Source organism: Bacillus sp. NP247 (genome assembly GCF_018966865.1).
Taxonomy (GTDB): domain Bacteria; phylum Bacillota; class Bacilli; order Bacillales; family Bacillaceae_G; genus Bacillus_A.
This window is the reverse complement of record NZ_CP076653.1, coordinates 4,394,097-4,855,469: the sequence shown is the minus strand read 5'-3', so window position 1 is coordinate 4,855,469 and position 461,373 is coordinate 4,394,097. Positions and strand designations below refer to the sequence as shown.

General features: G+C 34.5%; 441 protein-coding genes, 23 pseudogenes, 2 riboswitches and 9 other annotated features (2 of these 475 running past the window's edge). Of the genes and pseudogenes, 110 read left to right on the top strand and 354 right to left on the bottom strand.

Translation table 11 applies throughout. The features are described 5' to 3' along the window. The 7 genes from ablA to KPL75_RS25200 form a co-directional block, all read right to left on the bottom strand. Positions 1-842: the 5' portion of a lysine 2,3-aminomutase gene (ablA, locus tag KPL75_RS25230; RefSeq protein ID WP_002148177.1), read on the bottom strand. It extends 577 nt beyond the left edge of the window; the window shows 842 of its 1,419 coding nt (coding positions 1-842); its start codon is at positions 840-842; its stop codon lies beyond the left edge, outside the window. A 210-nt stretch (positions 843-1,052) separates the two neighbouring features. Then, positions 1,053-2,438, bottom strand: a complete 1,386-nt coding sequence (rocR, locus tag KPL75_RS25225) for an arginine utilization transcriptional regulator RocR (protein WP_219918297.1) — start codon at positions 2,436-2,438, stop codon at positions 1,053-1,055. A 118-nt stretch (positions 2,439-2,556) separates the two neighbouring features. Next, complete coding sequence (gene ablB, locus KPL75_RS25220; protein WP_219918296.1) at positions 2,557-3,408, bottom strand: putative beta-lysine N-acetyltransferase; 852 nt, start codon at positions 3,406-3,408, stop codon at positions 2,557-2,559. Beyond that, positions 3,405-4,673, bottom strand: coding sequence for a peptidase (locus KPL75_RS25215; protein WP_219918295.1), 1,269 nt, complete (start codon positions 4,671-4,673; stop codon positions 3,405-3,407). The genes ablB and KPL75_RS25215 overlap by 4 nt, the downstream gene beginning before the upstream one ends. Before the next feature lie 15 nt (positions 4,674-4,688). Continuing rightward, positions 4,689-5,351: a CoA transferase subunit B gene (locus tag KPL75_RS25210; protein WP_105587111.1), complete on the bottom strand. Its 663-nt coding sequence runs from the start codon at positions 5,349-5,351 to the stop codon at positions 4,689-4,691. Continuing rightward, the gene (gene atoD, locus KPL75_RS25205; protein WP_219918294.1) at positions 5,336-6,034 is read right to left on the bottom strand and encodes an acetate CoA-transferase subunit alpha; all 699 of its coding nucleotides are present in this window, start codon (positions 6,032-6,034) and stop codon (positions 5,336-5,338) included. Before atoD ends, KPL75_RS25210 begins: the two co-directional genes overlap by 16 nt. Next, positions 6,031-7,341 (bottom strand): aspartate aminotransferase family protein, encoded by a 1,311-nt coding sequence (locus tag KPL75_RS25200; protein ID WP_001205887.1) that lies wholly within the window; start codon positions 7,339-7,341, stop codon positions 6,031-6,033. Before KPL75_RS25200 ends, atoD begins: the two co-directional genes overlap by 4 nt. Positions 7,342-8,143: 802 nt before the next feature. On the opposite strand from KPL75_RS25200, the gene KPL75_RS25195 reads away from it, so the two are divergent. Continuing rightward, positions 8,144-8,893, top strand: coding sequence for a DUF4397 domain-containing protein (locus KPL75_RS25195; RefSeq protein WP_219918293.1), 750 nt, complete (start codon positions 8,144-8,146; stop codon positions 8,891-8,893). A 34-nt stretch (positions 8,894-8,927) separates the two neighbouring features. Here the strand turns inward: KPL75_RS25195 and KPL75_RS25190 are convergent, their stop codons facing one another. After that, positions 8,928-10,061 (bottom strand): BA2291 family sporulation histidine kinase, encoded by a 1,134-nt coding sequence (locus tag KPL75_RS25190; protein WP_375141012.1) that lies wholly within the window; start codon positions 10,059-10,061, stop codon positions 8,928-8,930. Positions 10,062-10,300: 239 nt separating this feature from the next. Between KPL75_RS25190 and KPL75_RS25185 the strand changes: the two genes are divergently transcribed. Beyond that, the gene (locus tag KPL75_RS25185; RefSeq protein WP_000247564.1) at positions 10,301-10,693 is read left to right on the top strand and encodes a YueI family protein; all 393 of its coding nucleotides are present in this window, start codon (positions 10,301-10,303) and stop codon (positions 10,691-10,693) included. Positions 10,694-10,728: 35 nt separating this feature from the next. Here the strand turns inward: KPL75_RS25185 and KPL75_RS25180 are convergent, their stop codons facing one another. Both KPL75_RS25180 and KPL75_RS25175 read right to left on the bottom strand, forming a co-directional pair. Further along, a complete protein-coding gene (locus tag KPL75_RS25180) occupies positions 10,729-12,153 on the bottom strand; it encodes an aldehyde dehydrogenase family protein (RefSeq protein ID WP_219918292.1) in 1,425 nt (474 codons plus the stop codon). Between the two features lie 144 nt (positions 12,154-12,297). Then, entirely contained in the window at positions 12,298-13,653 is a 1,356-nt protein-coding gene (locus KPL75_RS25175) for a hemolysin family protein (protein ID WP_219918291.1), read from the bottom strand. 363 nt (positions 13,654-14,016) lie between these two features. On the opposite strand from KPL75_RS25175, the gene racA reads away from it, so the two are divergent. Next, positions 14,017-14,550, top strand: coding sequence for a chromosome-anchoring protein RacA (racA, locus tag KPL75_RS25170; protein ID WP_219918290.1), 534 nt, complete (start codon positions 14,017-14,019; stop codon positions 14,548-14,550). 101 nt (positions 14,551-14,651) lie between these two features. On the opposite strand, the gene KPL75_RS25165 is transcribed toward racA, so the two are convergent. The 12 genes from KPL75_RS25165 to KPL75_RS25110 form a co-directional block, all read right to left on the bottom strand. After that, positions 14,652-15,248: a hypothetical protein gene (locus tag KPL75_RS25165; RefSeq protein WP_002085820.1), complete on the bottom strand. Its 597-nt coding sequence runs from the start codon at positions 15,246-15,248 to the stop codon at positions 14,652-14,654. Positions 15,249-15,565: 317 nt separating this feature from the next. Beyond that, positions 15,566-17,416: a hypothetical protein gene (locus tag KPL75_RS25160; RefSeq protein WP_219918289.1), complete on the bottom strand. Its 1,851-nt coding sequence runs from the start codon at positions 17,414-17,416 to the stop codon at positions 15,566-15,568. Further along, a complete protein-coding gene (locus tag KPL75_RS25155; protein ID WP_219918288.1) occupies positions 17,406-19,223 on the bottom strand; it encodes an AAA family ATPase in 1,818 nt (605 codons plus the stop codon). The genes KPL75_RS25160 and KPL75_RS25155 overlap by 11 nt, the downstream gene beginning before the upstream one ends. Before the next feature lie 107 nt (positions 19,224-19,330). Continuing rightward, positions 19,331-19,591, bottom strand: a complete 261-nt coding sequence (locus KPL75_RS25150) for a hypothetical protein (RefSeq protein ID WP_002085825.1) — start codon at positions 19,589-19,591, stop codon at positions 19,331-19,333. Positions 19,592-19,667: 76 nt separating this feature from the next. Next, a complete protein-coding gene (locus KPL75_RS25145) occupies positions 19,668-21,095 on the bottom strand; it encodes a basic amino acid/polyamine antiporter (RefSeq protein WP_219918287.1) in 1,428 nt (475 codons plus the stop codon). A 213-nt stretch (positions 21,096-21,308) separates the two neighbouring features. Continuing rightward, positions 21,309-22,820: an ABC transporter permease/substrate-binding protein gene (locus tag KPL75_RS25140; protein WP_219918286.1), complete on the bottom strand. Its 1,512-nt coding sequence runs from the start codon at positions 22,818-22,820 to the stop codon at positions 21,309-21,311. A gap of 3 nt (positions 22,821-22,823) precedes the next feature. Beyond that, a complete protein-coding gene (locus KPL75_RS25135; protein WP_219918285.1) occupies positions 22,824-23,771 on the bottom strand; it encodes an ABC transporter ATP-binding protein in 948 nt (315 codons plus the stop codon). Between the two features lie 180 nt (positions 23,772-23,951). Then, positions 23,952-24,509 (bottom strand): YdcF family protein, encoded by a 558-nt coding sequence (locus KPL75_RS25130; protein ID WP_219918284.1) that lies wholly within the window; start codon positions 24,507-24,509, stop codon positions 23,952-23,954. A gap of 63 nt (positions 24,510-24,572) precedes the next feature. Then, positions 24,573-25,802 (bottom strand): MFS transporter, encoded by a 1,230-nt coding sequence (locus KPL75_RS25125; RefSeq protein WP_219918283.1) that lies wholly within the window; start codon positions 25,800-25,802, stop codon positions 24,573-24,575. A gap of 1 nt (position 25,803) precedes the next feature. Beyond that, positions 25,804-26,340, bottom strand: coding sequence for an NADPH-dependent FMN reductase (locus tag KPL75_RS25120; RefSeq protein ID WP_071745885.1), 537 nt, complete (start codon positions 26,338-26,340; stop codon positions 25,804-25,806). Between the two features lie 146 nt (positions 26,341-26,486). Continuing rightward, positions 26,487-27,641 carry a CgeB family protein gene (locus KPL75_RS25115; RefSeq protein ID WP_219918282.1) on the bottom strand — a complete coding sequence of 385 codons (1,155 nt, stop codon included), beginning with the start codon at positions 27,639-27,641 and terminating at the stop codon, positions 26,487-26,489. A gap of 34 nt (positions 27,642-27,675) precedes the next feature. Beyond that, a complete protein-coding gene (locus KPL75_RS25110) occupies positions 27,676-28,896 on the bottom strand; it encodes a glycosyltransferase family 2 protein (protein ID WP_219918281.1) in 1,221 nt (406 codons plus the stop codon). A 122-nt stretch (positions 28,897-29,018) separates the two neighbouring features. On the opposite strand from KPL75_RS25110, the gene KPL75_RS25105 reads away from it, so the two are divergent. Beyond that, on the top strand, positions 29,019-29,156 hold the full coding sequence (locus KPL75_RS25105) for a DUF2711 family protein (protein WP_375141011.1): 138 nt from the start codon (positions 29,019-29,021) through the stop codon (positions 29,154-29,156). Between the two features lie 72 nt (positions 29,157-29,228). On the opposite strand, the gene gnd is transcribed toward KPL75_RS25105, so the two are convergent. Genes gnd through gntK form a run of 3 tightly spaced genes read right to left on the bottom strand, consistent with a single transcriptional unit; the run spans position 29,229 to position 33,046 of the window. Next, positions 29,229-30,125 carry a phosphogluconate dehydrogenase (NAD(+)-dependent, decarboxylating) gene (gene gnd / locus KPL75_RS25100; protein ID WP_219918280.1) on the bottom strand — a complete coding sequence of 299 codons (897 nt, stop codon included), beginning with the start codon at positions 30,123-30,125 and terminating at the stop codon, positions 29,229-29,231. 18 nt (positions 30,126-30,143) lie between these two features. Next, positions 30,144-31,493 carry a GntP family permease gene (locus tag KPL75_RS25095; RefSeq protein ID WP_219918279.1) on the bottom strand — a complete coding sequence of 450 codons (1,350 nt, stop codon included), beginning with the start codon at positions 31,491-31,493 and terminating at the stop codon, positions 30,144-30,146. 14 nt (positions 31,494-31,507) lie between these two features. Continuing rightward, positions 31,508-33,046 carry a gluconokinase gene (gene gntK, locus KPL75_RS25090; RefSeq protein ID WP_219921160.1) on the bottom strand — a complete coding sequence of 513 codons (1,539 nt, stop codon included), beginning with the start codon at positions 33,044-33,046 and terminating at the stop codon, positions 31,508-31,510. Between the two features lie 512 nt (positions 33,047-33,558). Here gntK and KPL75_RS25085 point away from each other — a divergent pair. Next, positions 33,559-34,461, top strand: coding sequence for an ABC transporter permease subunit (locus tag KPL75_RS25085; RefSeq protein WP_002148218.1), 903 nt, complete (start codon positions 33,559-33,561; stop codon positions 34,459-34,461). After that, positions 34,458-35,477 (top strand): ABC transporter permease, encoded by a 1,020-nt coding sequence (locus KPL75_RS25080; RefSeq protein ID WP_219918278.1) that lies wholly within the window; start codon positions 34,458-34,460, stop codon positions 35,475-35,477. The genes KPL75_RS25085 and KPL75_RS25080 overlap by 4 nt, the downstream gene beginning before the upstream one ends. 131 nt (positions 35,478-35,608) lie before the next feature. On the opposite strand, the gene adhP is transcribed toward KPL75_RS25080, so the two are convergent. The 5 genes from adhP to KPL75_RS25055 all read right to left on the bottom strand — a co-directional run bounded on the left by adhP (position 35,609) and on the right by KPL75_RS25055 (position 40,980). After that, entirely contained in the window at positions 35,609-36,646 is a 1,038-nt protein-coding gene (gene adhP / locus KPL75_RS25075) for an alcohol dehydrogenase AdhP (RefSeq protein ID WP_219918277.1), read from the bottom strand. 360 nt (positions 36,647-37,006) lie between these two features. Further along, entirely contained in the window at positions 37,007-37,861 is an 855-nt protein-coding gene (locus KPL75_RS25070) for a MurR/RpiR family transcriptional regulator (protein WP_219918276.1), read from the bottom strand. 288 nt (positions 37,862-38,149) lie between these two features. After that, complete coding sequence (locus KPL75_RS25065; protein WP_219918275.1) at positions 38,150-38,785, bottom strand: response regulator; 636 nt, start codon at positions 38,783-38,785, stop codon at positions 38,150-38,152. Between the two features lie 14 nt (positions 38,786-38,799). After that, positions 38,800-39,897: a GAF domain-containing sensor histidine kinase gene (locus KPL75_RS25060; protein WP_258237055.1), complete on the bottom strand. Its 1,098-nt coding sequence runs from the start codon at positions 39,895-39,897 to the stop codon at positions 38,800-38,802. A 189-nt stretch (positions 39,898-40,086) separates the two neighbouring features. After that, complete coding sequence (locus tag KPL75_RS25055; protein WP_219918273.1) at positions 40,087-40,980, bottom strand: mechanosensitive ion channel family protein; 894 nt, start codon at positions 40,978-40,980, stop codon at positions 40,087-40,089. 323 nt (positions 40,981-41,303) lie between these two features. Between KPL75_RS25055 and KPL75_RS25050 the strand changes: the two genes are divergently transcribed. Then, positions 41,304-41,780: an NUDIX hydrolase gene (locus tag KPL75_RS25050; protein ID WP_219921159.1), complete on the top strand. Its 477-nt coding sequence runs from the start codon at positions 41,304-41,306 to the stop codon at positions 41,778-41,780. Between the two features lie 34 nt (positions 41,781-41,814). Here the strand turns inward: KPL75_RS25050 and KPL75_RS25045 are convergent, their stop codons facing one another. The 10 genes from KPL75_RS25045 to asnB all read right to left on the bottom strand — a co-directional run bounded on the left by KPL75_RS25045 (position 41,815) and on the right by asnB (position 50,335). Beyond that, entirely contained in the window at positions 41,815-42,363 is a 549-nt protein-coding gene (locus tag KPL75_RS25045; RefSeq protein WP_219918272.1) for a cysteine hydrolase family protein, read from the bottom strand. An 81-nt stretch (positions 42,364-42,444) separates the two neighbouring features. Then, entirely contained in the window at positions 42,445-42,723 is a 279-nt protein-coding gene (locus KPL75_RS27565) for a hypothetical protein (RefSeq protein WP_258236992.1), read from the bottom strand. A 76-nt stretch (positions 42,724-42,799) separates the two neighbouring features. Beyond that, entirely contained in the window at positions 42,800-43,288 is a 489-nt protein-coding gene (locus KPL75_RS25040) for a putative periplasmic lipoprotein (RefSeq protein WP_219918271.1), read from the bottom strand. 262 nt (positions 43,289-43,550) lie between these two features. Further along, positions 43,551-44,198, bottom strand: coding sequence for a nitroreductase family protein (locus tag KPL75_RS25035; protein WP_219918270.1), 648 nt, complete (start codon positions 44,196-44,198; stop codon positions 43,551-43,553). Positions 44,199-44,296: 98 nt separating this feature from the next. Beyond that, on the bottom strand, positions 44,297-45,172 hold the full coding sequence (dat, locus tag KPL75_RS25030) for a D-amino-acid transaminase (RefSeq protein ID WP_219918269.1): 876 nt from the start codon (positions 45,170-45,172) through the stop codon (positions 44,297-44,299). A 131-nt stretch (positions 45,173-45,303) separates the two neighbouring features. Next, on the bottom strand, positions 45,304-46,266 hold the full coding sequence (locus tag KPL75_RS25025; RefSeq protein ID WP_219918268.1) for an ABC transporter substrate-binding protein: 963 nt from the start codon (positions 46,264-46,266) through the stop codon (positions 45,304-45,306). A gap of 234 nt (positions 46,267-46,500) precedes the next feature. Further along, a complete protein-coding gene (locus KPL75_RS25020; protein WP_219918267.1) occupies positions 46,501-47,496 on the bottom strand; it encodes an N-acetylmuramoyl-L-alanine amidase in 996 nt (331 codons plus the stop codon). Between the two features lie 105 nt (positions 47,497-47,601). Then, positions 47,602-47,937, bottom strand: coding sequence for a hypothetical protein (locus KPL75_RS25015; protein ID WP_219918266.1), 336 nt, complete (start codon positions 47,935-47,937; stop codon positions 47,602-47,604). A gap of 45 nt (positions 47,938-47,982) precedes the next feature. Then, complete coding sequence (locus tag KPL75_RS25010; protein ID WP_219918265.1) at positions 47,983-48,342, bottom strand: GNAT family N-acetyltransferase; 360 nt, start codon at positions 48,340-48,342, stop codon at positions 47,983-47,985. 91 nt (positions 48,343-48,433) lie between these two features. Further along, the gene (gene asnB / locus KPL75_RS25005; protein ID WP_002148240.1) at positions 48,434-50,335 is read right to left on the bottom strand and encodes an asparagine synthase (glutamine-hydrolyzing); all 1,902 of its coding nucleotides are present in this window, start codon (positions 50,333-50,335) and stop codon (positions 48,434-48,436) included. Between the two features lie 216 nt (positions 50,336-50,551). Here asnB and KPL75_RS25000 point away from each other — a divergent pair, with 216 nt between their 5' ends. Then, a complete protein-coding gene (locus KPL75_RS25000) occupies positions 50,552-51,016 on the top strand; it encodes an Hsp20/alpha crystallin family protein (protein WP_219918264.1) in 465 nt (154 codons plus the stop codon). A 36-nt stretch (positions 51,017-51,052) separates the two neighbouring features. On the opposite strand, the gene KPL75_RS24995 is transcribed toward KPL75_RS25000, so the two are convergent. Continuing rightward, positions 51,053-51,640 carry an SCO family protein gene (locus KPL75_RS24995; RefSeq protein WP_002148242.1) on the bottom strand — a complete coding sequence of 196 codons (588 nt, stop codon included), beginning with the start codon at positions 51,638-51,640 and terminating at the stop codon, positions 51,053-51,055. Positions 51,641-51,976: 336 nt separating this feature from the next. Here KPL75_RS24995 and KPL75_RS24990 point away from each other — a divergent pair, with 336 nt between their 5' ends. Then, entirely contained in the window at positions 51,977-52,951 is a 975-nt protein-coding gene (locus KPL75_RS24990) for an MBL fold metallo-hydrolase (protein ID WP_219918263.1), read from the top strand. Positions 52,952-53,133: 182 nt separating this feature from the next. Here the strand turns inward: KPL75_RS24990 and KPL75_RS24985 are convergent, their stop codons facing one another. The 4 genes from KPL75_RS24985 to KPL75_RS24970 all read right to left on the bottom strand — a co-directional run bounded on the left by KPL75_RS24985 (position 53,134) and on the right by KPL75_RS24970 (position 55,686). After that, on the bottom strand, positions 53,134-53,976 hold the full coding sequence (locus KPL75_RS24985) for a DegV family protein (RefSeq protein WP_219918262.1): 843 nt from the start codon (positions 53,974-53,976) through the stop codon (positions 53,134-53,136). A 153-nt stretch (positions 53,977-54,129) separates the two neighbouring features. Next, positions 54,130-54,381, bottom strand: coding sequence for a DUF2535 family protein (locus KPL75_RS24980; protein WP_002012715.1), 252 nt, complete (start codon positions 54,379-54,381; stop codon positions 54,130-54,132). A 328-nt stretch (positions 54,382-54,709) separates the two neighbouring features. Continuing rightward, positions 54,710-55,453 carry a twin-arginine translocase subunit TatC gene (tatC, locus tag KPL75_RS24975; RefSeq protein ID WP_033717896.1) on the bottom strand — a complete coding sequence of 248 codons (744 nt, stop codon included), beginning with the start codon at positions 55,451-55,453 and terminating at the stop codon, positions 54,710-54,712. Between the two features lie 53 nt (positions 55,454-55,506). After that, complete coding sequence (locus KPL75_RS24970; protein ID WP_002012719.1) at positions 55,507-55,686, bottom strand: twin-arginine translocase TatA/TatE family subunit; 180 nt, start codon at positions 55,684-55,686, stop codon at positions 55,507-55,509. 213 nt (positions 55,687-55,899) lie between these two features. Here KPL75_RS24970 and KPL75_RS24965 point away from each other — a divergent pair, with 213 nt between their 5' ends. Beyond that, positions 55,900-56,556: a PAQR family membrane homeostasis protein TrhA gene (locus KPL75_RS24965; protein WP_002118985.1), complete on the top strand. Its 657-nt coding sequence runs from the start codon at positions 55,900-55,902 to the stop codon at positions 56,554-56,556. 39 nt (positions 56,557-56,595) lie between these two features. Here KPL75_RS24965 and KPL75_RS24960 read toward each other — a convergent pair whose 3' ends face one another. The 5 genes from KPL75_RS24960 to KPL75_RS24940 all read right to left on the bottom strand — a co-directional run bounded on the left by KPL75_RS24960 (position 56,596) and on the right by KPL75_RS24940 (position 61,907). Continuing rightward, a complete protein-coding gene (locus tag KPL75_RS24960) occupies positions 56,596-57,315 on the bottom strand; it encodes a lysophospholipid acyltransferase family protein (RefSeq protein ID WP_219918261.1) in 720 nt (239 codons plus the stop codon). A 111-nt stretch (positions 57,316-57,426) separates the two neighbouring features. After that, a complete protein-coding gene (locus KPL75_RS24955; protein ID WP_219918260.1) occupies positions 57,427-58,062 on the bottom strand; it encodes an FMN-dependent NADH-azoreductase in 636 nt (211 codons plus the stop codon). A gap of 238 nt (positions 58,063-58,300) precedes the next feature. Then, complete coding sequence (pbpC, locus tag KPL75_RS24950; RefSeq protein WP_219918259.1) at positions 58,301-60,286, bottom strand: penicillin-binding protein 3; 1,986 nt, start codon at positions 60,284-60,286, stop codon at positions 58,301-58,303. A 156-nt stretch (positions 60,287-60,442) separates the two neighbouring features. Next, positions 60,443-60,931 (bottom strand): dihydrofolate reductase, encoded by a 489-nt coding sequence (locus KPL75_RS24945; protein WP_219918258.1) that lies wholly within the window; start codon positions 60,929-60,931, stop codon positions 60,443-60,445. 19 nt (positions 60,932-60,950) lie between these two features. After that, positions 60,951-61,907 carry a thymidylate synthase gene (locus tag KPL75_RS24940; protein WP_219918257.1) on the bottom strand — a complete coding sequence of 319 codons (957 nt, stop codon included), beginning with the start codon at positions 61,905-61,907 and terminating at the stop codon, positions 60,951-60,953. A gap of 198 nt (positions 61,908-62,105) precedes the next feature. Here KPL75_RS24940 and KPL75_RS24935 point away from each other — a divergent pair, with 198 nt between their 5' ends. Beyond that, positions 62,106-63,563, top strand: coding sequence for a serine hydrolase (locus tag KPL75_RS24935; RefSeq protein WP_219918256.1), 1,458 nt, complete (start codon positions 62,106-62,108; stop codon positions 63,561-63,563). Between the two features lie 77 nt (positions 63,564-63,640). Here KPL75_RS24935 and KPL75_RS24930 read toward each other — a convergent pair whose 3' ends face one another. From KPL75_RS24930 to KPL75_RS24895, 8 genes and pseudogenes are all read right to left on the bottom strand, one after another. Further along, the gene (locus tag KPL75_RS24930) at positions 63,641-64,750 is read right to left on the bottom strand and encodes an alpha/beta hydrolase (RefSeq protein ID WP_219918255.1); all 1,110 of its coding nucleotides are present in this window, start codon (positions 64,748-64,750) and stop codon (positions 63,641-63,643) included. Between the two features lie 112 nt (positions 64,751-64,862). Then, positions 64,863-65,744 carry an AraC family transcriptional regulator gene (locus KPL75_RS24925; RefSeq protein WP_219918254.1) on the bottom strand — a complete coding sequence of 294 codons (882 nt, stop codon included), beginning with the start codon at positions 65,742-65,744 and terminating at the stop codon, positions 64,863-64,865. 140 nt (positions 65,745-65,884) lie between these two features. Then, on the bottom strand, positions 65,885-66,817 hold the full coding sequence (locus tag KPL75_RS24920; RefSeq protein ID WP_219918253.1) for an aminoglycoside phosphotransferase family protein: 933 nt from the start codon (positions 66,815-66,817) through the stop codon (positions 65,885-65,887). Between the two features lie 29 nt (positions 66,818-66,846). Then, a pseudogene (locus KPL75_RS24915) lies at positions 66,847-66,936 on the bottom strand (aminoglycoside phosphotransferase); the annotation flags it as partial. Between the two features lie 22 nt (positions 66,937-66,958). Beyond that, positions 66,959-67,594 carry an HAD family hydrolase gene (locus KPL75_RS24910; protein WP_219918252.1) on the bottom strand — a complete coding sequence of 212 codons (636 nt, stop codon included), beginning with the start codon at positions 67,592-67,594 and terminating at the stop codon, positions 66,959-66,961. A gap of 105 nt (positions 67,595-67,699) precedes the next feature. Further along, entirely contained in the window at positions 67,700-68,287 is a 588-nt protein-coding gene (locus KPL75_RS24905) for a YpjP family protein (protein ID WP_219918251.1), read from the bottom strand. 283 nt (positions 68,288-68,570) lie between these two features. Further along, positions 68,571-69,770 carry an ABC transporter permease gene (locus tag KPL75_RS24900; RefSeq protein WP_219918250.1) on the bottom strand — a complete coding sequence of 400 codons (1,200 nt, stop codon included), beginning with the start codon at positions 69,768-69,770 and terminating at the stop codon, positions 68,571-68,573. Then, complete coding sequence (locus KPL75_RS24895) at positions 69,763-70,473, bottom strand: ABC transporter ATP-binding protein (RefSeq protein ID WP_219918249.1); 711 nt, start codon at positions 70,471-70,473, stop codon at positions 69,763-69,765. Before KPL75_RS24895 ends, KPL75_RS24900 begins: the two co-directional genes overlap by 8 nt. Positions 70,474-70,626: 153 nt before the next feature. Here KPL75_RS24895 and KPL75_RS24890 point away from each other — a divergent pair, with 153 nt between their 5' ends. Continuing rightward, on the top strand, positions 70,627-71,058 hold the full coding sequence (locus tag KPL75_RS24890) for a GNAT family N-acetyltransferase (protein ID WP_219918248.1): 432 nt from the start codon (positions 70,627-70,629) through the stop codon (positions 71,056-71,058). A 29-nt stretch (positions 71,059-71,087) separates the two neighbouring features. Next, positions 71,088-71,615, top strand: coding sequence for an HAD-IIIA family hydrolase (locus KPL75_RS24885; protein ID WP_219918247.1), 528 nt, complete (start codon positions 71,088-71,090; stop codon positions 71,613-71,615). Positions 71,616-71,671: 56 nt separating this feature from the next. Here KPL75_RS24885 and KPL75_RS24880 read toward each other — a convergent pair whose 3' ends face one another. The 6 genes from KPL75_RS24880 to KPL75_RS24855 all read right to left on the bottom strand — a co-directional run bounded on the left by KPL75_RS24880 (position 71,672) and on the right by KPL75_RS24855 (position 77,116). Then, the gene (locus KPL75_RS24880) at positions 71,672-72,112 is read right to left on the bottom strand and encodes a GNAT family N-acetyltransferase (RefSeq protein WP_033713296.1); all 441 of its coding nucleotides are present in this window, start codon (positions 72,110-72,112) and stop codon (positions 71,672-71,674) included. Then, positions 72,109-72,582: an SAM-dependent methyltransferase gene (locus KPL75_RS24875; protein WP_033733927.1), complete on the bottom strand. Its 474-nt coding sequence runs from the start codon at positions 72,580-72,582 to the stop codon at positions 72,109-72,111. The genes KPL75_RS24880 and KPL75_RS24875 overlap by 4 nt, the downstream gene beginning before the upstream one ends. 88 nt (positions 72,583-72,670) lie before the next feature. Next, complete coding sequence (locus KPL75_RS24870; protein ID WP_219918246.1) at positions 72,671-73,369, bottom strand: aspartate/glutamate racemase family protein; 699 nt, start codon at positions 73,367-73,369, stop codon at positions 72,671-72,673. Positions 73,370-73,515: 146 nt separating this feature from the next. Beyond that, positions 73,516-74,718, bottom strand: a complete 1,203-nt coding sequence (locus KPL75_RS24865) for an iron-containing alcohol dehydrogenase (RefSeq protein WP_219918245.1) — start codon at positions 74,716-74,718, stop codon at positions 73,516-73,518. 87 nt (positions 74,719-74,805) lie between these two features. Next, positions 74,806-76,245, bottom strand: coding sequence for a GntP family permease (locus tag KPL75_RS24860; RefSeq protein WP_219918244.1), 1,440 nt, complete (start codon positions 76,243-76,245; stop codon positions 74,806-74,808). 205 nt (positions 76,246-76,450) lie between these two features. Further along, the gene (locus KPL75_RS24855) at positions 76,451-77,116 is read right to left on the bottom strand and encodes an HAD family hydrolase (protein WP_219918243.1); all 666 of its coding nucleotides are present in this window, start codon (positions 77,114-77,116) and stop codon (positions 76,451-76,453) included. A gap of 183 nt (positions 77,117-77,299) precedes the next feature. Here KPL75_RS24855 and KPL75_RS24850 point away from each other — a divergent pair, with 183 nt between their 5' ends. Beyond that, on the top strand, positions 77,300-78,097 hold the full coding sequence (locus KPL75_RS24850; RefSeq protein WP_219918242.1) for a lipid II flippase Amj family protein: 798 nt from the start codon (positions 77,300-77,302) through the stop codon (positions 78,095-78,097). A gap of 33 nt (positions 78,098-78,130) precedes the next feature. Further along, positions 78,131-78,709, top strand: coding sequence for a nucleotidyltransferase family protein (locus KPL75_RS24845; protein ID WP_219918241.1), 579 nt, complete (start codon positions 78,131-78,133; stop codon positions 78,707-78,709). A 39-nt stretch (positions 78,710-78,748) separates the two neighbouring features. On the opposite strand, the gene KPL75_RS24840 is transcribed toward KPL75_RS24845, so the two are convergent. From KPL75_RS24840 to aspS, 3 genes are all read right to left on the bottom strand, one after another. Then, complete coding sequence (locus tag KPL75_RS24840; RefSeq protein WP_219921158.1) at positions 78,749-79,663, bottom strand: alpha/beta fold hydrolase; 915 nt, start codon at positions 79,661-79,663, stop codon at positions 78,749-78,751. 36 nt (positions 79,664-79,699) lie between these two features. Beyond that, positions 79,700-81,040, bottom strand: coding sequence for a sodium-dependent transporter (locus KPL75_RS24835; RefSeq protein WP_219918240.1), 1,341 nt, complete (start codon positions 81,038-81,040; stop codon positions 79,700-79,702). A 117-nt stretch (positions 81,041-81,157) separates the two neighbouring features. After that, positions 81,158-81,406 (bottom strand) — a binding site (T-box leader). Positions 81,407-81,574: 168 nt separating this feature from the next. After that, the gene (aspS, locus tag KPL75_RS24830; RefSeq protein ID WP_219918239.1) at positions 81,575-82,873 is read right to left on the bottom strand and encodes an aspartate--tRNA(Asn) ligase; all 1,299 of its coding nucleotides are present in this window, start codon (positions 82,871-82,873) and stop codon (positions 81,575-81,577) included. 105 nt (positions 82,874-82,978) lie between these two features. Beyond that, positions 82,979-83,191: a binding site (T-box leader), on the bottom strand. A gap of 250 nt (positions 83,192-83,441) precedes the next feature. Between aspS and KPL75_RS24825 the strand changes: the two genes are divergently transcribed. Then, positions 83,442-83,921, top strand: a complete 480-nt coding sequence (locus KPL75_RS24825) for a hypothetical protein (protein ID WP_219918238.1) — start codon at positions 83,442-83,444, stop codon at positions 83,919-83,921. 104 nt (positions 83,922-84,025) lie between these two features. Here KPL75_RS24825 and KPL75_RS24820 read toward each other — a convergent pair whose 3' ends face one another. Beyond that, entirely contained in the window at positions 84,026-85,537 is a 1,512-nt protein-coding gene (locus tag KPL75_RS24820) for a M36 family metallopeptidase (RefSeq protein ID WP_219918237.1), read from the bottom strand. A 325-nt stretch (positions 85,538-85,862) separates the two neighbouring features. Between KPL75_RS24820 and KPL75_RS24815 the strand changes: the two genes are divergently transcribed. Then, positions 85,863-86,459: a TetR/AcrR family transcriptional regulator gene (locus KPL75_RS24815; protein ID WP_219918236.1), complete on the top strand. Its 597-nt coding sequence runs from the start codon at positions 85,863-85,865 to the stop codon at positions 86,457-86,459. After that, positions 86,449-87,534, top strand: coding sequence for a DUF418 domain-containing protein (locus KPL75_RS24810; RefSeq protein ID WP_219918235.1), 1,086 nt, complete (start codon positions 86,449-86,451; stop codon positions 87,532-87,534). Before KPL75_RS24815 ends, KPL75_RS24810 begins: the two co-directional genes overlap by 11 nt. Positions 87,535-87,689: 155 nt before the next feature. On the opposite strand, the gene ileS is transcribed toward KPL75_RS24810, so the two are convergent. The 10 genes and pseudogenes from ileS to KPL75_RS24765 all read right to left on the bottom strand — a co-directional run bounded on the left by ileS (position 87,690) and on the right by KPL75_RS24765 (position 102,356). Further along, entirely contained in the window at positions 87,690-90,791 is a 3,102-nt protein-coding gene (gene ileS, locus KPL75_RS24805; RefSeq protein ID WP_219918234.1) for an isoleucine--tRNA ligase, read from the bottom strand. A 54-nt stretch (positions 90,792-90,845) separates the two neighbouring features. Then, positions 90,846-91,084 (bottom strand) — a binding site (T-box leader). 98 nt (positions 91,085-91,182) lie between these two features. Beyond that, positions 91,183-95,385: pseudogene (locus tag KPL75_RS24800) on the bottom strand (tetratricopeptide repeat protein). 409 nt (positions 95,386-95,794) lie between these two features. After that, complete coding sequence (locus KPL75_RS24795; protein WP_219918233.1) at positions 95,795-96,673, bottom strand: class I SAM-dependent methyltransferase; 879 nt, start codon at positions 96,671-96,673, stop codon at positions 95,795-95,797. A 121-nt stretch (positions 96,674-96,794) separates the two neighbouring features. Continuing rightward, positions 96,795-97,007 (bottom strand): hypothetical protein, encoded by a 213-nt coding sequence (locus tag KPL75_RS27560; protein WP_002148354.1) that lies wholly within the window; start codon positions 97,005-97,007, stop codon positions 96,795-96,797. 17 nt (positions 97,008-97,024) lie between these two features. Further along, positions 97,025-97,366, bottom strand: coding sequence for a DUF2085 domain-containing protein (locus tag KPL75_RS24790; protein WP_219918232.1), 342 nt, complete (start codon positions 97,364-97,366; stop codon positions 97,025-97,027). A 143-nt stretch (positions 97,367-97,509) separates the two neighbouring features. Continuing rightward, positions 97,510-99,198, bottom strand: coding sequence for an arginine--tRNA ligase (argS, locus tag KPL75_RS24785; RefSeq protein WP_219918230.1), 1,689 nt, complete (start codon positions 99,196-99,198; stop codon positions 97,510-97,512). 45 nt (positions 99,199-99,243) lie between these two features. Next, positions 99,244-99,458 (bottom strand) — a binding site (T-box leader). A 40-nt stretch (positions 99,459-99,498) separates the two neighbouring features. Next, positions 99,499-100,275 carry a class I SAM-dependent methyltransferase gene (locus KPL75_RS24780; protein ID WP_219918228.1) on the bottom strand — a complete coding sequence of 259 codons (777 nt, stop codon included), beginning with the start codon at positions 100,273-100,275 and terminating at the stop codon, positions 99,499-99,501. A 49-nt stretch (positions 100,276-100,324) separates the two neighbouring features. Beyond that, a complete protein-coding gene (locus KPL75_RS24775; protein ID WP_219918226.1) occupies positions 100,325-100,759 on the bottom strand; it encodes a BrxA/BrxB family bacilliredoxin in 435 nt (144 codons plus the stop codon). An 82-nt stretch (positions 100,760-100,841) separates the two neighbouring features. Beyond that, positions 100,842-101,225, bottom strand: a complete 384-nt coding sequence (locus KPL75_RS24770) for a thiol-disulfide oxidoreductase DCC family protein (RefSeq protein ID WP_219918223.1) — start codon at positions 101,223-101,225, stop codon at positions 100,842-100,844. Between the two features lie 3 nt (positions 101,226-101,228). Then, entirely contained in the window at positions 101,229-102,356 is a 1,128-nt protein-coding gene (locus tag KPL75_RS24765) for a conserved virulence factor C family protein (RefSeq protein ID WP_219918222.1), read from the bottom strand. Between the two features lie 259 nt (positions 102,357-102,615). On the opposite strand from KPL75_RS24765, the gene KPL75_RS24760 reads away from it, so the two are divergent. The 3 genes from KPL75_RS24760 (at position 102,616) to KPL75_RS24750 (ending at position 104,888) form a co-directional block, all read left to right on the top strand. Continuing rightward, positions 102,616-103,749, top strand: coding sequence for an FAD-dependent monooxygenase (locus tag KPL75_RS24760; RefSeq protein WP_219918220.1), 1,134 nt, complete (start codon positions 102,616-102,618; stop codon positions 103,747-103,749). 31 nt (positions 103,750-103,780) lie between these two features. Beyond that, on the top strand, positions 103,781-104,221 hold the full coding sequence (locus KPL75_RS24755) for a hypothetical protein (RefSeq protein WP_258236991.1): 441 nt from the start codon (positions 103,781-103,783) through the stop codon (positions 104,219-104,221). A gap of 76 nt (positions 104,222-104,297) precedes the next feature. Then, positions 104,298-104,888 (top strand): TetR/AcrR family transcriptional regulator, encoded by a 591-nt coding sequence (locus KPL75_RS24750; protein WP_219918218.1) that lies wholly within the window; start codon positions 104,298-104,300, stop codon positions 104,886-104,888. A gap of 53 nt (positions 104,889-104,941) precedes the next feature. On the opposite strand, the gene KPL75_RS24745 is transcribed toward KPL75_RS24750, so the two are convergent. The 6 genes and pseudogenes from KPL75_RS24745 to KPL75_RS24720 all read right to left on the bottom strand — a co-directional run bounded on the left by KPL75_RS24745 (position 104,942) and on the right by KPL75_RS24720 (position 110,606). Then, positions 104,942-106,275, bottom strand: a protein-coding gene (locus KPL75_RS24745) for an IS3 family transposase (RefSeq protein WP_258236975.1) whose coding sequence is annotated in 2 segments (ribosomal slippage) — positions 104,942-105,888 and positions 105,888-106,275 — 1,335 coding nt in all. Because the reading frame shifts where the segments join, the coding sequence is not laid out codon by codon here. Between the two features lie 125 nt (positions 106,276-106,400). Beyond that, positions 106,401-106,745, bottom strand: a complete 345-nt coding sequence (locus KPL75_RS24740; protein ID WP_016094152.1) for a single-stranded DNA-binding protein — start codon at positions 106,743-106,745, stop codon at positions 106,401-106,403. A gap of 161 nt (positions 106,746-106,906) precedes the next feature. Next, positions 106,907-107,162, bottom strand: a pseudogene (locus KPL75_RS24735) (DUF4318 domain-containing protein). Between the two features lie 97 nt (positions 107,163-107,259). Then, positions 107,260-107,991: a Bax inhibitor-1/YccA family protein gene (locus KPL75_RS24730; protein WP_048372457.1), complete on the bottom strand. Its 732-nt coding sequence runs from the start codon at positions 107,989-107,991 to the stop codon at positions 107,260-107,262. Positions 107,992-108,066: 75 nt separating this feature from the next. Next, positions 108,067-109,962, bottom strand: a complete 1,896-nt coding sequence (locus KPL75_RS24725; protein WP_219918216.1) for an ABC-F family ATP-binding cassette domain-containing protein — start codon at positions 109,960-109,962, stop codon at positions 108,067-108,069. Next, positions 109,959-110,606, bottom strand: a complete 648-nt coding sequence (locus tag KPL75_RS24720) for an HD domain-containing protein (RefSeq protein ID WP_085310812.1) — start codon at positions 110,604-110,606, stop codon at positions 109,959-109,961. The genes KPL75_RS24725 and KPL75_RS24720 overlap by 4 nt, the downstream gene beginning before the upstream one ends. Before the next feature lie 109 nt (positions 110,607-110,715). Between KPL75_RS24720 and KPL75_RS24715 the strand changes: the two genes are divergently transcribed. Further along, the gene (locus KPL75_RS24715) at positions 110,716-111,534 is read left to right on the top strand and encodes a hypothetical protein (RefSeq protein WP_219918214.1); all 819 of its coding nucleotides are present in this window, start codon (positions 110,716-110,718) and stop codon (positions 111,532-111,534) included. Positions 111,535-111,763: 229 nt separating this feature from the next. On the opposite strand, the gene KPL75_RS24710 is transcribed toward KPL75_RS24715, so the two are convergent. Beyond that, a complete protein-coding gene (locus KPL75_RS24710; RefSeq protein ID WP_000427797.1) occupies positions 111,764-112,039 on the bottom strand; it encodes a stage V sporulation protein S in 276 nt (91 codons plus the stop codon). Positions 112,040-112,570: 531 nt separating this feature from the next. Between KPL75_RS24710 and KPL75_RS24705 the strand changes: the two genes are divergently transcribed. Then, on the top strand, positions 112,571-113,155 hold the full coding sequence (locus tag KPL75_RS24705; protein WP_219918212.1) for a preprotein translocase: 585 nt from the start codon (positions 112,571-112,573) through the stop codon (positions 113,153-113,155). Between the two features lie 194 nt (positions 113,156-113,349). Here KPL75_RS24705 and KPL75_RS24700 read toward each other — a convergent pair whose 3' ends face one another. Then, complete coding sequence (locus tag KPL75_RS24700) at positions 113,350-114,951, bottom strand: esterase/lipase family protein (RefSeq protein ID WP_219918210.1); 1,602 nt, start codon at positions 114,949-114,951, stop codon at positions 113,350-113,352. A gap of 552 nt (positions 114,952-115,503) precedes the next feature. Between KPL75_RS24700 and KPL75_RS24695 the strand changes: the two genes are divergently transcribed. Next, positions 115,504-116,343 carry an arylamine N-acetyltransferase family protein gene (locus KPL75_RS24695; RefSeq protein ID WP_219918209.1) on the top strand — a complete coding sequence of 280 codons (840 nt, stop codon included), beginning with the start codon at positions 115,504-115,506 and terminating at the stop codon, positions 116,341-116,343. A gap of 144 nt (positions 116,344-116,487) precedes the next feature. On the opposite strand, the gene KPL75_RS24690 is transcribed toward KPL75_RS24695, so the two are convergent. After that, entirely contained in the window at positions 116,488-116,697 is a 210-nt protein-coding gene (locus KPL75_RS24690; protein WP_219918208.1) for a hypothetical protein, read from the bottom strand. 208 nt (positions 116,698-116,905) lie between these two features. Then, positions 116,906-117,058 (bottom strand): exosporium protein ExsG, encoded by a 153-nt coding sequence (gene exsG, locus KPL75_RS24685; RefSeq protein ID WP_000395673.1) that lies wholly within the window; start codon positions 117,056-117,058, stop codon positions 116,906-116,908. A 208-nt stretch (positions 117,059-117,266) separates the two neighbouring features. Between exsG and KPL75_RS24680 the strand changes: the two genes are divergently transcribed. The 7 genes from KPL75_RS24680 to KPL75_RS24650 all read left to right on the top strand — a co-directional run bounded on the left by KPL75_RS24680 (position 117,267) and on the right by KPL75_RS24650 (position 124,751). Further along, positions 117,267-118,190, top strand: a complete 924-nt coding sequence (locus KPL75_RS24680; protein WP_219918205.1) for an excalibur calcium-binding domain-containing protein — start codon at positions 117,267-117,269, stop codon at positions 118,188-118,190. A 203-nt stretch (positions 118,191-118,393) separates the two neighbouring features. Beyond that, positions 118,394-119,101, top strand: coding sequence for an iron-sulfur cluster repair di-iron protein (gene ric, locus KPL75_RS24675; protein WP_219918202.1), 708 nt, complete (start codon positions 118,394-118,396; stop codon positions 119,099-119,101). Between the two features lie 256 nt (positions 119,102-119,357). After that, positions 119,358-121,763, top strand: coding sequence for an NADPH-nitrite reductase large subunit (gene nirB, locus KPL75_RS24670; RefSeq protein ID WP_219918201.1), 2,406 nt, complete (start codon positions 119,358-119,360; stop codon positions 121,761-121,763). 14 nt (positions 121,764-121,777) lie between these two features. Next, entirely contained in the window at positions 121,778-122,095 is a 318-nt protein-coding gene (nirD, locus tag KPL75_RS24665; RefSeq protein WP_098776459.1) for a nitrite reductase small subunit NirD, read from the top strand. Positions 122,096-122,153: 58 nt separating this feature from the next. After that, a complete protein-coding gene (locus tag KPL75_RS24660) occupies positions 122,154-123,578 on the top strand; it encodes a uroporphyrin-III C-methyltransferase (RefSeq protein WP_219918198.1) in 1,425 nt (474 codons plus the stop codon). After that, positions 123,575-124,285 (top strand): sirohydrochlorin chelatase, encoded by a 711-nt coding sequence (locus tag KPL75_RS24655; RefSeq protein WP_219918197.1) that lies wholly within the window; start codon positions 123,575-123,577, stop codon positions 124,283-124,285. The genes KPL75_RS24660 and KPL75_RS24655 overlap by 4 nt, the downstream gene beginning before the upstream one ends. Continuing rightward, on the top strand, positions 124,278-124,751 hold the full coding sequence (locus KPL75_RS24650; protein ID WP_219918196.1) for a precorrin-2 dehydrogenase: 474 nt from the start codon (positions 124,278-124,280) through the stop codon (positions 124,749-124,751). Before KPL75_RS24655 ends, KPL75_RS24650 begins: the two co-directional genes overlap by 8 nt. A 191-nt stretch (positions 124,752-124,942) precedes the next feature. On the opposite strand, the gene KPL75_RS24645 is transcribed toward KPL75_RS24650, so the two are convergent. The 8 genes from KPL75_RS24645 to moaA form a co-directional block, all read right to left on the bottom strand. After that, positions 124,943-125,365, bottom strand: a complete 423-nt coding sequence (locus KPL75_RS24645; protein WP_258237054.1) for an STAS/SEC14 domain-containing protein — start codon at positions 125,363-125,365, stop codon at positions 124,943-124,945. A 195-nt stretch (positions 125,366-125,560) separates the two neighbouring features. Next, positions 125,561-125,755 carry a PspC domain-containing protein gene (locus KPL75_RS24640; protein WP_219918191.1) on the bottom strand — a complete coding sequence of 65 codons (195 nt, stop codon included), beginning with the start codon at positions 125,753-125,755 and terminating at the stop codon, positions 125,561-125,563. Positions 125,756-126,024: 269 nt separating this feature from the next. Next, the gene (gene narK, locus KPL75_RS24635) at positions 126,025-127,194 is read right to left on the bottom strand and encodes a nitrate transporter NarK (RefSeq protein WP_219918189.1); all 1,170 of its coding nucleotides are present in this window, start codon (positions 127,192-127,194) and stop codon (positions 126,025-126,027) included. A gap of 80 nt (positions 127,195-127,274) precedes the next feature. Continuing rightward, entirely contained in the window at positions 127,275-127,508 is a 234-nt protein-coding gene (moaD, locus tag KPL75_RS24630) for a molybdopterin converting factor subunit 1 (RefSeq protein ID WP_219918187.1), read from the bottom strand. Further along, on the bottom strand, positions 127,505-127,975 hold the full coding sequence (locus KPL75_RS24625) for a molybdenum cofactor biosynthesis protein MoaE (protein ID WP_219918185.1): 471 nt from the start codon (positions 127,973-127,975) through the stop codon (positions 127,505-127,507). The genes moaD and KPL75_RS24625 overlap by 4 nt, the downstream gene beginning before the upstream one ends. A gap of 112 nt (positions 127,976-128,087) precedes the next feature. Next, positions 128,088-129,377 carry a molybdopterin molybdotransferase MoeA gene (glp, locus tag KPL75_RS24620; RefSeq protein WP_219918183.1) on the bottom strand — a complete coding sequence of 430 codons (1,290 nt, stop codon included), beginning with the start codon at positions 129,375-129,377 and terminating at the stop codon, positions 128,088-128,090. 43 nt (positions 129,378-129,420) lie between these two features. Beyond that, on the bottom strand, positions 129,421-130,434 hold the full coding sequence (locus tag KPL75_RS24615; RefSeq protein ID WP_219918181.1) for a molybdopterin-synthase adenylyltransferase MoeB: 1,014 nt from the start codon (positions 130,432-130,434) through the stop codon (positions 129,421-129,423). A 17-nt stretch (positions 130,435-130,451) separates the two neighbouring features. Further along, positions 130,452-131,465, bottom strand: a complete 1,014-nt coding sequence (gene moaA / locus KPL75_RS24610; protein ID WP_219918179.1) for a GTP 3',8-cyclase MoaA — start codon at positions 131,463-131,465, stop codon at positions 130,452-130,454. Positions 131,466-131,789: 324 nt separating this feature from the next. On the opposite strand from moaA, the gene KPL75_RS24605 reads away from it, so the two are divergent. Continuing rightward, on the top strand, positions 131,790-132,482 hold the full coding sequence (locus KPL75_RS24605) for a Crp/Fnr family transcriptional regulator (RefSeq protein ID WP_212090556.1): 693 nt from the start codon (positions 131,790-131,792) through the stop codon (positions 132,480-132,482). A gap of 120 nt (positions 132,483-132,602) precedes the next feature. Here KPL75_RS24605 and narI read toward each other — a convergent pair whose 3' ends face one another. Genes narI through KPL75_RS24585 form a run of 4 tightly spaced genes read right to left on the bottom strand, consistent with a single transcriptional unit; the run spans position 132,603 to position 139,008 of the window. Beyond that, on the bottom strand, positions 132,603-133,292 hold the full coding sequence (gene narI, locus KPL75_RS24600) for a respiratory nitrate reductase subunit gamma (protein ID WP_219918178.1): 690 nt from the start codon (positions 133,290-133,292) through the stop codon (positions 132,603-132,605). Positions 133,293-133,309: 17 nt separating this feature from the next. Further along, on the bottom strand, positions 133,310-133,840 hold the full coding sequence (gene narJ / locus KPL75_RS24595) for a nitrate reductase molybdenum cofactor assembly chaperone (protein ID WP_219918177.1): 531 nt from the start codon (positions 133,838-133,840) through the stop codon (positions 133,310-133,312). Positions 133,841-133,859: 19 nt separating this feature from the next. Then, positions 133,860-135,335, bottom strand: a complete 1,476-nt coding sequence (gene narH, locus KPL75_RS24590; RefSeq protein ID WP_219918176.1) for a nitrate reductase subunit beta — start codon at positions 135,333-135,335, stop codon at positions 133,860-133,862. Continuing rightward, positions 135,325-139,008, bottom strand: coding sequence for a nitrate reductase subunit alpha (locus KPL75_RS24585; RefSeq protein ID WP_219918175.1), 3,684 nt, complete (start codon positions 139,006-139,008; stop codon positions 135,325-135,327). Before KPL75_RS24585 ends, narH begins: the two co-directional genes overlap by 11 nt. Before the next feature lie 798 nt (positions 139,009-139,806). Between KPL75_RS24585 and KPL75_RS24580 the strand changes: the two genes are divergently transcribed. The 3 genes from KPL75_RS24580 to KPL75_RS24570 are packed head-to-tail and all read left to right on the top strand — an operon-like array spanning position 139,807 to position 144,208. Continuing rightward, positions 139,807-140,769, top strand: coding sequence for an AAA family ATPase (locus KPL75_RS24580; RefSeq protein ID WP_219918174.1), 963 nt, complete (start codon positions 139,807-139,809; stop codon positions 140,767-140,769). After that, positions 140,769-141,983, top strand: a complete 1,215-nt coding sequence (locus KPL75_RS24575) for a DUF58 domain-containing protein (RefSeq protein WP_219921157.1) — start codon at positions 140,769-140,771, stop codon at positions 141,981-141,983. The genes KPL75_RS24580 and KPL75_RS24575 overlap by 1 nt, the downstream gene beginning before the upstream one ends. Then, positions 141,980-144,208: a transglutaminase TgpA family protein gene (locus tag KPL75_RS24570; protein WP_219918173.1), complete on the top strand. Its 2,229-nt coding sequence runs from the start codon at positions 141,980-141,982 to the stop codon at positions 144,206-144,208. The genes KPL75_RS24575 and KPL75_RS24570 overlap by 4 nt, the downstream gene beginning before the upstream one ends. Before the next feature lie 96 nt (positions 144,209-144,304). Here KPL75_RS24570 and bsaA read toward each other — a convergent pair whose 3' ends face one another. Further along, on the bottom strand, positions 144,305-144,787 hold the full coding sequence (gene bsaA / locus KPL75_RS24565) for a glutathione peroxidase (RefSeq protein ID WP_219918171.1): 483 nt from the start codon (positions 144,785-144,787) through the stop codon (positions 144,305-144,307). 224 nt (positions 144,788-145,011) lie between these two features. Here bsaA and KPL75_RS24560 point away from each other — a divergent pair, with 224 nt between their 5' ends. From KPL75_RS24560 to KPL75_RS24545, 4 genes are all read left to right on the top strand, one after another. Next, positions 145,012-145,221 carry a DUF3925 domain-containing protein gene (locus tag KPL75_RS24560; protein WP_219918169.1) on the top strand — a complete coding sequence of 70 codons (210 nt, stop codon included), beginning with the start codon at positions 145,012-145,014 and terminating at the stop codon, positions 145,219-145,221. Between the two features lie 98 nt (positions 145,222-145,319). Further along, positions 145,320-146,285: an MBL fold metallo-hydrolase gene (locus tag KPL75_RS24555; RefSeq protein ID WP_097829654.1), complete on the top strand. Its 966-nt coding sequence runs from the start codon at positions 145,320-145,322 to the stop codon at positions 146,283-146,285. Between the two features lie 84 nt (positions 146,286-146,369). Further along, the gene (locus tag KPL75_RS24550) at positions 146,370-146,804 is read left to right on the top strand and encodes a hypothetical protein (RefSeq protein WP_219918167.1); all 435 of its coding nucleotides are present in this window, start codon (positions 146,370-146,372) and stop codon (positions 146,802-146,804) included. A gap of 239 nt (positions 146,805-147,043) precedes the next feature. Continuing rightward, a complete protein-coding gene (locus KPL75_RS24545) occupies positions 147,044-147,286 on the top strand; it encodes a hypothetical protein (RefSeq protein WP_219918165.1) in 243 nt (80 codons plus the stop codon). Between the two features lie 53 nt (positions 147,287-147,339). On the opposite strand, the gene KPL75_RS24540 is transcribed toward KPL75_RS24545, so the two are convergent. Then, positions 147,340-148,020, bottom strand: a complete 681-nt coding sequence (locus tag KPL75_RS24540; RefSeq protein WP_219918164.1) for a DUF3600 domain-containing protein — start codon at positions 148,018-148,020, stop codon at positions 147,340-147,342. Beyond that, the gene (locus KPL75_RS24535) at positions 148,017-148,595 is read right to left on the bottom strand and encodes a sigma-70 family RNA polymerase sigma factor (protein WP_097829658.1); all 579 of its coding nucleotides are present in this window, start codon (positions 148,593-148,595) and stop codon (positions 148,017-148,019) included. Before KPL75_RS24535 ends, KPL75_RS24540 begins: the two co-directional genes overlap by 4 nt. Before the next feature lie 204 nt (positions 148,596-148,799). Here KPL75_RS24535 and KPL75_RS24530 point away from each other — a divergent pair, with 204 nt between their 5' ends. Together KPL75_RS24530 and KPL75_RS24525 are read left to right on the top strand one after the other, a co-directional pair. Next, on the top strand, positions 148,800-149,786 hold the full coding sequence (locus tag KPL75_RS24530; RefSeq protein WP_219918162.1) for a quinone oxidoreductase family protein: 987 nt from the start codon (positions 148,800-148,802) through the stop codon (positions 149,784-149,786). A gap of 29 nt (positions 149,787-149,815) precedes the next feature. Further along, positions 149,816-150,454, top strand: coding sequence for a zinc dependent phospholipase C family protein (locus tag KPL75_RS24525; protein ID WP_219918160.1), 639 nt, complete (start codon positions 149,816-149,818; stop codon positions 150,452-150,454). A gap of 44 nt (positions 150,455-150,498) precedes the next feature. Here the strand turns inward: KPL75_RS24525 and KPL75_RS24520 are convergent, their stop codons facing one another. From KPL75_RS24520 to KPL75_RS24495, 6 genes are all read right to left on the bottom strand, one after another. Continuing rightward, the gene (locus KPL75_RS24520; protein ID WP_219918159.1) at positions 150,499-150,882 is read right to left on the bottom strand and encodes a VOC family protein; all 384 of its coding nucleotides are present in this window, start codon (positions 150,880-150,882) and stop codon (positions 150,499-150,501) included. Positions 150,883-150,952: 70 nt separating this feature from the next. After that, positions 150,953-151,747: a sugar phosphate isomerase/epimerase family protein gene (locus KPL75_RS24515; RefSeq protein ID WP_219918157.1), complete on the bottom strand. Its 795-nt coding sequence runs from the start codon at positions 151,745-151,747 to the stop codon at positions 150,953-150,955. Positions 151,748-151,939: 192 nt separating this feature from the next. Then, positions 151,940-153,109 carry a DEAD/DEAH box helicase gene (locus KPL75_RS24510; protein ID WP_219918155.1) on the bottom strand — a complete coding sequence of 390 codons (1,170 nt, stop codon included), beginning with the start codon at positions 153,107-153,109 and terminating at the stop codon, positions 151,940-151,942. A gap of 19 nt (positions 153,110-153,128) precedes the next feature. Further along, entirely contained in the window at positions 153,129-153,656 is a 528-nt protein-coding gene (locus KPL75_RS24505) for a hypothetical protein (protein WP_219918153.1), read from the bottom strand. Positions 153,657-153,746: 90 nt separating this feature from the next. Continuing rightward, positions 153,747-155,435 (bottom strand): formate--tetrahydrofolate ligase, encoded by a 1,689-nt coding sequence (locus KPL75_RS24500; RefSeq protein WP_309137458.1) that lies wholly within the window; start codon positions 155,433-155,435, stop codon positions 153,747-153,749. 94 nt (positions 155,436-155,529) lie between these two features. Further along, complete coding sequence (locus KPL75_RS24495; RefSeq protein ID WP_219918146.1) at positions 155,530-156,210, bottom strand: class I SAM-dependent methyltransferase; 681 nt, start codon at positions 156,208-156,210, stop codon at positions 155,530-155,532. 362 nt (positions 156,211-156,572) lie between these two features. Between KPL75_RS24495 and KPL75_RS24490 the strand changes: the two genes are divergently transcribed. After that, positions 156,573-156,932, top strand: a complete 360-nt coding sequence (locus KPL75_RS24490; RefSeq protein WP_219918144.1) for a permease — start codon at positions 156,573-156,575, stop codon at positions 156,930-156,932. 30 nt (positions 156,933-156,962) lie between these two features. Here the strand turns inward: KPL75_RS24490 and KPL75_RS24485 are convergent, their stop codons facing one another. The 4 genes from KPL75_RS24485 to ytfJ form a co-directional block, all read right to left on the bottom strand. Next, complete coding sequence (locus tag KPL75_RS24485) at positions 156,963-157,175, bottom strand: hypothetical protein (protein ID WP_002012518.1); 213 nt, start codon at positions 157,173-157,175, stop codon at positions 156,963-156,965. 69 nt (positions 157,176-157,244) lie between these two features. Next, positions 157,245-157,565, bottom strand: a complete 321-nt coding sequence (locus KPL75_RS24480; protein WP_002118741.1) for a hypothetical protein — start codon at positions 157,563-157,565, stop codon at positions 157,245-157,247. Between the two features lie 51 nt (positions 157,566-157,616). Beyond that, positions 157,617-158,393 (bottom strand): hypothetical protein, encoded by a 777-nt coding sequence (locus KPL75_RS24475; protein WP_002085994.1) that lies wholly within the window; start codon positions 158,391-158,393, stop codon positions 157,617-157,619. A gap of 160 nt (positions 158,394-158,553) precedes the next feature. Next, complete coding sequence (ytfJ, locus tag KPL75_RS24470; protein ID WP_070142179.1) at positions 158,554-158,979, bottom strand: GerW family sporulation protein; 426 nt, start codon at positions 158,977-158,979, stop codon at positions 158,554-158,556. A gap of 131 nt (positions 158,980-159,110) precedes the next feature. Between ytfJ and KPL75_RS24465 the strand changes: the two genes are divergently transcribed. After that, positions 159,111-159,896, top strand: coding sequence for a GNAT family N-acetyltransferase (locus KPL75_RS24465; protein WP_219918142.1), 786 nt, complete (start codon positions 159,111-159,113; stop codon positions 159,894-159,896). A gap of 344 nt (positions 159,897-160,240) precedes the next feature. Here KPL75_RS24465 and KPL75_RS24460 read toward each other — a convergent pair. The 28 genes and pseudogenes from KPL75_RS24460 to KPL75_RS24330 all read right to left on the bottom strand — a co-directional run bounded on the left by KPL75_RS24460 (position 160,241) and on the right by KPL75_RS24330 (position 187,094). Continuing rightward, a pseudogene (locus KPL75_RS24460) lies at positions 160,241-161,037 on the bottom strand (DUF3952 domain-containing protein). Between the two features lie 34 nt (positions 161,038-161,071). Next, a complete protein-coding gene (locus KPL75_RS24455) occupies positions 161,072-161,884 on the bottom strand; it encodes a DUF3952 domain-containing protein (protein ID WP_219918127.1) in 813 nt (270 codons plus the stop codon). A gap of 204 nt (positions 161,885-162,088) precedes the next feature. Continuing rightward, positions 162,089-162,876: pseudogene (locus KPL75_RS24450) on the bottom strand (hypothetical protein). A 91-nt stretch (positions 162,877-162,967) separates the two neighbouring features. Continuing rightward, the gene (locus KPL75_RS24445) at positions 162,968-163,246 is read right to left on the bottom strand and encodes a hypothetical protein (protein WP_002065066.1); all 279 of its coding nucleotides are present in this window, start codon (positions 163,244-163,246) and stop codon (positions 162,968-162,970) included. 93 nt (positions 163,247-163,339) lie between these two features. Continuing rightward, positions 163,340-164,143, bottom strand: a complete 804-nt coding sequence (locus KPL75_RS24440) for a hypothetical protein (RefSeq protein WP_219918125.1) — start codon at positions 164,141-164,143, stop codon at positions 163,340-163,342. A 62-nt stretch (positions 164,144-164,205) separates the two neighbouring features. Next, positions 164,206-164,988: a hypothetical protein gene (locus KPL75_RS24435; protein WP_219918123.1), complete on the bottom strand. Its 783-nt coding sequence runs from the start codon at positions 164,986-164,988 to the stop codon at positions 164,206-164,208. A gap of 248 nt (positions 164,989-165,236) precedes the next feature. Next, entirely contained in the window at positions 165,237-166,034 is a 798-nt protein-coding gene (locus tag KPL75_RS24430; protein ID WP_219918121.1) for a hypothetical protein, read from the bottom strand. A gap of 27 nt (positions 166,035-166,061) precedes the next feature. After that, positions 166,062-166,856 carry a hypothetical protein gene (locus tag KPL75_RS24425; protein ID WP_219918119.1) on the bottom strand — a complete coding sequence of 265 codons (795 nt, stop codon included), beginning with the start codon at positions 166,854-166,856 and terminating at the stop codon, positions 166,062-166,064. Positions 166,857-167,038: 182 nt separating this feature from the next. Further along, a complete protein-coding gene (locus KPL75_RS27555) occupies positions 167,039-167,284 on the bottom strand; it encodes a hypothetical protein (RefSeq protein WP_002186029.1) in 246 nt (81 codons plus the stop codon). Positions 167,285-167,574: 290 nt separating this feature from the next. Then, complete coding sequence (locus KPL75_RS24420; protein ID WP_219918117.1) at positions 167,575-168,021, bottom strand: DUF5085 family protein; 447 nt, start codon at positions 168,019-168,021, stop codon at positions 167,575-167,577. Beyond that, entirely contained in the window at positions 168,015-168,479 is a 465-nt protein-coding gene (locus tag KPL75_RS24415; RefSeq protein ID WP_100618109.1) for a DUF5085 family protein, read from the bottom strand. The genes KPL75_RS24420 and KPL75_RS24415 overlap by 7 nt, the downstream gene beginning before the upstream one ends. 87 nt (positions 168,480-168,566) lie before the next feature. Further along, positions 168,567-169,361, bottom strand: coding sequence for a hypothetical protein (locus tag KPL75_RS24410; RefSeq protein ID WP_219918116.1), 795 nt, complete (start codon positions 169,359-169,361; stop codon positions 168,567-168,569). A 33-nt stretch (positions 169,362-169,394) separates the two neighbouring features. Further along, a pseudogene (locus KPL75_RS24405) lies at positions 169,395-170,990 on the bottom strand (T7SS effector LXG polymorphic toxin). A gap of 17 nt (positions 170,991-171,007) precedes the next feature. Beyond that, positions 171,008-171,310: a TIGR04197 family type VII secretion effector gene (locus KPL75_RS24400; RefSeq protein WP_219918115.1), complete on the bottom strand. Its 303-nt coding sequence runs from the start codon at positions 171,308-171,310 to the stop codon at positions 171,008-171,010. Positions 171,311-171,313: 3 nt separating this feature from the next. Next, positions 171,314-171,736 (bottom strand): YwqH-like family protein, encoded by a 423-nt coding sequence (locus tag KPL75_RS24395; RefSeq protein WP_219918114.1) that lies wholly within the window; start codon positions 171,734-171,736, stop codon positions 171,314-171,316. Positions 171,737-171,748: 12 nt separating this feature from the next. Further along, a complete protein-coding gene (essC, locus tag KPL75_RS24390) occupies positions 171,749-176,260 on the bottom strand; it encodes a type VII secretion protein EssC (protein WP_219918113.1) in 4,512 nt (1,503 codons plus the stop codon). Between the two features lie 43 nt (positions 176,261-176,303). Then, positions 176,304-177,503 (bottom strand): type VII secretion protein EssB, encoded by a 1,200-nt coding sequence (gene essB, locus KPL75_RS24385; RefSeq protein WP_002065052.1) that lies wholly within the window; start codon positions 177,501-177,503, stop codon positions 176,304-176,306. Between the two features lie 72 nt (positions 177,504-177,575). After that, entirely contained in the window at positions 177,576-177,827 is a 252-nt protein-coding gene (locus tag KPL75_RS24380; protein WP_001007571.1) for an EsaB/YukD family protein, read from the bottom strand. 4 nt (positions 177,828-177,831) lie between these two features. Further along, positions 177,832-178,335 carry a type VII secretion protein EssA gene (gene essA / locus KPL75_RS24375; RefSeq protein WP_002165921.1) on the bottom strand — a complete coding sequence of 168 codons (504 nt, stop codon included), beginning with the start codon at positions 178,333-178,335 and terminating at the stop codon, positions 177,832-177,834. Beyond that, complete coding sequence (gene esaA / locus KPL75_RS24370) at positions 178,307-182,002, bottom strand: type VII secretion protein EsaA (protein ID WP_219918112.1); 3,696 nt, start codon at positions 182,000-182,002, stop codon at positions 178,307-178,309. Before esaA ends, essA begins: the two co-directional genes overlap by 29 nt. A 125-nt stretch (positions 182,003-182,127) precedes the next feature. Further along, on the bottom strand, positions 182,128-182,424 hold the full coding sequence (locus KPL75_RS24365) for a WXG100 family type VII secretion target (protein WP_000918598.1): 297 nt from the start codon (positions 182,422-182,424) through the stop codon (positions 182,128-182,130). Between the two features lie 309 nt (positions 182,425-182,733). Continuing rightward, complete coding sequence (locus KPL75_RS24360; protein WP_219918111.1) at positions 182,734-183,162, bottom strand: GNAT family N-acetyltransferase; 429 nt, start codon at positions 183,160-183,162, stop codon at positions 182,734-182,736. Then, positions 183,143-183,532, bottom strand: a complete 390-nt coding sequence (locus KPL75_RS24355; protein WP_219918110.1) for a cupin — start codon at positions 183,530-183,532, stop codon at positions 183,143-183,145. Before KPL75_RS24355 ends, KPL75_RS24360 begins: the two co-directional genes overlap by 20 nt. A 12-nt stretch (positions 183,533-183,544) precedes the next feature. Further along, positions 183,545-184,030: a GNAT family N-acetyltransferase gene (locus KPL75_RS24350; protein WP_219918109.1), complete on the bottom strand. Its 486-nt coding sequence runs from the start codon at positions 184,028-184,030 to the stop codon at positions 183,545-183,547. Continuing rightward, positions 184,027-184,587: a 2'-5' RNA ligase family protein gene (locus KPL75_RS24345; protein ID WP_219918108.1), complete on the bottom strand. Its 561-nt coding sequence runs from the start codon at positions 184,585-184,587 to the stop codon at positions 184,027-184,029. Before KPL75_RS24345 ends, KPL75_RS24350 begins: the two co-directional genes overlap by 4 nt. Before the next feature lie 6 nt (positions 184,588-184,593). Next, positions 184,594-185,160 (bottom strand): GNAT family N-acetyltransferase, encoded by a 567-nt coding sequence (locus KPL75_RS24340; RefSeq protein WP_219918107.1) that lies wholly within the window; start codon positions 185,158-185,160, stop codon positions 184,594-184,596. Between the two features lie 232 nt (positions 185,161-185,392). Further along, positions 185,393-186,520, bottom strand: coding sequence for a metallophosphoesterase (locus tag KPL75_RS24335; RefSeq protein ID WP_219918106.1), 1,128 nt, complete (start codon positions 186,518-186,520; stop codon positions 185,393-185,395). 151 nt (positions 186,521-186,671) lie between these two features. Beyond that, entirely contained in the window at positions 186,672-187,094 is a 423-nt protein-coding gene (locus KPL75_RS24330) for a GNAT family N-acetyltransferase (RefSeq protein ID WP_219918105.1), read from the bottom strand. A 131-nt stretch (positions 187,095-187,225) separates the two neighbouring features. On the opposite strand from KPL75_RS24330, the gene KPL75_RS24325 reads away from it, so the two are divergent. Then, complete coding sequence (locus KPL75_RS24325) at positions 187,226-188,626, top strand: MocR-like pyridoxine biosynthesis transcription factor PdxR (RefSeq protein ID WP_219918104.1); 1,401 nt, start codon at positions 187,226-187,228, stop codon at positions 188,624-188,626. 45 nt (positions 188,627-188,671) lie between these two features. Here KPL75_RS24325 and KPL75_RS24320 read toward each other — a convergent pair whose 3' ends face one another. Continuing rightward, on the bottom strand, positions 188,672-189,529 hold the full coding sequence (locus KPL75_RS24320; RefSeq protein WP_002148483.1) for a YitT family protein: 858 nt from the start codon (positions 189,527-189,529) through the stop codon (positions 188,672-188,674). 328 nt (positions 189,530-189,857) lie between these two features. After that, the gene (locus tag KPL75_RS24315; RefSeq protein WP_219918103.1) at positions 189,858-191,066 is read right to left on the bottom strand and encodes a macrolide family glycosyltransferase; all 1,209 of its coding nucleotides are present in this window, start codon (positions 191,064-191,066) and stop codon (positions 189,858-189,860) included. 407 nt (positions 191,067-191,473) lie between these two features. On the opposite strand from KPL75_RS24315, the gene KPL75_RS24310 reads away from it, so the two are divergent. The 3 genes and pseudogenes from KPL75_RS24310 to KPL75_RS27880 form a co-directional block, all read left to right on the top strand. Next, on the top strand, positions 191,474-192,352 hold the full coding sequence (locus tag KPL75_RS24310; RefSeq protein WP_219918102.1) for a phosphotransferase: 879 nt from the start codon (positions 191,474-191,476) through the stop codon (positions 192,350-192,352). A gap of 23 nt (positions 192,353-192,375) precedes the next feature. After that, positions 192,376-193,242, top strand: a complete 867-nt coding sequence (locus tag KPL75_RS24305) for a GNAT family N-acetyltransferase (RefSeq protein ID WP_219918101.1) — start codon at positions 192,376-192,378, stop codon at positions 193,240-193,242. After that, positions 193,235-193,369, top strand: a pseudogene (locus tag KPL75_RS27880) (class I SAM-dependent methyltransferase); the annotation flags it as partial. The gene KPL75_RS24305 and the pseudogene KPL75_RS27880, both read left to right, overlap by 8 nt. A gap of 20 nt (positions 193,370-193,389) precedes the next feature. Here KPL75_RS27880 and alr read toward each other — a convergent pair. After that, on the bottom strand, positions 193,390-194,565 hold the full coding sequence (gene alr / locus KPL75_RS24300) for an alanine racemase (RefSeq protein WP_219918100.1): 1,176 nt from the start codon (positions 194,563-194,565) through the stop codon (positions 193,390-193,392). 171 nt (positions 194,566-194,736) lie between these two features. On the opposite strand from alr, the gene KPL75_RS24295 reads away from it, so the two are divergent. Then, positions 194,737-195,198, top strand: coding sequence for a DinB family protein (locus KPL75_RS24295; protein WP_219918099.1), 462 nt, complete (start codon positions 194,737-194,739; stop codon positions 195,196-195,198). A gap of 7 nt (positions 195,199-195,205) precedes the next feature. Here KPL75_RS24295 and KPL75_RS24290 read toward each other — a convergent pair whose 3' ends face one another. The 5 genes and pseudogenes from KPL75_RS24290 to KPL75_RS24270 form a co-directional block, all read right to left on the bottom strand. Continuing rightward, the gene (locus KPL75_RS24290; RefSeq protein WP_219918098.1) at positions 195,206-195,982 is read right to left on the bottom strand and encodes a Cof-type HAD-IIB family hydrolase; all 777 of its coding nucleotides are present in this window, start codon (positions 195,980-195,982) and stop codon (positions 195,206-195,208) included. A gap of 6 nt (positions 195,983-195,988) precedes the next feature. After that, positions 195,989-196,579 (bottom strand): histidine phosphatase family protein, encoded by a 591-nt coding sequence (locus KPL75_RS24285; RefSeq protein WP_219918097.1) that lies wholly within the window; start codon positions 196,577-196,579, stop codon positions 195,989-195,991. 90 nt (positions 196,580-196,669) lie between these two features. Continuing rightward, positions 196,670-196,886: pseudogene (locus tag KPL75_RS24280) on the bottom strand (stage II sporulation protein P); the annotation flags it as partial. A 50-nt stretch (positions 196,887-196,936) separates the two neighbouring features. Further along, positions 196,937-197,902: an SPFH domain-containing protein gene (locus KPL75_RS24275; protein WP_219918096.1), complete on the bottom strand. Its 966-nt coding sequence runs from the start codon at positions 197,900-197,902 to the stop codon at positions 196,937-196,939. A gap of 2 nt (positions 197,903-197,904) precedes the next feature. Continuing rightward, on the bottom strand, positions 197,905-198,333 hold the full coding sequence (locus KPL75_RS24270) for an NfeD family protein (RefSeq protein ID WP_002012470.1): 429 nt from the start codon (positions 198,331-198,333) through the stop codon (positions 197,905-197,907). A 276-nt stretch (positions 198,334-198,609) separates the two neighbouring features. On the opposite strand from KPL75_RS24270, the gene KPL75_RS24265 reads away from it, so the two are divergent. Next, positions 198,610-199,827, top strand: a complete 1,218-nt coding sequence (locus KPL75_RS24265) for an MFS transporter (RefSeq protein ID WP_219918095.1) — start codon at positions 198,610-198,612, stop codon at positions 199,825-199,827. 49 nt (positions 199,828-199,876) lie between these two features. Here KPL75_RS24265 and KPL75_RS24260 read toward each other — a convergent pair whose 3' ends face one another. From KPL75_RS24260 to spoIIP, 5 genes are all read right to left on the bottom strand, one after another. After that, positions 199,877-201,352, bottom strand: a complete 1,476-nt coding sequence (locus KPL75_RS24260) for an amidase family protein (protein ID WP_219918094.1) — start codon at positions 201,350-201,352, stop codon at positions 199,877-199,879. Between the two features lie 175 nt (positions 201,353-201,527). Continuing rightward, positions 201,528-201,974, bottom strand: coding sequence for an NUDIX hydrolase (locus tag KPL75_RS24255; RefSeq protein ID WP_219918093.1), 447 nt, complete (start codon positions 201,972-201,974; stop codon positions 201,528-201,530). A 23-nt stretch (positions 201,975-201,997) separates the two neighbouring features. After that, a complete protein-coding gene (locus KPL75_RS24250; protein ID WP_219918092.1) occupies positions 201,998-202,738 on the bottom strand; it encodes a M15 family metallopeptidase in 741 nt (246 codons plus the stop codon). Positions 202,739-202,749: 11 nt separating this feature from the next. Further along, entirely contained in the window at positions 202,750-203,247 is a 498-nt protein-coding gene (locus KPL75_RS24245; protein ID WP_219918091.1) for a GNAT family N-acetyltransferase, read from the bottom strand. A gap of 208 nt (positions 203,248-203,455) precedes the next feature. Next, the gene (spoIIP, locus tag KPL75_RS24240) at positions 203,456-204,610 is read right to left on the bottom strand and encodes a stage II sporulation protein SpoIIP (protein ID WP_219918090.1); all 1,155 of its coding nucleotides are present in this window, start codon (positions 204,608-204,610) and stop codon (positions 203,456-203,458) included. A gap of 89 nt (positions 204,611-204,699) precedes the next feature. Here spoIIP and KPL75_RS24235 point away from each other — a divergent pair, with 89 nt between their 5' ends. Both KPL75_RS24235 and KPL75_RS27550 read left to right on the top strand, forming a co-directional pair. Next, the gene (locus tag KPL75_RS24235; RefSeq protein WP_215574843.1) at positions 204,700-205,005 is read left to right on the top strand and encodes a hypothetical protein; all 306 of its coding nucleotides are present in this window, start codon (positions 204,700-204,702) and stop codon (positions 205,003-205,005) included. A gap of 4 nt (positions 205,006-205,009) precedes the next feature. Next, positions 205,010-205,315: a permease gene (locus KPL75_RS27550; RefSeq protein WP_258236990.1), complete on the top strand. Its 306-nt coding sequence runs from the start codon at positions 205,010-205,012 to the stop codon at positions 205,313-205,315. Here KPL75_RS27550 and KPL75_RS24230 read toward each other — a convergent pair. The 6 genes and pseudogenes from KPL75_RS24230 to KPL75_RS24205 all read right to left on the bottom strand — a co-directional run bounded on the left by KPL75_RS24230 (position 205,288) and on the right by KPL75_RS24205 (position 210,076). Continuing rightward, positions 205,288-205,855, bottom strand: a pseudogene (locus tag KPL75_RS24230) (DUF1572 domain-containing protein). The gene KPL75_RS27550 and the pseudogene KPL75_RS24230 overlap by 28 nt on opposite strands. After that, positions 205,836-206,165 (bottom strand): chaperone CsaA, encoded by a 330-nt coding sequence (csaA, locus tag KPL75_RS24225; protein WP_215574842.1) that lies wholly within the window; start codon positions 206,163-206,165, stop codon positions 205,836-205,838. The pseudogene KPL75_RS24230 and the gene csaA overlap by 20 nt, the downstream one beginning before the upstream one ends. Positions 206,166-206,231: 66 nt before the next feature. Further along, positions 206,232-207,584, bottom strand: a complete 1,353-nt coding sequence (gene brnQ / locus KPL75_RS24220) for a branched-chain amino acid transport system II carrier protein BrnQ4 (protein WP_219918089.1) — start codon at positions 207,582-207,584, stop codon at positions 206,232-206,234. Positions 207,585-208,011: 427 nt separating this feature from the next. Next, entirely contained in the window at positions 208,012-208,659 is a 648-nt protein-coding gene (gene cbpA, locus KPL75_RS24215; protein ID WP_016094211.1) for a cyclic di-AMP binding protein CbpA, read from the bottom strand. 182 nt (positions 208,660-208,841) lie between these two features. Beyond that, positions 208,842-209,480 carry an HXXEE domain-containing protein gene (locus KPL75_RS24210; RefSeq protein ID WP_219918088.1) on the bottom strand — a complete coding sequence of 213 codons (639 nt, stop codon included), beginning with the start codon at positions 209,478-209,480 and terminating at the stop codon, positions 208,842-208,844. 8 nt (positions 209,481-209,488) lie between these two features. Further along, positions 209,489-210,076, bottom strand: a complete 588-nt coding sequence (locus KPL75_RS24205) for a TetR/AcrR family transcriptional regulator (protein ID WP_219918087.1) — start codon at positions 210,074-210,076, stop codon at positions 209,489-209,491. A gap of 350 nt (positions 210,077-210,426) precedes the next feature. Here KPL75_RS24205 and KPL75_RS24200 point away from each other — a divergent pair, with 350 nt between their 5' ends. From KPL75_RS24200 to KPL75_RS24190, 3 genes are all read left to right on the top strand, one after another. After that, positions 210,427-211,314: a hypothetical protein gene (locus KPL75_RS24200; RefSeq protein WP_219918086.1), complete on the top strand. Its 888-nt coding sequence runs from the start codon at positions 210,427-210,429 to the stop codon at positions 211,312-211,314. A 209-nt stretch (positions 211,315-211,523) separates the two neighbouring features. After that, entirely contained in the window at positions 211,524-212,831 is a 1,308-nt protein-coding gene (locus KPL75_RS24195; protein ID WP_219918085.1) for a hemolysin family protein, read from the top strand. A 1-nt stretch (position 212,832) separates the two neighbouring features. Continuing rightward, positions 212,833-213,315 carry a DUF456 domain-containing protein gene (locus tag KPL75_RS24190; RefSeq protein WP_000217328.1) on the top strand — a complete coding sequence of 161 codons (483 nt, stop codon included), beginning with the start codon at positions 212,833-212,835 and terminating at the stop codon, positions 213,313-213,315. 24 nt (positions 213,316-213,339) lie between these two features. Here the strand turns inward: KPL75_RS24190 and KPL75_RS24185 are convergent, their stop codons facing one another. The 4 genes from KPL75_RS24185 to cls all read right to left on the bottom strand — a co-directional run bounded on the left by KPL75_RS24185 (position 213,340) and on the right by cls (position 216,212). Continuing rightward, positions 213,340-213,960: an NAD(P)-dependent oxidoreductase gene (locus tag KPL75_RS24185; RefSeq protein WP_219918084.1), complete on the bottom strand. Its 621-nt coding sequence runs from the start codon at positions 213,958-213,960 to the stop codon at positions 213,340-213,342. Positions 213,961-214,166: 206 nt separating this feature from the next. Further along, on the bottom strand, positions 214,167-214,346 hold the full coding sequence (locus KPL75_RS24180) for a hypothetical protein (protein ID WP_001045959.1): 180 nt from the start codon (positions 214,344-214,346) through the stop codon (positions 214,167-214,169). Positions 214,347-214,530: 184 nt separating this feature from the next. Next, complete coding sequence (locus KPL75_RS24175) at positions 214,531-214,995, bottom strand: spore coat protein (RefSeq protein WP_219918083.1); 465 nt, start codon at positions 214,993-214,995, stop codon at positions 214,531-214,533. Positions 214,996-215,027: 32 nt separating this feature from the next. Further along, positions 215,028-216,212, bottom strand: coding sequence for a cardiolipin synthase (cls, locus tag KPL75_RS24170; protein ID WP_219918082.1), 1,185 nt, complete (start codon positions 216,210-216,212; stop codon positions 215,028-215,030). A 158-nt stretch (positions 216,213-216,370) separates the two neighbouring features. Between cls and KPL75_RS24165 the strand changes: the two genes are divergently transcribed. Further along, a complete protein-coding gene (locus tag KPL75_RS24165) occupies positions 216,371-216,457 on the top strand; it encodes a YjcZ family sporulation protein (protein ID WP_000505094.1) in 87 nt (28 codons plus the stop codon). Positions 216,458-216,586: 129 nt separating this feature from the next. Here the strand turns inward: KPL75_RS24165 and KPL75_RS24160 are convergent, their stop codons facing one another. The 8 genes from KPL75_RS24160 to cotH form a co-directional block, all read right to left on the bottom strand. Further along, positions 216,587-217,093: an acyl-CoA thioesterase gene (locus KPL75_RS24160; protein WP_128854926.1), complete on the bottom strand. Its 507-nt coding sequence runs from the start codon at positions 217,091-217,093 to the stop codon at positions 216,587-216,589. A 115-nt stretch (positions 217,094-217,208) separates the two neighbouring features. Continuing rightward, a complete protein-coding gene (locus tag KPL75_RS24155; RefSeq protein ID WP_219918081.1) occupies positions 217,209-218,078 on the bottom strand; it encodes a TIGR03943 family putative permease subunit in 870 nt (289 codons plus the stop codon). A gap of 3 nt (positions 218,079-218,081) precedes the next feature. Further along, entirely contained in the window at positions 218,082-218,978 is an 897-nt protein-coding gene (locus tag KPL75_RS24150) for a permease (RefSeq protein ID WP_219918080.1), read from the bottom strand. 198 nt (positions 218,979-219,176) lie between these two features. Further along, positions 219,177-220,118: a magnesium transporter CorA family protein gene (locus KPL75_RS24145; RefSeq protein WP_000933700.1), complete on the bottom strand. Its 942-nt coding sequence runs from the start codon at positions 220,116-220,118 to the stop codon at positions 219,177-219,179. Positions 220,119-220,302: 184 nt separating this feature from the next. Then, a complete protein-coding gene (locus KPL75_RS24140; protein ID WP_219918079.1) occupies positions 220,303-221,682 on the bottom strand; it encodes a putative polysaccharide biosynthesis protein in 1,380 nt (459 codons plus the stop codon). Positions 221,683-221,778: 96 nt separating this feature from the next. Then, on the bottom strand, positions 221,779-222,381 hold the full coding sequence (locus tag KPL75_RS24135; RefSeq protein WP_000880689.1) for an undecaprenyl phosphate transporter UptA: 603 nt from the start codon (positions 222,379-222,381) through the stop codon (positions 221,779-221,781). A gap of 194 nt (positions 222,382-222,575) precedes the next feature. Beyond that, a complete protein-coding gene (locus tag KPL75_RS24130; RefSeq protein ID WP_219918078.1) occupies positions 222,576-223,193 on the bottom strand; it encodes an NUDIX hydrolase in 618 nt (205 codons plus the stop codon). Positions 223,194-223,297: 104 nt separating this feature from the next. Next, entirely contained in the window at positions 223,298-224,374 is a 1,077-nt protein-coding gene (cotH, locus tag KPL75_RS24125; protein WP_219921156.1) for a spore coat protein CotH, read from the bottom strand. A gap of 181 nt (positions 224,375-224,555) precedes the next feature. On the opposite strand from cotH, the gene exsB reads away from it, so the two are divergent. Further along, complete coding sequence (gene exsB / locus KPL75_RS24120) at positions 224,556-225,152, top strand: exosporium protein ExsB (RefSeq protein ID WP_219918077.1); 597 nt, start codon at positions 224,556-224,558, stop codon at positions 225,150-225,152. Between the two features lie 46 nt (positions 225,153-225,198). On the opposite strand, the gene KPL75_RS24115 is transcribed toward exsB, so the two are convergent. The 6 genes from KPL75_RS24115 to KPL75_RS24090 all read right to left on the bottom strand — a co-directional run bounded on the left by KPL75_RS24115 (position 225,199) and on the right by KPL75_RS24090 (position 230,069). Further along, the gene (locus KPL75_RS24115) at positions 225,199-225,810 is read right to left on the bottom strand and encodes a phosphoserine phosphatase 1 (RefSeq protein WP_219918076.1); all 612 of its coding nucleotides are present in this window, start codon (positions 225,808-225,810) and stop codon (positions 225,199-225,201) included. A gap of 16 nt (positions 225,811-225,826) precedes the next feature. Then, positions 225,827-226,369: a short-chain dehydrogenase gene (locus tag KPL75_RS24110; protein WP_219918075.1), complete on the bottom strand. Its 543-nt coding sequence runs from the start codon at positions 226,367-226,369 to the stop codon at positions 225,827-225,829. Between the two features lie 14 nt (positions 226,370-226,383). Continuing rightward, positions 226,384-226,800, bottom strand: coding sequence for a FosBx1 family fosfomycin resistance bacillithiol transferase (fosB, locus tag KPL75_RS24105; protein ID WP_219918074.1), 417 nt, complete (start codon positions 226,798-226,800; stop codon positions 226,384-226,386). 59 nt (positions 226,801-226,859) lie between these two features. After that, entirely contained in the window at positions 226,860-228,521 is a 1,662-nt protein-coding gene (locus tag KPL75_RS24100) for a peptide ABC transporter substrate-binding protein (protein ID WP_219918073.1), read from the bottom strand. A 71-nt stretch (positions 228,522-228,592) separates the two neighbouring features. After that, on the bottom strand, positions 228,593-229,591 hold the full coding sequence (locus KPL75_RS24095; protein WP_219918072.1) for a DUF2628 domain-containing protein: 999 nt from the start codon (positions 229,589-229,591) through the stop codon (positions 228,593-228,595). A 25-nt stretch (positions 229,592-229,616) separates the two neighbouring features. Beyond that, positions 229,617-230,069: a methylated-DNA--[protein]-cysteine S-methyltransferase gene (locus KPL75_RS24090; RefSeq protein WP_219918071.1), complete on the bottom strand. Its 453-nt coding sequence runs from the start codon at positions 230,067-230,069 to the stop codon at positions 229,617-229,619. Between the two features lie 133 nt (positions 230,070-230,202). Between KPL75_RS24090 and namA the strand changes: the two genes are divergently transcribed. After that, positions 230,203-231,240 carry an NADPH dehydrogenase NamA gene (gene namA, locus KPL75_RS24085; RefSeq protein ID WP_219918070.1) on the top strand — a complete coding sequence of 346 codons (1,038 nt, stop codon included), beginning with the start codon at positions 230,203-230,205 and terminating at the stop codon, positions 231,238-231,240. Between the two features lie 29 nt (positions 231,241-231,269). On the opposite strand, the gene KPL75_RS24080 is transcribed toward namA, so the two are convergent. Both KPL75_RS24080 and KPL75_RS24075 read right to left on the bottom strand, forming a co-directional pair. Continuing rightward, complete coding sequence (locus KPL75_RS24080) at positions 231,270-231,929, bottom strand: oxidoreductase (RefSeq protein ID WP_219918069.1); 660 nt, start codon at positions 231,927-231,929, stop codon at positions 231,270-231,272. Positions 231,930-232,045: 116 nt separating this feature from the next. After that, a complete protein-coding gene (locus KPL75_RS24075; protein WP_219918068.1) occupies positions 232,046-232,270 on the bottom strand; it encodes a hypothetical protein in 225 nt (74 codons plus the stop codon). 198 nt (positions 232,271-232,468) lie between these two features. Here KPL75_RS24075 and KPL75_RS24070 point away from each other — a divergent pair, with 198 nt between their 5' ends. After that, entirely contained in the window at positions 232,469-233,419 is a 951-nt protein-coding gene (locus tag KPL75_RS24070; protein WP_219918067.1) for a metal ABC transporter substrate-binding protein, read from the top strand. Positions 233,420-233,646: 227 nt separating this feature from the next. After that, positions 233,647-234,117, top strand: a complete 471-nt coding sequence (locus tag KPL75_RS24065) for a GNAT family N-acetyltransferase (RefSeq protein ID WP_219918066.1) — start codon at positions 233,647-233,649, stop codon at positions 234,115-234,117. A gap of 14 nt (positions 234,118-234,131) precedes the next feature. On the opposite strand, the gene KPL75_RS24060 is transcribed toward KPL75_RS24065, so the two are convergent. The 3 genes from KPL75_RS24060 to KPL75_RS24050 all read right to left on the bottom strand — a co-directional run bounded on the left by KPL75_RS24060 (position 234,132) and on the right by KPL75_RS24050 (position 236,490). Beyond that, complete coding sequence (locus KPL75_RS24060) at positions 234,132-234,878, bottom strand: VOC family protein (RefSeq protein ID WP_219918065.1); 747 nt, start codon at positions 234,876-234,878, stop codon at positions 234,132-234,134. Positions 234,879-234,896: 18 nt separating this feature from the next. Continuing rightward, positions 234,897-235,421: a PadR family transcriptional regulator gene (locus tag KPL75_RS24055; RefSeq protein ID WP_219918064.1), complete on the bottom strand. Its 525-nt coding sequence runs from the start codon at positions 235,419-235,421 to the stop codon at positions 234,897-234,899. Positions 235,422-235,539: 118 nt separating this feature from the next. Next, positions 235,540-236,490: a CobW family GTP-binding protein gene (locus KPL75_RS24050; protein WP_219918063.1), complete on the bottom strand. Its 951-nt coding sequence runs from the start codon at positions 236,488-236,490 to the stop codon at positions 235,540-235,542. Positions 236,491-236,654: 164 nt separating this feature from the next. Between KPL75_RS24050 and KPL75_RS24045 the strand changes: the two genes are divergently transcribed. After that, the gene (locus tag KPL75_RS24045) at positions 236,655-237,557 is read left to right on the top strand and encodes an aldo/keto reductase (RefSeq protein WP_219918062.1); all 903 of its coding nucleotides are present in this window, start codon (positions 236,655-236,657) and stop codon (positions 237,555-237,557) included. Positions 237,558-237,580: 23 nt separating this feature from the next. On the opposite strand, the gene KPL75_RS24040 is transcribed toward KPL75_RS24045, so the two are convergent. Both KPL75_RS24040 and KPL75_RS24035 read right to left on the bottom strand, forming a co-directional pair. Then, the gene (locus KPL75_RS24040) at positions 237,581-238,165 is read right to left on the bottom strand and encodes a GNAT family N-acetyltransferase (RefSeq protein WP_219918061.1); all 585 of its coding nucleotides are present in this window, start codon (positions 238,163-238,165) and stop codon (positions 237,581-237,583) included. A gap of 84 nt (positions 238,166-238,249) precedes the next feature. Further along, on the bottom strand, positions 238,250-239,713 hold the full coding sequence (locus KPL75_RS24035) for a flavin monoamine oxidase family protein (RefSeq protein WP_219918060.1): 1,464 nt from the start codon (positions 239,711-239,713) through the stop codon (positions 238,250-238,252). Between the two features lie 177 nt (positions 239,714-239,890). On the opposite strand from KPL75_RS24035, the gene KPL75_RS24030 reads away from it, so the two are divergent. Together KPL75_RS24030 and KPL75_RS24025 are read left to right on the top strand one after the other, a co-directional pair. Continuing rightward, the gene (locus tag KPL75_RS24030) at positions 239,891-240,085 is read left to right on the top strand and encodes a DUF3896 family protein (RefSeq protein ID WP_219918059.1); all 195 of its coding nucleotides are present in this window, start codon (positions 239,891-239,893) and stop codon (positions 240,083-240,085) included. Between the two features lie 104 nt (positions 240,086-240,189). Continuing rightward, positions 240,190-241,191, top strand: coding sequence for an LLM class flavin-dependent oxidoreductase (locus tag KPL75_RS24025; protein WP_219918058.1), 1,002 nt, complete (start codon positions 240,190-240,192; stop codon positions 241,189-241,191). Between the two features lie 52 nt (positions 241,192-241,243). On the opposite strand, the gene KPL75_RS24020 is transcribed toward KPL75_RS24025, so the two are convergent. The 3 genes from KPL75_RS24020 to KPL75_RS24010 all read right to left on the bottom strand — a co-directional run bounded on the left by KPL75_RS24020 (position 241,244) and on the right by KPL75_RS24010 (position 243,453). Then, positions 241,244-242,185, bottom strand: a complete 942-nt coding sequence (locus KPL75_RS24020) for an alpha/beta hydrolase (protein WP_219918057.1) — start codon at positions 242,183-242,185, stop codon at positions 241,244-241,246. Positions 242,186-242,437: 252 nt separating this feature from the next. Continuing rightward, positions 242,438-242,902, bottom strand: coding sequence for a DUF3939 domain-containing protein (locus KPL75_RS24015; RefSeq protein WP_002148591.1), 465 nt, complete (start codon positions 242,900-242,902; stop codon positions 242,438-242,440). A gap of 107 nt (positions 242,903-243,009) precedes the next feature. Further along, the gene (locus KPL75_RS24010) at positions 243,010-243,453 is read right to left on the bottom strand and encodes a Dps family protein (protein ID WP_219918056.1); all 444 of its coding nucleotides are present in this window, start codon (positions 243,451-243,453) and stop codon (positions 243,010-243,012) included. 241 nt (positions 243,454-243,694) lie between these two features. Here KPL75_RS24010 and KPL75_RS24005 point away from each other — a divergent pair, with 241 nt between their 5' ends. Beyond that, on the top strand, positions 243,695-244,735 hold the full coding sequence (locus tag KPL75_RS24005) for a YkvI family membrane protein (protein WP_219918055.1): 1,041 nt from the start codon (positions 243,695-243,697) through the stop codon (positions 244,733-244,735). A gap of 34 nt (positions 244,736-244,769) precedes the next feature. Here the strand turns inward: KPL75_RS24005 and KPL75_RS24000 are convergent, their stop codons facing one another. The 5 genes from KPL75_RS24000 to KPL75_RS23980 form a co-directional block, all read right to left on the bottom strand. Beyond that, positions 244,770-245,138: a DUF3979 family protein gene (locus KPL75_RS24000; protein ID WP_016094221.1), complete on the bottom strand. Its 369-nt coding sequence runs from the start codon at positions 245,136-245,138 to the stop codon at positions 244,770-244,772. Between the two features lie 268 nt (positions 245,139-245,406). Beyond that, positions 245,407-245,712, bottom strand: coding sequence for a hypothetical protein (locus tag KPL75_RS23995; protein WP_219918054.1), 306 nt, complete (start codon positions 245,710-245,712; stop codon positions 245,407-245,409). 164 nt (positions 245,713-245,876) lie between these two features. Then, on the bottom strand, positions 245,877-247,859 hold the full coding sequence (locus KPL75_RS23990; protein ID WP_219918053.1) for a methyl-accepting chemotaxis protein: 1,983 nt from the start codon (positions 247,857-247,859) through the stop codon (positions 245,877-245,879). 208 nt (positions 247,860-248,067) lie between these two features. Next, a complete protein-coding gene (gene rsgA / locus KPL75_RS23985) occupies positions 248,068-249,117 on the bottom strand; it encodes a ribosome small subunit-dependent GTPase A (protein ID WP_219918052.1) in 1,050 nt (349 codons plus the stop codon). 182 nt (positions 249,118-249,299) lie between these two features. Continuing rightward, positions 249,300-249,827, bottom strand: a complete 528-nt coding sequence (locus tag KPL75_RS23980; RefSeq protein WP_201039386.1) for a DinB family protein — start codon at positions 249,825-249,827, stop codon at positions 249,300-249,302. A 196-nt stretch (positions 249,828-250,023) separates the two neighbouring features. On the opposite strand from KPL75_RS23980, the gene KPL75_RS23975 reads away from it, so the two are divergent. Next, positions 250,024-250,371 carry a DUF4257 domain-containing protein gene (locus KPL75_RS23975; RefSeq protein WP_105586900.1) on the top strand — a complete coding sequence of 116 codons (348 nt, stop codon included), beginning with the start codon at positions 250,024-250,026 and terminating at the stop codon, positions 250,369-250,371. 84 nt (positions 250,372-250,455) lie between these two features. Continuing rightward, entirely contained in the window at positions 250,456-250,680 is a 225-nt protein-coding gene (locus KPL75_RS23970; RefSeq protein WP_140392428.1) for a hypothetical protein, read from the top strand. Positions 250,681-250,872: 192 nt separating this feature from the next. On the opposite strand, the gene KPL75_RS23965 is transcribed toward KPL75_RS23970, so the two are convergent. Both KPL75_RS23965 and KPL75_RS23960 read right to left on the bottom strand, forming a co-directional pair. Then, positions 250,873-252,048: an MFS transporter gene (locus KPL75_RS23965; protein WP_219918051.1), complete on the bottom strand. Its 1,176-nt coding sequence runs from the start codon at positions 252,046-252,048 to the stop codon at positions 250,873-250,875. Between the two features lie 49 nt (positions 252,049-252,097). Next, positions 252,098-253,033, bottom strand: coding sequence for an aldo/keto reductase (locus tag KPL75_RS23960; protein ID WP_219918050.1), 936 nt, complete (start codon positions 253,031-253,033; stop codon positions 252,098-252,100). Between the two features lie 107 nt (positions 253,034-253,140). Between KPL75_RS23960 and KPL75_RS23955 the strand changes: the two genes are divergently transcribed. After that, complete coding sequence (locus KPL75_RS23955; protein ID WP_071769951.1) at positions 253,141-253,449, top strand: ArsR/SmtB family transcription factor; 309 nt, start codon at positions 253,141-253,143, stop codon at positions 253,447-253,449. A gap of 40 nt (positions 253,450-253,489) precedes the next feature. Here the strand turns inward: KPL75_RS23955 and KPL75_RS23950 are convergent, their stop codons facing one another. The 8 genes and pseudogenes from KPL75_RS23950 to KPL75_RS23915 form a co-directional block, all read right to left on the bottom strand. Then, positions 253,490-254,440, bottom strand: a complete 951-nt coding sequence (locus tag KPL75_RS23950; RefSeq protein WP_219918049.1) for a serine protease — start codon at positions 254,438-254,440, stop codon at positions 253,490-253,492. Between the two features lie 433 nt (positions 254,441-254,873). Further along, positions 254,874-255,413, bottom strand: coding sequence for an HD domain-containing protein (locus KPL75_RS23945; RefSeq protein WP_113710324.1), 540 nt, complete (start codon positions 255,411-255,413; stop codon positions 254,874-254,876). A gap of 510 nt (positions 255,414-255,923) precedes the next feature. Next, positions 255,924-256,724, bottom strand: a complete 801-nt coding sequence (locus tag KPL75_RS23940) for a CPBP family intramembrane glutamic endopeptidase (RefSeq protein WP_000130117.1) — start codon at positions 256,722-256,724, stop codon at positions 255,924-255,926. A gap of 358 nt (positions 256,725-257,082) precedes the next feature. Beyond that, positions 257,083-257,478 carry a DUF6262 family protein gene (locus KPL75_RS23935; protein WP_113710322.1) on the bottom strand — a complete coding sequence of 132 codons (396 nt, stop codon included), beginning with the start codon at positions 257,476-257,478 and terminating at the stop codon, positions 257,083-257,085. Then, positions 257,471-259,606, bottom strand: a pseudogene (locus KPL75_RS23930) (tyrosine-type recombinase/integrase). Before KPL75_RS23930 ends, KPL75_RS23935 begins: the two are co-directional and overlap by 8 nt. 29 nt (positions 259,607-259,635) lie before the next feature. Beyond that, positions 259,636-260,814, bottom strand: a complete 1,179-nt coding sequence (locus KPL75_RS23925) for a tyrosine-type recombinase/integrase (protein ID WP_219918048.1) — start codon at positions 260,812-260,814, stop codon at positions 259,636-259,638. Between the two features lie 462 nt (positions 260,815-261,276). After that, positions 261,277-261,564 carry an AbrB/MazE/SpoVT family DNA-binding domain-containing protein gene (locus KPL75_RS23920; protein ID WP_000648281.1) on the bottom strand — a complete coding sequence of 96 codons (288 nt, stop codon included), beginning with the start codon at positions 261,562-261,564 and terminating at the stop codon, positions 261,277-261,279. Positions 261,565-261,682: 118 nt separating this feature from the next. Beyond that, positions 261,683-263,563: an FtsX-like permease family protein gene (locus tag KPL75_RS23915; protein WP_219918047.1), complete on the bottom strand. Its 1,881-nt coding sequence runs from the start codon at positions 263,561-263,563 to the stop codon at positions 261,683-261,685. A gap of 270 nt (positions 263,564-263,833) precedes the next feature. Here KPL75_RS23915 and nadE point away from each other — a divergent pair, with 270 nt between their 5' ends. Continuing rightward, the gene (nadE, locus tag KPL75_RS23910) at positions 263,834-264,652 is read left to right on the top strand and encodes an NAD(+) synthase (protein ID WP_219918046.1); all 819 of its coding nucleotides are present in this window, start codon (positions 263,834-263,836) and stop codon (positions 264,650-264,652) included. Between the two features lie 43 nt (positions 264,653-264,695). Here nadE and KPL75_RS23905 read toward each other — a convergent pair whose 3' ends face one another. From KPL75_RS23905 to KPL75_RS23890, 4 genes and pseudogenes are all read right to left on the bottom strand, one after another. Next, positions 264,696-265,157 (bottom strand): NUDIX hydrolase, encoded by a 462-nt coding sequence (locus tag KPL75_RS23905; protein ID WP_219918045.1) that lies wholly within the window; start codon positions 265,155-265,157, stop codon positions 264,696-264,698. A 13-nt stretch (positions 265,158-265,170) separates the two neighbouring features. Next, positions 265,171-265,370 (bottom strand): annotated as a pseudogene (locus KPL75_RS23900) (DUF4083 domain-containing protein). Positions 265,371-265,475: 105 nt separating this feature from the next. After that, positions 265,476-266,636 carry a transglutaminase domain-containing protein gene (locus KPL75_RS23895; RefSeq protein WP_219918044.1) on the bottom strand — a complete coding sequence of 387 codons (1,161 nt, stop codon included), beginning with the start codon at positions 266,634-266,636 and terminating at the stop codon, positions 265,476-265,478. Positions 266,637-266,781: 145 nt separating this feature from the next. After that, positions 266,782-267,534, bottom strand: a complete 753-nt coding sequence (locus KPL75_RS23890) for a YwqG family protein (RefSeq protein ID WP_219918043.1) — start codon at positions 267,532-267,534, stop codon at positions 266,782-266,784. Positions 267,535-267,759: 225 nt separating this feature from the next. Here KPL75_RS23890 and KPL75_RS23885 point away from each other — a divergent pair, with 225 nt between their 5' ends. Together KPL75_RS23885 and KPL75_RS23880 are read left to right on the top strand one after the other, a co-directional pair. Next, on the top strand, positions 267,760-267,918 hold the full coding sequence (locus KPL75_RS23885; protein WP_002118476.1) for a YjcZ family sporulation protein: 159 nt from the start codon (positions 267,760-267,762) through the stop codon (positions 267,916-267,918). Positions 267,919-268,005: 87 nt separating this feature from the next. Next, a complete protein-coding gene (locus tag KPL75_RS23880) occupies positions 268,006-268,971 on the top strand; it encodes a patatin-like phospholipase family protein (RefSeq protein WP_219918042.1) in 966 nt (321 codons plus the stop codon). Positions 268,972-269,079: 108 nt separating this feature from the next. On the opposite strand, the gene KPL75_RS23875 is transcribed toward KPL75_RS23880, so the two are convergent. Then, positions 269,080-269,247, bottom strand: coding sequence for a DUF3933 family protein (locus KPL75_RS23875; RefSeq protein ID WP_097829780.1), 168 nt, complete (start codon positions 269,245-269,247; stop codon positions 269,080-269,082). A gap of 12 nt (positions 269,248-269,259) precedes the next feature. After that, a complete protein-coding gene (locus KPL75_RS23870; protein ID WP_219918041.1) occupies positions 269,260-270,702 on the bottom strand; it encodes an aminotransferase-like domain-containing protein in 1,443 nt (480 codons plus the stop codon). 122 nt (positions 270,703-270,824) lie between these two features. Here KPL75_RS23870 and KPL75_RS23865 point away from each other — a divergent pair, with 122 nt between their 5' ends. Further along, complete coding sequence (locus KPL75_RS23865) at positions 270,825-271,442, top strand: LysE/ArgO family amino acid transporter (RefSeq protein WP_219918040.1); 618 nt, start codon at positions 270,825-270,827, stop codon at positions 271,440-271,442. Positions 271,443-271,550: 108 nt separating this feature from the next. On the opposite strand, the gene KPL75_RS23860 is transcribed toward KPL75_RS23865, so the two are convergent. From KPL75_RS23860 to KPL75_RS23755, 22 genes are all read right to left on the bottom strand, one after another. Further along, entirely contained in the window at positions 271,551-272,804 is a 1,254-nt protein-coding gene (locus KPL75_RS23860) for a bacillibactin exporter BcbE (RefSeq protein ID WP_219918039.1), read from the bottom strand. A gap of 214 nt (positions 272,805-273,018) precedes the next feature. Continuing rightward, the gene (locus tag KPL75_RS23855; protein WP_000113539.1) at positions 273,019-273,225 is read right to left on the bottom strand and encodes an alpha/beta-type small acid-soluble spore protein; all 207 of its coding nucleotides are present in this window, start codon (positions 273,223-273,225) and stop codon (positions 273,019-273,021) included. Between the two features lie 123 nt (positions 273,226-273,348). After that, the gene (locus tag KPL75_RS23850; protein ID WP_219918038.1) at positions 273,349-274,191 is read right to left on the bottom strand and encodes a sugar phosphate isomerase/epimerase family protein; all 843 of its coding nucleotides are present in this window, start codon (positions 274,189-274,191) and stop codon (positions 273,349-273,351) included. Positions 274,192-274,205: 14 nt separating this feature from the next. Then, the gene (locus KPL75_RS23845) at positions 274,206-275,210 is read right to left on the bottom strand and encodes a DUF6005 family protein (protein ID WP_219918037.1); all 1,005 of its coding nucleotides are present in this window, start codon (positions 275,208-275,210) and stop codon (positions 274,206-274,208) included. Between the two features lie 24 nt (positions 275,211-275,234). Then, complete coding sequence (asbD, locus tag KPL75_RS23840) at positions 275,235-275,510, bottom strand: petrobactin biosynthesis protein AsbD (protein ID WP_219918036.1); 276 nt, start codon at positions 275,508-275,510, stop codon at positions 275,235-275,237. Beyond that, a complete protein-coding gene (locus KPL75_RS23835; protein WP_219918035.1) occupies positions 275,507-276,745 on the bottom strand; it encodes an AMP-binding protein in 1,239 nt (412 codons plus the stop codon). The genes asbD and KPL75_RS23835 overlap by 4 nt, the downstream gene beginning before the upstream one ends. Next, entirely contained in the window at positions 276,732-278,573 is a 1,842-nt protein-coding gene (locus KPL75_RS23830) for an IucA/IucC family protein (protein WP_219918034.1), read from the bottom strand. The genes KPL75_RS23835 and KPL75_RS23830 overlap by 14 nt, the downstream gene beginning before the upstream one ends. Before the next feature lie 67 nt (positions 278,574-278,640). Further along, a complete protein-coding gene (locus tag KPL75_RS23825; RefSeq protein ID WP_219918033.1) occupies positions 278,641-280,449 on the bottom strand; it encodes an IucA/IucC family protein in 1,809 nt (602 codons plus the stop codon). Positions 280,450-280,765: 316 nt separating this feature from the next. Next, positions 280,766-281,305, bottom strand: coding sequence for a GNAT family N-acetyltransferase (locus KPL75_RS23820; protein WP_219918032.1), 540 nt, complete (start codon positions 281,303-281,305; stop codon positions 280,766-280,768). 88 nt (positions 281,306-281,393) lie between these two features. Next, positions 281,394-282,074 carry an MgtC/SapB family protein gene (locus KPL75_RS23815; protein WP_002200827.1) on the bottom strand — a complete coding sequence of 227 codons (681 nt, stop codon included), beginning with the start codon at positions 282,072-282,074 and terminating at the stop codon, positions 281,394-281,396. 172 nt (positions 282,075-282,246) lie between these two features. Next, a complete protein-coding gene (locus tag KPL75_RS23810; protein ID WP_219918031.1) occupies positions 282,247-282,903 on the bottom strand; it encodes a YkyA family protein in 657 nt (218 codons plus the stop codon). 15 nt (positions 282,904-282,918) lie between these two features. Then, positions 282,919-283,740, bottom strand: a complete 822-nt coding sequence (locus tag KPL75_RS23805; protein ID WP_219918030.1) for a peptidoglycan-N-acetylglucosamine deacetylase — start codon at positions 283,738-283,740, stop codon at positions 282,919-282,921. Positions 283,741-283,840: 100 nt separating this feature from the next. After that, positions 283,841-285,202: a sensor histidine kinase gene (locus KPL75_RS23800; RefSeq protein ID WP_219918029.1), complete on the bottom strand. Its 1,362-nt coding sequence runs from the start codon at positions 285,200-285,202 to the stop codon at positions 283,841-283,843. After that, the gene (locus KPL75_RS23795; RefSeq protein ID WP_219918028.1) at positions 285,199-285,888 is read right to left on the bottom strand and encodes a response regulator transcription factor; all 690 of its coding nucleotides are present in this window, start codon (positions 285,886-285,888) and stop codon (positions 285,199-285,201) included. Before KPL75_RS23795 ends, KPL75_RS23800 begins: the two co-directional genes overlap by 4 nt. Positions 285,889-285,901: 13 nt before the next feature. Further along, entirely contained in the window at positions 285,902-287,149 is a 1,248-nt protein-coding gene (locus KPL75_RS23790; protein ID WP_219918027.1) for a hypothetical protein, read from the bottom strand. Between the two features lie 155 nt (positions 287,150-287,304). Next, the gene (locus KPL75_RS23785) at positions 287,305-288,312 is read right to left on the bottom strand and encodes an LCP family protein (protein ID WP_170930130.1); all 1,008 of its coding nucleotides are present in this window, start codon (positions 288,310-288,312) and stop codon (positions 287,305-287,307) included. A 345-nt stretch (positions 288,313-288,657) separates the two neighbouring features. Further along, positions 288,658-290,961, bottom strand: a complete 2,304-nt coding sequence (locus KPL75_RS23780; protein ID WP_219918026.1) for a glycoside hydrolase — start codon at positions 290,959-290,961, stop codon at positions 288,658-288,660. A 215-nt stretch (positions 290,962-291,176) separates the two neighbouring features. Beyond that, positions 291,177-291,389: a DUF6366 family protein gene (locus KPL75_RS23775; RefSeq protein WP_219918025.1), complete on the bottom strand. Its 213-nt coding sequence runs from the start codon at positions 291,387-291,389 to the stop codon at positions 291,177-291,179. Positions 291,390-291,499: 110 nt separating this feature from the next. Further along, complete coding sequence (gene thrB / locus KPL75_RS23770) at positions 291,500-292,393, bottom strand: homoserine kinase (protein WP_219918024.1); 894 nt, start codon at positions 292,391-292,393, stop codon at positions 291,500-291,502. After that, on the bottom strand, positions 292,390-293,448 hold the full coding sequence (gene thrC, locus KPL75_RS23765) for a threonine synthase (RefSeq protein ID WP_219918023.1): 1,059 nt from the start codon (positions 293,446-293,448) through the stop codon (positions 292,390-292,392). The genes thrB and thrC overlap by 4 nt, the downstream gene beginning before the upstream one ends. Continuing rightward, positions 293,441-294,736: a homoserine dehydrogenase gene (locus KPL75_RS23760; RefSeq protein ID WP_219918022.1), complete on the bottom strand. Its 1,296-nt coding sequence runs from the start codon at positions 294,734-294,736 to the stop codon at positions 293,441-293,443. The genes thrC and KPL75_RS23760 overlap by 8 nt, the downstream gene beginning before the upstream one ends. Before the next feature lie 153 nt (positions 294,737-294,889). Further along, positions 294,890-295,121, bottom strand: a binding site (T-box leader). Positions 295,122-295,236: 115 nt separating this feature from the next. Then, positions 295,237-295,468, bottom strand: a binding site (T-box leader). Positions 295,469-295,702: 234 nt separating this feature from the next. Continuing rightward, a complete protein-coding gene (locus KPL75_RS23755) occupies positions 295,703-296,341 on the bottom strand; it encodes a pyridoxamine 5'-phosphate oxidase family protein (RefSeq protein WP_219918021.1) in 639 nt (212 codons plus the stop codon). A gap of 81 nt (positions 296,342-296,422) precedes the next feature. Here KPL75_RS23755 and KPL75_RS23750 point away from each other — a divergent pair, with 81 nt between their 5' ends. Then, on the top strand, positions 296,423-297,031 hold the full coding sequence (locus KPL75_RS23750) for an NUDIX hydrolase (protein WP_219918020.1): 609 nt from the start codon (positions 296,423-296,425) through the stop codon (positions 297,029-297,031). 53 nt (positions 297,032-297,084) lie between these two features. Here the strand turns inward: KPL75_RS23750 and KPL75_RS23745 are convergent, their stop codons facing one another. From KPL75_RS23745 to KPL75_RS23710, 8 genes are all read right to left on the bottom strand, one after another. Then, positions 297,085-297,423, bottom strand: a complete 339-nt coding sequence (locus tag KPL75_RS23745; RefSeq protein ID WP_219921155.1) for an SdpI family protein — start codon at positions 297,421-297,423, stop codon at positions 297,085-297,087. 71 nt (positions 297,424-297,494) lie between these two features. Continuing rightward, positions 297,495-298,322 (bottom strand): peptidoglycan-N-acetylglucosamine deacetylase, encoded by an 828-nt coding sequence (locus KPL75_RS23740; protein WP_219918019.1) that lies wholly within the window; start codon positions 298,320-298,322, stop codon positions 297,495-297,497. Between the two features lie 118 nt (positions 298,323-298,440). Beyond that, entirely contained in the window at positions 298,441-299,313 is an 873-nt protein-coding gene (locus KPL75_RS23735) for an aminoglycoside 6-adenylyltransferase (protein ID WP_219918018.1), read from the bottom strand. A gap of 133 nt (positions 299,314-299,446) precedes the next feature. Continuing rightward, on the bottom strand, positions 299,447-300,118 hold the full coding sequence (locus KPL75_RS23730; protein ID WP_219918017.1) for an O-methyltransferase: 672 nt from the start codon (positions 300,116-300,118) through the stop codon (positions 299,447-299,449). A gap of 148 nt (positions 300,119-300,266) precedes the next feature. Continuing rightward, the gene (locus KPL75_RS23725) at positions 300,267-300,986 is read right to left on the bottom strand and encodes a 3-ketoacyl-ACP reductase (RefSeq protein WP_000818988.1); all 720 of its coding nucleotides are present in this window, start codon (positions 300,984-300,986) and stop codon (positions 300,267-300,269) included. Positions 300,987-301,155: 169 nt separating this feature from the next. Next, positions 301,156-302,229 (bottom strand): envelope stress sensor histidine kinase HitS, encoded by a 1,074-nt coding sequence (hitS, locus tag KPL75_RS23720; protein ID WP_219918016.1) that lies wholly within the window; start codon positions 302,227-302,229, stop codon positions 301,156-301,158. After that, positions 302,226-302,903 (bottom strand): envelope stress response regulator transcription factor HitR, encoded by a 678-nt coding sequence (gene hitR, locus KPL75_RS23715; protein ID WP_219918015.1) that lies wholly within the window; start codon positions 302,901-302,903, stop codon positions 302,226-302,228. Before hitR ends, hitS begins: the two co-directional genes overlap by 4 nt. A gap of 86 nt (positions 302,904-302,989) precedes the next feature. Next, the gene (locus KPL75_RS23710) at positions 302,990-304,750 is read right to left on the bottom strand and encodes an ABC transporter ATP-binding protein (RefSeq protein WP_219918014.1); all 1,761 of its coding nucleotides are present in this window, start codon (positions 304,748-304,750) and stop codon (positions 302,990-302,992) included. 271 nt (positions 304,751-305,021) lie between these two features. Between KPL75_RS23710 and KPL75_RS23705 the strand changes: the two genes are divergently transcribed. Further along, on the top strand, positions 305,022-305,786 hold the full coding sequence (locus tag KPL75_RS23705) for an alpha/beta fold hydrolase (protein ID WP_219918013.1): 765 nt from the start codon (positions 305,022-305,024) through the stop codon (positions 305,784-305,786). A gap of 176 nt (positions 305,787-305,962) precedes the next feature. Here the strand turns inward: KPL75_RS23705 and entFM are convergent, their stop codons facing one another. Next, positions 305,963-307,240: an enterotoxin EntFM gene (gene entFM / locus KPL75_RS23700; RefSeq protein WP_219918012.1), complete on the bottom strand. Its 1,278-nt coding sequence runs from the start codon at positions 307,238-307,240 to the stop codon at positions 305,963-305,965. Between the two features lie 610 nt (positions 307,241-307,850). Between entFM and KPL75_RS23695 the strand changes: the two genes are divergently transcribed. Further along, entirely contained in the window at positions 307,851-308,021 is a 171-nt protein-coding gene (locus tag KPL75_RS23695) for a hypothetical protein (RefSeq protein WP_219918011.1), read from the top strand. Between the two features lie 38 nt (positions 308,022-308,059). Here the strand turns inward: KPL75_RS23695 and KPL75_RS23690 are convergent, their stop codons facing one another. Together KPL75_RS23690 and KPL75_RS23685 are read right to left on the bottom strand one after the other, a co-directional pair. Then, positions 308,060-308,659: a nitroreductase family protein gene (locus tag KPL75_RS23690; RefSeq protein ID WP_219918010.1), complete on the bottom strand. Its 600-nt coding sequence runs from the start codon at positions 308,657-308,659 to the stop codon at positions 308,060-308,062. Between the two features lie 217 nt (positions 308,660-308,876). Next, the gene (locus KPL75_RS23685) at positions 308,877-309,830 is read right to left on the bottom strand and encodes a D-alanyl-D-alanine carboxypeptidase family protein (protein WP_219918009.1); all 954 of its coding nucleotides are present in this window, start codon (positions 309,828-309,830) and stop codon (positions 308,877-308,879) included. A 220-nt stretch (positions 309,831-310,050) separates the two neighbouring features. Here KPL75_RS23685 and KPL75_RS23680 point away from each other — a divergent pair, with 220 nt between their 5' ends. The 3 genes from KPL75_RS23680 to KPL75_RS23670 all read left to right on the top strand — a co-directional run bounded on the left by KPL75_RS23680 (position 310,051) and on the right by KPL75_RS23670 (position 311,998). Further along, a complete protein-coding gene (locus KPL75_RS23680) occupies positions 310,051-311,052 on the top strand; it encodes a S66 family peptidase (protein ID WP_219918008.1) in 1,002 nt (333 codons plus the stop codon). 273 nt (positions 311,053-311,325) lie between these two features. Continuing rightward, a complete protein-coding gene (locus KPL75_RS23675; protein ID WP_002086172.1) occupies positions 311,326-311,667 on the top strand; it encodes an EamA family transporter in 342 nt (113 codons plus the stop codon). Then, entirely contained in the window at positions 311,660-311,998 is a 339-nt protein-coding gene (locus tag KPL75_RS23670; protein WP_002200850.1) for an EamA family transporter, read from the top strand. The genes KPL75_RS23675 and KPL75_RS23670 overlap by 8 nt, the downstream gene beginning before the upstream one ends. Positions 311,999-312,033: 35 nt before the next feature. Here the strand turns inward: KPL75_RS23670 and KPL75_RS23665 are convergent, their stop codons facing one another. From KPL75_RS23665 to KPL75_RS23610, 12 genes are all read right to left on the bottom strand, one after another. After that, positions 312,034-312,483, bottom strand: a complete 450-nt coding sequence (locus tag KPL75_RS23665) for a DUF6376 family protein (RefSeq protein ID WP_219918007.1) — start codon at positions 312,481-312,483, stop codon at positions 312,034-312,036. A 278-nt stretch (positions 312,484-312,761) separates the two neighbouring features. Next, positions 312,762-312,983: a hypothetical protein gene (locus KPL75_RS23660; protein WP_105586942.1), complete on the bottom strand. Its 222-nt coding sequence runs from the start codon at positions 312,981-312,983 to the stop codon at positions 312,762-312,764. 195 nt (positions 312,984-313,178) lie between these two features. Beyond that, positions 313,179-314,903, bottom strand: coding sequence for a thiol reductant ABC exporter subunit CydC (cydC, locus tag KPL75_RS23655; RefSeq protein WP_219918006.1), 1,725 nt, complete (start codon positions 314,901-314,903; stop codon positions 313,179-313,181). Further along, the gene (gene cydD, locus KPL75_RS23650; RefSeq protein WP_219918005.1) at positions 314,900-316,621 is read right to left on the bottom strand and encodes a thiol reductant ABC exporter subunit CydD; all 1,722 of its coding nucleotides are present in this window, start codon (positions 316,619-316,621) and stop codon (positions 314,900-314,902) included. Before cydD ends, cydC begins: the two co-directional genes overlap by 4 nt. Then, complete coding sequence (gene cydB, locus KPL75_RS23645) at positions 316,621-317,637, bottom strand: cytochrome d ubiquinol oxidase subunit II (RefSeq protein ID WP_002148716.1); 1,017 nt, start codon at positions 317,635-317,637, stop codon at positions 316,621-316,623. Before cydB ends, cydD begins: the two co-directional genes overlap by 1 nt. Continuing rightward, entirely contained in the window at positions 317,624-319,027 is a 1,404-nt protein-coding gene (gene cydA, locus KPL75_RS23640) for a cytochrome ubiquinol oxidase subunit I (protein WP_219918004.1), read from the bottom strand. Before cydA ends, cydB begins: the two co-directional genes overlap by 14 nt. Positions 319,028-319,653: 626 nt before the next feature. Next, the gene (locus tag KPL75_RS23635) at positions 319,654-320,709 is read right to left on the bottom strand and encodes an LLM class flavin-dependent oxidoreductase (protein WP_219918003.1); all 1,056 of its coding nucleotides are present in this window, start codon (positions 320,707-320,709) and stop codon (positions 319,654-319,656) included. Positions 320,710-320,725: 16 nt separating this feature from the next. Then, complete coding sequence (locus tag KPL75_RS23630; RefSeq protein WP_219918002.1) at positions 320,726-321,667, bottom strand: ring-cleaving dioxygenase; 942 nt, start codon at positions 321,665-321,667, stop codon at positions 320,726-320,728. A 54-nt stretch (positions 321,668-321,721) separates the two neighbouring features. Then, complete coding sequence (locus KPL75_RS23625; RefSeq protein ID WP_219918001.1) at positions 321,722-322,165, bottom strand: MarR family winged helix-turn-helix transcriptional regulator; 444 nt, start codon at positions 322,163-322,165, stop codon at positions 321,722-321,724. A 152-nt stretch (positions 322,166-322,317) separates the two neighbouring features. Beyond that, positions 322,318-322,641 carry a carboxymuconolactone decarboxylase family protein gene (locus tag KPL75_RS23620; RefSeq protein WP_219918000.1) on the bottom strand — a complete coding sequence of 108 codons (324 nt, stop codon included), beginning with the start codon at positions 322,639-322,641 and terminating at the stop codon, positions 322,318-322,320. Then, positions 322,635-323,048, bottom strand: coding sequence for a tautomerase family protein (locus tag KPL75_RS23615; protein ID WP_219917999.1), 414 nt, complete (start codon positions 323,046-323,048; stop codon positions 322,635-322,637). Before KPL75_RS23615 ends, KPL75_RS23620 begins: the two co-directional genes overlap by 7 nt. Before the next feature lie 45 nt (positions 323,049-323,093). Beyond that, positions 323,094-323,639, bottom strand: coding sequence for a DUF4865 family protein (locus tag KPL75_RS23610; RefSeq protein WP_219917998.1), 546 nt, complete (start codon positions 323,637-323,639; stop codon positions 323,094-323,096). 120 nt (positions 323,640-323,759) lie between these two features. On the opposite strand from KPL75_RS23610, the gene KPL75_RS23605 reads away from it, so the two are divergent. Next, complete coding sequence (locus tag KPL75_RS23605) at positions 323,760-324,548, top strand: LysR family transcriptional regulator (RefSeq protein ID WP_219917997.1); 789 nt, start codon at positions 323,760-323,762, stop codon at positions 324,546-324,548. A gap of 137 nt (positions 324,549-324,685) precedes the next feature. On the opposite strand, the gene KPL75_RS23600 is transcribed toward KPL75_RS23605, so the two are convergent. From KPL75_RS23600 to KPL75_RS23570, 7 genes are all read right to left on the bottom strand, one after another. Continuing rightward, entirely contained in the window at positions 324,686-325,639 is a 954-nt protein-coding gene (locus KPL75_RS23600; protein WP_002148731.1) for a branched-chain amino acid ABC transporter permease, read from the bottom strand. A 49-nt stretch (positions 325,640-325,688) separates the two neighbouring features. Continuing rightward, the gene (locus tag KPL75_RS23595) at positions 325,689-326,549 is read right to left on the bottom strand and encodes a branched-chain amino acid ABC transporter permease (protein WP_002148733.1); all 861 of its coding nucleotides are present in this window, start codon (positions 326,547-326,549) and stop codon (positions 325,689-325,691) included. Between the two features lie 22 nt (positions 326,550-326,571). Next, a complete protein-coding gene (locus KPL75_RS23590; RefSeq protein WP_219917996.1) occupies positions 326,572-327,276 on the bottom strand; it encodes a branched-chain amino acid ABC transporter ATP-binding protein in 705 nt (234 codons plus the stop codon). Next, positions 327,254-328,027, bottom strand: coding sequence for an ABC transporter ATP-binding protein (locus tag KPL75_RS23585; protein WP_219917995.1), 774 nt, complete (start codon positions 328,025-328,027; stop codon positions 327,254-327,256). Before KPL75_RS23585 ends, KPL75_RS23590 begins: the two co-directional genes overlap by 23 nt. A 90-nt stretch (positions 328,028-328,117) precedes the next feature. Beyond that, complete coding sequence (locus KPL75_RS23580) at positions 328,118-329,335, bottom strand: substrate-binding domain-containing protein (RefSeq protein WP_002148736.1); 1,218 nt, start codon at positions 329,333-329,335, stop codon at positions 328,118-328,120. 299 nt (positions 329,336-329,634) lie between these two features. Further along, positions 329,635-330,552 (bottom strand): CobW family GTP-binding protein, encoded by a 918-nt coding sequence (locus KPL75_RS23575; protein ID WP_219917994.1) that lies wholly within the window; start codon positions 330,550-330,552, stop codon positions 329,635-329,637. Between the two features lie 117 nt (positions 330,553-330,669). Then, the gene (locus tag KPL75_RS23570; RefSeq protein WP_219917993.1) at positions 330,670-332,106 is read right to left on the bottom strand and encodes a flavin monoamine oxidase family protein; all 1,437 of its coding nucleotides are present in this window, start codon (positions 332,104-332,106) and stop codon (positions 330,670-330,672) included. A 200-nt stretch (positions 332,107-332,306) separates the two neighbouring features. Between KPL75_RS23570 and KPL75_RS23565 the strand changes: the two genes are divergently transcribed. After that, positions 332,307-333,251, top strand: coding sequence for an L-lactate dehydrogenase (locus KPL75_RS23565; protein WP_002012312.1), 945 nt, complete (start codon positions 332,307-332,309; stop codon positions 333,249-333,251). 112 nt (positions 333,252-333,363) lie between these two features. After that, a complete protein-coding gene (locus tag KPL75_RS23560; protein WP_219917992.1) occupies positions 333,364-333,648 on the top strand; it encodes a YesK-like family protein in 285 nt (94 codons plus the stop codon). A 46-nt stretch (positions 333,649-333,694) separates the two neighbouring features. Here the strand turns inward: KPL75_RS23560 and KPL75_RS23555 are convergent, their stop codons facing one another. Beyond that, positions 333,695-334,714 (bottom strand): AI-2E family transporter, encoded by a 1,020-nt coding sequence (locus tag KPL75_RS23555; protein ID WP_002158297.1) that lies wholly within the window; start codon positions 334,712-334,714, stop codon positions 333,695-333,697. Positions 334,715-335,004: 290 nt separating this feature from the next. Beyond that, positions 335,005-335,136, bottom strand: a complete 132-nt coding sequence (locus KPL75_RS27545; protein WP_258236989.1) for a hypothetical protein — start codon at positions 335,134-335,136, stop codon at positions 335,005-335,007. A gap of 207 nt (positions 335,137-335,343) precedes the next feature. Between KPL75_RS27545 and KPL75_RS23550 the strand changes: the two genes are divergently transcribed. Continuing rightward, complete coding sequence (locus KPL75_RS23550; protein WP_219917991.1) at positions 335,344-335,760, top strand: GNAT family N-acetyltransferase; 417 nt, start codon at positions 335,344-335,346, stop codon at positions 335,758-335,760. 211 nt (positions 335,761-335,971) lie between these two features. Here the strand turns inward: KPL75_RS23550 and KPL75_RS23545 are convergent, their stop codons facing one another. From KPL75_RS23545 to KPL75_RS23530, 4 genes are all read right to left on the bottom strand, one after another. Beyond that, positions 335,972-336,574, bottom strand: coding sequence for a nitroreductase family protein (locus tag KPL75_RS23545; RefSeq protein ID WP_002064868.1), 603 nt, complete (start codon positions 336,572-336,574; stop codon positions 335,972-335,974). Positions 336,575-336,647: 73 nt separating this feature from the next. After that, complete coding sequence (locus KPL75_RS23540; RefSeq protein WP_078173167.1) at positions 336,648-337,298, bottom strand: DsbA family oxidoreductase; 651 nt, start codon at positions 337,296-337,298, stop codon at positions 336,648-336,650. A gap of 103 nt (positions 337,299-337,401) precedes the next feature. Continuing rightward, the gene (locus tag KPL75_RS23535) at positions 337,402-337,833 is read right to left on the bottom strand and encodes an Rrf2 family transcriptional regulator (RefSeq protein WP_219917990.1); all 432 of its coding nucleotides are present in this window, start codon (positions 337,831-337,833) and stop codon (positions 337,402-337,404) included. A 120-nt stretch (positions 337,834-337,953) separates the two neighbouring features. After that, complete coding sequence (locus KPL75_RS23530) at positions 337,954-338,823, bottom strand: LysR family transcriptional regulator (RefSeq protein ID WP_219917989.1); 870 nt, start codon at positions 338,821-338,823, stop codon at positions 337,954-337,956. 97 nt (positions 338,824-338,920) lie between these two features. Between KPL75_RS23530 and KPL75_RS23525 the strand changes: the two genes are divergently transcribed. Beyond that, positions 338,921-339,826 (top strand): DMT family transporter, encoded by a 906-nt coding sequence (locus tag KPL75_RS23525; protein ID WP_219917988.1) that lies wholly within the window; start codon positions 338,921-338,923, stop codon positions 339,824-339,826. 185 nt (positions 339,827-340,011) lie between these two features. Then, positions 340,012-340,788, top strand: coding sequence for an alpha/beta fold hydrolase (locus KPL75_RS23520; protein ID WP_219917987.1), 777 nt, complete (start codon positions 340,012-340,014; stop codon positions 340,786-340,788). A gap of 118 nt (positions 340,789-340,906) precedes the next feature. Here the strand turns inward: KPL75_RS23520 and KPL75_RS23515 are convergent, their stop codons facing one another. The 7 genes and pseudogenes from KPL75_RS23515 to KPL75_RS23485 all read right to left on the bottom strand — a co-directional run bounded on the left by KPL75_RS23515 (position 340,907) and on the right by KPL75_RS23485 (position 347,941). Then, positions 340,907-341,527, bottom strand: a complete 621-nt coding sequence (locus KPL75_RS23515) for a YcnI family copper-binding membrane protein (protein ID WP_219917986.1) — start codon at positions 341,525-341,527, stop codon at positions 340,907-340,909. Positions 341,528-341,562: 35 nt separating this feature from the next. Next, a complete protein-coding gene (locus KPL75_RS23510; protein WP_219917985.1) occupies positions 341,563-343,212 on the bottom strand; it encodes a copper resistance CopC/CopD family protein in 1,650 nt (549 codons plus the stop codon). A 444-nt stretch (positions 343,213-343,656) separates the two neighbouring features. Continuing rightward, positions 343,657-343,764: pseudogene (locus KPL75_RS23505) on the bottom strand (glyoxalase); the annotation flags it as partial. A gap of 60 nt (positions 343,765-343,824) precedes the next feature. Further along, entirely contained in the window at positions 343,825-344,838 is a 1,014-nt protein-coding gene (locus tag KPL75_RS23500; RefSeq protein WP_002148768.1) for a CgeB family protein, read from the bottom strand. A gap of 307 nt (positions 344,839-345,145) precedes the next feature. Beyond that, complete coding sequence (locus tag KPL75_RS23495; protein WP_002012283.1) at positions 345,146-345,565, bottom strand: VOC family protein; 420 nt, start codon at positions 345,563-345,565, stop codon at positions 345,146-345,148. Positions 345,566-345,649: 84 nt separating this feature from the next. Continuing rightward, positions 345,650-347,008 (bottom strand): branched-chain amino acid transport system II carrier protein, encoded by a 1,359-nt coding sequence (brnQ, locus tag KPL75_RS23490; protein ID WP_002148770.1) that lies wholly within the window; start codon positions 347,006-347,008, stop codon positions 345,650-345,652. A gap of 240 nt (positions 347,009-347,248) precedes the next feature. Beyond that, entirely contained in the window at positions 347,249-347,941 is a 693-nt protein-coding gene (locus tag KPL75_RS23485) for an FMN-dependent NADH-azoreductase (protein ID WP_002148771.1), read from the bottom strand. A 293-nt stretch (positions 347,942-348,234) separates the two neighbouring features. Between KPL75_RS23485 and KPL75_RS23480 the strand changes: the two genes are divergently transcribed. Then, a complete protein-coding gene (locus KPL75_RS23480; protein WP_219917984.1) occupies positions 348,235-349,200 on the top strand; it encodes an arsenic resistance protein in 966 nt (321 codons plus the stop codon). Between the two features lie 130 nt (positions 349,201-349,330). Here the strand turns inward: KPL75_RS23480 and KPL75_RS23475 are convergent, their stop codons facing one another. Both KPL75_RS23475 and KPL75_RS23470 read right to left on the bottom strand, forming a co-directional pair. Continuing rightward, complete coding sequence (locus tag KPL75_RS23475; protein ID WP_219917983.1) at positions 349,331-350,578, bottom strand: DUF4153 domain-containing protein; 1,248 nt, start codon at positions 350,576-350,578, stop codon at positions 349,331-349,333. Positions 350,579-351,285: 707 nt separating this feature from the next. Then, complete coding sequence (locus KPL75_RS23470) at positions 351,286-352,161, bottom strand: LysR family transcriptional regulator (RefSeq protein ID WP_002148786.1); 876 nt, start codon at positions 352,159-352,161, stop codon at positions 351,286-351,288. Between the two features lie 138 nt (positions 352,162-352,299). Between KPL75_RS23470 and KPL75_RS23465 the strand changes: the two genes are divergently transcribed. Beyond that, on the top strand, positions 352,300-352,968 hold the full coding sequence (locus tag KPL75_RS23465) for a YczE/YyaS/YitT family protein (RefSeq protein WP_002200884.1): 669 nt from the start codon (positions 352,300-352,302) through the stop codon (positions 352,966-352,968). A gap of 468 nt (positions 352,969-353,436) precedes the next feature. Here the strand turns inward: KPL75_RS23465 and topB are convergent, their stop codons facing one another. Next, positions 353,437-355,581, bottom strand: a complete 2,145-nt coding sequence (gene topB / locus KPL75_RS23460; RefSeq protein WP_219917982.1) for a DNA topoisomerase III — start codon at positions 355,579-355,581, stop codon at positions 353,437-353,439. 438 nt (positions 355,582-356,019) lie between these two features. Here topB and KPL75_RS23455 point away from each other — a divergent pair, with 438 nt between their 5' ends. After that, positions 356,020-356,565, top strand: a complete 546-nt coding sequence (locus tag KPL75_RS23455; RefSeq protein ID WP_219917981.1) for a hypothetical protein — start codon at positions 356,020-356,022, stop codon at positions 356,563-356,565. A 52-nt stretch (positions 356,566-356,617) separates the two neighbouring features. On the opposite strand, the gene KPL75_RS23450 is transcribed toward KPL75_RS23455, so the two are convergent. Continuing rightward, positions 356,618-358,258: a multicopper oxidase family protein gene (locus tag KPL75_RS23450; RefSeq protein ID WP_219917980.1), complete on the bottom strand. Its 1,641-nt coding sequence runs from the start codon at positions 358,256-358,258 to the stop codon at positions 356,618-356,620. Positions 358,259-358,558: 300 nt separating this feature from the next. Between KPL75_RS23450 and KPL75_RS23445 the strand changes: the two genes are divergently transcribed. Next, positions 358,559-359,194: a pentapeptide repeat-containing protein gene (locus KPL75_RS23445; protein WP_002148795.1), complete on the top strand. Its 636-nt coding sequence runs from the start codon at positions 358,559-358,561 to the stop codon at positions 359,192-359,194. A 102-nt stretch (positions 359,195-359,296) separates the two neighbouring features. Here the strand turns inward: KPL75_RS23445 and KPL75_RS23440 are convergent, their stop codons facing one another. Next, positions 359,297-360,580, bottom strand: coding sequence for an aminopeptidase P family protein (locus tag KPL75_RS23440; RefSeq protein ID WP_219917979.1), 1,284 nt, complete (start codon positions 360,578-360,580; stop codon positions 359,297-359,299). Between the two features lie 261 nt (positions 360,581-360,841). Here KPL75_RS23440 and KPL75_RS23435 point away from each other — a divergent pair, with 261 nt between their 5' ends. Next, positions 360,842-361,828, top strand: coding sequence for a F510_1955 family glycosylhydrolase (locus KPL75_RS23435; protein WP_219917978.1), 987 nt, complete (start codon positions 360,842-360,844; stop codon positions 361,826-361,828). Between the two features lie 15 nt (positions 361,829-361,843). Continuing rightward, positions 361,844-362,724, top strand: a pseudogene (locus tag KPL75_RS23430) (sulfite exporter TauE/SafE family protein). A gap of 50 nt (positions 362,725-362,774) precedes the next feature. Here KPL75_RS23430 and KPL75_RS23425 read toward each other — a convergent pair. Continuing rightward, positions 362,775-363,650, bottom strand: coding sequence for a LysR family transcriptional regulator (locus KPL75_RS23425; protein WP_219917977.1), 876 nt, complete (start codon positions 363,648-363,650; stop codon positions 362,775-362,777). Positions 363,651-363,792: 142 nt separating this feature from the next. Between KPL75_RS23425 and KPL75_RS23420 the strand changes: the two genes are divergently transcribed. Beyond that, complete coding sequence (locus KPL75_RS23420) at positions 363,793-364,500, top strand: alpha/beta fold hydrolase (RefSeq protein ID WP_219917976.1); 708 nt, start codon at positions 363,793-363,795, stop codon at positions 364,498-364,500. Between the two features lie 71 nt (positions 364,501-364,571). Here KPL75_RS23420 and KPL75_RS23415 read toward each other — a convergent pair whose 3' ends face one another. Further along, on the bottom strand, positions 364,572-365,486 hold the full coding sequence (locus KPL75_RS23415) for a hypothetical protein (protein ID WP_219917975.1): 915 nt from the start codon (positions 365,484-365,486) through the stop codon (positions 364,572-364,574). Between the two features lie 245 nt (positions 365,487-365,731). On the opposite strand from KPL75_RS23415, the gene KPL75_RS23410 reads away from it, so the two are divergent. Next, positions 365,732-365,962: a DUF896 domain-containing protein gene (locus KPL75_RS23410; protein ID WP_219917974.1), complete on the top strand. Its 231-nt coding sequence runs from the start codon at positions 365,732-365,734 to the stop codon at positions 365,960-365,962. 50 nt (positions 365,963-366,012) lie between these two features. Here KPL75_RS23410 and KPL75_RS23405 read toward each other — a convergent pair whose 3' ends face one another. From KPL75_RS23405 to deoC, 6 genes are all read right to left on the bottom strand, one after another. Further along, positions 366,013-366,495: a CcdC family protein gene (locus KPL75_RS23405; RefSeq protein WP_219917973.1), complete on the bottom strand. Its 483-nt coding sequence runs from the start codon at positions 366,493-366,495 to the stop codon at positions 366,013-366,015. 15 nt (positions 366,496-366,510) lie between these two features. Further along, positions 366,511-366,906 (bottom strand): DUF2871 domain-containing protein, encoded by a 396-nt coding sequence (locus KPL75_RS23400; protein WP_219917972.1) that lies wholly within the window; start codon positions 366,904-366,906, stop codon positions 366,511-366,513. 167 nt (positions 366,907-367,073) lie between these two features. Next, on the bottom strand, positions 367,074-367,469 hold the full coding sequence (locus KPL75_RS23395; RefSeq protein WP_000358532.1) for a cytidine deaminase: 396 nt from the start codon (positions 367,467-367,469) through the stop codon (positions 367,074-367,076). 33 nt (positions 367,470-367,502) lie between these two features. Beyond that, entirely contained in the window at positions 367,503-368,804 is a 1,302-nt protein-coding gene (locus tag KPL75_RS23390) for a pyrimidine-nucleoside phosphorylase (protein ID WP_002086256.1), read from the bottom strand. A gap of 36 nt (positions 368,805-368,840) precedes the next feature. Then, positions 368,841-370,022 (bottom strand): NupC/NupG family nucleoside CNT transporter, encoded by a 1,182-nt coding sequence (locus tag KPL75_RS23385; RefSeq protein WP_002035026.1) that lies wholly within the window; start codon positions 370,020-370,022, stop codon positions 368,841-368,843. Between the two features lie 105 nt (positions 370,023-370,127). Next, complete coding sequence (deoC, locus tag KPL75_RS23380; protein WP_193646115.1) at positions 370,128-370,799, bottom strand: deoxyribose-phosphate aldolase; 672 nt, start codon at positions 370,797-370,799, stop codon at positions 370,128-370,130. A gap of 156 nt (positions 370,800-370,955) precedes the next feature. Here deoC and KPL75_RS23375 point away from each other — a divergent pair. Further along, positions 370,956-371,319: pseudogene (locus KPL75_RS23375) on the top strand (hypothetical protein). 49 nt (positions 371,320-371,368) lie between these two features. Here the strand turns inward: KPL75_RS23375 and KPL75_RS23370 are convergent. Further along, positions 371,369-372,316 (bottom strand): DNA-binding transcriptional repressor DeoR, encoded by a 948-nt coding sequence (locus KPL75_RS23370; RefSeq protein WP_219917971.1) that lies wholly within the window; start codon positions 372,314-372,316, stop codon positions 371,369-371,371. 152 nt (positions 372,317-372,468) lie between these two features. Further along, positions 372,469-372,584, bottom strand: a pseudogene (locus tag KPL75_RS27540) (Holliday junction resolvase RecU); the annotation flags it as partial. Positions 372,585-374,346: 1,762 nt separating this feature from the next. Between KPL75_RS27540 and KPL75_RS23365 the strand changes: the two are divergent. After that, positions 374,347-374,448 carry a YjcZ family sporulation protein gene (locus tag KPL75_RS23365; protein WP_000505688.1) on the top strand — a complete coding sequence of 34 codons (102 nt, stop codon included), beginning with the start codon at positions 374,347-374,349 and terminating at the stop codon, positions 374,446-374,448. A 295-nt stretch (positions 374,449-374,743) separates the two neighbouring features. On the opposite strand, the gene KPL75_RS23360 is transcribed toward KPL75_RS23365, so the two are convergent. The 8 genes and pseudogenes from KPL75_RS23360 to KPL75_RS23330 all read right to left on the bottom strand — a co-directional run bounded on the left by KPL75_RS23360 (position 374,744) and on the right by KPL75_RS23330 (position 380,943). Continuing rightward, positions 374,744-375,073: a transposase gene (locus KPL75_RS23360; RefSeq protein ID WP_258236987.1), complete on the bottom strand. Its 330-nt coding sequence runs from the start codon at positions 375,071-375,073 to the stop codon at positions 374,744-374,746. A 14-nt stretch (positions 375,074-375,087) separates the two neighbouring features. Next, a pseudogene (locus KPL75_RS23355) lies at positions 375,088-375,336 on the bottom strand (transposase); the annotation flags it as partial. A gap of 737 nt (positions 375,337-376,073) precedes the next feature. Beyond that, positions 376,074-377,054 (bottom strand): alpha/beta hydrolase, encoded by a 981-nt coding sequence (locus KPL75_RS23350; RefSeq protein ID WP_219917969.1) that lies wholly within the window; start codon positions 377,052-377,054, stop codon positions 376,074-376,076. A 181-nt stretch (positions 377,055-377,235) separates the two neighbouring features. Next, the gene (locus KPL75_RS23345) at positions 377,236-378,603 is read right to left on the bottom strand and encodes a sensor histidine kinase (RefSeq protein ID WP_219917968.1); all 1,368 of its coding nucleotides are present in this window, start codon (positions 378,601-378,603) and stop codon (positions 377,236-377,238) included. Further along, positions 378,600-379,274: a response regulator transcription factor gene (locus tag KPL75_RS23340; RefSeq protein WP_219917967.1), complete on the bottom strand. Its 675-nt coding sequence runs from the start codon at positions 379,272-379,274 to the stop codon at positions 378,600-378,602. Before KPL75_RS23340 ends, KPL75_RS23345 begins: the two co-directional genes overlap by 4 nt. A gap of 164 nt (positions 379,275-379,438) precedes the next feature. Continuing rightward, the gene (locus tag KPL75_RS27875; protein WP_375141036.1) at positions 379,439-379,654 is read right to left on the bottom strand and encodes a hypothetical protein; all 216 of its coding nucleotides are present in this window, start codon (positions 379,652-379,654) and stop codon (positions 379,439-379,441) included. A gap of 6 nt (positions 379,655-379,660) precedes the next feature. Continuing rightward, a pseudogene (locus tag KPL75_RS27535) lies at positions 379,661-379,918 on the bottom strand (GNAT family N-acetyltransferase); the annotation flags it as partial. A 137-nt stretch (positions 379,919-380,055) separates the two neighbouring features. Then, positions 380,056-380,943, bottom strand: a complete 888-nt coding sequence (locus tag KPL75_RS23330) for a LysR substrate-binding domain-containing protein (protein WP_219917965.1) — start codon at positions 380,941-380,943, stop codon at positions 380,056-380,058. Positions 380,944-381,085: 142 nt separating this feature from the next. Between KPL75_RS23330 and KPL75_RS23325 the strand changes: the two genes are divergently transcribed. After that, entirely contained in the window at positions 381,086-381,844 is a 759-nt protein-coding gene (locus KPL75_RS23325) for an NAD-dependent epimerase/dehydratase family protein (protein WP_219917964.1), read from the top strand. Between the two features lie 219 nt (positions 381,845-382,063). Here the strand turns inward: KPL75_RS23325 and KPL75_RS23320 are convergent, their stop codons facing one another. The 5 genes from KPL75_RS23320 to KPL75_RS23300 form a co-directional block, all read right to left on the bottom strand. Beyond that, positions 382,064-382,255: a hypothetical protein gene (locus KPL75_RS23320; RefSeq protein WP_219917963.1), complete on the bottom strand. Its 192-nt coding sequence runs from the start codon at positions 382,253-382,255 to the stop codon at positions 382,064-382,066. Between the two features lie 83 nt (positions 382,256-382,338). Then, complete coding sequence (gene nheC, locus KPL75_RS23315) at positions 382,339-383,418, bottom strand: non-hemolytic enterotoxin NHE subunit C (RefSeq protein WP_219917962.1); 1,080 nt, start codon at positions 383,416-383,418, stop codon at positions 382,339-382,341. 134 nt (positions 383,419-383,552) lie between these two features. After that, positions 383,553-384,761 carry a non-hemolytic enterotoxin NHE subunit B gene (nheB, locus tag KPL75_RS23310; RefSeq protein WP_002148834.1) on the bottom strand — a complete coding sequence of 403 codons (1,209 nt, stop codon included), beginning with the start codon at positions 384,759-384,761 and terminating at the stop codon, positions 383,553-383,555. Positions 384,762-384,804: 43 nt separating this feature from the next. Beyond that, on the bottom strand, positions 384,805-385,965 hold the full coding sequence (nheA, locus tag KPL75_RS23305) for a non-hemolytic enterotoxin NHE subunit A (protein WP_219917961.1): 1,161 nt from the start codon (positions 385,963-385,965) through the stop codon (positions 384,805-384,807). 604 nt (positions 385,966-386,569) lie between these two features. Beyond that, a complete protein-coding gene (locus KPL75_RS23300) occupies positions 386,570-388,396 on the bottom strand; it encodes an APC family permease (protein ID WP_219917960.1) in 1,827 nt (608 codons plus the stop codon). Between the two features lie 144 nt (positions 388,397-388,540). Further along, a riboswitch (cyclic di-AMP (ydaO/yuaA leader) is annotated at positions 388,541-388,686 on the bottom strand. Positions 388,687-388,826: 140 nt separating this feature from the next. Here KPL75_RS23300 and KPL75_RS27530 point away from each other — a divergent pair. Further along, on the top strand, positions 388,827-388,955 hold the full coding sequence (locus KPL75_RS27530) for a hypothetical protein (RefSeq protein WP_258236985.1): 129 nt from the start codon (positions 388,827-388,829) through the stop codon (positions 388,953-388,955). A gap of 62 nt (positions 388,956-389,017) precedes the next feature. On the opposite strand, the gene panE is transcribed toward KPL75_RS27530, so the two are convergent. Then, complete coding sequence (gene panE, locus KPL75_RS23295; RefSeq protein ID WP_219917959.1) at positions 389,018-389,962, bottom strand: 2-dehydropantoate 2-reductase; 945 nt, start codon at positions 389,960-389,962, stop codon at positions 389,018-389,020. A gap of 175 nt (positions 389,963-390,137) precedes the next feature. Between panE and KPL75_RS23290 the strand changes: the two genes are divergently transcribed. Beyond that, positions 390,138-391,613 carry a hypothetical protein gene (locus tag KPL75_RS23290; RefSeq protein WP_219917958.1) on the top strand — a complete coding sequence of 492 codons (1,476 nt, stop codon included), beginning with the start codon at positions 390,138-390,140 and terminating at the stop codon, positions 391,611-391,613. 48 nt (positions 391,614-391,661) lie between these two features. On the opposite strand, the gene KPL75_RS23285 is transcribed toward KPL75_RS23290, so the two are convergent. Further along, positions 391,662-392,621: an oxygen-dependent tRNA uridine(34) hydroxylase TrhO gene (locus tag KPL75_RS23285; protein ID WP_219917957.1), complete on the bottom strand. Its 960-nt coding sequence runs from the start codon at positions 392,619-392,621 to the stop codon at positions 391,662-391,664. A 495-nt stretch (positions 392,622-393,116) separates the two neighbouring features. Between KPL75_RS23285 and KPL75_RS23280 the strand changes: the two genes are divergently transcribed. Beyond that, the gene (locus KPL75_RS23280; protein WP_219917956.1) at positions 393,117-394,412 is read left to right on the top strand and encodes an Nramp family divalent metal transporter; all 1,296 of its coding nucleotides are present in this window, start codon (positions 393,117-393,119) and stop codon (positions 394,410-394,412) included. A 59-nt stretch (positions 394,413-394,471) separates the two neighbouring features. On the opposite strand, the gene KPL75_RS23275 is transcribed toward KPL75_RS23280, so the two are convergent. The 3 genes from KPL75_RS23275 to KPL75_RS23265 all read right to left on the bottom strand — a co-directional run bounded on the left by KPL75_RS23275 (position 394,472) and on the right by KPL75_RS23265 (position 397,170). Then, entirely contained in the window at positions 394,472-395,332 is an 861-nt protein-coding gene (locus KPL75_RS23275) for a M23 family metallopeptidase (protein WP_219917955.1), read from the bottom strand. 88 nt (positions 395,333-395,420) lie between these two features. Next, positions 395,421-396,482 carry a sensor histidine kinase gene (locus KPL75_RS23270; protein ID WP_219917954.1) on the bottom strand — a complete coding sequence of 354 codons (1,062 nt, stop codon included), beginning with the start codon at positions 396,480-396,482 and terminating at the stop codon, positions 395,421-395,423. Continuing rightward, a complete protein-coding gene (locus KPL75_RS23265; RefSeq protein ID WP_219917953.1) occupies positions 396,472-397,170 on the bottom strand; it encodes a response regulator transcription factor in 699 nt (232 codons plus the stop codon). Before KPL75_RS23265 ends, KPL75_RS23270 begins: the two co-directional genes overlap by 11 nt. Positions 397,171-397,314: 144 nt before the next feature. Here KPL75_RS23265 and KPL75_RS23260 point away from each other — a divergent pair, with 144 nt between their 5' ends. Beyond that, a complete protein-coding gene (locus KPL75_RS23260) occupies positions 397,315-397,845 on the top strand; it encodes a GNAT family N-acetyltransferase (protein WP_219917952.1) in 531 nt (176 codons plus the stop codon). 73 nt (positions 397,846-397,918) lie between these two features. On the opposite strand, the gene KPL75_RS23255 is transcribed toward KPL75_RS23260, so the two are convergent. The 12 genes and pseudogenes from KPL75_RS23255 to KPL75_RS23205 all read right to left on the bottom strand — a co-directional run bounded on the left by KPL75_RS23255 (position 397,919) and on the right by KPL75_RS23205 (position 407,234). After that, a protein-coding gene (locus KPL75_RS23255) for an IS3 family transposase (protein WP_258236984.1) occupies positions 397,919-399,252 on the bottom strand; the annotation gives its coding sequence in 2 pieces (ribosomal slippage) (positions 397,919-398,865 and positions 398,865-399,252; 1,335 coding nt in all). A 128-nt stretch (positions 399,253-399,380) separates the two neighbouring features. After that, a complete protein-coding gene (locus tag KPL75_RS23250) occupies positions 399,381-401,009 on the bottom strand; it encodes a peptide ABC transporter substrate-binding protein (protein WP_219917951.1) in 1,629 nt (542 codons plus the stop codon). Positions 401,010-401,191: 182 nt separating this feature from the next. Then, a pseudogene (locus tag KPL75_RS23245) lies at positions 401,192-401,414 on the bottom strand (hypothetical protein); the annotation flags it as partial. Positions 401,415-401,557: 143 nt separating this feature from the next. Then, positions 401,558-401,722: an N-acetylmuramoyl-L-alanine amidase C-terminal domain-containing protein gene (locus KPL75_RS27870; protein WP_369811979.1), complete on the bottom strand. Its 165-nt coding sequence runs from the start codon at positions 401,720-401,722 to the stop codon at positions 401,558-401,560. A gap of 99 nt (positions 401,723-401,821) precedes the next feature. Beyond that, positions 401,822-402,331 (bottom strand): annotated as a pseudogene (locus KPL75_RS23240) (N-acetylmuramoyl-L-alanine amidase); the annotation flags it as partial. After that, positions 402,331-402,616: pseudogene (locus KPL75_RS23235) on the bottom strand (holin family protein); the annotation flags it as partial. The pseudogenes KPL75_RS23235 and KPL75_RS23240, both read right to left, overlap by 1 nt. Further along, the gene (locus KPL75_RS23230) at positions 402,613-402,951 is read right to left on the bottom strand and encodes an SGNH/GDSL hydrolase family protein (protein WP_219921182.1); all 339 of its coding nucleotides are present in this window, start codon (positions 402,949-402,951) and stop codon (positions 402,613-402,615) included. The pseudogene KPL75_RS23235 and the gene KPL75_RS23230, both read right to left, overlap by 4 nt. Before the next feature lie 88 nt (positions 402,952-403,039). After that, positions 403,040-404,365, bottom strand: coding sequence for a bifunctional S-methyl-5'-thioadenosine deaminase/S-adenosylhomocysteine deaminase (locus KPL75_RS23225; protein WP_219917949.1), 1,326 nt, complete (start codon positions 404,363-404,365; stop codon positions 403,040-403,042). A gap of 53 nt (positions 404,366-404,418) precedes the next feature. Next, on the bottom strand, positions 404,419-404,778 hold the full coding sequence (locus KPL75_RS23220; protein WP_219917948.1) for a YunG family protein: 360 nt from the start codon (positions 404,776-404,778) through the stop codon (positions 404,419-404,421). 27 nt (positions 404,779-404,805) lie between these two features. Beyond that, positions 404,806-405,249, bottom strand: coding sequence for a GNAT family N-acetyltransferase (locus tag KPL75_RS23215; protein ID WP_219917947.1), 444 nt, complete (start codon positions 405,247-405,249; stop codon positions 404,806-404,808). 224 nt (positions 405,250-405,473) lie between these two features. Continuing rightward, the gene (locus KPL75_RS23210; protein WP_219917946.1) at positions 405,474-406,157 is read right to left on the bottom strand and encodes a 5'-methylthioadenosine/adenosylhomocysteine nucleosidase; all 684 of its coding nucleotides are present in this window, start codon (positions 406,155-406,157) and stop codon (positions 405,474-405,476) included. 153 nt (positions 406,158-406,310) lie between these two features. Further along, positions 406,311-407,234, bottom strand: coding sequence for an alpha/beta hydrolase (locus KPL75_RS23205; RefSeq protein ID WP_219917945.1), 924 nt, complete (start codon positions 407,232-407,234; stop codon positions 406,311-406,313). A gap of 208 nt (positions 407,235-407,442) precedes the next feature. Between KPL75_RS23205 and KPL75_RS23200 the strand changes: the two genes are divergently transcribed. Next, positions 407,443-408,204, top strand: a complete 762-nt coding sequence (locus KPL75_RS23200; RefSeq protein WP_219917944.1) for a DODA-type extradiol aromatic ring-opening family dioxygenase — start codon at positions 407,443-407,445, stop codon at positions 408,202-408,204. A gap of 59 nt (positions 408,205-408,263) precedes the next feature. Here the strand turns inward: KPL75_RS23200 and KPL75_RS23195 are convergent. From KPL75_RS23195 to KPL75_RS23180, 4 genes are all read right to left on the bottom strand, one after another. Next, positions 408,264-409,597 (bottom strand): IS3 family transposase gene (locus KPL75_RS23195; RefSeq protein WP_219917943.1). Its coding sequence is split into 2 segments (ribosomal slippage): positions 408,264-409,210 and positions 409,210-409,597, totalling 1,335 coding nucleotides; the frame shifts between segments, so codons are not numbered across the junction. Between the two features lie 125 nt (positions 409,598-409,722). Next, positions 409,723-410,937, bottom strand: coding sequence for a multidrug efflux MFS transporter (locus KPL75_RS23190; RefSeq protein ID WP_219917942.1), 1,215 nt, complete (start codon positions 410,935-410,937; stop codon positions 409,723-409,725). A gap of 167 nt (positions 410,938-411,104) precedes the next feature. Continuing rightward, positions 411,105-411,956, bottom strand: coding sequence for a GNAT family N-acetyltransferase (locus KPL75_RS23185; protein WP_219917941.1), 852 nt, complete (start codon positions 411,954-411,956; stop codon positions 411,105-411,107). 18 nt (positions 411,957-411,974) lie between these two features. Continuing rightward, positions 411,975-412,691: a DUF554 domain-containing protein gene (locus tag KPL75_RS23180; RefSeq protein ID WP_219917940.1), complete on the bottom strand. Its 717-nt coding sequence runs from the start codon at positions 412,689-412,691 to the stop codon at positions 411,975-411,977. Between the two features lie 286 nt (positions 412,692-412,977). Here KPL75_RS23180 and KPL75_RS23175 point away from each other — a divergent pair, with 286 nt between their 5' ends. Then, a complete protein-coding gene (locus tag KPL75_RS23175) occupies positions 412,978-414,081 on the top strand; it encodes a CapA family protein (protein WP_219917939.1) in 1,104 nt (367 codons plus the stop codon). A gap of 48 nt (positions 414,082-414,129) precedes the next feature. Then, positions 414,130-414,344, top strand: a pseudogene (locus tag KPL75_RS23170) (hypothetical protein). A 99-nt stretch (positions 414,345-414,443) separates the two neighbouring features. Here the strand turns inward: KPL75_RS23170 and ilvA are convergent. Together ilvA and ilvD are read right to left on the bottom strand one after the other, a co-directional pair. Beyond that, the gene (gene ilvA, locus KPL75_RS23165) at positions 414,444-415,706 is read right to left on the bottom strand and encodes a threonine ammonia-lyase IlvA (protein WP_219917938.1); all 1,263 of its coding nucleotides are present in this window, start codon (positions 415,704-415,706) and stop codon (positions 414,444-414,446) included. Between the two features lie 32 nt (positions 415,707-415,738). Then, a complete protein-coding gene (gene ilvD / locus KPL75_RS23160) occupies positions 415,739-417,412 on the bottom strand; it encodes a dihydroxy-acid dehydratase (protein WP_219917937.1) in 1,674 nt (557 codons plus the stop codon). Between the two features lie 103 nt (positions 417,413-417,515). Then, positions 417,516-417,761: a binding site (T-box leader), on the bottom strand. A 263-nt stretch (positions 417,762-418,024) separates the two neighbouring features. On the opposite strand from ilvD, the gene KPL75_RS23155 reads away from it, so the two are divergent. Both KPL75_RS23155 and msrA read left to right on the top strand, forming a co-directional pair. Further along, positions 418,025-418,783 (top strand): SDR family oxidoreductase, encoded by a 759-nt coding sequence (locus tag KPL75_RS23155; protein WP_219917936.1) that lies wholly within the window; start codon positions 418,025-418,027, stop codon positions 418,781-418,783. 90 nt (positions 418,784-418,873) lie between these two features. Continuing rightward, positions 418,874-419,410, top strand: a complete 537-nt coding sequence (gene msrA, locus KPL75_RS23150; RefSeq protein ID WP_016094302.1) for a peptide-methionine (S)-S-oxide reductase MsrA — start codon at positions 418,874-418,876, stop codon at positions 419,408-419,410. Positions 419,411-419,500: 90 nt separating this feature from the next. On the opposite strand, the gene KPL75_RS23145 is transcribed toward msrA, so the two are convergent. The 5 genes from KPL75_RS23145 to KPL75_RS23125 all read right to left on the bottom strand — a co-directional run bounded on the left by KPL75_RS23145 (position 419,501) and on the right by KPL75_RS23125 (position 424,082). Continuing rightward, positions 419,501-420,397, bottom strand: coding sequence for an RCC1 domain-containing protein (locus KPL75_RS23145; RefSeq protein ID WP_219917935.1), 897 nt, complete (start codon positions 420,395-420,397; stop codon positions 419,501-419,503). A 165-nt stretch (positions 420,398-420,562) separates the two neighbouring features. Beyond that, positions 420,563-421,204 (bottom strand): FusB/FusC family EF-G-binding protein, encoded by a 642-nt coding sequence (locus KPL75_RS23140; protein ID WP_219917934.1) that lies wholly within the window; start codon positions 421,202-421,204, stop codon positions 420,563-420,565. Positions 421,205-421,318: 114 nt separating this feature from the next. Further along, positions 421,319-422,005 (bottom strand): DUF421 domain-containing protein, encoded by a 687-nt coding sequence (locus tag KPL75_RS23135; RefSeq protein WP_219917933.1) that lies wholly within the window; start codon positions 422,003-422,005, stop codon positions 421,319-421,321. Between the two features lie 163 nt (positions 422,006-422,168). Continuing rightward, entirely contained in the window at positions 422,169-422,432 is a 264-nt protein-coding gene (locus tag KPL75_RS23130) for a CD3324 family protein (RefSeq protein WP_016094307.1), read from the bottom strand. 306 nt (positions 422,433-422,738) lie between these two features. Then, entirely contained in the window at positions 422,739-424,082 is a 1,344-nt protein-coding gene (locus KPL75_RS23125; protein ID WP_199660785.1) for a sodium-dependent transporter, read from the bottom strand. A 306-nt stretch (positions 424,083-424,388) separates the two neighbouring features. Continuing rightward, positions 424,389-424,611, bottom strand: a binding site (T-box leader). A gap of 220 nt (positions 424,612-424,831) precedes the next feature. Here KPL75_RS23125 and KPL75_RS23120 point away from each other — a divergent pair. Beyond that, a complete protein-coding gene (locus KPL75_RS23120) occupies positions 424,832-426,466 on the top strand; it encodes a putative polysaccharide biosynthesis protein (protein WP_219917932.1) in 1,635 nt (544 codons plus the stop codon). Between the two features lie 38 nt (positions 426,467-426,504). Here the strand turns inward: KPL75_RS23120 and KPL75_RS23115 are convergent, their stop codons facing one another. The 6 genes from KPL75_RS23115 to KPL75_RS23090 all read right to left on the bottom strand — a co-directional run bounded on the left by KPL75_RS23115 (position 426,505) and on the right by KPL75_RS23090 (position 432,729). Further along, positions 426,505-427,329, bottom strand: a complete 825-nt coding sequence (locus tag KPL75_RS23115) for a DUF4037 domain-containing protein (RefSeq protein ID WP_219917931.1) — start codon at positions 427,327-427,329, stop codon at positions 426,505-426,507. Between the two features lie 93 nt (positions 427,330-427,422). Next, a complete protein-coding gene (locus KPL75_RS23110; RefSeq protein WP_033718189.1) occupies positions 427,423-427,935 on the bottom strand; it encodes a GNAT family N-acetyltransferase in 513 nt (170 codons plus the stop codon). Positions 427,936-428,029: 94 nt separating this feature from the next. Continuing rightward, positions 428,030-428,947 (bottom strand): cysteine synthase A, encoded by a 918-nt coding sequence (cysK, locus tag KPL75_RS23105; RefSeq protein WP_219917930.1) that lies wholly within the window; start codon positions 428,945-428,947, stop codon positions 428,030-428,032. 10 nt (positions 428,948-428,957) lie between these two features. Next, positions 428,958-430,169 (bottom strand): MFS transporter, encoded by a 1,212-nt coding sequence (locus KPL75_RS23100; protein ID WP_219917929.1) that lies wholly within the window; start codon positions 430,167-430,169, stop codon positions 428,958-428,960. A 267-nt stretch (positions 430,170-430,436) separates the two neighbouring features. Continuing rightward, positions 430,437-431,696: a GTPase HflX gene (hflX, locus tag KPL75_RS23095; protein WP_219917928.1), complete on the bottom strand. Its 1,260-nt coding sequence runs from the start codon at positions 431,694-431,696 to the stop codon at positions 430,437-430,439. A 481-nt stretch (positions 431,697-432,177) separates the two neighbouring features. Then, complete coding sequence (locus KPL75_RS23090; protein WP_219917927.1) at positions 432,178-432,729, bottom strand: cobalamin biosynthesis protein CbiN; 552 nt, start codon at positions 432,727-432,729, stop codon at positions 432,178-432,180. Positions 432,730-432,910: 181 nt separating this feature from the next. Between KPL75_RS23090 and KPL75_RS23085 the strand changes: the two genes are divergently transcribed. Next, on the top strand, positions 432,911-433,894 hold the full coding sequence (locus KPL75_RS23085; protein WP_219917926.1) for a ketoacyl-ACP synthase III: 984 nt from the start codon (positions 432,911-432,913) through the stop codon (positions 433,892-433,894). Positions 433,895-433,942: 48 nt separating this feature from the next. Here KPL75_RS23085 and KPL75_RS23080 read toward each other — a convergent pair whose 3' ends face one another. The 4 genes from KPL75_RS23080 to KPL75_RS23065 form a co-directional block, all read right to left on the bottom strand. Next, positions 433,943-435,220 (bottom strand): MFS transporter, encoded by a 1,278-nt coding sequence (locus KPL75_RS23080; protein WP_219917925.1) that lies wholly within the window; start codon positions 435,218-435,220, stop codon positions 433,943-433,945. 200 nt (positions 435,221-435,420) lie between these two features. Next, the gene (locus tag KPL75_RS23075) at positions 435,421-437,184 is read right to left on the bottom strand and encodes an MFS transporter (protein WP_219917924.1); all 1,764 of its coding nucleotides are present in this window, start codon (positions 437,182-437,184) and stop codon (positions 435,421-435,423) included. 36 nt (positions 437,185-437,220) lie between these two features. Then, a complete protein-coding gene (locus KPL75_RS23070) occupies positions 437,221-437,760 on the bottom strand; it encodes a PadR family transcriptional regulator (protein ID WP_219917923.1) in 540 nt (179 codons plus the stop codon). Between the two features lie 179 nt (positions 437,761-437,939). Next, the gene (locus tag KPL75_RS23065) at positions 437,940-438,752 is read right to left on the bottom strand and encodes a polyphosphate kinase 2 family protein (protein WP_219917922.1); all 813 of its coding nucleotides are present in this window, start codon (positions 438,750-438,752) and stop codon (positions 437,940-437,942) included. Between the two features lie 468 nt (positions 438,753-439,220). Here KPL75_RS23065 and KPL75_RS23060 point away from each other — a divergent pair, with 468 nt between their 5' ends. After that, positions 439,221-439,685 (top strand): hypothetical protein, encoded by a 465-nt coding sequence (locus KPL75_RS23060; RefSeq protein WP_219917921.1) that lies wholly within the window; start codon positions 439,221-439,223, stop codon positions 439,683-439,685. A 19-nt stretch (positions 439,686-439,704) separates the two neighbouring features. On the opposite strand, the gene KPL75_RS23055 is transcribed toward KPL75_RS23060, so the two are convergent. Then, positions 439,705-439,983, bottom strand: a complete 279-nt coding sequence (locus tag KPL75_RS23055; RefSeq protein ID WP_219917920.1) for a hypothetical protein — start codon at positions 439,981-439,983, stop codon at positions 439,705-439,707. Positions 439,984-440,012: 29 nt separating this feature from the next. Next, on the bottom strand, positions 440,013-441,275 hold the full coding sequence (locus tag KPL75_RS23050) for an MFS transporter (protein ID WP_219917919.1): 1,263 nt from the start codon (positions 441,273-441,275) through the stop codon (positions 440,013-440,015). A gap of 137 nt (positions 441,276-441,412) precedes the next feature. On the opposite strand from KPL75_RS23050, the gene KPL75_RS23045 reads away from it, so the two are divergent. Then, positions 441,413-441,898 (top strand): 8-oxo-dGTP diphosphatase, encoded by a 486-nt coding sequence (locus KPL75_RS23045; protein ID WP_002148930.1) that lies wholly within the window; start codon positions 441,413-441,415, stop codon positions 441,896-441,898. A 28-nt stretch (positions 441,899-441,926) separates the two neighbouring features. On the opposite strand, the gene KPL75_RS23040 is transcribed toward KPL75_RS23045, so the two are convergent. Genes KPL75_RS23040 through KPL75_RS23030 form a run of 3 tightly spaced genes read right to left on the bottom strand, consistent with a single transcriptional unit; the run spans position 441,927 to position 445,082 of the window. After that, positions 441,927-443,552, bottom strand: a complete 1,626-nt coding sequence (locus KPL75_RS23040) for a YndJ family protein (RefSeq protein ID WP_219917918.1) — start codon at positions 443,550-443,552, stop codon at positions 441,927-441,929. A 5-nt stretch (positions 443,553-443,557) separates the two neighbouring features. Beyond that, positions 443,558-444,169: a DUF4166 domain-containing protein gene (locus tag KPL75_RS23035; RefSeq protein WP_219917917.1), complete on the bottom strand. Its 612-nt coding sequence runs from the start codon at positions 444,167-444,169 to the stop codon at positions 443,558-443,560. Positions 444,170-444,173: 4 nt separating this feature from the next. Beyond that, entirely contained in the window at positions 444,174-445,082 is a 909-nt protein-coding gene (locus KPL75_RS23030) for a DoxX-like family protein (RefSeq protein WP_219917916.1), read from the bottom strand. 192 nt (positions 445,083-445,274) lie between these two features. Beyond that, a riboswitch (Lysine riboswitch) is annotated at positions 445,275-445,461 on the top strand. Between the two features lie 202 nt (positions 445,462-445,663). Here KPL75_RS23030 and KPL75_RS23025 point away from each other — a divergent pair. Beyond that, entirely contained in the window at positions 445,664-446,893 is a 1,230-nt protein-coding gene (locus KPL75_RS23025) for an aspartate kinase (RefSeq protein ID WP_002148936.1), read from the top strand. Positions 446,894-447,173: 280 nt separating this feature from the next. Then, positions 447,174-447,626, top strand: coding sequence for a VOC family protein (locus KPL75_RS23020; RefSeq protein ID WP_219917915.1), 453 nt, complete (start codon positions 447,174-447,176; stop codon positions 447,624-447,626). 375 nt (positions 447,627-448,001) lie between these two features. Here the strand turns inward: KPL75_RS23020 and KPL75_RS23015 are convergent. The 3 genes and pseudogenes from KPL75_RS23015 to asnA form a co-directional block, all read right to left on the bottom strand. Further along, positions 448,002-448,374: pseudogene (locus tag KPL75_RS23015) on the bottom strand (helix-turn-helix domain-containing protein). A 119-nt stretch (positions 448,375-448,493) separates the two neighbouring features. Beyond that, positions 448,494-448,592 (bottom strand): annotated as a pseudogene (locus tag KPL75_RS23010) (helix-turn-helix domain-containing protein); the annotation flags it as partial. Between the two features lie 295 nt (positions 448,593-448,887). Continuing rightward, a complete protein-coding gene (gene asnA, locus KPL75_RS23005; RefSeq protein WP_000284901.1) occupies positions 448,888-449,871 on the bottom strand; it encodes an aspartate--ammonia ligase in 984 nt (327 codons plus the stop codon). Positions 449,872-449,940: 69 nt separating this feature from the next. Continuing rightward, positions 449,941-450,200: a binding site (T-box leader), on the bottom strand. A gap of 406 nt (positions 450,201-450,606) precedes the next feature. Here asnA and KPL75_RS23000 point away from each other — a divergent pair. After that, positions 450,607-450,741: a DUF3934 domain-containing protein gene (locus KPL75_RS23000; protein ID WP_000047588.1), complete on the top strand. Its 135-nt coding sequence runs from the start codon at positions 450,607-450,609 to the stop codon at positions 450,739-450,741. Between the two features lie 100 nt (positions 450,742-450,841). Here the strand turns inward: KPL75_RS23000 and KPL75_RS22995 are convergent, their stop codons facing one another. From KPL75_RS22995 to KPL75_RS22970, 6 genes are all read right to left on the bottom strand, one after another. After that, a complete protein-coding gene (locus KPL75_RS22995; RefSeq protein WP_219917914.1) occupies positions 450,842-454,048 on the bottom strand; it encodes a DEAD/DEAH box helicase in 3,207 nt (1,068 codons plus the stop codon). Between the two features lie 117 nt (positions 454,049-454,165). Further along, positions 454,166-455,098, bottom strand: coding sequence for a response regulator (locus KPL75_RS22990; protein WP_219917913.1), 933 nt, complete (start codon positions 455,096-455,098; stop codon positions 454,166-454,168). Positions 455,099-455,100: 2 nt separating this feature from the next. Beyond that, positions 455,101-456,399 carry an ATP-binding protein gene (locus KPL75_RS22985; RefSeq protein WP_219917912.1) on the bottom strand — a complete coding sequence of 433 codons (1,299 nt, stop codon included), beginning with the start codon at positions 456,397-456,399 and terminating at the stop codon, positions 455,101-455,103. 64 nt (positions 456,400-456,463) lie between these two features. Continuing rightward, on the bottom strand, positions 456,464-458,176 hold the full coding sequence (malS, locus tag KPL75_RS22980; protein ID WP_002012227.1) for an oxaloacetate-decarboxylating malate dehydrogenase: 1,713 nt from the start codon (positions 458,174-458,176) through the stop codon (positions 456,464-456,466). 74 nt (positions 458,177-458,250) lie between these two features. Next, on the bottom strand, positions 458,251-459,690 hold the full coding sequence (aspA, locus tag KPL75_RS22975; RefSeq protein WP_002012229.1) for an aspartate ammonia-lyase: 1,440 nt from the start codon (positions 459,688-459,690) through the stop codon (positions 458,251-458,253). Between the two features lie 24 nt (positions 459,691-459,714). Further along, on the bottom strand, positions 459,715-460,986 hold the full coding sequence (locus KPL75_RS22970; protein ID WP_002086365.1) for a cation:dicarboxylate symporter family transporter: 1,272 nt from the start codon (positions 460,984-460,986) through the stop codon (positions 459,715-459,717). A 378-nt stretch (positions 460,987-461,364) separates the two neighbouring features. On the opposite strand from KPL75_RS22970, the gene pyrH reads away from it, so the two are divergent. Then, positions 461,365-461,373, top strand: partial view of a UMP kinase gene (gene pyrH / locus KPL75_RS22965; protein WP_002012233.1) — the 5' end (the start) only. The gene runs 735 nt beyond the window's last position; only the first 9 of its 744 coding nucleotides appear in the window; it begins with the start codon at positions 461,365-461,367; its stop codon lies off the right edge, out of view.

The following is a 461,373-nucleotide window of genomic DNA, read 5'->3' as shown; positions in this document are numbered from 1 at the left end:
ATAATTGGAACGCTGTCATTAATTCCAGCTAAAATTACAGCTTGGTTTCCAATTGGAACACCTGCATTCGCAAGCATTTCACATGCTAGTTTCGATTCTTCTGTAATCTCAATAGAAGTGTTAAAATGTGTATTTAACCATACTGGATGGTATTTTTTAATTATGTTACACAGATTTTCTGTAATACGCTGTGGGAATACAACTGGTGCTCTTGTTCCGATACGAATAATCTCGACATGCGGGATTGCTCGTAAATTCTTTAATACATATTCTAAAATTTTATCATTAATTAGAAGTCCATCACCGCCAGAAATTAAAACGTCACGTACTTGTGGTGTCTCACTAATATAAGCAATCGCATCATCTAATTGCTTTTTCGGTACGCCCATTCCAATTTGTCCACTAAAACGACGACGTGTACAGTAACGACAATACATAGAACATTGATTCGTTACTAAAAATAGTACGCGGTCTGGATAGCGATGCGTTAATCCTGGAACTGGTGAATCTTCATCTTCATGAAGAGGATCTTCTAAATCATATTTTGTTTTATATAACTCTTCCGAAATCGGTACTGATTGCATCCGAATCGGACAGCGTGGGTCATCAGGATTCATTAGCCAAGCATAGTACGGTGTAATGTTTAACGGGATCGTTTTCGTTGAAATTTTAACACCTTCTTCTTCTTCAGGTGTTAAGTTAATTATTTTCTTTAAATCATCTAAAGTTTTGATCGTATTCGTTAATTGCCAAACCCAATCATTCCATTGTTCTTCTGTAACATCTTTCCATAATTCAATATCCTTCCAGTGACGATTTGGTTTGTATACATCATGTAACATTGCTATTCCCCCTTTTTATACGCTCATTCTTTATATAAGCAATAATTATGCCAACTTCATATTCTTGATAAGTAAATGCGAGAAATACCCTATTATATAAGAGAATAAATATTTTTAAGTGCTGTACTAAAACTATATTTACTATCATATTCATTACTTGTTATATATGTAAACGCTCTTTTATTGGTGCAAACACACAAAAACCGCCGATTATTCGGCGGTTTTGTCGTACTTGCTCAGTTTATATTGAAGCGTTTGACGCGGAATACCTAACATTTTTGCTGCTCGCAAAATATTACCTTCCGTCTCAATTAACGCTTGATCTATTAACTCTTTTTCCGTTTGATGTAGAGCTTCCCTAAGTGGTAATATACTTTTCTTCTCCGGAATTTTCTCTTTCCGAAATGTACGCGGTAAACAATTAGCTGTTAATGAATTACCTTCCGCAATAATGACAGCATGTTCAATCGTATGTTTTAACTCACGAACATTTCCAGGCCATTGATAAGCTTGTAATCTTTCTTTTGCCTCCTTATCAATTTGAAGTACACCTTTTTTATAACTCTTATTATATTCCTTCAAAAAATAAGACGCTAATAACAATACATCCTCAGTTCTTTCGCGAAGCGGCGGAATATATAATGAAAATACATTTAATCGATAGTATAAATCAGTGCGAATTTTATTTTCTCTTAAACATACTTCTGGAGGCTGATTCATCGCAGTAATAACGCGAACATCTACTTTCCTCGTCTTATTATCTCCAATGCGCCTAATGACCCCATCCTCTAATACACGTAGCATCTTCGCTTGTAAATCGAGTGGCATTGAATTAAGTTCATCTAAAAACAACGTTCCTCCATCTACAAGTTCAAATAATCCTGCCCGTTCGATCGCCCCTGTATAACTACCTTTTGTCGTGCCAAACAGCAAACTTTCTAATAGCGACTCTGGCAAAGCTGCACAGTTTTGTGCAATAAACGGCTTATTTTTTCGTTTAGAAGCTTCATGAATCGCTTGCACAAATAGCTCTTTCCCCGTTCCAGTTTCACCATATATTAAAACATTCGCATCGGTTGGCGCTACTTTTTGTGCTAATTCTTTCGTCTGTTTAAAGCGGGAATCATCAGTCACAATTGTCTCGAATGCAACATGCTTTTTCACCGTTTTTTTGCTAGTCGATCGTTTTATTTTCGTTTGTAGATCTACAATTGTATCAGTAAGTTTTTGAATAGTAGAATAATCTTTCGCAATTTCTACAGCGCCAGCAATATTTCCATCTATTAAAATAGGTAACGTCGTATTTACCGTACAAACGTCTTCCCCATTTAAATTTTGGTAATGTTGAACTTGGTGTACGATTGGTTTTTTTGTATCTAATACTTTCATCAACGTACTTGTTTCTCTTGATAATGACGGGAATGCTTTTAATAAATGCTTTCCTAGCACATTTTCAATTTTAGACCCATCATGTTTTGCAGCAACTGTATTATAAAAGATTGTAATCCCATTTTCATCTACTGCATGTATGGCCTCATCTATACTGCCCAAAATCGCTTCAATGACTTCCTGTGTCGAAACTGCTAGCAATGTCATCCCCCCTTTTGCCGAAAATCCAGCAAATTCAACGCCGAATTTTCGGCACCCTCTGTGCGATTATAAGCATGACGATTCCGTTCTATTTTTTTTATTATGATGTATATGTTTCTTTTACCTATTTATTATTAGATAAATCCTTTACCCATATATTCATATCTTCCAACTTATCAAAAATGTAACAATTATTCGCAAGTCTTCCTGTGTATGTATAGCCTAGTTGATGAAAGGCTGCATTCATACCGAAAGAAAGCGAACGAGCAATTGTATAGGAACAAAAAATAGATTTTTCTTGGAGCTCTTCCTCTAACTTAATTAGTAAACTTTTCATAAATCCATGTTTTCGATATTCCGGTAAAGTTGCACAGTTTGTTAATTCTGCATTTCCTTCTTTCACGTTCATTTCAGCGGACGCTGTACTAATAATTTGTCCATCGAATTCGTAAACATAGTAAATTGTATCTTCTTCCTTCATCGTCTGCTTTACATAACTTGCTTCATTTAAAGGTGTCGGATAAACTTCAAATACTTTTCCAAAGACGGTTGCTAATTCTTCAGCGTCTTCTTCGGTCGCCTTTCTTAACACAAACTTCTCTGGGATTTCTTTTTCCTTTACTTCTTTTGATTTTACACCGCTTAAAATGTTATCTTCTTCAGCCCAATGAATACTATTTCGTCTTTTATCACTTTGATATTTCACGAAGAAGTACGCATCGTGTCCTTGAAAATAATGAGGTATCGTTGCTTCCAGTAAGAAACCGAAAGAGAGCCATGTTGAAACATGCTCTCCCTTTCCTTTAATAATACATTTAGTGAAAGAATGTTTCTCTGCTAATTCATCGATTGTTTGTATAATACTTTCAACATTTCCTGTATAGTGATCAACTCTAACACGTTTATTAAAATAATCTAAAACCCCTTCTACTGTGTAATGCTTTGTCTGTTCACTAAAAGATTCATAGTATTTCATTTCTTCACCTCACACCAATCTAGTAATGTACATGCAATTATTTTTGCGGCAGCAATCATTTTATCAACTTCTATATATTCGTTTGGATAATGTGCTACTTTCGTCTCTCCTGGACCAAATACTATCGTTGGTACGTTAGCGATTTGTGTGAACAAACCTCCATCAGTTCCCCATGGCGAAGCTTCTATAATCGGTTCATTCCCTTCGATTTCAACAAAGTTATGCCCAAGCGTTGTAATAAGTGGATGATTTTCTTCTAGTTCACCAGGAACCCATCTCGCTCCAAACCATTCTACTTTTACAGGATTTTTTACAAACCAACTATCCACATCTTTTAATTCACCAATCCAGCCTTCAAACTCTTCTTTTGCTGCCTCTATAGTCTCATTCGGCGCAATACCACATCTTCCTTCTAAAATTAATGAATCGGGAACAGAACTTGGCCAGCTTCCCCCTTCAATTTTCCCAACGTTAATTGGAATTGGAATCGGAATCCCCTTAAATAACGGATCTGTAATTCGACCGTTTCTCTTCTCTTCTAATTTTCTCAAATGATCTACAACAAACATACTTTTTTCAATTGCACTTACTCCTTCATAACGTGTACCACCGTGTGCTGCTTTGCCTTTTATATGTAGACGAAACCACATTGACCCTTGTTGTTTCGGGAAAAACTTCATATTCGTCGGCTCAGGAATAATAACGCCATCTGCCTTATATCCTCGTAAAATAGCAGCTAATGTTCCTGCCCCACCGCTCTCTTCTTCTATTACACTTTGAAAATGTATATCACCTTTTAGTTCAATACCAGATTCAATAATCGCTTCCATCGCAAGCATAAGTGAGACATTGCCGCCTTTCATATCTGTTGTTCCACGTCCATATATGCGGTTTCCTATTTTCTCTCCACTATACGGATGATGGTCCCACTGATTTACATCCCCTTCTGGCACGACGTCAATATGCCCGTTTAAAATCATAGATTTCCCTTCGCCACTTCCTTTTAAAGTCGCTACAATGTTCGGGCTATCTGTAAAGCTTGTACGAGGTGATACGAAATAAGGGTGATCTTTCATTTCATTAAAAGCAGGCTCCCAAATATCAAGGTCGAGACCTAACTCACGCAACTTTTCAATAATAATTGCCTGCGCACCACTTTCATCACCAGATACGCTCTTTTCTTGAATTAGTCGTGTTAAAAATTTTACGCTCTCTTCTTCATGACTCTCAATATAATCACAAACTTGTTTTTTTAATTGCTCCATATATTACAACTCCCCTCATTCAATTACTAGTAAATTTGAGCTTATATGAAAATCAGCTGTCGTATGTCGTTTTACATCTTCTACAGTGTACGGACTCATTAATTCTTGTAAGACAAGTCCTCTTGGAGTCACTTCCATGACAGCCATGTCTGTAATAATTAAATCTACACATTTTTTCGAAGTTAATGGCAATGTACATTCCGAAACAATCTTTGCATTTCCATATTTATCAACATGATTCATCACAACAACGACCCGCTTCGCTTTTTGCGCTAAATCCATCGCTCCTCCAATACCTGGAACGCGTTTTCCTGGTACAATCCAGTTCGCTAAATCACCATTTTCACTTACTTGTAACGAACCAAGTATCGTAACATCAAGTAATCCTTTTCTAATCATGCCAAATGCCATGCAGCTATCGAAATAACTTGCTCCTGTAATAAGAGATGTTGGTAAACCAGCTGCGTTACATAAATTCTCATCTTCATTCCCTTTACTTGGCGTTGGTCCCATACCGACAATACCGTTTTCCGCGTGAAACATAACATTCATATCTTCTGGTAAATGATTCGGTACAAGCGATGGAATTCCAATACCTAAATTTACAATCATGCCATTTTGAATTTCTCTCGCTGCACGTCTTGCAATCTTATCTCTCACTTCTACGCCCATACCCATTTCCAATTCACTCCTTCCGATGGCACGATATAATTTACAAATACACCAGGGACGACAATTTCTTCTGGATCTAAACTTCCAAGTGGAACAATTTCTTCTGCTTCTACAATCGTTATGTCCCCAGCCATAGCTACGTGCGGATTCATATTACGAGCGCTTTTATCAAATACAAGATTGCCAAACGGATCCGCTTTTTTCGCATATACAATTGCGACTTCAGCCGTTAAAGCTGTTTCAACTAAATATGTCTTTCCATTCATTTCAACTGTTCGTTTTCCTTCTTCTACAATCGTATCAACACCAACATCAACTAAAACACCACCAAGCCCAACTCCTCCAGCGCGAATACGCTCTGCTAATGTTCCTTGCGGGGAAAACTCAATTTGTAATCGTCCTTCATTTAACTGTCTTCCTGCATTTGGATTTGAACCAATATGAGAAGTAACTAAAGACTTAACCCGTTCATTTGTAACAAGACGACCGATTCCTACATCAGGAAATCCAGTATCATTTCCTATTAAATTTAAATTTGTAATGCCTTTATCTAAAATAGCCTGTATTAAAGTTGGAGGGGATCCGATCCCTCCAAATCCCCCAAACATTAATGTCATATCATCATGGAACAAAGAAATTACTTCCTCTATTTCTTTTAATTTACCGAATGTATTTGTAATAGTTGTCATGCTATACTATGCCCTCCTTTTTGCATCATCTCTTCTACACTTTTTGCAAAAATTGAAAGTAATTCATCTAACTCGGAATATGTAGTTGTCATTGGTGGTGCAACAAGCAGTGCACTATCTTCTTTTCCTGCTTGCCCTGAAACAGCTTGGTATAGGAGAAGTCCATTTTTAGCAGCAACTGAAATGAGCTCGGATGCTTTTGTAAACGGTTGCAATTCTATTCCGATCAACAACCCTTTTCCACGCACATCAGCAATAATTGTCGATTGTTGCTGAACTTTCTGTAGCCCCTTAATTAAATACTCTCCCTTTTCCGCTGTTTTTTCAGGTAGATTATGTTTCTCCATATATTCAATAACAGCTAGAGCCGTTGCTGCAGATAATGGATTTGCACTTAGCGTATGCCCACTCATAACAGAACGTGACCCACGTAAAATTGGCTCCATAACTCGGTCACTAACAATCGTCGCTGCCATCGGTGTATATCCCGCTCCCAATCCCTTACCAAGCGTCATAATATCCGGTTCTACACCCCAATGCTCCATCGCAAACCATGCACCAGTACGACCAAGCCCAGTCATTACTTCATCCGCAATGAATAAAATATCGTAATGACTACAAATATCTTTAATCACTTTATAATATTCTTTCGGCGGTACAACCGCACCGCCAGCTGCTCCGATAATCGGTTCAGCAATAAAAGCTGCAATATGCTCCGCACCAATTCTTTCAATTGATCTTTCTAGTTCAGTTGCACAAGCAAGCTGACAAGTTGGATATACCTTTTGTACAGGGCACCTGAAACAATATGGGGCTGGAATAGTTGGATAATCTTCCAAAATAGATACGAAACGTTGTCTGCGCAGCGGATGCCCAGACATTGACAAGGCTCCCATCGTAATACCGTGATAGCTCATCCAGCGTGACAAAATTTTATGTTTCCCTTGAATACCGCGCTCCTGAAAATGTTGAATTGCAATTTTCATAGCTGTTTCATTTGCTTCCGTACCACTATTTACAAAAAAGCTCCAGTTCAAATCTCCTACACTTAAATCACTTAACTTCTTCGCTAATTTTTCAGCTGGTTCACTCGTAAACTGTGATCTATATACGAAAGCAATCTCCTCTGCTTGCTTTTTAATAACATCTGCAATCTCCTTTACGCCATGCCCAATACCTGCCGTAATTGCTCCTGACGAACCATCAAAATATTTATTTCCGTTTTGATCATACAAATACACACCTTTTCCATGTGAAATCATTGGATACGGCTGACCAACAAGTGGTTTAATTAAGTAATCGCGCATAGCGCTCCCCCATTTCTTCAATTTGTATATGTATATGAAGAAAATTGACGTTTCTTTCATAAAAAAGAATCCTCTGCAAAAGCAGTGAATTTATCAAAAAACTATTATAAAATATACAAATGAGTGCTAAATATTATTTTAAAAACAGAAAATTCAGAACTTAAAACGAAGACCAATCCTTACCTGTACGCTTAAATACCCCTTCCTGATTTAAGATAACAACAAATTGAATATTTTTTTAACATAATATCAGCTTCCCTCAATTGCTGACATTGTGTAAACTTCGACGGAACTCCCGTTATTTTCCTTCCTATTATCCTACTTTATATTGCATATTTTCAAACAAAATTCGACATTTTACTTCGCCTCATTTATCGTAACTATTACTTAACAAATAGTACCACCTGTTTAGAACAATAAAAAAAGAACCGATTAACCACATTAATCAGTTCGGCACGACGCTCTTTTATCGGTATTACCATATCCAACGCATCACTAAAATTAATAGAAATACTCATAATGCAAATCCATAATTCGTCCCACAGCCTATAGCGCCAAATCCTCCATAACTTCATTCCCACTAACTATTGGGATATCCACATCCCAATGGTTCCACTCCTTCCATCAAAGTCAAACTACCTTTCCTTTATAATTTATGTAGGACAATTATCGATTTGTATGTGTGTTTGCCTATAAATAAAAAAATCCCCATTTTAACTTTTCCTTCTAGAAAGGCAAGTTTTTTGCATAACCTCTTTCTAGCTTCGCATATATTTGTAATGATGATAAAGGAGGAATGTTCATGACTCAATCCGAAATTGAAAAATACGAACAAGAAGCTGCACGTTACGAACAGCTCGCTCGTTACTATCAATATAGCAATCCTAAAAGATATGTAGAACTCTATATGAAATACCATGATGCAATTACAAAACTTGTACAAGCATATGAAAAGAGAGATTCACAAGAAGCGACTTTACCGTCACATATGAGAATCTTCCACACAGCTCCCCATACACCAGCAGTTGATATTATAATAAACGGACAAAAGGTTATTAAAAATATTTCTTTTAAACAATTCAGTCCTTATTTATCATTAGTGCAAGGTAAATACCGTATTGATATTGTCCCTGTCGGAAACGAAACTCCAATATTCTCAGCATTAGTACCAATAATGGGGAATCACACTTATACCCTTGCAGCAGTCAATAGCGATAATCATCTCCAATTACAACCTATACTTGATAATACTCATTTACCATCTGGTCAAGCAAAAATACGGTTTGCACATTTTTCACCAGACACTCCAGTTGTAAATGTAAATTTAAAAGATGGGGATCATTTATTTGAAAATGTGCTCTTTAAACAAATAACAGATTTTTTACAAGTTAGCCCTGGTACAGCAGATATTGAAATTTCACTTGCTGATACAAAAAAAGTACTATTAACCATTCCAAAATTCAACGTTGAACCAAATACAATTTACACAATTTCAATAGTAGGTTATTCAACTGAGGATCCAAAATTAGAGACCGTTATACTGACAAATTAAAACAGTCTACACCATTCGTATGGTGTAGACTGTTTTAATTTTGAAACGTAATTTGAAATTCTGTCCAATCGTTATTCGAACGACACAATATGGATCCGTTATGTTTTTCTACAATTTGTTTACATACAAATAGTCCAATACCAGTCCCTAGCTTTTTAGTAGTTACAAATGGCTCAAAAATGGTCTCTACATTGTCTGCTGGAATCATAGGCCCATTATTTTTTATAACAATGCGAACAGCCTGATCCTCTTCAAATACATCAATGATAATTTTCCGCTCTTCTTTCACCGATTCAAGAGCATCAATCGAATTCATTAAAATATTTAAAACTACTTGCTTCACTTCACTCCGGTAACCAACGAGTGGAATAGGATATGGCAAATTCTTTTCAATCAAAACATTTGCATTAACTAAACTTGGATATAAGAATTGTATAATATCTTGAAATAAGTCATTTAGCCAAAAACGTTCAGATTCATTCCACATTTCTTTTTTCGATACAAGTAAAAATTGAGAAATCCTAAAATTTAATTGATCTAATTCATGTGAAATAATATCTAAATACGATAGATTAGGATGGTCTGTCTTCAATAACTTTACAAATCCCATAATCGAAGTTAGCGGATTACGAAATTCATGCACAAAACTAGCCGACATTTGCCCTAAAATCGTAAGCCTTTCTTTATGTGTTTCATTTATATATTGCTGTTTTTCTTCTAAATTTCTCGATATAATTTCTGAGTATTTTAAAACGGTATAATAAATTAATTTGTCAAAACAAGTATGTATTTTGGCCATGATCGGTTTCAGTTCACGAGCGCTTACATCCAATTCGCACATTGCTTCAAAAAGTTCATTTCTTCCCACATTTGCATTGTAGACAAAATCTCCAATATTCGCATCTGCCCCTGCACGCTCAATGGCAATTTTCTCACATAATGGCTGAAGATAATTAATGTCTTTATCTTCCATAATAAGTTCGATAATTAACTCTAATAAATTTGCTCCATTTTGAACTACCTCTTGTTTAAATGGATCTTTTTCGGAAATTATCATTTTGTTTTTCCAGTTCTCTACGAATTGGTGCCTGTTGTTTTTCAAGTGCGAACAAAATACTTCTTTAATATCCTTATCGATTGGAAAAACCTCCATTCCCTCCATTTCCATACGACGAATACCCTTTATATTTTGAATATTAACACAAAAAATACATTTCGTTAATAGATTGTTGTCACATTTTGTTAATTTATGTTGATAAAATTTATTTTTCCTTTCTTATTTAAATAAGTTGTATTCATATATCCCTTTTCCCTTCCCATTTTTTTAATTATTTTTCTGTTCAAAACCACTTTTTTTGCATCCTTTTTAATTCTTGCGTACAATAAGAAGTGAAAGGTGTGAAAAATATGGTAAATAAAAATGTGGAAGACTATCTCCAAGAAGGCATATATGGCCAAAAGCAAAACAAACCAGAAGAACGTAATATGTACTTAACTACATTACGTGAACGCGTAGAAATCGCTTTAACTATCGGTCAAGTAATGCAAAGTAATGTATATTCTGAAGTAGCGAGTAGCATACGCTCTTCTCAATCATTACAAATCCTCCTAAATGGTGGCATTGCTTACCCACATTTATCAAAATACATTAAATTAGCGAACGAAAAAAATATTCCTTTTACAATTGTTCAAAATAAAGATACTGAAACACCAATCGGTTTAGTATTATCTCATAGCACAGCTGTAGATAAAGAACAAATTTATGTAGAAGATGCTATTTTCAAACAAGAAATGAAGTAAAATAAAAGGTACACTTAATTAAACAAGTGTACCTTTTATTTTTTAATACATATTAATTTTATTTCTGTCATTTCTTCTATTGCATATTTAATCCCTTCACGGCCTGTGCCACTCTCTTTCACACCACCATAAGGCATATGATCTACTCTGAACGTTGGAATATCATTAATCATGACACCACCGACTTCTAATTCATCAATTGCACGCATTGCTTTACATAGATTGTTTGTAAATACACCTGCTTGTAATCCATAACGTGAATTATTTACTTGTTCTAAAGCCTCATCAAATTCTTTAAATGTATTTACAGTCATAAGTGGACCGAATACTTCTTGGCACTGAACAGATACATACTCTGGAACATTTGTTAATACAGTTGGTTCAAAAATCCTTGCATCACGTTTGTTACCACCGTATACAACATTAGCTCCTTCCTTAACTGCCTCTTCCACCCATGAATTTATACGTTCTACATCGTTTTTTGAAATAAGTGCTGATACATCTGTTTCTTCATGAAGCGGGTCTCCCACTACAACGTTTTCCATTGCTTTCGTTAATCTTGTAATAAACTCATCCATTTTGCGTTCATGCACAAAAACACGTTGTACTGAAATACAAACTTGTCCATTATTCACAAACGCGCCCCATTTTACACGTTCAATTATTTCGTCTGTCAATTCAACATCTTCTTCAATAATTACTGCAGCGTTCGATCCTAATTCTAACGTCACTCGTTTCAACCCAGCTTTTTCCTTAATTCCAATACCTACTTTCGGACTTCCTGTAAAAGTAATACTAGCAACGTTCTCATCTTTTACTAATGCCTCACCTACAACAGGTCCAGGTCCAGAAATTATATTGAAAGCTCCCTTTGGTAAACCAGCTTCTTCAAATAATTCTACCAATGCATACGACGAAAGTGGCGTTTGGTCGGCAGGCTTTAGCACAATAGTATTTCCAGCCGCAATTGCTGGGCCTACTTTATGTGCTACTAAATTAAGTGGAAAATTAAACGGTGTAATAGCACCAATAACCCCGATTGGTTGTCGAATTGTATACGCTATACGGCCGTCTGCACCTGGTGCAGCATCTAATGGTAACGTCTCACCATATATACGCTTCGCTTCTTCAGCTGCAAACTTATATGTTTGAACAGTACGATCTACCTCTCCCCGTGCAGCACGAATTGGTTTTGCAGCTTCTTTTGCGATAATCTCTGCAAACTCTTCTCTTCTCTCATCCATTTTTTGTGCAACCTTTTCTAAAATAGTTGCACGATCGTATGCTGATAATTTTTTCATTTCTTTCATTGCATTTTTAGCCGAAACTATTGCTTCCTTAACGTCATCTTCTGTACCTTGCGCAATCTCCGCTAATGTTTCTTCAGAATATGGTGCATACAATGGTTTATACGTCCCTACTGATTTCCATACCCCATTTATATATAAATGCTTTTTCATAGTGATTCTCCTTCCAAATATATGTATACGATAATACATTGTATTTATTTCACCTGGTGAAAGGTCAGACTTATGTAATTGTATCATAGCCCTAATACACTAAAAAACACTTTGCTCAAAAAAAACTCTGCTACAAAGCAGAGTTTACGAACTAATTTGTTCCTGGAGCGAAATCTTTTTTTCATCTCCTACAATAACAACCGATTCTGAAGGTTTCGTTACTTCTAACCTCTTAATATAGTGTCCATCTAATTCTTTCACACAAAACTTATAATTTTCAATTTCAATGGTATCGCCTTCGGAAATCTCAATATTTTTTGTTAGGATCCAACCGCCAATCGTATCGACGTCATCGTCATCAATAGTCAAACCTAATAATGCGTTCACTTCACTAACAAGTACTTTTCCCTCTAGAATCGTTTTCGTCTCACTAACTTGTTGGATTTCTGGTTGTTCATCAGTATCGAACTCATCTTGAATATCTCCTACAATTTCTTCTAAAATATCTTCAACGGTTACAAGACCTGATGTACCACCATATTCATCAATTAATATAGCGATATGTGTCCTTTCTCTTTGCATTTTTAAAAATAGATCATGAATTGGGATAGATTCAATAACTAAAATAATTGGCCTAATATATTGCTCCACTGTCTTTTCACTAACAACTCGATGCTTCACAAAATCTGTAAATATATCTTTAAAATTCACAAAGCCTATTACATGGTCCTTATCACCATCAACAACTGGATACCTCGTATATTTTTCATGAGACATTTTTTGTAAAGCCTCTTCAGCAGGCATTTCTTTATTTAAAATATTCATCTCTGTTCGTGGTACCATTATTTCTTTCGCAATACGATCATCAAATTCAAATATTTTATTCACATACTTATATTCAGATTGATTAATCTCACCATTTTTATAACTTTCTGAAACTAATAAGCGCAGTTCTTCTTCTGAATGCACTTCATCATGCCCTTTTGGTGGTTTCAACCCAAAAAACTTTGTAATTAACCGAGCTGATCCATTTAAAATCCAAATGAATGGGAATGCAATACGATAAAACAAAATGAGTGGCTTAGCAACTAAGAAACTCACTTGTTCTGCTTTTTGAATCGCAAATGTTTTTGGAGCTAACTCACCTACTACCACATGGAAAAATGTGATAAACAAAAACACTAAAATTATAGCGAAAATATCTGCGAGTTGAGTAGGGACGTTCCAATTTGCAAACAACACATCAAACATGTGCTTTAGCGCAGGTTTACCAGACCACCCAATCCCAAGAGCTGTAACAGTTATTCCTAATTGACAAGCTGATAAATATTCGTCTAAGTTTGTAATGACTGTTTTGACAGGTAGTGCACGATTATTTCCTTCTGCAATTAAATAGTCAATTCGTGAACTTCTCACTTTAACAATTGCAAATTCTGCTGCCACGAAAAATGCCGTTAAGGCAATTAAAACAATCACTATACTTATACTATATAGGTCCAAATACTTTTCCTTACTTACAGTGTAAGCAAGGAAGCCACCTCCTACTTAAATTTATTCAAGTGAAGTAAGCAGTCTTATACTCTAATAAAATTCTACATTAGTAACCACCTTTTTATATATTATATGCATACATAAAAAAGATATTTATAATTATGATAATCTAATTAGTTTATTATCGTCAAACTATAATAACCCCAATTTTCCGATAACTGAAAACAATTCATATAAATCGTATGTGCTAAACAGTTAAACTTCGTGAAAAAACACTTTCTTTGCCGATTCCACACTTCTTTTGTCACACCTGAAGGGAACTTGCTACATAACTAGAAATCATTCAACAGGATATATATAGGAGGGATTATTTTGGAATATAAAACACCATTTATCGCAAAGAAATTAGGTGTTAGCCCAAAGGCTGTTGTCCGGATTGCACAACAATTAAATCTTACGATAAAAAAAAATAAATATGGTCATTTTATTTTCACACAAGGTGATTTAGATCTAATGTTAGAATACCATCGTTCTCAAATGGACCAGCCTCAAAACTCTCAAACTACATCTTCAAATGATGTAGAAAAATTAAAAACTCAAGTAAACACAATTGTTCAAAACACATCATCGAATGATTTTAAGCAATTAACAGCTCAATTAACTACAATTACGAGAAGACTAGATCGAATGGAAGAACAAATGCAAGATAAAGCAAATGACGTCGTTACATACCAACTTTTACAACATCGCCGCGAAATGGAGGAAATGTTAGAGCGAATCCAAAAACTAGAAGCTTCCCTAAAAAAAGAAGAACCAATATACATTACTCCTGATTCAAAACCAACATATGAAAGAGAAAAGAAACCGAAGCGCCGCAAAATGATTTTCAGTATATTTGGACTATAATTTTTTAGACCCTTATTACAAAATAAGGGTCTACTTTTTCGTATGAAGAAAGATGACCGTAATATGAGCCCCATCTTCATACTATATATATTCATATATTTTTATTTTGTTAACATAATATTTTTACTGTATTCTGCAATAAGTGCCTGTGCATGAGCATTCCCTTGAATAATATCACGGAATTCTTTCAAAGAATACAAATGTGTAGCCCCTTTTCTTGCATGAATTCGTACTGGTACACCTTGTAAAGTATCATGAAACTGGAATGGGCTATCTATCGGTTCAATTGGAAAACCGAGTGTAAGTAAATACATATACATTCTTTTTGTAACTGCTGCAATATACCATTCCGCTTTCGTCTCTAACGCATGCATAAATAAAATAGCTGCCAGCCTTTTGAAATGTCCTCTCCCCCGAGACGTTTTCGCAATACTTAACTTTCCTATCTCATACACATTTTTCAAATCTTTCACTAAATCATTTTTAGAAAACGGATAGAAAAACTCAGAATTTGATTGTTCAGGTACTGTAAACTTAATACATTCTACTGTACCAATATGATGTTCATCTTCTATTAATAAAAATCGTGATGGATTTAAATTACGTTCTACAAACATTAAGTTTCTTTCTTCACAAAAATCTCCCCACAGTTGCTCGAACCAAAAATGCTCTTCCTTTGTTTGAACACGCTGGAACATATTTACCCGCCTTTCCCATCGCCGCTCTGTTTTTGATAACGCTTTCACTTACTATCATATAAGAACAAATCTTCGTATGCAACTAAAAATATTTATGTCTTATTATATTCTGCAAATTGAATTAAATTCCTATTTCACACTCTTTTCCTCCGCATGTACCATTTCTTACTTTCTTATACAAATCATACATACAAAGAAAACTAATTTCTCTAATGAAAGATGTTTATCATTTCAAGTTCGCCCCATGTTATGCTTCTTTCCTTATGGCATATAATTCTTCTTAACCTAAAGAAATCCTTCATTAAAAAGGATTTCTTTTACATTTTATTACTTTTTAACCATTTCTCAAAAATTTGAATCATCCCATGCTTCCCGGCCAACTTCTCTTCTCCTTGTTTCGTTTTATATGGATATAGTTGTAAAAACACTCCACAACCAGCTTCAATTTTTTTACTATGCATATGGCTACCTGGATATACACAAACCACTTCATAAATCGCTCTTCGCTTAAAAATTCGTTTACCATTCTGTTCTTCTACATACTTAATAGACCAGTATTTATACATTTGCTCAGTTGCTTTCGTATTACCGACAGGCTGAAAAATATTGTACATAGGGCTGTATTTCACTTCGATAATAATAGAAGATTTATATACATACTTCTCTTCTTCCTTTACATAACAATCTAAACGAATATCCGGCTTCTTTGTGTCCTCTCCGTTATAAAAATTACTTCCTTTGCTTAGTGCAATTAGAGGGTGTGTTTCAATTAAATCATTAAATGCGACGTGCACTTTTATTTCATCTCGATGTAAAACCACTGTCGTTCCATCTTGTAAACCATCTAAATAAAAATGTTCTTGTATTTGCTCACGGATAGGAGCTTTATATTCAAATCCGATTTGTTCTAATATAGAAGTAACGATAAAAAAAGCGTAATACTCATATACTAAAAATGTTGGTTTATATACGAATAATAAGGATGGGGATTGCTCAGTAGGTTGTGGTAACAATTCTAATTGGTGGATTAATTGTTGATGTGGTATAGATAAAGTGTTCGAATTAATGGTAGCTGTTTCAGAAACTTCCCGCCAAAATGGAGAATACAATAAATTTCGAAAGTATTGCACGCTTTCATATACGATATGAGCTAATATTTTATATTCTTGTATTTTCACAGAACTTTTACGTAAATCTGCTTCTTTCAGTAAATGTAGATTTTTATATTTTTGTTTTTCTCTATCCGTTACCGATCCATTTCGGCCAATTGTTTGCATAATTGTTTTAACAGCTTGAAATTCTTCTGATTTGTTCTTCTTTGCTCCTTCTAGTATTTCAATAGTTTTCCGCAAAAAACTTTCTGCTTCAAGTAAATAATAATAGAATTGCATCGTTTTAAATTTAAGAAATGCATTTTCAGTACTATTTTTTTGCTCCTTAAATTTACGGTTGTAATATTTCGCATAAAGCTTTCTTTCTGTCATAATGGCAGTTTTTCTCGTTGTCTTCCGCTCTTTCCTTTCCCATTCATATTCGTGTACAAATTCCGCACTCGATTCTACTTTCTTAAAAATTTGTTTTATTCTTTTCATTTTTTGTGGCAACTTTCTTAACAATACCAAATAAGAAGAATCTTCAATATCGCTAAGTGCTGAGAAAGTTTTCTTGTAATAACCTCTATCTAAAATTAACTCGTTTAAAATTGACTTCACATAATCTTGAATCATTTCAAATTGGTCATCAAAAAAGTTTTTAGGAACAACTTGAAACGCACCATAATAAGTTTTATCTTCTATACGCACTTCAAAATGATATAAACCACAGCGCCACGGATAAAAAAATTCAGTTTTTCCATGTTCATACACTAATACTCTTTGTTTTTTTTCATTTAATTCATATTGTGACTCTTTTATATTCTTTTGTCCCTCATATACTTTATTCCATATGAATGTAATATCCATTGGATTTTGATAATGGATATGCAATTTCAGTGGTTTTAATTCCTGTACTTTATAAATACATTGAACTAATGCTGTAGTAGACGTACAAAGCCGGTTTAAAAGGATAAAATCGCCTTTCCCCTCAGTACCAATAATTAGCTTCAATACAAACGGGAGCGTTTCTTTCGTATCGACGATTGCTGTTTCATAACGCTCCTCATTTTGCATAGCCATACAGCTCCAGTTCTCTACGCTTTTGTCTTATATAAGCTAAAGAATGTTCAAATGTAGATACACGATTTGCAAGCGGAGACTGTAAAAGTGGTATCAATGTCGCTCCCCTTTTTACTTCTTCAGAAAGTAGAGAGCCCACTGTCATTTCTGTCCCCCTTAATTTCGTTAATACACGCTGCTTTATTTGCAAATCAAAACCTTCTTCCCTGCTAATCATATAGGACTGATTATTTTGGAACGGTATATTTTGCAAATACGTAGCGATTGCGCTTGCACATCGGAAAGAAATTCCTTTTGATATATCGTGTGATGATAATACATCATGTAACTTATCCAATAACTCTAATTCCTCTTCAGTAAACACTTCGATCATCTCTTTATTCCTAAACCAATTGAGTCGAAATTCTCCCGTTGTTACTTTCAGCGGGGGCTGCTGAACAGCTTTTTCATGTTCTATATTCATCTCGCAAAACGGGATTTTTTGTAATGTAATCAAATTTGTTCGATCTAATAATCGATCGGAAAGCTCTTTCGTCGTTTCATCAAAATTTACAGTGCCTACGAAAATAATATTCTCACAAATTTCCACTGAAGGTGGAATTGGATTTTCTATTTCTTGTACTTTCTCATACAAACTCAAAATACGATTTTTCTTTTCAAGTTGAAGAACAGATAGAAACGGAGTAAACCAATGCTCAATATGTGACATGTTCATTTCATCGAACACAATTATATACAATTGATTTGGGTTTTCTTTAGCCTTTAACAATGTCCGAACTAACTTCGTTTCACTTTCAATAAAATTACCATTCGGATGAAGGTAACCGAGAATATCATGTGGTTCTTGATACGATGGTGAAATCGGAATCCAAATTAATTCTTCACCATAACGTAATCCAAGTGCTTCTGCATAAGCTTGCACAAAGCGTGATTTCCCAACACCTGGTATACCACTAACAATTGTTAACATATTGGTTTTAACACTAATGTGAAAATTATATATATCTGTATCATCCAAATATAGCCCTTTATTACGAACCATACTTTGTACATACTGTAAAAAAGAGGATTCACGCTCATCCCATTCCCAGTCCTCCTTTTGCATTTTAATATCTTCTACTTCAACTAACTTACCTTCTTCAACAATTCGTTTATTTAATTGGTCATACACATTTTCACTTACAAAATATAAATGATCATCTACTGCTATTTCTACATGTTTCATCCAATCGTTTATTTCAATATATTTGCATTCTTTTCTTTGCTCAAAATATGAAATTGAACTTATTGATGATTTTAACGATAAATTTCCATACAGCCTTCCTTCATGCCACAATAATTCTGGAGGCTCAAAGTCTTTTGGTAATTTAGGCATAAGAAATGATAAGTAACCGTTGCTTAACTTCCGTTCCAAAGACGCTCTCTTATTATAATTTGAGACCTTTGGTGAAGGAATCAATTTATATGAAGATGCTATTTCCTGAGGCTCTTCTGTGCATATTAATTCCAGAAATAAATTTCCACGATCATAATAAAGACGAAACATAACCAGTTGCTTTTCTAATTTACGCTTCTTTAAATCAGTAAAGATTTTTTCATTCTTTTTATTACTGCATAATCCTTCAAACAAATATTTTCCAGTCGGAAATAACTCTTGTAAAGTTAAAGGTATTGGAGAAAGACATTGTACAAAGAAATTTTCCCCATTCTTCTCTCCCTCAGCTTTTGCAAACCTCCCAATAAACCTCATATAATACATTCGCTTTATAAAACTTGGATGAAGAGCTTTATGTAATTTCAACGTAGTCACCTTCTTTTTTTCATACTATTCTTATTGTATGAACTACAATCTAAAACTAGAAATAAAAAACCTGACGTCACCCGTCAGGTTCAAAATTAAAACGTATATTAATGAGAAGGAAATGCTTTTTTTTCTTGTAAAATGGCATTATGAGCGATTTTCATTTTAGCAAGTACGTACCGTAATCGATCTTCGGCATTTTCATCTTTATTTTGCTGCAGACTCGCCAAATTCTCTACAGAACTCGCTAAATTTTCAATCACGCCTCGAAGTTCAGGATGATGATTAAAAAAAGATTCTTGTACTAATACTTTCCTTAAATCACTAGCTAAATCCATAATTCTAGACAACTGTTCTTTTTCTTCCATTTTCATCCCTCCTGAATATCTTATGTATTAAATATTCTCTAGACAAGGAAAAAAGCCCTTTAAATTAAAAGGACTTTTACATTTTTATAGTTCCTGTCAGTAACATATAAAGTGATGTGATAGCTGCAATAACAATTGCCCACATCACATATCTCTCTATACCTACAAAACAACGATTCCCTTTTTCTTTTCTTGCAAACATGTACACGATAATCCCGATTCCATATACAATCGAAACAAGTAATAAATTCTTTAAACCAGCTGCATAAATTAACCATACAGAGTATAGGGAAGCAATTAATGCTAACAATCCATTTTTTACTCTCGCAACTTTCAGCTCTTTCGTGATGACTAATTTCAATTGAAATAGCGCTGATAATAAATACGGTAATAAAATTGATGTTGACGCAATGAAATACATAATTTGATATGTCGATTGTGAAAACAGAACGATTATAAATATAGTTTGGGCAACGATATTTGAAATCCATAATGCCATATGCGGCGTTTGCTTCTTATTTGTTTTCGTAAAGACTTTCGGAAACACGCCGTCTTTTCCTGCTACGTGAGAAATTTCAGAAACAAGTAAAAACCAGCCAATTAATGTACCTACAAGTGACGCAACTAATCCAATATTAATTGCCATTGCACCCCATGGCCCAACAACATGTTCTAATACATGTCCCATCGAAGGAGTCTCTAATACTGAAAGTTCTTTTCTTGTCATGGCCCCCATTGACAGAACAGAAATTAAAATATAAATAGACATTACTAAAATAAGTCCAAGTACTGTCGCTTTTCCAACGTCTCTGCTATTTTTAGCTCTTCCTGATAATACAACTGCTCCCTCAACCCCAATGAACACCCAAAGGGTTACGAGCATTGTATTTTTCACTTGACCTAGTACAGAGGAAACTGAGATAGTTCCTTCGCCCCAAAAGTCATGTGCAAATGTATCCCAGCGAAACGCTGTTACCATCACGACAATAAATAATACGATCGGAACTAATTTCCCAATTGTTGCGATAACATTCATAATGGAAGCTTCACGAATTCCAAATAATATAAGAAAATGAAGTGACCACAATAAAAGAGAGGCACCAATGATAGACGCAGCATTATTTCCGCCTTTAAAAATCGGGAAGAAATAACCTAATGTACTAAACAGTAACATAATTGTTGCGACATTTCCTAAAATCCCTGCCAACCAGTATCCCCACGCACTGTTAAAACCAATATACTCACCGAATCCAGCTCGTGCATAACTATAAATCCCGCCCTCAAGCTCCGGTTTTTGTCTTGCTAACGTTTGATATACGAGCGCAAGTGGAATCATTCCCATTGCTGTAATACACCAACCAATTATCGTTGCACCACTATTTGCTCCTACTGCTAAATCATGCGGTAAACTAAAAACACCGCCACCAACCATCGTTCCAACTACTAATGCGATTAACGGAAAAAACCCTAATTTCTTTTCTATTTGTACCACCCCATCTGTCATTCTAGGTGTTATGTTCGTTCAACTATTAAAGTCACCTTTTTCTCTAATAGACGTTTCTCTTATATTTTTTCAGGAAAACATTACTTATTCTAAAAGAAAATGAAGAAAAATGGAATACTTTTTTGAAAAAATGTATAAGTATGCACAAAAAAAACGCTCATTTTGTAATGAGCGGTCATTTCAAACATATAAATTTGTATATTTCTTGTAAAATTAACGAAGTAAATTCTCTTTTTGTAAAAATAGTTTCGCTACTTCTTCACTACTTTTACCATTCACATTTACTTCATAATTCATTTTTCGCATTTCTTCATCTGTAATCTTTCCAGATAATTTATTCAGTACTTTTTCAAGTTCAGGATATTTCTGTAACGTCTCTTTTCTTAATAATGGTGCTCCTTGATAAGGCGGGAATAACCCTTTATCATCTTTTAGTACTTTAAGTCCATATTGCTCTAATTCACTATCTGTTGAATATGCATCGATTACGTTAACATCCCCCGATTGAATTGCGCTATAGCGTAGTTTCGGTTCCATCGTTTTAACATTTAAAAACTTATAGTTATATAATTTTTGCATACCTTTATAACCATCTTCACGATCAGCAAATTCTAATGTAAATCCAGCCTTAGCCTCCTGTGCAATATTTCTCAAATCAGAAATTGTATTTATATTATATTGATTTGCTATATTTTTCGGCATGGCTAGTGCATATGTATTGTTATACTCCATTGGTTGTAACATTATCATATTATATTTCTTTTCCATTCCGATTCGGGCCTGCTCGTATACTTCATCACGATTTGTACTCTTCGGTTCTTCTTTCACGAAAGTAGATAAAGCTGTTCCCGAAAATTCTGGGTATATATCTATTTCTCCTGATTTTAATGCTTCAAATACAAATGCTGTTTTCCCAAGACCTGGTTTTAATTCTACGTGTAAATCTGTATCCTGTTCAATAAGCTGCTTGTACATTTGAATTAAAATTTCTGGTTCAGATCCTAGTTTACCAGCAATAACAATATCTTTCTTTTGTGTATTCCAAAGAAATGGTGAAACGACAACTACGATGACAATACATATCGTCAATACAACGCGCTTAGGAGCGCGTTTTGGACGTTCAAGCATGCGAAGTACTATATCAAAGAATAAAGCGAGTAACGCAGCTGGTACGGCCCCTAAAATGATAAGCGCATGATCATTCCGATCGATACCGAGTAGTATGAGCTTACCGAGTCCACCAGCGCCTATTAAAGCAGCTAATGTAGCCGTTCCAACAATTAATACCATCGCTGTCCGAATACCAGCCATTATAATTGGCAATGCAAGTGGAAGCTCTACCTTCCATAATCTTCTCCAGCTATTCATTCCCATAGCTCTCGCCGCTTCTATAAGTGATTCATCTAATTCCCGTATTCCTGTATACGTATTTCGCAAAATAGGTAATAGTGCATACACAACTAATGCGATAATAGCCGGAAGCTTTCCAATTCCTACTAATGGAATTAAAAGTCCAAGTAAAGCAAGCGATGGTACTGTCTGCATAACAGCAGAAGTCCCTATTATAAATTCAGCCATTCGTTCTTTTCTCGTTAATAAAATGCCAAGCGGCACCGCAATGATTACTGCAAAAAATAATGAAATAAGCGATATTTGTAAATGCTCACTTAACGCACTTAACAATTCTACTTTTCGTTCTTGAAACGTTTGAATAAAATCAGTCACTGTTTAGCCTCTCTCCTTCATTTGTTCAACAATGTAATTGACAATATGACGACTTGTTAACGCCCCAACATATTGACCATTTTCTTCAACCGGCACTGACTCTTCAGTTTGTAAGCGGACTAGTGCTTCTTGTAAAGTTGAATGTAAAGATAGAGCATTCCCTTCTACTCGTATACGATTGTCTAGCGGCAATACCTCTTCTATACTCTTCCCCTCATACCAAGGTCGTCCACGATTTCCAATGAACTCCTCTACAAACTCATTTTTCGGATTATGTATAATACCTTCTGGTGTATCTAATTGAACAACTTTCCCTTCTTTCATTACACAAATGCGATCACCAAGTGATAAAGCCTCTTGCATATCATGCGTTACAAATACTATCGTTTTTTGAATCTTTTTTTGTAATTGCACTATATCCTGCTGAAGTTGTTCCCTGCTTAATGGATCTAACGCACTAAATGGTTCATCCATAAGAACGATTTTCGGGTTTGCAGCTAATGCCCTAACGACACCTACACGTTGCTTCTGTCCTCCCGACAATTCATCTGGCATACGATCACGATATACATCTGGTTCTAACCCAACCATATGTAACAGTTCATCAACACGCGTTTTTATTTTCTCCTTACTCCACTTTCTCATTTCAGGGACAACTGCAATATTTTCAGCAATTGTCATATGTGGAAACAAAGCAATCTGCTGCAACACGTACCCTATATTCCAACGCAGTTCGTTTATGTTATATTCTTGAATATCTTTTCCATCGATTAAAATTGATCCTTCCGTCGTTTCAATTAAACGATTAATCATCTTCATTGTCGTTGTTTTCCCGCAACCACTCGGACCAATTAGAACAAAAAATTCTCCTTTTTTAATCTCTAAATGCAGTGAATCCACTGCTTTTGTGCCATCTTCATACGATTTTGACACATGATTAAATTGAATCACAGACACAACTCCTTTATTGTTGTTTCCTTTATTTTGATGGAATATGGACTTCATTACAAATGATACGCATTATTCTATAAAGTGAAACTTGAATCAGAGGGGGGTTTGTCCATCCCTCTCTAGTTATTAGCCCATACAAATCGAGCTTATACTTGATAAAAAAGAGCTCACATCTGAGCCCTAACGGTCGAACAATATTGTTTTCATAATAGCAGCATATTCACGCACATACATTTTTTTCTTAGAACGCATTGGTGTTTCTGCAGCTAATGCCTCCATCTTCATTCCTAAGCGCTTTGCAATTATTTTCGTTCGATATAAATGATACGTATTACTGACAACTACCGCATGTTTTACATTAAATAAATCCATACTAAACTTTAAATTTTCATATGTATTTGTAGAACGGTCTTCCATTAAAATACGATTCTCATCTATACCGTGTACCATTAAATAGTTTCTCATACTGTGAGCTTCCGGTATATCTTCATCTTCCCCTTGACCACCTGAAACAATTACTTTTACTTCAGGATGAGAATATAAATATTCCAACGCTACATCCAAACGGTTTTGAAGTGATAAAGACGGTCTATCTCCAAATAGCTTTGCACCTAATATAAGAACATGTGGAGAGTGATTACTCAATTTTTCACGAGCAACTTTATTCATTCGAAACGTCATATAAATAATGTATAGTGGCGGTAGTAATAAGATTATAAGTAATATCCATTTGTTCATAAATAAGTTAACACTCCCTTTCTTTTTATTATATAGAAAAAGAAAGGGAGGCAGAAGTATTTTTTAAACGAGTGATTTATTCGGAACATCCGTCCCGATTTTACGTTGTGATATCACATAATAAAGAGCGATTCCTAATGATAGGATCAATATACAGCTTAATAGGTAAAATGGGAGCATTACCCCTACTTTAGATACACCTACTGTAAATAACATTAATAATACTATTCGTATTCCTGTACCAATTAAGCGAAATAAGCTGTCCACACGGCCCATTACTTCGTTTGGGATTTCCTCCATCATCAATACATTTCTCGCCACTCTTGTCCCAGCGTTTCCAATCGCATGAAAAATCGCTAGTCCATATAACAGCATTACGGACGGTTCAATGATCATTACGGTAATTGAAATTACATAAATGAACATCGTCATAACAATTGAAACTTCTGTTTTGACATATTTCATCAAAATTGGAATACTGATTCCCGCAATAACAGCCCCAACACCATACATCATACCTTCTATCGCGTATACAGAGGCACTAGATTTGAGGATATCTGAAATATAAACTGGTATTAAATAATTTGCCATCATAACACCGATAAACGGCATATAAGTGGCAAGTAAAAACCAAAAGAACTTAGGGCGCTTTTTCATAAAGTAAATTCCTTCGAACAATTGCTTCTTAAATGTTACTTTCCGTTTCACTTCTTTTTTCTTTACATACGGTATACATAAAAAAAGAAAAAATGCTCCTGCAAAGGTTAACATATCTACTAATAAAATCCATTTCAAAGATACAATTTCAATTAAGAAACTTGCTGCCGCTCCTGAAATAACTTGTGTTAACTGTCCTTGTATTTCCATCGTGCCACTTAAACTTTTATAATGGTCTGCTTGAAAGATTTCTTGGTTAAATGCAAAAATTGTAGGATAGAATAATAGATAATAGAAAGAACCTGCTATATAAATAATAATGTAATGAATAGAATTGTATGATTCCCCAGTAAATCCCCATATAGCCATCATTCCTATAATCGCTATCCCAATACCTTCGTTACATAACAATAAAGATTTTCTTGAAAAATGATCAATGCTTTGCCCGATAAACGGCGTTAATAAAAACATAATGAGGGTTGCAACGATAGAAACATACCCAAAGGTTGTCTCTCCCCCACTTTCCTTGATTAGCAACCACGGAATCGTTATCATTACAATCCCGGAACCAATAGCAGATAAACTATTGGCTCCTAGAATGTAATACAAGCGAGAATCATGATAAAGAGAAGACATATCACTCAACTCCTAATTGTTTTTTCACCTCTTTATATACGCTCATATATGCTTTTAATTCTTTAACTAAATCATGAATTAATGGTTTTGCATCTTCTCCAAGTTCACCATCTTGCACATGTAATCCATCAAGTACTACTTGTTTTGGGATTGCATTTGCGTAAACGCCTCTAGCGACAGTGCGCATACTATTTAATGCGTTTATTCCCCCTTTACCTCCTCCAGCAACTGCTAGCAATGCGACAGGTTTATGGATGAATTCACTGCTACTTAAGTAGTCTAACGAATTTTTCAGCGCTCCGCTCATCGCATTATGATATTCTGGTGTACATAGTACTACACCGTCTGCTGCTTTCACTAAAGCTTTTAATTTTTTTACTGCCTCTAATTCACGTTGTGATTCTTCTCCATTATATAAAGGCAATTCTGCTACTGCTAAATCGTATAACTCCCCTTCAAATTGCTCTGCAATATATTTTGCCACAACGCGAGTTCTACCGAATTTTCTTGGTGTACCGTTAATAACGACTAGTTTCATAATTATTTCTCCCCTTTGTTTTCAAGTTATATTTATATATTATCAGAAATTTCTATACAAAATACAATAAAAAGAGGGAACTTCCTTGATAAAATAGTATGATAAACGAAAAAAAGAACTCATACTTCCGTATGAGTTTGACATAATTACTTTGTTTCACCTTTATGATCCAGTGTATCTATGCTTTCATTAGCTTCAAAATGGTTATACGCTTTTTCTGCTAATTCTTTTCGTTCTTTTGGTAATTCTATATATTTCATTACCTTTTCCATTATTCTTTCGTACGGAGTGAATACAATCCCTGGCCACTCTATCTCGTCTTCCGGATTACTATTTTCCGAAATAATAAATTTCTTATTTGCCACTGCATAAGAAACTCGAGGTGTTTCCAGAATTCCTGATAAATAAAAGTGAATATTTAATATAATTTTAGACCTAGCAATCAACTCATTTCTAACAATTCCCCATGCATTATTTTTAAAAACAATATTTAAATTCGGTGCAACTGCTTTTAATTGATCAAAAATAGCCTGCCGTCTCGGATTAAGAGCACCTATAAACAGGATATCAATATCTTCAGAAATTTCATCTTCAAATGCATCTTTTTTTATTTCCAAAGTTGGAGCATAGTTCATTCCTACATGTTTTATTTCTTTTCCTACCCCTTTTTGTTTTAACCATTCTATATTTTGTTTACTATAATCCCAAATCACTCTATCTTTTAATAATATTAAATAAAGCGGGTGCGCATATGGACTTCCTTCGTATAGCTGTTCTAAATTATAAATAATTGCATCTTTCGGAAGAAGATTCGGGTTATATGCATATGTATGTGCTCCAAAAACTATTGTATTTTTCACATTTTCTAGTATTGTTTCTGATATAATTACTGTATTTCCTTCCTGCTCCAACCGCCATTTCAAAGCTCGCGCAACATCTATGAAACTACCGTACGTCTTCGGGCATATAAAAAGACAATAATCATATTCTTTATTCAAATAAGCTTCCATTAATCTTAAATTATTTTTATATAAATCTACATCCGGATGTTTAAGTACCAATTCATTTGCACATTTTCTTGCTACTTTATATAATCCAGCATAATAAGCAGCAATGCATCTTCTTAATTCGATTCTTTCCCGATGCTCCTCCGATACATCCATATCTAAAAGAAGATTTGCGATACAATACGCTTTTAAATGATCACGATCATAATAATAATCTAGTAGTGGCATCAATTCTTCATACGTATTTCCATGCACCGATTCCCCTAGTTCAATCGCCCATCGTATTAATTCCATGATTCCTCCACTACTCCTTTAACCGAAAATATATTTAATAAAATTTCGCATTATTTTCTACTATATTTGCTATATGCAACGGTATCTCTTCTTTTTTCGATTCCAAATACTTTTGTGACCTTGCACCTAAATGTTTTTTGTGAGGTATATAGAAAGCACTTATAGAAATTTCATAGTCAAATAAGTAATCATACACATGATAATCTACAAATAGAAGATCATCTTTTGGGAAAGGAACTTCCTTCCCTTGCAGGGCATACATTAAAGCAATATTATTTTGAGATTTTAATCGATACATTCTTGCAAGTTGATATAATGGTTCAGCCCGAGTTGGTCTATATTCCCACGCTTTTTGAAAATAATAAACCGCTAAAGCTACATATTGCTCTTCTTCCTTCATAACTTGTTCTTTTTCATCCACATCGGTTACTTCATGTTGTTTATTGGCTGAACGATTTGCTAATTGTTCATAACAAAATCCTATTCGTAATAACGAATAGAATACCTCTTCAACCCATCCCCCTGCTTCCACTCGTTTTTTATACCATTTAATCGAATCTTCAAATTGACTTAAATGAAAATAAGTTTGGGCTAAATAAAATAAATATCTTATATGCAAATCGGGCGTTGTTTCTGGATCGTTTATCCCCTGTAACAACAACCTCTCATCTCGTTCAAATTTATCACCTTTACTTCCACCATCCCCAGGATCATTCACGACAAGAGTCTCTAACCTAGCTACTCTCGTATTGTAATTCGCTCCAACTTTGGAACGATCAATATCCCAATACTCATGAGTAACACCGACTGATTTCCATGGTAAAGAAGCTTTTAAAAGGCGTGTAAGCCAATATTTAATATGAATATCATATTGCAATGTAAGGTAATGATCTTCAGTTAAACTACTTTTATCAAAATCTGGCTCAACTTCTAAAATCATGTCCGCATCAAGTATTAATAAATAATCTGCTTCTGGATATGTTTTTTGCGCTAATGACACAGCTAAACTTCTGTTATAACCAAAGTTTTTAAATGGCTCATGATGAACTGTTCCCGGTATTTCATTTTCTTCACACCATTTTCCAATAATCTCTGGTGTATTATCTGTCGATCCGGTATCACAAATAGAAACAAAGTCTACAATTGATTTTGTTGCATTTAAACACCTTTCCATAATTCTAGATTCGTTTTTTACAATCATACAAAGACATAACTTTTTTTCTTCTTTTACATTCTTCACCTGCTCATTTCCCATTTAACCACCTCATATTTTATTAACACGCTCTTCTCATATGTAACACCATTTCATAGCTACACTGATGACATAAGCACCCTCTTACTATTTATGAAAACTTCATTTTATTTATTCTTATTTTTATGTGGAGACATCCTTCATGCTTCGTTTTATATTTGATACAATCAGTACAAAATGAACATATAGAATACATTGTTCAATCGATGAACGTTGAAGCTGTCATTTGTAATAAAAAAACGATGGTTGATTGGTATTTTTAAAATAGGAGTTTCTTACACTATATAAAAAAAGAAACTTGCGCTTATGCACAAGTTTCTTTTCAAAAACATTACTTATTTCTTTACAACTTCATGTCCACCGAACTGATTACGTAGTGCTGAAACTACTTTTCCGTGGAATGTATCATCTTCTTGAGAACGGTAGCGCATAAATAATGACATTGCGATAACAGGTGCCGCTGCTTGTAGCTCAAGCGCAGTTTCAACAGTCCATTTCCCTTCTCCTGAAGAGTTCATTACACCTTTAATGCCATCAAGCTTTGGATCATCTGCAAATGCTTTTTCAGTTAAGTCCATTAACCAGCCGCGGATAACTGATCCATTTGCCCATACTTTTGCAACATCTTCATAATTGAAATCAAAATCACTTTTATCTAACACTTCAAATCCTTCAGCGATTGCTTGCATCATTCCATATTCAATACCGTTATGAACCATTTTTAAGAAATGACCACTTCCAACGCGCCCTGCATAAGAATAACCGTTTTCTACTGCTAAGTCTTTAAATAAAGGTTCTAATTGATCATAGATCTCTTTTTCTCCACCAACCATTAAGCAAGCGCCGTATCTAGCTCCTTCTACACCGCCTGATGTACCGATATCTACGTAATGTAAGCCAAAGCTTTTCGCTTCTTCAGCACGACGCAACGTATCCTTATAGAATGAATTTCCACCTTCGATAACGATATCGCCTTCCTCTAATAATGGATATACATCTTTTAATACTGACTCAACAACTTCTCCTGCAGGTACCATTACCCAAATTGTTCGAGGTGCTTCTAGTTCAGCGATCATTTCTTTTAATGTATGACGTGCAGCAATCCCTAAGTCCCCTGCCTTTTCAACAAGCTCATTATTTACATCGTATACAACTACTTCATGCTTATCTTCATGTAAGTGTTCAGCTAATGGGAATCCCATTTTTCCTAATCCAATTAAACCTAGTTTCATATTAATCAATCTCCCATTCTATACAAATATATTTAATAACGAAATTAGTCCAAGTGCTACAACTGATAGTATCGTCTCCATTGCGGTCCATGTTAATAATGTTTCTTTCACAGTCATTCCGAAATACTCTTTAATCATCCAAAATCCAGAATCGTTCACATGTGATAAAATTAATGACCCTGCTCCTGTTGCAAGTGCTAGTAGTTCAACATTTACCCCAGGTGTACTTGCTGCAATCGGTGCTACAATTCCAGCTGCTGTCATCATAGAAACAGTAGCCGATCCAGTTGCAACTCGGATAAGTGCAGCAATTCCCCATCCAAGTAATATTGGTGAAATATGTGATTCTTTCGCCATTTCAGCAATTGTAGTACCAATTCCAGAATCTAATAACACCTTATTAAACGCACCACCAGCACCAATTACTAACAGTATGTTTGCAATCGGCCCTAAGCAATCATTTGTAAATTGTAATACTTTATCTTTAGAAAATCCTTTTGCATAACCAAGACTAAAGAAAGAATAAATCGTTGCAATTAATAAAGCGACTATTGGATCTCCAATAAAGTGTAACACTTGTGCAAGTTGACTCGTTTTATGTAAAGCTACTTCAGCAATGGATGCACCAAGCATAAGAAATACTGGAAGTAAAATAGTAAACAATGTATTTCCGAAGCTAGGAAGTTCTTTCTTCTTATCTCTTTCAATAAATTGCTCCGCTATATCTAATGGTACTTCTTTATGTATACGAGCACCGATCCATTTCCCGTAAAGCGGACCTGAAATTATTGCAGTTGGAAGTCCGACAATTAATGCATATAAAATTGTCTTCCCTACATCTGCTTTAAATATACCTACCGCTGCCATAGCCGCTGGGTGCGGTGGAACAAGTCCGTGTACAACCGAAAGACCTGCTACTAGCGGAATACCGATTGTAATAAGTGATACCCCTGTTTCTAACGCAATTGTAAATACTAACGGAATTAATAGTACAAATCCTACTTGGAAAAATACCGGAATCCCTACTATAAATGCAACGAACATCATTGCCCAGTGAACACGTTTTTTCCCAAAACGCCCAATTAATGTGTTAGCAATTCGTTCAGCACCGCCAGACTCAGCCATCATTTTTCCAAGCATTGTTCCTAAAGCTAAAACAATCGCTAAAAACCCTAACGTATTACCAAGACCTAATTTAATAGAATCGATAATCCCTGGATGTTGCGGTGAAGTTGCAACCAAGGGCATCCCCATTGCTAGCCCAACTCCGATTGCTGTTAAAATTAATGCGACAAATGGATGCCATTTCACTACTGTAATAAGTAGAAGTAGTATGACAACTGCCGCTAGTACGATTCCAACTACCATTTCTCCCAATCCCCCTATTGTTTACGTTGGAAAGCAGCTATACAATCAAATTCTTCTTTCAAGCGATTGTAAAGTCGTTCATACATATAAAACATTTCTAAATAAATAGCCGTATTTTCTTTATTTGGTACATGGTGATGGACAATATCAATCCAATCCTTCACCTCGTCAAGAGAATCAATTTTCCCTACCGCATATAAAGCAAGTGCCGCTGCCCCAAGCGCAGATGCTTCATGACTTTCAGGAACAAGCAATTCTTTTCCCATCATATCGGAGAGCATTTGTCTCCAAAATGCAGATTTCGCAAATCCTCCTGAAACACGTATTTCAGTAAGTGGCCCTGTACAATCACGGATTGCAAGTGCAACTGAATATACACTCATACAGACACCTTCCATAACTGCACGTATAAAATGTTCTCGTTTATGCTGAAGATTTATCCCGAAGAATGTACCTCGAGCATTTGCATTCCAGTAGGGTGCACGTTCTCCAGATAGAAACGGCAAAAATAGTAATCCATCTGCACCAGCTGGTACACTTTCCGCATACTTAATTAATAAATCATAAGGATCAATCCCAAGCTTCCTCGCTACCTCTTGTTCCGGGCTACCAAATTCATCACGTAACCACCTAAGTAATATTCCACCGTTATTCGTTGGCCCACCGATAACCCAGTGCTCATCTGTTAATGCGTAACAAAAAGTTCTTCCTTTTTCATCTGTATTAACACTCGATGAAATTGTTCGAACCGCACCACTTGTCCCGATCGTAATTGCAGCTGAGCCAGGTGATATTGCACCAACACCTACATTTGCAAGAACACCGTCACTCGCACCAATAACAACTGGAGTATCTTCATGAATGCCCATCTTTTGTGCTAATTCCGGCTTCATTCCCGATAAAATATATGTAGTTGGTACAGGTGTTGATAATTGTTCTGGTGACATATTTAACATAGCTAAAACATCTTCATCCCAGTTTAATGTTTCTAAATTAAATAACCCAGTAGCTGATGCGATTGAATGATCAACTACATAGCGTGAGAATAATTGATAAATGACATACTCTTTAATGGAAATAAATTTATAAGCAGTTCTGAATAACTCCGTTTCTTCTTCCTTCATCCACAGTAATTTAGAAAGTGGTGACATAGGATGAATAGGTGTACCAGTTCTTCTATAAATGTCATGACCATTCATTTGTTGTAATAGTTTTTCTGATTGCTTTGTGCTTCTATTATCTGCCCAAATAATAGAGCGCGTTAACGGCGCACCGTTTTCATCTACTGCAATTAATGCATGCATCGCTGTACTAATACCGATTGAAATAATATCCTCTGGTAACACATTACCTTTTTTAATGGCAACGCTTACAGTTTTGTATACAGCGGCACATATTACATCAGGATCTTGCTCAGCCCATCCGACGTTCGGTTGAATAATTGGATAATCAATTGCATGTGACGCAACGACTTTTCCTTTTTCTGTGAACACAACCGTCTTCGTACTTGTGGTACCGATGTCAATCCCGATTACTCTCCCCCTTGTTTCCATGCGAATCTTCCCTTCGTTTCTAGCAAAATACGATCTAGTAAACCGTTTACATAAATCAGTATATAAAATATTTTTTCTTAAATCAAGTTTTAGAAAGAAAATTTTTTTCATTACAAAAAAATAAACCCCTTCATTCCATTTCATTTACATACTAAAATTAGCTTTTCCGTGCGGTAAAGTCGCACTATATTCGTTTCGTAACACACTCTTTTCCTCTCATTAACAACACATACATTGTCCTTCCATACTTTCTACTCATTTGCATGAAAAAGGAGTTGAAAAGCAATTACCACCAATACGGAAATTTTGTGCATTTTGCTCTTTTTATTGCTTTAGGTTCACTAGTCCTTTTATCTTGATGGACATAGAGCACGGCTCCCTACTATCACTTTTTACCTTGTAAATATATGTTCCATACTATAAAATCTAATAGTATTTATATTTTTCAGAAAAATCAAAACAAAATATGAACTTTATTGTATAATGTTGTAAAAAGATGTCGGAGGGATTTAATGTTAAATACAATATCTCAATTCACAATTAAGCTTTCATCAATTCTTTTATCACTCTTACTATTACTAAATTTACCTTATTTATTTATCACTCAACAAGGATTTACCTTTCAACCAATTTATTTTTTTAATCAGATCGTTACTATGTTAAAACAGGTTTTCTCCCCTGAATCATTAGTAGTTATCGGATCAGACCCGAAATTTGGTAGTTTCAAAAAGACACCATTATTTCCAACTGTTTTAGAACCTTACCTATATTCATTTACTGTATTATTTATAGCCTTTTTTCTTGCGCTCTTTCTATCATCTAGTATGGCATTTTTTTATTTTTTAGCAAAAGATTATATAAAAAAATGGATAAACCGAATTGTGTTCATATTAGAAGCTGTCCCTGATATGATGATGATGATTTGTTTGCAAATATTTTTCATATGGGTACTTCAGAAATTCGGGGAATCTCCTGTCACCATTATTTCTTTTAATGAAAATCGAGCTTATTTACTCCCCATTTTATCTTTAGCAGTCTTACCCACATTACAAATGTTTCGGATGATGGTGTTATACATAAAAGAAGAACATGGAAAACATTACGTAGAGGTTGCATATGGAAAAGGACTTTCATCAAGTTATATACTATGCATTCATTTATTCAAAAATATATCTATCCATTTCTTTCACCATTTAAAAACGATTTTTGTTTTCTTACTTTCTAACTTATTCATTTTAGAATTTGTTTTTAATATGGAAGGCATTATTCAATTTTTATTTAGGAAGGCGTTTGTTTCACCTCCTGCTGCATTTATCATACTCGTCATGATTATTTTACCGTTTTATTCTATTTTTCAAATAATCACTTTTATGATGAATAGATGGCAAAAACAATTGAAAGGAGCTGCTCTATGAAATCTATTTGGAAATCAAAACGCTTTTTAATCGGCTTTACTTATCTTTTCATACTTATTTCAGCTAGTTTTATTTATAGTTGGTTCTTTAAAGATAACATCCCAAAACCTCCTCAGTTACTTTACAATGACAATAACGAATTACTTGGAAAGGCCCCCTTTCCACCATCGTTAATGCCGCCTTTTGGAACTGATCGTTTTGGAGAGTCTGTTTTCTTACAAATTGTAGAAGGAGCAAAATTCACCATTTTATTAGCCGTGGCAATTAGCTTCTTTCGAATTTTATGCGGAACATGTATAGGAATCCTCTTAAGTTTATATGCTCCAAAATTCAAGAAATTTTTCCAGGCGTGCTCAGAAGTTTTTTATTATATTCCAACTCTATTTATCGCATTCATACTCATCACGCCCGTTAATATTGTAATCACATCAAATGCTGATAGATTAGATCCAAATATTTCATTTACGTTTTATCAAGTACTCGTACTTATTTTCGTCGCTCTGCCTACACTTTCTTTATATATATCCTCAGAGGTTGATGAATTTATGAAACGAGATTACATTTTAAGTTCACAATTACTGGGTGCTAGCCGTTTTCATATTATCAAAAAACACTTACGAGTCTTATTACTTGACCGCTTATTTGTATTATTTATGGAACATATCGTCCAAACGCTCATCCTCGTTATCCATTTAGCATTGCTTAATATTGTAATTGGCGGGATACAAATGCGTGAACTCTATGACGGAGTGCCCAAACCTGTTTCTCTATCTAATGATTGGGCAGGCCTTATTGGATTAAATCGTTATGAAATGAATCTTTCATGGTGGATTATTTTTTATACTCTCGCTTCATTCTTTATTACGATTCTATTTATTAAGCTTATGACAATCGGGATTCAAGATGCACTGAAAGCAAGAGATTCGCAAGTTGTAGCAATTAAAACCGTTCCAGATCATAAAAAATTTGTAAAAAATAAAGATTCTTTTTCGTTTGCAAATAAATTGAACCTTTAATCATTTCTCATTAATCAGCATTAATATTAAAAAAAAGCTGATCCCTGTTGAATGCAGGGATCAGCTTTTTTATGCCGTCTAACTTTTTTAATGTCCTTTGCTAGACACATATTTTTTATATTTAGAGTGACTTATTTACAATCACAATTATGCTGTTTAAAATCGATTACCATACGTCCTTGAATTCTACCTTCTTCCATTTCTTCAAATACATTTTGTACTTTATCTAGAGAACAAGTTTGAACAACCGGCACAACTTTTCCTTCGGCACCGAACATAAATGCCTCTTCTAAATCTTTACGAGTACCGACTAGAGAACCAACTACTTCAATTCCGTCTAGTACAAGTCGTGGAATGTTTAAATCCATAGTTTCTACTGGTAAACCTACCGCAACTACTTTACCGCAGGCACGTACTGCATCAACCGCTGAGTTGAATGCTACTTTAGAAACGGCTGTTACTACAGCAGCATATGCCCCACCAAACTCCTCTTGAACAATCTTATCAGCTGTACCTTGAGTAATTGGGTTGATAGTCATATCGGCACCAACCTCTTTTGCCAAGGCTAATTTGTCGTCATTAATATCTACTGCAATTACCTTTGCACCAAATACATTTTTTGCATATTGGATAGCTAAGTTACCTAATCCACCACAACCATAGATTACAATAGGTTGACCAGGTTTAATATCTGATACTTTAATAGCTTTATATGTAGTTACGCCTGCACATGTAATTGATGATGCTTGAGCAGGATCTAATCCTTCTGGTACTTTCACCGCATAATCAGCTGTAACAATACATTGTTCAGCCATACCACCATCTACTGAATAACCAGCATTTTTCACTTCACGGCAGAATGTTTCTCTACCCGTTACACAATATTCACAACGTCCACAAGATTGGAACATCCATGCAATACTTACACGGTCACCTATCTTTAGTGAAGTAACATCATCAGCAATTTTAGTAACAATACCTACACCTTCATGACCAAGGATGCGGCCATCTGTGTTTCCAAAATCATGATTCGCAACGTGTAAATCAGTGTGGCAAACTCCACAATACTCTACATCTACTAGCGCTTCACCCGAGTGTAACGGCCGTAATTCCTTTTCAATAACTTCAATGTTTGCTTTGCTGTTTTTATTAACTACTACTGCTTTCATATGTGATCTCCCCTTTAGTGTTTTAGAGTTTTAATGAGTTTATCTCACAACTACTGTCCTCACTATTTTGGCTAATTATTGTACCAAATTTAAGTGTTCAATCATCATTACAGGTTCATCATAACATGGAATTTCATAAGAGAATTGTGAATTTATGAACAATATTTGAATTATTGCATAAATTGGTTTATTTTATATATGTGAATTATATAGAGTATTTTTAACTGAATGCTTTTAAAGATGAGCGCTTATGAATATAAGTAGGTCGCATTTTTCTACAGGAAAATAAATCAACTACATTTAGAGATTATATAATCAAACTATCCACCAATATAAAAAGCTCTTCATTTGAAGAGCTTTTTATATTCGCTTCATTGAAATTGTTTCACGTATGCTTTGTAAATTTTGCAGTGTTTCCTCCTGTCGTTGCAACGACAATCCTACATACAAAGTATCTAATAAACTTAGCTGCGCTAAGCGTGATGAACTTGCTTCCGTACGAAATTCTGTTTCACGTGTTGAAGTATAAAGTGTTATATTAGCAAGTTGACTTAGTGCTGATTTCTGATAGCTCGTAATTGCAATAATGCAAGCTCCCCTTGCTTTTGCTACTTCTAACGCTTCCAGTAATCCTTTATTACTACCAGAATGAGAAATTGCAATGACTACTGCTTCTTTTGTAAGTAAACCAGCACCCATAATTTGAAAATGAGAATCTGTATGAGCAATACAAGAAATACCCGTTCTCATAAATTTATGATATGCATCCATCGCAATAATTCCAGAGCCACCATTTCCGTAAAACTCAATTCGGTTCGCTTCTTGCAAAGCTCGTACAGCTTGCTCAAGTGCGGTGTCATTTAACAAATGTAATGTATCTTGCAGCCCTGTAATATGCGAATGAAAAACTTTTTTAGCAACAGTTACCATACTATCTTCTGCTGATACTTCTTCATGAATATTTTGCATCGGTGTATGTACAATTTCACGAGCTAATGTAATTTTCAAATCTTGAAACCCTTGAAAACCAAGGTGTTTACATAAGCGGAATATCGTAGCTTCGGAACTATTCGTAACTTCTGCTAATTCCGTAATCGATTTATGTACAACATCTTGTGGATGTTTCAAAATATGTTCGGCAATACTTCGTAATTTCGGTGATAAACCATTTAACGAAGCCTGAAGCTTTCCAATCCCACTTCTTGTACCAGGCATAGCATATCTTCTCCTTCTATAGTAGCTTTATCCCGTATTAACGGGCAAGTAAGACTCCCACCTCAAAATCCGATGAATGCAAGGGAGTTAGCTGGGAGATCAACTACCCGTAAAAACCCGATTGGTTCAACTAATAATCAGTGAGGATGGACCCCCCCACTGATTAAAGTTTCACTTTATTGTACCTAATTATTGAAAGAAGAAAAACCTTTATTCGGCATCTCTATACATTTTAATTTCTCATATGTATTCTGGCGTAACATGTAACACAATTATTCATATTTATTATTAGTTTCCCCCGTGTTTCACTGCGTATAATGCTGCTTGTGTACGATCATCTACTTCCAATTTAGCCAATACGTTAGAAACGTGTGTTTTCACAGTTTGTTCTGTAATGTGAAGCTCTGCTGCAATTTCCTTATTACTTCTTCCTTTCGCAATTTCACGAAGTACTTCTTTCTCCCTTTTCGTTAACTGAGAAAAAGGATTTTCTTTTTCCTTCTTAACAACTGAGCGACCGAATAATGCAGGAGTTACTTTCGGATGGAAATTTGCATTTCCTTGATGTACTGCAATGATAGAAGCGACAAGTTGCTCCGGTTGTACTTCTTTTAATTGATAGCCATCTGCCCCAGCTTGGAGTGCTGGTAAAACATAATCTTGTTCTGAAAAACTGCTTAACATAAGTATCTTTATCGCCTCATCGTATTGTTTTATACGTTTCGTCGCTTCAATACCGTCCATTTTCGGCATTGATAAATCCATTAATACTACATCTGGTTTTTCTTTTTGAACGAAAGTTAATGCTTCTTCACCATTTTCTGCTTCCCCAATAATTTCAAATTCTTCTCTCGTTTTCAAAAAGAATACGAGTCCCCTTCGAACGATATGATGATCTTCTACAAGTAGTAATTTAATTTTCATAGACGTTCTCCCTTTCAAACCGGTAATTGAATTTCTATTTTCGTTCCCTTTTCCAGTTCTGTTTTTATTCGAAAATTCCCCTTCATTAATTCGATTCGTTCCTTCATACTTTTCAAACCAAACGCTGACTCTCTTACTTGATTCTGTATAAACCCTATGCCGTTATCTTCTACGTGAAAATGTAACTGGCTATTTTCCATTCTTAAACGAACATTTACCTTTTCACACGAAGCATGTTTTTTACAATTATGTAGTGCTTCTTGACTAATACGCCATAAAACATCTTCTATTTCATCTCCAATTGAAACCATTCCATCAATACGAACTTCTACTTGGATCCCTAATAACTTTCCGTAATTTTGAATTGCTTCTGCCAAACCTTTTTCTAATCCTTCAGGTCTTAATTGCCAAATCAATAGCGTCATCTCTTGTAATGCTTCTTGCGATAATTCCCCAATATAACTTAACATCTCTTGCAAATCTCTATTTTGCGTCATATTCAGAGTACCTTTCGCTGTTAGCATAATAGAAAATAACAATTGTTTAACTGAATCATGTAAATCACGAGCCAATCGATTTCTTTCAGCTACAACTACGTATTTACGTTCTTTCTCCACTAATTGAATACGTTGTATTGTCGTTCCAATTTGAAATGCAATCGATTCTAATAACGCTAACTCTTCCTCAGAAAAATAAGTCTTATGAGGTGCGGCCACATTTAATAGACCAAATTTTTCTGATCCGGACCTAAGTGGAATTGTCGCATGATGTGTAACATCTTCTGTTTCACCCCAATTACATTCGATCGCATCTTCTATTCGCTTACATTCAATAATATTTGTCGCTTTTTCTAATCTGCCATTCACAAAACGCTCTACACACCAACATTCTCCTTCACACATCGGCTTCTTCTCTTGCCACGTAAGAGCTGGTGGTAAGTTTTCGTCTACAAGCATACGGTGCTTTCCACTTTCATCAATAAAGAATATCCACCCTGTTTGTAAATTCATAACTTGTAACAATGTATGTAAAACTTTTTCTAACATGTCCTGTAAATTCGTTGCTTCATTTAGCAATTCCGCAATTTCTTTTAATGCTTCTAAACGATGCATCTCTTTTTCTTCAAAGTTCATTCTCATCACCAACTATCATTATAACATTAAGAAATTTCTAAATTCTACAAACAAAAAAAGAACCGAATTCCTTCAGCTCCCTTTTCGGAGATATCCCATACATTTCATTCAAATCTGCTGATTTGCAAATCTAAATTCTAAACCAAAACAGAAATTAGCTAGTTTTCATTAACTGTCTGATAAAGATTGTCCCACATGGATATTCTGTAAACTTTCAGTGTTAACGAACATATTCGCTGCTGGCATTTGTACTTGATTTTTATGGAACATAGACATTAATTCAAATCTTACTTGTCTAGAAGTTTCAAAATAATCTTCTGGCCTAATCAAACCTGTAATACAAAATTCATATCCAACATATTTAAGGTTAGGATTTAAGTCTGTAACCCCAACATATTTAAATGGTTCAACAGCTTCATCATCTACTCTATAAAGACTTTCATCCAATTTCCCATTACAAATAACACATACTTCTTCTAACAATTCCTTAACTCTTGTAGGATCTTCCTGATAACTTACCGTGATACGTTCAATTACTCGCATCCATCCTTTATTAAAATTTTGTATCGTTCTAATCTCTCCGTGTGGTATGGTAAGTAGCTTTCCTGACCATTCACGTATTTGCATAAAACGAATACTAATTTCCTCAATAGTTCCTGAATTTGTTCCGTTAAAAGTAACAAAATCGCCAACACGAAACTCTTTGTCCGCTAATCTCGCAAAGCCTAATATGACATCTTTTAGCATCTGTTGCGCAGCAAAACCAATGACAACTCCCGCTATCCCTGCACCTGCAATAATGCTTTTTATATCTACAAATTGACTAATTAAATATATGATTAGACTGATGATAATGATATATCTAAAAATAGATCGAATGACACTTTGAATCGTCTGCTCTACTTCTTCATCAAAAAAGCTGGACTTTCTAAAAAGCCAATCAATAATACGATTTATTACAAACGAAATAATGATAAGAACTAAAGCAAATAGTAAAAACCTTAATAGTAAAAACTCCCTTACATAATTAAAAAACTCCTCAGTATACGCTAATAAACTCATCTATTCACTTCCTTATTTATGAAAATTTCATGCAAAGCTAATCTATTGTAATTACTTATTGATTATCTCAAAATTTGCTTTCGTAACTTTTTTCCCTGACCTTTCATTTTACTTTCTTAACTATGTATTTGTATCCCTAGTTCATCTTCAGCGATATAACCCTTTCATCAATCTTTCCACTTCAGATGTTCTTTTCTATTTACTATAAATATACCCTTTTTAATAATCTAAAGGGAGATTACAATAGAAATTTTTATAAACAACTTTGTAATACTCACCTCGTTCAAAGGAATACATTCACATAACACCGAATAGTTCATTTGATATTTTTTTCACGGAGGTTACAATTAACGGGATATATCGAGGAACTAAGAGAGGTTGTTGGATCAAGGCCACTCAATTTAGCAGGAGTTGCTGTAGCTGTTTTAAATGATCAAGGACAAATATTACTACAACAAAGACGAAATGGCATGTGGGGTGTTCCTGGAGGCTTTGTGGAACTTGGTGAATCCACAGAAGAAGCCGGAAGAAGAGAAGTGCTTGAAGAAACAGGTATTGAAATTGGTACACTTCAGTTAGTAAGTGTATTTTCAGGTAAAGAGTTTTTTGTGAAATTAGCGAACGGAGATGAATTTTATCCTATAACAATCGCTTACCTTTGCAAAGACATTAAAGGTAGCTTGCTAAAAGCTGATGGAGTTGAATCATTACATGTACAATTTTTTGATTTAAATCGGCTACCAGAAAACATTAGCCCGTTCATTAAAAAGTTAATTCAACAGCAAGTCGTTTCTATTTAAATGTGAAAAAGAGACCTTTTTAAAGGCCTCTTTTTCACTTCACTTCTGCATGTAAACAAGATTTAAAATGTCCAAGTGCATATTCATGTCCTTGCGCATTAAAAGATGCAACTGCCTTTTCATATACAACAATTTTAAATCCTTTATTATAAGCATCTACTGCTGTATGAAGAACACAAATATCAGTGCAAACCCCTACAAGATGAACTTCTTCTATTCCTCTTTCTCTTAACTTCATCTCTAGATCCGTTCCAGCAAATGCACTGTATCGCGTTTTGTCCATATAATATACATTCGCAGCATTTCTATATTTTTCGTATACATCTTGTAATTCACCGAATAAGTCTCTTCCATTTGTACCTGCTATATTATGAGGAGGGAATAACTTTGCTTCTGGATGATATTCATCATTTTCTTCGTGTTTATCAATTGCAAACACTACATAATCTCCATTTTCAATATATTGCTTCGTTATCTGTACAAGTTCCTTCTCAATTTCTTGACCTGGTTTCCCGCAAGTTAAAGCACCTTTTTCAGCTACAAAATCATATGTATAATCGATATTAATAAGAGCTCGTTTCATAACTACTATCTCTCCTTCTCCTGTTTCACAATAAACAATAGAAAATTTGTTATTACGACATCGTATGTACTATTCGACATTTCAAATGAAATACCTACATTTCCCTTGCAAAACTTGCCTTAATCTAAGTTTATCATAAAACAGATACACAATGACAAAACATACTGTTCCTATTAGCATGTCATGGATTTGATAATTGAGCGTAACTTCAACCACCTCTTGTAAAGTAAACCAGATTATCGAAATTATCATACTAAGCAAGATGATACGAACAAATCGCTGCACACCTTCAACCTCTTTCACTTTCGTAGTAGTAAAGAGGCATTTCTTACTATTCATACGTACTAGAAAGTGAAACAAATTATTCTCAATGACCCAATTATATCCAAATTAAAAAGTACACTACTACTTGAAGTAATGTACTTTTTATCCATAATTAAGACGCTGGCTTCGTTTCAAACGTCGCTTGATTAAAGCTAATGACTTTTCCTTTTGGGTCATTATTTTCAAACTGAGCTGCAGTAATCGTATGACTACCTGTCTCAAGTGTCTTTTCTTTTAATTGTACTGTTGTCTGTGTTGTACTAGTTACTTGATGTTTATCTGCAAATATTTGATCTACAAATACGAATGTTTCTTTATCGTTTTGAAAATTAGAAAGTTCTAATTCAACTTGCTGAATTAAAGTATCTTTTTTGATAAATACAGTCGGTATATTGCCGTTTTCAGAAGTACCATCTGGTGTAATGACTTTTACTTTCCCTTCTCCAACTGGTACTGTCCCTTCAGGAAATACAACCATACTCTCATCACTCGCATTTACAACTCGTTCTTCCTGATTTGACTGTGCATCCTCTTTTTCCTTTGGAGCACCACAGCCTACTAATAGCAATACAGACAATCCAGCGATTATGAATTTCTTCAAAATTCATCCCCCCTGTAGTTTCATTATTATTTATTATACAAAAATAACTTTGTAATTTTAAAACTATTTTTAACACTTTCATGAACAAATACTAGTAACTTGCTCACGATTACTCTACCATACTTTCCTTAATAGAACATTAATTTTTTTAATGAAATAAATAGTAATTTCATCTTATTTATCATTTTAGCCCAACAGATTAATAAAATACCTGTCCAAAATAAAAAGACATTGTCTTTTCAATGTCTTTTCTACATAACATTTAGAAAATAAATGTTGTAATCTCATCAACTTCTTTTCGAGAAAGTTTCTTCGGCTTATCTTTCGGAAACCCGAGTGAGATTACCATATTAATTTGTTTTTGAGGCTCAATTTGTAAATATTGTCGCAGTTCATCTTGAGCTAATAATACAGGTCCTGTCATTGGACAAGTGCCAAGTCCTCTCGCATGTGCAGCCAACATTAAGTTTTGTGCAGCTAAACAGCTACTCTTAATTCCTTCCTCTTCCCATACTGAATCAGGAACGAAGGCAATTGGGTCAAATATCTTTTCACGAAATTTCGACTCGTAAGGCGTTGCTAAACATACAATTAACACTGGCGCCTCCGAAAAAGCAGTTGCATAAGGTCCAAATGAACGTGTTAATAACTTACCTGCTTTTTCTTCTCCATTTTCTGCCGCCCTTGCCGCAAGTTTATGTAATGCATCCCATGTCATTTGTTCAATTTCTTTAATTTTCTCTCGATTCATAATGACCAAGAACTCCCACGTTTGTGAGTTCGTATCACTCGGTGCATAACGAGCACAATCAATAATTTCTTTTATATCACTAGTGGATACTTCTTGTTCTGTAAACTTTCTAACACTTCGTCTACCGTGAATTACTTCTTTAAAATCTTCATAACTCATACATTAAATCCCCTTTTTACAGCGTTTTCAAAATTTGTCCTACGGTTGAATTATATCATGAAAAAAAGCTGGGGGAATACCAGCTTTTTTCCTCATTATTAATTTGTCACTTTAAACAAACTAATACTTTCTTCATATGCAGCTTGTAGTTTTTTCGTAATTGGTCCTCTTTCGCCGCTTCCAAACTTCTCATCACCAATTTGAACAACAGGGAATATTTCAAGTGGTGTCGCTGTAAAGAAACATTCATCAGCCTCGTATACTTCTTGCAATGAAAATTCACGCTCTTCTACTTCAATATGTAAAGCTTCCGCTAATGTAATTACGTAGTGGCGAGTAATGCCGTGTAGAATGAAATTATCGGCCGGATGTGTAATTAATTTATTATTTTTCACCATGAAGAAATTCGAATGACACCCTTCTGTTACAGCTCCATCTCGTACTAATATCGCTTCTTGATACCCTTGCTCGTTTATTTTATTTTTAATCATGATATTAGGTAGAAGGTTTAAAGATTTTATATGACAGTACTTCCAGCGTATATCCTCTTCTATAGTAACCTTTATTCCTTGTTCCATAGTAGCGGTAGGTCTTGGAAACGAAACAATATTCGCAAAATATGTTGGTTGTAAATCTTTTTCATACACATGATTTCGAGCTTGAGCTCCACGCGATATTTGAAGATACACATTCCCATCCTCTTGAAATTGATTTCTTTCAATCATTTGATGAAGTTCTTCAACTAACTCTTCCTTTGTAAACGGCGGAACAATATTTATTTCCCTCATAGATTTAAAAAAGCGTTCCAAATGTAAGTCTAATAAATGAGGCTTCCCATCGTATAGCCTAAATACTTCATATATGCCGTCACCAAATTGGAGTCCTCGCTCTTCTAACGCAACCATCGGCTGTTCTTCTTTCGTATTTACAATTCTTCCGTTAAACAAAATCCAATCTTTATGAGTAGCTTTCATTCCTTCCCACTCCTTTATTCCATGATTGGTTTTATTGTACAACTTATCCACATTTAAAAGAAGGAATTTTCTGTATTTAACTAAACAAAAAAGTACATCACCTATTTAAAGTGATGCACTCAACCATTCATTTATTTCAAAAAATATTTTTCAATATCATCTAGCATTAAGTTTGCAGCTTTAATACCACCTGCTGTATTCCAAATTACTTCATCCACTTGGAATACTTTATTGTCTTTAGAAGCCTGTAGCTGCTTAAAGAGTGGATCTTCTGTCCATTCTTTTGCTAACGTGGTTCCTTCGTTATTCTTATCTGCATCTTTATCAGATGTGAAGTAAAATAAGTAATCCCCATCCATATTCGGAATTTGCTCTTTTGTAATTCCTTTTATCGCAAATTCATCTTTATCTTGTAGTGGTGGTCGCTTAAGTCCAATATCATTTAAAACAGCACCTGAGAATGAGTTTTTCTGATAAATCCGAACATCACCTGGTACAAAGCGAATGATAGAGACTTTAGAATTCAATTTATCTCCCAACTTCTCTTGCATCCCCTCAATACGTTTTTTATAATCGCCAAGAGCCTTTTGCCCTTCTTTTTCATTATTTACAGCTTTTGTATAGAGCGTAAAGTTTTCTTTCCAATCCCCGCGCAACGTTTCAGCATAAACAGTTGGTGCTATTTCTTTTAACTGCTCATATATTTTTTCATGACGCATTTTATTCCCGATTATTAAATCCGGTTTAAGCTTCATAACTGCCTCTAAATTAATATCACGCTCAGTTCCTACAACTTTCGTATCTTTTAACTCTTTTGCTAAATGAGGATACCATTCATCACCAGCACGTGGTTTTGTAGTTCCAACTGGTGTTACTCCGACAGCTAGAAGAGCCTCCGCACCCTCATTTGTTAAAACGACAACTTTTTTCGGTGTACCATTTACTGTCGTTTCACCCATTGCATGCTTTACAGTATACGAATCTTTTGCTTTAGCGGATGTATCATTTTCTTTTTTCTCTTCTTTGCTACACCCTGCGATTATTACCATAAGTATCATAATGCAGAACATAAATATTTTTTTACTATGTACCATATGTCCTCCCTAGATGAAATTGATTATCATTAACAATTAAAGGTTAATGTATATTACATACATTGTCAATGTATATCAGAAAACTTTTTTAATATATACAATTTAAATTCTATCCGCTATTCAAATGTTTATTTTTAAAATAAACTATATAAGTATGAAAATAATAAACGTTCTTAAAATGCGTATCTACGTTATACATAAATACGCATTCATATTACATTATAAATTCATTTTCTAATATTGATTATATTTAATATATGATGGATCATTATACACCCACTGATTTCCACCAAGGTTCAACCAACTGTTTTGATTAATAAATACTAAATAAGATTCTGGTTTATTTAATTTACGAATTACTGACGAAGATGTTGATGGACCACTTCTTAAATTCACATTCGTTCCTTGTATATATGCGACACCGATTGCGCTTCCATCACTATTGCTCGTCTTTACAAAATTAATGTACGATGGGTCATTATACACCCATTGTCCATTTCCTAAGTCTAACCATCCGTTACTTTCTTGATATACGGCATACGATTCTGGAGAGTTTAGTTGACGAATTACTGACGAAGATGTTGATGGACCACTTCTTAAATTCACATTTTTCCCAAGAATATAAGCAATCCCCTTCGTTTGTGGTGTTGGCTGAGGGTTTGGAGGTTGTGGATTTGGAGGATTCGGAGCTACTCCAAAAACAGCTGCTATTCCGTTTGCATATGCTTGACATAGATCTTCAATAAATTGTGGGTTTTTCAATAAATTCGCATCAAATGTTGTATCAATAAAAGCAGTCTCAGTTAAAATTGCATCCATTGCAGTCTCTCTTAGTACCGCATAATTTGCTTTTTTGGCTCCTCGGTCACGAAGACCATATTTTATTAATACAGGATTGACTGCTACATGCATTTTTTGTTGCTTTTCATATGCGGAACTACTATTAGATAGCCCGTTGTAAATATAACTTTCAAACCCAGTGCCACCGCCACTATTAATGTGAAATGAGATAAAATAATCTGCACCAAATGAATTAGCAATATTCGCACGTTCTGATAAAGAGATAAACACATCACTATCACGTGTCATTTTAATATTGATTGGATAATTTGCAGATAAAATATCTCTTACACGTCTAGCAATTTGAAGTGTTAACTCTTTTTCCACTAACCCATTACCAACAGCACCGGAATCGTATCCACCATGCCCTGCGTCTATAACAAGTTTCATATATCTTTTTCGTTCCTTTCTTTTTTGTAATACGCTTTCATTTCTACTCGTCCTATTTTATGTTAATTGTACAAGTTCCGTTACAAGTACAAATAAAAAAACCCCTTATGTAAGGGGATTTCTATCACTTTTTTTTAACCAATTTAAAATGAATATGTATGATTGATAGTGGATGTAACGTACGCAAAATAAAAGAAATAAAAGAAATATTCCAACACCGCTATATAGCAAACCAAACTTCAAAAAGATGTTCAAAAGAGGCGGGAAATGAGATGTGTTTTGTAATACAAATAACATGCAAAACAAAATTACAAACACAGGTATATATTGTAATTCATATGGTCTTCTCTTCTTATACATTCTTTTTCGAATGAAAATCTGGCATAATTCTGCTACAATAAAGCAACTTCCAACTAATGCAAGACCAACAGTCATTGTCATACGTTCACCTACCCCATATTCATTTCATTAAGCAATCAATATTCACTATATTTTCTTTACATACATTCCATTTTCCTCACTAAAACCAGATCCCTCTATGAACGATTTAGCTTGTTCCGTAAACATCTCCTGCAATACTTTTATTTCTTTCACATTTCTCTGTTTCATCATTTCTTCAAATGTAAAATACGTATTTGTCCCGTATCCATAACCTTGATAATCAAAATGAATAAGTAACTGTGACAAAATAGCACTCTCTTCTTGAACGCTATAATCTATTACACCAATATATGTATCATCAACTTTCACACAATACTGAACCTTTTTCTCATCTAAGCTGTGTGAATGAAACATTTCTTTTACAGCGCTTTCATTTTCTATATTTACTTTCTCAAACGTAATCATATGTTGTCCATCCTTTTACTATTATTGTATCAATAATAAATGCAATTTATGAAAAAAACCTTAAGATCGAATGCGACCTTAAGGTTTTTTATTAAACTAAGCTATACGCACGCTTTGTTTCTTCATGGAACTTATTCGTATCGTATTTATGCTCAACATAAATTTGATGCCATACCATAAACGCAAGTACAGTCCAAATTTTACGGCTATAATCACCTTTATCTGCACAATGTGCTTCCAGTAAGTTTAATACATACTGTTTTTCGATTAAATGCTCAGTTTTGCTTTCTTTAATAATATTTACAGCCCAATCGTGCATTTCATCTTTTAACCAGTGACGAATCGGTACTGGGAATCCAAGTTTTTTACGATCTAACACGTGATCCGGAACAATTCCACGAGCAGCTTCACGTAATATAGCTTTCGTTGTTCCGTTTGCAATTTTAAATTCTGTCGGAATTTTAGATGCAACGTCAAATACTTCTTTATCTAAGAACGGTACACGAAGTTCTAATGAATTTGCCATCGTCATTTTATCAGCTTTTAATAAAATATCGCCGCGTAACCATGTGAACATATCAATGTACTGCATTTTACTTACATCATCATAATCTTTAATTTCGTTATACAATGGTTTCGTGATATCCATATAGTTAACACTTTCATCGTAATACTTCATTAATTCAGCTTTTTCTTCTTCACGGAAGATTTTCGCATTTCCATAGTAACGCTCTTCGATTGGCGTGCATCCACGCTCTAAGAAGCTTTTTCCTTTAAACCCTTCTTTAAGAGCACCACTTAATGCCTTTAGAACACTCTTTCCTGGGCTAGGAATGTAAGAGAACATTTTTAAAGAGTTTGGCTCACGATAAATGTTATATCCACCAAATAGCTCGTCTGCACCTTCACCAGAAAGAACAACCGTTACATGTTTACGCGCTTCTTTCGCAACGAAATACAATGGTACAGCTGCTGGATCCGCTAAAGGATCATCCATATGCCAAATGATTTTTGGGAACTCATCCATAAATTCTTGCGCTGTAATGAATACGTTATGGTTTTTAACTCCTAATTTCTCAGCAGTTTCTTTCGCAACATCAACTTCACTGAAACCGCGTTGTTCGAAACCAATAGAGAATGTTAATAGATTTGGATTCATCTCTCTTGCGATAGAAGCAATAATAGATGAATCGATACCACCAGAAAGGAATGAACCTACTGGTACATCACTACGCATATGTACTTTTACAGAATCGTATAATACATCACGAATTGCTTGGATATGCTCCTCTTTCGTTGCGCTTGAAGCGTTGAAATAAGGATTCCAGTAGCGATGGATTTCCATCTCTTTACCGATTTCTTTTACGAAGTAATGACCAGGCTCAATTTTGTTAACATCAATTGTTAATGTTTCTGGCTCTGGACCATATTGGTACGTAAAGTAGTGTTGTAGTGACTTTGGGTTTACCCCTTTGTCTTCCATTACATGCATAATACTTTTCTTCTCAGATGCGAAGAATGTAGTATCACCTTGTTGTGCAATGTATAAAGGTTTAATACCGAAGTGGTCACGTGCACCGAAAAGTTTCTTTTCTTCACGATCCCAAATCATAAATGCGAACATACCACGAAGGTAGTCTACACATTTTTCTTTCATATGTGCATACAATGCAATAATAACTTCTGTATCCGATTGTGTAGCAAAAGTTGCACCTTTTTCAAGTAACATTTCTCGTAGTTCTACATAATTGTAAATTTCACCATTAAAAATAATTACATATCGATCATTTTCATAAGTTAGCGGCTGATGTCCTGCCTCTAAGTCAATGATACTTAAACGGCGGAAGCCAAATTGTACATGTTCATCACGAAAATATCCTTCGTCATCTGGACCGCGGTGGAAAATCATCGTGTTCATATTTTCAAATTGATGTTTTTCTGTTTCTGAAAACCCTCTAGGGTTTTCACATAAACATCCTACAAAACCACACATACTTCTTACCCTCTTTCGGTTTTCATTCTGTTTCTATACTATATATCAACCCTATTTATACTAGCATAATCAACTGAATATGGCGACCAAAAACTATAAAAAAATCACTCCATTTCACATTTTTAACAATTTTTTATGAAAACATGAAAATTAGGCAATCACCTTTCTCCGCTTTTGTCATATGATATTGCAAATTGATTTCTAGGAGGGAATACCATGAGTGAAGAAAAAAAAGATACTTCTCGCCCACCGGTTCGTAATTACTTAAAACAAATTGATGATTTTTTCGAACAAACACCTCTTCGTGGCGTAATTGCTGATTTAAATCATTTTTTCCAAAAAGGAAACCGTTTATTAACATTCCCAGTAGATTTATACGAAGTTGGTGACGAACTCGTCGTTACAGCGGAACTACCAGGTATACAAAAAGAACAAATTCAAATTGAAATACAAAGCGAATACTTAAAAGTCTCTGTAAAAGAAGATATATTTGAAGAGACAGAAGAAGAATCTTCTCACAATTATTATCGTCGAGAACGTTCCATTTCAGAAGCGTCAAGAATTATTAAGTTACCATATTTAATTAATAAAAAAACAGCGAAAGCTTCTTATCAAAACGGTGTGTTAGAAATTCGCGCACCGAAACTGCCACAACAGCATGATATATTATCCATAGACTAAATACTAATAAAAGAAGGGTGCTAAGCACCCTTCTTTTTAATCAGCTAATCGCTTCATATCACGTATAATATCTTCATATGGTGTATTGCTAATACCACTATATTTTTTCATTACTTTTCCATTTTGATCGACTAAGAAAAATGATGTTCCGTGAATAACTTGCCCATTCTCTGGTTTATCTACAAGCGATTGGAAGTTATCTTTTGAAAACTTTGTAATATCCTCTAGTGAATAACCTGTTAACAAGTTCCAGTTACTTGTATCTTCTGTAAACTTTTGAATGAAAGCTTTCAAATTTTCTGGTTTATCAAGATCAGGATCTACACTAAACGAAACAAACTGAACATCCAATTTCTCTTCCTTAGCCATTTTTTGTAATTTAGCCATGTTAGCAGTCATTGGCGGACAAACCGTTTGACAGCTTGTAAACATGAAATCAGCTACCCAGACTTTCCCTTTTAAATCTTTTGTACCAAACGGCTTTCCTTCTTGATTTGTAAATTGGAAAGTTTCTAAATCCCAGTTTAACGGTTTACGTAATTTTGACCCTGAACTGCTACAACCTGCAAGTACAAAGAGACAAAATACAACCATAAGACCAATTAGCTTTTGATAACGCTTCATTATTAAACCTCTTTTCTCTATCCTTAATTTATGTAAGTTATGTATATCATAACAAAAGTAAACACTATGAGAAAATTGTTTACATCATTTGTTCACGAAATCGTACGAATTTACGTATGTTACTTCTTTATTTCAAGCGAATTACTAGACAAAATATATTTTACTACTATTATTTCTCTAACCATTATTGGCGAAACAAAGTTCATTGTTAAATTTGTAAATCAATCCCCCCTATTTTTTTACAATTACTTAAACATTAATCCATGTTAAACACTGTATTCCTTAACAACATTTCGGTACAATACAACTACAACGATTTTAAATGAGGTGATGTTCATGGCAAAGCGCTATGAAAATATGGATAATGCAAGTACAAAAAAATCAATTCGCTCCTTCTTACGCTGGCGTAAAGAGAAAAAGCAAAACAAAAAAGATTTTTCTTTTCTAGTAGAACAATCACCTGTTAAACAAAGTAAATTTCTACTAAATAACTTTAAAAAAACGACTGTCACATGGATTGGTCATTCAACTTTTCTCATTCAAACGAACGGCTTAAATATTTTAACAGATCCAGTATGGGCTAATAAATTAAAGTTAGTTCCACGACTTACTGAGCCCGGGCTCACTATAAAAGAACTACCTAAAATCGATATTGTTCTTATTTCACACGGTCATTATGATCATTTAGACTTTTCATCTCTTCGTCAACTAAATGATGATGCCTTATACCTTGTTCCTATTGGGCTAAAAAAATTGTTTACTCGTAAAAAATTCACCAATGTAGAAGAATACAACTGGTGGGAAAGTACAATAATTGATGAAGTCTCTTTTCACTTCGTACCTGCCCAGCACTGGACGAGAAGAACATTATTTGATATGAACACCTCTCACTGGGGAGGATGGATTATTGATAATATGACTTCTTCAGAAACCATTTATTTTTGTGGTGATAGTGGTTATTTCCAAGGATTTAAAGAGATCGGCAAACGTTTTTCAATCGATATTGCACTTATGCCAATTGGTGCCTACGAACCAGAATGGTTTATGAAAGTGTCTCACGTTTCACCAGAAGAAGCTGTGCAAGCCTATCTAGATATAAACGCTACACACTTTATTCCAATGCACTATGGTACTTTTGCGCTAGCAGATGAAACGCCGAGGGAAGCTGTAACACGGCTTCGTAATAACTGGAATTTACGAATGCTACCGTGGGAACAACTTCATGTTCTCTTTTTGGGCCAAACTTTCACTTATAGTCCTACTGTTCCAGATAAAGAACTAAAAAAAATCACAGAAATCTCTCATGTATAACAGAACTACTTTTTTGAATAATTTATCATATACTATAGAAAATCGAAAAGGGTGTTTTCCATGAACGATTATTTACAGACTCGCTATATCATTAGCGGAAGCGCCTGTATTGCCCTTCTCATTTCTTACTTCATATACACATAAAAAAGCTACTTGAAAATTCATTTCAAGTAGCTTTTTTATTACTCTGCTAAATACATAAAACCAATTGCTCCTGGTCCTGTATGAGTACTGATAACTGGTGTTGTATAGAAAATCTCTGATTGGGTGAATCCATTCACTTTTTCAACAGCAGTTTTTACACTTTCTGCTAAAGGAATTGCTTTAGCATGTGGAATCGCAACAGCTTTCACCACTTTTCCAGCAGTATCTTCCTCGAATAGTTTAGCCAACGTTTTTACAATCTGCCCTTGGCTACGTACTTTCGTTACCGGATTATATACGCCGCCTTCTAAACTTGCAATAGGTTTAATATTAAGTAATGAACCGATAAAAGCTTTCCCTTTACCGATACGTCCACCCTTCACTAAGTTCTCTAATGTATCTACGACAACATATAAACGAGTATTCTTTCTTACTTCATCAATACGTTTTAAAATATCTTCTAGTGAGCATTCTTCTTTTGCCATTTTTGCAGCTTCAATTACTTGATATGCTAAAGCATGTGTAATAAATTGAGAATCAACAACTGTTACTTTTGTATCTGTCATTGATGCAGCGCTATTCGCTGTTGCGACAGTACCGCTCATTCCACCTGTCATATGAATAGAAAGCACTTGGCTTCCGTCTTCGCCTAGCTTGTCATACATTTCTACAAATGTACCCATAGCCGGTTGTGATGTTTTTGGTAATTCTTCTGATTTAATCATTTCTTCAATAAATTCATCCGGTTGCAAATCAATGCGATCTAAGTATGTTTGTCCATTTACAGAAATAGATAATGGTAAAACATGAACATCATACTTCTCAATCATATCTTTTGATAAATCTGCCGTTGAATCTGTTACAATTTTAATTTTTTGCATATTATATTCTTCCCTTTCCAATACGCTCTCCCTGTTATTATACTAGTATTCCCCATGCTTTCAACAATTTCGAATAAATTTCACCAAATTAATTATATTTTTATACCTAAAATGAAAAAGACAGAGCCTACCTAACTCTGTCCCTGCTGTGTATTATGCATTCTTTTCAAGAGTATTTGTCTTGTATACATTTGAATAATCATTCCACTTCAAACAACTTTGTAAATATTCACGGAAAGAGTACGAGAATCTTGGGTTTTTATGTTTTTGAATTTTTGCAATAAACAATTGAAGACGAGACTGAATTAGAAACGCTAATGGATGCTGTGTTTGTAGGACAGGGATTTCAAATATTTTAATACAATTCCCTGTTGCATGAGTGAAATAAAAACTTTTCGTAATCACAATATCAATCCTCTTTTTCGTTGGATTTTTGAACTTCCTCCACTTTATTCTTTAACACGTTTTTTAGTGTAGGTTTCCTATGAATACTAAAACATCCTTAAGCTGCCCCATTTAGAAGTTAATACTTCATTTATATCCACCTAATTCGAACCCTGTCCTATATATCCTTTGAGACGGGAGTCTTATTACCCTTATATAGCTTGATAACTTCAGTATAAACTTATAAAAATGAAAAGTTTGTCTAAATTTTGGAGATTCTATAATTTTTTCCTTCTATATATTGTATACAATTATAGCTAGAGTATAACAAATAAATTAAAAAGTGCCTTTATAACGAGGCACTTTTCGACTGTATTTCTTCTTCTCTTTTCTGTTTTCGTTTACTAACTATCTTTGATAAAACGATACTAATTTCATAAATACAAATAAGCGGTACCGCTACTAAACTATGTGATAAAAAATCTGGCGGCGATATACATGATGCAATTATAATCAACACGACATAAGCATATCTTCTTATTTTCTGAAGAAATTCTGCCGTTAGAAGACCTATACTCGTTAAAAACATAACAACTACAGGTAATTCAAATATAACAGCAAACGGAACTGTTAAATTTAATACGAAATGAAAATATTTTTCCGTTGTAAACATCGTATTAAACATCTCATTACCAATTGTAGTTAAGAAATGAAATAAAAATGGCATGACGATAAAATAACCGAAAGATAGGCCTGCTATAAATAATATAGACAATACCGGTATATACATTAATGTCATTTTTTGTTCATTGGGATGTAAACCTGGCTTTACAAATAACCAAATTTGTATCGCAGCAAAAGGAATTGTACAAACGATAGCAAATACTGTAGCAATCGAGAAAAAAATCCACAACACATCACTTGGACCGAGAACAGTTAATTTCATTGGTAAATCTTTTACAAGCCAAAAATAAATATCCTTCGTAAAAGTAAATCCAATAATTAAAAATAATACAAAGGATAATACTGTATATATTACTCGTTTGCGAAGCTCAACAATATGTTCTACTACGCTCATTTCCCGATCTTCCATCTCGTTCACCACACTTTATTTATCCATTCATAGAAAAACTTCATCATATTCTTTTATTTATTTTTTTCCTTCTCTTGAAATGCCTCATCAGTCAATTCTTTTGTTGATTTTTTAAATTCTTTTAACGTTTCCCCTAAAGCCTTCCCAATTTCCGGTAACTTTTTTGGGCCGAATAAAATTAACACTGCTACTAAAATTAAAATTAACCCTGGAAAGCCAATATTTGAAAACATTTCCCCATCCCCTTCATAAGTAGATTCCTTGTCCTACTATTCCATAATTTCATTTTGTCAAAAAATTCCGTAAACGTCAATGTATCCGTTGTCTTTTATCGAAAAAATTCAAAAATAAAATCAATTATACAAATATCATTTTCTATTCCTTTTGTATATGATATGGTTAAGGAAAATATAACTTATCTCAATACAGTGAAAGGGATTAACATTATGACGCAAAAAATTACAAGAATGACCCAATTTGTAAAAGAAGAAATTGCTAATGCAATTACCCATGGTATCGGTGCCATTTTAAGCATCCCTGCCTTAATCATATTAATTATTCATGCTTCTAAACATGGTACAGCATCTGCTGTTGTTGGCTTTACCGTTTATGGCGTAAGCATGTTCCTACTATACTTATTTTCTACACTGTTACATAGTATTCATCATCCAAAAGTAGAAAAGTTATTTACCATTTTGGATCACTCCGCCATATATTTATTAATTGCCGGCACGTATACACCATTTCTACTCATTACACTGCGCGGTCCGCTCGGTTGGACTTTACTCGCAATTATTTGGACCCTTGCGATTGGTGGAATTATTTTCAAAATCTTCTTTGTTCGTCGCTTTATTAAAACATCAACCTTATGTTATATCATTATGGGTTGGCTCATCATCGTTGCCATTAAACCCCTTTATGAAAATTTAACCGGTCACGGCTTCTCACTGCTATTAATAGGTGGCATTTTGTATTCTGTCGGAGCTATATTCTTCCTTTGGGAAAAACTTCCGTTCAATCATGCCATTTGGCATCTCTTCGTGCTAGGCGGTAGTACAATGATGTTTTTCTGCGTACTATTTTATGTCTTACCCGCAGCATAAAAAAAGTTTCAGCTTGTTTTTAAGCTGAAACTTTTTTTATTACTTATGTAATTGAGATGTAATAATATCCTTTGTATGCTGGGTTAACTCTTTAGCATCCATACTTGCATATTCTTCAGGTGTAATTGGCTTAGAAATTGTTAATGTTGCATGAGCTGGTTTCATACGATTTCCATTAGCCTCAAACATCTTATATGTACCATCTAAAGTTACTGGTAATATAGATACGCCAGATTTTACAGCAAGGTGAAAACTCCCTGCTTTAAACTCACCGATTTCGCCACCCTTACTTCTCGTTCCCTCTGGAAAAATTACGATAGAATGTCCGTTTTTTAACAGTTCAATTCCATCTTTAATTGCCTTAAGAGATTGACGGCGATCGCTACGGTCCATGAACACACAATTCATTAGTTCCATCCACGTTGGTACAACCGGAAACTTTTTAATTTCTGCTTTTGAAACGAACCCAATTGGCTTATTTAAGTAACCTAGTAAAACAGGAATATCCATATTACTTTGATGATTACTTACAACTAGCACAGGCTTGTCTTTCGGAACATTTTCAAGTCCCTTTACTTCTACAGTCGATCCAGTTACACGCACCATTTTCTTGCCAAACCAGTTTGTTGTTTTATACACAACACTATCTTTTTCTTGCGGTGACATCGTATTTTCTTTTCTTTTTATACGCCACAACCTTGGTGTAATCGCAATTACGATTAAAATTAAATAAAAGATTTTAAAAAACGTTTGAATCATACAGAACCCCCACCCATTATCATTCCGACCTTCATTATACTAGACAAACGAAGGAAAAAGAAGAAAAAATGTCCAAACAACAAGTGTTTGGACATTTTGAAGTTTTCTATATTAGAAACGTTTTGCTAATTCACGTGCATTAGCAATTGCTGCTTCTTTAATTTCTTGTGCTTTTTCAGGATTTGCATTCATTCCCTCAACTGCAATATATTCAGTATCATTTACACCGATGAATCCTAATACTGTTTTTAAGTGATTGCGACCGAAGTCTACAGCTGCGTATGCTCCTTCAGAATAAACGCCACCTGTAGCTTGAATGTGAAGTGCTTTTTTGCCTTCTAATAAGCCAACTGGACCATTTTCAGTATATTTAAATGTTTTACCTGCGATTGCTACGTTATCTAAGTATGCTTTTACTACTGGTGGATAGCTAAAATTCCACATTGGAGTTACGAATACATAACGATCTGCATGCATAAATGTTTCTAGGTTTGTGTTCATTGCTGCAACTTTTTGTTGTTGAACTTCTGTTAAAGTTTCAAAGCCTTCACCTGCTGCAAATTTACCCCAAGCACCAAATACATCTGCATCAATTGCTGGTACAGTAGTATTGAATAAATCAACTGTTACGACTTCGTCTTGTGGATGCTCGTTTTTATAAGCTTCGATGAAAGCTTCTCCTACTGCCATTCCGAAAGAACCTTCTGCTGAATTTGGGTTTGCTGTAATAAATAGTACTTTTGTCATTGTATTCTCTCCCTTTAATTTTATCTTTAATTTGAGATTTATAATTCGAAAGTAAATAACTTACCTTATGTAAGTATGATATAAAAACTTTCAACTAATGTCAATAAAAAATAGCTACTTTTTTTTCGTAAGTTAATAATTTATATCGCTTCATATTGTTTTTGTATATAAATATTAAGATTTTAACCAAAATAAAAAAACTACCTCCATATTTCATGGAGATAGTTTTCATCAATTATTACTTTTGAAAAACATGTTTCACTTTTTCAGCTGGAATGTTACTTCCGCCTCTACCTTTTACATCTTCAATCATCATTGTAATGACCATATCTGGTGAATTTAAATCAAATGCCGCGAACCAGCCTAGTTCTTTTCCTTCGGCCTCTTTAGATACTTTTAATTCCGCTGTACCTGTTTTTCCAGCAAGAGTCATCCCATCAATTTTAGCAATTTTCCCTGTACCATCTGGATCATTAATTACTTTTGTTAAAGCAGTTTTTAATATATCTTGATTTCCTTTAGAAATCACATTTTCCTTCCAAGCTTTTGGTTGTTTATCTGTTTTAATGATATACGGCGTGGGAATCGTTCCATCATTTACAATTGGCGCATACGTTAAAGCTAAATGAAGAGGAGTCATTAACACTTGTCCTTGTCCATAACCTGTGTCTGCCATTTGAATATCATTTTTAATACCATCATTTGCGATTTTAGAAGCCGGGAATCCATATTCAATTGGTAATTTCTCATCGAATCCGAATTTTTTTGCTTCACTCATAAATTTGTCTTTTCCGATTTTCATAGCTTCTTGCGCGAAATAAATATTATCCGAATATTTCATCGCCTCATCAAAATCAATCGGATTCGCATCTTTCACACGCGTTACATAATAATTACCCCAAGAAGAATCTTTTGTCCATTTCAATCCTTCAATTTTCAACTCTTCTTTTGGATCAATTGTTTTCGTTTCAAGACCGATTGCACCTGTAATTGGTTTAAATACAGAACCTGGTACCGATAATTGTGTAAATCGGTTCGTCATTGGCTTTTTCGGATCATTATTCCAAGCCTCGCGTTGTGCTTTTGATGTTCCTCGTGCAATTAAATTAGGATTATAAGCTGGACTACTTACAAGGGCAATTGTTTCTCCACTTTTCGGATTAATTGCCGCACTTGAACCAGCTTCTCCCTTCATTTCATTATACGTTTTTTCTTGAACAACACTATCAATAGTTAAAGTTACATTTTCTCCATCAACAGCATCTGTTTTCGCTAAATTTTTAGTTTCTTTTCCCTGTGCATCTTCCATGAAGACACGGCCACCTTTTTTCCCGCGTAGCTGTTCCTCCAATACTTGCTCTAATCCAGCCTTACCAACTGGTTCATCGGCTTGATAGCCTTTCTTTTGAAGCGTTTTTAAATCTTCTGCATTTACTTTTCCGATATAACCAGTAAGATGCGCTGCTGCTTCCCCTAACGGATATGTACGAACATTTACAGGTTTTGCTGCAACACCAGGTAAATCGATGTACGTATTTTGCGTTGCTCCCTCAGGCAAAATTCCAATTGGTACGAGATACCCTGGTTTTACCCATTTCGCAGCTAGTTTTTGATCAATCTCTTCTACAGACATATTTAACAACTTCGCTACTGCTTCTTTCGTTTGCGGAGCAGTTTCATCTAATTTTTCTGGAATAATTCCAATCTCAGAAGCTTTCCCATTCGTCGCAAGACCTTTTCCATTACGATCGTATATTTCACCACGTTTTGGTTGTGTTGTTTGCATACGCACTTTACTATCTTTTGTCATGCCAGGGAAAATGAAATCAGGTGTCCAATCTATTTTCCAAGATTCTTTATCTCCATCTTTTTCTTTCACCATTTTTGCTTCATGACCAAATGTGATTTTACCACCAACTGTATCCATGCTTACTTTAAAAGGAACAGGGCCTTCATCTTTTTTATCTTCTTTTACTTCCCCTGTTTCTACCTTTAAGTCTTTCACTTCAATGCCAGAATAAATCTTTTCATATTTCTCAGTAAACTCTTGCTTTGAAATATCTTTTTTTGCATTTTCTGATAATTGATCATACATATCTGCAAATTTTTGTTTATTCCACGCTTTTACATATGTATCAAACGCTTCTTGTGGTTTTTCTTCTTTACCACATCCAACTAACATGAATGTTAAGCAAAGAAAAAGAATCCCCCATATCTTTCTCAATCGATTCTCCTCCTCTTTCTATATTAGTACTTTTGAAAATTTTAGCATTTTTCACATGCTACCTATCATTATAGCACTATCGAATCTCATCTATAAACTTATATTAGTGAATACAAATAAAAAGATTGATGCGAATTCTCACACCAATCTTTTTTATTATTGTTGCTTCTCATATACATGGTAATAATACGTATACGGGTTTTTTTCATCCGTTAAACCTTTTTCTACAAAAGTCTCTTTCCAATTTGTCATATCCATTTCTGGGAAGAATGTATCTCCTTCAAATACATGATGGATTTTTGTTATATACAACTTGTCTACATAAGGTAAAAAGAGATCGTAAATTTGCGCTCCACCAAAAATAAAAATCTCTTCTTCATTTTTACATAGTTCGAATACTTCTTCCACAGAATGAACAACTTCACATCCTTCAACGTGATACCCTTCATTGCGAGTTACAATGATATTACGTCTGCCAGGAAGCGGTCTACCAATCGCTTCATAGTTCTTTCTTCCCATAATAAGTGGATGACCCATCGTCGTTTTCTTCACGTATTGTAATTCACTCGGTAAACGCCAAGGTAAGTTATTATCTTTACCAATTACTCTATTTTCGTCCATTGCGACCATAAATGAAACAATCATCTTTTCATCTCCTCTACAATTATACTGCAACCGGTGCTTTAATTGCTGGATGTGGATCATATCCTTCAATCGTTAAATCTTCCATTTCAAAATCGAAAACAGATTTCACATCTGGATTTAATGTAAGTTTCGGGAACGGACGTGGTTCACGTGCCAATTGTTTTTCTATTTGTTCAAAATGATTTGTATAAATGTGTGCATCTCCAATTGTATGTACAAATTCTCCTACTTCAAGACCACATTCATGTGCAATTAAATGTGTTAGAAGTGAGTAACTTGCAATGTTAAATGGAATGCCAAGGAAAATATCACCGCTTCTTTGATATAACTGACAAGAAAGCTTTCCATCTGCTACATAAAATTGGAATAGTGTATGACAAGGCGGTAATGCCATACTTGGTACATCTTCAGGATTCCAAGCAGAAACGATTAGGCGACGTGAATCTGGCGTTTTTTTAATCATTTCAATTACATCTTTTAGTTGATCTAGTGTTTCACCAGCTGTCGTTTTCCAAGCACGCCACTGCTTGCCATATACGTCTCCTAAGTAGCCATATTTATTCGAAAAATCATCATCTTCTAAAACATTCTTTTTAAATAGGTCCATTTGCTCATCGTATTGCTTCTTAAATTCCTCATCTTGTTGAGAGCGAAGACCGAAATCTGTCATATCAGGACCATTATACTCATCACTTTCTACCCAGCTCTTAAACGCCCATTCATTCCAAATATTATTATTATGTTGCAATAAATAACGAATATTTGTATCACCTTTCATAAACCAAAGCAGTTCACTTGCTACAAGGCGAAATGGGACTCTCTTTGTCGTTAATAAAGGAAATCCTTTACTTAGATCAAAACGCATTTGGTATCCAAATACAGATACAGTACCTGTCCCCGTACGATCTTCTTTCTTCGTACCGTGCTCCATTACATGACGGCATAAATTTAAGTATTCATATTCAGCGTGTTTCATATGTAGGAAAACCTTCTTTCAATCTTATATGAGATTTATCATAACATGAAAAACAGCGAATTTAATAATCCAAATTAATAAAAATTCTTTCAATATTTCTTACAAAATTATTAACTTTCAATATTAAAAAAGGTTTTCACTTTTCTATTACAGAAAGTATAATGCGGAACATAAAATTTATATGTGGAGGTTGGAAGCATGTCTAAAATCAAAACTCCTGTTTTAAGTACGTTACAACATAAGGTTGAGAAGATGATGAGGGATTTACACGTTCCTGGCGCTGCTGTAGCTGTTATAAAAGATGGTGAGGTAATTATTTCAGAAGGTTTCGGCTATCGAAACATAGAGAAAAAAGAGGCTGTTACTCCACAGACACGATTCGCAATCGGTTCCGCAACGAAAGCATTCGGAACACTTTCATTAAGTTTATTAGCACAGCAAAAAAAGTTTAATTGGGATACTCCTGTACAGTCTTATATACCTAACTTCTCTTTATCTGAACTACTCGCTAGCTCACAAACTACAGGACGAGATTTAGCTTCTCATCGCACTGGGGTAAGTCGACACGATGCTCTTTGGTACAGTTCTTCTTTAACTAGAAAAGATATAGTAGAAAAAATAAAACATTTATCACTTGATGCTCCGTTCCGTACAGCATTTCTTTATAACAATTTAATGTATGCGACACTTAGCTATATTGTGGAAAACATTACAAATCAAACATGGGAACAATATGTTACAGAACATATTTTAGAGCCTTTAAATATGGATCAAACAAACTTCTCTGTTACAGACTCACAAAATACAGATAATCACGCTTTACCTTACGTTGAAAATGACGGTGAAATAAAAGAAGTTCCATTCCGTAACATTGATACAGTTGGCGCTGCTGGGTGTATTAATTCTACAATTGAAGATATGGCAAATTGGGTACTTCTTCACTTAAACGAAGGAAAGTTTGGAGATCATGAATTAATCTCCTCTGAATTATTACAACAAATGTATACACCACACAATTCCATTCCAGATCAACCAGTTCTATCACTCCCTGAATCTCCATTAAATAGTTACGGCCTTGGTTGGTTTATTAGCGCTTATCGTGGTAATAAAGTGATTCATCATGGCGGTAATATTGATGGATTTTCGGCACTTGTTTCATTCATGCCAAAAGAAAATGTAGGCCTTGTCATTTTAACGAATGCTGGAAGCACATTACTCCCTACTTATCTTGCTAACCAAATTTATGACGATCTACTTGAATTAGAAGGCATCGATTGGCATAAACGTGCTGTAGAAGATAGTGAAAAAATGAAGGAAATGATGAAAGAAGCAACTGAATCCCTTCCTGAACAAATTAAAGGGACTGCACCTTCTCACAAATTAGAGGACTACACTGGTACTTTTGAGCATCCTGCTTATGGAGCATTACAAGTATATAAACGAGATGATTCATTACACGTACAATTTATGGAGATGGAGATTCAATTACAGCATCATCATTACGACATTTTCTCCGCACCAGTTGACTTGTTCCAAGCAAAAATGAATCTATTATTTGCATATGAAATGAATGTGAATGGTGAATTCCCATCACTTCAGTTACATGTTCCTGCAACTTTAAGTACTCAACCCCTTACATTCACTAAAATTGAATAGTAAATTTAATAGAGGGAAGCTTTCGCTTCCCTCTATTTTTTCACAATTAAAAATCCCATCAAAAATTGATATTCTCCCTACCTCCCACTATGTTTTAATATAAAATTCCCCATTTCAATTGCTAAATCTTCACTTTGAGGGTAGACACCTACATTATCTCCATAAGCGTGCCCTAAACCACGATAAAGAACTGTTTCAGTATCCACTCCTTTTTTAGTTAATTTAGCTGCATACGCTAAACATTCTATCATTAAAAAATCATGCTCTCCTACCGTAATAAATGTACTTGGATAGTCTGAGGATACATCAATATATGGACTTAAATACTTAGAATTAATTTCTTTCGTACCAAGTACTTCTGACATACCTCCAACCATTGAATGCATAATAGTAAGCATTTTTTCTAATCCTTTTTTATACTTTGGAGCAATTTCATATTTATCTATACTCCAAGAATAAAATTCATCTTCATAATCACACATATTAATTGTAGGATACAGTAGCAACTGTCCCTTCACGTACTTCCTACCATCTTCCAAATCTCTAGTTGTACAATACTGTGTTAAGTTCCCTCCTGCACTATCACCTGCCACAAAAATATTATTTTTATCACCGCCTAATGTACCAGCATTCTCATAAATCCACTTTAAAGTTGTGTAACAGTCTGTATGCCCAGTTGGAAAAGGATTTTCTGGAGCTAAGCGATAATCTACAGAAACGGCTAGTATTTCTGTTTTCTCTACAATTAATTTCACAAGTTCTTCAACCACATCTGGTGATCCCGCCATGAATCCGCCACCATGAATGAAGTATAGAATTGGTGCATTCTCTCGTTTAGAACTACTATTATAAATTCTGATTGGAATATCAAATCCATCTTCTGCTTTCACAGTTTTATGCATAATATTAATGTCTTTAGTGACAATGGGGACACTTTTAATCGTATTAAATTGCTTCCTCATATTCTTTACTGATTTTTCAGAAGCATCCATTTTCATCATATTTTTAGGCATAAACCTCATTACATTCATTTGAACCTTCATGTCCTTATAAAGACGTGGATCCATCGCACCTTTTTCATCACAATCTGGTATGTTTTTTACTAAGACTTTTGCCCCCTGCACATTGATGGTTTCTTGTTTTTCTTGAATTTCTTCTAATAAGTCTAAGTCATATTTTCTAGGCATCTAATATTTCTCCCCTCTAAATTCAAACGCTTTCATCATTCGGGATTATATAACTTCCCGTTTACTAAATAAAAATACGTTCCATGTACAAAATGTACCATGGAACGTATTTTTATTGTTGTTTATATTTGATTCGATTATTGTCATTTTTTGATATGATGTTTTTCCTATACTGTAATGGTGTATATCCATATTTGTCTTTAAACTGTGAAATAAATGATTTTACATTTGGAAATCCATGTTTTACTGCTATATCTTGTATAGAATTTGTACTTCTAATAATATCTTCATAAGCTTTATAGAGCCTGTATCTCGTTAAAAAAGTGGTGAAATTTGATCCGAATGATTTTTTGAACATACGTGAAAAATGTTCTTCACTTACAAAAAAATGTTTGGCCACATCTTTCAGTTTTAGTTCCTCATCATAATGTTTGTAAATATACGTAATCATTTCTTTCTGTCTATTTCCAAGTTGAAAATCATTGTCTATATTCTCCCCATCTTTGCAATATCGCAATAGAATATAAACAATTTCATAAATTAAACTATTAATTTTTATGTAAGTTAAATCATCAGAATTTGTGACTAACCCCTTTAATTCATTAAACATTTGCTGGAGATTAGTTTTCTGAACAACTGATTCTTTTATATTAAATCTATATTTATCAAAACCTTCATTTAGCTCTTTAAGAAATTCATAAGAAATAATTAACATCATTACTGCACAACTTGTATTTTCAACTTTTTCGAATTCATGAACATCGCCACTATTTACAAAAATAAATTCGCCAGCGGATACTTTCTTTTTTTGCCCATTCACATACAAGAAAACTTCTCCATATACGACTAGGCTAATTTCAATACTTCTATGCCAGTGAGGGGGAATATAATAGTGAAAACCAGCAGATAACATTGTTTCATCTATATATTCAACCATCCCTGGAATTCTATCGCGTAATTTTATTTCTTCATATTTGCCTTGCCTGATTTTCAATCGTCCACCCCCTTTTTATATTATAAAGTAGACGTCAAGGTTTTCATTCCTTCATAAAAAAACTACATATATAGTATGTAAAGAGACCATCTCATGAGTTATTTACAAATAGCAGGTGTGAGATTTCCCACCTACTATCCTTATTTTCTATTCATCATTTCACTATCAAACCAAATCGGCTTCGATAATTCAAAGTTTTTATGATCCTCTAAAACAATAGTAAGGCGTTCTAACGTATCCTCCAACATATGCGGCGCTGCTCGTAAACACCAAACAACTGAAGAGAAAACCGTCATGCCAACGTACACCGCATATAATTTCCAAAACTCCTCTGGTACTCTACCATTAAAGTATCCTTCTATTTGTCCGATTGAATACGGGATACTAATGTCCCTTGCAAATAGTGCAATTTTTACGAAATCATGAAGTGGGTCGCCCCAATCATAACCATTAAAATCAATAACACCTACATATTTCCCATCCCGCACAATTATATTTTCTAAATGAAAATCATCGTGTTGAAATCGATTTGGGCGATTTTGTACATACATTTCATTTTCATCTATAAACTTAATAATTTTATCATCATTTTTTATTTTTATTCCACATGTTTTATATGCCTCTAAATATTTTCTATGTTTTTTCATTGATCTTTCATACCATGGAAGTATCTCCTTAGGAGCTTCATATGTATGCATTTTTGCTAAATCTTTTCCTGCCTCTATACCAATATCATATTGTTCTTTTGGCGTATATGTCGGCAACAACTTCTTCGCATCTTCTCCTTCTATATACGAAAAAACACCGTAGCATAAACCTTCTTCTTCCAACAAACCCATTTCAATTGGTTTTTGCGCTCGCACACTACGGTTTTGCATCTCATTTAAAATTTGAAACTCTATTTTCTTTCTTTCATACTCTTTTATATCGCCTGTCCGTAACAAATACTTTTCATCTTCAATAGTCGTAATGATATATTTTTTATCAGGAGAGAAACCTTTAGAGATTTCTTCAATATTTGCTGCATCTTTTACTATTTGTATATTGTTTTGCCGTGCTGTAATTGTCTTCACGTTTATTCCCCTTACATTTCTACATTTGGTGTATACGCTACTTCTATAATAAATCCATTCGGATCGTAAAAAGTAATAGACTCATCTAAATTCGCTATCCAAAATTCAATATGATGAATACCTTATCGAAGTATATTCATATTAAAAATGTGCGCCCTGTACAATTTGTACAATTTCCATCGGCGTATTGACCATAAAATCTGGTTCATCTTTTTCTACTGTTTCAATGACATCATATCCCCAAGATACCCAAATTACGTTCACACCAGCCTTTTTACACGCTGCTACGTCTCGCTGTTCATCACCGACATATAACATATCTTGCTCTGTTATTTTTTTTGATTTTAAAAATCTTTTTATCATTTTATCTTTACCAAACAAATTTTTAGAACAATACACTTCTTGAATATTTTCGATACCATTATTGTGTAAAAACGCCCGAATATGCTCTTCTGAGTTCGATGATATGACGGCAATCCCGTAGCCTTTTTTATGTAATTCATCTAATACATCCTTCATCCCATGGAACAAAACGAGATCTTTTATAGCGGGTTGATATAATTTATAAAACTCTAACGCTAATATCGGTAGTTTATACAGTGGTACATCGAGTCGTTTACATCTCTCTGGCATCGTTAATTTACGTAAATCCTCAATTTCTTCTTCCCTTACTGTTTTATAACCATGCTTTTCAGCAATTTGATTATAGATCGGTACAAATATATTTTGTGAATCTACTAATGTGCCATCAAAGTCAAAAACAATATATTTTTGCATCCCCATACTCCCTTTTCTTCTTTTTCTTAAACATATGGTATTCAACAGCATAGTTGTCTTACCCTTTTATCAATAAAAAAAGAACAAGATTTTCTCTTGTTCTTTTTAAGAAAGCCATTTTGGCGGTACATTCGTATTCCAATAAATATTTCCTAATTCATGATGTCCAGAGTATCCATCATCAAAACGATGATAGTGGAAATTGAAATAATAACCTTCTTGTGGTGGATGATCTCTTCTTACATGAAATCGTAGTAAGTCATTTCCAGATTTCGTATCGTAAACGTGAAAAATCTTTTCATTATTTCCACCAGCTGGTTTCTGAGAAATCGATAATGATTGTAACGACTCCTCCGGTACATCATTGGCAAGCTCAGCAATTGCCTCTTCAATTTTCGGTAATATTACATCTTTAAACTCATCTTCAATTACTGGACCAATTTTAGTTCCAAACTTTTGCATCGACTGCTTCTCTGCTTCTTGCATTGCATAAGTAATAAAAGTATCGGTGGTTAACCTGTCATTCGCTTCTTCATATGTATAGGACGTACTCTCCAAATTTTGTTGCCCAGCTGTGCTCGTAGGCTTGTCCGCAGCTTTGGCATTATCAAGCAATATGGAAGGAGGCGTCACTAAACCAAATGTAAATACGGTAATTAATGCGACTAAGGTTTTTCTAAACCAATTTGGCATTTATGTTCCCTCCCCTTTCACTCATTATATTTTATATAACGGTTGTTTCTTCTATTATACAAAATGATTGTAATTTTTGCACTTTACAATTTTGTTAACGTTCACATATTTTTCACTTGAATATGAAATTGTAAGATTTCATACACTATAAATACAACATCAATGAGGAGGCAACCAGATGACTTTAGATGTCGTGTACTCCGCCGCAAGCATACTCGTTTTAGTATATTTTATTTATCAGTGTGTTACAGACTAGAAAAAGAGCCATTTTCCGGCTCTTTTTTTATGGTGAAAATACAATCCAACCAATCAATAATATAAAAATAACTGCTGCGATTACAGCTAGTAATAAATAAAAGTGAGAAAGTATAACTATTCCATACAAAAGTATTACTGGAAGTAATAAATAACGATCCGCCTTCCATCTTAACAATAGTAATTTCCCTTCAGCACAATATAAATGAAGAAACATTCTTTTCGTAAATTCATTCCAATAATCACGCGCATAACGAGAAATTGCAACTAAAGCAAATACAAGAATAATAGCTGCAATCCACCTTGGACTCATAATAATACCTACAGCGCTTATACATACAATTTGAATATAAAATATTCGTGCACTACTTGTACGGAAAAATTCTTTCAAAAAAGATTCAACGATACGCGAATCAGCTTTTTTCCCTAATATTTTTTTAGAACGTGGAAACATCCATGGTTTTTTATTTGAACTACTCGGCTTAGCAGCATGGCCACCGACTTGCATAATACCACTCGTCCAACGCATACTTTCTTCCTTTTCTTTCTCAACTTCTTTAAAAAAGTAATTTTTATAATTCATCTTTTCTTTTACTAATACTATAATTAGGAAAACTGCTAGACCGATAAATAGTATTGAATAAAATGGATTTTTATAAGTAAAAAATAGACTCATTCCAAAAAAGGATAAGTTCATAGAAAATATTACATTTTTTATAATCCATAAAACCCATCGCTTCCCGACACGTATATGTATAAATCTCGTCAACAACGACAACATAAATCGAAATACAGTAAAAAATGTCCAAAATAATATGATTTGTATCTTTGTCGCTCCGATACTTTTCATTAACACCGGTAACATAACTACTACTACCATTACATTCGTTATCGCTATTCGAATAAATGTATATATCATGCCATACTGAATTAATTTTCGCATATGAGTTGGATACGAAATTAAAAATAGACTATCTGCTTGTTCAAAAAACGAGCGTACACCTCTCGAATATGTTACAAAATAAAATGCAAGTAAACCTAATCCGAAATAAATGGTCTCTTCCATCGATAATGTTTCCATCCATAGTGATCGATAATAGATTCCCATAAATATAAGTGCTGGAATAATAATATATAACGCAACTGTCCAATCTGTTACCGAACGTATGGACTTCCATTTCCGCTGGAGTTCATGGCGTAATCTTTTATAAAATTGTTTTTTAATCATGCTGTTCACGCCTTACGATTACATCAAAACAGTCTAATAATGAACTCCCCGGCATTTCCGCTAACGTTTGAATAGACTCTAAATGTCCATCTGCGACTAATGTACCTTGTGAAATGAGTAAAAATCTTTCGCAAATTCTTTCGGCAGTATCCAATACGTGCGTACAAAGTAAAATTCCTGCCCCGCGCTCTTTTTCTTTATATAAATAACTTAAAAACTCTTTCGTAGCTACTGGATCTAATCCGATAAAAGGTTCGTCGATTATATAAAAATCTGGCTTAGTTAAAAACGCCAATATAAGCATCGATTTTTGTTTCATACCTTTTGAAAACTTTGATAAATACTCATGCTTATGCTTATCCATTCGAAACATATGTAATAATTCTTCAGCTTCCCTTTCCCAGCTTCCTACTTCATTCTCACGAGCAGCCATTAATAATTCAATATGTTCCCAGAGCGTCAAATAATCATAATATGTTGGATGTTCCGGCACATATGCATACGGGTTTTTCTTTTCACCAAATGATATTTCACCATTCATATTTACAAGTAAGCCTAGCATCGTTTTAATCGTCGTACTTTTCCCGGCGCCATTTGCGCCAATAAGAGCAACTAATTCACCTTTTTCAATTGAAAAAGCAATATCGTGAATTGTTTTTTCACCTATTTCATATCCAGCTGAGCGGATATTCACCTTCAACATACATTCCCCTTCTTTCCATTCCCAATACAATCAAGGAAAATACTAACATATAACTATCTATATATCATTATAAAATATTTATTTTCATAGCAGGAAAAAACATTTTTTAACAGAATATTAAATGTTTGATTACATTTTATTGGAGTGAATACTATGCCTTTTCAAATTCGTGAAGCGACGATAGATGATATAGATGCACTTTGTTCTTTAACGAAAGAATTAAAAGGTTCCTCTATTTCCTATGAAGATATGAACAACCGATTGCAATTCGTACAAATGAGTCCTTTTGATTTTTTATATGTTTATGAGGAAGAAGAAACTATATTTGGATTACTTGGGTTTCGTATACGCGAAAATTTAGAAGATGTAACTCGTTATGGAGAAATTTCAATTATTAGCGTCGATTCTACAATACGGCGGAAAGGCATTGGACAAGTGTTAATGGATTATGCAGAACAATTAGCAAAGAAGCATCATTGCATTGGAACATGGCTAGTTAGCGGAACAAAAAGAGTGGAAGCACATCCTTTTTACAAAAAATTAGGTTATGAAATAAATGGATATCGATTTGTAAAACATTTTTAAACTACTTTTTAATTGAAGGGACTATAACTATGACAAACATTAAAGCAATTTTCATTGATCGTGACGGTACAATTGGCGGCGACACTACAATACATTACCCTGGATCTTTTACATTATTCCCCTTTACAAAAGCAGCTCTGCAAAAACTAAAAGCTCAAAATATAAAAATTATCTCTTTCACAAATCAACCAGGTATCGCGGATGGAATAGCGACTGTAGCTGATTTTGTACAAGAATTAAAAGGTTTCGGTTTTGATGATATTTACGTTTGTCCACATAAACATGGTGATGGTTGTGAATGCCGTAAACCAAGTACAGGCATGCTTCTTAAAGCAGCGGAAAAACATGGGCTTGATTTAACAGAATGTGCTGTAGTTGGTGATCGCTGGACTGATATTGTGGCAGGAGCAAAAGTGAATGCCACAACGATATTAGTACGAACAGGCGCTGGATACGATGCTTTACATACGTACCGAGACAAGTGGGCACATATTGAGCCAAACTACATTGCAGAAAACTTTGAAGATGCAACAAACTGGGTTTTAAATCAACTATAATACAATTTAAAAGAGACGTTTTCATTTTGAAAACGTCTCTTTTAATCTTACATTTTTTAAAATGTTAATTCATAATGGAAATAACGATTATCCCTTAAATAACCATTTTCAGCGTATAATCGCTGTGCTGATAAATTATCAATCTCTGTTTGTAATTTTACACCTTTTGCGCCATTTTCTAATGCGAATTTTTTAGCAGCTTCTAATAATTTTTTACCTGTGCCAGATCCGCGCTTCGCGGCTTGTACAAACAGATCATTTAAAATCCATAATTCTTTCATTGAAATGGAAGAAAATGATGGATATAGTTGCGTGAATCCAATATATTCACCGTCTTCCACTGCTACGAAAATAACGGATTCCTTTCTCTCGATACGATTTCGTAAAAATACTTTTGCACTTTCTAAATCGGAATCTTGTCGGTAAAACATACGATAGTTATTAAAAACTGATGCTAGTCCATCTAAATCTGCAATTGTTGCCTCATATATTCTCATTTTACTCCATTCCCCTTCCAATACTTTCTCATTATATCCGTTACCCATTTAGGCTGTTGTATTTCTTCTTTCGGCATAAACTCTTTCATTATTGGCTTTATATCCAATATAGGGGTGCCATCAATAGCATCTAACCCCTCAACAATAATTGATTTACCTTCTCTTTTTATCACTTTTACAATTGTTACACCTATGCGATTCGGGCGATTTTTCCCGCGCTGTGCAAAAATACCTACTTTAGGATAATCATTATTATTTCTAGGATGTCTAGCAAAATATTGAATTTGTTCATCCGTTACTTTATGAAAATAAAAAACAACTTCAATATGAGAAAAATCTTCAATCCCTTGTATACTTTCCTCTGTATACAATTCAGTTAAAGTAATACAGGATCTTACTTCTCCCCATTCATCATCTTTTATTTCCTTTCTTTCATTATGTACAAATGCGATTGGTTGAACTGAAAACATACGCATTCCTCCTTGAATGTAACCACTTACATTATAAAATATTTTCTGAATGTTTTCCACACACACGAACTAAGTTTACATAATATAATTACAACCTACTTTCTAAAGCCACATTTACTGCTTCAATTGCATGTATAAAAGTTGTATCGAATATCGGAACTACTACGTCTTCCTGCTTTATTAATAATCCTATTTCTGTACAACCTAAAATTATTCCCTGGGCTCCTTTTTGCACTAGCTCTTCTATGACTCTTTTATAATATTCTCTAGATTGCGATGTTATTTTTCCTAAACATAATTCTGTATAAATTATTTCATTTATTTTTTCTCTATTTTTTTCTACTGGCACTATTACTTTTATATTATTCTCTTCTATACGTGACTTATAGAAATCTTGCTCCATTGTATATTTTGTTCCAAGTAGACCAATCGTTTGAATACCTTTTCTTTTAATTTCTTTTACAGTAGTATCAGCAATATGTAATACGGGGATGTTAATATTCTCCTTTATTTTCTCCACTACTTTATGCATTGTATTTGTGCAAATGATTATAAAGTCTGCTCCTCCCTTCTGCAATGAATACGCCGCATTCCCTAATACTTCTCCTGCTCCATCCCAATCCCCGTTAGACTGGAATCGTTCAATCTCTTCAAAATCTACACTATTAATCAAACATTTTGCTGAGTGTAATCCTCCTAATCTACTTTTTATCTCTTCATTTAAAATTCGATAATATTCCGAAGTCGATTCCCAACTCATACCACCTATAAGTCCTATCGTTTTCATACATCAAACACCTACCTAAAATTTTTTCTAGACTAATAACAATGTTTTATCATGTATATTATACATAATAAAACAAGACTTTAAATTTATAATATAAAGTCTTGTTTTAACTATTTCCAAGGAAATTTTATAAGAATATTCTGAAATTAATTACCTGATGTTTTTATAGAATCTTCATATTGATAATTAAAACATTCTCGATACAACTGTTTAATTTCATTATAAGAAGGAACTCGCGGATTATTTCCTGGGCTACCACTTTCAATTGCATCCGAGGCCATTTTAAAAATAGCATTTTCAAACTCAATTTCATCAATTCCATATTCTTTTAAATTTGGAATACAAAGATCAAAACAAAGTTTCTTTATTTCAGCAAGCGTGTAATTCGCTACTTCTTCCTCAGAATATGAGTAGAGATCTTTGTTTAAATTGCGTCCAATCTCGGCTAACCTTTTCACTGCACTTGTTTTTGTGAACTCTAAAACTGTAGGTAATAGTATGGCGTTCGATATACCATGCGGTACATGAAATAGTGCACCTACTGGCCTTGACATACCATGAACTAACGTAACTGATGCATTTGAGAATGCAATTCCAGCTTGTAATGAAGCGATCATCATTGCTTCCCTTGCTTCCATATTATCTCCATCTTCATATGCAATACGTAAATATTTCATAATACTTTCAATAGCTGAAAGAGCAAGAACATCTGTAAGAGGTTGTGAAACTTTAGAAATATAAGCTTCAATTGCATGGCATAATGCATCTATACCTGTCGCTGCCGTAATATGAGGTGGTACCGAACTTGTAAAAATTGGGTCTATTATCGCAACATGAGGGGTAAAGCTTGGATGTTTTATCATCATTTTTACATCTGTTTTTTTATTCGTAATTACTGCTACACTTGTTACTTCTGATCCAGTACCTGAAGTTGTTGGAATTGCAATGAGTGGTAGTGGATCATTTTCTATTTCAATATCTTTTTGAACATAATATTCAATTGCTCCACCATTAGTATGTAACACCGCTACTGCTTTTGCAGCATCAATACAGCTTCCTCCGCCAATACCTATGATAAAATCGCATTTTCCTTCTTTACAAATAGCTAGCGCTTCTAATACGTGTAAATTTGTAGGCTCAGTGTTTACTTCATTGTACGTAATAACAGTAATCCCTTTCGCATTTAAGTGATCTACACATCTTTCAACATAACCCAGACTCTCCATCATTGTATCACTTACAATAAAAGCCCTTTTCCCTAACTTTCTTGATTGATCCCCTAGTTTTTCAAACGAATTTCTCCCATATAATACAGACTTCGGCATCCGAAACTCAGCAACTTCTTGCAAGTACTCCACCCCTTCTTACCCTAATTAATGTTTTAGTTTAAAAAATATCAACTTAATAAATCTTTACAATCCATATAGTATCTATTTTTAATAAATTCCTGTAAGAGTATAGAATGCGATAACTAAAAATACAGCAACCGTTTTCAAAACTGTAATAGCGAATATATCTTTATATGACTGTTTATGTGTTAAACCTGTTACTGTAAGAATAGTAATAATAGCCCCGTTATGTGGTAATGTATCCATTCCTCCTGATGCCATTGATACGATACGGTGCATAACTTCTAACGGAATATCAAATTGATTGGCCGCTGCAATAAATTTATCCCCCATCGCACTTAAAACAATCCCCATTCCTCCTGATGCAGAACCTGTAATACCGGCTAAAATATTTGTTGTTACCGCTCCATTCACTAAAGGATTTGTGAACGTTGCAGAGATGCTATCTCTCATAATTGCAAAACCTGGAAGTGCTGCAATAACACCACCAAATCCAAACTCAGCTCCTGTATTCATTGTTGCAAGTAGCGCTCCACCAATACTTGTATTCAATCCAGCTTGAAATCCAGTTACTACTCGTTTCCAATATAATAAAAGGGTTGATAAAATCCCTATAATAAGTGCCAATTCTACAGACCAAATCCCAACTACCGCACTTAATTCCACTTTTCCAAATGCTTTCATACCAATAGCTGAGAAATCAAACCCATTCGGATACCACTTTGGTATCATGATTGTGAAAACTTTATTCATTACACCTACTAAAATAAGTGGTACAAATGCAATTACTTGCTGTACTCTTGTAATTTCAATACTGCTTAATATCGGCATATCTTTTTGTTCTAATTGCAAAGATGCTGCCATTTCAGTATTCCCATCGTTAAAACCAAAATACCCTTCACCTGCTGCTTTTGCCTTCTTACGCCTACTCTCTAAATATAATAAACCTAACGTGAGAACAAAAATCGCCCCTACAATACCAAGTATCGGTGCAGCATAAATATCCGTTTTAAAAAATGTTGTAGGTATTACATTTTGAATTTGTGGTGATCCAGGGAGCGCATCCATTGTAAACGTCACTGCTCCAAGAACAATCGTTCCGGGAATTAAGCGCTTTGGAATATTCGCTTGTCGAAACAATTTAGCTGCAAAAGGAAATATAGCGAATACCACTACATATACACTAACGCCACTATACGTTAAAATAGCCCCCATTAAAACAATCGCTAAAATTGTACGTTTTTCCCCAACTAACTCTACAATCGTCTTTGCAATAGAGTCCGCAATTCCTGACATTTCAACTACTTTCCCAAAAATTGCTCCTAGTAAAAACACAGGGAAGTATAGCTTTATAAACCCTACCATTTTCTCCATAAAAATATTAGAAAAGAAAGGTAATACATAACTAGGTTCTGTCAAAAATACAGCAAATAATGCAAATATCGGTGCGAATAAAATAACAGAAAAACCTCTATATGCTACAAACATAAGTAAACTCAGTGCTAATAATATAATAACTAGCTCCAATTATACCCCTCCTTTAAACAGAAAATTCAAACTTTTACCGATAAACTTCTACTAATCTTTTGATTCTGACACCCCTCCTCTTATTCATACAAATTTTTCATGCTAAAAATGTCTAATTATACATATTCGATTACATATGAAAAATCCCTTTAAACAAAAACGATTTCATCGTCATACGTTATAAAGGGATTGCTAGTCTATATTTTTATTTTTTTATTAAACTATTTTCTATACAAAAATGGTGTAGTTCTTCTATATCCTTCGCTATATGAGTCGCACTAACTTCAATCAACTCATTTTCACTACCATAGCCATATAAAACACCAATTGAAGTAATTCCATTATGATTTGCACCTATTATATCGTGCTTTCTATCTCCAATCATGACAATTTCTTCTTTTTTGAGATTTTCATTCGTTTGTAAAATATGAGCAATTATTTCTTCTTTTTTTATTCTTGTACCATCTAAATTACTTCCAATGATACCCTCAAAATATCTTGTTAATTGAAAATGCTCTATAACTTGTTTTGCAAATACAGTTGGCTTTGAAGTTGCTACAAACAAACGATTACCAGCATCCTTTAATTTTTGCAATAGGGCTCCAATTCCATCGTATACTTTATTCTCTAATAAACCATTTTGCTTTAAATATTCCCGAAAGTAAAACACAGCTCGTTCCACTTCTATTTCATTCATATTATATCTTTCTGCAAACGATTGTTGGATTGGTGGGCCGATAAATGAATCTAACTCACTTATATTCCCTTCTTCAATCCCCATCTTATTTAACGCATATAAAGCAGAATTAATAATTCCTTCTTTCGGATCAGTTAATGTTCCGTCTAAATCAAAGAGATATGTAGTGTACATATTATATTCCTCCAGTCATTGTTTACTTTATATGCAATTCACATCTTATCTATATTATCATAATTTATTTTGTCAGAAAATTACTTTTTTTACTTTCTTCTTTCATAATTTCAGTTACAAAATATATAAGAATATGATAAAGTGAACAAGTTACAATTAATTTAATAGAAACTGGTGAAACACATGTCAATTACGTTAATTTTTATAATGGCTTTCACAATTGTTATCCACGCAGTTGAAACAAGCTCTTATAGTATTCGATTAGCTGGTGTTCGTTTAAAAAAGATAGCTGTTGCCTTATCTGTCGTAGGAATGGTACTGCTTATTTCAAGAACATCTAACTTACTACAAGCCTTCTTAATTGGTGGTATTGTCGATGAAGCAAAACTAGATTCTTCTATTAATTTAGAGCATGTTATACGGCTCGTTCTTTTATCTGCTTCTGTCGGTACATTACTTGCGATTATTCTGTATCCAACTTTGACAAAACTATTTGGATATGTCATTCGAAACTTTGAAACAGATGGTTCTTTCATTCGAATGATGAAAACAAATAACATTCAAAAATTAAAGTACACAAAAAAATATATACGCTTCCCTAAATTCGAAATGATTCATCGAATGAGGATCGGTGGTATCCCAAAACGTATTATGCTTATCAACATGTTTGCTACTGCAATTTATACAGCGGGTGTCCTTTCAGCCCTTTACGCTTCCTTTTTAAACCCAGATTACGCAACAAATGCAAGTACAGCTTCCGGCCTAGTTAATGGTTTTGCTACCATTTTATTAACAGTGTTACTCGATCCACGTATTGCACTTTTAACTGAACGAGCTTTACAATCAGAACAGGGTGCTGAAGCAATGAGTAAAATGTATGGTTGGCTAATGATATCTAGACTTTTCGGCACATTATTGGCACAACTACTATTTGTACCAGGTGCTTACTGGATTTTATGGATTATTGAGCTTATGCATTAATTCACTCTCTAAAAAAAGTAGGTGTACTATCAAATGACTATTAAAACCGAACAAGATATTATTCAATTGATCCAAAATGATCCGTGGATGATGAATGTATTACAAATGGCAAAATCACTAGCGCTACCTGATTGGTGGATTTGCGCTGGGTTTGTTCGTTCTAAAATTTGGGATACTTTACATAACTACGCAGTAAGAACGGCTACGCCAGATGTCGATGTCATTTATTATGATCCATTACATAAAGATGAGACGTACGAACAATCATTAGAACAGAAGCTGGCGAATATGGATGCCGCTATCCCTTGGTCAGTAAAAAATCAAACTCGCATGCATGTAGTGAATGGAATGCCACCATACTCTTCTTCTGTTGATGCTATTTCTAAATTTCCCGAAACAGCAACCGCTCTTGGTGTTTCTTTGGACGAACAAAACAAAGTCATATTAACATCTCCATGCGGAATTGGAGATGTGCTTTCATTACAAGTGAAACCTACACTTCATTTTCTTGAAACGAAAGAACGAATACATATGTACAAAAAAAGAGTTATGAAAAAGAATTGGCAAAGCAAATGGCCTAGCATTACAATTACTTATCCTGAAATAAAATAGAAAGGGCGCTTCGTATAATAACGAAGCGCCCTTTCTATTTTATTTCAAAAACTGAATAATTGTTTCAGCAAATCGTTCTGCTTCCTCATAGTGTGGTGTATGACCACTCTCTTCAAACACGATATACTTACCATTTCGAGCATCTTTATTAAATGTTTCAATTTGTTTTTCACACGTTACTACATCATATTTTCCTACAATTAATAACATTGGATTTTCTACTTCTTTTATTTTAGATAATAATGATGTATGACAGGCTCCCTCTAATTTTAATCTATCAAAATGGATGTTGGAACGATTTGAAAATACATCCCACTCTTCGTCACTATATAAACTATCATCAGTTTCATCTTCTTTATAATTGTATATCTCCATTCTTTTTTCTTCTAATTCAGCGCTTAGTCTTATATAAGCTTCTAACAACTCTTTTGAACTAGCATTGCCAGATGAATAAGCAAGAGACTCTTCTGCTACTTCTTCTTTTCCATACTTTTTTAATAAATGCCCTGTCTTTTGTAATAAAGCTCTACTTGTTAATGCAAAATCGAAAGTCGGACCTTCAAATATGATTCTCTCTATTGAGTTTGGATATGTCGCTGCATATAACAATGCTAAATATCCACCGAAAGAATGTCCAATTATAGACCACTTCTCAATTTGTAATACTTTTTTTAGTTCCTCACAGTCTTCAATCAAATCATTTAATCCAAAAGCTTCGTCTTCAGTAATTTCTTCTGAGCGACAAACACCTCTTTGATCTATCATAATTACAAATAAAGAATCTTTTAAACGTTCCGCTTGATGATATGAAAAATCATAGCAACTTTCTCCTGGTCCACCATGCAAGTATAAGACTGGATTATTTTTAGGATTTCCATGCGTTTCAACGTATATCTTCTTCCCTCTAATATGCATGTATTTCCCAGTTTCTATCAAATTCGCCTTTATAATCATCACCTTCTTTTTCACTGAATATTATAACATTTAATATTAAATAATTCCTATTACATTTAAAAAGACGATGATTATTGCAAGTGGCGCTATAAATCGAAGTAAAAATGCCCAACAAGTAAATACTTTCTTTCCATAATTTCCACCTACAAAAAACTCTGCTTCTAGCACCTTTTTTTCCATTTTGAATGAAACGAAAATACTAATAAATAGTGCTCCGAGTGGCATTAATATATTGCTAGATAAGAAATCTACTGCATCAAAAATATTTTTACCGAAGATCGTAATATCACTCCATATGCCAAATGAAAGTACTGATGGAATACCTACTAGGAAAATACAAAAACCGATAATCCATGATAGTTTGTTTCTTTTTTCTTGCTCACCATTTGCTAATGCTGAAACGACCGTTTCTAGTAGAGAAAATGCCGATGTTAATGTCGCAAATGTAAATAGTGCAAGAAATACTGTTACGAAAAATCCACCAAATGGAATTTGACTAAATACAGATGGTAATACGATAAATAGTAATCCAGGCCCCTCCGTCGGCTCCATTCCTAATGAAAATACTGCCGGGAAAATAGCAAGACCCGCAAATAAAGAAACAAATAAATTTAACCCAACAATCGTAACTGCTGATTTTGGTAAACTTTCTTTTTTATTTAAATAGGAACTATACGTAACCATAATCGAAATCCCTATACTAATCGCAAAGAATGATTGGCCCATTGCGAATAAAATACTTTCTGAAGTGATTTTCGAAAAATCTGGTTGTAAGAAAAACTTCACGCCTTGCATCGCATTATCCAGTGTTAATGAACGAATAATAAGGGCGACAAATAAAACGAACAATGCTGGTAGCATATATTTACTTGCTTTTTCAATCCCATTTTGTACACCTTTTGATACAACCCATATCGTAATGAACATAAAAGCAAAATGACCGATAATGGCCCAAGTGGGATTTCCAATTGTCTCTGTGAATAATGCACTATAATTTTGCCCTGGAGTAATAAGTTGGCCTGTTATTCCCCGGAATAAATAAATTAAAACCCAGCCACCTACAACACTATAAAATGATAGCAATATAAAACAAGTTCCAACCCCAAGACGTCCAATCCAGTGCCATCCTGTATTTGGCGCGATACTTTTAAATGCTCCAACTGCTTGTTTTTGTGTACTGCGTCCAATCATAAATTCAGCTATTAGTAGCGGTAGTCCAATTAATACAGTAAATAATATAAAGATTAAAAAGAATGCCCCTCCCCCGCTCTTTCCAGCGATATAAGGAAACTTCCATATTGCACCTAGTCCAATTGCTGATCCTGCTGCTGCCATTATAAAACCTAATTTCGAAGTCCATTGCTCCGTCTGTTTCATCTTATTTTCCTCCTAATTAAATCTTTTTATATAAATAAATAAATTTTATAAACCTATCCAAATAAACCCTCCATTTCTTTTTCTATAAAATAAAAAATGGCCCAGCGTCTCTTTATATAAAGAGACGCTAAGCCATTTACTTAACGCGGTACCACCCTTATTGATTCCATTATGAATCCACCTTAGTAGTAATCGTTTGATTACAAACCTAATATCGAAGGTTAACCGTTAAGATTTACTAAGAATGTGATTCCGTTCCACCTTACTGCTCCTAGGCGAGTTCAGGATGTCATTTGACTATGTCGCACCAACCCATAGCTCTCTGCACAAATACATGACCTTACTACTCCTATTCAATGCATTTTAATATTTAGAATATATTTTCTTTTGAAATTACTATGAAGTATATCGGTTATATTTATAACTGTCAAGGGATATATTATTTTTTTGTCGAAAAGAATTTTTATAAACTTTCAATGTAAAAATGAAAGAACAGTAAAAAAGCATCTTCGCGATAATCGCGAAGATGCTTTTTTATGGTATAAGACGTGTACAATCTCTCGGAAAAGCACTCGCCTCTCGGACGTTTGTTAATTCTAAAAATTTATATACAATCCTTTCTAACCCTATCCCAAAACCACCATGTGGTGGACAACCGTATCGGAATGTATCTAAATAAGATTGAAATTTCTCTGGATGTAATCCTTTTTCTTTAAAAGAAGCAAGTAACATGTCATAGTTATGAATTCGCTGTGCCCCTGATGTTATTTCCAACCCTTTATATAATAAGTCGAATGAATCAGTAATGGCGGAGTTCTCTTTATTTTGCATCGTATACATTGGTCTCGCTTCTTTCGGATAATGTGTAATGAAAACAAATTCACTATTATATGTTTCCTTCACATATTTCCCTAGTAACTTTTCACCTTCTGTATCTAAATCCCCAATCGGTGATTCTTTACGATACTTACTTTTCAAGATCTCTTGTGCCTCTGACAATGTGATTTTCGGTATTTCAGTAATGACGGGTACTTTTATTTGTAATAGTTGTAGTTCTTTCTCGCATGTTTCTCCTACTTGTTGAAACATATATCGTAAAACATGCGTTTCTAATTGCATCACTTCATAAAAATCATTTATAAATCCAAGCTCTACATCTAACGATATATATTCATTTAAATGTCGTGAAGAGTTATGATGTTCAGCCCGGTACACAGGAGCAATTTCAAAAACACGTTCGAGTCCTCCCGCTACCATCATTTGTTTATAAAATTGTGGTGATTGAGCTAAATACGCTTCTTTTTGGAAATATGGAAGCTTAAAAACATTTGCTCCTCCTTCTGCCCCTTGTGAGACAATTTTCGGCGTAAATATACGTGTGAAATCGTTCTCTATTAGTAATTCACTAAAGCTTTGAACGAGTGTCGATTTCACTTTAAAAATCGCCGCGATTCGCTCATGTCTTAACGATAATACCCGCTCATTCAACAGTTGATCTAAGCCAACTTGTAGCTTCTTTTTATTTATTTCAAATGGAAGTGGCTCTGCACCATTTAATACTTTCACTTCACGCGCAAGTACTTCAATACCTAATTCTGTTTTCGGTGTCTCTACTATTTCACCAATTACTTCGACGACACTTTCAACATCTACTTTGTATCCAGCTAACTCGTTTTCTAATACACATTGAATAACTCCCGTTCGGTCCCGTAATAATAAAAAACTAACATTACCTAGATGACGAATCTTTTTTACCCACCCTTGTAGTAATACAATCTTTCCGCTATGCTCCGTACATTCTCGTGTGAGTGAACGCTTCATTATTTGATCCATTATATTTCCCTCCAATAATTTTATATTTATTTACATTATTGTTGTCATCGTCATCATCCACGGTCACTCACCTCCTTTCAAAGAATACAAAAATCCGCCCCTAAAAATAGGGACGGATTTTTTCCGCGGTACCACCCAAATTGTCATAATGACCATCTTAGTCCTGATAACGGTAGGTACCGTTTGCTTTTACTAATTATCACGTTCAAAGCAACACTCACAGGTGTCTTTCCATCATGCGGTATCGCAATCTTCCCAGCAACCGATTGCTCTCTGTAGACCCTTGCATCATGTACTTTTCCTAATCATCACTTTTTATATTTACAGAGTATTCTATCTCTTTGTTTTGTAAAACGCAAGCCCTTTTAGAAAAATATTGCGATTTTTCACTAAACAGACCCCTTCTAAAGATATGTAATATGAACATTGAACTCTATACAATTATCATTTGACAGCTTAGAAATATTTCATCCTTCTCAAATTCTTTCAACTGTATTTTTCCATTTTATTACATAAAATCATCATTTCCCACGCATATTATTATTAAAGTTTTATCGGAGGTGTACATATGAAAAAAACAATTAGCTTCTTTCTCCTATTATTGTGCTTAGTTGTAGTTAAAGAAACGTATGCTTATTCCCCAAAATCTTTACCAATCTCTCAAAACTCTGATCAATGGCAAGTGAATATTGATGAAGTGAAAAAAACGAGTGAAAAATTGTTGCAACCTAAAAAAGGTGTATTTCAAACATATCATTTCTCTGTAAAAAATCTTGGGAAAAGTGAAGTGTATAACGTACAAGTTGAAGTCTTCCGCAACGAGCCAAACACAAAAACGAAATATGAACTCTTTTCCCTAAAGGAAAGTCGTTTAGCAAGCGGAAAAACTGGATTTGAACACGCTAATTTCCCTGTTGCTACAAAAGCAGATGAGATTGCCGTGATTATTACGTGGCAAGAACACCCTTTCCGCTCTATGCGAAACGGTCAAAAAGTTGAATCTAGAAAATTTAAAGAGCATTTTGTTTTTAAAGAAGCAGTAAAGTGAACTTATCGGTATATGTACATTATTACCGCTACCAATAAATTTTCCAGTACCAGTTCTTAAGCAAATAAAAACGTCGTGGCTTATAAATGCCACGACGTTTTATATTAATTCGTACTAATTCCTCTCGCTGTCCAAATTCGATCAATTTCAGCTGCGTGTTGTCCGCCGTATAAAAGAGCATCCGCTTGCTTAATTGCTTTCGCTCCATCACGGAATTTAGCATTTGGCGTTAATGACCAATGTGATTGTAAAATAATTTTTGTTGCTACATCACGGCCAAAAGCCTCTGCCATTTCGTATTGGCCTTGAGCCCAAATTTCCCCATCATCATGTACTTCATTCGTAATATCTTTCGGATATACTTTATTATTATCTAATCGGCGTAAGCATGTTGGATCTGAACTAGAGTAAGCAGTCGCATCCCATTCTCCAACACATGCTTTTCCGTAACCTGTTGTCGACACTGCATCTTCATAAGTAGCACCTAAGAAGTCTCCAAACCCTTCTCCCATCGCTCCACCTTCTGGTGAACTTCCGAATCCAGGCACTTGATTATCTTGAATTGAATGTCCGTATTCATGCGCGATAATGCCTGCATCTTCCGCATCATCTACTCCACCAGTACCGAAAGTTAAAGCTTTCGTTGATGGTGAATAGAATGAATTATCATCAGTTGTACCATTTACATTCACTTTAATCGAACGATTATTAATATTTTTAAAGCCTAATCCTTGAATGTACCTTTGTAATGTATCAATATGATAATACGACATAACATCTTCAAAACTATCATTTGCACGTGTAAAGTTAAATTGTAAGTTTGTAGATTTCGTCTTCGCTTTTGAAGAAATTGTTACGTACTCCCCAATTAAAAATCCTGTACCATCTAGACCCTTTAAAGTAACTGTTTTTAGTTGATTATTTAAAGCTGTAGAATCTGCATCGTTATTATCCTTTAACCCTGCTAAACTACCACTTGATACAACAGGATTAGGCAAAAATACTTTCCCTGTTCCTTCTGCTTTTCGGTTTATATCGACCTTTTTAATTAACTTTCCGTTTTCCGCATCAATAAATGTTTCCCATGCACCGAATGGATTATTAGAATGGACTACAACTTTATATACTGGAATAGCGACTCCTTCTTCAACAATATATCCGAATTCTTTCTCTGTAGGAGCCCATAGATTTTGCTCGCTTTCTCCTCCAACATACGCCATTGATTTTTGTTCAGCATCTTTTTCACTAATCTTTTTTGCTACTTCTTTCACACTTTGAACCGCCTGGTAATCAGAAACAGCCAGTACTCCTTGCCCCTGTCCATTAAGAGTAACTGTAATTTGTTTTGAAAATACAGGAGCACCATTAACTACTTGTTGGAACCTAACATATGAAGCTGCTGATGTTTCTGTTGTAGAAATATATTGTAAGTCTGAAAGGTCCGCCTTCAATCCATATTCCGTAGCATGTCCTTTTAAATATTCAATTGCTTTTTTCTGTGGTGAATAAGCTTCTAGCTTTACTTGCTGTTGTTTTTCCAATGCCGAAACCGTAGAAATCGTCCCCATTACTAATGGCACAGTCATTGCCATTGCCACCATTTTTTTATTTAACATAAAACCACTCCCCCTAATAAATTGAAACCTTTACCCCATTCCTATAAGGCTATTACTGTCCACAAGTAACGAAATAAAGTGAATCTAGGAGTAATTCTATACAAACAATTCTATTACCTTTACATTTTGGGTAAGTGAAATTTTCTCAATATTTATGTGTAAAACGAGAAAAATACTGTAGAAATATATTTCTTTTGTAAATTCCTTTACCTTATACTTTTCAAATTTATGTGTAAAAAAATAGGTTATTTTTTACCTAACGGTAGGTTGAAAATATTGTTAATGAATGATACGATTTATGTAACCTTTTTTAGGAGGCTTTATTATGAGCAAAAGTGAAGAAACACTCTCTTCCATAGTGGAAGCAAGCTATCGACTGTTTGCTATGCATGGTATTGCCAAAACGACCTATTCAATGATTGCTGAGGAAGTTGGTATCGCCAAGCCGTCTATTTATTATTACTTTAAATCTAAAGATGCATTAATCGAAAGTATTTTTAATGAATTATGCGAAGCGATGCAGTTCTCCTCTTTCTTCCATACAGAAGAGTTTACGAAAGAGAATTTCATTGAAAAATGTATTGAAATTGGCTTTAAAATGATAGACGAACAACAGAAAGATCCTTATTTTAATCGTGTATTACAAGAATATGTATTACTATCTTCAAGAAACGATATGTACAAAGATCGATTACTAACTGTACAAACAGAATATTTAAACGGATTTGAATCACTCCTAAAAAAAGCAAATGAACTTCAACTCATCCAAAATAAAAATCTAGTTTCAAAAGCTCATATGTTGGCATTAGTACTTGATAATATCGGAAACTTCATGATGCTTGATGTAAATATGAATTATAAACAAATATGGATTGAAGCTGTCCACAGCATATTCGAAAGAAGTGATTCTTATGAAAACTAAAAAACGAATTATCGGCTTAGATTTTGCTAGAGCGTGGGCGATGTTTGGAATGTTACTAGTTAATTTCATGGTGATCACAGGGGCGGAAGGAAATGGGCCTCCTCTGTTAAAAACCTTTATGTCACTTTTGGAAGGTAGAGCTTCTGCCTTGTTTGTTATACTTGCGGGGATTGGCATAACTTTAATGACTAAATCATCTGTTGCTAGCCAAGAGAAAATAAAAATCAATACCAGCCGAATATTGATTTGGAAACGATCACTATTCTTATTTATTTTAGGATTAATATTGTATGTAATGGAATGGACGGGAGATATCTTACACTACTACGGCGTTTACCTTTTCATCGCTGCATTACTAATTACTGTACGAAGAACTATACTAATATGGCTTTCTATCATTATTTTACTTGCTGCACAATATCTCCAACTTACTTTCAACGCCTTCGAAGGATGGGGAGGCACAATCCCATTTATAAACTATATAGACTTTTGGACCTTAACAGGTTTTCTTCGCAACTTATTTTTTAATGGCTATCACCCTATTTTCCCATGGTTTTCTTTCTTCTTAATCGGTATGATAATTGGCAGGTTAGATCTTCATAATAGGAAAATTAGACATTGGTTGCTCTTACTTGGTTTAACAGTAACCGTAATTATAGAGCTATTATCAAAAGGGTTAACACACCTTTTTATCCCATACATTGGTGAAGCAGCCTCTACATTTTTGTTTAACACAGGACCCATTTTACCCAATATATTATACGTCGCATCCGCTACAGGATCCGCTATTGCTATATTAATAATTTGCCTCCATCTTACTGAAAAATATGAAAATAATTGGTTTATTACATCCATTGTACAAACCGGTCAATTAACATTAACTCATTATGTAAGTCATGTATTTATCGGTATTGGGCTATTGATTCTATTAAATAGGATGGAACATCAAACACTATTATTCGTTTTACTATTTGCTACTGGATTTTTCATTTTCAGTGTTTTATTTAGCGTGTTATGGAGAAAGAAATTTTCTAAAGGCCCCATCGAATGGATTATGAGGAAATTAGCCGGATAAAGTGAACCTTTAATCAGTGGGGGTTTTGTCCATCCCCCACTGATTATTAGCCCACACCAATCGTGCTTTTACGGGCAGCCCGACTCCCACAAATAGCAGGATAATCTCCTAGCATGCAAAAAGGAAGTTGGAATGATTCCAACTTCCTTTTTTCTTTAATTAGCCGCTTTTAATTTAATTCGGACTTTTGTCTCACCTAAAGAAAGTTCATCGTCCTCATTCGTTAAGTGACCAAATGTAAATTGCTTGACGAGTAAGTTTTCTTCCAATAGATTTTTATAATTCGTTAACGTTTGCTGTAGTTCTTCTTCTGTATCAAGAATTACATCCACTCGTAAATTAACCGGTAAATTCAACTGTTTACGATATTCTTGAACCGCACGAATAAATTCACGTGCTACCCCTTCTTGTAACAATTCCTCCGTTACATTCGTATCTAACATAACCGTATATTGTCCGTTAGTCGTATTGGAGAATCCTGATTTTGCAACTTTCTCTACCAATACATCTTCAGCCGTTACAACTACTTCCTCTCCTGATGCTGCTTCGTAAACTGCTCTTTCTGTAGATACAAAGTTTTGTACTTCTTCTTGTGATAATTGTTTTAACCAGCTGTTTACTGCATTCACATTTTTACCAAACTTCGGTCCCGCTGTTTTAAAATTCAGCTTTAATTGATATGATGTGTATTTCGATTCATCGAGTTCAACATGGAACGCTTTAACATTTAGCTCATCCATTACGATATCACGATAAGATTCCCAATCGATATCATTCTCGTTATGCTCAAGTAATACAAGCTCTGCTAACGGCTGTTTTACTTTTAATGAATGTTGATTACGATTACTTCTTCCAAGTTCAACAACTTGTAAAACAGCATCCATTTCCGCTTCTAACTGGGGCTGAATAAGTGATTCGTTTACAACTGGATAATCGGCTAAATGAACGCTGCTTCCTTCTAAATTCAGATGAATATCTTCAGCGACAAATGGTGTAAATGGTGCAATTAATTTACTAATTGTTACAAGCACTTCATGAAGCGTTTCATACGCAGCTGCTTTTTCAGGATTCATACCAGATTCCCAAAAACGATTGCGTGAACGTCTTACATACCAGTTACTTACTTCATCTACAAGCGCTGCAATTTCACGGGCTGCATTCGTGAACTGATAATCATCAAGTGCCGTTCTTACCTTTTTCGTTGTGCTATGCAATCTTGATAATACCCATTCATCTAATTTCGTCCGCTTTACATCATACGTTTCTTTCGAATTATACTCATCTAAATTTGCATATAAAACGTAAAAACTATACACATTGACTAATGTATCTACAAATTTAGATTTTGCTTCCAGTACGGTTCTTTCAGAAAAACGCTTCGCATTCCACGGAGCACTGTCAACGAGTAGAGCCCATCTTAGTGCATCCGCACCAAACTTCTCTACTAAATCAACAGGATCTAGTGCATTGCCTTTACTTTTAGACATTTTCTGTCCTTCTTCATCTAAAACATGCCCTAGTGATAACACTCGTTTATATGGTACTTTCCCTGTATATAGTGCTGATACCGCTAATAAACTATAAAACCAGCCGCGTGTTTGATCAATTCCTTCTGCGATAACATCTGCTGGAAACTGTTCTTCAAACAACTCTTTATTTTCAAACGGGTAATGATATTGTGCAAACGGCATGGAACCACTATCAAACCAAACATCAATTACTTCTGGTGTACGATTCATTGTACTTCCGCATTTTTCACAACAAACTTGCACTTCATCTACATATGGCTTATGCAATTCTAAATCTTCAGGCGTTTCTTTTGTACTATGCTTTCTTAATTCAGCAATACTTTTCGGTGAAAATTGATGCTCACAGTTTTCACATTCCCATACGTTTAACGGTGTTCCCCAATATCTATTTCGGCTAATGTTCCAATCCACCATATTTTCTAAAAACTTACCAAAGCGTCCATGTTTCATATGATCTGGATACCACGTGACAGAATTATTATTTTGTAAAAATGTTTCTTTAATTTCAGTAGTGCGGATTAACCAGCTTTCTCCTGCATAATAAAGTAACGGAGAATCACAGCGCCAACAGTGTGGATAGCTATGCTCATATTTTTCTTTATGATATAACAAGTCCTCTTTCGCTAAATAGCGAACGATATCAACGTCACATTCTTTTACAAACTTACCTTTAAGAAATGGTACTGCATCTGTATACTCACCTTTTTCATCTACAACATGTAAGAACGATAACCCTTCACTTTGAACGACTTTATAATCGTCCTCCCCATATGCTGGAGCGATATGAACGAGTCCTGTTCCACTATCTGCAGTTACAAAATCTGCCGCAATAACACGGTATCCATTTGTAACTTCTTTCATCGGAAACGGTGCTGTATATGAAATATTTAATAATTCTTCTCCTTTATGAACAGAGACTACTTCATAATCATCTTTTAGCACTTCTTGCACACGATCTTTTGCAACAATATACACTGATTCTTCTTGTTTTGCTTTCACGTATTCCATATTCGGATGTACGGCAAGTGCAACATTCGCTGGAAGCGTCCACGGTGTTGTTGTCCATCCAAGGAAATATTCATTTTCACTATCTTTCACTTTAAACTTAACCGTTGCGCTTAAATCTTTAACCACTTTGTACCCTTGTGCAACTTCATGTGAACTAAGCGATGTTTGACAGCTTGGGCAGTACGGTGAAACTCTATGCCCTTTATATAACAAGCCTTTTTCATGAATCGTCCCTAAAATATTCCATACACTTTCGATATATGGATTCTCTAAAGTAACGTACGGATCATCCATATCCACCCAATATCCAATACTCTCCGTAAATTCACGCCACTGCTTCTCATATGTGAATACACTCTCTTTACACTTTTGAATAAATGGTTCAATGCCATACTCTTCGATTTCATGTTTACCTGAAATACCAAGTTGCTTTTCAACACCTAATTCTACAGGTAATCCATGTGTATCCCATCCGGCTTTTCTTAACACTTTATATCCAGCCATCGTTTTATATCTCGCTACTAAATCTTTAATCGCCCGCCCAAGTGCATGGCCAACGTGTGGTAATCCATTCGCCGTTGGTGGCCCTTCATAAAACACAAAAGATTGTGCACCTTCTCGATTCTGAATTGATTGCTCGAAAATACGTTGTTCGTTCCACTGCTTACGAATACGTGTTTCTCTCCCTACAGCTGACTCTTTTACATCTACTTTCTTCATGTACAATCACTCCTTTGAATGTTTTAAAAGCACACAAAAAACCCGTCCCTATGAAGTAGGGACGGGTTTACCCGCGTTACCACCCTAATTCTATTAGCTTTTCACTAATAGCACTTAGCAACGTACTAACATACGCGTTCTTTGTAACGGTAGACATCCGTCCGAGCTTACTTTATTCAGCCACGGCTCCTCGGAGATGATTTTCAAATAACGTCTGCACACCGGCTTTCAGCAATACACCGGCTCTCTGGAGAACAGCTCACTATTTTACTCTTTCTCGTCTTCAGATTTGTATACTTTATTAAAAGTTATTTTATGCCATCGGGCAATTAATTGTCAACCAATTCAAAACATATTTTTATTTATACCCTTTTTCTCTATTCCTATACAATTACTTTTCAAACTCTCGCAATCCTGCTAAATCTTCATCTTTCTCTGCAAGTTCAGCGAAAAATCCTGTTTCATCTTCACGAAGCACAATTTCAAGTTCATCTCTTGCCTCTTCATTTCTGTTTAATGATGTTAAATAACAAGCATGATCGTATCTTGCTAACAAGTCAGTAGCATCAATTGCTAATATTTCACTAGTTATTTTTTCTGCCTTTGTCGTTTGCCCAGCTTTATGATACGAAGATGCTAAAGCAAGAAGAATTGCCGTTTCATTTGGATGATGCACAGAAGCATCTTCTAATAAATAAATCGCATCCTCATACCTCTCTTGACTTTGATATACTTCTGCTAAGGCAAGGAATCCTCTACTTACAAATGGTGTTTTCTCAATTAATTGCAAGTGAATTTTTTCGGCTTTTCTTTCTTCGCCTAGCTTGCATAATACATTCGCTTGTAAAAGAAGAGTATCATAATCATCCGGTAGCTCTCGAACCATTTGTTTCGTTAATTCAAAAGCATCTCGTAACATATCCTCTTCCTCACAATCAATGAAAAGATTTACAAGTTGCTTCGCTACATCATAATCCCACTTATTTTCTAACGATGTTTGTAATACCTCTATCGCTTCTTTATTCATCGCTGCATTCTCATAAAATATTGCGAAACGCTGCGCTGCCATACTATTTTTGGGATTTAACTTTAAGGAGATTTCAAATAAATCGATAACAACTGTAATCATTGAAATTTCCTTCGCACGATTTTTCATACGATAAAATACTCTTGTAAATATAGATTTTTTCGGTTGCTCATTTTGCTGCCTTTCTACTAATCTTTCGGCAACCGCAGTAGCTGCATACATAAACGCTGTACTTCTTTCTGCTTTTTTCACTTTTAGCGTATGAAGTGCGTCTCGTGTTTGGGATAATTTTTTATGTTGTTCCATTGCTTTTACGTACACACCAAATATACGTTCACTTTCCAAATCTTTATGCATTACTTTCAGCGCAACTTGAATGGCTTCTACATTCTGCTTTTTAACAAGTATTTTCGCATAATGATATAGTACTTCCACATGCTCTTCATCTATTTTTATTGCATTTTCGATATATTATTTTTCTTTATCTATGTCATTCATCGCACCAAACACGTATGCAATCGCATCTAAACGCCATGTCTCAGGAACTTCTTCCGCTAATTTTTCTAATTCAACTAGTAATTCTTCCTGAAGATTCATTTCTACTGAAAGCTGTGCCAAATATTCCATGTTAATATGCATTGGTTCTTCTTTCATCGCCTGGACCATATGACTTTGTTCTTTGGCACGATTCTCTTCTTTTTCGTATATTTCAGCAAGCTGCAAATGTACACCTAAGAAATTCTTATTCATTTCTAAACATGTTTCATATGCATGCTTCGCTTCTTGAAATTGCCCTAACGCCATGAATGTTTCACCGATACGGAAATACGGCAATGAATCTTGTTTTTTCTTAAGTGCATCATTATACCGTTTTATCGCCTGATCATACTGTCCAATAGATTCATATAAGACACCAGCGTAACAACCGTATTCAATTACATCCGCTTTTTCTTTTTCTAACGTTCTTAAAAACGCTATGCCTCGTTGCACAAAAGCTGTGTCTTTTATCCGATCTACATACTCATCCAACACGCTCGCTATATTAGCGTATACTCTTCGTATACCGTTCTCTAATTTAGAAAGTGCAAGTTTTAACTCTTTTTCATCCCCACCTAATGCAATTTCAGCATCCCATAGCACCATGCCAGCATTCATAAGGAAATCTTGATTGTCTTCAAATTGCTTATTGATACTAACAATATAGTTTTTTGCATCCTCATATTGTTCCTTTGCCATATAAACTTGAGTTAAACCAAAATGAGAATATACATCTTCATTATTTTCTTCTAAAGAACGCTTATATATAGTTTCCGCTTCTTCAAGTTCATCATTTTGAAAATGAAAATCTCCTAAACGAACATATAAAGATGCCTGATCTTCACAATTTTGAATTCCTTGTAATAGAATTTCCTTCGTACTTTGCTCATCATCCAAATCTGATTCATAGATTTCCGAAAGCTTCGTATATAAATATGCTGCCGTTTTATCTAATTGAATCGCCACTTTAATTCCTTTTACCGCCAAATACACTTTCCCTAAATGCTGAGCACATCTTGCACGTTCATACCATATGTGCGCTTCATACTTATATTCTTTTAATAAATCATTAAAGAATCCATATGCTTCTTCATATCGTTCTAAATCTATTAAAATTAAACCGTGGTTTACAAGCGTAAACCTTTCAGGGCTACGTTCTATAGCTGTTAGAGAATACTCTAGCCCCTTTTCAGATTGATCCATATACATGTATGATAATGCTAAGAAACTCCACGCAACTGGTTGATCTGCATCCAATTGTAATGATGAACGAAAACTAGCAATCGCTTCTGTATAATTATCTTGCTCAAAAGAATAACGTCCATTTATAAAATGATATAACGCTTGATTGTTTTTCTTCTCCACACTTTGAAGCATATGCCCTGCTTTTTCCATTTCTTGCAGACGAATAAAACACTGTGCACTATGCAATTTCACAAAGTCAGAGCTCGGAAACTTTTCCATTAACTTTTCTATACAAAACTGAATAAACTCTTTATCTACTTCCGCATCTAAATGTTTAATCGTATATAACCAAGTGTTTGGATTTTCACTTGTTTCTTTTAAAAATAGTACTAACTTTTCAATTCCCTCTTTATCTTGCTCAGCTAAATGATCAGTAAGAGAAAAAATTGATTTATAATAATTATGTTCTTCCTCATCTAAAAGTGAAAGTTGTTCTATTCTATCTTTTGGTGTAAACGTAATAGCTAAACAATCTGTATAACGATATTTTTCTTGCAACTTATCATATTCCACAAGAATCGGTTCTAAGAAATTCGGATCTTGAATATAAAAAGCTTGCAGCACGTCGTCATAACCAGAAAGCACTTGTACATGGGAAGCGTGCTCAATATCTATACTTAATAAAACGGGAATACCTTGATCAAGTAATCTCTTATAACTTTCCACATTCCCTTGAAAATAACGATATTCGTAACCTTGCTCTTCTATATATGTAACTGTATCTGAAAACTTAGAACCTGTTACATCAAAAATATGTTGTGCTATTTCATCTTGCGTACGTTTTTCTCCCCATACCCCTAACATCATTTCTAAACTTGTCGGAACGCAATAGTTATCCTTTTGTACAACCGGAATTATTGGTAAACGAACCTTTTTTCCATCAGGATTTTTTTCTATATGATGATATAGAGAATTTTTCAAACTCTTTTCACTTTTCAATAGTGCTTGCAAATCATGAATATTATTTATTTTATAAAATGCTTCTGCACGTAAATGTATAAAATAAGTTGTATATGCATGATGCGGAAGCATATGATTAATTTTATCTATTACCACTAACATTTCTTCATAGCGCTCTAAATCTAATAAATATTTTACTTTTTCAAAATAGAAATATGGTACTTGAGGGAACTTTGCAATCGCATCATTTATGAGTTGTAATGCTCGCTGCTGTTCACCTTTATATGCATATAATTGCGCCAATAGGTACGTAGCTAACTCTTCACAATCTTTATGCCGCTGACCGGCTAAAAGTTGTTCCTCTGCCTTCTCCCACTCACCAGTCTGTATATATAAGTAACCCCATTTATCAAAAACTGCACGTGTACTATACTTTTCCGCCTTTTGCATATAGGCATAGGCCTCTTCATTTCGCTTCATATCTAAAAAACATCTAACTAATGTAAAATATGCTTTCGTTAAAACGTCCGCATCAGTTTCCTCTTCATTTACCTCTTCCAAAGAATCTTTTAATAATTGTTCAGCATCAAGGATTTTACGCTCATCAATTAACTCATCACAATATAAAGAGAGCGTTCTCATATTTGGGAATTTTTTATACGTATAACGAATTAAAAAGGAGCTATATTGATGCATCAGACCTTCATCAACAAGGCGAATTAATGTATCAAATTCCGCAAATGATGAAACGTTAGAAAGCCAGTTCTTCACGTATGATAATTTATTCGTTTCTTTTATATGTGCAATTTCATTATTTATCTCCTGTAATCCATCTACAAATCTCTTTTCTTTCAAACAAATCTCTAATTGCTTAAAATCTAGCATGCATTCACCTCAAATTATTATTTATACTGCCATTTACAAGCAGTATTCTAACCTACTTGCTTAGATTTTACACATCATATAGTATGCATTCAACTAAAACCTCATATAATGAACGATATTATTTAATATTATTCAAGTTTATAATTAAATATCTTAAAAGCGATGATTTTTCTCGGTATTTTGTTTAATTCGATGTAATATTGTATGTTCTTAAGAGGTCATTCTCAGTAAATGAAATTATATTAATGATTTTTTAAATATATCTATCTTCTTGAATAGCTAGAATATGAGGAGCAACATTTTGAACTTCCTCACAAATAGCCTCTAATCTCTCTGACCACAAAGTTTGATGATTCCAAATGTTGAAGGTAGCAATTCTCATTATATTCCTACTTTTCTAATATTAGATTTATCTCCTTATTTCACCGTATGTAATTTTCATATTAGGAGCGTACACCAAAGAAGAATGTATATGAAACGCTTCAAAAAATCGCAGTTCTGCTTCGTATTGAGCTAGCGCTTCAATATCTGTTAAACCTCGACTCATTAAACGGTCTATAAATTGTTGTTTTTCACCTGGATTACTAGCAATCCCCTCTTCTTTTAGAGAATTATATAATCCTTGCTTATCATTTTGGGTTATATTAGAATCTAAAAAATTCACTTTATCGCTTACTCTGCATTCAATATTCTTCACACCTAATTCACTTAAAAACATCGGTATTTTCATACCAATATTGCCGTCTTTACCACTTCTATGTGTATCTTCTTCAAATAGCTTCTGCAAAACACCAAGCTGGATAATTTCCGATTGAATTACTCCATCTAGCATGTATGAAGACATATTAGAAATCCAATGTGGTTCAAAACATATTATCTTTCCTCCCTCCTTAATTGAATTTATCATTTTTTGCAACATTGTTTTGGGCGAATTCATATGTAATAAGAAAGCATGACTGACAGCTATATCGTATTTATTTTTCAATTCAATTTCTGTAGCATCCCCCTCAATAAATTCTGCCTCATATGGGAATGTACGAAACAACTCTCTCGCTTCAGCTATTAATGTTTCTCCTCTATCAATCCCTGTGTACTTTGATCCAACGGGAAGTAAAGGTAACAAAATTAAACCTAAATAACCATATCCACAACCATAATCAACAATATGTACGGGTCCAGTAATCTTCCAAACTGAATTGACTAAAAAACGGAAATAATCATCGTTATAATATAAGTCTCTCGTATTTCTTAAATACTCTAGCTTACTATTCCAATCATACTCTTCCAAGTCCAACGCCTCCTTTTATATACACAACTAAAGTTCTCCATTTAATAGTCACATTCCTACACTTCTAATAAAAAAAGCTAGTATACCTTAAACGATACACTAACTTTCCCACTCACATAATTTAACAATTACAATCAGTATAATCGGTACAAGCTAATGTACTGCAATCACAGTTTCTATGTTCGTCATTTCTTTTTAGGTGAAAATAGAGTAACACAATAAATATTGTACAAATAACAAAAGCAATTATTGCTTCTATATTTCTTTCATGAATGAGAAAACCAATCCCGCTTCCTCCTGAAATAAGAATTAGAACTGAGTAGATCCAAAACATGTAAAATTCTCCTTCCGTTAATATATGCTTTTAGATGTTATCCATATAATGCTAGAGGCAATAAATAGCCCCATACCATTACCGCTTAATAAACCGGTCGTTACTCTTAGTAAATTTGTGCTGCTTCTCCATTTCCACTTTTGGGTGAATCCATCAATAAGTAACGGAATTTGAGCAGAAAATGATAGTATTATTGCCAAAAGAAATGAAGGTGTCATATAAAAATAAATTGGAAACATTAAAATACCGATAAGCATGCCTGTACAACGCGCACATAAAGGTATGTGTTTTTGTAGTTTAAGAAAACTTCTTTCCACTTTTCTATGGCAAGGAATTTGTAAAATAAAAGCTCGAATCAATATGAAACATCCTCTCTAAAAATATTTTAATTGATTTTGCAAAAGAATTATATATTAATAAAAAACAACCCAGGTTCATCCTAGACCTGGGTTGTCAGTTCGCTGCTATAATATACTTGGGTTAATAATGATTATATTCTTATTTACATCTCCTCAGGAGCTTCTACCCCAAGTAAACGTAACCCCTCTTTCAATACAACCGTCACAACATAAGCTAATGCGAGTCTACTGTCTTTTTCTTCGTTCTCTTCTAAAATACGAACATTCCCATAATATTTATTAAATGATTGCGCTACATCTAATACGTATTTTGAAATAATAGATGGCTCATTTTTGTTGAAGGCCGCTTCAATTACTTGCGGGAATTTGTTAAGTAATTTTACTACACTCCAGCTGTAATCGTCTTTTAATTCAAAATTACACGTTTCAAATTCAACACGTTCTTTTCTTAAAATTGAACAAGCACGCGCATGTGTGTACTGTACATATGGTCCTGTTTCTCCTTCAAATTTCAACATATTTTCTAATGAGAATTCGATATTATGCATACGCTCATTTTTTAAATCGTGGAAGATAACTGCTCCAACACCGACTTGCTTTGCCACTTCTTCTTTTTGTTTTAAATTAGGATTTTTCTCTTCAATATTTTGTTCCGCAAGTGCAACAGCTTCTTCTAGCACTTCTTCTAATAAAATAATTCTGCCCTTACGTGTCGACATTTTCTTACCGTCTTTTAATATAAATCCAAACGGTACATGTTCCATTCCGTCAACCCAGTTATAACCAAGCTTTTTTAATACAGTGAAAAATTGATTGAAATGTAGGCTTTGTTCTGGGCCTACAACATATAACGCTTTATCAAATTCGTATGTGTTTTGACGATACAAAGCAGCTGTTAAATCACGCGTTGCGTAAATGGTAGCACCATCTGATTTTCTAATTAAGCATGGCGGCATACCTTCTTCTTCTAAATTAACGACTAATGCCCCTTCTGATTCTTCCAGTAAGTCGTGCTCTTCTAAAATCCCAATAAAGTCTTCCATTTTATCGTTATAGAAAGCTTCTCCTTGAAAATTTGTAAATTCCACACCGAGAAGTTCATAAATGCGGGAAAATTCTTTTAAAGATTCATGACGGAACCAATTCCATAGTTCGACTGCTTCTTCATCACCTTCTTCTAATTTTTTAAACCAAGCACGACCTTCTTCTTCTAGTACTTTGTTCTCTTTTACTTCTTCATGAAACTGAACATATAGCTTAAATAACTCACGTATTGGATCCTCTTTAACTATTTCTTCATTTCCCCATTTTTTATATGCGGTAATTAACTTTCCAAACTGTGTTCCCCAATCCCCAATATAATTAATTCCGACAACTTCATACCCACATTTTTCTGCGATATGCTTTAATGAATTACCAATCATTGTAGAACGTAAATGCCCCATTGAAAAAGGTTTCGCGATATTAGGAGAAGAATAATCGATAACTACCGTTTTTTCACATCCAAAGTGATTTTGACCGTACTCTTCTTTTTCAGCTAAAATTGTTTTTAATACTGCATCACTTACAGTTTCACGATTGAAAAATACATTTACATAAGGACCAACGGCCTCTACTTTCGTAAAGAACGGATCCTTTAATTTCTCCGCCACTTCCTTTGCGATAATAGCTGGTGCTTTTTTATATTGCTTCGCTAGTGAAAAGCATGGGAACGCTGCATCTCCGAATTCATCTTGTTTCGGTGTTTCAATTAAATCTAAAATTTGACTTTGTGTTAATTCATTCGCAAGAATATTCGATACACTTTCCGCAAACTTTGTTTTATACTCCATACTACAACCTCCTTATTTTTTGAAACACAAAAAACTCGTCTCTAAAAAAGAGACGAGTTTTAACCCGTGGTACCACCCTTGTTGTTCATTACGAACCACTTTCCCGTTTATAACGAGGACAGGGGGCCTCGGCTTACTCTACTATTCGTTCAAGAAGCGTCTCCGAAGTGCGCTTCATCTTTTTCTTCTGCACTAGGCTCACACCATCCCTAGCTCGCTTTCCTTCTGAAAAAGACTACTCTCTTCATCACAGACAGTATATTTAATTAATTATTGCTTATTATACATCTTTTCAAACAATTAGCAAGGGTCAATTACACCAAAATGAAACTTAGCACTTTTTCTTTTGTATACATAAAAATTGTGTTTTTCAAATCTAGAACTACGGAAATGATCTTTCAGAACGACACCTTTTCTCGCCACACGCTTCGCTTCCGCAATTGTTTCATCAGTAATATCATGATACAAAGCGAAGTGTTTTAATCCTTTAATTCCATCTGATTCGATGACCGTTTCTTCAAACATCGGATCAAGGTAAACAACATCATAACTATTATCTTCACATTGCGTTAAAAATGCGAAATGCTCCGTTTGCTGTACATCGATTCTTCGCATCGCCCCGTCAATTTCAGATACGGATGAAGACCATGTTTGCAGGCCTTTTTCCATTATGTAAGCCATATATTCGTTACCTTCAAGTCCTGTTACTTTTCCATTTTCACCAACAATATAGCTAGCAACAATACTATCTGATGCCATACCGAGCGTACAATCTAATACTGTCATTCCGCTCTCTAATTTAGCTGCTTGTACAAACGGATCGTGTTCTCCGCGCATTAACCTTTTCACACGAAACATCGCTGAGTTTGGATGAAAGAAAAACGACTCTTCCGTTCCTCTCGGATAAATAGCTAATCGGTTTTTCCCTACAACAAGCACATCTTGTTCATACTGCTCATGTAGTTTATGTACTGGTATGTCATTACGTTTAACGAAAGAACGATTTAATTCTGCTGCTACCTTGCTTGCATAATCTGTCATTTCTTTGTTGGTTCTTCCTGCTGTTGTTACAATCATTGTTTCACCTCTATATAAAGAAAAGAGGGAGATATACTCTCCCCCTTCTTTAGCAATTCTTTTCGAAAGCTTGTTCTAAGTTCGTAATAATTTCGTCCATAGTTGCACCTTCAATTTCATGACGGTGAATGAAGTGAACAACTTCTTTTCCTTTTAATAATGCCATAGATGGTGAAGATGGAGGAATTTCTCCGAAGTATTCACGCATTTTTGCAGTAGCATCTTTATCTTGACCTGCGAATACAGTTACAAGATGATCAGGTTGTTTTTCAGCACGAACAACTGCTTGACCTGCTGATGGACGCGCTAAACCAGCTGCACAACCACAAACAGAGTTTATAACAACTAATGTTGTACCTGTTGCATTCTCAATAAATTCTGTTACAGCTTCTTCTGTAGTTAACTCTTCAAATCCAGAACGCACTAACTCTTGGCGCATTGGAATTACCATTTGGCGCATGTATTCTTCATAAGCATTCGACATCTTGTATCTCTCCTTCAACTTTCATTCCAAATTCATCATATCACGCTCTATTAATAGGTGCAAAAGAAAGATAGTGACGTTTTCATTTTTTTGAAGGGATTTCACAAACCCCTTCGCGGCAATGTCCGACTGGGACAAGTTTTCTATTGTTAGCGATATAATCGTATACTTTACTTCCAAATCCAAGTACGATAGATAGTTTTATAAAAGGCACTACAAACCAATAAGATGGAACGGCCTTCGCTAATACGTTTATGCTATGAATTCCGTCATACCATTTATTATTTTTTAAAATATACATTCTTTGTTCCATCTTACTTTGTAGTTCTTGAGAAAGATCATACTTCTTAACTACATCATCATCTCGAAATGAAACAAATGTCATTTTACCCTTTTTATCTAATTTCTTCGTACGCTCTGCCACTGCAGTACACATCGGACACCAACTATCATAGAAAACAATCATATATTATTCCCCTTTACGAGACTCCGTCATTTGCTTCCATACAGAACCTTTTGCTTCTTCGCCGCCTTCAATACGTTCTAAAGCTAAACGTGCTTGCATTGCTACTTCAAACTCTGGATCATCTTCTGCTACTTTTAATGCCGGAATTGCACTTTCATCACCAAGTTCAAATAAGAACATTGCTGCACGCCAACGTACTAATTTACTTGAATCTTTCAGAGATTTAATCATAACGAACATCGCTGCTGGGTCACCTACATCCGATAAGCAATCTCCCGCTGTACGGCGAACACTTACAGAACGATCTAATAACGCTTTATATAATAACGGCAATACGCCTTCACTTTTTACCATACCTAAATAAGCTGTTGCTATGCGGCGGATAGATACTTTTTCATCGTCTAACGCCATTTTCAACACTAGAATATCCTCTTCAGTAGGATCCATTTGCTCTAAAGCTGCAAAACGGTTTTTCCAGTCAGAATCTTTCATCATCTCTTCTGTTACTTTATATGGCTCACGCTTTTGAATCGTTACTTCAACTGCCCCAGCCTGATCTAATAATTCTTTAACCGTTTCATTTACACGTTCTTCTGAATAAGCAGCAACAATTTCTTCTACTACTTCTTTCCCGATTTCTTCAAAATTACCGTAACGTGTACTTTGCTCTACCCACTTACGTTCTTTCACAACGTTAGGTGCAGACATTTGCACTTTCATAATGGATTCTTTAAAACGATCAGGTAAGCCTACACGCTCTTCTGTCGTTCCATCTGTTAACTTCACTTGCATCGGAATAGTAAAGAACATTTGAACAAACACTTTCACTTCTCCAAAATGAGAAATTTGCTGTTCTTCACTTTCTTCCACTATTTCTTCACCGAAAACAGCACGAACTTGTTGTAATAAAACTTTCCAGTCATACTTCGCATTTCGCTCCACTGCTAAAAAGTCTGCAACATGATACACACCTTTAATGCCCTCAATCTTCAAAATTTCTTGCACTTGCACTGGTGCTTGTTCTGCATTTTCATTCGTATAATTATTACGCGCTCCTGATGGTAGTACTTCATTCAAAATAACTTTCATTGTATTTGGACTTGGCGTCGGTTCAATTGCTTTAATTTTCACGTAAAATAACTCTCCTTTATTGCTTGTTCTTAGATTTATTGTAACATGTTATCACTCTATACTCCTACTCGGGTGCTTAATTTTACTAATTCCTTTTCTACATTTTATAGAAGTTTAATTATTTCTATTTTCACCTATTCGTTCCGAAACTATAGTTAAAAGTCTAATTGACAATAACCAAAAAAAGTATTAACCTTAACTCATAAAATGACCATGGTCATTTTATGAGTTAAGTCACTTAAGTGTGGAGGGATAACAAATGAATAATGTCATAATTATTGGTGGTGGTATTGCTGGTCTTTGCGCAGCAATCTCCTTACAAAAAATAGGATTAAATGTAAAAGTGTATGACAAAAATATTGAACCTACTGTTGCTGGTGCAGGTATTATCATTGCCCCAAATGCAATGCAGGCACTTGAACCATACGGAATTTCTAAGCAAATAAAAAAATTTGGGAACGAAAGTGACGGTTTTAACCTTGTGTCAGAAAAAGGATCTATATTAAGTAAATTGACCATTCCAACTTGTTATCCAAAAATGTACTCCATTCATAGAAAAAATTTACATCAATTGCTTCTTTCAGAACTACAAAAAGGTACTGTCGAATGGGGAAAAGAATGCGTAAAAATAGAACAAAATGAAGAAAATGCCTTAAAAATATTATTTCAAGATGGTAGTGAAGCACTCGGTAATATACTCATTGCTGCTGATGGTATTCATTCTGTCGTTCGAAAACAAGTAATACAAAGCGATGGTTATCGTTATGCCGGATATACGTGTTGGCGCGGCGTAACTCCAGCTCATAATCTTTCTTTTAAAAATGATTTTATTGAAACTTGGGGAACAAACGGTAGATTTGGTATCGTTCCTCTTCCAAACAACGAAGTATATTGGTATGCGCTCATAAATGCTAAAGCTAGGGACCGAAAATACACAGCATACACAACAGCAGATTTATATAATCATTTCAAAAGTTACCATAGTCCTATCCCAGATATTTTAAACAATGCATCGGACGTTACTATGATTCATCGTGATATTGTAGACATCACTCCAATGAAACAATTTTTTGAAAAACGCATCGTCTTTATTGGGGATGCTGCCCATGCACTTACACCTAATTTAGGTCAAGGAGCTTGTCAGGCAATTGAAGATGCTATTATTCTTGCTGAATGTATCAAAAATAACGCCCACTATCGTCAAGCATTTATAGAATACGAACAAAAAAGACGAGATAGAATTATAAAAATCTCAAACACTGCCTGGAAAGTTGGAAAAATGGCGCAAATGGAAAGTAAACCTTTAACTATACTAAGAAACCAAGTAATGAAACGTATCCCGAAATGGATTTCTGAAAAGCAAGCTCATGAACTATACAGTTTTCATTTATAACAAAAAACTATAACGAACAGTGGCGAAAAGTATGAACAGAATTCTTTCTACCCTTCTTTCAACTGCATTAATTATTAATTTACTTGGGTGTACTTCTTCTCCTTCAAATAAAGAAATTTCAAAACTAGCATTGAAAACAGATGAAATAACAGATGTAAAGTTGTTAAATATGAAGGAAAATAATACAGTAAAAGCCGAAACAAATAATAAAGGGTTTATTGTACAAATGCTTAAGTCTATTCAAGCAGGTACACCTAAAGAGGTTTCTTTAACTAAACAAACTATGGAATCCGTATCAAGTAAACTGGAAATTGTATATGAAGATCAATCTATAAAAACTTTATTAATTTTAGTAAATGATGAAGATACAATTACAATAATGGAAAACTCTAACGCTACATCCACAAAGGGCGTTCGAATACAACACGACCTAAAAACTCCTATGATTGTATTAAACTTCATTAAACAGTAAATTTGTTTATGAAATACAATTTCGTTTGAGATTATCTAATAAACAGATATAATTGTTTGTGTTAGGAGTCGATTATATGCTTAGAGAAACGAGAAAAAAAGAATTAAAAGAACTTATATTCCTAAAAGCAGTACAACTCTTCCAAGAACGTGGGTACGAAAATGTAACGGTTCAAGATATTACTACTGCATGCGGGATTGCAAAAGGAACTTTCTTCAACTACTTTCCGAAAAAAGAAAACATATTATTATTTTTAGGTGATTCTCAAATTGAACTATGGAATGAAAGTTTAAAAACATATGCAAATGTGGAACATCCGAAAGAGCGAATCAAACTTGTTTTAGGTGATTTACTGGATCGATTTACTGGACATGGTGAATTAATGAAGCATGCCGTCTTTGAAATTATTAAATCTAACTACTTAGTAGAAAATGAATTAAAAAGTATACACCAGCTAGAAGAAAGTTTGTCTTCTATTATTAAAGAAGCGAAAGAGACAGAAAAATTACACAGTCCATGGGGTACAAATATCATCACTTCTACTATTATGAGTACTTATTTTTATACACTAATGTCCCACTCGCTATTACACGCTAATGAAACAAGTGCGAAAAATATACTTAATCAACAGTTGGATATTGTTTGGAAAGGTATCAATCAAAAATAAAAGAGGGCTCTGCTACTAATCTGTACCCTTTGTAAAGGACATTTTAAAAAAAGTTAGGCGGCATCAAGAAGATGATTTCTGTATTCAACAGGAGTCATCTTCTTTAAATTCCATTGATATCTATGCTGATTATAGTATTTCATATAGTCTTTAATTTCTTGTTTTAACTGAGGGAAAGACGTACAAGTTTTTATGTGTGCTTCATCTTTAAAGTGCCCGAAAAAAGATTCTTGAGGGGCATTATCCCAACAGTTTCCTCGTCTTGACATAGATTGTCCCAGCTTTAATTTTTTGACTAATTTTTGATAAGTAGGACTTGTGTAATGAGCTCCTTGATCTGAATGAATATAGGCACCTTCCGTTAATCGCACTCTCTTATTCTTCTTTAGTTTGTGAAGAGTCGTCGTTGCGATATCTAGTGTAAGTCGTTCTGAAACATGATACGCCAAAATTTCATTTGTGGACCCGTCTAGAATGGTAGATAAATATCCTTTCTGATTCTTACCATAAAACAGGTATGTGATATCTGTCAGAAGTACCTTTCCAGGTGTACCTTGCCTGAATTCTCGCTTTAATTGATTCGGTACCACGAAGTGTTCTTTCGTCGCTTTCAACATTCTTTTATAGGGATTCGCTTTACGAATGGGACAGATTATCCCATATTTTTTCATGATTCTACGGATACGTTTCAAATTGTAGACAACTTGAAATTGACCCGCCAATGTCATTTTGATTTGACGCGCCCCTTTCTTTCGATTTTTAAATTGAAATGCCTTTAATATGAGTTTCTTCACCACTTCATCTTGATGTATTCTTTCTTCTCGCCTACTTTGAGAAGTGGTGGAAAAATAATTATAGTATCCAGAACGCGAAACACCTGCAATTTTACACAAATATCTCACCATATTTTTTAGGCTATATTTTTCAATAATAGAACGAATTAATAGGTACTTTTGACTAGGTTGTAACGTTATTTTTTTCCCATCCTCCCTTCCATAAATTTGATCTTTTTTAACAGCTCATTTTCAGCTTTTAATAAGTTTCGTTCCGCTTCCAAACGTGCATATTTCTCTTCTAATGTAAGCTCTCTTTCTAGCTTTCTTCCCGAGTTTTCCTTACGTGTATCTCTTAAACCAAACACACCATTTTCCTTATAGGAAGTACGCCATCTATTTCCTGATGACACAGCACGTTGTAGACCGATGATGTCTATATCAAATCCACATTCTTCAAAAATAATACGAGGTGGTTTTCCCTTTTCATTTTCTTCAATAAAGATACGTTTAAATTCATCTGTGTAGGTAATGCCTTTCTCACTTACAGATTTTACGTATGGATTCTTCGATAGGTTTTGTGTTTCCTTTGTGGTGAATAATTTTTTTGTCATTCTGAATGTTCTCCGATTCTAATTTTCTTCTTATTATACAAGAAATACCCTATCGAATAGACTTTTTTAAGTGTCTATTCGATAGGGTACAGTTTATACAAAGCCCTCTTTTATTTTAATACTCCTTATTTCTTATGCGATGCCCCCTCCCTCCTTCTCTCCAAAAAGGTAATACTCTCAATCACAACTTCAGTTCTATATATTTTCTTTCCTTTCTCATCATCATAATTATTCGTATGAATACGCCCTGTAATCCCAACAAGTGACCCCTTCGTACAATATTCCGTTACATTTTCAGCCGACCTTCTCCAAACAACACAATTTATAAAATCCACTTGTTGTTCACCTAAACTATTTCGAAACCCTCTATTCACCGCAACACATATTCGCGCATAAGCGACACCTTGTTTTGTGAAGTATAATTCTGGCTCCTTTGTCAATCTACCGATTAATACAACTCGATTCATCATAAGTTATACCACCTCACATATTTTTCTTCATTGTAAAGAAAAATGTTTGAAGGGTAAAAAGCGCAAAATAATATGTTTATAAGTAAAAAGTATTACTTTATATCTTACAAAAGTAAAAAAGAAACCCTACATATTTTAAACATGTAAGGTTTCAAGAAATATTATACTTCACTGCAAGATATGTATATATCCTCCACGAGCCATCTTTATTTTAGCGCGATACATTACATTTTCTAAGTAGAAAGTAATCAGTTTAACTTTACTCTCAAACTTTAATTGTTCATTACATTCAGCCCCATATCCTTCAATAGCTGAAAGAATGACTTCTGCTGACGGATATGTTAAAGCGTCATCTAGTTCTATGAAAAAACTTTTAGAAAATAGTTTTTTCATAATTCCTTTTTTCTCTTTCATCATATTCCATCCCCCTTCAATTCAAGTCGCCAACATCCATATTTTCAATTTATCTTTAAAAACAAAAAAAACCTGCATATTTCATGCAGGTTTTTTTTCATTAGTCATTTTTCGTAAAGTAAGAAACGAAACGAAGAATTTCTAAGTATAGCCATACTAGCGTCATCATTAGACCCATTGCACTGTACCATTCCATATATTTTGGAGCTTGGCTACGTGCACCGCTTTCGATTAAATCGAAATCTAGTAATAAATTTAATGCAGCAACTACAATAACAACCGCACTAATGATAATACCGATTGTACCGCCCTGGTGAATATATGGAACAGTTACACCGAACATGTTTAATAAGAATACGATTAAATACATAACCATAATCCCCATTGTAGCGGCAATTACACCCGTACGGAATTTATCAGTTACTTTTACTACGCGCGTTGCATATAAAACTAACATCGCAAATAGAATAGAAATTGTTAGTAATACAGCGTTTAAAACGATAGTATCGCCAAATTTCATTGTATAAACCGCTGAAATACTTCCTAATACTACCCCTTCTACCGCTGCATAGATTGGTGCACCGATAGGTGATATGCGTGGGAAGAATATAGACGCAAACGCAACGATTGCCGCAATAACTAAAGCACCAATTAATACTGGCATCTTCATCGTACCTTGCGTCATCTGTATGTATGAATAGACAGACGTTGCAAGCAGCAAGATAAGCATGATAAACGTTTTGCCTACTGTTCCGCCAATAGTCATCGCAGAAGCATTTGCTCCCTCTTTACGGAATGCCTCTTTTTTCAACATTGGATTAGATGTTCTCATTTTTTCCCTCCTAAAATAGGTTCTACCAATAGTGTAAAGTTTTTCTCTTTACTTTTCAATATATGCAGCTTGTTTTTATTTTAAACCTTCAACGATGTCTGATAACTCACTCCATCTTTCCATCGCTTTTTCTAGCTCTTCTTCTGTTTTCTGCTGTGCTTCAGATAATTCTTGTGCCTTTGTGAAATCAGATCCAACTTTCGCAAGTTCTTCTCCAATTGACTCAATTTTCTCTTCTAGTTCGGCAATTGTATCTTCAATTGTTTCCCATTCACGCTGCTCATTGTATGAAAGTTTACGTTTACGTTGTTGTTTTGGAGCTTCTTCTACTACTTTTTTTTCTTTTTGAACTTCCGCTTTCTCAATAAGTTCTTTCGTTTTTTCCATTTCTAAATAATCTGTATAACTACCTAGGAATTCACGCACTTCGCCCTCGCCACTAAAGATGAACAATTCATCTACTACTTTATCTAAGAAGTAACGGTCATGCGATACAGTTAAAACGACACCTGGGAAATCTTCTAAATAATCTTCCAGTACTGTTAATGTTTGTGTATCTAGATCATTTGTAGGTTCATCAAGTAATAGTACGTTTGGTTCTCCCATTAAAATACGTAATAAATATAAACGTCTTCTTTCGCCACCAGATAGTTTACCAAGCGGTGTACCATGTGAATGCGTCGGGAATAAGAAACGTTCTAACATTTGAGATGCACCAATTACTTTTCCGTCTGTCGTATGAATAACTTCTGCAATCTCTTTAATGTATTCAATCATACGCTGATTTAAATTCATCTCTTCATTTTCTTGCGTATAATAAGCAACTTTTACAGTTTGTCCTACTTCAACTTCACCACTATCAGGAGATAGTTTTCCTGCAAGCATATTTAATAGCGAAGATTTCCCGCTTCCATTTGCTCCGATGATTCCGATACGATCACCAGGCTTCACAATATGATTAAAGTTATGTAATACTGTTTTATCACCAAATTTTTTCGTTACATCTTTTAATTCAAGTACTTTCTTTCCTAAACGACTTCCACTTAATGCAATATCAACTGATTGCTTCGCTGCTGGTCCTTCTTGTCCCTTCAGCTCATCAAAACGCTGAATACGCGCCTTTTGTTTCGTAGAACGGGCTTTTGCACCACGGCGAATCCAAGCAAGTTCACGACGATATAAATTTTGGCGTTTTGATTCTTGTGCCGATTCTTGCTCTTCACGAAGTGCTTTCGCTTCTAAAAATGTACTATAGTTTCCTTCGTAGCTATATAGTTTACCATTATCTAATTCAAAAATACGGTTTGCTACACGATCTAAGAAATAACGATCATGGGTTACAAGTAATACCGAACCTGTATATCTTGCTAAATATTCTTCCAACCATTCAACTGTCTCATGGTCAAGATGGTTCGTAGGCTCATCCAAAATTAATAAATCAGGTGTTTCAATAAAACATTGCGCCATTGCAATACGCTTTTTTTGTCCACCAGATAGGTTTCCAACAGTTGCAGTAAAATCTGTAATTCCTAATTTCGTTAAAAGAGATTTCGCATTTGCATTTGCTTCCCATGCACTCATTGCATCCATACGTTGCTGCACTGCAAATAATTGTTCCTGTACTTTTTCATTACTTGGATCTTTTTCAATATTTAATAACGATTGTTCATAATCACGAAGAAGACGAATTAAAGGTGTATCACCATGGAACACTTGCTCTAATACTGTTAGTTTTTCATCAAACTCTGGTTGCTGTGATAAATAACTAATGGTGTAACCACGTGAATGCGTCATATCACCTGTATCAGGAGTTTCTAATCCTGCAATAATTTTTAATAATGTCGATTTACCAGTACCGTTTACACCAATAATTCCGACACGTTGTCCTTCTGTAATACTACATGATAATCCATCAAATAACGGTTTTTCTCCATATGATTTCGATAAGTTCTCCACAGTTAACATTTTCATATTTGTGCATTCCACTCTTTCATAAATTGTTCAATAAACTGTTCCATATAACGATGACGAATTTCAGCCTCTTGTTTTGCTGCATTCGTGTTCATCAAATCTTTTAGCTTCAAAAGTTTTTCATAAAAATGATTTAAAGATGGATCATTATTTTTTCTATATTCATCTTTCGTCATCACTTCTCGAGGCGGAATAGTTGGATCATACATTAATCTCCCTTTCGCCCCTCCGTATGCAAATGTACGAGCTATTCCAATTGCACCAAGAGCATCTAAACGATCCGCATCTTGAACAATTCTCCCTTCAAGTGACTCAACTGTGCCACCATGACCGCCCTTATAAGACATATTGGCGATGATATGAAGAACATGCTTACTTTCCTCTTCTTCAACACGTAACTCTTCTAACCAATCAGAAACTTTTTTCATTCCTGCTTCTTCACTCTCATTTAACTTCTCATCTGCTACATCGTGAAGTAATGCTGCCATTTCAATTATAAAACGATTTCCCCCTTCTTGCTCGGATAAAGAAATCGCCAATTTATGTACGCGTTCAATATGATACCAATCATGCCCACTCGCATCTTTTTCTAAAATATGCTTTACGAAAGTTATTGTTTTTTGTATTTTTTCTTGTTTTATCATTTTATCTTCACCCAGTTACTTATTGTAACACGCCCGCATTTTTTCATCACATATTTTCTTGTCCGCCCATACACTAGGTGGTAGGCATCATTATGAAGGAGGAATCAACATGTTCTATAATAATCAACCACCTTACCCACAACAACCTCTTTACCCTCAACATCAGGAGCAAAGATATGCTGAACAATATGAGGAGCAAGAAACACAACATGAAGAGCCCCAATACGAACAAAATCCATACGCTACACCGCAAAATCAAGAACAACAAAATCCATACGACACACGTCCAAATTATGAATATCCTCAAAATCCGTATGCGGTACCGCAAGCTCAAGAACAACAAAATCCATATGACACACGTCCAAATTATGAATATCCTCAAAATCCATATGCATCACCACAAAATCAAGAACAACAATATCAGCAAAATCCATATGCAGCACCGCAAACTCAAGAACAACAAAATCCATACCCAACTCAGCAAAATCAAGAACAACAATTTCAACAAAATCCATATGTAACTCAGCCACAACAACCACAATACCAACAACAAATGTATCAACCAAACTATGACGCACGTGTCTCACCACCTAAACCACCAACAATTGATCCGACGCAACCACAAATTTTACCACCAGGTCCGACTTTAGATATTACACAACCACAAATTTTACCACCTGGGCCTATTACAGAACCGACTCAACAACAAATCCAACAAGTTGTCGGTACACAATTTTTACCTTTAAAGAAACCTGTATTAGATTTCGTAAAACCTTGGGTAGATTATGGCTTAAATGAAGCGAAACATACATCACATCAACACGCTTTAACTGAGGTTGCTGCGATTATGTTCTTAGTTGGTAAAGGATTTAATCCGACGATTGCACATTATATTGTGGAATCTTGGGAGAAGAATGAGCAGTTTTAGTATTTATTTAAAAAAACATAAAAACTTCAAAAATGCCAAATCCCTTATTATACAAAGGATTTGGCATTTTTAAGTTTCTAGAAAAATCCGATAAATATAATTGGAAATTAAAAGTCATGAATCCGGTACAATACTGTATCCAATCCCAAGGAACTGTCAAATGAAATAACGTGTCTAACTTTTTGGAGTCTATTGACCTTTTCAAATCTCCTTATATTAGTGCTCGCTATTAAGACCTTTTTCTTCTAGGACCTACAATTAATTTGATTGCTGTTCTTTCTTGATTATCGATAGTAACCTCTTGAAACGCTGGAACAAGAACCAAGTCAATTCCACTTGGAGCGACAAAACCTCTTGCAATCGCAATCGCTTTAATCGCTTGATTTAAAGAACCAGCTCCAATTACTTGGATTTCTACATTGCCACTTGCTCTTAGTACACCCGCTATGGCACCTGCCACTGAATTCGGACTTGATTTTGAGGATACCTTTAATATATTTTCCATGTAAGTTGCTCCCTCTATTATTTAATCTCTCTTTTCTTACTGTTTGAAATATAACTAACGTATCTTTAACTACTATTCATGCTAAATACAAACAATTCTGTATAATTACATTCATTCGATATTTTTTTCCTTCTTCCTGCACAACTACATAAATAAAAAGCGACGACTAAGTTAAAAACTTAATCATCGCTTTATCCATTTCTCTGTTTCACTAAAATGCTGTCCTTTAAATACTTCTCTTATTTACTTTGGCGATATACTATCTTAAAGTTTAAATACTTCAACATTTTAAAACCTTGGATAGAGTTATCTGCTAAATATTCACCCTTTTTCTTCTCCAAAATTTATTACATAGAATATTCTAGCTCCATTTTTTTGAAAACTATATCTCCTCATTAGAGCACTTTATATTATGCCAGCTTTTTATCCCAAATCTATTACCTTATATATGGACAAGTATACACGCCAATTGCTTTTCGATTGCATAAACTACTATGTGTTATACATTTATTAATAATAGGAGGTAATATATTGGGTTCATACTATCATTCTTCAAGTTCATATAAAAGATGTTCATGCCACTCTTCTTCTAGTTCATATAAAAAATGTTCGTGCCATCAATCTTCCAGTTCGTATAAAAAATGTTCATGCGACCATTCACATAAATCATCTAAGCCTGCTTACGGCACTTTTTGGCAAACTGAGTTTATCACTGTTCCTTTTGGCGGTTCTTTTCCGTTTAATCACGTTGGCCCTTTGGCAGGAGGAGTTTCCTTACTAAATCCGACTACTATACAATTTAGTAAAGCTGGTGATTATAGAATTTCTTTCATTTCAAGTATTAACACTACGTTAAATCCTGTATTTCCCCATATTCCAGTCATAACTATATTTTTAAATAACAATCCACTTGCTAATAGTCAAGGTGATTTCGCTTTTCAATTGAATACTTCATCAAATAACGAATGCCTTCAACTAGTTGGCGAAACTATTGTTACGGTACCTGCTAATTCAACTCTTCAACTTAGAAATAATAGTGGTTTCAATCATCAAAGTATTGTAACTTGTGATAATGGTATAAATTCAGTTGAATTAACAGTTACAAAACTAAGTTAATACTATTCCCTCACATTCAGATACTAATTTAGTATCTTTTTTTATTGCATAACGTTTTTTGATTCCTATCGTCCTCTTATACAATATAAACTCCCATTTCACTTTTCTATTCATTTACTAAATATGAAAAAGTGCCGAAATCCTTCTATCACAAGAATTCGGCACTTTTTTTATTAAAACCTATTCATTCTTTCCTACTTCTCCACATAAACCGACTTAACTATCGTACGATTATAAGGTTGTCCTTCCTTATTCATCCCTTTTATATCAATTGTAACGTTATATACACCCGGCTGTTCTATATTTTTCAAAGCACCTGTAAATGTAGTTGTATTAATATTTTGCGATTCATTTGATTCAGAAACTAACTTTCCATCTTTATTAATTACTCTTACTGTTACTGAAAGATCGCCTTTCATTTCTGGAGCTACAGGTGATTTTTTGAGTTTATACTCTGCTTTATTTACTTTAACTTTTGCCGGCATTTGAAGGACGAACGGAGCATCTTTTTTGTAATCGGTCACGATTAAATATGCATCTTTCGGCTGCTTCGCCATCATTTTAACTTGCCATTCTCCTGCTTCCATTTTATCAAATTTAAATGTTCTTATAGTCGCCCCTTTAAAGAAAGATTCATCTTCACCAGTAGATACAGCACTATCTTTATTTGTATAAACTTTTCCTTTTGGAGATATTAGTTGTATTTCTACATCCGAAGAAGCTGTTAAAACAGAAACTACCCCTTCTGCTTTTTTATCAACTGCGATAGTTTGTCCTACCCACTGATTTTGTGACAACTCTCCTCCTAAAATAGCTTGATTAGAAGTTGTGTTTAATTGTTCTACCTTTTCCTCTGAACTATTACTCGGGGCTAATAAAGCTGGTACTGGTACATTTGCTGTCCGTAAATATGGTTCAATTCGTGCAAAAACGGCTGAACCTTTTCGTATATTATCATGATCAAATCGTGAATCTGTAAATAAATGTGTTCCATATGGTAACTTAGCACTCCATTCGTTCACTAATCCATCATTAGAACCGTATGATGACAAATACAACCCGCCCATAGATAATGCTGAAAAAACAGGTCCCCAGCTTGTCCCAGTAGCCGTATAGTAACGGTTTAATTTAGCTGCAGGATTATTATCTATTGTAGAACGAAACTTTGCCATTTCACCTATTTGCAATGAGTATGTCCCATCATCTTTTTGACCTAATATAGAAGCAAGCCAACCTGCCCACCAACTATATGATAAATCCGCTAAATTTGAGCCGTGATGCGGTGTCGCAAGTGTAATAACATTCCCAACAAATCGATTCGCACCATATCCAACTAATGCCGCTTGTGTATCTATACCACCTTTACTATGCGCTACAATAGTAACCTTTTTACCAAAATGATTATATATTTCTTCCAGTTTTTGTGCTAACAATTTTCCGTTGTCCCACTGACTAGCCGATCCTTTCCCTGCCGCATCATATAATTGAATAAATACCGTTTGATATCCCGCTTTCAAAGCATAGTCATACATATCATTTATATCGTGATATACAGTCTTTCCATACCAACTATCCGCATTACCATTCCTGCCTTGTACAAAGAGGATTGGAGGCTTATTCTCATCATAATTAGTTGGTTTTTGTCCTAAAAACCAATCACCAGGTGTAAATACTTCTGTATCAGGAAACCCCTTTCCAAGCTCTTTTACAACTTCCGCCCGTACATTTGTGCTAATCGATGGAGCCATGATAAAAAATATAATTAGTAAGGCAACACATCTTCTCATTAATCGCATGTTACTCCCCCCACTTTTTTTGAAAGAAGGTGCTCTTTGTAATAATTTGTATTTTCTCTCCCTTAATAATAGCTAACCTTTTTATTTGAAAAAGATGTTAGCCCTATTTTCAGGTGATTACTCGTACACCCTCTTCCTTAACTCACGTTATTCTCTTCGTTTCCATCTCTTCCTTTTGAGTGAACAAGACAAAAAAGTTTCTCAATAATTGTTAACTTCACTACATCCAGATGTTTTTCAAATCATGATTGTTTATATAAAGCATACAAATCTTGAAAAAATTTTAATAAAAAAACATTTTATTGCTAATTAGTTATTTAAAAACATAATGAAGATATGTATTTTCTTTTCATTACATACAAACGAATTTAAAAGAAGCTTGTATTGTAAGACTTTCCTATGACTAAATATTTAACTGAAATTTCAAAATATATAATCATATTTCCAGAAACATATATTATGATAATTTTCGCAGACTTGAATTAATTTTTTAGAAGTACTAACCTATCGGTGAGCAGAAGAAAATTCTGTAAAAAGAAAGGAGAATGCTTTATGATGACTAATTTGCAAAAGGAGTTTTTTAAACGATTAAAAATTCCCGCAAAAGAACTAACATTTGATGATTTAGATGAGGTCCTCTTAAAAATGGGAATGATTTTCCCCTATGAAAATCTTGATATTATGGCTGGTACGATTAAAAACATTTCAAAAAATAACTTAGTAGAAAAGTTACTTATTCAAAAACGAGGTGGTCTTTGTTATGAATTAAATTCCTTATTGTATTACTTTTTAATTGATTGTGGGTTTCAAGTATACAAAGTAGCTGGTACTGTTTACGATCTTTACGATAATAAATGGAAACCTGATGATGGTCATGTCATTATCATATTAAGCCATAATCATACAGATTATATTGTGGATGCAGGTTTTGCATCTCATCTCCCTTTACATCCAGTCCCTTTTAACGGCGAAGTCATATCTTCTCAAACGGGAGAATATCGAATTTACAAACGAAATACCCGAAAAGGTACACATATTTTAGAAATGCGCAAAGGGGCTAACGGAGAATCTACAAGTTTCTTACAATCTGAACCTTCAAATGAATGGAAAATAGGCTATGCTTTCACAATAGATCCAATAGATGAGAAAAAAGTGAATAACATTCAAAAAGTAATTGTAGAGCATAACGAATCGCCTTTTAATAAAGGGGCTATCACTTGTAAATTAACTGATTACGGTCACATATCATTAACGAAAAAAAATTATACAGAAACCTTTAAAGGCACAAAAAATAAACGACCAATAGGTTCTAAAGAATATGCTCGCATTCTTCGTGAATCTTTTGGAATCACTCAAGAGAAATATGTAGGAAAAATATTAGAAAGAGGCTAGTTGATTAGAAATATTTCATAATAAAGCAGATTCTATATATAGAATCTGCTTTATTTTATAATTTTTTATAACGTAATTCCTTATCAGTGTTACTCTTTTAAAAAATTAGTATTATTAAGCATTTCTTTTTGTGCCATGTATTACTTACATTTCAACTATATACTCATCATCATATTTATCGTATTGTAGCCCTGCTCCTATTTTTGATTCCGTAACTTGATCCCTTAAAAACGGTGCGGCTTCCATTTTGCTAGTTGCAATTTCAATTCCATATTTTTTCGTTAAATGAGCTAACTCTATTAAAAACCACTCTCTTCGCAATGTAACTGGAATATCAAATGTTCTTCTTTTCATATATAATAGCACCTCTTTTATTTTCATAACTTAAAAGAATATCACTTATCAAAACTATCGTTCATCACAAACGCCAATGAAACATTATAGTATATGCATGTCCATTTTAAACGTGCTAATATAAAACACCAATATAGTTTACATAAAATAATTATGTAATAGTAGAAAGAGGAGGCTTGTCCTCCTCTTTCTACTATAGAGATTTAAATTAAGAACATCTTGGTACACCAAAAGCTAAAAATAATGCTGCTACTCCTGCTGTAATAGGTACTTTTAACGTAATTACATCGTCTACCTTCGTTACTAAAAAGTAAGCATTACCTTCTTGTAATATACAATTCACTAACAATTGAAATTCCATTCAAATCTCCTCCTTTCAATCGATATACTATAATTTATGAAATATCTTTAAAAAAGTAATAGGATATATATCCATTTTTCTTTATATTCATATTAATTGTTTATATGTCTATTAAAAATATTAATTTTCGAAATTAATATAAAACGTGTATTATCCAATAAATCCCTATATAATCAATAGAGAAAATCTTACAAATGGAGGTATGAAAATGGCTATTTTAGGTAATATTGGTGTAGCTTTATTTTTGATTGCTATCATTCTTTTAATCTTATGTATCATTTCATTCTTTAAGAAAAATGGAAAAGCAAAACAATATGGTCGTCCTACTGTTATTCTTTTTATGATTTCAATTCTCTTAATAGGAATTGGCACTACAAAATCTGAACACCCAGTCATCGATTTTTTTGCTACTTTAAGTTTCATTTTATTTATTTTTTTCCTTGTTCTAGCAATCTTATCTGTAATTAAGAAAACAGGTGTAGCAAAAAAACAATTTATCCTTACAGCTATTTTATTTGTCCTTTTTGGTGCGTTATCAAGTATTTCAAATCCTTCTTCTGAAAAAACGACAGCAACTAATAAACAAGTCGCTTCTAATAGTGAAGAGAAAAAAGATGACGAAAAAACTCGTAAAGAACAAGAAGATGAGAAACGCCAAGCCGAAGAGCAAGCTCGTAAGCAAGAAGATGAAAAACGTCTAGCTGATGAACAAGCTCGTAAACAACAAGAAGAGCAAAAACGTCTAGCTGATGAACAGGCTCGTAAACAACAAGAAGAGCAAAAACGCCAGGCTGATGAACAGGCTCGTAAACAACAAGAAGAGCAAAAACGCCAGGCTGATGAACAGGCTCGTAAACAACAAGAAGAGCAAAAACGCCAGGCTGATGAACAAGCTCGCAAACAACAAGAAGAGCAAAAACGCCAGGCTGATGAACAAGCTCGCAAACAACAAGAGGATCAGCAAAAAGCACAGCAAGCTCAAACACAACCAGCTGCAAGTAACAATAGTAATGTAACTTACAAAAATTGTACTGAAGTTAAAAATGCTGGAAAAGCTCCATTATATAGAGATCAGCCAGGTTATAGCTCTCACCTTGATCGTGATGGCGATGGAGTTGCATGTGAAAAATAGTAGTAAAAAAGAAGCTTCTAGTAAGCTTCTTTTTTTATTATCAGAAACTATTGCGACGAATTACCCTCCCTCTCCCTTTTATAAAACTCATTTTATTATTCTCAAAAATGACACATAATAAGTGATTTAAATCACCACATTGATTTTAATTTATCGCTATTCTTGATTTAGATATTACATTTAAACTTTATGGAGGCATTCATATGAAACATACATTTACTGAAACTTCAATTATTGGTGAGATTGTAACACAATTTCCGAAAGCTAGTGATCTTTTTAAATCATATAGAATAGACTTTTGTTGTGGTGGTAATAGACCACTTATTAATGCAATTAATGAAAGAAATTTATCGGCAACAGAGGTAATCACAGAGTTAAATACGCTTTATAATAATACGAAACTATTAAACGAATCGGAAATTGATTGGAAAAATGCTTCTTATCGCGAATTGATTGATTATGTTGTAAATAAGCATCATCGCTATTTAAATGAAGAATTGCCACAGTTAAGTCCATATGTGACGAAAGTATTACGCGTTCATGGGGCAAGTCAGCCTCATTTAGCTCAAATTCATAAGCTATTTCATGAACTTAAGATTGAATTAGAACAACATTTAATTAAAGAAGAAACGGAAGATTTCCCATTAATTTTAGCATTTGAACAAAATCCGACTGATGAAAATTATGCAAAATTACGTATAGTAGTAGACAAATTAGAAAGTGAGCATGACCACGCTGGCAATATAATTAAAGAACTTCGTAAGGTGACAAATGACTTTACTCCACCAGAAGGAGCTTGCGGCACTTATCGCCTTGTTTACCAGCGTCTTGAAGCTCTTGAATCTGACTTGTTTGAACATATTCATTTAGAAAATAACATTTTATTTCCCCGTGCAATTACAAAAGCATAAATAAAGTGCAGTGCAGGACATGAGTATAAATGCTCATGTCCTGCTTTTTCATTGTGTGAAAAATATTTATACTTCTCCTCCCCCTCTACCCATATAACCAAATTCCCTTTCGCTTCTCCCTTCACATAAATCCGAATTTTAACAATTTGTGAATCATTATAAAAATGTGATAAATATCACATCTCCCTCTTTTTTAATTTTCTATAATAGAAATATAATTCTTTGTTCAACTTTTCACATAGAAAGGGAAATGAATATGAAAAAACGTTTAGTTATGATCGGGAATGGTATGGCTGGCATACGCTGTATGGAAGAAATATTAAAACATGATAGTGATTTATATAATATTACTATTTTTGGAGATGAACCACATCCAAACTACAATCGCATTATGCTCTCTCATGTTCTGCAGGGAAAAACAAATATACAAGATATCATTATGAACGAATATAGTTGGTACGAAGAAAATGAAATAACTTTATATACAAACGAGAGAGTTCAAAGTATTGACCGAGAAGAAAAAATCATTGTTACAGAAAAGAATCGTACTCTTACATACGACAAACTCATTATCGCAACAGGTTCTAGCGCTTTTATTTTGCCTGTTGAAGGTTCCACCCTTCCTGGTGTGACTGGATTTCGAACAATTGAAGATACACAATTTATGATTAATACTGCTAAAGATAAGAAAAAGGCCGTTGTCATTGGTGGTGGATTACTTGGTTTAGAAGCCGCAAGAGGTCTTATTGACTTAGGAACGGACGTACATATTGTTCATTTAATGCCGAGCTTAATGGAGCAACAATTAGATGCCAAAGCTGCTTCTCTATTGCGTGAAGATTTAGAAGCGCAAGGCATGAAATTTCTCATGGAAAAGAGAACTGTAAAGATTCTTGGTACAGATCATGTTGAGGGTATCCAATTTGAAGATGGTGAAATTGTAAATTGTGATTTAATCGTAATGGCTGTCGGAATACGTCCGAATACTCAAATAGCAAAAGATGCTAGTTTAATTGTAAATCGCGGCATTGTAGTTAACGACTATATGCAAACAAATGATGCATCCATTTATGCCGTTGGAGAATGTGCGGAACATGACGGTATCGCATATGGACTTGTTGCCCCTCTTTATGAACAAGGCGCAATATTAGCAAAACATATAACGAATTTACAAACGGATGGATATGCAGGCAGCATCGTCGGTACGCAATTAAAAGTTGCAGGTTGTGATTTATTCTCTGCTGGTCAAATTTATGAAGATGATCAAACGAAAGCAATATCAATCTTTGATGAATGTAAACGTTCCTATAAAAAAGTATTAATTCGTGACAATAAAGTCGTCGGTATCGTTTTATATGGTGATACTGCTGATGGTACACGCCTCTTTAGCATGTTAAAGAAAGAAGAAGATATACAAGAATATACAGCCACTTCCCTTCTTCACAAAGTTGGTGAAGAAAGTGAACTTGACGTTGCTACAATGAGTGCGGATGACACGATTTGTGGATGTAATGGTGTTACGAAAGGTACAATTGTTCATGCCATTTTAGAGCAAGAGTTAACTACTTTTGAAGAAGTTAAAGGATGCACGAAAGCCGCAGGGTCTTGTGGTAAATGTCGTCCGCTTGTGGAACAAGTTCTAGCTCATACACTCGGAGATGCTTTTGATGCTTCTGCTCAGTCTGCTGGTATGTGCGGATGTACAACTTTATCACGTGATGAAGTCGTAGCGGCAATTCATGAGAAAGGTTTAAAATCGTCAAAAGAAGTACGAAATGTACTCGGCTTTGCACATGAAGACGGATGTTCGAAATGTCGTCCTGCTTTAAATTACTATTTACGTATGGCGATTCCAGAAGAATATGCAGATGATAAATCATCCCGTTACGTTAATGAAAGAATGAATGGTAACATCCAGCATGATGGTACATTTTCTGTTATTCCACGTATGTACGGAGGCGTTACAACCGCAGATGATTTAATGAAAATTGCTGAAGTTGCGAAAAAGTATGATGTTCCTCTTGTGAAAATTACAGGCGCAAGTCGAATCGGTTTATATGGTGTTAAGAAACAAGATTTGCCTAACGTATGGGCTGACTTAAATATGACTTCTGGATATGCGTATTCAAAATCACTTCGTAATGTAAAATCGTGTGTTGGTTCTCGTTTCTGTCGTTTCGGTACGAAAGATTCATTAGGACTTGGTATGCTACTTGAACAATCATTAGAAATGGTAGATACACCTCATAAAATGAAAATGGGTGTAACCGGTTGTCCACGTAACTGTGCGGAAGTACTTACGAAAGATTTCGGTGTTGTGTGTGTTGAAAATGGATTCCAACTTTATATCGGCGGAAATGGTGGTACAGAAGTACGTGAAGCTGATTTTGTAATGATCGTCCCCACTGAAGACGATGTCCTTCGCATCGCTACAGCTTACATGCAATATTATCGTGAAACTGGTATTTATGGGGAGCGCACTGCCTACTGGACAGAACGATTAGGCTTCGATCACATAAAAGAAATACTACAAGATACAAGTATGGTCACTGTGTTAAATGAGCGTTTCCAAACCGCTCGGAGCACATATACAGAAGCATGGGGACAAGCTCTAGAATCGAAGTCATTAAAAGCAATGTATGAAGTAGAAACTGTAAAATAAGGAGCGTGCACTATATGTTACAAACGAAAGAAAAAATAAAAATTATGCGTGCAGGAGACCTTCCTATTCAAATCGGTAAAGAGGTGCAAATGAAAGGTATGTCTATCGCCCTATTCCGCCTTTCAAATGGCGATATTCGAGCTGTAGAAAATCGTTGTCCTCATAAAAACGGACCGTTAGCAGAAGGAATCGTATCTGGAGAATTCGTCTTTTGTCCACTGCATGATTGGAAAATTTCATTAATAACAGGTGAAGTTCAAAAGCCTGATGACGGTTGTATCCAAACTTACGAAGTAGAAGTTATTGATGGTGACATTTATATAAACATGTAATTTACGAAAGGAAGCCTCCTCTGGCTTCCTTTTAAATAAAAATTGATGAGGTGCGATTATGAACGGATATGTATATTTAGTTGGTGCAGGACCAGGTGATGAAGGGCTTATTACAAAGAAAGCGATAGAATGCTTAAAGCGTGCAGATATTGTCTTATATGACCGCCTATTGAATCCTAGCTTTCTTAGCTATACTAAGCCAACTTGTGAACTTATTTATTGCGGGAAAATGCCAAAGAATCATACTATGCGACAAGAAATGATTAACGCCCACCTCCTTCAATTTGCGAAAGAAGGAAAAATCGTTGTTCGATTAAAGGGCGGTGATCCATCTATTTTTGGTCGTGTTGGTGAAGAAGCAGAAACTTTAGCAGCAGCGAACATTCCATATGAAATTGTACCAGGTATTACATCTAGCATCGCCGCTAGTAGTTATGCAGGTATCCCCCTCACCCATCGTAACTACAGTAATAGCGTCACTTTACTAACTGGGCATGCAAAAGGTCCTTTAACCGATCATGGAAAATATAATTCATCCCACAATAGCGACACAATCGCCTACTACATGGGTATAAAAAACTTACCTACAATTTGCGAAAACTTACTACAAGCAGGAAAAAAAGACGATACACCAGTAGCAGTCATTGAGTGGGGTACAACTGGAAAGCAGCGCGTTGTCACAGGGACACTTTCAACCATCGTTCCTATCGTCAAAAACGAAAATATTTCTAATCCTTCCATGACGATTGTTGGTGATGTCGTTACTTTGCGGAAGCAAATCGCTTGGAAAGAACGTAAACCATTGCACGGTAAAAAAGTATTATTTTCAGCTGCTACAAATAAAGAAAGTGCAATAAAACAAATGTTACAAGAATACGGTGCAGAAATATATCAAATTCCAACTTTCAAAAAGGAAGAATACACATTAACCTCTGAACAAATCAATGAGATTTTTAGCGTTGATCGTCTTGTATTTTGTTCAGCTGAAAGTGTAGAAATCTTGATGCGATCATGTAGTAAATATCATAAAGATATTCGTTCCTTACAGGTAGAACTGCAGCATATGAACGGTACCACTCAAGAAAAACTGATGCAATATGGACTATTAAGCCAACAAGCAACGTTCTCTTCCGATACAACTGTTTATTTAGGCCGAAATATTAATCGCATTGCTTTCATTCAAGAAAAAATTGGTGCTGGTTCTTATATGATGACTCATGAATATACAATTGATTACCGCTTCGATGAAATTCATTCCCGTATGCTTTCTGAATTCTCATGGGATAGCATTGTATTTGAAGGACGTGCTTCTATTGATACGTTTCTAGCAGAAATAAAACGCCTTGGCTTTATCGATATTCTTACTCTCCCATTCTCGTATACCGATGTTCCAACTTTACACTATGCAAATAAAGTCGGGTTTCATAACGTAGATCATCAATTACAAGAAACTCTTATGAAGAAGGACATGGTAAGACAATGAAAGGAATCGTATATGTTGGACATGGGAGCCGACTACAAGAAGGTAATGAGCAATTCATTCACTTTATTCAATCTGTTATGAAAGAACGTAACGAACGGATTCAAAAAATTGCTTTTCTTGAACTAACAACACCTACCATTTCAGATGCTGTTACAGAAACAATACTAGAAGGAGCAACTGAAATAATGATTGTACCTGTTTTATTATTTGCGGCAGCTCACTATAAACGTGATATCCCTTTTGAGATAGAGCAAATGCAAATGAAATATCCAAACATAACATTTTCAGTTGCGCCACCTTTTAGTACGCACCCACATATGGTGGAACTTGTAGTAAAAAGAATACGTGAAGCTATGCCAATGCAAGGTAGTAGCGTTTTACTCGTAGGACGAGGTAGTAGTGATCCACAGCCTATTTATGAGTTACAACAAATCGGAGCAGCTGTCGAACAAAAACTCGGTATGTCAGTATCGTGCTCCTTTTTAACGAAAGGAACGCCCTCTTTTACTGCTGAGCTCAAAAATATAACATCGACTGCGTCCCATGTATATGTCATGCCGTACCTTCTCTTTACCGGATTGTTGCTTCAAAAAATTAAATTGCATACAAAAAAATATGATCACGTTACGACTTGTAACTGCCTTCAGTTTGATACATATATGAAGTTAACATTGTTAGAACGAATGGAGGAATGTGTGTATGTATAACATGTACCCTCTTATGCTTAATTTAAATAAAAAAGTGGTCGTTATCATTGGTGGAGGTAAAATTGCATATCGAAAAGCGTCTGGATTAAAAGATACAGGCGCTTTTGTCACCGTTATCAGCCCAGAGATTTGCGAGGAAATGAAGGAACTTCCTTATATTACTTGGAAGCAAAAAACTTTTAGTAATGATGATATTAAAGATGCTCACCTTATTTATGCCGCTACTAATCATCATGCTGTAAATATGATGGTCAAACAGGCCTCCCATGACTTCCAATGGCTTAACGTTGTAAGTGATGGCACAGAATCATCCTTTCACACACCTGGTGTCATCCGAAATGATGAATATATTGTAACGATTTCAACTTCAGGTAAAGATCCATCGTTTACAAAACGTATGAAACAAGAATTAACTTCTTTCCTTCCTAATCTTATAAAAAGACTTTCTCGTACTCACAAATTGTAGTCTATTTCTTAGCTAAAATAGCAATTATATTTGGACAAACGTTTTTTAGAAGCGTTTGTTCTTTTTGTTTTGGTTTCGTTTTTTCAAATTGCACAGGCAATCTGCGAAGAAAATTAATGATGTGGGCAACTTGTAAACAAGTGATTTTTATGACAAATGCAATATTACGAGCAACTGGTTCAATTCAGTTTTTATATTGGATATTCATTCAACCAAATTAGCGCTTGTTCATAATCATCAAAAAATTTCACAGCTTCTTTCGTATTGGATTGTTGTAAATAATTCAGTATCTCCCCTTCTTCAAGGAGAAATGCAATTGCCTTACTATGATTCAAAATAGTTTCATTGAAGAACTTATCTTTCCATACTTTTTGAACAGAAAAATGATTCGGCGTGTACCCTTTTCTATCCACCAACAATTTGTATTTCCGATCCTCGGAAATAAATTGCTGACAAACCTGCTCAAAGCCATTAAACCATTCATACACATCATCTGTTTTAATCTGGCCAATTAGATGGGTAACAATTATATCTCCTGAAACTGTTGTGCTGATATTCGGTTTACTCAACTTAGAATCATCTCCCTTAGTTACAATTATGCATAGCAATCTCATAAAATCAATAAGGATAAAATTCTTACTTGACACTCCCACTCCTAACGGTGCAAAATGACTAACGTCAGTCGGATTCTTACTACCACATTCGAAGTCCCTTTCTGGTACGCTAGACGGGTAAGAGGCGGAGTGCCTTTATCTACTCGTCCCCTTAAAGTTCTCGATTGTGGAATTAGATTTAAGTTCATACATTTATCACTTAATTTCTTTATCCGTAGGCAAAACAATTGCAGCTATTATATAAATTAACACTGTTAATCCGCTAGTAAAAAAGGCTGATAATGCAGTTACTATTCGAAGGATACTAACATCAATTCCATACTTATCGCTTAAGCCACCTAATACACCTGATACTTGTTTATCTTGAGTAGACTTATATAATTTTTTCATCTAAACACCCCGATCCAATTAAATATTTGTATGCTAAAAATTAGTTTAATCTTTGGAAGAGATTTAAAATTCCTTTTACTAACCTATCCTTTAATTGAATAACATCTGATATCTATATATTAACATAAAATCCCATAAACCTTCTGTTTTTCATTTTAAAACCATATTATTTTAGAAAACAAGCTTTTGTTAAGATAGCAATAAAACATGTTGAAGCCTATTACTAAAAGAACCATCCCATAATACTTTGGGACGGTTCTTTTTCCTTATTAATTATTCTTTAACATCACTAACATCTTCTCTTGACTATACATCCATACTGTAATGATTAAACAAGCAAGAGCGACTTCTGATAACGCCATAAATCCAATTGCATAATGACCTGTCAGTTGGAATAGTAATGTTAAAATTAATGGCGGGAAGAACCCTCCTAGTCCACCCAAAGCTGACACAACCCCATTTACAATCCCTGCTTGCTCAGAGAAGTACATTGGAACAAGCTTAAAGATTGTTCCATTTCCAATACCTGCACAGAATGCGACTAGTAAGCAACCAAATGTATACACGTTCATACTAGGCATAAATGATAAAACAATACCAGATAGTGTTAAGCCGATAAATACGAAGATTAATATTTTAAATGGATTAAACTTATCCCCGAGCCAGCCACCAATTGGGCGCATCATTGTTGCTAATACGATGAATCCAGCTGTCCGCATGCCTGCATCTACTTTCTCTAATCCGAAGTGAGATACTAAAAAGTTTGGTAAATATACTGTAAATGCAACAAATGATCCAAATGTTAAAAAGTAAAAGATACATAGAAACCATAGTTTTTCATTTTTATATACACCTTTTATTTGTTCCATTAATGGTGTATTCACCTTTTTTTCCTTACGATCGCCTAATAAAAAGTTCATAAGTGCAAATGCTGCAAGTAAAACTAAATAACACTGTACTGTCGTTCTCCAGCCAAATGAAGTTGCAATGACAGGTGCTAAAAATGAAGTAATTGCTGTTCCGGCGTTACCTACACCATAAATACCATTTACAAAACCGTGACTCTCTTTCGGGAAGTATTTCGGTAAAGAAGTTACCCCTACAGAGAATACAGCCCCACCAATCCCTACAAATAAGCCACCAATAATTAGATCCATCATAGAATTGGCAACACTAATGTAAAAGACAGGGAATAATAAAAGTATAAAACTAATAAAGAACAATTTTCTTGCTCCGTAACGATTCGTCCAATAACCAATTGGAATGCGAAGAATAGAACCTAAAATAACCGGTACTGCTGTAACCATAGAAATTTGTCCCGCAGTTAATGGAATATCCGCTTTAATATATGGCATTAATGATGATAAGATAACCCATACCATAAAACCGATAACTAGATTAGAAGTTTGTAAACTTAATTGAAAATTAGGACTCTTCATCCTGTTCCCTCCTATGTATGCATAGTTATATTAATTCCCTCCAGTCTAATCACGTACTAACATGATGAGACTGAAAAGAATCAACCACCACTTACTGGCGGAATCATTGCTACTACATCGCCAGTTTCAATAATGTCATCCTCATTTGCATACTTTTCATTTACGGCAACCATTATCTCATTTGAAATCGCTACGCTGTATTTCTTAATGAGAACTTTTTTTAGTTCAGCAACCGTAACATTTTCACAATCTATGTACAAGGCTGGTTTGCTTACTTCTTCTTGCAAATGTGCAAATAATAATACTTCAATCATATTCTCATCTCCTTTCTAGGCTCACCATTTGCATATGCTATTTTCTCTAACTGATCACCTATCCATGACTCACCATCTTCCCAAAACTCTTTCTTCCAAATCGGGACAACTTGTTTTATGCGTTCCATAATATACTCATTCGCTTCATAAGCTGCTTTCCGATGTGGTGTAGCAACAGCGACAACAACAGCAAGATCAGAAATTTGCAATGTACCAATACGATGTGTAATTGCCACATATGTCCCAGGCCACTTCTCTTCTACTTCGGTCCCAATCTTCTCAAGTTGTTTTTCCGCCATCGTCTTATAAGCTACATACTCTAAATATAGTGTACGACGTCCTTTCGTAAATTCTCTGACAGTACCAATAAAAGTAGTAACAGCACCACACTCACGACGAATTACTTTCCTTGTAACTTCTTCAATTGAAATAGGTGTATCAATTACTTCATAATACGCATGTGTCATCTTGCACCTCTAATCTTTGTATAAAGTGAAACTTTAATCAGTGGGAGTTTTACTGCCCACAAATAGCGGGATAAATCATAATCCGCGGAGAAGCCACCATTCTATTTTTCTATTACTTGTATGATCGAAGTGGTTCTTCCCATGGCCACTCGCTTCCTAATCTCGATTCTAATAACAGCACCGAAACAGTTATTCCTACTTCAAATCCTCTCGTTCCTCCCGGCAGGACGATAAATGCATTCGCCTCTGCAAGTGAAGAAATGGCACTAGATTTATCTAAACCAACTGGTGTAACTTTCAATTGGCCATCTACAATTTCCACTCTCCCTCTTACAAAACGAGTAAATGGGTTTGCTTTCGGAAAATCTTTCTCTAAAATCGCTTCCGCACGATATATATGCGGATCTTTTCTATGCAAATATGTTCGAATAACCGGTCTAACATATAATTCACAACCGACATAACAAGCAGAAGGATTACCAGATAGACCGAATAATAGTTTTCCTTCTAGCTCAGCTACAGTAGTCACGCTTCCTGGTCGCATTGCTATTTTATTGAAAAGTACATTAGCTTGTAATTTCTCATAAATAGCAGGTAAATAGTCATAGTCTCCTACTGAAACGCCACCAGTTGTAATTAAAATATCGACTTCCTTTATCACTTTCTTCACAGTGTTATAACACGTCTCAAAATCGTCAGCGAATTGTCCGTAATACTGTACCACTCCGCCTGCTCGTTCAATTTGAGCAGCTATCATATAGGAGTTACTATTTCGAATCTTCCCTTCTTTCAGTTGTTCATGTACTTCCAGCAGTTCACTTCCTGTCGTTACAATTCCAATAACCGGCTGCCTTACAACATGTACGGAACTATAACCAAACGTAGAAAGAAGCGCCGCTACTCCAGGGTTTATAGAAGTCCCTTTTTTCACAAGTATGGCATTTTGTTTTACATCTTCTCCTTTAAAAGAAAGGTTATCACCAGCAGCGAAAGAGCGTTTTAATGTCATATACGTCTTTTCGTTTTCTTCAAATCCTTCCGTTAGCTCTAACATAACAACAGCATTACACCCCTCTGGAATTGCGGCTCCTGTCATAATACGGACAGCTTGAAATGTTTTCACTTCTTCTGTAAAAACAAAACCTGCTCCAATTTCACCAATCACTTCAAACTGAATAGGGTTACTGCTACTTGCTTCTTTTGTATCTTCCGCTCGAATCGCAAACCCGTCGTACGGAGAGCGATCGAAATGCGGGACATCATGATCTGCAATAACATCTTCTCCAAGCGTTCTACCGTAACTGTCTATAAGAGAAACCTTTTCTATTTCACCTTGATGAGCATACTCCATTACGCGTGCAACTGCTTCTGCTACTGGAATTGGTTTACGTTTTTCTAGCATTCTTTTTTCACCTCGTTTTGATAAGGATAAACTCCCTTTCTGTTCATCCTATATATTTTGCGTATAATCGTTTTGCCATTTTCACATCATTTGTCCCATGGATAAATGCCCTACCGTCTGTAAATAAAACAAAACGATATTCATCTACTAGAAACGATAGTAAATATGGAGTTTTTTTGAAACTCACGCTTTTTTGTAAGCGCTTTTGAACTTCTTCTAAATTAAGAACTCGCTTTATCCCTGGACGGATTTGAACTGTATTCCGCCCGCATAGCACTTCAGTTTTCATCTGTGATCCAAATGTTAAACTTGGGTAAGTGCGTACATTCCCGCAAGATGGACATGTACTTTTTTTCTGCCTATTTACTTTTAATGAGAGATATTGATTGTTCCAAATATCAAATGATAACATCGTTCCCCTTAGCGCCTGAAAATCATTCACCAATATTTTCATCGCTTCTGTCACTTGGTGAGCAACGACCATTTGTACAGCTGGCTGAATGATTCCTGCTGTATCGCATGTTGCACCGCCCATAGGATGATCCATTAGGCAGCGAAAGCATGGTGTTTCCCCCGGAAGAATTGTATACGTTACACCGTAACTTCCAATGCATCCACCGTATATCCAAGGTATATTTTCTTTTTGTGAAATGTCATTTATAAGTAGGCGCGTATCGAAATTGTCAGTCGCATCTAATATAAGATCCACTTCTTTTGTTAACTCTTCTATTTCTTGCATTGTGACATCCGTTACAACTGGTACAATTTCCACTTCAGAATTAATCTTTCTTAAATGTTCTGCCGCTGCAATCGCTTTTGGTTTACACTGCTGTGCATCTTCTTCTGTATATAACTGTTGCCGCTGTAAATTACTCCATTCGACGTAGTCACGATCAGCAATTGTCAATTTTCCAATCCCCATCCTTATGAGCGCTTCTGCATTCGCGGCTCCTAGTGCACCCGCACCGATTAGGAGCACATGTTTTTTTCTTATTTTTCTTTGTCCCATTTCACCAATTCCAGAAAACAATACTTGCCTTGAATATCGCTCTTGCATAGGGAATCCTCCTTTCGCTATCCACCAATATAAGACATTTCAACTTTTGGACGTTTATTTGTACTTTCCGCCGTTCTTTCATCTGAATACCGATCTGTTCTGCACTCCCATGTATGTTGGAGAATTTTTAATAATGAGGCATCAGAAATATTTTTTCGAAGAAGCGTTCGCAAATCCGTTCCTTTCGCTCCAAATAAGCACGTAAAAAACTTACCGTCTGCCGAAATACGAGCTCTCGTACAAGAAGAACAAAATGACTCAGAGACTGAAGTAATAAATCCAACTTCTGCATCACTCCCTACATATCGATACAATTTCGCAACTTCTCCAAAGTAACGAGGCTTTACGGGCTCAATCGGATATACACGATTAATTTTCTCTATTAATTGTTCCTTCGTAATCACTTGTTCAAAGTTCCATCCGTTCGTACTGCCCACATCCATAAACTCGATAAAACGAAGCTGAATTTCTTGTTCTTTAAAATAACGAGCCATATGAAGAATTTGACTATCATTCATCCCTTTTTTTACGACCATATTTACTTTTACTTCTAATCCAGCTGCCTTTGCTGCTTCAATTCCTTTCAATACAGGTTTTGTACTTACATTTCGTCCATTAATTTTTCGGAAGACATGATCTTCTATCGCATCTAAACTAATGTTTACACGTTTTAATCCCGCTTCTTTTAATGCCCTTGCCTGTTTTGCTAAATGAATACCGTTTGTTGTGAGTCCAATATCATTTAAGCCCTCTAGCTTTGCAAGCCTTGCAATTAACTTCGGTAAATCTTTACGCAATAAAGGTTCACCGCCAGTAAGTCTAATTTTATTGATTCCCATACTTATAAATAATCTCGCTAACCTTTCTATTTCATCGAACGTTAATAAAAACTCTTCCTGTAAAAAAGCGTAATCAGGTCCGAACACTTCAGCTGGCATACAATATGTGCACCTAAAATTACAACGATCAATAACTGAAATACGTAAATCTTGAAGTGGCCGCTCTAACGAATCCCTCATCTTCTCGTGCATCTATATCCCTTCTTTTCTACTGCAATCCTTAGTAGGTTTCATATTTTTTATTTGCCTTTATTATAAAAAAGAAGCTACATATTCAATGTGACTTTTCTCACATTACTTTCCCCATTCAAAAATTCTTCACAAATCCGTTCGAATTTTGTTCACATCTTTAGTCCCATCCACTTTGCGTATTGAACCTTTCAAACTAAAAACTTAAAATCGCCTCCCCTTACGGTCATTGAAATTTTAATTTATTTTTAAAATAGCTCTTGCATTTTCATCATAGTTACATTCAAAATAGAAAATGTATTGCTTATAAGAAGAAAGGTGATCGCTGTGGCAAACAGTATGACATTATCTCAAGATTTAAAGGAATTACTTGCATCTGTTGAATATAAAATGCAGATTAAAAAAGGAAGTTTTATTTTTCAAGAAGGTATGGAGGCAACAGAACTCTATATCATCCACTCCGGAAAAGTACAAATTAGTAAACTAAGTGCTGATGGGCAAGAATTAACACTTCGTATTTGTTCTGAATATGACATTATTGGTGAATTAACATTGTTCACGGACAATGCAAAGTATTTATTAAATTCAAAATGCCTTGAAGATGTTGAAGTAGGAGTTATAAAGCGTGAAACCTTAGAAAAAGCATTACTCCAAAAACCCGCTCTTGTATTTGAATTTATGAAATGGATTAGTGAACATTTAAGAAGAATGCAAACGAAGTTCCGAGACTTAGTATTACACGGTAAAAAAGGTGCCCTATATTCTACTCTCATTCGAATGACAAATAGTTACGGTGTGTTAAAAGAAAACGGGATTCTCATCGATTTACCATTAACGAATCAAGAACTTGCTAATTTCTGTGCAACTTCGCGTGAAAGTGTAAATCGAATGTTAAATGATTTGAAAAAAAAAGGTACGATTTCTATTCATAAAGGAAAGATTACAATCCATGATTTACAATTTTTAAAATGTGAAATTGCTTGTGAAGATTGCTCTGCCTCTGTTTGTAGCATTGATTAGCATCTAATATAGATGCTAATCTTTTTTCATACACACAATTATCTCCTATATAAAAAGACGAGGCCTCCCATTAGACCTCGTTTCATGTTAGCTGTCAGCTCCTATCCGTTTACAGCCGTATTATTTTTTCAATTCATTAGGAATACGTCTTCTGTAAATCACATAACTACGGCTTAAGTATTTAATTGGGGCACTAAATACATGGACAAGTCTAGTAAATGGCCATACTGCGAATAGACCCATCGCTGCAATAATATGAAATTTAAACCAAACAGGTACTTCCATCATATATTCAACTTTCGGTTGGAAAATGAAGAGACTTCGGAACCAAGGGCCAATCGTTGTACGATAATCAAATCCTTTTGAGTCGATATTTAAAAATGTTGAAGAAAGTCCTGCTAACATTACGATAAGTAATAAAATAAGCGCAATATAATCTCCCTTTGTACTCGTTGCAATGATTCGTTTTACTGTTACACGGCGGTACGTTAATATAATTAAACCGATGATAGAAGCGACACCTGCCGGTAGCCCAAAACTAATTGCTATTATGTGATACATATGCTCCGAAATACCTATTGAACGATATACAGCCTCTGGAATTAATATCCCCATAACATGACCACCAATGACGAACATGATCCCAAAGTGGAATAATAGACTTCCGACCCGGAGCATTTTCTTCTCTAATAGTTCACTAGATTTTGATGTCCATCCAAATTGATCATAGTTGTATCTGAAAATATGTCCACCGATAAAGATTGCAAAAATGATATAGGGAAACAACACCCATAGAAATTGATCCATCATTTTGACAACTCTCCTTTCTAATTTGTCTGTACACCCCATGTATCGATAGCAAAGAGAACGGCTGCAAGAATTGGTTCGTACATACAGTTTGCTTCTTTTAATTGCCCGTGCAACGCTTGTATATTTTCCGTGTATTTACTCATAATTGGTTCGCTATCTTTTTCATTTGCGTTTGCAAGAAACTCAAGTAGAAGTGGTAAATAATCAGGTAGTTCTTTATCCGTTACGTTAAAACCAGATTTTTGATAATGCTGTTTTAACTCTAATAATTCAATTCCACGCTCTCTTTGTTCACCTGTTTTCATGTAGGTAAGATACATATTTGTCTTCTTTCCAAAGTCGAATGTATAGACGTAAGAATCAATAAGTTGATTGTCTGTTTTATCTAGCGCCCGTTTTATAAATGTTGTAAGTGCTGCTTTAACGTCTTCTTGTTCAATCGCTTCAATTTCTTCTTGCAATTCAGTTAAAACCTCTCTCCACCCGAGTTCCGGGTAGGAGAGAAGAAAAGAAGAACAAGAAAAAGCAGTTTGTAAACTTTGTTTCATGATTTTCTGCCCCCTTTATTTAAGAAATTGTCGTGCAAGATCCTGGGCCACCTGCGAAGGAAAGACCACAACTTCCTTGTTCACTATATAAATCTGCAACTTGCTCGCGATGAGATGTCGGGATGACAAAGCGATCTTTATATTTCGCGATAGCAAGAAGACGATACATATCTTCTACATCTTGTTTCGTTAAACCAATTTCTTTTAATACAGCTTCATTTGGTTCTTTATTAATTTGCAATGCTCTCATATGCGTTCGCATGACAGCCATTTTTTTCAATGTAAGACGAATGTGAGATTCATCTCCTGCAGTGAGTAAATTCGCTAAATATTGAATTGGGATACGCATATTATCGATAGCAGGGAAAACCTCTTCTGCTTTCCAGTTACTTCCTTTCCCTTCCACCATATTCATAATCGGGCTAAGCGGCGGGATATACCAAACCATTGGCATTGTACGGTACTCTGGATGAAGAGGCAGAGCAATTTTCCAATCAATAATCATTTTATAAATAGGTGACTCTTGAGCCGCTTTCATCCATTCATCAGGAATCCCTTGTTTTTTTGCTTCCGCTATTACTTCTGGATCATTTGGGTCTAGGAAAACAGTTAGCTGAGATTCATATAAATCTTTTTCATCTTCAACAGAAGCTGCTTCTTTCACTTTGTCAGCATCATATAGCATTACCCCAATATATCGAATACGTCCTACACATGTTTCCGAACAAATCGTTGGCATACCTGCTTCAATACGAGGGAAACACATGGTACATTTTTCTGCTTTATTTGTTTGCCAGTTAAAATACACTTTTTTATACGGACAAGAAGATACACAAAATCTCCATGCACGACATGCATTTTGATCTACAAGAACAATCCCATCTTCTTCACGTTTATACATCGCACCAGATGGACAAGATGATACGCAAGATGGATTCATACAGTGTTCGCATATGCGCGGTAAATACATCATAAAGACATTTTCAAAATCCGTTTTAATTTCTTCTTCCATTTTCTTTACGTTCGGGTCTTGTAACCCTGTTATATGTCCACCTGCTAAATCATCTTCCCAGTTTGGACCCCATTCAATTTTGTCGATAAATTCGCCTGTAATCGCTGATTTCGGACGAGCAACTGGTTGATGCTTACGCTGCGGGTTATTTGTTAATGTTTCATAATCATAGTTCCAAGGTTCAAAGTAATCATCGATTGTTGGTTGATCTGGATTGTGGAAAATATTCATAAGACGCTTCATTTTCGAACCGGATTTCAGCTGAATTTCACCATTTTTCAATTCCCAGCCGCCTTTGTATTTCTCCTGATCTTCCCATTGTTTTGGATAACCAATTCCAGGTTTCGTTTCTACGTTATTGAAATACATATATTCAGCACCTGGACGATTTGTCCAGGTGTTTTTGCATGTTACGCTACAAGTATGGCAGCCGATGCATTTATCTAGATTCATTACCATTCCGACTTGTGCTTTAATCTTCAAGCCAATCTACCTCCTTCAGTTTACGGATTACGACATTTAAGTCACGCTGGTTCCCAGTCGGACCATAGTAGTTAAATCCATAGCTTAATTGGCCATATCCACCAATCATATGTGTTGGTTTAACATGAATACGGGTTGGACTATTATGCGTTCCCCCGCGGGTGCTTGTTAATTTCGTACCAGGTACGTTAATGTGTCGATCTTGCGCATGATGCATAAACGCCATTCCTCTCGGTATACGGTGCGTTACAACAGCACGTGCTACGACAACACCGTTACGGTTAAAGCACTCGATCCAATCATTATCAGCAACACCAGCTTCATTCGCATCATCTTTATTCATCCAAACAGTTGGACCACCTCTAAACAGCGTTAACATCGGCAATGAATCGAAATACATACTATGAATCGACCACTTATTATGCGGTGTTAGATAGTTTAGTGTAATTTCTTTTCCTTCTACTTCAGGTCTAGATTTACGGAAAGGTTTATGTTGCAGAATTGGTTTAAATGTTGCCATCGTTTCACCGAATTCTTTCATCATGTCATGATCTAAGTAGAAAGATTGTCGACCCGTTATCGTTCTCCAAGGAATAAGACGTTCCACATTTGTTGTAAATGGAGAGTAACGGCGTCCACCTTTTTCAGAACCCGTAAAGGCTGGAGAAGTAATTACTGTTTTCGGCTGTGCTGTAATTTGTTCGAATGTGAAGCATTCTTCTTCACGTTCTTCTGCTAAATCGCGCAGTTTTAAATCCGTTTGTTTTTCAAGTGCTTCCCATGCTTTTACAGCCATATGACCGTTTGTTGTCGAAGAAAGTGTTAATACCGCCTCAGCAGCATTAATTGCTTCTTTTATATCAGGGCACCCTTTCGCAATAGTATCCGTTCGAACGACTCCTAATCGACTCTTTAATTGCTCATATTCTTTTTCTGCCGACCAAGAAATCCCTTTCGTACCAATCGGTTGTTTTCCGGTATTTGGTCCAAGTGCTGTCATTTTGTCATAAATCGTTTTATAATCCCTTTCGACAACATGAATTTGCGGCATCGTTTTACCTGGAATTGGTTCACACTCACCTTTGCTCCAGTCTTTAACTTTACCTAGTGGTTGCGCTAATTCTTGCGGTGTATCGTGAAGAAGTGGTGTTGCAACGACTTCTTTCATTGGTTCAAGATCGATTTTCTTCGCTAAATCTGACACAGCTTTAGAAAGAGCGGTGAAAATATCCCAGTCAGAGCGTGCTTCCCACGGTGAACCGATTGCTGGATTAAATGGATGTACAAATGGATGCATATCCGTACTGCTTAAATCATGCTTTTCATACCAAGTTGAAGCAGGTAAGACGATGTCAGAATAGAGCGCTGTTCCAGCCATACGGAAATCTAAATTAATGAGTAGATCAAGCTTCCCTTCTGGCGCTTCTTCATGCCACTTAATTTCTTCTGGTCGTATTGAATCACTGTCGTCATTCATTAATCCATTTGTTGTACCTAATAAATGTTTTAAGAAATATTCGTGGCCTTTACCAGAACTTGAAATTAAGTTGGCACGCCATACGAATAAGTTGCGCGGGAAGTTGTTTTTATTATCTGGATCTTCAATCGCAAATTTTAGTTCTTTTTCTTTTAGTTTTTGTGCAACGTATTTTCCGATTTCTTCTTGCGTTGTTGCACCAGCAGCAACAGCTTCTTTATATAATTCAATCCCATTTTTCTCGAATGTTGGATAGGAAGGTAACCAGCCAAGTCTTGCTGCTAATACGTTGTAATCACCGTGATGTTGATAACGAGAGTTGCCTTCAACTGGTGATGCTAAATGTCCAACAGGTGTATCTTCATAGCGCCATTGATCTGTTACGAAATAGAAGAAAGATGTACCGTTTTGTAATTTCGGTGGCCCTTGCCAATCTTTTGCCATCGCGATTGTTTGCCATCCTTCAGCTGGTCGTAATTTTTCTTGACCAACATAATGCGCCCAACCGCCGCCGTTTACACCTTGTGCTCCGACGAGAAGAACAAGATTTAAAACTGCGCGATAAATCGTATCAGAGTTGAACCAATGGTTAATACCAGCTCCCATAATAATCATCGAGCGACCATTCGTATCAACAGCATTTTGTGCGAACTCACGAGCGATTTGAATAATAAGCTCTCGTTTCACTCCTGTCATTTTCTCTTGCCATGCAGGCGTAAACGGTACATCATCATTGAAGTCTTTCGGCTCTTGTCCACCAAGCCCTCGGTTCACGCCGTAATTTGCTAATGTTAAGTCATATACAGTTGTAACGAACACTTCGCCTTCATCTGTCGTAACCTTTTTCACTGGAATTGTGCGTTCTAATATTGTATTTCCATCATCAGAGAAGTACGGAATTTGCACCGTTTCAACACTATCTTCCATTCCAAGTAAAGAAAGACGTGGATCAATCTTTTCACCTGTTTCTTCATCTTCTAAACGTAAGTTCCATTTCTTTTCGTTATCCCAACGTGATCCCATTGTGCCGTGCGGTGTTGCAAAATCATTCGTATTTTCGTTCCAAAGTACAGGTTTCCATTCCCCTAACTTCGTTTCGCGTCCAATATCAGAAGCATTTAAGAAACGATTAGCAACGAATTGTTCTCCTTTTTGCTTCAATGTGACGAAGAAAGGAAAATCAGTATATTGCTTCGCATACTTTGTGAAATATTCCACTTGATTATCTACATAAAATTCTTGTAAGATTACGTGCCCCATTGCCATCGCAAGTGCACCATCTGTACCTTGTTTCACACTAATCCAATCATCCGCAAACTTTGTAGATTCAGCGAAGTCAGGACTTACAGAAACGACTTTCGTTCCTTTATATCGAACCTCTGCTAGAAAGTGAGCATCTGGTGTTCTCGTCATCGGTACATTTGAACCCCATGTCATAATGTAACCAGAGTTATACCAGTCACTACTTTCTGGTACATCCGTTTGATCACCCCAAATTTGCGGAGAAGCTGGTGGTAAATCTGCGTACCAATCATAGAAACTAAGCATTGGTCCACCCATAAGTTGCATAAAACGGCTACCAGCTGCATGACTTAACATCGACATTGCTGGAATTGGTGAAAAACCAACATTTCGGTCTGGACCATATTTAATTACTGTGTAAAGCAATGAAGCAGAAACGAGTTGTAATACTTCATCCCAATTCGCACGAATGAATCCCCCTTTACCACGCGCCTGCTTATACGTACGTGCTTTTTCAGGGTTTTCCACAATGCTTTTCCAAGCATCTAGTGGTGACTCGTTATTTTGTAGTTCCTCTTGCCACATACTCCAAAGAACACCACGTACGTATGGATATTTCACACGAAGTGGACTATAAATGTACCAAGAAAAACTCGCTCCACGCGGACATCCTCTTGGTTCAAAATCAGGCATATCAGGACCTGTAGTCGGATAGTTAAGCTCTTGCCCTTCCCAAGTTACAATTCCATCTTTCACGTATATATTCCAGCTACATGAACCAGTACAGTTCACACCATGTGTGGAACGAATTACTTTATCATGCTGCCAACGCTTTCTGTACACATTCTCCCATTCGCGATCTTCATATGTTTCTTGTGTATGATTATCGTTATAACGATCTATTGGTGAAAAATATTTTAAACGTCTCATTAGTGCTGAAGGTTTCTTCTTCATACTGTTCACTCCTTTAATACGTCTCTCTTACATACCCTTACTATAAGAGAGGTTGTAAAATACAGATGTGACATTTCGCACAGTTCAAGAGATTGTCATAAATTCATTTGGAAATAAGTTTAAGGGGAAACATTTGTAAGTAAAGATTACTTTGTTTTGTTGTGAAGATTTCGGTCAGCGGTGAGCTTATTAGGAGAATAGTATTTGGAGGATTCACCTTTTTGCATAAGAAAAAACGCAGGAGAAATTTCTACGTTTTTATATAAATATATTAAAAAGAGTATTGATACTACTTCAATAATGCTATAAGGAATTTACTTTTCTTCAACGATACTATTATCAAGACATATTTTATATAAAGTGAAACTTTAATCAGCCCGCACCAATCGGGCATTTACGAGCAGCCCCACTCCCACCTAACTTCTTTGCACTAGCTGAATTTTGAGGTGGGAGTTTTACTGCCCGCAAATAGAGGGCTAAAACTACAAATCATTATTTACTGTATTGCCCTTGGTTACGGAAACAATTATACTAAATGTAACCCGGAAAAATAATCTGAATATTCTTAGAATTAAGAGTAAGATTTCCTTTGAGGACATAGAAATTATAAAGTATATCAACATGTAAGTTTCTTCCTATTTATATAAGTTCTCAATATGAACTTATATAATACCATTACTAATTACCTCTTAGATTACTATCATACTGCAATAAAATGAAAGAACTCCTTTTCTTTAACATAAATTCTATTTTCCACTAAATAGATTAGAAAACGATAATAAAATTAGGAGGATTACGATGCCCCATCTCGATTCATTACATCCCATTGTAGAAAAAATAATCAACAATATTGAAAAATTAATGGTCGGAAAACGAAAAGAAACGATCTTAGCCTTAACAGCTCTTTTAGCTGAAGGTCATGTACTATTAGAAGATGTTCCCGGTGTCGGAAAAACAATGCTAGTACGTACTCTTTCTAAATCAATTGACGCCGATTACAAGCGAATTCAATTCACACCTGATTTACTGCCGTCAGATGTAACAGGTGTTTCTATTTATAATCCAAAAGAACTCCAATTTGAGTTCAAGCCTGGACCAATTATGGGGAATTTTGTACTTGCTGATGAAATTAATCGTACATCTCCAAAGACACAATCTGCCTTACTTGAAAGTATGGAAGAAGGCACTATCACAATAGATGGCATTACAAGACCGTTACCAAAACCTTTCTTTGTCATGGCTACACAAAATCCGGTCGAATATGAGGGAACATATCCTTTACCAGAAGCTCAACTCGATCGTTTCTTGTTGAAGCTAAAAATGGGATATCCTACACCCGAAGAAGAATTTGAAATTTTAAACCGGATGGAAAAAACAAACCCACTCTCCCATTTACAAGCCATTACAACAATAAAAGAATTACTTTATTTACAACAAAGCGTACGGGAAATAAGTATGGACAAAGCAATCAAGCATTACATTGTAAAGCTTGTTAATCAGACTCGTTCTTATAGTTCTATACAGCTAGGTGCAAGTCCACGTGGCTCAATTTCTTTAATGAAAGCTTCACAGGCTTATGCATTCATCCATGGCAGAAATTATGTTATTCCAGACGATGTTAAATTTTTAGCTCCTTACGTTTTAGCTCACAGACTCATTCTAAAAATGGAAGCAAGATTTGAAGGAATAACAGGAGAACAAGTTATCGCCAAAATCGTTGCACGAACTACCGTGCCGACTCAAAGGACGAAGAACCTTTGATGAAGCGACTACTACGAGCACTATATCACGTTACGAAGTTATTGCTAATCCCTTTATGCGTAGTCTTAACATTTGTGTACGCTATGCTTCAAGGGGGATTTGTAAGTTGGTTTTTGTTTTACAGTACGATTCCTATTGGCCTTTATTCACTACTACTCCCCTTCTATGCTTTACGGGACGTTGAAGTAAAACGAATAACAAACCAAAATAAATATGCAGCAGGAGAACAATTTGTAAGCACGATTACAATAAAAAGAAAATTCCCTTTTCCCTTACTTTATTTAGTTATAGAAGATGAACTGCCACCACCATTTACAAGTTGTAGACAAGCAAAGATGAATAAGGTCATACTCTTTCCAGGATTGAAACGAAATATTTCGTTTCAATATGTTATTGATACAATCCCTAGAGGAGAGCACACTTTTTCAAGCGTACGTGTCAAAACTGGCGATTTATTCGGTATGATAGAAAAAGAAGTAACTTTTTCAGTTCCAGATACATTTTTAGTCTATCCCCAGTATGTAGATATAACGTATCGACAATTGGAAAATCATTTCGAACAAGGAGCGCTTTCAGCAAATATAAATTCAGCAAAAGACTCTACAGTCTCTGTCGGTGTCAGAGAATATAAACCTGGTGACCGCTTTTCATGGATTGATTGGAAAGCAACTGCACGAACAAACAACATTATGACGAAAGAGTTTGAACAACAGCGCAGCAATAATATCATGATATTTATGGACAGAACCGAGTCCCCTCTATTCGAATCAGTCGTAACGTTTACTGCCTCTATTGTGAGGGCTGTCTTGAAGCAAAATTCACCAGCGTCATTCGTGTCTGTCGGAAAAGAACGAACTATTTTCCCATTAGACAATGGAGATACTCAGTTGCAACAAATCTTTTGTCATTTAGCGAAAGTACAAGCAGACAGTGTATTCCCGCTCTCCCAGAGTGTAGAAATGGAATTAAGAAAAATGTATCAGCCCGTTACGATTATACTCGTGACAAGCGATCTTTCTCCCGATATTCAAAAGGCGGCTGACTGTGCTGCTATAAAAAATAGAAAATTAATGGTGTTTGTCGTGAAAGAAAAAGCGAATCAACTCTCACATCGAGAAATAAGTATACTAGAAACTCTACAAAAACGAAAAATATTTGTAAACGCGGTTTATGAAAACCGGTATGCAAACGTGTTTTTTGAGGTGAGCAAATGATAACATTACAAACAAAGTACCGATGGGATATGAGCAGATTCTTCATGCATGTATGTGCAATTCTTCTTTTACTAGAATGGATAAGACCCCTTATAGGTATTACAAACGTAGGTAGATTAGATATTTTTGTAATATTTATAGGAATTTGCTTCACTCTCTCTTTTTTTCAAACCAGATGGCAGATTCCAATAAAGATCATCACGATTTTATTCATTGTTCATTCCTTGTATTATAAAAATACTTTTATAAATCCATCTTGGCTAACGAAATTTTTTACTGATATTTCTCGAAATTCCTCCCTGTTATTCCAGGGGAATTTGCTAGATATTTCTCCAGTTTTTCCAACACTTTTATTTTTTCTATCATTTTGGTTTTTGAGTTCTTTCATCTCTTTTTGGGTGATTCATAAAAAATGTGGGTTGTTATTTCTTGTATTGACTATTATTTATATCACAACTTTTCATAATTTACATTTATACAATGCAAACTACGCTATTATTCGTACTGTTGTCATCGGCTTTTTTATGCTTAGTCTTCTTCGAATAGAACGAATAAAAGAGATGGAGCACTTACAAAATTATGCTAGAGTAATCTCAAAATTACTTAGACCTCTTACAATATTTATTATATTGTCAGCAACCATCGCATACTTCGCTCCAAAATTTGGCCCTCAATGGCCAAACCCAATGAATTTTTTAAAATTCAACACATCCGAAGCGAGTAAAGAACAAGAAGTTTCTAAAATTGGGTATGGTTTAGATGACTCGCAATTAGGTGGTCCTTTTAAGGCGGATAATACAATTGTTTTTACAGCACAAACGCAAAACAAACAATATTGGAGAGTAGAAACAAAAGATTTTTATACAGGAAAAGGCTGGGAGGTTTCTGAAAATCCGAAAAAGGTTTCTTTTAAAAATAAAAACGACGTCGTGAGTTGGTACGAACAAAATACAAAAACGGAGACAACCGAAGCAACAATCACCATGCAAAAAAGTTATCCTCATCTTACCTATCCAGCAGGATTAGTATCAGTTGAGGCTTCTTCTGATGTATCATACAGCGTTGACCCATTTTCAGAAAAAATCTATACGATGCACGGAGACTCTTCTACTACTTTAAATTCATATAAAGTAACATATGAGATCCCTGAGTTTTCCATAGAAAACTTGAAAGCTGCAAAAACGAATGAAGTTCAAGAATCAAATCCTTATTTCATGACAAAGTACACTCAACTTCCGGAATCATTACCGCAGCGAGTAAGAGACTTAGCTATTAATCTTACAAACGATAAAGACAACCGATATGATAAAGTATTAGCTATTGAAAATCACTTCACAGACCATTCTTTTGTATACGAAACAACGGATGTGATGATTCCTGCCAAAAACCAAGATTATGTAGATCAATTCCTTTTCGATACAAAAAGCGGCTACTGTAATAATTTTTCGACGTCTATGATCGTGTTACTTCGTTCTGCCGGGATTCCCGCTCGATGGGTAAAAGGCTATACAGAAGGAACTCTTGAGAATACACTTGCTAGTACAGAAGGTGAGAATGTTTATAAAATCGAAAACAATAACGCACACTCTTGGGTCGAAGTATATTTTCCTGGATACGGATGGATTCCATTCGAACCAACAAAAGGATTTACCAATCCCTATAATTTTACAAATAATACTCCTGCTCCTACTTTACAAAATAGCGAAGAAACTAATTCTCAAAACGCACAAATACACCAACGAAACAATGAAGCGAAGCTCAAAAGTTTAATAGAAAATACAGAAGAAGCCTCTACTAAAAAGATTACAAATTCTAAAAATAGGATTTCTTGGTGGTACGTATTCCTCTCTACGATACCAATTAGTATCCTCGGATACATTCTCTTCACCACTAGAATGAAATGGATTACATTTTTTATTATTCTTTTCTATAAATACCGAAAAGATGATGCTGTTTATCTAAAAGCTTACGGTGCACTTTTAAAACAATTTGCGAGAATCGGCATACCACGGGGTGAAAGTCAAACATTCCGAGAATACGCTCTCCATATCGATACACTTTACAACTCGGCCGATATGCAACAACTTGCTTTCAGTTATGAGAACGCTATGTATCAACAGGAACAGGCTGCAGCCGAATGGAAGAAATCCGTACACTTATGGGAAGTGCTTATGAAAAAAGCAGCTTCTCCGCCTAAATCAAATGGCTTTGATACAGTGATCTAATCTTGAAAATGTAATGTTAAAGAAAATACCTCAAAGAGCAACTTTGTTCTTTGAGGTGTTTTTTAATAACTATAATAAAAGATAGCTAACTCCTAGTTATTCCCCAAGTACCTTTTCAATCTCAACCTCTAAATCCACTGGCTTCGTCTGCGGCGCAAAACGCCCTACTACTTTCCCGTCTTTTCCGATTAGAAACTTAGTAAAGTTCCATTTTACTGCTTTCATACCGAGTAAACCTGGTGCTTGTTCTGTCATGTATGTATACAGAGGATGAGCCTTGTCACCTTTCACATCAACCTTTGCAAACATCGGGAAGTTTACACCATAGTTTAATTCACAAAAACTAGTAATATCAGCTTCCGTTCCCGGTTCTTGTCCTCCAAATTGATTACAAGGGAATCCGAGTATTTCGAGTCCTTGGCCTTTATATTTATCATATACTTCTTGTAATCCTTTATACTGCGGTGTAAATCCACATTTACTAGCTACATTTACAATAAGAAGTGCTTTTCCTTCGTAATCTTTTAACGATTTATCTTCTCCTGTTATTGTTTTAGCTGAAAAATCATAAACTGCCATTGTCCTTGCCCCTCTCTTCACTATCATTCTATGTTTATACTATACTACATTCGTGAATATACAGCTTCTATTACATACTTATACGCCAAAATGATAGCGCTTTATTTACGTTCGAAAATTCGACACAAACTACTAGACTTTTATAATGGAAAGTTTTACAATTGAATTGTGAACAAAATGTGACAGTTTATATTCTATTATAATAGAAAAGGATGGTGTTCATTATGAAAACTGCACAACGTGAAACGATTTCAAATCGCGAGTTTTATTTCGTACTATATATGATGTTATTGTATGTTACTGGTTGGGTAATCGATGTAAATGGTTTATTCTTAAGCTCCTACTTTAATTTAGCAGGAGAGATCATGCTTCCAATAGTTGGCGGTATTGTTGGACTGTTCATTATGTCTATTAGTAAACAACAAACGAAATAATAGTATTACAAAAAGGCAGAAGACGAGCTCTCGTTTTCTGCCTTTTTGCATTTTTAGCGTATAATGAAAAACATAAAAGTATATAAGGAGTGGTAAAGATGAAAAAAGTAGAACAATTATCTTCTCACCTATATCTTATTGACGATTACGACTTACAACATATTGAACGAACAGGTACGTACGTTTTATTAGGTGACGAAATTACTTTAATTGAAACTTGTGCAGCCCCTTCTCTTCCTTACATTTTAGATGGCTTACAACAATTACATATTGATTTAAAAGATGTAAAAAACATCATTGTTACACATGTTCATTTAGATCATGCAGGCGCAGCTGGGCTAATGATGGAAAAATGCCCAAATGCTACTTTATTTGTGCATTCTCGCGGTGCTCGTCATATGATTGATCCAACAAAACTCATTTTAGGTGCAAAAGCTGTGTACAAAGAAGATTTTGATAAACTTTTTGATCCCATTCTTCCAATTGAAGAAGAACGTGTTCGTATTGTACAACATGGTGATACGTTAAAAATTTCAGAAGACCGTACACTTACATTTTACGATACACCGGGACATGCGAAGCACCATATTAGCATTCATGATTCATTAACAAACGGCATTTTTACTGGCGATACAATAGGAATTTATTATAGAGAACTCGCAGATCTTGATGTAGAACTATATCTACCATCAACGTCTCCTTCACAATTCCAGCCAGATGCGATGATTGCTTCTAAAAATCATATTCAAAGTATGAATGTAGATACTATTTATTTCGGTCATTACGGTGCTTCATCCAATGTTACAGAAGTATATAACCAACTTGAACATTGGTTACCTATTTTCGTTGGTACTGGTAAAGAGGTCTTTGAAAAGTATAATGATTTCGATGAAGCGACTAAAGCTTTACAAACTTTATTAATGGATAAAATCTCTTCTCATCTTACAAAGTTAAACGTTCCATCAAATCATTCCGTTTATAACATTTTACATCTAGATATAGAAATTAGTGCAATGGGCATTATTGATTACTTAACGAAACAAACAAAATCCACAACTAACTAATTGAAAACGAAGATATATACAACGCAGTTTTCGTATATATCTTCGTTCCTTGAATATATTTTTAGTAAAGGATGGTGGAATGGAATGCAAAAAGTGATACTTTACCTCTGCTTTACATTATTTATCATCTTATTATTATTTGTAGGAGTGAAAATTCAATTTTATTTAGAAACAGATGCGCAAGTGAACTTTAACTTTTATCCAAGGTTATTCTACTATTCACTCTTCCCTCTTTTGGTCGGCATTTTATTACGATTCCTTCAATCCATTAATCACGAAACAAGTAAACACAACTGGGGCTTTCAGCCGGATAAGTTTATCGCTATTACAGTCCCTACAATATTAATTTCCTTTTCTCCAGCTCTACTCTTTTCACCAGTTGGCAAATACCTACCCTATTTAACTAATATTATTCTTGTAAATACAACTTTCGTTACCATTATTAGCTTAATAGCTGGTTACTCACTTTTAGATTGTTTTATCCAAAAGGACAATGCGAATATGAAAAAATATAACTGATGACCAATTTTTAAGTATCGTTAGTTACGGCGGCTTATTTATAATTGCGATATTACTTGTAAAGGTCGCTATATATGCCGTAAGGAAATTTAAACAATAGCAAAACGAGTATGAAATCCCGTAGATTTTATACTCGTTTTTTTATTATTCATATATTTAATATATAGTAGGAAATTTATGTTAAATTAAAGAAAGTCGTGAACTAAATCAAAATACATTTCAAACAAGGAGGACTTATTATGAAATTAGGGACTTTCTCGTTTCTAACGTTTATCGCAAGTATATGCTCTTTCTTTATTTTAAGAGGACCTAATGCGAATTTAACATTAATTATTGTGATTCTAAGTACACTTTCATTACTCGGTATTATTTTTGCGATTTCATCAAAGAATTGGCTATTTAAAATAGTTGGTACGGCATTAAATGGGGTAATACTAGTATTTGTATATTTCTTATTGCTAGCAAAAGGAATAGGTGGTTAATATATTTACATTTCAATAAGGAAAGCTCAAAGCTAAAGCTATGAGCTTTTTACTTATCTCACCTTTTCATCTACATACTCCATAAACTGTTCTGCTTCAATAAATTTTTCTTTGTACGCCTCAGGTACTTTGTCTGCTGTTATTCCGCCACTCGATTTCGTTTTTACTAATATGGTTTGATACGCCATTAATGCTTCCATATATTGTTCATACTCTTCAGGAGTTAATACTTCTTTACTAGATTTATGACCATTTAATTTATCAAAATACGGCTGAAGCTCCATTTCTACCTTTTTCAATTCCTCTTTTTTAGCTGGTGATAATTGATCATAATCAATATTACCGTTCGAATCCCCATACTCAAGCTTTGCATTTGTTAATTTCTTTAGTTCTTTTGAAAACTCTTCATATTCCTTTGCACCCATTTCGTCTTTCGCTTGTGATAACTTTGCATTAAAACGCATGTATCCTTCTAATGTTATAGCTCCGGCATGCTTCTTTAAATTTTCAAACGACCCGTATATACCATCTGCCATAATAGATTGATAAGCAAAACCAGTTGTCGGAATTAAAAATGCGGCTGCAAGCACTCCTGCGATGAGGCGCTTCTTCTTTTTACTCCCCCCGCTCTTCATTTTTATTTGAACGATTACTTTTTCTTTTAACTCCGGCGGGGCAACAATCCCCTTCGCTTCTTCTTGTATAGATTCTCTAACTCTACAATCTAAACTCATTTCACATTCCCTACCTCTCCTAAAAAGATTTCTTCTATTTGCTCTTTTTGACGTAGTTTCTTTAATGCGGCATGGATTCTAGATTTCACAGTACCGATTGGAATATGTAATATTTGTGCTACTTCCTCTTGTGAGTAATCGTGTAAGTACCTCAAAATAATAACTTGCTTCAATTTATACGGCAATTTATGAATGAGTTCGATTAGTTTTTGATTTGATAGTTTACTTACAACATCGCTAGAAAAATCCATTTGTACTGGTTTTCTTTGCTCTTCTGCTTTTTTTACAATTCGCAGTCGCATCCATCTCTTTCTTCTATAAGAATGAATTTGTTTAATTGCAAGTCCAATTAGCCAAGGACGAAATGGCTTCTCGCTATCATATTTACGAAGCGATTCATATAGCTGTATGTATATTTCCTGAACGATATCATCTACATCCGTTTTATCTTCTATTAAAAAATGTGCTGTCTTATATACTTCTTGAATCGTTTTATCATACAATTCGCTATATGCTTCTTTATTGCCTGATAAAGTTAATTGGATTAAATCTGTATACACCGTTTCATCCTTCATGTACCTTCCCTCCCTTGTCATACACTATATATTGGCAAGTAATTGATATTTCGTTCGATTTTTTCAATTTTTTTTATATACATTAATATAATGATCCAATGAGTTCATAAGCTTCACTTATAGCCTTGCATAACAATTATATAATTTTCCAATTCCTAATGAAGATTTAAAATAATATATATAGTCAAATTTAGGAGGATGTATATGAAAGCTATCGTTGTAACTTCATTCGGTGGTCCTGAAGTGTTGAAATATACAGACATGGATATTCCTACAATTTCAGATAATCAAGTTTTAATTCGCGTTGTTGCTACTAGTGTTAATTTCGCCGATATTAAATCACGTTATGGCAAAAAAGGAAACAAAGTCTTACCTTTTATTCCAGGGATAGATGCAGCTGGTATTGTAGAACACGTAGGTTCTCATGTAAAAAACATTTATCCTGGCCAGCGTGTCATTGCTTTTCCTCAAAATGGCTCTTACGCTGATTATGTTGTTGCGAACGAAAATCTTACTTTCGTTTTACCTGATGAAGTCGACTTTCAAACCGCCGCCGCTTGTCCTATCGTATCTTTTACAAGCTATAATTTACTTGCAAATGTTGCAAGAATTCAACAAGGTGAGTCTGTACTAATCCATGCAGCGGCTGGCGGAATTGGTACTACAGCGATTCAACTTGCAAAACTATTAGGGGCTGGAAAAGTTATCGGCACTGTTGGAAGTAAAGCAAAACGAAAAATCGCTTTAGATGCTGGCGCTGATTATGTTATTTGTCATCAAGATGAAGATTTTGTAGAGAGGATAACTCAGCTTACACACGGAGAAGGCGTTAATATTGTTTTAGATTCTATTTCTGGTACTGTGTCCGAAAAAAGTTTAGAATGCCTTGCTTATTACGGTCGTCTCGTCCATTTCGGCAATGCTAGCCGAGAAGTTGGTAATTTTCAAACGAAAGATTTACACGCAAGTTGCCGTTCTATACTCGGTTTCAGCTTTGGCACTACACGGAAAAAACGTCCTGAATTGCTTCAAGAAACTGCGAATCAAGTTTTCCGTTATTTACGCGATGGCAGGTTGCAAATTAAAGCTACGAAATCTTTTCCTCTTCAAGACGCAGGGAAAGCACATGAATGGGTCGAAAGTAGACAAAGTACAGGGAAAGTAATACTAAACGTTCAGACAGCTCCCTAAAGTGAATACTTGAAATAGAGGTGTTATTCATGGGATCACGAATTATGCATGTTATTATCGCTAACGGTATTGCTAAGAAACTTTCTATTCAAGATAAAACTTCTTTCTTACTTGGTGGTGTAGCTCCTGATGCTGTTCATTCAAAAGAAGAAAAAGGAACTTCACATTTTTACGCTGGTACAACGAAAAACTATACAAGAAGAATAGATTACGAATCATTTATTCATAAATATGAAGAGCATATAGACTCCCCTTTTCTTTTAGGCTATTATACGCATCTCATTGCCGATGATAATTGGCTAAGTGGATTTTTTCTACCTTGGCTAAAAAACAGAATTGAGAACGACGAAACTATCGCACCTATGTACTATAACGATTTTAAATTATTGAACGCACAATTGTTGCATCATTACGATAAAGAACAACAGCTCTTTTCTCTTCTTAATCAAGAAGCTCACATTGTGGACATCGAAGAGGTTTCTAAAGAGAAAGTTTTGGCTTTTCGAAAATATCTTTTTGAAGATATGCTGTACCCCGAGCAACATTTGTATGAAGACCTACAGGTTTTTACGTTTGATCAAATCGTTGGTTATATTGAGACAGCTATTGAAAAAGGGACATTTTTTATCAAACAACTCTCTAATGAAAAATCCACTTCAAACATTTAATCCCCCTCATTATATATAAGGGGGATTTTGACATAACAATATCATTATTTGTTCTTTTCCATAACCGCAAAATAATTCCCTTCACTATCAGCAAAGTTAAACACTTTACCTGAAGGCATTGTTACCATTTCGCCAACTGTAACATTTTTATTTGTTAAATCTGTATATAGTTGTTCCAGATTTTCTGAGAAGAACATTAAAGACGGTGTACTAAGATTCAATTCTGGACTCATTTTAGAAATAACTTCTTTATTATGTAGTATAATGCTCGTTTCTGCATCGTTAGTTGGCGCGATTTCAATCCATCTCATTCCTTGTTTGTTATCTTCCTCTGCAATTACATGAAACCCTACTTTTTCTGTCCAAAAATCTACTGCCTCATCTTGATTATTTACATATAACATAATTTGTCCAACTTTATGAATCATTGGTTCTCCTCCTAATGGTTTTTATATTCTATGTAGCTTTCTACAATTACTATTGTTATTCCTTTTTAATTTATATGTACTTCTTTACGAAATTGATCGACTGGCTCATTCCGTCAAGTTGGTCAAAATAATCATTTCTTTCAATCATGTTATACCCGTCGAATCCAATTTCGTCTAATGCCTTGAAGAATGTATCAAACTCCACTTCACCATTTCCTGCTGCGACTTCTATATACTTACTTGAACCATTGCTTTTTACTTCTTTACAATCTTTAATGTATGTTTGTACTATATACTCTTTTAAGAGAAATAGACTCTCTATCAGATTTTCATTTACATCACTTATTATATTTGCTGGGTCAAAGTTAACAGCTAATCCTTTTGCGTTTATATTTTCTAAAAATCTTTTTAACACTATCGCTTTTTCAGATCCCGTCTCAATTGCGAAGACTCCCCCAAATTTAAATGCTAAATCTCCTATCTCATCACAAACCCGTTCCATTTTATTATAGTACTCACTTTTTTCATCATCTGGAATTTTCCCAATATGAGCTGTTATTATCCTTGCTCCGAGTTCTAACCCCTTGTCAGTAGTATATTTAAACTGATCTATTGCACTGTCAATTTCCGTTCCTACAATTCCATTTTCTCCAAAATTAATTGCTAATGATGGAACTTTCATTCCATTAAGAGATAAACTTTCCTTTAAAGTAATCCATTCTACCTTTGAAATATTAGCTAAGTTGAAGTTCTTATTCATAGCATATAATTGAATATATTTTAAATCCCATTCCCTCGCCTTTTGTATCCCTTCGTTTACTTCAATATGTTTCGTATTTAAAAACATTCCTAATTTCCTATCCATACTTGTACCTTCTTTTTATTATTTCATATCAGTTTTATATTCGGCTTTTTTATATTATTTCCTTGTACAGACTAAATGAGAAATACTTCACCTTTATCGATATTTCTTATAGTAGCGTTAATAAAACTCCCTTTATTATTCAATTACAAACAAAAAAGACGTAACTACGTATAGTTACGTCTTTCCATTTATTTATCTAGGCTTTTTCTTCCCAGTAAATGCTGGTTTCTTTTTCTTTGGTGCTTTCGGTTTCGTTTCTACAAATGATCCGTTGAACATTTCTTGTTTCGTAAACACAATACCTAATTTTTTTGCAAATTGAAGTAATTTACGCTCTTCTTGTTCTGTTACAAGAGAAACAACTGTTCCTTCTTTACCCATACGTCCAGTACGGCCTGAGCGGTGAATATATTGGTCTACTGTGTCTGGTAACTCTAAGTGGATTACGTGTGTTAAATCATCGATATCTAATCCACGTGCTGCAATATCAGTAGCAAGTAAAATTTCTAATTTCCCGCTGCGGAATGCGCGCATCGTTGCTTCACGTTCTTGTTTGTTCGCTTCTGCGTGAAGAGCTGCTGCTTTCATTTTACGGAATTGCAATTTCCGAGTAATTTCATCTAAGCGGAAAGGATCATTTAAAAAGGCAACTGCTCTTACATTTCCCATATGCATAACTCTTCTAATATAATCATTTTTTTCACGACGTTCACAAACGATATACGTGTGTTCAACTAGGCTCTTTGCCTCTGCACGTGTTACACGAACTAATTGTGGCTCAGTTGCCAAATCACGTGCCGCCTCTTCTGCAGCTTTTGTTATTGTCGCCGAGAAAAATACTAATTGACGATCGCGCATCGTTGATTTAATTACATCAAGTACAGCACCCATCATCTTTTGTTTTACAATTTGATCAAACTCATCAAATACAATCGTTTTTACTTCATGCATCTTTAACTTCTTCATACGAATCAATTCTAAAATACGTCCTGGTGAACCAACAATTACTCTCGGATGTTTCTTTAATTTTTCTACTTGGCGCTTAATGTCTGCACCACCAATTAAAGACGCACCAGAAATATCAGTTCCCGCTGTAAACTTTTGAACTTCTTCATGAATTTGCATTACAAGTTCACGAGTTGGCGCTACAATTACAACTTGAGCTTGTTTTACTTCAGGATTAATTTTATGTAAAAGGGGTAATAAGTACGCTAATGTTTTTCCTGTTCCAGTTGGAGATTCAGCTATAACGTCTTGTCCTTCTAAAATAGTTGGAATCGCCTGTTTTTGAATTTCAGTAAACTCTTTAAAACCAGCCTTTTCCCAAGCTTGTTGTAAAAATGGTTGCATATCTTTTATCATTTGTTTTTCTCCTTTATCTCTATTTTTGAAGAAAATGTTGTATTGTTCGCACCGTTTCTATCATGTGTGAAATAACAGCTATTAAATCATCAACATGGTCTTCTGTAATCGCTTTCTGAAATAGAACCTCTACCTTATTATGATATGAAATCGCTTGCTTATTATATTCGTATGAAATTTTCTGCGTAATCATTCGCTCTTTTCCCCATATAGAATGCAATAAAGTTTCAATTTCTCCGCATCCTATCTCTGGTTGCTCCATTTCGAACGAGAATTCCAGCTTCATTTCACAACCTGGTATAAACTGAGGTGCTTCTAATATTTCACCTGATAAATTCTTTGCATCAACAGATAGTGAAAATGTCGCCTCTACCATCGTTTTAAATGTTTCTGTTAGTTGAAATGAAATACTATACATACGACTTAATGAAGCAAGGTCCATCACATCTTTTCGATCTGTTACGAGAATATCACCGTGTAAATCGAAATCATAGACAGCCCCTTCCACAATTACCTTTAAATTTTCAAAAGCAGTTGGATCAAACATAATTTCCTCCAAAAAACAGGCGCCTTTCTATGGAAAGGCGCCACTTGATGTATATATAGTTTACAGATAAACGAGATGAATTACAACCTTTTAGAATAAACCTACTGCTTTTCCAGCTTCATTTACATCCATTTGAAGCGCAGCTGGCTGTTTAGGAAGACCAGGCATTGTTAACATTGTTCCTGTTAATGCAACGATAAACCCAGCACCGATAGATGGTTTCAACTCACGAATTGTAACGATAAAGTCAGATGGACGACCTAATTTTGTTGCATCATCAGAAAGAGAGTATTGTGTTTTCGCCATACAAATTGGTAGGTTACTCCAACCTTCTCCTTCATATTGAGCTAATTGCTTACGTGCTTTCGGAGCAAATTCAATATCTTTTGCGCCGTACACTTTTTGAGCAATTGTACGAATTTTTTCTTCTAATGGTAATTCTAATTCATAAAGTGGTGCGTAGTTATTCTCACCTTTTTCAATTTCTTTTAACACTTTCTCAGCAAGGTCAACTCCGCCTTGGCCACCCTTCTCCCAAACTTCTGTTAAGGATACTGCATAGCCACGCTCATTGCACCATTCTTGTAAGTATGTAACTTCTGCATCTGTATCAGTAATAAATTTGTTAATGGCAATTACGAATGGAACACCGAAGCTTTGAATTGTTTCAACATGTTTCTGTAAGTTTTCCATTCCTTTTGCTAACGCATCTACATTTTCTTCTTTTAATTGATCTTTCGCCACACCACCGTGCATTTTAAGCGCACGAATAGTCGCAACAATAACTACCGCTTCTGGTTTAATACCAGCTGCACGTGCTTTAATGTCTAAAAACTTCTCGGCACCTAAATCTGCACCGAATCCAGCTTCTGTAATAACATAATCACCTAATTTTGCTGCCATTGTCGTAGCGATAACACTGTTACAACCGTGAGCGATATTCGCAAATGGTCCGCCATGAATGATAGCTGGTGTATTTTCTAACGTTTGTACTAAGTTCGGTTTTAATGCGTCTTTTAATAGTAATGTTAACGCACCTTCTACGCCTAAATCTTTAACCGTTACAGGTTGATTTGCAAAGTTATAAGCGACAACAATGCGAGATAAACGTGCTTTTAAATCTTGAATATCTGTTGCAAGGCAGAATACGGCCATAATTTCAGATGCTACTGTAATATCGAAACCGTCTTCACGTGGTACACCTTGAACTGGTCCACCAAGACCAATTACTACGTTACGAAGGGCACGATCATTTAAGTCAACACAGCGTTTCCAAACGATTTTACGCGTATCAATTCCAAGTGTGTTTCCTTGTTGGATATGATTATCAATAAACGCCGCTAATGCGTTATTGGCAGTTGTAATCGCATGAATATCTCCAGTAAAATGAAGGTTAATATCTTCCATTGGTACTACTTGTGAAAAACCACCACCTGCAGCTCCACCCTTTAATCCCATTGTCGGTCCAAGAGATGGTTCACGAAGTGCAATTACTGTTTTCTTACCAATTTTATTAAAAGCTTGACCTAAACCAACTGTTACTGTTGATTTACCTTCTCCGGCTGGAGTTGGGTTAATCGCTGTTACTAAAACAACTTTACCGTCTTTCTCATCTTGTAAACGCTTAAAAATTTCAAGAGATAACTTACCTTTATAATGTCCATATGGCTCTAATTCGTCTTCTAAAATATTCAAATCAGCTGCAATCTCTTGAATCTTCTTCATACTTGCTTCTTGTGCGATTTCAATATCAGATTTAACTGTTGTAGTAGTTGTCATATACCCTAGTCCCCCTTTAATTGGTTCTGATGATATTGTATCAGTTTTTTGTATTTTCTGCACTTATTTGCCTCCTAAAAATTCTTTGATTTCATTATACGTTTTTTAACATAAATACCCATAAGAACGTTAACGTTTGCTGTAACTCTGTAGGTAGTTGACCTAACATCTTCTCATTTACTCCACGCTTATATACGCCGATACCATCTACAACCTCAAATCCTTGTTCTTTTGCTAACTGTTCAAATTCCCAAGGCATCATCGTATTGCAAACAACGTCTTTTCCGTATAGGCGAGGATAACTATTCTCTCTCGGTTTTGCTGTCGGTCCTAAAATTGCAATACATGCGTATCCATCTTGCTTTAAAACACGCTTTATTTCATTTAATGCTTGCAATGGCTCCTCGGTCCATTCTAAAGAATTAATTGCCATAATTGCTTCAAATTTCTCATTTTCAAATGGTAATGAAGAAAGATCACCTTTTATAAAAGATAAGTTTGGACCTTCTCCGCGTTCCTTACCCTTTTGAATCATAACTTCCGATAAGTCCACCCCAACCGCTTTGTACCCAGTAAGACTTAATTTATATGTACCATACCCATCACCACAGCCAACATCTAACACTTGTACTTCTTTTTCCACGTACTGCTCAAAAAATGGAATGATTGTACTCCTGCTCCCACTATCCCACATTTCTTGACTATTTTGATTCCAAAACTCTGCATTATTATCCCATTTTTTCTCTGCCGATTCATGCCAATTAAACTTCGTCATACATTCCCCTACCTTCACGTATTATCCTTCATTTCATTCTACATCATGTTCCAAAATTCCTGTTTATCTTCATAAGGAGATAAAGTGAAACCTTTAATCAGTGGGGGGTTTTTGTTCGTTCCTCGTTGATTATTAGCCCTCACCAATCGGGATTTTACGGGCAGCCTGACTCCCACCTAACTTCTTTGCTCCAGTCGAATTTTGAGGTGGGAGTCTTACTGCACGCCAAATAGCGGGATGTACAGGATAACAATAGAATCGATTTTCTCCAATTTTTTCTTTACTTGGGTTTAACTCATACTCATGTTCTGTTCCTTATGAAAGATACTATAGATACACCCAATTGAAAGAGAGGGATGTACATGCGAAGAAAGAGAAATCATCATTTTAAAAGTGGTGAAAAACACTTTAAAAGTGGTGAAAAAAATGAAGAGTATGCAGCTGAAATATCTCCAGCTGGTATTCCGATTAGACATGATCGTAAAGAAATTGCAAATGAAATAGAAGGTACAAATACCGGTGCAATGATAGGCTATGTCGCATTATTCCTTTCATTATTCTCCATTGCTTTTTATCCTGTTACACTCGGCTCCCTTGCTATTTTAGTTGGCTTATTAGCTGTCAATTTTGGAGCGAGAACACTTGGATATACCGCAATTGGTTTTGGAAGTTTTTCTGTTTTATTCACTTTACTCTATCCGCTTGCTTTATCAGCGTTTTAAAAAAAACACACCAAGTTATACTTGGTGTGTTCATTCATGATACAACATGATATGACCGCATCCACAACAATGCTTCGCTGTAATTTCTTGAAAAACTGGATAATTTTCTTCATCTCTATGCTCAATAAACACCTTTTCAAATCGGTACATGTTTGGCGCATATGCCCAATCTTGTTTCGTACGCGCATATAATGTTGAAGAAAAAAACTCCTCACCACCACAAACGATACATCCCTTTTTCATCAATACCCCTCCTACGCTTGTCTTACTTCATCTATATGAACATAAGCATAAAAAAAAGACCTTCTATTACTAGAAAGTCTTCTCTGAAACAAAAAGAAATGTACCGAATATACCTACTCCGCTATATTCTTTCGTAACACCAGCTTCTGTTTTATACGTTTGCTTTACAGTCATAAAGAAAACACCATTTCGTGCATCAATACTTTCAAACTGTAATTTCTCTTTTTTTTCATCTACATTTTGCGTGCATTCAAAGCTACTCTCGTCACATTTCAATGCGTACTTATCCTCTAAATACAATTTAAAATCTGATTCTTTCGGACAAGTTATAAGTAATATCGCCACGAGAATAATACTTACAATACCCACAATTGTATAATATTTCTTCATTTGTTCTCCTTTCAAAAGACAAGAAAACTTGACTTCATGCGCCAAGTTTTCTTAGTCTACAACCCATTGCCACTCTTGTTCTTTCTTATCAAAAATGAGCCAACCCGTTTCTGTTGCTTCCGCTTTCAATTCATCGATATTATCTAGTACCTCATCCGTACTTTCGAATGACCCTACTACATATACCGGAATTTCAAGACCTCTTCTCGACTCAATTTTCCCCGCTAAATCAATGTATAACCCATCTTCCATTAACGGCATAAGTCCAAGGATAACTTCCTTTGAAATCGCTGGGAAAATCTTTGATTTTTGAAAGAAAGTAAAACGTTTCTTTCCAAACGAACCGAGTTTATATGGAATCACTTTACTTAGCATTCCTACAAAATCACCGATTCTACGGTAATACACTTTGTTGTACCAACCGTCATCATGTGAAAAATAAACGAATCTATTTTTCAATAGCGGAAAGAACGTTCTTCCAAGTGGTTCTTTTTTGTGAGCCAAATATAATAATTCTGCAATTTCTTTTGGCTCTAACTCATCTAAATCGCTTGCATCATCGAAATCTACCCAACAAAATTCATCAAATTCATCAATCTCTGCTTGAATGAGTTTATGTATGTTTTCTTCCTCAACATATTCAAATAAAGTATGATAATGAAAATCTGTCCACTCAAAATTATGCTTTAAAAGCAATACTTGATGAAGCGGTGAAGGGATGTTACTTGCAAACTCTTTAAACGTAATTCCAGATGTAATAAAACAATGACCCCGACGATTACCATTAATATATATCATATTGTTTACTTGGTCAGATCCTCCAGACAAAGCACCTAGCCACCTTCGTTTTGTATGTTTCAATTCTATAGCATATTTTAACATGAAAAATTTTAGAAACATAGAGAAAACTTCAAAAACTATTTACAATTTCATGTGTTTTATTACATACTGATTACAAGAAAAAACGCCTGCTCATAAGCAGGCGTTTTTAAAGGATATCATCTGGATTTTGAGGGTGATGATTCCCCTCTTTTTTTTCATCTTTTTGGAACATCGATTGGATTTTATCGATTGTTTGTGGAGCTAATTCAATTATTTTTTCTGCTAAATGTGTCGCATTTTGTAAATGAAGAATATTTACCCCATCTTTATTCACGACTAGAAATGCTACTGGTGTAATTGAAACACCACCCGCACTACCGCCACCAAATGCAGGGGTACCGTTCGCTCTTTGTCCATCATTTGTCTGGAAGTCAGATCCTCCAGCTCCAAAACCGAACGCCACTTTAGAAACCGTTAACACTACACCACCGTCAGCCGTTTGAACAGGCTCTCCAACAATCGTATTTACATCGACCATTTCCTTCAAATTTTCCATTGCTGCTTTCATTAATCCTTGAATTGGATGATCCACCGTTCATAACCTCCTTTGTCATATCTTTCCTAGTTTTTCCGAAAGTTGGTGAACTAAACATAAAATTTTATATTGATTTCAAAAAACTTAAGTTGTAATATTTAGAAAAATAAAAAAGAGGTCGATTTTTTATGATGAGAAAATTAACAAAGAAAGATCATGAACAAGTATTCGCTTACCTAAAAGAAGAAGCAGCCCTTAACTTGTTTATTATTGGGGATTTAGAAGCTTTCGGTTATGAAACAGACTTTCAAGAATTATGGGGCGTATATAAAGAGAATGGAACATTAAAATCCATTTTACTTCGCTTTCACGATACATTTATACCGTATAGTAAAGAAGAGTTTATGGTTACTGACTATGAGGCACTTCTTTCCGCATATAAGCCGCTTAAACTCTCTGGCAAGTCAACTATTGTAGAAAGATTTGAAACTGCTCCAAGTGTACAACTAGGCGCCAAAAATGAAATGTATTTTTGCGAATGTCTAGATGACAATAACTTACCTAGCACACCTGTTCAAGAAACAATTAAACTTGCTTCACTAGATGATGTAGAGCGAATTATGCAATTACGAAGTAACATCGCTGAATTCCCAACTGCTAATGAATCAGAAAAAATCTTAAGACAAGCTATCCAAACAAATACAGGACGTACATATTATATTGAAAAAGACGGTGCACTCATTGCTTCCGCTTCTACCTCTGCTGAAAACTCATTATCCGCTATGGTTGTTGGAGTCTGTACACATCCGAATCATCGCGGTAATGGCTATGCTTCGCTCATATTACAGAAAATGATTCAAGACTTCACAAATGAAGGCAGAACGCTTTGCTTATTTTATAACAACCCAGCTGCTGGACGAATTTATAAACGTTTAGGGTTTAAAGATATTGGGATGTGGACGATGTATCGATAATAAGGGGTACTCTATAAGCGGAAATAGTTGTAACTTAACAATAAAAGCAGATTATACAAAAAATTTACACCGTTATTATGAAGATGAAGAAACTACTTGCGAACCATGACTCTAACTAAAAAATGTTATGTATTCAAACTAAATTTTGACAGATAAACGCCCCAATTGTTGCATCTACTCCAGCAATTGGGGCGTTTATTCTCAAATTCTTTCCACTGCAAATAGAAATATTTATGAAACATTCACCACACTATTCTCTCTAAATATTCCATCATAATACAACCAGAAGTAATTTTTATCGCCTAAATCCTCCTCAACTTTCGGTCTTTCATTCACTTACTTAATCATTTATTATTTTCATATTTCTTTTTATAATTTACATACTCTTTCGTAGCTTCTTGATTATTATCTTTTTCACTACTAAAATACACATATATTTGCTGACTATGTGTTAACATTTTACCTTCATCATTTTGCCTCTTATAGTCAATTGAAATTGTTAATTCTGTTATTTGCATTGGGTGTTTTTCATTGTCTATTGAATCGTTAAAGTTAAGTACAATTGATGCCTTTTCAAATTTATCATATTTCAATTTTAATTTATCATTAATTATTTCTTGAAATTGCGCTTCTGTTAAAGTAAATCCAACTGAATTTGGTTCATTAATTTTTTTCTGTTACCTCCTGCTTTCAGTTTTAAATCCCCTACACCTTGTAATCTATTAAATATCAATTTCACAGGAGTAACATCCAAATTTGAATCAGATCCTTGACCTTTTCCGTTTTGATACAGAAAGTTTATATTATATTTTTCTTCTTCTTTATAATTATTATTCTTATGTCTATCCTTTTCATCTTTTGTTTTACTTGTTATTCTTTGAGACGTTATTCCATATAACAATTTTTCTTTCAAATTATATATACCTTCAGTAGTTTGATATAGCGTATTATAATGGTTTTCATCACCATTTGTTTCTATAGTAAAATCAACAACTCGTTCTTTCACATACGCATATCCATCAGCACTCGCAGACATAACCTTTCTCATATCCCCTTCATCCAAAGCTTTGACAAACGGCTCATAATCTATCTTTTTTTCACCAAAACTACACGCACCTAATAGAATCATTACTACCATCATAATAATTATTTTATTAATTAATCTTTTGGTCACATTAATCACCTACATAATTAAAATGTCTTTGATAGTTCAAATAGTCTTCTTTTATTTTATTATTACTTTTTTTATCATTAAAGCTTACAAATATTTGCTGTTGTTTTAAAGCATTTTCTTTCTTTACACTTACAGCTATTCTTATTTCTAATAGTCCCATAGATCCTTTCTTTGAATCTTTTATAGCATTAAAGTGCAATCCAATTGAGCTACCAATAAATTCATCATATTCTAACTTTAATTTATCGTTTAGTACTTGTTGAAACTGAGATTCTGTTAGACTATAACTAACAATATTCGGTTCATCGAATCCTTTTGTATCTTCTGACGGTTTTAAATCTTTTATTCCCTGTAAGCGATCCATAATTAATTTAACATCGGACACATCAAATGCTGTTTTTACCGTCTTCACTTCCCCACCTTCATACATAATATTAGTATGATAAATTTCTTCTTCTTTGTAATTACTAATATCCGCCTTTTCTTTTTCATTTTTAATATTTGTAGCTATTTCCTCCGTTGTTTCTCCAAAAATTTTTTTCTCAATTGTATTATAAATCCCCTCTGTTGTTTGATAGATTGTTTTACTATGAGTACCGTCTTCTTTTTCCTCAAAAATCCCATATATGCTTCTCTCTTTCACATAAGCATACCCATCATCACTCGCAGACATAACCGTCTTCATATCACCTTCATCCAATGCTTTTACTAATCTCTCATACTCTATCTTCGTCTCCCCAAAACCACATCCACTTAATAAACTTGCTACTATTGACAGAACTATCATCATCTTATCTTTCTTCTTTAACTTCATACTGACACCCCGTTGATTTCTCTAGGCATTTTTAAATTCATTATGTTCCTTTTTGGAAAGTAATACACTTCACATGTACTTATTGGTATTTATTTACTCATACAGATTATATTGAAGATACTTTAATTTTTAATAGCATCGATTTATATACAATCCTTAATTGCTTATATATTCTATTCGAATTTTCAGAAACCAAAACTTATTTTATTTCTTTGGCTTGCTTTTTTCCCTCTCTTCATACAGCTTTACTCTTTTCTGACGTTCTCTTTCATGTTCCTCCCAAGAAATATAAAATGATGGAAATTTAAATCTACAATAGGCTAATAATTGGAACTCTGCTGCGCCTATGGCTATCGCGTACATGATTAGAGTTCCTCCCGCATACAATCCTGAAATATTTAGTGTATAATCATTATGCACATAAATTAAAATGAGGAGAGTTAACACATAAATTACAGCACAATTTATTGCATTCCTCTTTGTTTTACTAAAAAATGAAGAGGATTCTTCTCCCGTATTAAATGCCCCTTTACTTGCCTGTCTAAAAGTATCAATAGTCGCTAAAATATGTAAAATGATTGCACCTAAAAATAATAACCCAACATATATTAATGTAATTTGATCAATTGAATAATTTGACATTCCTGGGATTATCAACATTGTAAATGTTATAGTACCTAGCTGAAACGCATATAACAGTACCAAAAGTGTTTGTAGTTTCTGAAATTTAAATGGCATCTTAGGAAACAGATAAATAATCAAAAAAATTACTTGAAGACTATAAAGTACTAACTCAAGGCTAACAATTATTTTATCAAAGAGAGTCGGGTAATAACTCCAACCAAACCTTATTAACCCTCCAATAAGAAAAACATTATTAATGAAATAAAAAACATCGTTCCAAACATAAAACCTGTAGCCCAATCGGGACTTAAGCGATTCTTGCAAGTACTTTTAAATTCATCTAAATCTTTTTCTTTTATGTTCCACATATAATTACACCACCTTTTCTAAAAACATGTAATAACTCTATATTTGTAAACAAACTAGGAATAAATAAATGTTTTGGTATTTCATATTAAACTAGCCTTTTTTACTTTTTTTAACAAACACAAAATACAGCGATAGCATTAGTATTAAGCCTATCCCACCAACCAATACACCTCCATATTCTTTCTGGTATAAAAAAATAAACATAGTAACAATAAAGCTCGGTATTGACAAAATAATGAGCCACTTCCCCAGAAACTCTGCTATTTTATATAGAATTAAAAAAATAAACATAATCCCGACAATAATAGGTGCTATTACACTTTCAAATAAACCTTTTTCTGTTTTTGCAGTTTTGGAATCTTTATTCAAGATATTACATTCCTCTCTTTACTAGTTAATTTATGATAATGTATTCATTCTATCTTCAATATAAGTTTACGAGTATCATTTACAACTTTCATTTCAGTTTTTGTTTCGCTTTTGCTTTTGCTCTTTCTCTCTTATTCTTTTTCTATTTGCTATAAATTCTTGGCGTTCTTTTTCATGTTGTTCCCACGTAATATTAAATGATGGAAATTTAAAGCGACAATACATCAATAGGACGAATTCTGCTGATGCAACTGCGAATATATATAATATTATTGTTTGTACAACATAAATTGCCATTTGGCTAAATGTATAATTAAGATTTAGAAAAATTAATATAAGTAGAACCATTACACCGATTGTCATTCCAATCGATAAATATAATTTTGTGTTAGTAAAAAATGAAACAGCTGGTCCTTCTGATTTATATCCTCCATGTTTTGCCTTTTTAAAAACATCAATTGTAGCTACAATGTGCGTACAGATTGCCCCTAACATTATTAAACCAATATAAACTAACGTTTTATTATTACTTGGAAAATCAAACATCCCTTCAACCACCATAACGATAAATGGTAATGTCGCTAACTGAAAAGCATAAAATAAAGTTACAATTGTTTGTAGTTTCTGTAATTTAAAAGCAATCTTTTTAGACATGAATAATATTAAAAAAACGAACTCCAAAACATACAACTTAACCTCAGTTTGTACAACTATCTTTTCAAAAGGAGTTAGAGAAATCTTATCACCGTTCAGCAAAACACCTAAAAACATGATGAGCATTGGTATAGAAGTATATGCAAAAACTCCCCCATAAAATATTCTTATATAATCCGGACTTAATCTGTTTCTATTTTCAATTTCAAAAAGACCCATATCTTCTTCTCTTATATTCCACATTCAGTTTTTTCACCTTCTATATAGTTTAAATAATTCTCATACACTTAAATTCTATTTCACCTTTATTTACTTTTCGTTTTTGGTTTTGTATTTTGCCTTCGAATTCTCCCACACATTCTCTCATTCTCTTCCCACGTCATATTAAATGATTTAAATTTGAATCTACAGTACAACAATAGCTGGAATTCTGCTGCACCAACGGCTACTGTGTACAGTAAAACAGTACCTATTACATATCCAATAAAAGTATCAATCGCATAATCATTATGAAAATAAATCAAAATAAGTAGGATTAATGCGTATATTGAAGCTACTTTCATCATAGTTTCTTTTGTTTTACTAAAAAAGGAAGCGGATCTTTCATTCATACTATATGTACCTTCACTTGCCTGTTTAAACGTACCAATCGTTGTCACAATATGAACAATCACTGCTCCTATAAATAAGAAACCTACATATAGTAATGTAATTCCGTCGATTGTATAATCCGACATTCCAGGAAGAATTAAAGCCGTGAATAATATCGTACCTAATTGAAATGCATATAATAATACGACAATCGTTTGTAACTTTTGAAATTTAAATCTAGCTTTTGGAAATGAATATAGAATTAAAAAAATTATTTGCAAGCTATATAGCACAAGTTCCATTCTAACGATTGTTTTCTCAAAGAAAGTAGTATAGTAGTCCCAACCAAAGGTTACTAAAGTACCAATAAGAAAAAACATCATAACTGAAACATACACTATTGTTCCTATCATAAAACCTAAAGCACCTTCTGGACTTAAACGCCTTATACATATCATCCTAAACTTTTCTAAATTTTCTTCTTTTACATCCCACATCTAGTTACACACCTCTAGCTACTTTTTGGGTATATATCACTATGAATTACTTAATTTCTAGGTGCGATAGCTGACAACAAACAATCATCCTTTTTTACAATTTGAGTGATGCTTATTAAATTTAAAAACGATAATACTTTATAGTGTACTTTCATAATCACTAAACCTTATACAATGTTTTAATTCTTCAAAAATAGATTCTTCCACCATAAAAAAACAATCTATTACTATTATTTACAATTATCATTTCAGTTTTTATTTTGCTTTTGTTCTTTCTCCCTTATTCTTTTTCTATTTGCTATAAATTCTTGGCGATCCTTTTCATGTTGTTCCCACGTAATATTAAATGATGGGAATTTGAAACGACAATACACCAATAGGACAAATTCTGCTGATGCAACGGCAAATACGTATAATATAATTGTTTGTAAAAAATAAAACACCATCGGCTTTAGCGCAAAACGAATACTTGCAAAGATTAATATCAATAGGACAACTATATAAATTACCATTCCAATTAACATCCAGAGTTTTGTATTAGTAAAAAATGAGACTGATTCCCCTTCCAACTTATAGCCTCCATATTTTGCTTTTTTAAAAGTATGGATTGTAATTACAATATGAGTAGCAATCGCTCCTAATAATAATAGACCTATATAACATACGGTTAAATTTTCACAATTATATCCAAATATCGCTTCAATTAATACATAAGCATACCCTACCGTTGCAACCTGAAACGAGTTAAACACAATTACAATGGCTTGTAACTTTTGTAATTTAAATCTTAATTTCGGAAATGAATAGATAATCAAAAAAAGGATTTGCAGAATATATAATACTAACTCTACAGAAACAAATATTCGTTCAAAAGATTTTGGATAACCCTCCCAACCAAGTTGTAAAAACCCCAAAATAATAAAAAACATCGGTAATGAAGCGTATACAAAGACTCCAACTAAAAATGCCATTACACCATCAAGACTTAATCGATTTTTATTTGCAATTTTGAAAAAACCTAAATCTTCTTCTTTTATTTTGAGCATCCATCTTTCCTCATTTCGGCGCAAAACTTATTTTATTTCTTTAGTTTTCTTTTTTTCCATCTCTTCATAAAGCTTTAGTCTTTTCTGACGTTCCCTTTCGTGTTCCTCCCATGAAATATAAAATGACGGAAATTTAAATTTACAATAGGCTAATAATTGGAACTCTGCTGCACCTATGGCTACCGTGTATAGTATAAGGGTCAATACAGAATACCAACCTATTTGCTCCATCGTATAATCATTATTAATATAAATTAAGATTAGGAGAGTTAATACATATAATATAGAAGCAATCATAAAAAAATCTTTTGTCTTACTAAAAAATGAAACTGAATTTTCCCACTTACTAAATGTGCCTTCGCTAGCTTGCTTAAAGGTATTAATTGTTGTAAAAATATGAATAATAAAGGCTCCTAACAATAATAAGGCTACATAAGTCAATGTAACACGATCATTTGAATAACCGAAAATACTCGAAACAACTACTGTTACAAATCCTATAGTCGCAAGTTGAAGTGCATATAGCAATATAACTATAGCTTGTAACTTTTGAAATTTAAAACGGGCTTTGGGAAATAAATATACAATAAGAAAAATGATTTGTATGCTATACAAACATAACTCTATTTTAATAATTGTTTCATCTAGTAAACTAGGATATAAGGACCAACCAAATTTCACCAAACCATAAATTACACCTAACATTATTAATGAGGTGTATATGATTGAACCTAACATAAAACCTACAGCAGCCTCAGGACTTAAACGATTTCTACATGTTATTTTAAATTCATCTAAATCTTTTTCTTTTATATTCCACATCCAATTGTCCCACCCTTAACTACATTCACTTAAATCATGTAGGTTAAATATAAAAACCTTCTCATTTTAACGAAAAGAGAAGGTTTTCTTGCTGTTATACATTCATGCCATATTCAAAACTTTCCCTCTTCAAATAACGTATTATAGTTGTTAATCTTTGAAATTTTATTTTCGCTATTAATTTAGGCATTTTTACTTTTCTTAAAAAATACCAAATATGCAAATAATGAAGAGATTAAGAGGAATACACCCGCCCCTATCCCCTCATATATTTTAAAATAAACAGCAGCAATTATCACAAATATTGACATTATTATTATTAGAATCATTGTATACTTCATTATAAATTCTAACGCTTTATATATAGATACTATTGTCCTTTCAAAAAAACTTTTCTCTGTTTCCGAAACATTCCGATCCTTATTCAAAATAACACCTTCCCCTCTTTACAAATTGACTTTCGAATAAATTTTCCCTTTCAAAATAAAAACAAAGCGAACTGCAGAACGTAACTACTACCAATACAGATTGATCCAATTGAAAAATCTTATGTCGAATTGTTCAATCAATTACATATAGATTTTAGAATAAAAAACCTCCTCATTCTAAAGAGAAGAGAAGGTTTTATTTATTTCACATCCCCATATACTATACAAAACTATCTATTTTAAGATATTTCATGATACTTCCATATTTTAAAAATCTCAGGCTTCAAATATTACACTTCACTATATACCGCGATTTTCACTTCAACATACTGTAAAGACTCATCACCGCTAAACACATGATAAATTGGCGAAGCTAAATTCAGATTATTATCCTCCATATATTGGAGCATTTCACCATACACCTGCTCTGTTAATTTTTCATAATCTCCCGTATACCGTTTCATGAGCATCTCATCAACATAGTAATAACTTCTAAATTGAAGTGTTTCTGACGTTGGAATTTCATCTTCATTTACCGGCATAAATAATTCAATATACATATTTCCATCAGATGGTATATTTTTCAAAGAATAAAACATAGGACCTTTTATCGTTAAATTCGCTTTTGATATTTCTGACATAAAATCTTCAATTGCTTCTTTCATATCTGGGTAATGAAAAATGTATTCTCTTGAAACAACATTTGTATATGCAATACTTTGTTTTTCAATTAGCATTTCACTGTTTCACCTACTTCTATAATAGGAGCATAAATATCTAACCATGTATCACCGTACACATCTAAACATACGTGATAAAAACTACTATCTAATTTCATATGATGCTGCTCGGCAACCTCACGTATTAGGTTATAAGCATCCTCAATATCACCATCTTCATCTGTAAATCGCACACATAGAGCACTCTTAATAATTAAAGCATCATAATACTCATATGCAGAGCTCTCACCTAAATTAACTCTTCCATTGACAGGAATACAATACGTATATTCCCCATATTCTGGTTCATTTTCTAACTGTGAATATTTATATAGAACAGGTCCTACTGCATATATCCCATTACGAACTACTTGATTTCTAAGTGCTCTTGCGGGTAACAACCAATCTTCTTTTTTTACAATTTGAGTAATGCTTATTAAATTTAAAAGTGACAATGCTTTATGCTGAACTTTCACAAAATCTACTCCTTTTCAACTTATGGATTCATAAATAGTCATCAAGTTTATTACATGTATCCTATTAAGATTTGAACAATTTTCAAATTATTTTATTTCTTTCTCTTTCTCTCTCTCTCTCTCTTTATAACGCTTTAAGAATTCCTGGCGTTCTCTTTCATGTTCTTCCCACGAAATGTAAAATGATGGAAATTTAAATCTACAATAGGCTAATAATTGGAACTCTGCTGCACCTATAGCTACTGCGTACATTACAAGGGTTCCTGCCATATACCCCACTAAAACCCCTGTTTCATAATTATTATGAAAATAAATTAAAATAAGAAGGGTTAGTACGTATATCGTAACACCAATCATTGTATTGTTTTTTATTTTACTAAAAAATGAAGTTGCTCTTTCATCGGTACTAAAGGCTCCACTCTCTGCTTGTTTAAAGGTATCAATTGTTGTCACCAAATGAACAAAAACTGCTCCTAGAAATAATAAACCTACATACAATAATGTAATTTGATCAATAGAATAATTCGAAATTGCTGGAAGTATAAATAATGTGAATCCTATAGTTCCTAGCTGAAATGCAAATAATAATATCACAAGTGCTTGCAACTTTTGATATTTGAAACGAGCTTTTGGAATTAGATATAGAATGAAAAAGATTACTTGCAAACCATATAACACTAATTCAATACTAACAATTATTTTGTCAAAGAGAGTTGGATAGTAACCCCAGCCAAGCTTAATTAATGCTACAAAAATAAAAAGCATGAATAATGAACTATAAACTATTCCTCCAAACATAAACCCCATAGAATCTTCTGGGCTTAAGCGATTTCTACATGTAATTTTAAATTCTCCTAAATCATCTTCTTTAATTTTCCACATCTGATTGCTTCACCTTCACTTTGAATTATTATATTACCAGAACAAGGATCCAAGTTTCTTAGTCACAGATCCCAATTGTTCCTTAGCCACAGATTCAATTTGTTCCTTAGCCACAGATCCAAGTTTCACAACCTCAGATTCAAGTTTCCTAGTCACCGATTTTATGCCTTTTTTTGTACCGCTAACTATACTTTCTCCTCCAAACATATCCGCTTTGTAGTTCAATGCTTCCGAAGCAAGTATCCCAACACCCGCTCCAACTGCAGTCCCAATAGGCGGAAGGAAAAATGAACCTACTACAGCACCAGTTGCAGCTGCTCCAGCAGTTGCCCCTACATCTACCGCTGAATCCGTTGCTATATCCACAACGTCATGTAATTGCCAACCACCATTACTTTTAGCATTATTGCTAGCCTCTACAACATTATTTGCAACGGACAGAACAGATCCAGCTATTCCAAAACTTTTCATTGTTTTCCCTACTCCACCTAATTCTTTAAGTGTATCCTTCCATTTCCAAGGCTTCAAATCAGTAACACCTTTTCCAAGTTCTGTTTTGAGTGAACTCCAAGATTTGTTCCCAACAGCTTTTACAAGCCCATTACTCTTCCAGTCTAGTTTGAAATCTTTATACGCTGTGAATTCCGGTAATTCTACAATCTCTCTTTTCGCTATTCTTACTTCTCTATCTGTTACTTTTGGATCAGTTTGCCTCATCCAACCAGTTAAATACTCTTCTACTCTACCTTTAAGAAATTTAAAAATATGATCCTCGTTCTTATCAGCCTTTAAAAATTCAAGGGCTTCTACCATTTGTTTCGGTTTGGATGTTTTTAATAAAAATTGTCCCTCACCATCTATAATGTCAAGCTGCGCACCAAAGCCTAAATTTTTTTTCATATAATGATAGCGCAAATATGAAGATATCACTCCTTTTCCCCATTTATTTCCTTTATTGGTACCGCCTATCCAAGCTTTCGAAGTCACAACTGTTGCGGCTACCCATTCTTCGGGCATTATTTTTTCTATTGAATCACTAGAAAAATCCCCGCCATAAGCTTGTACTCGATTCATTCCATCATCTAACTCACGTATCATTTCTTGAAACGTTTGTAGGTCACTTTGGTTACTATTATAAGCTTCTAATTTTTCTAAAGTGTAACTAATTTCCTTTTGGCTTTTTATAGACCCTTCCATGATCCCTGCTGATGATGGATATTGAATTGCGATGATGTCGCTAACAGACCCCACTGTTTGTCTTGCTTGGTCATTAGATAGATTAAATCCTTCACTATACCCATTAATTTTTTTCTTTACATCATCCAAGTAAATTCCATAAATTTTCGTATCAGCATCACTGTCAACAGTACTATTGAAATCATTAATACTTTTTTGAAATTGTTCTTTTAATAATTCCACTGCTTCCATATACTTAAAAATAACACTTCCATGAACTGTAGATAAATAATTTTTAATATCAGAAGCAGCTTTCCCTTGAAAAGAGTTAATCTCTGTAAAATCAAGTATTTTTTGCATCAAACATTCAAACTGTAGATTCAACTCAGTGGCACTTGCTTAAAATCTATTTTGAAGTTCTTTTACTTCTTGTAACTCTATATTTTTATCCACGCTTCTCCCACCCTATTTTAATTTTTCATAGCATGATGAATTGAACCGATCCTTAATTGTTTCTCAAGCTGTTCGTCTTTTTCGACTATTTTCTCCCCGGTTTGTTGTATTTTATTTAAGTCATTTTCTAATATCTGTTCATATTGCTGCACTTTTTGAGATAACTTTTCAATTGCTTCACAATATTGAATCAACCTCGTCAAATTAGTACGACTCAACTTCATATCATTAAATTTCGTTTTTCCTAAATCACTAGCACCACTTTTCAATTCACTTACTTTCGCATCAAATACCCCTTTATTTAATTTAATTTCCCCCATTTATCATTTCCCCGCCTTCTGTACTTCGACTTGAATACTAGCGTCAACCATTGAAACACTTCGACTTAATGAAAGAATACTAGACTCACATGCAGCGATTTCTCTTTCAAGCCTCCGTATGGCTTGATCGATGTCTTCTTGCACTCTCCCTAGTTCTCCAATAAACTTCCCTAAATTTGAAATAACTTGTTGTTCATAAGTTTCTTTAAAAGTAGTTGCTCTTTGCCCTTTCCAACTACTCTCGTTTATTTCTAAAGACTTAAACTGCTCTTGATTTTGTTTAATTGCTTCAAGATTATTTACAAATTTCCCTTTAGCAGTTATTAGCCTTCGTAGTTTCATTTGTAATTCAGCCAATTGCCCTTGTTGATGACTTATACTACTTAATAAACCAGATTTTTGACTATTTAATTCCTCTACCCCCATGCAAATTCCCCCTTAAATAGTTGGCACTTTAATTCTAGTAGCAAAACGATTTTCAACAAAATACCCTTCAAATGGATTTAATTTTGTACTACTTAAATCTTTATTAGATACATCGAAGACCATTTGGCCTGATGATTTTCTAAGTAAAATAACATGAGATTGCGTTTTTATTGTTTTTGAAACTAAGTCGTATCGACTGTCAATTGAATCAACATCACAGCCAATTACGAAGTGGATGCCCATAAATGCACCATTTGTTATTAATTCCGCCAAACTATATATATCGCTATCTTCTAAATTACTTAAAATATCATTTACATCTGCAATTACGATTACAATCGGCTTAAATTTCTTAATAAATTCAGCTGGGTTCACTGTTTCACTTGATGCTTCCTGCTCCTCTTTAAACGCCGCTTCTCTCGACTTATAAGCATTTGTAACTTGTTTAATTGTTTTCTCAATTCCTGTTTTTTCAGCTACATATAAAGCAGCACTCTCTCTGTAGTTTGAGAAATTACGTGTTCTTGTATCAATTAAACCTAGGTCAAAGTGTCCACTTTCAGCCAATTGTTTAAGGAATTGATGAACTACATTTTCAACTTCATCTTTCTTAATACCACCTATAACAATATTAGCTGCTTCAGTTAAATCTATTTCGAGAGGCGTAACGCTTTCTGTTTCTACACCAAATGTTAGTTTGCCTGCTTCAATAATTTTTCTTGTTTCTGGCCATGCAATGAATTCTTTGTATTCCAGAACTTCAGGAACCATAGGAATTGCTTTCGGTCTTTCTCCATCCCAGAAGGAATCCATCTCTTTTCCTTCAGCTTGTATATTTTCAATTCGAGTAAGGACATCTTCTCCATCTGTCGGTAAAGCTGTTTGGAAGATTGTTGGTTCGTCAATTTTAACTAAACCACGGCCTGCTAATTCTTCAATTTTTAAATCCGTTCTTCCTACAATAGCCCTAGATTCTGCCTCATATATCATATATAGAGCAATTTGTAGTTTAATATTTGTATTTACTTGTACTCTCAATGCATTTTGACGCGTAGCCGTAAGCATTAAATGAATTCCTACCGCTGCCCCTTCACGTACAATTTGTGCAACAATGCGTTCAAAGTCTTCGACAAATCCAGCTTCTCTAACAGAATCATAGTTATCTAACGTAATTAATATTGTTGGTAATACTTCTTTACTAGCTCTCTCATACATTTCAAGACTCGCAACGCCATATTTACTTAGCAATTGCTTTCTATCTTTTAATAGGTCTTCTATGCGGCGAAGAAATTTCTCGCATTTTTCAACTTGGTCTAATGTAATGATGTCTGCCACATGTGGTAAAGATTTTAATGGCATTAAACCGTTTGTTCCGAAGTCTAATAAATACACATGCAAATGCTCCGGACTATGCTGACGAGCTACATCCATAATGACTGATTGTAAGAATGTTGATTTTCCGTAACCTGGACTTGAGAAGACTGCTACGTGTCCGTCTTTACTAATATCTAGTGTTAATGGTGTTTGTGATTGTAATTCAGGCTGATCTAGTAGACCAACTGTTGCTTTTAATGGTTTCTTTTCTTTCGTCCATGCTTCTTTGAACTGAATAGCGTGTAAGTCTTGTAAATATACGCTTTCTGGAAGTGGTGGTAACCACGGTCTAGCTAACGCTTCAATTTCATTTATTTCTGCGTAATCGTGAATATAGTCAATAACAGCATCCAGTTCAGATGGTACGCTTATTACTTCTTTACTGCTACCAAGTCCACTTAAGTCTTCACTTAATATTTCATATTGTCCTAGATCATTTATTGCATAGATTGTTGCGTCTAAATGTTCTTTATCCTCTTTGTTTTCTACATAGTCTGCTCCGCTCCAAGCTGATTGGAATAGTTCATAAATTTCATTATTCCCAACTTGTAAGTACGCACGTCCTGGTAATGTAATTTCAGCAGCATCTGGTGTTTTTAAAATTTCATTACTATCTGACGTATTTTGAACTTTTAATGCTAGTTTGAATTTCGAGTTACTCCAAATTTGATCATCTACAACACCACTCGGTTTTTGCGTAGCTAATATTAAATGGATTCCGAGTGAACGACCGATACGCGCTGTTGAAACTAACTCTTTCATAAATTCTGGTTGTTCTGACTTCAGTTCCGCGAATTCATCACTAATTAAAAATAGATGTGGCATCGGTTCACTTACTAAGCCTTCTTTATACAATTTTTGATACTGATTAATATGGTTTACATCATTTTCCCCAAATAATCGTTGTCTTTTTTGTAATTCAGCTTTAATTGATGCGAGCGCTCTCATACTTTGTGCTCCATCTAAGTTCGTAATTGTTCCTAATAAATGCGGTAAGTTTTTGAATAAATTCGCCATACCGCCGCCTTTATAGTCAATTAGTAGAAAGGCTACTTCGTAAGGATGGAAATTGACTGCTAGAGATAAAATATACGATTGTATAATTTCCGACTTACCTGAACCTGTTGTACCTGCTATTAACCCGTGTGGTCCGTGTGCTTTTTCGTGTAAGTTTAAGTTTACGATATCTTCTTTACCACGTAATCCAAGTGGTACAGCTAAAGATTTATGCGCTGCATTTTTCTCCCAGCGACTTGTGATATTCAGTTCTTTTACTTTCTCAACACCGTACATTTCTAAAAATGTTACACTTTCTGGGATACTATTTTTTAAGTTTTGCAAATGATTTAACGGTGCTAATGCTCGTGAAACATCTTCTAAATTGAACCCTTTCGGTACGTGATTTAGTTTAAATTGACGGTTAACAAGCTCTCCTTGTTCTAAGATGATGTTCCCTTGTTTTGCATCTCTTATATCAATTACCGTTTTCACGTGCTCCGGTAAACTTTGCATAACATCTTGTACAAATACAAGTGATACACCTAATTGACTCGGATCATCATTAAAGAATTCCATAACAACATGGTCTAGTATTAGTTTTTCATCTGTAATGAGAACGACATAGTGCGGTGCAAAGTACATTTTTTCATTAGTTGAACTTTTTTCATCTAGTTTTAATTTTCGTTCTTTCAATATTTGATACAAACTATTTAACACTTGATCACGACTACGATCATGGTATACAAATCCACGTACATTTATATCTCGAACACTTCCATGAGGTAGCCAGCGCATCCAATCCCATTTTTCTTTTTCTTCTTCAGGAAAAATAGTAATAAACTGCAAGTCATAATAACTATGGAATAACGCGGTTTGCACAACTAATAATTGTAATTGTTCTAACACTAAAGAGCGTTGTCCAATATAGCCAACCGGTCCATTTATCAAGTCTGTTACAACAGGTACATCTTCCAAAGAAAGATAACGCTGTCTTAGTTCACGTGCTATATCAATTAATTCATCTTTCGTTTGACTAAATTCTTCTTCATTAAATTGGATTTCAAAACTCGTATTAGCTTGTCCTGTCCCAACGCTAAATGTTAAGAAATCATGATGTAGCATTGTTTTTTCATATATACGTGGATTTACTTGCACAGCCATATTACGTATTACTTCAACATTTGGATTATGAAATTCTAATGCATGACGCTGCTTTTCACTTTCTGCATGTAAATCTTTCGTTTTTTGTTTTATATACTCTCTATAACTTTTATCACGTTCAACAATGTCAATTTTATATTGCTTTAAATTTTTTATATAAGATGTGACAGAAACAATAATTGTTACTAATGTCATCGCAATCGATGCGATAATAAACATTCCATATTTCATAAAGATAGCAAGTAATACTGTTACGACAATCATGACAAGAGATGGTGCAATGATTCTCGCCAAATGCTCAGTCGGTTTTGACGGCATACTTGAAGGTTTCGCAACTGTCATTTTCTCTTCTGGTTCACGATAAATAATACGTGGTGAACGATGATAGTCTGGATAACCACTTTGATAATTCGTTTCTGATTCTACTAAAATAGGTAATGTAGATTTCACGTTGTCTTCTGAGGACAATACTTGAATATCTTCACTGCCAATCTCCATCAAAACACCATCAAAATATAATTGGTCTCCTGCTTCTAACATAACGCTATCATTTAGCTTCGTATAATTATGAAATACAGCCCCGTCATATACGTTCACTTTAAAAGAATCATACAACGTTTCACGAGACAGTATTAAATCTACGCTACTCCCTGTAATAGCGATATCATCATAACTATTTTGACTGATTGTAAGAGAATGTTTCGTTCCTATATCAAACACTTTAGTTGTGCCAATAATAGATATAAAGACTTTTAAGCTCACGCCTTGATTTTTTCCAATTTCAAATTCTTTGTTGAATTCTATTAATTGACTTTCTACCATCCAAGCGTTTACTTCATTATTCCAGTTTAACTCTATTTCTTTCTCTAAACTTGGATTCGTAATATCATTTGTCCACTCTTTTCCAATCGACACTATTGATTGCTCTTTTGGATGTAATGTGCTCTTATATATTCTGTCTCCATAAGTCAATACTAATAGTTGCTCCATGCGCGTTCACTGCTCCTTTTCAACTGTCTCATCAGGTGCTTTCTTATTCTTTTTTCTCTGTGTTCGACAAATCTTTATCGCTTGATGACTTACCATATTTCTTTTTATATTCATCTAATTGTTGCTCATATGTTTTTAACTTTTGATCACGCTCTTCTCCTGACAAATCCGGATTATTTTTCAGCGATTCAATTTGTTTAACAAGGCCGTATATAATAAGCTCCGGATCATCAAGAGTCTTAGCTAAATCCAATGATTTATCAAAATTACCATTTCCGTTATACATCCAATACAGCAAATACTTTTCATCACTTTTCAAACTAATATTTTTCATAATTGATTTCTTTTGATCTTCACCTAGTTTTTCAGCTGTAATGTATGCAAATGCTAACTCATATTTAGATGCAATCGGTAATGATTCAAATTCCTCTTCATTTAATTGAGTAATTACTTTGTCATAATCAGTTGCTATGAAATTCGCATTTGCTTCTAATAATTTATTTTGATAAGGAAATTTTATAAAAGTGAAATATATTAAAGGAGCAGCTAAAATCACAGTCGCCGCTATGAAGGAAAAAGCTAAGTATTTAAATGATTTATAGCTTTTTTTAGGTACTAACTGCATATTTTTTTCTGTTTTTGTTTGTTCCTTCTCAAAGCTGTCATCAAGAAATTGCAGTAATGCATCTAAGCTTTCCATTTGAGCAACCGTCTGTTCAAATGTTGTTTCTTTTGCATCTTTTAGTAACCCAGCATACAAATCATCAAAATTGTGCTTTTGGGAGAATAAAGCGATAATTAGACACTTATATTGTGTTAAAAATTGCTCTTCTAACAACGGGGTTGGTGGAACAATATCTCGAATTCCTCTATGTATAATACTTGGCATTAAATTAGCATTAAAAACTATATTGTCCGGATGTAAAAAGAACGTGATTCGTTTATTTAAATATTTACGAAACTGCGCAACATTTCGAAGCAGTCTTAATTTCTCATTTCTTCCAAAACGGCTAAGATCATCCCACTTATATAATTTTTTATCCACTTGAAATATAAAGGTAAACATATCATCCGTTTCCTCTATCGTTAATGGTACAAATTCAGATGATGCGCCCGTAATTACATCAAATTGACGGAAATCTTTTATACGTGTTTGAGATTTTGTCATCTCCAATTTCCAATTTTCCTTTTCTATTTGAAATTGATAGTTCATTGCATCAATTTGAATTGTTTTTTCCGTCATTTTTATCCTCTTCTCCTTTTCTTTATAACCCGTAATAACTTATTTTCAAATAACTAAAAGTAAAAATATTCTTTACAAAACTTGTAAAATATCTCCATCTGTTATTTGGTGATCGATTAAACGATCATTATCTGTTAAAACAATTGACTTATTCTTTACTTTAATTACAAAATGTGAACCTTCATGATTATCAATCTTTAGCGTATCTAATAAATTTTTCAACAAATATTTAATAGATTGATGATTCGGAATACGTAAATCGTATGTATTTCCATTCCATTTACTAAAATCTACCGTTACATTAATATGTGTTTGTATTGCCATTACTTTACCTCCAACTTTTGCGAAGAACTGTATAAATACCGATGCAAATAAGTACAATGCCACCACCAAATAATATTATTATTGTTGTACTAATTGGCTTTTCATTCATTGTTTCATTACTCGCTACTTCATTTGCACTTTTTCTGACAACGTATTCACTACTAAACAAACTATTTTTCGTATCTTTAACACTATTTATTTCTTTTTGTTTTATAAAAAGAGAATCTCGTAAAGCTTCCATATCTTTTTGTTCTTTCTTTTTCTTTTTCTGAATTTCTTCTTCTATTTCTTTATTAAATAACTCAATCGATGCTTTATCTAATTCCGTTTCCTTATGCTCCTTTTTATTTTTTTCTTGGTCGCTTTCTTCAAGTCGATCCACTTTAAACTTAATCTTCCCATCATCACCAAGATAACTGTCAGCCGCGCTCCTTATCGGTAGCGCGACAAACAGTAAAAGGATAGAGAGAAATGATAACTTAGCCACTATGCTCCATTGTTTGATCATTTACTTCTTTTTCCTCCCATTTCTTATGCCATACAAATAGATTACTAACTAATCCGATAATGGCAATTACAAACAACACGATGAAAATAACTTTTCCAGTATCTTTACCGCTAATAAAATCATTTAGAAAACTTTCTATATACTGAAGTGGTGAGAACTGACGTACCTTTCCAACAGACGACATTTGATCTACTTTACTTCCAACTGCTTCAGTTAAAAATAGGTACATACTTAAAAATACTAATAGAATAAACATCCCTACCATTTTTATTTGTCGTAATAAGTATGTTGAGACCAATACAAACGCCATCATAATGATTGTGATAAACGCAATCCATAATAAACTTTGATCTTGACCGAACTGTAAAAGACGTCCAGAAATGATACCTATACTAATTCCTTCCACAATTGATATACCGAATGCCACTACTGTAGTTGGTACATTCATATCAATTAATGAGAATTTCTCTTCAAAATGATCTGATTGCGTTCGTTTCTTTTCTTGATTCGCAATTGCGTATGCTGTAAATAACGCAACAATAAAACAAGTTAATACAATTAAATATGGTGTAAAAGCATTACCAGCTACAATGACTCCATCATTTTGTTTCTGAACTGGACTAGATAAAAATTGATATAACATTTCATTTTGGCGATCACCAATTCGGCTATTAGCCAAAATTTTAGTAAAGTTTTTGGAGAATGATTTATCATCGTCCATTTTCTTTGTGAAATCAGTTAATAACGAATCTGCTTTTGACACAATGGTTGTTCCGCTATCTTGAATTTCCTTCGCTTGTCCATTAATTTGGTCGAACGTTTTGTATACATCATCTGACGTCGCTAAACTATGCTTTGAACTTTCAACTAAAGATTGACTTTGTAGCATTAGCGATTTAATACCAGAGTCTAACGATAATGTAGCCGTTTGCTCACCAGCATTATTCGTTGTTAATACTTGCTGTTCCTCAACTAGCTTTAAACTACTCTCACGCCACTTAGCTAAACCTTTTAAATATTCCCCTAAATTTTGATTCATACTATTCGCTTGCTGCGATGTTTCATTTAACTTTTCCGCTAGTAGCATTGAATTTTGATCCGCACTAGAAACAAGTTGTTGGTAGGAGTCTATTTTTTGTTTTAACCCTGTCATATCCTGCTTTACTTCTGCAGTAATATTAGATGAAACAAGATTTGAAATTAAATCAACTAAGCTTTGTTTGTTTAATAAATAGTACAGAGAATGATCAGTCGCAATTGCATCTAAACTTCCCTCTTCTAATTTAGGACTTACATCTTTCGTTCTTAAATCAATCCCATAATACATTTGATACAGGCTAAGTAAACCTTGATAACTTTGAACTGTATCTACCGCTTCTTTAATTAGTACATTAGATGTATTAGTTGTTAATTTTTCTGTTTTTTGATGTACAACTTGATTCGTCGTTCGTTCAATAACTTTTGAGTTGCCACCTTGGTTTTGGTTTCCTCCTGGATCTGTCCCTGTTCCGCCTCCTGGGTTTCCTCCTGGATCTGTTCCCGTTCCGCCTCCTGGGTTTCCTCCTGGATCTGTTCCCGTTCCGCCTCCTGGGTTTCCTCCTGGATCTGTTCCCGTTCCGCCTCCTGGGTTTCCTCCTGGATCTGTTCCCGTTCCGCCTCCTGGGTTTCCTCCTGGATCTGTTCCCGTTCCGCCTCCTGGATTTCCTCCTGGATCTGTTCCCGTTCCGCCTCCTGGATCTCCTCCTGGATCTGTTCCCGTTCCGCCTCCTGGATTTCCTCCTGGATCTGTTCCCGTTCCGCCTCCTGGGTTCCCTCCTGGATCTGTTCCCGTTCCGCCTCCTGGGTTTCCTCCTGGATCTGTTCCCGTTCCGCCTTCAGGGGTCCCTCTGTTACCATTGTTATCCTGTTCCGTTTTTTGAATAATAGGTTTTTTAGCAGTGTGTACTAGCGGCATTATTCCATACTGCGTTTTATTAACTACATTTTCCACCTTGCTATTTTTGGATTGTGTTCCTTCATCCTCTTTTTTAGGCTCTTCTTTTCCAGAACTAGTTTCTTTTTCGTAATTTCCATTTAATCTCCATTCCCATGTTACTGGAGAGAAAACATCTATATTGATGCTTGGATCTATTAACTTCACATGAAGGTTAATTTTTAAATCCCCTTCATTACGAGCAGGTATTGTAACTGCTCCGTTTTGAAGAAATTCACTTGTATGATCCACATCATCAATATACAAAGATCCTGTACTTCCGTATAGTTCAAAGCCACTTGGAATACTTATGTTCATAGTTTGAGGTGATTCCATTTTGATTACTTTCGCTGTATCACTAAATGTAATTCCATCCTTAGAAAGACTATTCTTTACTTCTTTAATTGAATTTCCTAAAGAGATTTTATTTACAGGATCATAATTAAAGTTATTTTCTTTATTATATTTATTTGTAAATTGAATTACATTTTTCAGTTGTAATTTCGTTTCATCTGGCAAATCACTTTGAACTATTTCTTCCATATTTAAACTAGGTAATTTTGTGATTAAATTCTCGATTTGTTGCTTTATTCGAATATCTGGTTGTTTCATTAACGTATTTATAAATACTTCTTGCTTTCCATCGTTCGACATAGATTGCTTTAACTTTTTAATTATCGTCTCTTGAATATCACTTTCTAACTTTCCTGCAAGTTCTGTATCATATTCTGACACTTGTTTTTTTACATCTGTTAAATATTTTTGAATTGCTGAAGCATCAGCTAAAATATTTGGTTCTTTCTCTGAAAGCATAAATTGATTTGTAATAACTTTATTAGCGGATTCCAATGCACTTAACTGCTTTAAAACATCGCCTGTATTCATATCACTCATGTATTGATTAAATTGATTCGTAAAATTATTCGCTAACAGATTATTATCAGATTGTATTTTTTGGAAGTTATTAAAACCTTCCAAATAAGTATTATTAGATTTATTTCCTTCATCTAATGTTTGACCAAACCCTTTTAAGACATCCTGAAATCCTTTAAAACTATTAACAGAAATTCCTGTATAGTCTTGTACCGTTTTAAATTGATTTGTATAATTTGCCAACGGACTATGTACATCTTTTTTGTACATAGTTGTTTGAGTGTTTCCTTTTTCAATTATTTTACCTATATTATCTTGTGCGCCTTGCAATTTTCCGATAATACTTGCAAAATAAACATCAATTATTTGTTTATTAAAGTCCTCCAAAATCATAGAAGCTGTATTTTCAGCTTCAGCTTTCAAATCTTTATTCCCAGTCGCGTTTACTTTGTAGTTTAACGTTAATTTTTCCGGCAGTTCTGAATCAATCGCAACGGCCTTCCTAGAAAAATCATTAGGTATTACAATCATCATATTGTAATTATTATTTTTCAAACCATTTTCTGCTACTCCGCGACTAACTACGTACCATTCTTGTTTCGTATTTTTATTTACATTTTTAACAAATTGATCTCCAAACGCTATTTTATTCCCTTCAAATACAGTTCCTTGATCTTCATTTACTAATGCAACTGTCATTTTTGGCGTGCTATTCTCATTAGCTTTCTTAACATTTTGATTTAATGCTAAATAGGAGACTCCTGTTGATAGCACAAGAGCTAAAATAATAAACAACAAGATGCTCCACTTAAACTTTTTCACTACTTATCACTCCTGCGGCTGCGAGTCTATTAAGTTAAGGACTCCTTATCTTACTCTAGTTTTAAAGCAATTTAGCCATACAACGAAAGTTGCATGGCTAAATTATATATTTCTTTTGCCCGTTTTTATTGTAGACCGAAATTACGAGAAAGATCTTCGTCGTGTCTAGCAACAGCCTCTGCAGTCTTATTAAGCTGCATATTAATTTCTTGTAATAGCTCTGCGAAGTTTTGTACTTTTGGTTTTAATTGATTGAACTGTTGATCAAAACCTTCGAAAGCACGACCTTCCCATTCTCCTCTTAATTCATTTTGTAAGTTTTGTAACTGACGTAAAATGTCCTCAATTTGATTTGCACCTTGTCCATATCGAGTCGCTTTTGATTTAAGCTCCTCTGGTGACATACGAATTTGTCCTGCCATTATTAAATCCCCCTTAAAATTTAAAAATAGTAAAATTAACCCAAAATCAATTCTACAAATTGATTATATCAATAATTTAAAAATTTCTAAATAAAAAAATGATTTTTTTCCAAAATTTCTCTTTTAACATAATAACATCATATTATATAATATAAATTTATTGTTTTTTTAAAAAGGACTGCTAAGTGTTTCTACCTCTATTTAATAATAAAAATAAAACTTTTTTTACCCAAAATTCAGAATATAACCTTTACAAATTACATACTCATTTTCTTTTTCTTGTTTCTTCGCCCACTTAAAATCGTTTTCTCACTTCAATGTCATGATTACTTGTCTTTCAACGAAGCCAAAATCTTCGTACATCTCTTTCGCAAAGTTCCCTGCAAATACATTCAAGCGAATTTCTGAATACTTTTCTTGTAGTTCCTTGATCCCAGCTTTCATTAGTTTTCGTGATAATCCTCTCCCGCGATACTCCGAAAAAACATACAACTCATAAATAAATCCAAGTTTTTCACGAGAAAAATAGTCTGTATTTTCTCCTATCAATATCCATCCAACTATATTATTTTCTTCTCTTATAACTAAATAATATGCTCCTTTTTCTACTAAAGGCTTTGTGATTTCAATCGCTTTTTCCTTACTTAGTTGACAATTCCCTCTCGTTCCTTCGAAAAGTGATCGAGCTGCATAATGTAATATTTTTTCCGTTTCTTTCTCATTCGCTTTTGTAATCATTCCTTTCCCCCTCCTGCCCTCTAATCATCATTGAAATACCATTTTCAAGACCGTCTGACTCAATTACAATTGCAATCAATCCTTTTTCCGTACTTGTTTCATGGAACTCGCCCTTCACCCAAAATACAGCTTGTCCAGCTTCTACCTGCACTTTTTCTTTATCTGCACTACATACAAATCCTTCCCCTTGTACAATAAGAAGCAGTTGAGATACAACTGCTTCATGATATCCGATGATTCCATTCTCTTGTAAATGCATGGCACCGATATGTATATTCCCTTGATGATTTAATATTTTTGACATTATAAGGTTAGATTGAAATGCTGATATGTGCTTCCCTACTTTTTCACTGAAATCAAATATTTTCATTTCTGATCCCCCTTATATGTATAAAACCATCCTCACGGTTTGCAGCATATGCCCTTCGAAATCTTCTTCAAATTGTTCTAAAGCCGCAAAACCTTTCGCTTCATAAAAGCGTTTTCCTTTTTCATTTGCTGCTTCTACATGTATGTACAGTTTCCGTATTCCTTTCAATGCCTTAATCCCTTTTTGTAATAAAGCACTTCCTATCCCTTTCCCTTGCTGATCTGGTAACAAATAAATCGCACCTAATTCTGCTTCATTTTGCAGTCTAACAGGTGAAAAATTCGCAAATCCAATTACTTCTCCCTCTTCTTCTGCAACGAACAAATGTGTATTTTTAAGACGATATTTCATTTTTTCATCAGAATATGCTTCATCTAAAAAACTATCTTGAATCTCTCTTGGAATAATTTCTTCGTAAGTATCATGCCAAGCTATTTTTGCTACGTTTTGTACAGCATTAATATCTTCTTGCTTCATTTCTCTAATTACATATGTCATCTCGCTGTCTCCATCCTCTTTAAATTATATTCTGCTAATATACTAGAAGAAATGGCAGAACCATTTTCATAATTTACCTTAATTAATTTTAACTTCTCAATTGAAGCTCTTGTTATTTCAAACTTTTCATATAAATACTCTATTGCACCTAAAAACTGATTTACATCTAACTGATTTGCAATTGTGCAATGTGGGACCCAGCTCCCTGGTACGTAATAAGACTTTGGATTATCATGAAAAGTTTTGAAATAATCATGATAAGAATGATGAAATCTTAATAATTCATTGGTAATGGTCGGTGCTAGAAAAATCGTTCCGTTAGTAGGAAAAGTTCCAACAGAAGGAAAAGTTACAGCAGCAATGTTCTCTTGAAAAGCTACAAACTCCTTTAATTTCTCCGTATATAAATTAACATCTAACTCATTATAATCAGCCAATGTTATATGCGGTTCTACTCCGGCTAGTTCATTTGTTTCAATTATATTCGTTAATTCACTTTGCAATTCTCTAATTTTATAAGTAAACACTCTATCAAATGTAGCAATAATAGCGTACACGCTTCCTCACCCCTTCGTTACACAAAGCTCTTCCCATTCTTCACGAATCATTCCCATTCGAATAGAATCATAGTATGTCCCGTTATAATATCGGCATTTTCGCATTCTACCTTCTAAGCTCATTCCTATTTTCTCTGCTACTTTCATCATTCGTTCATTGCCAGACCAAGTTGTGAGCCCTACTCTACCAATCTCCATATTTTCAAATAACAAATCTCTATATAGTTTTAATGCTTCTGTACCATATCCACCATTCCAGTATGCTGGATCATAAATTACGATTCCCATTTCTAACCAACGCGTCGGTTTATGTTCCCAATAAAAACCTACTGTCCCAATGATTTGACCGTCATTTTCGACAATTAAATTCGATAGCGGTTCTTCTTTTAAACGTTTTTGTGAATTTTCTTTATATGGCGTGTATTCTTGCACTGATATTGGAAAGTATGGTGCATCCCATTTCTTCCATTCTGGATTTTCTTCTTTAAATCTGAGGCTCCATAATGTTTTTATATCTGATTCTTCAATTGTACGAATTGTAACTTTGTTCCCCTTTAATATAACGTTTTGCATAATTTCCTCCTACATCTCTCTTTATTTCATATATAATTATAATGTTTTTTCTGAAAAATCAAAACAAAAACCCTTTATTATATTGTATACTTTTGTTATAAGATACGAATTATTTATGTTAGTTCGCTAATTTTTTCAAGTTTAATTTAGAAACGGAACTTCGGAAAAATTTAGATGAAGTACGAACTCGTAACATAGTTAATAAAAAATAGAAGGTCATATCCCTCCTATTTTAGCTAAATATTTTATTTCCCTTCTTTTCTATCTCAAGTAGAATCCCTTTCTCTATCCAGCCTTCTACACCATCTTTTTTTATTAAATCATATCCCATGCAGCTACCATCAATGAGAGAAACAATATCCCCTTTTCTAACGCCTATTTGAGCACAAGAAATATCCGTTTTCACTGTATACTCACCTGATTCAAGTTGCTTTATATACTCATTTTTCACATGAAGTAGTTCATTTGTTTCTATTTGTTTACATATAGTAAAATCTTTCATTCTCTCCACAGGTTCTATGTAATAATGCGGATATGTAACCCCGCCCTGCATTACTGAATTCGCATTAAAATCGCCCAATACTTCATACTGCGGAAAATGATCTACATATGTATAAGAAAACGTATCACCTGAAGTTGTCCTCTGAATAATAAATGCATTTAATTGCCCTGCTTCTTTAATCGCATTACCACCATCAATCGCAATAATTTTTTTCTCCTTATCAATAACCGGATTGTTAGACGGCGCCTCGTCGGAATAATTCACAACAGGCCAATGTCCCACAATTACGTATTTATTCGCTCTATGTGACTTATTAAAAAACTCTGGCATTGCAATTGCATTTTTCCTGTCTGTATGTTTCCAATCCTCTCTATCTTCAAGCCCTGCATGTACAAAGATATAATCCTCAGTTTCAATAGCAGTTGGCAGCTCTGTTAGCCACTTTATTTCTTTTGAAAAATGGCTCATCAATATGTTTTTCACTTCACGAATATCACTTTTTTCATTAACGGTAACGTTCGATTGCCTTAACCATTCATTAAAAATTGTATTTTTTCGCGTACACAAATAATTTATTAGCGCAGGATTTTCATTTACAAGCGCTTCAACTACAACTTCACAATTCCCTTCAACAACATAAACATTTGGCTTGCTAACTACTAAATCCATGACGTAGTTTACGACGCCAATGCTATCGCTCCCCTTCTCACAAAGGTCGCCATTTATAATTAAATAATCATCATCTTTAAAGTTAACTTTATGTAATAATTTCTTTAAAAGATTTAATTCACCATGAATATCAGATATTACGATAACTCTTACACCTTTTGGGATTAATAGTTTCTGAATTTTTTCCAAGTATAAACTCCCCTAACCTTCTTTAAATTCAATATTATCGTCTCAATTGTAAAGAAACTATTCGACAAAATAAGCAATTAACCCTCTTCATCCTTCAATTCTAAATTAAAAGTAGGTTCCATATGTTATCACACATAGAACCTACTTAGTATTATAACTCTTTATAAAAAGAATAGCTTACCTTATCATAGCCTTCTCTTTCATAAAAACGATGGGCATCAACTCTTGGAAACGCTGATGTAAGAACGATAGAACTGCACCCTTTTTCTTCCCCCCATTTTTCTACATATGATAGCAGAACCTTACCATATCCTTTTGATCTATGAGCTTTCGCAGTTACAAGATCATATACGAAAACATGTTCCTCATTATAAAAATTCGTACAAATTGCTACACCAGCTAGACTAACAACTTCGTCATCTTCATTTTGTAACGAGAGTAGTTTATAATTTTCGTCTTTCATTTTTTGAAATAAAGAACTTGCTTCTTCTCTTGAAAGTTTCGTTCGTAATTGCTGTAATACGGGGAATACATCATGTAAATCAGCTTCTGTTACTACTTCTCTAATATTCATTATGATTCTCTCCTTACTATTTATAAAATTTTCTAAATGTTATATCATTATTATAGGAAGCAACTGCCCCTTACTTAAGTGACAGTTTTATTCTTTTTTATAAGGCCAGTATTTAAAGGAGAATGTGTAAAATGAATTTCACTATTCCATTGCATCCAGAAAGTAAAACACCAATTTACTTACAAATTTACAAATATATAAAGCAAGAAATCTCACAGGGAACAATCTCTGTTGGCACACGTCTTCCTTCTCATCGAAATTTGGCATCACAACTGAATATTAGCCGTATTACTGTCGAATCCGCTTATCAACAATTAATTGCTGAAGGATATGTGGAAAGCAAACCAAAACGAGGTATTTTTGTTGCAGAGGTTGATATTGATATCATGCCAAAAAGTGAAAGCGTTGCGTCACACAAAACTAAAAACACGATAGAAGAACTATATGACTATGATTGTAGCCAAGGACTTATTGATCAAAAAGCTTTTCCAATTACAAATTGGAAAAGAGCATTACACGAAACCTTATTCCAATACGAAGATAAATTATTTTCTAAAGAAGATCCTCAAGGCGAGTTTGTTCTACGAGAGCATATTTCAAAATATTTATATCATGCCCGCGGGGTACATTCTTCACCTGATCAAATTATTATTGGAGCCGGTACGCAACCTCTTCTTTGGTTGCTACTTCAACTGCTTGGTTCAAAAAAAGAATACGGAATCGAAAACCCTGGATTTCACCGTATAACTGCCATGATTCAAAGTTCTGGTCTTCCTGTTCACCCTATTTCATTAGACGAAAAAGGGATTCGTATTTCAGCTTTACGTGAATCACGTTCCAATGTAGCATACGTCACTCCATCACACCAATTTCCTCTTGGAATGATTATGCCATTATCTAGAAGGCTCGAATTATTAAGGTGGGCCAATGATTGCGAAGGATATATTATTGAAGATGATTACGACGGGGAATTTCGTTATGTAGGAAAACCTATTCCCTCTTTACAAGGACTAGATTCAAATGAACGTGTTATTTATATGGGAACTTTCTCGAAATCCTTTTTACCTTCTTTACGAATGGGATATATCGTTTTACCAACTCATCTATTAAAAATCTATAAAGAGCTTGAAGGTAAGTTTAAACAAACTGTTTCCACAATACAGCAACTCGCTTTTGCAACCTTTATTCACAATGGTGATTGGGATCGCCATTTAAACCGTAGTCGTACGTTATATAAAAGAAAGCACACATTACTAGTTAAATCTATCAAAAATGAAATCGGATCTCGTGTTCAAATACTTGGTGAACAGTCTGGACTGCATATCGTACTTCATGTTCATAATGGGATGAACGAACAAGAACTTATTCATGCTGCTGCAAAACAACGAATCAAATTATACCCACTCTCTACATATGATTCTGTACATAATTTAAGAGAAGCTTCATATGTACTAATCGGTTTCGGTAGCATTCCTGAAGATAGTATCGAAATTGTAGTCAAATTACTGAAAGAAACCTGGTTCCCTAATTAAAAATAACTCCACATAAGTTATACTTATGTGGAGTTATTTTACACACTATTTTTCTGATACTTGCCCTGATCTCGCTGTCCTTCCTGGACGCTTTACACCAGTTGTTTCTGTTGAATAAGAAGCTTCAATTATAGCACTTGGATCTACAGAGAGAACGAGATCTTTCATTTTCGGATAAATAAAACGGTTTGTAATACAATAAATAATTCTCTGGTGCTCTCCTAAAAAACCACCTTCTCCATGTAGATACGTAACAGACAGTTGTAATTCTTTCATAAGCAGTTCGCCAATTTCTTTATTTTTATTCGAAATAATCATGACGCTCTTTCCTTGATTAATACCATCTAATATGAAATCTATCATTTTCGTAACAATATAGAAAATTGCTAATGAGAACATCGCTTGCTCAATTGAAAATAAAATAGCAACAAATACAAAAATAACTGCATTTACAGCAAGTAAAAATGTACTAATTGGCACTTTAAAATGCTTGTTCATCCAAACAGCTAACATTTCTGATCCATCGATTGCTCCGCCCATTTTTACAACGATTCCAACACCAACTCCAAATAGAACTCCTCCGTAAAGTACAATTAATAATTCCGAAGTCGTAATTGCTGGAAATGGTTTTAAATAAATCAATCCGAGTGTTGTAACAACATTTGCATAAGAAGTACGGATGAAGAACTTCTTTCCCATTACTTTTGCAGTAAATAATAAAATAGGAATATTAAGTCCTAAAAACACTCCGTAAAGCGGTAATCCTGCAACTTTATTTGCCATAATAGCAATCGCAGTTACCCCTCCGTCCACTAGTCCATTAGGTGCTAAAATAAGCTCTAGTGAACCAGCTACAATAATAGATCCAATTGTTAATAATACGTATTCGAATACTTTTTTCATTCATTACCCCCAAAACATATATATTTTCTTAGTATTATTTTAACGTAATTTTTCTGTAAATACAAAGAAATCGGCCTATATACACAAAAGTTTCACCTCTACGGTGATGTTTATGTAATTTATTTAAATCCTAACAGAAGAAACACACTTACATATTACAGTAAGTGTGTTTCAAACGTTTATCCCGCTATTAGCAGGCAATAAGATTCCCACTTCAAAACTCGGCTGGAACAAAGAAGTTAAGTGGGAATCAGGCTGCCCATAAACGCCCGATTCGTGCAAGCTAATAATCAGTATGAACAAAAATCATACTGATTAAAGTTTCACTTTATTTAAGCTTTAAGTATGAATTCATTTTCATTTTAAATATTTCATCAACTGCCCTCTCATACCCACCGGCATTTCGAAGCGACTCTCCAACTTTACGACTATTTTCCTTAAACGTTACATCATCCATTACTTTCTTTACAGTCTCACGTAACAATTCAGAAGTTAATTCTTTACGATTAATCCTTATTCCAGCCCCTACTTCAGTCACTCTTTTCGCAACTAAAGGCTGATCTCCTGTTACCGGAATTACAACTAACGGGACACCGTAATATAACGCTTCACTCGAACTATTCATACCCCCATGCGTCACGAATACGTCAGCATGCTGTAATACTTCTAATTGCGGCACATAATTATACAACTTAAAGTTATTCGGAATGTTTTCAAATTGACTTATATTTATCTTCTTACCAACAACTAATACGACTGTCGCTTCTACATCTTTAAACGCTTCAAAACATTTTTCATACAGGGCAGGTTGTTCATTAAAAACTGTTCCCATAGAAATGAAAATCACTTTTTCATCTTTTAAATCTTCAATAGGAAAACTGCCCACTTCTTTTCGAGTAGCAATTGATGGACCAACAAATTTATAAGATTCATCAAATACATCCGAATGTGGCTGATATTCTTTGGAAGTGTATACAATCGTAATATCGCCAGGATGATTCATAATATCATACAGACTATTACACTTCATTCCATACTGCTCTTTCCATTTTTCCATTCCCACTACACAAGATTGGTATAGTGGATCAGTTTCATCTATTTGTCTCGATTCTTGCTCATCATTAAAAGTAATGTACTGATTAAAAGCGAAAGTCGTACAAGAAGAAACGCTTGGTAATTGTAAGATATTCGCTATAATACGTCCTACTGGAAAATGATTATCATATATCAAAAAATCGTACTTTTCTTCTTTTGTTTCTTCTACAATTTGAGTAACAATACGTTCTGATGCTTTTATCATATGAGATAACATCGTTAAAGGACTACCACCTTCATTTACTCGTTCCATAATATTAATTTGAGAGAGAAAATTTTCAAATGCTCGAAATTCAGCACCTGTTGCTTCAACCTTTTTTCTGTAATCTTCAATACAATATGACACAACTGTTTCCCCACGTCGAATTAGCTCACTAACAACTGCTAGCGTCGGATTAATATGGCCTTCTCCAGGAAAATTTATTACGAGTACGTTCGCCATAACATTCTCTCCTTTCTATCTAACATAATATAATTAATAATGTTAATTATTAATTATATTATAAAGGAATCTATTCTACTTCTTCATATCTTTCTCTTCATTTTATTATTGAGAAATATTTTCTATAGCCTGCACTATTACGAGTGCACAATCTTATAAATCAATGTTTAATTCTCCTTTACTCTTCATCTCTTGTATGATACGAACTTTACATTCGAACATTTTTACACGTTTTTCATTCGAAAGTATTTTTTGATAATTCATACAAAACTAGAAAAATATAATTTCCATGCTGATTTTTCACTATAAATTTATTTATGTTCTATATTATCCCCTATCATTATCCACGTGGTACATATTCTGTTATATAATAAATTTATAGAATTCACAGAAAAAGGGGCTCTTTTATGTTACAACAACTATTCACCTCACCCATTCTTTCTGTTCAGGCATTGCACCCAGGCTACGAAGATCATGCAAGTGACGTTTTTCTTGTTCAAACAGAAGATTCAGAAGTGATCGTTCGTTCTTCTAAAATGAAGGAAGAGCCAAATAATGATTTTTGGTGGGGATGCAAAAATCTATTTGGAATTGACCCCAGAAACGTACATCAATTAGAAACGATACACACTTTATTGAAAAAATGTACCACCTTACCCATTCCGACTATTTTACAAAAACATGTTTTAGATGGAAGAGAGTATGTTATCGCCGAAAAACTAACCGGAAGTACACTGCAATCATTTATCGGACAACCTGATTCTATGTTATTCAGCCTTGGAAAAGGACTAGCAGAGATTCATTCATTTAAAGCTAATTTCACAGGAAACCCTTCTAGTACTTTCCAAGTTCCACTTGAAGAATTTAAGTCTCATATTTTAAAAGTAAGCCAAAACCTTGTAAATATATTTTATTCCGATAACGAGTGCATCCATAACGCATTTCATACTTTTGAGTCACAGCTCTCTCCTTTGCCGGCACCGAAGGAATCTACACTCGTTTTAATTGATATGGACCCTACTCAATTTTTATCAGATGGTACATCTATAACTGGTTTAGTAGATACAGAAGCCTATGCAATTGCTCCACGAGAGTTCGATTTTATCGGATTAGAATATGTACTTACAGAAAAAGAGGCTCGTGCTTTTAAACAAGGTTATGAGACCATTATGCCCATTCCTCATCTTGAAGAATGTAGACAACCTTATCGATATTTATATCGCTTATTATCTGTTCAAGGTAGTGTGGAGTTAGAAAAGTGGTTACGTCACCCATCCTATTTTTAAAAACGATTGCGAGGGATTATGAAATGAATATTGAAAAAAAGAAATCTTTAACAGCAAACGAAATTCAGCAAATGAAAGATTTAGCCCATATTTGCGGCCAACACGATCAAATTGATTACTCGTCAGATTTACATGTAAATTTTTTAACTGCTCGTAATAAAGAAGTGGTAAATGATTTTCTATTTTATGATGCTACTCAATTAATCGGTACTTTAAGTATGTATGACTTTGAAAGACCGACAAAACTGGAGTTAATAGGGTTTGTTCATCCGAACTATAGGAAACAACATATAGGCACTACACTTTTACTAACCGCAATGAAAGAAATACAAAAAAGAGAAGCGGATGAAGCCCTTCTTATAATTAATGGTGACTCTATTTCAGGGAAATCATTTGCAAAACAAATGAACTTGCCTTATTTATATAGTGAGTACGGTATGGAGTTCAAAACAAACGAAGCACAAAAAACAATAAAAAATAATATTAATCTTACCGTTGCATCTTCTGAATTACTTCCTGATCTTATAGAAATCGCTAGTGAAGCTTTTGGAGATTCGGCAGCAAATACGTCCACATGGCTACAAAAGATGATGACTTCACCTTCTCATCAAGTTTACACTGCTCTTATTAATGAAAAAGCAATTGGAACAATTACCGTTACTGAGCAAGAGCAATCTACTACACTATCAGGATTCGCAGTTCATCCTTCTTATCAAGGTAAAGGGTATGGTAAAGATATTCTTAGTTATATGGTACATACACTTATTACAGAAGGAGTTTCAACAATTGAATTAGACGTCGAAACGAAAAATAACAATGCTTTAAAACTATATACACAATGTGGTTTTGAAATTATGACAAAGTATGATTATTATGGATTGTTGGAATAGGAGTGACTTTTCTATCGAGGAAGCATGTTATTTTAGAGACGAAATTATTACCTCTTTAAAATCTGTAGGATGTAACAATATACAACTACACGGTATAAATAGAACATTTTTCATTTGTCAAAAATAAAAAAACTGAATCATATCGATTCAGTTTTTTCTTAATATATTTACAACCGCAGTCGTTTCATCGTTTTCTTTATAAACACGTGGAATTCTTCTGTCTAACATACATGTAACTTCATAGTTAATTGTACCTAACATATCTGCTATTTCTTCCACCGCAATTTCTTCTTCACCTTGTTTGCCGTAGAATACAACTTCGTCTCCTACTTGTACTGGCATTGCATTTGTAACATCTAGCATAAGCTGATCCATACAAACCCGACCAACAACAGGTACTCGTACTCCGTTTATTAGCGCATGCCCTTTATTAGATAGCTGACGATTATACCCATCAGCATAACCAATCGGTACAGTTGCAATCCATTCTTCGCCCGTTGTTACATACGTATTTCCATAACTAACACCACGATTTTTCTTCGCATGTTTAACATGAGCTACTTTTGATTTTAATGACAACGCTGGTTTTAACGCTACAACAGTATGATCAACTTCTTTCGAAGGATACATTCCATAGATTCCAATACCGACACGAACCATATTTTGAAATGTGTTACTAAGTTCCATTGATCCTGCACTGTTTGAACTATGAATATATGGAAAATGAATTCCTAGTTCTTCCGCTGTATTTACAGCTTTCTCAAATAAACTTGTTTGCATATTTGTATAAGTTTTATCTATTTCATCAGCGGTAGAGTAATGTGTAAACATCCCTACTACTTCTACATATCGCATACGTGTTAACTCTTCAAAAAACGTTTTAACTTCTTCTTCCTGTAAACCAATACGGCTCATTCCTGTATCAATTTTCACATGAATTCGCACTTTCTTTTGAAGTTGGTTTGCAACTTCATCTATACCATGTAAATCTTCTACTCTATAAACAGTCATCATAACGTCATATTGAATTACATCTTCTACAGCTGTTACTGGTGTATATCCTAAAATCAAAATAGGTACAGTGATTCCAGCTTCTCTTAATTCAATTGCTTCGTCTATAAATGCAACTGCAAGTTGGTTTATTCCTGCTTCAATAGCCGATTTCGCAACTTCAACTGCCCCATGACCATACCCATTCGCTTTTACAGCCGCCATCATCGCAATATTTTCATCGTTTACATGTTTTTTAAATTCTTTTACATTATGTTTTACAGCATTTAAGTCAACTTCAACAATTGTATCTCTTCCATATTTCAAGCTCATTGGTCTAACTCCTAACTCAATAATTACATTCCATTCTATTTCACGTTTCATATGACCTTTTACAATATAATACTTTTCACTATGCTAGTCAAACTACTAGAATTTTCGGAATTTTGAGTATGATATAATACCCTTAAGAAATTATTATATACGGAGGCGAGAATAATTACAATGTTTGTTCCATCTGCATTGAATCAAGTTAAAATTGCTATTGATACATCCATTCAAATACTGAGCCAATATACTGAAAGTGATTTGAAAATAAAACCGATTGAATCAAAGCGGTCATTATTTGAAATGTATAAACATCTTTCCCTTATTTGCCATGCTGATTTACTCATATTAAATGGTATTACGGAAAAAGAATTACATACCTTTTATATAGAACAAACACCAGAAACAATTACTCAAATGCAACAAACGATGATACAAGGGTACGATTTACTTTCTAAAACTTTTTTATCCTATTCCAATGAAGAACTAGCGGAAATTATGACTGCTTATTGGGGTATTTCTTACTCTCGATTCGAATGGTTGCTTGAAATTGTTGCACATTTTTATCATCATCGCGGGCAAATTCATATTTTATTATGTGAGCACGTTAAAGATCCTAACATACCTTTATTTCAATAAAGGTATGCTAGACGACATGAAACTTCTCTAAGGCAAATAAAATACCACCTTCACTCGCCTTCTTTGTAACGAAATCTGCTCTTGTTTTTAACCCTTCTCCGCCATTCCCCATCGCAATCCCTAACCCTACATACTGTAACATCTCAACATCATTTCCACCGTCACCAAAAGCAATTGCTTCTGATTTACAAATTTTCAGATGTTCCAATACCTTTTGAATTGCAGTTAGCTTCGATACTTTATTATCTTCCAACACATTCATAACGTAACCATGAAAACGTTCAAACGTAAGTGCTGGATATCTTTCAAAGAATTTTTGAGCTTCTGTTTCATCAGCATACAGACATACACAATAAATCTCTTCTGACAAGTTTCTAACTTTGTCAGGATACCGCTCTAAATTTAAAGTTTCATTTAATGCTCGTATTACACGTTCGTCTTTTGAAGCAATACCATTCATTACAAATTCTTCTGTAAAATAAGAAACACTGTGACCATTTAATTCAGCAAAATTTGAAATATCATGAACAATTTCACTTGAAAGTACCGATTTATGTATAACTTCATCAGCACACTTTATATGTGCGCCATTTGCAGAAATAAACGTATTTATGCCCAGCTCTTTAAATTGTGAGCATAGACTATATGGTCTCCCTGTTGTAACAACGACATGAATTCCTTTATCTATTAACCTTTGTATCGCTTCTTTTGTGCTTTCATGCATACTTCTATCAATCTCACTTAAAAGAGTACCGTCAACATCGAAAAATACAACTTTGTACATATCCTCTTACATTCCATCTAAATGATTTGTATCATTTATAAAATGAACAGTTTTCTGTTTATCCGTAAGTTCAATCAAACTAACTCCTGTATCTCCCATTTTAAAATAATAGTCCATGCTAATTGGCATTTGGAAAAACGCTCGTAAAATACTATTTATTACACCACCGTGTGCAACAATTGCAATCCGATCATATGTATTTTCTGTCACGATTTTAGAAAAGATTCCTTCTATTCTCATTCTAAATTCAATAAATGATTCCCCGTTTTCAAACCGGTCATGAAGAAACTTTGGCTCTGGATATTTTTTCGCTTCTTCAAATGATAAACCTGCTTGCACTCCATTATTGAACTCCATTAATTCCTCTTCTAATTGAATTGGACACTGAATCGCTTCAGCTAATGTTTCAGCAGTTTCACGAGCACGTTTTAATGTGCTTGCCCAAATAAAATCTGGCGCAAAATCCTTTTTCACTTTCTGTACAAGTCTTTGTACTTGCTGCCTTCCTTTTTCTGTTAATTCAAAGTCAGCTCGACCTTCATGTACATTTAAAATATCAGCTTCTGATTCACCGTGGCGTATTAAAATTATTTGCATATTTCCCCTGCTCCCTCATTTAATATTCACAAAATTCCATTATACCATATTCTTACCTTTCCATAACAAAAAGGAACGGTTTCCCGTCCCTCACCCATTCACTTTCTCCGCATTGTTCCAATAATACTTCCGTTAACACATCAATCGTATTATATAGTTCATCTAACGTATTATCCACACCACCAACTTCAATTAACATTGCGTTTTTAGATAAGTCTTGATTATAAACACCGTCGCCGTCTTTTTTATATTTTAGGAATATCCCTCTACTTAATCCATAATAGTTTTCATCTAAATAACCATTGATTCGCATAAAAAAGAGAAATGGCATCCCATTTCTCTTCCCCACTCTTATAGTTATTTTTCTGTATCTGACGAAGGTAATTTCTTCGCTTGTTTCTCTTTAAAGATTTCCCCAATTGCACCAAGGGTACCAAGTGTTTCAATTGCATTAGACGGAATAAAGACTTTATTTGCTGGCCCTTTCGCAACCTCAATCAATGATTCAAATGATTTATAAGCAAGTACACGTTCATCTAAATCTGCTGCGCGAAGTAGTTCAATTCGATTTTGCTCTGCTTTTGCAATTTCATCAATCGCTCTAGCTTCCCCTTGCGCTTCTAATTCTTTTGCTTCTTTTATACCTTCAGCCTCACGGATGCGAGCTTCTTTATCCCCTTCAGCCATTAAAATCTTACTTTGTTTTTCCCCTTCAGCACGAAGGACTTTATCTTGTTTAGCTGCTTCTGCTTCCAAAATGATCGCACGTTTATTACGTTCTGCTTTCATTTGTTTTTCCATTGATACTTGCACATCTTTTGGTGGATTAATATCGACTATTTCGACACGCTCAATACGAACGCCCCATTTTTCTGTCGCTTCATCAAGTGCTAAACGAATTTCTGTTGAAATTTTTTCACGGCCTGATAATGTTTCATCAAGCTCCATTTTACCAATAATTTGACGCATTGTTGCAGATGTAATATTACGAACACCATATTCATAGTTTGAAATACCATATGTCGCAAGCTCTGGTTCAACAATTTGATAGAAAATAATTGTATCAATTTCTACTTGTACATTATCTTTCGTTATTACCTTTTGTGGTGGTACATTCGTTTGTTGAATACGTAAATCGTGATATACACGAACGCGGTCTACAATTGGGATTAGAATATTTAATCCTGGGTGCATAATCCGTTGAAATTTACCAAACCTTTCAACGACCCCAACTTTTTGCTGAGAAATAATTTTAATTGTCAATGCAATAAATACAACGACAATCAATGCGAAAATAATCGTTAACGTTAATGCTACTGCCATATTTATTCACTCTCCTTTTTCACTTGTAAAATAGTACTATGCCTCTGTATAACAACGACTTTTTCTCCAGCATCAATAGGAGTATCCGAAATAGCTGTCCAAGTATCTCCATCCACTTTCACAATACCGTTCACTTCACTTGTAATCGTTTGCATAACAATTCCCTTTTTACCAACAAGTTTATCTACTGTATCAGTAAAACCTTTTGCTTCTCGAAAGTTTTTGGAAATTCTTTTCGTAAAGAAAGTCAATGTTAAACTTACAATCGCCCCAACAACAACTTGTAAAAATAGTGCATCAGGAGCAAACAAAGCAATAAGACCTCCGACAACAGCTCCAATTCCAAGCCAAAGCATGTAAAACGTAATCGACAACATTTCTGCAATAAATAAAATACCCGCTATTATAAACCAAATCACCCATCCAGCCATATGCACCCCTCACTTTCTTTCTCATTTTCTATATGTATATGAAGAAAAGAATGGTTTATCCACCCTATCTCACACAGGGGGCGTTTGCTACAAGCTATTATATGTATTCGCTGTTACAACAAGCATTAATAAAATACTATATTAGTATATTCTTCATTATACATGAAAATCCCTTTCAAAAAATGACAAAATATTTAATTCTTTCAAAATTATATTTTTTAGATTATAATTATTCTAAATAAAAAACCATTATTTTTTTGGAAGGTGGTATTCTTATTGACGAAACGCTCACTGGCTTTCTATTTAGGCTCCAAAATGTGTATTACCCTTGCTGATATTGTATACATAATGATTATTACAACTCACATCTATATCACAACTAAATCAGCTACAATTACTGCTCTTTTTCCATTATTACAAGTGATCACAAATCTTATCGCGAACACTTCTGCACCACTTATAATGAATCGTTTTCCATCTTATTCATTGCTATATACTCTGCAATGGATTAAAACAGCTCTTTTCATATTGTTAATGATATTATTTCCTATTCTATCAACAAACATTTTTGCTCTTTTAACTTTTGTTATTTTCATTTCATTATGTAGTGGATGGAGCGCTCCTCTACTATACGCCGTTATCCCGCGCTTAACACCACAAGAAAAATTAGTAAAAGTAAATAGTGTCTTTTCCTTTTCAACACAAATTATACAAGCCGCCGCATACTCATTTACAAGCATAATTGTTCTTCTCATTGGCGTTACTTCGACACTCATGATTAATAACATATTGATGATTTTCGGATGTATTACATTACACCTTTCATTACAATCTATACAAGCTGAACGAGTAGCAGAACCCACTTCTTCGAAAACTACTGCATTATTAGAAGGGTGGAAACTGTTATTTCAACACCCGTCTCTGCGCATCGTTACACTTATGGACTTAATTGAAACTTTCGCAGGAACGATATGGATCGGTGCTATTACGATGGCATATGTAACTACTGCTTTACATAAAGGCGAAGAATGGTGGGGATATATTAATACAAGTTATTATGTCGGAACATTAATTGGCGGAATACTGGCATGGAGAATGAGTACATATATTCAAAATAATTTAATACGCTCTATGGCGATAGGATCTCTTATGTTTAGTATTCTTACATTTTTATACGGTGTTACGAGCAGCGGAATTATTGCCTTATTCCTTTGTGTTCTAATGGGGCCTTGTTATCAAATTAGAGATATTTCTCAAACGACGGTTTTACAATCAAGCGTCGCTCCTTCTTTATTATCGAAAATTTATACAGCTCACGGCGCCCTTCTCTCAACAGCTTCTGGTCTCTCTATGCTAAGTGTTGGAATTATTACTGACATTTTCGGTGTTCGTACTATTTATATCATCGCTTCTTTTCTTATTTTATGTTCTGCTTGTTTGTCTTTTAGCTTATTAAAATATCAGAAGACAGAGAAGAAAGATATTTCCTTTTAATCTATAAAGCCAAAAGGACAGGGTTCACCTGTCCTTTTGTATTCTCTATTCATGATAAGTTTGGTATCTTTCTATGTTTTGTCGCTTGTTCAAAAGCGTATGCTAGTTTAATTAATGTCCCCTCACTAAAAGCAGTACTTGCAAGAGTAATCCCAAAAGGTCTCTCACTTTTCATATATCCGGCTGGTATTGCTATAGATGGGTAACCAGCTTTTGCACAAATTGTAGAGGCTATATAGGAAGGGAACAGTATCGCATCAAGATTGTATTTTTTTAATGCAAAATCAATACCTTGTTCTTGCGAAAAGTATATATCTTCTAATCTTGCCTTTAAATATTCAGGATTTCTTAACGTATTAGGAAAATCTTTTTTTCTTTCTAACTTAGTTTGTCCATATTTCAAAGCTCTTTCTGCTATGTTTTTATTAAACTCCATTAACTCCGAAATAGAATGTACTGGAATAGTAGAAGGTAGTTTAGAAAAATAGTTATCCAGGCTATGCTTCAGCTCATAAAGTGGAACTCCCCAACTCCATTCTCTGTGAAAAGAAGGAATATCAATATCTTCTACTACTGTCGCTCCCTCACTACGTAATACTTGGATCGTTTCCTTAAACAATTTTTCATCGTACTCACCAGATTCGTAATATTCTTTTGGTGCATTGCTAAACACACCAATCTTCGCCCCCTTTAAACCGTTAGCATCGAGGTAAGGTGTATAATCTTGATATGCCATTCCTTCACTTTTATGAGTAGCTACATCCTTCTCATCCACCCCAGTTAGACTCCCTAGTAAAATAGCAGCATCTGTTACTGTTCTAGCAAATGGTCCAGCTGTATCTTGTGAATAAGTGAAAGGAATAATTCCACTACGACTAATTAACCCAACAGTCGGCTTAATACCTACAACCGAGTTTTGAACAGCTGGGCTCAAAATAGAAGCATCTGTCTCTGTTCCAACGGATAATACAGTAAAGTTAGCGGCAACTGCTATAGCAGAACCTGTACTTGATCCTCCAACAAACATATCATCCTTGCCTGTTCCATATGGATTGATTGTTTGACCACCTCTCGCACTATATCCGGCCCACATTTCAAAAGACATTGCATTTGCTAGTTCTGTCATATTTGTTTTACCTATTATAATTGCTCCTGCTTCTCGCAGTTTTTTTACGAGAAATGCATCTTCACTACTTATATTTTGTTCTAAGGCAATTGTCCCTGCACTTGTATGCATAGAATCATTCGTTTCAATATTGTCCTTCAGTAAAACTGGTATACCATGTAATGGACCTCTCACACCTTTTGTCTTTCTTTCATGATCTAACGCTTCTGCAATAAAGATAGCATCTGGATTTATTTCTAAAATAGAATTGATTTTCGGACCATCTTGGTCATACTTTGCGACCCTATAAAGATAATACATGACTAATTCTTTCGACGTTAATTTTCCTTCTTCCATTGCAGTTTGTATATCATGAATTGTTAATTCTTTTTGCAATAATGTATTGAACTGAATTTCCATTTTCATTCTCCTTTTATATATGACAAATATCTATTACTTTTTCATTTTCTCCGCTCCTCGCATAAACAACTACAATCCCTTTAAAGGACTTCAACTTACCAGTTTAAAAACCTTTAATTTCCAGAGAAATAAAAAGAGTCTGAAACGAATTCAATATCGCCTCAGACTCTTTTTATTATTTTACATATACCTCTTCGAGCAAATGTAAAAACTCTCCCTGTTTACCTGCTAATTCAAGACATTTGTTAATATCAATCCACTCATAACAAAATACTAAACCTTTGTCTTCCTCACCAGCACTTACTACATGTTCCCACGTATCTTTCACATCTGTTAATAATGAAATGTGGAAAAAATGACGTTTTTGATATTCCTTTTTTTCTTTCATATAAATAATGTAATCAGAAAGGAAGCGTTCGATACAAAAATGGCGTAGCCCTGACTCTTCTTGCACTTCACGTAAAATTGCTGCCTCTAACGTTTCCCCTTCATCTACTGTCCCACCTGGCACTTGGATACCAGCCTCTCGTATATCACGATGTTTAAAAACGAGTAGTTGCATAACCCCTTCTTTTTCTCTCGTAATATATGCATGTACCTTTTTCTTATATAACATCGTCATCTTAGCCCTCTCCCCTCAATTCATTACTGCGTTACTTCTTCAAGCGTCAGTTGGTTTTCATATAAATATGTAGCTTGCGGATTCCCAACATACCGTACATGCCACGGTTCATAACGATAGCCGGTAATCCCTTCTTTCTCTTTCGTATATCGAATAACAAAACCAAACTTATGGGCATTTTGAGAAAGCCACTTTCCTTCTTTCGTCTCCCCAAAAACAGTTTCTAACTGAAATTTAGCAGATTGAGATGTAATATCCATAGCTAGTCCTGTTTGATGTTCACTCGTACCAGGGACTGCACTAGACATCGCTGTCTTTGCTTCTCCATCTTGTTTTTTATACATTGTATTTAATGCTTTTTGTCGATCAAAAGATCTAAATCCAGAGACTGCAAAAAGGAAAATCCGCTCATTATCGGCTTGCTGAATCATTTCCTCAAGTGCCACCGCTGCCTCTTTCCTCATCTTTTTCTTCTCCTGATCACCTTCACTAGAGTAACGTACTTTCGGAACAACTAAATCTGGCGGTCTATACCCATCTGGTAAACGCCTATTTTTATTCACGAGTACAAGCATCGAATTTGGATTACTAATGACTGCGATATCCCCATCCATATTAGCAATCGTTTCTTTAGCTTTCGGAAATATATTGTTTACATTTACTTCTCGCGCCTCTTGCTCCTTGTACATCTTATAATTTATTCCTGCTACTCCAATGATCAGTATCATTGCTACGGTACCAAGTAGTGCCCATCTTTTTTTCATATAACGACCTCTTATTTTAATAATTTGGCCATTTCATACTCATCGATACCTTTTCCATCGATGATAAGAGCAGATTTTTTGACACCTTCTTGTGCAAATCCAATTTTACTATATAGTGCCTGAGCTCTTGTATTGTGGGCCATTACCGTTAATTCTAAACGCCATACATCATGCAATCTTGCCCACTTCTCTACTTCTTTAAACAAACTCGTTCCAATACCTCGGCCACTATACTCTTGCAAAATACCAATTACAATGCCTGCCACATGTCTCTTTCTTTGAATATTATTTCCATTAACTAAAATAAACCCTACTATTCTCTCTTCTTCAACTGCTACAAATATTGTCGCATATTCATTTTCTATAAAACGATGTACCATCTTTTCTTGTTGCTCTACTGTAGTTTTTCTTTCTCCTGGTTCGTATAACATAAATTTCGTTTCTTCGTCTAATTGCTTACTTAATTGTAAAAATAGTGCTGCATCTTCTGCTCTAATCTCCCGAATCACCTTGATCACCCTATCCATTTTGTTAGTTAAAAATTTTCCTTGTAAAAAGATTTTCTCCACTATTCCGAAAATTCCTTTCTAAATTCCTTACTATAAATAGACAAATTTCGATATTGCTATAATGATAGGAAATTATGTCTATAATGTGACATGTCTTATTGACCATAACTTATGCTCAAAAAAATAAACGTAAGCTTCTCACTTACGTTTATCCATTCACTTTTTCAGCTTGCCAAAAATATTCTCCAAATGCTTTAGCAAGAGCATCAATTGATCGATTCAATTCTTCATCTGTATTATCTACGCCACCAACTTCAATTAAAATCGCCTGTCCTGATAAGTCTTGATTATAAACACCATTCCCTGTTTGGAAGCCTTTTTGAATAACACCTCGGCTTACTCCCGGATATTTTTTACTAATTGTCTCATGTAAAGCCGTTGCTAATTGTAAGTTTTTTTCATAGTTTTTGTTACCTTTCCCAATTACAAAAGCAAGCTTCGCATATGATTTATCCCCAATTGTCTTTGTCGTGACGTTTTTGCGTGCGCTATCACGGTGCAAATCAAAAAAGTATTGGAGTTCTTTATTTCCAGCCATCGCTTCTTGTACAATTTCTCGGGACATTTTATAAGAACTATTACTGTTTAATCCTTTACTTATTAACTTTTGGCCGACATCAGTCTTATCGTTAGTAGCACCTATACCTTCACTTTCCAGTTGTTCCCGAAAACGATCTCCAGCTATTGAAATATTCGTTACAGAACTCGTTGCTTTATTCGGATCTGGGTCATTCGTTAAGTTCAGTAATGGCAAATAAGATTCCCAGCTATGTGTATGATAAATAAATGCAACTTGTCTTTTTCCCGTCGTTTGAGCTGGCTGCTTCTTCTCTTTATTCGGATCAGACTTAGGAACTTGTCCAGTTTCTCCAGTCCGTTCCTTCACTACTTCTTCAAGAGGAACGCTCGACTCTATCGGTAAATTGGAGTAATTTGTCCCTTCACCTGCTATAACGATTTCTGTATCATATTTCCCAAATCCCGGAAGTTCTTTCCCGACAAAACTACGTACATCATCAAAACGAATATTCGTAGCCATCGAAAAAAGGAATGAAGAAATAGAAAAGTCTTGATTCAAATTCCGGTACTCCTGTGTAAAATAATGATTCTCTTTCCCAATAACGTACATGTAACCATTCATTGATAACTCATTTAACCAATTATATAAATACGTTGACTTCGTCTCTTTCATAGAAGTAACCATCATACTAATAAGAAAAAAAGTCGCCAATACCGTAGTAATAACAAATAAAATTAACTTGCGTACACTTGTTAATTTCACATAAAAAAAGCCTCGATTCATACTATCACCCTCTCTATTTCAAGTTATGTACAAGCTCTAGAGAATAGACCGCTTAAATTTCGGCTATATTGTTAATGAGGTGAAATGAATTGAAGCTACTAATGGGAGCATTACCAATCGCTCTATCAATTACTTTTTATTTACTTGGTTTACATCCTAAAATTCGTACTGTGCTACATATTTTCGCATACTTAGCACTATATGTACTCGGGACAATTATTTCTATGAATATATATGATGTTTTAATACAAAATTTAGTTTTCATGACAAGCATTCATGGAATTTTACTAAATCCACTTTTTCTACTTGCAGGAGCATATATAGGTATATACACTTTGTACTTAATTTTGTCTCACATTATTATGAAACTAATGAATATAAAAAATGGAGCGTAACGAAATGCAGCCACCATTCATTTGCCATAAATGTAAAAAAAGAATAGCGAGAAAGAAAGATCTTATTACCTCTACATGGCATTTTCGCTTTTATTTATTTCACAACACTTGTTTCAAAAATCAGCAATTATTTGTCTCACGTTTTATTCCTATAAATACACTTTTGGGTTTTCTTCTTAATATATACGGGCTTATTGCTGGTAGCATTCTAATGTTCACGGAGCCATCTATCGTTTGGCTTATTTTTTTGCTTCCTATTTTATATCGTTTTTTTTCCTATTATTACGTTGAACGTTTTTTCTCTAAATAACTAGTAGACTGACCTCTAGGAATGCTTAAACACTCCCATTCATTTTCTTTTAACATTTTACCAATGTAGATAATTTGACCAATATGTAAAGCATAATGAGAAATTTGCCTTTCGATCGCTTGCATTACAGTGTGTGCTTCTCCGCGAATGTATACTGTCTTCAATAGGTGTTCTGGCGTTATAGTATTTCATCGTTTTAAAAACATGTTCCCACCCTTCTTGCCACGCAGCGAAAGCTTCTTGTTTTGAATTGTAGCCGCCTTCAAATTCACCATCTCGATTACGATCTGTTTTTTCACCATCGGACGTTAAAAAATCCGTCCATCTTGAACGCATATTACCATGCAAATGCTTAATAATAATCGCAATACTATTTGTCTCCTCATGAGAAGACCACATTAACTGTTCATAAGATAATTGAGAAAGTACTCGTTCTCCTTGGTTTTGTGTTGTTTTGAAATTCGAAATTGCACATTGTAAATATTCTCGTCCGATATCCAAATTAACACCTACCTTCACACTAACTAATTTTCGTTCCATTCGGTAGATCCATATTAGGCTGAAGTAAAACAACATCGTCAGCTTCAGGAACTCCGCCAAGCACAAGTACTTCCGATTTAAATCCTGCCACACGCTTTGGCGGGAAATTTACTATAGCAACGACTTGTTGACCGATCAAATCTTCTGGATTGTATCTTTTCGTAATTTGAGCACTTGATTGCTTAACCCCTAACTCTCCAAAATCGATTTCTAACTTAATTGCAGGAATTCTTGCTTCTTTAAATTCCTCCGCCTTTCTTACTGTCCCAATACGCAAATCCAAAGTTAAAAAATCTTCAAAATTAGCCATTTTATCAATCCTCCCAATTATTACTTAGACAAAGCATAAAAATCTCCTTCAAAAAAAGAAAGGCGCCTAGGCACCTTTCTTTTGTAATTCACTTGATTCATTTGATTTATAGAAGAAGAAACCGATAAATCCGCCAATACATGCTGGGATTAACCATCCTATTCCTTCTTTATATAATGGTAACATTTGTAGTACATTTGAAATTGCGTCAATTTTAATATTCGCACTTTCTAAGCCATTAAATAAACTAATTGACAATGCACCTAATATTGCACCAATATAAATTGTATTACGCTTTCCAATCCATTTATGGAAATATGAAAGTACAATTAATACAATTGCAACTGGATAAATAATCATTAACACTGGCAAAGTAACTGCAATTAATTGTGTTAAACCTAGGTTAGATACAATTAAACTAAACACACATACCATTGTTACAATCGTTTTATGCGAAAGTTTTGGGAATAAGTTTGTAAAGAAGCCTGCACAGGCAGATGCTAATCCAACCGAAGTCGTTAAACAAGCAAGTGTAATAACAAGCCCTAATAAAATTTTCCCACTCGTTCCATACAACTCATTTACAACATTCGTTAATATAAGACCACCGTTCTCTGAAATACCAAGTGATGTACTTGTTGAACCTAGATAAGCAAGTGATAAATATATTAACGTTAAACCTATTACAGCAATTACTCCTGATACGACTGTTATTTTTGCGATTTGTCCACTCTCTTTTATTCCTTTTGAGCGAATAACTTGTACAACAACAATTCCAAACACAAGAGCACTAATTGCATCCATCGTTAAATACCCTTGAATAAACCCACCAAAGAAAGCATTTTCTTTATAAGCAGCGAGTGGTGCAGCCGGTGTTCCAATCGGATCAATAATTGCCTTTCCGACAATAACAGCAACTATTAATACTAACAACGGTGTAAGGAACTTTCCAAACCAATCAACTAATTTAGATGGATTTAATGATAAATACCACGTTACTCCGAAGAAAACTATAGTGTAAAGGAACAGCATGTACCATTCTGAAACCATTGCTTCTGATAAAAACGGCTTCATTCCCATTTCAAACGAAACAGCTCCAGTACGCGGGATCGCAAAGAATGGTCCAATTGCTAAATAACTAACTAGTGGAAAAATAAACGCAAATATAGGGTGAACTCTAGAAGATAGCGCTTTCAAGTCCCCCTCTACAAACGCGACAGCTGTGACAGCTAATAGGGGTAATCCGACTCCCGTTACTAGGAATCCAATTGTAGCAATCCAAACATTTTCTCCTGCTTGTTGACCTAAAACTGGTGGAAAAATTAAATTTCCTGCTCCTAAAAATAATGCAAATAACATTAAACCGATTGCTAACGTATCACCTGGCCTTAATCGTCCCTTCATTTCTTTCATTTGCATAGCACTTTTTCATTGTTTTTCTCTATTCTCACAATATGCTATGCATCCTCCTCTCTGTTCATAATCATAAAATATGCCCCTTACAAAGCAATGTCTTTCTCCATAATTTCTCCATTCCCCTTTTAATTACTCCAAATAATAAATTTTGATTTTTTTGAATATTCAAGTCATTAGAGTGTTATAACGTGGAGTTTAGTTGTCAGACCTCTTTGTTTTTATCACACATATAGTAACATATTTGGTTGAAAAATAAAAACATATTTTTAAATAGAATTTTTTGAAAATCAAAATTATCCACACATACCTCCTTTATTTATTCTATTACACAAATTTTTTAGAAATTTAAGATTTTTACATTTTATTATATTTGAATACTTTTATACGAAAGAAAATGAAAGCCATCAAAAAATAAGATGGCTTTTACTTGTTACTCTATCGTTTCAACTTCACGTGGATTATTCATCTCTTCAACATACACAACTCTAAATCCATGATCTTCTAAATCCTTTAGCAATGTTTCTAATTCACTATCTTCAAACTCTTCTCCCAATGTAAACATTATTCTACGTACTAATAAAGCATCATTATCAAAAGTCATTAAGCTTTGAATACCAGTGTATTTCTTTAGCACTGTCGATAATTTTTGAATGGCCCCATTATAATCTTGTGTTCCAATCATGACAGAATATTTACTAGAATGGACTCCCCATGCATCTTCTAATAGTTCAAAAACTTTTTTATGAGTTAAAATACCAAGGAAGACCCCTTTTTCATCAACTACTGATAAATACGGTAGTTTTTTAATTGTAAAAAATACTTTAAAGAAGGAAGAGTCTTCTCTCACATACCCATTCTTATCGTTCAATAATTGTAATACATTATCTTCAAGTGAACCTTTATATTCTAAAATATCTACTTTGTATACATTCCCTAAAAACTTCTCTTTTTTTTCATCTAAAACTGGTACACAACGATACCCCGTCTTATTTAAATGCTCCAGCGTTTCCCCTACCGTAATTGAACTTGAGCAAAACAAAACTTCCCTCTTTGGCACATAATTCCCTTTAATCCTCATAAAAAAAGCCTCCTTATGCTAAAATACTTTCTGTGCCATAACTATATTATATTTTCAGAAAAAAATAAATATATTATTTTATTTTTCTGAAAATTATTCATTTTTCCGTCATAATTTATTCATTAATCATACACTTGTACTCTCTTCAGCATCAAAAATCCCTTCTGAATTCTGGATCACTTTCATGCATCATTGTACGGACCTAATTGCTTTTTAGAAAAATAATGATTTGTCTCCTTACTTTTCATTAACATATTTCCTTTTATAATTAAAAAATAGGTAGCTACTAGAAAATAGATCAGCCCTAATATCCAATCCAAATTTGTAGCTAGATTGTGTAAAAGAACATATCTCATATATGCATAACCAATCGGAACATGTAGTAATACAACCGCACCTAATCCCGGATTGTATATTGTTTTAGCTTTTATATTCGCAAAAATACCATGCCATATGAATTGAAAAAACCCCATTAAAATAGGTGCCATCCCAAGCCATATTATATTTTGAAAGAAAACCGGAAGTAAATAAAAAACATACGCAATCAAAATATTTATTACCATAGCAGATTGCGTATTTAATGGATAGCGATCTGGTATATCACTTTTAAATATAACTACATTAAACAGACCAGCGAAATAACCTGGCCAACGATACTCTTCAAATTGATGCACTAAAATGGCTACAAAACTTAACGCTAACAGTACTTTTATTTCACTCATTTCTCCCAAATTCGCGACTAAACAAACAACGACAACAATAGCCACAACTAACCCTACATCACACCAATGCTTTCTAATAAAACTAATCATCTCTATCACCCACTATCTCAATTTTTATAAAAATAGCGTTCAAATAGGAAATCAATCTGTTTTTCTACAGGCAGTACTCTTATATCTGCCCCTGATTCAAGAATTGGCATCATTAATGCTGGAAGAAAAATAGATCCAAATATTTGCACTGTCATCATCATTAAAATTTCCTGATCCGTTTCATTTGTTATTTCACTCAAAATATTCTTCACCTTACTAAAACCTAGCCTCTTCAAAAAATCTCCATATTCGTATTGAGATGTAAATACCGTAGTTCCCATTGCAATAATCTTCCTAACTAACTCAGGATATTGCCGAATTACTAGTACATAATCAAATAAAAATATTTTTAATCTTTCTTTCGCTGGCACTGTAATATCATCTAAAATAGAAAAAGTGCCTTGAAAGCTAATTAATAAGACTTTAATCGTCTCACTAATCAACTTTTCTTTTGAACCAAAATGGTAATTTACAAGCGCAATATTTACATCTGACAATGCGGCAATTTTTCTTATCGTTATACTTTCGAAACCTTCGTTTTTAATTAACTCCAATGTTGTATTTAAAATCTTTTCTTTCGTTGATATGTTTTCATTTCCCCTCAACTTATCTCCCCCTCTAGAATTTATTAGTTAAACAGCGATTTAAACACTGTTTAACTTTATGGTATCACCTTCCAATTTTAAATATCAATTTAATTCTTTCGACTTTTCCCTACATTTTTTATCATTCATTCCATACAAAAAGCGTAAAAATGCTAAAATGTTCATGCTTTTTGTATTAGTGCTGTTATACACCCTCTTCTGCTTTATATCCCACACATAAAATAAATTTCTAAAAATAATTTAAAACTATCCATATACCAATACGTAAAGAAAAATATATTGTAACTTCCTCTGAAAAAAGCTAAAATAAGAATAAGAATTTTCTGAATATTCTAAGAGTAGGTGATTGTATGTCCTTATTGCGCTCACATATATGTAAATTTATAGTTGGTGTTTTTATTATTTTTGTCATAAGTCCTATTTCAGCATTATTCATTACACATAATTACACTTACACAACTGGATTTATTAGCATTTTTCATAACTTTGCACAGCTTTCTTCTATTTCAATTCCAACAATCGATTGGATGCATGAACCTATCCTTTTCTCGGCAAATCAGATTATAAATACACAAAATATGATACATACCTCTAGCCATTCGTCACCACTATTCCCCTACATATGGGAAATATATTTTTTATCGATCGTTCGTTTCACATTCACTCTTGTAATCGGTTTCTTTATTAGTTTAGGGATCGGTCATCTATTTTTAAAAGCACCAAGATCAGTAAGAACGTGTAGTTCTTTATTTCGCTGGATACCGTATTCTTTTGGAACTGTGATATTACAATGTTTAGTTCTATTATCACTTCTCTACATCGCGAAATTCATAAAGTTTCCTTTCTTCTCCTCTTTTATCATCGTATGTAGCACTTCTATGATAATCGTTATGCAAGCAATTAAAAAATGGCTACCGTTTTTAAATACTACTAATGAATACGAAATAAAAAATTCATCTTTCCTTGTTGATACGTTATTTATTGCTCTTACTTCTAATCATAAATCTATTTTGAGTTCCATTATTCTTTCATTTGTTTTTATGGAATGTATTTTTCATACAAACGGACTATTACAATTTATCGTCCAATTTGGCGGAAATGCACCTATAGTTGTCACGATTGGTTTATTACTACTTTATATTCCATATAGCATCTTATCGTTTCTCCAAGCTTTATGGACAACAAACTACCCTAAACAGAATACGTATACTTTAACTAGAAGTATTTCGAAACCATAACATAGAATAACCGTCTACTTAAATTAAAAGTAGACGGTTATTCCTATTATATAGAGGACAAAATAACAGCAAATTAAAAAACTACTATAGAAACCTACCAATATTTGCCCATTTTCTTTGACTAATCTTTTCATTTGGATTTATTATAAAAGTATAACATAATTGCAGGAGGTGACATCTTTATTCCAAATTAGGAGTAAAGAACACACTTGGACATATTAAATATTTTTCTCATCTTTATACTTATCCTTATTTCTGGCTTTTTCGTTGCATCAGAATTCGCTGTTGTAAAAGTACGAAAAAGTCGAATTGACCAGCTTGCAAATGAAGGTAATAAGCAAGCATTGGCTGCAAGAAGCGTTTTATCTAACTTAGACGTTTATTTATCCGCTTGTCAGCTTGGCATTACTATCACCTCTTTAGGACTTGGTTGGCTTGGTGAACCAACTGTGGAACATATACTGCGACCATTATTTGAAAAAATCAATATTACTGGAACAATGGCTAACACGTTATCCTTTATTATTGCTTTTAGTGTGATTACTTTTTTCCATGTTGTATTAGGCGAGTTAGTTCCTAAGTCTTTCGCAATCCAAAAAGCAGAGGCAATCACATTAAAATTTGCAAAACCGCTTATTTTGTTTGATAAAATTATGTATCCATTCATTTGGTTACTGAATAGTTCAGCTGTATTTTTCACTAAATTATTAGGTTTAGAGCCTGCGAAAGAAAATGAACTTGCTCATTCCGAAGAAGAACTACGACTCATTTTAGGTGAAAGCTATAAAAGCGGCGAAATTAATCAAACCGAATATAAATATGTAAATAATATTTTTGAATTTGATGATCGTGTTGCTAAAGAAATTATGGTACCTAGAACTGAAATGGTTTGTTTATCTACTGAAAATACGTTAGAAGAAAATATGAAAATCGTTGCAACTGAAAAGTATACACGTTATCCTATTATTGAAAAGGATAAAGATGATATTATTGGAATGATAAATACGAAAGAGATTTTTCATAATCAAACAAAAGGCATTTACAAACCACTTGATGCCTACATACATCCTGTTTTAACTGTATTTGAAACAGTTCCCATTCGTAAAACGTTAATACACCTCCAAAAGAATCGCGTACAAATGGCGATTGTTATGGATGAATATGGTGGAACTGCTGGTCTTTTAACGATGGAGGATATTCTTGAAGAAATTATCGGAGAAATTCAAGATGAATTTGACGCAGACGAATCACCAATGATTGAAAAGCGTACTCCTAAGCTTACTGTTTTAGATGGGAAAGTACTCATTTCTGAAGTAAATGATATGTTTGGCCTACATATCGATGAAAGTGATTTAGATACAATTGGTGGTTGGCTTCTCTCTCAATCAATTGATTTAAATATTGAGGCTGGCTATTCAGTTGAATATGATGGTTTTCAATTTAAAGCATTAGAACTTGATGGGCATCAAATTAAAAAGATTGCTGTACATAAATTAGATACTACAAAGGAGTTATAAGGTGACTGTTTTACTAACAATTTGTATCATTGCTTGTTTCATTGTTTCATTTCTTGCCTTTATATACCCCATTATTCCTGGCATCCTTGCCGTATGGGCTGGCTATTTCATTTATCATTTCGGAATAAATGGCGGAGAGTTAACGACATCTTTTTGGATTATTCAAGTCATCTTTACACTCTTCATTTTCGTTGCTGACTTTATTGCAAATGGATACTTCCTAAAAAAATACGGAAGTACAAAATCGGGCGAACGTGTTGGTATGGTTTCTATCATTGTCGGATCGTTCTTCTTCCCACCATTCGGGCTTATTATCATACCGTTCTTATCTGTATTTATTACGGAACTAATGCATAAAAAGGCGCCAAAAGACGCCCTTTTAGTCGGAATTGCAACTGTAGTCGGTTTTTTAAGTAGTACAGTAGCCAAAGCCATTCTCCAAATCATTATGATTATCATCTTTGTATGCTATATCATTTTTTAGCCATCCCTATTTTGGGATGGTTTTTTAATATGAAATACCTACTCGACTTTTCTCGTATAAGCTTTTATTACGTAAACTCCATGTAAAATGGGCTGTATCACCAACTGTGATTTTCGATCCATCTGTTGGCAACATATCTTTTTCAGTTCGATATACACCTGTTACATCACCATCTATTAAATGCGTCGGACAAACAACAGTCCAACATAGTTTACTATTATTCAGCGCTTCATAAGCAGCTAAGTGATCTTCCGCAGCTGTTGTCATTTTTCTTTTCGATTCTTTTGATTGGAAACGATATATACTTGGGTTTGTTCGCGCTTGTAAAATACCAGCCGTTCCTATTGTAACTATTTTCTTAATCCCCTCTTCTTCCATACACTTTATTATATTCGGCAAACTCTTAGCTAAAGTCCCATTCCGATCCGTTCCAAGAGCACTAATTACAATATCAGATTCTTCCAGCGCTTCCTTTATATCATTTCCGTTTAACACATTTCCCTCTATAATATGTAACCTTTCATGCCCTATTTCTACTTTACTCAAATCACGAACTAATACCGTTACTTCATATGAATCATTTAATGCCAATTTCATAATGTGTGATCCTACTCTACCTGTCGCTCCTAATATACATACTCTCATTTACTTTCTCCTTTTTATTTCTTTCTCTCTATTTTTCCGCAAAACTTACAAATACGCAACAAAAAAGCTCCCTCATATATGTGAGGAAGCTCTATTATCTATTTATCCCGCTATTTGCGGGCAGTAAGACTCCCACCTCAAAATTCGGCGAACGCGAGGGAGTTAGGTGGGGGATGGACAAAACCCCCACTGATTAAAGTTTCACTTTATTTCTTTTCTTTTGAATCAGAAGATTTTTCTGTTCCGCTTGTTTCTTTATCTTTCTTTTCATCTTGCTGCGAAGTTGTGTCATCCTCTTTCTTTTTATCCTCACCTTTACTACAACCTACCATTAATAAAGAACTTGCAAGTGCCATAGCAGTTAATGACTTAACCCATTTGTTCATTTGCGTTTCCTCCCTTTGATAGAATATGTACAATCCCATATTACTCTTTATTTTTAAAGGAAAGATTTAAAAATAGTAAAGATACAGTAAACTTTTGTAAATTTTCCGATAGCGAAACCGATCTTTAATCCTCCTCTAATTAGACATAAAAAAACTAAGACGCCTTTCATTTCGCCTTAGTTTTTCACGCAAACTTCTCATTTTCATTTTCATATACATGTTTAATCTTATATTCCTTTTTCACAACATATTGCCAAACATTATATGCGTAACGATTCATTTTCACAAAGCAATTTTCCAGAAAAGAACGAAACTCCGGGTTCGCAACTTCTACTGCCACTTGAGCAAACTTTAATGCTAATCGTTTCAAATGTGAAATATAACAAATTGCAATTCCAATATCCCCTGTATATTCATTATCTATTCTCCTATCTATTTCAGGAAAACCAGGCCATATTTGTTCACAAGTGATATGTTGTACATTTTCTCCTTCTTGAAAATTCACTTGCTCATTATATGCTTGCAACATATATGGTAAATGGTGTTGTAATATATCCTTTAATTCTTCATCTCGAACCATGCCCGTATACTCTCCAACTTTATATATAAGCGTGTAACTATATGTAATCAATTCTTTCATACAATCCATTAAAACACCTCCCTTCCTATTTCATCTCTATACTATAAATATGATGCGATAACATTTGATATTCTTGCTAGAAACCAATCCCAGCTACTAATTTTCTCAAAATCTTCTTCAGAAAATCGTTTTGATTTATGAAAGTCTTCTTTTAATCGACTCCATACGTCAGCAACGACTTTCTTGTCATATATGAAACAGTTAGATTCGTTATTTAAATAAAAACTTCTATTATCAAAATTTGCTGTTCCAATATCAACTATTTCCTCATCAATGATTGTTACTTTCCCATGAAAAAATCCGTTTCGATATTGATAAATCTCCGCTCCAGCATCTAACATGTCTTTCAAATAAGGATAAGCAGCCTGTTTTAACAATACGGCATCACTTTTAAATGGGACGAGGATTTTTACATGGACACCACGATTTAATGCATCTTTCAGCCCTTTCACCATTTCTTTACTCGGTACAAAATATGGTGTAGCGATAATTAAAGAATGTTTTGCCTTCTTTAAAAAAGCTCCATACTCCTTCCATAAACCTTTTCCATTCGAAAATACGTATTGATATTTCACATTTCCTTGTATAGGTAACTCTTGATGTATAGGGAACTTTTCTCCCGTATCTTCCTGCCAATCTTCCGCAAATTTCCGTTCCATATCAGTAGCTCCATCTCCTTCAATGCGTACATGATAATCACGCCACGGACCAAATTTAGGATCTTGTCCAAGATACTCCTTTCCAATATTAAAGCCACCGATGTACGATACTTTCCCATCAATAGTTACAGTACGTCTATGATTACGTTGATGCAAAGAATAAAATAAATTTTTCAATTTAGGTTTTTTACTGAATGTAAACTTCACGCCTTTTTCTTTTAATTGATTAATTATCTTTTTCTTAATCTTATATCCACCTATCCGATCTACTGACAATTTCACATCTACTCCACTAGACGCTTTTTTCTCTAATAACCGTAAGAACTCACGACTAATTTCATCTTTACCTACAATATAAAAATGAATATATATATACTTTTCTGCGCGATTTATATCATCAAATAAATTCCTATATAACTCATCACCGTTCGTATAAAGTTGAAAATCCCCTGATCGAATTTTTTCTAATTCATAACCACTAGCCATTTTTTTCCCCATTTCCACATCGATGTTCATCCATATGAATACACCTATAAAACAAAGTATTACAATTAAAAAGTGCTTCATGGATAAATTCCTTCCTTTGCGTACAGTTTTCCTATATCTTTCCTTTTTTTAAACATTATCATACAAAAAACATGTCACTGCATGATATACGTCCATATCAAACAGGAGCTCATCTGCATATTGTATGTTGTATCTTAAAATAAAAGGAGGAAATAACAATGGGCTTCGCACATGGTAATGGATTTGCGCTACTAGTCGTATTATTTATCCTCTTAATTATCGTCGGTGCTGCTTGCTTCTGCTAAGCAGTTATTGTAATACGATATGCGGATGAAAAAACTATAAAAGCGGACACCTATTTTTAGGTGTCCGCTTTTCATTTCAAAAATCTCCTAACCTATTACAAAATAGTACCACTAGGAAAGTATGTTACATCAAAAGGTTAGCAGTTTAGCTACCTTCTTACTCTCTGCCTTACGAATATGGCGCTGTTCTGCACGTAACACAGCAATTCGATGCAATTCTTTCTCCTCTTCTGTCTCAGGGATAACACGCGGTACAGGAACTGGATTATTCTCCTTACTAAGCGCAACAAAAGTAACGAATGAAGTTGCTGCTACACGTTTTTCACCTGAAATTAAATCTTCTGCTACTACTTTCACAAATATCTCCATAGAAGTTCTTCCCGTCCAAATTACAAAAGATTCATAACTAACACAATCTGAAGAACGTACTGGATGTAAGAAATCTACCCAATCCATAGACGCTGTGACACATTCCATTCTCGAGTGTCTCGTTGCTGAAATTGAAGCAACCATATCCATCTCCGCCAATATTTTTCCACCAAATAGCGTGTTATGATCATTTAAATCCGTTGGAAATACTCGACTCGTTTTAAACACTCTTGATTCATTAGCTGTTTTACCCTTTACTTCAGTCATTGTTATCACCCCTTTAATTATCCCTAATATCCCAATATGCACTACATCTCATGAACTACACGTTTAATATTAACAATTTTTAGAACTTTTAGTCCACAAAAAAGAACCGATTTTATCAATCGGCTCCTCTAAATACATATTGTTCTTTCGGCTGTTCAACTTTATTCCATTTCGTTACTTCTAACACTGGAATATTCGCATGAAACGGCTGATAAAATTCAGTTGAAATTTCTCCCTCTACTTGAATCCAATCATCATTTTTCCACTCTACACCTTCTGGTTTTTTAACTAACATACCATATACACCCGAATCCGCAACACAGTGTATAATACCGAAACGGAATAAGAAGTATTGTTCTTTTTTAGAAGAATCATCTCTGAACACAAACCCTTTAAAAGATAATTTTTTCCCAGTAAACTCGCCAGGATAGTTATAAATTGTCTCCATACCCTTTAAGAAATCTTCATCTTTTAAAGTAATATTGTCTTTCGTAACAAACTCTTTCTTCCCTTTTTCCATTACACCACGGTATCCTTCTTTCCCGTAATAAATGCTCGTATCAGGTCTTAGAAATTGCCTTGTCATAAATGGATCTTTACTTTCTGCTTGCGCTACTGGAAAATGAAATCCCTTCGCCTTAACAATATCCGAATCTAATGTTGCAATTGGGAAAAACAATCCTGTAATGATTGGAAAACAGAATAATGTGTAAGAAAACACTTTTTTCCACCATGTATTCTCATCTTTCGAATGGTCATGCCCGCAGTGACTATGATCACAACCACAATTGTGCTGTTCTTTTTCTTTTTGATGTTCTTTTTGGAAAACGATAATAATTTGAACAATCGTCAAAAACCCTAAAATAACGGCTGCTGTTGTTGATAAATAAGCATACTTCATATTGATATATTTCGTAATATTACCTGAAATATGAAGCTGTGCAATTAATATTGTGAAACCTAATAATATATATGCTCGAAACATAACCTACCACCCCATCACATAAATGAGTAGTGAGCTTGCATAAACAACAAGAGTAACTGTAACCGTAACGACAATTACAAATTTTGTTTTAAATGTCGCAAGCATCATAAACATATTTTTAATATCCACCATCGGTCCATATACGAGAAACGCGACGAGTGATGCTGTTGAAAATGTACTTTGGAATGACGAAGCAATAAATGCATCTGCTTCTGAACAAAGTGATAAAATAAAGGCAAGTCCCATCATTACAGCTGATGAAGAAAACGGCCCTTGTCCGATAGCCAGAAGTGTTGAAGTTTGTACAAACGTTTGAACCGCTGCTGCAATTAACGCACCTAGTACTAAGTATTTTCCCATTGAGAAGAATTCCTCAACAGCGTGCGTACATACTTCCCACATTTTTTTACGTAGCGGACGCTTATGATTCACTTCTGGGAAGTGATCATCTCTTAATTGATGTTCTTTAAACATAAATGATAATATAATTCCAACGATAATTGCTACGATAATCGCTACAATAGAACGATACCATACCATGTGCATACTACTTCCAAAAGCAACATATGTTGCAAATAATACAACTGGATTAATAATCGGTCCAGTTAACATAAATGCAATTCCTGCATAGGGTGGAACCCCTTTTCCGATTAATCGTCTTACAATCGGAACAATTCCACATTCACATCCAGGAAACATCATACCTAAAAAAGTAGCTAATAAAACAGACAGAAATCGGTTTTTAGGCATCCATTTTGCCACCATATCTTCTGTCACAAACATTTGAATGAATCCTGAAATAAATACACCAATTAGCACAAACGGAAGTGCCTCGATTAATATTGAGATAAAAATTGTATTCATTTGCAGGAATGCTTTCGGTAATTGAAACAATTCCATGATGTATTTCCTCCAACTTTTCTTTAACAATATGTAATTTTAACCCCATTTTATTAATTGGACAAGGGTTATACGGAATTCATAACCCTCATACACATTACATTTCACATGTTATATTCTATTCCAAAATTGAGATTTCATAGCAAAAAAGCTGCTCTAGTGTAGTTTTGCAACTATGCTAGAGCAGCTTTCTTATTTTTAAAAGTACCGTTTCTTCCAAAAAACAAATGCTAATGTGAACGATAAAGTTACACATATGATGAGTACAATTACAAAACCATACGCTTCACCTTCAAATGGAACCTTCACGTTCATTCCAAAGAAACTAGAAACCATTGTTGGTAAAGATAAAATAATTGTAATAGACGTTAACAGTTTCATAACACTATTTAAATTATTTGATATAACGGAACTAAATGTATTCATCATTCCACTTAAAATGTGACTATATATTTCCGCCATTTCAATAGCCTGTTTATTTTCAATTAATACATCTTCTAATAGATCTTGATCGTCTTCATACATTTTTAAAAATGTGCTGTTTCGCATTAATTTTTGAATTACAATTTTATTAGCCTTTAATGATGTTGTAAAGTAAACTAAACTTTTTTCAAGGCCTAACAATGTAAAAATTTCTTTGTTTTTCATTGATTTATTTAATTGGTGCTCTAAATCGATTGTTTTTCGATTTATTTGCTTTAAGTATCTTAAATAATAAGTAGAAATTGTATATAAGAGCTGCAGTGCAAAGCGTGTTTTTTTAAACGTATAAAATTCTTTAATACGTTGATTAATAAAACGTTCAAAAATTGGATTCTCTTCTAAGCAAATTGTAACGAAACAATCTGGCATTACAATCATACCTATTGGAATCGTGTCATAAATTGAATTCCCCTCTTCATCATGCCTAACTGTCGGAATATCGACGATGATTAAGGTATTATTGTCTTCCTTTTCAATACGAGAGCGTTCTTCATCATCCAAAGGGTCTTTAATGAAATCTAAGTCTACATTTAAAGTTTGTACTAAATACTGAATTTCTTCTTCAGTTGGATGAAGTACATTAATCCAGCAACCCTTTTGCATTTCCTCAATCTCTTGTAGTTTTCCGTTTCGGTCTGTTAAATACATATTTAACATACTATCACCCCGATTCTTTTTACATGTAGGAATCTACCTCTCTTAAATAACGGTTTTTGAACCGCCATTCTCAGCATATGAAACATACGTTTAAATTTCAATAGAAAAATTATTTTGAAAACGCTTTTACGCGAAAAATATTATAAACGTAGAAAAAGACAGAGGATTCTCTGCCTTAAAAAGCTTATGTTGCCTTTATAACATATTTAGAGAGCATCCACAAGTTAAAACCAACTGAAATCGTATAGCCAGCGTAAGTTGAAATGATAAAACTTACATAATCGAAATACGGAAGCAATACAATATTTAATATTATCTTTACAATAATTCCGATTACTAAACCTAATACTGTTTTCTGTTGTTGATTGATTCCTTGCAGCATGGCGGCCGTTACAGTAAAGAGAGAAAATAGTATACACGCAGGAGCATAATATTGTAGAATAACACTTCCTATCTCCGGATCATTCCCAGTACTAAACAAAAGCGTATATATTGGTTTTGCTAACACCACCATTCCAATCGCCGCTGGTACCGTAATCCCTACTACTAATATATTCGTCTTTGTAAAATGTTTATAAAGTAACTTCGTATTCCCTGCTGTATAAGCTTTCGTCATCTCTGGAACGAGGGACATACTAAAAGCAGTCGCAACTGAAACGGGGATAAGTACAACCATTTGAACAAGGCCAATTATCGCATTGATTTTTTCCGCTTCTCCTTGCATATATCCAATTTGTATAAGTAGTTTATTAATTGTAAATGTATCAATAGTCTGATACAAAGGAATTGCTAAACCAACCACGACGAAAGGAATAGAATATGTAAAGAGCTCCTTATACAACGAGAAGAAAGATTTCGTCGTTTGCGGTATACTTGCCATCTCCTTTTTCTTTAAATGCCTTCTCCTTCTCACATAATACGCAGTTAAAACAGTTAATCCACCTATCGCTCCCATAAAAGCACCAAACGTTGAAATACCAACTGCTAGCGAAACAGACGCTTTTAAAACATATAATACGACAAAACTTCCTATTAATATGGTTAAGACCCGAAAGAATTGCTCTACAACTACACTTAATGCAGAAGGGCCCATCGACTGAAACCCTTGAAAGAAGCCTCTTAATAAACTCATTACTGGTACAAGTATTAACGCAAAACTTACAATTTGAATGTTAGTAGCGACTGCAGTTACACTATTCCCCGTTTGATCACTTCCATCAACTACAAGTTCAGCTAAATGCGGGGCTAATACATATAGTGTGAAACATGATACAACTCCCATTATTAACATAAAAACGATACCACTCTTTAGTACTCTTTTAACTGTATGATAATCATTTAGTTGATCATATTTTGATACCATCTTTGAAACAGCGAGCGGTAACCCCATCGTCGCTATACTCAGCATAATCGTATAAGGACGATATGCATATGTGTATAGAACGTAGCCGCTCGTACCAACCATTGCTGTAAATGGTATAATATATATAAACCCTAACATTTTAGATATCATCGTTGCCATCGTTAAAAATATCGTTCCACGTATAAACGGTGACCCTTTCATCACATTCCCCCGCTACGCTTTATTATTACACATTATGGACAACTCCTTTTGTTTAGAACAGAAACAAATAAAAAAGCCAATGAATCATCATTGACTTTAACGTGTTGTTTTTTTCTTTTTCAAATACTTTAAACCGAAGTATAGTGCAATAAAGAGCACAGCTCCTATAATTATGTAATGTGTGTAATCAGATGCATACTCTTTAATATGACGCCAATTTCCACCAAGTTTTTCACCTAAGTATATAAATAGAATTGACCATGGAATGATCGCTACAACCGTATAAAGTGTAAATAGTTTTAATGGCATCTTAGCTAGTCCTGCTGGAATAGAAATAGCATGACGTACTACTGGGATAAAGCGTGCAGAAAATATTACGCCTGCTCCGTAACGCTTAAACCAACCTTCCGCTATGTCTAAATGGTGTTTATTAATAAGTAGATATTTCCCATATTTCTCTACAACTGGACGCCCTCCATAGTATCCAAGCCAGTATAAAAAGATTTGCGCTAAAGTACCACCAATAGTTCCGGCGATAACTGCACCCACAAAACTAATTTTACCATCCGCTACTAAAAAGCCAGCATACGAAAGTACAATTTCACTTGGGATTACTTCAATCATTAAAGCAAGAGCTACTCCAAAGTACCCTAAGCTTGCAAAGAATTGCAATAACTGATCTATTATATTCGCTAACATATTCTTTTCTATCTCCTTTTTTCTTCACATACCCTCCCATTATCACATAAAGATTGCCATCTGCCAATATAATCATGTGAATCTCTTCACCTAACTCATAAATTTTAAAGAAGACTACACTATACTCTTTTTTGTTACAAGAATATGTACAATCCTTCATCAATATACCCTAAAAAGATACTTGATTAATTTAATTAATCAAGTATCTTTTCCTTATTTCGATCCTTCATAAACGCAAACATTTCTTTAATCTGCCATTCTGTATTTCTAGCGATTGATAAATCAGGTATTTCATTTTCACTAAAAAAATCTATATCTTCTGTTTCAATGCTTAGTTTCTTTTCTCCACCAACAATCTCACAACCTATAAAAACCTTATATACATGGGTTGCTGATGGAGATGGTTGATGTTTTTCTTTATCGAATATTGCTAGTAGCCTAAAATGATCTACTTTATAACCTGTCTCTTCTGATACTTCTTTTGCCGCAACTTCTGTTGGCGTATAACCAATATCGGCCCATCCACCTGGCAATGCCCATTTCCCATCACTTTTTTCTTTTACAAATAATAATTTTTCATTTTGACAAACAACTGCTCGTATATCAACTTTTGGTGTTTGATAGCCTGTCTCACTTGCAAATAATTTCTCTACTACTTCCCAATCTGTTTTTGTGTAATGTGACATCATCGAAATCGAAATGTCTCGTAATTGTTGGAAACGTTCTATATCATACGCATCCTTAGAATACGTTAAACCCGCTTGGGCTATAGATTGTATTTGTTTTACCCAATCAATCCATTTAATCGTCATCTCTACACAACCCCATTCTCTATCAAATACATACTATTTCACTTTTTTCGTACATCTTTATTATACAAAAAAAGAGATTGATAATGTTCCAATCTCTTTCAAAATTAATCCAATTCATGTAAGTGGTCTTGTATATACTTTCTTCTTTTATTTATATATTCATAGATCATATCAGCCTCTTGATCAAATGTTTCTAATTTTTCTTTCATATATGGATCTTGTAGTAAATACGGACGAATCGATTCACATATTCCTTCTACTTTCGGCCTCATAAATGAAACTGTAAATTGTTCTTCTAATATTTCTTCTAAAATACTTCGATATTGCTTTCTAAATACAGGTATATCTAACAGCCTTGCACTTAACGTGTTATACCCTTGAATGCGAATATATTCATGATTAAGCGGTCTCCCTTGTACATCTCGCCCCCAAGTCGCATCATAATCCCACGGTATAACTTCAAATAAATTTGTTTCATCGTTATGATATAGTGCATAGTTATGAACGAAACCATCAAAGTTTTGCGTAAAAATAACTCCAGCTAACCATCGTAAATATTTATCTACATTTAGAAACTTCCCAATTTCTTTTTCATAATCTTCCCTCGACAAAGTATTTGCTTGAAATACGAATTCACTTAGTTGCTCTTCACTATTTTTATTCGAACATTTAAATTCATACCCTGCAAAAAGCTCAGTTTTAACATCTTTATCTCTCTCACTCATTAAAGAAAAATTCGCGTCGTCATCTATCGCATAATAAATAGAACCACTCGGCAATCCTCTACTTTTTAAAAAGTTTTCATCAACTGATTCTAACTGTAAATATACCCCTTGTATTTGACCATTTATTTTTATAAATACGTGCTGTGACTTCGGTGAAAGTACCCCAATATCATTAAAAAAGTCTAGTGATAATTTGTTACGAATAAGAGATGGATCCATAAATTCAGAGTTTAAATGAAACTCCTTTACCCCTTGAAATTTTTTTGGCTTATAAAACTTAACATGATAAGACTTTTTCTCAAACTCACGAATATGAGCGCCTCGATAAACGATATCAATATCATACTTCTTTTTTCCATATGTTAACTTTGCTGGCACTGGACTATCTGACCAAATATCTTTTTTCAATTCCACTAAGTACATTGGATGAATAAAAAAATCATATGAAGGTAGCATATTTTCCCATCCCTTCTCAGTTCTCTTCATTCAATGTATGCACCACGCCTTGTCCATACATCCGCTATCATCCATTTATATAAAAATACACTCTTGTCCTGTTCAGAAAGAAACCGTATCTCATATCATGTTAAGGAAAAAGAATACCTTTTCAATTTAATACACGATAAGGAGGATTTCTATGAAACGTGATATTAGAAAAGCTGTTGAAGAAATCAAAAGTGCTGGGATGGAGGATTTCTTACACCAAGATCCAAGTGCTTTTGAGTGCGATGATGATAAATTCTCTCATCATAAATGTACAACAGGGTTTAAATGTACAACAGGGCGTAAATGTACAACAGGGCGTAAATGTCCAAGAACAAGATGTACTCGCGTGAAACATTGTACTTTCGTTATAAAATGTACTCATGTTAAAAAATGGACATTTGTTACGAAATGTACTCGTGTGCGCGTTCAAAAATGGACGTTCGTTACGAAAGTGACGCGTAGAAAAGAATGCGTTTTAGTTACAAAACGTACTCGCAGAAAACATTGTACTTTCGTTACAAAGTGCATACGCTTTGAAAAGAAATTTTTCTGGACAAAACGAAGTTTCTGTAAAAAATGCGAATTCTTCCCTCACGGACACGGTCGCTCTTGCGATGATTCATGTGATCATGGTAAGGACTGTCACGATGACGGGCATAAATGGAATGATTGCAGAGGCGGACATAAGTTCCCATGTTGCAAAAACAAGAAATTCGATCACTTCTGGTATAAAAAACGTAATTGTTAGTTTTTTATGCCTACAAAAAAAGGCCGTTTTGCGGCCTTTTTTACGTTTATTGAAAATGACTTATATCTGCAAATTGTTTTACTTCACCTTGACCTTCATCAAATTCAATCACACTAAGACTTGCGCTATGCATAAATGGATCATCCCACACATTTTCTATTTCACTACCCGCGAAATGCCCAACAAGTAATTTTGCCGCTGCCGCATGGGAAACAATTAATATATTTTCGCCTTTATGCTTTTCTAAAAGAAGCTGCATCCCCTCAATTACTCTTTTATGAACGGCCTCAAAATTTTCTCCTGATGTTGACTGAAAAAGATGTGGCTCATACCAAAACAATTGTATTTCTTCTGGGTATTGCCTTTCTATCTCATCGATTGTTTGTCCTTCCCATATACCCATGTTAATTTCATAAAAATGCTCATCCGCTATTATCGGTATATCACGTCCGCCCTTTATTAACTTTGCAGTATGAAGTGTTCTTTCACTCGGACTACTATAGATCGCATGGATAGCTAAATCTTTCATTCGGTCACCTAATTGTTTCGCTTGTAACATACCATTTTCAGTTAAAGCTGAATTTTTCCGTCCTTGCATCCGCTTTGCTACATTCCATTCCGTCTCACCGTGCCTTGTTACATATACCATTGTTTTCATTTCTCATTCCCCCTTATCAATTTGGTCGTAATTCCCATGGTTCTATTTGCCCCACAATCCATTCATTGCAATTACTTTCAATCCCATTAATTACTCCATCTGATATTTCTTGATGAGTAAGCCATCTTCCGTATGTATCTTCTAAAATAAAACCTAATATAATTCTATGATATAGGCAAAGCGTACCACCTATTTTCTCTGCAGTCATACGTGATGCTTTACTGCCTAAAATATGAAATAAACTGTATGTTTCAGACGAAAATTCTATCTCCTTACAAATGAGTGATAACGCATACTTTGCACTTGAATGTATCCATGCGACAACTAATGTTATGGGACCATTTCTCTCAATTGTACCTTTAATAGCTATCTTTACATCGTCATTATTATGATAATCTAACGGAAGGCATGTGATATTTTCTGGTGCAGAACTTGCTCCCTTCACATTTTCTAATTTCACTTCATCTCGTCCAATAATAGAAACATGGAATCCTTGCTCACAAAGCCACATAGAAACTTGCTTTAACATCCCTGTTCCCCCAATTACAAGTGCATGCAACTTCTTCCCCCCCCTTAATAAAATGTCATATGAGGTTTCTCTTCCCTATAATAATTAAGTCGGTCTTGCAATGTCCCCGAATGAAATTCAAACTTGTGACCGTCAGGATCAACAAAATATATAGACTCACAATCTCTCACATTACGTTCTCTTCCCTGTAAAATATGAACATTATTTTCTTTTAACCGATGTAACAGGCGTTCAAAATCTTTTTGTTCAACAGAAAATGCGAGGTGCGTATAAGATTGATGAATCTCCTTTCTGGGAATATGTGCCTCTTCGTTCAGTGCTATCCATACTCCACATATATTGAAATATGCAAGTTTTCTCCCTTTAACTAATAGTTCTCCTTCTAGCACTCTTTCATAAAACATAATAGCGTTTTCTAAATTTGATACTGAAAAACAAAGATGATTGATTCCTTTCAACACTCCACGTTCCTCCCTAAACAAATAAAAGATGAGCGAAAATTCACTCATCTTTTATTATACTATTTCTTTGTAATATATGCCCATTTATAACTAAAGTCGCCACCGAACGTATGGTTAGCAATACCATTTACATACGTCTTCTCTAAATAAGCCGTACTTTGCTGATACGTAGGTGAGATTGCAGCGTCTTGACCAATTAAGATTTTTTCAGCTTCCGCAAGTGCTTTCCAGCGTGCTGCATCATCTTTTAATAATTCCCCTTTTGATTTTGCTACTAAATCATCATACTTCGGATTAGAATAATCCATTTCATTAAATGAGCTTCCAGTTACAAACATATCAATATAAGTCATTGGATCTGGATAATCTGGACTCCATGCAGATAATGAAAATTCATATTCAAATTTCTTTTCTAACTCTAGCTTCTGCTTATATGGTTGTTGTTTCAAATTCACTTTAATACCAGGTAAATTTTTCTCTAACTCTTCTTTAATAAAATCGCCCACTTTTTTACGACTACCGTTATCATCATTTAGTAATTCTACTGTAATTGTATCTTGACCAAGTTCTTTCTTCGCTTCTTCCCACAGTTTTTTTGCTTTCGCAGCATTATCTTTACTGTCACGGAAATTTTTATTTACAGTACGGAAGTCTTTTCCATCTGGTCCTGTCGTAAACTTTTCAGGTACTAAGAAATACGCTGGCAATGATCCATCATTCAAAATTACATCCGCAATTCCTTTTTTATCGTACGCTAAATCAATCGCCTCACGAACCTTTTGATTTTTAAACGCTGCATTTTTTTGATTAAAACGTAGGAAATACATACGTGGGTCCAGCTTCGTTTTAAATTCATCTGGTTTATTCTTTTTATATTTGTCTACAAACTCAGAACTTAAAATGACACGGTCTGCTTGATCACTATCATATAAATTTACCCCAGTACTTGTCTCTTTTACGATACCCACATTAATTTCTTGTAATTTCACAGCATCTTTATCCCAATAATTTGGGTTTTTCTTTAACTGGTAACTTTGTTCATGTTTCCATTCACTCATTGTAAATGGTCCATTGTACAATAATTTATCTGCTTCTAATCCGTATTTATCCCCTTGTTTTTTTACATAATTTTCATTTAATGGGAAGAATGTAGGGAACGAAGTAAGCTCAAGGAAATAAGGTGCTGGTTGCTCTAATTCTACTACCAACGTTTTATCATCCTTCGCTTTAACACCTAATTGATCCGACGGTAATTCTCCTTTATTTACTTTCTGTGCATTTTTCACATCAAACAAAATAAATGCATATTCTGCTGCTGTTGCTTTATCTAATGTACGTTGCCATGCATATACAAAATCTTGCGCTCGAACTGAATCACCATTTGACCATTTTGCATCACGTAATTCAAACGTATATGTCTTTTTATCTTCACTAATCTTCACATCTTTGGCCATACCTGGAGTTGGTTTATTATCTTTATCTAGACGATATAATCCTTCCATTGCATTTACAAATACACGGAAAGATACAGAATCTGTTGATTTAGATGTATCCATTGAAGGAATTTCAGCTGTTTCTAGCAAATTTAAAACTTGTTTATCTGCCATTCCCTTACTTGATTCTTTCTTCGTTGTCGAAGCCTTCTCCCCATTCCCACATCCCGCAACCAGTACACTAGTCGATAACGCAAGTGCAGCAATTGTTGTTGCCTTTCTCTTCATTCTTCCTTCCCCCAATCTATATGTATAAGTTAAAACTTGTATAATATATTTTATTATACAAAAGATTCTGATTATTTTAAATATTTATTTTTATAAAAAGAAAAAAAGCGGTCAAAAATTGCTTTCCCTCCGCTTTGTTGAATAGCATTTACTTGTAAGCCATCCTCTATATCAAATGGATTTTGAACTTTAAATATTTCCTCCATTATCTTCAAAAACTCTTCTTCATTTTTAGATTCACCATTAATCGTAAGGGAGTATGGCTCAATTTCACTCAATTTATAATCAACAATAAATTGAATTGTAACTTTTTGTCTTGGCATCCCTGGGCTGTATCCTTGAAATTCTACTAATTCCATACCTTCCGAACCACGATAATATATCCACCCTGAATTTTGAAAATAGCTTTCAAACGATTCACCAATCGAAAAGAAAGGATATTCATAAAGCGAACTTGTGCGTACTTTTTGTATAATATCTCGATCAGTCGGAAAAAAGAAATGACTGAAAAAAATACTAGCAACTGCTAAAATAGTAACGATTGTTGCTCCCATTTTACTCGTTCTACCACTATCACGGATGAGATAATTTTCAACCGATTCATCTTTAATTCCCCGTGCTTTTATTCGATATATACGCCTTTCTGCAAATTGATAATATATTCCATTCGCAAAAATCCCCATCCCAAATAGAATGAAAATGAGTAATAAAAACGTGAGAGGTACCATATTAATGATTGGCAATGCTACGTTGAATCCCATATAATAAGAAAATGCATCACATGCTACTAATAACAGTATAAATAAAGCAGCAGGTAAGTAATACTTACGATATCCAAGCCAACCTACATTAAAAATAGCAGCCAAACCATTCCAGCTCCACCTAGCAATTCGCTTATTCTCAAGCTCCCATTTTCTTTTGTAATATGGATATTGTCTCCCTACATATACTTCTAATTCTTTGTCTATTAGCGAGCTTTCTTCACCTTGTTCATTATGCAAGTTTCGTTGACAATTTGCACAATTCAGCTGATCATTAATACAAGGTCGCCCACAATTTATACATTTCAAAACGATCCCTCTTTCCATCCATACTTCATTTTATAATACCTTCATGCTTCAATAACCACTCTTTCCTCCATAAACCACCCGCATACCCAACAAGCTTTCCACTCTTTCCAATCACACGATGACATGGAACGATAATTGAAATTGGATTCCGGCTATTTGCTCCTCCTATTGCTCGTACAGCTTTCGTATTTCCAACCTTCTCCGCAATATCTAAATATGAAGCACTAACGCCATAAGGAATAGTATAAAGTGCATCCCATACATTTTTTTGAAATGACGTTCCCTCCGCAGATAGTGGTACAGTAAACTCTTTTCTTTTGCCTTTAAAATATTCATCCAACTCATTTATACATTGATCTATCATTTCATTTGTATTTTCTTCTTGTCGCTCATCAACAAATATAACAGACGTAATTCCTTTTTCGTTCGCTGTAATTTCCAGCAAACCTAATTCACTTTCATAATAAGCCTGGTACATATGTCATCCTCCAATTCATTTCATATTAGTTATTGTAACATGAATAGACAAAATTTTTCGTATAAGCGTTTTATTAGAGAAACAAAAAAGAGAATGATACAATGTAAGAAAATTCAATCAAGGAGGATATTTGATGCATTCCAAACTTTTTTCACCCTATACAATTAAGGATATTACACTAACAAACCGTATCGTTATGTCGCCTATGTGCATGTATTCATCAGAAAATGAGGATGGCCAAGTAACTAATTTTCATCTCGTCCACTATGGAACCAGGGCTGCCGGTCAAGTAGGTTTAGTTATGATTGAAGCAACAGCTGTATTACCTGAAGGACGAATTTCTAACAAAGACTTAGGCATTTGGGATGATAGCCTAATTGAAGGCTTACATAAAACGACAACTTTTATACATGATAACGGTGCAAAAGCTGCCATTCAACTCGCACATGCCGGAAGAAAGGCTGAATTAGAAACGGATGCTTTCGCTCCTTCAGCAATTCCATTTAACGATAAAATGAAAATACCAGTAGAAATGAGTAAACAGCAAATTAAAGAAACTGTTTTAGCTTTTCAAAGAGCTGCTTTACGCTCTAAAGAGGCTGGCTTTGACGTTATTGAATTACACGGTGCACACGGTTATCTTATTAATGAATTTCTTTCTCCACTTTCCAATAAGCGAACTGATGAATATGGAGGCTCGCCCGAAAATCGCTATCGTTTCTTACGTGAAATCATCGAATCTATAAATGAAGTTTGGGACGGACCGTTATTTGTTCGTATTTCAGCAAACGATTATCATCCTGACGGGTTAACGGTTCAAGATTACGTTCAGTATACAGAATGGATGAAAGAACAGGGGGTAGATTTAATCGATTGTAGTTCTGGTGCAGTTGTCCCAGCTCATATTGATGTATATCCAGGTTATCAAGTACAATATGCCAAACACATTAAAGAGAATGCTAACATTGCAACAGGTGCAGTTGGATTAATTACGACTGGATTACAAGCGGAGCAAATTTTAAATAATAGCGAAGCAGATTTAATTTTTATCGGACGCGAGTTACTTCGTAATCCATATTTCCCAAGAATAGCCGCCAATGAACTTGGCTTTGAATTAAAAGAACCATATCAATACGGGCGAGCACCCGGAAAAATTAAAACTAATAAATAAAACCGAGAAGTTATTCTTCTCGGTTTTACTTATTTTATCTCTATAATATCGTTTGAACTATAAATATGAATACCAGATTCTTCACGCAGCGCTATTATATACATTCCTTTCGCCACATCTTTAGCTGAAATTGGTTTATACTTTTTAAAAGCCCCTTTAAATATAAACGGAAGAATACGAGATAATTTCTCAGCCATTCTTTCCCCAAAACGATATTCTTTTCGATTTCCAACTAATAATGACGGCCTGAAAATATGTATGCCACCAATAACTAGCTTTTTCAGTTCCTCTTCCATTCTTCCCTTCACTTGCGAGTAAAAGAAAAATGATTTAGGTTTTGCTCCCATTGATGAAATAACAAGAAAATTTTGCACGCCTTGTTTTTCAGCTAAGCAGGCAGCTCGCAATGTATATTCATAATCGACTTTTTTAAAATTCGCCTTCGACTTCGCTTTTTTTATCGTTGTTCCTAAACAACTAAAAACATCATCTACTGCAAAAAATTCTTTATATTCCTCTAATACTGAAAAATCCACCTGTTTCTGTTGCAATTTCTCATGCTGTAATTGTAATGGTTCCCTTACAAAAATAGTAACCGAATCGTAGTAATCTGAGTCAAGTAATAGTCGCGTTATTTCTTGTCCAACTAACCCACTTGCGCCAAGTACTAACGCTGTTCGCTTATTCATATATGTGTATACCTCTTTATTTACTATTCTCTCCTATAGCTAATCGTCGCTAACAGGAGTTTCCGTTCTCCCATTTTACCATAAGTAAAGCACTATGCGTATGCATAGTGCTTTACTTACTCTTTTTTCTTTTCTTTTTCTTCAGCTGGCAATTTCGTAATTGTTGTAGCATCCCCTAAATTACTTATTAGTTTTCTTAAAAAAATTAAAACAAAAGATAACGGCAAAACAACCGCAAGTATTAAAAAGATAGCCTCCATAATGTAACCCAAGCGCTCATCCCCTTTTTTCTGCTCCCTCCCAATATATGAAAGTAACATTGTCACATATGCACCAATCATAAAAATTAATACCTTTCTTTTTGACAGATTTATTACAAAATCAAATCGTAATGATTATTATTTATTGCAACTTTCATAAAGATGTATTATACTAGGTTCGCGAGCTAAAACGTAATTATTCCGTTTTGCATTGAAATGATATTTTTCTTCTATAATTGGGGAAGATATATCCGTAAAAAAAGAAAAGAGGAGAACTTCATGCCTAAAAGATTGACTATATTTTCATTCTTACTTATTTTCACTTTAATTTTTACTGGCTGCTCAAATAAAAAAGAAGATACTGCCAAGAAAGATGGAAAACTAACTGTTTATACAACCATTTTCCCACTTGCTGATTTCGCAAAAAAAATTGGTGGTGATTATGTAAATGTAGAAGCAATTTACCCACCTGGTGCGGATTCTCATACATTTGAACCAAGTCAAAAACAGACTGTACAAATCGCAAAAGCCGATTTATTCGTTTATAATGGTGCAGAATTAGAACCATTTGCCGAAAAAATGGAAAAATCATTAAAAAAAGAAAACGTAAAAGTTGTAAATGCATCTAAAGATATCGAACTTCGTGCTTCATCTGAAGAAGAGCAGCACGATCATGGAGACGGTCATAAAGAAGATGAACATCACCATGATAAAGACCCACACGTTTGGATAGATCCTACTCTGGCGATGAAACAAGCAGAAAAAATTAAAAATGCACTTGTAGAATTACAACCTGAACATAAAAATGAGTTCGAAAAAAACTTCGCAGCACTACAAACAAAATTCACTGATTTAGACGATCAATTTAAAGCTGTTGTTGCAAATGCAAAAACAAAAGAAATATTAGTTTCACATGCAGCTTATGGCTACTGGGAACAACGCTACGGTCTAAAACAAATTCCAATCGCTGGAATTTCAGCGTCTGATGAACCATCTCAAAAACAGCTTGCTGACATTACAAAAACAGTAAAAGAACACGGTTTAAAATATATTTTATTTGAGACATTCTCTACTCCAAAAGTAGCGTCAGTTATTCAAAAAGAAACAGGTACAAAAATTTTACGCTTAAATCACCTTGCTACTATTTCTGAGGATGATGCTAAGAACAATAAAGATTATTTCACATTAATGGAAGAAAACGTGAATACATTGAAAGAAGCTACTAACTAATCAACTTTTTATCCCGTATTAACGGGCAGTAAACACCCGATTGGTGCGGGCTGATAATCAGCGGGGGGATGAACAAACCCCCACTGATTAAAGTTTCACTTTATAAGAAGCTGAATATGCCATTCAGCTTCTTTTTTGTTTGTTCTCACTTGACTTGAACAAAATAACAAGTAAAATTATCCATATTAGCTTTTAAGCTATATTAATCTAGAAGGTGAGTTGGAATTATGACTCTTCACATTAGTGAAGTAACAGCAAAAAATTGGCGTTCAGTAGCTGCTTTACACGTCGCAAAAGACCAGCAGCAATTTATTGAAAGCAATGCGTTTTCTTTAGCAGAATCATTATTTGAAGGAAACGGAACGTCAGTAGGTTTATATGATGGAGAAACACTTGTAGGGTATGCAATGTATGGATGGTATTGGGAAAAACGTAAAAGTGTCTGGTTAGATCGCTTTATGATTGATCAACAATATCAAGGAAAAGGATACGCAAAACGTTTCCTTCGCATACTCATTCAATTCTTACAAGAAAAATTTGAATGTAAAATAATTTATTTAAGTTTACATCCTGACAACAAACTCGCAATGGGACTATATGAATCATTTGGCTTCCGTTTAAATGGTGATATTGATGACGAAGGCCCAGTTGTAGGTGTTGTAATGGAATTACTAATAGATGAAAATACAAGCCTGTGAAAACAGGCTTTTTATTATTTATTTATTAATGTCACATTTTCTATATTTAATTTTTTCTTCCTATGTGCTTCGCTTTTGCAATCTAGTATTATCTCCGTAAAATGCTCATTCGATTGAATTAGATGAATCATTTGATTGCTTAAACGTATTACTATTTCTTCTTCCTCATTTGTAACATCTGAAAATAGACAACTAATAATGTCTCTATCTTCATTTGTTATTTCTCCATATAATTTCACCGTATTTATCCCTGTAATTCCCTGTTCCAAACTATTTGGATACATATATTTCTCCATATATTCTCTGCTCTTTTGATCGTCCATTTGTTGTAGAAAGAATTGAAACGGCATCCCCTTCATCGGCTGTATGTATGCATTTTTCCACGGCATAGTTTTCTTAAATAAATTAAAAAACCACTTGTAGTGTAATGGTTCTGGTTTTGTAATTTCAATTCCACCTTCTATCATTTTCCCATACACTTTATCTATATTTTCAACATCAATTGCCAGTCCGATGAGTCCCCTATGGCCATCACAATATTTCTGAACCCACTCTTGTACCCAACCACCCCCATCTTTTGTTTTTACTCTTACTAATTCTAAATATTCTTTTCCAATCCATATGTTAGATACTTTAAACCCTTTCGTTCCCTTTCCCCATTTCGGAACATATGGAAGCCCGATAGAATGTACATTTTTAATCGTTTCCTTATTTTCTTGTATTTCTTTATTTATATTTATAACAAGATGATCGATTTTCATATTCTTCCCACCACATTTTTAGTTTTTTAATAGTTTCTCTAACCTATGAATAAATCGAAGTTGCATCTCACATTGTTCATACATATTTTCGAAAATTAGTTTCACATACGCTGGCGCGTTATCTTTTAGTCTTTCTCCTTCCCTCATCTCTTCATAAGTAGATCGTATTTCACTTTTCTGCTCTTCTAGAGCTTCTAAAACCTCCTCTCTCATACTCTCTTCTTCTGACAGAAATGTTAACGCTGTATATAGATGTTTCGGAAACATAACTGAAGTTTTTTGAAACGACTCCTTTAATAACCTTTTAAATTCTTGACTTCCCTTTTCTGTAATACAATATATCGTTTTCGACCGTTTTCCGGTCATTTCAATTGCTTTAACTTGAATGAAATTTTCATTTTCCAATTTTTTTAATGCGTGATAAATAGAAGCTGGGAAAACTTCCGCCCATTTTTTACTTTGCACCATATTTAGCGCCTGCTGTATTTCATAACCAGATAGCGACTCCCTTTTAGTAAGCAATCCAAGAATCATTAAACGCACCTTTTCTCCCCCTACCCCTAACAAAATACTAAATGTTTAGTATTTTCAGGTTATTTTAATACAAATTCCAATTTTAGTAAACAAAAAAACCAAAAAAAAGCCTGCAATATACGCAGACTTATTTCACACACTCCCCGAAATGTTCTTGGAACCATTCTTTATTAATATCTTTTCCGATGAACACTACTTCACTTACTCGCTCTTCGCCCTCTTGCCACTCTCTATCGTACGAAGCAGCAAACAATGTATGTACACCTTGGAAAACAATTCTTTTATCTACTCCGTCAATAGATAATATCCCTTTGTAACGATATAAATACTCCCCTAGCTCTTGCACGACAGCTGACATCCACTCATTCAGTTTTTGTAAATCTAACGGACGCTCTTCACGTAGTACAAACGATTTTACACCTTCTAAATGGTTATGTTCTTTATGAGGGTAAATTTGTAACGTATCTTTCGTTTTAAACGTTTGAATTTGTAGTAACGATGGTATATCTACCTCACAGTTAGTCGTCTCGATTAATTTTGCAGTTGGATTAATTCCTTGCAGTTCATGTACGAGACTTTCTTTCTCATTTTCTTCAATTAAATCTAATTTATTTACTAACACAACATCAGCAAAGGCAATTTGTTCTTTTGCTTCTAGTCCCTTTTCAAAATGTTTATGTATATGATAGCTATCTACAACTGTTACAACACCGTTAATTTGGTATGCAGATTGAATAACTGGATCTAAAAAGAAAGTTTGAATAATCGGACCTGGATTTGCAAGACCTGTTGTTTCAATTACTAATCCATCAAATTCCATTTCCCCTTCTGCTTTCACATCCAGTAATTGTTTTAAAGCAACAAGTAAATCTTCACGCACAGTACAGCATAAACAGCCATTTGTCATTTCCATAATTTCTTCTTCAACATTCATAATCAATTGATTATCGATACCAATTTGTCCTATTTCATTTACAATCACCGCTAATTTCTTACCGTGATTTTCTGATAAAATACGATTTAATAAAGTCGTTTTCCCTGATCCAAGAAAACCAGTTAATATTGTTACTGGAATCATCTCTTACATCTCCTTATAGCTCTATGTTTCTACATTATAGCATATAGAGAAAATCGTTTTTGTAGCAAAACATATTTATTGTATGTATAACCGGGTAACTATATAATAGTATGTAGCAAGAAAGCCTTTTCAAAATATTATCATTCATCAAGGAGGTACTTAAAATGGAACGAGTTCAAATGGCCGAAACACTGGAATTTTCTCGTATTATTCAAGGATTTTGGCGTTTAGCAGAATGGAATATGACGAAACAAGACTTACTTTCTTTTATTGAATCTTGTATGGATATGGGGATAACTACTTTCGATCACGCTGATATTTATGGTGGATATAAGTGTGAAGGATTGTTTGGAGAAGCACTACAACTCAAGCCTTCCTTACGCGAAAACATGCAAATTGTCACAAAATGTGGAATCGCTCCCCCATCACCGAAATTTCCAGAGCGATATGTTGCTCACTACAATACGAGTGCTGAACATATCATAAAGAGCGCGGAGGATTCATTACAAAACTTACATACAGATTATATTGATGTATTACTCATCCATCGTCCTGATCCATTTATGGATCCAAATGAAGTGGCAGAAGCTTTTTCACGCTTAAAGCACGAAGGAAAAGTACGTCACTTCGGTGTCTCTAACTTTATCCCTTCACAATTTAATATGTTGAGTTCATATTTGGATTTCCCACTCATCACAAATCAAATTGAAGTATCTGCGATGCAGCTCGAGCATTTTGAAAAAGGTACAATTGATTTATGCCAAGAAAAACGAATCAATCCAATGATTTGGTCACCTCTTGCTGGTGGTGACATCTTTACCGGTCAAACTGAACGTGCTGTACGTGTACGTGAAACACTGCAAAAAGTTGCTACTGAGCTAGGTGTTGATAGCATCGATACTGTTATGTATGCATGGTTACTTGCTCATCCAGCTAAAATGATGCCAATCGTTGGCTCTGGTAAATTAGATCGTGTAAAAACGGCCGCTCTTGCTACAAAAGTTAACTTAGATCGTCAACAATGGTTTACAATTTTTGAAAGCTCTAATGGACATCCTGTACCATAATATAAAGAAGAAGAGCTGTTTCTTTACAGCTCTTCTTTTTCATATGTATTTCTCGTCATTGCAAATACACACATATCCCTTAATCCATTTCCATCTACCGCAGCACTCGCACTTTCTAAAATCCCCTCTAATTTAAAACCTAATTTCTCAGGTATCGCTCTACTCTTCTTATTTAGAGAATCACAACGAATTTCTACGCGGTTTGCTTTCAGTTCAGAAAAAGCATAATCCGTTATACCTTTCACAGCCTCTACCATATAGCCTTTTCCACTAAATCTCGAATCAATCCAATACCCGATTTCAAATTGAGGTATATCCCAATTAATACGATGTAATCCGCTAGAAGCAATAAATTCACCTGTTTCTTTCGAGAATACTAGCAATCTCAAATCTTCTCTTTGTAAAAATTGAATATGCGATTTTCTTATACTCTCTTCTATTTCTTCCTCTGTTTGCTCTTTTTGTGCAAAAACCATCCAAGGTTTTAATTCTTGTATTGAAGCTTGAATTGCGTCATATACAACTTTACCATCGCCTGGTTTCGGCATTCGAATAAAAAGCCTGTCAGTATAAAATTCAGAAGAAAAATCGAATAATAACGGATTCACTGTAAACACTCCCTATAATTCTTTTATATATAATAATATCCATCTCAAGTTATACAGTAAAGAAATTTCTGAATTTTAAACATTTTATTCATCCACTTCTATCGCTACACGAACTCCAGACTCAATCGCCCCTTGAATCCATCCGTGATATAACGTTGTATGATCTCCAGCAAAGAATACTTTCCCCTCTGGCTTTACAATCACTGGTTGTAGCTCAGATTCTTGACCAGCTTGAAAAAGGGCAAATCCTCCAAGCGCATATGGATCCAATGTCCAACTTTTTGATATTCCAGACATGAACTCATCATATACTTGACCACCTAATATCGTTGCTAAGTTGTGCAATGTGTAATAAATACGATCACCCTTTGATAACCCATCCCATAACAACGCATCATAAGACCATGTATAGCTTCCTAACATCATAGCAGGTCCTTTCTCTCCAATTCCATGGCTTGGATAATAGGCGTAACGAATTGGCAAATCTGTTATAATTCTGCCACCTAATTGCCCTTGTTCTTCCCAAAATCGACTTTTAAATTGAATGCCTATTTTCGTCGCAGGCATATAATGCAATTCACGAATTGCTTTCCACTTTTCATGAGATATAGAATCAAATGGATCTACTTCCACAAAACGCATTGTCGAAAACGGAATTGTAACAATAACTAAATCCCCTGTAATACTACTATATTCAAAAGTTTCCTCGTTTCGGTAGAAAGCCGTCACACCGTTATCGTGTTGATGTAGCTTCATTAATTTTTGATTATAAATAATATTTTTTTCTAATTGCGGTAAAAAAGACTTTGGTAATCTATCGTTTCCACCTATTATTTCACAAAATCCGCTCTCCTCTTGCATAATGTATAAAAAACGTAACGTCTCAACGAATGACCTTTCTAAAAAACCTTCTAAATCTAATAGAACACCAATCATCTCAATCGTTACTGGTGAAAAATAAGTATTATATTGATAAGGGTGGTACTTTAAAAATTGTCCTGTAGAGTATCTTCCAAAATCCTTTACTACAACATCCCAATTTTTATCTGGGTTCTTTTTTATAAAATTTATAATGGGCTGTACCGCTAACAATAATAGTTCCTCAGACGTTTTCCCAACTTCGTTCATTTCCACAGGATATCTTAAAATAGTTGGATCTTTTTCGTATTGTTTTAATGTCGTTTTCCGACCATTTACGTAGATGATATCTGTCTCATTCCTATTAATAAAAGGGCTCACCTGTAGTCCAAACTTTCTTATATATGCCATCGTTAATGTGTGCGAATATGGAATTCTCATCGCTCCAACATCTAAATATAATCCGGTATCCTCCATTCTAACTGTCTCTATGCGGCCACCTACACGATTGTTTGCTTCAAAAATCTTCACTTCATGTCCTGCAGCCTTTAATAAAGATGCCGAAACTAATCCAGCCATGCCTGCCCCTACTACAATAATTTGTTTCGGACGTGTCGTCTTCTTTAATCCATTATTTATAACTTGTAACGTTTCATCCATCTCAGTGTTATACATAATATCTTTCTGCACAATTCCACCCCTTACTTCATAAAATGTGCATTAGTGGTTTAGTGCATTTTATTCATAAATCCCCTTAAACATAACACCATAGCAATTGGAATATTCATTAAAAGTACATAAGGTATCACTCTCACTCCTCTTCACGCTTCGTATAATATAGCAACTGTAAAGAAGGAGTGGTTAAAAATGAAACAACATACTTATGATTACCACGCTACAAAAAAGCATTTGGAATTAAAGAAACAACACCTATGCAACAAACTTAGTAGTATGAAACTATCTGAAAAAGAACGTGAACAGATGAAACGTGAAATTGATAACTACGAATATATTTTAAACTTAGTCGAAATGAATCATTATGAACGAGGGTTTTCTCGTTAAAAGCGGATATAAAACTATCCGCTTTTTTGTGTGAGCATTTCATTACGCATTTTTCATAAGTAAATATATAATAGGATGTACATTAAGATTGAGAGGTATATTCTATGATCAAATTAAGTGTATTAGACCAATCACCTATTTCAGATGGTAGCACAGCAGCCCAAGCTTTTTCACATACAGTTACGCTTGCACAAGAAGTTGAAAAACTCGGATTCACACGTTTTTGGGTATCCGAGCACCATAATTCAGTTAGCTTAGCTGGTTCAAGTCCAGAAATACTCATTTCACATATTGCCGCGAAAACTGATCGTATTAGAGTTGGTTCTGGTGGTGTTATGCTGCCACATTATAGCCCATATAAAGTTGCCGAGAATTTCCGCGTTTTAGAAGCACTTTATAGGGGCCGCATCGACCTTGGTGTCGGGAGAGCACCTGGTGGTATGCCGATAGCAACTCGCGCACTTCAAGAAGGTAAAATGGTCTCACTTGATCAATATCCAGAACAAATTGCAGATGTTGCTATGTACTTACATGATCAAGTACCAGAAAACCATCATTATGCAAACTTAAAGGCTACTCCAGTTATCACAACATCTCCTGAAATGTGGATGCTCGGTTCTAGCGGAGAAAGTGCAATGATTGCCGCAAAGCAAGGCGCTTCTTTTGCATTTGCACAATTCATTAACGGATACGGTGGCCCTGAAGTAATGAGGGCTTATCAAGAACAATTCCAACCTTCCTATTTAGGTGATAAACCAAAATCAATCGTATCTATTTTTGTTATTTGCGGAGAAACAAACGAAGAAGCAGAGAAGATAGCATCAAGCCTTGATTTATCGATTTTACTATTAGAACAAGGAAAACGGACTACTGGTACTCCTTCTATCGAAACTGCTCAAAATTATTCGTATAGTGCTTATGATCTATTCCGCATAAAAGAAAATCGTCAACGTATGATCGTCGGTGATCCGTCTTCTGTGAAAGAAAAAATATTAAACTTAAGCAAAGCGTATAATACTGACGAATTTATGATTGTCACGATTACTCATCAATTTGAAGATAAATTAAACTCTTATCGCCTATTGGCAGACGCTTTTAATTTATAATAACGAAAGGGAGATGCATCACATATGATGCATCTCCCTTTCTTACTACCAATCAATTGTTTTTGCTTCCTATATATTCAATAGCTTCTTTTAATAACTCATCAAAATTATGAGGATAATCATGATTTAAGTTAGGCACAATTTTATACTTATGTTCTATATTTTTATCTTTTAGTAACTGTACAAATCGCTGCGTGCATTCGAAACAATCTTCATCTTGATCCCCACATATTATATAGCCTTTTATACTTTTATCATGTAATATTCCAATCATCTCTTCCCATTTTTCAATTTCTGGGAGCCACGGTGCCACAAAAATAAAACCGTTCACTTCTATTTCACCTTGTAACATGGAATGTAACGCTACTCTTGCCCCAGCAGAAAAGCCACCAATAATAATATTTCCAAATGTTTTATTCACTTTAATCTTATTATAATGTTCTTTTAACTCTTCTCTTCCTCTTTCGATACTATCCCAAACATATCCATCTGAAAATTGAATTTGGGAAGATTGAGGCACTGCCAGCATAAAACCTTGTTCCATTACAGAGTTCCAATATGGTTCTATTATTTGTATATTTTCTTGATCCCCATGCAGTGTTATTAGTAGATTTTCATGTTGTTTGCTGTATTTATATTTCAGGTCTGCTTGTTCCGATTTCTTTGCTAATTCTTCTCTTTCTTTACATAATTGAACCATTCTATGAAACTCTTCAAATTTATGTAGTGGTTTTAAATCATCATCGGAAATTAAATACTCACTTCCGTACCAGAATCCATTTTCTATAATTGCTTTCTTCATTAAATGCAACGCTTCTTCTTCAAGTCCTGCTGCACTTGCTAATGCATATTTAAAATTATATATTTGTGCTTCATTACCCATTACATCTTTAGCATTTTTCATTATATAAGAATACGCTTCAAAACTTCCTTTATTTGCATAACAATCTAGCGTTTCATTTAATAACTTAATATAAGTCATACTATTTTTCATACAGAAATCCCCCGTAACCTTTATAATAATTGTTTCTCCAATCTTCCTATCATTCTAGGGTCACGGTATAAGTAGTTAAATTCTACAATTCAACTTAACAATACTTGATCCTCAGAATGATATTTAATAATTAATGTATGTATACGCATAATACACCACTCCTTCCTATCCAGTAGTTGTATTATAAAGTTAAATAGACTGAAAAATCAATATTTTAATGAAAAAAAGACAACAATAATATTATTGTTGTTCTCATAACATCTGCCCACTATTCTTTTTTTTCTTATCTGGTTTACTTGAAACTAAATAATGCTTTTCTGAAATATATAAGTTTCTTTTTAACATACGATTTAAATATGGTCCTAGCTTCACTCCGCATATGAGGCGATCTTCGCTATCTTCAACAATTGGGAACATTTCTTTTTCTGTTACATATTGATCTACGGCCTTTTGTACGATATCAATTTCTTTAACTAGGTTTAAATTTTCTTCTGTATGCTCAAATACCTCAAGTGTTTCCTTCGTAATAAGAAAAAAATTGGTTGGAAATGCAGGTAAATAAGGCTTTAACAAATCATAATTTACTGTGTAATCATTATTTACTAAGACTGTATAAACAATATTAGCATTCGTTTCTAGAAACTTAGCCATCGCTTGCTCTAATTCGTCTTTCGTAATTTCCCGCTCTTCTTTTCCAGTTCTGAAAAAGCGAAACATCGCATCGCCTCCTTTTTACTATATTATAGCATAAAAGAAAACTGAAAAATCAAAAAAACTCTATTGAAAGAATTTTTCAATAGAGTTTTTCTTTAATCAATTTATGTTTATTTTAAGAATGCACTTAACATCCACACATGTTGTTCTAATGTCGTATGAATTGCTAATAGCATATCAGCTGACGTTTCATCACCAGCTTCATCAGCTACTTCCATACCTTCTTTTAATTCTTGAATAAGTGCAGAAAAATCGTTTACTAAAGTTTGTACCATTTCTTCTGCAGACTCTTTTCCTGTCCCTTCACTCACAGTAGAAGTTGCTAGATACTCTTTCATTGTCGCTAACGGTTTTCCTTCTAACGCTAAAATACGTTCTGCTAACTCATCAATGTAAGTCCCTGCTTCATTATAAAACTCTTCAAATTTCTCATGTAATGTAAAGAAGTGTGGTCCTGTCACATACCAGTGATAATTATGCAATTTCACATATAACACATTCCAGTTTGCTACCTGCTTGTTTAATACTTCAACAACATTTGTTTTCGTACTCATACAATCCACTCCTCTTATCATTTTATAATTATTATCTTTTAATAACTTAATTACATTTTACCATACATTTCCTACTCTTCCGAATGAACAGCTTATATGTAACAAAGTTTTAACAACCTTAATATTTCCCTAATATCATATAATTCATGTATTCTTTCAACTACTTCACATGTCTAATTGTCCAAGCTCACACATATGCATAATAGTAAGTCAAGCTCATCATAGAAGAAAGAGGGATAACATGAACAATCAACAATGGCAAGTAGCAAAGAAAGTCGCTGCTACTTATATCGGAACTGTCGTTGGAGCTGGATTTGCTACTGGGCGCGAAATTGTTGAATTTTTTACAGTTAACGGATTTTACGGAACCATTGGCATATGTATAAGTGGATTTTTTTTTATTTGGCTCGGCACAAAGATGATGTTACTTTCATCACAAATAGGGGCATTCTCAGCTCAAGAATTCAACAAATATTTATTTGGGGATGTATTTGGAAATGTCGTAAACACATTACTATTACTCGTATTATTTGGTGTAACGAGCGTTATGTTATCAGGAGCCGGTGCAGTATTTGAAGAACAACTCCGCCTCCCGAGACAACTTGGTATTTTCATCACGGTCATCGCCTGTCTCATTATTGGGAGCCGGGGATTACAAGGTGTTTTTGAAGTAAATACGCTTGTCGTACCTATTATGATGATCTTTATTATCGGACTCGCTATTACAACCTTTTTCCATAGTACAATACCTATTAGTAATACTATTCCTGCAGAGAGCTGGAATATGAAGTGGATTACTAGCCCTATTACATATGTCGCTTTAAATCTTTCGCTCGCCCAAAGCGTTCTCGTCCCGTTAGCCAGTGAAGTAAAAGATCGAAAAGCCATTTTGTGGGGTGGAATTTTAGGTGGTGCAGGACTTTCTTTAATTTTATTATGCAGCCATTTAGCTATCTTATCAGTCGACCAATTTTATCAATACAATATCCCAATGGCTGAAGTCATAAGAAGATTTAATGCAACTTTTCACTTTTTCTTTGTTCTTATTATTTTCGGTGAAGTGTTCACAACTTTAGTTGGTAATGTGTTCGGGATGACAAAACAAATGCAATCCATTACCGGATGGAAAAGTAATAACATTATTTACTTCATATTACTAATTAGTTATTGCTTTAGTTTCATCGGATATAGTGAATTGCTTCATATTCTATACCCTATTATCGGCTGGGTGAGCATCATTTTACTACCGATTATTGCCTTTAAACAACTTCAAAAAACATGAAAAAACATCCGTGTATACGGATGTTTTTTCATGTTCATTCACAGTCTTCACATACTTCCCAGTACGGCCCCATTTCTACTGCAAGGTATGGCTTTAATTGCAAACGAATCATTCGACTTGGCATGCGTTCTAATACGAATTGAATGCCTTCTTCCTCTTCATCTAACTCAACTTTTGAAATAGCAATTCTTTGCATAGTAGTAATGGGGCTTCCATCTTTATATAAAGTGATTTTCACCTCATCATACTCATTAAAATACAATTCAACATTCATTTGCTTTTTTAACATTTCATCAACAATTTCATATTTATCATTTTGTTCCTGGATTATATATTTCCAGCCGCCTCTATCCAATTCTATCGGAGCAGCTTGGAATAATGTCATCAAATCCTCGTATAGCATAAGATAACCCCTCTCTTACTAAAAAACGATGAGTATTTTATATACCCTTTATCTCTATCACTATCCATGTTTATTGTACCATATATCACGAATCCTACCGCATTGATTTGCTTTATAAACGCATACAAAACCTATAGTATTTTCAATTCACTCTCTATTCACTAGTATGTTCCCTTACTGATAACTTATCACTTTCCTTATTTCCTACACACTACTTACAACTCTTAAAAAAAACAACAAAAAAGAAGAGTAATTTATATCACTCTCCTCATAAGATTTTCCCTGTAGCTGCTAATGCTAATACTAGAATTAAACTTGCAAATAATAATGATACAATTAAACTAAAAATCGGCAATATTTTCTTTTCATTCTTCTTAGATAATAACCTTAAACAAAGAATGATATTTAATGGGACAAATATCAAATAAAGATATTTAACGACTTGTAATGAACTATTTGAAAGTGTTTTAAATACAAACACTTCAATTAAAAAAACAACAAAGAATAAAATACTTAACCAAAACGAGACATAGCTAAGCCAAGAATGTCTTTTCGTTCCCCAATACACTCCCATACCGATCTCCTTTAAACGTAATCTATATTATATTAATTATACATCAGCTTTACAAATCCCTCTATTTTTCGACAAACATTACATACATTGAACCACTAATCCGTTTATCAGCTAAAAGACTGTCTCTAATAGCACTAATGCTATTTTAAGACAGCCTCTCCTTTTTATACTTTAAATCTTTCAATTAATCCTTGCAACTCTTCAGCCATTTGAGATAATGTACCAGCTGCGGAACCAATTTCCTCCATCGAAGCTAATTGTTCTTCAGCAGACGCCGCGACACTTTGTGTACTCGTCGCATTATTCTGTGCTGTCATTGCAATTTGCCCTACTGAAATAGATACTTCATTGGCACCTTTTGACATCCCATTAGCCGTTTCAACCATCGTTTTAATTTGATTAGCAATTTCATTTGTAGATTGTAAAATCTCAGCAAAGTTTTGCTTCGTTTCATTGGCAATAACTAGTCCAGATTGAACTTCTTCATTTACATGACCCATAGATTTTACTGTCTTACTCATATCATCTTGTATTTCACATATTAATTTACTAATTTCACTGGAAGATACGCTAGATTGCTCTGCCAATTTACGTACTTCATCTGCAACGATCGCAAATCCTCTTCCGTGCTCACCAGCTCTTGCAGCTTCAATTGCAGCATTTAAAGCAAGAAGATTTGTTTGATCTGCAATATTTTGGATTACTTCTAATATGTCACCAATTTGCTTTGATTTATTATTTAATAACTGTATAACTGCATCAGATTGTGAAACAGATTCTGCAATAGACTGCATTTGATTTACTGTTTTCCCTACTAGCTTTCCACCATCTTCTGCTTTTTCACGAGTATGAGTAGAAGCCGTATTAATAGATGATGAACTATTTGCTACATGCTGAATTCCTTCTGTTACATCAAACAATAACATCGCACCATTTTCTACACTTGTTGTTTGCGTCGTTGCCCCACTTGATATTTCATCCATTGCCATTGTAATTTGTTCCGTTGCTTCACTCGCTTGTCTTACACTCGCAGTTAGCTCTTCTGATGCCGCTGCAACATGCCCGGCCGAATCATTAATTCTTCCAATTAACGTTCGTAGTGAATCTGTCATCTCATTAAAACCTTTTGCAAGTTGACCAATTTCATCGTTTGAATGAATTTCAATTGTTTGCGTTAAATCTCCTTCACTTATTTCTTTAGAAGTGGCAACTAATCTCTTTAAAGGTTTTGTAATAGAAAGCGTTACGAAATAAATAAGTGCTCCTCCTATAACTAGTGAAATAAGCATAACCATTAACATATTATAAAATACAGGCTGAGCAGCTTCAATTACTTCATTTGAGTACATCGTTCCACCGATTTTCCATCCTGTTTTTAAGTTTGTAGCAAATACCATTTTCTTTTCACTACCGTCATACGTGTATGAAAAAGTGCCCTGATTATCTTCGTAAATTTTCTTTGCCCAAGAATCAGCTGCTTTATCTCCTGGTTTTTCTTGAGGATGCGCAATTATTTTTTGTTTTCCATCTAAAATGAAAGTATATCCTTTTTTACCAATATTGATTAGCTTTGTTGTTTTCAATAAATTCTCTAAACTTAAATCTACCGCAACAACACCATTTTTATCTTCTGTTTGTTTCGCAATCGTTACGACAATATGTCCATTTCCTTTCGCCTTATACGGTTCAGTGACCACGATTCCACCTTGTTTACTCACTGCATCTTTATACCAAGAGCGGGTTGTTGGATCATAATCTGCTGCCATTTGTATATTTGGTTCTTGCACAAACTTCTTATCATTGCCGGCAACATATACTTGTTCAATATCTTTATTTAAATTAATATATTGAGATAACACCTTTCTTAATTCATCTTGATTATCTCCTTGATACATATCACTATGAATCACTCGTGCAAAGTTATTTACTTCGTTAAATTTCGCCTCAATCATTTGATTGATTAAATTATCTAATATTTTTATATTATCGTGAGCACTACTCGTAATTTGTGATTCAAAATTCTTTTTAGCTGTTTGATAAGACATGCCTCCAATAATAGAGACAGCTGCAATTAAAATTACCAAAAATGAAATTAATAGCTTTTTTGCTACTTTTATATCTCGAAACCACCTTAACAGTTTATTCATTATAAACCTCCTAAATTTAAATATTAAGTTTTAAAGATAAATAACCGATTATGAATATATCCCATTCCCTATCCTCTATTTTTACAATTCGTTTTTGATAAACACCTTGTAAAGTTTAAACAAATATTCCCCGTTTGTCTATATATACGAATAATATTATTATAAAATTTACAAATACAAAAAACCAAAGGAATAGTCCTTTGGTTTTTTACATTTTTTTATGTTGTTTAGAAATCTTCTTCCACTTATCGCGCTCAGCTCTTGCGAGAATAGCATCTTGTTTTCTCATAAAATACGCCAATTCTCTTTGCAGCTTTTTATAGCTAAGTAAGCGCTCTACCGCTATAAGTCCATTATCTATAGCGCTGCGTACTTCACATCCTGGTTCACCTTCATGTTTACAATCTCGAAAGCGACATATTTTTGCAAGATCCTCAATATCAGAAAATGTGGTTTGGATTGCCGTACTTCCTTCCCAAAGTTGAAGTTCCCTCATGCCAGGGGTATCAATTACTAAACCGCCACTCGGTAATTGGAACAACTCACGGTGAGTTGTCGTATGTCTTCCTTTACTATCTTCTTCACGTATATCTCCAGTTTTTGCTACCTCTATTCCTACTAATGCATTTAACAAAGTAGATTTCCCTGCACCTGAAGATCCAACTAAAGCAATTGTTTTTCCTGGGGCAACAAATTGTTGCAATGATTCTATTCCGACGTACGCTAGGCTATCAACAACGAAGATGGGAACACCGATTGCTACTGCTTCTGTTTCTGCAATTTTCCGTTCCACATCTTCACATAAACTACTCTTCGTTAAAACGATAACAGGCATTGCACCACTTTCATAAGCCAATAGCAAATAACGTTCCATCCTTCTTACGTTGAAATCATGGTTAAGAGCATTTACTAAAAAAAGATAATCCACATTCGTAGCTATAATTTGTTCCTCAGTTCGGTAGCCAGCCTCTTGTCTAGAAAAAGAGCTTCTCCTTTGAAAAACACGATGAATAATCGCCTTTCGCTCTCCTTCTACTTTCTTTATATACACCCAGTCACCAACTGCTGGATAATCCCCCTTCGTTAACGCTTCATGACGAAACTTTCCAGACAGTTCCGCTACATATTCACCATCATTACAAATAATCCGATATATATGCTTATGCTCAAGTAAAATACGTCCTACTTCATAGTTCTCAACAGCTTGTTCTTCAAAAAAAGAATCCCAGCCGAACGATTCTAAAATATTTTGATTCAAATTGATATCCTCCCTAGTTTGAACTCAGTGGAAGGATTGTGCGCTCACTTATAGAGTATCTCCCTTTCCGTCCACCTTAGTATTTGGTTTACTATTCATATAAGTTAATTTCGCCATAATACATCACCCCGTTCTAATTTTAATTACTCTCATTATATGGAATATCCCGTTAAAAAGCTACCTTATTTAACGTAATTTTCAAATAATTTATTTTTTAGCATTCTAATTTGTCCACGATGACTAATTTCATCTTCTAGCACGTGAAACCAAAGGTAGTGCTGATTATACGCTACGCCATTAGGCCACTTTCTTTCTGACATTAGCCATTCATCATCCTTTTGTCTCAAACACTCTATTGTTTCCTCTCGAATTTTCTGTAAAAGTTGTACATAATACTGTATTTCATAACCACGAATAGATCTCCCCACTTCCCCTAAATACAGTGCATCTTCCCATATTTCTAATTCTTCTTTTGTAAAATCACGATTTTGAAAAGAAATAAGCTGATGGACTTTTTCTATAGCCGCTATATGCTTCAGTAAAGCACCAATTGAATTCTCACCACTCGGCATTATTAAATCCAATTGCTCCACTCCTAAATCCTCTATTTCCTGTAATGTTACTGCCCGCGTATGCTCCATCATACTTACAAGTTCCCCTATATTTTTTGTATAACCATTTACACTTCTTATTCGATAATCTATATACATTTCTCGCACCCCTTTCTGAATTCATATTAATGAAAAAAGGATTCATATAATAGACTGAAATATATCAGATTTTTCTGTTACAATTAAATTGAACAAGCAATTAGCCAGAACAAACTTTCTCAATATGCTTATATAAAATTTAAAAAGGAATATATATTTAATAAACGAATCTTATTCACTAAAAGGAGTGGATTCGATGGAAATGTATCAATGGCTAACTGCTGTTCTAGTTGGTGGCGTTACTGGCTTCGTTTCCCATCTGATCAATAACCAAGGTAAGTTATTGCTTCCACGCCGTTTAAAAACGTTTTTCCACTTTGGGTTTTTAACCGATATATTGACCGGTTGCCTAGCTGCACTTCTTGGACTCGTTTTATTCGATGTCACCACAATAAAAGAAATTATAAAAGTATCTATTGTGACTGCCATTTCAGGTCAAACATTTTTACTTCATCAAGCTTTAGGTGGTGAACAGGCTAAAAACACGCAAATCGGGAAAGCTGATGAGAAAATTCAAGAAATTGACAAACTATTACGACGTTAATCTATACTTTCTTTAAAAATTATTGTTATAATGAAAAATAAATATTTTCTATTGCGTCGTTTGTCAGAAGAAAGGGTGTTTCGTATGACAAAAAAGAAAATAGAAGATTTCTTAACAAACACCGAAAAAGAGGAACTGCTAGAAAACTATAAATGTTTACGAGAAGCCCGCACAAAAAGCGAAGCTAACTATTTTGGTGAGGCAGTAGACCATCTATTAAATAAAGTAAAAAAACGAGTTATTGAAGAAGCTGGAATACATGATGAAAACGCAGCAACTGTTCAATCAAAAAGAAAAGCACTGTTTTAGTAAATTAACTAAAACAGTGCTTTTTATTACGGTATTTTTCACATTACTTTCACATCTATTTCACAAATATAAGTAGTCCTATATGTTAAACTAAGTATATCCTTTTCCAAGGAACTATATGCCGATATATAAATCCCTATCTCTTTAGGGATTTTTTATTTTTTGGATTTCTCCGATTTATTTTTAAAGGCTTTATGATGCAATTCCTGTTTCACTATCTTCATTAAGCTTTTCACTTTTTCTAAACAAAAATAAAGCTCCTATATATAGTAACGCAGTAAAACTACCTACAAGTATAAAATTGTGAGATGCTGCAAATAACATTCCTGCTATTGCCGCTCCAATCATTTGGCCAATATACATAGAAGCATTAGCAAGAGCGGCTCCTGTTCCTCTTGCTATACTAGACATATTTTGTAAGCGCCCCATCATCAATACAAACAAAATTCCTGTCACAAAAAATAAAACAAAGAAAAATAACTCTACAAATATAATGTTCTTTAAATGAGGAAGTATGACATATAGCACTGCTGTAAATACAATTCCACCATAGAAAGAAAGGTTATAACCAATTTTAATTACGATTCTCGGCCCAAAAATGTTACCGGTTAAATTTCCTAATCCTAATACGAGCATAGCTATACCTACTTCATGAACTTGTAAGCCAAATTGACTGGAAAGCCACACACCAAAGAATGAAAATGCTGCAAAATTACCAGTTTGAAAAACAAAATATGCAAAATAAGAAAGTGAAACCTTTGAATCTCTAAGTAATTGCTTATAGCGCTTTAATATATTTTTTTCATTTCCACCTATTTGAGCTGGTTGTATTTCTGGTAATGTAACATAAATAAGAACGACAAGTAGTGCTGATAATATACCAATGACGAAGAATGGTGTTGTATAATGTATCGTTGCTAAATATGCTCCAATTGGCAGTCCTAAAATTTGGGAGATTGATAACCCTGCTGTTGCAATTCCAATTGCTTTTACAATTTGCTTCTTCTCTATAAGGAGCGGAATAGATGCCCATACTTGTGGAGATATAAAAGCTGCACTTACACCTGCTAAAAATCTAAATGTTAGCATCCATAAAAAACTCGGTGCCATTCCACACAAAAATGTACTTAATGCAAAAAAACTCATTCCTAATACCATCACTTTTTTTCTGTTTAAGCCATCTGATATAGGACCAGCGATAAGCGCAAATCCAGCGTATCCTAAAGCATATGAACTCACCATCCATCCTGATAATTCAGTTGATACATGATACACCTGTTGTAATGTTGGCAAAAGTGGTGAAATTAAGAAAGTATCTGTACCAATCATAAACATTATCGTAAAGAATACAGCTAGCACTCTTTTCATTTAAACCTTCTCCTTTTATATAAAAAGAGGGCACTGTCCCTCTTTTCAACTAATCTTCTAATATAGATCCAATCTCTTTCATAACCTTTTCATTCAATGAAACATCCACTGCTCTTACACTTTCTCTTATTTGCTCCGCTCGCTTCCCGCCAGGAATAACAGTATCAATTCCTTTTTTGTTTAATAACCACGCTAAAGCTAACTTCGATACTTCGAGATTCTTTTCTTTAGCTAAGCCTTTTAACTTCTCAACTTTCTTAAAGTTACTCTTATATGTATTTTCTTCAAATAGATTTACACTTTGACGCCAATCTCCTTCACTCAATTTGAAATCTTCTGTATATTTTCCGCCTAGTATCCCAAAAGCAAGAGGCCCGTACGGAATAAATGAAATACCTGATTCTATACAATATGGCAAAAGTTCTTCCCCAGCAGCACGATCCAACATATTATACGGTGATTGTACAACATCTATATGTCCGTGCTGATTCGCTTCTTTTAATTGCTCTACATTAACATTAGATATTCCAATTGAACGAATTTTCCCTTCTTCTTTTAGGCGAGTAAGCTCTCCAATTGAATCTATGTAACTTGTTTCAGGATTTGTAAAATGTAAATAATATAAATCAATATAATCAGTTTGTAATCTTCTTAAGCTATTTTCCACAGCATTTCTTAAATAGCTTGGTTCATTATTAATATAAACCTCTCCATTTAATACCGGCTGTATTCCACCTTTTGTAGCAAGTACAAATTCGTGGCGTTTTCCTTTCAATACTTCTCCTACCAATTCCTCTGATCTACCGAAACCGTATGAATCTGCTGTATCAAAAAATGTAATCCCTTGCTGGATAGCTTCTTCTATTAATCGTTTTCCTTCTTCCTCATTCACATCAGCATATAAATTATGTCCCCCTACAGCGTTTGTTCCTAACCCTAACTTTGAAATATTTAGTCCTGCCTTTTGCAATTTTGTATACTTCATTTTTTCTCCCCCTATATTTCTATTGTTCGAATATAATCGAACAATAGAAATATATCACTTTATATGCTATAGTGCAACTAGAACAACTTATACAAGTAGGTGAAATAATGCGAACACTATACCATCCGAATCGAGAAGAAATTCAATTCTCTTCAGTCTTATATGCACTTAGCGATCAAATTCGTTTACAAATTGTAAATATGTTACTTGAGAAAAATGAACAATCTTGTGGCTCATTAAACATCCCTATCGCGAAATCAACTTTATCTCATCATTTCAAGGTTTTACGTGAATCAGGTGTTATGTATACACGCCTTGAAGGAACACAACGTTTCATTTCAATTCGTGAAGAAGATTTAAATACTAGATTCCCTGGTTTATTAGATGTTGTAATACATGCGACAGAACCATACTAAAAAACATCTCATATAAATATGAGATGTTTTTTAGTAATTACTATTCTTTTAATAAATCTATTAATCCATTTCCTTCAGATGTACGTTCATACCCTAAAGGTACAGTCTTTTTTATAAGTTGTGCGTATATTTCCGGCTCTGATAATTTTCTACCGTACTCTCTCTCGCACTGCTTTATGATAAGTGCTAACGCCCCAGCAACATGCGGCGTCGCCATTGAAGTACCACTTAATACTGCATATTTCCCCTTTGGATACGTAGACAGTATTTCATCACCCGGCGCTACTAAATCAATTTCTTGATTTGAATTACTAAAGCATGAAATTTTCCGCTCTAAATTAACAGCACCTACTTCGATTCCTTCAGAATAAGCACCTGGAAAATCTAATTCTTCCGTATCATCGTTACAATCTCCATCATTTCCAGCAGCGCATACGACAAGTACGTCTTCTTTTACCGCATTTTGAATAGCTTCATGTAATTCTGGTACATCTTGCGGACCACCAAGTGACATTGAAATAATTCTTACTTTCTCTTTATTCGGTCCTCTCCAATTTACAGCATAATGAATGGCCTCAATAATTTGCTCATAGCTTCCAGAGCCGTCTCCAGCTAATACTTTTAAAACTAACATTTTAGCAAGTGGTGCGACTCCTAGTACACCCACTCCGTTTTCAGTTGCTGCGATTGTCCCCGCTACATGAGTACCATGCCCATTATTATCAAGATAAATTTTCGGATCACCTTCATAATCTTTTGTGAAATTTCTCCCGCCAATAATACGATCTTTTAAATCTACATGATTTATATCACAACCTGTATCTAAAACGGCAACGACAATGTCTTTCCCTTTCGCGCTCTTTTCCCATACTTGCGGAGCATGAATCAGTTGTACACCTGGTGGAATTTCATTTACTTGTTCAACCACCTTATTTACAGTAAACGGAATTAATTGTATACCTTTTTGTTTATTCGCTGTACTACTATTCATCGTAATCCCTCCTGAAAATGTATTATTTTCATTTCAGAACACTATTGAATACGTTTATATTTAACTTTCGTTTTATTCGTTCTATTTTCCTTCCTCTCAAATATTTCTCAATAAACAAAAGAAAAGGACCCTTTGCATTATATTTAGGTTAGGTAAGTGAAACAGTTGAAATTAAAAGGACCACACATATTAAACATGTCTAATATGTGTGGTCCTTGTTTAGTTAAAATAATGATTTAGACTAAACATCATTGGTTTAATTGTATTTATCTATTCTTATGTTTTAAATTTAATAAAATAAAGATGTAGACTGTTGACTAAATTTCATTTTATACAAAGATTTTTTATTGTTAAAAATTTCTATTTATTCAGAGTCCAAATATTCCATAAAACCCCTCATATAATTTAAGTACAAAACTTCACAAATTAAAAATTATATATGTGTTTTGAGTTTGTATAGAAAGTCAAAAGCGAACTTTTCCTTTTCCTTGTATTTTTCAATATTTTCGGGTAAGTAACAATGATGTTTATTAAGTATATTTGTTTCTAGATATTCAATCGTTTCCAGTAAGGATTGTCCCCTGAGTGATCCAGTGATTAAAGATTTAACAATTAAAAATGTCTCTCCACCCTCAAGTAAATGTGCATCGTGGAGAATTTTAGCTTCTAGGCTTTCTGGTTTTCCATCCTTTTGAGAACCGTCTGCTACTTCTAGAATTCGTTTTATTTTTTCTCCACTAAACCCAATACCCTTAAGAAATTCTTCAATACTTATTCTTATCTCTTCTTCATATATTACTCCGTGAAAATATGCGCCATATTTAAGTAAATCCTCATCTACTTTATTTTTATATATTTTAGCCATTTCTAGAGATAAATTTAAAATTCTTTTTATATGTTCAACATTGTGCATTATATCTTTTTGAGCATAGTAAGGTAATATGAAATCTTCAATTAATTGAATAGTGTCCAATTTCAACAGCTCCTTTATTTTTAATAAATGTATTTGATTTCCTCCCACATTATAGATCCGTTTTCTTTAATTGAATAAACAAAAAACCGACAATAGTATACCAATCCTTTCTCAATTAAATCAAATATTAATACATCTGTAGAGTGATAATAAAGTTGTTTAATTCGCTATAATAAAGCAAGAGCCTTACTACATATCAAATGTAATAAGGCTTTAAAAAAGTTGTTTAAAACTGAATTGATCTAAAAGAATATTGTTACTTAAAATGATAATAAAGTTGTTTAATTTTTTTCAACTAAAGCACCTGTTACTTTAAGTACAACATTTCACAATCTTACACATTGATGTTAATCACATTTCTTTCAGAAAGGGGAATTATAGGTTAATTTGCGCCCCTGTTAGATAATGGGGGGCTGTTCATGTAGTCGTGGCTTCGCCACTCCTGCAAAGACGTTTCGTTTATATAAACGGCTATTCAACAAACTGGAATTTGGCGAACACGGATTATGCTTATACTATTCGCCTGTTCTTTTTGTCGTATATCACAACGGTTACAATTGAAACAAGAACAATCACAGCATTTGCGGCAATGGTTCCCGCCCAAGTCATAGTCATGGTGCCGAAGATGGGGGATGCCGCATTGAACATGGTGTGGAATAATACGCACATAAACACACGGCCTTTTCCTGATATTTTGTAGATTGCCCCGTTGAAAAACCGAAACGCAATGAGTTGAACTGCAAACATCCAAAAGTTAATGAGTCCCTCTCCGTGATTCGTCCCCGGAATGAAGAAGAGAGGGATATGCCATAAAATCCAAATGATTCCAACAAAAACAGAAGACAAAACAAAACCGTATTTTTTGTCAAGCTCAGGCTGCAATATGTACATCCAGCCAGCTTCCTCCAAGCCACCGATAATAAGATTACCAAGCAGGGAAAGGAAGAACGTATAAAATGGAAGCACCATTTCCGTGTGGCCTGAAACTGCAATATGTATCAAAAAATACAGTGCAAGTCCTGCAACAACGAACAAATAGAGAGATATGCTATTTTTGGCATAAAAAACAGTTCTCAACCATTCCTTGAAACCTGCTATTTTGTTATTTTTCTTCAGAACGATATATGAAGCAATAGCGGGCGACAAAATATAGATTGCAAAGGGGATATTCATCCCGAATTGCTGTAACGAGTGAACCCAATTGTGAACCGAATATCCGAATTGCCCAAGAGCAATCAAAGCACCTGACACAAGATAGGCTATGCAAAATGTCAGCATCGTAAATTGTACTGTGATTTTTTTGTCTGTCATGATTTCTTCACCTCACATTTTAAATGTATACATTAAATTTTAACGGATGGACGCTTTGACTTTTATCACCTAATGTTTGCTTTCTGCCAATTCAAAGTTGCGCTCCGCACAAAATATAAATAATCTCCATTACAAATTCTAATTTATCGACTTGTTTCTAAGCCCCAATTATGGCACTATTTCGTGGTACAGTTATTTTTCCGGTACTTCATTAGCTCATGCTTTATCAAGTAGTTAAGCATTACTTCCCAACTTATTAAACTACTTTATTATCACTCTACAACATCAAAAACTTCCTATAGTTAAATAAAAATATCCGTTCTATAAACAGCTTTATTATCACTGCACAGAAGAAGAATTATATCATCTTAAAATATTCCGTAAGTTTTTTGTTTTCTTTTTCGCGTAATCGTTTATTCTCCTCCTCTAATTGCTTATTTTTTTTTTCTAACTTTTCAATTCTTCTTTTGAGAGAAGCGATTACGGCATTTTGATTGTTCTCATCTCGTTTAATTCGAGAGTCTACAAATGTCTTTTCTTGTTGATTTCGTAAGAAATTGATACGCTCTTTGAGCTCATTATGGTTATAAAGCGTTGCTTTGCTCACCCCAGCTTCTGCTGCCACGCTATTAAAGTTAATTGCCTTAGAGCTCTTGGTTAGACGTTTAATCGCTTCCTCAACCTTGGCTATAGTTGTCTGTTTCCTTTTTTCGTGTAGCTGCCTCAGTTGCTCCTCACGGTCGAAATTAGCCACGCTTAACACCTTCCCTTTTCTTACGTTCTAATTGTCTCTTCATCCGGTCAAATCGTCCAAAAATGACATTTCCACCCTTGATTGTTTCATAAATGTTTTGGTATCTCTCCAAGTTCTTTTCGTTTGCTTTAACCATATCTTCGCGACCATATTCTTTTGAGGCTTCAATCCACTTTGTCGTCGTTTCTATGAGAAGCTCATACTTTTTAACATCAAAACTCGTCATACCTACAGCTAAATCAAAACAAGGCTTTCCATCGTTTGCTGTGAGACAAGGGGGTTCTGCTGATAATGGACAGTTTCCATTCACTCTGGCGCGACAAGTCCCGTAAGGGTTGTCCAATGCGTTTAACTTTTCGTCTTTCCACATCATATCCATGATGTCTTCAGGGATGTCTTCAGCTTCTGAGACCTGATGAATTTCCCCATTTAGGTCAAAGCTAAATACACCTTGCTTAATAACCTTCTCGAACTCCTTGCGTTTCGTATCATCCAATAAACGGGCATATCGCATCGTCATTTCAGGAGAAGCATGAGCCAATAGCCCCTGCACAGTTAAAATATCAGCTCCACCATTTAACATTTTCACCGCATAAGTGTGTCTAAATTGGTGTGATTTGAAGTGGAAGACGTTGCCTATTTCGTCAGTAATGTTCTTTTCGATTGCTAGTTCGTTAAGTTTGCTTTGCACCCATCCTTGTGAAAATGGTTTCCCCTTACGGGAACCATTTTACCGAACAAAAATATATTTATCAGGGTTGTTATCCTCATTGCTGAGTTCCTTGGAGTTGTGTATTAAAACGGCTATCATATTGGCTAATTGGTCGTCAATCGGAATTTTATGACCTTTTACATATGTTTTTTCAATATCGGTTTGAATAGAATATTTGCCATTTAGCTGAACCAAACAGTCCTGTGTTAATCCTAATGTATCGCTGATACGCAATCCAGTTTTAAAAGCAACCCACACGATAGGTTGTACGTCTGGATGAAGGTCGCTAATGTTTTCAAATAACTGCTCCAATACATGTTCAGGAATGTAATCAATATCGTCATCTGATTTCTTATCAAGACGTGGATAGTCCTCAGAGTAAAGTAATTTTGCAGTTGATTTCTCAGGTGCTATACTGTAATCAAAACGTTGGGTATCTTTCAAAAATGTATTAACACGTTTTAGGTTATCAAATATGTGTTGTTTTGGATTAGCATTTTTATTTTTCAAATTATTTCGGGCATAATGACGAAGAAACTCCAAATACTTTTCGATATGCTGTCTTGTAAGACCATTTAAATCATTCCATTCAGGCTCTAGCTCACTAATGAAATTTAAAAACTTAGGAACATTTCTTAAATATTCACGAGCTGATGACCACGAAAATTTTCCACCACCAAGTAATCTAGTTTTGATATATTTTTTTAAATACTGTTTAAAAACAGCGTTTTGAATACTTGTGAAGTCAAGAAAATAATGCGTTACCGATGCATTATATGTCACCCCATATTTGTCATATAACACCCTAACATTCCATCTATCTTTCTCCCATTCTTCACGATCATCTGTTATATTGAATAATTTTCCATACAGGGAACGAAAGAAGTTCGCTGTAGTTGTTTTAACTTCGAGTTCACCATATTGGATACTTTTCTTTGTTTGGGTTGTTTTTACACCTTTGTTGTTCAACCACAAAATCCACTGTTTCTCAGTCTTTTCAACATCTAATTCAAGGAGAGAATGGAGGTGGGAATGCTTTTCGTTAAGAAATAAAACTAATTTGTTTATGGATGTTTTGTAGCCATAAACAAGGCTGTAAAAACTCGGTTCATCGTTAAACAACTTATGATAGAAAACAAATTTAAGTTCTAAGCCAATGGTATAATTTTCGATACAGAACTTTATATTTTTAGTTGTTCCTTTGTATTTATTGAATTGCTCTTCAAAATTAGGAATTTGACCAATATCGTTAACGTTCCAAACGTCATTGACTAAAAAGTAATCATCTTTCACAAGTCTTCTTTTTACCGTGCCATCACTGGACACATCTTTAACCTCGTAAGATGAGAGGGTGGAGGTAATTAAGTTCCAATATTCGCTTTGTGGGAGTGAATTATTTGCTATGATTTTATCCAATGACTTTCCTCCTAAAATGCCAATCTCGTTTAAAAAGGAACTGCTTCATCAGGAATACCTGATTGAAAGTCTTCCTCTTTGTTCTCTTTTCTTCGCCCAATCTCAAAGGCAGGAGAAGCCTTCTCCCAATCCTTGCGGATATCATCTTCGGAAGGGTGGACGTATAAGTTCATTGTTGTCTGTATTTGTGCATGACCTAGGCGCTCTTGCACCATCTTAATGTTTTTCGTTTGAAGGTAATAAATCGTTCCGTGAGTGTGTCGGAACATATGCGGAGTAATATGTATGCCTGTTCTCTTCTCAACCTCTTTGAAGGTCGCATAGACATCAGAATAGGTAAGGGGCTTCCCGGCATTCTTCCCCCAAATTTTCACAAACACAAAGTTATGGTCTGGATTATATTCATCAAGCACTTCGTACAAATAATCGTCGTATAAATCCATGAGTCCTTGAGAGATATCTATTCTTCTCTCTCCGGTCTTCAATTTACCTCCGTTTGGTAGTTCCCCTCTATCTATCAGTTGGATTTTGTGTTTTCTTTGTTTGACATCAAATTGAAAGTCTTCGAGAAACAGGGAGAGAACCTCTCCAATACGCAATCCACTTTCAAAAAGCAACCGCACCAGAAATTTATCCCTAATGTTCGTTGTAGATTGATAGATTAAATTAATTTGTTCTTTTGTAAATACTCTTACTCTTTCTCTCGGTTCATCTAATTTAAGGACGTTTTTAGATATTGGTTTCCCTTCATTTACGTGATGTAAGAAACCCTTGTACCCATTTCCACCAGCGCCAATGAACATCTTCTTCATAAGCTTTTCCACAAGATCTGAGTCAACTAAATCATTTCGGTATAGGTAATCATAAAAGGATGTCACGACCGTAAGGTAATTGTTTACTGTGCTTTCCCTGCGTTTAGCTTTTGTTGTTTTATGAGGTACAACATTATTGTTTTCGTAAGGGGTTCTAAGCCAAACAACAAAGTTAGATAGTCTCTGAAAGTTGATTTCTTGATAACCAATCTTTACTTGTTCCAGATATGTAAAGTAATGTTTTAAAGCCGTACAGTAAGTCTTTAAAGTATTGCTGCTACTCTCCCTGTTATGAAGGTATTTCATATACTTTGCAACAGGTTCAACAGGTAACCCATTTGTGTCCAGTAGAAGGTAGGCTTTTGTATTGTCAACAGATATCTCTTCCACTCTCATAAGAATACTCTCCCGTTAATCATTATTTTTAATAGTAGTTCTACCCATAGAGCCTACCGTCATTGTTGTTTTTAAGGTCCTCGCACCGAGGCTCTGTCCTCCTCCCAAAACCAAACAAACATTTCTAATTATATATCCATATTATACTCATTAAACCGAATGTTCAATCTTCATTTATTTCATTCGTTATGTAAATAAAAAAGGATAATCAGCCCTCATAATGGACTAACTATCCTACACATTATTACCTTAATTTAAATTAAATGGTCCTCTTCTTTTTCAGTTTTTCAATAGAATAATATAAAGTGAAACTATAATCAGTGGGGGTGTTCATCCCCCACTGATTATTAGCCCTCACCAATCGGGCGTTTACGGGCAGTCCGACTCCCACCTAACTTCTTTGCTTCAGCCGAGTTTTGAGGTGGGAGTTTTACTGCCCACAAATAGCGGGATAAATTAAGACTAAATCTCACTCTTTTTCAAAAACTGCTCAATTTCTTTTATTACATGTTTTGCGCCTTCTATACTAACAGTAATGTTTCCATTTGCTAATGAAATATTTTGATCTGAAACATCGCCTGTTATTTGACAAGCATTGTAAGGTTGATATTTTTGTAAAATGACTTTGTCTTCTTCTACAAAAATTTCAAGTGGTGATTTGATTTGTATTCCTAATACATCTCTTAATTCTTTAGGAATAACTATCCGTCCCAATTCATCTACTTTTCGAATAATTCCTGTTGCTTTCATGTTACTCCCCCTTACTCTCTATTATTTTTTTCACCTCGCTATTTTCATTTTATCACTATATATTTGGTAATGCCTTACTCTTTTTAGAAAATATAGTACAAAAGTTAAAAAAACACATTTAACGAATATTCAATCTTTCTTTCAATTGTCTTAAATAACGAGATCGTATAATTAAGAAGTATACAACTTGAATACTTACAAAAATACTTAATACAATTGTATTTTCTTTAAACAGTGAGTACTCAAACATTTGTCCTAATGCCGTTAATGCTACTGCCCCATGTAATGTTGCAACTCCAACTGGAACGAAGAATAAAAGCGCTAAGCGGATTGTGACTACTTTCGACAATTCGCCTCTCGTCAATCCAACTTTTCGAATCATTTCAAATAAACGAGTATCATCCTCCATATCAGAAAATAAACGGAAGTAAAGGAAGCTTCCTGCACAAACGAAAAATACAATACCAATAAAGAAACCTACAAATAAAATGGGTCCTGCGATTTGTAAACTTTGGTTTTGTTCGTACTCTTCTGCACTAAACGTTGCATGTTCTTCATAAGGCTTCATCTGATGCGTAAGTTCTTTACCAACCTCAATTTCATCTTTCGTTCCTTCTGTTTTGTACACATAATCTTTTTCTTCTTTAAATCCATCTTGTAATGCATCATATTGATTGCTAGAGATTACATACACGTTACCCCTAAGTATTTTACTTAATGAAGAAGTATTAACTTTTTTCACCTTTAAGGGCTCATTGGCATTTGGGAAAGAAATTTCTTTTCTTTCCTTTATCGGTGGCCCTGGTATTTTTACTGACAGAAATAGGGCTTCTTTGTCTGATAAAGTATTAAACGGTTCCCCTGTTAACTTCGCATACTCCTTATAATCCGATTCTTTTATAAAAATAGCACTTCTTAGCGATTGTTCTTCCGTTTTCTTCGATGAAATATTTATTTTTGAAGCTGCTATATTATGTTTCTTTAATCCTCCATCAATGATCTTCAGATGCTGTGATTCATTACTATTTCCTTGCTTAGAGTGGTAATGAAACGCAATCGGTCTCTCCATAATTCCTTTCGTCATTGATGCGAAGCCAACCAATGTACCTATTGCTGAAAATGCTACTGTTGAAATAATTGTTACAATAAAGAACATTCTAGCGTTATCTCTCATACGGTATGCTAAATCTGACAAAGTAATAATATTTGTCTGTGTCCAATAGAAACGTTTACTTTTTTTACATAGTCTAATAATAAAGACGCTCAACTGCTTGTACAGCAAGTACGTACCGATAGTGACTACCGTTGTAACAGGAATCATCATAATAAATACCATTGCACCATGTGACATAAGAGCGCCTGCATACCCAGCACTAAGCAATACTACTGCTAATATAGAAGAAATTATAGATGCCTTCGGTTCTGGTTTCGCCTCTGCTGATCCTCTAAACAATTTCATAATTTTATTTTTACGAACCATTCCGGCACTAAATAAGGAAATGATAATAAATAATATGAAAAACATAATACTCGTTACAACTATCGCTTTCATCGGTATGTAATAGGATAAGGAAATATCTAGTTTTAATATCATTGGGGCTACAACAATTAGTACTCCTGAAAACAGCATACCTGAAAGAATCCCGAAAATAATTGCCCCTATTCCAATCATGATATTTTCAAAGAAGATAAGACGCTTTAATTGATATTTCGTCATTCCAAGCATCATTAATATCCCTAGCTCACGTTTTCTCGTTTTTAAAAACATTCCCATAGAATATAAAATGAAGAAAAATGTAAACAAGTAAATAATAGACTGTGCAAAAGACATACTTACGAATACGTACTGTCCTAATTGTCCAGCACTTAATGCCGGATGAAACGCAAAAAATGAATACACAAAAAAGGCCATAATGGCAAATGCACTACTCAAAAAATATGCTGAGTATGTCCGTCTATTTCGTGTTACATTCCGATATGCGAGTTCTCTAATGTTCATATTACTTCTCCGCCCTTCTACTAACTATGCTTTTATATTAGTAAAGTACGGAAATACCTTCCATCGATTCAAATGACAAAAACCTTACATTATTGAAAGGTTTAAAAAAATTGCTTACACGAAGCAGTTTCATTATAATGACTACATTCATATTCATACACACATCCTATTGTATATTCGTTAGTTTTGCGAAATAATAAAGGATAGAGGTATGTGCCAATATACATATAAACTTATTTATCGCTTTAATATGAATAGGAGGAAAACATAATGACATTACAAGAACAAATTATGAAAGCATTACATGTTCAGCCTGTAATTGATCCGAAAGAAGAAATTCGTAAACGAGTTGATTTCTTAAAAGATTATGTAAGAAAAACAGGTGCGAAAGGATTTGTACTTGGAATTAGTGGCGGACAAGACTCTACATTAGCTGGGCGTTTAGCTCAACTTGCAGTTGAAGAAATTCGTAATGAAGGTGGTAACGCAACGTTTATCGCCGTACGTCTTCCGTACAAAGTACAAAAGGATGAAGATGACGCACAATTAGCATTACAATTTATTCAAGCTGATCAATCTGCTGCATTTGATATCGCTTCAACCGTTGATGCTTTTTCAAATCAATACGAGAACTTATTAAGTGAATCATTAACTGATTTCAATAAAGGTAACGTTAAAGCACGTATCCGTATGGTTACACAATATGCAATTGGTGGACAAAAAGGTCTACTTGTTATCGGAACAGATCATGCTGCAGAAGCTGTAACAGGATTCTTTACAAAATTCGGAGATGGTGGTGCAGATCTATTACCATTAACGGGATTAACGAAGCGCCAAGGACGTGCTTTATTACAAGAGTTAGATGCAGATGAGCGACTTTACTTAAAAATGCCAACAGCTGATTTATTAGATGAAAAGCCAGGTCAAGCTGATGAAACAGAATTAGGCATTACTTACGATCAATTAGATGATTATTTAGAAGGTAAATCAGTTCCAGCTGACGTTGCAGAAAAAATCGAAAAGCGTTATACAGTGAGTGAACATAAAAGACAAGTACCAGCGTCACTGTTTGATGATTGGTGGAAATAGAACATAAAAAAAGAAGCTAATCTTTTAGCTTCTTTTTTATATATTAGCGATATACCCCTACTCTTTTCTCCAATAAATCTTGCAAGCAATCTTCATGTTGTTTACAAAATAACGGTGGCATTTTATCTAACGGGAAAAACTTCAAATCCAACGTTTCATCACCGTCTACTTTTTTGTTCCCTCCAACGATTGAAAACTTAAAGAATATTACAATTGCCTGTGCCTGATCTCCATTCGGATATGTTTGAAAATATTTTGTATACACCCCAATAAGCTCATTTATTTCTACATCATATCCTGTTTCTTCTTTAACTTCTCGAATGGCAGTTTCTGCCGCTGACTCTCCTATTTCCATTGCACCGCCTGGAAAGCCCCAAGCGTTAAAGTCTCCCCTTTTTTGCAGTAATACTTCTCCCTCTTTATTAAATACACAACCACCCGCAAAGTTTAAGAAAATATAATCATGTCCTACTTTTTCACGTAATTCCTTTATATAATTCGCCATTTACTTCTCCTTTTTATACATCTTCCATCATTCTTTTTTTATCTTTTTCAAGCAATTCAATAATCCGATCTAGCTTCTGATTCATATTAATCACATGTTATTTTACAATAAGCTTTTAATGAACAGAGTAAATGATAGGAAAAACAAAACGATAAGTCCGATTACTAGACAAGAATATATCAATGTAAACATATTACTTTCGAACAAGTTCATTCAACTATCGCATCCTCTCTCCTTCATTATATCACACAATTCTAAATAGTCGCTAATATTATAACCAAATGCAAAAAGAGCACCTTTTAAAGATGCTCTTTTTCATTAATACGTAAATGTAATTGTCGCTAATGAATAACCTGCCATTGCACTATATGGCGCAACTTGATAAGATACACGCTTTGCACCTTTTGGCCAAGTTACTTCATTTAATACTGTCTTTATATCTTGCATCGTTCCATCCATAGACTGCTTATATCGTACTTCTACTTTTTCTGGTTTAGATGCAAATTGTTGCTGTAACTTTTGCTTAAATTCATTATAATTTTCCGCTCCATATTGTGCAGACAAGTATTTTAAATTTGTTTCTTTTAACATTTGCTCATATACAATCGTTTTTGAGCTACCAGCTTTTATTTTGTTTGTTAATTCACCAAAGTAACTTGTAGTTGCCGCTGGATATTTACTACGATCCCATTCGTGGTCTTTGCTTAACTGCTCGTCAGACATATTAAAATAGGAATATGTTACACGCCCAGCTTTATCTGGTACTGGATCATCGAATGTAGTATCTAGGTGGTACCACTTGTTATCAATGTTCACTAAATTCCATGCGTGAGCTTGTCCATTTCCTGTACCTGTTACAATATGATTTTGAATACCTGCTTCTTGCAATAATTGATATGTTAATAATGTATATCCTTGGCAAACTGCAGAACGATTCGCTAACGCTTCATACGCTGTATACGCTTGATAAGACGTATCATAAGATACATGTTTTACAACGTAATCATGAATAGCTTTTACTTTCTCATGCTCATCCATTCCTGGTTTTACAATTGAACCGATAATTGCTTTCGCCTGAGACTTTACATACTGTGTTTGCTCATTTGATTCACGATACTCCACTTGTAATGTAAACGTATAATTCCCTGGCATACCTTTTATAGAATACTTAGTAGATGCTACATTATATTTTACATACTCATCAGCATCTACGATTTTATTAAACTCGCCGTACAATTGGTCCATAATCTTTCTAGCATCTCTATCTTTTGTTTTATATGCGATTGTAATATTTTCTTCACGATTATCAATCTGTTTTTTTAATTCTTTTCTGAAATCATTTAACAACTTTGCATCTGATTGTGTTGTCACTGTAGTCGGATTCGTAGCCGCATAAGATACAGATGACGCTTGTAAGCCTCCCATTACTATAGTTGAACAAAGTGCGGCAGCTGTCACATACTTACTTGTCTTTCCCATCTTGTCACTCCTTACATTCTATAACTATACAAAAAAGTATCGTATAGTTTCAGAGTATACAATACTTTTTAAAATAGGTCATATGAGATTATGCATATTTAACATTGTAAAAAGGTTGTTCTTTTTACAAGAACAACCTTCTTCATTAACAAGTTTGTAACACACAACATGTATTTTCAAAACGTCGATTTTTCAAATCTTCATTACTAATACAGAAATATAGCATTCCTAATTCTCCCCAAACCATATTACAATTTTTATGATCTGAATCAATTTGGAATAAAAGCGTCATTTGCTGTGGCTCTATCCCCATATATTCTCCTGTCTCATATAATACTTCCTCTTGTACAGAGAATGGTTCTCCAAACATTTGATGATTATCATAGTTGTCTGGGATTAACTCTTCAAGTAATTGCAAGAAACGATCTGAATCCGCCTCATCTTCAATGAAAAGCTCCGGTAATTTATACGTCAGTTCAAAAGTAATTGCACACTGGTTATATTTCGCTTGTATTTCATCTGCTCTACGTAATTGCTCTACAGGGATATCATAATAAAGTACACGTCCAGCTTCGTTTGGATTTACATCTTCTTCAAAGTAATTTTCAATATTAAAGAAATATAACATCCCTGTCTTAGGAAGATTGTGATCCATACCAACGTTTTGTAGATCACTTAAATTAAACTGTGCAATAAAACGTAACGGATTCTCTTTGTATGTTGGATATTCAAATGAATCCGGCAAATCAGGAACTCCCCCCATTTTCGAACTACCTATCGCAACCATTTCTTGCTGCTCGGGCACAACTTTTACACAAGGAAATATAGTATTAATAAGTTCCTCTTTTAAATGTGTCAGTCCATATTTATCAATTAACACTTCAATTTGCTGTCTCATAAATTCTCCTTACATTTACATACTTATTTGTATCATAGCACAAAGATTATACTTCATTCATTGTAAAATCAACAAGCCTTCCAAAAAAACGGGCTTATCCCTCGTACGCGAACAAGTTTAAAAAAGCATAGTATACATTGTTCCTACAAACACGATAGTTCTTTATTTCTTCCAGTATATTTTCCCCTCGTTCATTTTTATTTTTAATTTAAGGAGGAATTCCACATGGGTTACGGATATAGTTGCGGCGGTTACGGCGGTGGTTACGGTTACGGCGGTAGTTGTGGTGGATGTGGTTATGGAGGCTTCGCTTTATTAATCGTTTTATTTATCCTTCTAATCATCATTGGAGCTAGCTGTTGGGGCGGCGGATTCGGCTGCTAGTAAACTTAAAAACTATTGTAAAAAAGCGCGTACAATACGTGCTTTTTTGCCATTTTCAAATTTTCCATCTGAAAGGAAGTATGTTTAATGAAGATTGATGGTGTTTTCGAGGGAGGCGGTGTACGCGGAATTGCGCATGTAGGGGCAATTTGCGCGTTAGCTGAAAAAGGCTATGAATGGGAGCGTGTAGCTGGAACATCAGCTGGTTCAATTATCGCAGCGCTCCTAGCAGCAGGATATTCTTGTTCAGAGTTAAAAACGATAATAACTGATATTGATTATAATAAATTTATGAAAAAAAACTTTATTGACAGAATCCCATTTATCGGCAAAGGATTAAGCGCATGGACTACTCTTGGTATTTACTCTAATATTTTTATAGAAGAATGGATTGAAGAATTACTTCGAAAAAAAGGAGTTCACTTATTTACAGATTTACCTGATTTAAATAAGCTTAAAATTATCGCTTCTGATATAAGTAACGGTAAAATGGTTGTCTTCCCCGATGATTTACCGAACTATGGATTTTTAAATTATCGCTTCTCTATTGCTAAAGCTGTAAGAATGAGTAGTACAATCCCCTTCTTCTTTGAACCCGTAAAATGGAGAACCCCCAGATGGAAGCAACCTTGTTATATGGTTGATGGAGGGATTTTAAGCAATTACCCAATTTGGATTTTCGATTCACCTGCCTCTCCTCGCTGGCCGACTTTTGGGTTTCATTTTGTAAAAGATGAGATTCAAGCTGATCCTGCCCACTATAACGAGCCTATCTCCATGTTCAAAGGACTATTTAAAACAATGATGCAAGCCCATGATTTACGTCATTTAGACAAGGAATCTAAAGCAAGAACGATTACAATTCCAACGGGATCCATTACAAGTACAAACTTTGAGTTAACAAAGGAAGAAAAAGAGTGGCTTTACAATTCTGGCTATAACGCTGCAAATAAGTTTGTACAATCTTGGAACTTCAGACAATATATTGATGAATATAGAAACGGAAATCAGGACCGAAAAACAAATCGGTATTTCCGTCAACTTGACTCATAATACTATTATTTTTCATACGAGAACACTTAACGCTTTCAAAAAAAATAAGCCTAGTAATATCATATATTACTAGGCTTATTTACTTCTTGCATAATTATTATACGTTGCTTAAGGATAAGTTAACCCTTCAGCTTCCTCCGCAGTAATAACTGTGTATCGATTTCCCGTTCGTAATCCTAACAATTCCGCTTTTTCAATTGCATCCTGCTTCGTCTCCGCATAAGCAGCTAAATATTTATCCCCATCGATAATTTGGCAAATTACATATCGTTTCATTATTTTCTCCTCTTACATTTTCATTAGTTGTGCAAGTTTTTTTATACCTATTTCAATTTCTTCTAACGTTGCGTATGAATATGATAGGCGCAAAAATTGGTTTGCACTTCTATCATACAAAGTACCTGGATTTAATAAAATCTTTTCTTGCAAAGCTTTGTCAAATAAGCTACGGTTCGAAACAGGTACATTCATATGTAACCAAATATAAAAACCACCTGCCGGTTCATACCATGTTGCTATATCATGACAATATTTCTCTAACATTTGTAACATAAAATCTCTGCGCTTTTTCAACTTAATTCTTACAAACTGTAAATGTTCATCATACAATCCATTTCCAAACCACTCCGCTGCAATCTGCTGGGATATAGAACTTGAACCATAATCAGTTTGCATTTTTATATCTGCTAATCTTTGAATAACGGATTCTGATCCAACAATCCATCCAATTCTTAAACCAGGACTAATGACTTTGGACAGACTTCCAATATGTAGCACGATACCATTTTTATCATATGCCTTTAAAGGCTTTGAAACTGGTGCATCGAACCATAAATCTTGATATACCGCGTCCTCAATAATAGGTAATCCAATTTCATTACATATCTCCATCACTTCTTCCCTCTTCTTAGCGTTCATACTAAAATTAGTCGGATTATGAAAAGATGGGATCGTATATAAAATAGATGCGTTAAATTGTTTCTTATATTTTGTAATATATGAAGTATATATACCATTCTCATTCATTGGTATTCCAATCAAACGCATTCCTGCTGATTGAAATACATTAAGCGAATATAAATATGATGGTTTTTCTAATAAAATTGATGCTCCTTTCGGAAGAAGCCCCATAGAAATAAGTTGCAGTGCTTGAATTGCCCCTGAAACAATTAAAATAGAGTCAGGAGATACATATACCCCATGCCCTTTTAAATATTCCGCAATTTTTTCTCTTAAATGGAGATTTCCTTTCGGTTCCTCATACCCAAGTGTAACATTTGATTGTAAAATTTTATTAATAATACCCTTCATCTTTTTCTCAGGCAAGAGACTCGGTGAAAGTTCACCTGTTCCTAATCGAATTACATTGGGAGTAAATTCAGCTTGATTAATCTCTTGTACAGCAGGAAGATTTGGATAATGAAGTCCTGTTTCCACATAAGACTGCCAGTTTGGAGGCAGGGCATATGTAGAAGTACTCTCACTATTATTTATAACAATTGTTCCCTTCCGGCCATTCCCCTCAATATACCCTTTTGCTACTAATTCATCGAAAGCCATTACAATTGTACTTCGATTCACTTCAAACGTATGCGCCAAATCTCTTTGTGAAGGTAATTTCGTTCCAACTGTCCATTCCCCATTAACAATTCTTTCTTTTATATAAGATTCTATTTGTTTATATAAAGGCATAGACGAAGACATATTAGGTTTCCAAACGAACCTTTCCATCCTATCACCTCACATTCTTTTTGGTTGGTAACCTATCCAACCATATGGATGGATACAAATTTTCATTTCTTCTATACAATATACACTATCATAACTAATCACATTAAGTAGGAGGTAATATGATGAGTGAAGCAATTATTCACGGTATCATCCTTGCATTTGGTCTTATCATTCCATTAGGTGTCCAAAATGTTTTCGTCTTTAATCAAGGCGCTAGTCAACCAAATATTTGGCGATCTGCTCCTGTAGTCTTGACTGCATCTATATGTGATACATTATTAATATTAATTGCTGTACAAGGTGTATCCCTTGTACTCCTTACTTTTTCTTGGTTAACAACTACTCTGTATATGATTGGATTTTTCTTTCTTATGTATATGGGCTGGGTTATTTGGAGAAGCGATCCTTCAAATGATGTAAAACAAGAAAAAAGCATGCCTTTAAAAAATCAAATTATTTTCGCCGCATCGGTTTCATTACTAAATCCACACGCAATTTTAGATACAATTGGTGTAATTGGAACAAACTCTATACAGTACATAGGAAGTGAGAAATGGGCTTTCACTTTGGCAACAATTATAGTTTCTTGGATTTGGTTTATTAGTTTAGCTTTTGCTGGAAAATTTCTAAAAGGATTAGACTCGACAGGAAAAACGATTACAGTATTAAATAAATTTTCAGGACTAATCATATGGGGAGTCGGGCTTTATATGTTAATACAAGTTATTTTCCCTAACTAAATAGCGTAAAACTTTAATCAGTGGGGGTTTCCCCACTGATTATTAGCCCACCAATAACAGACAAAGAGAACCGCATGTTAATCATATAACACGCAATTCTCTTTCTAACTATGAATTCGGTTCCGGTTTCTTTTTTACCATCATTGTATCTTTTGCTGGTTTAATCCAAATAATTGCTATGACGGCACCAATAGCAGCGAAGATGCTTGTTAAATAAAATACTTCATGGTCCGATCCTTTCATAAAAAAAGAATAAAGGGGTGGTCCAGCTGCTACACCGATAAATCGCATTGAACTATAAAATGACGTAACTGTCCCCCTCTGCTCTTTTTCAATCCCTTGTGTAATAAGAGCATCTAAACACGGTAACGCCATACCAATTCCTATCCCCATAATAACGAGACAAAGAAGTAGCAAATAGATTCCTTTTAGGAATAAAGGTAAGAAGACAGATACAGCAGCCAGTAAAAAACCAATATAAATACACTTTTTCATAATATCTTGTTTATCTCCAATTTTTTTACCAGCCATATATGAACTAATTGATAGTACAAGTAAAGGAATAGCGAGTACACACCCTTTCCATATACCATGAATGTCGTACTTCGACTCCAGTATAGTTGACAGATAAAAAAGTATTCCGAATAAAATAAGCATAATAATTGCACCTAGTATAAAAATGGCAATTAACCATCTTCCCTTTTCTCGAAACGTAGAGATAATAGATTGAATAAATTCTTTAAGTGGTGGGACTTCTTCTTCTTGTTTCTTCGCCTTTACTAGTACCAGTAGTAAAACAATCGATATTAAACATAACACTGGAATCGCCCAAAATGGTAAGAACCATACAATAGCTGCAAGAGCTGATCCTAATATGGGACTCAATACTTTTCCAAATGTATTTGACGTCTCAATGATTCCTAAACCTGCACTAACCTGTTTTTCATCTTTGTATAAATCACCTACACATGGTATGACAACTGGCATAGCACCAGCAGCACCTATCCCTTGAATTGCTCTTCCGATAAGAATCCAAACGTAAGGATTATCAACTTTCCATGATACCCAGCCCGTTATCGCTCCCCCAATAGCTGCAATTAATAAACTTGGAACCATTACCATCTTTCGTCCCCATCTATCTGATAAATAACCAGCAATCGGTATAAGTATAATTGCAATGATAGAATAAATTGTAATAATCATGGATACTTGGAAAGATGAAATATGTAATTTCTTTTCAATGGTTGGCAGGATTGGAATAAGCATTGAATTACCTAACGTCATAACAAGTGGAACTGATGCAAGTGCAATTAAACAACAGTTTTCTTTTTTTAACATGTTGATTTCGGAACCTTTCATCATATATTTCTTACCATATAATAGCCCTGCTGGAAATTATGTTTACATTCCACCAGGGCTATTTCATCTTTACTACTTTCCATTTACAACAAAAGAAATTGGGTAAAATATAGCATTACTCCTATTCTTTGAATCCTGTTCACAATATATCCATACCAATTAATTGAAAATAAAAAAGAAAGGAAGAATCCTTCCTTTCTCCTATAACCTTCTACATTTAGCGAGTATATCCGCCACCAAGCTGTTGTTCTGCCATCGCTACAAGGCGTTTTGTAATTTCACCGCCTACAGAACCGTTTGCACGTGAAGAAGTATCAGCTCCAAGCTGTACACCAAACTCTTGTGCAATTTCATATTTCATTTGATCTAGAGCTGCTTGTGCTCCATGTGATGCTAATTGATTAGCGTTACGATTTCTAGCCATTACCGATCACCTCCTTATATATATTAAATTGTATCAAATCCGAAATTAAATACATGGTAATTTTTGGTTATTTATTACATAAAAAAAAGAGTCTCTTAAACGAGACCCTTACATCATTTCATCTTATGAGGTTACTACTTCTAATTTTCTATTTATTAATGCTCTCATTTCTTCTTTTAATATATCTTTCGCATTATGTCCAAACCATTCAAGTGAAGCAAAATGTTCAGTATCGCTCACTTCCTGGATGATTTCATCATAATTTACTATACCTTCAAATAATGGGACCATTCCTATACGACTTCCAGCAGCGGCATATACATTATTTGGTTCAAACACGTGTAAATACTCCGCTGATGATATATTCTTAAAATGGTAATGTTCTATCCACGGCTTTAGTTGCTGGAAACTATCTACCGGGTCTGCACCAGACTCCCAAATATGAAGAAAATCTAGGTTTATTTTTAAATATGGATGATTTACTTCTTCTAACAATTTCAAAGTAGACGGTAAAGTATCCGTTAACGTATTTGGATGTGTTTCTAATAGTATATACATATTGTGCTGAGCAAATAGATCACAAATCATGCGAATTCGCTTCACATACTCTTTTCTCTCTTGTTCCGAGAAATCCTCACTACCTTTTTGCCCGGCAAACGTACGAATTTTATTTGTATTAAACCAATTAGCTAGTGTTACCAGCTGTTCACATTTTTCCATCGTTTTTTGAAAATCTGCTAATAATGATATGTCCAAGTAATCACTTATCATCGTGACCTCTAAATTTTTATCCTTTAAATAATCTATTTCTCGTTCTGTCGTTTCACGCTCTTGCATATATAAATTTTGTGCATGGGTCCCCCACAACTCAATTCCTTCAAAACCGTTTTCATATGCAAATTGAACAATATCAGTAAATGAAATTAGTTGATGTCGAAATGAAATTGTACATAGCGAATATTTCATTTGTTTGAGCTCCCTTATCTTAAATTCAATGAACTTGTATTAGTTAAGACAGACTGATTTGTTTTCATATCTTTCCATGACAGAAACTGTCTCTCTAATTCATCCTTAATTTGCAGTTCAATTGTATTCATTTCATCAAGCTTCTCAACAATTGGTAATAACATATCTTTATTTTTTGTCATTGCCATTTTGATTGCGCGGTACTGTACATTTGTAAATCCTTGTACAATGTCTTCCACTCGATCACACCAAGACTCAAATTCTTGCTCCGAATATTGTAAAGTTTCACGGAAGTATGCAAAGGCATGTTCATAGCTATATTTACGTATTGCCAATACGGGTATTTGCTTTACTGCCGTTACGAGCCTGGAAAGTGAATACCCATCCTCTTCATTTGCCATTTTTATTATTAAATTTTTTAATTCCATAGTTAGTTTGTTATCATTCTTTTTGAATGTTTCCATGAAATAACTTTCTACCATCTCTTGTGTTGGCTCCTGAATTCCTTCTATATCAATGAAATAGCCTCCACCAAATGGGTTGTCTTTAACAGAATGGAGCACTTTTTCTCTTTCCATATTCCCTTCCCAGCGAAAATCAGGATCAAGCATGAACCATTCATCTTCTTTCTCTGTCTTCGATATCATCAAGTAATGCGGAAACGGTTTTTGATGAAACTTATTTTCTCTCTCAGGCAATAAAGACATATCAACCATTACAATTACGTAACGATTTTCTGGCTTATTTTCTACTAATTCTAAAAATGTTTCTACATTGCTATTTTTATCTTTTGAATGATCGTACCATTCGTTCACTTTAATACCATACAATTTTTCATACCAGAGTAAGTAGTTATCATGGTTAATGTTTTCGGAATGATAAGAAATAATCCCGCCTTCTGTTATATCAAAATCTCCATCCCATAATCCGAAATAAAATGGCCGGAAATCTATATCGCTACGCCTTTTTATAATTTCACAAAAACAACTCACTAAACAGTGAACTTTAATTGAAGTCATACTCTCATCCACTTTCCTAAAAGGTTAGTTATTCACATTTACTTCGTGTAACGGCTGCAACTCTTCCATAAAGTCAAGCAAAGATCCTACAGTAAGAAACGCCTTTGGGTCTATCTCATCCTCTGGAACGCATAGCTTTAAATCCATTTCTATGTATACTATAAGCTGTAACATCATTACCGAATCTATATATAAATCTTGATTTAAACGCACCGTTTCTTCTAAATGCGTTACATTTTTCAATTCCATTTTTTCTATCATAATGCTTAATACAGCATCCTTTAACGTTTCACGACTCATGTTGTAACCTCTCCCATCTCTAGTAACTTTCTACTTACTTTTCCGGTTTTATTTTTCGGAATTTCAGTTACACTTTCAATTTCATGCGGAACTTTATAAGACGGTAAATGCTGAATACACCATTCTCTTATTTTCACCGGAGCAATACGAGAGATCACTTTCGCTTTTACGATTTCACCCATTACAGGATGCTTCCCTCGGTATACAATTGCTTCTTGAATACCTTCTAACCGAAGCATCGTTTCTTCCACCTCTATAGGAAAAACTTTTAATCCTGAAACATTGATTACATCATCCATACGCCCCATAAAATGAAGGCCACGCTCAGATTCATACCCTAAATCTTTCGTATAAATTTCCTTTCCAGCAATTTTCACTACGATTTCTTCAGGCTCGTTTTCATCTGATCCTATGTTTATACTTACATGAGGCAGTGGCTTTCCTAAATCCAAATGAGTTTCCATATCATGACATATACTAATGCATCCTGCTTCAGAACAACCATATTGTTGCATCATGTATTTTGTCATTCCTTTCAGTTTATAAAATAACGCTTCTGGCAAAGGTGATCCTGACGTCATAATTTTATGAAACTGCAACGTACCTTGTGGAAAACTACCCATAATATGTAGCATAAGTGGTACTGCATATATAATATGTTTTTCTGTATTTCGAACTATATTTAATGCGAATTTAGGATTTTTATTCGTAATGATTATAGGCTTGCTACCCCTCATAATTGCAGATAACGTACCACAAATTAATCCATACGAATGTGAAACAGGAGCCATAACAATTGGTACTTCATCTTCATCACATTTTAAAGCTGCATTATAAGCAGTAATTTCTGTTTCAACTTCCGTCCATGCTCTACGAATCAGTTTCGGTTCTCCTGTTGTTCCAGAACTATATTGCAATAAAGACGGTTCTTCTTGTAATAGATTTATAACTTCTAACTTTATAAATTCGTTACTTTCCCCATATAAGAGCCCCGCACAATTTGCACGCCTTGCCATCTCAATAGCTGTATCCATCGGTGTCTCTTCATGAATAAGTAATACAGATGCTTTTTTTTCTTTTAAGAAAAACACAAGCGTAATAATATCAAATGGATCTTTCAGGCAAAGTGCAAATCTATTTCCTTTTGCTTCTTGAAATTGTTCCATTTCCTCGTAAACTTGTAATCTCGATTCAAAATCATTTTTGCTAAATTCTTGTTTATTAACGATTAGCATGATTTCCCCCTGTAACAACTGATTTTTGTATTATAAGTTGCTTTGCTCTATACAATGGATTTGAAACTTCATGAACAAGCGATTCCACATCCATATATAAACGACGCTTCGTTAATTGCTCTGCATGAAATGTAGGTGTATATAATTGTAATGCTTCAAAACGTTCTTTCAAATGCGAAAATCTTTCAAAATGATTTTCTATTTCTTCAACAAGAATGATCCAAAATTGTTCCTCTTCCAACTGATACTCATCTGCCAGCACGAAAGCCAGTTCACCTAGATTAAACAGGAAAAGCGCATCTAAAACCATTTCTTGTAGACATTCAATACGGGCCATTTCAAAGAAATCATTCATTTGACCATTCGCATATGTTTTATGCATTTTAGTAAAGTCAGGACATTTTTCGAGTTCTTTCAAAAATGGACGATAAAACTCCAGTCCTTCATGAAAATCTTTTAATGCAATACGGACTGGTATTCCCTCTTCATGAACTAAAATCATGTTTTGTCCATGTGATTCTAATGCGACTCCATGCTCTACAACGAGGTGTACAACTGGGACAATTGCTTTTTGAATAAGCAGTTGTAACCAGCTTTCTACTCCATTTCTCTTTAACCACAAATCAATAATTGGTGTCCCATCTTTTCCCTTGGCATATAAACCGTTAAATGGGATTGCCTCTTCTTTTTTATCTAAATATTTGTGAACGCTTTCGCGCCAAATACATCCTAATGAGCCATATGTAGCTTTTTTATTCGCATCGTACGTAACACTCGAAAATTCATTTAACAAAATTAAACGCGATTCATCCCTTAAATAAGGATCATGATCTACTATATCTTTTAACCAATTCGATATAGCAGGTGCACTCACAACCGAATGTGGTTTTAATGTACGGATAGTTGAAGTATTCAGTAAATTCATTGATAACTTTACATATGGTTTCGCTCGGTTCGTAACATTTCTTAATGTCCGCATCGACTGCTGCGCGCAATAATCATCTTCTGATTTCCCTAAATAAATAATATATTTATCCTGTATATGGTCAGTATAATTCGGAATAATAAAGTTCTCCCACTGCCAAGGATGAACAGGTATAAACATATACTTCTTCGAATCACAGTCCATTTTTCGAATACGATCCATATACTCTTCGATTTTCTTTTCACCAATTTCTTCTTTAAAGGTACAGTTATAGCTCTCTTCACTTTCATATCCTACAGTCGTATATTTCTCATGAGCTGCAATCCATATAATTTTCATTGGTTGCATAAATTCAAATCCATATTGAAAATTGTCACGATATTGAAATCCAATACGTGCTTTATAGCTAGGATGATATGGATGTCCATCTATCAAATGACTTTCAAGCTCATCATAAGACTTCACAATATAGTCTTCTTCACTACTTCTCTCATATTGTGCAATCGTATCTTTAAAGATTGTTTGTTCTAATTCTTGAATAAAAGAATCCAATTTCGTTCGATCCACTTGTACAATTCGAAAAATCTCCTGTAAAAATTGTGAAACTGATTGTATTTCTTCTTCCTCATCTTGAACTCTCATTATTAATGAGTCATGCAAACAAATACGCCCAAATGTCATACGTTCTTGTCCATAGCATTGGTACATTACATTTTGATTCTTTTCATCAAGACCTTGTATAATAAAAAGGATTTGCTCTCCCTTTTGTATACAAATCGGCGTAATGATTTCTTCATAAATTAACGATTCTACTAATTGCCGGAATACTCTTCTTCTTACTGAAATGTACTCTTTTGATTGGAGTGCCTTCAATATTTTTATGTGATAAACTTCTTCTTTCATAAATCCCTCCGCTATAATACGGAATATCGAATTCCATTATTTGTATTACGTGAAATTTTAGCACTACTTATGAACGAACAGCCACTTCTCTAACGAGTGGATTATCTACTTGTACATAAATTGCTTGCTCTAAAGGATTTGTCAGTTCATCAACATCGAAAAATCTCGTTAGCAAGTTTGCTTTGCATGCCAACTTATCCTCTTCCAACAATTCTCTTAAAAATGTAGAAGGTTCACGGTTATATGGAAGGAATGATTCAAGTACAGACCTTAATTCAGAGAGAAGAATTTCCTCCTTAATTAATCCTGCTGTACCAAAACCGTTAATAAGTCCAAACATATGATTAAAAATTAAATAGTAACGAAACCTTTCATCTACAATATAATCGTCATATAAATTTCCAGTACGTTCTCCAATACCAGATAACTCATTATTAAGCTTCTCTTTCATTGAATTACAGAAATAAAACCCTTGATTATCACGGAAATAATATTTTACTGGATAACCATCCTTTAGCTGAACAACACTATTTTGCTGATGAGCTTCTAATGCAACTCCATACTGTAAATACATCCATACCATCGGCTTTAAAGAAATATTTACATACCGTCTAAACCACTCTAAACTTACTTCTTCACAGCTTCTATTTTCTAAATCTGCTAAGTTATGAATAATATTCGATAAACGAGTACGTTCTCCCGGTATAGCATCTTGAACTAGTCCAGCAATTAAAGTAACGTCATTTGCATGTTCACTATAAAAAGGATTCTCTCGAATAATCACTTCAAATCCAGACTCTTTTGCTCCATAATTTAAGGTAATAAAGGCTGGATCACAAATAAAATCAAAAGCTGGATACTTTTCTAGTACTTCACCAATTGACGTATTTAACATTTCCTTCCCTTCAAGGCCACTCTCAAGTTCCTTCAACTTATTAATGCGCATTGAATTTGTTACTTTCACCGGAAATGAAAACTTAAGCATATATTTCGAATGAGGATGATATAGCGTCCTAAGTGATGATGTTGCCATATAATACTTACCTACGGGACCGATATACTCAAGTACTCCTTGATTTATCCACTCTTGTACATAAGGTTGATGTAATAACCATTCTGCCTGAAGCGGATGAATTGGAATTAATGAATATTCATCTTCCTTACAGTATTTCACTATAAATTCCTTACTTACCATGTCATCTTTACTTAATTCTTCTTTTATAATCGTTGTTGTAGAATCTAATAATAATGATTTTTCATTTACTATACTTTTATGTGCTCGAAAATAATGAAGCTGGCATTCTCCTTTTAATTCTGGAGAATACATTGCACTTTTCCAATCCAATATACCTTGTCTACTCTTTGGGGTAGGATGAGTTAAATGCCCAAATAATAAAGATTGCTCCGCCTCAATAAAAGTTGTATGGAAACCATATAATGCAGATGTATCTTCTGCTCTCTTTTTTGTAAATTCCTCAATATTTTGACAACTATGAATAACTCGAAGCATAAGTTCAGCAGGGTTAGTTCCTTCTCCATAGTTGATAGACATCTCTTTTATTAAAAATGTAATAACTGTAACGTAATCTGCTTTTATAACAGTTTTAGTTTCTCCGATTTGATAATAAAACTGTTCTCCAAACAAATGACGATCTGTTGGTGATTTATATATAACTTCTCCATACAAAGTAATGTTTTGTGCCGACAACCGACAGCATAAATAAGTGGGGACTATATTTCTATTCAACGTATTACTGAAGATACTTTCTATTCTTTCATCCTCTATAATCCATTCTCCGCTCCCTGTTTCTCTTAAATAACAGTTTAAAAAGCTTTGTATTGTTGCATGTTCTGCGATTTGTTTCGCATGCTGCATACTGGTCCTCCTCTTTATATTAACGCTATCGAAATTTTATATAATTAACAATGATTGAATATCATTATCAATTATGATTCTAATTGATTGTCATTATCAATTCAAGAGTATATTTCAGAATTTTTCTATCTGACTAAATCTTTCTTTTTTTCTATCATATCTTTAATCTTATTAAAAACATGATTAAAAATATCTTCCTTTCAAAATAATTACTTAATATTTTCTACATTTTTCATTATTATCGATCCAAAACAATTAAAAAAGGTATACCCTTAATAGGTATACCTTTTTTAATTGTTTACATAATACTATTATTTTATATTAAATCCTGCAATTGTTTGTATAAAAGATTTAAATCTCTCCAGCAATACGCTGTTTCTTCTACCTGTACTCTCTCTAAAAATTTCGTATCAATTTTTTCAGGATCATATTTTTCATAAAACTTTTTAGAAGGATTATTAGAGACAACCCAAACTAAAAGAGATTGCATATTATTTTTTTTACAATCTGATAGTAAAGCTTGAAATAAACGTTGTCCTATCTTCATTCCTTGATACTCTTGTAAAATGTATATTGCATATAATTCCCCATCACAATTATATGTCCCCGTTCTTTCAGCTCCACCATCGATAAATCCGATAATTTCCCCATTTAACGTCTCTGCTACAAACCTATATTCGTTCTTATCATCTTTTTGGAAGATGTTTTTCCACAGGTTTTCTCGTTGTTCATACGTTATATTGTCTAAAACCCCGTTAGAAAATATCCCTTTATACGTTGTTTTCCAGCTTTCCACATGCACTTTTGCTATATTTGCAATATCATTTTTCGTTGCCCTTCGAACATGTATCTCCATCACTTATATCCCCCTTTGTAATTAATTATAGCAAAATGTTTTTTTCATTAAAAAAAGAGTGATGCAACATCACCCTTTTCAATCTTTTTTATCTACTTTCAACTTCAACAGATACGACATGATCGATTTCTTTTAGAGAACTATATAACTCAGTTGTATATAAATCTTCTGGAGCTAAAATTACCATTTCTAATTGCTGAGATGCTCCATTATCAATATCTTTAATTTTCACTCGCTTCACTTGCATATTTAAATTTTTAATTTGCTTAAAAATCCCATCTAACTCTCGATGCTCATTTACAGTAATTTTGATAGACAAGTCCTTTTGTCTCAATGAATATGGGCCTGCAATTTTCACAAGGTGAGGAAGTACATTGATTGCTAATATAATTAAAACCATAGCAACCGTCGCTTGTATATAAAATCCTGCTCCAATCGCAATACCTAAAGCTGAAGCAGCCCATACCATTGAAGCTGTCGTTAATCCAGAAATAACGTCATTACTTCTTCGTAAAATTACCCCCGCTCCAAGAAAACCAATACCACTAACAATTTGGGCAGCTAATCGCATTGGATCCATATTCGTATGACCCGGTACAGAATATACATTTACAGATTCAATTGAAACCATTGTAATTAAACAACTTGCTACAGAAATAACCATACTTGTTTTCACACCAAGCGGTTTATTCTTTAGCTGCCTATCTATCCCGATGAATAATCCTAAAAAGAGTGCTAAACCTAATTTGAATAAAAATTCATATGACATATTTCATTCTCCTTACTTTACAATGTTTTCCTTCGAATAATACACTATAACTCTTTTATGATATCAATTCTAGTCTTTTCTATTCATCCAGCAACAAAAGCCGAAAAAACATTTTTATTACAATGTTTTTTCGGCTTTTTCTATAGTTTTTTATCGAGATTAAGATACCCCTTTATTTCTGTTCTTTAATCTTAATCTGTGCATCTTTGTAAAATGCTAATTTACTGTCATTATACTCTTTTGTATGCTTATTAAATTGTTCTTTCGCCTTTTGCGCTTCCACATTTAACTCATTAACAGTTTTAACTTTTTCACCAATTTCTTTTAACTTCGTTTCTTTTACTTTTAATTTTTCATACAGCTCTTTTTCATTCGCTAACGCCTTCGTGTAATCCTCATTCATTTTTTGGAATGTATCATAACGATTTTTATACGACTCTTCTACTGCTTTAGCTTGTTTTTGCAATTTCTTATCTTCAAGCTTCTCTATATTACTTTGAACTGATTTCGTTTCCTTCTGAGCTTTCTCTAGCAGTTCTTTCTCGTTTTTCAATACTTTCTCACGCTCATTTACATTTGCAGTAGCTTCCTCTATCTTCTTCGTGACTGCTTCATTATGTTCTTTACCTTCTTGTAAAATTTGAGAATATAGTTCTTGCCCTTGCTTTTCTAATTGCTCTAACTTTTTCGTATCATCAGCTAGCGATTTTTCTTGTGTCGCTGCTGTTTCAAAAGCCGTATATAAATTTTCTTCTGGTTTTTCACCGAAACAACCTGATAATAATCCTACTGATAATGCTCCAACTACTGCTACTTTTCCATACTTCAACTTCAATTCCTCCAATTACATACGGTTATCGTGCCAGAAATTCACTGGGAAGTGATTCTCTTCATGGTATGCTTCAAATTCATAACCTTTTTCTTTTAGACCCTTTAAAATTGCTGGCACAGCAGCAACTGATTGCGGGTGAATGTCATGCATTAAAATGACTTCTTGCGGTTTTGTTGCACCAGCTAATACATTTTGAGCGATTTGTGCTGCCGCTGCATCGACTGGTACTTTATTGTATTTCCAGTCTAAAGAGTCAATTGTCCAGTCCCACACTTTTAAACCATCCTCAACTACTTTATTTCGGAGACCTTCATTTAAACCAGGCATCGATCCGTATGGAGGACGTGTTAATTTAGGAGCTTTCCCAATAATATTTGCGATTAAGCCTTGATCTTCTTTCATTTCATTAACATACTCGCCATTTTTATATAACTTCGCAAAATTGTGTGTCATACTATGCATTCCAACATAATGTCCTTCTGCATTTTCACGTTTCACTAAATCAGGAAACTGTTTCACATTCGCACCAATTAAAAAGAATGTCGCCTTCGCATCATGCTGTTTTAACATATTCAATAATTCAGCCGTATATTTTCCTGGCCCATCATCAAATGTAAGGTAAGCAACTTTTCTCTCCTGTCCATTAAAACGACTTGGTGCCGTTTTATTCATTTCACCTTTCGGTTGTTCACTTGCAAGCTGTATTACATTTTCTTGTTTCGCAACAGCTTTTGCTGGTGAAGTAATAGATTGAAACATGAAATACCCAATAGCTACTGCTGCAATCGCCATTAAAACGACTACTACTCGTTTAATATTAAAAGCTTTTTCCATTCTATCGATTTCCTCTCCCTATTAATCTTATATATAAATCATCCAATATAATTATACATCTATTTATTTTATTACACTATATAAATAGACTTAATATGTATTATAATGGAAGTTTTATCAAAATTGTTGTTCCTATTCCTTCTTTACTTATAATACTAAGCGTACCTCTATGAAGCTCCACCATTTTTTTTACGATGGCTAAACCAATACCTGCACCTGCAGCATGATTATTAATCTGGTAAAATGACTGTTCTATATATGGTAAATACTCTTTAGCAATTCCAATCCCTTCGTCTTTCACCTTTATCACTACTTGTCCTTCATTTTTAGTCGCTTCAATGTATACAGTACCATTTTCATGTGAATATTTAATTGCATTTTGAACAATATTCAAGAAAATTTGCTTTAGCCTATTTCGGTCTCCCATCAATTCAATTCGTTCTATAGTATTGATGAATTGAATTTGCTTCTTTTCAGCGTTAGGAGTTAATTGCCAAATCGTCTCCTCTAGTATATCGTATAATTGCACCTTTTGTTTATATAAATTAAAATGATTTGATTGTAATCTTGAAAAATCTAACAATTCTTCTACTAAATGAATCAATCGATCTGTCTCACCTGAAATTATTCCCATACCTTGCTTTATTTCTTCTTCCGTTAAATGATCTACAGTTTTTAACGTCTCACTCCAACCTTTAATTCCCGTTAAAGGTGTCCGTATTTCATGAGATATAGAAGCAATAAATTCATTTTTCATCTGTTCTGCTTTTTCTATTTTATCAGACATATAGTTTAAACTATGTGCTAATTCACCTAATTCACCAGGATAATCTTCTTTAATTTTATTTTTCAGTGTTCCTTCTGCGATTTGTGAAGAAGCTTGAATGATAGATTCAATTGGCTCAACAAATGAATTTGCCAAGCGTCTGCTAATTAAGAAGACAATACCTGAAATAACAATACCTACGGAAATAGTAAACATAATGATTTCAATAATCTTTGCATTCACATGTTTTAAAACAGTCGTATATTTTAAAACACCGATAGTTTGTCCTTGATGTATAAGTGGGCTTAGCACTTCTAATTGTTTTTCATTATCTTTCGTGGTAGTAACTTGATTATACATTTCACCTTCCAATAAAGATTGTGGAATATTCACTTTACCTTCGACCTTTTCACCACTTGAAGATTGTATAACCGAACCATGACGATCAATTAACTGTAATTCCGTTCCTTCTAATTGAAAACTACTAATTATGTCACCACTATATTCTTGCAAACGAATAAAATATAGTGAATTGTATTCTGAGAAAAAACGTGTACTGGTCTTTGCATGAGATTCAACATATTGCACAATGCCGTTATAATAATATCGATAAATAGAAACTGAAAATGCTACTTCAAATAATACAAGCATTAGTGTAATGACCGTCATAAAATATAAAGTCACTTTCCGTTTCATCTTATAGTTTCCTTCCACACATATCCTTTTCCCCACACGGTATGGATAAACTCTGGTTCTGACGGATTACATTCTATCTTTTGACGTAACCGTCTCATATTTACATCGACTACTTTCGTCTCGCCTACGTAATTGGTTCCCCAAATCATATTTAAAATTTCATCCCGCGAAACCGGCTTCGAAGCCTGATTCATTAAATACTGTAATATCATGTACTCTGTAGGGGTTAAATCAACTAATTGTCCACCTTTATATAATCTTTCTTCTATGATATTTAACGAAAACGGACCAGACGTGATTGTATTCGTTTTTTCTTCATGTACTTCTATTCTTCTTAATAAAGATTGTATTCGTGCAGTTAATTCTACTGGACTAAACGGCTTTGCGATATAATCATCTGCACCAATTCCTAGCCCTTGTACTTTATCTTCATCTTGTACACGTGCGGTTAACATAATAATACCCATTTTTTTATTTTTTTCCCGGCTAGCTTTACAAACTTGAAAACCATCGATCCCCGGTAACATAACATCAAGTAACGCTACATCAACAGTATGTTCACTTAAAATCTGTAACGCTTCTTCTCCAGTACTAGCTTCTAATACATAAAATCCAGCACGTTTCAAATTTAAGACAATAAAGCTACGGATTGGTATTTCATCTTCTAAAACTAAAATTGTTGACATAATTCCCACCTCCCTACTCTTGTTGATAATCCGCTAGCGGTTTTATATATGCTTTCATTTTTTCAAATTTTGATTGCTTTGGTACTGCATATACATGAGAAGCCGTTTTAACTGCTGCCTCGTATCCTTTTATTTTGAACCATTCCTTCCGCTTAAAAATATGGACTTCAAGCCATATTTCATTTGTAGTTGCATCTATAAATTTTTGAACATCCGGTGCTTCTTGCTGAACTGGGACAGTTATTTTTCCAATTACCGCTTGAGGGATTTTGACAAAATAACCTTTCTCTATATTGATATATCTTTCTTCTATCGGTTTAATTCCCTCTTCACTCCACTGTATATAACGCTCAAACATCGTGCTCTCTCCGTACGATACCTCTTCCCAACCTTTTGGACGTACAGTACGAACAAATTCAATAATGCCGTCCTCATTAACGTCTTTACTTTCCACAACATAATCATTGAATAGCTCTTCTTTCCCGTCTATAGGTAGTCCCTCATAATGATCTTTATCAAATTTTGCTACATATGTTATACCTGAATGAGCCCCAACTCCTGCATCAATTACAACTGCCTTTGACATGTTAGAAATACGCCCCATTTGTATTCGTTGAATACTATTTATATATGGATCGAATGTAACTTCAGACATAGTCTTAAACTGTTCAATGAACTCAACTTTCAATTGCTCATCTTTTTTATAAGTAACAAGGCTTATATCATTAAGGCCGTTTTCATTTAAATCCTCTATAAATAACTTCGTATATTGCCGATTATAAATCTCCTTCATATCATCATTTTCTTCCGAAAAAACATACATTACATGTTCTAAAGATTCACGACTTACAGAGATTCCAATTAATAACTCTCGCTTCCCGTTCCCTGTAAAATCACCGACTTCAACGATATCTACATCTCCACCATCAAATTTATGCGTGGACTTTATTTTCCACTCATTGCCGATTTCCTCATATACAGCTAAATATACGCTATGATCTTCATTCGGCAATTTATAAAATAAGATGGCTTCTTTCTTATTATCTTGTTTAAAATCCATTGACCAAATCATCTGTTTATCTTTATTAGACATTGGAGTAAGCAATCGATAATTAACAGGCAAATCTTTATCGATTTGCTCTTTTAGTTCATCAATCCACTTTTCATTGGTAGGAGCTCCCATTAAACTTGTTGGAGCTTCAGACATTTTACATCCAGTCAACATAAAAACGATTCCCATAATGCCTATCCATTTCTGCATATGATATCTTTCCTTATTACAGTATTTATCTTTACTTTTTGCTTATCCAATAATCTCATACATATGAGTATAATTTTTCTAGAATAAAAAATCGTTACAGAATAGTTACAAATCAATTTCCATAAAAAAAGATTGGCCTCCGCCAATCTTTTTTACTATTCGTTTCGAACTGATTTTGGCGTTACACCTAGATGTTGATTCAACTTATTTGAAATATCTTTTACATTTTTTTCGTTTGGAATGTAATAATAAATACCACCAATACGTTTATCCGTTCCTTCTATTTGCATCTTTTCCATTTGCAGATCTGATCCTGCCATATTTTTCGTAATAGCAAGCATATCATCAAATGTTAAATTTGTTTTCATATTTTTATCAACTGCATCAAGTAAAGAGCCCATTTTACTAATAGATTGAACAGACATTGCTTTTTTCGCAATTGCTTCAATTACAAGTTGTTGTCTTTGACCACGCATTGTATCACTGTCAATTTTACGCGTTCTCGCAAGTGCAAGTGCTTGCTCTCCATTTAAATGTTGGAAACCTTTTTCTAAATGGATCATACCTGCTTGGTCTTTACTATCTTGTTCTGTGAAAGTAACCGGTACATCAATATCAATACCACCAAGCGAATCTACAATTTGTACAAATGACTCGAAGTTAAACTTCACATAATAATCAACTGGAACATTTAAAAATCGTTCCACTGTATCTCGTGTACTTTCAACACCACCAAATACGTGTGCGTGTGTAATTTTATCTAATTTTTTTCTAGATGGAATATAAACACGTGAATCACGTGGAATACTTACTAATTTAACTGACTTATCATCTTTATTAATTGTCGCTAATAAAAGTGCATCTGTCCGAACTGCTTCGCCGTATTGGCTTTTTCTCATTTCACTTCCGTCTACACCCATGATTAATATTGAAATATTATCCTTTAAAGGTTCAACTTCTTTATCACGCTTTGATGACTTATCAATTTTTGCATACGCATCACTTACAACAGCTTTTGCTTTGTTATATATAAACGATCCATATCCTACTCCTCCAAAAATAAGTAGGAAAAATGGAATTAAAATGAACCATTTTATTGACTTTCGTTTAGAACGTTTTTTATTGCTTCTCGTGTTTTGTTCTAATTCAGAGCTCATGTTCATTCTCCTCTCTTTCTCTTTTCCTAGTATAATGTATGTCTAGTAATCTTCATATTGAATTTCCTTTCAATCACCTTACATTTTTGTAAGGTTACATCATGAATCCAATATGTATTCCATTTCACATTATACTCTCGTGCTTATTTTTGGCAAGTCACTGTTTATCAACTTCAAAAATTTAACACTTCAAAACATTCAAATTCACAGATTTACCATTCTGTTATTTACAGGTAGTAAGAGGCTCGAATTTCAGTAAGAATAAAAAGTCAAATTTTTGCCGTAAAAGCTCGATTAAAGGCTAATAATCAGTGGGAGATGAACACCCCCACTGATTAAAGTTTCACCTTATTATTTCTCATTTGGTGTGTATATCATTTGCTTCCCATTATTATTAATTAAAGCTGATTTTGCTTGTATTTTCGTTTTTTCTATTTCTACATCTTTATTTGAAAAATTCACAATAATTTTAATATCTTTTCCATATGAAGCAGATTGTACTAGCTTATCTTCTGACAGATATACAAAGTTCGTCATTTCTTCTTTTACTGCTTTTTCATGAACTTCATTCCAAACTTTCAGATGCTGTGTAATTTCTTTTTTATGCTTATTCCACTCTACTTCATCTAAATGGTACAACGGAGGAACATTATACAATAACTCATATAACATACGATTTCCAACTTCATCTTTCACCTTCAAACTTCCCCATTCCCAATGGTGCGTTGTAATAACGGAATCGTTGTATACTAATTTATATAATGGTACCGAATATACTGGATTTAAATATACTTGTTTATATTCTTCTTTCAACGGTACTTGTTTTGCATATTTTTCGGGAACATTTTGATTTGGTGACCAATATCCACCTACATAATACGGGCTTGTTTTGTTTTTCCTCATATCTTCATCGTCCCATTTAATTACAGGTGTTTCAATTCCATGAGCAAATGCAATCGTACTACTCGCAAAATCATTTCCGCCCTCAGAGCCAACTACCATACCTTTTTCTTGTGCAATATAATCCATTCGTTTTAATCTTGCTTGTAAATCTTGTTCTTGTGTCGTTAAATGTTTTGTTGAATAATCATCATAAATTTCGCCCGTCGCGTCACAATCAATAAACCATGAATTATATTTAGGGCCATTTTGTAATATATCGTTCATTCGTTCTTTTACACTAGGAAGTGATAATGTCGGATTTAATTTTCGCCCTCTACCTAAAAACCCTTGTACCTTTTCTCCATTTTTCTTAGTTACAGTAGCCTCTTCGTATAATGATGGATCATTAAAGGAAGCTGTGTTCCAATTTTTATCACCTTTTTCGTGAATGGAATGATAAGAATCATACGGACCAACTAAATATCCCATTTTCTTAGCTTCTGTAACAAAATTAGGTTGCATATATCCTTGTTCCCAGTTCGGTAGACCAATCCACGCCTTGTCTATCCCGGCCTCTTTCATTTCCTTTATAATATCCGTTCCATCTGCATTACCCCATTTACTTACTTCTTCAACTGCATCACCGAGTACTGACTTTAGTAAATGTTTATTTAAGCTATACAGCTCTGTCTTCGATAAGTGATCTACACCTTTCTTTACTAACACACTAGCTTCCTGATCAACTTTCGGGAAAATATCCTCTTTATACAATTCCTTCATAGATAATACTTCGTTTGTATAGCGTAAAATAACATTTTTTTGATACTTATCGATAAAGTCTTGTTTACTCACCTGCTCAAATACATTCAATTCCCCAGGCTCTGAACTATTCTTTTGAATAAGCTCTTTTATATGGCTAAACACCGGGCTATTTATTTGCTCCCTTAGCTTTGGCCAATTTACATTACTTTCTGATAAACCATTTTGATTCCAAAAATAAAAATGACCTGCACCGTAAAGTTTTTCAATTTCTTTATTTTTTCTTGCCTTCTCTTGTAATGTTTTAAATTCACCTTTTTCAATAATATTGTCCTTGTATAGTTTTGCGATACTTACTGCATCATTATTTGTCACATATAATTGAAAGCCATATGTTTTATTTTTATTTATACTCGGGAATTCATGTGTAAAATCAAACCCTATTTTCGGATCTGAATGAAATTTCAATTCATTATTAAACATATTATTCGCAATATATACGATCGAATATTTAGAACCATTTAATGCAAAAAACTTCATAGAAAATGATTCAGCAAATGAATATGCATCATCCTTTAAAAACTTCTTCCAATTCTCATCATTACTTGGAATTTGCTTACCTTCCCATAACGGAAGTGTATAATTTTCAGCTTGTACTTTCGGCCATGTAAAACTTTCTGCACCAGTCGATTCCACTTCAATATTTAAGTGCTCTTTTTTCTTTTCTAAGTTTACTTTTACTTTTTGATCTGGATATTCCCACGATGTGCGATCCTTGTCTTTTTTTAAATTCGACACCTTCATTTTCGGTAACGGTTGTGATGCCTGTTCTTTTACACCATCATGTTCTACAGTTAACGTGAAAGTCTCTGGATTTACATCGTACGTAAAATCTTTATACGTCGCTTTCTTTATTTTAGACTCTTGTAAAGCATTATTACCTTTTACATCACACCCGACTAAAGTCGAAAATGACATAGTAGTAAGAAGACATATCGCTATCATTTTTTTCATCTTCTGCACCTCCACCACTGAATATACAGGTGCTTTGTTACAGGAATGTGGCAAAAAATAATAGAGCTAGCATAACGCTAGCTCTATTTGGAGTATTAAAAATAAATTTATATGAACAACTATAACCCGCTTAGAAGATATGTAATACAATAACTGTGTTTTTTCTTTCTCACTAATTATGAAACCAAATAAATCAAAGTTTTAACAAGCCTTCCTTAACTGAAAAAGTAAGTGTATATAATATATCCTAAAACTAGCACTAAAATTAATATCCCTGTACCTTTCCAATTCATGCCCCCTGTCATATCAACAGGGCTACCTGATTCCGCTCTATTGAGCCCATCATTCAAAGAACCGGTAGGGCTATTTTTCAACTCACTTTGTCTTATGTGTTCTCTTTTTTCTTCTGGTGACTCTTTTGAACTCATATAATCACCTCCAAAATTAATACGCTCTTTACTGAATTATACAATATTCATTTTATATGCTGATTTAAAATATATTTGCAACATAAAAAAGCTAGCGATGCTAGCTCTTTTTATAATCCAATACGTTCTTCCTTATTTACAGTAATCCCTTTATGATCAATTTCAAGCTCATATACTTTCATAGCTGTAAATACTCTCGCTAATTGCTCAGCAATTTCTTGACGCTTCTCATACGGAGTTAAAATAAAAATGGATGGTCCCGCACCACTAAGTGCTGTTCCATAGGCTCCGAATTCTTTTGCACATTTACGAATTGATGGTAATAACGGTACAAGTTCTAAACGATATGGCTCGTGGAAATGATCTCTTTCCATCATTTCACCTACAACTTCCCACTTCTTTTGGCATAACGCAGCTACTAATACGTTACTTATCGCACTAGCCTTAACCGCTTCATGAAACGGAAACATCTCTGGTAATACAGATCGACTTTCATCCGTATTTAGCTCTTCATTCGGAATAAGAGAAATTACGCCTAATTCCTTACTTTCAATTCTTACGACCGAAACATTCTTTCCATCAAGTGCTCCGATTACAGTCCCACCTAGAATAGAAGCAGCAACATTATCTGGGTGTCCTTCAAAATTTGTAGCAATTTGGACTTTTTGATTAGTTGTTAAATGTAAATTTCCAAGTTGATTCGCAAGCTCTATTCCTGCTACAATCGCTGATGCGCTACTTCCTAGCCCTCTTGTCAGTGGAATATTACTAGTAACTTCTATTATATGGGGTGATAAAGAAGGACATACTTTACATGCCGTGCTAACAATTAAATTTTTATCATCTTTTGGAATTGAATCGTCAAAGGAATGTATAACTTGCCACTTATCAGCTTCTCCCTTTACACTCACTTCTAAATATAATGACAAAGCTATTCCAACAGAATCAAATCCTGGTCCAACATTTGCTGTACTAGCAGGAACACGAACGCTTAATGGTATCACGACATAATCACCCCTTTTATATGATCTTTAATTTGTTCTATATTATTTGAAACACTTGCAATGTCTAATTTATTAGAAGAAATAGCAATATCAGGATCTTTCAAACCGTTTCCAGTTAATACTGCAACAACTGTTTCTCCCTTTTTGATTTTTCCAGATTGAACATGTTTAATTACCCCCGCTAATGAAGCATTTGATCCTGGCTCAGCGAAAACCCCTTCCGTTTTTGCTAATAATCTATACGCATGTAATATTTCCTCATCTGACACCATATCTATTTCACCATTAGACTGTTCGGCTGCCTCTACTGCATACGACCAACTTGCTGGATTACCGATGCGAATCGCTGTTGCAATTGTTTCAGGTTCTTCAATTACATGTCCTTTTACAATTGCAGCTGCTCCTTCCGCTTCAAAGCCATGAATTCTTGGCTTCTTATAGCCTTTTTCTTTCTCATATTCACAGAACCCTTTCCAGTATGCTGTAATATTCCCTGCATTCCCAACAGGAATAGCGAGAACATCTGGCGCTTTTTGCAACTGGTCACAAATTTCAAACGCTGCTGTTTTTTGCCCTTCAATTCGGTACGGATTCACTGAGTTTACTAATGTAATCGGCTCTTCCGCAGCAATGTTTCTTACAACCTTAAGTGCATCATCAAAATTCCCTTCTATTGAAATGATTTCAGCTCCATAAGCGACTGCTTGCGCTAATTTTCCATGCGCAATCTTTCCTTCCGGGATTACGATAATACATTTCATTCCGAGGCGTGCCGCATATGCTGCAGCCGCTGCCGATGTATTACCTGTTGATGCACAAATGATTGCCTCAGAACCTTCTTCTTTCGCCTTTGCAACGGCCATTACCATGCCACGGTCTTTAAAAGAACCAGTCGGATTCGCTCCTTCATATTTACCGTATAACTGAATCCCTAATTGTTTTGATATATTTAATAATGGAATAAGAGGTGTGTTCCCTTCCATTAAGCTAACATCAGGTGTGTTTTCATTCACTGGTAAATAAGAAGCATACTGGTTTAATAATCCTTTATACATATTGTTTTTCCTCCTCAATAATGTAGTAGCTGTTTATTTCACTTGCGACAGCTTCTATCGCTCCTAAAACTCGTTCGAATTGATATTTTGAAGTGTGATGTGTCACAACAACGACTTCTGCAAGTTCACGATTCAAAGGTAATTGGATAACCTCTTTTAAACTTACAGAATAAATAACGAAACATTCTGTTATTTTTTGCAACATCCCAGGCTCATCTCGTAATGAAATACGTAAGAAATATTTCGAAACTACTTCTTCATCTCCTTGTAATTCGTACGGCTCTGGTTCTTTTAACACACTTTTATTTTTCGGAACTTGATTCATATTTTTAACAATTGAAATAATATCACTTACTACAGCAGAACCAGTCGGTAACTTCCCAGCTCCAGGTCCGTAAAACATCACTTCTCCTACTGCTTGACCGTGAACATACACAGCATTAAATTCATTATTTACATTCGATAACGGATGATGACTTGGTAATAAAGTCGGTTCTACACTTAAATGAATGGCTGACCCTTGTTTCTCTGCTTTACCAATTAATTTCATAGTAAATCCTAATTTTTCAGCCATTTGTAAATCTTCTTTTTCAACCTTTCGAATCCCTCTTACTTGCACATCATCTAAAGAAACATTCATCGAAAAACCTAAGTTCGCAAGGATCGCTACCTTTCTCGCCGCATCTAGCCCATCTACATCTGCTGTTGGATCTGATTCTGCAAAGCCTAATTTTTGTGCTTCCTGTAAAGCCTCCTCATAAGACCAGCCTTTTTGACTCATCTTTGTTAACATATAATTTGTTGTTCCATTTACAATTCCCATTATTTTTTCAATTTGATCTGAAGCTAATCCGTCTGTTAATCCCCTTAACACCGGAATACCACCTGCTACACTCGCCTCATAACATAAATCACAATCATTTTCGTTCGCTAATTGGAGAAGTTCTGCACCATATACAGCCATTAAATCTTTATTTGCTGTTACGACATGCTTCTTGTTTTGTAAAGCCTTAATAATATGCTGTTTTGCTTCTTCAATTCCGCCCATTACCTCTACTACAATATCAATATTTGAATCATTTAGAACTTCATCGACATTACTTGTTACTACGATTCCATCAATACAAACATCACGTTCTTTTTCCAAATCACGTACAACGACTGTCTTTACTTTCACTTCATATCCTGTATCAAGAGCGATTTTTTTATAATGTTCCTTCAAAATATGAACAACACCACTTCCGACCGTACCTAAACCTAATACCCCAACATTAATAACATTATTCATCTTCTAATCTCCTCCTAGAATTTTATTTTTCGCTTCTATCAATCACCTTGCTCTGCCATTTTCCCGTGCAGGTGGTGGTTATTTCCGTACGTACAAATCGTTTCATGTTACAGCACCTCCCTTCAAAATAATAAAAAACACACTCATCCCTAGGAAAGGGACGAATGTGTTTTCGTGGTTCCACCCTTGTTCCAACCTAGACTTATTTCCTTCTAGATTGCTCAAGTTCAGATAACGGCTGATACCGTCAATAATTACTAGATTACTCGTTCACTATTGAAGTTCAAAGGTGGTAAGATCATTTTTCGTGTTAGGAAGCTCACAGCCTTGGCTTCCCTCTCTGTAAACCGTAAAAATGTTCTCATGTCCTTATCGTTACTTTTTCGTTCATATATATTTGTTAACTCATTATACTCGCATAAAACACAAAATCAATACCATTTTTTAATTATTTTAAATTTTCAATCTTAAATGATATAAAAAAATACACTCATCCCTAGGAAAGGGACGAATGTGTTTTCGTGGTTCCACCCTTGTTCCAACCTAGACTTATTTCCTTCTAGATTGCTCAAGTTCAGATAACGGCTGATACCGTCAATAATTACTAGATTACTCGTTCACTATTGAAGTTCAAAGGTGGTAAAACCATTTCTCGTGTTAGGAAGCTTGCACCCTTGGCTTCCCTCTCTGTAAACCGTAAAAATGATTTCGTGTCCTTGTCATTACTTTTTCGTTCATGTCTATTTGTTAACTTATTATAGTTATCAAATTTTTAAAAAGCAAGCCTATTTTTACTAACTATTTTCAATGTGTTTTTTTATTGTATTTCACAATAATATTTTACAACGGCCGCTCCATTTACCTATTTTGTAATTTTTCAACTTGTAAATCAGCGGTTCATATATAAATACCCCATTCTAAAATGAGTAGATCTCCATCTTTTAAAATTATATTAATAAAGAATTTTTAATATAATCTTTTCTTATAACTTTCTTCTAAAGAACGTGCAGCATCTTCTTCTGTAGCATTCACTTTCGCATGCTCCAGTAACATTTTTGCAGCAGAAGGTAACTCTTTTGTATTTAACCATGACTCTGGATCCCACATCTTAGAACGAATAAAAGCTTTTGCACAATGAATGTAGCATTCTTCTATTTCAACAACAATTCCAAGTAACGGATTGCGTCCATTCGCCTGCATCTCTTTCAAAATTTCTTTATCGTTTGTAATATATGCTTTACCGTTTATTCGGAGTGTTTCCCCAAGACCAGGAATAAAAAAGATTAACCCTACGTGCGGATTTGAAATAATATTTAAAATTGAGTCTATACGACGATTGCCCGGCCTTTCCGGAATGATAATTTTATTTTTATTCAATACATATACAAATCCAGGTGCATCCCCTCTTGGCGAAGCATCACACTCTCCTAATTTATTTGCAGTAGCTACTACTAAAAAAGGAGATTTAGACAGAAAATCTATGCAATGGTGGTCTAGTGATGAAATAACTTTTTTCAAAGCTCGCTCACTTGGTTGCCCCAATATTTGTCTTAATTCTTCCTCTGTTGAAATAATCGATTTTATTTCCCTATTTTCTATCCCCACTATTAATCACTCCTTTTTCTTTATTTTCCCAAAATTCAATACGAATATTGTATAATAAAATTTGCAGAAAGGGGAATTAAAATGACAGAGTGGTTAACGATATTTGATTCTGAAAAAAATACACTTGGAAAGAAATTACGTGATGAAGTGCATCGTGACGGTGATTGGCACGAAACCTTTCATTGCTGGTTTGTAGAAAAAGATGATGAAGATATGTTCTTATATTTCCAATTACGCTCTAAAAATAAAAAAGAGGCTCCGGGTATATGGGATATTACTTCAGCTGGACATATTATGCATGATGAAGATGTAAAAATTGGCGGCCTTCGTGAAGTTGAGGAAGAATTGGGGCTTTCCTTTCAAACTACTGATTTAGCATACAAAGGAATCTATAAAATAGATTATGAAATTTCAAGCCTTACTGATCGTGAGTTTTGTCATATGTATTTTCACAACGTAATGCAACCACTTCTATTTGCACCAGGTGAAGAAGTAGACGATGTGATGAAAGTACATGCAACTTCTTTTCTACAACTACTAAAAAAAGATATTTCATCTATAACGACTACTTCTGTTTTAAACAGTAATCCGATAACGATAACATTTGAAGATATTTATTCATATGATCTTGAATATTATGAATTTGTTGTAGAACAAGGAAAAGAATTGCTAAAAAATAATAGTTTATAAATAAAATAGGACCCCTAGCTTATAATATCCGGGGAGTCCTATTTTATTTATCATCATTGTTCAAGGAGCTTCAACCTTTTCTCTACTTTTATAAATAAGCGAATAATTAACAACAGCATAACAATCATAACCGCTATCATTGTATGCGGATATCTAAACAGTATACTAATAACACTTCCGATTAACATCATGATGAAACCATTTTGTTTCATCACTTCTGCACTATACCTATTACCCGCATCCCATAGTTCCTTATTTTTCATAGATCGCTTCGTACGATAACCATATGCCGCGTTAATATCTGTCGGTGGATTTTTTTGAAGTATAAGTGCAGCAAGTATAAATATAACACCAATCAATATGCTCATTCCTATGTTTACTAGTGCATCAATCAATTATATCCCCCCCTAACTCACCCTCTCATTATACGACACAACCCTATCATTTCCAATTTATAACATATTCAATTTCTTTCTTTCGATGTCTGAAACATGCTTGGAAGTGTTACAAAACGTGCCCCTTTCGTTTTTAACTGCGGAATTATTTTGTCTAGTGCATCTACAGATCCTTGTAAATGCCCACCTGGTGTTGAATGCTGAAGGATGACACTGCCAGGAAATGAGTTCCCTAACACATTATTTGTAATCGTATCAGCGCTTACGCCTTTCCAATCAACTGTATCAACACTCCACTGTACAATCATAAAATTTTGCTCTGTTGCCCACTTCAATTGATTTTCAAGTATTTCACCGTACGGTGGACGAATAAATTTCGGTGCATAACCAGCTAAATGATTTAATATTTCTTCTGTTTTTACAATTTGATTACGGTACTCAGCATCAGTTACTTTCGCTAAATTCGGATGGCTATACGTATGATTGCCAATTACATGCCCTTCATTCGCAATACGCTTTACTACATTCGGAAACTTTTCTGCATTTTCACCAAGCAAGAAGAATGTAGCTTTCACATTATGTTGTTTTAACTTATCTAAAATTTTTGGAGTAAATACTAAATCTGGTCCATCATCAAATGTAAGAGCTACTTCTGCTTTATTGTATGGTCCTGAAAATGCGTACGCATATTTTTCGACCCACGAAAATGGTGTCCACGATCCACGCTCATCAACTTTCATTTGTACTTCATAGTTGTGAGGGATATATGCGTATGGCAATGAGCTTATATAGTCTCCATAATAAAATGAGTTATATGGCATGTAGGCATACGAAACATCTCGTTCTAGTCCCCATTGATATGGAGCAAACATTTCTGACGAATAAAAATAATACATGATTAAAAACCTCCCTAAAATTTCATATGTGATTCATCTGCACTTTGTTAGAGAAATTGTTATTCATGAACAAAAATAAGACTGTCCATAATTAGGACAGCCTTACTGCTTTACAAAATTAATAAATCGATGTACTATCTTTCGACAAAACTTTCACATGTTTTAAATAACTTGTCACACTGTCATCATCACCTTGCGGGTATTGATATCCATAAGCGTTAGCAATTTCGTTCGCAACTTCTCTAAATAGATCTCCCATTACAAAGAATGACTGCCATATATTTTCATATTCTGCATTTGAAAATGTCTTTCTAAATTGCTCCCACATATCTTTTTCAAAATATTGCTCGAAATGCTTACCAAACTTTCCGGTATTCACTGTAAAATTTGTTTTCATACCAATATGCCACTCTAGCATTACAACCAACATATCTCGTACAGGGCCTTCAAGCATCCCTTTCACATATGAAAGTTCCTCTCTCCATAACCCTTTCCCTACATTTGTACTGCACCACCAAAATTCATTACAGCAATCCAAAAACTCTTTTTCTGTCGGCTTTTTTATCATGTAATCATTATCATTTGCTGGTGCAAACTCGCCAATACAATTGTCTTTATCCAGTAGTAATTTACTTAAACTATCCTGCCCAATAAATTTATTTATTAAATCCACTGGAACTAGCATTAAATCAATCCGGTTTCCATCCATGAACTGCATTAAATACGGAAATTTCCCGTCTTCATCAGCTGGAAGTAACGACATTTCTTCCGGCATTTGGACAATCATTATTTCTCCAAATCTATGAATCCAATTATGATTAGACGTAAAAGATTGTATATCTTTTACAACATACATAATATCATAATCTTGAAAACAGTCTTTTTTCACATTTGGATTTACACGTGATCCATTCATGATGACTGCTCGAATTCTTTCATCCTCTTTTGCTGTATTTATAATTAAGTCTAGCATTTCTTTTTCAGTTCTCATCTATTCCTAACCTCCAATTTTTTATATAAACTTATATTGTTATGTATGTTGGAGGTCCACGAGCTAACTGCGTTGCACACAATACATGTTATAATTTTTGAAACTTCTTTTTCATCCCTTTTACCTCCTTACATCACTCTTTTACGACTGCCATTACAAATCTATCATACCCTTTACTTCCGACAGTTTGAAGCGCTGTAGCACTTACACGAGGCTCCGCAGCTATTAGCTCATAGAAACGGCGTATGCCTTGTACACGAGGGTCATTACTAGTATTGTCAATAACTTCTCCTTCACGTACTACGTTATCCCCAATAATTACAGTACCAGGGCGTGATAGTTTCAGTGCCCATTCAAAATAAGCAGGGTTATTTTGTTTATCAGCATCTATGAAAATAAAATCAAATGGTTCATACTTCTCATTTTCTATTTGTTTTAAAGAATCTAACGCTAATCCTACTCGTATTTCAATTCTATCATTCAAATTGGCATGCTCAATATTGCTACGTGCAATTTCAGCATGCTTTTCACTTGCTTCTAATGTAACAATTCGTCCTCCAGATGGCAATGCTCTTGCAAGCCATATCGTGCTATATCCACCTAAAGTACCAATCTCTAAAATGTTACGAGCTCCTTGAATTTGTACTAATAGTTGTAAAAACTTCCCTTGAGTTGGCGATACATCATACGCCGGCAAATTAGCTGAAGCATTTGCTTGAAGAACTTCTTCTAATATAGAATCTTTCGGTATTAATACATCACTTATATATTGATCAACAGCCGTCCATTTCTCAATCGTACTCATGAAAATACCATCCCCTTTAATTTTTTAATACTTTTCTACCATTCACATTAAATTATACCGAAAATTCAGTTTCATATACAAAAAATAAAGAAGGGACACCCACTCCATTACAGAATAAATATCCCTTCTTTATTTTTAACTTTAACCCTTACGGATTAGTAGACCAAAGTCCAGCAGATTTAATAAATGTACGTTTATTTAACTTCAGCTGCGCTACGATAAACTCTGCAATATCTTCTGCTTGCATAACTTTATCCGGATTTCCATCAGTTAATCCTAAATCTACAGCCATATCAGTCGCTACTGTACTTGGAGTTAAAGCCGTTACACGAATGTTATGTTTACGAACTTCCATTGCTAACGATTCTGTTAAACCAAGAACACCAAATTTAGAAGCACTATATGCACTTGTTACAGGTGCACCTTTTTGTCCTGCTGTAGATGAAATATTAATGATATCACCAGATTGTTGTTCAATCATGCTTGGTAAAGCGGCACGAGTTGCATAGTATACACCCATTAAGTTTACTTGAATGATTTTTTCCCAATCAGCAACGTCTAATTCTAAAAACTTACCGAACTTAGAAATACCAGCGTTATTAATTAAAATATCGATAGATCCTAAACCAGTTTTTAACGTTTCAATTGCAGTAGTTACCTCTTCATACGAAGATACATCAGCAGTCGCAATAACAGCTTTTACGCCTTCTGCTTCCACTTCTTTCGCTACAGCTTTTAAGTTTTCTTCTGAACGAGCTAAAAGACCTACATTTACGCCTTCTTTCGCTAATGCGATCGCTACAGCACGACCAATACCTCTACCTGCTCCTGTAATTAAAGCATTTTTACCTTGTAATAATTCTGCCAAGTATAACACTCCTTAATCTTCTCAGTTATTTATTATATTAAAAGTGTATCTATGTTTATGTAAAAAGGCAATGATGCACTTTCATGTGCGTAGGTTACTTATAAGTAACTATAGTAATGGTAAATGCATTTTTAAAGAAAAATAGTGTTAGAAGACGCTCCTCTTAACACTATTTTTCTTCATGATTCGGAATACGCACAATAAATTTTGTACCATTCCCTTCCTCACTTTCGGCCTTTATTTCTCCTTGATGAAGGTCGAGTACTTTTTTTACAATCGCTAAACCTAAGCCACTTCCTCCATAAGCACGATTTCGTGAAGAATCCGCTTTATAAAAACGCTCAAAAACATGTTGCTTCTGTTCTTCTGATATACCAATTCCCGTATCATGAATACTTACTTCCTGGAACTCCGCATGTTCTTTTAACTGAATTGTAATCGTACCACCATTTGGCGTGAATTTAATACTGTTATGAATTAAATTGATCCATACTTGACTCATACTTTCTTGGTCGGCAGTAATATGCACTTTCTCTAAATCCAGATCTAACTCAATTTCTTTTTCAGCCCAAAGCGGTTCAATATTTAATACAATTTGCTTTAATTGTTGATCTAATCGATAAGGCACCCTTTCTGGTGTATACTCTTCAGACTCTAAAAGGGTTAACTTCAGTAAATTTTGACTCAATTTAGATAATCTCGTTGTTTCAGTTTCAATAATCGTAAGGTAATGCTTTCTTTTTTCCTCAGCAAGATTATTATCTTGTAGTGCTCTAGCGAACCCTTTTATAGAAGTTAATGGCGACTGTATTTCATGCGATACATTCGATACAAATTCTTGGCGCATTTTCTCCATCGCATTCAGTTCATCTGTCATATCATTTATACTTTTTACGAGCACACCGATTTCTCCATCATACTTTTCTTCATTTCGTATTTTTACGGAGAAGTCTCCTTTTGCAATTTTTTGTATCGGTTCAATAATCGTCCAAATCATTGCCTCTCGCTTTGGTCTCATTAATACTCCGATCAATACCCAAATAAGAACAATAAATACAAAGCCGACCATGTCACTAATTAGAAACGTAACAAAAGGTGATATGTTTATTTCAAGAGCATTTATAATACTTGATGATACATAAAATGCTATAGACCAAATTATTGTTAAAAAAGAAAAGAGCGCTAATACCGCTCCAATTACTTTCAACATCTTCAAGTTACTCATTCGTTTTCTTTTTCTCATTTACTTACCTCTAAGCGATACCCTAATCCTCTAATCGTTTTAATACTAAATTTCGACTTCTCTTCTTGGAACTTCTCACGTAACCGATTAATATGAACGTCTAATGTACGTTCATTTCCTTCAAAATCATATCCCCATACATCTTCAATTAATTGCTCTCTCGAACAAGTCCTTCCCGCCTTAGATCCTAATGTAAAGAGTAACTCGAATTCTTTTAGCGGTAACGTAACCGTTTGTTCTCCCAGTGTCACTTCAAACGTTTTACGATTTAACAGTACATTTCCAACTTGAATCGATTGCGATACTGTAATTTGGTAACGTTTCAATAATGCCTTTACTCTCACCACTAGTTCTATAGGGTCGAATGGTTTTACAAGATAATCATCTGTTCCAAGGTGAAATCCTTTTACTTTTTGCGACGTTTCCCCTTTGGCAGTTAGCATTAGAATCGGGATATCATAGTATTTTCTTAATTCAAAACATACATCAAACCCATCCATATTTGGCATCATAATATCAAGAATAACCATATCGACTTTCACTTCGTCTATTTTCTGAAGAGCATCTAGTCCATCAATTGCCTCATATGTTTGAAAACCTTCTCGCTCTAAAAATACAGAAACAAGTTCTCTAATGTGCGGATCATCATCTACCATTAAAATTTTAGGTATCAAGGAATCATATCCTTTCTGCTTAACATACTTTTTAGCACTCTAAAATCAACAATCAGTGAAGTGTCCCTTCACTGATTGTTTTCATTCTATAATGCTCCTTCTTTAATTTTCAATTGTTGCATTGCAAATTCACGGTACATGTCATGTGTACGTAATAACTCATCGTGCGTACCGCTTCCTGTAAGATTCCCTTTTTCAATAAAGATAATTTTATCTGCATCTACAACAGTAGAAAGTCTATGTGCAATAACTAAAGTTGTTCTGCCTTTCATTAAGTTATTTAATGCCTTTTGAACGACAGACTCTGATTTACTATCCAAACTTGAAGTCGCTTCATCTAACATAAGGATTTGCGGATTTCGTAGTAACGCTCGAGCAATCGCAATTCGTTGTCTTTGCCCTCCAGAAAGCTTCACACCGCGCTCTCCAACCTCTGTTGCATATCCGTTTGGTAAATCATGAATAAACGCATCAACATATGCCATAGCTGCTACTTTTTCAATTTCTGCATCCGTCACTTCGCCCTCAACACCGTAGCAAATATTATTACGAATCGTTCCATCAATTAACGGACTATCTTGTGAAACGTAACCAATTTGACGTCGCCATGACTGTAATGAATATGCTGTAATTGGTTCTTTCCCTAATTTTATGAAACCACTAGTTGGCTCATAAAAACGTTCTAACAGCGAGAATAAAGTTGTTTTTCCGCTACCACTTGGGCCTACAATCGCTGTTACTTTTCCAGATTCAATCGTGAAGTCGATATTTTTCAACACTTTCTCTTCTTCGTTATACTCAAAATGTACATTTTCAATAACGATCGACTGCTTCGCATTTGTAACATTCATACCTGTCTCATGATCTTCTACTTCATATTCTAAAATCGTATTAATTCTTTCGGTTGCACCAATTGCTTTTTGGAACTGAGTAAAGAACATAGATAACTGACTCATTGGCATAATAATTTGAACTAAATACAAAATAAATGCTACAAGTTCACCTGTTGTTAATGCACCGCTAGAAACTCGCATTCCACCATACCCTACGATAATAACAAGTAATGCCATTAAAACAAAGGACATAACTGGTGAAATTAACGCTTGCACTTTTCCTTCTTTTAAACCAAATTGCAATAACTTTTGTATCCCTGTATTACCTGTTTCATATTCTCTTTTTTCTGTATTTGAAGATTTTACTAAACGAATTTCTGATAACACCTGTGTTAACACACTTGTAAACGAAGCTGTTTCATCTTGAAGTGCTTTTGAAATCTTATACATTTTCCGTCCAAGTGGAACTAAAATTAGTACAGATAATGGAATAACCGTTAAGAGTAAAGCTGTCATTTTCCAGTCTAAAACAAATAATACAATTAATGATCCAACAATCGAAATACCACCTGTTAATAAATTTGACAAATGCTCAGAAATTAATGTTTTCACAACACCTGTATCATTTGTCATACGACTAATTGTATCTCCCGTTCTGTTTTGATCATAATAAGACACTGGTAAAATAAGTACCTTTTTCCACAATCGTTCCCTAAGTCCAGCCACAATTTTTTGTCCAATATAATTCAATAAATAAATAGACAATCCCGCAGCAATTGTTTGAATAATAAAGAATGCAATTAATCCAACAATTTGTCCCGTACTAATTGAAGAAAGTGAAAAATTATCAACTAAACCTTTTGTCAGCATTGGAATAAACAAACTCGCTCCAGTAGAAAGTAAGCTCATTAGTAATGCAAAAATAAGAATGCCTTTCGGTGGATTTGTATCTTGAATAAGACGTAAAAACTGCCTCCAATTCCCTTTTTTCTTTTCTGTATCCCTAACTTCCATTGTCGTTCATCTCCTCGTTATAAACAAAACTATTATCGCTAAAACTAGAATACGCTATAAATGTAAACTGAATGTAAACACACTTTTTCTATTTTTACAAAATATACATATAAACTCATCTTTACAACAAGTATAAACATCTGATATTATTACCTGGTACTTATTATTCTATGCGAATTATAGACTACGCATAGAATAATAATAACTGATTTTATCAATTAGCTAATTTAAAATACTATATAAATCTCCAGCATTGAAAGGAGTATCCTTTTTGCAAACAAATAAACATTCCGAAAAGGAAACAATCATTTTTATTCATGGATTAGTTGGAAATCGCCGCGCCTTCAAAAAAGAGCATAAACGATTTTCTGCATCCTACAACATTATAACTTATGACTTATTAGGTCACGGCGACGATAAAGGAGAAGCTATCGACTTTTCAATACAGCGCCTGGTAGATCAATTATTGAACTTGTATGAAAAAGAGGGAATTAAAAAGGCTCATATTTGTGCTCTAAGCTATGGCTGTTATATCTCTACGACATTTGCACAAATGCATCCTGAAAAAGTATTGAGCATTTGTCATATTGGTGGACATTATAATAACCCTTCCCATTTATATAATGTTTTTCAAAAATTTTGGGAAAAACGTGGTGATGAATATTCATCTTGGCTTTCTCAGTATGCTAGTACTATTTTTCCAAGTGGAATACTAAGGGCAAATCCGTTCGCTGTTATTTCACGAAATATCTATTACCGTTTCGGATTACAATTACACTCGTCCATTATTGCTGAGTCATTACGACACCGCTTAGAATTCGACTTGAAATCTAAATTAAAAGCACTTCCCCATCCTATATTATGGGTGATGGGCGAACATGATCATCTCTATAAATCTTGTCTCTTTGATTTAAAGTCCATTCTTCCGAACGTTTTATATAAAGAAATTCCATTAGCAGGTCATGCAGCAAACTTATTCCGTCCAAACTATTTTCATGATTTATATGCTAAGTTTTTGCATGGGAAATTGACATAAAGTGAAACTTTAATGAGTGGGATTGTCCACCCCACTCATTATTTGCCCGAACCCGAATGAACTTTGAAGCGGGATAAACACTACTATACTGTTAGTTTATCTAACTATGAAAAAGGCTTCCCAAGTTTCCCTGGAAAGCCTTTTCTCTATACAAAAAGTATAAAAAATACTTTTTCTTAGTATGCTTTTGTGTAACCTGTTAGGTGTTTAGCCCAGTAAGAGTTATTAATTGAACTAATTCTTACACCAACACTTTCATTTTCTGCACTAATGAACTGACCGTTTCCTAAGTAAACACCCATGTGAGAAAGACCTGGTTTATAAGTGTCAGAGAAGTATACTAAATCACCTGGTTGTGGATTGCTAGTTTTTGTTTTAGAGCTCCAGTATCCAGCAACTGTTTGACGAGCGCCTGAATGACCAGTTTGATTTAATACGTAGTGAATGAATCCACTGCAGTCGAAACCAGCAGTAGTTTGACCACCAAATACATATTTTGAACCATTTAAAGATCTAGCGAATCCAGCGATTGAAGATGTATCTCCACCTGTTGGCGCTGTTGGTTTTTGTACTTGGTTCGTACCTTGGTTACCACCAGTAACTACATTGTTCACTCCGCCTTTTACAAACTTAACAAAGTCTGCACTTACGTAACCTGTACGGCCGTTATGGTTAATTTTGTACCAACCGTTTTCAGCGCCAGTAACGTTTAATACTGTACCGTTCGTTACCCCACCAATTACAGCATTATATGTAGCTGGGCCTGTACGTACTTTTAAAGCACCCGTGTTAACAACATATGAACCACCAGTTTGAACTGTAGTAGTATTGTTGTTGTTTGTAGTTGGTTGTTGTGTTTCGTTAGAAACAGCTGAACCACCTTTTGTTACGAAGTCTTTACTTACGTATCCAGTTCCACCATTGAAGTTAATTTTAAACCAATCTTGAACTTCACCTACAACTTGAACTGTTTTACCTTTATTTACAGAACCTAAAACAGTATGAGATGCACTTGGGCCTGTACGTACGTTAAGTGAAGAAACGTTTACTGTATAAGTACCTGTTCCTTGTTGAACAGTAGTTCCTTTATTGCCACCTTTTGTTACGAAGTCCCCACTTACATAACCTGTTTGGCCATTTACATTAACTTTGAACCAACCATTTTCTTGTCCAATTACTTGTAGTACTTGACCTTCTTTTACTTTAGAAATAACGTCATGTCCTGTACCAGCACCTGAACGTACATTTAATACATCAGCTGTTACCGTGTATTTTAATTCAGAAGTTGTTTCTACAGTTTTTGTTTCAGTTACAGTCGTTTGAGTTTGTGTTTGAGTTTGTCCATTAATTTCTTTTAGCGCATCATTTGAAACTTGTGCATGAGCAGAATCCATTCCTGGAACTGCTACGCCTGCTACAGACGCTGCTGCTAAACCTGCGATTACTTTTTTCATAAGTTGTCTTTACTTCCTTTCCCTACTATCCTCTTGAGAAAAACTATAAACTTAATACTTTACAATATTATCAAAGTAAAATATTCATCCAGTTCCATTTTTTAGCAAGAGTTTTATTTTTCACACGTCGTTCATTTTAAACGATTGAAGTGAATTCCGTGTGAACTTCATGTGAACTTTACCATTAAACAGTGTGTTTTTGCAACGATTTTCTCAATTTTTTTATGTATTTCATCAAAACCTAATACTTCATTTAGTTATTCCGATATAAAATTCACATTTTATATCAAACATAAAGATTTCATTAATCTAACGTAAATACACAGTACTGTTTCTAGAAAATTCTTTTCATGAAGTATATTCTTATCATGACAAAAAACACTTCGTTTATCAATAGTATAATATTTAAAAAAAACTAACTTTCTATACTATCTATTATTTTAAACAAAGTGGTGATTTGTAAGATTTCATACACAAAAATTCCATCCCACTCGTGAGCATTCCCATTCCAAGAAACGCAATTGACTATTTGCTTTTTTCACTAACTATGGAATTATTAGGGGTTAATTGATAAAATATGTATAGTCACATAAAAAGAGGAGTTACATTCGTGGAAAAAATTATAGACGATCACATACATAAAAATATAGAACTATACTATGCTCTTACGCAATTATTATCATTTACAACATTTAAAAAAGTAACAACTATAGAAACAAAGAAATACGAATTAAAAGAGCAGATGAAAACAATTCAGTACGAAAACCCATACCACGTATAAAAAGGTGAACAGATTATATCTCTGTTCACCTTTTTATTTTATTTGTAAATTTTCACACGAGTTTCTAATGGCTGATATTCTTTATCTCCTGCAGAAACTACTGGTTTACCAAATGGCATTTGAGCAACTAACTTCCAACTTTCTGGTACATCCCATTCTTTTCTTACTTCCTCATCAATTAACGGATTGTAATGTTGTAATGTAGCACCAAAACCTTCAATTTCTAACGCTGTCCAAATTGCGAATTGCAACATTCCTGAAGAGTGTTGAGACCATATAGGGAAATTGTCTTTGTATAATGCAAAGTTCTCTTGCAAACTTTCTACTACTTTACTATCTTCGAAATATAGAACTGTTCCATAGCCACTTTTAAATGCATTCATTTTCTCTTCAGTAGGTGCAAAATTATTTTCAGGTACAATTTTTCGTAACGTCTCTTTCGTAACGTCCCATAATTTGTCGTGTTGTTCACCTAGTAATACAACAACTCTTGCACTTTGAGAATTAAAAGCCGAAGGTGTATGTTTCACAGCATGATAAATCACTTCTTGAATTCTTTCATCAGAAACTACTTGCTCTTTACTAATCGCGTAAATAGATCTTCTGTCTTCAATTGCTGAGTAAAAATCTTTTGCCATTACAATTCCCTCCAATTTTCATTTGAGGCTATTTCATATGTATACATCATATTGCGCCCCATGAACTTATTATTAATAAGTTCATAACTTTATAATATCAACAAACAATACTAAACTCAAATAATAACACTCACATTTTTTACCTTTTTACTTCCTATGTTTTAAATAAAAAAGCAGTTTATCGTTACCAAAAATAAGTAACAATAAACTGCTTTACTTAATTAACTAATCCAAATGCATAAGACATTAACTTATTCGTCTCTGTAAAACGTTTTGTTTTACCTTTTGTCCCCATGACAACTGTAATAATGCGATTATCGCCTTGTTTTGCAGTACCTGTAAAACAATACCCTGCGCTATCTGTAAATCCTGTTTTTAATCCGTCTATTCCTTCTATATATAAAGCTTTATTATTTTTGTTTAACATCTCATTTGTGCTTGTAACATTAACATTATTAAATGCTAACTGACTTTGACGTAAGTGAGTCACTTCTAATATCTCTGGGTAGTCTTTTATAAGATGATACGCTAATTTTGCTACGTCAGCTGCTGTCATTTTTGTTTCACTTCCGTCGGGCTCCTGTAATCCGGAAGCATTCGCGAATTTAGCTTTATCTGACATTTCTAATTGCTGGGCTTTTTCATTCATAAGTTGAACAAAGTTTTTTTCTGTCTTAGCTACATGTTCTGCTAAAGCGACAGCCGAATTATTAGCCGATTCAATCATTAACGCATGATATAAGTCCTTAACAGTTAATGTATCATTTACTTGCATTGGGATTTTTGCACCCTCTGTTTGTGCCGATTTCGCACTTATTTTTACTGGATCTTCCCATCGGACTTTCCCATTATGTATACTCTCTAAAACGAGATATGCTGTCATCATTTTTGACATACTAGCAGGGGCAACAGCTTCATTTTCATTATTTTGATAAATAACATCTCCATTACTCGCATCGATAATAATAGCTGCTTTTGCATCAATTTCTGGTGGTATATATTTTGGTGGAACTACTTTTTCAGATAGCCCTGTTTTAGGTAGCTCTGCCACTTGTAAAGGCTGAGTATCTACATTTGTTTCACTCTTTTGAACTCCTTGGAAAAAGAACCAACATATACCTAGAATTACTACTAATAGGATTGTTAATCTTCCCCATTTTAACCGATTCATTCTAAAACTCCTTTAGCAAACCTTTTATACACTCATGTTTAACCATAACAACAATTACTTTAAATCGTCAAGGCAAAAAGCATATTTATTCATCTACAGCAATTATAATTTCAACCTCGTTCTCTTTTTCATATGTGTTACACTAAAAACAACGAAATATAAGAATATTCAATAACACTTAAACACCAAAACACTATATAGATAGAAAGGATTTATACACATGATACTTCCAAAAGCATTAAAATATGGCGATACAATTGGTATCTACTCTCCCTCTTCACCAGTAACCTATACTTCTCCAAAGAGATTTGAGCGAGCAAAATTATATTTACAAAAGAAAGGGTTTCGTATATTAGAAGGTTCACTAACAGGTCAATATGATTATTATCGTTCAGGGAGCATTAAAGATCGTGCTGAGGAACTAAATGACTTGATTAGAAACCCTAACGTTTCTTGTATCATGTCGACAATTGGCGGCATGAATTCAAATTCATTATTACCTTATATTGATTATGCTTCTTTTCAAAAAAACCCCAAAATAATGATTGGCTATTCAGACGCAACAGCGCTATTACTAGGAATTTATGTAAAAACAGGAATTCCTACATTTTATGGTCCAGCACTCGTTCCTTCTTTTGGTGAATTTGAGCCTTTCGTAGATTGCACGTACAAATATTTTGCGGATACTTTATTAACTGATCAACACCTTCCTTACAACATAAACCAGCCGTTATTTTGGTCAGATGAATTTATTAATTGGGAAGAAAAAACGAAAGAAAAAGATCTTCGACCGAACAATTGGATTTCAGTAATTGGTGGGAAAGCTACTGGACGTATTATTGGTGGGAATTTAAATACTATACAAGGTATTTGGGGTAGCCCCTATATGCCACATATTCAAGAAGGTGACATTCTCTTTATTGAAGATAGCTCAAAAGATGCATCTACTATCGAAAGAAGTTTTTCATCACTTAAAATTAACGGCGTTTTTGATAAAGTTTCAGGTATCATCCTTGGAAAACATGAGCAATTTGATGATTGTGGTACAAATCGAAAACCTTACGAAATATTATTAGAAGTATTACAAAATCAAAAACTTCCTTTTCTAGCCGATTTTGATTGTTGTCATACGCATCCAATGATTACTTTGCCAATAGGTATTCAAGCAGAGATAGATGCAACAAATAAAACGATACATATTATAGAGCGATGGAGAGACTAACGACACTTATTCCACTATCTTGTAATGCTGAAAAATACAATTACATTTTCAATAGAAGAAAGTGGATATCTCTCATAATAAATAGTACCTAATGTCTTCTGTTGTTTTACAATAGAAGACATGTTACTATATATTTTGGAATGTGAAACGATAAGCCAAAACCTATGATATGTACTGAAAAATCGATTTCAATATACATTATGTAATAAGAAACTATTGATTAAATACATTCATTTCAAATGTATGTATTTACATGTAAAAGAGAGTGAATATATGAAACCAACTATTAAAAACTATGTATTTTTGCATGTGGCCTTCTTGATATATTCTATCATTATGGTTTACATGAAATGGGCATCTCAATTCCCTATTGCATCAATTTCATTTTTTATTGCTTACTTCGGACTTGTTGTACTTTTATTCGGATATGCAATTCTATGGCAACAAGTCATTAAGAACTTTGAAATTTCTAGAGCATATTCACACCGTGGGATTATCATACTATGGTCAATGCTTTGGTCAGTATTCCTATTTGGAGATACGATACAGTGGAATCACATACTTGGCGCAGCTATTATTATCGTCGGAATTGTGGTGGTGACAAAAGATGAATAGTTATATGTTATTATTGATATTTGGGATAATTTTAGCCAATTACTCACAAATATTATTAAAAAAGGCTACTTTACAACAATACGATTCTAGAATAAAAGAATATGTGAATCCTTATGTTATCATCGGCTACTTTTTATTTGTAATTAATGCCGGATTAAATGTGATCGCCTTAAAGGGTTTGGCATTAAAGCAAGCATCTGCATTAGAATCATTAAGTTATATCATCATTTTAATTTTTAGTTGGTACTTCCTAGGAGAGAAAATAACGAAACGAAAAATCATTGGCAACATTATTATTGTCATTGGTGTAATCGTCTATTGTATACAATAATAAAAAGATCCGTTTATGCTAAACGGATCTTTTTATTATTGCCCTAAATTTTGAACCTTATCTTTCAAATCACGAACTTGTTCTATCGTCTGCATAAGCTCAGAGTTTTTAAACTGCTCTACATTCATTTTTCCTTCTTCTATCTTTTTCATAGATGTATCAATTAATGTATTTAACTTTTCATTATATCCGACGATTTGCTGGTGAAGGTCTTTCGCTACATCCGGTGGTGTTAATTCATTAAAAGCTGGTATATCTTGTTTAATTTCAGTAAGTTTCGTTTCCAGTTCTTTTCGAGCTTCTCCATCATTAACGGCCTTTTCAGCTAATGCTGGTGCTTCATTTGCAAATGCACTTATTTCATTTACATAGTCTGTCGCTTTTTGAGCATAATCTATGGAGTTCTTTCCTTCCTCTACTAGCGAACATCCCATCAAACCAATTGAAACTACAATTGAAAGTAACATTGTTTTTGTAAACTTCATTTTTACCTCCTAAATAATTGTTATACTTTTCTTCATTTATAAACACTTTGTTTTCTTCTTATACACTTTATCACATCATATCTTATTTTTTAATCTTCCTTTTATATATTCTAGAGAAATCATTATTATCCTGTTCAACATGTACTTCGAATAACTTATCATATATTTTTTCATTTCCACCTCGGAACTATCTTCATGTAAATACAAAAACAGACATACTTATTTTAAGTACATCTGTTTTCGAGGTCAGTATGACTCCCACTAATTAAAGTTTCTCTTTATCCTCTCACACGCCCTATTACCGTTACAATATCTATGTCTATATGTACACTAACAATATCTTCTATAATGTCTGTATATCCTTGACCTAAAGGTGTTCCGTAATGTAGTAAAATCTCTTTTTTTTCATAAACTGACTTCGGTACTGTAAAAATAAATTTCCTCATATTCCGTTCATCAGCAGGCTCCAGAATTAAAACAATGCCATCCTCTTCAAACATATAATCACGCCTTCCAACAATCCATTCACTATGGCTCAAGTATTGCCTTGAAAGGATAGGTTTTAAACACCCTTTCTAACAAATATATAACCATTTCATGCTCAACTAGCTTATACGGTCTATATGATTTCACCACAAATACAAAAAACACAAACCTTGAACTATCAATAATTTGTGTTTTTTTGCATTTCATTCTTATATACCTTTATCAAGCTCGTATAATCTACGATATTTCTCATTTTCTTTCAGTAGCTGTTCGTGACTACCTTGCATAGCGATTTGGCCACTATCAAGGAAAATCACTTCATCTACATGTTCAATTCCTACAAGATGATGTGTAATCCAAATAACAGTCTTTTCTTCTGTTGCAGAAAACATTGTTTCTATTAAGGCTAATTCCGTTTTAGGGTCTAAACCGATAGTCGGTTCATCAAGTACAATGACCGGCGCTTCTTGCATAAGAGTTCTTGCAAATGCTACCCTTTGCCTTTCTCCGCCAGAAAACCTCTTTCCCATTTCATGCATTTTTGTTTGTAATCCATCAGGAAGAGAAGCAATGTGCGGTGCTAGCTGTGCTTTCTCTAAAGCCTTCCATATCTCTTCATCATTAGCCTCTGGTTTACCAATCCGCACATTATTTCCAATTGTCGTATCGAATAAATGTGGTTTTTGGTTTAATACAGAAATATATTTTGACAAAAAATCCGTATGAGCTTGTTCACCATTCAATATAACTTGGCCATTCACCGGACGTAGTGCCCCAGTTAACAGTTTTAGTAAAGTAGATTTCCCTGTTCCACTTCTACCTAAAATAGCAATTTTCTTTCCTGCCTTTATTTGCAATGATACGTCTTTTAATACGGATTCATTACTATTCGGGTAATTATACGACACATTACTCAGTTCAATATCTACATGTTTTGGTACAACGTATTCTTTATCTCCAGGTAACTCCTTTCCATCATCTAAAGAGCTATCACTTTCTACGACATTAAGCCGATGAACAGATTCTATATAAGATGGAATTCGATCAATAGCATCTGATACAGGAATAAGCACATTCGTCACAGATAATGTCATTAATACGAATGCTGCGATAACTGTAGGGGCAATTTGTTCACTTGCCGCTTGATTGCCAGTCCACAAAATCATCGAAATAACTACAATACCTACTATTAAATGAATGATACTATCCCGAATATGGTACCAGCGTTTCACTCTCTTTTCTGTCTTTAACAGCTGGACATTTTGCTCTACATACGCATTAATAAATTCATCTTTTCTACCACTCGCCTGCCAATCAGATAACCCAAATACAGCATCTGTCAATTGTTGATACAAACGATTTCTTCCTCGCTTCAAAGCAACATGATGTCGTTTCATCAAAAATAGTGATACGAATGGAAGAAGAAAAACAATAACAGCTAACATACAAGCCGCGATAAGTGCAAATACTAAGTCAAATGCACCGATAACAAGTACGAAAATGCTATATACAACTAACGCTAATATACTAGGGAATATTGTACGTAAATATAGATTCTGTAAATGTTCTATATCATCAGACAATACACCTAGTACATCACCAGTTTGAAATCTTGAGCGCAAAAATAACGCCTGTGGTTCTACAATTCTATATAGTTTTGTCCTCATTTTTTCTAAAATTCGTAGAACGACGTCATGCCCTACTAAACGCTCTAAATAATGAAAGACAGCTTGCCCTATACTAAACGCACGCGTTGCAACTATAGGAACATATACAACCATTACATTTTCTGGTCTGAGAGCAGATTTAGAAATTAAATAACCTGAAATGAAAAGTAACATCGCACCTGAACTAACTCCAAGAAGCCCGAGGAAAATAGTCAACGTCATTCTACCTTTATTTTGCTGTATATGAGGTTTAATCCAGTTACTCATCGCTCTCCCCTCTCTTCCCTATGAAAATGTAATGTCTCATTCTTTAAAAGCTCTTCATATGTTCCACTTTCTTTAATTTCCCCTTTATTTAAAATAAGAATATGATCCATTTGCTTCATCCAATGGAGACGATGCGTTGCAAGAAATACTAGCTTACCTTCAAACAGACGTAACATCGATTGCTTTATTTCAAATTCAGTTTCAATATCAAGATGTGCTGTAGGTTCATCTAATAAAATGATTGGCTTTTTACTTAAAAGTGCACGTGCCATAGCGACACGTTGTTCTTGTCCGCCACTAAGCATACGTCCACCTTCTCCAATTCTTTCGTACATCCCATGTGGTAATAATGCAACGAGCGAACGAAGACCAACTTCATTAATAACTCTCTCAACTTCTTCATCAGTTGTATTCGTTTCATAGAAACAAATATTATCTTTTAATGAAAGTGGAAAAATATAAGGTTGCTGCGGAATATAAGCAATATTTTTTTGCCAATCTTCTCGAGTAGATTCACCAATTTCCACACCATTTACTAACATCTTCCCACCCGAAGGAGGTAGAAATCCTGCTAACACATCGATTAACGTTGATTTCCCTGCCCCACTTTCACCAATAATGCCTATAGCACCGTTACCTTTCCAAGTAAAATCAATTCCCTCTAATATAGCCTTTTCAGATTCATCATTCTTTACTTTTACATCTTGTAATTTCAAGCTGCTAGAAGAATTCCATACTATATCTACATTTGAATCTTTCTTTTCTATTTCTTTTTGTTTCTGTAGAATTTCTTCTATTTGCTCCATTGCAAGTTGTCCATCTAATGTAGCATGATAATTCGCTCCAACCTGTTTTATCGGCAGAAAATATTCCGGCGCTAAAATTAAAATCGTAAGAGCTGGCAATAGTATTATCGTTCCATCTATTAACCGTATCCCTAATCCGACTGCTACAAATGCAATTGATAAACTCGTAAAGAAATCTAATGCAAAAGAAGAAAGAAAAGCAACTCGCAAAGTACGCATCGTTGCTTTTCTATATCGTTTACTTACTTTTTCAATCTTTCCTTCGTGCTGTTTACTTTTCCCTAAATACTTTAATGTTTCTAATCCTTTTAACGTATCTACAAAATGATTAGAAAGTACACGATATGTCTCATATTGGCTATCCGCCATTTTCTGCGCTGCTAATCCGAGAAGGATCATAAATATAATCACGATTGGAATCGTTACACCTAAAATGATTCCAGACTCAATGTCCAGTGTAAAAACATATAGAACGATTATTACTGGTACGATACTACTTCTAATCATTTTAGGAATTGTCAATTCAATATATGTTTTAAATTTCTCAATACCTTCTATCGATAAAGTAACCAGATGACCAGTCCCATTCGTTTGGACAAATCTCGGTCCTAACGTAAAATATGCTTCTATTAACTTTTTACGTAATGCAAATCCTGTTTTTTCAGCGAAACGCTCAACCAATATTTGCGATGTTCGCACCAACATTTGGCGTGCTGCAAACGTGATCCCAAAATAAACAGTTTCATTTAGCACAGCTTGCACTGTTTCTCCATGAAATAAAAATGTGATCGCTCGTGCTAAAAACACTGTCTGTGCAATAATACTACACGCCTCTAAAATGCTAATAAGGCTTAAAGTCACATATAAAGCTCGGCTACCAGGATACGACGGAAGTCCTCTTTTTCTTTTCATTAGTACTCCAAATCTTTGTCTGACTTAACAGGTTGTCTAAATACATAGAAACTCCATATTTGACTACCGATAACAAATGGTAAAATAGCAAGAGAAAAATAGCTCATCAGTTTTAATGCATAAGGTCCTGATGCCGCATTATAAATTGTCAAATCATTTACCGCTCCTAATGAGCTAATCATGACACGCGGGAACATACCGATGAACACACTTGCACTGAGCAAAATGATTGTTAAGCTCGTCATAAAGAAGGCCCAACCATCTCTTCTTCTTTTATTTAATAAAGTAGAAACAAATAGTGCTACAAAAGCTCCAATCGGAACCATTAGCCACTCTGAACCATGTGCAGTGAAAATATCTGTTTTCCATAACCCTACAGCTGCAAAAACAAGAAGTGTTATTAATGCAAAAGGTGCAATCTTTGCTGCGGCAATACGTGCGCGTTCTCGTAATTTTCCTGTTGTACGTATAGTAAGAAATTGCAAACCATGAACAATACATAGAAGAAGAAACATAACTCCTCCAAGTAATGCAAATGGGTGAAGTAATTTCATAAATCCGCCTACCATATTTTTACTTTCATCAATTGGTACACCTGTCATAAAGTTTGCAATTGCAACTCCCCAAAGTATAGGAGGTAGCATGCTTCCAATAAACATGCCCCAATCCCAGAAACTTTTCCACTTATGGTTTTCTATTTTCGCACGGAATTTAAAGGAAACACCTCTTATAATTAATGCAAGAAGCATAAACACAAACGGAATATAGAACCCACTAAATAAAGTTGCATACCAATGCGGAAATGCCGCAAACATAGCGCCACCAGCACAAACAAGCCATACTTCATTAGCGTGCCAAAACGGTCCAATTGTATTTAAATATATACGCTTTTCCAAATCATTCTTTCCTAAAAACCTTGAAACGATTCCTACACCAAAATCGAAACCTTCAAGTACAAAGAAGCCAACGAATAAGGTTGAGATAATTAGAAACCACAACTCATTAAGAGATAACATACTCTTCCTCCTTATCAAATGGATCATGGCTCTGATAATCCTTTTTCGTTTTCTTATTCGCATGTCCTTTAATGATACGAACGAATAAGTAAACAGTAATGCCTCCAATAATTACATATAGTGATGTGAATGAAACAAGAGAGAATAATACTTCTCCAAATGAAACGTTTGGAGATACTGCATCTTCTGTTTTCATAACACCGAAGACAACCCAAGGCTGACGTCCCATTTCAGTCATAATCCAACCTACTGTATTTCCGATAAACGGTAGTGCAATTGCATATACCATTAATTTTAAATACCAAGTTTTTTCAGCTAAACGATCTTTTCTTGATAAGAACCAGCCGTACGCTCCTAGAAGAAGCATGAATGTTCCACTCATTACCATCGCTCTAAAACTCCAGAACATAATATGTACTGGCGGAATATAATCTCCGGGTCCATATTTTTCTTCATATTGTTTTTGAATTTGATTCATCCCTTCAACTTGACCGCTAAATTTATCGTATGACAATAGACTTAGCATATAAGGGATTTGAATTTCAAACGAATTTTCTTTCTTCTCTGTATCAATTTTCGCAAATACTGTAAATGGCGCTGGATCCTCACTCGTATTCCATAATGCTTCAGCTGCCGCCATTTTCATCGGATGTGTCTTAATTAAATTTTGCGCTTGTGCATGACCGAAAAATAATACCAATGCTGTTGAAATTGTTCCAACAACGATAGAAACTCGGAAAGACTTCTTAAACACCTCAGTCTCTTGTTGTTTTGCAATTTTCCATGCGCTAACACCAGCAATAAAGAATGCACCTGTTGCAAGTGCCGCTGTAATTGTATGCGGGAATTGCACCCATAGTTGTGGATTTTGAATAATCGCCAAGAAATCATTCATCTGCGCACGTCCATCTGCAGCCATTTCATATCCTACTGGGGACTGCATAAATGCACTTGCAGTTAAAATCCAAAATGCGGATAACATTGTTCCTATTGAGAGGAGCCAAATACATAAAAGGTGAACTCGCTTCGGAAGTTTATCCTCACCGAATACCCATAAACCTAGGAATGTAGACTCAATGAAAAATGCTAATAAACCTTCAATCGCCAGTGACGGTCCGAAAACATCACCAACAAAACGTGAATATGTTGACCAGTTCATACCAAACTGAAATTCTTGTAAAATACCTGTTACAACACCTACTGCAAAGTTAACAAGGAATATTTGTGTCCAAAACTTTGTCATTTTCTTATAAACTTCTTGTCCCTTTACCACATACAACGTTTGCATTAACGCAATGATAAAAGCTAAACCAATAGATAGCGGAACGAAAAAGTAATGAAAAATCGTTGTAGATGCAAATTGTATTCGTGCCAATTCGAGCGTTTCCATGCTAAAGTCACTTCCTTCATAATTTTTTATATCGTAATATCGATTGAATTGTATGAATTCACTTCATAACGAACAATTCAATCATTTGGAAATACAAAAAGATAAATTCGTTTATGTACTTTCTGAAAATATAGATTGTCAGTTTTTTAGATAATTACAAAAGAACTTTCTTCATACGATTTACCTTTTCACTATTTCAGTAGTGTTTTATTCGTTAATCGAATTGTATAATATACTTACATAATAAATTCAGGTGATTTTTGACGTATTATTGACAGGATTTTGTCTGAAATATGTCTTTTGTAATTTTTTTGAATTTGATTTCTTACATTTAAAAAACGTATTTTTCAAACATATAACATACTCTTATATCAATTATTATTACGTTTCCCTCTTCATACGCTTGACTTTCCTCTTAAAAAATGTCCTCGAATCAAATCCGAAAATACGCTAGATTTTTGTCAAGAGAAAAATGTATTTTCAAAATTCAAATCAACAATATTGTTATTCACAAATAGAAAAATCCTTTCCTTTTTTCAGACTAAAAATTCATTTTTTCGTCATTTTTCCAAACTGACTAAATAAAAAAGTACCGAAAATAGATTATATTCCCGGTACTTTTATCATTATTTCGTTGTATATTTTCTAACAGCCGGCATAATTTCATTAGCAATTAATTCAATGTTTTTCTCAATCTTATCAAATGGTACACCGCCAAAATCAATTTGTGCCATAAAACGTTGCTGGCCAAATAATTCATATTGGTAAAGCATTTTTTCAATAATTTGTTGCGGGCTACCAATCATTAACGCATCACGGTGATCTACTGCATTAGTAAATTGTTGTTTTGGATACCCACCACCGCGTAGTGCAAGCATACCAGCATTAATATGAGGATAATATTCACTAAGTACATCTTGTGAATTTTCTGCTGTATAAAATAAACTTGTTGTCGCAATTGGCAGTGTTGCTGGATCAAAACCACTTTGCTCAGCCGCTTCACGATATGCATCAATCGAAACTTTAAAATTAACAGCTGGGCCACCAAGTGTCGTAAGCATCATTGGTACACCTGCGCGTCCTGCCTTAATTGCACTAGCAGGTGGCCCTCCAACAGCACGCCAAATTGGTATATTGTTATTTTTAGCTCTCGGTATAATTGTCGCATGTTCCAGTGACGTTCTAAACTGCCCTTTCCATGTTACACTTTCTTCTTTATTTATTTTTAATAAAAGATCCATCTTCTCTTCAAATAGTTCTTCATAATAATTTACATCGTAACCAAGTAAACTATATCCTCCAATACGAGATCCACGACCAGCAACGATTTCAGCACGACCATTAGAAATTAAATCGATTGTGGCAAAGTCCTCATATACACGAACCGGATCTGACGTACTTAATACTGTTGCAGAACTCGCGATTTTAATATTTTTCGTAGCTTGTGCAATAGCTCCTAAAATAACTGTATGCGCTTGTGTTGTAAAATGCGCTTGATGACTTTCACCGACAGCAAACACATCAATTCCAGCTTCATCTGCTAACTTAGCTGTTTCAATTAGTTCCTGAATTCTTTTTTCTGCACTTATTTTCGAACCATTATGCGGATTTAAAATATGATCCCCAATTGAATATAGTCCAAACTCAATTCCTTTACTTGTATCCATACGGTATTTTTCCATAGTTGCTCTCTCCCTTTTAATAAAGTGGTATCAATTTCTCTTCAATCTCTTTTCTTCTTTCTTCTAAAAATGGTGGTAAATCCAGCTCTTTTCCTAATTCTTCAACTGCTGAATCTACTGTAAATCCTGGCCTATCAGTCGCAATCTCAAATAAAATTCCATTTGATTCGCGGAAATATAAACTTTTAAAATAAAAACGATCAATAACTCCTGTTGTCTCAAAACCTCTATCTTTCACTGCTGCATTCCAATAGTTTAGTTCTTCATCATTTTTCACACGAATTGCTAAATGATGAATACTTCCCTTTCCAGGTCTCTCTCTTTCTCCCTCTTGCTCTTTTACTAAGATTTCTCCGAAAGACTGACCTAGAACGGATTGATATAGTCCTTCATTATCAGAGCGAGATACTTCTTTATAACCGAACAATTCAGTTAATGTTTTTGATAATTTTTTTAAGCTTCTTACTGTCATTTCAACCGTACCCATCCCTAAAATCCGATTCTCTTGCTTTACAGAAGATTCATCCCATGCAGTCCAATATTCAGGTACTTCTTCTCCGTTATTATTTAACAGCACTAACCGTAGGCCATCTGGATCTTCAAAGTGCAATGCGTCTCTTCCGGCGTAAGTTGTAATTTCCCCATACGCCACCTGGAGCGACTCAAAACGTCTCTTCCAAAATGTAAGACTTTCTATTGAAGGTACAAGCAAACCTATTTGTGTTATTGCATTTGTACCACGGATGGTTCGTCCTACATTCGGCATTTCAAAAAATGATAATTCAGTTCCAGCACTCCCTGTTAAATCGCCATAAAACAAATGATACATAAATGGATTATCTTGATTGACTGTCTTTTTCACTCGGCGTAACCCTAATACTTTTTGATAAAAATCATTATTTGTTTTCGCATTTTTTGTCACCATAGAAATGTGGTGATGCCCTGGAATTGTATACATAACGTTTCCCCCTCTTATTATCACTTGATTAGTCAATTGATAGTGTAAAAAAAATTACTCATGCGGTAATTCTTTTTTTTCACTATGCTTATGAACTTTTGTCATTAACGCGTATAGTATTTTCTGATCTTCCTCATTTAATACATCATCAAAAAAGGATGATTGGAATGCAAGTTGCTCTGGCAATGCTCTTTCTAATACTGCTTCACCCTTCTCAGTAAGGCTAATCATTTTCGTTTTCCAATCTTGTTTACGTACTATATACTCTTCTTTTTCAAGACGTGTTAACATTCTAGAGATACCACCTTGCGTCACAGTAACTTTTTCTGCTAACTCCATTTGTGTAAGTGGCTGATAAATCCGTATTTGCATAAGTACATCAAATTGAGCTGTCGTCAAATCAAAACGTTTCAAAAACTCATTTGACATCTGATTACTTTGGTTCGTAAATCGTATTAAACGTAACCATATTAACGATCCTATCGTATTTTCACGCATATATTGTCACTTCCTATCGTGAATCTTACTATCACTTTACCACTCAAGTGATAAAAAAGCAAGTATAAAGATTTAAATATCACAACAGTATATATTTCAAATAATCATAAGAAAGAATTCATCTAAAAATGAATTCTTTCTTATGATTATTCTTAACTTTTAATTTCATTCATTGCTATATTTAAAGCTGCTACAGCTTTTGGCCAACCAACATAAAAAGCCATATGTGTTATTAATGCAATCATTTCATTTTCCGCAATCCCATGTTGTTTAGCTAGCCGCAAATGAAATGGTAATTGTTCTGTATTACCAAGACTGATTAGTACCGACACTGTACATAAACTTCTTTCTCTTAATGTTAAATTGGCATCCCGCCACACTTCCTCAAACAATATCTCTTCACTATAATGAGAAAATACAGGTGCTATTTCTCTCATTTTCTTTGGAATATAAAATTCAATTGGTTCATTCACCATTTTGCTCCCTTCATTTTTACCAATTGTGCCATCCCTTGACCAAATGACCAGTTCTCAGCAGCTGTCTCATGTAATGTAATAAAAATGTCAGTAACTTTTACGTTGGAACATTCCGAAACTTCAAAGGATATAGATTGATACAAACCTTTTTTCTGTTGTACTGTTCTTCCAGGTCCACATGTAATAGAAACATGAATCATATTCTCAGTTCTCATTTCTCCTCTTTCCAACAAATAATATGGATTATACAAAAATTGATTTCGTTGATAAGGTAAAAATATTTGAAAATAATCATTTTCAGGGATGTTAAAATGTTCAATTAATGAAAGATGGATACATTCACCTATCTTTTTCAACTCTTCTTTATTTACTATATCTTCATGATAATAAACGTTCACAAAAGGCATACATTTTCATTCCTTTTTCTTAATTTAGCATTCAACAACATATCTTCATGAAATATGTAAAATCTCATAAATAGTAACATCGCCCATTACATCTATTTCAGGCTTTTCCTTATAAAAACTGAATTGACTATACCCCCACTTATCCGGATTATAAACTATTACATTTCCTAAACATTTTTCTATGTTTTGCACATTTTCATTTACTTTATTTAATTGCGTCCCAATCAGCGATTTACTTTGAGAAATACTCCCTGCACATTCAACAGCATATCTACTTTTTCTAAAATCATTACTTAAATTAACAACTAATGGAACACCTATATTTATTTGTTGCCACCCAAACGATTGCAAAATATTATCGTAATACCCTTCGAATATAAATTTGTTCATCCCTTCATGACCATTCCACATATATAAAGGTGCATAACAGTTATAGAAATTCCCATCCTTACCTGTCTCAGTAATTAAATAAGCCTTAAAATTTAGTTCTTGAAAACCATCAGTTTTAAACCCATTATCCTTTACCCTTTTTTTAATAATCTCCATGTCATAATCCTTTGGTAAAATGACCTTATATTGCATACCAATCATGTTTATCACTCACTTTCGATCTTATATACATAATGATAAACCGATGATCGGCTGACGTAAAATAGGTATAAATTATGTTTGGTATCATTTATAATGATACCTTATAAGGGGCTGAAATGAATGGAAATAAATGATCTTATCATATTTAAAACTGTAGCTAACGAAGGATCTATTAGTAAAGCTGCTAAAGAGCTAGGCTATGTACAACCAAATGTAACTGAGCGAATCAAAAAATTAGAACAAGAATTAGAAACACCTTTACTACATAGAGATAACAAAGGTGTCTCCCTGTTACCTTCTGGTGACGTTTTATTAGACTACACGAATAAAATATTAGCTCTTTTAGAAGAAGCGAAAGATGAAATTAAAACAAGTGCTTCTTCTTATGTAATAGCGACGTCACAATCTATTTTGACGAATTATTTAAGTATGCGTATTAAAGAAAATTTCAGGAATTATCAAATATATATAGAAAGTAGTAGCCATTTACAAAAACTACTACAGCAACAAAAAGTTGATATGGTCATAACTTATGAGGATTATCCCGACGCAGCGTTTAAAAAAGTATTCACCACTTCAATTTCTGTGAGCTTATTAAAAGCGAAAGAGCAGTGTAACATTGACTTTTCAAAAGAACTTTTCTTTGTTAGTAACGATAAAAAGTGCCCTTTTAGAAATATGACAATACAATTTCTAAAAGAAAACAATCTATCCCAGCATCAACTTCAACAGTTAGATTCTTATTCGCTTATTGAAGAGTTTATTGTTGAGGGAAATGGGATAGCTTTTTTACCGATTAGAAATAATAAACTAGTTCCAATTGAAGATGTTCCAATAGAGAAATTAGCTGTTCATTTTTTTACAAATCGAGAGTTAGATAAAAAGATTCCAATTGAACTATTCAACTAGAACAATGTTTTTTTTACAAAATAACAATTTCACGAATTATATATGTTATAACTTTTCTAGAAAATAAAAATCCCTCCTTTTACTTAAAGGAGGGATTTTATTTTCTTACTCCACTTACATTCCCTTCTATCGATTTTTCACACGTTTTGTTCCACTCCTGCACTCTTCTCCTTCTTATCCCTTTTAAAATTTTTCAACTTCTTAATCGTTCCAACTAATCCTTTCGGAAAAACTAGTAGAACGATAATATATAATAACCCTAGAATAATCGTCCATCTTTCAAAAATCGGATATTCCGTTGCCAGTTCTGATAAATAGTATTTCAGTGATTCAATAATCCCAGCTCCAGCAATTGCTCCGATTAACGTTCCTACTCCCCCGATCATTGTCATCAATAATGCGTTTAGCGTCATTTCAATTGAAAATACCGTCGTATTTACAAAGCGCAATGTGATAACGAATAAACCACCGCTAATTGCCGCTACTACTCCTGCCACTACACTTGCGATAATTTTATAATGGAGAACTTTATATCCAAGTGCTTCAACACGTTGTTCATTTTGTGAAATTGCCTTTAATACTTTTCCAATAGAAGACTTTGTGAAAAGACGTAACAAAATGAAGATGCTGATTAAACATATAAGTGTTACGTAATAATACGTAAAACGATCACGGAATATATCTGGTACACGAAATGTAAATCCATCTCCTCCGTGAGTCAGCGAACGCCATTTTTCAGCAAGTACAAAAAACAGCTGAGAAATAGCGAGCGTTAACATTGCATAAAAATGACTTTTCAAGCGTAATGAAAGCATACCGATTATATAACTAACGATGGCTGATACAATAATTGCGGCTGCTATTCCTATAAAAAAGTTCGTTATAGACACCCCTTGCCGATCAAATAAGAGCGCCACCCCATACGCCCCTATTCCAAAGAACATACAATGACCGAATGAAACAATACCCGTATATCCAAGGAGAACATCAAAACTCATAGCGAAAATAGCAAAGATGAAGATTTGAGTGAACAAAATTAACAAGCTCCGTGAATCGTTTACGAATGGAAATACACTTAAACAAATGAGCATAAAAACTCCGAAGTATACTTTAATTCGACCCGATATGCCGTTCACCATGTCACCCCTTTTCACCAACGAGTCCCGTTGGCTTTACTATTAAGAAAAATAGTAACATTAACATATTGATTGCAAGAGATAAATCCGGCACATAATACGCTGTAAAAGCACCGGCTAATCCGACAATTAAAGATGCTAGCGCTGAACCTTGTACGCTACCTAATCCGCCAATGATAACTACTATAAAGGCTAAAATTGCATACTGCATGCCCATCTCAGCAAAAATAACTCCTGAATATGGTGCTAGTAGAAAACCACCTAATGCTGCCATCCCTGCACCTAATAAAAAGACAAACGAGAATATCGCTTTTACGTTAATTCCGAGAGCTTGAACCATCTCTTTATCCATTACACCAGCGCGAATCATAAGTCCTATCTTTGTTTTTTTCAGCAGCAATAGTAAAGCGATGTAAATTAGTATCCCAACTAAAATAACGAATAGGCGATATTTTATTAAGATAACTCCTCCAAATGTAAAACTTCCTTGAAGCCATAACGGTAATTTTGCAGCAATTGGATTAGGGCCCCAAAATATTTTGATGCACTCGCTAAGAACGAGCATTCCTCCGAGTGTAACGAGAAGCTGCCGAACATGGTTTCCATACACTGGTCTAATAAGAAATCTTTCTAAAATGAAACCGAGAAACATCCCCATAGCGACTGCTCCAATTAACGCTAATAAATAACTACCTGTCATATTGAATAACCAAACGCCTGTAAATGCTCCCCATGCAAATAAACCGCCATGCGCAAAATTTAGTACGCTCATTAAACCAAAAATAAGTGATAGACCAGACGCTAATAAAAAAATAAGCATCCCTGTCGAAACGCCGTTTACAAATAAGTTAATTAGCACATCCACGTTCTATCCCCCCGTATCAATGTTAAGAAATACCTAAATATTTATGACATGTTTCCTTATCCTCTCGCAGTTCCTCCATAAAACCGTTATGCACAATGCGCCCATTATCCATAATGTAAAAATAATCACCGATTTGACTAGCCATCATAAAATTTTGTTCAACAAGTAAAACAGTCGTTTTTTCCTTCATTTTCAAAATAGCTACCATTAATTTTTCTATCATAATTGGAGACAGCCCTTTACTCGGCTCATCAATAAGCAATAGTCCATCACTATTAATAAATGCTCTTGAAATTGCCAGCATTTGTTTTTGTCCCCCACTTAATAGCCCACTTTTTTTATACCAAAATTGCTTTAAATCTGGAAATAGTTCGAGCATCCAATCTATTTTCTCTTCAGATTCTTTTCCTACCTTTCCCCTAGCAAGTGCAAATGTCTCTTCTACTGTCAAATCATGAAAAATACCTTGATTTTCTGGTACATAACCTATACCTTTTCTTGAAATTAAATGTGCAGATAATCCATTTACTTTTGTGTTATCATAATAAACTTCTCCATTTGCTATCCGGTGAAACCCCATAACCGAACGCAATGTTGTTGTTTTTCCAGCTCCATTTCTTCCAAACAATACTGTAATCGTTCCCTTCTCAACCGAAAGGGACACTCCTTGTAAAATATGAAACTGCTCTAAATACGTCTCTATATTATTCACTTGTAGTAGTGCCACTATATAATCCCCCTAAATAAGCACTTTGTACTCGCTCGTCTTTCATCATTTCTTCCGGCAATCCTTCAGCCAATAACTCGCCATGAAATAAAACGATAAGATGATCTGACAAATCGAGTACCATATCCATTTTGTGTTCGATAAGTACGATTGTGCTCTCTGGATTCTTTTTAATATTATCGATTACTTGTAATATAGCTGGAACTTCTTCAATTGAAATACCTGCTGTCGGCTCATCTAGTAGTAAGACATCTGTCTTTAATGCTAACAACATAGCAAGCTCTAACTTTCTTTTTTCTCCGTGAGCTAAGTCTTTAGCTAATACGTCCCCTTTCTCGTGAAGGAGTACTGTCTTCAAAAGACGTCTCGCTTCTCCAGTTTGCTGCTTTAACTTGGCTGAATTCGGAAAGAAACTGTAATAGTCTTGAACGAATGATTGAACACTTAAACGTACATTTTCAAGTACTGTTAGTTCTGGGAAAATATTCGTCAACTGAAAAGAACGACCAATTCCTAAGCGCGTTCGATCTGAAATCGATAACTTTGTAATATCCTGTCCTTTAAAATAAACCTCACCTTTCGTCGGAGAAATTTGTCCACTTAGCAAATTAAATAAAGTAGTCTTTCCAGCACCATTCGGTCCAATAATTGAAATGAGCTTTCCTTTTTGTACCGTTAAATTAACATCTTTAATAACATGATGATCCCCAAAAGATACACAAAGATTTCTCGTCTCTAACAAATGTGTCATGAAATCCCTCCCACTGAAAACCATGTTTATGAAAGAAATAAGTATAAAGAGGGTATCCCCTCTTTATACAAAAACAACAGAAAATTCAGTCTATTTATTCTGAATTGATGGTTCGGTCTCTTTCATCGTTAATTCTCTCTCTAACACTGGTACTGGATAATCAACACCATCTTGCTTTTTCAGCGTTATAGAATATAGGGTTTGTAATGCTTGATGATCCTTCTCTCTAAATTTCATCTTTCCTTTCGGTGTCTCAAATTCCATCCCTTCCATTTTCTTAATCAGCGTATCTACATCTGTATCGCCCTTCGTTTTCTTTAAAGCTTCCACAATAGAAATTGCTGCTGACATTCCTCCTGCTGTAAACAGATCTGGAACAGCACCATTAAAACGTTTTTTATGTTCTTCTACTAGCCAATCGTTCACCTTATTCTTTGGAAGTGAGTGATAATAAACGGAAAACCCTTGCATCCCTATTAGCGCATCCATCGTTTTTAATGCTGGTATATCAGGTGCACCAGTAGAAATTTTAATTCCTTGCGCTTCTACATTCATATCTTTCAACTGTTTCCATGGTGAATTCGCACCTGCCCAAACGATAAATAGATAATCTGGTTTTGAGCTAATAATATTTTGAATATTTGCAGTGAAATCAGTTGCATTCGTATCCGCGTATTGCTCGTTTACAATATTTGCACCTAATTTCTTTGCTCCCGCTTTAAATGCTGCAATTCCTTCACGACCGAAAGCATTATCTGGAGCAAACGTCGCAATCTTTACATCTTTTTTAGCAATTGAGGCAGCTCCTGCAATCGCATCTTGTGATGAGTTTCTTCCTGTTCTAAATATATATTTATTCCAGTTCTTCCCGGTAATACTATCAGCAACTGCTGGTTCTACAACCATAATCTTTTTATACTCTTCAGCTAGTGGTAAAACTGCTAATGTATCACTTGAACTAGATGATCCGACTAAAAAATCAACTTTCTCTTCTTCTAATAATTTCGTAGCCTTCTTAACCGCTACATCTGCTTTCGTTTCCGTATCTTCTACAACAAACTTAATCTTCTTTCCTTCTACTTTCCCTGTTCCACCAGTTGCATAGTCTAACCCTAATTCAAATCCATTTACCGTTTGTTTTCCATACGATTCTAGTGGACCTGTTAGTGAAGCAAGAACCCCTACCTTAATTGTTTTTTCATCCTCTGTACTTGTCTTCTTTCCCGAACAAGCCGCTGTTACTAATAACGATCCTAAAACACAACCCGTAACCACCGTTTTTAGCCATTTACGTTTTTTCATCGACATTGTGATCCTCCCCATACTTTTCTTTCTGATAGAATCAAACACGCCAAATTCCCCTGTCCGTAATCATGACTTCAAAATTGGTAATGGAAAACTCTTGTAGTAACCTCTACATTCGGCACAAATCTATAATCACCTTCCTATTAAATGGAAACGGACATACAATCAATATATATTCCGTTGTTCAAATGAAATTACTGTTTCATTACAGTAATCATCACGCAAAAAGCTGCAAATAATTAACTTAATTCATTAAGTCAATTATTTGCAGCTTACATAAAAAACATGAATAGAAAAACTGATTAATTATTTTCGACTTTCTCTAATCCTTCAACCAATAGTTTCTTATCTAATCCTTCCCCTATAATCACCAAGTTTGTCGGGAAACCGAAGTCTTGTTCCAATAAAGTCGGTACGCCAAACGAATATTGGAATAAGTGAGGGTATTTATCTCCATGGAATTTCACAAAACCTTTCACACGATAAATACTATCTGGTAAATTTGAAAGCCATTCATATAATTTGTCTTGATCAATCGATTTCGTAAATTGATACGTCATCGTTTGTATATGTAAATGCTGTTTAACATGAAGTGTCTCGCGTTCCCCACCACTCGCAAATTCAGCTTCTTCTATATCATTTAAAGATATATTACAATACTTTGTTTCAAACAACTTAGCATGATTATTTATTTCTTTTACATTTTCAAATACTTTTCTCTTATCTTCATCTGTTAATAAATCTGATTTATTAATGAGAATATGACTTCCATATTTCATTTGTTCATGTAATAGCTGTTGTACATTTGCACTTAATACACTTCGGTTTAACCATCTCACTGCATCTAATACGACTACTATAGATTTCACTTCAAGGAAAGGTGCCAAAATTGGTGATACACATGCATCTAACACTTCAATTGGGTGTGCAACACCTGTCGTTTCTATATAAATTACATCTGGTCTTTCTTGTTGATATAAAGAGTGTAATTGTATTTCAAGCTCTTCTTTTAACGTACAACAAATACATCCTTTAAGAAGTTCTCTTAAAACGTTCTCTTTCCCAATAATATCTGTATCTACCGAGTATTCGCCTATTTCATTCATTAAAACTGCAACTTTTCGATTTTTCTTCTTTTCTGCTAATAATAAATTTTGCAGCAAGGTTGATTTTCCGCTACCTAAAAAACCACCTAATATATGAATCTCTACTTTACTCATACGACCGACCATCCATTTCTCTACTTCAAATTTCTTCAAAGCGTAATAATTACGATTTATACTTATCATTTTATTAAAAGAATAAGTATTTGTAAACAAAACTGCTAGATTATCGTTTTATTTTGCATTCACTTCATGAGCAACTCGAATTCCAGACTCAATCGCTCCTTGCATCCACCCATGTGTTAACGTCGTATGTTCTCCTGCAAAGTGCACCCTGCCAGCTGGCGGCGTAATATATGGAAATAATTCAAGCTCTTGCCCTGGTTCAAAAGCTGTAAATGCTCCGCAAGAATACGGATTCTTACTCCAGCTAAAAGATTCCCCTGTAATAAACTCACTATAGACCACATTCCCATAAATTTGCGCTAAATTTTTCAATGCATAACGAATACGATCTTTATGCGAGAGACTATCCCACGTTAACGCTTCATCTGCCCACGTATAGCTTGCTATAACGATAGCTGCCCCTGGTGACTGAATGCCATAGCTCGGATAATATGTAAAACGTATCGGTAAATCCGTAATAGATTTTCCACCACACTGCCCCACTCTTTCCCAAAATCTACTTTTGAACTCTATCGCAATTTTAGTCGCTGCAATATAATTTAATTCACGAATCGCCCGCCTTTTATAATAAGAGAATAAATGATATGGCTGGACTTCTACAAATCGCAAAGCTGAAAATGGAATTGTGACAATAGCGATGTCACCAGTTACTATAAATGAATTTAACGTTTGTTCATGTGTTACTTGCATCATTACTTTATTATCTTCTTGTATTATTTTTTCTACTTTATAGGGCATAAAAATATTATCCTTTAGCTGCGGCAAAAATGAATTTGGTAATGCATCCATCCCGCCCGTTATCTCGTAATATTTCGCCGTTGAAGTAAAAAAAATCATTTCTCGTAATACTTCAATTAAAGACATTCCCATATATGCTTCCATATCAAGAAGTACTCCGATCATATCTATTGCTCCATCTGAATAATACTCGGTTAAAAATGCACCGAGCGAATACGTTTTATACTTTTTTTCAACGATAAGCCAGTTTTTATTAGGGTCCTTTTTAATATAATTTAGTATTGTTTCTAATACCTCAAGCATTAGCTCTTCTGCCGTTTTTCCTCTTTCTTTATCCAAAACCGGATATTCAAGTACACTTGGATCCTTTTCAAACACATTCAATCTCGTTCTAATGTTATTCGTATAAATTATATCTGAAGAAGTTTTATTAATAAAAAGATTTAACGGTAGTTTAAATTTACGAATATAGGCTAAAGTTAAATCATGAGTATCCGGAATACGCATAGGACCTGCGTTAAAATATAATCCTGCGCTAAATGGTTCACGAATCGTATACACCCTGCCACCTATTCTGTTATTTGCTTCTATAATCGTTACCTCGTGCCCAGCCTCTTTTAATAAAGATGCTGCAACTAATCCAGATATCCCTGCACCGGCAACTGTAATTTGTTTGGGGTTATTCGTTTTGGCAAGCCCTTCATGAATAATTTGAAGCATTTTTTCCATCGATAATGGATTCCCCATGCCAATTCCCCTTTTACGAAGGATTTTACTGAATTATATTCGTTTAGCAGAATTCCTATGTTTCATTCAAGGAATTGAGTGGATACATTTTCAATCACTTGAATATCTTTTATAAAATGTAATAAAATAGATATGAAACTATAGAAGTAAGACGTATTATCTTACATAATAAAATTTATGAAATAGCGAGGAATTTTGAAATGAAAAAAGGTATTAACCGTGTTGTATTAGTAGGAACAGGAGCAGTTGGATGTAGTTATGCTTACTGTATGATTAACCAAGCTGTAGCTGAAGAATTTGTTTTAGTTGATGTAAATGAAGCAAAAGCTGAAGGAGAAGCAATGGACTTAAGCCATGCCGTTCCTTTCGCACCAGCTCCAACAAAGGTTTGGAAAGGTAGTTATGAAGATTGTAAAGACGCAGATCTTGTTGTAATTACAGCTGGATTACCACAAAAGCCAGGTGAAACACGCTTAGATTTAGTTGAGAAAAACGCTAAAATTTTCAAGCAAATTGTTCGGAGCATTATGGATAGCGGCTTTGACGGTATCTTCTTAATTGCAACAAACCCTGTAGATATTTTAACTTACGTAACTTGGAAAGAATCTGGATTACCGAAAGAACGCGTAATCGGTTCTGGTACAACTCTTGATTCTGCTCGTTTCCGCTATATGTTAGGTGAGTACTTCGATATTGGACCTCATAACATTCACGCTTATATTATCGGAGAGCACGGTGATACAGAACTTCCGGTGTGGAGTCACGTATCAATTGGTATTCAAAAACTACAAACGCTTCTTGAAAAAGACAACACATATAACCAAAAAGATTTAGATGATATTTTCGTAAACGTTCGTGATGCAGCTTATCACATTATTGAACGAAAAGGTGCTACATACTACGGCATCGGCATGTCACTGCTACGTGTTACGAAAGCAATCTTAAGCAATGAAAACAGCGTATTAACTGTATCAGCATATCTTGAAGGTCAATACGGCCAACAAGATGTTTATATCGGCGTACCTGCTGTTTTAAACCGCGGCGGTGTTCGTGAAATTTTAGAAGTTGAACTAAGTGAAGAGGAAGAATTAAAATTCGATCACTCTGTTCAAGTATTGAAAGAAACAATGGCCCCTGTTCTTTAATCATATTTTTCAGTCAAAAAAGCAATCCGATTTATATTGGATTGCTTTTTTATATTTTTATAGTTCCCCCTCAATTTAAACGGTAATATTATCTATAAAAAGGAGTGATTTCATGAATGATTCTTGGACGATTGTAATCCTCTTGCTAGCTGTAGCATCCTTAATACTTTTTCTCTTTTTAATCATCCGAACATTATTTCCAACCAAAAAACATGATAAAAATCTCGGATTGATTCTTATTATTTTAAGCTTATTAGCAATACCGATCAGCATCTTCCTTATAGGAGGATGGGCAGGTATGGGGGTTGGTTTAATCGCAGTCTTTATTTTTGCTGCTGTTATTATAGCTTTAATTGCAAATAAATTCATTAAACTCCCCCCTCCAAAGAAAAAATAACAAATGACCGATGTTTTCATCATGAGAAAACATCGGTCATTTTCTATCACTTAGTATCATTAATCGGTTCATCATTATTTACATCAAGTACATCTAATAAAAAGATAAAGATTGGAATCCCAATAATAAGCCCCCATATTCCAAGGAAATGTTCTGAGAAAATAAGTATCATAAATGTATAAAAAACAGGTAAATTCGTTTTTGCAGACATAAATTTTGGATTTAATAAATAACTTTCAAGAGCGTGGATTACTGTAATGAACACTAGTATGTAAACAACATACATAACCCCGCCGACGTTATAGGCAATGATACAAAGTGGAAACAATGAAATGATAACACCAGCAACTGGAATCAAACCGAGTAGAAAGACCATGACAGCCAATACAAGAAGCTGCGGAAATCCTAAAATGACAAGTGCAATTACAGTGAGCACACAATTGACAACCGCAATTAAAAACTGTGCTTCAATCACTTTTCCGAACGATCTTGCAAATCTTTCACCGAAATATGCAATCTCCTCATAAAAAATTTTCAGCTTACTATCTTTAAATTTCGAAGTAAATGCTATAATGCGTTCTTTTTCTAATAAGAAAAATAAGCTTAAAATAAGAGAAAGTAGTATTTGTAAACTAACTTTTCCTATGTTTGCTATCGATTGATAAATGACATCTACACCTTGTTCAATGTATTTCGATACTTCCATACCATTAATTGTTGAAAGTGCATATTTAATTATCTCGTTATCAGGTGGGTTTTGAAAAAACAATTTAAATTGATAAATTAATTGTGAAATTTGTATCGTTAGTACAGGTAAATATTTATATAGTGTAGTTACAATAAACGTCACTAACACAATATATAAACCAGCAATAACCACTTTCCTATTTACTTTCAATTTTTTTGAGATAAACTTTTGAAATCGATCCATCAAAAACGTGAGAATAAACGTAATTAATATTAAATTAATCATACTTTTTAATCCATACAATACAAGCACTAATATTATTAAAACGAGAAACCGTTGAAACCCTCTACTTCGAAAGAAATTTTTCACTTCATTCATTAAAAATTAACCTCCCCCTTCAATGGATGGAAATTGGATATATTACATTTTATGAACTTCTATAGACAATCTTTCTTACTAATTAGGAAGAATCCTTTTTTTCTTTTTTAATGTCTGATTTTTCATCTAATACTTTTCTAAAAACTATTTTTCCACTCTATATTTTAGGAGAACGTCTATTTTTAAACTGTTGCTCCTTAGTAGATTTTTCATATTGAAAAAAGAGAGTTATCTATTACTTAACTCTCTCTAGAAAAATGCTAAATGAAAGCTTAAGTATTTCAATCTAATCATTTCTTTTTTTGCAATTGCTTCGCTAACAATTCCTTCACTTGGTTATACGTTAACCCTGAATTTCTGTTTAAACGTTTTACTTCCTCGACATCAGTACCTACCACTGTATATTTTTTCTCATCACTCATATTTCCACTTCCTTTTTCACCAGATCATTTCTTATATTTCTTCCCTAAACTCTTTTAAATTAACACAAATAAGCTGTACTAAATTAAATAGACTAAACAGAGGGTATTATGTTCAATAGCTAAAGGGAGTTTAGTTGTATCAGAGGAATAGATAAAAAAATGTCGAATTTATATACTTGTTGAAATTGAGGACTTGGAGGATACATTTTGAAGAAATATGAGTTTAAAAATAGCATTCCAACATTGGAAGAGTACAAATATTTGTGTGATTCTGTTGGTTGGAGTAATTATATGAATTTTGAAGTGGCTGAAACTTCACTGAAGAATTCTATTCACTGCATCACGGTCAAAGATAATGAAAAAATTGTGGGCATGGGGAGAATTGTTGGTGATGGGACTATCTATTTCTATATTCAAGATATAGTGGTCCATCCAGATTATCAGAAAAATGGTATTGGGAAAGAAATAATGCATATTTTGGTTGAATACTTAAATCAGAATGCCCCTGATAAGGCGTTTGTCGGTTTGTTTGCATCACAAGGTAAAGAATCTTTCTATGAAAAATATGATTTTAAAGATTACTCACCAAACATGACTGGGATGTTTACTGTCATTTCAAAATAATACAGTGAAACTTTGATCAGTGGGACTGCATTCAAATAGTGGGATAAACACAATAGATTTTTTATTCTAAGTCATCAATCCATATTTAAAAATTTGTTCCTATAACAACTTTTTCATTATTATGCTAAAGGACAGCCCATATTATAATATGGGCTGTCCTTTAAATTGGATAAGTATGTAACAAATCCCTTCTTGTTACATATTGAATTTCTTAATAAAATTTCACTACATCTTCAGTAGGTAAGAATGTTCTTTCCCCTGGTTGTTCATTTGGCTCACCAAATGGCATTTGTCCTACTAAGCTCCACTCTGCTGGTATGTTCCAAGTTGCTTTTACTTCAGCATCTACGATTGGATTGTAATGTTGTAATGACGCTCCAATTCCTTCAGCAGATAATAGCATCCATACAGTATGTTGTAACATTGCATTTCCTTGATGAGACCAGAATGGGAACTGATCTTTATATAATGGTGCATTTTCTTGCATTTTTTCTACTGTTGCTTGATCTTCAAAGAATAGTACTGTTCCTACACCTGCATGGAAGCCTTTTAGTCTTTCTACAGTCGCTTCAAAGTTTTCTGCTGGTACGCGTGATCTAAGCGTTTCTTTTACGATATCCCAAAACTTTTCATGCTCTCCATCCATTAATACGACCATACGGCCACTTTGCATATTGAAAGAAGTTGGTGCGTGTAAAGCTGTTTTTAAAACTTCTTCAATTCTTTCTTTCGTAATTGCATCGCTTTTTGTTACTTTACGAATTGAACGACGGTTCACGATTGCTTCTTTTAAATTTGTTGTAGTTGCTGACATTTTAATTCCTCCAAATATATGTTTTATTATTTTTATTTAAACAAATCAACTTGATTCTTTCATGCAAAACGAATTAGCAATATCCATCCGTATTACATTGCATACCTTCAAATGAATTTGTTTTATCCTTTTCGATTTCTTTATCAATTACTCTTTGTAACGTTTCTTTACTAGCAAGCCCTTGAATGACTTCATCACCAATCATGACAGTTGGTACCGCCATAATATTCGCTTCATCATATGCATGCTGAATTGCTTCTTGATGTTTTTCTTTATATTTTCGAGTTACTAAAGCATCTTTAAATTCAGCTTCAGGAAGCCCTACTTCTACCGCTAGTTTTGTTAACACATCAATATCTTCAATATTTTGTTCTTCTTGGAAAAATGCGGTGAATACGCGGTGATGATACTCATTTCCTAGTCCACGTTCTTTCGCAAATTCACATCCTTCAAAAGCTAAATGTGTATATGGATGCGGGGAAACACGTGGCAGACGCATTTCAACCCCTAATTTTTTTGCAGTAGGAAGAATGAAAGAATCCCATGAACCCAACTTATCTGGCTCGTTCCAAGGATCTATTTTAGAATATGGACTTGGACGCAATTCAAATGGCATCCATTCGATTTCCACATCTTTCTCTTTCGCTACTTCATCTAATGGACCTTTTGCTAAAAAGCAAAACGGACATATAAAATCTGAGTATACTTTCATTTTCACAGCCATATTATTTGCACCTTACCTTCTTTTTATTTTCAGATGTAACCATAACAGTTACAATTTTAAGAAAAAAATATGCATTTTCTTTTAGAGACTTGCGATTATCATATTATGCATTCATTTTTTGTTGTAAAGATTCAAATAACTGCCCCATCGTAATATTTCTCAAAACTTCTTCCATCGCGGATTGTGCTTGAATTAAAATAACTTCTAACACCGCTTGAATATTCGCTCCAATTGGGCAATCTGGATTCGGTTGCTCGTGAAAATGAAATAGTTTGTCTTCTTCTACTACATTCACTGCATGGTACACATCTAACAATGTGATTTCATGTAAATCCTTTAATAATCCCGCGCCACCTGGTCCGCGATTTACGTAAACAAATCCAGATTGTTTCAAGTAAAACATTATTTTACGAATGACTACCGGATTTGTATTTACACTTTCGGCCATATAGTCCGAAGTGCAAACTGAAGATGGATTGTTTTTTAAAATAGATAAAATATGAACAGCTATAGAAAAGCGGCTACTAATTTTCATCGTAATCACCACCCGATGTAATCATTATAGTTACAACCGAAAAATAAGTCAATCCTTTTTATAGATTTTTTATAAGCAAATTAAAAAAGTGTCCCATTATGATATATGAGACACCTCTTTTTATTCTGCAAATAACTCTTGGAATTCTTCAATAAATAGCTGTACAGCGAGTGAAGAATCCTTTAACGAAGGAACAGCTAAAGCAATTTCTCTCCATACTTGTGGTTCCAATTCTCTCGTTTGTATATTCTTTGGTAAACTCGTTAAAGATAACTCAGCCAAAATTGCGATTCCCAATCCTTCTTGAATCATATTTAAAGCTGTTGTAACTGTCGAAATTACATATTCAGCCCGAAGTGGTACGTTCGCTTGTTTAAACATATCAATAATGGGAGGTTCATATCCACCCTTACATAATATGATTGGTTCATTCTCTAAATCACTTATTGTAATAGATTTCTTCTTACACAAAGGATGATCCTCTCTTAAGACAACAACCATTTTCCCCTTCGTTAAGGGCACGATCTCCATATCTTTATTAGGCAAAATAATAATTCCGATATCAACAACCCTCGATACTAACCAATCTTCAACTTCTTTAATCGTTCCTTCACAAAGAACGACTTCTAAGTTCGGATACTTCTCCTTAAAAAGATTTATCATTTTGGGCAAGAAATGTGCAGAAGCACTCGGAAAACTCCCAATTCGAATCGTCCCAATTTCGTGCCCTTTCTCCATCGCTACTTCTTGTTCAATCTTCTCTACACCGTTCAAAATTTCTCTAATATGTACAAGAATTCTGTTTCCTACATCCGTAACGAGTAATCCTTTTCGTTTATCACGTATAAGAATAGTAACTCCTAACTCTGACTCAATGCTTGAAATTGCATGACTTACAGCTGGTTGCGTCATATTCAACATCCCAGCAGCCTTCGTAAAACTTCCTAATTCAACCGTTTTAATTAAAACTTGAAGTTGTGTAATGGTCATAACTAATTACTTATACTCCCCATAAAAAATATTCATTTTATTTATCACAGTCGATATCATATCATAGTGAGATGAAATACAACAAGGAGGTCTTACCGTGACACAGCTTTCTCGAACAAAAACGGCCATAATCCTTACATTTCTCGTTATTATGTGGGGAATTAATTGGCCGTTATCTAAATTCGCTCTGCATTACACACCACCCGTACTCTTTGCAGGGATTAGAACTTTAATAGGAGGATTTATCTTACTTATTTTCGCATTACCGAAATACAAACAATTAAATTTAAAGGAAACTTGGCATTTATACTTTATTTCAGCTTTACTCAATATTATTTTGTTTTACGGACTACAAACTGTCGGACTTCAATACATGCCCGCCGGACTCTTCTCCGCAATCGTATTTCTCCAACCTGTCTTACTCGGCATTTTCTCATGGATTTGGCTTGAAGAGGCAATGTATGGCTTGAAAATTTTCGGACTTATTCTTGGATTTATTGGTGTTGGGGTTATTAGCTCTAGTAGTTTAACTGGACATATTTCTATTATCGGTGTACTACTTGCTTTAGGATGCGCTATCGGCTGGGCACTCGGCACAGTATTTATTAAGAAAACCGGACACCGCGTTAATGCCATTTGGATGGTAACACTTCAGCTTATTATTGGCGGATTTTGCTTAATCGGATTTGGTTCAGAATTTGAGAGCTGGTCTAACATCGCTTGGAGTATACCATTTGTAAGTGTACTACTCTTTATTTCATTCTTCGTTATTGCAATGGGATGGCTCGCTTACTTTACACTTGTAGGAGCTGGTGAGGCAAGTAAAGTTGGGGCTTATACGTTCCTTATCCCACTGATCGCTATTATTGTAAGTTCAATTTTCTTACATGAGGCCATTACAATTAGCTTATTCATCGGACTTTTATTTATTATCGTAAGCATTTGTTTTGTAAATATAAAGCCGAAAGCACTTGCTGTAAGGCAGCAAGTTGAAGTGAAATAAATAGATATGAGAAAGAGTCTACCACTTGTAGGCTCTTTCTTTTTTACCATTTTATGAGTACAGTCACTTAACATCTTAGCAAAAGGAAAATTTTTCTTTTTTATTGTATGATGATAATTAAGTAGAAAATATTATCTCCAATACATATGTATGGACTAACAATTCTAATCATAAGGGGGAATTATATGGTTTTACAGTATAAAGAATTTGGAGATTCAAGCTCTCCACTTATGGTTTTTATTCATGGGGGCGGAGTCAGTGGATGGATGTGGGACAAACAAATTAAACATTTTACTAGCTTTCACTGCCTTGTTCCTGATTTACCCGAGCAAGGGGAAAATAGTAGTAAGGATCATTTTTCAATACACTTTAGTGCTGAAAAAATCATTGAATTAGTTGAAGAAAAAGGACAAGGTAAAACTGTTATAGTAATCGGTTTTTCGTTAGGTGCTCAAGTATTAATTGCAATGCTCAGCATGAAACCAAACTTAATTCAATACGCTATGATAAATAGCGCATTAGTTAAACTAATTCCTTTCGCTAAAACATTAATAAGATCCCTTGGCTTAACCTATCCACTTATAAAGAGTAAGACGTTTTCCAAAATACAAGCAAAATCAATGTGCATAGATGAAACACAATTTGATCACTATTATCATGAAAGTTGTCAAATAAGTAAAAATGCATTTGTGAGGATATTAGAAGAAAATATGTCGTTTACAATACCAAAAGGTTTCGAGAATGCTAGTAGCAATATATTAGTGACTGTTGGAGAAAACGAAAAAAGAATCATGAAAGACTCGATGACTGCAATCCTTGAAAGCAATCCTAATTGCACAGGTATTATCATTCCTAAAATCGGTCATGGAATCCCTTTAGCAAATCCCCAACTATTTAATACTTTAATTGAAAACTGGCTTAAGCATGATAACCTACCAGAAGAAGTAATGACAGTCAATTGAGTTCCTTATCTTAATAAACCATGTTGTATTTGTAGCTCCAATCCCCCTCGAAGCTGCTTAATCTCAAAATTTTATTAACAAAGGTCTCATTACTTTCAATGAGACCTTTCAATGTTCCCTACTTTTTACGACGTACTACAAAAACACACGTACCTACGGAAGATACAATCGCTAAAACTGATAAGGCAATTGCTATTGTTTGCATATTACTTGTACCTTCATTTTTTTCCACACTAGATACTTCACCATGTTCTCCTGTTAATGATGTACCTTTTGCAATCGTAGTAAGTGAATGGGGCTTCTCAGCTTTCTCATCGCCTGTCCATTCAACAATTTCTCCATCTTTATATTGTTGATATGCATTCCAAGCTATTTGTTGCTCTTTATCTGGATTTTTAGCAACGAAAGTAAATCGTTGGAACTGACCAGGTAAAATCCCTTCTCCTGTTGCTTCCCATATTACAGTTTTAACTTTTCCAGCTGCATCTTTTTGTTCTTCCACTTTCCACCCTGGCACTGGCTCGTACTGTTGAAACTCGACTCCAGACGGTATTTTCAGTGTGACTTTTGTTGTTGCCATATTCTTTTCAACAGGTACCTTTATTGTATAAGTCTCCCAAGAGCTAACGTCAGAAGTTGCTGGTTTCACAGTTACGTGAGCACTAACAGGTAACGAAAAAATCCCCATTGCAATTATTGTTGCGATCATTGTTGTTCCTAATTTTTTTATACGTTTCATTTTGTATAAACTCCTTTTCATTTATAACGTCTTTTTTATCTGCCACCTACAATAAATTTATAATCCGTATCGAAACTATCAAGAGATTTTGTTAATCCGTGAACTTGTATATTCCAGTTTCCTGTCATGTTAATATACATACCTTCCGCTTCATATTCTCCCGGTGACACTGCCGAAACTTTAAATGAACCTTTGCCCATATTCATATCTAAAGATTGAGTCGTCAATACAATTTGTTCCATATCAGTAACAGGCCGTCCATTCTCATCCTTCAAAGTAATATGAAATGTATTCTGTCCTACCTTATTAGGACTTACATGTAAAGTAAGTTCATATCCATTATCTAATTGTTTACTCTCTGTAAAAGGTCCCGTAGGAGGCATCGGCGGCGTTTGTACATTTGTCATAAAAGCTACGATTACGAAAACGATAATTCCAATGATAAACTCTACTTTCACCGTAGCTCCTAACCTTTGCTGCGCTCGCATTCTCCCTTTCACATAATGAATAATTCCCAATATCCCCATACACACGAATAAAAGTATCTTTGCTAATAAGGCCAATCCATACTTCGTATCAAATAGGGAATGGATCGTGGGAATAAAAAATGTACTGTTAAAAAGACCCGTTAATAAAATCACAATGACAGCACCTGTTGCCCATGGCGAAAAACGCTTAATCGCATCCCAATACATAGTCCACTTGTCATCCTCTTTACGTAACAGAAGAACAATCGATGATAGCCCCCCCATCCATAACGAAGCTGCGAATAAATGCAGAAAGTCCATAACGACAGCAATTTCTTTAAACTTTAATCCATATGCATGACTATTGAAGGCTTTCATAACAAGTAACCCAATAAATAATACAATTGGAATGCTCCATACTTTAAACGACGAAAGCCTCTCACTCTTCACTGCAAAATATGTAACAATCATAAGCGTACTAATAAGAGCCATTTGAGTGATCCATACATACCCAAAAACAGATAGCTGTAATGTTTCTTTTAATAATAAAGGATCGAATGCTTCTAGCCATGAAACATCAGCATTTATTTTCGCTTGCAACGGTAAATTGAAAAGTAAACTAATGAATATCCCAAATAATGATATCCATATTATTTTCTTACTCCTCGACTGAACTTGACTTGCACTTCCTTTATAAAGGATAAGATTAAATAATAGAACACCGATAAATAGAGAAAAACTTGTATATAAAATTCCGCGTTCCATAATCATATCGATTTGGGGAACATAGCCCATCTCTTCTACTTTTATATCATCTGTTCCCGCTTCTGCTAATCCAATACGGAATGGAATAACTCCTTGAATTGGATGTCCATCAGCTGAAATAGCTTTCCACTGAATAGAGTAAAGACCATTTTTGAGATTCTCTTTTAACCCAGCTTCTAATAATTTTTTGTTTTTCGTATCAATATGAGCATCTTTTAAATCTACTCTTTGACCTGAGGTATCTCTTACGAACAATGTATTAAAACTTGAAACTTGTATGTCCTCATCGAATTCAATTTTCACAATAGATGGTGCTTTCTTCAACGTTTCATTTTCAGTAGGATTTGATTTCACAACGTACGCATGAGCGGATGTGCTTTTTGGTATGAATATAATAAACACGCACGCAATTAATAGCCATGCCCCTAACCTTCGTATTACTTTCACAATCATTTCACTTCTTTCTTTTTCGTCACTACACTTTCATTACTTTTTACTTCCCAAGTTTTATTTCTTGATAAAATATTAACCTGATTAAGTATAAGAATTTATTTAGTATCACTCTCTATTTATTCCTCACCTCTATACTTCTAATATAATAGTAGCTACCTTCATAGATATTACTAATATTTTTAAAGTTGATTATCATTATAGCATAAAATATATTTATGTAAGTTCCCTAAGAAGAAAAGTTATCGTGAATCATTTGTGAAGAAAATGTGAAATACATAAAGTGAAACTTTAATCAGTGGGACTTTTACGGGCATTCGATCTCCCACCTAACTCTCTCGCATTCTCCGACTTTTGAAGCGGGAATCTTATTGCCAACAAATAGCGGGATAAATAAAAAAGGTATTACGTTATTACGCAACACCCTTTCTCCATAATACACTTCCTTTACTTCTCTTCCGGATAATCACAATAATTAATGATCGTGCCCTCTGTATCCGCTAGGTTAAGATAAATTAATCTTCTACCATGCTTATTCATTCGAAGTGTATGCTCTTCCATTCAAATACCTTGTTCTTTAAATATGTTGTGTTTCAACACATTCTTTCCCTATTTTTAAATTTCATTTTCTTTTTTAGGGTTCATTTCAATTATTTTTAACAGCTGTTGTACCCTTTTATCATATGTATGTTCGATTAGCGTTCTCTTCAGCCCTTCCATCGCAATTTTCTTTCTTTGTACCGGGTTCGATAAATATCTTTCAGCTTTCTCTATAAAATCAACCGCTGAGGTAAATGTCTCAATTTGTACCCCTGGAATATAACACTTTTCTAAATCTGAACGAATATCCGTCATTTGAAAAGAACCTGTACTAGCTATTTCGAATGTACGATTATTAATAGAACAAGCATTTACTTTTACTCTATTTCTATTAAATGTTAAATCCTCTATCGAGCGATGTATATTCATGTTGATTTTACTTTTTTTGTAATATCCTATACTGTTTTCGTAAACCAAAAATGGTAAAAGTAAAATTTTATCTTTCAATAACTCATAACTTTTTAGTCTATCCCAATTACAACCTATAATTAGAGTATTTTTAGTCACTAAGTACTCTGCAATTGAATCAATAAATGCGAGCCGATTATCAAAAGCAGTCCCTATGAAACTAATATCAAATATGTATTCCTCTTCCCTAAGTATCGGCGTATATGCAGGAGGTTCTGCTGCTAAAGGCAAATAATATACATTATCACAACCTAAATCTTTATAAAAATCAATACATCCTGTATCTTGCGTAAACACATAATCATAATCAAGCACTAAGTTTTTCGTCACATCTGTAAAGTAAGGGTCATCTGTAAGCCAGAGTGCAGTTTTAAAGTTATATTGTTTTAAATCTTGAATTCCCTTAATTATCCCTTCTTCAAAACCATGAAATACAATAATGAGTGCCGGTTTTATCTTTAAAGCCGTTTTCACCAAATTTTCGTATGTTACCATCGTTACATTACGAATTGCCTTTTTCAAACTATTATATATAGATTCCTCTAGCACCGGAAAATAGACAGGAACACTAGATGTAACAAATAATACGTTAAAATTTTCAGCACTATTTGAAATCTCCACAGATAACCACTCTCCAATACATGAAATTCACAATTTATATTATATGTATTACATAAAATATATAGTTGGTTATAAAGCACTCTTTTTCTTTCATATATTACTGTGCAAAATGAGGATTTCTTACCCTATAGTCAGCTCCATTTGCTCGCAAATACTAAAAAAATCATGCCCACTCCTACAGGATAGTGGATAGCTTCTCATAATATATATTCAACATTCCGAAATACTTTCATCGAAATATTGAAAAGTATACAAATAAAAAGGCGTTACATTAGTACGTAACACCTTTCACAAAAATACACTTCCTTTATTTCACTTCCGGATAATCACAATATTCAATAATTGTCCCTTCCGTATCCGCTGGGTTAAGATAAATTAACCTTCTACCATGTTTATTCATTCGAAGCGTATGTTCTAACGTTCGAATACCCTGTTCCTTTAATTCTTCTAAAGCTACATCTAAATCATCTACACGATACGCAACGTGATGGACACCTTTCCCTTTTTGCTTTATAAATCGTGCTATTGGAGAAGTTGTATTATTCGTTGGCGCAAGTAATTCGATTCTATCACCATCAACTTCAAGAATGGCTACTTCACTTTCAACACCTGGTGCTTCACTTACGTAACGGTCGATTAAAGTTCCTGACAAAACCGTTTCATAAAAACGTATCGTACTATCTATATCACGAACTGCGATGCCGATATGATCAATTGTTTTTTTCATCTTATTTCCCCTACTACTTTATTTTTCCTCATTATCAATAGTAACAAAAAAAGTTATAGAATCAAATTCTATAACTTTTTTTGTTTAACTTATTTTCTTATTTGCATCAGCTGCTGGTTGCACTCCATTTTTCGTTTTTACAACGCTAATACCATAGCCGATAAATCCACCGATAATCGCTGGGAAGATCCAGCCTAATCCTACTTCCTGCATCGGAAGAAATTTAGTGAACACTTTGCTTACTACTTCAATGTTAACTCCAGCTGCACTTAATCCATCGAATAAGCTGATGATAAATGTTACGATTAAACTCACTTGATAAACTTCAGCTCTTCCTTTAAATAGTGAATGGAAGAATGTTAAGAAAATCAATACAATTGCTAGCGGATAAATTGCTGTTAATACTGGAACAGAAACTGCGATTAATTGTGTTAATCCTACGTTTGCAACAATTGCACTAAATACACATAGCGTGATTGCAATTGCTTTGTAAGGAATATTTGGGAATAACTTATGGAAGAATGAAGAACATGCTGATACAAGTCCCACACTAGTTGTTAAACAAGCAACTGTAATCATTAACCCTAATAATACTCCGCCATATGATCCGAAATAGTAGTTAGAAACTTTCGCTAATACTTCTCCGCCGTTCTCTAAATGTCCAAGCTTCGCAACACTTGAAGCTCCCATATAAGAAAGTGCTGTATAAATAATTGCTAAAATAGATGCTGCAATGATTGTCGCTTTTGCACAAACGACCATAATTTGCGTTTTCGTTTTCGCACCTTTTTCTTTAATTGCATTAATGATGATGATTCCGAATACGAATGATGCGAGCGTATCCATTGTTAAGTATCCTTCTTGGAATCCTTTGAAAAATGCATGTGATGTATACCCTTCAACTGGTGCTTGCATTTCTCCAATCGGATTAATAAAAGCAACGACTACTAAAATACCGATGAATGTCAATTTAATTGGCGTTAATATTTTTCCAACAATATCGACAATTTTCGCAGGATTTAGCGAAAAAAAACAAGTGATGCTAAAGAATATAATTGTAAAAAGAATTAAAGGTGTAGAACCTAGTCCTTCTGGCATAAAAGGCTTAAGACCAATTTCATAAGATACATTCCCTGTTCTTGGTATTGCAAATAACGGACCGATCGCTAAGTATAAAACTGTTGTAAATACAATCCCGAATACTGGGTGAGCGCGACTTGCTAATGACTGTAAATCGTCTTTACCTGAAATCCCAAATGCCAATACACCAAGTAGTGGCAACCCCACTCCTGTTACTAAAAATCCAGCGTTAGCAATCCAAACATTTTCACCTGCCGATTGACCAAGCATCGCTGGGAATATTAAATTCCCTGCTCCAAAAAATAGTGCAAACAACATTAATCCAATAACTACTATGAACGAAAACGGTACTTTATTCGCCATAATATAACCCCCCCATTCAAATTTCCTTATCTCATTTTCCAATTTTAACTAATTGAATTTTCTGAATATTTAATTTAAGTATCAACTATTCTTGAACCCATTATAGTTTGATATATAATATTTTGCAATACTATTTTCAAACTTTTCTTTTACTTTATAAATATACATTTTTTAACATAGAATATAGACTAAAAAACCAACATGGTCATCCATGTTGGTTTTTCCATTTACTATCATTAATTAAAATTTCGCAGCTACTTTTTTAACGTTTTCTAAACCTTCTTCAACAATTTGTTGTGAGCGATCTGGATATTGATTGTGTCCTTCAATTACCACTGTTTCTGGATTTGTAATTCCCCAGAATCCAAGTACAGTTGTCACATAATTAACTGCCATTTCCATAGGAGCCATTTGCTCTGAAGAGTAATCTGAACCACGAGCACCTAGTACAACTACTTTCTTATCACCAGCTAAACCTTCTGGACCATTCGCTGTATATTTAAACGTTTTTCCAGCTTGAGAAAGGTATGAAATATATGTGATTAATGGTGCGGGTACTGTGAAGTTCCATAATGGGAACGCAAATACAACTTTATCAGCTTCTAAAAACTGATTTAAATATTGATCTACTGTTGCTACAGCCTTTTCTTCTTCAGCTGTTAACTCCATTCCTTGACTACGTTTATAACCACCTGAAATTGCGATATTTCCGTAATAAGGAAGATCTAATGCAAATAAATCTAACTCTGTAATTTCTGTATTGGGGTTCGCTTCTTTATAAGTGCTTACAAATGTTTCATACATTTTTGAACTAATTGCTTGCTCCGCTGGACGATCGTTTGCTCTTACAAATAATACTTTTGACATTGTTTTATTCTCCTCTACTTTCGTAATTTCTTCTTTTTTACCAAATAATGAGCTAAATAATCCCATTTCCTTCACCTAATCTTTCTTTTCATATTCATTATTCATCATCATAAAAATTCTTATTCTAAGAAAAAGTTCCAATAGATACCTTCATTTAAGGAACCTAAAACTTTTTGTTATTTAATTACCTTATGTAAGTGATTGTAATATAGCCACTTACTTTAGTCAAGTAACTTTTAATTAAATATAAAATCTCGAATTAAAAATAATAACTAAAATACAATTAAACAGCCAATACAACTTTATTACTTGTATAATAAACTTAAAGAGGGAAATTTATATTTAGAAAGGATTTATTCATGAGCACTATAGAAAAGATTCAAACTTTTATTATTCTTTTTGCTGTTACATGCGGCATTGTACTCGGACAATTTAATATCATACATATGTATTCAGACAAATTTATTGTCCCCTTCTTATTTTTCATGCTATATGGATTATTCCTAAGCATCCCATTGAAAGAAATTAAAAACGGATTTCGCAATTTAAAATTCGCCGGAACAAGCCTAGGTATTAACTTTATATGGACACCTTTTCTCGCTTGGGGATTAGGCGCGTTATTTCTTTCAGATCACCCAGCACTTTGGGTTGGCTTTATTATGTTAATGGTTACTCCATGTACAGATTGGTACTTAATATTTACTGAAATAGCGAAAGGAAACGTAGCACTTTCCACAGCAATTTTGCCTGTAAATTTAATTTTACAAGTATTATTGCTACCCGTATATTTATTTTTATTTGCCGGTGTAATGAAGACTGTAGCGTTTTCTGTTTTAGTAGAAAGTATCGTTATCGTAATTGTCTTACCATTTTTACTTGCACATGCTACAAAATTCATTATGAATAAAATGAAAAAAGCTGAAACACTCGAGAATAAAATTATTCCGTTTTTCAGCTCTGCTCAAATTGTATTTTTAAGTTTGGCAATTGTAGCGATGTTTGCATCACAAGGTAAATATTTACTCCAAAATATGAATGTTGTTTTATTATTACTCATTCCTGTTCTATTGTTCTTCATCATTAATTTTTTACTAGGACAATTTATCGGGCGCATCCTGCATTTATCTTATAAAGATACAGTAAGTTTAAGCTTAACAACATTAGCAAGAAACTCGCCTGTTGCGCTCGCTATTGCTGTGACTGCTTTTCCAGACGAGCCTCTTATCGCACTTGCACTCGTTATCGGACCGTTGATTGAGTTGCCAGTACTTGCTTGTGTTTCACAAGTGTTGTTGCTTATTAAGAAAAAGCAGCAATACGCATAATAAAAAAACGTCCCACTTTGGGACGTTTTTTTATTGTCGAGAAATTCTATAAATGCAAAATTGAATTATCGGCTCTAAAGATTTTATACGTTATAGAAGATTGACTTTTCGTTATATTAACAGATCCTTTCTAATTAAAAATTATAGGAAAGGTAAATATAACGAACGCTGCCCAAAGTCCGTAGATTGGCAAATACTTCGTAACAGCATCTTGGATAGCTGAAGGTCCGGATTTGTTTTGTAGAAAACGTATATAGGAGAGCATAATCCAAATTAGATTTGCCCAAATAAGTATGTTTACTCCTAAAACAGCAAGTCTATTAGGCGTAATTCCATAAGAAGAAAGTCTGAACACGATGGCTGACAAAGCCACACTGTCAACGATAAGCGCAAGAACAATTAAGGCAAAATTTATATAATCTGAAATGTTCTTTTTCTCGTCCGAGTCGCTCTCAACAATAGAAAATATGGTAACGGCCAATACGACAAAAAGTATTCCGTTAAAGACTATCAGGAAATTGCGGTCCAAAAATGGATTTTTTCCGATCCATATAACCGTTATAAGATAGATCAACAATGTGATCAGAACGAGAGGACTAAAAATTTTAGCTATATAGGGTGTAATATTTTTAGCAAGTTTAAGATTCATTGACACCAAGTATGCAGCCACAATAGCGAGAGCGGCAGCACCAAATAAAACAACATTACTAAAATAGAAGTCTCCTATATCCAAGTCAACAAGGCTAAATAACCGCATGGTGAATACTGCTAGTATCATTCCGCTAACTGCCATGCTGGCATAGAGAATACAATATTCCAAATTAAATTTAATATAAGCTAATCTTGTACTGCCTTTTGAATATTCATTTCCTGTAAACGCAAGCCCTACCACTACCCATAAGAATATAGGAAGGTGTAAATAAGCAAGGATAATACTGTCTTTATAATTTAATGGCAGCATATTAAGATAAAGCCCAGAAATTAGGAACAACGCTGCAAGGGAATAAATAACACTTTTTTTCGGAGTATTATTGTAAACAAAATAGGCAGCAATAAAGGGAATTATACCAAAAGCCAGGTTAATCGGAGCAATTGCTTCCTGTTCGACAAAGTGGAAAATGATTCTGGTGCTTAACCCGGCTAGAATAGCTAGAATGCCCATAAATAAGAAACCTTTTTGAAACAAAGATTTTTTTTCTGTATTTGCCGTCTCCTTAAAATGCAACCTTTCATACCAAGCACCTAGAACCTGAGAATCAGGGTTTTGGTCCCATGCTTGTGAGAATGACTTTTTAAAGGCTTTCGGGTCTTTTCTATACATTCTCTCCAACTCATGAGGGTTATCAATATTTTCAACAATCAAATTGTTAATGTCCATAGTTATACCTCCTCTAATTTTAAAAACAACGTTATTACTTTTCTATAAAAAGCACCTCTCTTATTTATTATGATTATGATTTTAATATAAAATTTATTGTTTTACAATAAATTTTTATTATTTTAGATAATATTTTTGTTGTATATTTTCGTTCCAAGCAAAAACAAAAAGCATTCCTCATTCAAAGAAATGCTCTATAACTTTTTATAAACATCTGTGTAAGCTACTTTCAGTTGTTCTCTTCATTGCTTGTTTCCATTTTCTAATTTCTTATTTTTCCTTTATATAAAAGAAATGATCAAAATGATATAAACGTCCAATTTAATAGCATCCTTTCAAACAATTATTTCAAATAAATTTTAGTGCCAGTATACAAAACTCTGTAATTATAAAATAAAAAAGCATGACTTAAAATTGTCATGCTTTTTTCTATCTATATTTTCAAACCTAATACAGAACATTTCACTCGGGAAAGAGCTTTTTTATATGTTGAAACCACTTATGTCCTTGTATAAAAAGTTCTTTACTAATAAGTAGTATAATTACTGCGTTTTTCAAATTAGTAAAGAACTTTTTTATCTTTTATTTATATAGCTACAGTCAGTTTTGAAACTTCCTCAAGTAAAGAACTTTTTTATCCCGGCTCAATTTTTCGTAAGATGTCTATATTACTTGATTGAAGGCTATTTTTGCTTTGTTCATATCTCCTAATCAACCATTTCCCAAAATTGAGATGCTACTTTGGAAATTCTTTGGTCTTTTAATTTTACTATTACAGGCTCTAAATGAAAATCAAATTGTTTCAATTCAAAAAGCGTTGTATGTTCTAAAAATGATGATGTGTAATCCATTCTTGGAATAACGGATAATCCTAGTCCTCTACTAACAAGTGCTACAACCATCCTTATATCTTTACACTCGATAATGATATTTGGCTTGACTTGATGTTCATCAAACACTTTGAAAAGGTCTTCATTGAAGGAGAGTCCTTCCATTGCTCCTAGCATAATGAATGGGAACTGGGCAATCTGTTCAATCGTCACATGCTGTGATGAAAACGATGTTGCCCAACTTGATGGAATAATCACAGCGGTTGGTTGTTTTTTTAATATTTTCATCTCATATTGTTCACTATTGCCCAATCGTAAAAGTAAGGCAACATCAATTTCTCTTTGTTCTAGTCTTTTTAATAATTCTTCTGAATTTCCAGTTACTATATTTATTTTAACATTAGGGTATTGTGTTCTAAACGTACTAACATAGTCAATGAGCATATTCGAACATGCAGATGATACACCGATACTTACTGTTCCTCCTATACCTTGTTCAATTTCTTGAATTTGCTGCTTTACATCTTGAATTTGTATTAACATTTGATTGGCATATTGGTATAGTATTTCACCTGTTGCTGTAAGCTCCCATTTTTGACGATATCGATGAATTAAAGTTGTGCCAAGATCAGTTTCAAGCTTTTTTAATAATTGGCTAAGTGGGGGCTGCGCGATATGGAGCACTTCTGCTGCTTTAGAAATGCTTCCTTGTTTCACAATTTCTTTAAAGTAATATAATTGCCTGAAATCCATTGTATCTCTCCGTCATATGTTTTTTGATATGATTAGTTTATCATATATATATTTTTCATATGTCGAATTTAGCGTTATATTTAATTCTATAGCTATAGTCTTTATATTGATAATATTAACTAGAAAGTGAGAGATACTATGAATCATTGGAACAGAACCTTGAAGCGCATCATCTTATACGTGCTCGGGTTATTTTTTATGTCGATTGGCATTAGCATGTCGATTCAAGCAGGATTTGGCGTATCGCCTGTGTCATCATTAGCATATGCAAGTACGCTAACGATTGGTTTATCGGTTGGTGTGACAATGGCCCTTGCAAATGTTTTATACATTATTATTCAAGTGATATTAAGTAAACGAATGGAGTTAAATGAATTTGTGAGTCAATTCATTATTTCGTTTTTATTTGGTTTTTTCATGGATGCAACACTCTTCCTTGTACAACTTTTCCCTGCACCTGAAACTCTCCTTGCTCGAAGTGTATATTTGATTGTTAGTTTATTTGTTATAGCGGTCGGTTTAATGGGCTATACAACAGCGAAACTGCCATTAATGCCGTATGATGCGTTAACTTATGCAATTAGTGAAAAATTCAATTTAAAATTCGGTAAAGCAAAAATCTTGAGCGATTTAATAAACATTTGTGTGGCTGGTGCAATCTGTATAGTTTTCATTCAATCATTAGGCTCAATCGGAATCGGCACACTAATTGCCGCCTATTTTATCGGCAAAATTTTAGGGTGGATGATACCGTATTATCAACCAACTCTCCAACAATGGGTATTTAAAACAGAGAAGGCTGCCTAAGGAATCATAATAAAGTACAGGAAAAATAGATGAATCAAATTCCTCAGCCGAAATCAAATAATGAATTTTGCATCTTACCAGGTGCCAGTCCACATTAGGAATGGCATTTCTTTATTACTGCCTTTTCTTTGACCTTCTATCACTTTGGTTAAATGATAAAACAAACATTGTATTAAAACTAACCTGCCGTTTAGTTAAAGAAGGATCTTTAAACAACTTTTTTATATTTTAAAAGACTTTATTGCTACTTAACACTATTCCATACCATCTTTTCAAACAATTATTTCAAATAAATTTTAGTGCTAGTATACAAAACTCTGTAATTATAAAATAAAAAAGCATGACTTAAAATTGTCATGCTTTTTCTTTTCTATCAATAATTTTTTCAAACCTAACCTGTTACAGAAACTTTTACTCGTGAAAGAGCTTTTTTATTTAGTAAAGCACTTTTTTATTTGTTGACACCACTTAATTCTCAAACACAAAATTAATCTTATTATCTTTCCACTCTAGCTTCGCATCAAAGGTCTTCTCACCCTTTTTAAAGCCTTTAATTAAATCGGTCTTCTCACCTTTTAAGAGCTTTGTTATATTCTTTTGCGAAATTGTTTTACTTAATATTTTCTTCGAGATGGTAAAATCACATTGTGTTGTATTGTAGTTTGAACAGCCGTAAAACGTAGATTTATCAATTACATCACCATCACATTTTTTACAACTTCCAACCTTTTTACCAGTTGTAAATTTCGATCCTTTTCGCTCAATCGATTCAACATGTAATCCAGTGAAATCCCATTTCTCCGACATTTCTACCGCGTCTTCAATAATTTTAGCTGATAACTTTTTCGTCTGTTCCATAAATGTAGCTGGTGAAGCGGTACCTTCACCAATTTCCGCAAGACGTTGTTCCCATTTTGCAGTCATTTCCGGTGAAGCTAGTATTTTGTCGCCGATTGCTGTAATTAATACTTTTCCCTTATCAGTCGCATACACTTGGTTTTTCTGCACATCTATATATTTACGGTCTTTCAGCATCGTAATGATACCGGCACGAGTCGCTTCCGTACCTAAACCTTCTGTTTTCTTTAATACTTTCTCCAGCTCTTCATTCTCTAAATACTTACCGGCTGTTTTCATTAACGTAATAAGTTGTCCTTCTGTATAACGCTTCGGTGGCTGTGTTTTTCCTTCTTTCACTTTCACCTTTACAACTTTTCCTTGTTCACCTTCAGCTACAATCGGAAGAATCGTTTCGTCATCTTTATCATCTTGGAAAATAACTTTACGCCAACCTTCTTGAATTTGCTGTTTTCCTTTCGAAATGAACGCAGCACGTTCGTCTACAAGAGTTGTAATCGTTGTGTAGTCAAAGATTGCTACTTCATAATGCGCCGCAATAAGTCTTCTTACGATCATATCGTAAATTTTCTTTTCATCACCTGATAGTTTGCTTGGATTTGTAACTTGTTCTGTCGGTATAATTGCGTAGTGATCTGTAACTTTCTTTTCATTCACATAACGCTTATTGTTCATAATCGATTCAATTGGTGCTGGTAATAAACCTTTATATTCATCAAACTGACTTAATTTCTGTAAAATATCAGGGAACGTCGCTGCTTCTCCTTGTGTAACATAGTTAGAATCCGAACGTGGATAAGAGACTATCCCTTTTTGATATAGTGCTTGCGTTATATCAAGCGTCTTTTTCGGTGAAAATTTAAAGGCTTTATTCGCCGTTGCTTGCAGTGCAGATAAATTAAATAAAAATGGTGGCTGAAACTCTTTACGCTCCGTTTTCATTTCTTTTACTACAGCCGGTTTATTTTGACAAAACGCTGCAATTTTATTTGCCAAATCAGGATCATTTAAACGGGACTCATTATCTTTCTCCCATTTCCCCTCATATTTCTTCCCTTCAATATTAAAGGTTGCGAACACTTCCCAAAACGGCTCTGATTTAAAGTTTTCAATTTCCTTCTCACGCTTTACAATGAGTGCTAAAGTTGGTGTTTGCACACGACCGGCGGAAAATACATCATTCATTCCCTTTTTCTTTAGCAAAATGCTAAAGACACGCGATGCATTCATCCCAACCACCCAGTCGGCGCAAGATCTTGTATATGCTTCATAATACGTATTAATCGTATCTGATTCATCAAGTAAGTTTTTAAATCCTTGATAAATAGCTTGCTTCGTTAAAGACGAAATCCATAGGCGCTTCATTGGCTTTTGCACGTTACAAAGATTAATAATGTTTCGTACGATTAATTCCCCTTCGCGCCCAGCATCGCCTGCGTGAATAATTTCTGTTACCTGAGGATTATGTAACAGCTGTTTCACTACATTAAATTGCTTATACTTTGACTTTGTTACTTCAAATTGAAAACGTTCTGGAATCATCGGTAACGTATTAAGTGACCATTTTTTCCACTCTGCATGATAATGTTCTGGATTACATAACTGCGTCAAATGACCAATTGCCCATGTACAGTACGCTCCATTTGGAAATAACTCATTTGCTTCTACTTCTAAATATCCATCTTTCCGGCGATATTTAAACTGTGAAACAAGAGCCAAACCTTGATCTGGTTTCTCGGCAATAATTAATTTCATTGTATAACTCCCTATCTGTATTCCAGTGTTACTTTCATTATATATATGTTTAGAAGCGATGATAAAACAACAATCTTATTTATCATTCGCGGTTTGCCTCACAAATGTGAGACCTATAATATTATACGCTTATTCTTAAGAGCTTCACAATAGAAACTCATTATATAACAACCTCTTTCGCATACTCACAAACAAAAAAGACGTCCAAAAATCGAGCGTCCTTTCCATTCACTACTATTTGCTTTCATATATTCTATAAAATTTTAAATATAACAATTCGTTATGAAATATCGTCTGCAAAGATAACCATCATTATTTGAAAATTATATTGAACTTACCTTTTTTAAATTGTGCAGATAATTTGCAGATATAAATAAGCATAAGTATTCTCCATTTGAACATATGATGAAATGAACGATAGGACAGGGAGGTATCATGATGCTTGCTTATACATTAACTGCCTTAACACTTTGTTGTATCTCGATTATTATTACATCATATATTTCTAAACGTAAGGGTACCCTAATGGAGTATATGGTATTTATTATGTCTTTTAGTATGAGTATCGGTTTAAGCATTGGTTTTTATTTAGGTATTCTATTTAAAGGAGAATTACTATATTCTACTTTGCTTGCTATTTTGATTAGTGGTTTTATCGGTTTTTTAGTCGGTCTACGTTTTCACCTGTATACTGCCTTAGAAGGAATGTTCTCTGGATTAATGGCAAGTATGATGGGAGCTATGATTACAGAAATGTTAAACGCTCAACAAGCTTATAGTATACTGTTCATTAGCCTCTTACTTACTATAACGATAACTATGTCATGTATGATTCAGCTTTTATCTGAAACCTTCTCTACTTATATCCATCGTGGGTTTCTATTATTGCTCTCAATTGGCGTAGTAATCATTGTTTCTGTATTTATAACATTCCCAGATTATGCTCCTTCACCTTCATCGGGGCATGATCAACACATGCATTAACTCTAACGACAAAAATGCATAAAGCAGTTATCCTTAAGATAACTGCTTTATATTATTCTGGCTTATTAGGAATGTTAGGGTTTGGAACATAATCAGATTTATAATCTGTATATTTCACTTCTGTTACCATCCCCGCTGAAGCATGGTGTAAATCATGACAGTGGAACATCCAATCACCCGGATTGTCTGCTACAAAGGCTACTTCATATTCTTCTCCTGGTTTTAAGTTCAATGTATCTTTCACAATTGGAGAACCTTCTATCGGTTTTCCATCTTTACTCAACACCTGGAAGAAGTGACCATGTAAATGCATTGGATGATCGTCCATTTTAGAACGATTTACTAATTTTACTTTTACTAAATCACCCTTTTTCACTGGAATTGGATCAATATCCGGAAATGTTTTTCCGTTAATTGTATATACCATTTCATTTCCATTCATTTGCGTATCCAAGTCCATATTATATGTGGCAGTATACTTCTGATTTAACGTGAAGCTACCTAATTTTTTAGCGCCATATTTTGTCATATCTAATTTTGGTAGTTTTTCTTTTTCGTTTGCTTTATCTTTCATCTCTTTACTACCTTCATATTTAATAACAGCTTTCATTCCTTTTGCACCTTTATTTTCTGAATGGTCTTCAACATACCATTTCCCAGGATTATTAGCAGTAAATTCAATATCATAACGTTCACCCGGTGCGATTGAAATTACTTTATCCTTTATAACTTTTGGATCGTTAATTGGTTGACCATCTGTTGCAATTACTTTTATATCATGACCGTGAACGTGTATATCATGTGATAGATAACCAGCATTAACGAGTCGAAGACGAACTTTATCTCCCTTATTCACTTTTAATGGTTCTACTAAATTCCCGCTTTTACCATTGAGTGTGGATAAGTCATACATACTCATATCATGACCTTCCATCTTCATATTTCCATGGTCCATTCCTGCCATATTACTAGAGTCTTTTTTATCACTGCCCATGTCCATACCTGAATGATCCATTCCTTTCCTATCATCATTCTTTTTCGTATTTTCATTATCCTTAGATTTATTACCTTTTTGCCCTTTTGTCATTTCTTTTAACTGCTTATTAATTTCTTCTTTATCTGTTACCCATTCATCTAACATTAATGTGTAATCTTTATCATACTTTTCATTTGTATCCTCTACAATAAGAGCACCATACAAGCCTCTATCTAGTTGATTTACAGAATCTTGATGTGAATGATACCAATACGTTCCTGGTACGTTCGCTTCAAATTCATAGGTGAAACTTTTTCCTGATTCAACCGCATCTTGTGTCACGCCTGGAATTCCATCCATGTTATTTGGGACAGGATACCCATGCCAATGAATAGATACTGGCGCAGGTAATTCATTTTTTAATGTCACTTTAACCTTTTTACCTTTTTTCACTCTGATTTCTGGACCTGGAGATGAGCCATTAAATGTCCAGACTGGAACAATAACACCGCTACTTAGCTTTTGTTTTTCTTCTTTCGCTACTAAAGTAACTTCTGGCCCTTTTACAACTTTCAATGGCTTTGTAGCCGCTTCAGTCTGTGTTGTTTTTTTATCATTCATATTTTTATGATCATTTGTTGCATTTGTGATCGCAGAACATCCAGCAATTAAAGATATTACGGAGACTGTAACTGCTGTTAATACAAATCTCTTCATTGAAAATTCCTCCTTTTTCTTTTTCAAAATCATTATAAAAGATGATTTTCAAGAAAATAAGGAGATGTAATTAGATATTGCTCTTACGATTGTAAAAGAAAATTGGTTATATTATGTAGAAAGTGCGAAGTGAGTTAATAGTAATCCGTAAAAAACATAGCTGCTTTTAAATAAAAAAATAACTAAAATGCTCTTCACAAAAAAACGTAGGTTTGTGTATAATAAGAACTAATGTTCTTTCTAGAAAGGCACTAAACCTGAATTACACTCATATATCAAAAAGAAGAGGATTGATATACTATGAAAATTGATAGACCAAAAATTTCACCAGAGTTATCTTCAAGGAATTTTCAAGATATTTTTTATGAAGAAGATCCAACATTGGAAATGTGTGAAATTATAGACTCTACTTTCGAAAATGAATCTGTAGATAAAGTGCGCTTATATAATGCAGTGATAAAGAATTGTAAGTTCACTAATACAGACTTTAGCAATATTGATATCACAGATGTTTGTTTTGAAAACTGCGATTTATCAAATGTTAATTTAAGCAATTCTTCTGTTCACAGAGTTGAATTTAAAAATAGTAAATTAATTGGAGTTAATTTTACAGAATCTAGCTTAGGAAATGTTAAATTTGAGAATTCAATTTTGAATTTAGCGGCATTTGGAAATTCTAAACTAGAAAAAATTATATTTAATGAAACTTCATTAAATAATGCAGATTTCTTTGACTGTAAACTAAAAAAAGTTGAATTCCAATTATGTAGCCTTGACGAAGCTAATTTTGATCAAACATCACTGAAGGGGATAGATATTAGTTCTTCTAATTTTGATACACTTACAGTTTCAGTGAACGATTTAAGAGGATGTAAAGTATCAACATATCAAGCTGTTCAGTTTGCAACTCTATTAGGATTAATAATTAAAGATTAGTATTTCGAAGGTAGCACAGAACTCTATCCCGAATCATGGACTTTTTTAAGTGTCCACGATTCGAGGTGAAGTTCAAATACATTAGTGGTTACCTTTTTCTTATTATTTAACTACGGCCTGTTTTCCCTTTATATGTTCATTATTTTCGCTCATAAACTCTTCGATTTCTTCAACTGATCTAATAATATCTTTTGACAAGTTTTCATACCCGTCTTTCGTTACAAGAATATCATCTTCAATACGAATACCGATTGATTCTTCCTCAATGTAAAGGCCAGGCTCTATCGTAATGACCATACCTGCTTCTAATACTCTATCTTTATACGTTCCTACATCATGCGTATCTAAACCTAGGAAGTGACTTACTCCATGATAATAGTATTTAGATAATTCCTCGTCTTCTTGAATTAAACCAATTGCTTTACACTCTTCTGCTAATACTTTTTTTGTATGCTCATTTAATGCAGCAAACTTTAATCCTGGCTTAATAAGTTCAGTTGTTTCTTTCAATGCTTTTAACACGATATTATATATTTGTTTTTGGCGACTCGAAAACGTTCCGCTAGCTGGGAATGTGTAACTAATATCAGCATTGTAATAGTCTTTTTGAGCACCTAAATCTAGCAATACTAAATCACCTTGCTCCACTTTTGCATCATTGTCTTCATAATGCAGTACAGTCGCATTTTTACCACTCGCCAAAATTGTATCGAATGCATGATATTTAATACCTGATGATTTTAATGTGAAGTCAAAATGGGCTTCTAATTCATATTCCATTATGCCTGCTTTCGCTTGTTTCAGCACATTATAAATACCCTCTTGAGTAACCACTATTGCTTCTTTAATTTTTTCAATTTCTTCCTCTGTTTTAAACACTCGTAATTCACAAATGTCCGGGTATACATTACCGATTGTAATGTGTGGATATTGTTCTCTTACATGTTTAGCAAACGCTAACGGTTTCGTCTCAGTACCCTTCCACTCACGACGCTCTAAATCTAAATACACATGTTTCACATTTTCTGCGAAAAGTGTATTTGTCATTGTCTTTTCAAAGCTTTCTATATATACAACTTTTTTTATACCTGAAATTTGTTCTGCCTCTTCTTTAGAAACTGTTTTTCCAACCCACTTTTCAAGTACTGGATCTGATTTTTCAATGAAAAGAGTTTCTTCCACACTATTCCCAAATTTCTTCAACACGAAAATAATATTCGGCTCATCGATTCCCGTTAAATAGTAAAAATTGCGATTCGGCACAAATTTATAATGTGCATCAGCTGACATATGAGGTGCCTGTCCAGCAAATAAAATAGTAATAGATTCATCATGTAATGTTTTCGCTAATCGTTCTCTATTTTGAGCAAAAAATGTTGACTTCATAATAATCCCCCTTGCGTTCTATGTATGTTTTTCAAACTAATTATCCAATACAATTCATTCTATTATTGTTATAATTTTTCGTCAATTAATAGTGTTCATTTTGAAAATAAAACTTTCATTAATGAGTTTCTTACCGCACATATATGCGGGATAAAATCTTCATTACTATTCCACTTGAGATGATGCATACCACTCCACAATTTCTTGACATTTATTCCATATACTTAAAATCTCATACATATAGGAAAGGAGCCTACAAACGTGAAACATTACGTAGGACTAGCCATTACTTCGTTATTCATCATTACAGGATGCTCTAACAATATAGAAACACAACAAGTAAAAAAAGAAACGGTTCAGTCTCAGCCAAAAAATAAAGAAACAGCAAATACGATTCCGCAAAACTTCTATAAAGAAATTACATCCGGAAAAATCGCGCACATTCATGGAATTGGCTATGCAGGAAATATGCCAGGGATTTCTATCGCAACTCATAGTGGTATAAAAGTTTATCAAAATGGAAAATGGTTTGAAACCGCTACACAGCTACACGATTATATGGGCTTTCAAGCAACGAAAAATGGATTTTTTGCTAGTGGGCATCCGGAGCCAGGTGCAAATTTAAAAAACCCTTTAGGATTAATGAAAAGTTCTGATGGCGGCAATACCCTTGAAAAGCTAGCATTCTATGGAGAATCTGATTTTCATAACCTTGCTGTCGGATATAATGCGGAAGCGATTTATTTATACAACGAACGTCCTAATTCTAAATTACAACAAGGTTTTTATGTCAGCACAAACAATGGACAAGAATGGAAAAATAGTAAGTTAAAGGGCCTTTCGAGTACTATCCACTCCTTTTCAGCACATCCCGATCAACCTAGTGTAGTCGCAGTAAGCGCTAAAGACGGCGTTTATTTATCTACAGATTACGGGAATACATTTGAACAATTTTCTAAACCAGTTGAATCGACCGCAGTTACGTTTAGTAATGAAGATGTTATTTACGCCTCTATCAATAAGCAAAATGAGCAAATAATAACGAAGCAATCTATCGCTACAAATGAAGAGACAAACATACAAGTTCCATCTTTAGATCCAAAAGATACAATCATGTATATTTCACAAAACCCTCAAAATTCATCTGAAATGGTATTTGCTACAATGAAAGCAGATGTGTTCGTTTCTACAGATGACAGTAAAACGTGGAAACAGATTACTAAAAATGGCACATTACAATTTAATTAGAAAGGTGAATATAACGTGTTTTCAACAATTAGCGAGTGGAGTTATCAACTCATGTCTCCTTTAATGGATGTCGCGAATGCTACGAAATCAATTCCTCTTTTATTTGCGTTTTTATTAGGCATAGTAGGTACCCTTGCTCCTTGCCAATTAACAGGAAACATTAGTGCTATTACACTTTATCCCGCATTAACGGGCAGTAAAACTCCCACCTCAAAATTCGGATAGGACAAAGAAGTTAGGCGGGAGTCGGGCTGCCCGTAAATGCCCGATTGGTTCAACTAATAATCAGTGGGGGTTTTGTTCATCCCCCACTGATTAAAGTTTCACTTTATGGCAATCATTCTTTACAAAAAGGACATTCATGGAAACATATACTGTTATTCATTTTAGGAAAAGTAACGACTTTTACATTACTTGGACTATTAGTATGGACGTTAGGAAAAGAGATTCAACAAATATTAACTTTGTATTTCCCATGGCTACGCAAAATGAGAGGACCTTTATTAATATTAATGGGCTTCATATTAGCCGATTTTATTAAAGAGCGGAATATTTTCGCTTCCATCTTCCCTACCAAAGTGATTCGAAAACAAAAAGAAGTCAGCTCATTTTTACTTGGATTCTTCTTTTCTTTAGCTTTCTGTCCTACTATGTTCGTTCTATTTTTCGGAACGTTAATCCCTTTATCTTTATCCTCTAATTATGGATACTTGTTTCCGACATTCTTTTCGATAGGAACTGCTCTGCCTATCATTGTACTAATATTCATCATCTCCTATCTTGGATTAAATGGGGCATTACTGAAAAAGAGCCGGAAAATAGGAAAAAGCATTCAGCGTGTAGCTGGTGTTCTCCTTATATTAATCGGACTTTATGATACCGCTCTATATTGGTAATACATACAAAAGGTAAGCTTCAGTGAAATGAGCTTACCTTTTGTATCATTTTATTCATTTTTCTTTTGTTGTAATTGCGCTAACAAATTCGTAACAAACGCCAGAAACAATGGATCATTCTCTTTTTTAGGCGACCACTGCATAATGAGTTGTCGCGAGATTTTAATTTCTATCGGTTGCACGATAAAGTCATGAATGATTTGTTTATGAAGTCCTGATAACGGAACGATTGTTATACCGTTAACTTGTAAAGTAAGTGCTAATGCCGAGCTAATTGACTCTGACTCCATCACTTTATTAACTGTTATTTCATTTTTTATCAAATATGGTTCGAGTACTTCTTTACAACCAGAAAGTGGCATAATAAAAGGATAATTTTTCAACTCTTTACTAGTAAGGTTAGGTGGAATAGTCTTTGAAGAAACTATAACATAAGGATCTTCACCAATAACTTCATAGTGAAATCCTGGTATTAGATTTTCTTTTATAGAAATAGAAAAATCAGCACTTCCAGCAGACAGCCAATCTAAAACTTCTTGATAGCTTCCCTCTCTAACTGCAAGCACGTACTGACTTTGATTAATATTACCTAATTGGATACACTCCGCCAAACAATACACAGTAACGGAAGGATACGTAGCTAATACAATCTTATACAAACTTTTATTTTTCAATTGTAAAGCTGTTTCTTCAAGATTTTCATACTCCATTAGAAGTCGATCTACACAAACTAAAAATTCTTTTCCATTTTCAGTTAACATCGTTCCTTTTCTAGAGCGATCAAATAAAGTTAAAGCATATCGTTTCTCTAGTTTGTTTATAATATGGGTTATTGCTGGTTGCGTCATATGTAATTCCTTAGCTGCTAAACTAATGCTGTTCAACCGAGCCACATTTTTAAAAACTTTAAAATCAAAAACGTTCATTCTGTTCTCCTTATATAAAAGATATTTATATCATCTATAAATAACCTTCATTATATTTATCAAACCACTTCCTATACACTAAGTATACATCATCAATTTTACAAAAAATAAAGCATATAAACATTAGAGGAGTGTTGATCAAATGAGTACTTACGTTTTAGTGCATGGAGCATGGCAAGGTGAATGGGCATGGGAATTAGTGAAACCTCAGCTAGAGGCTTTCGGACATACAGTTATTACACTAGACTTACCTGGAAGCGGGAAAGATGTAACTCCTTCACAAAATATCATGTTAGATTCCTATGTTGATGCAGTAACAGCTACTATAAATCAACAAACTGAAAAAGTTATTCTTGTTGGACATAGTATGGGCGGAATCGTTATTACCCAAACCGCTGAATATATACCAAATAAAATCGATAAATTAGTATACCTTTGTGCATTCTTACCGCAAAATGGAGAAAGCCTTGGTAGTAAACTAGCCGGAGAGGCTGGTCCACAATTCTCTGTAAATGAGAATGACATGACTGCAGAACTTATACCTAATCTGATTGAACAAACATTTTTAAATGCTACCGAAAATGAAGATATTAAAGAAGCTTCTTTCAAAAAAATGCGCCCTCAGCCACTAGGACCATTCCAACAAGAGCTAAAAATTTCTGAAGAAAGCTTCGGGACTATAGACCGCATTTATATTGAAACAACTCTAGATAGAGCGATTCCGATTGATTTTCAGCGCCGAATGAATACAGAAACTCCTTGCTCGAAGATCATTACTTTAGAAGCTGATCATTCTCCCTTCTTCTCTAAAGCAACAGAACTAGCTAGTTGTTTAAATGCGTTAAGCTAAATTTCATTTAATGAAAATAGACACCCGCAGGTGTCTATTTTTTATGCTAACTAAAGATTGTATGTTCTTCTCTACATTTGCATTCCCTTTTGCTTCATCTCCCACTTTTTATACAGTAATACTGCACCAAATAAAAATACCCCCGCAACAAATGAACCTACTGGTAACATTTTTATCATTTCATCTGGAAATACGAGTGGCAATAATGGGAATGCATATGCTGCTGGAATACGTACACCAACAATTTTTAATAAAATAAGCATTAAAATCATATTTAATAAAGTAACTACTATCCATGAATCGATTGCAAAATATAATAAAGTTCCAACCGTCGCCGATGTAGTTAATACTACTATTTGTTTAAAAGCCATTTTTTCATTGTACATCGGTTTTTGAAGCGACTCATACACAACAACTAATATTGGCGGAATAACCGCTAATTGTTCATAACCAGTGATCCAACATAAACTGATCCATACAAAATTTAAAAATAGAAATACAACCATATATTTATATTGGATTTTAACTTTTCTCTCAATACCGTTATTCAATTTAAAAATAAGAACACCAATCATTAAAATAAATGTCAAAACGAAGACTGAGATAACAAATGACCATTCCGTCGCATTTGTTACTAATGGTAATAAACCAGTCGCAATAGATGGTGCTAAATTGGATTGAATAACACGTAAAAACAGCATCATTACTATAAGTGTTACGCTAACTTTTCCTATATAAGCTATATCCATCTGATTCACTATAAAACCAATTACAGCAGTTATTGACGGTGCAATAAAGATTTTTTCCGGTTGTCTTAACCACCCCCGCTCACGATATGCCCATAAAGCGACTGCCATCGCTGCTATTTCTGGCAAGATAACTTCTGGATCATTTAATAAAACACCTGCTGTTACCATAGCTAAAATAAAGAAAATAGCAATAGTATACGATATGATTATTTCTTTCTTCGAAATTACTGCATCCATTATTACATACTCCTTTTACTTACTACTCTCACAATGTAAAATAACAATTCTATATACCCTACTAAGGTAGTGTATATTAACATCCTTTCTATTTCAAGTATTAGTAATTTTTTCATTCTTTATCACCCAATACACTTACAAAAAAAGGGAGGACATAGGCGTTGACACTCATTAAAAGATAAGTTACAATAACTATACATTAGTAAGTAACTAATGTAACTAAATCTTACTAGAGGTGAAAACAAATGCAAAACATTTTATTCCGTATTAACGAATTATCAAAAAAAGAAAGAACATCTGGATTAACAGTTGATGAAAAACAAGAACAACAAATGTTACGTCAAAACTATACAAAAACATTTCGTGGAAGTTTAGATTCCATTTTATTAAACACAAAAATTGTCGATTCAAATGGTTTTAATGTTACACCAGTTGCATTACAAGATGCTCAAATACGTTTAAAATTAAGCAAATGAAATCAAAGCTAAAAAAACAATCATATAAAACATAAAAAGAGCTGAAATTCCTATATAGAAATTCCAGCTCTTTTTATTGTCTTTTCTAATTTAGTAAACGAGCGATACATCGCAATTCTCCACGATACAATCATCGCAAAAGCGAGTAAGAAAAACATTCCACTTAATTGGGTTAAATCAATCGACTGACTTAAATATGATTTCAATGCTACCCGAACTGCTAATAAACCAACTAAAATAAATATGAACGCTTTTGACGGTTTCATATATATATGTTCGCCTCTTATTTCGAACTTAGTTGTTTTAATAAGAAATATAGAGAAAATAAGTCCTACGCTAATTGCCTCTACTATTTCTAACGATGTTAACCGAAACTCTGGTAAGAAGTACATCGATGCGCCAGTACTCATAAAGATTGGCGGTAATATAATTTTCTTTTTCGTTACTGGTTTTTTCGCTGACTTAAAGCGAAGAAACATTACTCCAACAGCCATACAAACTGCTACAATACTTGATAAAAGTGCTAAACTCATATTCTCCACTCCTATCTATTTAAAAGATTTTTTTAGCAAAATCATAAACCAAACAAGCCCGATACTAATAATGACATGAGCTAATCCAGCCATATGGCTTAAACCGTTAAAGTCTGTTCCGGTTACTTGTAGAAGACCTCTAAATACCATTGTAGTGATAGTAAAAATTAATCCTGCATTATAAACAATAAACCATGCGTGAAAGCTTTTTGTTTCTTGTACATGAAACACTTTAAATAAAGCTAATGCAACCAAAAAGAATATGAATCCTAATACTAATACATGCGTATGCACTAGCTGTAACATAGTAGATCCTTTAATTCCTTGTGCTTTTGTATATTCTCTTGCAAATACACCTGATAATAAACCAATAATTAAGTAAATGAATGCTGCATTATATAATTTCTTCATTATATTCCTCCTGCTGTATAACGATAATTTATATCGTCACTTTTCATGTTCGCTGCAATCATTTTACGCAAAGTATATGAACGGAATATGAACAAAGTATTACATTCTATTTTTAAAAAATAAAAAAAGCCATTCCACAATTATTAATTGCGGAATGACTTTTTAACTTATTTTAAATCTTCAATTGAGAAAGCACCTGGCAGTAACTGTTCCACAGTCACTTCTTTTTCATCACCTTTTACATTCGTTAGTAATACAGGCATTTTCGGATCACAAAATTCAGCAATAACTTGTCTACAAGCACCACATGGTGAAATAGGTCCGTCAGTCTCTCCTGTAATGACTAAGTAACTAAAGTCGCGCTCACCTTCTGATACTGCTTTAAATATTGCTGTTCTTTCTGCACAGTTACATAAACCGTAAGAAGCGTTTTCTATATTACAACCAGTATAGATTTTACCTTCTTTCGTAACTAATGCTGCACCAACAGGAAATTTAGAATACGGAATATACGCTTTCGATAACATCTTATTTGCTTCTTCAATATATTTTTTCTTATCCATATTATTTCCTCCTCAAAGTAAATGTAATATTGATTAGTCAGTAATAACTGTATGAACTAATTTAGGAGCCACTGCTGTTTCAGCGATAGAAATGTTTTCATAAATTTTTGCTTTTACATCTTCTACATTTTCACGATTTGCATAAATCGTTACGAACGGCTCGCCTTCTTTTACTGCATCGCCAACCTTTTTACGTAACATTAAACCTACAGCTAAATCAATTTCATCTTCCTTCGTAGCACGGCCTGCACCTAGTAGCATGGCAGCGATACCAATTTCATCCGCAACAATGTTAGAAATAACACCTGAAGTTTTAGCTGGTACATCAATTACATACTTCGCTTGTGGCATTTTTTCTGGATTGTCTACAATCGAGCTGTCTCCGCCTTGATTGCTTAAGAACTCTTTAAATTTCTCAGTTGCTTTTCCGTTTTTCATAACTTCAATTAGCATTTCACGAGCTTCTTCTAATGTATTTGCTTTTTTCGCAAGTACAACCATTTGGCTACCTAATACAAGTACTAATTCTGTTAAATCTTCTGGACCTTCGCCTTTTAAAGTATCAATTGCTTCCTTCACTTCTAGAGCGTTACCAATCGCAAAGCCAAGAGGTTGTGACATATCTGAAATAACAGCCATCGTTTGACGTCCAACATTATTTCCGATACGTACCATTGCATGTGCTAATTCTTTTGCATCTTCTTCTGTTTTCATAAATGCTCCAGCACCTGTTTTTACATCAAGTACGATTGCATCAGCACCAGCTGCAATTTTTTTACTCATAATTGAACTTGCGATTAAAGGAATTGAGTTTACTGTTCCTGTTACATCACGTAATGCATAAATCTTTTTATCTGCAGGTGTTAAGTTTCCTGTTTGTCCGATAACAGCCACTTTATCACGGTTTACAATATCAATGAACTGTTCTTTCGTAATTTCAACGTGGAATCCCTCTACCGCTTCTAATTTATCAATTGTTCCGCCTGTATGTCCTAAACCACGACCAGACATTTTTGCTACTGGTACATCTAAAGCAGCAACTAATGGTCCTAATACTAATGTTGTTGTATCACCAACACCGCCAGTTGAATGCTTATCTACTTTAATGCCTTCAATTGCTGATAAGTCGATTGTTTCTCCAGACTCAACCATTGCCATTGTTAAATCTGCACGTTCACGATCTGTCATATCTTTAAAGAAAATTGCCATTGCAAGTGCACTCGCTTGATAATCAGGAATACTTCCATCTGTATATCCATTAATAAAGAATTTGATTTCTTCAGTCGTTAATTCTTTTCCATCACGTTTTTTCGCAATAATATCTACCATTCTCATTACAATCACCATTCCTTTTCATATTATATGAATCTTTTAAAATAATAAGCCAACGATTGTTGCTGATAAGAAACTTACTAACGTTGCACCGAAAAGTAATTTCAAGCCGAATCTTGCGACTACATTTCCTTGTTTTTCATTTAAGCTTTTCACCGCTCCTGCAATAATTCCAATTGAAGAGAAGTTTGCAAATGATACTAAGAATACAGATATAATCGCTGTCGTTCTATCTGAGAAATTAAAGTTTCCTTGCGCTAAATCTGTCATCGCTACAAATTCATTTGATACAAGTTTTGTCGCCATAATATTACCGGCATTAACTGCTTCATGCCAAGGAACACCCATGATAAATGCAAATGGTGCAAATACATAGCCAAGAATTTCTTGGAATGAGATACCAATTACACCTTTAAATACTGCATTAATAAAAGCGATAAGGGCAACGAAACCGATTAACATAGCTGCTACTGTAATTGCAACTTTAAATCCATCTATAATATATTCCCCTAATACTTCAAAAAAGGTCTTTTTCTCTTCTTCTTGTACTTCTAACATATCTTCTTCTTCAGTAACCTCATACGGATTAATAATAGAAGCGATAATAAAACCACCAAATAAGTTAAGTACTAAAGCGGTTACAACATATTGTGGTTTTAATAACACCATGTACGATCCAACGATAGACATAGAAACGGTAGACATTGCAGATGCACATAATGTATACATTCTCTTTTCTGGCAATAATCCTAGTTGTTTCTTAACTGAAATAAACACCTCAGATTGCCCTAAAATCGCAGAAGCAACAGCGTTATATGATTCTAATTTCCCCATTCCATTTACTTTACTTAATACTAGACCGATAGATTTCACAATAATAGGCAATACTTTAATATGTTGCAAAATACCTATTAAAGCTGATATAAATACGATTGGCATTAATACACTTAAAAAGAACGAAAACTCTTTTTGATTTACTAATCCACCAAATACGAAATTCACACCATCAGCGGCATATTTTAATAATTCTCCAAAACCATCTGCTATTCCGCTAATTAATATATTCCCTACGCTTGTATTTAATAATAAAAACCCCAAAATGAATTGTAATATAACCATCGTTATGATTGGGCGATATTTGACTTTCTTTCTATCATTACTAGCAAGCCAAGCGATACCTAAAATCAATACGAGGCCTAAAACACCGATTAAGTATTTCATAAGCCGTCTCCTCCCATTCGTATCCGCTTACATTATTTTCAATTGTTAAAGCAATAGATACACTTTACTTTAAACGTGTATCTATTGCTCTTCACTCTTTATTGATTAGTAGTTATCTGTAGCACCTTTTGCATCATTTAATACGATTGCAACACTAGCACTTGCTCCAACGCGAGAAGCTCCAGCCTCTACCATTTTGTCTGCATCTTCACGTGTACGAACACCGCCAGATGCTTTCACGCCAACGTTTGGTCCAACTGTTTTACGCATTAATGCGATATCTTCTGCAGTTGCTCCGCCAGTTGAGAATCCAGTTGAAGTTTTTACGAAATCAGCGCCAGCTTTTACTGATAATTCACAAGCACGAACTTTTTCTTCGTCTGTTAGAAGGCAAGTTTCAATGATTACTTTTACAAGAGCTTTTCCTTTTGCTGCTTGTACTACTTCATAAATATCTTTTTCAACGAACTCATTGTCGCCATCTTTTAAAGCACCTACGTTGATTACCATATCAACTTCAGTTGCACCTTTTGCGATAGCATCTTTTGTTTCGAATGCTTTTGTTTCAGTAGTGCTTGCTCCTAATGGGAAACCGATTACAGTACAAACGTCTACATCATGTCCAGCTAATTCTTCAGCAGCTAGCTTTACCCATGTAGGATTAATACAAACTGAAGCAAATTTGTATTCCTTTGCTTCTTCGATTACTTTCATAACATCTTCTTTTGTAGAATTTGGTTTTAAAATTGTATGGTCAATTAACTTTGCAATATTCATTATCATCACTCCTCATATCTTTTAACAACTTCATTCTAACTCTTAGTTGAACAAATGTAAATACACTTTTGAAATTTTGTTCATTATTTTTTAGAAGGGAATTTCTTGTAATACATTGAAAGTAGTATAAGCTTGTAAATAAAGGATGTGAACCACTTGTTTAAGTCAAAATTCTTTATATTCACATCGCTAGTATGCACCTCACTATCCATATTTATTTTTTATAAAAAGGGATGTTATTTTCCAAGAAGGAAACCCCATTCCATTTGCTTTAGCTATGTCTAAGATGGTTATTCAAAATAAAGAAATGGTGGAAGTAGAACCGATAGATAATCAATCCCCCTACTTAGTAAAGCGCGGAAAAATGGAACCTTTTATCAATATGATGAAGCACGATGGATGGACTTTTGTAGATAGAGATATGATGGCTAACTCACTAATTTTTGAAAAAGGAGATCAATCAAAGAGCGTTCCTTACAAATACTTTACAAGGTACTACACATTGATTTATTCATACTAAAAATAAAAGGCTCTCTCAAAATTTTTATTTTTGAGAGAGCCTTTTATTTCTAGCCTTTTTGATAATGTAACAATTCTTTTGCTGTATGCTGATCTATAATTAATACATTTGCATACCCACCACGTAACGCACCATCAATCGCTTGTATTTTTCTATTACCACCTGCAACTAAGATAGAACGTTTCTTTAATTTAAGTTCCTCTAACTCTATTCCAATTGTACGCTTATTAATTTCTTCGCTACTAATATTTCCGTCTCCATCAAAGAAACGTGAACAAATGTCACCAACAGCTTGTTTTTTCAAAATGTTCGTTTCATCCTTATCTAAATATCCTAATCGGAATAATAACGCTTCATCACGCACTGTTCCAACAGTGAAAATTGCAATATTTGCTTGTTTCCCCATTTCAATAATGTGATGAATATGTCTATCTTGCTCTACTAATTCTTTTGTCACCGCATTATCAAATATAACTGGAAGTGGTAGATTTCTTGGTGTCGTTTGAAAAGCCTCTGCAAATAAAGCGATGGTCTCATTCGCATATGTATTTACACTCGAATGACTAATACCACCTTTTAACTGGACAACTTCTACACCTTTCACATGTTGCGGTACGATTTTTCTAGCGATTTCATACATGGTCATTCCCCAGCTTACACCAACGATATCACCGTTTTTAACCGTCTTTTCCATGTACTCAGCTGCATATTTACTAATATACTCTGTAATCGTTGCATATTCTGGTACTGGAGAAAATACAACATGTGCCTCTAATAAGTTGTATTTTTCTTTCAATAAATTCCCAACGTTATCTAAATCAGCAAATGGATCGGCTATACTAATTTGAACAAATCCTTTTTCTTTTGCGTACTTTAATAATCTAGAGATCGTCGGTCTTGAGATATTTAATTTGTTAGCAATTTCTTGCTGACTATAATCTGATTGATAATATAATCTTGCAACTTCAACGCTTAATTGTTGTTTATCCTTATCCATAGTAACTCATTACAAATCCTTTCCTGTATTTCCCTTTCGTTACAAGCATTATACAGCTTTATGCAAGAAATTTCGACTCCCTTATTTATCAGCCTAAACTTCTACTCCACTTAGTATTTACAATGAAACTTTATTGTGTAGCTTATTTTTTACACCTTTATAGGAGTTGGACGCTTGTTTATAAGCGCCACTCCCCTTCTTTGATACATTTTCCATTTGCTATATTAATAAGCATTTCAAATGCCATAACACGATTTCCTAGTCCTATTGTTATTCCTCACTTTCCACTTGTAATTTTCTATTTCAATTGAATATGCAATATTCAATATTTTATTATTGTAATATTTATTTATTAACTATCGTTTACTAGCGCATCATTAATATCCATTGATAAATCAATATTTGTAATTTAATTCCTTATATTAAGCTCTGATAAAATATTTTTAAACACTTTATTCAAATAATTATATTGGATATTTTGTTCTACACATCTATACGTGTTTTATGTATTATATAGCAGAAGAGTAAGGTAAGAGTTACTCTTTGCCATTTTAGGAGAGGTTCTGTTGGAGACAACAGGACCTTTTTTCGTAAAGAGATGGTTTTGTTTAATTTTTCACCAATAACCACAAAAATATCTTATAATCGTTATATAATAAATCAAAGAATTAGGAGTAGATCAAATGCCAGTTACACTAGAACTTATTCTTTTCATTCTTATAGCAATTAGTGCTGTTGGCTATTTAATAAAAGAATTTCAAAAAACTAGGAAAAGAACACTTGGAATTTCAATAGAATTTTTGGTTCTTTTCTGGTCAATATGGAGAATATCGACTATCATAATCTAATTTGTAAAATATAATCCTCCTTGAATGAAACTCAATATTCCGTCAATACTGTTAATAGGCTGTATGCCAAAGCTCATTTAAAGTAGTTTTCTCTGTATCTCCTTGTAGGGTGCAGTTAGCTTTTGCTAGCTGCTCTTTGTTTATAATAATGCACACAAGCACCTGGACTACATATAATATTCTGTGTTCCTTTCTTTATAAAATGAAGGAGTCTTTACAAAATAGATCTCGTCACGAGAGCACTTAATAAAGTGCTCTTTTTGGGTTTTAAACTAATACAAAATGAAATTTCCGTTATAAATAATGAACTTTCAAAGCTACTGAATTGTAAATATAAATACACTACTACATATCTATAAAGGGGCGTTTTTATATGAATCTATATCAAAGAATATCTTTAATGATTATTATTTTAGTCCCCCTATTTTTCTTAACTGTCACTCTTGTAACTGCTCGATGGGATTTCTTTTTTTGGAGCCTACCGCCTAGTTTCATAAGTGGGATAACAGCTTTCATCGCTTTTCAAAAATCATAAAAGTAGACAAAACACTTTGTAAAGAGTGCCTTTGCAAGGCGCTCTTTTTTAACATGTACTTACCAAATAGCGGTTTTATTAAAAATATCTGTATATTTATCGAATATAGTTTGGAATTCTTATAAAACTATATAATTTTGGAGTTGGTTAATACGTTACAAAAAACTGACCGTATTATCATTATGGTCCCTCCACTTTCACAATTGTTTGTTACATTTTTTTCATCATCAGGAGAACCTATTTCATCACAAGTTTTGTCTAATACATCTCCATACCCTGTATCAATGATTGCACTTAGTGAACTTGAAAGTGAATTATTTGAAGTCGAGTTAACACCAATACTACTTCATTTAAACTCGGAGGAAGGCACCTTAGGATGTCTTTTTTTATAAAAATTAGAAGCTTGGAAAAGGATATGTAATAATGCATATTAAATCGATTAGATATTATGATATACTCTCAAGGTGTGATACATAATTTCTTTAGATTGGAAAACTAAACCTTATCTACCCAATTGTGGGGGACGCCTTATGGCGTCTTTTTTTTAGGACCTGCTCAATTAATGAGTAAAAACATAAAGTAAAGTGAATCCATTAAAATACATGAGTGACCTTAATTTTCCCCTCCTACTCAAAGGAGAGATTAAAATGGGCTTTGGTGGTAGTTGTAGTAGTTGTGGCGGCGGCTTTGCTTTATTAGTTGTATTATTTATTTTATTAATCATAGTTGGAGCTAGCTGCTTCTGCTAAAAAACTATTGGAAAAGACACTCTTATAGGGGCATAGCCATCAACTTTAAAAAAGTGTCTCCGATGCCAAAGGCATCGGAGACACTTTTTTACAATCTTTGAGTAAAATCCTGTATTTTGGGCATGCTCAAATAGAACTTCCCTTGGTTCATATTTTATGAAGCCACTGGAAGTTGCTCCATTAATATCTCTATTAAGCCTAGGATTTCAAACGGCGTTGTTTTTCGGTACCGCCGCGCTTTTTTCCCATTCTTACTAATATCTTGGAAGAGCCTGCTAAGCACTGAACCAGGATGTTAGAAAGTACAAAAAAGTGTGGTGTGTATTTTATTTAGATAGATTTGTACCATATAAGCGCATTTTAGCTCACTCATTTCTTTTCTATGTTTCTCCCATAAAAGTCTCCGCATTTGATAAGTCGTGCTTGCGACTAGACATAATCGCAAGAGTTGACCATATAAGTGACATTGAAACCGTTCTAGTTTCATCCGTTTGTTTACATGAATGCTAAATATAGATTTCCATGTTTTAAATACAATTTCTACTTGCCATCGTAAGGAATAAAAAGAGTAAACCTCTGTAGCTGGCAATATTTCTGAAGGAGTGTTGGTAACTAATAAGTTCACGCGGCTTGCTTTTAAATATCGTTCTCCATTTGAATCTGCTTATTTTCTTTTCTTAATTTGATTAGCTCTTGTTCTTCTGGAGATAAGTTATCTTTTTCCTTGAACGAACCGGAGGTTTGACTTTGACTCACCCACTTATCCAATGATGAGGGTGTTAGATCGTATTCCCTTATAATATCTTTTCTTGGTTTCCCATTCAGATAAAGCTGCACGATCTGTTGTTTGAATTCCGTGGTAAATGTTCGACGTTCTTTTTTAGCCATAGTAGATTCTCCTCAAATGTGTTTTCTGTAGTCTACTTGACCTTAAAATTTCTGTCCAACTAAGTGTAGCCTATCCAACCTTGCTAATCTCTTAGAATCAGATTTTGCTAATTCTGGTAGCTAGCCTTTCCTCCATCGGCATTACCCAACTTCATTGGTACTACGCTGCTATCCGACTCCCTACACCGGCATTTGGTTTCCTTACTTTTTATCGCTTGTACACCATACTCTCCTAACAAGAAAAGACCGATAGGGTCTCCCGAGTTGCCGTATCATATCAATGTGTAACGTGCCAAGGTCTCTGACTCCAGAGAGGTTTTATCCATCTTGCCTTAAACGAAGGATAAAATGTAGCTTTCTGCTGCAGGTAAAGCATCAGCCCTCTCGATTTACTAACATTATGGAGCTCAATCCCTTCAACCATTTGGCTTTCGGCCCGCCACCTAACTGTCTACGCTTAAAGATTAAAGTTACCTTTAGCCCTCCAAGACTCGCTACGAGCGAATGGCTAGTTCTTACTCGACAGGAATCCCACCCGTTATATGATACGACTTAGGCTCGGCCGCACACCTGCCTCATTAGTTAATATGAAAATGAAATCCAATGTCTTTCAGGCGAAAGTATAATCTTGGTTTGGAAATATACAACTGTTTGGACATAAAAAAGACCATCGAAATGATGGTCTTGCAGACTGTAGACAAATGCATAAAATAACGGATGAACCTTTCTCTGAACACTTACTTTACTTCTTTCATAAATAGTCTAACGTTTTCAGCGATTTCTTTGAATTTGGTATGGTGTAAATAATGTGATCCATCCATGGTTACTACTTTTCCATGTACCGAGTCTTTGATCTGCCCTTCATGCAGAGGTATCCATCCTGCTACATCTTCATTATTCGCTTGTACAAAGAGAAGAAGTGGAAGATATTTAGGGAAGGTTAAACCTTGAGCCCCTTTAAAATTAGACGAAATATGGTCCATCTCATTCAAGGTTGTGTCATTATACATGTTTTTATTCGAAATCATTTTCATTTGCTCTACGGTTTTTTCATCAAATGCCAGTCCAGCATAGGGGTCAGCACTGATTTTCATAGTCAATCTTAAGAGACCTGATTTTTTGAGATATGCAAACGTTTTTAATGGGAAATTGATATCCATACCCGGTTGTGTTGCAACACTGCTATCGATTCCGACAAACGCAGTCACCTCGTTTGGATATTTATTAACGTAATCAATTCCATAAATGCCTGTAATGGAGTGGCCCATGAGCATGTATCTGTTAATATTAAGCTGCTGTAGAGCTTCATGAACTTCACTTACCATATTCTCCGTGGTTCGCTCTTTTACAGTTTCATCACTTAATCCATAACCGAAAGGCTCTACCACAACAACTTTGTAAAATGGAGATAATTCATCGATAAGAAGCTTAAAATCAAGCCCTGGAGTAGCTGTTCCATAACCAGGCAGGAGCACGATCGTTTCCTCGCCCTCGCCTTGAATTAACACATTCATGTTTTTCCCGTCTACAGATACTTGCTGCCCGTAGGGCACTATTCGTTTTTGCTCCGAATGACTACTCATCACATTTGCGATATAAACAATACCTAAAAAAAGTACAATGGCTAGAACGATTGCTCCTATGATTTTAAGTAAGATGTTTCGCACTTTCTTTATTTTCATTCCACTCAGCGTTTTCTTTTCCTCTTGTTGTGTCACTGTCATCTTCTCCTGTCCTGATCTGTTTGCCTTCCTTCATGTGCCTGTAATGAAAACTTAACCAATGAAGATGTACTCACCATGACGACAATATGAACTGAATATGAACTGCCAAAAAAAATGCTACGACTCATATGCAAGCTTACTTGCATATGAGTCGTAGCATAGAGAATGAATCTAACTAATCTGTTGGTGTAGTGATTGGCAAGGTGACAATGAAGGTCGTTCCTTGACCAGGTTCACTTTTCACTCGGATGTCACCTTGATGAAGCGACACGATCTGTTTAACGATAGCGAGTCCCATACCACTTCCGTCATACTTACGACTGTGGGAACGATCGGCCTTAAAAAAACGCTCGAATATACGCTTCTGGTCGTCAAGGTGAATACCAATACCAGTGTCGGATATTAGGATTGTCACGTTTTTGATATCTTGTTTGATGCTTACGTTAATCACGCCGGCATCCTCGGAAAATTTGATGCTATTTCTGAGGATATTCGTCCATACCTGATTTAACAGGTCATGATCAGCCGTTACTTTAACTGTCTGTAAATCAAGCTCGAAATGTATATCGCGAGCAGACCATTGTGGCTGGAGCGCCACGATTATCCGTCGGATTTGTTCATCGAGGCTGAGCGTGACGAGCCGTAGTTGCTTTGACTGCGATTCAAGCAAACTCAGCTTTAGCAGGCTATCGCTCATTTTGGACATCCTTTTCGCTTCAGCGATGATAATATCAAGATAACGGCTTCGTTCGTATCCTGAAAGGTCAGCTTGCTTAAGCACTAGAGCATAACCAGATATCGAAGTGAGCGGAGACTGAACCTCGTGCGACACGTTCGTTACGAATTCCCTGCGCATCTGCTCAAGTTGCTGCAGATCGTGCATCATTTCTTCGAAGCTACGAGCCAAAGTACCCAGCTCACTCGTTTGCTTAATATTCAACTTGACGTTGAAATCTCCAGATGCTATCCGCTTGGTCGCTTTTGTCAGCTTTTTGATCGGTCTTACCAGGAATACAGAGGCAACTAGAATCAATAAACTTCCTGCAATCAACGAACATGTTGCAAAGACCAATGCCCACTTCGTGACAAAAGAGGCTGAAGGAGGGGCGAGCGATTCCAAAAATATCGCTTTCGTTCCCATTTCCGTTTTCAACGGCAACCCTAAGAGGACCGTGGCAATACCATTAGGAGTGTCCTGAACAACACCTCCATCTAATACTTTCTTTAGTTGCTCCATCGTCACAGGCGCAGGTTTGTGTCCGTCAAGTTTACCGTAAGACTTGAACTGACCCGTTGCTTCGTAAATTCGAATATAATAAGAATCGAGCTGCTTCATTTCACTTACGAACAAGTCCGCTTCATGTAACGGAAGGGTCTTGTAAATCCGGACGATGTCTTGGCCAAAGTTACGTAAGTTGATTTGAGCGTTTTCGTTCAATTTATCTTCGAATATCCAAGTTGACACCAAAAAAGAAATGATCGTGCCCCCGATGATGGAGACTAAAAATGTCAGGACAACACGTATATATAAGGATCTGATCATTCATAAACCTCAAGCCGATACCCAAGCCCGCGCACCGTTTCGATCCGAAAATCGGGTGTTGTCGCGAACCGTTCACGCAGCCGTTTAATATGTACGTCAACCGTTCGATCATCTCCGGCGTAATCGATACCCCAAATCTGATCGATCAACTGCACGCGCGTATAGACTTGTCCGGGTGTTCCAGCGAGCTTATACAGCAATTCGAACTCCTTTAGCGGCAACGTAAGGGACTCCGTCCCTTTCATCACCTTATAGGTCTGTCGATCAAGGATGACGTTCCCGAAATGGATCGTCTGCGTGGAGCCAATCTTGTATCGTTTGAGTAGTGCCCTAACACGAACCGCCAACTCTAACGGATCGAATGGTTTGGTTAAATAATCGTCCGTCCCAAGTTCGAAACCTTTCACTTTCTCCCATGTTTCTCCTCTCGCAGTCAGCATAAGTAAAGGTAGATCAGGATTGGCTCTTCGGAGCTCCTTGATTAACGTCCAACCATCCATAATCGGCATCATAATGTCAAGTACGACAAGATCGACATTCGTTGAGATGTAGACGGCCAGTGCTTCCTTGCCGTCCGCTGCTTCAACTGTTGCGAATCCGTCGTTGCGTAGAAATAAACAGACGAGTTCGCGAATGTTCGCATCGTCGTCAGCAACTAGTATAGTAGGCATCGGTTCCCTCTTTCCCCTGTTTTCCACCGCATCATTTCAAGTAATCATTATACTATAAATTAACACATATGTTGATTAACCAAAGTAATACAGTTTCTTGATTTATCGACCTGTAGAATTCAAGTGTTTCTTTCAAACTAATTTGCTACTCAATTGACAAGGCTTCATAAAGAAACAGGCGTGTGAAACCTGCAAATGACAAGCGTTTGTTTTGTCTTTTGGCCTTGTGCACGAAGAAATTCCAGCAAAGCATAGGCAATTATAGCTGTGAATAACTGATTGAACAACGCATTGGATATTGTGCCAAACAATACGAGAACGTTCAAATCCAGCGAAATCCAGCGAAAAAATGATTCAATTGCCCAGCGCGATTTGTACATGGCGGCGATTCCTTCGGACAGATAGCTTAGTAGAACACACATTCCCCAAACTACTCCAGTAATTACACCATCTGAAATAACACGTCCCATACCCACTAATTATTTTTCATCAAATGCGTAAATGGCGTATCAACTTTGATTGCACATTCGTTCCAAATCATTACTTGTTAATTTAAGTGAATTCCATCATAAAGATTCATATAGGTTTAGTAATTAGTCAAAGTTATTAGGGTGTTCTGTCGTATAATTTATATATATTACCATATAATTACCTCCTGATTTTTGTATATTATAGTGCTACATCGACACATAATATATAACTTTTTCTCATTACTTATTGGACTAATCTGCTCCGTTCAAGAAGAACCATATCAGTTTAAATAACTCAGATTTTGGCAAAATTAAATTGATTCAAATGATACCCACCTTTTAGTAATCTCAGAAAATTTCTTAGTCGCGAGTGAGGTTGGTTTTCTTATAGCTAATCCAATAGTTCGATAGCTATCACTTTCAAGTGGAATGGCTGCAAAAGAAATTTTTGATGTCGGTATAATCATTTCTGGCAATATACTAATTCCTAGATTATTCTCCACCATGGAGATCACTGAGTATTCATTCATATTTTCGAATCGAATATTGGGGCTAACTTTATTCTCCCTAAATATTTTTTGAATATCATCATAACACTGATATGTTGGCATAATAAAAGGTACATTTTCTATTTGTTGCATTGATACTTGGTTTTCCTTACATAATGGGGATTGGTTAGATACAACACATAAAAGTCGATCCCTCTTCAATTGTACGATTTCAAAGGATTTTCCAAATGATTCAAAGTAAGTATCATTATTAATAAATCCACAATCTAATCTCCCGTTTTGTAACCAATTCTCAACCTCAGCATAGTTTCCTTCCAGTAATTCGATTTCAATATTTGGAAACTTTTCCTCCATTTTTTTAAGAATACCAGGAATCCAGTTTTTAGAAATACTCGAAAAAACCCCCACTCTTACTGTTCCTTTTTGGAACCCATTGATAGCGGCTACTTCCTGCTTCAGCATGTTGTTATAGTATAAAATTTTCCGAACGGTAATTAAAAGCTCCTCTGCATTTTTGGTCAATGCTAAAGTAGAGTGATTACGAATAAATAAAGGAAAGGAAAACTCTTTTTCCAAACTGCTAATTGCATGACTTACAGCAGATTGGGTGAAACCTAACACTTCTGCAGCTTTTGTAAAACTATTGAGTTCTGCCACTTTGTTAAATATTTCATATTTTGTTAAAGTCACTATGGTCCTCCTCATGAATTTTATTCATGTCTCCATTATATTTCTTCGTTTTATTTAATACCATTACCAACATACAATAAGTGCATGTTCTATTATATGACCCTTGACAAGGGATGTATTTTTTATGGAAGGATGAAGTGAAATGCAAAAAATTTTAGTTACAGGTGCTGCAGGTAAGATTGGCCAAGATGTTACAAGGTTCCTAGATAAGCAAGGGCATTACCAGTTACGGCTAGCAGATATTAACTTATCTGCTTTAGAAACTTTTAAAGATACAAATCATGAAATCGTATATTTAGATGTTTCTGATTTAGCTGCTTGTCAAGAATTTACGAAAGGTATAGATATAGTTATACACTTGGCAGGTAATCCTTCGCCAAATGCTGATTTTTATGGCTCCTTATTAGAAAATCATATAAAGGGAACCTATAATATTTTTAGAGCTGCTAGTGATAATAATGTATCCAAAGTGATAGTTGCTTCCAGTGCTCAAACAATTGAAGGCTATCCTTTGGATTATCAACCACATGCTTATTCACCCACGAGACCCAAAAATATGTACGGGGTAAGTAAGTGTTTTGCAGAGGCTGTTGCTTCTTATTTTGCTTATGAAGAAGGGTTACAAAGTCTTGCTATTCGTATAGGTGCATATGATGATTATAATCCATATGGTAAACCACTAACAGCTAGAGATATGAGTGCATACTTAAGCCCAGAAGATTTTATGGACCTTCTCTTAAAGTCGATGACGGCAAAGAACTTACCTCCATTTTCAATTTTACATGGTGTATCTAACAACAGGTTTAAACGAATTGATATTGAAGGAACTAGAAAGTTAGTTGGTTATAGCCCAAGTTCTGATGCTTTTGTACTAAGTGGCATTAAGTTCTTTGATTCTTAATAAAGGCATATCTAGAAAAGAGATTATATTATTGTTATTTAGCTTTTATGTGTTCTATTTTCAATAGCTACAGTTTCTATAATCATAAATATTACAATTTTCCCAGATAGAGCACACTATTCTTCTGTCTCATTTGTGGGACAACTCTATTGTCACCACTAGTTCCACAGATGTTCTTTTCCTTTTCAACATAATAGATACCCCTTTAGACAATCATATCTAAAGGGGTAAAACCAAGCCATGTTCTGCTAAAACACTCGTTAGTTGAAGAACAGAACTATTATTCCCAGGCATAATCCCTATCACTTCTAATGTGTCCGTGTCCACAAATACAAGTGGTGCAGCAAGTGCATCAAGGTTATTAGTATCAATTTGACCAAACATTACCCCAAGGCTACATTGATAAAACACATGGCAAGCTTATAGGTAAAATTACAAACCCGGTTCTCACAAAAACCAGGATAAAAAAATAAACAGTAGAACTAGTCCACTGTTTATTTCGCCACGCCTTCATGTAATTTTTCTGTATAATCTTTTACATCTTTCCAGCTATCTTTTGCTGTATTTAAATCTTCTTTTATAAACGTAAATTCTTCTGGACTCATTCCTTTTACGTTTTGTAGTAAGTTATTATATTTCGCACCTACTGTATACCATTGATTTGATATATTTTGCAGTGCTGTAATTGCTGCATCAATTGTTTCTGTCATATTTGTTGTTTTATTTTTGACATCTGTCAAAATTGCGACTTCCGCTTGCGCTCCAGAAATTCTATCTTTTAAATTGGCTATTTCTCTTTCTGCATTTGCGATATCTTTTTTCGCAATCGCAATCATCGGTCCGCCAGCAAGACATGTTATTAATGCTACGCAAAGTACACCACCAGCGATAACCATATCATTACTCTTTTTAATCGAATCGTTATATGTATTTATTTGTTGCTCTAGAGCTGGAATACCCGCATTCGTACTTGCCAAAATCGCTGTTAATTGATTTGTATCCTCTTTAAAACTATTTGTGTCTTTCGCCATTCTATCGCGAAATGCTTTTAAATTCCCTAATAATACATCTACCTCATTTTGATTCTTTAAAATGTCCGCATACAACTTTTCTAAATCCGCTTTTAACTTTACGCTATCTTTTTGATCAATCGCTAATAGCATGTCACTATAGTACGCTTGAAAAGTATTGTTGTAATCAATAATATTTTGATCCGTTTTCATAATTTGAGGCTTCATATTATTTAGCCAATATGCCGCGTTAATTTTCGCATCTCTTTGATGCTGAATCATATTCCCTTTAAACTCACTATTAATTGAACTTATTTTACTCAAATCAGTTTCTTGTTGATTTTGAATTAATTTTGCATATGAATCCATTGCGAATATACTTGATGTCGTTTGCGCCATTACATCTTGGAAGCCTGCTGGACCGAGAGAATAATTTTTCGCATTTTCTTGTAGTATCTTTATGTTTTGTTCTGCTGCAAGAGGATGTAAAGGAAACGCATTACTCGTTGCGACTCCAGCAATCATTATCGTTAAAAGACATTTTTTATAGAAATTATTACGCATACTTATCACCTATTCTTTTTATGAGGATATGAAACGTTAGAGGTAAAAAAAGCTCCTGCTCACTACTGAACAGGAGCTCACTATTTTATAAAAATCATCAATCTAAACGTAATGCTGTAACAGTTTAGTTACTATTATGCTTTTTTCGTATCTACTACTTTAATATCTTCAGCATAAATTTTTTCTGCATAGTCTTTAATGTTTTTCCAGCTATCTTTCGCAATGTTTAAATCTTCTTTAATGAAAACAAGGTCGTTTGGACTAATTGAATCTACATTTTGAAGTAAAGAATTGTATTTCGATCCCATTGTATACCATTGATTTGAAATGTTTTGCAACGCTGTAATTGCAGTGTCAATTGTATTTGTTAAATACTCAGTTTGCGTTTTAATGTTCGTTAGTCCCGCCACTTCTAATTGGGCAGTTGTAACTTGTCCAGTTATTTTTTGAATTTCAGCTTGTGCATTATCAAGCTCTTTCTTCGCTAATACGATTCCAGCTGTTCCACCACCTACAGCTGCTGTACCACCTGCAATTAGTGCGATTCCTAGCGGCGTTCCTGCTCCCGTAGCAATAACAACTGCACCACCTATAATTGCAATTGGTCCTAAAGCTGTCGCAACAGATGAGCCGATAATAATTGCATTATATTTACTAATTGCTTCATTATACGTTGTAATTTGATTTTGCAGAAGCGGAATTCCAGCATCTTGACTAGCTAAGATAGATGTAATTTGATTTGCATCTCCCTTGAAATTTTGAGTATCTGTAGTCATTTTATTTCGGAATTTCTTCAAGTCTTCTACTAACTTATCTACTTGCGCTTTATTTTCATTAATACTACTTGATAATCTAGTTAGACCTTTCGTAAGAGTTTCTTTATCCTTTGTATCTACCGCAGCAACTAAAGTATCATAATAGTTTTGGAACTTCGTATTGTAGTTAATGATATTTTGATTCGTTGAAATAAGCTGTGGCTTCATTACATCTAACCATTGTTTCGCATTTCCTCTAGCTGTATCTTGATGCTGAATCACTTTTCCTTTTAAAGCTGCATCAACTGACGATACATTACCAAAGTTAACATTACCTTGTTTAATAATTGTTAAAGCGTACAGATCCATTACTAAAGCGTTTGAACCTGTTCTTTCCATTGCATCTTTCAGGCCTTCTGGTCCTAATGAGTATTCTTCATAGTCATTATAAGCTTTTGCTACAGCATGAACTGGCGCTTGTTTCACTGTACTTTCAGCTGCATAAGTATGGGCCGGCATAATATTCCCTGCTGCAAATACTGCCATAAGTGCTGATAGAGCCATTACTTTATAAGGTTTTTTTGTCATTTTTCTTCTCTCCCTATATCATGAGTTATTAATGATTTTCTTTTTAATGTACTTCAACGTTTGTAACGTAATCTTCAAATTGATTCGTTTGCTTATTCATTTCATCACTTATTTTTTTGAGCTGATTGAAATGTTTTTGAAGTAAACTACTGTCTGTATACGTACCAGATTCAATATTTGTTTGAATTTGGATCATATTATTATTAAAAACTTTCCAATCCGTTAATAACGTTTCTAAAGTTGTAATTTGGCGGTCAATTAGTTCTGTAAAACTACTTACTTGATCTTCAACGAATGTAATTTGAGTCGCCTCTGATTCAGTTTGTGATAACTTTTGAATAAGTGGTAGTAGCTCTTTTTGCTTTTGCTGAATACGAAGGGCTGCTTCCCTCGTTTGACTATCTGCAGCATTTACAATTTCATTGCTTAAAGTACCGATAGAAACAAAGTCAATTGTTTTCGTTTGTGCAGTTTGATTTGTGATTGTAAATACTTGTTTACCGATATTAATAGAACCTTTAATAATTTCTTGTGGTCTATTCAAAATATTAGTTAGTTCAGCTTGAATTTCCCCTTGAATTCTTTTTATATCTTCTCTTAATTTCACAATATCTCCACTTGATCCTTGCAATGTTTTAATTGCTTCATCAGCTTTAATAGATAAATTGTTACTATCTTTATCTAATACCGTTTTAAATCGATTTAGTTCTAACAAATCTTGCTCCATACTCTCTTGGATGCCTTGTACTTGCACTTGCAATTTTCCATATGCGCTTGTGAAATCTGCTTTTGCTTGTTCATCTTCATTTACTTTTCCTGCTAGTTCATATAGCTTACTATAATAGCTATTAAATCTAGTGCTATATCTCATCATCTCTTGATTTAGGTCAATTAACTTCGGGTTATATTCATCAATCCACTCTCGTACATTCGCCTTTGCAAACTTTTGATGATTCGTCAAACTACTCATAGCGTTTACCTTAATGTCTGGTTGTTGCAAAATAACTAATCCGTATGCTTGTATAAGTGGTGACTGTGACCCTAACATTCTAATTGAATTTGATAATGTATTTGGAGCAATTACATTTTGCACGTTTAATACTTTCACTTCTGATTGCCCCTCTTTCGCGTAAGCGCTTACAGGAATGAAGCAACTCGTAGATACTGCTGTAACCAATAACCCTGTAATTAAAGTCTTTTTCACTTTAACTCCTCCTATGTATTAGCAACTATTACTATCGCATTTTATTATTCTATTTTCTTGCAATTGATTTGAGATGGTTAAAAATAGAGAACGTTCTCACCGTGAGTCATGTACGAACCACCTCTCTCAAACTTTATTTCTACAGTACTTACTTATTGTTATAAAACAATTCATAACTTTTCATATGTGCTTAGTATGAATAAAACTGTATAAATTTTCTGTTTTATTGCGAGTTCCACATTCACACAGTGAATATATTACATGAAAATATTATTCATTTTAAACTAATTAACGTATGAAAGTATGAAATTTCGTTTTGTTTTCATGTAAGTTTTGTACTGTAAGGTCATTTAAACACAGCTATTTATATAACGTAAAGAAGTATTTTAATTCCCTTTATTTTCAAGCTCTCATGTCCTTATCCCAAAATAAAATTCAATTCACTTTCTCGATTAAACTATCTATATACCACAACAGAAAACACTACATATTCATAATCATTAAAATTATACCAATATACTTTTTAGATCCATATGCAATTATGCATAGCATATACACAAAAAGGATAACTTCACTTTCGTGAAGTTATCCTTAAAAAATTTCCTTACTTTTTCAAATGATACGGTACTGTCGTAATAACAACATTTCTTTTATAGAGTAAATACGCACGAATGAGTAAACTAGACTGATTATGAAGAATGTTATGCCAGCCTTTTTTCGGAATAAACTGTGGTATAACGACCGTAACTCGGTAATTTGATTCACTCGCTTTATATTGCACTGTATCAATAAACTTTGTTAGCGGCTGAATAATACTTCTATAATGAGAATGTAATGTAACAAGCCTTACTTCAGGTTGCCACTTCTCCCATTTCTCTTCAAATTTCTTTTCCTCTTCTCTGTCAAAAGCAACATATACAGCGATAACTTGATCTGCTGAAAGAGCTTTAGCATAGTTCAATGAATTTTCTACTACATGAGTCATACCAGCTACAGGAACGACAATTACATTCCCCTCTATCGGAACAATCCGTTCACAAGTTTTTAAACTTAATTGATCGCCCACTGCATCATAATGTTTCTTAATTCGATGGAACAAGAAGATAATAGCAGGTAAGAAAATAAGGATCGACCAAACTTGTGCAAATTTAGTTAAAAAGAACATGCTCATTACGATAAAACTAATGACTGCACCAATTAAATTAACCGTTAATCTCAAAGCCCATCCTTCAGGTTTTTCACGAAGCCATTTTAATACCATTCCAGTTTGAGAAAGTGTAAACGGAATAAATACCCCTACCGCATATAGCGGAATCAAGTGTTCTGTTTTTCCCTGAAAAGCTACAATTAAAATAATCGAAGAAATCCCAAGTATAATAATACCGTTTGAATAACCTAGGCGGTCTCCTCTAATCGTAAACATTCTCGGTATAAACTTATCTTTTGCAAGGTTAACTGCTAATAGCGGAAATGCAGAATAACCAGTGTTAGCAGCAAGAATTAATATTAAAGCTGTTGTACCTTGTATGAAATAGTACATGAAATTACGTCCAAATGTTTGTTCAGCAATTTGTGAAACAACTGTTACTTCTTTACTTGGAGTAATTCCGTAATAATAAGCTAAAAAAACAATTCCTGAAAATAAAACCGCAAGTAGTGCACCCATTGCAAGCAATGTTTTTGCTGCATTATTAGGTGCAGGATCTTTAAAGTTTGGAATTGCGTTAGATATCGCCTCAACACCCGTTAATGCAGAGCTACCTGATGCAAACGCTCTTAACAGTAGAAATAAACTAATTCCCGCAACTGGTGTTCCAATTGGCGAATGTAGCGTGGGTGAAACGTGACCAGTCAAAATATTATATATTCCTACACCAATTAATATAAATAATGCTACAACGAATAAATAAACCGGATATGCTAAAACGGAAGCTGATTCCGTTACGCCTCTTAAATTTAAGATGGTAATCAATATGACAAATATAATCGCAATGATTACATTATGTGCATGTAAGCTAGGGAAAGCTGATGTGAGCGCATCTGTACCTGCAGATACACTTACTGCAACCGTTAAAATATAATCGACTAATAAAGATCCTCCAGCTATTAATCCCGGATTCATCCCTAAATTTTCTTTTGATACTACGTATGCACCCCCGCCATGCGGATAAGCAAAAATAATTTGTCGATAAGATAAAATAAGAGCTGTCAATAATACTAATACCCCAACAGCGATCGGAATAGAATACCAATAAGCTACCGCTCCAAGGCCTGCTAGTGCAATTAAAATTTGCTCTGGTCCGTATGCAACCGATGACAATGCGTCAGAAGATAAAATTGCTAGCGCCTTCGTTTTATTAAGCTTTTGCTCTCCTAACTCAGTTGATTTTAACGGCCTTCCAATTAAAAACCTTTTGATAGATGAAACCAACGCTGTCCACTCTCCAATAATTTTGCACGAATTTTTCTGCTAATTACAGCGGATAAACTATTTCTTCAGAAAACAAAAAATGTCTACAAGCCATAACGAAATAGACTTGTAGACATTATTTTTTTTGTCGCACAAGCTCCACCTTCCTTCTCAATATAACGCTTACGAGGTTAGCTGTCGGATTCGGGCCTTTGAGTAGCCCTACCTTTTTCAAGGATTCACCCCATTGAATTATGCACTAATTCATTAAACGGGTCCCCCGCACCATGCGGTTTAAGCGATTTAGAAAATTGAAACTGTGGATTATAATACTCCTTTATTTTCAAAATGTAAACAAAAATTTTTAAAAATAAAAAATTTAAAATGATTGCGCATAATCCGCCGATAAATATACATAATGAATACTAAAAAAACCTTAAAGGAGACCCGTATGTCTAAAAAGAAGAAACCGCTTTTTTCTGACTCATATTTAGATGCAGTAGCAAATGAAATTAATCAGTTATATGGTAAACGTGAACAGGAAGTAAATTTGACAAAAAGAATTAAAAGAAACAAATAATTTGTCATACTCAAATAAAAAAGATAGCAATACACTTATATATTGCTATCTTTTTTATTATTTCATACATCTAATTCCATTACGGATTTGTTAAATGTCATTTCTTCATACACCTTCAGATTTTGATATACCGCTCCTAGTAATGGTACTTCTAAAGAAATTTGCTCTGCTAAATCCAGTAAGTATCCTTGCAAATGCTTCCCTTCAATAAACGAACCTTTTTCCATATCACGCTGCATCGAGGACTTCATATCATAAGAAATTTTATCAATTGTTTTCATATGTTCCTCAACAATATTATCTTTAACTGGAGCTCCTAATGCCCTCATAATTTGCACAGATTCCTCAAATAAATTTCGGGTAAATTCACGTCCACCTTCACTTTCACGAATTGGTCCTATTGGTGCACGCATTAATGTTGTAACGCCTGACATGACAGTAATAAATAAATATTTATGCCACATATCTTGCGTAATATTTTCACTGAAAACAAAACTAGCTTTCGTATCTGCAAATGCTTTAGAAATACGTTTTATTCTCTCTGAATCTTGAAGCTTAATTTCTCCAAATACAAGTCTGTTTGCAGCACTAGTTTGTACAATTTCTCCTTGATCGTTTAACGTCGTCTCAATAAAGCATAAACCGCCCATTACTTTTTCCCCGCCGAATTCCTTTTGTAATAGTGATAAATGAGCGATACCATTTAACAGCGGGATTATTACAGTATTTTCTCCTACGAAAGGCTTCAAATCTATGATTGCCTCATTTAAATGATACGCCTTTGTTGAAAATAAAATCACATCAAATGGAGAAGTTCTATCTTCTTTCGTTATCAATTTCGGTTGAAATGAAAAATCTCCATTAACACTACGAATAACAAGTCCTTTTTCCTCTAATTGCTGTTTTCTTTTGCTGCGAACGAGAAATGTAACATCTTCTCCCTTTTCTACTAATCGGCCACCAAAAAATCCACCGACGCCACCAGCTCCTAATACTAAAATGCGCATACAACATCCCCCTTTTCATAAAACAATCACACTAGTTTTAGTATACATAATATTATACATGTCTCCTATTAAATAAGCTGAATTTTCATTCTTAATCTAGTGAAAACGAGAGGTTATTTTCAAGGTAAATTGGGCATGTTGTTTCTATAGCTTATATGGAAAGGAAACAATGTAAATGGAGGCAATACAAACAATCGAAGAAAAAGATGTAACAACAGCTATATTTCAATTTATATTCCCGTTTTCGTTTAAAACTGGATATGAACAAAATATGTTCCCTTTCTTACAAAAAAATGATTTTCATCCTTTCCGGCTCGATCATCTTGCAGATGAAAATACATATTACGGGAAGTTTCAAGTTTCACATCGAAATATGGAAGCATATTATCTTTCATTTACAAATAAAATTCTCTTTCCTCATTCAGAACATCAAAAAGGATTACAGCGCTATTCTAAAGACCTTAATTTAAATGGACATTTAACAACAAATCTTATTTCCGTTCCATTTAAGATACATTCTATTGATGTAACACTTTGTCCTTTTGAGCTTGGCTTCTTAACAATTCGAACAGAAGTCAAAACCGCTCCAAACATGACATTATCAGAAGCAATCGAATTCGCTTCTCGATTCCGTGTACTTGAAACTAGAAATGATACAACTGAGACTATTTGTATTGAATGTGATGGAAAAAAATATTCACAAGTAGAAAAACTTATATTCGGCGATTTATTTCATGGCTTAACAGACTTCTTTGAGAAAAAGAGATTGCGGAGTTCTTACTTTCAAACATTTCCATTCTTTGAAGATCAACGAATGTATGTACAAACTTTATTATCCATAAGCAAAGAGTCAGACCTTCATGTAGTTGATGTATATCGAGCTTCCAGTCTTTCCGGATTAACAGACGATGGTAAGCCGTATATTAGCGCAAATAATGTTCCTTATATTCACGATTATTTAACAAAACATTCTTATCAAAGGTGGGCTCCTAATCGTTATTTCATAATGGAAGAACATATTTTTACATGTGTAACAAACGAAGATGAGAGTAAAATAGCTAAACTTGCTAGTCAAATGTATGGGGAGTTTTATTACGCTTTATTATTAAACCTATTTCATAAAATTGTTTTATTAAAAATGGCAAACGCTTATGCTGAACTAAATATTGAACAAGATACAAATGAGATAGAGAAGTTAATTTACTCTATCAATTCGTTTACAGCTAATTATTTTTCTTTAGAATTAGTATCTCAATCACAAAGTGAAGATATTTTCTTCCGCTTAAGAAAACTTTTTAACATTGAAATACTATATACGAATGCCAAGCAAAATCTTGATAGTTTGTTTAAATATCAAGAAAATGTTGCTTCTAAAAAAGATAGCCTTTTATTATTAATTTTAACGCTCTACTCTGTAATGGGCCAAATGTTAGGGTTTACTATGATTGACCTTTTAAGAAATACCGATGCCACTCATATATCTTCACCCCTTGAATATTTTGCTCTTTTAATTGCAGTTAGTGGCATAGTCATTTCACTTATTTTAGGTGTGCAAGGTTTATACCAATGGGCTATACAACATAAAAATCGAAAAGCATGGGTAAAACAAACTGTTTTGTCTGCTGTGAAAGAGAAGGATGGTACAAAGTAAATAAAAAACAGATGGCAGCACGAAGCTACCATCTGTTTTCTATTATGCTTACTTTCCTGCTTCGATTTTTTCTAATGCAGCAGCTACTTGCTCTTCTGTTAATTCGTGTTGCACTATATAACGATTACGTGGGTGTACACGACATTCATGAGAACATGCACGTAAATGTTTTGCTTCACTTTCTTCAGAACATAAAATTTTCTTGTTACATTCTGGATTTGCACAGTTTACATAGCGCTCACAAGGTTCGCCTGTAAAATGATCTTTACCAACGATAACATGTTCTTTTTGGTTTACTGGTACAGCGATACGCTCATCAAATACGTAACATTGACCATCCCAAAGTTCACCCTGTACCTCTGGGTCTTTTCCGTACGTTACAATTCCGCCGTGAAGCTGACTTACATCTTCATGGCCTTCTCGAACTAACCAACCAGAGAATTTCTCACAGCGAATTCCACCTGTACAGTACGTTAAAATCTTTTTACCTTCAAGTGTTTCTTTGTTTTCTCTAATCCAATCTGGTAATTCACGGAATGATTCAATATCTGGTTTGATCGCACCTTTAAAGTGTCCTAAATCAAACTCATAATCATTTCGTGCATCAATGATAACTGTATTTTCTTGTTTCATTGCCTCATAGAATTCTGTTGGTTCTAAATATTTCCCAGTCATTTCTTTTGGGTTAATGTCGTCTTCCAAGCGAAGTGTAACTAACTCTGGGCGAGGACGTACGTGCATTTTCTTAAATGCATGCTCATCTGCCTCATCAATTTTAAAAACGATTCCAGCAAAACGTGGATCATTGTTCATTACTTCCATGTATTTCTCTGTTTGCTCAACAGTTCCAGAACAAGTTCCGTTAATTCCTTCTGTTGCTACAAGAATTCTTCCTTTTAACTCAAGTGAATTACAAAATTCTAAATGCTCTGCAGCAAATTCTTCTGGATTTTCAATTGTTGTGTACATGTAATACAGTAATACTCTATATGGTTTTGTAGTTGCCAATGTATTTCTACCACCTATCTAAATTTTAAAATCATGTATAAGTTAACGTTCATATCAAAACATATATAATAAGAAAATACATACTAAATTGTACTTAACCTATTTTCTTCTATTTACAATTTTTTCTATAAGTTAACAGAAATAAAAACAAGATTACAGAACAAAACACTATGGTTAGGTTGTAATCCCAATATATTATATATCATACAATTTCATTTCCATCAATTAATATGCTGTAATATAGGCTCTATGTTCACATAAATTTCAAAAACAACCCTATAATTTATTATCTTCCCCCTTATTCAGCAGCCATAAACTCCCAAAATATTTTTCACATCGTCACACCATTCTTTGCACGAAGTCATATAATTTGCATTAAGGAAACTTTTGTGTTCAAATGAAATTGCCACATAATATATTTAAATGTATTGAAATAATGAATAAGAGCAAATACAATAATTTCATCAAGTTAACATTTCAAAGGGGAACACTACTATGAATAAAGATATATCAAAAGATGAACAAGCCCGTTCTCAAAGTACAACTGTTCAATCCGCACATTTAGCATTAAGCGGACAAACGAAAGGCTTAAAGAGACTATTACCATTCTTAGGACCTGCTTTTATCGCGTCAGTTGCTTATATTGATCCTGGGAATTTCGCAACGAATATTGCTGCTGGATCCCAATATGGGTATTTATTACTTTGGGTAATACTCGCTTCTAATTTAATGGCTGTATTAATCCAAACTTTATCAGCTAAATTAGGAATCGCTACTGGAAGAAACCTTCCTGAAGTAGCTCGCGAAAACTTCCCCAAACCAGTTTCCATCGGTTTATGGATACAAGGGGAACTCGTTATTATGGCTACAGATTTAGCTGAATTTATCGGGGCAGCACTCGGCTTATACTTACTATTTGGAATTCCGATGTTACCAGCTGCTTTAATTACAGCGGTTGGATCATTTATTATTCTTGAATTTCAACGCAGAGGCTTTCGTCCATTAGAAGCTATTATTACAGGGATGATTTTTATCGTTGTTATCGCTTTTGGTATCCAAGTCTTTTACGCAAAACCGGAATTAAGCCCTCTTCTTTCAGGACTATTTACTCCAAAATTCCAAGGTGTGGATAGCATTCTTTTAGCAGCTGGAATTTTAGGCGCGACAGTAATGCCGCACGCAATTTATTTACATTCAGCCTTAACGCAGCGCCGCGTAGTCGGAACAAATGATGAACAAAAGAGAAAGATTTTCCGCTTCGAATTCATTGACATTATTATTGCGATGGTTATCGCAGGAGCTATTAACGCAAGTATGCTAATTGTTGCTGCTGCACTATTCTTTAAAAATGGTCTACATGTTGAAGATCTTGATGTTGCTTTCAATCAATTTAGTAATTTAGTCGGTCCTGTATCCGCTGCTTTATTTGGAATTGGACTCTTATCAGCCGGATTATCTAGCTCATCTGTCGGTACAATGTCCGGTGATATTATTATGCAAGGATTCATTCGAATGCATATTCCGTTATATTTACGCCGATTTATAACGATGATTCCACCTCTAGTTATAATTGCTTTAGGTGTAAATCCAACTTACGCTCTCGTAATGAGTCAAGTTGTATTATCATTCGGTATTGCTTTTGCATTAGTACCCCTTATCATGTTCACAAGTAATAAAAAGATTATGGGGGCACTCGTCAACCATCGCATTACAACATTTATCGCGTGGTTAATCGCTGCACTCATTATTGTTTTAAACATTTTCTTACTGTATCAAACATTTGTTGGTTAATGAAAAAGGGTATTCCAATTTTAATTTGGAATACCTTTTTTCAGCGAAATAAATTTCTTCTAATTACCACTTATGTATGTACCTCTTTCCGGCATCATCACATCTTCTTCCGTTCGAAAGTAAAGTGGCAATCCTTCCGTAAGAAACATACTCGCATTGGATGGATCCTGTCTCTGATGATGGATGTGTAAATGTGGTTCACTGGAACTTCCTGAGTTACCGACTTGAGCAAGAACGTCTCCTTCATTTACGTGTTGTCCTTCTTTAACTTTAATTGACCCTTTCTTTAAGTGGGCAAGAACTAAAAATGTCCCTGTTTCATCTAAGCGTAAATAAATATGATTCCCCGCCATTGACTGAAAATCATCCGATCCCGCAACTAAATCTTTTTCATCATTATTAATTGATACAACTGTTCCGGAAGCTGGTGCCAGTACTTTCGCTCCATATATTCCATAATCCTCTAACTTACTGCTTTTCACTTCAGCGGGTGGAATAAGAATATCATACGCCCATCTTTCATTTGGTTTTATAACGTGATAATTCGTTTCTAATCGATCGCCACCCCAACCAACTAGCGCTCGTTCATTCAAAGGAAAACGAACGACTATTTTAGGACTCATAGACTGTATATCTGCTGGGTACGCAAGCCCACCCACGTTAGCGAACCATCCTACGGGCCACGCTCCAATGGTAGAAAACAGAACTATTAAGAGTAGCGTTCCATCTATCTGCTTTCTAAAAATGCCTTTCCAAACAAACATTACTGCTGAGCCTATCAAAACAAAAATCGAAACTATGCTAAATGCTTGTATACTCCACCAAACAACGACTGATATAGTACCATTAGCCAAATAAACTACACTCCAACTTATAATTAAAAAAGAAACTATAATTGCTAACAAACTTTTCTTCCACATGCTGTATCCCTACTTTCATACCTTTGTTCTCAATGATACGAAGTAAAAATTACGACATATGAAAGAAATACTTACAACTTTCTTACATTTATGTATACTGCGGTAAAATCACAGTAAAAACCGTTTCTTTATTGTTACTACGTACAGTTATATCTCCTTTATGGAGCTTTGCTATACTTCTCGCAATTGCAAGTCCCATCCCTTTTCCACCCGTATGAGAGCTGCGTGATTTTTCAATACGATAAAACTTCTCAAAAACGTAAGGAAGGTTCTCTTTCGGAATGCATTGTCCAAAATTTTTAATTTCTACTTCAACATTCCTTTCTCTTTTGGAAATTCGAATTGAAATTTCTTTTCCATCTTTCCCGTACATAATGCTATTACTAATTACATTTTCAAATAGTCTCACTATAAGTGCTGCATCAACTTTTACATGTAGCTCCTCATCACTTTTAATATAAAATTTCATATTGGCATTATCTAGTTGTGGTACAAAATCAATCATGATCTGTTCAATTAATGCTTTCATATTAACTACATTTTTATGTAATTCAATCTCTCTATAGTTTATTTGACAGTATTCTAATAAATCATCAACTTGATTTTTTAATTCATAGCTTTTCCGCTTTAATACACTTACATATTGTTCGCATTCTACTACATTTGAATGAAGCTTATTTTCTAGTAGGTCAACATAACCGATTAGAGATGTTACAGGTGTTCGTAAGTCATGAGAAATATTACTAATCATTTCATTTTTCATTTTCTGTGATTTTTTTTCATTCTCGATAGACTCTTTTAAACTTTTGGCCATTCTATTAACATTCGTCGCTAACTCACCAATCTCATCGTTTTTCGAAATAGGTATATGTATTTCTAAATTACCATTGCTTATTTCCTTCACGTTCTTATTAATCTCATTCAATCTTTTTATAGTTGTCTTTGTCAGTAATGCAAAATATATAGTGGTTAACAGAAGAAAAAACATAAAATAAAAAAATGAATGCCTTTCCTCTAGCTCGACAACATCACTATATATACTTCCAAATAAAAGTTGAACTAATATGATACTTACCGTAGCTAACAAAATACTAAATATAAATGCGAAAAAGAATTTAGCTCTAATTCCTTGTAATGATTTAATCTCCAATTTTATATCCGACTCCCCAAACATTTTGTATAAACTTCGGCTCTTTTGGATTTTCCTCAATTTTATTTCTTAACCTAGCAATATGAACCATTACCGTATTATTACTTTCATAAGCCCTTTCATTCCAAACACTTTCATATATTTCTTCAATAGTGAACACACGGTTCTTTGTAGTTGCCATTAAATGCAAAATATCATATTCAGTTTTTGTAAGATTAATTGTTTCTCCATATAGCATCACTGTTCTCGACACTTCATCTATTTCTAAACCTCTAATGCTTATTTCCTTTCCAATTACTTGAACAGTATTTTGATTAAAATATGTATACCTTCTTAATTGAGCTTTAACCCTGGCTACAAATTCAATTGTACTAAATGGCTTCACAATATAATCATCTGCTCCTGTGCTTAATCCAATTACTTTATCTACATCCGATGATTTTGCACTTAAAAACATAATTGGTAAACTATGTTTCTCTCTAATCCTTCTACACAGTTCTATACCATCCATTTGAGGCATCATAATATCAAGAATAGCAAGTTGAATGCTGTTATTATTTATTATCTCTAATGCCTCTTCTCCGTTATGAGCACTAAAAACAGTAAAACCTTCTTGCGTTAAATTCACATTAATAAATTGAACAATATCTAAATCATCATCTACAATTAATATCGAGTTTTTCTCCATTTCCAAACCTCTTTTTTGAAATATATTCCACATCCAATTTTAACATAAATCAAACCTACCCTCTTATCTTGAATAATCTTTATTTTCAGTTTAAAGTATATAATAACAAATGCATTCTAGTTTCATAAGAAATGGAGTGAAAATATGTTTCCTATATTAAAAACTGACCGACTCATTTTGCGAGAACTTACGGAAGAAGATGCACCGGGTATACTACAATGCTTTTCTAATACTGATGTACTGCGCTATTATGGCCAAAAACCATTACAGAATGTAGATCAAGTAAAGCAAATTATTAATAATTTCAAGTTGAGCTACAATGCAAGAAACGGTATAAAATGGGGAATCGAATTAAAAGATAAGAAAGAACTCATTGGATCAATTGGTTTTCACGATTGGTCTTCTGAGCATAAACGAGCAAATATAAGTTATGCCTTTCTCCCTGAACACTGGGGAAATGGTTATGCTATGGAAGCGGTTTCTGAGGTTATATCATACGGTTTCCACACGCTTCATTTAAAACGTATTGGTGCAATTGTCTTTCTTGAAAATGAAGCTTCAAATAAGGTGCTATTAAAATTAGGTTTTGAAAAAGAAGGCGTTCTAAAAAATTATATGTATCAAGATGATATTCCATATGATACGAATTTTTATTCTTTATTAAAATCGGTTTAATAGAAATTATATAAAAAAGAAACCTCACTCTTAAAATAATCTGTACCCTTTGTAAAGGACATTTTAAAAAAAGTTAGGCGGCATCAAGAAGATGATTTCTGTATTCAACAGGAGTCATCTTCTTTAAATTCCATTGATATCTATGCTGATTATAGTATTTCATATAGTCTTTAATTTCTTGTTTTAACTGAGGGAAAGACGTACAAGTTTTTATGTGCGCTTCATCTTTAAAGTGCCCGAAAAAAGATTCTTGAGGGGCATTATCCCAACAGTTTCCTCGTCTTGACATAGATTGTCCCAGCTTTAATTTTTTGACTAATTTTTGATAAGTAGGACTTGTGTAATGAGCTCCTTGATCTGAATGAATATAGGCACCTTCCGTTAATCGCACTCTCTTATTCTTCTTTAGTTTGTGAAGAGTCGTCGTTGCGATATCTAGTGTAAGTCGTTCTGAAACATGATACGCCAAAATTTCATTTGTGGACCCGTCTAGAATGGTAGATAAATATCCTTTCTGATTCTTACCATAAAACAGGTATGTGATATCTGTCAGAAGTACCTTTCCAGGTGCACCTTGCCTGAATTCTCGCTTTAATTGATTCGGTACCACGAAGTGTTCTTTCGTCGCTTTCAACATTCTTTTATAGGGATTCGCTTTACGAATGGGACAGATTATCCCATATTTTTTCATGATTCTACGGATACGTTTCAAATTGTAGACAACTTGAAATTGACCCGCCAATGTCATTTTGATTTGGCGCGCCCCTTTCTTTCGATTTTTAAATTGAAATGCCTTTAATATGAGTTTCTTCACCACTTCATCTTGATGTATTCTTTCTTCTCGCCTACTTTGAGAAGTGGTGGAAAAATAATTATAGTATCCAGAACGCGAAACACCTGCAATTTTACACAAATATCTCACCATATTTTTTAGGCTATATTTTTCAATAATAGAACGAATTAATAGGTACTTTTGACTAGGTTGTAACGTTATTTTTTTCCCATCCTCCCTTCCATAAATTTGATCTTTTTTAACAGCTCATTTTCAGCTTTTAATAAGTTTCGTTCCGCTTCCAAACGTGCATATTTCTCTTCTAATGTAAGCTCTCTTTCTAGCTTTCTTCCCGAGTTTTCCTTACGTGTATCTCTTAAACCAAACACACCATTTTCCTTATAGGAAGTACGCCATCTATTTCCTGATGACACAGCACGTTGTAGACCGATGATGTCTATATCAAATCCACATTCTTCAAAAATAATACGAGGTGGTTTTCCCTTTTCATTTTCTTCAATAAAGATACGTTTAAATTCATCTGTGTAGGTAATGCCTTTCTCACTTACAGATTTTACGTATGGATTCTTCGATAGGTTTTGTGTTTCCTTTGTGGTGAATAATTTTTTTGTCATTCTGAATGTTCTCCGATTCTAATTTTCTTCTTATTATACAAGAAATACCCTATCGAATAGACTTTTTTAAGTGTCTATTCGATAGGGTACAGTTTAAAAGTAAGGTTTCTTTTTTTATATAAATAATTTTACCTCTTATCAATATAAGCATTCTTATAAGTATAAACGCCACCAAATTGATGCTTTTCAATTCCTTTTACATAATCCTTTTGTACATAGGCTGAACCAATATGGTAAAGCGGTGCTACCGCAGCGTCCTCTAATAGGATATGTTCAACCTCTTGCAGAGTTTCCCACCTTTTCTTCTGATCTAGTACTAGGTCGCTTTTAGCTTTTTTTATTAGTTCATCGTAGTGAATGTTAGAATAATTCATTTTATTATTCGGATTATCCGTCGTAAATAACTCTAAATAACTAATTGGGTCTTTATAGTCAGGTCCCCAATTTGCCATAGATATATCGTAATCGCCTGTTTGTTCTAATTGTAATTTTTGCTTAAATGGCTGTTGTTTAATGTGTATCGTTAATCCTTGCAAATGCTTTTCTAAATCACCTTTTATATATTCCGCCATACGTTTTGCGTTATCTTGTTCAAACGTTAAAAATTCGAGTTTTACTTCTTCTACTCCAAGTTCTTTTTTCGCTTCTTCCCAAATCTTTTTCGCATTTTGCAAATCATATGAAGAAATATCTCCGTTTTCTTTTCTAAAATCTTTGCCAGTCTCTTCATTCATATGACCAACTGGTACAAGTCCACTTGCAGGTTTTGCCCCGTTATTAATAAAGTGGGCAACGAAATCATCTTTATTTAATGCTAATGAGATAGATTGACGTATTTTCTTATTGGCTAACGCATTATTTTTCTCATTAAAACGTAGCATAGCGATTCCAGGATCACTTGACATATGTAATTCCTTATTCCCTTTATACTTGTCTACAACTTGAGAATTAATAGGTACTCGATCCAAATCGCCAGCCTCATATAAATTTACAGCCGTCATTGTATCCTTTACGATATGAAAATTTATTTCGTCTAATTTCACTTTCTTTTGATCCCAATATGTAGCATTCTTCTTTAATTGGAACTCTTTTTCATGTTTCCATTTTTCTAATACAAATGGGCCGTTATATATGAGATTACTAGGTTCCAATCCGTATTTATTTCCTTGTTCTTTCAAAAATGATTCATGCTGTGGTAAGTATATAGGCAGTGCTAACAACTGTAAAAAATACGGAATTGGCTGTTCAAGTTCAACTTCTAACTTATAATCATTTATAACTTTAACCCCAAGTTCATCAAGTGACATTGTTCCCTTATTTATTTCTTTCGCATTTTTCACATGAAAGAGCATGTATGCATATTGAGATGCCGTTTGCGGGTTAACTGCACGTTTCCATGCATACATAAAGTCATTTGCTGTTACATTGTCTCCATTTGACCATTTTGCATCTTTACGCAAATCAAATGTATATTTTTTACCATCTTCACTTCTTGTAAATGATTTTGCTACTGCCGGAATAGGATCATCCTGATCATTTAGCACATACAACCCTTCAAATATGTTTTGCATAACATGGGCTGACGTACCATCCATCGTTTTTGCAGTATCAAGTGAAGGAATTTCTTCTGATACTGTTACATTTAACACTTGTTTTTTAGCCTCTGTATCACTTTTATTCGCTTTATTACTACAAGCTGTTAAAAGTAACGATGTAATAATTGCCATTACCATTAAATGGCTCTTTTTTCGCTTCATGAATTGTTCTCCTTAAGTATAAAATATTATAAAACGCTATATTTTGTGACTTCTATTATAATAAACCATTATTCATTATAAGTGCTTAATTATTATCGTTTTATCAAGCGACGTATCAGCGATATTTTATGTCTATTTCGTATAGGTGTTAGCAATTTCGTTTGCAAACTTGTTAGCACTTTTTATATTTCTTCTATTACATACACTTTCACAAACACATCATACTTAGCTGGTAACTGTAAAGAAATGAATGACTGGTATCTTCCCGTTATATTTCTACTTATATATTTGTGTGAACTCTTCATACTTTTTTAACTTCTCTTCATTCACTTTCATTTTCTGTGACCGATCTAATTCGACTCCATGAAGTATCCCTTCTTCGTCACGAAATTTCACATCAGGAATATAAAAAAATATGGGGTAACATTGAAATCATCATTCCAGATGAAATAAAGAATGGAGGTAGCTCATCCTCAAAAATAAAAATAAAAGCCGTAATTAACGGCTTTTATTTTTTGTCACCAAACTATTCTTTTGTTAAAAAATTATTAATTCACTTTAATATATTCATACCACCACTTACCACCTGGTCGAGTATCCATCCACCAAGTGATTTTATCTAGTTCTGAATTAGGCAATACCTCAGTTTGGATATAAGCGAGACCTGTTAATGGATTAACAACAACTTTTCCCTTTGTTCCTCGTTCAACCATAGCTTGAATCGCTTCATTTAGATAGTTTATACCGAATTCACCAGACTTAACATATTGATATCCACTATTAGAACCGCCGTTTCCTCCACCATCCCCAACAGTTTGTCCCGTTAGAGCATATACGATAGAATTTGCGATTTTATCAATATTCCATTTAGCCATGTCGGATTCGTTATCGATGAATCCTAATTCGATAAGAATAGCTGGTGCTTTAGTTCCATTCAATACAGCTAAATCTGTACGTTGTTTCGCACCACGATCACGCCATCCAATATCTTTTGCTAGTTGAGCTGAGATTTTAGCCGCTAGGTCTTTCTGATCATAATACAGAACTTCCACACCCTGCCCATTCCCATCAGCTGCATTAAGATGAAAAAAAACAACCAAATCCACATTGTGGGAATTACTATTCCGAACGATATTATTTAAATTTTGCGCTTGAGTGCTCCCTACTTCGTCTGTATCATCATAGACTGTGTGTCCTAAAGCTCTTAACTTAGCTGCCACCGCATCTTTCACCTGCCGATCCATAATATGCTCTTTTCGATTTCCAGAATTAGCCCCTTGTACAATACTGTTGTGCCCTCCGTGTAAACTATAACGCGTCATTATTCAACATCTCCTTTTTTATTATCATATTCAGAACTTGTCTTATTGCTCTTATTGCTCTTGTCACTTAAAATTCCAACTACATTCGTTAGTGCTGAAGGTAGCAGAATTCCCATACGACCAGCGTTTTCTAAAAGTGAAGCAACTCATTTCCGATAAAAAAAATTGTCGCTTCACGAATAGCACTATTACTTCCAAGTGCTGTATCTAATTGGGCTGCCACTCCGATCAAAAGAAAAAGCACCGCCTTTTTGCGATGCCTTTGAAGCCAACTTTACTTTTTAACCTGCACACAGGACATTCAATGCTCCGTAAAAAGTACCTGTATCAACACTGTTTATTGTTCCAAGTGTAACCGTATTCCCGTAATCATTTGTACCTCCGAAAACAGTAATGATATCTGCATCATCGGTCATGTTTGCATGTCTTGTACACATTGGCTGGTCGTGTCCTTCCCACACTGCTATACGAGACCCCGAAATACCATAGTTGTAAGGAATTATATTATTAGCATTACTAATCACTTTCCAATAAGGAGTTTCTGCATAATTTAGTGATGTAATACTATCTCCTAATACAGCCCAAATTGCAGCAAAAATATCAATAGAAAGATGTGACATTATTTTGAATACTTAGTTGTTCAATAAAAAAAGCTACCCTATTCTATTTCCTAGAAAGGATAGCTTTCTCAAAAAGGTATATAAATACCTATCTTTGTAGACCTCGTTTATAACGACTTGCTTCAAATATAATACGCTCTTCATCTAATGTTTTACATTCACCATTCCAAACAACACATTTACCGTTAATAATTACATCACTTATATCTTTTCCACTAGCAGCATACACAAGATGTGATAACACTTCATCTGCTGGCTGTAAATGCGGCTTATTAGACGGATCAATCGTAATAAAATCGGCACATTTTCCAACCTCAATTGATCCCGTTTGTTTCATCCCAATTACTTCTGCAGCTCCTTTTGTCGCTAGAGAAAGAGCTGTTTCTACTGGCAATGCTGTTGCGTCTTGATGAATACCTTTTTGTAATAAAGTTGCAATGCGCATTTCTTCAAACATATCTAAATTATTATTAGACGCAACACTATCTGTTGCAATCCCTACTTTAATTCCTGCTTCTAGCATCGCTTTTACATTCGCTATACCAGAACCTAGTTTTAAATTACTATTCGGATTATGAGCTACTCGAACATCATGTTCTGCTAAAAATGCACGCTCATTTTCATTTAATACCACACCGTGCGCAATAACTGTTGGGCGTTTAAACAATCCGCAACTTGCTGCATATTCTACTGGACGTTTTCCGTACTGTGCTTCAATATCACGTACTTCACGCTCTGTTTCCGAAAGGTGAATATGAACCATAGTTTGATTTTCTACTGCAATACGCGCACACTCTTCTAACAGTTCTGTGGAACATGTATATGGACTATGCGGCGCAACCATCGTAGTTAACATTCCACTTTCGTTATAATAACGCTTCACATATTTCTCAGCTTCTTCAATTGCTTTCTTTTCATCTTCTTTCGTTCCAAAGCTAAATAAGGTTCTTGAAACAGCAGCTCGCATTCCACTCCTTGATACCGTTTCCATAATTGCATCTTGGTCTACTCCAATTGGATTAAACATATCTGAGAATGATGTTGTACCACTTTTCACCATTTCAAGTAATCCTAATTCCGTACTAGCGACCGCAAGTTCTGGAGTAAACTGACTTTCAAGTGGCCAAATTCTCGTCTCAAGCCATGGCTGTAATAACATATCATCGCCAATACCTCTCAAAAGACTCATAACAACATGTGTATGTGTATTTACAAGCCCTGGTAAAACCCACTTTCCTTTCATGTCAATTACTTCATCTACTTCAAAATCGTTAGCGAATTCTCCGCTATTTACATCTATAATTTGATCATTTTCTACAATGATATATCCATTTTCTATCACTTCATTTTTTTCATTCATCGTTGCAATTGTAGCGTTTACATAAGTTGTTTTCAAAAGTATTTCCCCTTTCAACTCTATGAAGTTCCCTTTAATAAGTTACCACCATTATAGTAACTTATTAAAGATTAAGAGTCAAAAGATAATTTAAATTCTTTCGTTATCTTTTCCTTCAAAATGCCATATTGCTTTTCATCTGTATCTACAAATGCTTCTTCCCGATTTGATTCCACGCCCATATAATTCAATTTTTCATTAAATTGCGTCTCTGTAAAATCAACCCTCTGCCCGTCTATAAAGTTATAAAAATGCCACACCTCTCCTACTTTTGTCTTTTTAATTTTTCCTCCGTATATTTCTTGAACGACTAGAGCTGTTACACCACATTGTCCCTTTGCCGGATTTCCACTCGTCCACTTTGAACTTGTTTCAATCGACCACGATTTTATTAACATGTCATATATTTGTTTTTTCTTCACATTATCCACTCTCATCTTCCCCTGACATTAATAGTTTTACACATAATATTGCAAAAGAGGTAAAAGTCGATTCTTAAATACCGTTGATGGTGTCTCTCCGATTAGCTTTGCTCCCATTTTCAAGTAATAGCCTTTTGCATTCGGATCACTATCAATCGTAAAACTTTTTATTCCTAATTCATTTGCTTGCTCTATTACAAACTCCCAAATTATTTTCCCGTAGCCTTTCCCTTTAAAACAAGGATGAATGTATAGGAAATCAAGAGCATTTTCATTGCGTAAAAACGAGAAAAATCCAATCTTCATATTATTATTTTCTAAAACATATACAAAATTATTTTTTATGTACTCTTCTGTAATTGTTAACTCTTCCTTACAAGAAAGTATGAATTCTTCACTATAATTCCACGTTGCTTTTGAATGTAGTGCGAGTTCACTTAATTCATTTGCTTCTGCTAATGCAGCTTCTCGTATTTGCATAGTTTAACCTCTCTTTTATTACTTGTAGTTCTATTTTCATATTCCATAGTAAAATGCGATACTTTACAATTATTCTATAAATATCTTTACTATCCCTCGCTGTAATACTTAAATCTCCACGCATTTAGTTCATAAAATAAAAGCAAACACTCAACTACAGAGCAGTATTACACGTGCTCCTTATAGTTCAGTACTCGCTTTTTCTCAAAGTAGAGCTATGTGTTTTACAACGATTCTAGTAACTTTTTAACAAAATGAATTGAATGATGTGAAGCCGAAACACAATTATCTTCAAATACTTCTATGCCTGACGCTTCTTCTGTATCTGTTATTGATCTCACTGCTATAAATGGAATCGAGTTTGCATAACAGACGTGGGCTATACTTGCAGTTTCCATATCTACACAAAGTGGGCTGTATTTAGAAATTATTTCTGTACGGCCACTTTCACTAATAAATGCTTCCCCAGTAACTATCTTGCCAAAGTAAACATTTTGAGCGAATTGATTGTTCTCGATCACTTCTCGGCTCAACTCAAGAAGATTGCTATCCGTTTTAAAGTATACACTTTCCATCCACGGATGATATTCAGTTAATATCCCTTCATCAACATCGTGATATGCTATTTCTGTTGAAATGACTGTATCTCCAATTTTCAATACTTTGTCGATTGCTCCTGCAACACCTGTTACAATAATATGCGTCACGTTAAACTTATCTATTAATATTTGAGCTGCAATAGCTGCATTAACTTTACATACACCACAATATAATGCAACAACTTCTACATTTTCATATGTCCCACTATGAAACGTTAACATCGCAAGATTCGTTATTTTTTTATTAGACATTCCTTCAATAAAAGGCATAATTTCATCTTCTGATGGCCCAATAATTCCAAATTTCATACACTCATCTCCTCACTAAATTTATATATAACACTTATATAGGAATTCAATCGATCTTCAAATATATAAGCTATGAAAACTCCATCCACTACTATCGTCACTATCTATAAATACAAGCCCGAACTACAAACAGTTTGGGCTTAGCTTTCATTCTCATTTATTATGCGCATCTAACCAAGAAATTAAATCTTTAAACACTTCATCTCTATTCACTTCATGGAACATTTCATGTCTTCCATTTTCATATAAACGTAGTGTCACGTCTTTCACACCACATTTTTTATAGTTTTCATATACTTCTTTTACACCTTTCCCCATATCTCCAACTGGATCACGATCTCCAGAAAATATATGTATCGGAAGATTTTTTGGCGTTTTCTTGTATTCTTCTAATTTATTTACTTCTAATACACCATGAAATAATTCTCGATAAAAACTTGTTGTGCAAATAAAGCCACATAACGGATCTTTAATATATTTATCTACTTGGCTGTTATCTGAAGATAACCAATCAAATTTTGTACGATTCGGCTTAAAGTGTGAGTTGAAGTTTCCGAAGGATAAAAAGTTTAGCATCGGACTTTTCGTTTTCACTCCGCGTAGTTTCATCTCAATTGTCGCTACTTTATGACCGATGATTCCTAAAAGACCCGGATTCCCTCCAGTTCCTGAAATAAGAAATCCATCATATAGCTCGCCTCTAAGTTGTACAGCTCTTCTTGATAAAAATGATCCCATACTATGTCCAAGCAGAAACAGCGGACATTTCTGTTCTTTTTTTATCGTTTCTGATACAAAGATAACATCAGACACAGCCTTGTTCCAACCTACATTTGGTTCAAAATGACCATAGTCTTCTTCTCTTTTCACTGTTTTTCCATGACCCTTATGATCATGCGCATAAACACCATACCCTGCTTCTAATAAAGCATCAATAAAGTCTGTATAAACACCTGCATGTTCTGTCATACCATGCGCAATTTGAATAATCCCTCGCGGATCTCCTTCTGGTAACCACTTACACAAATAAATTTCTGTTCCATCCAATGCCGTAACGAAACTTTCCTGTACGTTCATTTCGTCAGCCCCCAAATCTATTATGTATCTATTTAAAAAATGAATATATATTCATTATTCTTATTATGTATTATATGCAATTGCTTTCATTATGACAAATGCTGTACTTTTCCGATTAGCTATAAAACTATTATGTTGACGAATTAAAAATAAAATTATATAGTTACTTACATAAAGTAATTATTATATTTTTTAGGAGGTCTCTACTATGATGCCATCACTATTTTTAGCACATGGTTCACCAATGCTCGCTATTCAAGATACAGACTATACACGCTTTTTAAAGACACTTGGAGAAACATATAAACCGAAAGCTATTGTTATTTTTACCGCTCACTGGGAAAGTGAAGTATTAACGATTTCCTCTTCAGATGAAGTATATGAAACAATTTATGACTTTGGAGGTTTTCCTCCTGAGTTATACGAAATCAAATATCGTGCGAAAGGCTCTTCTAGCATTGCGTCAATGCTAGAAACAAAATTTAAAAACAAAGGCATTCCAGTCCATAAAAATACGACTAGAGGTTTAGATCATGGTTCATGGACACTCCTGCACCGTATGTATCCAGAAGCAAATATTCCTGTCATACAAATATCAGTAAATCCATTCCTTTCTGCAAAAGAACAATTTGAAATTGGAGAAGCATTACAAGGACTTGGACAAGAAGATATTTTAGTAATCGGTAGCGGGGTTACTGTTCATAATTTACGAGCTTTAAAATGGAATCAAACTACACCCGAAAAATGGGCAATTGAATTTGATGATTGGCTTATAAAACATATGCAGACTAATGATAAAGATGCATTGTTTAATTGGGAGAATAATGCGCCTCATGCACAATTAGCAGTACCAAGAGCAGAGCATTTTGTTCCTTTATTTATCGCGATGGGTAGTGGTGAGAACGACGGTAAAGTCATTCACCGTAGCTACGAGCTTGGTACATTAAGTTATCTTTCCCTTCAATTTTAATGAAAAAGGATGAAGCAACAGTTAATCTGTACCCTTTGTAAAGGACATTTTAAAAAAAGTTAGGCGGCATCAAGAAGATGATTTCTGTATTCAACAGGAGTCATCTTCTTTAAATTCCATTGATATCTATGCTGATTATAGTATTTCATATAGTCTTTAATTTCTTGTTTTAACTGAGGGAAAGACGTACAAGTTTTTATGTGTGCTTCATCTTTAAAGTGCCCGAAAAAAGATTCTTGAGGGGCATTATCCCAACAGTTTCCTCGTCTTGACATAGATTGTCCCAGCTTTAATTTTTTGACTAATTTTTGATAAGTAGGACTTGTGTAATGAGCTCCTTGATCTGAATGAATATAGGCACCTTCCGTTAATCGCACTCTCTTATTCTTCTTTAGTTTGTGAAGAGTCGTCGTTGCGATATCTAGTGTAAGTCGTTCTGAAACATGATACGCCAAAATTTCATTTGTGGACCCGTCTAGAATGGTAGATAAATATCCTTTCTGATTCTTACCATAAAACAGGTATGTGATATCTGTCAGAAGTACCTTTCCAGGTGTACCTTGCCTGAATTCTCGCTTTAATTGATTCGGTACCACGAAGTGTTCTTTCGTCGCTTTCAACATTCTTTTATAGGGATTCGCTTTACGAATGGGACAGATTATCCCATATTTTTTCATGATTCTACGGATACGTTTCAAATTGTAGACAACTTGAAATTGACCCGCCAATGTCATTTTGATTTGACGCGCCCCTTTCTTTCGATTTTTAAATTGAAATGCCTTTAATATGAGTTTCTTCACCACTTCATCTTGATGTATTCTTTCTTCTCGCCTACTTTGAGAAGTGGTGGAAAAATAATTATAGTATCCAGAACGCGAAACACCTGCAATTTTACACAAATATCTCACCATATTTTTTAGGCTATATTTTTCAATAATAGAACGAATTAATAGGTACTTTTGACTAGGTTGTAACGTTATTTTTTTCCCAGCCTCCCTTCCATAAATTTGATCTTTTTTAACAGCTCATTTTCAGCTTTTAATAAGTTTCGTTCCGCTTCCAAACGTGCATATTTCTCTTCTAATGTAAGCTCTCTTTCTAGCTTTCTTCCCGAGTTTTCCTTACGTGTATCTCTTAAACCAAACACACCATTTTCCTTATAGGAAGTACGCCATCTATTTCCTGATGACACAGCACGTTGTAGACCGATGATGTCTATATCAAATCCACATTCTTCAAAAATAATACGAGGTGGTTTTCCCTTTTCATTTTCTTCAATAAAGATACGTTTAAATTCATCTGTGTAGGTAATGCCTTTCTCACTTACAGATTTTACGTATGGATTCTTCGATAGGTTTTGTGTTTCCTTTGTGGTGAATAATTTTTTTGTCATTCTGAATGTTCTCCGATTCTAATTTTCTTCTTATTATACAAGAAATACCCTATCGAATAGACTTTTTTAAGTGTCTATTCGATAGGGTACAGTTTAAGTTGCTTCACCCTTTTTTATTCACCTAATTAACTAACTTCCAAATGTTGTTTTTCTGATACCTCTGCATTCTTACTATGAAAATACACCCAAATACATGCAATAAATAATAATGATGATGTAGATAAGAAAACATATTGGAATCCCGCATGAGCTGCAATTTGTCCACCAAGTACTGGCCCAATCATATTTCCTAAAAACTGAAACGATTGATTATATCCAAATATTCGTCCCGTTACATGGGTTGGAGTATGTTGTTTTAGTAGAGTTTGTACGGAAGGTAATAGTCCTGCTTGTGCAATACCTAATAAAAAACGAAGAATTAATAGTTGCCAAGCCGCGGTTACAAATGCTTGCGGGATAAAGAGAATCCCTGCAGCAAACAATGCTACTACTAACGTTTTTTGAGGACCGATATGATCTGATAATCTTCCTAATTTAGGCGCTGCCAAAATAACTGCTAATCCTGTCGCAGACATGACTGCACCTGCAAGCATTTCAATATGATCTGTTCCTGGTCCTGTCAAATGCTTTACGTACAATGTAATAATAGGTTGAATCGACATATTTGCAAGCTGAATAATAAACGTTGCTACAAATAGACTTATTATTAAATGTTTTGCAGGGACCATCGTCCCTACTTTTTTCGGCTGTGCCTTTTTTGCTTTAGCAGAATGTTTCTCCTCATGTAAGAAAAAAAAGACGATAAGAAAGGAAAGAAATAAGAAAGCTCCTGTAACTAGAAAAACATGGCGCATTCCTATTAATTCTGACAAATAACCTCCGAGTATTGGCCCAAGTAATGAACCGCTCACGCCCCCAGTTGAGATTGTAGAAATTGCCCACCCTGAATGTTCTTGCGGAGTTTCTGCAGCAATAAATGTCATCGCTGTAGAAAGGAAACCTGATACCGCTCCCATTAAAAACCGAAGTGCGACTAGTTGATACACGTCCGTCACAAACCCCATAAGCGTCATAATTACCGCCATACCAAGGCTAGCACGTATAAGCATCAATTTCCGTCCATGTATATCACCGAGCTTTCCCCATATCGGTGATACAATCGCACCCATTAAAAACGTTACACCAAATGCAAGTCCCGACCACTGTGCAATACTAGAAGTGCCGGTCACCCCTAATTCCTCAATATAAAAAGATAAAAAGGGAATTACTAAACTCATACCGGCTGCAGTGGTAAAACAACCTAGCCAACAAATCATTAAATTTCGTTTCCAGCTGGCCATTTTCACACCTTCTTTCATTCGATACCCATTCTACACCTTTTTTTGTAAAAAGTTTAGTAATTTGATTTAGACGTAAGTTTAATTACAAAAGCCGCTATTCCCTAGCAAAAACCACTTAAATCCCACATTTTTTTCATAATAAAACCAACTCCCCTATATGGAGTTGGTCAATTATCTTCTATCGGTATTAAACGAGCATTGCAATTTCTCTCATAAAACTCAATCGGACCTGCTTGTCCAATAATTGCATATTCATATCCGTCTTGCTTCATATTATATAAACAATGATGTAACAATTCCTTCCCTACACCTTTCACACGATTTTGTTTCGCTGTCCCCATCGGACCAAATAATCCTTTCTTTCCCCTCACTACATCATAACAAGCGAAACCTACTATCGCTTCGCCCTGCTGTGCAATATAAATAGGTAACTTTTCTTTATATGTGAGAAATCCATAATCTATCGAATGTAACCAACGTTCACCAAACTCATCCTCAACAAAACGTGCTAACTTTTCAAAATCAGAAGAGCTAGCTCTCCTAACATTACAAGATAATTTATTATAAATAGGATCAAAGCATTTTAAATCAACAGCTAAATCTCTTGGTTCAGCTATAATACGTAACACATCTTTTTGTATTTCTTTGTTTATAACTTTTTCACTAACTGTACCTAAACGAAATAATGCATATAATACATGTCCTTCATTTATTAATACTTGCTGAAAACGTTCCATACGTTTCTTCGCTATTTGTAAAATTTCTAGCGTTTTATTAGCTAATTTATATTGTTCTATTTTTATGTACTCTATTTCATATTGTTTTTGTAAAGAAAGTTCTTCTAAAAAATCCGTGCCAACTTTACGAAACAAATACATATATAACTCTGCGCACACTCCTGTACCTTCTTTACACATGCCGATAAAAAGATGAACTGGTTGAATTATATTATATTTAGTCTCTTTTGCCGCAATCTCCAGTATTTTATGAACACGTTTTGTAAATTGAAATTCCTCCATATGTATCTCCATCCTCAACTACTTTACTAACAAACCGTAACCATAAATAATTGAAACAATTATTCCAACCACCAATATACCTGGAAGTAAATTCGCCACTTTAATTTTAATAACTCCAAGTAAGTTTAATCCAATGGCGAATATCATAATACCGCCCGTAGCTGTCATTTCCACTATAAATTGATTCATTAATTCTTTTGGTACAAAACTATTAATTTGTGTTGCAAAAATTGCAATGGCACCTTCATATAAAATAACGGGAATTGCTGAAAATACCACTCCAATTCCAAGAGTTGTCGTCAATATAATCGAAATGAATCCATCAATAATCGCTTTTGTGAATAAAACATCGTGATTCCCTCTAATACCACTGTCTAATGCACCAAGTATCCCCATTGCTCCAATTGCAAAAATAAGAGTTGCTGTTACAAAACCTTCTGATATACTCCCTTTACCTTTCGATCCAACTTTACTTTCTAGCCAATCTCCTAAATGTGTTAACCTTTCTTCTAATTGTAGCCATTCCCCCATTACCGCACCAATAACTAAACTTAAAATCACAACGAGAAAATTTTCACTCTTCAATGCCATTTGAAGTCCCAATACAGCAACCGTTAAACCAATTGCATGCATAATCGTCCCTTTCATACTTTCTGGAATATTACTAAATAATTTACCAAATAGAGTACCAAAAATAATACAAACTCCATTTACTACTGCTCCTAATATAACCATTTTGCATTCTCCACCCTCTGAATTCTTTATTACTACATTGATTTAAAGGTTATCTATATGTTAACTTAATATTATGAATATTAACAAATGATTTTCACTATTAAAAACCCGCTTTTTTTAAAATCTATGAAACTAGCTATAACTTCCCTTCACTACAATCATCGTTAACTTCATTGTGGAAATTAACGATAACGGGACAAAACGAAACTTTAATCAGTGGGAGATTTTTCATCCCTACTGATTATGAATTAAACAAAGCGGGATAAAACAAAAAGGGACGGTAACTATGAAAACTTTATTAAAACGACTTTTTTTAATAGCCTTTTTCATTACACCAATTGTTTTATTAATCAATTACACTTATATTTCAAAAGCAAAAGATAAACCAGATACACAAAACACATCAAGTAAAGAAAATTCGACGACCGAAAAGAAAAAAGAAGACCCTGAAATTACACTCACCTTCTCTGGTGATACAATGTTCGATTGGCAATTACGTCCCGTAATTGAAAAAAATGGGGCTGATTATCCATTCCAACATGTAAAAGAAGAAATAACGAAAGCTGATATTTCTTTTATTAATTTAGAGTCTGCATTTACAACAAAAGAAAAAAGAGTGCCTGGGCAACAATTTTGGATTAAAAGTGACCCTTCAACACTACAAGCAATTAAAAATACTGGATATGACATCGTTAATATCGGTAATAACCATACGCTTGATTATGGACAAGATGGACTACTAGACACCATCTCTCACGTAGAGAAATTAAAGCTCCCTTACACCGGAGCTGGAAAAAATGTTGAGGATGCCTATACAGCACGTGAAGTAACTGTAAAAGGGAAAAAGTTTAAGTTTCTTTCCTTTGTACGCTTTATGCCTAACTTTAACTGGGTAGCTGGTGACAATAAACCTGGCGTTGCAAACGGATATGATCTAGATCTTGTAACAAAAACGATTCAAGAGCAAAAGAAAGATGCTGATTATGTAATCGTCTATATGCATTGGGGCGTCGAAAAATCTAATCGTCCAATAGAATACCAGAAACAATATGTTCCGAAAATGGTAGAGGCGGGTGCTGATGCAATCGTTGGAAGTCACCCGCATTGGTTACAAGGATTTGAGTATTACGATAAAGTTCCTATCGCATACTCGTTAGGAAACTTTTTATTCCCGAGCTACGTAAACGGAAAGAGTGCCGAAACAGGCATTTTGACCTTAACATTTAAAGGGGAAGATGTTCAAATGTCGTTCAATCCTTACATAATACGAAACAATCAAATTTCTCCTGTAAATGAAGAAGAAAAGAAAAAAGCACTACAATATTTACAAACCGTTTCAACTGATGTAGAAATTAATGCTACTGGGAAAATAATTAACAAACGCAACTAAACAGCGTGAGATTCATTTCTCTGTAACACATACATTACGAAATAGGTGATGAATATGCTAAAAAACTTATTAGAAAACGTGTATGAAATATCTATAGCGATCCTGCTTTTATGTTCAGTTTTTTCTGTTAGACTTCTAAGAAAAATAAGCGAGAGAGAAAAATTTCTCCCTTTGAATTTACAATGTACATAATCATTCGTATTGCAATACTTTTTTGGTTAACTAGCTTTATCCTTCTTGAATATGAAGCGTATTTCATTTAACTTTCAAAGAATAAAAAAGATAGAACAAGCAGGATTTCCCTCCGCTTGTATCTATCTTTTTTATTTCAGGTAGAATTGTATGTTAACTCTTTTCTTTTATTAAATAAGCAAATCAAACAGCACAGGATTTTTATTAAGCTCCACAAATTGAATGTTATTTTCTTGAAAACGGGTAATTAAAGCTTCATAGTCTTCCCTATGTTTTAATTCTACCCCCACTAAAGCTGGACCATTTTCTTTATTATGCTTCTTAATATACTCAAAGCGAGTAATATCATCTTCTGGTCCTAATCCTTTATCAAGAAACTCTCGTAGTGCTCCTGAACGTTGCGGAAATTCAATGATAAAATAGTGCTTTAATCCTTCATAAATAAGAGATCGTTCTTTCATTTCTTGCATTCTATCAATATCATTATTCCCACCACTCAACGTACATACAACTGTTTTTCCCTTTATTTCATCTCTGTATAGATCAAGTGCCGCAATAGAAAGCGCTCCAGCGGGTTCAGCTACAATTGCATTTTTCTTATACAGTTCTAAAATCGTCGTACAAACCTTTCCCTCTGGTACTAAAACTATGTCATCAATTACATCTTTACAAGTTTCAAAAGTTAACTTTCCTACCTTCTTAACAGCTGCTCCATCAACAAAACTATCAATCTTATCTAATGCAACATTTTCATTTTGAAGAAAAGCTTCTTTCATAGATGCAGCTCCCATCGGTTCTACACCGATTACCTTTGTAGTAGGACTAACCCCCTTTACATATGTACCAATACCAGATGCTAATCCACCACCGCCAATTGCTGTAAATATATAATCAACTGGTTTCTCCATATCATGCATAATTTCAACAGCGACTGTTCCTTGACCAGCAACGACATAAGGATCATCAAACGGATGTACAAATGTCATCCTATTTTCCACACAATAGCGCTGCGCCTCTTGGAAAGAACTATCAAATGTATCACCGACTAATACAATTTCTGCGAAATCACCACCAAAAAATTCAACTTGTGATACTTTTTGCTTAGGTGTCGTTGTAGGCATGAAAATTATTGACGAAATCTTCAATAAATTACACGTATAAGCAACTCCTTGTGCATGATTACCAGCACTTGCACAAACAACACCATTTTGTAACTTTTCTTTCGGTAAACTTTGAATTAAATTATACGCACCACGAATTTTGAAAGAACGGATAACTTGTAAATCTTCCCGTTTCACATAAACATCACATTCATATTCCTCAGATAATACTGAATCTCGCTGTAACGGTGTTTTAATAACGATATCTTTCATGCAATTATGAGCCATTAAGATATCTTCAATTTTCACTCTCTCCTTTACATTTTGCACCATTTCATATCATCCTTATCTCTTTTTATATTGGTTCAATCAAAATTCGGAATTTTCAGAACTGCGCCTGTATTCGCCGATGTTACCATCTGCGCATAACGTCCAAGCCAGCCAGTTTTCACTTTTGGTTCCGGTCGTTTCCATTCTTTTTTACGTTTATCTAATTCCTCATCGCTAACTCTCACTTCTAACAAACGTTCCTCAACATCGATACAAACGATATCTCCTTGTTCAAGAAGTGCAATCGTTCCTCCCGCAGCAGCTTCTGGTGAAATGTGCCCTACTGAAATACCACGTGAAGCACCAGAGAAACGACCATCAGTTAAAAGTGCAACATCAGCTCCTAATCCCATACCAGCAATTGCTGATGTTGGTGCTAACATTTCCGGCATACCAGGTCCGCCTCTTGGTCCTTCATAGCGAATAACAACTACATCCCCTTTCTTAACTTTCCCAAGCATAATGCCGGCAAGCGCCTCATCTTGTGAATTAAAAATAACGCAAGATCCTTCAAATCGTTTTACTTCTGTTGCCCCGCTTTTAATAACCGCTCCGTCTTTCGCAAGGTTCCCTTTTAATATACGTAATCCTCCTTCTTCACTATGAGGATTTTCGAGAGAATGAATCACTTCCTTATCTTGAATCTCTGCATGAGCGATATTTTCTCGTAACGTTTGCCCAGTAGCAGTTATACGATCAAGATGGAGTACCCCTTCTTTTCGGCTCATCTCTTTCAAAATTGCACTAATCCCGCCCGCACGATCGATATCTTCCATATGCCAATTAGAAGCTGGACTTACTTTACATAAATGCGGTACACGCCTTGAAACTGCATCAATGCGGTTCATATCGTAATCTAATCCCGCCTCTTGTGCGAGTGCTAACGTGTGTAATACTGTATTCGTTGATCCACCCATCGCCATATCAAGTGCAAACGCATCATCAATTGCTTCTTCTGTTACAATGTCGCGTGGTTTAATATCTCTTTCAATTAAAATTTTCAATTTTTCTGCTGCTTGTTTAATTAACTCCTCACGTCTTGGATCAATCGCTAAAATACTCCCGTTACCAGGAAGAGCTAAGCCTAACACTTCACATAAACAGTTCATAGAGTTCGCTGTAAACATACCGGAACAAGAACCACAAGATGGACAGCCATGATCTTCAATATCCTTTAATTCTTCTTCTGTAATTTTCCCAGATTGATAGGCTCCTACCCCTTCAAAAACAGAACTCAAATCGACAACTTCCCCTTTAGATGTTTTCCCCGCTGCCATCGGTCCACCTGAAACAAAAACAGTTGGAATGTTTACACGAAGTGCAGCCATCATCATACCTGGCGTAATTTTGTCGCAGTTTGGAATACAAATCATTCCATCAAACCAATGTGCATTTACAACTGTTTCTACTGAATCTGCAATAATTTCACGACTCGGAAGCGAATAACGCATACCAATATGCCCCATCGCAATTCCATCATCTACTCCGATTGTATTAAATTCAAATGGAACCATGCCTGCTGCACGTACTGCTTCTTTTACGAGTTTTCCAAACTCATTTAAATGCTTATGACCTGGAATAATTTCAATAAAAGAATTACAAATTGCTACGAATGGTTTATCAAAATCTTCATCTTTTAAACCAGTTGCTTTTAATAAACTACGATGCGGAGCTTTATCAAAACCTTTTTTAATCATGTCACTTCTCATCTTGTCAAATCCCTTCTTACACATTTTTTCTCTTACTTAATCTATTTGTTAAAATAAAAACTCTCACCTCAGCAATCAACTACTACTTAATAGTAGCTTTGATTGCTGAGGCGAGAGTTTCGCGTTACCACTCAGCTTCCTTACACTTCTCACGAAATATAAGCTCTGTAGGTCCAATCAGACCCCCGTCCTTTTACCGGAGACGATGCCGCCGCCCTCTACTCAGTTTCCCTTTCGCAAGCGATGCTCCGAGGTGATATTCAATGATTCGATTGTTACTACCCTCACAGCCTTGGAGTAGCTCTCTGAAACGATCATAATCATCTACTTTCCTCTTCTTTGCATATTACATAATATAAAATCTGAAAATTCTTAATTAATTTTTATTTGTTAAACGTATTATAGGGCTTTGTTCTTTTCATTGTCAATATATTTTTTTGTGAATTTTTCGAAATCTCAATCCACATACTAAACAGTTATTTATTTTTTCTCAAAACAAAATTGGAATGCACTTCTTACACGTACTCATATATTACTTAAGTATGTTTGCTTTTCTACATAGAGAAAAACAACTTAAAACATATAAAAAAATTATGAGGAGATGAGGGAAATATGTTAAAAGGTAAAATAGCATTAGTTACTGGAGCAAGCCGAGGAATTGGACGTGCTATCGCAAAGCGTTTAGCAAACGACGGTGCATTAGTTGCTGTTCATTATGGTAACAGAAAAGAAGATGCTGAAGAAACTGTTCATGAAATTCAATCAAATGGCGGATCAGCTTTTTCTATCGGTGCAAATCTTGAATCTTTACACGGTGTAGAAAACCTATATAATTCTTTAGATGCTGAATTGCAAAAGCGAACTGGTGGAACGGAATTTGATATTTTAATAAACAACGCTGGAATTGGACCTGGTGCTTTTATTGAAGAAACAACTGAGCAATTTTTTGATAGAATCGTTTCAGTAAATGCAAAAGCACCATTCTTCATCATCCAACAAGCACTACCACGTTTACGTGACAATAGCCGAATTATTAATATTTCATCAGCTGCCACCCGCATTTCTTTACCTGATTTCGTTGCATATAGTATGACGAAAGGCGCTATTAATACAATGACTTTTACGTTAGCAAAACAGCTTGGCACACGTGGTATTACGGTGAATGCAATTCTTCCAGGCTTTATCAAAACAGATATGAACGCAGAACTCTTAAGCGATCCAATGATGAAACAGTATGCTACTAACATTTCAGCTTTCAATCGATTAGGTGAAGTAGAAGACATTGCCGATACCGCTGCATTTCTCGCTTCCCCTGATAGTCGCTGGGTTACTGGCCAATTGATTGATGTGAGCGGAGGATCTTGTTTATAAAAAACATATATTTTCAAATCTTTTTTATTGCGCAATAAAACAATTTATATAATACTATATAAAACATATAAATTTAGGAGGATTACAGCAATGTCAGAAAAAACATACGAACTCGCAACCTTCGCAGGTGGTTGTTTTTGGTGCATGGTAAAGCCGTTTGATGAACTTCCTGGTATTCATAAAGTGCTTTCCGGCTATGCAGGTGGTCATGTAGAAAACCCAACATATGAACAAGTAAAGGCTGGAACATCTGGACATTTAGAAGTCGTTCAAATTACATTCGATCCTTCTATTTTCCCGTATCAAAAATTATTAGATTTATATTGGCCACAAATCGATCCGACTGATGATGATGGACAATTTTTCGATCGTGGCCCCTCTTACCGCACCGCTATTTTCTATCATAATGAAGCGCAAAAAGAGCTTGCAGAAAAATCGAAGCAAACTCTTGCAGAAAGCGGTATGTTTAAAGATCCAATCGTGACTGACATTCGTCCGGCTGCACCTTTTTATGAGGCTGAAGAATACCATCAACACTTTTATAAAAAGAACCCAGAGAAATATGCTACCGAGCAAAAAGAATCTGGTCGTGAAGATTTCATTAAAGAAAATTGGCAAAAAAAATAATAAAAACGCATCGTGCTTTCTTTTCAAAGTGCGATGCGTTTTTATCTTTGAAAAAAGTACCATACAATAAAAAAACAATTGCTGTTAAAACTAATTACTAGGCAGTCGGATGCCGCGCCAACTGCCTACATCACATTGGCCATATTCGTTATCACCCACTGCTACCACCGTGCCGTCTGATTTAAGACCGACTGTATGGGCACACCCCGCCGCTATCGCTACAATATCGCGCCAATCACTTACATCACATTGACCATGTTTATTATTACCCACAGCCGTCACTATGCCGTCTGATTTAAGACCAATGGTATGATTACTCCCTGCCGCTATCGCCACAATTTCACGCCAGCCACTGACATCACATTGGCCGTGTTTATTATTACCCACAGCCGTTACCATGCCGTCAGATGTAATACCAACTGTATGAAGATATCCCGCCGCTATCGCCACAATTTCACGCCAGCTACTTACATTGCATTGGCCATATCGATTATTACCCACAGTCGTCACCGTTCCATCTAATTTAAGACCGACTGTATGCCAGTCACCCACCGCGACCGCCACAATATCACACCAGCCCCTTACGTTGCATTCACCTTCTTTATTTCGGCCCACTGCTATCACCGTGCCATCCGATTTCAGGCCAATGGTACGGCGCCACCCCGCCGCAACCGATACAATATTATACCAATCGTTTACATCACATTGGTCATGCTTATTCCAGCCCACAGCTGTCACAGTACTGTCTGATTTAAGACCGATTGTATGAGCATTACCCGTGTTCGTCGCCATATGAACATTACCCGCCGTGACCGCTTCAATATCACGCCAGCCGCTTACATTGCATTCACCTTCTTTATTTCGCCCCACCGCTACCGCCGTGCCATCCGATTTAAGACCAACGGTATGACCACGACCAGCCGCTATCGTATCTTTAGGCCACCGTTTCACCTTTAACACCTCTTCTTTCAGTGAAATGTAATTCATGTTTTACCTCCTTGCATATAAGTAACTGTATCCAAATAGATATTTTTATCAAATTTCATTATAAATGACCTGACTTTTTTTATAAATCTACAGCTACAAAAGAAGCCCATTATTACTTCTTCAAAAAATAAAAACCTCCAGTTTAAGTACTAGAGGTCTTCCATTTTATTTCTTTAATCTCTCGATAAAATCCTGTAATTTATCAAGCGATTTCATATTATGATTACAAGCTACACCATCTTTGCAAATATAGTTTCCCTTTCTAACGAAAGTTCCTGGTACATCACCTTTAATTTCAACTAAAAACATTCCTACTTCTTCATGCCCATGACATAATGAACAAATACTTTTTTTATTTAAACTTTGAAATGTTCCTTGCAGACCAACAAACTTATTTTTATCATTTTTCGCTATAATAAATTTCCTGCTTGATCCCTTGTCAATCCAGCTTAAATAAGATAATTCTTTCATATCCAGTTCTTCCATATCAGGCAGTTTTAATTTTTTTGCTTTAGGGAATAGTTTTTTTAACGTTTGTGCTGTAACTTCCTGAAACGGAATTACATACGGATTTATTTTCAGTAAAAACGATTCTGCATCTTCTCTATTTTTAACTGTTAATACCGTATCAATTAAATCTTTTTGTTCATCCGTTAAATTCTCAAATACATGTATTATCTTTTCAATTGCAAGTGATTTTAACGCTTGAATTACTCCTCTATCATTTGCCGTCGCATGTCCATTTGCTAAAATATAAGCTTGTGATTTTATAAAATTATATTGATCACTTCTAATAAAAGATTCCATCTTTATCACTCCATACAAATTGTTGATCTAGTTTTATTGTATACAATGATTCAACTTTTTGATATGTAAAAGATAACTTAGAAATGAAAATTACATAACTACATCAATTATTTCCTACCGATTCATCTCCTGACAAAAGAATCCATCATCTGTTTTCCATTCTGCATATAGTACGTCCTCAAATTTAGTAATCCCTTTTTGCTTTATTTGTTTATATAGCCATCCTTCATCAAAGCCTGCTTCCCTCAAATTATCCTTAACTACTTTCCCATCACTAATTAATGAAATCGGTAAGTATACAGGCTTATGTTTTAAACTTAAATCATTTATAGTAGGAGATTCATATTTACTTTTTTTCAATACACTTATATTTCCGTTAGGTTCCAATATCATATACTCAACTTCTCGGATTGAAAATATATCTTTTTGTTGCCTAAGTATTTGTTGTAATTGGTTAATATCTAAATGATTTACACTTAATTGTTCTCGGTCAATATACCCGTTGCGAATAATAATAGAAGGGTATCCTTCAAAAAACCTTCTTGTTCCTCTTATTTTTTGTGTTATCACTTCTATAGTATAAATTAAAATCACCCAAACAAATACTGAATATAAAATAGACCACACTTTAATTTTAGGATCGTATATTGAATTTCCAACAAGCTCACCAAGGACGATAGCAGAAATAAAATCAAAGGGTGTTAGCTGAGATATTTGTGTTTCCCCTAATATTTTTGTAGCAATTAATAGAACAAAAAAACCAATTAAAAGCTCTATCGTTATTTGTCCAATATGATTCATATACGTCCACCTTTCTGCTTTTCACTCAAATACTATATATCCTATTTAGTAACAAATGGCACATTTTGGCTATTATCGTGCCCATTCACACCCAATATATCCAATAGGTGCAAAGCAAAAAGAGTCTGATTCAAAATAATATTTGAACCAGACTCTTTTATTTTCATTTAGAATACACAATCTTTTTAATCGTTTCTCCAGAAAGAAAATATTCTTCTGCAAGTTGATGAATAGCACTTCCGCTTTTAAATGCTTCTTTAATTGCTTTATTTCTTTCATCCAGTTGCTCTCTTCCTCCAGATTGTGTACCCCATTTATAATGTTTCGTTTCTTGTTTTGGAATGTAAATTGTTTCACCTTGTATATACTTTTGAATTTCAGCAATTAAGCTTTCTGGTAAAACAGCCGTAGCCTTTACGTATTTCATTTCTGCTCGCCCCTTATTTTTTAACTTTCATTCAATAAGGTGCAAAGCCAAATATAGAAATGATACGAGCTCATTTTAGCGATTGTAAATTACTTGTCTACCTCACGCAAAGTATCGCCATTTCCATACTTGGCTTTGCATGAGACGTTGCAGTGTCTGGCAATTGAATTGTAATCGCCATTATAAACACCTCCTAATATACCTTTTGTATTTTATTATATGCTAATTTTTCTCGCCTTGCATCTTCATAATCTTTTAAAGAAAAAGCGCTAGCCTTTCGTTAAAACGATAGACTAGCGCTTTAGACTAAATGATTCCTAATACATTTAAGAATACGATAATAATCGCAATTGGTGCAATATAGCGAAGTAAGAATAACCATAATACGAATAGTTTGTAGCCTTTATTTTTACTTACACCAAGCTCTTTCATTAATACATCTTTCTTCATTTTCAACGGAACAAAGATGGAAACTAATAAAACACCAAGTGGCATTAGTATGTTACTAACCGCATAATCTGCTAAATCAAAAATTGTTTTCCCGAATGGTTTCACATCACTTAGCAAACCGAATGATAATGCTGATGGAACCCCAACAACAAAGATTAACAACCCAACAATTAAAGCCATTTTTTCACGTTTCCCTTTGCTTTTACCTTTTGTTGTTAAAGATGCAACGCTAATTTCTAGCATTGAAATTGCTGATGTAATAGTAGCAAAGAAAAATAGTAATAAGAACACGATGAAGAATAATTTTCCGAACGCCATTTTACTGAAAATAGCTGGCAATACGATAAATAATAGTCCTGGTCCTTGAGATGGTTCCATTCCAAATGCGAACACAACTGGGAAAATTGCAAGTCCTGCAAGTAATGTAATAACAAGTGTTAAAGCTACGATTGAAAATGCTGAACGCGGTAAACTTTCTTCTTTCGGTAGGTATGAACTATACGTTACCATAACGGCTACACCGACGGATAGCGAGAAGAACGATTGCCCCATTGCATATAAAATAATTTCTGATGTTACATTTGAGAAATCAGGTTGTAAGAAGAAACGAACTCCTTCTCCAGCACCGTCTAACGTAAGTGCACGAACAATTAATACAAAGAATAAAACGAATAGTGCTGGCATGAAATATTTATTTACTTTTTCAACACCATTTTGCACGCCTTTACTTACGATAAAAATAGTAATAAGGATGAATAATAGCTGTGATCCTACTGCTAAATACGGATTGGAAATGATTTCACCAAACGTAGCTTCGTATGCACCATTTCCTTCCCATAGTCTACCTGTAATTGCATTCCATAAGTATAATAAAATCCACCCTCCTACAACACTGTAGAAAGAAAGTAATATGAAACATGTTACAATCCCTAATTTACCTAACCACGGCCATAGCGTTTTAGGAGCAATCTCTCTATACGCATCAACAGCCTCTTTTTGTGTACTTCTTCCAATAACGAATTCAGCTAATAATAGCGGTAAACCAATTAATAATGTGAAACCGATGAAAATAAGGAAGAACGCCCCGCCTCCTCCAATACCGGCCATATATGGGAATTTCCAAATCGCCCCAAGACCAATTGCTGAACCTGCTGCAGCTAATACGAAACCTAATTTCGATGTCCATTGCTGTGAATTCATCTTTTTATCTCCTCTCTTTTTCTATTTCTTTTCATTATAATTCGCTCTATGTTCATATTGTTCTATTACTAGCCCGTTCTAATCCAACCACTTCCTCTCAAATAAAAAACGCCCCTACGCAAATACGTAGGGACGACAAAAAATATCGCGGTACCACCCTAGTTATGAAGATACAACAAAAGTAAGACCTAAATAAAAAACGCCCCTACGTAAATACGTAGGGACGATAAAATATCGCGGTACCACCCTAGTTATGAAGCCACAACAAAGTTAGGACCTAAATAAAAAACGTCCCTACGTAAAATACGTAGGGACGATATATATCGCGGTACCACCCTAGTTGTGAAAAAATCTTCACCACTTTATTTGATAACGGTATGAACTACCGTCTTTCATTTCCTCACAATGTGAAATTTATGAAAGATGCTCCAGGACGAACTTCATGAATAATCTATATACTGATTCACACCAACCATCAGCTCTCTGAAATAGGGAGATTTTCACTACTATACCCTTTCATTGCCCAAATATTATTTTCCGAATTGATTACTATCATTTTTATCATACATTAAAAATAGTGTCAACTTATATTTTGAATTTTTATGTATTACATTCTATTTAAAAATTCAAAATATGACTTTTAAATGAATAGTATTAGAACATTTATGGTTTATACTGTATTAACTTCTCTAACAGGTTTATAGTAGTATACGATAAATGCAAGGCAGCACGAGTAGGAGGAAAGAATTTTGTCTACTTCAAAAGTTTTAAAAGGTACGGCTTTATTAAGCGGTGCAACAATGATTTCACGAATTTTAGGTTTTATATACTTTTTCCCCTTTCAATTATTAGTTGGAACGCAAGGGGTCGCTTTATATGGATATGCATACTCTTGGTACGGTATTTTATTAAGCTTTTCAACAGCTGGTATTCCTATTGCCGTCTCCAAATTTGTTGCAAAACATAATGCGCTTGGTGATTATAGTACAAGTAAAAAATTATACAACTCTAGCGTAAAATTGATGTTGTTTATGGGCTTTTTAGGATTTTTAATTTTATTTATTGGAGCACCGTACATATCACAATTTATTATTCGCTCGAAAACGCCAGATCCACAATTTATCACCGACGTAACACTTACAATGCGAGCATTAAGCTTCGCGCTTATTATCGTACCAGCTATGAGTGTTACACGTGGTTATTTCCAAGGTTTTCAACATATGAAACCAAGTGCTGTTTCTCAAGTTGTGGAACAAATCGCACGCGTTGTTTTCATTTTAGTTGGTAGTTTTATCGTCTCAAAACTATTAGGTGGTTCAGTAGCTTCTTCTGTTGCAGTTGCTACGTTTGGTGCTGTTATCGGGGCACTTGCAAGCGTCTCTATTTTAATGATGTACTGGAAAAAATATAATGGATTAAAACCTCCTGAAGGTGAGCTAAAAACAAGATCATCAAACATTCCGTTAAGAAGTATTTATATGGAATTACTGCGTTATGCAATTCCAATTGTATTTGTAGGCATTGCAATCCCTCTCTATACGTTAGTAGATCAATATACCGTTGCTGATGTCCTTAGAGCAATGGGTGAGCCTTTAGAAACCGCTAATGCAGTTTTCGCTTATATAACGAACTATGCCCAAAAGTTAATTATGATTCCAGCTTCACTTGCAACCGGATTCTCATTAACGATAATTCCAGCTATTACGAAATCATTTACAAGCGGGAAGCTAGATGAATTACAAGGACAAATTTCAAAGATATTTCAAGTATTATTATTCTTCACTATCCCAGCAGCATTCGGTCTAGCTAGTATCGCTTACGATGCATTCCGCATGGTTTATGTAAATCCTGAGATTGCACTTGATGGATCACAATATTTAATTTCATTTGCACCGTCTGCTATATTAAGTGCAATTTTCACCGTTTCAGCAGCTATATTACAAGGAATTGATTATCAAAGAAAAACAATGATTGCATTCTCAGTCGGTATTCTCGTTAAAATTCTGTTGAACACACCACTTTTACACTTATTCGGTGGGCATGGCGCTGTGCTCGGAACAATTCTTGGATACCTCGTTTCAAATATTATTATGTTGTACTGCATCGTTAAATTTGCGAAATTTAACATTGGCGAAACAGCAAAAACAGTATTTCTTATTACGGTTTACTCCGCGGCAATGTCTGCTGTTGTAATCGCATTAAGAGCATTTATAAGCTGGATTATTCCTGGTCAATCTTATGTAGAATCACTGATTATTGTGTTTATATGCGCCTCAGCAGGAGGATTTGTTTATCTTTTATTCGTACTAACGAGTGGACTTGCTTCGCATATTCTCGGTGATCGTATTCAACGTTTACCTGTACTAGGGAAATTAGTTAAATAAAAAAGAAGAGATGTAACTTGTTGTTACATCTCTTCTTTTTACTTCGCATATTGAATATGCTTTTGTTGTTCAACAATATTTAATTTTGGAGCATATTGTTCTACTAAATGTAATACTTCTTCGATTAACACTTCTAACTCCTGTACACTATACTCCGGTTCCCCTATCAGCGTATTTGCCAGACGTTCATATAGATTTTCAGGTTTAATACTCATTCGTTCCACATTATCTGGCATCCATTTAAATGCAGGATGATGCACGTACATTCGGTTCATTCCAAACAAGACCCCAAATATATTTCTTTGTACTTCACAAATAACATCATAAAGCATAAGCCAATCTTTTCGTTTCAAAAGAGCCTCTCGATTATGCCAACGATTGCTTAACCAAAGGTTTTCTGAAATCATCCTTTTCGCCAGTTCTTCTGGATATGCTTCAACTATATCTTTTAGAGCATGTACTTTCACTTCTCCATACAAACTCACACCATCATGAACCGATGATACAATACATTGTTTCTCATAATTTATATCATGCTGCTCTATAACTTCTGAAACAACCTTTTCTACTGTCACTGTTAAAAAATTACTAATCTCTAGTTTAATTCCTTCTTTCGTCAAATATGTTTCCGACCATTCTTCTTCCTCGTAAGGATGATATGACAAAATCGTTCCACCAATATTGTTAATAGGTCCTTGACGATCCTCATCCTCTGGCGGTGCTGACCATAAAATATGTAATTCAATATCTGAATGTTCATCTTCTAACTTTCTAGCTACAGATCCTGCTAAAATAATAGCTTCGACTTTCGGGTTTTGCCTATAAATGTCCGACATTTTTATCGCCTTCTCTTTTAATCCCATTTCATTTCCCCCTAAAACTGCAGTACTCCCCTTACTTATCATTTATCTATTTCAATATTCCGCATTACATTACCTTTTCAATTTCCTACTAAATTATATTTCTACCCAATAACGCTGAACAATTTCGCCAGTATGAGTAGAAACTACTTCATTTTCTAACACACCGCCAACCTTTTGAATCGTTTTAGCAGAACCAATATTAGATTTATCACAAGTTATTAACACTTTCTTCAATCCTAATTTTTGCGCTTCAGCCAATGAAAGTTGCAGTTGCTTCGTAGCGTAACCTTGGCGACGTTTATTCGGATGGACACTATAACCGATATGACCGCTTTCCAGTAATAATTCTGGATTTAATCGATGTCTAATATTCACAAAACCTATAAGTTCTCCTTTTTCAAAACTTAAAAATTGACTAGATGGTACTCGATTAGATGGTAAGTTTTCTCCTACTTCTTGTATACTCACTTTTTCAAACCATTCATCAAGAGAATCAAAATTTTGTAAAGAACTACTACCGTGTGGTTGTTCTCCTGAATTTAAAAATGCCTGCCTATACTCCATAATTTGTTCGCGATATTCGTATGTCAGTTTCAATAGTTTCATTGTCATTCTGCCCACTCATCCATTCTCTATTTTTCTAAAAGAAACACCTTAATAGAGGATTTTCATCCTTACTATTAAGGTGTTTTCATCACTTTTATTCAAATAGCCCCATACTTAAATAACGTTCCCCTGTATCAGGTGCAATACATAAAACCTTTTTACCAGCACCTAGACGCTTCGCTATCATAATTGCGGCGTAAACAGAAGCTCCTGAAGATGGCCCTACTAATAAGCCTTCTTGTCTTGCTAAGTTTCTCATTGTAGTTAACGCTTCTTCATCCGCAATTTGAATAATTTCGTTATACACTTCTGTATTTAAGTTTTTTGGAATAAAACCAGGACTTGTTCCTACTAGTTTATGAGGGCCTGGAACACCACCAGATAACACTGGTGATCCTTTCGGTTCTACTACTGCAATATATAAGTTTGGTAGTTTCTCTTTTAATGTTTCACCTGTCCCTGTAATTGTTCCACCTGTTCCTGCGGTTGCTACAAATGCATCAAGCTCTCCATCCATTTGCTCATAAATTTCAAGCGCAGTCGTATAACGATGAATATTCGGATTTGCTGGGTTTTCAAATTGCTGCGGAATGAAACTATTTGGAATTTCTTTTTGTAACTCTACCGCCTTCGCAATTGCTCCTGGCATTCTTTGTTCTGCTGGTGTTAAAACTACTTCTGCGCCGTATGCTTTCAATAAATTAATACGCTCTTTAGACATATTATCTGGCATAATTAAAATCGCTTTATATCCTTTAGCAGCTGCATTCATCGCTAAGCCAATTCCTGTATTTCCACTTGTCGGTTCAATAATTGTATCACCAGGTTTTATAAGTCCCTTTTCCTCAGCGGCATGAAGTAAATTATAGGCTGCACGATCTTTCACACTGCGTGACGGATTAAACATTTCCAGTTTTACATACACATCCGCTGCGTCTCCTGGAATAAATTTAGATAATCGGACGACAGGTGTATCTCCTATTAATTCTGTAACGTTTTCACATAATTTCATAGCACATCCCCTATTCTATCGTTTTCTTGTCATTTGGCAGTAACCATGAAGTAAGTCCAATTAATGGTAAACAACTACATAATAGCATAATAAACTGAAGACTATACATATCAGCTAATTTCCCAAGAACTACAGCACCTAATGCTCCAAGACCAAACGCAAGACCGACAATTAATCCCGATACCATTCCAACTTTCCCTGGAACAAGTTCTTGTGCATATACAACGATTACACTAAAACTACTAGAGCTAATAAATCCAATGCATAAAAACAACGGTACAACCCACATAAGAGAAACGTGCGGTAACAATAATGCAAGCGGCGCTGAACCGAGCATTGAAAATACAATTATCTTTTTCTTACCGAATTTATCTGCTAACGGACCACCAAAGAAAGTACCTAATACACCAGCAATCATAAAAGCGAAGACGAAATACTGTGCATTTTTTATCGATAAACCGTAATGCTCTATTAAATAAAATTGATAGAAATTCCCGATACCAGCACCGTACCAAGAACGTACGAATGTTAGAAAAACAAGAAGTATAATAACAAATTTAATGCGCTTACTTACAATCGCATTTTCAGCCTCAAGTGCAGCCCTCTTTTTTCTTCTCACAGCGCCAGTTGCTAATTCATTTTTATACCAACTTGAAACAAAAATTAACAATACAATCCCTACCGCTGCGAAAGCAGTAAAACCTAGAGAACCAATTTGACCGAGCGGAACGAAAATCAGCGCTGTAAAAATAGGTGCTAGCGAATTCCCTGTATTTCCTCCCACTTGATAAATCGCTTGTGCTAAACCACGTTTGGCACCTGCCGCCATATAAGCAACTCGGGCACCTTCTGGATGAAAGACTGCGGAACCTAATCCAATAAATAAAACAGAAATAATAACAACTATAAAATTCGGGGCAAACGCGAGCCCAATCATCCCAAGCATACTCGAAAACATACCGAGTGGTAATAAAAATGGTGACGGCTTCTTATCTGAATACATACCAAAAACCGGCTGCATAATCGATGACGTCATATTTAGCGCGAACGCTATCCACCCTACTTGCATGTAGGATAAATTCATCGTTTTTTCCAAAATAGGAAACAACGCCGGCACAACTGCTTGCATCGAATCATTTAAAAAATGTCCGAAACTAATCGCAAATAATATTCGATATATTGTTGGTGTTTCCACTGCATTTTTTTGTGAAACTGCCTGCATATATGAATCGCTCCTTCCTGTACAAAATATATATTTATTACAGTAGGTGTAATAAATTCTGAGTTTTGAAACATTTCTATTCTATACTGGTTTCGTTTCTTTTTCCAGAAATTTAACTTCTAAAAAAATATATTTTTTCTATATGCTTTGTCGGATTTATTTATATGAACTCTCTGTGTTTTCTTTTATACTGGGACAGGACGAAAGGAAGGCTTGCAACTATGAAGAAAAAGACGACCCTAAAGCATATTAGGATCGCCTTTTCTATTAAATAGCAAAACGCTTATACTTCTCGTAATCACTCGTCTTACATTCTAGTGCAATTTTCGTACCTTCGTTTTCATAACTCGTAGATAAAACGTGCGCATGATTGTTGAAATACGAAACTATCTGTCCTTGATCATACGGAATTAACATTTCACACTTCGTATACTCTTTATAAATATGCGAGCGAACCATTTCTACAAGCTCTTCAATTCCAACATGTTTCTTCGCAGATAGATAAACGCGATCTTCTTGCACTTTCGGAATTTCAACATCTACCATATCTGATTTGTTATAGGCATAAATCGTCGGGATATTTTCCACGCCAATTTTCTTTAACGTTTCATTTGTAATATCAATTAATTGCTCATAATTGGGATTTGAGTAATCTACAACGTGAATGAGTAAATCTGCTTCCGCCACTTCTTCTAGCGTTGAACGGAATGCTTTCACAAGATGATGCGGTAATTTACTTACAAATCCAACTGTATCCGTTAATAAAAATGATTTATTATCTGGCAAATCAATATTTCGTACGGATGTCTCTAACGTCGCAAATAACATATCCTTTTCAAATACTTGTTTCTCTATAGTACCATTAAAAATTTCAAGCATCGCATTCATTATCGTTGATTTACCTGCGTTCGTATATCCTACTAATGACACAACCGGAACTTCATTTTTCTTACGTTGTTTACGCTGCGTTTGACGCTGTGCAACAAGTGCCTCTAATTCTTTATTTAGAGCTGCAATTTGTTCTTCAATTTTACGACGGTCTAATTCCAACTTCTTCTCACCGACACCTTTATTTTTCGTACCAACGCCGCCGCTCTGTCTCCCTAACGATTCACGAAGACCGATTAAACGAGGCATCATGTACTGAAGATGCGCTACTTCTACTTGCAACTGCGCTTCTTTCGTTTTCGCACGCTGCGCAAAAATATCTAAAATTAAAATGGTACGATCAATTACTTTACAATCTAAATCCTCTTCTAAATTTCGAATTTGTGAAGGAGATAATTCATCATTAAAGATGACCATATTTGCATCTGCTTCTTTCACATAAGCTGCTACTTCTTCAATCTTCCCTTTTCCAATATAATGCGACGGATTTACTCGTTGTAAATTTTGCGTCACTTGACCGATTACTTCCACATCACAAGCTTCCGTAAGATTTGCTAACTCTTCCATCGAATATGCAAAATCAGCTTCCTTACCTAAATTTACTCCAACTAATATTGCTCTTTGTAATAATTCTTCCATATATTTATTCCTCCATTTCGATTACGCAAAATAAAAAACACAGGTCACTGCCTGTGTTTTCGTAAACGGATAAGGGTTCACCAAAGAAATAGAAGAAAGCAGTGCTTTCGTCCTATAACATGGTCAAAAAGTCCCAAGATAGTATACGTATCCAACAAGTGTTCACCTATACTATCCCATTCTATTTATAAAGGCAAAACAAAAAGAGGGCGTATTCGTCCCTCCCTCTTTTTCACATATAAGCTTAATAAAGGGTTCCTTTAAAATAGGCAGACCAATCCCGTTCACTCTGCACACAGACAGAGCCTTTGAGCGCTATTCAATTATCGGCACAAAGTATTGAGACGTAATCTGATTAAGATCAAAGGAAGCCCCTCCGTTCATTTTAAGTTACATAAAGTGTAGCATAAGTAATTCGCTTTCACAAGATGAAACCACCTATAGACACCGAAAGAAAATCTTTGTATTTTTACTTTAATCGTCATTTTTTGCGCTTTCTTCTCACAATGAAAATAACAACAGCAATTATTAATAACAGACCTATAGAAATGATAGTCACTTGCCACCAACTTAAACCGCTCACCATTTCATCTTTTAACTCCACTTTCTTCGTCGGAGTTGACTCTTTTGCAATATGACTTAAAGCATTTTTCTCAATTTCTGCCTCATCTATTCTCTTCGTCCCACTGCATAAAGATGTCTCTAATTTCCCCTCTCCTCTATATGAAGAAAAGATTAAGTACTCTCCTCCCTTTACAAAAGGAAATGCACAGCTACTAACACTTGTATATATAATAATTTGCGAAGAACTTGTCCCTTTCCAAATATTCTTCACTTCAAATAAAACTTCAGTTCCAATCCCTTCTTTCCTTCCAACCTCAATTACTTTCCCCTCAAACACCACATCATTTTTTTGAAATGCATCCTCTGGGGATTTTTTAATACAGTCACAAGCATAAGATTTATCTGGAAAAACAATAAGAATAAAGCTACAAATAATGACAACAGGCAACATGCGCAAAAATTTTTTCAAGGAGCCCCACTCCCTTCATTATCAATTCCAAAAGCTTCTCGTATATTATTTTTACGCTACTCGCCAAATTCCTCCAGAGTAAATTAAACATTATCGTTTCCATACAATAAAAGTCTTTATTGACATTTTTATAACCTGATATTAGTATCAGGTTATAAAATAAAAATTAGGAGATGTCCCTATGAATTCTAAATCTCGTATTACCGCAATTGGTACTTATGTTCCAGATCAAGTATTGTCTAATAACGATTTAGAAAAGATGGTCCATACGAATGATGAATGGATTGTACAAAGAACAGGCATGAAAGAAAGAAGAATTGCTAACGAAGACGAATACTCCTCACACTTAGCCATTAAAGCCATCGAAAATTTATGTACAACATATAAGAAAAACTTAGAAGATATTGACTGTATCATCGTCGCTACAACTACTGCTGATTATGTTTTTCCTAGTGTTGCTTGCCAAATACAACAATACTTCAACATACCTCATACACTAGCTTTTGATTTAAATGCAACTTGCGCTGGTTTCACATACGGACTGCATGTCGGTAATAGCTTAATCACTTCTGGATCACATCAAAAAGTACTCGTCATAGCGACAGAGACATTATCTAAAGTTACTGATTACACCGATAGAACGACCTGTATTTTGTTCGGTGATGGCGCTGGAGCTATTTTATTAGAAAGAGATGAAAACAAACCAAGCTTTATCGCTGCTCACATGGGAACAAACGGTGACGGTGGCATTCATCTATACAGAACAAACTTATCTACTACTATGAATGGCACACCACTACAAACAAGTGAAAAAATCGTTCAAAATGGAAGAGAAGTATATAAATGGGCTGTACGAACAGTACCAAACGGCATAAAAGAACTATTACATACTGCAAATTTGCAAATAAATGATATAGACTGGTTCATACCACATAGTGCTAACTTAAGAATGATTGAATCTATTTGCGAAAAATCAAAAATATCTATTCAAAAAACATTAACGAGTGTGGAAGATATGGGGAATACATCTTCCGTCTCTATTCCACTCGCTTTAGATTTAGCTAGAAAAGAAGGAAGATTAAATAACGGAGACACACTTTTGCTATACGGATTTGGCGGTGGACTTACGCATTTAGGGCTTATTGTGGAGTGGGATTTAAGTTAAACGAATTAAAAAGAGGTTCTAGGAAATAACTATAACCTCTTTTTAATTTCATGAATTTTTTTTACCTAACCGAGACCACATCACAACAGGAATTAGCAATAATGCTAACAAGCCTCCCGCTAATGATAATGCCGCATAACTGGAATTAGCTACTACCATTCCTGACATCGCTCCACCTGAAGCTCCGGCTAACGCAATAAAAACATCTATTTTCCCTTGTGTTTTAGCACGTGTAGAAGGAGTTGTGGAGTCAACGATTTGTGCTGTACCACTAATCAATCCGAGATTCCATCCTAATCCAAGTAAAGAAAGAGCAACAATTAATAATATTAAAGAATCACTCGGTGCTATCGCAGCTATGACACCCGCTGCAAGTAAAATCACCCCACCAGCTATACTCATCTTAGTACGGCCAATTTTATCAATTAACATTCCTGTAACAAGTGATGGAAGGTACATTGCACCTACATGAAAACCAATCACGAGACCTACTGCACTTAATCCATGACCGTGGTGTCCCATGTGAACTGGAGTCATCGTCATAATCGCAACCATCACTATTTGAGTAAGTATCATTACGATTGCTCCAACAGTAACACCACGTTTATTTTCTATCATTTCTTCTGTTACTCGTTGCCCTTTATATGTATGTTCTTGTTTATATGTTTCTATTATGTTAGCAATAATTAATGGATCTGGACGAAGCATAACAAAAAGGACAAGGCCCGCAAGTATAAATGCCGCTGCCGATAATATGAACGGACCAGCTAGTTCAGGAATTCCAATTGAATGGGCAAAATCCCCCATTACGCCTACTAAATTCGGACCAACTACCGCACCGAAAGTCGTCATTACCATAGTAATACTAATAGCAGTTGCTCGCTGCTTCTTATCCGCTAAATCGGTACCAGCATAACGAGCTTGTAAATTTGTAGCTGTACCTGAACCATATATGAGTAAAGAGACTAGTAATAGAATAATATTATTTGTTAAAGCAGCCAATACAACTCCAATAGCCCCTAGTCCCCCTACTATAAACCCTGTTGCAAGCCCTATTCGGCGACCATATTTTTGCGATAACTTCCCAACAAAGAAAGCCGCTACCGCAGATCCCAATGTAAACATAGCGGCCGGTAATCCTGCAAATGCATCTGTTCCAAGCATTTGCTGTGCAAGAAGTGCACCTACTGTAATTCCAGCAGCTAATCCCGCTCCGCCAAACATTTGTGAAATACTTACGATTATTAACGTTCGTTTATATAATTTTTGTTGTTCTTCTTCTGTATACATATGATTACTTATTGAAGCATCTGCTGTATCTATCATTTCCTCACCCTCTCTATAAAACTAATACCTCTTGTTAATGTACTATAGAACAACAAAATCCCCAAATTTAAAATATTGCAATTTATTTATCCATATAAAGAACCCCACGGTTTATGTTTCGCCCATTACCGAGGAGTTCCAAAAATAACTATACTAATTTTTTGACAGCCAACGTTCCATCACTAGAGCACAATTCATATTTAGCCTATTTCCCTTACAATTCCTCTACTACTCTTTTTCCCTCTTCTCTTACTTAAAGCTTTCCCTTCCCAAAATAACAAACTTACTAAAGCACAAACTAAAATAATTGGAACACTCGCTTTATATAAATTTGTAAAACTCATAGCCATCTGATTCTGAGCATAATGATTCACATCATTTGAAAATACGAGTATTTCTTTCTTTATATTCTCTTCTTGTTTTTCAACTTCTTTTGTTACTCGACTCGTAACTTCTTCTCTTTTTATATTTCTATATTCTACTGGTACTTCACTTAATACCTCATCCACTTTTTGATGAATTAATATATCTTTTTTCTCTTTACTTAACCCTACTAATGTTTCATTTTGTTTCTTTTCTACATTTGTTTCTATACTTTGTTTCTCTATTTTTTCTTTTGTTACTTGTAATATCTCATCTTGCTGAGCACTATCCACATGAATATTACGCACTTTTTCTTCTGCATAACGATATACATTCTCTTTATTTACAGATAAGTTGTGTGTTAAGTTAGATACAAATATCGCTACTGCTAATACAATACCTACTTGACGTAACATCGATACGACAGTTTGAGAAGCAGTTAATAATTCCCCTTCAAACGAAGATGCACTTAAAACTGTAATTGGCCCCACTACTAAACCATATCCAACACCTAATATCATACATGGAATAATAATTTCTATATTTGTTGAGTTAACGTCAATCATTTGCAACCAATAGTAGGATAGGCCCATAACAAGAAACCCTGACAAAATAATAGTTACTTTTCCAAGTTTTTTAATTAAAGTTGCTGCAACAGGTGAGATAAAAAATATCATAGCTGAAATAGGTGTCACTAAAAAAGCAGCTTCAATTTCCGTTCGGTGTTGTATTTTTGTCAGGAAAGTTGGAAGCAATACAGTAACTCCAATTAAAAATAAATTACTTAATACAACAATGATAGATGCTCCTACAAACATCCTATCTTTAAATAGTTTTAAATTCACCATTGGATTATGAATCTTTCTTTCCACTAAAACAAATAGAACAAGAGAAATAATGCTACTTACATAACAAGCCCAAGCAATATCACTTTGCCATCCCCACGTATTTCCTTTCACTAATATGAGAGTAAAAGAGAAAATCGCTGAACTACTTAATATGAGCCCAATCCAATCTATTTTTGAGATAATACGTTCTTCATCTTTTATTTGTAGCATAATACAGCATAAAATGATCCCAATAATACAAATTGGAACATTGACGAAGAACACCCATCTCCATCCTAAATTTTGTGTAATAATCCCGCCTATTACTGGACCAATTGCAGCTGACAACCCCTGTGTTACTCCTAAAATAGCAAGTGCAACATGTCTCTTTGCTAACGGCATAGCTGATACACCTATTACCATACTCGTTGGAAATAAAATTGCAGCACCAATACTTTGTATAAAACGAGAAAAAATAAGAAAATCGCCTGTATTAGCAAAAGCACAAAGCACTGATCCACCACCAAAAATAATTAAACCAAGAATATACACCTTTGCTTTCCCAAAAATATCAGCTATCCGTCCTAGCGGGATTGCGAGTACTGCAATCGTCATTGTATAAACATTTAATACCCAAGACATCTTCTCTAATGAAGTATTTACACTCGATTGTATTGCTGGTAAAGCTATATTCATAATCGTTGTATCAATCATACAAAGAAAAATACCTAAGCACATTAAAAAGACAATCTTAATACCCTTTGACTGCTCCATGTTAATCTACCCCTTTATTTATTGCGAACGCAGTTTCTATTCTTTTGTTTTATTGCTTTCTTTCACTTCTAATTGCTGTAACTTCCTCTTCAACGTCTCTACTTGTGCACTATATGATGCAATACCTACATCGAGCGAAATTTCTTCAACGAAAGTAATACCTTCTCTCCATTGTTCATATTTCAAACGAAGATCTGCAATGTACGCTTCTTTCCTTTCAATTTCGTCTTCAATCCATTTTTTTATCGCCTTATCATCACTATAATTGCCAAAATACATCCTCATTAAAAAATCTGAACGTAAAACGTCTTTCTCTACATCCGTTTGCATGTATTGATAAAACTCTTCACGCCCTTCATCTGTAATAAAGTACATTTTCTTATTCGGTTTCCCTTCTTGCATAACAACCTCTTTTTTTATTTTCCCCTCTTTTTCTAATTGTCTTAAAGTTGGGTAAATCATTCCAAAGCTTCCATCAAAAAAATGAGTAAATACATCTTCAAACACAATTTTAATATCATAACCAGACAATTCTTTTTCCATTAATAAGCCTAAAACAACATCTCTTCCCTTCAAAATAAGACCCCCACAAGGTATATAATCAATAATCATATTAACATCGTTAATATGATTATTGATTATATACCTTATTCTGTAAATTGTAAAATGTTTCTAACTAAAAAAGCTATCCTGTAATTTGGTTTTGCCAAATTACAGGACAGCTTCTCTTCATATTTCCTATACAAACCTTTTTACTATTTACCCCCTACATCTTGCATAGATTCAGTTTCCTTTTTCTTTCCCTCTTTTATTTCATAATAATAAGAAGGTAATTCTATACCATGCTCTAAGAAATAATCCTCAATTAACGAAATAATTACTTTCAATGTTTTCAAACGAGCGTATAATTTATCATTGCTCGCAATAATATTCCATTTAGCATTCGGCTTATCTGTTTCTTCAAACATGTCTTCCATTGCTTCTACATACTCATCCCATTTTTCACGATTTCGCCAGTCTTCATCTGTAATTTTCCATTTTTTAAGAGGGTTGTTCTCTCTTTCTTTAAATCGCTTTAACTGTTCGTCTTTACTAATGTGATAGAAAAACTTTCCTATTATGTAATGATCATCTGTTAATAGTTTCTCAAAATCATTGATTTCATCATATGCTCTCGTCCACTCATCCTTTGTGGCGAATCCTTCAACACGCTCAACTAATACACGCCCATACCACGAACGATCAAATATAGTAATTTGCCCATATTGAGGAATTTTCCGCCAAAAACGTTGCAAATAATGATACCGTTTTTCATGGGGAGCAGGCGCTCCGATTGGATTTACTTGGAATCCGCGTGGATCAAGATGTTCAGTCACTCGCTTAATCGCTCCGCCTTTACCTGCCGCATCCCAACCTTCCATAACGAGCATAACGGCTATTTTCTCTTCTTTTAAAATTTGCTGTAGTGCTAATAAACGCATTTGATATTTTTCGAGTTTCTTATTGTACTTAGATTTCGAATCAATTCTTTTCGTTAAATCTACTTTAGCAAGATGCTCTTTTTCCATCAAACAAATCCCCCTTGTTATATGACAATGTTATTTTAACATATTCATTGGTAATTTTTTTTTATTAATATTCTTTTGATTCATACGTAAGACTCTACATCTTTAGTTTAATAAATTGATACAAAGGCGCGATATACGTACCAACAAACATATGTAATTGAACGCTAGACATAAAAAATGCTGTGTAGAAAAATCTCTACACAGCTTCCTTATCTAATTCCCCTTAATATACTACTTACCCTCACTTTAATAGCATTTATCCTTTGACACATCCAACTTTATACTACAAACTAATTACCGGCGGAATACCAGCTATTAAGCAGACGTGCCAAGTATAACCGTAACGAATACTATAATGATTCCTAAGCCGAGACTCATTCCCCCTACCCATTTACATTATATGGTATATTTTCTCGAGCAGAGCGAATAATAACAAATAACTTTGTTAAAGAATGGGGGTTTTTCAAAATGAAACGAAAAATAATAACGCTCTTTACGCTTATATGTTTAGCACTACCAATACAAGCTAATGCATACACATTTCAATCACTACCAATTGCGTCAAAGTCTAAACAGTGGTATATCGAAATTGACAAATCTCATAACTCAAACAAGCAAGCGGTGCAGCCAAAACAAGGTGTATATGATACGTATAGTTTACTCTTAAAAAATATTGGTAATGATGTATCAAATGTATCCGTGGAAATACTTGATAATAACCCTACATCTAAAGCTACCTTTAATCCTACTACATCAAATAACAATGTTTCAAAAAATCATACAAGCTTTGACTACATGGTATTCCCATTAGACTTTAATAGCCATAATTTTAAAGTCGTCATTACTTGGGAAGAAAAGAATTTCTCTTACAACGGTCATCCTGTAAATGAGAGTAAAAAAATGAAGCAAACATTTGTGTTTAATGAAGAGTAAATCCTAATTTGATTAGGGCTTACTCTTTATTTACAAAACCCGATTGAATTGCTTCTGTCACTTCTTTTGCAATATCTATTTTTGTATCATCTACACAATTTTTTTTATCCCAAACATGTACGGAAGGCACTTCATTAGACAAATGCTTAATTAAGATGAATCGATTATATGTCATTTTATTTTCTATAGAAGTCGCAATATACACCGTAAAATTCTTTGCTTCAAATACCTTTTCTTCCAAAACGTATTTACATCCCAACTCTGCTACTACTAAATCGTTTAGGTTTTCTATAGTCATATACCATATCCCCTTTTTAGCCTACATAATCAATCGAACCGCCGAATACTCGGTACAGACAATGCTATTCCAATTGTTATGATTACTAAAATAGCTAGCATTATAATTGTTATCTTTCCACCTATTACAGTAGCTAACCAGCCCACAACCACATATCCTAATGGTAATAAAGCAAATGAACCTAACATATCAAGGCTTGCCACTCTTCCAAATGCTTCTTCTGGTACAAGCTCTTGTAAACTTGTTTCCCAAATGAGCCCAAATATCATTATACCGAATCCTTCAATTGCCATTAATCCAATTAAAGCAGGTGCCCAAGAAACGAAAGGCATAATTAATAGTGCCATTCCACTTATTAAAACACCACCATATGCAAGTAATCCTCTCTTATGCCACTGCTGCCTCCCACCAAAAATTAGTGCTGCGATTACAGCTCCAGCACCAGAAGAAGCCATACCCAATCCATACACGTAAGCTTCAAAATGATGATGAACATTAAACAACCATGGAATTAATACAACGATAATGCCTGCATAACAAATATTAACGAAAGAAAAGACTAGAATAGTAATCCACAACCACGGATGGCTTTTTAGAACAAGAATCCCTTCCATAAAATCTTGTTTGTAATTGACTTTATTTCTTTCAAATTTCTGTACTTTATTGAACTTTATTTCTTTTAAAAATAATAAACATACAAATGATAGCAAGTACGTTACTGCATCCAATCCAAACCCAATTCCGGCGGATGTAACTGAAACAATCAACCCTCCAAGAGCCGGTCCAATTAATCGTATACCCTGATTACTCATTTGCGTTAATGCGTTAGCTGCATTTCGAATTTCCGGTACAAATACTTTCGCTCTTACAGCTGAATATGCCGGCTGAAATATACCTTCCATAAGTCCATATAATGCAACAAGTACATATAAAAGTGGAATCGTTAAAACGTCCATAAATATAAGTGTTGCAAGTAATAGCATTAATATGCAGCGGATTATATCTGTAAATAACATTAATTTCACCCGGTCAATCCGATCCACGACTAATCCAGCAAACGGTAACGCCAGAATATTAGGAAGCATGTACATTGCCATAGTCATACCCATTACAACTGTTGAACCAGTTAATGAATACACAACGACTGGCAGAATAACCATCGTTATCGAACTACCTAAAGTCGAAAGTAGTTGCCCAATCCATAAAAACTTAAAGTGTGGTGACACTTTAACTGGCAATAACAATTTACCGACATAGCCTAAATTTTTCTCTGTTGGTATTTCTCCTTGCATATCTCTCTCCTCTTTTCAAATGATTATAGACTTTATAACAAATAACCGAAAATTAATAACATTCCATTTTTAATTATATAAGAAACTATTATGTTATGGTAAAATTATCAAGAAAAGATAAAGGAGAATACATTATTATGCCTCAAAATTCTCATAACATCGAGCACCGCATCTATACAATGTGTATGATCCAGCGAAATAATGATGCTTTACTTATAAAACGCCCCGACCATCGAGGTTTTCCTGGCTACATAGCTCCTGGTGGAAAAGTAGACTTCCCAGAAAGCATATTACAAGCTGCTATACGAGAATCGAAAGAGGAGACCGGACTCCACGTTTCTAATTTAATTTTCAAGGGGTTAGACGAATACGTAAATCCGAAAGAAAATGTTCGATATATGGTATTTAACTATTGGACAGATTCATTTGAAGGTGAACTCCTTTTGAATCCTCCTGAAGGCGAATTATTATGGGTACCAATTGATGAAGCACTAAATCTTCCTATGCAAGATTGGTTTAAAGAGAGATTCCCATTATTTTTTGAAAAAGGTACGTTTGAAATTCAACGTGTTTGGGACCGAGACTTGGATAAACAAGTTGCTATGACAATTACCCATACGTAAAAAAGCTTGGAATCTCTCCAAGCTTTTCTTACTTTCCCTCTATTTTCTTAATCTCATAATCAATTTCTAAAAACTTAACTCCGAATATCCACATTCTATGGTTAGCTTCTAATATTTGATCCTTGCTCTCTTTAATAATAAAAGTCTCTGCTAATGGTAAACGTATTGTAAAGAAACGAGTATGTAAATAAATCCCCTCATCTCCCTTACCATTTCTTCTCAGCTTACTAGTAATGATTAAATCATTACTCTTATTACATAATTTCAAAACTCCCGTCATATTCGAATATGGTAAAGGTAATCCGATATTCATATATGTCTCATTCTTATGTGTATGTTTTGCGTAAAGAGCTACAAAAATAGATTCTCCTGCTTCATTTTTTCTTAGCCAAGCCCTTACATTCTCTCTTCCATCCCTCTCATCTATTATCCCAATGATAGAGCCATGCATCGTTTCCCACTTGCCGCCCATTCCTAAATATATTTGTCCTACACGCTTACTCATTTTCTCATAACAAAGTGCAACCGGGCGGAACCAACGAGTCCATTTAATATGCGATTGTAACTGATACTCTTTTGTATTTTCATAAAAACGAATAATACTTAAAGGAATCTTCGCCATGTCAAATGCCTCACTATGAAAATCATTCATTTTATCAACTAAACCTTTGTATTCCTTGCTATCTATTAAATTTCTGTTATGTAAAAATGCTTCACCAACTGTCGCATTTCCTCTTAACCTGCTCATTGGTTTCCCGTAATATTTATAATTCGGAGTACTCTTTTCAATCATCCAGCCAACAAATGCTGGTAACGCTACTCCAATTCCATTTACAACACCGTGAATCCAAATCATTTGTGCAATTGTAATCGTCATTACTTGTTTGAAATTTCCGTATGAATATATGAGTGAAAACATTATTGTTACCATAAGTGTACTGGATGAAAGAGTAAGGAGAATCTTTGCACTTATAGCATTAAATTTCGTTCTCCACACGTAAACTCCATATCCGTATATGGCACATAAATATATGAACACTGCAAAAAATTCAAACAACCTCGAATACGTAATTCCTATTGCAACTGTCATTGGAGAAATGACGATGATAAACATAATAGCGTCATATAACTTACTTCCCCGTTCTTTTTTTCTTCCAAGTAAACCCGCTGATAGCGGCAATAGAAATGCCGAGTAATGAAAGTGTGCAGCTGTGAGTAAAACAATGTCAGAACTAAAGTGCATAATTGAAAGTTTTGCTACAGAAGCAAAGAACCAAAAACCACCTAGAAACAAATAAATAAACGCACTATCTATAGCTGTTTCTTCTAGAGGCTTCCATCCTCTTTCTAGCAATCTACTTACACCAAATAATGCAAGAACCCCTGTATACATAAACCAAAGAAGAGCAACAACGAAATGATTTGTTACGAAAGCTAGCATCGCACTAACTGCTGCTATTGGATATAAAAATGATACAAATTTATAAAATAATAAATACGATCCATTCCGCCTTTTTTTGTCAATAATACAAAATGACATCGGTATAAATAACAAAATAGATAATAAAATAATTGCTTCAACAGGATTTACATTCGACCACTCACATATTAAAAAAATAATATAACAAGCAAGCCCAAATATTATATTTTTCATATCGTTTATTTCCTTTCCACAAATGTTCCCTTATATGAAAATAGTGAACCAATTAACGGATTCCGTACTTGTACATGAATTCGAAAACATTGCAGTGTTTCATCATAACTTTCTACAATTTTTGCCTCTCCGTATAAAAATTTCGGTAACGGTATTTTTCTTCCAAACATATAAAACCATTGTTTCTTTGAAGAAATATACATTGCCCCCGCCTCATCAATATAAAAATTCAACGTAGAAACGAGTATATGCGGTTCGCCAAAATAATCTACAATTTCATTATTCTCTTCATCCAACTGCATAACGGCGTTAAAATACCTTGTCTTATTATGAAAATAAAAAGTACGATTCCACCGTACAAACTCATTTCCATGTTCATCTCGCTCAGCGGTATTATGTATCGTAAATGGTACTTTCTTTCCTCGCTCAGAGAAAAACATACGAAACTTCGATGCAATTTTCAAAATCAATTTAACGAAAAAAGAGCCACCGTAAATTTCATCCATTTCCCCTTCTCCTGTAAAACTATTCTCTTCTGTAATTGCATACCGCTTCTGTAATTTTGGATGAAGATTTTTATAGGTATCTCCGAATAATCTTTCATAAATATTAACCATACATTTATCCCTTTCTCTTCCTCTTGCAATTTTTTGCGCTTGGCAAATTAGTGCTATTCATATAACCAGCCATCGATAACCCTATTAGAAGAAAATTTAATGTAATCGGATTAAACGGCTCTGTAAAACTTGTGATATTCGTAACTCCTGCCACTATAGTTAAGCCTATTAACATAACAATATGCAATATAAACAACTTTCGTTTTTGAAATGGCAATAGCCACATAACACCCCATATTATTTCTAAAAATCCAACTATTTTAAGTATAAAAATACTACTATCATTCGATCCGATTAGCGCAGAAAGCATCTTTACTTCTTCTGAATGAGTAAACATCAATTTCGGTACAATCCCTTGATATAACCATACGAAAGCAACTAAAAAGCAAACGAGCCAATACGTCATCGTTCTTCTAATTAGCAACTTAGGATGAAGTCCCTTTTCTAACCATAATTTTAAAGCATCAAAACTCCATGCTGTCGCCCAACCTAATAAAGGGCGAAAAACATATGAATCTATCACATTCCCTATATGACCAAACCTTGTATCATAATCATATTGCGTTTCAAAATGAATATGTTCTCCATTCGGTGTATACTTCCAATAACCTCGTCCTATTTGTATAAGTGATAGCTTATTGTCTGTCCAAAATTTCAAAGACGAAATGCGTTCCCCAGTGTCTTTTCTTATTTCACCAATCGATTCCCCTTCTCCGGCTATTTCAAGTCCAAATCCAATCTTTGTTTTATATAAAAACTTCTGTGGTTCTCCTTCTCTTTTCTCCAAATACGAGATTTCCGTAAAACGGGCATCCCACTCTGTATGTATATCAGGCTCTTGTGTATATGCCCATAGTTTCTCCATTGTTGTGTTCATTTTTGTTGCTACATAAATAGGCTGTATCTTCCCCATCCTTCCACCTCCTATACTCTATATTTTTAATGTACATGCAATGAATTGATTTTGCTACATTTTTCACAAACTAATCTGAATAAAAGATAGAATTTTAAAAATATATATAAAACACTTGATTCCCTGAAAAATTTAAATTATTATAAAACAAATGTTACCAACAACTTCATAAATCAAACACTCTCGCCTAAAACGTGAGATAGAGGTTGCAACGCTTATAAGTATTCTAAAGGAGACACAGAGATGTCTATGAATTTAGAGGAAAGGAAGTGTTGCCGAAATTGATAAATTTCTCTGCATTTATCAATTGGGGCTGTTTTCGAATAGAAACAGAACTGTCATATGTACAGACGTGTACGTATGAAGAGCTATCTACAAAAAAGAGATATCATTTTTTATGATATTCCTTTTTTGGCGGTTTTTTTATTAGCTCCGTTTTCTGTTTCCCTTTTCCTGTAACAGCACCATCCTCACTTATTTGAGATGGTGTTTTTTGCTTTTCTCTCTGGTAACTACAGGAATATTGGGATTTGTATATGTCCTAACCTATTCTTAAAAATGGACGAAAGAAGGAATTCGTAATGGAAACGATTGTACAAAAATTTGGCGGTACTTCTGTCGGAAGCGTCGAACGCATTCAACATGTAGCAAATTTAATTATTGAAGAATATGAACGAGGGCATAGTATTGTCTCTGTCGTTTCAGCAATGGGAAAAAGTACGGATAAACTTGTAGTACTTGCTAACGCTATTGCGGAAAATCCAAGTAAACGTGAAATGGATATGCTCCTATCTACAGGAGAACAAGTAACCATTTCATTATTAACAATGGCACTACAAACAAAAGGTTATAACGCAATTTCATTAACAGGATGGCAAGCTGGTATTACGACAGAATCTGTACATAGTAGTGCACGGATTACTGACATTAATACTGGTCGTATTCAGTCTCACCTTACTGAAGGCACGATTGTTATAGTAGCTGGTTTCCAAGGAGTAAGTGAAGAAAATGAAATTACAACACTTGGCCGCGGTGGCTCCGATACGACTGCTGTCGCATTAGCTGCGGCACTAAAAGCAAAAAAATGTGATATTTATACGGATGTGTCAGGCGTATATACGACTGATCCACGAGTTGTAAAAACTGCTTATAAATTAGATGAAATTTCTTATGACGAAATGTTAGAGCTTGCAAATCTCGGTGCTGGCGTATTACACCCACGTGCTGTTGAATTTGCTAAAAATCATAATGTCGTTTTAGAAGTACGATCAAGTATGGAACAAGAAAACGGAACAATTGTAAGGGGAGAATGTAACATGGAACAACAATCAATCGTTAAAGGTATCGCATTTGAGGATAATATTACACGCGTCACAATTAAAGGATTAGAACAAGGTGCACTTTCAACAGTTTTCTCTACATTAGCAGCGGCACATATTAATGTAGATATTATTATTCAAAGTATTACAAATGAAGGAACTGTTCACCTCTCCTTCTCGATTCATTCTAATGATTTAAGAGAAACATTAGAAGTGTTAGAACAAAATCAAGAGGCACTTCACTATGAATCTGTAGAACATGAAAATCATTTAGCGAAAGTATCAATTGTAGGATCTGGTATGGTATCTAACCCAGGAGTTGCTGCGAATATGTTCACTACTTTAAAAGAAGGCGGTATTCATATTAAAATGGTAAGTACATCTGAAATTAAAGTATCAGTTGTCATTGACCGTATTCACTTAGTAGATGGCGTTGAAGCACTCCATCAATCATTTATGGCGAAAATTGAGCCTTTAGTGCAAATGATTTAATTTCCGCCAGTAAAACTTACAACAAATTATATTAATCTATTTCCTTCCTATATAAATAGAAAGCTGTTTGCATAGTGGAAAGTGAGAAAAAGGTTATTTAGTTTAAAATAAAGTCGTTTGAAAAATAATAAAATTGTTAAAAAATAGAAGCAGATCATTCTATTCAACAATCGGGTAGTTATCTCCCACCTAACTTCCTCGCATTCGCCGAATTTTGAGGTGGGGGTCTTATTGCCCGCAAATAGCGGGATAAATTTTTACACATAAGGAGATAAAGACTATGACAAAAAACAAATTACTAAGAATGGACAATGTCAGCATCGTTGTAGAATCCCTTGATGACGCAATCTCTTTCTTCGAGGAGATTGGCTTGAACCTCGAAGGGCGAGCCACTGTCGAAGGTGAATGGGCTGGTCGTGTAACCGGATTGGGTACTCAGCGCGTGGAGATTGCTATGATGGTTACGCCAGATGGCCACAGCCGAATTGAACTTTCCCGATTTCTTACCCCACCTACTATAGCAGATCATCGGACAACTCCTGTAAACGCCCTCGGTTATCTACGCGTCATGTTCACCGTTGAAGACATTGACGAAATGGTATCCAGACTTACTAAGCATGGTGCAGAGCTCGTTGGCGAAGTAGTTCAGTACGAGGACTCGTATCGACTCTGCTACATTCGTGGAATCGAAGGACTTCTAATCGGTTTGGCGGAACAACTCGGTAACAAATAAGTAAGTGACGTTGTATAAAAAGCCTTTACTGAAATATACATTACTGAAGTGAAAATATTTGAAGAAAATTCTTACTCAATAAAAGGGCGATATTGTTGAATAAGAATTTTAAGCGACTTTATTATTATATTTTTTAGTGCAGTGAAATATCTTACTTTAAAAATTAGACAACTATATTTTTAACCCCGTCCTAACTTTAGAACGGGGTTATGCTTGTTTTAACTTTTAAAATTAGATAACTTTATTATCATTTTACACATAGATTTCAAGACTCTACACAAACAGCTTTTTAACATATTATCGATATCCAAAAATTATCATAAAACAATAAAACTACTCGTCATATCCTTTCCTAGGAAATATAACAGACTCTTCTCACTTTTTATTACATATCTTATCGCTCTTTCCCTTGAAAAAACGATCTATATTCATTCAAAATAACTTTCTTCACATCCGAGTAAAAAACCATCATGAATAATGCAACTCCTAATACAACAACCTGCATTCTTTCATAATCAATGAAAGCACTCATAATTAGCAATCCAAACCCCATATAAAAACCAAATTCATTCTCTTTCTCAAAATCCTCATCTTCTTCATCAATATGTATTTTCTTTTTTGAATCTTGATTCCCTTTTATTAATTCATCGAGCGTAACATTATACATTTCACTCAACAAAATCAAATTTTCAATGTCCGGACAGCTTTTATCCTTTTCCCATTTACCCCGCTTTAACAGGCAGTTAATCCCATCGTAGCTTTTAAATACATCAAGGAAGCCAGATGGGATTAACTGCCTATAAAAGCCCGATTGGTTCAACTAATAATCAGTGGGATAAATCGCTCCACTGATTAAAGTTTCACTTTATACACCGCTTGCCTTGTCAAACCAATCTTTTTAGCGACACCTTCCTGCGAAAACCTTTTTGACTCTCGTAATCTTTTAAGTTGTTCTCCTAAACTCATAACGTCCCCTCCTTTAACAAATTATTACATAAAAGGATATAAAAAAGAAAGAAACCATTAGTAAAGCTCACTGTAAACCACTCGTTTACACAACAAAAAAGGAGGATAGCTCTATTCCTGAGCTACTCTCCCTCATATTTCTCCCGCATTAACGGGCGTAAGACTCCCACCTCAAAATTCGGCTGTAAAGCAAAGAAGTTAGGTGAGAGATCAACTGCCCGTAAAAGCCCGATTGGTGAAGGCTAATAATCAGTGGGGGATGAACAACCCCCACTGATTAAAGTTTCACTTTATATTAAAACAGATGAATGTTTTCTTTCTTACAGGCTTCACGTAAATCGTCAGGCCATACAGAAGATTGAACTTCACCGATATGTGCTTTACGTAAGAAGTACATGCACATTCTTGATTGTCCGATACCACCGCCAATTGTTAATGGTAGTACGTCTTCTAAAATTCCTTTATGGAAATCATATTCACGTTTGAAATCGTCACCAGTTTTCGTTAACTGTTCGTCAAGTGATTTACTGTCAACACGAATTCCCATTGATGATAATTCGAATGAAGCTTGTAATACTGGGTGCCAGAATAAAATGTCACCGTTTAATTTCCAATCGTCGTAATCAGCTGCACGTCCATCGTGCTTTTCACCTGAACGAAGTGCATCACCAATTCCAATAATAAAGACTGCACCATGTTCTTTCGCAATTGCGTGTTCACGATCTTTCGGTGTTAACTCTGGATATTTGTCTTCTAGCTCTTGGGAAGTAATGAAAACAACCTCTTCTGGTAAATACTTTCCAAGGAACGGATATTTTTCAAATAAGTGATCTTCTAAATCTTTGAATATTCCATAAATTGTTCGTACTGTTTCTTGTAAGTAATCTACAGTACGCCATTCTTTTTGAACGATTTTTTCCCAATCCCATTGGTCAACGTAAATGGAATGTGTTGCATCAAGTTCTTCATCACGACGAATCGCGTTCATGTTTGTATATAAACCTTCACCAGCTTCATATCCATATTCATGTAGTGCAAATCGTTTCCACTTCGCTAGTGAATGAACAATTTCTAATTCTTCTCCTGAATGTAACATATCAAATTCAATCGGACGTTCTACACCGTTTAAGTGATCGTTTAATCCTGATTTTTTCGTTACGAATAGTGGTGCAGATACGCGGAATAGTTCAAGGCGTTTTGCTAATTGATCCTCGAAAAATGTTTTAACTTCCTTAATTGCGATTTGAGTCTCTCTTACTGTCATTAATGATTGATACATGGTGGTTTCCTCCTAAAATGTTTGGATGTTGTGGAAAAAAGCCAACAAAAAAAGCCCTTCTTTCCCAAAAACTGGGACGAAAGACTTTGGTTCCGCGGTACCACCCAAATTAGCAACAGAGGTTGCTCACTTATACAGTACGGAGATTAAAAAATCTCGATACTGTTCTTCTTGTAACGGCGAAGTTCCCGGCTAAGTCTACTTTCCTATAAAGGATTTCGGTTAGCGACTCCAGGAGGTTCTTCATAATAGGCTTCGTATCAGGCTCACACCGCCCCTGACTCGCTTAAACTACATCCTACTACTACTCGTCCTTTCATAGTCGTTTTATTGTCACATCTCTGAAACATTTTATTAATGATTATTCTATACAAAAAATAGATAAAGTCAACAAAAAGTTTTAAAATATTTTTCAATTCTTTATTTTTCGCCTTTACCGACTGTTCTTAATATAACATTTTTATTTCCTTTGCCTCTTCAATCCAAAAAACATTTCACTAATTGAAACTAACATATACACAACAATTAGTGTAATCGTTCGAAATATAGAATCCGCAGTATTTCTTATTATTTTCATTTTCTTTGTAATTCCTTTCAGTTTACTTGCAAATTCATGATATACTATAGCATTCAAGCAGTTTGTTTTTACTTAGAGCAAACATAGTCATTTATCAAGAGTATTTTCTAATTCATTGACTATTATTAAATAAGATTTTTATATAACGGAGTGATTATATGAGCAAAACGAAAGCAAAACCGAAAAAAGGTGTAGGACAAGGTACAGGAAGTAAAGGATGGAATCGTTGGCAATCAAGTGCAAAGAAAAAGGCAGCTGCAAAGCCATACAAAAGTAAAGGTACAAAGAAGTAAAATAAATAGTGTCTTATTTCTTTACTTTGTTCAAAACAAAATATTATTATTACCACGAAAAGCTATGCTCTCATAAATTTGAAAGCATAGCTTTTTCATATTAAATCATTAGAATATCTCGTATTTCTTCCTCCGTAATAGAAGATAATTTCTCTTTTCCTGGCTCAATTACTTCAGCAATTAAATTTTTCTTAGTTTCTTGTAGTTCATGCATTTTTTCTTCAATTGTTCCATGTGCTACTAACTTAATCACTTGCACTGTATTTTTTTGTCCCATTCGATACGCTCTATCCGCTGCTTGTTGTTCAACAGCTGGATTCCACCATAAGTCGTACAATATAACTGTATCTGCACCTGTTAAATTTAGCCCTGTACCACCAGCCTTTAAAGAAATCAGGAATAAATCCCCTTCTCCCTCGTTAAACCGATTGCATAGCTCCACGCGTTCTTGCGAAGGTGTACTCCCGTCTAAATAAAAGTATGGAATGGCTTGACGATTTAATTCACGACCAATAATGGAAAGCATCTTTGTAAATTGAGAAAAGATTAAAATTCTCTTCCCTGTACTTCTACATTCTTCTAAAATCTCTAACAGTTGTTCAAACTTTGCTGAACTGCCTTTGTAATCATCAACGAATAAAGCAGGATGATTACAAATTTGTCGTAATCTCGTTAAACCAGCTAAAATTCTAATTTTATTTTTACGTAACGTATCTTTATCTAAATGTTTTAACGTTTCTTCCCTTAATTTAGCTAAATAAGCTGCATACAATTTCTTTTGATCCGGTAACAACTCCGATGACTGTAAATGCTCTATTTTATCTGGCAATTCATTTAATACGTCCTCTTTTAATCGTCTTAATACGAATGGTTTAACTCGCTTCGCTATATCTTCCCGTCTTAAATCACCGAACTCTTTTCTTCCTGGTAATAATTCTGGGAAGACGACATGGAAGATAGACCATAACTCTTCTAACGAATTTTCTACAGGTGTTCCCGTTAATCCGAAACGATACTCAGCTTGAATCGTTTTCACCGCTCTTGCAGTTTGCGTTGTAGGGTTTTTAAAAGCTTGTGCTTCATCAAGAAATAGTGTATGAAACGGCCTTGCATACAACCTTATATCTCTTCTTAGTAATGGATATGACGTAATTACGACATCAAACTCTGTTATATCTTTTAAAATCTTACGGCGTTCAGTTTGATTCCCATCTGCAATAACTGCTCGAATATGAGGGGCGAACTTTTTCAATTCACTAAGCCAATTATAGACGAGAGATGATGGAGAAACGACTAATATAGGCATGTTCTTCTCTCGAATTTCCGATAAAACAGAATCTATAAAAGCAATGCTTTGCAATGTTTTTCCGAGTCCCATATCGTCTGCTAAAATGCCTCCAAAACGGTAATAGGCGAGTGTTTTCATCCACTCGAATCCATATACTTGATAATCTCGCATTTCTGCATTTATAGTATTTGGCACAGTAAACTTTAATTTTTTCGGATTTTGAATATTTTCTACTAACTCTTGAACAGACGCATCTAAACTTAAAACATTCCCTTCGTTAAGTCCGTTCATCCATTTCACACTCCGAATAAGCGGAACATTCACTTCTTCCCCATGTAAAAATTCTTTCCGAATACCCGATTCTTTTACAAACTGATTAATTTCATTAAACTCTTTGCTCTCTAGTGATAATAAAGAACCATTCGCTAATCGGTAATATTTACGTTTCTCTTCAAGAGCGACTAATACCCCTTTAATTTCCGCTTCCGGTATTCCCTTTATATCAAAACGAAATGACAACCAATCTATTCTTTCTTTTCTTCTTACCCTAATAAGAGGAGCTGTATCCCCTTTATGAATACGTAATTTAATTGCTGTCGTCGCATAAATATCAACTAAGCCTTTTAACGTTGGAACTACGTGATATAAAAAGTTATACTCAGCCTCTTCATTATGCATAAAATAACCGCCTTCTGTTTTGGCGAAGGCACTTTCACTCATAATGTCTAAAATCTCTTTTTCCTTTTTCTCATCACGATTAAAAACAGATGGCTGCCCGTCTTCTTCTAGTGGATTAATCACGACGTTGCCATAATGGAATTCGAGACCAGCTAACAAACGATTTTTCACTCGATCTAAATACAATTTCGCTTTTAGCGAAGGCGTTTCAACACGATCTGATATTACTTCATCAATGCGTACAGTTCCGAGTTTCATTAAACCTGGAACAACCTTTGCTACAAAATGCTCCATCTTATCCGCCGGAATATACAATTGATTACTACTAGAACGATTCATCATTTTTTGTAATTCAATAAGCCGCTTGCAATCTTCAACATTTAACTGGTACAGTTTCCCTTCGAATAGAACATAGCCATACGTATCCATTACCTCAACTTGTTGTAACCCCTCAATATAAAGTGTAAATCCACCGTTACTACCTTTATTAAACTCAAAATGCAAAGGAAGTAGTCCTTTTGAAATATGCAAACCATGGAACGATTGTCCACCTTGATTAAGTCTCACTAACTCTACTCTAGAAAGTAAAGAAAGCATATCCGTCCATGAAGCTGGCGGTATTAAAATCATACTATCATCTTGTTTTGTGTGTACTTCCAGCGTATCCTCATACATTTTTTCGTTATGATGAATTTTAATTAGTTGCTGAATAATCGCATCCGTTTCTTGCCTGAAGCTATGTACATCCGGTGTATATGCAAATTCATTCGAACAATGAAAAGACTCTCTTTTCTCCACTTTAGAAAGAAATTCTCTAATATGATTTACGAAATACGTTTTGGCAAGTTTCAACTGAATTCCTAGAAGTGCCCCACCACTTTTCGTAGCTACTGGTGTACATATAAACTCAACATCTAATATTTCACGTGTATCAAAACGGTGTTGTTTACTTTTTGGTCTTAATGGTTTCTCTGCAAACAACTGAAACATCCCGCTTGTCAATTGATCATTTCCGCTCATATTTTCACTACTAGCGGGGAGCATCCCACCCGTTTGCTGATTATAATTTATTTGTATCAGTACTGCCGCAACATGCTGACAATACGTTTGAAAAGATGCTAATGAAGGACAACTACATTTCGCAACAACATCACCTTTTTTAGCTTTTTCTACTGTAACATGAAAATCTTCGTTCCCTTTTACTGTCGCCTCGCAAATTTCTTTATTTGCATCATAACGATTCACTATTACTTTATTTGCTTTATAATAAGCTTCGCCTCTTTTATATGAGGTCTCTCCGCATACTTCTTTAATTATTGATTTATTTAATGTAAAACTCATTGTTTTGACACTTCCTTAATGTAAAACCATTTTCTCTTACTTACATTTTACATGCTCCACGAGAAAATATAAAATGTTGATTTAACAAAAAAAGATGCTTATTTATAAGCATCTTCTTCACTCTATCTCCATCAACCGTTTCGCCTCAAAATACAACACTTGAATAAATTTCTTCGTATTAATACGTATATGCCCAGAAGCTGCCACTTCATCCTTCGTCATTTCTGTCATACGTTTTCTAACTACAGTGAAATCAAAAAATTTCGGAGCATAGCTTTCAAATTTCGGATTTGAAAAGTCCGTTAATCCTAAGGAAGCTAAATGATTTAACGATTGATAAATTGCTCTACGTACCCTTTGCTCAGATGCTTTTTTCTCTTTATCAATATCCGTATCTAAAGCTATAGCCCCTAATTTCCTTATCGTAATATGATGGAAAATATCTTTTAGCGCAGGAAATCCAAATTCAAACGTTTGCTCTTTTTCTTGCCCATATAAATATTCCAACATACTAAGTAAGTCTTTACTTCCATTCTCTCCCGCAATACCAAGTTCTGATAATAAATAGCGTCCTGAATCCGCTATTTTTTTCCCTTCTTGCATTGGCTCATTTCGAACTTGCGGCTGTTCCCACTTGAAAACGTTATTCAATGATTTTTGAATATCATGTATAGAGCGCTCTAAACGAATACGTTCCATTACTTTTCTTACAACAGATACAACTTCAATTTTATTTAGTGGTTTTGTAATATAATATTCTACTCCAAGTGTATACGCCTCACCTATAAGTTGCTTTGATTCAACTTGAGAAATCATAATGATTTTCCCAGTAAAAGCGGACGCAATATGACGAACTGTTTCAATCCCGTCTCGCATTGGCATTAATAAATCAATAAATAAAATATCTACTTTTTTAAAATTTAGTTGATCTGCTTCAATAAAAGCTCCGTCTTCCGACTCACCAATCACTTCCCCAAGATCACCATCTTCAATAATTTGCGAAAGCATAGAGCGGAAAACTTCATCATCATCTACGATATAATAAAACACATTTATTCCCCTTCCCGCTTTAAACTGCACTCCGGTAAACAAACTACAAACTTACACCCTCTGCCAGTTTCTCGATCTTCTAATCTTACTTCTCCTCCGAGTTCCGTTACCATTTCGTTTATGTAAGAAAGCCCAATTCCTGTTGATGGTGTTCCCGTTTGATCATACTTCGAAGTAAATCCAGGTTTAAATACTAATTTCTTATATTTTTGTACAATACCAGGTCCATCATCAATTACTTCAAAGAATATATGTTTGTCAATTTTATATAGCTTAATAATAATAACACCATTATCCTCAATTGCTTCAACTGCATTTGCAACTAAGTTGTTGAAAATTGATAAGACTGTATACACATGATATTCTGCATGTTCACCTTCTATATGCTTTGAAAAACGTATATTTTTTTCCAACATGTCAGCGTACTTCTCATTTATTCTCACAATCATTTCTGCAAGCTCATGACCTTCTACATACTCAGCCACATTTTTATCTAATAACAATTTAGATAACCCTGCAAAAATTCTTTGATTATCTTTTTTTATTTCATGCACTTCTCCCGCTATTTTCAATGCTGTTTTACTACTCGAATCATCGTTCGCTTGTAAATTACGATATAATTGATACGCTTCTTGTGTAATTAACTCCGCATTTTGCAGCGTTTTTTTCAAATGAACTGATTCCACATATAAATTAGAAAGGTACATTAACATATTTTCATTTTCTTTTCGAACTTGTGATTCTTTTAATTTTGTTTCATATAAATTCATCATATTTAAAAAACCAAGTGCAAAGAAACTACGGAAAATAGCAATAATAATTAGTTTATTCACTTCAGAAACTGTTATCGTTGTCCCCAGCACTAACATATGATAAAACGCAAGTTCAGACATACTTGCGATAATTTCAATTGTAATTCCAAGACATCCTATCACAATTGGCTTCTGATGAAACTTATTCACCCTACAAAGCGAAAAAAGACTTCCATATATAAAATAATAAAAGAAAACGGGATAGCGCAAATAAAATGATTCTGTCATATGAAATGACCCTTGCAATACCCAGTCAAGACATACACGAAATAAGACTACAGATATACCTACAAGAATACCTGCAGCTGCTGCTGGCACTCTTCTTAAAAATAGTAATAAAAAGAAGAAAAGCGGTGTCCCAAAACTAACACGAAACATATCATTAAAAGGATGAAAATTCAGCTCTCCAGCAATCGGAACAACAACCATTAATATAATTAAAAGATACATATCTTTCTTCCATAATTGATTCCAATTCAAAAGTGCCACTTCCTATGCTTTTTTTCAATTGTAAAAGTGAAAGCCCGCTTATAATTATAAACGGGCTTTATTTCTATATTCTAACCTTTTCTACCGCTTTTATTTGGCGATACTCCGGTTCCCATATTGCTTCTTTTACTGCAATCTTAATATCGTCATCACTTAAGTTCTCTCTAGCAACACCTTCTGCAACTGCAACTTTCGCTACTTCAATCGCAACCAGTTCAGAGATATTACGTAACTCTTCAACTTCTGGCAAAATAGGCGCTCCTGGCTGACTTGTATCTACCATACTTGCAACTGCTTCTGCTGCTGCTGCGAACATTCCATCCGTCATGACGCTTGCACGAACAACAATTGTACCAAGACCTAGTCCTGGGAAAATAAGTGCGTTATTTGACTGTCCAATCACATACGTTACACCGTTATATGTAACCGGTTCAAACGGACTTCCTGTTGCAACTAATGCTTTTCCTTCTGTCCACTCGATTAAATCTGCTGGTTTCGCTTCAGCAAGTGGCGTTGGATTCGACATTGGTAAAATGATTGGTCTTTCTACGTGAGAAGCCATTTCTTTAATAATTTCCTCTTTAAATGCGCCTGCAACAGTAGATGTACCAATTAAAATTGTCGGTTTTACATGTTTCACAACTTCAGCAAGTCCGATAGCATCATTTTGTTTCCAATCACTTACTTCAGCTTCTTTTCTTGCATATGGAATTTGAAAATCAAGAAGATCTTCCATATTATCTGTAACCAACCCATTACGGTCAATACACCAGAAACGATTATGTGATTCTTCGTCTGATAAGCCGACACGAACCATTGCATCTCTTACTTGATCTGCGATACCGATTCCAGCCGTACCAGCACCAAACACAACAACGCGGTGTTCACTTAACGGTACACCAGAAGCTTTTACTGCCGATAATACAGCAGCAAGTGAAACTGCCCCTGTACCTTGAATATCATCATTAAATGTACAAACGTCATGACGATATTTATCTAAAATTTTTCGTGCATTTCGAGAACTGAAGTCTTCCCAATGTAGAAGCGCTTTCGGGAATTGTTTATTTACCGCTTGAACAAACGTATCAATAAATTCATCGTAAGCTTCACCTGTTATACGAGGGTGACGATTTCCAATATAAAATGGATTGTTTAATAATTCCTCACGATTTGTACCTACATCTAAAATTACCGGTAATACACGGCTAGGATCGATTCCAACTGCGGCCGTATATACAGCTAATTTCCCGATTGCGATGTTAATTCCACCAACACCCCAATCACCAATTCCTAATATACCTTCTCCATCCGTTACAACGACTAAATCAATGTTTTCAGCTGTTGCACCGATATTTGCAAATGCATCTTCAATACCTGATGGATCGTTAATTGATAAATAAATGCCACGTGGTTTACGGTATTCATGACTATATCTTTGAATTGCTACACCAACAGTAGGTGTATATACGATTGGTAACATTTCACGTAAATGCTCTGTTAAAATACGATAAAATAACACTTCATTTCGATCATGTAGCGCTGTTAAGTATACATTCTTTAATAAATCATCCGGCTGAGAACTAAATTGTTCATACGCTCGGCGTGCTTGTTCTTCTAACGTTAAAACCGCTGGCGGTAATAACCCTTTTAAACCTAACTCTTCTCTTTCCTCTTGTGTGAAAGCTACCCCTTTATTTAAAAGTGGTGTTGATAATACTTCTGCTCCTCTTAATGTTGTTTCTAATGCACCATTAGAAGCCACTGTAAACTTACTCATAACATCCCTACCTCTATTCATATATAGCATTTCTATATTGTAAACAAAAAAGAGGGGATTGTCCCCCTCTTCTTTTAATTTTTCTTTAAAAGAGTTGCTCCTGCAATCCCTGGGTGTGTCATTTCGAATGGATCTAGAATTAACTCTAATTCTTCTTGTGACAATACACCATTTTTCACACATAGTTCTCGAACGGATTGCCCTGTCGCAATTGCTTCTTTCGCAACGCGAGCTGCTGCTTCATAGCCGATATGAGGGTTCACGGCTGTAATAATTCCTACACTCTTCTCAACGTACTCTTTTAAGCGATCTTCATTCGCTTCAATTCCTTTTAAGCAATTATCTGTAAAGGCACGGAAACCGTTATTCATAATGCTAATAGATTGAAGTAAGTTGAAAACAAGTACTGGTTCCATAACATTTAATTCTAATTGTCCTGCTTCTGAAGCAAGGCAAATTGTATGGTCGTTACCAATTACTTGGAACGCAATTTGATTAATTACTTCTGGCATAACAGGGTTTACTTTCCCTGGCATAATAGATGAACCTGGTTGACGAGCTGGTAACATAATTTCTGCTAATCCAACGCGTGGACCTGATGCCATTAGACGAAGATCGTTCGCAATTTTAGACATATTCATCATACATACTTTAAGTGCTGCAGATACTTCAGTGTACGCATCCGTATTTTGGGTTGCATCTACTAAATCTTCTGCACCAACAAGTGGTAGTTCACTAATTGTAGCTAAATGTTTTACAACTGCTTCAATATATTCTGGATCTGCATTTAAGCCTGTACCAACTGCAGTTGCTCCCATATTTACTTCATATAAATGTTGACGTGATTGCTTAATACGTTTCATGTCACGTTCAAGTACGCGGGAGTATGCTTTAAATTCTTGTCCAAGACGAATTGGCACAGCATCTTGTAAATGTGTACGACCCATTTTAATAACATGATCGAACTGTTCTGCTTTTAATTCAAATACATCATGCATATAACCCATTGTTTGTAATAAGCCTTCTAATGCATTTAATGTTGCAATATGAATCGCTGTTGGGAATGCATCGTTTGTTGATTGTGCCATATTTACATGACTGTTTGGACTAATATAATCATAGTCTCCCTTTTCCATTCCTAATAATTCAAGGGCACGATTGGCAATGACTTCATTTGCGTTCATATTCATTGAAGTTCCTGCACCACCTTGAATTGGATCAACGATGAAATGATCATGCCATTTCCCCTCAAGGATTTCTTGTGATGCTTCTGCGATAGCACCACCCTTTTTCAATTCCAATCTTCCTACATCTGCATTAGCAAGTGCTGCCGCTTTTTTTACAATTGCTAACGCTTTAATTAAACCTTCATGGACTTTGTATCCTGTAATCGGGAAATTCTCCACTGCACGCATTGTTTGTACACCGTAGTACGCATAATTTGGTACTTCTTTTTCACCTAAAAAATCTTTTTCAATTCGTACTCCATTTTTAACTTCAGTTAATGTTGCCATGATTACTCACTCCTTAACAATCTCTTACGCTGCTTTTGTTTGTTTGACCGTTTCTACATATTGTTTTGCTTTCTCATCATCGAATTCGCCTTCCCACTTCGACATAACAATGGCAGCTAATGCATTTCCTAATACATTGACAGCTGAGCGAATCATATCTAAAATGCGGTCAATTCCCGCAATTAATGCGATGCCTTCTAGCGGTAAGCCCATTGATCCTAACGTCGCTAATACAACAACGAATGATGCACCCGGAACTCCCGCCATACCTTTGGATGTTAACATGAGAACGAATAATAGCGTTATTTGCTCCGTCAGTGACATGTGTACACCGTACATTTGTGCAACAAACAATGCCGCTAACGCTTGATAAATAGCTGATCCAGTCAAGTTAAATGTATAACCTGTCGGAATTACGAAAGAGGCAACTGCCTTTGGACAACCGAACTCTTCCATTTTTCTCATTATATTAGGTAAAACAGCTTCTGAACTTGCTGTCGTAAATGAAAGAATAAGTTCTTCTTTTAAAATTTTCATTAATGTAAAAATATTTACTCCAACCATTCGCGCATTAATACCTAATACAATCACAACGAATAGTATAACAGTTACGTATACAGCTAGCACTAGTTTTCCTAAAGGAAGTAGTGTTGCTACACCAAATTTTGCAACCGTAACAGCAATTAATGCGAATACACCAAATGGTGCGAATTTCATCACTTGATTTGTAACCCAGAACATCGCTTCGAGCACACCTTCAAAAAAGTTAAAAACAGGCTTTCCTTTTTCTCCGATTGCTGCAACTCCTAAACCGAATAGTACTGAGAAGAATATAATCGGTAATAAGTCACCTTGTGTAATAGACTCAAATATATTTTTCGGTACAATATGAACAATCGTTTCTGCAAAGCCTTTCTTCTCTGTTGCATCTGCTGTTTGTTTATAAGAAGAAATATCACTTTGCTGTAAATTACTCATATCAACGCCAGTACCTGGTTGAAATATATTTGCTGCAAGTAATCCCATTAAAATAGCAATCGTCGTAATAATTTCGAAATAAAGAATTGTCTTACCGCCCAGTTTCCCAAGCTTTTTCATATCGCCTACACCAGCTACCGCAACAATTAATGCTGAAATAACAATTGGTACTACAATCATCTTAATTAAGTGAATAAATATATCCCCAATTGGTGTGATATAAGAAATCGCCGTTTTATTGCCATAAAAGACTGCCCCTACTACAATCCCTAAAACAAGCGCGACAAAAATTTGTGTTGCCAATCCGAATTTTTTCATTTATGTTCATCCCCTTCATGCGAACGCTTTCAATTTGAATTTATAAAAGCTACTCACACATCATATAAGCGAACCTACAAAATCATACAAAAACCTACAAGTTCGTCACAAAAAATTCAAATTTATTTCTTATAATATTCATTGACACTTTTTTATAAAAAAGAAATAAAATAACCTTGATGAAACATCAGATTATTTCGTATAATCTAAAAGATATACGTATTCTAAATAAATGAGGATGAAAAGGAGTGGATGTTATGAAAAATCACGTGAAGAAGTTCATCATATCTATTTCTTTTCTATTTCATTTTCTTACGAAGGAACAAAGGCATTCGCCTTTGTTCCTTTTTTATTGCAATCTATATAGGGGGAATTGTTATGAAACCA

Excerpts from the sequence above, each read along its gene's own strand:
- KPL75_RS23020 (WP_219917915.1), top strand. The coding sequence starts at position 447,174 with ATGACAAAAAACAAATTACTAAGAATGGACAATGTCAGCATCGTTGTA.
- KPL75_RS23735 (WP_219918018.1), bottom strand. The coding sequence starts at position 299,313 with ATGAGAACTGAAAAAGAAATGCTAGACTTAATTATAAATACAGCAAAA.
- KPL75_RS23785 (WP_170930130.1), bottom strand. The coding sequence starts at position 288,312 with ATGAACATGAGCTCTGAATTAGAACAAAACACGAGAAGCAATAAAAAA.
- KPL75_RS24710 (WP_000427797.1), bottom strand. The coding sequence starts at position 112,039 with ATGGAAAATATATTAAAGGTATCCTCAAAATCAAGTCCGAATTCAGTG.
- KPL75_RS24780 (WP_219918228.1), bottom strand. The coding sequence starts at position 100,275 with ATGATTGTAACAACAGCAGGAAGAACCAACAAAGAAATGACAGATTAT.
- KPL75_RS23000 (WP_000047588.1), top strand. The coding sequence starts at position 450,607 with ATGAGCAAAACGAAAGCAAAACCGAAAAAAGGTGTAGGACAAGGTACA.
- nirD (WP_098776459.1), top strand. The coding sequence starts at position 121,778 with ATGTTACAAACGAAAGAAAAAATAAAAATTATGCGTGCAGGAGACCTT.
- KPL75_RS24425 (WP_219918119.1), bottom strand. The coding sequence starts at position 166,856 with ATGTGGAATATAAAAGAAAAAGATTTAGATGAATTTAAAATAACATGT.
- KPL75_RS24755 (WP_258236991.1), top strand. The coding sequence starts at position 103,781 with ATGAACAGAATTCTTTCTACCCTTCTTTCAACTGCATTAATTATTAAT.
- KPL75_RS25025 (WP_219918268.1), bottom strand. The coding sequence starts at position 46,266 with ATGGTACATAGTAAAAAAATATTTATGTTCTGCATTATGATACTTATG.
- KPL75_RS23940 (WP_000130117.1), bottom strand. The coding sequence starts at position 256,724 with ATGACAGACAAAAAAATCACAGTACAATTTACGATGCTGACATTTTGC.
- KPL75_RS23345 (WP_219917968.1), bottom strand. The coding sequence starts at position 378,603 with ATGATCAGATCCTTATATATACGTGTTGTCCTGACATTTTTAGTCTCC.
- KPL75_RS24510 (WP_219918155.1), bottom strand. The coding sequence starts at position 153,109 with ATGATAAAAGATATGCAACCATTTTTACAACAAGCTTGGGAAAAGGCT.
- KPL75_RS24065 (WP_219918066.1), top strand. The coding sequence starts at position 233,647 with ATGACTCTTCACATTAGTGAAGTAACAGCAAAAAATTGGCGTTCAGTA.
- KPL75_RS24070 (WP_219918067.1), top strand. The coding sequence starts at position 232,469 with ATGCCTAAAAGATTGACTATATTTTCATTCTTACTTATTTTCACTTTA.
- cydD (WP_219918005.1), bottom strand. The coding sequence starts at position 316,621 with ATGAAAAGAAAAAGAGGACTTCCGTCGTATCCTGGTAGCCGAGCTTTA.
- KPL75_RS23605 (WP_219917997.1), top strand. The coding sequence starts at position 323,760 with ATGGAAATAAATGATCTTATCATATTTAAAACTGTAGCTAACGAAGGA.
- KPL75_RS24270 (WP_002012470.1), bottom strand. The coding sequence starts at position 198,333 with ATGGCTGGATGGGTGATTTGGTTTATAATAGCGGGTATTTTATTTATT.
- KPL75_RS23665 (WP_219918007.1), bottom strand. The coding sequence starts at position 312,483 with ATGAAGTTTACAAAAACAATGTTACTTTCAATTGTAGTTTCAATTGGT.
- KPL75_RS23790 (WP_219918027.1), bottom strand. The coding sequence starts at position 287,149 with ATGCAGAAATGGATAGGCATTATGGGAATCGTTTTTATGTTGACTGGA.
- KPL75_RS23625 (WP_219918001.1), bottom strand. The coding sequence starts at position 322,165 with ATGCGTGAAAATACGATAGGATCGTTAATATGGTTACGTTTAATACGA.
- KPL75_RS24260 (WP_219918094.1), bottom strand. The coding sequence starts at position 201,352 with ATGGAAATTCAGTTCAATACATTATTGCAAAAAGAATTAACAATTCAT.
- KPL75_RS25020 (WP_219918267.1), bottom strand. The coding sequence starts at position 47,496 with ATGAAACTTGTTATAGACGCAGGGCATGGTGGATACGATTCCGGTGCT.
- KPL75_RS24295 (WP_219918099.1), top strand. The coding sequence starts at position 194,737 with ATGTTTGTTCCATCTGCATTGAATCAAGTTAAAATTGCTATTGATACA.
- KPL75_RS25130 (WP_219918284.1), bottom strand. The coding sequence starts at position 24,509 with ATGAACAAATGGATATTACTTATAATCTTATTACTACCGCCACTATAC.
- KPL75_RS27545 (WP_258236989.1), bottom strand. The coding sequence starts at position 335,136 with ATGAGTGATGAGAAAAAATATACAGTGGTAGGTACTGATGTCGAGGAA.
- KPL75_RS24275 (WP_219918096.1), bottom strand. The coding sequence starts at position 197,902 with ATGGCAGTAGCATTAACGTTAACGATTATTTTCGCATTGATTGTCGTT.
- KPL75_RS24960 (WP_219918261.1), bottom strand. The coding sequence starts at position 57,315 with ATGATTCAAACGTTTTTTAAAATCTTTTATTTAATTTTAATCGTAATT.
- KPL75_RS23450 (WP_219917980.1), bottom strand. The coding sequence starts at position 358,258 with ATGAAGAGATTTGTATTAACAGCAGTTACAGTCTCCGTAATATCTTTA.
- KPL75_RS24315 (WP_219918103.1), bottom strand. The coding sequence starts at position 191,066 with ATGGCGAACGTACTCGTAATAAATTTTCCTGGAGAAGGCCATATTAAT.
- KPL75_RS23340 (WP_219917967.1), bottom strand. The coding sequence starts at position 379,274 with ATGCCTACTATACTAGTTGCTGACGACGATGCGAACATTCGCGAACTC.
- KPL75_RS23545 (WP_002064868.1), bottom strand. The coding sequence starts at position 336,574 with ATGTCAGCAACTACAACAAATTTAAAAGAAGCAATCGTGAACCGTCGT.
- KPL75_RS23185 (WP_219917941.1), bottom strand. The coding sequence starts at position 411,956 with ATGGAGGAATTTCAATTTACAAAACGTGTTCATAAAATACTGGAGATT.
- KPL75_RS23635 (WP_219918003.1), bottom strand. The coding sequence starts at position 320,709 with ATGGAAAAATACCGTATGGATACAAGTAAAGGAATTGAGTTTGGACTA.
- hflX (WP_219917928.1), bottom strand. The coding sequence starts at position 431,696 with ATGGAAGAATTATTACAAAGAGCAATATTAGTTGGAGTAAATTTAGGT.
- KPL75_RS23965 (WP_219918051.1), bottom strand. The coding sequence starts at position 252,048 with ATGAAAAGAGTGCTAGCTGTATTCTTTACGATAATGTTTATGATTGGT.
- KPL75_RS27550 (WP_258236990.1), top strand. The coding sequence starts at position 205,010 with ATGCAGCCACCATTCATTTGCCATAAATGTAAAAAAAGAATAGCGAGA.
- rocR (WP_219918297.1), bottom strand. The coding sequence starts at position 2,438 with ATGACATTGCTAGCAGTTTCGACACAGGAAGTCATTGAAGCGATTTTG.
- KPL75_RS24575 (WP_219921157.1), top strand. The coding sequence starts at position 140,769 with ATGAAGCGACTACTACGAGCACTATATCACGTTACGAAGTTATTGCTA.
- cydA (WP_219918004.1), bottom strand. The coding sequence starts at position 319,027 with ATGGAAACGCTCGAATTGGCACGAATACAATTTGCATCTACAACGATT.
- KPL75_RS23265 (WP_219917953.1), bottom strand. The coding sequence starts at position 397,170 with ATGGAGAAAAACTCGATATTAATTGTAGATGATGATTTAGATATTGTT.
- cydB (WP_002148716.1), bottom strand. The coding sequence starts at position 317,637 with ATGTTATCTCTTAATGAGTTGTGGTTTCTAATTATCTCAACCTTATTC.
- KPL75_RS23470 (WP_002148786.1), bottom strand. The coding sequence starts at position 352,161 with ATGGATTTCAGGCAATTATATTACTTTAAAGAAATTGTGAAACAAGGA.
- KPL75_RS24045 (WP_219918062.1), top strand. The coding sequence starts at position 236,655 with ATGGAACGAGTTCAAATGGCCGAAACACTGGAATTTTCTCGTATTATT.
- KPL75_RS24175 (WP_219918083.1), bottom strand. The coding sequence starts at position 214,995 with ATGGATTGTATGAAAGAATTGATTACATATAGTTACACGCTTATATAT.
- KPL75_RS24775 (WP_219918226.1), bottom strand. The coding sequence starts at position 100,759 with ATGTCGAATGCTTATGAAGAATACATGCGCCAAATGGTAATTCCAATG.
- KPL75_RS23975 (WP_105586900.1), top strand. The coding sequence starts at position 250,024 with ATGGAAATGTATCAATGGCTAACTGCTGTTCTAGTTGGTGGCGTTACT.
- KPL75_RS23855 (WP_000113539.1), bottom strand. The coding sequence starts at position 273,225 with ATGGCTAGAAATCGTAACGCTAATCAATTAGCATCACATGGAGCACAA.
- KPL75_RS24395 (WP_219918114.1), bottom strand. The coding sequence starts at position 171,736 with ATGGGGGTAGAGGAATTAAATAGTCAAAAATCTGGTTTATTAAGTAGT.
- KPL75_RS24850 (WP_219918242.1), top strand. The coding sequence starts at position 77,300 with ATGTCAATTACGTTAATTTTTATAATGGCTTTCACAATTGTTATCCAC.
- KPL75_RS23825 (WP_219918033.1), bottom strand. The coding sequence starts at position 280,449 with ATGCAGCATGCGAAACAAATCGCAGAACATGCAACAATACAAAGCTTT.
- KPL75_RS25160 (WP_219918289.1), bottom strand. The coding sequence starts at position 17,416 with ATGCAAAATGAGGAGCGTTATGAAACAGCAATCGTCGATACGAAAGAA.
- deoC (WP_193646115.1), bottom strand. The coding sequence starts at position 370,799 with ATGAATATTGCAAAGTTAATTGACCATACAATTTTAAAACCAAATTCT.
- KPL75_RS27560 (WP_002148354.1), bottom strand. The coding sequence starts at position 97,007 with ATGTTTTGGATCTACTCAGTTCTAATTCTTATTTCAGGAGGAAGCGGG.
- KPL75_RS24545 (WP_219918165.1), top strand. The coding sequence starts at position 147,044 with ATGAAATTAGGGACTTTCTCGTTTCTAACGTTTATCGCAAGTATATGC.
- KPL75_RS24690 (WP_219918208.1), bottom strand. The coding sequence starts at position 116,697 with ATGAAAAGAAGAACATTTGATATTCCAGTTACATTGCGAAGAGAGTGG.
- KPL75_RS24650 (WP_219918196.1), top strand. The coding sequence starts at position 124,278 with ATGTATAACATGTACCCTCTTATGCTTAATTTAAATAAAAAAGTGGTC.
- KPL75_RS24680 (WP_219918205.1), top strand. The coding sequence starts at position 117,267 with ATGGCTATTTTAGGTAATATTGGTGTAGCTTTATTTTTGATTGCTATC.
- KPL75_RS25190 (WP_375141012.1), bottom strand. The coding sequence starts at position 10,061 with ATGGAAATGGAGGGAATGGAGGTTTTTCCAATCGATAAGGATATTAAA.
- KPL75_RS23875 (WP_097829780.1), bottom strand. The coding sequence starts at position 269,247 with ATGAAACGATATGTAATTTGCCAAATTATCGATGGGGATAAATATTTA.
- KPL75_RS23415 (WP_219917975.1), bottom strand. The coding sequence starts at position 365,486 with ATGGATGCAGTAATTTCGAAGAAAGAAATAATCATATCGTATACTATT.
- KPL75_RS23200 (WP_219917944.1), top strand. The coding sequence starts at position 407,443 with ATGATGCCATCACTATTTTTAGCACATGGTTCACCAATGCTCGCTATT.
- KPL75_RS24250 (WP_219918092.1), bottom strand. The coding sequence starts at position 202,738 with ATGAAAAAAAGATGGGCACTACTTGGTACCGTAGCAATGATACTGATC.
- KPL75_RS23290 (WP_219917958.1), top strand. The coding sequence starts at position 390,138 with ATGGAGGCAATACAAACAATCGAAGAAAAAGATGTAACAACAGCTATA.
- KPL75_RS23410 (WP_219917974.1), top strand. The coding sequence starts at position 365,732 with ATGCAAAACATTTTATTCCGTATTAACGAATTATCAAAAAAAGAAAGA.
- KPL75_RS23370 (WP_219917971.1), bottom strand. The coding sequence starts at position 372,316 with ATGGATAAGGATAAACAACAATTAAGCGTTGAAGTTGCAAGATTATAT.
- KPL75_RS23135 (WP_219917933.1), bottom strand. The coding sequence starts at position 422,005 with ATGAATCATATTGGACAAATAACGATAGAGCTTTTAATTGGTTTTTTT.
- KPL75_RS24580 (WP_219918174.1), top strand. The coding sequence starts at position 139,807 with ATGCCCCATCTCGATTCATTACATCCCATTGTAGAAAAAATAATCAAC.
- KPL75_RS24555 (WP_097829654.1), top strand. The coding sequence starts at position 145,320 with ATGAAAAAAGTAGAACAATTATCTTCTCACCTATATCTTATTGACGAT.
- msrA (WP_016094302.1), top strand. The coding sequence starts at position 418,874 with ATGTCAGAAAAAACATACGAACTCGCAACCTTCGCAGGTGGTTGTTTT.
- KPL75_RS25010 (WP_219918265.1), bottom strand. The coding sequence starts at position 48,342 with ATGATTACGTTTGAGAAAGTAAATATAGAAAATGAAAGCGCTGTAAAA.
- KPL75_RS23065 (WP_219917922.1), bottom strand. The coding sequence starts at position 438,752 with ATGGAAAAAGAGCATCTTGCTAAAGTAGATTTAACGAAAAGAATTGAT.
- KPL75_RS24940 (WP_219918257.1), bottom strand. The coding sequence starts at position 61,907 with ATGAAACACGCTGAATATGAATACTTAAATTTATGCCGTCATGTAATG.
- cls (WP_219918082.1), bottom strand. The coding sequence starts at position 216,212 with ATGAAGCACTTTTTAATTGTAATACTTTGTTTTATAGGTGTATTCATA.
- KPL75_RS25215 (WP_219918295.1), bottom strand. The coding sequence starts at position 4,673 with ATGGAGCAATTAAAAAAACAAGTTTGTGATTATATTGAGAGTCATGAA.
- KPL75_RS24835 (WP_219918240.1), bottom strand. The coding sequence starts at position 81,040 with ATGAAACAGACGGAGCAATGGACTTCGAAATTAGGTTTTATAATGGCA.
- KPL75_RS24855 (WP_219918243.1), bottom strand. The coding sequence starts at position 77,116 with ATGTACACTACATATCTCTTTGATTTAGACGGAACATTAACTGATCCG.
- KPL75_RS23995 (WP_219918054.1), bottom strand. The coding sequence starts at position 245,712 with ATGGGAGTGTATTGGGGAACGAAAAGACATTCTTGGCTTAGCTATGTC.
- KPL75_RS23465 (WP_002200884.1), top strand. The coding sequence starts at position 352,300 with ATGAATCATTGGAACAGAACCTTGAAGCGCATCATCTTATACGTGCTC.
- KPL75_RS23260 (WP_219917952.1), top strand. The coding sequence starts at position 397,315 with ATGTTTCCTATATTAAAAACTGACCGACTCATTTTGCGAGAACTTACG.
- KPL75_RS24350 (WP_219918109.1), bottom strand. The coding sequence starts at position 184,030 with ATGACATATGTAATTAGAGAAATGAAGCAAGAAGATATTAATGCTGTA.
- KPL75_RS23140 (WP_219917934.1), bottom strand. The coding sequence starts at position 421,204 with ATGGAATCTTTTATTAGAAGTGATCAATATAATTTTATAAAATCACAA.
- KPL75_RS23520 (WP_219917987.1), top strand. The coding sequence starts at position 340,012 with ATGGTTTTACAGTATAAAGAATTTGGAGATTCAAGCTCTCCACTTATG.
- KPL75_RS23710 (WP_219918014.1), bottom strand. The coding sequence starts at position 304,750 with ATGGAAGTTAGGGATACAGAAAAGAAAAAAGGGAATTGGAGGCAGTTT.
- KPL75_RS23050 (WP_219917919.1), bottom strand. The coding sequence starts at position 441,275 with ATGCAAGGAGAAATACCAACAGAGAAAAATTTAGGCTATGTCGGTAAA.
- KPL75_RS23775 (WP_219918025.1), bottom strand. The coding sequence starts at position 291,389 with ATGAGTTCAAAAGAGTCACCAGAAGAAAAAAGAGAACACATAAGACAA.
- topB (WP_219917982.1), bottom strand. The coding sequence starts at position 355,581 with ATGAAATTAATTATTGCCGAGAAACCAGATCAAGGTTTGGCTCTTGTT.
- KPL75_RS24185 (WP_219918084.1), bottom strand. The coding sequence starts at position 213,960 with ATGAGAGTATGTATATTAGGAGCGACAGGTAGAGTAGGATCACACATT.
- KPL75_RS24870 (WP_219918246.1), bottom strand. The coding sequence starts at position 73,369 with ATGAAAACGATAGGACTTATAGGTGGTATGAGTTGGGAATCGACTTCG.
- KPL75_RS24560 (WP_219918169.1), top strand. The coding sequence starts at position 145,012 with ATGAAAACTGCACAACGTGAAACGATTTCAAATCGCGAGTTTTATTTC.
- essA (WP_002165921.1), bottom strand. The coding sequence starts at position 178,335 with ATGATCAAACAATGGAGCATAGTGGCTAAGTTATCATTTCTCTCTATC.
- KPL75_RS25065 (WP_219918275.1), bottom strand. The coding sequence starts at position 38,785 with ATGAAAATTAAATTACTACTTGTAGAAGATCATCATATCGTTCGAAGG.
- KPL75_RS25105 (WP_375141011.1), top strand. The coding sequence starts at position 29,019 with ATGTGGAGACATCCTTCATGCTTCGTTTTATATTTGATACAATCAGTA.
- KPL75_RS23905 (WP_219918045.1), bottom strand. The coding sequence starts at position 265,157 with ATGGCGAATTATATAAAGGAATTACGTGAAAAAGTAGGACATGATTAT.
- KPL75_RS24910 (WP_219918252.1), bottom strand. The coding sequence starts at position 67,594 with ATGCAAAAATATATTGTTTTTGACTTTGATGGCACATTAGTAGATTCA.
- KPL75_RS24000 (WP_016094221.1), bottom strand. The coding sequence starts at position 245,138 with ATGCTATACGAGGATTTGATGACATTATTCCAAGCTGCTCCGATAGAA.
- KPL75_RS23125 (WP_199660785.1), bottom strand. The coding sequence starts at position 424,082 with ATGAATTCACAGCAATGGACATCGAAATTAGGTTTCGTATTAGCTGCA.
- KPL75_RS23920 (WP_000648281.1), bottom strand. The coding sequence starts at position 261,564 with ATGAAAGCAACAGGAATTATTCGAAAAGTAGATGAATTGGGACGGATA.
- KPL75_RS25150 (WP_002085825.1), bottom strand. The coding sequence starts at position 19,591 with ATGGAAGAAAAAGAACAGTTGTCTAGAATTATGGATTTAGCTAGTGAT.
- KPL75_RS24715 (WP_219918214.1), top strand. The coding sequence starts at position 110,716 with ATGTTCTATAATAATCAACCACCTTACCCACAACAACCTCTTTACCCT.
- KPL75_RS24930 (WP_219918255.1), bottom strand. The coding sequence starts at position 64,750 with ATGCCTAGAAAATATGACTTAGACTTATTAGAAGAAATTCAAGAAAAA.
- KPL75_RS23515 (WP_219917986.1), bottom strand. The coding sequence starts at position 341,527 with ATGAAACGTATAAAAAAATTAGGAACAACAATGATCGCAACAATAATT.
- malS (WP_002012227.1), bottom strand. The coding sequence starts at position 458,176 with ATGAGTAAGTTTACAGTGGCTTCTAATGGTGCATTAGAAACAACATTA.
- KPL75_RS23180 (WP_219917940.1), bottom strand. The coding sequence starts at position 412,691 with ATGGTTATATTAGGAGCAGTAGTAAATGGAGTTTGTATTATTTTTGGT.
- KPL75_RS23275 (WP_219917955.1), bottom strand. The coding sequence starts at position 395,332 with ATGTGGAAGAAAAGTTTGTTAGCAATTATAGTTTCTTTTTTAATTATA.
- KPL75_RS23820 (WP_219918032.1), bottom strand. The coding sequence starts at position 281,305 with ATGGAGATACATGTTCGAAGGGCAACGAAAAATGATATTGCAAATATA.
- KPL75_RS24895 (WP_219918249.1), bottom strand. The coding sequence starts at position 70,473 with ATGTTGAAGGTGAATATCCGCTCAGCTGGATATGAAATAGGTGAAAAA.
- KPL75_RS23990 (WP_219918053.1), bottom strand. The coding sequence starts at position 247,859 with ATGAATAAACTGTTAAGGTGGTTTCGAGATATAAAAGTAGCAAAAAAG.
- KPL75_RS23045 (WP_002148930.1), top strand. The coding sequence starts at position 441,413 with ATGCCTCAAAATTCTCATAACATCGAGCACCGCATCTATACAATGTGT.
- KPL75_RS23385 (WP_002035026.1), bottom strand. The coding sequence starts at position 370,022 with ATGAAATACTTAATCGGTGTTTTAGGCCTCGTATTGATTTTAGGTATC.
- KPL75_RS23455 (WP_219917981.1), top strand. The coding sequence starts at position 356,020 with ATGCTTGCTTATACATTAACTGCCTTAACACTTTGTTGTATCTCGATT.
- nadE (WP_219918046.1), top strand. The coding sequence starts at position 263,834 with ATGACATTACAAGAACAAATTATGAAAGCATTACATGTTCAGCCTGTA.
- KPL75_RS23085 (WP_219917926.1), top strand. The coding sequence starts at position 432,911 with ATGAATTCTAAATCTCGTATTACCGCAATTGGTACTTATGTTCCAGAT.
- KPL75_RS23880 (WP_219918042.1), top strand. The coding sequence starts at position 268,006 with ATGAAGATTGATGGTGTTTTCGAGGGAGGCGGTGTACGCGGAATTGCG.
- KPL75_RS24970 (WP_002012719.1), bottom strand. The coding sequence starts at position 55,686 with ATGTTTTCAAATATTGGCTTTCCAGGGTTAATTTTAATTTTAGTAGCA.
- KPL75_RS23610 (WP_219917998.1), bottom strand. The coding sequence starts at position 323,639 with ATGATTGGTATGCAATATAAGGTCATTTTACCAAAGGATTATGACATG.
- KPL75_RS24535 (WP_097829658.1), bottom strand. The coding sequence starts at position 148,595 with ATGAAGGATGAAACGGTGTATACAGATTTAATCCAATTAACTTTATCA.
- KPL75_RS23475 (WP_219917983.1), bottom strand. The coding sequence starts at position 350,578 with ATGGACATTAACAATTTGATTGTTGAAAATATTGATAACCCTCATGAG.
- KPL75_RS23955 (WP_071769951.1), top strand. The coding sequence starts at position 253,141 with ATGCGAACACTATACCATCCGAATCGAGAAGAAATTCAATTCTCTTCA.
- KPL75_RS24990 (WP_219918263.1), top strand. The coding sequence starts at position 51,977 with ATGGCAAAGCGCTATGAAAATATGGATAATGCAAGTACAAAAAAATCA.
- KPL75_RS23100 (WP_219917929.1), bottom strand. The coding sequence starts at position 430,169 with ATGCAGGCAGTTTCACAAAAAAATGCAGTGGAAACACCAACAATATAT.
- KPL75_RS23600 (WP_002148731.1), bottom strand. The coding sequence starts at position 325,639 with ATGCTCATTTGTTTAAGTGTATTTCCATTCGTAAACGATTCACGGAGC.
- KPL75_RS23480 (WP_219917984.1), top strand. The coding sequence starts at position 348,235 with ATGAGCACTATAGAAAAGATTCAAACTTTTATTATTCTTTTTGCTGTT.
- KPL75_RS24810 (WP_219918235.1), top strand. The coding sequence starts at position 86,449 with ATGAAAACTAAAAAACGAATTATCGGCTTAGATTTTGCTAGAGCGTGG.
- KPL75_RS24965 (WP_002118985.1), top strand. The coding sequence starts at position 55,900 with ATGACGCAAAAAATTACAAGAATGACCCAATTTGTAAAAGAAGAAATT.
- KPL75_RS24030 (WP_219918059.1), top strand. The coding sequence starts at position 239,891 with ATGAAACAACATACTTATGATTACCACGCTACAAAAAAGCATTTGGAA.
- KPL75_RS23870 (WP_219918041.1), bottom strand. The coding sequence starts at position 270,702 with ATGGAAAGGTTCGTTTGGAAACCTAATATGTCTTCGTCTATGCCTTTA.
- KPL75_RS23030 (WP_219917916.1), bottom strand. The coding sequence starts at position 445,082 with ATGGGGAAGATACAGCCTATTTATGTAGCAACAAAAATGAACACAACA.
- KPL75_RS24140 (WP_219918079.1), bottom strand. The coding sequence starts at position 221,682 with ATGAAAGGGTCACCGTTTATACGTGGAACGATATTTTTAACGATGGCA.
- narK (WP_219918189.1), bottom strand. The coding sequence starts at position 127,194 with ATGAAGAGTCCTAATTTTCAATTAAGTTTACAAACTTCTAATCTAGTT.
- KPL75_RS24815 (WP_219918236.1), top strand. The coding sequence starts at position 85,863 with ATGAGCAAAAGTGAAGAAACACTCTCTTCCATAGTGGAAGCAAGCTAT.
- KPL75_RS23960 (WP_219918050.1), bottom strand. The coding sequence starts at position 253,033 with ATGAAGTATACAAAATTGCAAAAGGCAGGACTAAATATTTCAAAGTTA.
- KPL75_RS24480 (WP_002118741.1), bottom strand. The coding sequence starts at position 157,565 with ATGAAGAAATATTATACAATTGTGGGTATTGTAAGTATTATTCTCGTG.
- bsaA (WP_219918171.1), bottom strand. The coding sequence starts at position 144,787 with ATGGCAGTTTATGATTTTTCAGCTAAAACAATAACAGGAGAAGATAAA.
- exsB (WP_219918077.1), top strand. The coding sequence starts at position 224,556 with ATGAAACGTGATATTAGAAAAGCTGTTGAAGAAATCAAAAGTGCTGGG.
- KPL75_RS24505 (WP_219918153.1), bottom strand. The coding sequence starts at position 153,656 with ATGTTTGATCCAACTGCTTTTGAAAATTTAAAGGTAATTGTGGAAGGG.
- namA (WP_219918070.1), top strand. The coding sequence starts at position 230,203 with ATGCATTCCAAACTTTTTTCACCCTATACAATTAAGGATATTACACTA.
- KPL75_RS24905 (WP_219918251.1), bottom strand. The coding sequence starts at position 68,287 with ATGCCAAATTGGTTTAGAAAAACCTTAGTCGCATTAATTACCGTATTT.
- KPL75_RS24165 (WP_000505094.1), top strand. The coding sequence starts at position 216,371 with ATGGGCTTCGCACATGGTAATGGATTTGCGCTACTAGTCGTATTATTT.
- ablB (WP_219918296.1), bottom strand. The coding sequence starts at position 3,408 with ATGAAATACTATGAATCTTTTAGTGAACAGACAAAGCATTACACAGTA.
- ilvD (WP_219917937.1), bottom strand. The coding sequence starts at position 417,412 with ATGAGAAGTGACATGATTAAAAAAGGTTTTGATAAAGCTCCGCATCGT.
- KPL75_RS24145 (WP_000933700.1), bottom strand. The coding sequence starts at position 220,118 with ATGTTAAATATGTATTTAACAGACCGAAACGGAAAACTACAAGAGATT.
- KPL75_RS24325 (WP_219918104.1), top strand. The coding sequence starts at position 187,226 with ATGAATTTCACTATTCCATTGCATCCAGAAAGTAAAACACCAATTTAC.
- KPL75_RS24455 (WP_219918127.1), bottom strand. The coding sequence starts at position 161,884 with ATGAAGTTAAAGAAGAAAGATAAGATGATGATAGTTCTGTCAATAGTA.
- KPL75_RS24310 (WP_219918102.1), top strand. The coding sequence starts at position 191,474 with ATGTTACAACAACTATTCACCTCACCCATTCTTTCTGTTCAGGCATTG.
- nirB (WP_219918201.1), top strand. The coding sequence starts at position 119,358 with ATGAAAAAACGTTTAGTTATGATCGGGAATGGTATGGCTGGCATACGC.
- KPL75_RS24285 (WP_219918097.1), bottom strand. The coding sequence starts at position 196,579 with ATGCAAATAATTTTAATACGCCACGGTGAATCAGAAGCTGATATTTTA.
- KPL75_RS24080 (WP_219918069.1), bottom strand. The coding sequence starts at position 231,929 with ATGAATAAGCGAACAGCGTTAGTACTTGGCGCAAGTGGGTTAGTTGGA.
- KPL75_RS27875 (WP_375141036.1), bottom strand. The coding sequence starts at position 379,654 with ATGTACAAATCGCGCTGGGCAATTGAATCATTTTTTCGCTGGATTTCG.
- KPL75_RS23830 (WP_219918034.1), bottom strand. The coding sequence starts at position 278,573 with ATGAAAGAAGAAGTTTATCACATAAAAATATTGAAGGCACTCCAATCA.
- KPL75_RS23740 (WP_219918019.1), bottom strand. The coding sequence starts at position 298,322 with ATGTATTATTTTTATTCGTCAGAAATGTTTGCTCCATATCAATGGGGA.
- KPL75_RS23780 (WP_219918026.1), bottom strand. The coding sequence starts at position 290,961 with ATGAAAAAAATGATAGCGATATGTCTTCTTACTACTATGTCATTTTCG.
- KPL75_RS25185 (WP_000247564.1), top strand. The coding sequence starts at position 10,301 with ATGGTAAATAAAAATGTGGAAGACTATCTCCAAGAAGGCATATATGGC.
- KPL75_RS23040 (WP_219917918.1), bottom strand. The coding sequence starts at position 443,552 with ATGAAAAATATAATATTTGGGCTTGCTTGTTATATTATTTTTTTAATA.
- KPL75_RS24645 (WP_258237054.1), bottom strand. The coding sequence starts at position 125,365 with ATGAGATTGCTATGCATAATTGTAACTAAGGGAGATGATTCTAAGTTG.
- KPL75_RS23210 (WP_219917946.1), bottom strand. The coding sequence starts at position 406,157 with ATGAAATTTGGAATTATTGGGCCATCAGAAGATGAAATTATGCCTTTT.
- KPL75_RS23535 (WP_219917990.1), bottom strand. The coding sequence starts at position 337,833 with ATGAAAATTAGTAGCCGCTTTTCTATAGCTGTTCATATTTTATCTATT.
- KPL75_RS23865 (WP_219918040.1), top strand. The coding sequence starts at position 270,825 with ATGAGTGAAGCAATTATTCACGGTATCATCCTTGCATTTGGTCTTATC.
- ric (WP_219918202.1), top strand. The coding sequence starts at position 118,394 with ATGAAACATACATTTACTGAAACTTCAATTATTGGTGAGATTGTAACA.
- KPL75_RS24880 (WP_033713296.1), bottom strand. The coding sequence starts at position 72,112 with ATGAGAATATATGAGGCAACAATTGCAGATTTAGATGGACTAGCATCA.
- KPL75_RS24760 (WP_219918220.1), top strand. The coding sequence starts at position 102,616 with ATGAATAATGTCATAATTATTGGTGGTGGTATTGCTGGTCTTTGCGCA.
- KPL75_RS24995 (WP_002148242.1), bottom strand. The coding sequence starts at position 51,640 with ATGAAGCGTTATCAAAAGCTAATTGGTCTTATGGTTGTATTTTGTCTC.
- KPL75_RS23055 (WP_219917920.1), bottom strand. The coding sequence starts at position 439,983 with ATGACTATAGAAAACCTAAACGATTTAGTAGTAGCAGAGTTGGGATGT.
- KPL75_RS23690 (WP_219918010.1), bottom strand. The coding sequence starts at position 308,659 with ATGGCAAAAGATTTTTACTCAGCAATTGAAGACAGAAGATCTATTTAC.
- KPL75_RS24530 (WP_219918162.1), top strand. The coding sequence starts at position 148,800 with ATGAAAGCTATCGTTGTAACTTCATTCGGTGGTCCTGAAGTGTTGAAA.
- KPL75_RS24050 (WP_219918063.1), bottom strand. The coding sequence starts at position 236,490 with ATGATTCCAGTAACAATATTAACTGGTTTTCTTGGATCAGGGAAAACG.
- KPL75_RS23485 (WP_002148771.1), bottom strand. The coding sequence starts at position 347,941 with ATGGGATTATTTAGCTCATTATTTGGTAAAAAAGAAGAAATTACGAAA.
- KPL75_RS25115 (WP_219918282.1), bottom strand. The coding sequence starts at position 27,641 with ATGGAATTAATACGATGGGCGATTGAACTAGGGGAATCGGTGCATGGA.
- KPL75_RS25180 (WP_219918292.1), bottom strand. The coding sequence starts at position 12,153 with ATGAAAAAGCATTTATATATAAATGGGGTATGGAAATCAGTAGGGACG.
- KPL75_RS23845 (WP_219918037.1), bottom strand. The coding sequence starts at position 275,210 with ATGACTTCAATTAAAGTTCACTGTTTAGTGAGTTGTTTTTGTGAAATT.
- KPL75_RS23685 (WP_219918009.1), bottom strand. The coding sequence starts at position 309,830 with ATGAATCGGTTAAAATGGGGAAGATTAACAATCCTATTAGTAGTAATT.
- nheC (WP_219917962.1), bottom strand. The coding sequence starts at position 383,418 with ATGCGTAATAATTTCTATAAAAAATGTCTTTTAACGATAATGATTGCT.
- glp (WP_219918183.1), bottom strand. The coding sequence starts at position 129,377 with ATGCTAGAAAAACGTAAACCAATTCCAGTAGCAGAAGCAGTTGCACGC.
- KPL75_RS24820 (WP_219918237.1), bottom strand. The coding sequence starts at position 85,537 with ATGTTAAATAAAAAAATGGTGGCAATGGCAATGACTGTGCCATTAGTA.
- KPL75_RS24500 (WP_309137458.1), bottom strand. The coding sequence starts at position 155,435 with ATGACAACTACTACAACAGTTAAATCTGATATTGAAATCGCACAAGAA.
- thrC (WP_219918023.1), bottom strand. The coding sequence starts at position 293,448 with ATGTATAAAGGATTATTAAACCAGTATGCTTCTTATTTACCAGTGAAT.
- KPL75_RS24485 (WP_002012518.1), bottom strand. The coding sequence starts at position 157,175 with ATGAAAAAGGGATGTATCGTTTGTGGTGGTGAGGAGTTTTTTTCTTCA.
- KPL75_RS24885 (WP_219918247.1), top strand. The coding sequence starts at position 71,088 with ATGACAAACATTAAAGCAATTTTCATTGATCGTGACGGTACAATTGGC.
- nheB (WP_002148834.1), bottom strand. The coding sequence starts at position 384,761 with ATGACAAAAAAACCTTATAAAGTAATGGCTCTATCAGCACTTATGGCA.
- KPL75_RS22995 (WP_219917914.1), bottom strand. The coding sequence starts at position 454,048 with ATGAGTTTTACATTAAATAAATCAATAATTAAAGAAGTATGCGGAGAG.
- KPL75_RS23660 (WP_105586942.1), bottom strand. The coding sequence starts at position 312,983 with ATGTTTGAAGAGGATGGCATTGTTTTAATTCTGGAGCCTGCTGATGAA.
- KPL75_RS23395 (WP_000358532.1), bottom strand. The coding sequence starts at position 367,469 with ATGGATAAGAAAAAATATATTGAAGAAGCAAATAAGATGTTATCGAAA.
- KPL75_RS23540 (WP_078173167.1), bottom strand. The coding sequence starts at position 337,298 with ATGGCTGTGAAAATGAAAGTATACTCAGATTTTATATGTCCGTTTTGC.
- KPL75_RS24015 (WP_002148591.1), bottom strand. The coding sequence starts at position 242,902 with ATGTTTCGCTTTTTCAGAACTGGAAAAGAAGAGCGGGAAATTACGAAA.
- KPL75_RS27530 (WP_258236985.1), top strand. The coding sequence starts at position 388,827 with ATGTCTAAAAAGAAGAAACCGCTTTTTTCTGACTCATATTTAGATGCA.
- ileS (WP_219918234.1), bottom strand. The coding sequence starts at position 90,791 with ATGAAGAAAGTAGATGTAAAAGAGTCAGCTGTAGGGAGAGAAACACGT.
- KPL75_RS24730 (WP_048372457.1), bottom strand. The coding sequence starts at position 107,991 with ATGAGAACATCTAATCCAATGTTGAAAAAAGAGGCATTCCGTAAAGAG.
- KPL75_RS24750 (WP_219918218.1), top strand. The coding sequence starts at position 104,298 with ATGCTTAGAGAAACGAGAAAAAAAGAATTAAAAGAACTTATATTCCTA.
- KPL75_RS24955 (WP_219918260.1), bottom strand. The coding sequence starts at position 58,062 with ATGACAAAAGTACTATTTATTACAGCAAACCCAAATTCAGCAGAAGGT.
- argS (WP_219918230.1), bottom strand. The coding sequence starts at position 99,198 with ATGGAGTATAAAACAAAGTTTGCGGAAAGTGTATCGAATATTCTTGCG.
- KPL75_RS23495 (WP_002012283.1), bottom strand. The coding sequence starts at position 345,565 with ATGAAAAAAACAATTGATCATATCGGCATCGCAGTTCGTGATATAGAT.
- KPL75_RS24320 (WP_002148483.1), bottom strand. The coding sequence starts at position 189,529 with ATGAAAAAAGTATTCGAATACGTATTATTAACAATTGGATCTATTATT.
- KPL75_RS23365 (WP_000505688.1), top strand. The coding sequence starts at position 374,347 with ATGGGCTTTGGTGGTAGTTGTAGTAGTTGTGGCGGCGGCTTTGCTTTA.
- aspA (WP_002012229.1), bottom strand. The coding sequence starts at position 459,690 with ATGGCAACATTAACTGAAGTTAAAAATGGAGTACGAATTGAAAAAGAT.
- KPL75_RS24695 (WP_219918209.1), top strand. The coding sequence starts at position 115,504 with ATGATGACTAATTTGCAAAAGGAGTTTTTTAAACGATTAAAAATTCCC.
- KPL75_RS23115 (WP_219917931.1), bottom strand. The coding sequence starts at position 427,329 with ATGGGATTAAAAGAGAAGGCGATAAAAATGTCGGACATTTATAGGCAA.
- KPL75_RS23885 (WP_002118476.1), top strand. The coding sequence starts at position 267,760 with ATGGGTTACGGATATAGTTGCGGCGGTTACGGCGGTGGTTACGGTTAC.
- KPL75_RS24200 (WP_219918086.1), top strand. The coding sequence starts at position 210,427 with ATGTCCTTATTGCGCTCACATATATGTAAATTTATAGTTGGTGTTTTT.
- KPL75_RS23445 (WP_002148795.1), top strand. The coding sequence starts at position 358,559 with ATGAAAATTGATAGACCAAAAATTTCACCAGAGTTATCTTCAAGGAAT.
- KPL75_RS23155 (WP_219917936.1), top strand. The coding sequence starts at position 418,025 with ATGTTAAAAGGTAAAATAGCATTAGTTACTGGAGCAAGCCGAGGAATT.
- KPL75_RS23080 (WP_219917925.1), bottom strand. The coding sequence starts at position 435,220 with ATGATAGATACAGCAGATGCTTCAATAAGTAATCATATGTATACAGAA.
- KPL75_RS24615 (WP_219918181.1), bottom strand. The coding sequence starts at position 130,434 with ATGCAAGAGCGATATTCAAGGCAAGTATTGTTTTCTGGAATTGGTGAA.
- cydC (WP_219918006.1), bottom strand. The coding sequence starts at position 314,903 with ATGAGTAACTGGATTAAACCTCATATACAGCAAAATAAAGGTAGAATG.
- KPL75_RS24380 (WP_001007571.1), bottom strand. The coding sequence starts at position 177,827 with ATGGCAATACAAACACATATTAATGTAACGGTAGATTTTAGTAAATGG.
- KPL75_RS24255 (WP_219918093.1), bottom strand. The coding sequence starts at position 201,974 with ATGACGATGTTATATAAGAAAAAGGTACATGCATATATTACGAGAGAA.
- KPL75_RS24770 (WP_219918223.1), bottom strand. The coding sequence starts at position 101,225 with ATGATTGTTTTCTATGATAGTTGGTGTCCGATGTGTACTGCAGTGGCA.
- adhP (WP_219918277.1), bottom strand. The coding sequence starts at position 36,646 with ATGAAAGCAGTAGTAGTTAATAAAAACAGCAAAGCAAACATTGAAGTT.
- KPL75_RS23400 (WP_219917972.1), bottom strand. The coding sequence starts at position 366,906 with ATGAAGAAATTATATAATGCAGCATTCATTTACTTAATTATTGGTTTA.
- KPL75_RS25195 (WP_219918293.1), top strand. The coding sequence starts at position 8,144 with ATGACTCAATCCGAAATTGAAAAATACGAACAAGAAGCTGCACGTTAC.
- KPL75_RS24365 (WP_000918598.1), bottom strand. The coding sequence starts at position 182,424 with ATGGCAGGACAAATTCGTATGTCACCAGAGGAGCTTAAATCAAAAGCG.
- spoIIP (WP_219918090.1), bottom strand. The coding sequence starts at position 204,610 with ATGAATCGAGGCTTTTTTTATGTGAAATTAACAAGTGTACGCAAGTTA.
- KPL75_RS23980 (WP_201039386.1), bottom strand. The coding sequence starts at position 249,827 with ATGTATATAGATTATCGAATAAGAAGTGTAAATGGTTATACAAAAAAT.
- KPL75_RS25035 (WP_219918270.1), bottom strand. The coding sequence starts at position 44,198 with ATGAGTTATGAAGATTTTAAAGAAGTAATTCACGGTAGACGAAGTGTT.
- KPL75_RS23850 (WP_219918038.1), bottom strand. The coding sequence starts at position 274,191 with ATGAAATATTCGCTATGTACAATTTCATTTCGACATCAACTAATTTCA.
- gnd (WP_219918280.1), bottom strand. The coding sequence starts at position 30,125 with ATGAAACTAGGTTTAATTGGATTAGGAAAAATGGGATTCCCATTAGCT.
- KPL75_RS24845 (WP_219918241.1), top strand. The coding sequence starts at position 78,131 with ATGACTATTAAAACCGAACAAGATATTATTCAATTGATCCAAAATGAT.
- dat (WP_219918269.1), bottom strand. The coding sequence starts at position 45,172 with ATGAAAGCTACTCATAAAGATTGGATTTTGTTTAACGGAAGAATTGTA.
- KPL75_RS24515 (WP_219918157.1), bottom strand. The coding sequence starts at position 151,747 with ATGGATAGGAAATTAGGAATGTTTTTAAATACGAAACATATTGAAGTA.
- KPL75_RS24400 (WP_219918115.1), bottom strand. The coding sequence starts at position 171,310 with ATGGGGGAAATTAAATTAAATAAAGGGGTATTTGATGCGAAAGTAAGT.
- KPL75_RS24875 (WP_033733927.1), bottom strand. The coding sequence starts at position 72,582 with ATGTTTTCAGTTCAACCAATCGCATTTGTACATAATGAAAGAAAGGAA.
- KPL75_RS24900 (WP_219918250.1), bottom strand. The coding sequence starts at position 69,770 with ATGATTAAAAAACAATTTTATAAAAGATTACGCCATGAACTCCAGCGG.
- KPL75_RS24490 (WP_219918144.1), top strand. The coding sequence starts at position 156,573 with ATGCGAAGAAAGAGAAATCATCATTTTAAAAGTGGTGAAAAACACTTT.
- asnA (WP_000284901.1), bottom strand. The coding sequence starts at position 449,871 with ATGTATCAATCATTAATGACAGTAAGAGAGACTCAAATCGCAATTAAG.
- KPL75_RS23615 (WP_219917999.1), bottom strand. The coding sequence starts at position 323,048 with ATGCCTTTTGTGAACGTTTATTATCATGAAGATATAGTAAATAAAGAA.
- KPL75_RS23560 (WP_219917992.1), top strand. The coding sequence starts at position 333,364 with ATGAATGATTCTTGGACGATTGTAATCCTCTTGCTAGCTGTAGCATCC.
- asnB (WP_002148240.1), bottom strand. The coding sequence starts at position 50,335 with ATGTGTGGTTTTGTAGGATGTTTATGTGAAAACCCTAGAGGGTTTTCA.
- KPL75_RS23565 (WP_002012312.1), top strand. The coding sequence starts at position 332,307 with ATGAAAAAAGGTATTAACCGTGTTGTATTAGTAGGAACAGGAGCAGTT.
- KPL75_RS24945 (WP_219918258.1), bottom strand. The coding sequence starts at position 60,931 with ATGATTGTTTCATTTATGGTCGCAATGGACGAAAATAGAGTAATTGGT.
- KPL75_RS25110 (WP_219918281.1), bottom strand. The coding sequence starts at position 28,896 with ATGGGAAATGAGCAGGTGAAGAATGTAAAAGAAGAAAAAAAGTTATGT.
- KPL75_RS25055 (WP_219918273.1), bottom strand. The coding sequence starts at position 40,980 with ATGAGTTTATTAGCGTATACTGAGGAGTTTTTTAATTATGTAAGGGAG.
- KPL75_RS24020 (WP_219918057.1), bottom strand. The coding sequence starts at position 242,185 with ATGAAAAATAGTATGACTTATATTAAGTTATTAAATGAAACGCTAGAT.
- KPL75_RS23425 (WP_219917977.1), bottom strand. The coding sequence starts at position 363,650 with ATGAACGTTTTTGATTTTAAAGTTTTTAAAAATGTGGCTCGGTTGAAC.
- KPL75_RS23060 (WP_219917921.1), top strand. The coding sequence starts at position 439,221 with ATGAAACGAAAAATAATAACGCTCTTTACGCTTATATGTTTAGCACTA.
- cotH (WP_219921156.1), bottom strand. The coding sequence starts at position 224,374 with ATGCTACCTTCATATGATTTTTTTATTCATCCAATGTACTTAGTGGAA.
- KPL75_RS23835 (WP_219918035.1), bottom strand. The coding sequence starts at position 276,745 with ATGCTAATCGTTAATAAACAAGAATTTAGCAAAAATGATTTTGAATCG.
- KPL75_RS23555 (WP_002158297.1), bottom strand. The coding sequence starts at position 334,714 with ATGAATGAAGTGAAAAATTTCTTTCGAAGTAGAGGGTTTCAACGGTTT.
- KPL75_RS23110 (WP_033718189.1), bottom strand. The coding sequence starts at position 427,935 with ATGAAACTATTGAAACTGACATACGAATATCGCGAACAAATTATGGAG.
- ilvA (WP_219917938.1), bottom strand. The coding sequence starts at position 415,706 with ATGGTGCAAAATGTAAAGGAGAGAGTGAAAATTGAAGATATCTTAATG.
- narI (WP_219918178.1), bottom strand. The coding sequence starts at position 133,292 with ATGATGGATCAATTTCTATGGGTGTTGTTTCCCTATATCATTTTTGCA.
- KPL75_RS23805 (WP_219918030.1), bottom strand. The coding sequence starts at position 283,740 with ATGGAAAAAGCTTTTAATATTAAACGAGTAGTAGTCGTTTTAATGGCG.
- KPL75_RS24330 (WP_219918105.1), bottom strand. The coding sequence starts at position 187,094 with ATGAATATTAGAGAAGTAGTAACAGAAGCTGATTTACATGATGTATTC.
- exsG (WP_000395673.1), bottom strand. The coding sequence starts at position 117,058 with ATGGAATTTCAATTGTTAGTGAATTGTATATTACAAGAAGGTAATGCT.
- KPL75_RS25120 (WP_071745885.1), bottom strand. The coding sequence starts at position 26,340 with ATGAAACTAGTCGTTATTAACGGTACACCAAGAAAATTCGGTAGAACT.
- cysK (WP_219917930.1), bottom strand. The coding sequence starts at position 428,947 with ATGAAATTATGTGAAAACGTTACAGAATTAATAGGAGATACACCTGTC.
- KPL75_RS24570 (WP_219918173.1), top strand. The coding sequence starts at position 141,980 with ATGATAACATTACAAACAAAGTACCGATGGGATATGAGCAGATTCTTC.
- KPL75_RS24115 (WP_219918076.1), bottom strand. The coding sequence starts at position 225,810 with ATGAAAACAATGGTATATGTAACAAGGCACGGTGAGACGGAATGGAAT.
- KPL75_RS23230 (WP_219921182.1), bottom strand. The coding sequence starts at position 402,951 with ATGTCACATCTTTCTATTGATATTTTTGCTGCAATTTGGGCTGTATTA.
- brnQ (WP_002148770.1), bottom strand. The coding sequence starts at position 347,008 with ATGGCGAATAAAGTACCGTTTTCGTTCATAGTAGTTATTGGATTAATG.
- gntK (WP_219921160.1), bottom strand. The coding sequence starts at position 33,046 with ATGGAAACAAGGGGGAGAGTAATCGGGATTGACATCGGTACCACAAGT.
- KPL75_RS24410 (WP_219918116.1), bottom strand. The coding sequence starts at position 169,361 with ATGTGGAAAATTAAAGAAGATGATTTAGGAGAATTTAAAATTACATGT.
- KPL75_RS23890 (WP_219918043.1), bottom strand. The coding sequence starts at position 267,534 with ATGAGACAGCAAATTGAAGTGTTAATTGATAAATATGGACTGACACAT.
- KPL75_RS24290 (WP_219918098.1), bottom strand. The coding sequence starts at position 195,982 with ATGTACAAAGTTGTATTTTTCGATGTTGACGGTACTCTTTTAAGTGAG.
- KPL75_RS24465 (WP_219918142.1), top strand. The coding sequence starts at position 159,111 with ATGATGAGAAAATTAACAAAGAAAGATCATGAACAAGTATTCGCTTAC.
- essB (WP_002065052.1), bottom strand. The coding sequence starts at position 177,503 with ATGACGGAAAAAACAATTCAAATTGATGCAATGAACTATCAATTTCAA.
- KPL75_RS24060 (WP_219918065.1), bottom strand. The coding sequence starts at position 234,878 with ATGAAAATCGATCATCTTGTTATAAATATAAATAAAGAAATACAAGAA.
- KPL75_RS23585 (WP_219917995.1), bottom strand. The coding sequence starts at position 328,027 with ATGACACATTTGTTAGAGACGAGAAATCTTTGTGTATCTTTTGGGGAT.
- KPL75_RS24660 (WP_219918198.1), top strand. The coding sequence starts at position 122,154 with ATGAACGGATATGTATATTTAGTTGGTGCAGGACCAGGTGATGAAGGG.
- moaD (WP_219918187.1), bottom strand. The coding sequence starts at position 127,508 with ATGATTGAAGTATTATTATTTGCACATTTGCAAGAAGAAGTAAGCAAA.
- KPL75_RS24550 (WP_219918167.1), top strand. The coding sequence starts at position 146,370 with ATGCAAAAAGTGATACTTTACCTCTGCTTTACATTATTTATCATCTTA.
- KPL75_RS23800 (WP_219918029.1), bottom strand. The coding sequence starts at position 285,202 with ATGAAACGGAAAGTGACTTTATATTTTATGACGGTCATTACACTAATG.
- KPL75_RS23035 (WP_219917917.1), bottom strand. The coding sequence starts at position 444,169 with ATGGTTAATATTTATGAAAGATTATTCGGAGATACCTATAAAAATCTT.
- KPL75_RS24135 (WP_000880689.1), bottom strand. The coding sequence starts at position 222,381 with ATGTTAGCGAATATAATAGATCAGTTATTGCAATTCTTTGCAAGCTTA.
- KPL75_RS25015 (WP_219918266.1), bottom strand. The coding sequence starts at position 47,937 with ATGACAATGACTGTTGGTCTTGCATTAGTTGGAAGTTGCTTTATTGTA.
- KPL75_RS24625 (WP_219918185.1), bottom strand. The coding sequence starts at position 127,975 with ATGACACATGCGTATTATGAAGTAATTGATACACCTATTTCAATTGAA.
- KPL75_RS23580 (WP_002148736.1), bottom strand. The coding sequence starts at position 329,335 with ATGTCGATGAAAAAACGTAAATGGCTAAAAACGGTGGTTACGGGTTGT.
- KPL75_RS23575 (WP_219917994.1), bottom strand. The coding sequence starts at position 330,552 with ATGAGTAAAGTAGAGATTCATATATTAGGTGGTTTTTTAGGTAGCGGA.
- KPL75_RS25045 (WP_219918272.1), bottom strand. The coding sequence starts at position 42,363 with ATGAAACGAGCTCTTATTAATATCGATTATACATATGATTTTGTAGCT.
- KPL75_RS24655 (WP_219918197.1), top strand. The coding sequence starts at position 123,575 with ATGAAAGGAATCGTATATGTTGGACATGGGAGCCGACTACAAGAAGGT.
- KPL75_RS23970 (WP_140392428.1), top strand. The coding sequence starts at position 250,456 with ATGACAAAAAAGAAAATAGAAGATTTCTTAACAAACACCGAAAAAGAG.
- KPL75_RS23190 (WP_219917942.1), bottom strand. The coding sequence starts at position 410,937 with ATGGCCAGCTGGAAACGAAATTTAATGATTTGTTGGCTAGGTTGTTTT.
- panE (WP_219917959.1), bottom strand. The coding sequence starts at position 389,962 with ATGCGCATTTTAGTATTAGGAGCTGGTGGCGTCGGTGGATTTTTTGGT.
- KPL75_RS23620 (WP_219918000.1), bottom strand. The coding sequence starts at position 322,641 with ATGGTGAATGAACCAATTGAATTTTATATTCCAAAGAAAATGAGAGAA.
- KPL75_RS25060 (WP_258237055.1), bottom strand. The coding sequence starts at position 39,897 with ATGCATCGTTTAGAAGCATTAAAAGAAATTGCGGAATTGCTAAATGAA.
- KPL75_RS24430 (WP_219918121.1), bottom strand. The coding sequence starts at position 166,034 with ATGCTCAAAATAAAAGAAGAAGATTTAGGTTTTTTCAAAATTGCAAAT.
- KPL75_RS23750 (WP_219918020.1), top strand. The coding sequence starts at position 296,423 with ATGACAGAGTGGTTAACGATATTTGATTCTGAAAAAAATACACTTGGA.
- KPL75_RS25145 (WP_219918287.1), bottom strand. The coding sequence starts at position 21,095 with ATGACAGATGGGGTGGTACAAATAGAAAAGAAATTAGGGTTTTTTCCG.
- KPL75_RS23145 (WP_219917935.1), bottom strand. The coding sequence starts at position 420,397 with ATGAATTACATTTCACTGAAAGAAGAGGTGTTAAAGGTGAAACGGTGG.
- brnQ (WP_219918089.1), bottom strand. The coding sequence starts at position 207,584 with ATGCAAATGAAAGAAATGAAGGGACGATTAAGGCCAGGTGATACGTTA.
- KPL75_RS23895 (WP_219918044.1), bottom strand. The coding sequence starts at position 266,636 with ATGGGAAAGACAAGTAAGTATGTGACAGCTGCCGCACTTTGTTCAACT.
- KPL75_RS24305 (WP_219918101.1), top strand. The coding sequence starts at position 192,376 with ATGAATATTGAAAAAAAGAAATCTTTAACAGCAAACGAAATTCAGCAA.
- KPL75_RS23025 (WP_002148936.1), top strand. The coding sequence starts at position 445,664 with ATGGAAACGATTGTACAAAAATTTGGCGGTACTTCTGTCGGAAGCGTC.
- KPL75_RS24155 (WP_219918081.1), bottom strand. The coding sequence starts at position 218,078 with ATGTTTCGAGCATATATATTATTAGGTTTCACAATATTAATTGCACAG.
- KPL75_RS23175 (WP_219917939.1), top strand. The coding sequence starts at position 412,978 with ATGAAAACTTTATTAAAACGACTTTTTTTAATAGCCTTTTTCATTACA.
- KPL75_RS25165 (WP_002085820.1), bottom strand. The coding sequence starts at position 15,248 with ATGTTCCAGCGTGTTCAAACAAAGGAAGAGCATTTTTGGTTCGAGCAA.
- KPL75_RS25125 (WP_219918283.1), bottom strand. The coding sequence starts at position 25,802 with ATGTCTTCTCTTTATCATGATTCTCGCTTGTATTACATTCTAGGAGCC.
- KPL75_RS23760 (WP_219918022.1), bottom strand. The coding sequence starts at position 294,736 with ATGAATAATGTTATTAATGTTGGGGTATTAGGTTTAGGTACGGTCGGA.
- KPL75_RS23630 (WP_219918002.1), bottom strand. The coding sequence starts at position 321,667 with ATGTATACAATTCCAGGGCATCACCACATTTCTATGGTGACAAAAAAT.
- cbpA (WP_016094211.1), bottom strand. The coding sequence starts at position 208,659 with ATGAGGATTAAAGGGAATTATGTGCCAAAGAGGGAAGTTTTGTTTTGC.
- tatC (WP_033717896.1), bottom strand. The coding sequence starts at position 55,453 with ATGGAAGATCGGGAAATGAGCGTAGTAGAACATATTGTTGAGCTTCGC.
- KPL75_RS24725 (WP_219918216.1), bottom strand. The coding sequence starts at position 109,962 with ATGAAAATGTTAACTGTGGAGAACTTATCGAAATCATATGGAGAAAAA.
- KPL75_RS24585 (WP_219918175.1), bottom strand. The coding sequence starts at position 139,008 with ATGAAGAAGAAACCTTCAGCACTAATGAGACGTTTAAAATATTTTTCA.
- KPL75_RS23795 (WP_219918028.1), bottom strand. The coding sequence starts at position 285,888 with ATGTCAACAATTTTAGTTTTAGAAGATGAAATACCAATCCGTAGCTTT.
- hitS (WP_219918016.1), bottom strand. The coding sequence starts at position 302,229 with ATGAGAAAAAGAAAACGAATGAGTAACTTGAAGATGTTGAAAGTAATT.
- KPL75_RS23390 (WP_002086256.1), bottom strand. The coding sequence starts at position 368,804 with ATGAGAATGGTAGATATTATTGCGAAAAAACGTGATGGAAAAGAATTA.
- KPL75_RS27870 (WP_369811979.1), bottom strand. The coding sequence starts at position 401,722 with ATGGTTGAACGAGGAACAAAGGGAAAAGTTGTTGTTAATCCATTAACA.
- csaA (WP_215574842.1), bottom strand. The coding sequence starts at position 206,165 with ATGGCTAATTTTGAAGATTTTTTAACTTTGGATTTGCGTATTGGGACA.
- KPL75_RS23675 (WP_002086172.1), top strand. The coding sequence starts at position 311,326 with ATGAAACCAACTATTAAAAACTATGTATTTTTGCATGTGGCCTTCTTG.
- KPL75_RS24720 (WP_085310812.1), bottom strand. The coding sequence starts at position 110,606 with ATGATAAAACAAGAAAAAATACAAAAAACAATAACTTTCGTAAAGCAT.
- KPL75_RS24540 (WP_219918164.1), bottom strand. The coding sequence starts at position 148,020 with ATGAGTTTAGATTGTAGAGTTAGAGAATCTATACAAGAAGAAGCGAAG.
- essC (WP_219918113.1), bottom strand. The coding sequence starts at position 176,260 with ATGGAGCAACTATTAGTATTGACTTATGGAGACAGAATATATAAGAGC.
- KPL75_RS23925 (WP_219918048.1), bottom strand. The coding sequence starts at position 260,814 with ATGAGAGTGGAAGAGATATCTGTTGACAATACAAAAGCCTACCTTCTA.
- KPL75_RS23440 (WP_219917979.1), bottom strand. The coding sequence starts at position 360,580 with ATGAAGTCAACATTTTTTGCTCAAAATAGAGAACGATTAGCGAAAACA.
- KPL75_RS24075 (WP_219918068.1), bottom strand. The coding sequence starts at position 232,270 with ATGATTGGTGCATATGTGACAATGTTACTTTCATATATTGGGAGGGAG.
- KPL75_RS24525 (WP_219918160.1), top strand. The coding sequence starts at position 149,816 with ATGGGATCACGAATTATGCATGTTATTATCGCTAACGGTATTGCTAAG.
- alr (WP_219918100.1), bottom strand. The coding sequence starts at position 194,565 with ATGAGCTTGAAATATGGAAGAGATACAATTGTTGAAGTTGACTTAAAT.
- KPL75_RS24130 (WP_219918078.1), bottom strand. The coding sequence starts at position 223,193 with ATGACGATTAAATGGATTGATTGGGTAAAACAAATACAATCTATAGCC.
- KPL75_RS23075 (WP_219917924.1), bottom strand. The coding sequence starts at position 437,184 with ATGGAGCAGTCAAAGGGTATTAAGATTGTCTTTTTAATGTGCTTAGGT.
- KPL75_RS25210 (WP_105587111.1), bottom strand. The coding sequence starts at position 5,351 with ATGGGTATGGGCGTAGAAGTGAGAGATAAGATTGCAAGACGTGCAGCG.
- KPL75_RS24825 (WP_219918238.1), top strand. The coding sequence starts at position 83,442 with ATGAAAAAAACAATTAGCTTCTTTCTCCTATTATTGTGCTTAGTTGTA.
- KPL75_RS23205 (WP_219917945.1), bottom strand. The coding sequence starts at position 407,234 with ATGAACGTACAGGAAAGTTTCGTTACGGCATTGGATGGAACAGAAATT.
- narJ (WP_219918177.1), bottom strand. The coding sequence starts at position 133,840 with ATGAAACAAAGTTTACAAACTGCTTTTTCTTGTTCTTCTTTTCTTCTC.
- KPL75_RS23530 (WP_219917989.1), bottom strand. The coding sequence starts at position 338,823 with ATGACCATTACACAACTTCAAGTTTTAATTAAAACGGTTGAATTAGGA.
- KPL75_RS24340 (WP_219918107.1), bottom strand. The coding sequence starts at position 185,160 with ATGCAAAACGTTATATTAAAGGGGAACAAAGTTACAATTCGTACAATT.
- KPL75_RS23815 (WP_002200827.1), bottom strand. The coding sequence starts at position 282,074 with ATGTCATATGAATTTTTATTCAAATTAGGTTTAGCACTCTTTTTAGGA.
- KPL75_RS23420 (WP_219917976.1), top strand. The coding sequence starts at position 363,793 with ATGAGTACTTACGTTTTAGTGCATGGAGCATGGCAAGGTGAATGGGCA.
- KPL75_RS23130 (WP_016094307.1), bottom strand. The coding sequence starts at position 422,432 with ATGAAATACGTAAAGGCTACGGCTGTTTTACCAGAAAGCTTAATTGCT.
- KPL75_RS24160 (WP_128854926.1), bottom strand. The coding sequence starts at position 217,093 with ATGACTGAAGTAAAGGGTAAAACAGCTAATGAATCAAGAGTGTTTAAA.
- KPL75_RS24640 (WP_219918191.1), bottom strand. The coding sequence starts at position 125,755 with ATGAAAAAATTATATAAGTCTACTCAAGATAAACAAGTATCAGGTGTA.
- aspS (WP_219918239.1), bottom strand. The coding sequence starts at position 82,873 with ATGGATCAAATAATGAAGCGTTCACTCACACGAGAATGTACGGAGCAT.
- KPL75_RS24840 (WP_219921158.1), bottom strand. The coding sequence starts at position 79,663 with ATGATTATAAAGGCGAATTTGATAGAAACTGGGAAATACATGCATATT.
- KPL75_RS23510 (WP_219917985.1), bottom strand. The coding sequence starts at position 343,212 with ATGATTGTGAAAGTAATACGAAGGTTAGGGGCATGGCTATTAATTGCG.
- KPL75_RS24890 (WP_219918248.1), top strand. The coding sequence starts at position 70,627 with ATGCCTTTTCAAATTCGTGAAGCGACGATAGATGATATAGATGCACTT.
- KPL75_RS23280 (WP_219917956.1), top strand. The coding sequence starts at position 393,117 with ATGAATAAAGATATATCAAAAGATGAACAAGCCCGTTCTCAAAGTACA.
- KPL75_RS24100 (WP_219918073.1), bottom strand. The coding sequence starts at position 228,521 with ATGAAGAGAAAGGCAACAACAATTGCTGCACTTGCGTTATCGACTAGT.
- entFM (WP_219918012.1), bottom strand. The coding sequence starts at position 307,240 with ATGAAAAAAGTAATCGCAGGTTTAGCAGCAGCGTCTGTAGCAGGCGTA.
- atoD (WP_219918294.1), bottom strand. The coding sequence starts at position 6,034 with ATGACAACTATTACAAATACATTCGGTAAATTAAAAGAAATAGAGGAA.
- KPL75_RS23215 (WP_219917947.1), bottom strand. The coding sequence starts at position 405,249 with ATGCAAATACGAGAAGCTGCATTAGCAGAAGCAAATGAATTAAGTGAA.
- KPL75_RS24935 (WP_219918256.1), top strand. The coding sequence starts at position 62,106 with ATGTCTAAAATCAAAACTCCTGTTTTAAGTACGTTACAACATAAGGTT.
- KPL75_RS24025 (WP_219918058.1), top strand. The coding sequence starts at position 240,190 with ATGATCAAATTAAGTGTATTAGACCAATCACCTATTTCAGATGGTAGC.
- KPL75_RS23405 (WP_219917973.1), bottom strand. The coding sequence starts at position 366,495 with ATGAGTTTAGCACTTTTATCAAGTATTGTAGCAGTTTGTATGGCTGTT.
- KPL75_RS23730 (WP_219918017.1), bottom strand. The coding sequence starts at position 300,118 with ATGAGTACGATTGAGAAATGGACGGCTGTTGATCAATATATAAGTGAT.
- KPL75_RS24740 (WP_016094152.1), bottom strand. The coding sequence starts at position 106,745 with ATGATGAATCGAGTTGTATTAATCGGTAGATTGACAAAGGAGCCAGAA.
- KPL75_RS24440 (WP_219918125.1), bottom strand. The coding sequence starts at position 164,143 with ATGTGGAATATAAGAGAAGAAGATATGGGTCTTTTTGAAATTGAAAAT.
- KPL75_RS23570 (WP_219917993.1), bottom strand. The coding sequence starts at position 332,106 with ATGGGGAATCCATTATCGATGGAAAAAATGCTTCAAATTATTCATGAA.
- KPL75_RS24005 (WP_219918055.1), top strand. The coding sequence starts at position 243,695 with ATGAACAATCAACAATGGCAAGTAGCAAAGAAAGTCGCTGCTACTTAT.
- KPL75_RS24355 (WP_219918110.1), bottom strand. The coding sequence starts at position 183,532 with ATGAAAATATTTGATTTCAGTGAAAAAGTAGGGAAGCACATATCAGCA.
- KPL75_RS22970 (WP_002086365.1), bottom strand. The coding sequence starts at position 460,986 with ATGAAAAAATTCGGATTGGCAACACAAATTTTTGTCGCGCTTGTTTTA.
- KPL75_RS24010 (WP_219918056.1), bottom strand. The coding sequence starts at position 243,453 with ATGAGTACGAAAACAAATGTTGTTGAAGTATTAAACAAGCAGGTAGCA.
- KPL75_RS25080 (WP_219918278.1), top strand. The coding sequence starts at position 34,458 with ATGAAATCTATTTGGAAATCAAAACGCTTTTTAATCGGCTTTACTTAT.
- KPL75_RS25000 (WP_219918264.1), top strand. The coding sequence starts at position 50,552 with ATGAGTGAAGAAAAAAAAGATACTTCTCGCCCACCGGTTCGTAATTAC.
- KPL75_RS23950 (WP_219918049.1), bottom strand. The coding sequence starts at position 254,440 with ATGAATAGTAGTACAGCGAATAAACAAAAAGGTATACAATTAATTCCG.
- KPL75_RS24700 (WP_219918210.1), bottom strand. The coding sequence starts at position 114,951 with ATGCGATTAATGAGAAGATGTGTTGCCTTACTAATTATATTTTTTATC.
- KPL75_RS24090 (WP_219918071.1), bottom strand. The coding sequence starts at position 230,069 with ATGTACCAGGCTTATTATGAAAGTGAATTAGGTTTGCTGGAAATTACA.
- KPL75_RS23670 (WP_002200850.1), top strand. The coding sequence starts at position 311,660 with ATGAATAGTTATATGTTATTATTGATATTTGGGATAATTTTAGCCAAT.
- KPL75_RS24360 (WP_219918111.1), bottom strand. The coding sequence starts at position 183,162 with ATGATTACAAAAGCGAATGAGAAAGAAACGGAAAAAATATTACATTAT.
- moaA (WP_219918179.1), bottom strand. The coding sequence starts at position 131,465 with ATGCACGAGAAGATGAGGGATTCGTTAGAGCGGCCACTTCAAGATTTA.
- KPL75_RS24985 (WP_219918262.1), bottom strand. The coding sequence starts at position 53,976 with ATGCAAAAAATTAAAATTGTAACAGATTCAACGGCAGATTTATCAAAA.
- KPL75_RS23860 (WP_219918039.1), bottom strand. The coding sequence starts at position 272,804 with ATGATGAAAGGTTCCGAAATCAACATGTTAAAAAAAGAAAACTGTTGT.
- KPL75_RS25070 (WP_219918276.1), bottom strand. The coding sequence starts at position 37,861 with ATGCCTGGTACAAGAAGTGGGATTGGAAAGCTTCAGGCTTCGTTAAAT.
- KPL75_RS24495 (WP_219918146.1), bottom strand. The coding sequence starts at position 156,210 with ATGACGAAGTTTAATTGGCATGAATCGGCAGAGAAAAAATGGGATAAT.
- KPL75_RS24150 (WP_219918080.1), bottom strand. The coding sequence starts at position 218,978 with ATGGAATTGTTTCAATTACCGAAAGCATTCCTGCAAATGAATACAATT.
- KPL75_RS23915 (WP_219918047.1), bottom strand. The coding sequence starts at position 263,563 with ATGAACATTAGAGAACTCGCATATCGGAATGTAACACGAAATAGACGG.
- KPL75_RS24420 (WP_219918117.1), bottom strand. The coding sequence starts at position 168,021 with ATGCTAATTGAAAAACAAAGTATTGCATATACAAATGTTGTTTCAAGA.
- asbD (WP_219918036.1), bottom strand. The coding sequence starts at position 275,510 with ATGAGTCGTGAAACGTTAAAGGATGCTGTATTAAGCATTATGATAGAA.
- KPL75_RS25200 (WP_001205887.1), bottom strand. The coding sequence starts at position 7,341 with ATGCGCGATTACTTAATTAAACCACTTGTTGGTCAGCCGTATCCAATG.
- KPL75_RS23680 (WP_219918008.1), top strand. The coding sequence starts at position 310,051 with ATGATACTTCCAAAAGCATTAAAATATGGCGATACAATTGGTATCTAC.
- KPL75_RS23250 (WP_219917951.1), bottom strand. The coding sequence starts at position 401,009 with ATGAAGCGAAAAAAGAGCCATTTAATGGTAATGGCAATTATTACATCG.
- KPL75_RS23325 (WP_219917964.1), top strand. The coding sequence starts at position 381,086 with ATGCAAAAAATTTTAGTTACAGGTGCTGCAGGTAAGATTGGCCAAGAT.
- KPL75_RS24435 (WP_219918123.1), bottom strand. The coding sequence starts at position 164,988 with ATGTGGGATGTAAAAGAAGAAAATTTAGAAAAGTTTAGGATGATATGT.
- KPL75_RS24520 (WP_219918159.1), bottom strand. The coding sequence starts at position 150,882 with ATGATTCATAAAGTTGGACAAATTATGTTATATGTAAATAATCAAGAT.
- KPL75_RS25085 (WP_002148218.1), top strand. The coding sequence starts at position 33,559 with ATGTTAAATACAATATCTCAATTCACAATTAAGCTTTCATCAATTCTT.
- KPL75_RS25095 (WP_219918279.1), bottom strand. The coding sequence starts at position 31,493 with ATGGTAGTTGGAATCGTACTAGCGGCAGTTGTCATACTACTTCTACTT.
- KPL75_RS24180 (WP_001045959.1), bottom strand. The coding sequence starts at position 214,346 with ATGAACAAATGGGTTAAGTCATTAACTGCTATGGCACTTGCAAGTTCT.